At 33.4% G+C, this 442,995-nt stretch carries 360 protein-coding genes, 1 tRNA gene and 1 pseudogene; 188 read left to right on the plus strand and 174 right to left on the minus strand.

Going from position 1 to position 442,995, the window contains the following annotated elements; translation table 11 throughout:
* Positions 1 to 80: 80 nt before the first annotated feature.
* Positions 81 to 818 carry a class I SAM-dependent methyltransferase gene (locus NEF87_RS23850; RefSeq protein ID WP_457917801.1) on the plus strand — a complete coding sequence of 246 codons (738 nt, stop codon included), beginning with the start codon at positions 81 to 83 and terminating at the stop codon, positions 816 to 818.
* A gap of 66 nt (positions 819 to 884) precedes the next feature.
* Positions 885 to 2,150: a DNA glycosylase AlkZ-like family protein gene (locus tag NEF87_RS23855; protein WP_457917802.1), complete on the plus strand. Its 1,266-nt coding sequence runs from the start codon at positions 885 to 887 to the stop codon at positions 2,148 to 2,150.
* 196 nt (positions 2,151 to 2,346) lie between these two features.
* On the opposite strand, the gene NEF87_RS23860 is transcribed toward NEF87_RS23855, so the two are convergent.
* The 3 genes from NEF87_RS23860 to NEF87_RS23870 form a co-directional block, all read right to left on the minus strand.
* Positions 2,347 to 2,721 (minus strand): transcriptional regulator, encoded by a 375-nt coding sequence (locus tag NEF87_RS23860; protein ID WP_371804033.1) that lies wholly within the window; start codon positions 2,719 to 2,721, stop codon positions 2,347 to 2,349.
* Between the two features lie 4 nt (positions 2,722 to 2,725).
* The gene (locus NEF87_RS23865; RefSeq protein WP_457917803.1) at positions 2,726 to 4,105 is read right to left on the minus strand and encodes a hypothetical protein; all 1,380 of its coding nucleotides are present in this window, start codon (positions 4,103 to 4,105) and stop codon (positions 2,726 to 2,728) included.
* Positions 4,106 to 4,225: 120 nt separating this feature from the next.
* Positions 4,226 to 4,648 carry a hypothetical protein gene (locus NEF87_RS23870; RefSeq protein ID WP_457917804.1) on the minus strand — a complete coding sequence of 141 codons (423 nt, stop codon included), beginning with the start codon at positions 4,646 to 4,648 and terminating at the stop codon, positions 4,226 to 4,228.
* A 339-nt stretch (positions 4,649 to 4,987) separates the two neighbouring features.
* Here NEF87_RS23870 and NEF87_RS23875 point away from each other — a divergent pair, with 339 nt between their 5' ends.
* Positions 4,988 to 5,134, plus strand: a complete 147-nt coding sequence (locus NEF87_RS23875; RefSeq protein ID WP_371804035.1) for a hypothetical protein — start codon at positions 4,988 to 4,990, stop codon at positions 5,132 to 5,134.
* Positions 5,135 to 5,148: 14 nt separating this feature from the next.
* On the opposite strand, the gene NEF87_RS23880 is transcribed toward NEF87_RS23875, so the two are convergent.
* The gene (locus NEF87_RS23880; RefSeq protein WP_457917805.1) at positions 5,149 to 6,039 is read right to left on the minus strand and encodes a hypothetical protein; all 891 of its coding nucleotides are present in this window, start codon (positions 6,037 to 6,039) and stop codon (positions 5,149 to 5,151) included.
* Positions 6,040 to 6,332: 293 nt separating this feature from the next.
* Between NEF87_RS23880 and NEF87_RS23885 the strand changes: the two genes are divergently transcribed.
* The 3 genes from NEF87_RS23885 to NEF87_RS23895 all read left to right on the plus strand — a co-directional run bounded on the left by NEF87_RS23885 (position 6,333) and on the right by NEF87_RS23895 (position 9,359).
* Positions 6,333 to 7,553, plus strand: a complete 1,221-nt coding sequence (locus NEF87_RS23885; protein ID WP_371804037.1) for an SPFH domain-containing protein — start codon at positions 6,333 to 6,335, stop codon at positions 7,551 to 7,553.
* 74 nt (positions 7,554 to 7,627) lie between these two features.
* Positions 7,628 to 8,281, plus strand: coding sequence for a hypothetical protein (locus NEF87_RS23890; protein WP_371804038.1), 654 nt, complete (start codon positions 7,628 to 7,630; stop codon positions 8,279 to 8,281).
* 73 nt (positions 8,282 to 8,354) lie between these two features.
* A complete protein-coding gene (locus NEF87_RS23895; protein ID WP_457917806.1) occupies positions 8,355 to 9,359 on the plus strand; it encodes a DMT family transporter in 1,005 nt (334 codons plus the stop codon).
* 142 nt (positions 9,360 to 9,501) lie between these two features.
* Here NEF87_RS23895 and NEF87_RS23900 read toward each other — a convergent pair whose 3' ends face one another.
* Complete coding sequence (locus NEF87_RS23900) at positions 9,502 to 10,965, minus strand: endonuclease/exonuclease/phosphatase family protein (RefSeq protein WP_457917807.1); 1,464 nt, start codon at positions 10,963 to 10,965, stop codon at positions 9,502 to 9,504.
* A 127-nt stretch (positions 10,966 to 11,092) separates the two neighbouring features.
* Positions 11,093 to 12,442 carry a PUA domain-containing protein gene (locus tag NEF87_RS23905; RefSeq protein ID WP_457917808.1) on the minus strand — a complete coding sequence of 450 codons (1,350 nt, stop codon included), beginning with the start codon at positions 12,440 to 12,442 and terminating at the stop codon, positions 11,093 to 11,095.
* 116 nt (positions 12,443 to 12,558) lie between these two features.
* Here NEF87_RS23905 and NEF87_RS23910 point away from each other — a divergent pair, with 116 nt between their 5' ends.
* Complete coding sequence (locus NEF87_RS23910) at positions 12,559 to 12,957, plus strand: CBS domain-containing protein (protein ID WP_371804042.1); 399 nt, start codon at positions 12,559 to 12,561, stop codon at positions 12,955 to 12,957.
* Between the two features lie 596 nt (positions 12,958 to 13,553).
* Positions 13,554 to 17,549 (plus strand): hypothetical protein, encoded by a 3,996-nt coding sequence (locus tag NEF87_RS23915; protein ID WP_457917809.1) that lies wholly within the window; start codon positions 13,554 to 13,556, stop codon positions 17,547 to 17,549.
* Between the two features lie 61 nt (positions 17,550 to 17,610).
* On the opposite strand, the gene NEF87_RS23920 is transcribed toward NEF87_RS23915, so the two are convergent.
* Genes NEF87_RS23920 through NEF87_RS23940 form a run of 5 tightly spaced genes read right to left on the minus strand, consistent with a single transcriptional unit; the run spans position 17,611 to position 22,328 of the window.
* On the minus strand, positions 17,611 to 18,684 hold the full coding sequence (locus tag NEF87_RS23920; protein WP_457917810.1) for a metalloregulator ArsR/SmtB family transcription factor: 1,074 nt from the start codon (positions 18,682 to 18,684) through the stop codon (positions 17,611 to 17,613).
* 13 nt (positions 18,685 to 18,697) lie between these two features.
* Positions 18,698 to 21,202 (minus strand): PAS domain-containing sensor histidine kinase, encoded by a 2,505-nt coding sequence (locus tag NEF87_RS23925; RefSeq protein WP_457917811.1) that lies wholly within the window; start codon positions 21,200 to 21,202, stop codon positions 18,698 to 18,700.
* 38 nt (positions 21,203 to 21,240) lie between these two features.
* Positions 21,241 to 21,681: a response regulator gene (locus tag NEF87_RS23930; protein ID WP_457917812.1), complete on the minus strand. Its 441-nt coding sequence runs from the start codon at positions 21,679 to 21,681 to the stop codon at positions 21,241 to 21,243.
* 26 nt (positions 21,682 to 21,707) lie between these two features.
* Entirely contained in the window at positions 21,708 to 22,130 is a 423-nt protein-coding gene (locus tag NEF87_RS23935; RefSeq protein ID WP_457917813.1) for a hypothetical protein, read from the minus strand.
* A 33-nt stretch (positions 22,131 to 22,163) separates the two neighbouring features.
* A complete protein-coding gene (locus NEF87_RS23940; protein ID WP_371804048.1) occupies positions 22,164 to 22,328 on the minus strand; it encodes a hypothetical protein in 165 nt (54 codons plus the stop codon).
* Between the two features lie 340 nt (positions 22,329 to 22,668).
* On the opposite strand from NEF87_RS23940, the gene NEF87_RS23945 reads away from it, so the two are divergent.
* On the plus strand, positions 22,669 to 22,866 hold the full coding sequence (locus NEF87_RS23945; RefSeq protein WP_457917814.1) for a hypothetical protein: 198 nt from the start codon (positions 22,669 to 22,671) through the stop codon (positions 22,864 to 22,866).
* Positions 22,867 to 22,916: 50 nt separating this feature from the next.
* Here NEF87_RS23945 and NEF87_RS23950 read toward each other — a convergent pair whose 3' ends face one another.
* From NEF87_RS23950 to NEF87_RS23980, 7 genes are all read right to left on the minus strand, one after another.
* Positions 22,917 to 23,651 (minus strand): ERCC4 domain-containing protein, encoded by a 735-nt coding sequence (locus tag NEF87_RS23950; protein WP_457917815.1) that lies wholly within the window; start codon positions 23,649 to 23,651, stop codon positions 22,917 to 22,919.
* Between the two features lie 296 nt (positions 23,652 to 23,947).
* Positions 23,948 to 26,512 carry a DEAD/DEAH box helicase gene (locus tag NEF87_RS23955; RefSeq protein WP_457917816.1) on the minus strand — a complete coding sequence of 855 codons (2,565 nt, stop codon included), beginning with the start codon at positions 26,510 to 26,512 and terminating at the stop codon, positions 23,948 to 23,950.
* On the minus strand, positions 26,512 to 27,318 hold the full coding sequence (locus tag NEF87_RS23960) for a hypothetical protein (protein WP_457917817.1): 807 nt from the start codon (positions 27,316 to 27,318) through the stop codon (positions 26,512 to 26,514). The genes NEF87_RS23955 and NEF87_RS23960 overlap by 1 nt, the downstream gene beginning before the upstream one ends.
* Before the next feature lie 14 nt (positions 27,319 to 27,332).
* The gene (locus NEF87_RS23965; protein ID WP_371804053.1) at positions 27,333 to 27,704 is read right to left on the minus strand and encodes a hypothetical protein; all 372 of its coding nucleotides are present in this window, start codon (positions 27,702 to 27,704) and stop codon (positions 27,333 to 27,335) included.
* 29 nt (positions 27,705 to 27,733) lie between these two features.
* Complete coding sequence (gene radA, locus NEF87_RS23970) at positions 27,734 to 28,885, minus strand: DNA repair and recombination protein RadA (protein WP_371804054.1); 1,152 nt, start codon at positions 28,883 to 28,885, stop codon at positions 27,734 to 27,736.
* A 74-nt stretch (positions 28,886 to 28,959) separates the two neighbouring features.
* Positions 28,960 to 29,352, minus strand: a complete 393-nt coding sequence (locus NEF87_RS23975) for a hypothetical protein (protein WP_371804055.1) — start codon at positions 29,350 to 29,352, stop codon at positions 28,960 to 28,962.
* 16 nt (positions 29,353 to 29,368) lie between these two features.
* On the minus strand, positions 29,369 to 29,698 hold the full coding sequence (locus tag NEF87_RS23980) for a hypothetical protein (RefSeq protein WP_371804056.1): 330 nt from the start codon (positions 29,696 to 29,698) through the stop codon (positions 29,369 to 29,371).
* A gap of 80 nt (positions 29,699 to 29,778) precedes the next feature.
* Here NEF87_RS23980 and NEF87_RS23985 point away from each other — a divergent pair, with 80 nt between their 5' ends.
* Entirely contained in the window at positions 29,779 to 30,321 is a 543-nt protein-coding gene (locus tag NEF87_RS23985; RefSeq protein ID WP_457917818.1) for a hypothetical protein, read from the plus strand.
* A 27-nt stretch (positions 30,322 to 30,348) separates the two neighbouring features.
* Here the strand turns inward: NEF87_RS23985 and NEF87_RS23990 are convergent, their stop codons facing one another.
* From NEF87_RS23990 to NEF87_RS24005, 4 genes are all read right to left on the minus strand, one after another.
* Positions 30,349 to 30,960, minus strand: a complete 612-nt coding sequence (locus tag NEF87_RS23990; protein ID WP_371804058.1) for an ADP-ribosylation factor-like protein — start codon at positions 30,958 to 30,960, stop codon at positions 30,349 to 30,351.
* 1 nt (position 30,961) lies between these two features.
* Positions 30,962 to 31,504, minus strand: coding sequence for a roadblock/LC7 domain-containing protein (locus NEF87_RS23995; RefSeq protein WP_371804059.1), 543 nt, complete (start codon positions 31,502 to 31,504; stop codon positions 30,962 to 30,964).
* A 64-nt stretch (positions 31,505 to 31,568) separates the two neighbouring features.
* Complete coding sequence (locus tag NEF87_RS24000; protein WP_457917819.1) at positions 31,569 to 33,116, minus strand: hypothetical protein; 1,548 nt, start codon at positions 33,114 to 33,116, stop codon at positions 31,569 to 31,571.
* Positions 33,117 to 33,147: 31 nt separating this feature from the next.
* Positions 33,148 to 36,303 (minus strand): hypothetical protein, encoded by a 3,156-nt coding sequence (locus tag NEF87_RS24005; RefSeq protein ID WP_457917820.1) that lies wholly within the window; start codon positions 36,301 to 36,303, stop codon positions 33,148 to 33,150.
* 393 nt (positions 36,304 to 36,696) lie between these two features.
* Between NEF87_RS24005 and NEF87_RS24010 the strand changes: the two genes are divergently transcribed.
* Genes NEF87_RS24010 through NEF87_RS24020 form a run of 3 tightly spaced genes read left to right on the plus strand, consistent with a single transcriptional unit; the run spans position 36,697 to position 39,461 of the window.
* On the plus strand, positions 36,697 to 37,914 hold the full coding sequence (locus NEF87_RS24010) for a hypothetical protein (protein ID WP_457917821.1): 1,218 nt from the start codon (positions 36,697 to 36,699) through the stop codon (positions 37,912 to 37,914).
* Positions 37,915 to 37,917: 3 nt separating this feature from the next.
* Complete coding sequence (locus NEF87_RS24015) at positions 37,918 to 38,697, plus strand: hypothetical protein (protein ID WP_457917822.1); 780 nt, start codon at positions 37,918 to 37,920, stop codon at positions 38,695 to 38,697.
* The gene (locus tag NEF87_RS24020) at positions 38,694 to 39,461 is read left to right on the plus strand and encodes a hypothetical protein (RefSeq protein WP_457917823.1); all 768 of its coding nucleotides are present in this window, start codon (positions 38,694 to 38,696) and stop codon (positions 39,459 to 39,461) included. Before NEF87_RS24015 ends, NEF87_RS24020 begins: the two co-directional genes overlap by 4 nt.
* An 84-nt stretch (positions 39,462 to 39,545) precedes the next feature.
* Here NEF87_RS24020 and NEF87_RS24025 read toward each other — a convergent pair whose 3' ends face one another.
* The gene (locus NEF87_RS24025; RefSeq protein ID WP_457917824.1) at positions 39,546 to 43,340 is read right to left on the minus strand and encodes a hypothetical protein; all 3,795 of its coding nucleotides are present in this window, start codon (positions 43,338 to 43,340) and stop codon (positions 39,546 to 39,548) included.
* Between the two features lie 95 nt (positions 43,341 to 43,435).
* Between NEF87_RS24025 and NEF87_RS24030 the strand changes: the two genes are divergently transcribed.
* Positions 43,436 to 44,512, plus strand: a complete 1,077-nt coding sequence (locus tag NEF87_RS24030) for a hypothetical protein (RefSeq protein WP_457917825.1) — start codon at positions 43,436 to 43,438, stop codon at positions 44,510 to 44,512.
* 45 nt (positions 44,513 to 44,557) lie between these two features.
* On the opposite strand, the gene NEF87_RS24035 is transcribed toward NEF87_RS24030, so the two are convergent.
* The 3 genes from NEF87_RS24035 to NEF87_RS24045 are packed head-to-tail and all read right to left on the minus strand — an operon-like array spanning position 44,558 to position 47,465.
* On the minus strand, positions 44,558 to 44,944 hold the full coding sequence (locus tag NEF87_RS24035; RefSeq protein WP_371804068.1) for a hypothetical protein: 387 nt from the start codon (positions 44,942 to 44,944) through the stop codon (positions 44,558 to 44,560).
* A gap of 11 nt (positions 44,945 to 44,955) precedes the next feature.
* Positions 44,956 to 45,279 (minus strand): hypothetical protein, encoded by a 324-nt coding sequence (locus NEF87_RS24040; protein ID WP_457917826.1) that lies wholly within the window; start codon positions 45,277 to 45,279, stop codon positions 44,956 to 44,958.
* 35 nt (positions 45,280 to 45,314) lie between these two features.
* Positions 45,315 to 47,465 (minus strand): DEAD/DEAH box helicase, encoded by a 2,151-nt coding sequence (locus NEF87_RS24045; RefSeq protein WP_457917827.1) that lies wholly within the window; start codon positions 47,463 to 47,465, stop codon positions 45,315 to 45,317.
* Positions 47,466 to 47,539: 74 nt separating this feature from the next.
* Between NEF87_RS24045 and NEF87_RS24050 the strand changes: the two genes are divergently transcribed.
* Together NEF87_RS24050 and NEF87_RS24055 are read left to right on the plus strand one after the other, a co-directional pair.
* Positions 47,540 to 49,786: a DEAD/DEAH box helicase gene (locus NEF87_RS24050; protein ID WP_457917828.1), complete on the plus strand. Its 2,247-nt coding sequence runs from the start codon at positions 47,540 to 47,542 to the stop codon at positions 49,784 to 49,786.
* A gap of 195 nt (positions 49,787 to 49,981) precedes the next feature.
* Positions 49,982 to 50,407, plus strand: a complete 426-nt coding sequence (locus NEF87_RS24055) for a response regulator (RefSeq protein ID WP_371804072.1) — start codon at positions 49,982 to 49,984, stop codon at positions 50,405 to 50,407.
* A 152-nt stretch (positions 50,408 to 50,559) separates the two neighbouring features.
* On the opposite strand, the gene NEF87_RS24060 is transcribed toward NEF87_RS24055, so the two are convergent.
* On the minus strand, positions 50,560 to 52,734 hold the full coding sequence (locus tag NEF87_RS24060) for a helicase-related protein (protein WP_457917829.1): 2,175 nt from the start codon (positions 52,732 to 52,734) through the stop codon (positions 50,560 to 50,562).
* Between the two features lie 181 nt (positions 52,735 to 52,915).
* Here NEF87_RS24060 and NEF87_RS24065 point away from each other — a divergent pair, with 181 nt between their 5' ends.
* Positions 52,916 to 53,872, plus strand: coding sequence for a zinc-ribbon domain-containing protein (locus tag NEF87_RS24065; RefSeq protein WP_457917830.1), 957 nt, complete (start codon positions 52,916 to 52,918; stop codon positions 53,870 to 53,872).
* Between the two features lie 159 nt (positions 53,873 to 54,031).
* Complete coding sequence (locus tag NEF87_RS24070; RefSeq protein WP_457917831.1) at positions 54,032 to 55,111, plus strand: zinc ribbon domain-containing protein; 1,080 nt, start codon at positions 54,032 to 54,034, stop codon at positions 55,109 to 55,111.
* A gap of 123 nt (positions 55,112 to 55,234) precedes the next feature.
* Here NEF87_RS24070 and NEF87_RS24075 read toward each other — a convergent pair whose 3' ends face one another.
* The 4 genes from NEF87_RS24075 to NEF87_RS24090 all read right to left on the minus strand — a co-directional run bounded on the left by NEF87_RS24075 (position 55,235) and on the right by NEF87_RS24090 (position 60,217).
* Positions 55,235 to 56,401 carry an NAD(P)/FAD-dependent oxidoreductase gene (locus NEF87_RS24075; protein WP_457917832.1) on the minus strand — a complete coding sequence of 389 codons (1,167 nt, stop codon included), beginning with the start codon at positions 56,399 to 56,401 and terminating at the stop codon, positions 55,235 to 55,237.
* The gene (locus NEF87_RS24080) at positions 56,402 to 58,486 is read right to left on the minus strand and encodes an FAD-dependent oxidoreductase (protein WP_457917833.1); all 2,085 of its coding nucleotides are present in this window, start codon (positions 58,484 to 58,486) and stop codon (positions 56,402 to 56,404) included.
* A 264-nt stretch (positions 58,487 to 58,750) separates the two neighbouring features.
* On the minus strand, positions 58,751 to 59,098 hold the full coding sequence (locus NEF87_RS24085; protein WP_457917834.1) for a hypothetical protein: 348 nt from the start codon (positions 59,096 to 59,098) through the stop codon (positions 58,751 to 58,753).
* Between the two features lie 144 nt (positions 59,099 to 59,242).
* Positions 59,243 to 60,217 (minus strand): hypothetical protein, encoded by a 975-nt coding sequence (locus tag NEF87_RS24090; protein WP_371804079.1) that lies wholly within the window; start codon positions 60,215 to 60,217, stop codon positions 59,243 to 59,245.
* Positions 60,218 to 60,269: 52 nt separating this feature from the next.
* Between NEF87_RS24090 and NEF87_RS24095 the strand changes: the two genes are divergently transcribed.
* Together NEF87_RS24095 and NEF87_RS24100 are read left to right on the plus strand one after the other, a co-directional pair.
* Complete coding sequence (locus NEF87_RS24095; protein ID WP_457917835.1) at positions 60,270 to 61,247, plus strand: hypothetical protein; 978 nt, start codon at positions 60,270 to 60,272, stop codon at positions 61,245 to 61,247.
* 125 nt (positions 61,248 to 61,372) lie between these two features.
* Positions 61,373 to 62,674 carry a hypothetical protein gene (locus NEF87_RS24100; RefSeq protein ID WP_457917836.1) on the plus strand — a complete coding sequence of 434 codons (1,302 nt, stop codon included), beginning with the start codon at positions 61,373 to 61,375 and terminating at the stop codon, positions 62,672 to 62,674.
* 11 nt (positions 62,675 to 62,685) lie between these two features.
* Here NEF87_RS24100 and NEF87_RS24105 read toward each other — a convergent pair whose 3' ends face one another.
* A complete protein-coding gene (locus NEF87_RS24105; RefSeq protein WP_371804082.1) occupies positions 62,686 to 62,925 on the minus strand; it encodes a hypothetical protein in 240 nt (79 codons plus the stop codon).
* Between the two features lie 98 nt (positions 62,926 to 63,023).
* A complete protein-coding gene (locus NEF87_RS24110) occupies positions 63,024 to 64,787 on the minus strand; it encodes a DUF835 domain-containing protein (RefSeq protein WP_457917837.1) in 1,764 nt (587 codons plus the stop codon).
* A gap of 236 nt (positions 64,788 to 65,023) precedes the next feature.
* Here NEF87_RS24110 and NEF87_RS24115 point away from each other — a divergent pair, with 236 nt between their 5' ends.
* Positions 65,024 to 65,440 (plus strand): secondary thiamine-phosphate synthase enzyme YjbQ, encoded by a 417-nt coding sequence (locus NEF87_RS24115; RefSeq protein WP_457917838.1) that lies wholly within the window; start codon positions 65,024 to 65,026, stop codon positions 65,438 to 65,440.
* Between the two features lie 233 nt (positions 65,441 to 65,673).
* Positions 65,674 to 66,294 (plus strand): CDP-alcohol phosphatidyltransferase family protein, encoded by a 621-nt coding sequence (locus NEF87_RS24120; RefSeq protein ID WP_371804085.1) that lies wholly within the window; start codon positions 65,674 to 65,676, stop codon positions 66,292 to 66,294.
* Here NEF87_RS24120 and NEF87_RS24125 read toward each other — a convergent pair.
* The 4 genes from NEF87_RS24125 to NEF87_RS24140 are packed head-to-tail and all read right to left on the minus strand — an operon-like array spanning position 66,291 to position 69,738.
* Complete coding sequence (locus NEF87_RS24125; protein ID WP_457917839.1) at positions 66,291 to 67,115, minus strand: hypothetical protein; 825 nt, start codon at positions 67,113 to 67,115, stop codon at positions 66,291 to 66,293. The two genes, NEF87_RS24120 and NEF87_RS24125, sit on opposite strands and share 4 nt — an antisense overlap.
* 9 nt (positions 67,116 to 67,124) lie before the next feature.
* Positions 67,125 to 68,123, minus strand: coding sequence for a hypothetical protein (locus NEF87_RS24130; protein ID WP_457917840.1), 999 nt, complete (start codon positions 68,121 to 68,123; stop codon positions 67,125 to 67,127).
* A gap of 43 nt (positions 68,124 to 68,166) precedes the next feature.
* Entirely contained in the window at positions 68,167 to 69,150 is a 984-nt protein-coding gene (locus NEF87_RS24135) for a hypothetical protein (RefSeq protein WP_457917841.1), read from the minus strand.
* Between the two features lie 42 nt (positions 69,151 to 69,192).
* Entirely contained in the window at positions 69,193 to 69,738 is a 546-nt protein-coding gene (locus NEF87_RS24140; RefSeq protein ID WP_371804089.1) for a Rab family GTPase, read from the minus strand.
* Between the two features lie 211 nt (positions 69,739 to 69,949).
* Here NEF87_RS24140 and NEF87_RS24145 point away from each other — a divergent pair, with 211 nt between their 5' ends.
* On the plus strand, positions 69,950 to 70,552 hold the full coding sequence (locus NEF87_RS24145) for a hypothetical protein (RefSeq protein ID WP_371804090.1): 603 nt from the start codon (positions 69,950 to 69,952) through the stop codon (positions 70,550 to 70,552).
* Positions 70,553 to 70,566: 14 nt separating this feature from the next.
* Here NEF87_RS24145 and NEF87_RS24150 read toward each other — a convergent pair whose 3' ends face one another.
* The gene (locus NEF87_RS24150) at positions 70,567 to 71,358 is read right to left on the minus strand and encodes a HEAT repeat domain-containing protein (protein ID WP_457917842.1); all 792 of its coding nucleotides are present in this window, start codon (positions 71,356 to 71,358) and stop codon (positions 70,567 to 70,569) included.
* 239 nt (positions 71,359 to 71,597) lie between these two features.
* Between NEF87_RS24150 and NEF87_RS24155 the strand changes: the two genes are divergently transcribed.
* The 3 genes from NEF87_RS24155 (at position 71,598) to NEF87_RS24165 (ending at position 78,320) form a co-directional block, all read left to right on the plus strand.
* The gene (locus NEF87_RS24155) at positions 71,598 to 73,229 is read left to right on the plus strand and encodes a hypothetical protein (protein WP_457917843.1); all 1,632 of its coding nucleotides are present in this window, start codon (positions 71,598 to 71,600) and stop codon (positions 73,227 to 73,229) included.
* 132 nt (positions 73,230 to 73,361) lie between these two features.
* Entirely contained in the window at positions 73,362 to 77,249 is a 3,888-nt protein-coding gene (locus tag NEF87_RS24160; RefSeq protein WP_457917844.1) for a PAS domain S-box protein, read from the plus strand.
* 135 nt (positions 77,250 to 77,384) lie between these two features.
* Positions 77,385 to 78,320 (plus strand): hypothetical protein, encoded by a 936-nt coding sequence (locus NEF87_RS24165; protein WP_457917845.1) that lies wholly within the window; start codon positions 77,385 to 77,387, stop codon positions 78,318 to 78,320.
* A gap of 180 nt (positions 78,321 to 78,500) precedes the next feature.
* On the opposite strand, the gene NEF87_RS24170 is transcribed toward NEF87_RS24165, so the two are convergent.
* Both NEF87_RS24170 and NEF87_RS24175 read right to left on the minus strand, forming a co-directional pair.
* On the minus strand, positions 78,501 to 79,076 hold the full coding sequence (locus NEF87_RS24170) for a manganese efflux pump MntP (protein WP_457917846.1): 576 nt from the start codon (positions 79,074 to 79,076) through the stop codon (positions 78,501 to 78,503).
* A gap of 678 nt (positions 79,077 to 79,754) precedes the next feature.
* Positions 79,755 to 80,951, minus strand: a complete 1,197-nt coding sequence (locus NEF87_RS24175) for an amidohydrolase family protein (RefSeq protein WP_457917847.1) — start codon at positions 80,949 to 80,951, stop codon at positions 79,755 to 79,757.
* 293 nt (positions 80,952 to 81,244) lie between these two features.
* Between NEF87_RS24175 and NEF87_RS24180 the strand changes: the two genes are divergently transcribed.
* From NEF87_RS24180 to NEF87_RS24190, 3 genes are all read left to right on the plus strand, one after another.
* Positions 81,245 to 81,832, plus strand: a complete 588-nt coding sequence (locus NEF87_RS24180) for an AAA family ATPase (protein ID WP_457917848.1) — start codon at positions 81,245 to 81,247, stop codon at positions 81,830 to 81,832.
* A gap of 225 nt (positions 81,833 to 82,057) precedes the next feature.
* Positions 82,058 to 82,312: a cold-shock protein gene (locus NEF87_RS24185; protein WP_371804101.1), complete on the plus strand. Its 255-nt coding sequence runs from the start codon at positions 82,058 to 82,060 to the stop codon at positions 82,310 to 82,312.
* Between the two features lie 499 nt (positions 82,313 to 82,811).
* A complete protein-coding gene (locus NEF87_RS24190; protein ID WP_457917849.1) occupies positions 82,812 to 83,588 on the plus strand; it encodes a hypothetical protein in 777 nt (258 codons plus the stop codon).
* A 610-nt stretch (positions 83,589 to 84,198) separates the two neighbouring features.
* Here the strand turns inward: NEF87_RS24190 and NEF87_RS24195 are convergent.
* The 4 genes from NEF87_RS24195 to NEF87_RS24210 form a co-directional block, all read right to left on the minus strand.
* Positions 84,199 to 86,673, minus strand: a complete 2,475-nt coding sequence (locus NEF87_RS24195; protein ID WP_457917850.1) for an FG-GAP repeat domain-containing protein — start codon at positions 86,671 to 86,673, stop codon at positions 84,199 to 84,201.
* Positions 86,670 to 87,221: a hypothetical protein gene (locus NEF87_RS24200; protein ID WP_457917851.1), complete on the minus strand. Its 552-nt coding sequence runs from the start codon at positions 87,219 to 87,221 to the stop codon at positions 86,670 to 86,672. The genes NEF87_RS24195 and NEF87_RS24200 overlap by 4 nt, the downstream gene beginning before the upstream one ends.
* A gap of 266 nt (positions 87,222 to 87,487) precedes the next feature.
* Positions 87,488 to 87,829 (minus strand): GNAT family N-acetyltransferase, encoded by a 342-nt coding sequence (locus NEF87_RS24205; protein WP_457920146.1) that lies wholly within the window; start codon positions 87,827 to 87,829, stop codon positions 87,488 to 87,490.
* A 66-nt stretch (positions 87,830 to 87,895) separates the two neighbouring features.
* The gene (locus NEF87_RS24210) at positions 87,896 to 88,216 is read right to left on the minus strand and encodes a hypothetical protein (RefSeq protein WP_457917852.1); all 321 of its coding nucleotides are present in this window, start codon (positions 88,214 to 88,216) and stop codon (positions 87,896 to 87,898) included.
* An 811-nt stretch (positions 88,217 to 89,027) separates the two neighbouring features.
* Here NEF87_RS24210 and NEF87_RS24215 point away from each other — a divergent pair.
* Entirely contained in the window at positions 89,028 to 89,375 is a 348-nt protein-coding gene (locus tag NEF87_RS24215; RefSeq protein ID WP_457917853.1) for a hypothetical protein, read from the plus strand.
* A 448-nt stretch (positions 89,376 to 89,823) separates the two neighbouring features.
* Here the strand turns inward: NEF87_RS24215 and NEF87_RS24220 are convergent, their stop codons facing one another.
* Positions 89,824 to 90,171, minus strand: a complete 348-nt coding sequence (locus NEF87_RS24220; protein ID WP_457917854.1) for a hypothetical protein — start codon at positions 90,169 to 90,171, stop codon at positions 89,824 to 89,826.
* 22 nt (positions 90,172 to 90,193) lie between these two features.
* Entirely contained in the window at positions 90,194 to 90,442 is a 249-nt protein-coding gene (locus NEF87_RS24225) for a hypothetical protein (protein WP_457917855.1), read from the minus strand.
* A 124-nt stretch (positions 90,443 to 90,566) separates the two neighbouring features.
* Here NEF87_RS24225 and NEF87_RS24230 point away from each other — a divergent pair, with 124 nt between their 5' ends.
* Together NEF87_RS24230 and NEF87_RS24235 are read left to right on the plus strand one after the other, a co-directional pair.
* Positions 90,567 to 92,174, plus strand: a complete 1,608-nt coding sequence (locus tag NEF87_RS24230) for a HEPN domain-containing protein (protein ID WP_457917856.1) — start codon at positions 90,567 to 90,569, stop codon at positions 92,172 to 92,174.
* 156 nt (positions 92,175 to 92,330) lie between these two features.
* Positions 92,331 to 93,104: a hypothetical protein gene (locus NEF87_RS24235; RefSeq protein ID WP_457917857.1), complete on the plus strand. Its 774-nt coding sequence runs from the start codon at positions 92,331 to 92,333 to the stop codon at positions 93,102 to 93,104.
* 3 nt (positions 93,105 to 93,107) lie between these two features.
* Here NEF87_RS24235 and NEF87_RS24240 read toward each other — a convergent pair whose 3' ends face one another.
* Entirely contained in the window at positions 93,108 to 93,656 is a 549-nt protein-coding gene (locus tag NEF87_RS24240) for an AlbA family DNA-binding domain-containing protein (protein WP_457920147.1), read from the minus strand.
* A gap of 8 nt (positions 93,657 to 93,664) precedes the next feature.
* Here NEF87_RS24240 and NEF87_RS24245 point away from each other — a divergent pair, with 8 nt between their 5' ends.
* The 3 genes and pseudogenes from NEF87_RS24245 (at position 93,665) to NEF87_RS24255 (ending at position 97,552) form a co-directional block, all read left to right on the plus strand.
* Positions 93,665 to 93,961 (plus strand): hypothetical protein, encoded by a 297-nt coding sequence (locus NEF87_RS24245; protein ID WP_457917858.1) that lies wholly within the window; start codon positions 93,665 to 93,667, stop codon positions 93,959 to 93,961.
* Between the two features lie 525 nt (positions 93,962 to 94,486).
* Positions 94,487 to 95,398 (plus strand): annotated as a pseudogene (locus NEF87_RS24250) (HD domain-containing protein); the annotation flags it as partial.
* On the plus strand, positions 95,387 to 97,552 hold the full coding sequence (locus tag NEF87_RS24255; RefSeq protein WP_457920148.1) for an ATP-binding protein: 2,166 nt from the start codon (positions 95,387 to 95,389) through the stop codon (positions 97,550 to 97,552). The pseudogene NEF87_RS24250 and the gene NEF87_RS24255, both read left to right, overlap by 12 nt.
* A 155-nt stretch (positions 97,553 to 97,707) precedes the next feature.
* Here the strand turns inward: NEF87_RS24255 and NEF87_RS24260 are convergent, their stop codons facing one another.
* The 5 genes from NEF87_RS24260 to NEF87_RS24280 form a co-directional block, all read right to left on the minus strand.
* Positions 97,708 to 98,856 (minus strand): DUF4365 domain-containing protein, encoded by a 1,149-nt coding sequence (locus NEF87_RS24260; protein WP_457917859.1) that lies wholly within the window; start codon positions 98,854 to 98,856, stop codon positions 97,708 to 97,710.
* Positions 98,857 to 99,501: 645 nt separating this feature from the next.
* Entirely contained in the window at positions 99,502 to 100,998 is a 1,497-nt protein-coding gene (locus NEF87_RS24265) for a hypothetical protein (protein ID WP_457917860.1), read from the minus strand.
* Positions 100,982 to 101,308: a nucleotidyltransferase domain-containing protein gene (locus tag NEF87_RS24270; RefSeq protein ID WP_457917861.1), complete on the minus strand. Its 327-nt coding sequence runs from the start codon at positions 101,306 to 101,308 to the stop codon at positions 100,982 to 100,984. The genes NEF87_RS24265 and NEF87_RS24270 overlap by 17 nt, the downstream gene beginning before the upstream one ends.
* A 380-nt stretch (positions 101,309 to 101,688) precedes the next feature.
* Positions 101,689 to 103,440 carry an AlbA family DNA-binding domain-containing protein gene (locus NEF87_RS24275; protein ID WP_457917862.1) on the minus strand — a complete coding sequence of 584 codons (1,752 nt, stop codon included), beginning with the start codon at positions 103,438 to 103,440 and terminating at the stop codon, positions 101,689 to 101,691.
* A 20-nt stretch (positions 103,441 to 103,460) separates the two neighbouring features.
* A complete protein-coding gene (locus NEF87_RS24280) occupies positions 103,461 to 105,683 on the minus strand; it encodes an AAA family ATPase (protein WP_457917863.1) in 2,223 nt (740 codons plus the stop codon).
* A gap of 210 nt (positions 105,684 to 105,893) precedes the next feature.
* On the opposite strand from NEF87_RS24280, the gene NEF87_RS24285 reads away from it, so the two are divergent.
* The 3 genes from NEF87_RS24285 (at position 105,894) to NEF87_RS24295 (ending at position 107,716) form a co-directional block, all read left to right on the plus strand.
* Positions 105,894 to 106,373 (plus strand): hypothetical protein, encoded by a 480-nt coding sequence (locus NEF87_RS24285; protein ID WP_457917864.1) that lies wholly within the window; start codon positions 105,894 to 105,896, stop codon positions 106,371 to 106,373.
* A 14-nt stretch (positions 106,374 to 106,387) separates the two neighbouring features.
* Positions 106,388 to 107,053, plus strand: coding sequence for a hypothetical protein (locus NEF87_RS24290; RefSeq protein WP_457917865.1), 666 nt, complete (start codon positions 106,388 to 106,390; stop codon positions 107,051 to 107,053).
* Between the two features lie 132 nt (positions 107,054 to 107,185).
* Positions 107,186 to 107,716, plus strand: a complete 531-nt coding sequence (locus NEF87_RS24295) for a hypothetical protein (RefSeq protein WP_457917866.1) — start codon at positions 107,186 to 107,188, stop codon at positions 107,714 to 107,716.
* 21 nt (positions 107,717 to 107,737) lie between these two features.
* Here NEF87_RS24295 and NEF87_RS24300 read toward each other — a convergent pair whose 3' ends face one another.
* The 5 genes from NEF87_RS24300 to NEF87_RS24320 all read right to left on the minus strand — a co-directional run bounded on the left by NEF87_RS24300 (position 107,738) and on the right by NEF87_RS24320 (position 114,224).
* On the minus strand, positions 107,738 to 108,451 hold the full coding sequence (locus tag NEF87_RS24300) for an adenylate/guanylate cyclase domain-containing protein (protein ID WP_457917867.1): 714 nt from the start codon (positions 108,449 to 108,451) through the stop codon (positions 107,738 to 107,740).
* Between the two features lie 103 nt (positions 108,452 to 108,554).
* Positions 108,555 to 110,264, minus strand: coding sequence for a UvrD-helicase domain-containing protein (locus tag NEF87_RS24305; RefSeq protein WP_457917868.1), 1,710 nt, complete (start codon positions 110,262 to 110,264; stop codon positions 108,555 to 108,557).
* Positions 110,252 to 112,027 carry an ATP-dependent nuclease gene (locus tag NEF87_RS24310; RefSeq protein WP_457917869.1) on the minus strand — a complete coding sequence of 592 codons (1,776 nt, stop codon included), beginning with the start codon at positions 112,025 to 112,027 and terminating at the stop codon, positions 110,252 to 110,254. The genes NEF87_RS24305 and NEF87_RS24310 overlap by 13 nt, the downstream gene beginning before the upstream one ends.
* A gap of 22 nt (positions 112,028 to 112,049) precedes the next feature.
* Positions 112,050 to 113,108: a GIY-YIG nuclease family protein gene (locus NEF87_RS24315; RefSeq protein ID WP_457917870.1), complete on the minus strand. Its 1,059-nt coding sequence runs from the start codon at positions 113,106 to 113,108 to the stop codon at positions 112,050 to 112,052.
* A gap of 15 nt (positions 113,109 to 113,123) precedes the next feature.
* Complete coding sequence (locus NEF87_RS24320) at positions 113,124 to 114,224, minus strand: hypothetical protein (RefSeq protein ID WP_457917871.1); 1,101 nt, start codon at positions 114,222 to 114,224, stop codon at positions 113,124 to 113,126.
* A gap of 493 nt (positions 114,225 to 114,717) precedes the next feature.
* On the opposite strand from NEF87_RS24320, the gene NEF87_RS24325 reads away from it, so the two are divergent.
* From NEF87_RS24325 to NEF87_RS24335, 3 genes are all read left to right on the plus strand, one after another.
* Positions 114,718 to 116,364: a hypothetical protein gene (locus NEF87_RS24325; protein ID WP_457917872.1), complete on the plus strand. Its 1,647-nt coding sequence runs from the start codon at positions 114,718 to 114,720 to the stop codon at positions 116,362 to 116,364.
* Positions 116,365 to 116,881: 517 nt separating this feature from the next.
* Positions 116,882 to 118,369 (plus strand): FAD-binding oxidoreductase, encoded by a 1,488-nt coding sequence (locus tag NEF87_RS24330; RefSeq protein WP_457917873.1) that lies wholly within the window; start codon positions 116,882 to 116,884, stop codon positions 118,367 to 118,369.
* Between the two features lie 22 nt (positions 118,370 to 118,391).
* Entirely contained in the window at positions 118,392 to 119,801 is a 1,410-nt protein-coding gene (locus NEF87_RS24335) for a (Fe-S)-binding protein (protein ID WP_457917874.1), read from the plus strand.
* Between the two features lie 150 nt (positions 119,802 to 119,951).
* On the opposite strand, the gene NEF87_RS24340 is transcribed toward NEF87_RS24335, so the two are convergent.
* The 3 genes from NEF87_RS24340 to NEF87_RS24350 all read right to left on the minus strand — a co-directional run bounded on the left by NEF87_RS24340 (position 119,952) and on the right by NEF87_RS24350 (position 121,395).
* The gene (locus NEF87_RS24340) at positions 119,952 to 120,572 is read right to left on the minus strand and encodes a hypothetical protein (protein ID WP_457917875.1); all 621 of its coding nucleotides are present in this window, start codon (positions 120,570 to 120,572) and stop codon (positions 119,952 to 119,954) included.
* A gap of 174 nt (positions 120,573 to 120,746) precedes the next feature.
* A complete protein-coding gene (locus NEF87_RS24345; protein ID WP_457917876.1) occupies positions 120,747 to 121,154 on the minus strand; it encodes a PIN domain-containing protein in 408 nt (135 codons plus the stop codon).
* Position 121,155: 1 nt separating this feature from the next.
* Complete coding sequence (locus NEF87_RS24350; RefSeq protein WP_457917877.1) at positions 121,156 to 121,395, minus strand: AbrB/MazE/SpoVT family DNA-binding domain-containing protein; 240 nt, start codon at positions 121,393 to 121,395, stop codon at positions 121,156 to 121,158.
* 167 nt (positions 121,396 to 121,562) lie between these two features.
* On the opposite strand from NEF87_RS24350, the gene NEF87_RS24355 reads away from it, so the two are divergent.
* Positions 121,563 to 121,862: a hypothetical protein gene (locus NEF87_RS24355; RefSeq protein ID WP_457917878.1), complete on the plus strand. Its 300-nt coding sequence runs from the start codon at positions 121,563 to 121,565 to the stop codon at positions 121,860 to 121,862.
* Positions 121,863 to 122,030: 168 nt separating this feature from the next.
* Here the strand turns inward: NEF87_RS24355 and NEF87_RS24360 are convergent, their stop codons facing one another.
* From NEF87_RS24360 to heR, 3 genes are all read right to left on the minus strand, one after another.
* Positions 122,031 to 128,261, minus strand: a complete 6,231-nt coding sequence (locus tag NEF87_RS24360; RefSeq protein ID WP_457917879.1) for a hypothetical protein — start codon at positions 128,259 to 128,261, stop codon at positions 122,031 to 122,033.
* 856 nt (positions 128,262 to 129,117) lie between these two features.
* The gene (locus tag NEF87_RS24365; RefSeq protein WP_457917880.1) at positions 129,118 to 129,975 is read right to left on the minus strand and encodes a CBS domain-containing protein; all 858 of its coding nucleotides are present in this window, start codon (positions 129,973 to 129,975) and stop codon (positions 129,118 to 129,120) included.
* Between the two features lie 263 nt (positions 129,976 to 130,238).
* Positions 130,239 to 131,078 carry a heliorhodopsin HeR gene (gene heR, locus NEF87_RS24370; protein WP_457917881.1) on the minus strand — a complete coding sequence of 280 codons (840 nt, stop codon included), beginning with the start codon at positions 131,076 to 131,078 and terminating at the stop codon, positions 130,239 to 130,241.
* A gap of 386 nt (positions 131,079 to 131,464) precedes the next feature.
* Between heR and NEF87_RS24375 the strand changes: the two genes are divergently transcribed.
* The gene (locus tag NEF87_RS24375; RefSeq protein WP_457917882.1) at positions 131,465 to 131,791 is read left to right on the plus strand and encodes a hypothetical protein; all 327 of its coding nucleotides are present in this window, start codon (positions 131,465 to 131,467) and stop codon (positions 131,789 to 131,791) included.
* Between the two features lie 472 nt (positions 131,792 to 132,263).
* On the opposite strand, the gene NEF87_RS24380 is transcribed toward NEF87_RS24375, so the two are convergent.
* Positions 132,264 to 135,518: a right-handed parallel beta-helix repeat-containing protein gene (locus NEF87_RS24380; RefSeq protein ID WP_457917883.1), complete on the minus strand. Its 3,255-nt coding sequence runs from the start codon at positions 135,516 to 135,518 to the stop codon at positions 132,264 to 132,266.
* Between the two features lie 547 nt (positions 135,519 to 136,065).
* Between NEF87_RS24380 and NEF87_RS24385 the strand changes: the two genes are divergently transcribed.
* Together NEF87_RS24385 and NEF87_RS24390 are read left to right on the plus strand one after the other, a co-directional pair.
* The gene (locus NEF87_RS24385; protein ID WP_457917884.1) at positions 136,066 to 137,127 is read left to right on the plus strand and encodes a hypothetical protein; all 1,062 of its coding nucleotides are present in this window, start codon (positions 136,066 to 136,068) and stop codon (positions 137,125 to 137,127) included.
* 141 nt (positions 137,128 to 137,268) lie between these two features.
* The gene (locus tag NEF87_RS24390) at positions 137,269 to 138,114 is read left to right on the plus strand and encodes a hypothetical protein (protein WP_457917885.1); all 846 of its coding nucleotides are present in this window, start codon (positions 137,269 to 137,271) and stop codon (positions 138,112 to 138,114) included.
* A gap of 42 nt (positions 138,115 to 138,156) precedes the next feature.
* Here the strand turns inward: NEF87_RS24390 and cobC are convergent, their stop codons facing one another.
* The 10 genes from cobC to NEF87_RS24440 are packed head-to-tail and all read right to left on the minus strand — an operon-like array spanning position 138,157 to position 148,351.
* Positions 138,157 to 138,744 carry an alpha-ribazole phosphatase gene (cobC, locus tag NEF87_RS24395; protein WP_457917886.1) on the minus strand — a complete coding sequence of 196 codons (588 nt, stop codon included), beginning with the start codon at positions 138,742 to 138,744 and terminating at the stop codon, positions 138,157 to 138,159.
* Complete coding sequence (locus NEF87_RS24400) at positions 138,741 to 139,412, minus strand: NTP transferase domain-containing protein (RefSeq protein ID WP_457917887.1); 672 nt, start codon at positions 139,410 to 139,412, stop codon at positions 138,741 to 138,743. Before NEF87_RS24400 ends, cobC begins: the two co-directional genes overlap by 4 nt.
* A 12-nt stretch (positions 139,413 to 139,424) precedes the next feature.
* A complete protein-coding gene (gene cobS / locus NEF87_RS24405) occupies positions 139,425 to 140,255 on the minus strand; it encodes an adenosylcobinamide-GDP ribazoletransferase (protein ID WP_457917888.1) in 831 nt (276 codons plus the stop codon).
* On the minus strand, positions 140,245 to 140,964 hold the full coding sequence (locus tag NEF87_RS24410) for an adenosylcobinamide amidohydrolase (RefSeq protein ID WP_371804121.1): 720 nt from the start codon (positions 140,962 to 140,964) through the stop codon (positions 140,245 to 140,247). The genes cobS and NEF87_RS24410 overlap by 11 nt, the downstream gene beginning before the upstream one ends.
* A complete protein-coding gene (gene cbiB, locus NEF87_RS24415; protein ID WP_457917889.1) occupies positions 140,954 to 142,036 on the minus strand; it encodes an adenosylcobinamide-phosphate synthase CbiB in 1,083 nt (360 codons plus the stop codon). The genes NEF87_RS24410 and cbiB overlap by 11 nt, the downstream gene beginning before the upstream one ends.
* A gap of 6 nt (positions 142,037 to 142,042) precedes the next feature.
* Complete coding sequence (locus NEF87_RS24420; protein WP_371804123.1) at positions 142,043 to 143,569, minus strand: cobyric acid synthase; 1,527 nt, start codon at positions 143,567 to 143,569, stop codon at positions 142,043 to 142,045.
* The gene (locus NEF87_RS24425; RefSeq protein WP_457917890.1) at positions 143,559 to 145,040 is read right to left on the minus strand and encodes an aminotransferase class I/II-fold pyridoxal phosphate-dependent enzyme; all 1,482 of its coding nucleotides are present in this window, start codon (positions 145,038 to 145,040) and stop codon (positions 143,559 to 143,561) included. Before NEF87_RS24425 ends, NEF87_RS24420 begins: the two co-directional genes overlap by 11 nt.
* A gap of 14 nt (positions 145,041 to 145,054) precedes the next feature.
* Positions 145,055 to 146,320, minus strand: a complete 1,266-nt coding sequence (locus NEF87_RS24430; protein ID WP_371804125.1) for an ABC transporter ATP-binding protein — start codon at positions 146,318 to 146,320, stop codon at positions 145,055 to 145,057.
* Positions 146,321 to 146,336: 16 nt separating this feature from the next.
* Entirely contained in the window at positions 146,337 to 147,359 is a 1,023-nt protein-coding gene (locus NEF87_RS24435) for a FecCD family ABC transporter permease (RefSeq protein ID WP_457917891.1), read from the minus strand.
* A 56-nt stretch (positions 147,360 to 147,415) separates the two neighbouring features.
* On the minus strand, positions 147,416 to 148,351 hold the full coding sequence (locus tag NEF87_RS24440; protein WP_457917892.1) for an ABC transporter substrate-binding protein: 936 nt from the start codon (positions 148,349 to 148,351) through the stop codon (positions 147,416 to 147,418).
* A 143-nt stretch (positions 148,352 to 148,494) separates the two neighbouring features.
* On the opposite strand from NEF87_RS24440, the gene NEF87_RS24445 reads away from it, so the two are divergent.
* The 5 genes from NEF87_RS24445 to NEF87_RS24465 all read left to right on the plus strand — a co-directional run bounded on the left by NEF87_RS24445 (position 148,495) and on the right by NEF87_RS24465 (position 151,409).
* Positions 148,495 to 148,626: a hypothetical protein gene (locus NEF87_RS24445; RefSeq protein WP_457917893.1), complete on the plus strand. Its 132-nt coding sequence runs from the start codon at positions 148,495 to 148,497 to the stop codon at positions 148,624 to 148,626.
* 56 nt (positions 148,627 to 148,682) lie between these two features.
* Positions 148,683 to 149,393 carry a hypothetical protein gene (locus NEF87_RS24450; protein WP_457917894.1) on the plus strand — a complete coding sequence of 237 codons (711 nt, stop codon included), beginning with the start codon at positions 148,683 to 148,685 and terminating at the stop codon, positions 149,391 to 149,393.
* 85 nt (positions 149,394 to 149,478) lie between these two features.
* Complete coding sequence (locus NEF87_RS24455; protein WP_457917895.1) at positions 149,479 to 150,309, plus strand: hypothetical protein; 831 nt, start codon at positions 149,479 to 149,481, stop codon at positions 150,307 to 150,309.
* Between the two features lie 178 nt (positions 150,310 to 150,487).
* Positions 150,488 to 150,790 (plus strand): ribonuclease III domain-containing protein, encoded by a 303-nt coding sequence (locus tag NEF87_RS24460; RefSeq protein ID WP_457917896.1) that lies wholly within the window; start codon positions 150,488 to 150,490, stop codon positions 150,788 to 150,790.
* A gap of 58 nt (positions 150,791 to 150,848) precedes the next feature.
* Positions 150,849 to 151,409, plus strand: coding sequence for a hypothetical protein (locus tag NEF87_RS24465; RefSeq protein ID WP_457917897.1), 561 nt, complete (start codon positions 150,849 to 150,851; stop codon positions 151,407 to 151,409).
* 65 nt (positions 151,410 to 151,474) lie between these two features.
* On the opposite strand, the gene NEF87_RS24470 is transcribed toward NEF87_RS24465, so the two are convergent.
* Complete coding sequence (locus tag NEF87_RS24470) at positions 151,475 to 152,260, minus strand: hypothetical protein (RefSeq protein ID WP_457917898.1); 786 nt, start codon at positions 152,258 to 152,260, stop codon at positions 151,475 to 151,477.
* A 423-nt stretch (positions 152,261 to 152,683) separates the two neighbouring features.
* Positions 152,684 to 154,813 (minus strand): AAA family ATPase, encoded by a 2,130-nt coding sequence (locus tag NEF87_RS24475; protein ID WP_457917899.1) that lies wholly within the window; start codon positions 154,811 to 154,813, stop codon positions 152,684 to 152,686.
* A gap of 472 nt (positions 154,814 to 155,285) precedes the next feature.
* On the opposite strand from NEF87_RS24475, the gene NEF87_RS24480 reads away from it, so the two are divergent.
* The 5 genes from NEF87_RS24480 to NEF87_RS24500 all read left to right on the plus strand — a co-directional run bounded on the left by NEF87_RS24480 (position 155,286) and on the right by NEF87_RS24500 (position 160,365).
* Positions 155,286 to 155,486 (plus strand): hypothetical protein, encoded by a 201-nt coding sequence (locus NEF87_RS24480; RefSeq protein ID WP_457917900.1) that lies wholly within the window; start codon positions 155,286 to 155,288, stop codon positions 155,484 to 155,486.
* A gap of 201 nt (positions 155,487 to 155,687) precedes the next feature.
* Positions 155,688 to 156,284, plus strand: coding sequence for an nSTAND3 domain-containing NTPase (locus NEF87_RS24485; RefSeq protein WP_457917901.1), 597 nt, complete (start codon positions 155,688 to 155,690; stop codon positions 156,282 to 156,284).
* 218 nt (positions 156,285 to 156,502) lie between these two features.
* Positions 156,503 to 157,687 carry a hypothetical protein gene (locus NEF87_RS24490; RefSeq protein WP_457917902.1) on the plus strand — a complete coding sequence of 395 codons (1,185 nt, stop codon included), beginning with the start codon at positions 156,503 to 156,505 and terminating at the stop codon, positions 157,685 to 157,687.
* A 120-nt stretch (positions 157,688 to 157,807) separates the two neighbouring features.
* On the plus strand, positions 157,808 to 157,978 hold the full coding sequence (locus NEF87_RS24495; protein WP_457917903.1) for a hypothetical protein: 171 nt from the start codon (positions 157,808 to 157,810) through the stop codon (positions 157,976 to 157,978).
* On the plus strand, positions 157,975 to 160,365 hold the full coding sequence (locus tag NEF87_RS24500; RefSeq protein ID WP_457917904.1) for an AAA family ATPase: 2,391 nt from the start codon (positions 157,975 to 157,977) through the stop codon (positions 160,363 to 160,365). The genes NEF87_RS24495 and NEF87_RS24500 overlap by 4 nt, the downstream gene beginning before the upstream one ends.
* Positions 160,366 to 160,436: 71 nt before the next feature.
* Here the strand turns inward: NEF87_RS24500 and NEF87_RS24505 are convergent, their stop codons facing one another.
* From NEF87_RS24505 to NEF87_RS24535, 7 genes are all read right to left on the minus strand, one after another.
* Positions 160,437 to 160,934, minus strand: a complete 498-nt coding sequence (locus NEF87_RS24505; protein ID WP_457917905.1) for a hypothetical protein — start codon at positions 160,932 to 160,934, stop codon at positions 160,437 to 160,439.
* A gap of 228 nt (positions 160,935 to 161,162) precedes the next feature.
* Positions 161,163 to 163,328: a hypothetical protein gene (locus NEF87_RS24510; RefSeq protein WP_457917906.1), complete on the minus strand. Its 2,166-nt coding sequence runs from the start codon at positions 163,326 to 163,328 to the stop codon at positions 161,163 to 161,165.
* A gap of 13 nt (positions 163,329 to 163,341) precedes the next feature.
* Positions 163,342 to 163,926 (minus strand): hypothetical protein, encoded by a 585-nt coding sequence (locus tag NEF87_RS24515; RefSeq protein WP_457917907.1) that lies wholly within the window; start codon positions 163,924 to 163,926, stop codon positions 163,342 to 163,344.
* A 280-nt stretch (positions 163,927 to 164,206) separates the two neighbouring features.
* Positions 164,207 to 164,503: a hypothetical protein gene (locus NEF87_RS24520; protein WP_457917908.1), complete on the minus strand. Its 297-nt coding sequence runs from the start codon at positions 164,501 to 164,503 to the stop codon at positions 164,207 to 164,209.
* Positions 164,504 to 164,604: 101 nt separating this feature from the next.
* The gene (locus NEF87_RS24525) at positions 164,605 to 165,153 is read right to left on the minus strand and encodes a hypothetical protein (RefSeq protein WP_457917909.1); all 549 of its coding nucleotides are present in this window, start codon (positions 165,151 to 165,153) and stop codon (positions 164,605 to 164,607) included.
* Positions 165,153 to 165,623: a hypothetical protein gene (locus tag NEF87_RS24530; RefSeq protein WP_457917910.1), complete on the minus strand. Its 471-nt coding sequence runs from the start codon at positions 165,621 to 165,623 to the stop codon at positions 165,153 to 165,155. Before NEF87_RS24530 ends, NEF87_RS24525 begins: the two co-directional genes overlap by 1 nt.
* A complete protein-coding gene (locus NEF87_RS24535) occupies positions 165,616 to 166,554 on the minus strand; it encodes a hypothetical protein (RefSeq protein ID WP_457917911.1) in 939 nt (312 codons plus the stop codon). The genes NEF87_RS24530 and NEF87_RS24535 overlap by 8 nt, the downstream gene beginning before the upstream one ends.
* Positions 166,555 to 166,709: 155 nt before the next feature.
* On the opposite strand from NEF87_RS24535, the gene NEF87_RS24540 reads away from it, so the two are divergent.
* The 7 genes from NEF87_RS24540 to NEF87_RS24570 all read left to right on the plus strand — a co-directional run bounded on the left by NEF87_RS24540 (position 166,710) and on the right by NEF87_RS24570 (position 173,562).
* Positions 166,710 to 167,033, plus strand: a complete 324-nt coding sequence (locus NEF87_RS24540; RefSeq protein WP_457917912.1) for a hypothetical protein — start codon at positions 166,710 to 166,712, stop codon at positions 167,031 to 167,033.
* 68 nt (positions 167,034 to 167,101) lie between these two features.
* Positions 167,102 to 168,061, plus strand: a complete 960-nt coding sequence (locus tag NEF87_RS24545; RefSeq protein WP_457917913.1) for a hypothetical protein — start codon at positions 167,102 to 167,104, stop codon at positions 168,059 to 168,061.
* Between the two features lie 466 nt (positions 168,062 to 168,527).
* A complete protein-coding gene (locus NEF87_RS24550) occupies positions 168,528 to 169,733 on the plus strand; it encodes a hypothetical protein (RefSeq protein ID WP_457917914.1) in 1,206 nt (401 codons plus the stop codon).
* Between the two features lie 48 nt (positions 169,734 to 169,781).
* Entirely contained in the window at positions 169,782 to 170,192 is a 411-nt protein-coding gene (locus NEF87_RS24555; RefSeq protein WP_457917915.1) for a hypothetical protein, read from the plus strand.
* Positions 170,193 to 170,750: 558 nt separating this feature from the next.
* Positions 170,751 to 171,743 carry an HD domain-containing protein gene (locus tag NEF87_RS24560; RefSeq protein WP_457917916.1) on the plus strand — a complete coding sequence of 331 codons (993 nt, stop codon included), beginning with the start codon at positions 170,751 to 170,753 and terminating at the stop codon, positions 171,741 to 171,743.
* A gap of 114 nt (positions 171,744 to 171,857) precedes the next feature.
* Positions 171,858 to 173,318: a hypothetical protein gene (locus NEF87_RS24565; protein ID WP_457917917.1), complete on the plus strand. Its 1,461-nt coding sequence runs from the start codon at positions 171,858 to 171,860 to the stop codon at positions 173,316 to 173,318.
* A 67-nt stretch (positions 173,319 to 173,385) separates the two neighbouring features.
* Positions 173,386 to 173,562 (plus strand): hypothetical protein, encoded by a 177-nt coding sequence (locus NEF87_RS24570; RefSeq protein ID WP_457917918.1) that lies wholly within the window; start codon positions 173,386 to 173,388, stop codon positions 173,560 to 173,562.
* 68 nt (positions 173,563 to 173,630) lie between these two features.
* Here the strand turns inward: NEF87_RS24570 and NEF87_RS24575 are convergent, their stop codons facing one another.
* Positions 173,631 to 173,852, minus strand: coding sequence for a hypothetical protein (locus NEF87_RS24575; RefSeq protein WP_457917919.1), 222 nt, complete (start codon positions 173,850 to 173,852; stop codon positions 173,631 to 173,633).
* Positions 173,853 to 173,959: 107 nt separating this feature from the next.
* Here NEF87_RS24575 and NEF87_RS24580 point away from each other — a divergent pair, with 107 nt between their 5' ends.
* A complete protein-coding gene (locus NEF87_RS24580) occupies positions 173,960 to 174,556 on the plus strand; it encodes a hypothetical protein (protein WP_457917920.1) in 597 nt (198 codons plus the stop codon).
* Between the two features lie 1,290 nt (positions 174,557 to 175,846).
* Here the strand turns inward: NEF87_RS24580 and NEF87_RS24585 are convergent.
* Complete coding sequence (locus NEF87_RS24585; RefSeq protein WP_457917921.1) at positions 175,847 to 176,020, minus strand: hypothetical protein; 174 nt, start codon at positions 176,018 to 176,020, stop codon at positions 175,847 to 175,849.
* Between the two features lie 206 nt (positions 176,021 to 176,226).
* On the opposite strand from NEF87_RS24585, the gene NEF87_RS24590 reads away from it, so the two are divergent.
* Entirely contained in the window at positions 176,227 to 176,667 is a 441-nt protein-coding gene (locus tag NEF87_RS24590) for a hypothetical protein (protein WP_457917922.1), read from the plus strand.
* Positions 176,668 to 176,723: 56 nt separating this feature from the next.
* On the opposite strand, the gene NEF87_RS24595 is transcribed toward NEF87_RS24590, so the two are convergent.
* Positions 176,724 to 177,902 (minus strand): hypothetical protein, encoded by a 1,179-nt coding sequence (locus NEF87_RS24595; protein ID WP_457917923.1) that lies wholly within the window; start codon positions 177,900 to 177,902, stop codon positions 176,724 to 176,726.
* A 99-nt stretch (positions 177,903 to 178,001) separates the two neighbouring features.
* Here NEF87_RS24595 and NEF87_RS24600 point away from each other — a divergent pair, with 99 nt between their 5' ends.
* The 5 genes from NEF87_RS24600 (at position 178,002) to NEF87_RS24620 (ending at position 182,529) form a co-directional block, all read left to right on the plus strand.
* On the plus strand, positions 178,002 to 178,427 hold the full coding sequence (locus NEF87_RS24600) for a hypothetical protein (protein ID WP_457917924.1): 426 nt from the start codon (positions 178,002 to 178,004) through the stop codon (positions 178,425 to 178,427).
* Positions 178,428 to 178,904: 477 nt separating this feature from the next.
* Positions 178,905 to 180,101 (plus strand): anaerobic nitric oxide reductase flavorubredoxin, encoded by a 1,197-nt coding sequence (locus tag NEF87_RS24605; RefSeq protein WP_457917925.1) that lies wholly within the window; start codon positions 178,905 to 178,907, stop codon positions 180,099 to 180,101.
* 308 nt (positions 180,102 to 180,409) lie between these two features.
* Positions 180,410 to 181,567, plus strand: coding sequence for an NYN domain-containing protein (locus NEF87_RS24610; protein WP_457917926.1), 1,158 nt, complete (start codon positions 180,410 to 180,412; stop codon positions 181,565 to 181,567).
* 172 nt (positions 181,568 to 181,739) lie between these two features.
* The gene (locus NEF87_RS24615; protein ID WP_457917927.1) at positions 181,740 to 182,129 is read left to right on the plus strand and encodes a hypothetical protein; all 390 of its coding nucleotides are present in this window, start codon (positions 181,740 to 181,742) and stop codon (positions 182,127 to 182,129) included.
* A 202-nt stretch (positions 182,130 to 182,331) separates the two neighbouring features.
* A complete protein-coding gene (locus tag NEF87_RS24620) occupies positions 182,332 to 182,529 on the plus strand; it encodes a hypothetical protein (protein ID WP_457917928.1) in 198 nt (65 codons plus the stop codon).
* Positions 182,530 to 182,671: 142 nt separating this feature from the next.
* Here the strand turns inward: NEF87_RS24620 and NEF87_RS24625 are convergent, their stop codons facing one another.
* Positions 182,672 to 182,854, minus strand: a complete 183-nt coding sequence (locus NEF87_RS24625) for a hypothetical protein (RefSeq protein ID WP_457917929.1) — start codon at positions 182,852 to 182,854, stop codon at positions 182,672 to 182,674.
* A gap of 127 nt (positions 182,855 to 182,981) precedes the next feature.
* Here NEF87_RS24625 and NEF87_RS24630 point away from each other — a divergent pair, with 127 nt between their 5' ends.
* On the plus strand, positions 182,982 to 185,624 hold the full coding sequence (locus NEF87_RS24630) for a hypothetical protein (protein WP_457917930.1): 2,643 nt from the start codon (positions 182,982 to 182,984) through the stop codon (positions 185,622 to 185,624).
* 148 nt (positions 185,625 to 185,772) lie between these two features.
* Positions 185,773 to 188,844 carry an NACHT domain-containing protein gene (locus NEF87_RS24635; protein WP_457917931.1) on the plus strand — a complete coding sequence of 1,024 codons (3,072 nt, stop codon included), beginning with the start codon at positions 185,773 to 185,775 and terminating at the stop codon, positions 188,842 to 188,844.
* An 82-nt stretch (positions 188,845 to 188,926) separates the two neighbouring features.
* On the opposite strand, the gene NEF87_RS24640 is transcribed toward NEF87_RS24635, so the two are convergent.
* A complete protein-coding gene (locus NEF87_RS24640) occupies positions 188,927 to 189,538 on the minus strand; it encodes a hypothetical protein (protein WP_457917932.1) in 612 nt (203 codons plus the stop codon).
* A gap of 958 nt (positions 189,539 to 190,496) precedes the next feature.
* Here NEF87_RS24640 and NEF87_RS24645 point away from each other — a divergent pair.
* The 5 genes from NEF87_RS24645 to cobT all read left to right on the plus strand — a co-directional run bounded on the left by NEF87_RS24645 (position 190,497) and on the right by cobT (position 226,687).
* Positions 190,497 to 219,575 carry a LamG-like jellyroll fold domain-containing protein gene (locus tag NEF87_RS24645; protein WP_457917933.1) on the plus strand — a complete coding sequence of 9,693 codons (29,079 nt, stop codon included), beginning with the start codon at positions 190,497 to 190,499 and terminating at the stop codon, positions 219,573 to 219,575.
* A gap of 95 nt (positions 219,576 to 219,670) precedes the next feature.
* On the plus strand, positions 219,671 to 221,500 hold the full coding sequence (locus NEF87_RS24650; RefSeq protein ID WP_457917934.1) for a leucine-rich repeat domain-containing protein: 1,830 nt from the start codon (positions 219,671 to 219,673) through the stop codon (positions 221,498 to 221,500).
* A gap of 52 nt (positions 221,501 to 221,552) precedes the next feature.
* Positions 221,553 to 224,036, plus strand: coding sequence for a tetratricopeptide repeat protein (locus tag NEF87_RS24655; RefSeq protein ID WP_457917935.1), 2,484 nt, complete (start codon positions 221,553 to 221,555; stop codon positions 224,034 to 224,036).
* A gap of 281 nt (positions 224,037 to 224,317) precedes the next feature.
* Positions 224,318 to 225,355: a hypothetical protein gene (locus NEF87_RS24660; protein ID WP_457917936.1), complete on the plus strand. Its 1,038-nt coding sequence runs from the start codon at positions 224,318 to 224,320 to the stop codon at positions 225,353 to 225,355.
* A gap of 243 nt (positions 225,356 to 225,598) precedes the next feature.
* Positions 225,599 to 226,687: a nicotinate mononucleotide-dependent phosphoribosyltransferase CobT gene (gene cobT / locus NEF87_RS24665; protein WP_457917937.1), complete on the plus strand. Its 1,089-nt coding sequence runs from the start codon at positions 225,599 to 225,601 to the stop codon at positions 226,685 to 226,687.
* 45 nt (positions 226,688 to 226,732) lie between these two features.
* Here cobT and NEF87_RS24670 read toward each other — a convergent pair whose 3' ends face one another.
* From NEF87_RS24670 to NEF87_RS24690, 5 genes are all read right to left on the minus strand, one after another.
* Complete coding sequence (locus tag NEF87_RS24670; RefSeq protein ID WP_457917938.1) at positions 226,733 to 228,136, minus strand: serine hydrolase domain-containing protein; 1,404 nt, start codon at positions 228,134 to 228,136, stop codon at positions 226,733 to 226,735.
* Positions 228,137 to 228,604: 468 nt separating this feature from the next.
* Positions 228,605 to 231,283 (minus strand): NosD domain-containing protein, encoded by a 2,679-nt coding sequence (locus NEF87_RS24675; protein ID WP_457917939.1) that lies wholly within the window; start codon positions 231,281 to 231,283, stop codon positions 228,605 to 228,607.
* A gap of 595 nt (positions 231,284 to 231,878) precedes the next feature.
* A complete protein-coding gene (locus NEF87_RS24680) occupies positions 231,879 to 232,400 on the minus strand; it encodes a flavodoxin family protein (protein ID WP_457917940.1) in 522 nt (173 codons plus the stop codon).
* A 126-nt stretch (positions 232,401 to 232,526) separates the two neighbouring features.
* Positions 232,527 to 232,799: a hypothetical protein gene (locus NEF87_RS24685; protein ID WP_371804132.1), complete on the minus strand. Its 273-nt coding sequence runs from the start codon at positions 232,797 to 232,799 to the stop codon at positions 232,527 to 232,529.
* Between the two features lie 51 nt (positions 232,800 to 232,850).
* Positions 232,851 to 233,111, minus strand: coding sequence for a hypothetical protein (locus NEF87_RS24690; protein ID WP_371804133.1), 261 nt, complete (start codon positions 233,109 to 233,111; stop codon positions 232,851 to 232,853).
* Positions 233,112 to 233,426: 315 nt separating this feature from the next.
* Between NEF87_RS24690 and NEF87_RS24695 the strand changes: the two genes are divergently transcribed.
* Together NEF87_RS24695 and NEF87_RS24700 are read left to right on the plus strand one after the other, a co-directional pair.
* The gene (locus NEF87_RS24695; protein WP_371804134.1) at positions 233,427 to 234,251 is read left to right on the plus strand and encodes an SDR family oxidoreductase; all 825 of its coding nucleotides are present in this window, start codon (positions 233,427 to 233,429) and stop codon (positions 234,249 to 234,251) included.
* Between the two features lie 103 nt (positions 234,252 to 234,354).
* Positions 234,355 to 235,191: an SDR family NAD(P)-dependent oxidoreductase gene (locus tag NEF87_RS24700; RefSeq protein WP_457917941.1), complete on the plus strand. Its 837-nt coding sequence runs from the start codon at positions 234,355 to 234,357 to the stop codon at positions 235,189 to 235,191.
* 33 nt (positions 235,192 to 235,224) lie between these two features.
* Here NEF87_RS24700 and NEF87_RS24705 read toward each other — a convergent pair whose 3' ends face one another.
* A complete protein-coding gene (locus NEF87_RS24705) occupies positions 235,225 to 236,457 on the minus strand; it encodes a M28 family metallopeptidase (RefSeq protein ID WP_457917942.1) in 1,233 nt (410 codons plus the stop codon).
* Between the two features lie 271 nt (positions 236,458 to 236,728).
* Between NEF87_RS24705 and NEF87_RS24710 the strand changes: the two genes are divergently transcribed.
* Positions 236,729 to 237,694, plus strand: coding sequence for an LVIVD repeat-containing protein (locus tag NEF87_RS24710; RefSeq protein WP_457917943.1), 966 nt, complete (start codon positions 236,729 to 236,731; stop codon positions 237,692 to 237,694).
* A gap of 16 nt (positions 237,695 to 237,710) precedes the next feature.
* On the opposite strand, the gene NEF87_RS24715 is transcribed toward NEF87_RS24710, so the two are convergent.
* The 3 genes from NEF87_RS24715 to NEF87_RS24725 all read right to left on the minus strand — a co-directional run bounded on the left by NEF87_RS24715 (position 237,711) and on the right by NEF87_RS24725 (position 240,343).
* On the minus strand, positions 237,711 to 239,072 hold the full coding sequence (locus tag NEF87_RS24715; protein WP_457917944.1) for an SLC13 family permease: 1,362 nt from the start codon (positions 239,070 to 239,072) through the stop codon (positions 237,711 to 237,713).
* A 100-nt stretch (positions 239,073 to 239,172) separates the two neighbouring features.
* The gene (locus NEF87_RS24720) at positions 239,173 to 239,772 is read right to left on the minus strand and encodes a flavodoxin family protein (protein ID WP_457917945.1); all 600 of its coding nucleotides are present in this window, start codon (positions 239,770 to 239,772) and stop codon (positions 239,173 to 239,175) included.
* Positions 239,773 to 239,809: 37 nt separating this feature from the next.
* The gene (locus NEF87_RS24725) at positions 239,810 to 240,343 is read right to left on the minus strand and encodes a nitroreductase family protein (RefSeq protein WP_457917946.1); all 534 of its coding nucleotides are present in this window, start codon (positions 240,341 to 240,343) and stop codon (positions 239,810 to 239,812) included.
* Between the two features lie 240 nt (positions 240,344 to 240,583).
* Here NEF87_RS24725 and NEF87_RS24730 point away from each other — a divergent pair, with 240 nt between their 5' ends.
* The gene (locus tag NEF87_RS24730; protein ID WP_457917947.1) at positions 240,584 to 241,225 is read left to right on the plus strand and encodes a DUF47 family protein; all 642 of its coding nucleotides are present in this window, start codon (positions 240,584 to 240,586) and stop codon (positions 241,223 to 241,225) included.
* Positions 241,226 to 241,279: 54 nt separating this feature from the next.
* Entirely contained in the window at positions 241,280 to 242,296 is a 1,017-nt protein-coding gene (locus NEF87_RS24735) for an inorganic phosphate transporter (protein WP_371804142.1), read from the plus strand.
* A gap of 5 nt (positions 242,297 to 242,301) precedes the next feature.
* Here NEF87_RS24735 and NEF87_RS24740 read toward each other — a convergent pair whose 3' ends face one another.
* Positions 242,302 to 242,853, minus strand: a complete 552-nt coding sequence (locus NEF87_RS24740) for a methyltransferase (protein ID WP_457917948.1) — start codon at positions 242,851 to 242,853, stop codon at positions 242,302 to 242,304.
* A 61-nt stretch (positions 242,854 to 242,914) separates the two neighbouring features.
* On the opposite strand from NEF87_RS24740, the gene NEF87_RS24745 reads away from it, so the two are divergent.
* The 15 genes from NEF87_RS24745 to thpR all read left to right on the plus strand — a co-directional run bounded on the left by NEF87_RS24745 (position 242,915) and on the right by thpR (position 259,828).
* Positions 242,915 to 243,106 (plus strand): hypothetical protein, encoded by a 192-nt coding sequence (locus NEF87_RS24745; protein WP_371804144.1) that lies wholly within the window; start codon positions 242,915 to 242,917, stop codon positions 243,104 to 243,106.
* Between the two features lie 79 nt (positions 243,107 to 243,185).
* Entirely contained in the window at positions 243,186 to 244,214 is a 1,029-nt protein-coding gene (locus NEF87_RS24750) for a tyrosine--tRNA ligase (RefSeq protein WP_371804145.1), read from the plus strand.
* A gap of 92 nt (positions 244,215 to 244,306) precedes the next feature.
* Complete coding sequence (locus tag NEF87_RS24755; RefSeq protein WP_457917949.1) at positions 244,307 to 247,003, plus strand: TIM-barrel domain-containing protein; 2,697 nt, start codon at positions 244,307 to 244,309, stop codon at positions 247,001 to 247,003.
* A 67-nt stretch (positions 247,004 to 247,070) separates the two neighbouring features.
* On the plus strand, positions 247,071 to 247,475 hold the full coding sequence (locus tag NEF87_RS24760) for a bacteriohemerythrin (protein ID WP_371804147.1): 405 nt from the start codon (positions 247,071 to 247,073) through the stop codon (positions 247,473 to 247,475).
* 32 nt (positions 247,476 to 247,507) lie between these two features.
* Positions 247,508 to 248,425, plus strand: coding sequence for an arginase family protein (locus NEF87_RS24765; RefSeq protein WP_457917950.1), 918 nt, complete (start codon positions 247,508 to 247,510; stop codon positions 248,423 to 248,425).
* A gap of 339 nt (positions 248,426 to 248,764) precedes the next feature.
* Positions 248,765 to 249,979, plus strand: a complete 1,215-nt coding sequence (locus NEF87_RS24770; protein ID WP_457917951.1) for a hypothetical protein — start codon at positions 248,765 to 248,767, stop codon at positions 249,977 to 249,979.
* A gap of 95 nt (positions 249,980 to 250,074) precedes the next feature.
* A complete protein-coding gene (locus tag NEF87_RS24775) occupies positions 250,075 to 250,851 on the plus strand; it encodes a GNAT family N-acetyltransferase (protein WP_457917952.1) in 777 nt (258 codons plus the stop codon).
* Positions 250,852 to 250,942: 91 nt separating this feature from the next.
* Entirely contained in the window at positions 250,943 to 251,701 is a 759-nt protein-coding gene (locus NEF87_RS24780) for an acyltransferase (RefSeq protein ID WP_457917953.1), read from the plus strand.
* On the plus strand, positions 251,698 to 252,510 hold the full coding sequence (locus NEF87_RS24785; RefSeq protein ID WP_371804152.1) for a hypothetical protein: 813 nt from the start codon (positions 251,698 to 251,700) through the stop codon (positions 252,508 to 252,510). The genes NEF87_RS24780 and NEF87_RS24785 overlap by 4 nt, the downstream gene beginning before the upstream one ends.
* 85 nt (positions 252,511 to 252,595) lie before the next feature.
* Entirely contained in the window at positions 252,596 to 253,429 is an 834-nt protein-coding gene (locus NEF87_RS24790; RefSeq protein ID WP_457917954.1) for a hypothetical protein, read from the plus strand.
* Positions 253,430 to 253,485: 56 nt separating this feature from the next.
* Positions 253,486 to 254,625, plus strand: a complete 1,140-nt coding sequence (locus NEF87_RS24795; RefSeq protein WP_457917955.1) for a 2-hydroxyacid dehydrogenase — start codon at positions 253,486 to 253,488, stop codon at positions 254,623 to 254,625.
* 101 nt (positions 254,626 to 254,726) lie between these two features.
* The gene (locus tag NEF87_RS24800; protein ID WP_457917956.1) at positions 254,727 to 256,496 is read left to right on the plus strand and encodes an ABC transporter ATP-binding protein; all 1,770 of its coding nucleotides are present in this window, start codon (positions 254,727 to 254,729) and stop codon (positions 256,494 to 256,496) included.
* On the plus strand, positions 256,489 to 258,381 hold the full coding sequence (locus NEF87_RS24805; RefSeq protein WP_457917957.1) for an ABC transporter ATP-binding protein: 1,893 nt from the start codon (positions 256,489 to 256,491) through the stop codon (positions 258,379 to 258,381). Before NEF87_RS24800 ends, NEF87_RS24805 begins: the two co-directional genes overlap by 8 nt.
* Before the next feature lie 66 nt (positions 258,382 to 258,447).
* Positions 258,448 to 259,206 carry a HEAT repeat domain-containing protein gene (locus NEF87_RS24810; protein ID WP_457917958.1) on the plus strand — a complete coding sequence of 253 codons (759 nt, stop codon included), beginning with the start codon at positions 258,448 to 258,450 and terminating at the stop codon, positions 259,204 to 259,206.
* Positions 259,207 to 259,216: 10 nt separating this feature from the next.
* Entirely contained in the window at positions 259,217 to 259,828 is a 612-nt protein-coding gene (gene thpR / locus NEF87_RS24815) for an RNA 2',3'-cyclic phosphodiesterase (protein ID WP_457917959.1), read from the plus strand.
* Between the two features lie 13 nt (positions 259,829 to 259,841).
* On the opposite strand, the gene NEF87_RS24820 is transcribed toward thpR, so the two are convergent.
* Positions 259,842 to 260,813, minus strand: coding sequence for an ADP-ribosylation factor-like protein (locus tag NEF87_RS24820; RefSeq protein ID WP_457917960.1), 972 nt, complete (start codon positions 260,811 to 260,813; stop codon positions 259,842 to 259,844).
* Positions 260,814 to 260,969: 156 nt separating this feature from the next.
* Here NEF87_RS24820 and pyrF point away from each other — a divergent pair, with 156 nt between their 5' ends.
* Entirely contained in the window at positions 260,970 to 261,959 is a 990-nt protein-coding gene (gene pyrF / locus NEF87_RS24825) for an orotidine-5'-phosphate decarboxylase (protein WP_457917961.1), read from the plus strand.
* 20 nt (positions 261,960 to 261,979) lie between these two features.
* Here pyrF and NEF87_RS24830 read toward each other — a convergent pair whose 3' ends face one another.
* Positions 261,980 to 263,803: a methyl-accepting chemotaxis protein gene (locus tag NEF87_RS24830; RefSeq protein WP_457917962.1), complete on the minus strand. Its 1,824-nt coding sequence runs from the start codon at positions 263,801 to 263,803 to the stop codon at positions 261,980 to 261,982.
* A gap of 471 nt (positions 263,804 to 264,274) precedes the next feature.
* Between NEF87_RS24830 and NEF87_RS24835 the strand changes: the two genes are divergently transcribed.
* Positions 264,275 to 264,475, plus strand: coding sequence for a hypothetical protein (locus NEF87_RS24835; RefSeq protein WP_457917963.1), 201 nt, complete (start codon positions 264,275 to 264,277; stop codon positions 264,473 to 264,475).
* Positions 264,469 to 264,735 carry a hypothetical protein gene (locus tag NEF87_RS24840; protein WP_457917964.1) on the plus strand — a complete coding sequence of 89 codons (267 nt, stop codon included), beginning with the start codon at positions 264,469 to 264,471 and terminating at the stop codon, positions 264,733 to 264,735. The genes NEF87_RS24835 and NEF87_RS24840 overlap by 7 nt, the downstream gene beginning before the upstream one ends.
* 68 nt (positions 264,736 to 264,803) lie before the next feature.
* Here NEF87_RS24840 and NEF87_RS24845 read toward each other — a convergent pair whose 3' ends face one another.
* From NEF87_RS24845 to NEF87_RS24870, 6 genes are all read right to left on the minus strand, one after another.
* Entirely contained in the window at positions 264,804 to 265,769 is a 966-nt protein-coding gene (locus NEF87_RS24845) for an NAD(P)-dependent alcohol dehydrogenase (protein WP_457917965.1), read from the minus strand.
* Complete coding sequence (locus NEF87_RS24850; protein ID WP_371804162.1) at positions 265,766 to 266,233, minus strand: C-GCAxxG-C-C family protein; 468 nt, start codon at positions 266,231 to 266,233, stop codon at positions 265,766 to 265,768. Before NEF87_RS24850 ends, NEF87_RS24845 begins: the two co-directional genes overlap by 4 nt.
* Positions 266,234 to 266,277: 44 nt before the next feature.
* On the minus strand, positions 266,278 to 267,015 hold the full coding sequence (locus NEF87_RS24855; protein WP_457917966.1) for a hypothetical protein: 738 nt from the start codon (positions 267,013 to 267,015) through the stop codon (positions 266,278 to 266,280).
* Between the two features lie 239 nt (positions 267,016 to 267,254).
* A complete protein-coding gene (locus tag NEF87_RS24860; RefSeq protein ID WP_457917967.1) occupies positions 267,255 to 267,803 on the minus strand; it encodes a hypothetical protein in 549 nt (182 codons plus the stop codon).
* Positions 267,804 to 267,912: 109 nt separating this feature from the next.
* Entirely contained in the window at positions 267,913 to 268,473 is a 561-nt protein-coding gene (locus NEF87_RS24865; protein ID WP_371804165.1) for a hypothetical protein, read from the minus strand.
* Positions 268,474 to 269,031, minus strand: a complete 558-nt coding sequence (locus NEF87_RS24870) for an ADP-ribosylation factor-like protein (RefSeq protein WP_371804166.1) — start codon at positions 269,029 to 269,031, stop codon at positions 268,474 to 268,476.
* Between the two features lie 245 nt (positions 269,032 to 269,276).
* On the opposite strand from NEF87_RS24870, the gene NEF87_RS24875 reads away from it, so the two are divergent.
* Positions 269,277 to 269,471, plus strand: a complete 195-nt coding sequence (locus tag NEF87_RS24875) for a hypothetical protein (RefSeq protein ID WP_371804167.1) — start codon at positions 269,277 to 269,279, stop codon at positions 269,469 to 269,471.
* Between the two features lie 11 nt (positions 269,472 to 269,482).
* Here the strand turns inward: NEF87_RS24875 and NEF87_RS24880 are convergent, their stop codons facing one another.
* The gene (locus NEF87_RS24880; protein WP_371804168.1) at positions 269,483 to 270,406 is read right to left on the minus strand and encodes a hypothetical protein; all 924 of its coding nucleotides are present in this window, start codon (positions 270,404 to 270,406) and stop codon (positions 269,483 to 269,485) included.
* A gap of 110 nt (positions 270,407 to 270,516) precedes the next feature.
* Between NEF87_RS24880 and NEF87_RS24885 the strand changes: the two genes are divergently transcribed.
* The 10 genes from NEF87_RS24885 (at position 270,517) to NEF87_RS24930 (ending at position 281,630) form a co-directional block, all read left to right on the plus strand.
* The gene (locus NEF87_RS24885; protein WP_457917968.1) at positions 270,517 to 271,302 is read left to right on the plus strand and encodes a hypothetical protein; all 786 of its coding nucleotides are present in this window, start codon (positions 270,517 to 270,519) and stop codon (positions 271,300 to 271,302) included.
* A 275-nt stretch (positions 271,303 to 271,577) separates the two neighbouring features.
* Positions 271,578 to 271,943 carry a restriction endonuclease gene (locus NEF87_RS24890; protein WP_371804170.1) on the plus strand — a complete coding sequence of 122 codons (366 nt, stop codon included), beginning with the start codon at positions 271,578 to 271,580 and terminating at the stop codon, positions 271,941 to 271,943.
* A gap of 101 nt (positions 271,944 to 272,044) precedes the next feature.
* On the plus strand, positions 272,045 to 272,710 hold the full coding sequence (locus NEF87_RS24895) for an isochorismatase family protein (protein WP_457917969.1): 666 nt from the start codon (positions 272,045 to 272,047) through the stop codon (positions 272,708 to 272,710).
* 10 nt (positions 272,711 to 272,720) lie between these two features.
* Positions 272,721 to 273,611, plus strand: coding sequence for an NAD(P)/FAD-dependent oxidoreductase (locus NEF87_RS24900; RefSeq protein ID WP_457917970.1), 891 nt, complete (start codon positions 272,721 to 272,723; stop codon positions 273,609 to 273,611).
* Positions 273,612 to 273,690: 79 nt separating this feature from the next.
* A complete protein-coding gene (locus NEF87_RS24905) occupies positions 273,691 to 274,635 on the plus strand; it encodes a radical SAM protein (RefSeq protein WP_457917971.1) in 945 nt (314 codons plus the stop codon).
* Between the two features lie 194 nt (positions 274,636 to 274,829).
* The gene (locus NEF87_RS24910; RefSeq protein ID WP_457917972.1) at positions 274,830 to 276,401 is read left to right on the plus strand and encodes a hypothetical protein; all 1,572 of its coding nucleotides are present in this window, start codon (positions 274,830 to 274,832) and stop codon (positions 276,399 to 276,401) included.
* Positions 276,402 to 276,824: 423 nt separating this feature from the next.
* Entirely contained in the window at positions 276,825 to 277,550 is a 726-nt protein-coding gene (locus NEF87_RS24915) for an oxygen-binding di-iron domain-containing protein (protein WP_457917973.1), read from the plus strand.
* A complete protein-coding gene (locus NEF87_RS24920; protein ID WP_457917974.1) occupies positions 277,538 to 277,861 on the plus strand; it encodes a hypothetical protein in 324 nt (107 codons plus the stop codon). The genes NEF87_RS24915 and NEF87_RS24920 overlap by 13 nt, the downstream gene beginning before the upstream one ends.
* A 34-nt stretch (positions 277,862 to 277,895) precedes the next feature.
* The gene (locus NEF87_RS24925) at positions 277,896 to 279,128 is read left to right on the plus strand and encodes a hypothetical protein (RefSeq protein ID WP_457917975.1); all 1,233 of its coding nucleotides are present in this window, start codon (positions 277,896 to 277,898) and stop codon (positions 279,126 to 279,128) included.
* Between the two features lie 210 nt (positions 279,129 to 279,338).
* On the plus strand, positions 279,339 to 281,630 hold the full coding sequence (locus NEF87_RS24930; RefSeq protein WP_457917976.1) for a GTP-binding protein: 2,292 nt from the start codon (positions 279,339 to 279,341) through the stop codon (positions 281,628 to 281,630).
* 25 nt (positions 281,631 to 281,655) lie between these two features.
* Here NEF87_RS24930 and NEF87_RS24935 read toward each other — a convergent pair whose 3' ends face one another.
* A complete protein-coding gene (locus NEF87_RS24935) occupies positions 281,656 to 282,597 on the minus strand; it encodes a hypothetical protein (RefSeq protein ID WP_457917977.1) in 942 nt (313 codons plus the stop codon).
* A gap of 92 nt (positions 282,598 to 282,689) precedes the next feature.
* On the opposite strand from NEF87_RS24935, the gene NEF87_RS24940 reads away from it, so the two are divergent.
* On the plus strand, positions 282,690 to 283,106 hold the full coding sequence (locus NEF87_RS24940) for a secondary thiamine-phosphate synthase enzyme YjbQ (protein ID WP_371804177.1): 417 nt from the start codon (positions 282,690 to 282,692) through the stop codon (positions 283,104 to 283,106).
* A 16-nt stretch (positions 283,107 to 283,122) separates the two neighbouring features.
* On the opposite strand, the gene NEF87_RS24945 is transcribed toward NEF87_RS24940, so the two are convergent.
* The gene (locus NEF87_RS24945) at positions 283,123 to 284,091 is read right to left on the minus strand and encodes a hypothetical protein (RefSeq protein WP_371804178.1); all 969 of its coding nucleotides are present in this window, start codon (positions 284,089 to 284,091) and stop codon (positions 283,123 to 283,125) included.
* Between the two features lie 245 nt (positions 284,092 to 284,336).
* Between NEF87_RS24945 and NEF87_RS24950 the strand changes: the two genes are divergently transcribed.
* The 3 genes from NEF87_RS24950 to NEF87_RS24960 all read left to right on the plus strand — a co-directional run bounded on the left by NEF87_RS24950 (position 284,337) and on the right by NEF87_RS24960 (position 287,295).
* Positions 284,337 to 284,771: a hypothetical protein gene (locus tag NEF87_RS24950; protein WP_371804179.1), complete on the plus strand. Its 435-nt coding sequence runs from the start codon at positions 284,337 to 284,339 to the stop codon at positions 284,769 to 284,771.
* A 124-nt stretch (positions 284,772 to 284,895) separates the two neighbouring features.
* Entirely contained in the window at positions 284,896 to 286,479 is a 1,584-nt protein-coding gene (locus NEF87_RS24955) for a leucine-rich repeat domain-containing protein (protein WP_457917978.1), read from the plus strand.
* A gap of 75 nt (positions 286,480 to 286,554) precedes the next feature.
* Positions 286,555 to 287,295, plus strand: coding sequence for a metallophosphoesterase family protein (locus NEF87_RS24960; protein ID WP_457917979.1), 741 nt, complete (start codon positions 286,555 to 286,557; stop codon positions 287,293 to 287,295).
* 4 nt (positions 287,296 to 287,299) lie between these two features.
* On the opposite strand, the gene NEF87_RS24965 is transcribed toward NEF87_RS24960, so the two are convergent.
* The 6 genes from NEF87_RS24965 to NEF87_RS24990 form a co-directional block, all read right to left on the minus strand.
* On the minus strand, positions 287,300 to 288,553 hold the full coding sequence (locus NEF87_RS24965; protein ID WP_457917980.1) for a DUF711 family protein: 1,254 nt from the start codon (positions 288,551 to 288,553) through the stop codon (positions 287,300 to 287,302).
* Positions 288,554 to 288,598: 45 nt separating this feature from the next.
* Positions 288,599 to 289,561 carry an amidohydrolase family protein gene (locus NEF87_RS24970; protein WP_457917981.1) on the minus strand — a complete coding sequence of 321 codons (963 nt, stop codon included), beginning with the start codon at positions 289,559 to 289,561 and terminating at the stop codon, positions 288,599 to 288,601.
* Positions 289,562 to 289,676: 115 nt separating this feature from the next.
* Positions 289,677 to 291,389: a hypothetical protein gene (locus NEF87_RS24975; RefSeq protein WP_457917982.1), complete on the minus strand. Its 1,713-nt coding sequence runs from the start codon at positions 291,387 to 291,389 to the stop codon at positions 289,677 to 289,679.
* Positions 291,390 to 291,412: 23 nt separating this feature from the next.
* Positions 291,413 to 292,102: a bacillithiol biosynthesis deacetylase BshB1 gene (gene bshB1 / locus NEF87_RS24980; protein ID WP_457917983.1), complete on the minus strand. Its 690-nt coding sequence runs from the start codon at positions 292,100 to 292,102 to the stop codon at positions 291,413 to 291,415.
* The gene (locus NEF87_RS24985; RefSeq protein ID WP_457917984.1) at positions 292,056 to 293,051 is read right to left on the minus strand and encodes a glycosyltransferase family 2 protein; all 996 of its coding nucleotides are present in this window, start codon (positions 293,049 to 293,051) and stop codon (positions 292,056 to 292,058) included. Before NEF87_RS24985 ends, bshB1 begins: the two co-directional genes overlap by 47 nt.
* A 371-nt stretch (positions 293,052 to 293,422) precedes the next feature.
* The gene (locus tag NEF87_RS24990) at positions 293,423 to 294,559 is read right to left on the minus strand and encodes an OBG GTPase family GTP-binding protein (protein ID WP_371804187.1); all 1,137 of its coding nucleotides are present in this window, start codon (positions 294,557 to 294,559) and stop codon (positions 293,423 to 293,425) included.
* Between the two features lie 246 nt (positions 294,560 to 294,805).
* Here NEF87_RS24990 and NEF87_RS24995 point away from each other — a divergent pair, with 246 nt between their 5' ends.
* The 8 genes from NEF87_RS24995 (at position 294,806) to NEF87_RS25030 (ending at position 302,216) form a co-directional block, all read left to right on the plus strand.
* Positions 294,806 to 295,705: a mechanosensitive ion channel family protein gene (locus NEF87_RS24995; protein WP_457917985.1), complete on the plus strand. Its 900-nt coding sequence runs from the start codon at positions 294,806 to 294,808 to the stop codon at positions 295,703 to 295,705.
* Complete coding sequence (locus tag NEF87_RS25000; RefSeq protein ID WP_457917986.1) at positions 295,706 to 296,755, plus strand: mechanosensitive ion channel domain-containing protein; 1,050 nt, start codon at positions 295,706 to 295,708, stop codon at positions 296,753 to 296,755.
* Positions 296,756 to 296,857: 102 nt separating this feature from the next.
* Complete coding sequence (locus NEF87_RS25005; protein WP_457917987.1) at positions 296,858 to 297,304, plus strand: hypothetical protein; 447 nt, start codon at positions 296,858 to 296,860, stop codon at positions 297,302 to 297,304.
* Between the two features lie 389 nt (positions 297,305 to 297,693).
* Positions 297,694 to 298,872 carry a NosD domain-containing protein gene (locus NEF87_RS25010; RefSeq protein ID WP_457917988.1) on the plus strand — a complete coding sequence of 393 codons (1,179 nt, stop codon included), beginning with the start codon at positions 297,694 to 297,696 and terminating at the stop codon, positions 298,870 to 298,872.
* Positions 298,873 to 298,935: 63 nt separating this feature from the next.
* A complete protein-coding gene (locus tag NEF87_RS25015; protein WP_457917989.1) occupies positions 298,936 to 300,021 on the plus strand; it encodes an ABC transporter ATP-binding protein in 1,086 nt (361 codons plus the stop codon).
* Positions 300,022 to 300,030: 9 nt separating this feature from the next.
* Positions 300,031 to 300,933: an ABC transporter permease gene (locus tag NEF87_RS25020; RefSeq protein ID WP_457917990.1), complete on the plus strand. Its 903-nt coding sequence runs from the start codon at positions 300,031 to 300,033 to the stop codon at positions 300,931 to 300,933.
* A gap of 93 nt (positions 300,934 to 301,026) precedes the next feature.
* Positions 301,027 to 301,878 (plus strand): hypothetical protein, encoded by an 852-nt coding sequence (locus tag NEF87_RS25025; protein ID WP_457917991.1) that lies wholly within the window; start codon positions 301,027 to 301,029, stop codon positions 301,876 to 301,878.
* A 14-nt stretch (positions 301,879 to 301,892) separates the two neighbouring features.
* Positions 301,893 to 302,216, plus strand: coding sequence for a winged helix-turn-helix domain-containing protein (locus tag NEF87_RS25030; RefSeq protein ID WP_457917992.1), 324 nt, complete (start codon positions 301,893 to 301,895; stop codon positions 302,214 to 302,216).
* An 11-nt stretch (positions 302,217 to 302,227) separates the two neighbouring features.
* On the opposite strand, the gene NEF87_RS25035 is transcribed toward NEF87_RS25030, so the two are convergent.
* The gene (locus NEF87_RS25035; protein ID WP_457917993.1) at positions 302,228 to 303,082 is read right to left on the minus strand and encodes an SDR family oxidoreductase; all 855 of its coding nucleotides are present in this window, start codon (positions 303,080 to 303,082) and stop codon (positions 302,228 to 302,230) included.
* Between the two features lie 266 nt (positions 303,083 to 303,348).
* Here NEF87_RS25035 and NEF87_RS25040 point away from each other — a divergent pair, with 266 nt between their 5' ends.
* Positions 303,349 to 304,080, plus strand: a complete 732-nt coding sequence (locus tag NEF87_RS25040) for a hypothetical protein (RefSeq protein ID WP_457917994.1) — start codon at positions 303,349 to 303,351, stop codon at positions 304,078 to 304,080.
* Between the two features lie 13 nt (positions 304,081 to 304,093).
* Here the strand turns inward: NEF87_RS25040 and NEF87_RS25045 are convergent, their stop codons facing one another.
* Positions 304,094 to 305,125 (minus strand): hypothetical protein, encoded by a 1,032-nt coding sequence (locus NEF87_RS25045; RefSeq protein WP_457917995.1) that lies wholly within the window; start codon positions 305,123 to 305,125, stop codon positions 304,094 to 304,096.
* Positions 305,126 to 305,183: 58 nt separating this feature from the next.
* The gene (locus NEF87_RS25050; RefSeq protein WP_457917996.1) at positions 305,184 to 306,482 is read right to left on the minus strand and encodes a hypothetical protein; all 1,299 of its coding nucleotides are present in this window, start codon (positions 306,480 to 306,482) and stop codon (positions 305,184 to 305,186) included.
* Between the two features lie 83 nt (positions 306,483 to 306,565).
* On the opposite strand from NEF87_RS25050, the gene NEF87_RS25055 reads away from it, so the two are divergent.
* Entirely contained in the window at positions 306,566 to 307,669 is a 1,104-nt protein-coding gene (locus tag NEF87_RS25055; RefSeq protein WP_457917997.1) for an alanine racemase, read from the plus strand.
* A 49-nt stretch (positions 307,670 to 307,718) separates the two neighbouring features.
* On the opposite strand, the gene NEF87_RS25060 is transcribed toward NEF87_RS25055, so the two are convergent.
* The gene (locus NEF87_RS25060; protein WP_371804202.1) at positions 307,719 to 308,870 is read right to left on the minus strand and encodes a vWA domain-containing protein; all 1,152 of its coding nucleotides are present in this window, start codon (positions 308,868 to 308,870) and stop codon (positions 307,719 to 307,721) included.
* 126 nt (positions 308,871 to 308,996) lie between these two features.
* Complete coding sequence (locus NEF87_RS25065) at positions 308,997 to 311,600, minus strand: ATP-binding cassette domain-containing protein (RefSeq protein ID WP_457917998.1); 2,604 nt, start codon at positions 311,598 to 311,600, stop codon at positions 308,997 to 308,999.
* A gap of 106 nt (positions 311,601 to 311,706) precedes the next feature.
* On the opposite strand from NEF87_RS25065, the gene NEF87_RS25070 reads away from it, so the two are divergent.
* The gene (locus NEF87_RS25070) at positions 311,707 to 312,519 is read left to right on the plus strand and encodes a hypothetical protein (protein ID WP_457917999.1); all 813 of its coding nucleotides are present in this window, start codon (positions 311,707 to 311,709) and stop codon (positions 312,517 to 312,519) included.
* A 1-nt stretch (position 312,520) separates the two neighbouring features.
* Here NEF87_RS25070 and NEF87_RS25075 read toward each other — a convergent pair whose 3' ends face one another.
* The 5 genes from NEF87_RS25075 to NEF87_RS25095 all read right to left on the minus strand — a co-directional run bounded on the left by NEF87_RS25075 (position 312,521) and on the right by NEF87_RS25095 (position 317,990).
* A complete protein-coding gene (locus tag NEF87_RS25075; protein ID WP_457918000.1) occupies positions 312,521 to 313,183 on the minus strand; it encodes an ECF transporter S component in 663 nt (220 codons plus the stop codon).
* Between the two features lie 25 nt (positions 313,184 to 313,208).
* On the minus strand, positions 313,209 to 313,826 hold the full coding sequence (locus NEF87_RS25080; RefSeq protein ID WP_457918001.1) for a hypothetical protein: 618 nt from the start codon (positions 313,824 to 313,826) through the stop codon (positions 313,209 to 313,211).
* Positions 313,827 to 313,867: 41 nt separating this feature from the next.
* Positions 313,868 to 314,731 (minus strand): hypothetical protein, encoded by an 864-nt coding sequence (locus tag NEF87_RS25085; RefSeq protein WP_457918002.1) that lies wholly within the window; start codon positions 314,729 to 314,731, stop codon positions 313,868 to 313,870.
* Between the two features lies 1 nt (position 314,732).
* On the minus strand, positions 314,733 to 315,755 hold the full coding sequence (locus NEF87_RS25090) for a hypothetical protein (protein WP_457918003.1): 1,023 nt from the start codon (positions 315,753 to 315,755) through the stop codon (positions 314,733 to 314,735).
* A 75-nt stretch (positions 315,756 to 315,830) separates the two neighbouring features.
* Complete coding sequence (locus NEF87_RS25095; protein ID WP_457918004.1) at positions 315,831 to 317,990, minus strand: hypothetical protein; 2,160 nt, start codon at positions 317,988 to 317,990, stop codon at positions 315,831 to 315,833.
* Positions 317,991 to 318,237: 247 nt separating this feature from the next.
* On the opposite strand from NEF87_RS25095, the gene NEF87_RS25100 reads away from it, so the two are divergent.
* The 10 genes from NEF87_RS25100 to NEF87_RS25145 all read left to right on the plus strand — a co-directional run bounded on the left by NEF87_RS25100 (position 318,238) and on the right by NEF87_RS25145 (position 327,052).
* Positions 318,238 to 319,278, plus strand: coding sequence for an aldose epimerase family protein (locus NEF87_RS25100; RefSeq protein ID WP_457918005.1), 1,041 nt, complete (start codon positions 318,238 to 318,240; stop codon positions 319,276 to 319,278).
* Positions 319,279 to 319,371: 93 nt separating this feature from the next.
* Positions 319,372 to 319,833 carry a fluoride efflux transporter FluC gene (locus NEF87_RS25105; RefSeq protein WP_457918006.1) on the plus strand — a complete coding sequence of 154 codons (462 nt, stop codon included), beginning with the start codon at positions 319,372 to 319,374 and terminating at the stop codon, positions 319,831 to 319,833.
* 1 nt (position 319,834) lies between these two features.
* Positions 319,835 to 320,197, plus strand: coding sequence for a fluoride efflux transporter FluC (locus NEF87_RS25110; RefSeq protein ID WP_457918007.1), 363 nt, complete (start codon positions 319,835 to 319,837; stop codon positions 320,195 to 320,197).
* Between the two features lie 233 nt (positions 320,198 to 320,430).
* The gene (locus NEF87_RS25115) at positions 320,431 to 321,048 is read left to right on the plus strand and encodes an indolepyruvate oxidoreductase subunit beta (RefSeq protein ID WP_457918008.1); all 618 of its coding nucleotides are present in this window, start codon (positions 320,431 to 320,433) and stop codon (positions 321,046 to 321,048) included.
* Between the two features lies 1 nt (position 321,049).
* Positions 321,050 to 322,960 (plus strand): indolepyruvate ferredoxin oxidoreductase subunit alpha, encoded by a 1,911-nt coding sequence (gene iorA, locus NEF87_RS25120; protein WP_457918009.1) that lies wholly within the window; start codon positions 321,050 to 321,052, stop codon positions 322,958 to 322,960.
* Positions 322,961 to 323,023: 63 nt separating this feature from the next.
* Entirely contained in the window at positions 323,024 to 324,394 is a 1,371-nt protein-coding gene (locus NEF87_RS25125) for an acetate--CoA ligase family protein (RefSeq protein WP_457918010.1), read from the plus strand.
* 47 nt (positions 324,395 to 324,441) lie between these two features.
* Positions 324,442 to 325,821 (plus strand): CoA-binding protein, encoded by a 1,380-nt coding sequence (locus NEF87_RS25130; protein WP_457918011.1) that lies wholly within the window; start codon positions 324,442 to 324,444, stop codon positions 325,819 to 325,821.
* Positions 325,822 to 325,913: 92 nt separating this feature from the next.
* A tRNA-Leu gene (locus tag NEF87_RS25135) sits at positions 325,914 to 325,998 on the plus strand.
* Positions 325,999 to 326,127: 129 nt separating this feature from the next.
* Complete coding sequence (locus tag NEF87_RS25140) at positions 326,128 to 326,880, plus strand: hypothetical protein (RefSeq protein ID WP_457918012.1); 753 nt, start codon at positions 326,128 to 326,130, stop codon at positions 326,878 to 326,880.
* 34 nt (positions 326,881 to 326,914) lie between these two features.
* Entirely contained in the window at positions 326,915 to 327,052 is a 138-nt protein-coding gene (locus tag NEF87_RS25145; RefSeq protein ID WP_371804217.1) for a hypothetical protein, read from the plus strand.
* Between the two features lie 9 nt (positions 327,053 to 327,061).
* Here the strand turns inward: NEF87_RS25145 and NEF87_RS25150 are convergent, their stop codons facing one another.
* The 5 genes from NEF87_RS25150 to NEF87_RS25170 form a co-directional block, all read right to left on the minus strand.
* Positions 327,062 to 327,937: an inositol monophosphatase family protein gene (locus tag NEF87_RS25150; RefSeq protein ID WP_457918013.1), complete on the minus strand. Its 876-nt coding sequence runs from the start codon at positions 327,935 to 327,937 to the stop codon at positions 327,062 to 327,064.
* A 32-nt stretch (positions 327,938 to 327,969) separates the two neighbouring features.
* Positions 327,970 to 330,273, minus strand: a complete 2,304-nt coding sequence (locus tag NEF87_RS25155; protein ID WP_457918014.1) for a CDC48 family AAA ATPase — start codon at positions 330,271 to 330,273, stop codon at positions 327,970 to 327,972.
* Between the two features lie 61 nt (positions 330,274 to 330,334).
* Positions 330,335 to 331,231, minus strand: coding sequence for an AAA family ATPase (locus NEF87_RS25160; RefSeq protein WP_371804220.1), 897 nt, complete (start codon positions 331,229 to 331,231; stop codon positions 330,335 to 330,337).
* Between the two features lie 25 nt (positions 331,232 to 331,256).
* Positions 331,257 to 331,544, minus strand: a complete 288-nt coding sequence (locus NEF87_RS25165) for a GIY-YIG nuclease family protein (protein WP_371806877.1) — start codon at positions 331,542 to 331,544, stop codon at positions 331,257 to 331,259.
* A 40-nt stretch (positions 331,545 to 331,584) separates the two neighbouring features.
* Positions 331,585 to 332,373 (minus strand): TatD family hydrolase, encoded by a 789-nt coding sequence (locus NEF87_RS25170; RefSeq protein ID WP_457918015.1) that lies wholly within the window; start codon positions 332,371 to 332,373, stop codon positions 331,585 to 331,587.
* Positions 332,374 to 332,492: 119 nt separating this feature from the next.
* Between NEF87_RS25170 and NEF87_RS25175 the strand changes: the two genes are divergently transcribed.
* A complete protein-coding gene (locus tag NEF87_RS25175; protein WP_371804222.1) occupies positions 332,493 to 333,131 on the plus strand; it encodes a hypothetical protein in 639 nt (212 codons plus the stop codon).
* A 62-nt stretch (positions 333,132 to 333,193) separates the two neighbouring features.
* Here NEF87_RS25175 and NEF87_RS25180 read toward each other — a convergent pair whose 3' ends face one another.
* The 5 genes from NEF87_RS25180 to NEF87_RS25200 all read right to left on the minus strand — a co-directional run bounded on the left by NEF87_RS25180 (position 333,194) and on the right by NEF87_RS25200 (position 336,137).
* Entirely contained in the window at positions 333,194 to 333,439 is a 246-nt protein-coding gene (locus tag NEF87_RS25180) for an Lrp/AsnC ligand binding domain-containing protein (RefSeq protein ID WP_371804223.1), read from the minus strand.
* A 205-nt stretch (positions 333,440 to 333,644) separates the two neighbouring features.
* Positions 333,645 to 334,124, minus strand: coding sequence for a V4R domain-containing protein (locus tag NEF87_RS25185; RefSeq protein ID WP_371804224.1), 480 nt, complete (start codon positions 334,122 to 334,124; stop codon positions 333,645 to 333,647).
* A 45-nt stretch (positions 334,125 to 334,169) separates the two neighbouring features.
* A complete protein-coding gene (locus tag NEF87_RS25190) occupies positions 334,170 to 334,472 on the minus strand; it encodes a thioredoxin family protein (RefSeq protein WP_371804225.1) in 303 nt (100 codons plus the stop codon).
* A gap of 54 nt (positions 334,473 to 334,526) precedes the next feature.
* Positions 334,527 to 335,078: a Rab family GTPase gene (locus NEF87_RS25195; protein ID WP_371804226.1), complete on the minus strand. Its 552-nt coding sequence runs from the start codon at positions 335,076 to 335,078 to the stop codon at positions 334,527 to 334,529.
* 534 nt (positions 335,079 to 335,612) lie between these two features.
* Positions 335,613 to 336,137: a Rab family GTPase gene (locus NEF87_RS25200; RefSeq protein WP_371804227.1), complete on the minus strand. Its 525-nt coding sequence runs from the start codon at positions 336,135 to 336,137 to the stop codon at positions 335,613 to 335,615.
* A 257-nt stretch (positions 336,138 to 336,394) separates the two neighbouring features.
* Between NEF87_RS25200 and NEF87_RS25205 the strand changes: the two genes are divergently transcribed.
* Positions 336,395 to 337,696 carry an MFS transporter gene (locus tag NEF87_RS25205; RefSeq protein WP_457918016.1) on the plus strand — a complete coding sequence of 434 codons (1,302 nt, stop codon included), beginning with the start codon at positions 336,395 to 336,397 and terminating at the stop codon, positions 337,694 to 337,696.
* A gap of 70 nt (positions 337,697 to 337,766) precedes the next feature.
* Here NEF87_RS25205 and NEF87_RS25210 read toward each other — a convergent pair whose 3' ends face one another.
* Entirely contained in the window at positions 337,767 to 338,057 is a 291-nt protein-coding gene (locus tag NEF87_RS25210) for a hypothetical protein (RefSeq protein ID WP_371804229.1), read from the minus strand.
* A 646-nt stretch (positions 338,058 to 338,703) separates the two neighbouring features.
* On the opposite strand from NEF87_RS25210, the gene NEF87_RS25215 reads away from it, so the two are divergent.
* Positions 338,704 to 340,014: an NAD(P)/FAD-dependent oxidoreductase gene (locus NEF87_RS25215; RefSeq protein ID WP_457918017.1), complete on the plus strand. Its 1,311-nt coding sequence runs from the start codon at positions 338,704 to 338,706 to the stop codon at positions 340,012 to 340,014.
* Between the two features lie 36 nt (positions 340,015 to 340,050).
* On the opposite strand, the gene NEF87_RS25220 is transcribed toward NEF87_RS25215, so the two are convergent.
* The gene (locus tag NEF87_RS25220) at positions 340,051 to 340,533 is read right to left on the minus strand and encodes a hypothetical protein (RefSeq protein ID WP_371804231.1); all 483 of its coding nucleotides are present in this window, start codon (positions 340,531 to 340,533) and stop codon (positions 340,051 to 340,053) included.
* Between the two features lie 99 nt (positions 340,534 to 340,632).
* On the minus strand, positions 340,633 to 341,028 hold the full coding sequence (locus tag NEF87_RS25225; RefSeq protein ID WP_457918018.1) for a hypothetical protein: 396 nt from the start codon (positions 341,026 to 341,028) through the stop codon (positions 340,633 to 340,635).
* 236 nt (positions 341,029 to 341,264) lie between these two features.
* On the opposite strand from NEF87_RS25225, the gene NEF87_RS25230 reads away from it, so the two are divergent.
* From NEF87_RS25230 to NEF87_RS25285, 12 genes are all read left to right on the plus strand, one after another.
* Positions 341,265 to 341,825 carry a cob(I)yrinic acid a,c-diamide adenosyltransferase gene (locus NEF87_RS25230; RefSeq protein ID WP_457918019.1) on the plus strand — a complete coding sequence of 187 codons (561 nt, stop codon included), beginning with the start codon at positions 341,265 to 341,267 and terminating at the stop codon, positions 341,823 to 341,825.
* Between the two features lie 49 nt (positions 341,826 to 341,874).
* Positions 341,875 to 343,596: an acyl-CoA mutase large subunit family protein gene (locus NEF87_RS25235; RefSeq protein ID WP_371804234.1), complete on the plus strand. Its 1,722-nt coding sequence runs from the start codon at positions 341,875 to 341,877 to the stop codon at positions 343,594 to 343,596.
* Between the two features lie 38 nt (positions 343,597 to 343,634).
* Positions 343,635 to 344,030 carry a cobalamin B12-binding domain-containing protein gene (locus NEF87_RS25240; protein ID WP_371804235.1) on the plus strand — a complete coding sequence of 132 codons (396 nt, stop codon included), beginning with the start codon at positions 343,635 to 343,637 and terminating at the stop codon, positions 344,028 to 344,030.
* A gap of 26 nt (positions 344,031 to 344,056) precedes the next feature.
* Positions 344,057 to 345,097 carry a methylmalonyl Co-A mutase-associated GTPase MeaB gene (meaB, locus tag NEF87_RS25245; protein WP_371804236.1) on the plus strand — a complete coding sequence of 347 codons (1,041 nt, stop codon included), beginning with the start codon at positions 344,057 to 344,059 and terminating at the stop codon, positions 345,095 to 345,097.
* Positions 345,098 to 345,137: 40 nt separating this feature from the next.
* The gene (locus NEF87_RS25250; RefSeq protein ID WP_457918020.1) at positions 345,138 to 345,905 is read left to right on the plus strand and encodes a hypothetical protein; all 768 of its coding nucleotides are present in this window, start codon (positions 345,138 to 345,140) and stop codon (positions 345,903 to 345,905) included.
* A 62-nt stretch (positions 345,906 to 345,967) separates the two neighbouring features.
* Positions 345,968 to 347,137 carry a 3-hydroxyacyl-CoA dehydrogenase NAD-binding domain-containing protein gene (locus NEF87_RS25255; RefSeq protein WP_457918021.1) on the plus strand — a complete coding sequence of 390 codons (1,170 nt, stop codon included), beginning with the start codon at positions 345,968 to 345,970 and terminating at the stop codon, positions 347,135 to 347,137.
* Between the two features lie 107 nt (positions 347,138 to 347,244).
* Positions 347,245 to 348,510 carry a BtrH N-terminal domain-containing protein gene (locus NEF87_RS25260; RefSeq protein ID WP_457918022.1) on the plus strand — a complete coding sequence of 422 codons (1,266 nt, stop codon included), beginning with the start codon at positions 347,245 to 347,247 and terminating at the stop codon, positions 348,508 to 348,510.
* Positions 348,511 to 348,660: 150 nt separating this feature from the next.
* Positions 348,661 to 349,038: a hypothetical protein gene (locus NEF87_RS25265; protein ID WP_457918023.1), complete on the plus strand. Its 378-nt coding sequence runs from the start codon at positions 348,661 to 348,663 to the stop codon at positions 349,036 to 349,038.
* A 225-nt stretch (positions 349,039 to 349,263) separates the two neighbouring features.
* Complete coding sequence (locus tag NEF87_RS25270; protein ID WP_457918024.1) at positions 349,264 to 350,643, plus strand: hypothetical protein; 1,380 nt, start codon at positions 349,264 to 349,266, stop codon at positions 350,641 to 350,643.
* 2 nt (positions 350,644 to 350,645) lie between these two features.
* The gene (locus NEF87_RS25275; protein ID WP_457918025.1) at positions 350,646 to 351,473 is read left to right on the plus strand and encodes a PIG-L deacetylase family protein; all 828 of its coding nucleotides are present in this window, start codon (positions 350,646 to 350,648) and stop codon (positions 351,471 to 351,473) included.
* Between the two features lie 71 nt (positions 351,474 to 351,544).
* A complete protein-coding gene (locus NEF87_RS25280) occupies positions 351,545 to 351,796 on the plus strand; it encodes a hypothetical protein (RefSeq protein ID WP_457918026.1) in 252 nt (83 codons plus the stop codon).
* A complete protein-coding gene (locus NEF87_RS25285; RefSeq protein ID WP_457918027.1) occupies positions 351,766 to 352,875 on the plus strand; it encodes an MFS transporter in 1,110 nt (369 codons plus the stop codon). The genes NEF87_RS25280 and NEF87_RS25285 overlap by 31 nt, the downstream gene beginning before the upstream one ends.
* Before the next feature lie 40 nt (positions 352,876 to 352,915).
* On the opposite strand, the gene NEF87_RS25290 is transcribed toward NEF87_RS25285, so the two are convergent.
* Positions 352,916 to 354,301 (minus strand): family 10 glycosylhydrolase, encoded by a 1,386-nt coding sequence (locus NEF87_RS25290; RefSeq protein WP_457918028.1) that lies wholly within the window; start codon positions 354,299 to 354,301, stop codon positions 352,916 to 352,918.
* A gap of 106 nt (positions 354,302 to 354,407) precedes the next feature.
* Between NEF87_RS25290 and NEF87_RS25295 the strand changes: the two genes are divergently transcribed.
* Genes NEF87_RS25295 through NEF87_RS25305 form a run of 3 tightly spaced genes read left to right on the plus strand, consistent with a single transcriptional unit; the run spans position 354,408 to position 357,507 of the window.
* On the plus strand, positions 354,408 to 355,217 hold the full coding sequence (locus tag NEF87_RS25295) for a PIG-L deacetylase family protein (RefSeq protein ID WP_457918029.1): 810 nt from the start codon (positions 354,408 to 354,410) through the stop codon (positions 355,215 to 355,217).
* Between the two features lie 48 nt (positions 355,218 to 355,265).
* The gene (locus NEF87_RS25300; protein ID WP_371804246.1) at positions 355,266 to 356,321 is read left to right on the plus strand and encodes a Gfo/Idh/MocA family protein; all 1,056 of its coding nucleotides are present in this window, start codon (positions 355,266 to 355,268) and stop codon (positions 356,319 to 356,321) included.
* A 10-nt stretch (positions 356,322 to 356,331) separates the two neighbouring features.
* Entirely contained in the window at positions 356,332 to 357,507 is a 1,176-nt protein-coding gene (locus NEF87_RS25305) for a Gfo/Idh/MocA family protein (RefSeq protein ID WP_457918030.1), read from the plus strand.
* A gap of 41 nt (positions 357,508 to 357,548) precedes the next feature.
* Here the strand turns inward: NEF87_RS25305 and NEF87_RS25310 are convergent, their stop codons facing one another.
* Together NEF87_RS25310 and NEF87_RS25315 are read right to left on the minus strand one after the other, a co-directional pair.
* Positions 357,549 to 359,855, minus strand: coding sequence for a hypothetical protein (locus tag NEF87_RS25310; RefSeq protein ID WP_457918031.1), 2,307 nt, complete (start codon positions 359,853 to 359,855; stop codon positions 357,549 to 357,551).
* 68 nt (positions 359,856 to 359,923) lie between these two features.
* A complete protein-coding gene (locus tag NEF87_RS25315; protein WP_457918032.1) occupies positions 359,924 to 361,069 on the minus strand; it encodes a hypothetical protein in 1,146 nt (381 codons plus the stop codon).
* A gap of 228 nt (positions 361,070 to 361,297) precedes the next feature.
* Between NEF87_RS25315 and NEF87_RS25320 the strand changes: the two genes are divergently transcribed.
* Positions 361,298 to 361,606 carry a roadblock/LC7 domain-containing protein gene (locus NEF87_RS25320; protein ID WP_371804250.1) on the plus strand — a complete coding sequence of 103 codons (309 nt, stop codon included), beginning with the start codon at positions 361,298 to 361,300 and terminating at the stop codon, positions 361,604 to 361,606.
* A gap of 89 nt (positions 361,607 to 361,695) precedes the next feature.
* Complete coding sequence (locus tag NEF87_RS25325) at positions 361,696 to 362,034, plus strand: hypothetical protein (protein ID WP_371804251.1); 339 nt, start codon at positions 361,696 to 361,698, stop codon at positions 362,032 to 362,034.
* 158 nt (positions 362,035 to 362,192) lie between these two features.
* Here the strand turns inward: NEF87_RS25325 and NEF87_RS25330 are convergent, their stop codons facing one another.
* Complete coding sequence (locus NEF87_RS25330) at positions 362,193 to 366,104, minus strand: hypothetical protein (RefSeq protein ID WP_457918033.1); 3,912 nt, start codon at positions 366,102 to 366,104, stop codon at positions 362,193 to 362,195.
* A gap of 136 nt (positions 366,105 to 366,240) precedes the next feature.
* The gene (locus NEF87_RS25335; protein WP_457918034.1) at positions 366,241 to 368,934 is read right to left on the minus strand and encodes a DEAD/DEAH box helicase; all 2,694 of its coding nucleotides are present in this window, start codon (positions 368,932 to 368,934) and stop codon (positions 366,241 to 366,243) included.
* Between the two features lie 205 nt (positions 368,935 to 369,139).
* Between NEF87_RS25335 and NEF87_RS25340 the strand changes: the two genes are divergently transcribed.
* Both NEF87_RS25340 and NEF87_RS25345 read left to right on the plus strand, forming a co-directional pair.
* On the plus strand, positions 369,140 to 372,460 hold the full coding sequence (locus NEF87_RS25340) for an AAA domain-containing protein (RefSeq protein WP_457918035.1): 3,321 nt from the start codon (positions 369,140 to 369,142) through the stop codon (positions 372,458 to 372,460).
* A gap of 45 nt (positions 372,461 to 372,505) precedes the next feature.
* On the plus strand, positions 372,506 to 374,767 hold the full coding sequence (locus tag NEF87_RS25345; protein WP_457918036.1) for a DNA topoisomerase: 2,262 nt from the start codon (positions 372,506 to 372,508) through the stop codon (positions 374,765 to 374,767).
* 30 nt (positions 374,768 to 374,797) lie between these two features.
* Here the strand turns inward: NEF87_RS25345 and NEF87_RS25350 are convergent, their stop codons facing one another.
* The gene (locus tag NEF87_RS25350) at positions 374,798 to 375,418 is read right to left on the minus strand and encodes a hypothetical protein (RefSeq protein ID WP_371804256.1); all 621 of its coding nucleotides are present in this window, start codon (positions 375,416 to 375,418) and stop codon (positions 374,798 to 374,800) included.
* 72 nt (positions 375,419 to 375,490) lie between these two features.
* Between NEF87_RS25350 and NEF87_RS25355 the strand changes: the two genes are divergently transcribed.
* From NEF87_RS25355 to NEF87_RS25365, 3 genes are all read left to right on the plus strand, one after another.
* Positions 375,491 to 376,693, plus strand: coding sequence for a hypothetical protein (locus NEF87_RS25355; RefSeq protein WP_457918037.1), 1,203 nt, complete (start codon positions 375,491 to 375,493; stop codon positions 376,691 to 376,693).
* A gap of 81 nt (positions 376,694 to 376,774) precedes the next feature.
* Entirely contained in the window at positions 376,775 to 377,491 is a 717-nt protein-coding gene (locus NEF87_RS25360; RefSeq protein WP_371804258.1) for a B3/B4 domain-containing protein, read from the plus strand.
* Between the two features lie 46 nt (positions 377,492 to 377,537).
* Complete coding sequence (locus NEF87_RS25365) at positions 377,538 to 378,203, plus strand: metal-dependent transcriptional regulator (RefSeq protein WP_457918038.1); 666 nt, start codon at positions 377,538 to 377,540, stop codon at positions 378,201 to 378,203.
* Here NEF87_RS25365 and NEF87_RS25370 read toward each other — a convergent pair.
* Together NEF87_RS25370 and NEF87_RS25375 are read right to left on the minus strand one after the other, a co-directional pair.
* Positions 378,184 to 379,362 (minus strand): radical SAM protein, encoded by a 1,179-nt coding sequence (locus NEF87_RS25370; protein ID WP_457918039.1) that lies wholly within the window; start codon positions 379,360 to 379,362, stop codon positions 378,184 to 378,186. The two genes, NEF87_RS25365 and NEF87_RS25370, sit on opposite strands and share 20 nt — an antisense overlap.
* Before the next feature lie 84 nt (positions 379,363 to 379,446).
* The gene (locus NEF87_RS25375; RefSeq protein WP_371804261.1) at positions 379,447 to 380,043 is read right to left on the minus strand and encodes a GNAT family N-acetyltransferase; all 597 of its coding nucleotides are present in this window, start codon (positions 380,041 to 380,043) and stop codon (positions 379,447 to 379,449) included.
* A gap of 294 nt (positions 380,044 to 380,337) precedes the next feature.
* Here NEF87_RS25375 and NEF87_RS25380 point away from each other — a divergent pair, with 294 nt between their 5' ends.
* The gene (locus NEF87_RS25380) at positions 380,338 to 380,889 is read left to right on the plus strand and encodes a hypothetical protein (RefSeq protein WP_371804262.1); all 552 of its coding nucleotides are present in this window, start codon (positions 380,338 to 380,340) and stop codon (positions 380,887 to 380,889) included.
* Positions 380,890 to 380,993: 104 nt separating this feature from the next.
* On the opposite strand, the gene NEF87_RS25385 is transcribed toward NEF87_RS25380, so the two are convergent.
* On the minus strand, positions 380,994 to 381,497 hold the full coding sequence (locus NEF87_RS25385) for an arsenate reductase/protein-tyrosine-phosphatase family protein (protein ID WP_371804263.1): 504 nt from the start codon (positions 381,495 to 381,497) through the stop codon (positions 380,994 to 380,996).
* Between the two features lie 112 nt (positions 381,498 to 381,609).
* Between NEF87_RS25385 and NEF87_RS25390 the strand changes: the two genes are divergently transcribed.
* Both NEF87_RS25390 and NEF87_RS25395 read left to right on the plus strand, forming a co-directional pair.
* Positions 381,610 to 382,263 (plus strand): hypothetical protein, encoded by a 654-nt coding sequence (locus tag NEF87_RS25390; RefSeq protein ID WP_457918040.1) that lies wholly within the window; start codon positions 381,610 to 381,612, stop codon positions 382,261 to 382,263.
* Positions 382,264 to 382,268: 5 nt separating this feature from the next.
* Entirely contained in the window at positions 382,269 to 382,637 is a 369-nt protein-coding gene (locus NEF87_RS25395; protein WP_457920149.1) for a phosphotransferase, read from the plus strand.
* A gap of 122 nt (positions 382,638 to 382,759) precedes the next feature.
* On the opposite strand, the gene NEF87_RS25400 is transcribed toward NEF87_RS25395, so the two are convergent.
* Together NEF87_RS25400 and NEF87_RS25405 are read right to left on the minus strand one after the other, a co-directional pair.
* Positions 382,760 to 384,664: a metallophosphoesterase gene (locus tag NEF87_RS25400; protein ID WP_457918041.1), complete on the minus strand. Its 1,905-nt coding sequence runs from the start codon at positions 384,662 to 384,664 to the stop codon at positions 382,760 to 382,762.
* Between the two features lie 276 nt (positions 384,665 to 384,940).
* Positions 384,941 to 385,693, minus strand: a complete 753-nt coding sequence (locus tag NEF87_RS25405; protein WP_457918042.1) for a hypothetical protein — start codon at positions 385,691 to 385,693, stop codon at positions 384,941 to 384,943.
* Between the two features lie 200 nt (positions 385,694 to 385,893).
* Between NEF87_RS25405 and NEF87_RS25410 the strand changes: the two genes are divergently transcribed.
* Both NEF87_RS25410 and NEF87_RS25415 read left to right on the plus strand, forming a co-directional pair.
* The gene (locus NEF87_RS25410; protein ID WP_457918043.1) at positions 385,894 to 386,688 is read left to right on the plus strand and encodes an alpha/beta hydrolase; all 795 of its coding nucleotides are present in this window, start codon (positions 385,894 to 385,896) and stop codon (positions 386,686 to 386,688) included.
* 293 nt (positions 386,689 to 386,981) lie between these two features.
* Entirely contained in the window at positions 386,982 to 388,610 is a 1,629-nt protein-coding gene (locus NEF87_RS25415) for an LVIVD repeat-containing protein (protein WP_457918044.1), read from the plus strand.
* Between the two features lie 311 nt (positions 388,611 to 388,921).
* On the opposite strand, the gene NEF87_RS25420 is transcribed toward NEF87_RS25415, so the two are convergent.
* Complete coding sequence (locus tag NEF87_RS25420; RefSeq protein ID WP_457918045.1) at positions 388,922 to 389,926, minus strand: carcinine hydrolase/isopenicillin-N N-acyltransferase family protein; 1,005 nt, start codon at positions 389,924 to 389,926, stop codon at positions 388,922 to 388,924.
* Between the two features lie 1,119 nt (positions 389,927 to 391,045).
* Here NEF87_RS25420 and NEF87_RS25425 point away from each other — a divergent pair.
* Positions 391,046 to 391,270, plus strand: coding sequence for a hypothetical protein (locus tag NEF87_RS25425; RefSeq protein ID WP_457918046.1), 225 nt, complete (start codon positions 391,046 to 391,048; stop codon positions 391,268 to 391,270).
* 392 nt (positions 391,271 to 391,662) lie between these two features.
* Here NEF87_RS25425 and NEF87_RS25430 read toward each other — a convergent pair whose 3' ends face one another.
* From NEF87_RS25430 to NEF87_RS25440, 3 genes are all read right to left on the minus strand, one after another.
* Positions 391,663 to 393,180, minus strand: a complete 1,518-nt coding sequence (locus tag NEF87_RS25430) for an IS110 family RNA-guided transposase (RefSeq protein WP_457918047.1) — start codon at positions 393,178 to 393,180, stop codon at positions 391,663 to 391,665.
* A 240-nt stretch (positions 393,181 to 393,420) separates the two neighbouring features.
* Positions 393,421 to 393,660, minus strand: a complete 240-nt coding sequence (locus NEF87_RS25435) for a hypothetical protein (protein ID WP_457916722.1) — start codon at positions 393,658 to 393,660, stop codon at positions 393,421 to 393,423.
* Between the two features lie 309 nt (positions 393,661 to 393,969).
* A complete protein-coding gene (locus NEF87_RS25440) occupies positions 393,970 to 394,602 on the minus strand; it encodes a hypothetical protein (RefSeq protein WP_457918048.1) in 633 nt (210 codons plus the stop codon).
* A gap of 209 nt (positions 394,603 to 394,811) precedes the next feature.
* On the opposite strand from NEF87_RS25440, the gene NEF87_RS25445 reads away from it, so the two are divergent.
* The 8 genes from NEF87_RS25445 (at position 394,812) to NEF87_RS25480 (ending at position 404,081) form a co-directional block, all read left to right on the plus strand.
* Entirely contained in the window at positions 394,812 to 395,060 is a 249-nt protein-coding gene (locus NEF87_RS25445) for a hypothetical protein (RefSeq protein WP_457918049.1), read from the plus strand.
* Between the two features lie 192 nt (positions 395,061 to 395,252).
* Positions 395,253 to 395,468 (plus strand): hypothetical protein, encoded by a 216-nt coding sequence (locus NEF87_RS25450; RefSeq protein WP_457918050.1) that lies wholly within the window; start codon positions 395,253 to 395,255, stop codon positions 395,466 to 395,468.
* Positions 395,469 to 395,799: 331 nt separating this feature from the next.
* Positions 395,800 to 396,282, plus strand: a complete 483-nt coding sequence (locus NEF87_RS25455) for a hypothetical protein (protein WP_457918051.1) — start codon at positions 395,800 to 395,802, stop codon at positions 396,280 to 396,282.
* Between the two features lie 5 nt (positions 396,283 to 396,287).
* Positions 396,288 to 397,289 (plus strand): hypothetical protein, encoded by a 1,002-nt coding sequence (locus tag NEF87_RS25460; protein ID WP_457918052.1) that lies wholly within the window; start codon positions 396,288 to 396,290, stop codon positions 397,287 to 397,289.
* 119 nt (positions 397,290 to 397,408) lie between these two features.
* Entirely contained in the window at positions 397,409 to 399,103 is a 1,695-nt protein-coding gene (locus NEF87_RS25465) for a NosD domain-containing protein (RefSeq protein WP_457918053.1), read from the plus strand.
* A 326-nt stretch (positions 399,104 to 399,429) separates the two neighbouring features.
* A complete protein-coding gene (locus tag NEF87_RS25470) occupies positions 399,430 to 401,757 on the plus strand; it encodes a right-handed parallel beta-helix repeat-containing protein (protein ID WP_457918054.1) in 2,328 nt (775 codons plus the stop codon).
* Positions 401,741 to 402,958: a right-handed parallel beta-helix repeat-containing protein gene (locus NEF87_RS25475; protein WP_457918055.1), complete on the plus strand. Its 1,218-nt coding sequence runs from the start codon at positions 401,741 to 401,743 to the stop codon at positions 402,956 to 402,958. Before NEF87_RS25470 ends, NEF87_RS25475 begins: the two co-directional genes overlap by 17 nt.
* 334 nt (positions 402,959 to 403,292) lie before the next feature.
* On the plus strand, positions 403,293 to 404,081 hold the full coding sequence (locus NEF87_RS25480) for a hypothetical protein (protein WP_457918056.1): 789 nt from the start codon (positions 403,293 to 403,295) through the stop codon (positions 404,079 to 404,081).
* Between the two features lie 16 nt (positions 404,082 to 404,097).
* Here NEF87_RS25480 and NEF87_RS25485 read toward each other — a convergent pair whose 3' ends face one another.
* Positions 404,098 to 404,412: a hypothetical protein gene (locus NEF87_RS25485; protein ID WP_457918057.1), complete on the minus strand. Its 315-nt coding sequence runs from the start codon at positions 404,410 to 404,412 to the stop codon at positions 404,098 to 404,100.
* Positions 404,413 to 404,803: 391 nt separating this feature from the next.
* Here NEF87_RS25485 and acs point away from each other — a divergent pair, with 391 nt between their 5' ends.
* Positions 404,804 to 406,822, plus strand: coding sequence for an acetate--CoA ligase (gene acs, locus NEF87_RS25490; protein WP_457918058.1), 2,019 nt, complete (start codon positions 404,804 to 404,806; stop codon positions 406,820 to 406,822).
* A 38-nt stretch (positions 406,823 to 406,860) separates the two neighbouring features.
* On the opposite strand, the gene NEF87_RS25495 is transcribed toward acs, so the two are convergent.
* From NEF87_RS25495 to NEF87_RS25525, 7 genes are all read right to left on the minus strand, one after another.
* A complete protein-coding gene (locus NEF87_RS25495) occupies positions 406,861 to 407,649 on the minus strand; it encodes a hypothetical protein (RefSeq protein WP_457918059.1) in 789 nt (262 codons plus the stop codon).
* Between the two features lie 116 nt (positions 407,650 to 407,765).
* On the minus strand, positions 407,766 to 408,134 hold the full coding sequence (locus tag NEF87_RS25500) for a hypothetical protein (protein ID WP_457918060.1): 369 nt from the start codon (positions 408,132 to 408,134) through the stop codon (positions 407,766 to 407,768).
* 81 nt (positions 408,135 to 408,215) lie between these two features.
* Positions 408,216 to 409,175 (minus strand): NUMOD3 domain-containing DNA-binding protein, encoded by a 960-nt coding sequence (locus NEF87_RS25505; protein ID WP_457918061.1) that lies wholly within the window; start codon positions 409,173 to 409,175, stop codon positions 408,216 to 408,218.
* A 317-nt stretch (positions 409,176 to 409,492) separates the two neighbouring features.
* On the minus strand, positions 409,493 to 410,257 hold the full coding sequence (locus NEF87_RS25510) for an ABC transporter permease (RefSeq protein WP_457918062.1): 765 nt from the start codon (positions 410,255 to 410,257) through the stop codon (positions 409,493 to 409,495).
* 46 nt (positions 410,258 to 410,303) lie between these two features.
* The gene (locus NEF87_RS25515; RefSeq protein WP_457918063.1) at positions 410,304 to 411,083 is read right to left on the minus strand and encodes an ABC transporter permease; all 780 of its coding nucleotides are present in this window, start codon (positions 411,081 to 411,083) and stop codon (positions 410,304 to 410,306) included.
* Position 411,084: 1 nt separating this feature from the next.
* Positions 411,085 to 412,023, minus strand: a complete 939-nt coding sequence (locus NEF87_RS25520; protein ID WP_457918064.1) for an ABC transporter ATP-binding protein — start codon at positions 412,021 to 412,023, stop codon at positions 411,085 to 411,087.
* 341 nt (positions 412,024 to 412,364) lie between these two features.
* Positions 412,365 to 412,676 (minus strand): hypothetical protein, encoded by a 312-nt coding sequence (locus tag NEF87_RS25525; protein WP_457918065.1) that lies wholly within the window; start codon positions 412,674 to 412,676, stop codon positions 412,365 to 412,367.
* Positions 412,677 to 412,922: 246 nt separating this feature from the next.
* Between NEF87_RS25525 and NEF87_RS25530 the strand changes: the two genes are divergently transcribed.
* On the plus strand, positions 412,923 to 413,378 hold the full coding sequence (locus NEF87_RS25530; protein WP_457918066.1) for a hypothetical protein: 456 nt from the start codon (positions 412,923 to 412,925) through the stop codon (positions 413,376 to 413,378).
* A gap of 198 nt (positions 413,379 to 413,576) precedes the next feature.
* On the opposite strand, the gene NEF87_RS25535 is transcribed toward NEF87_RS25530, so the two are convergent.
* Complete coding sequence (locus NEF87_RS25535) at positions 413,577 to 413,711, minus strand: hypothetical protein (protein ID WP_457918067.1); 135 nt, start codon at positions 413,709 to 413,711, stop codon at positions 413,577 to 413,579.
* A gap of 37 nt (positions 413,712 to 413,748) precedes the next feature.
* On the opposite strand from NEF87_RS25535, the gene NEF87_RS25540 reads away from it, so the two are divergent.
* Positions 413,749 to 414,357 (plus strand): flavodoxin family protein, encoded by a 609-nt coding sequence (locus NEF87_RS25540; RefSeq protein ID WP_457918068.1) that lies wholly within the window; start codon positions 413,749 to 413,751, stop codon positions 414,355 to 414,357.
* A 78-nt stretch (positions 414,358 to 414,435) separates the two neighbouring features.
* Here NEF87_RS25540 and NEF87_RS25545 read toward each other — a convergent pair whose 3' ends face one another.
* Entirely contained in the window at positions 414,436 to 415,494 is a 1,059-nt protein-coding gene (locus NEF87_RS25545; RefSeq protein ID WP_457918069.1) for a hypothetical protein, read from the minus strand.
* A 329-nt stretch (positions 415,495 to 415,823) separates the two neighbouring features.
* Between NEF87_RS25545 and NEF87_RS25550 the strand changes: the two genes are divergently transcribed.
* From NEF87_RS25550 to NEF87_RS25560, 3 genes are all read left to right on the plus strand, one after another.
* Complete coding sequence (locus NEF87_RS25550; protein ID WP_457918070.1) at positions 415,824 to 416,246, plus strand: hypothetical protein; 423 nt, start codon at positions 415,824 to 415,826, stop codon at positions 416,244 to 416,246.
* 150 nt (positions 416,247 to 416,396) lie between these two features.
* Positions 416,397 to 417,863, plus strand: a complete 1,467-nt coding sequence (locus tag NEF87_RS25555; RefSeq protein WP_457918071.1) for a leucine-rich repeat domain-containing protein — start codon at positions 416,397 to 416,399, stop codon at positions 417,861 to 417,863.
* Positions 417,864 to 417,955: 92 nt separating this feature from the next.
* Complete coding sequence (locus NEF87_RS25560) at positions 417,956 to 418,507, plus strand: hypothetical protein (protein ID WP_457918072.1); 552 nt, start codon at positions 417,956 to 417,958, stop codon at positions 418,505 to 418,507.
* 252 nt (positions 418,508 to 418,759) lie between these two features.
* Here the strand turns inward: NEF87_RS25560 and NEF87_RS25565 are convergent, their stop codons facing one another.
* Complete coding sequence (locus tag NEF87_RS25565) at positions 418,760 to 422,179, minus strand: hypothetical protein (protein WP_457918073.1); 3,420 nt, start codon at positions 422,177 to 422,179, stop codon at positions 418,760 to 418,762.
* A gap of 399 nt (positions 422,180 to 422,578) precedes the next feature.
* Between NEF87_RS25565 and NEF87_RS25570 the strand changes: the two genes are divergently transcribed.
* The 7 genes from NEF87_RS25570 to NEF87_RS25600 all read left to right on the plus strand — a co-directional run bounded on the left by NEF87_RS25570 (position 422,579) and on the right by NEF87_RS25600 (position 432,321).
* Positions 422,579 to 426,916 (plus strand): LamG-like jellyroll fold domain-containing protein, encoded by a 4,338-nt coding sequence (locus NEF87_RS25570; protein ID WP_457918074.1) that lies wholly within the window; start codon positions 422,579 to 422,581, stop codon positions 426,914 to 426,916.
* 202 nt (positions 426,917 to 427,118) lie between these two features.
* Complete coding sequence (locus tag NEF87_RS25575) at positions 427,119 to 427,730, plus strand: hypothetical protein (protein ID WP_457918075.1); 612 nt, start codon at positions 427,119 to 427,121, stop codon at positions 427,728 to 427,730.
* Positions 427,731 to 427,799: 69 nt separating this feature from the next.
* Positions 427,800 to 428,531, plus strand: a complete 732-nt coding sequence (locus NEF87_RS25580) for a hypothetical protein (protein WP_457918076.1) — start codon at positions 427,800 to 427,802, stop codon at positions 428,529 to 428,531.
* 343 nt (positions 428,532 to 428,874) lie between these two features.
* Positions 428,875 to 429,069 (plus strand): hypothetical protein, encoded by a 195-nt coding sequence (locus NEF87_RS25585; RefSeq protein WP_457918077.1) that lies wholly within the window; start codon positions 428,875 to 428,877, stop codon positions 429,067 to 429,069.
* A gap of 456 nt (positions 429,070 to 429,525) precedes the next feature.
* Complete coding sequence (locus tag NEF87_RS25590; RefSeq protein WP_457918078.1) at positions 429,526 to 430,128, plus strand: GNAT family N-acetyltransferase; 603 nt, start codon at positions 429,526 to 429,528, stop codon at positions 430,126 to 430,128.
* A gap of 488 nt (positions 430,129 to 430,616) precedes the next feature.
* Positions 430,617 to 431,732, plus strand: a complete 1,116-nt coding sequence (locus NEF87_RS25595) for a DJ-1/PfpI family protein (RefSeq protein ID WP_457918079.1) — start codon at positions 430,617 to 430,619, stop codon at positions 431,730 to 431,732.
* A 169-nt stretch (positions 431,733 to 431,901) separates the two neighbouring features.
* Complete coding sequence (locus NEF87_RS25600) at positions 431,902 to 432,321, plus strand: hypothetical protein (protein WP_457918080.1); 420 nt, start codon at positions 431,902 to 431,904, stop codon at positions 432,319 to 432,321.
* Between the two features lie 201 nt (positions 432,322 to 432,522).
* Here NEF87_RS25600 and NEF87_RS25605 read toward each other — a convergent pair whose 3' ends face one another.
* The 4 genes from NEF87_RS25605 to NEF87_RS25620 all read right to left on the minus strand — a co-directional run bounded on the left by NEF87_RS25605 (position 432,523) and on the right by NEF87_RS25620 (position 435,512).
* Positions 432,523 to 432,741, minus strand: coding sequence for a histone (locus NEF87_RS25605; RefSeq protein ID WP_457918081.1), 219 nt, complete (start codon positions 432,739 to 432,741; stop codon positions 432,523 to 432,525).
* 70 nt (positions 432,742 to 432,811) lie between these two features.
* Complete coding sequence (locus NEF87_RS25610; protein ID WP_457918082.1) at positions 432,812 to 433,030, minus strand: histone; 219 nt, start codon at positions 433,028 to 433,030, stop codon at positions 432,812 to 432,814.
* A 451-nt stretch (positions 433,031 to 433,481) separates the two neighbouring features.
* Entirely contained in the window at positions 433,482 to 434,456 is a 975-nt protein-coding gene (locus NEF87_RS25615; protein WP_457920150.1) for an NAD(P)-dependent alcohol dehydrogenase, read from the minus strand.
* A 129-nt stretch (positions 434,457 to 434,585) separates the two neighbouring features.
* Positions 434,586 to 435,512 carry an NAD(P)-dependent alcohol dehydrogenase gene (locus tag NEF87_RS25620; protein ID WP_457918083.1) on the minus strand — a complete coding sequence of 309 codons (927 nt, stop codon included), beginning with the start codon at positions 435,510 to 435,512 and terminating at the stop codon, positions 434,586 to 434,588.
* Positions 435,513 to 435,883: 371 nt separating this feature from the next.
* Here NEF87_RS25620 and NEF87_RS25625 point away from each other — a divergent pair, with 371 nt between their 5' ends.
* Positions 435,884 to 436,585: a hypothetical protein gene (locus NEF87_RS25625; RefSeq protein ID WP_457918084.1), complete on the plus strand. Its 702-nt coding sequence runs from the start codon at positions 435,884 to 435,886 to the stop codon at positions 436,583 to 436,585.
* Between the two features lie 95 nt (positions 436,586 to 436,680).
* On the opposite strand, the gene NEF87_RS25630 is transcribed toward NEF87_RS25625, so the two are convergent.
* The 6 genes from NEF87_RS25630 to NEF87_RS25655 all read right to left on the minus strand — a co-directional run bounded on the left by NEF87_RS25630 (position 436,681) and on the right by NEF87_RS25655 (position 442,736).
* Positions 436,681 to 436,977: a hypothetical protein gene (locus tag NEF87_RS25630; protein WP_457918085.1), complete on the minus strand. Its 297-nt coding sequence runs from the start codon at positions 436,975 to 436,977 to the stop codon at positions 436,681 to 436,683.
* Positions 436,978 to 437,117: 140 nt separating this feature from the next.
* Positions 437,118 to 438,500, minus strand: a complete 1,383-nt coding sequence (locus NEF87_RS25635; protein WP_457918086.1) for a hypothetical protein — start codon at positions 438,498 to 438,500, stop codon at positions 437,118 to 437,120.
* Between the two features lie 217 nt (positions 438,501 to 438,717).
* Positions 438,718 to 439,356 carry an ADP-ribosylation factor-like protein gene (locus NEF87_RS25640; RefSeq protein ID WP_457918087.1) on the minus strand — a complete coding sequence of 213 codons (639 nt, stop codon included), beginning with the start codon at positions 439,354 to 439,356 and terminating at the stop codon, positions 438,718 to 438,720.
* Between the two features lie 237 nt (positions 439,357 to 439,593).
* Complete coding sequence (locus NEF87_RS25645; protein WP_457918088.1) at positions 439,594 to 440,106, minus strand: ADP-ribosylation factor-like protein; 513 nt, start codon at positions 440,104 to 440,106, stop codon at positions 439,594 to 439,596.
* 110 nt (positions 440,107 to 440,216) lie between these two features.
* Positions 440,217 to 441,323: a Kelch repeat-containing protein gene (locus NEF87_RS25650; protein WP_457918089.1), complete on the minus strand. Its 1,107-nt coding sequence runs from the start codon at positions 441,321 to 441,323 to the stop codon at positions 440,217 to 440,219.
* 288 nt (positions 441,324 to 441,611) lie between these two features.
* Positions 441,612 to 442,736: a cell envelope integrity protein TolA gene (locus tag NEF87_RS25655; protein ID WP_457918090.1), complete on the minus strand. Its 1,125-nt coding sequence runs from the start codon at positions 442,734 to 442,736 to the stop codon at positions 441,612 to 441,614.
* Between the last annotated feature and the right edge of the window lie 259 nt (positions 442,737 to 442,995).

Below are 442,995 nucleotides of genomic sequence, written 5' to 3' on the forward strand. Positions count from 1 at the left end.
CACGATCTAAAAATAATATCCTATGATTCCAAATTCCGCAGATTTTTTACTCAAGAAGGTATTCTTTATTATGAAAATCAATGATAGAAATTCACAATCTGGACTTAAGAAATAAAACCATTTTGGAGGTGGGCACAGGACGAGGTGGCACCACATTGGAATTGATTGAGTTACTAAAGAAGTTTCCAAGTGCAAAATTGATCACTTCTGATATAATTGATGTAAAAGAAGAACTGATGCAATTTTGTCAAGGATTTATGAATGTCCAAAATCGCATTACATTTATCCAATCAGACGCAACTGATTTGAATTCAATTCCTAATGAATCCATTGATATTATTATTGTGAATTATACCCTCTGCGCCATTAATTCTATTATTGGAAAACTTACTATGGCAATAAATCGCTTTTTTCACTTGCTAAAACCAGGTGGTATATTGCTAATCGAAGAAGAATACCCAATTGAAAGCGCAAAAACTGAAAATCAATGTATTTGGGCGGACAAATGGCGTATGTTAAAAACAGCCTTGATTTCTTCAGGAAATTTACCTTTCAATGAAATCCATCCTGATCAATTAACACAAATTCTATCTCTACTTAATTTTATTGAAATTGAAAAGGAAGATGGCCTTAATATGTTACATCATTCCGAAATTCTCCCTCTCTTCGAATATCAAATCTCTGGTAGTATTTCTTCTAATGGAGATTCTTATCTTGAAAAAGGATTACTGAAGTGGGCTGGTAAAATCAAGAAAAAAATCGAAAAATTAGAGTTTATGGAAATTCCTTACTATAGATTGAGTGCAAAAAAGACTTGAACAAATTATTCTTGAAAAATTATTGACCCCTTCTTTTTTAAAAGGTAATTCTGGAGAATTTACACAATGCCGATTCAAATTGATGATCTTCCTACCATATCCAAATCTCAATTACAAAAATTGTTCATCGTAGGTACCCACTTACATAAATGGCAAAATGAATCATCTACTGGTATAGAAGATGTGTTTGTGGAACAAGGTTTTGTCCAAATTGATCCTTTAAATCCTGCGGGAAGAAATCATGATCACTTTTTTTTGTCTCGAATGCCTCAATACCTGCAAGGAATGGCAGAAAAACAACTTTATTCAAATAATGTACTTTTTGAAAGTTATTTTCATTCTTTGAATATGATTTCAATGAAATATTTTCCATTGTTCTATTGTCGAAGATCTCGCCAGTATCTTCATGATTATTATTTGCGACAACTCAAAGTATTGGAATCGAATCATCCCCAGCTTATACCCAAAGTTAAAGAATATATGCAATCCAAAGGTCCGTTAAAAATTGATGATGTTAAACAATTTGGGAAACCCGCATCAGGAGATACAAAATGGACGACTAATTCTTTTCGGGCAAATATTCTGGAGATATTGTGGGCCTTGGGGGAACTAAAGGTAGTGAAAAGAGATGAAAATTTCCGCAAATATTTTGATTTTATCGAAAAATATGTTGATCCTCCCCAATTAAAACGAACCCAATTGTCTGATAAATTACTTTACAATAAACGAATGTCCCTTTTTCTTCATAGTTTTCCTGTAATTGCTTCCAAGATAACTGTCGGAAAAGCAGATAGACTTCGCTTACCTCGTGGAAAAAAAACATGGGTCAAGCTTTTAGATTCTCCTATTGAAAATTTAATAGAAACAAAGTCACGCGGAAAAAAAGCTCGTTTTACCCCCAATCTTGTATATTACAAAGAAAAAAAGCGGATTTATTTTGTTCCTCAATCTTGGGAATCTATGTGCGAACAAGATTTCGATTCAGAAATGCGTGCTATTGCTCCCTTAGATCCTTTAATTTGGGATCGTGATATACTTCAAGATGTATTTAATTTTGAGTATAAATGGGAGGTTTATACACCTATCGCACAGCGAAAATGGGGTTATTATGTTTATCCGCTATTATTTCAAGGAAAGTTCATTGGGCGTTTAGAAGCAAAAAAACTTAAAAAATCCTCAGAATTAATGTTGTCAAACTTTCAACCCATTCCACGTTTGAAATATACTTCACTTCTGAAAAATAAGTTTGCTGAACTTGCATCTCGATGGCAGATTATGATTGGGGCCGATTCTGTAAAATTTGATGAAAGCTTTTCCAAATTACTAAATTGAAGGTTATTAATTTCATTTTTAATAGTATTTAAATCAATTACTACATAGGTAATTCTGAGACAATTAGCATCTGCTCTCTAATTTATATCCAAAATATTGACTTGAATTGATATTTGGTGGGATATCTGGGAGTTCAGTGTCTGGAGTGGCGAATTTATAAGAATTTGATAATGGACTCTATTGGATTTTTATCCTCTTACTTTTTAAATGAATTCACACTATTGAGTATGTTTTCAATTTCCCTGAGATATATTTCTAGTTTTTCTCCACCGTTCGAAGTTATTTTGACCATTTTCAAAGGTCGAGGGGAAAAATAGATAAAATCATTTACCCAACCTTCATTTTTTAAGATCTTTAGATGATGATCCAAATTTCCTGAGGTTGTTTTTAAAAGTTTTTGCATCTTCGTAAATCCCAGGCGATCGTAATTATACAAGAGAAACATTATATTGAACCTCAATGGAACTTTCAATATTTTATCTGAGCTAAGAAGAGGAAGTGAAATTTGATCATCCGTTTCATTAGAATTGTGCGGAATGAAATCATTGATTGATTTAGATTTTTCTTGCACTTTATTACACTTCCTTTTGATTCCCTATTTCCGAAATATCGGTTCCAATTGATGAAATTTTCTTCCCTATTATCCCGATTAATAAAAAGAGTAATATCATTAAGAAATTAAGTTCACTGATTATATATCTATTAAATATCAGGAATAATAAGTAAGATCTTCTAAATAATCCATAATTATTTATTGAAGATATCAGTATGAAGAACCCTATAAGAATTACTATAATGATGATCAGCATTCTTTTGGTTATTTTCTTATCAAGGTTTGAAAGACTTGAAGAGATAATATAGAAAATTGTGAAAATAACAATGATATAGAAAATAATATAGGTGGAAAATAAGCCGTTCACAATTGATTGAATAACAATGAAATGTACTAAATTTAGAAGAATAGAAATCCCAAAAGTTTTCCCAAGCAGTCTTTTTGAGTGTTTAGGATTATTAAAAGTAATACTTTTTGGGATTTTTCTTAATTCTATTGTAGAGTAAATCGCTGCTAAGAGATAAAGTGTGGCCAAAATCCATTGAATTGTATTCAAAACAGGGTATGTTTTGTTTTGAAAGGTGGAAAAGATAATGAAATAATAGAGAATACTTCCAGTGATTAGTAACCAATAAATCACTTTTTTAAATCGAAATTTTTCATACAACTCCAATCTTCCATAATTGTCGTAAATAAAATACCATGAATCACTATTTTCAAGATTAATTACTTCTTTAACTTGATTTATACGAAATTGTATCAAATTCAATTTATGACGAAATATTAATGATATATTCACAATTAGGGGAATAACAGCTAAGGAAAAGATCATTAATATCAAGTATCCTGACGAAATAATCGTAGAATTGAAGAAATAGAAAAATTTCAATGAAAAATTTTCTGAAATCCCATATTGTGAGAGATAAAAACAATTATGATGAACGTGAATTTTATTTAGAATACTCCCAGAAATTTTCTCAAGTACAGAATCACCATGTTCGATTCTTAAAAGAAAATCATCGAAATTTAAAAAGTAATTATCAATTATCCAAACTTCATAACACATAGAGATGAAGACTGGATACTCACTTCCACTAAAAATATTGTCTAAAATGGTAATATTTTGTCCGTCATGAACTCCAAATGCGTAGGATAGATAAAATATTTCATTTTCATATCTTGCCTCCAATGCAGAAAATATATTTCCAGATAATTCAGCATTTTTTACCTTTTTTAAATATACATTTCGAAGTGAATTCTCGGATAAAACAAGATTTGAGATGTTTGAAAAATGATTCGCACCCCAAGAATACAAGCCACGATTCTCTATTATTTCACAATTTAAGGAATTCGTGAAAAAAAGAGTATATTCAGAAACACCTAAAATGCTATTGTTGAACATGCGAATATTTTGGCTATTTGAAACAAAAACTAAAGAATAAGCATATCCACTCCTTATTTCACAGTTTTCTATCCGAATATTCGAAGAATCTTCAATCCAAAGTACTTTCTCAATATCATTTTAATTTGCCACCGAAGTATGAAAATAACAATTCCGAATGATCAGATAATCCGTGATATTCTCTATCCTAAGTCCATGGGTAGTATTATCTGAATAAAATCGAAAATTCTCGATAATGAAAGCCGATTCCCAAGATTTCCCATCTCCTGTCTGCGAAATATTCTCCAAGTCAGATAGATTAGTTATATTTATTGAGAAGAAATCAATCATATCGTCTTTATCGTCGAGAGTGAATGATTTGATACCGTCTATACTCTTTTGAGCTAGAACTTCAGCTTCTATTTCATTGATGCTGGGATTGATCAAATATTGGGATAATCCTCCAAGAAACACTAACCCTACGAGAATATAAAGAAAAATGAATAAAAATGTCTCAAAATTTCCTTTTCGAATTTCTTTCTTATTCGTTAATTTTTTATGCATAGTACAAATTTAGTTTGCCCCTATTTAAATCGGGGATATTCTCTGTACTACAGAGAAACAAATAGATCTATATTTTTATTATTATTGATATTTGGTCAGTAGGATTATTTGATCTAAAGGAAGTGTGAGAAAACTGAAGAAATGAAAACAATTTGAACTTTTTATAATGCGGATGAAACTGTTGTTGATACCAGTGGTGAAATTATTAAATCTAATAAATGGGAGGTTAATACATCAATCACACAACGAAAATGGGGTTATTGTGTATATCCTCTATTATTTCAAGGAAAGCTCATTGGACGTATAGAAGCAAAAAAACTTAATAAATACTCAGAATTAATGTTGTCAAACTTTCACCCCATTCCACGTTTGAAATTAACTTCACTTCTGAAAAACAAGTTTGCTGAACTTGCATCTCGATGGCAGATTATGATTGGGACCGATACCGTGAAATTTGATGAAATCTTTAAAACATTACTTGATTAATGTTTTAAAATGAATTAAAAAATACTGTTGCCACAATGATCGCAGTAAATGGAGGCTAGGTTTTTTATATTCTTCCCACAAGAGGGACATTTTTTTGAAGTTTTTGCAGTGTTTAGACCCGCTTTTGAAATTCTAACAGGATTAATTATCCGAGTTTCTTGTGAATTCGAGATCGGGTCAAAGATTGGATTTGTTGTTGTTTTTGGGGTGTTATTAAAGATTGGATTTGTTGTTGGTTTTGGGGCGTGGTCAAAGATTGGATTTGTTGTTGGTTTTGGGGTGTGGTCAAAGATTGGATTTGTTGTTGGTTTTGGGGTGTGGTCAAAGATTGGATTTGTTGTTGGTTTTGGGGGGTTATTAAAGATTGGATTTGTTGTTGTTTTTGGGGTGTTATCAAAGATCGGATTCGTTGATGTTTTTGGTGCTGGTTTGTATGCTGTTTTCTTGCTTGATTTGACCTTGGGACTAATTTTCGGAGATACGGGTTTTGTTTTATTAGGTTTTGCAATGCTGTTTGTTTTAAAGGTAGGGTTTCCTATGGCTACTGAATTAATTTGAGGTGGAATATTTGCACTTTGATTAGAGGTTTCAGGATATAATGCCTTAATTCGTTTCTGGGATATGATCATTGCTGGTAGAAAAACAATATAAATTATTAATCTTGCCATGGCTGTACCCGCTGATGCGCCTCCGTAGACTATTCCTCCTTTCATTGATTTTTTAAAAGATCTAAAAGCAACCCAAGAAAAAAATAATAAAACAAGGAAAAACCCCACATACATTCCGAAATGACCAAATATCAATCCACTCATAAAAATATCAAACGAAACAAAAATTAATTCCAAGATTAGCGTATTTATGAAAAAGTTGGAATAACTCTTTGAAATGGCTTCATCTTTCGTCATATGCTATAAGTTGTTGGAACTAAATAATAAATCTTATTTTTAGAAACTTACTTCAATAATTATATTTTTATAAATAATTATTACAAAGGCTGATTTTATTATAAAAAATCATATGTCCCATATGAATTTTTATTTTCCTCATATGATACCATGATAAATTTGGATTTTATTCAAATGCTTATTTTTCTTATTATCAGATAGGGTTGAATCGTTAGTCAAATTAAAGCCTTGGTAAGAAACTTTAATTTGAAACCAGAACAATTCACCTTTACAGTATATATGAGGAAAAAAAAATGATATTACAAACAGCTGGAGATATTTTTGTTGGTGTTCTTGTTGGAGGCCTTATTTTAGGGGCCATTTTGTTAATTATTTATTTAAAGAATATGATCGTGGTCCCTTTTAACGAGATCCACGTAATCAGTAGAGGAAAGAAGATTAACACTCTTGACGGAAAAGGGCGTTATCTTTATCTTAAACCATTGATGGGGAGAACGATTATTCCTAAGCACGTGCTCGATATTGAACCAGGTCTTTTGGAAATGCACGATTGTGATAACTTACCCTTTGGAATTGAAATCAGTGTTAAGGTACAAGTCACAGATCCACAGAAAGCGGCAGCTACTTTAACTCGAATTGATCATACAACTGTTTCCAAAGTTGTAGAAGATACTGTCATGTCTGCAGCTCGCTCTATTGCAATGGAACGAACTATTTTAGATATAATGAAAAAACGGGAGGATGTCGAACAATCCGTATATAGCATGGTTTCCGATGCTCTTGGAAAATTAGGATTATCGGCTATTATCTTTGACATTAAAAATATTCGCGATATCGATCAAAGCCAAGTAATATCCTCAATGGAACGGGTTAAAATTGCGGAATTACAAAAAAATGCTCAAGTTTCAGAAGCGATTCATAAAAAAGAAGCCACTGTTAAACGAGAACAAATGATGCAAGAAGAAGCTGCTGCAAGATTAACTCGGGAACAAGAGATTATTACACAACAAGTTAAAGTGGACCAAGAACAGTTGATCCTCGAAAAACAACAATCTTCGAAAAAAGCAGAAATTGAACGTGAAAAGCAACGCATTTATGCAGAAGCTGCTAAAGAAAAATTGATGATAGAAACACAAGCTGCTGCTGATGCTATCAAATTAAAGGCTGAATCTGAATCTCATGCAATCAAAATCCGTGCTGAAGCAGATGCGGACGCAATTCTCAAAAAGGGACAAGCTGAAGCGACAGTCTTAGAAATGAAAAATAAAGCCATGGGAGGTAATTTTGCTGCCCAAATTGAATTATCTAAAATAATGTCTGTTGCTCAAATTGATTCAGCCGGAAAAATTGCCGAAGCGTTAGGTAAAAATAATAAAATCATGTATCTACCTACAGGTGGAGATAATGGAATTCTTTCCAATTTTATGCCTAAAATGGATGCCATAATGCAATCTGGTTTACCTGCAGAAATCATGGAAACTCTTGGGAAGAAAAAATCGACCAAAAAACAATAATAAGATTTGTTTTTATTTTTTTGTTATCATTACTCATAATATATTTTTTAATCAATCAATCATAGGTTAAACAAATGGTAAAAGTTCCAATTGGAAAGGAAGTTGAAATTAATCTTTGGGATTCGAAGAAAAAGCACGGAATGGTCAAGTATTTTACTGACACAATGGATTTAGTCCGTGCCGAAAGCGAATTTTCTTTAAAAAAAGGTGATTCTGCCATTGTGGTTGAATCCTATGATAGTTTTGTAGTTGTTGTTCCTGAAGATGAATATACTCAATTGCTACATGGTTCACATTTAGATGGGATTGATATTCAAGGCTTAAATGAATTAATTTATAAATTATTAAAGGAGAGGATAAAAGATACTGGAGGAATTCTTTCTTTTGATGAGTTATGGTCAATTTTTAAGCGATCATCTATTCAAAGTGTTATTACGAAAAAGCATTTAAAAAAGGCTATAAAAATTCGACAAAGCTCATTTGATCGAATTAAAGATGATGGAGATACCATTGTCGCTCTAAAACCTCAAGAATGTTTGAATGATATCACTCAAATCGTGCGCCATTCTTCCAATACTTCATATGTTACAAAAGATTTTTTACAAAGCACTTTGCACTGGTCTGATTTGAGAATTGAACGGATATTGGATTATTTGACTAAAGAAGGGCGCTGTAGGGTTGAAGATTCATTTCGAACAGGCACCCGATACTATATGAAATTTTCATAAAGATTACTTTTTCCAAATTCTAATCGCCCAACAACAAAGAAACTTTATTAATATCTATGGTTTTCTCAAGATCATGGTTGTATCTAATGAAGAATCTCTTATTGAAAATAAAATTGAGTGTCATTCTACCACTCTTCTTGTTCAAAGGAAGAAAGGTATTCTTCTATCCGTCATATCACTACTATTTTTAGGGTTTTTGCCCATAATTGCAAATAGTCGCCCAACTAATCTTTCTGCCTTGAGTTATGCCTTCTATCTCTCCTTTTGGGAACTTATATGTTCTTTACCTTTGCTATTTATTGAATTGAAATCTCATGATAAAGGAATTTTTACCATGGATATTGAACCACTAGTAAGAAAGAAAACCTACTTTATAATGGCTATAACTGGTGTAATTTTTTCCGTTTCGACTTATTTCTATGTATTTTCTTTTGAAAAAGCGGGAACTGTAAGTGCTGCTATTGCGATACAAACTTATCCCCTTTTTTCAATTGTATGGGAAAGTATTTTCTTGAAGAAAAAAAAAAGGTGGGATGAATTGTTTTTTACGGGATTAATTATTCTGGGAATTTATTTCATTGGGACAGAAGGAACTTTTGCCATCCATGATTTTTCAATTTGGTTTGGTGTTGCTCTAATAACTCCGTTCCTATGGAGCATCGCCCATGTAACCATCAAAAATACCATTGATCAATCTCCAATCTCTCCAAATCAGGTAACTTTCTTTCGGGTACTAATTTCTAGCTTTTTATTGTTTCTATTATCAATGTTCATAGATGGTCCACAATCGGTCTTCGGAGGGTTTACCAATTTTGAATTCCAAAAATATGCCTTCTTAATGGGATTAGTTTACTATTTGGAATTAGTCAATTGGTTTTATGCGGTGAAATATGTGAATGTTTCGGTCGCGAGTACTATAACCACTCCCACTCCAGTGTTAACTATGATCCTTGCAGTTATATTTTTAAGCGAGAAAATTTTAGTATATCAAATTATTGGTATGGTGGTAGTTTTCATCGCTCTCTATGGTTTGATTTGGCGAGGTAATAAGAATCTCGAAAAAAAGAACAAAATATGAATGTAATTTATTTTTCATTCATTAGGGAAAAATAACCTCTTTTATTCTTAATGGATCCAAAAATAAGTTTTTTAGGGTTTGAGTTCTTCTTTACCTGTTTAGCGTTTTTTATCTCCTAATTCTTAACTCGTCGAGATTTCTATCAGACAGTACAATTTATTAACACAGGAAAATGGTCACTATAATAGTGAGCTAATCCATCTTCTGCAATATAGGTTTCTCGTGGAATTTCACAAGCATGAACTGTAATGGCTTCGCTTACAAAGATGTAATCTATCATGTTTTTGGGATCATCTTTACTGTCTGAAAACCCATTATAGGTTTGCAATTCATGAGGACCTGGACCATAAATATCAGAATAACTGCTGTGCAATGGTTTATCTCCGTAATTTTCTAAATATTCAAATCCTGCCATCGATACATTCGCATTAAAATCGCCTCCCAAAATAAGCGGGACATCTTGGGACACTTGGGCAAGTTTATCATTTAGCAACCGACTGGCATTGCCCGTAAAATCTGCTCCAAAATCATAATGGACGCAAGCTACTACGATTTGATCACTTGAAACTGTGTCAACAAATCGTCCCCAACTACAAACTCGTACATTACTTGCTCCCCAAGATTGCAGCGGAAGATTGGGATTTTTTGACAGCCAAAAGGATCCCCCTGTCAAAAAAGTAAATCGATCTTGATCATAAATGATAGCTGAATGCTCTCCGCTCAGTGTTCCGTCTTCTCGTCCAACTCCTGTATAACGGTAATTACGTACATCAAGATTTTGGATCAGATAGCGGAGTTGAAAATCATATGCTTCTTGCACTAAGATAAAGTCCCGATCCCAATGATCAATATATTCAACCAGGTTAATTTTTCGAACATTCCATGAGTCATAAGGATTTGATTCCGGAGTGTTTCCCTTCCGAATGTTATATGTCATCACACTCAAATCTAAGTTTCCTGAAGGAGAATAATTGCTTGAGGGGAGCGCAATAGGACGATATAAGCCACTAAACGCAAATATAAGTGTAAATCCAAGGAAGATTCCGCTTTCCCATCTAATTATTTTGTGTTGATGGTTATGGGTCGAACAATAAACCCAAAAATTGTGCCAGAGATTGGATAATTGCAATTTTTTAAGTAAAATGATGCCATAAAATATGAAAGATACTCCAATTCCGATTAAGAATAAATTAGAAATCCATAATCGCCAGAAATAGGTAAAAATAAATGCTCCTACGATTTCAACAGTAAGTCCAATCCCATTCACACAAAAAAGGATGATTCGGTTTCTTCTTGTTTGTTCTTGTTTTGTGGTTATTAATGCAAAATTAAAGAGAAAAAGCGTCCCGATTAGCGCACCCGACAGTAGTGGGAAAAACAATGCTATGAATGTGCTCAATATTAGGATTACGCTCTTTTTTTCCGCCTTTATTTCTGGAATTGTGATATCTGTGCGTGGTTTTCGATAAAGAATCGCATGAATTAAGAAATGGAAGAATAATCCAACAATAACTAGAATTATCCCATATCCCACGGTTAAGAAACCCGCGGGGAATATAAATTGGAATATCCATTCCCAAGATGAACTAAAGGTTCTAACTCCCATAGTTATTGTTATATCGATATACAGATAAATGTTTACCAGTAACAGAGATAAAGTTTAAAAAAGAAATCAATGTTAGAATCGCTCAAACGATCGTTCCTATTTTTAGGAACGACTTGAGAGTAGGTTTTTACTTGCTCTCTTTTTGTAAAAAAGCAATAAAATATCCGATACTATCATTAAGTCCGGGATAAAATCGGATCATTTGTTGGCATTCCTCATCAGAGAGATCCATGCGAGAAATTCCTGGTTGTCCTATTTTTCGATATTTTTTGGGGATTGATACCACTTTATATCCCAATTTGTGAACTGCATAGGCAATTATGTCCTCGTTTTCTTCTTTTGGAATTGTACATGTATTATACATCAAAAATCCCCCCGGTTTTACTAGATTGTCTACAATTTTTAATAGACGACGTTGATTAACCGGATAATCTAAAAGATCTTTCATAGTTTTATCAAGAAATATTTTTGGACGTGTTCCCAAAGCACTACATGGTGGATCAAACATCAAAAAATCTGCACTTTTTTCGAGTTCAGGGCGTAATTTTAATAATTTTCGTAAGTTACATGCCAAAACCTCGATATTTTGAAGTCCCAACCTTGTGATGTCGTTTCTCAAATGTTCTAATCGATTTGTTGATCTATCAATAGAAATTATCTTTGGCCACTTAGGTTTGCCTTGACTGCGTGAGAGATAAAATCCCCATTCAGCTAAAGCAGAAGTCTTATGCCCAGGAGCAGAGCAAGTATCAATAATTAAACCAGTGCTTTCAGGAAATACTTTTAAGTATTTCTCCATAAAAATTGCGGATGCTAAATTTGGAGGGAGATTTTGTTCAGTAATCCATCCTTTTTTATATAAATCGCCATCACGATAATCGGGAATAGAATATAGTGGATTATGGTTTTTCACAAAAATTCCTTTCAAATATTTGGGAAAATCTCGTGAAGAGATCATTGCTTCTCCATTAGCAATATGAAAATACTTTTCGAGCTCATCTGGGGTAAAATCAGAATTTTTCACAATCTCAGGATATTTTTTTGGAGCAAGCGTTATTGAAACAGCTTCTCCTTTCGGAAATTTTCCATTGAAACCTTTAATTCCAGGTACAAAGAGATTTGCGCCAAGCATAATTGATTCTGCAGCAAATTTATCACAATATACAATTCTATCATGAAGCTTTCCAACTTCTTTCTTTGTAATAGGGATTTGCAGAACATTGGGAAGGGATCCGAGTTGACTTAGGACAGTGGGGAATATATTTTGAGTAAAAGAAAGAGCATTTTCTGGACTTATTTTTGATAAATTAATTCTCAAGTTATAATATTGAGGAGGTGTATGAATTGCCTGAATAATTTTTAACATATCTTCCGGATCGGTTATTGTTGCACTTAATCTTTCAATTACTGCTTTACCTATGAAATTTTGTTGTGCGTATTGGAGTACTAAGGAACTTTGAGAATCATCATTAGCCATGATTTTAAATTGTTTAACATTGCATTCGGAAAAAAATTTTCGTAAAGATTTTTGGCTTTTAATGACTTTATTGCCTATAGTTCTTCATATTAGATATTTTAAAGGATTCTGGAAAAATGAATTTAAATACTGTACTTGCAAAGGAAATAATGAGTTCTGCAATTTCAACAACAACGCCAATGGAAAAAGTGTCTAATGCAGAAATCTTGATGATTAAAAAGAATATTGGGGGTTTACCTGTTGTTTCTGCTGAGACAAATCAATTGATTGGAATATTGACCCAACGCGATGTCCAACTAAGCCGTTCTATTATAGGTACCAATGTATTCCATGTTGATGATCTTTATTCTAAAAACCCTGTCAAAGCCCTATTAGATGACCCTTTACCCGATATAATTAAAAAAATGAATGATTATAACATTGAGCGAATTCCTGTTGTTGATGAGAATAATTTCGTCCAAGGCATTATTGTAACTCAAGATATCATCTCTCTTTTAGGAAAATATTTCGCATAGAAATAATATTTCTCTATTTTTTTTTTGCCAATTTCTATTTTTTTTTAAGTTGTCGTGCCCATAGAAATTTAAGAGCTATTTATTTTCATTAAGTCATAAATAGTAGATCATTAACTGGAGTTGACTAGACAATAGGGCACGGAAAAAAAAAGTATATCCCCCATTCTCAAGATGTATTTCCTTATATTTCTGAAGTAAAAAGTCCTGATTGGGTTCCATTTACTACACTGTGGCCTATACCGGAAGCCTATTATCCTCATGTCTCCATTCCTGCTCTACGATCCTTATCTTATGCATATCAAGAATCATCCCTAGAAACGATTTTTTGGTTCTTTCTATTAAAGAAATATCTGAAACTTCCGATTGAAAAACATGATTACGAATTTTATGATGAATTATTAAAATGTGAGGTCATTGAGGAGAAAAAAAATGGTTTTAAGGCAAATCCATTACATTTATGGAATGTAACCCGTGATAAACAAAATATTCGTTCTGCTCCTGATTTATCTTCAACTTTTTATGCGCTCCACATTTTAAAATATATCGGTAGATTAAATGAATATCTCCAAGATCAGAATGGAGAAAAGCGAGATTTTTTGTTAAATTATATCGAAGATTTTGAAGAACATTTAAAAAATCGTCAAAATAAAGCTATATCGGAATATAAGATCCTCTTTTTTATAATTTCAATTTATGATCTCCTTGGAGTTCCCCCAAAGACACTTAATAGTCGATTTATACGAAAATTGTCCCAATCTTGTAAAGGGACTGATCAGATTTATCGCCTACTCTGCCTACAATACATCGGTAATAGAGATTTGATTAATGATGTTGAGTTATTCAAACTCCAAAAGTATCAAAAACCAAACGGCGGTTTTACCATTCAAAATTCTGCTTATGCTGATGTGAATGATACATTTTGGATTGGATATACTTTAGAATCTTATAAATGGCTCCTTCCTTATAGGGCTGGACCATTATATTCGTTTATTGTGGCTGTTTTTAGACACGTAAATCTTTCTCAAAAAGAAAATTTTGATCAACAAATCCAATATTTGGCTCAAATGGTGGTTCTCCAGACAAATATTTTTAATAGTTTGATGAATGAAGCCGAAAAATTGATTTTTTCTAATCTTTCACCCAACGGATTGTTAGATTTGAAAATTCTATCCATTCAAGGAGGATTTTCAGGTTCCGAACAAGATATTATTCGTCATATTAACAATAAATATCAAATCCAGTTGGATATTATGGATAATAAAATCCTTTTCCGACGATTTTTGAATAAAATTAATACATTTGAAGAAAAAATTGCTATCAAATTGAAGGATAAAATTCAAACTCACTCGCAATTAGACATAACTGAATTTCGAAAAGGATTTAATCGACGAATGGCAAAAAATTTGCGAATCAAGGATGAAGAACTGATTAAATTGCTTCAGAGCATGATGCAAGAACACTTTTTTACTGGTAAGATAAATAAAAAGAGTCGGTTTCCATTTTCTCACAATTTTTATTTTATCCGGGAAAGTTATTTAGAATATTTAATTGTATGCAACAAACCCGTCTCTTGGGAAAATATCCGTCATGAAAAACGTCGATTAGACGAAATTTCTAAAGACATATATAGCATGACTCGGGAAATGGAAATTTCTACCTCAAATATTATGAATGAGATTGAATCTTTGATCATTGTAGGAATTGACCCTGAATTCATTGAAGAACGCCTAACTTTCAATATAAAGAAAACTTTGATGGATGCTTCTTTTTTCAATAAAACGATAGAATCTTTTGAATCTGAGTTTGAATTAATTAAACCTCAAGTTGCACTTGAAACCTTATTTAAAAGATGGAATTTTATATATTCATCTCTTCAAAAGAATTTTCAGAACGTAAGACGTATTTTGACAATTAAAATTGGAACTTTGCGTGAAGAAATTGATCAGCACCAGTTAACTGTGGATTTAGAAAAATTAATTTCAAACAAAATTGGTTTCTTGATGGAGCAATTTGATGGATTCGATAGAACTTTTCGAATTAAGTTGGAGAGTGAATATTCCCGAGATAATGTGAATAGACTTGAAATTTTTCTTCAAGAAATTGAAACAAGTACAGAAGATGCAGATCACCAGGTGCGGGCTTTATCATTGCGTATATCAAGTAAAGAAAAAAATATTGCTTCTTTCCGTAAAAAAGTGATTTCCCGATGGATCTCTCAACTTGATGAATTTAAAAACGTAATTTCTTACTATAACTTGGGAATAAGCTTGTGGAACAAGAAAATTGGTGAGATTGATATTAATTTTAACCAATTTACTTCAACTATTGAAAAATTCAAAGATCAAATTAATCAATTTATCCAAGATCATGATTATTCTCAAGCTTTGAAGAATACAGAAACGGGATTTGTAGAAATATCTAAGAATATTGGCAAATTTTCTAAAAATTTGAAGAAAGATATTGGAAAATATTATAAAAAAAATCGGAAACTCGCCCCCTTGATAAGAACTATCCAAAATGAATGGCTAGAAATGCAAAACATTCTGGAAGAAGACATTCAAACAACTCGAGATCAATATTCACAGTCCATACAAATGGATCTTAAAACTCATTTGCGAGAAACTTTGAATTTAAAAGTGACAAAGGTAATTACCGAAATGAGACAAGAAATCATAAAGGTCGAGAAGCAGATTAATTCTGAAATTCTTAAAGAAGGAGACTTTCCGAAATCTCAATATATTACTAAGATCCAAGACTTAAATGAAATTGTTATTGATAAATCTCAAGATGTATCGCAAGCGGTCAAGTCTGCTGTAAGTAAATATAAAAAATTCGATTTTTCCCCCATTATTTCCAATTTTGAAAAATTCAAAATTGATTTTCTCGAAGAAATTAAGAATTTGGAGAGAAAATTTCAAGGTGATGAATTAATTTATTGCATTTTACAACATGCAAAAAATCAGAAGTTAAATTTTATCCCAATGTCGGAGATAAGTCAATTAGTTAAAACCGATGAGAAAGAACTTCTCGACCAGTTGTCATTATTAGTTACTGATGGAAGATTAAATGCGAGAATTTTCGGAGATCCTATAACTATTGAAGTTCATAATGAATCTTGGCGGAATTATAAAAGATTAAGGGCCCACAATTTAATTCTTCTCCGTGAATTAAATTCTTCCACAAATAAAATTGAAATCTTTTTTGAAAAATCCATCCAAAGTAATGAATTTATGAGTTCTATCGTCCAAATTCGTCAACTTTGTCTGAATTTTAAACAATCTATATTCCAAACTTTAGAATCTTATGAAATTTTCATCCAAAAGAATAATATAGATATGAAAAACACGCTGTTGGAAAAAACATATCGTGACTTTTACTTACAACTAGAGAAATTAACCCAAAGAGTTGAATCTTTTGCTAAAAATTGTGACCTTGCAGAAAAATATCAAGATTTTCTAAATCAGAATACAATTCTACTTGAAGAGAACATCAATTCTGAAATTAGGCGTTTGCATCGTTATGTCGACTCTAGGCCAAAAACTTCTTCTTCGAAACAATCTATTGAATGGTTGAACTCTCAAAAAAATGCTTTAAACAATGGAATTACTCTAATCGACAATAAAATTGAAGAATTTGCACAACAAAATGTGATGGGTGATATCCATTTAGTGGTTCGCCATCTTGATAATTCATATCAACAACAAAAACACAATTTATTAAACGAATATCAGAATGCTCTTGAGGACCTTCTTGAAAGAATTGCTTTACAAGAAATAAATTCAATGCAAAAGGATATGGATAAAATACTTCTCGGCCTCCAAAATTCCTTGAATGATTTTATATATAACTATGATCTTGAAATAACAAATAAAATTCGCAGCAAAGAGTTTTTGCTCGCTTCCAAAAAACTTAAGATAAGAACTCAATTAATCGAAGAACGGGTTAAAAAAATTGAGAAAAAAATGGCAATTTCTAATAAGTCATTATCAAATAGGTCCAAAATTTTTTCAATCAAATATTCTAATTATTATAAAGAACAATGGGAAGAATTCTTAAGTGATTTTATCAAAACTCAATTGCAAGCTAAGTTTATAGCACTTCAAACCGAAATGATTCTCCATTTCACTTTTTTTTCTATGAAATCTCTCAAAGGTAATTATGTTCCTCTTCGAGTTTTTACAGAGGATTTGAAAATAAAGCACACGGTTGTAAAACATGCCTTAATGACCTTGATTTCAGAAGATATTTTACCTGGAAAAGTAGATCTTTCTTATGATATATATTTTGAGGGATCTGATGAATTGGATGCTGAAACTATTGCATCATTGGATATAATAAAAAAGACAAATGTAAAATTTTACATGGGAATTTCGCGTGTGTCAAATGTAATGAAATTATTGTATCCCTTTCTAGCGTCAATTCCTCCAATAATTACAATAATTTATCTAATTGGTGATTCTACTTCAAGAGTTCTTTGGGTTCTTGCCCCAATGCTCATTCTAATTTTTATAATCTCCGTTGTTTGGATTAAAAAGGGAAAAGACAAAGTCAAAAAAGACCAACTTTTAAGAAAGTCACGGCAACTAAATTAAAATAAATTTTTGAAGAGAGCATGTAAAAATATATAGAAAAGCTAATTTAAAAATAGTTAAATTAGGAAAGATTTTTCCAGTGTTGATAAAAGGAGAACATTTTAGTTAAGCGTTCATTTTCCAACGAATAATAATTAGATCGACCTTTCTTTTGGATCATTATTAATCCGCATGTTTCCAAAATACGTAAATGGTGGGATACTGAAGCTTGTGATTTCTCTATTAAATTTTCAATCTCTGGGATCGTACTCGGACTTTTTCGCAGAAACTCTAAAACTTTCATCCGATCGGTATTACTTAAAGCATCGAAACATTCCGGATAATTTTCAGCATTTCTATCAGAAAGGAAATCCAAATTTTTTGTTAGAGAAAAGTGAATATATTTGCCACTTATTTTTCCAATTATGATTCCTAAATTTTCTAACGTAGTAAGATGGTGTTTAACAGTGGTCCTAGCCTTATTTAACAAGTTTTCCAATTCATTAATCTTTCTTGGTTTTTCTTTAATATATTTTACCATGTGAAATCTATCGCTATTCCCGAGAGCATTAAACCATTTAGGGAGATTTGGATCTTGAAATAAGTCCTCAAAATCTATTTTAATTGATTTATTTAGTGAGCTGGAAAGTGAAGTTTCTGTAGAAGGACTATCAATTTGCAAAAGTTGTTTAATCTGGTCGAATTTCTTTTCACTTTTCTCAAGTCGATCTTCAGTTTCTTCGAGAACTTTTTCATATTTCTGTTTTTCTTCTTTTTTTTTTTGGTGATTATGTAATGTTAGTTCAATTGTTGTTCGCAAATCATTCTCGTTTGTCACAGGTTTTACAATATAGCTTGAAGGCTCTGTATCTTTAGCTTTTTCAAAAGTTTTTATGTCACTGTATGCAGTAAGGAAAATTATCGGAATGTCCATCGTCATATTAATTGTTTTTGAAGCTTCAATTCCAGTCATATTGCCTCGCAACATAATATCCATCAGAATCAAATCGGGTTGGTCATTCTTTGCCTTTTGTATTGCTTCTTCACCTGTGACTGCTATACCAATTACTTGATATCCCATTTCAGATAGCATTTCTTTAAGATCTTTACTGGTGATGAATTCATCTTCTACAATGAGAATTTTTTTTACTTCCACATGACTAATTTTCTCATTCTTCCATAAAAATGATATGGAATTTCGTACCAAAATTTCGATATACTTTTATCGTTCCACCTAGTTGTTTTGCTAAACCTATAATTAATTGAAGACCTAGAGTTTCAGTTTTTTCTAAATTGATCTCCTTCGGTATCCCTATTCCTGTATCTCCGGCAATTAATTCAATTTTATTGTCGGTTCTCTTCTTTGCTTTGATAAAGATGGTTCCTCTACTCTTTTCTGGGAAAGCATACTTCAATGCATTCGAAATAATTTCATTTATGATCAACCCGCAACTAATCGCTTGATCTAAATTTAGTTCGAAATCATCAATATCTATCTCTAAATGGATTAATTCGGGTGATTTTTGATAAGTTCTAAATAAATTTGAGACTAAATTTTGGATATAATTACCAAAATCCAGTTTTCCCAGATCATCCGATCTATACAATGTTTCATGAATAAGTGACATCGTTTTGACTCGATTTTGAAAATCTATATTTATTTGAAGGGTTTTATCATCAGAGATTTTAGGTTTTTGTAAACGGATTAGGCTTGAAATAATTTGTAAATTATTTTTAACTCTGTGATGAATTTCTTTTAAGAGTACATCTTTTTCTTGCAAAGATTTTTTTAAATCGTTTTGTTCTTTCTCTAATAGGATTTCATATTTTCGTCTTTGAGTGATATCAATTCCATATCCAACAAAAAAATCTAATTCATTTTCATCATTAAAAATTGGTTGTCCATGCCATTCGGTCAGATATTTTTTTCCATCTTTTGAGATGATGTAATTCTCACTCAAAGTTGGGTTAGGATGATTTATCATATTCTCAAAAATTTTACTGACATATTGTTGCTCTTCTTTAGGTATAAAATTTTGTAAATAATTTTTTCCAACAACCTCTTCCAACTTATACTTCAATGTTTCCCTCATTTTTCTATTCATCATGATAGTTTTTCCTTCTTTATTAATTGCAACAAAAAAGGCTGGAGATGCTTCGATTATGAGTTCATTGAAATCTCTTTGTTTTTTCAGCTGGTCTGTAAGTTTTTTCTGATTGGAAATATCTTGGATTGTCCCAAAAATTTTCACTGGATTATTATTCTGATCCTTGTACAACTTAGTCATGGACCATAAAGTCTTAACTTTGCCTCTGGAATCAATTATTCGATATTCCGTTATATCTGGGACATTCTCTCCATTTATCATTTTTTGAATAAGGCGTGTTATTCTTTCCTTGTCATCAGGGTGATAAATACTAAATAACAATTCTGGTGTTATCTCCGCCTCTGTGTTTAGATCAAAGATTTGATTAAATTCTTCACTTGTTTTTAATTTGTGTGTTTGAATGAAATATTCCCAATACCCAAAATTGGCAATTGCTTCAGCTAATTTTAAATTTGCTTCATTAGTTTTGAGTTTTTCTTCAGCAAGTTTTCGATCTGTTAAATCTATCCCAACACTTAATAAACCAACCTGATTTCCTTCATGATCAGTTATCGGCTTATTAGACCATGCTATCCAGACTCGTTCTCCATTTTTTTTCTGATTTTCGTTTATATTTTCCGTGTATTTTTCAGGATTTGTCGACAAATCAGCGATCATTGGTTTTAAGTTTGTTCCTGTAGAATCGATGTGTGGAACTATTGTGTCCAACATATGTTGACCAATTAGTTCATCTGGATCAAAACCAAAGAATTCCTCCCCGAATTTATTAATAAACGTAATATTTCCGTCCGGATCTGTTTTTAATATGATTGATTTAACAGTATTTACTATATCAACAAAATTTGATTCGTATTCTCTTTCTCTTGTAATGTCAATTACAGACGCTGCACGTATCATTTCGCCATTAAATTCTACTCTTCGACCTTCAATTTTTACGGGAAATGTGGTTCCGTCTTTCTTTTTTAGAATTGCCTCATATCTACCATCAATTTCTTTTACCATATGCTGGTGGACTGTTTTGTTAAATTCTGGGGAAATAAAGTCAACATAATTTTTTCCAATGAGTTCAGATGACTTTTCATACCCGAGCATTCTGACAGCTTGCCGATTTAAAGAAAGAAAAAAGCCATCTTTAGAAAGAATTATCCCTTCTGTGGAGGCTTTATCTAGATAGGCTAGTTGAGTCTCTCGATATTTTACTGTTGTAATATTTTCACATGATATTTGAATTCCTACAAATTTTCCTTGATTGTCATGGTATTTTTTAGTTTGTTGCTTAATCCATCGTATATTGTTGTCCGAACCAATGATCTGGTATTCAAATGGATTGCGTATGTTTCCTTCTAAATTATCATGGTGAAATTTGAGAAAACCTTGGTAGAAATCTGAATGACAAATCTCCTCAATAAACTTAGAATTTTCTAAAAATTTTTCTTTAGGATGACCAAATACTGAGAGAACTGCATCATTTGCAAATAAAATTAGACCTGAAGGAATTTCTCTGAACATCACTGCACATTCTAGTTGATTTACCAGTGTTTGGAAAAAATTCGTCTCAAATTCCATTAATGGTACTTGCTTTCCCAACGGAAAAAGCTTCAGTTTTAGGTAGAAGAAATGTGAAAAAGATCTGTTTCATTAGAAAAAACTGGGATATCTCTAAGTATTTTTTTTACTACTTTGAGAAAATCGTTTTCACTCGTTAAAGGTTTCTGAATTATTTCAAAAGGATAATTATCTTTATTTGAAGTTTTTGAAGGATATAACCTTGAACCAGTCAGAAATATTATTGGAATTGATAGATTTTGATTAATTATGCGAGCAGCTTCGATTCCAGTTATTTTTCCTTCCAAAATTATATCCATAACAATTAAATCCGGCTTGATTTCAGCTGAAGCTATAATACTCGCTTCTCCTGAACTCACACTCTTTACTACATGCATATTCATCGAATTAATCATAATTTTAAAAGCGGAACTCGTAATATAATCATCTTCAACTAATAAAACTTGAATTTGTCTCCCTTGAATCACAGCTGTTACCATTATTATCATCTGAATCTTATATTTATTTATGTCAAGGTGCAAATTATAATTGAACTGCGTGGAATTTTTATTGCTGATAAGATAAAAGGGATTTCAATATCATTCGCAGTTTTTATTTGAACATTCATTTTGGGAATTTCTTCAAAAATTTCAATTTCTTCCATAACAAACTCACTATCTTCGCAAGAAAGCAAATCGTCAAGCTGTAAATAATGTTGTTTTACAAGCTGAACTGTGCCATATTCAATTAATTTAGCAAATTTCTCAGTGCAATCAAGTATTCGTAAATCCGAAATCTGAATCTTAAAAATATAGTCAATTTTTTTTGAATCAACTAATGTTTGAATATGAAATTTTAAATTAGTCATTGAAGTTTCTCGTTTAGAAAGTAACTTTCGAAATCTATCCGATTGGGTCTTGATATTTGGATCATTCACATTTAAGTGCATATATTTCCATCACTTCTATCAAACCATTTTCCTTTACGCGTATTCTTGGCGTTGTTTTAAGCTTTCTAATTTAACTTGAGGAGAAATTTCGTGCGATTCTTCTGGTACAAAGTTATGGGACTTAAGGATGGTATAGTATTCGTAAAAAACAGCCCCCGAAGGGATATATTTATTAAAATCTATTTCTATATTTGGCATTGGGAATTCACTTTGTTTTGTTGTTGGTTGGTTTTTTGAGGGGTTCGGGTGTATATATTAGGTTGGGTTGAAATTATTAGGAACTTAATTTTAGAACTCTATACCTATTTAGAGATTTTTTGTAATTATTATCCCATTAGGTATTTGCTAATGGAATTAGTTATCTCCATATATATATTAGTTGTATATTATATGAAGTAATTGTTTTGTAATTTTTCCAATTTTTTTTTATTCAAATGACAATTGAAAATCAAATTTCCTCTTTGTGAAATTTTCGATTTTATAAGGATCGATTGAAAATAAAATATGAAGAGATGTTGTTTAACTCGGTGTGATTCTCATGAAAGCTGACTGCACAAATTGTAAAAGACAATATGATGAAACAGAATGGTCACAATTTGTATCATTTTTACCATCCATTCAACGCGAAAAGTATTTTACTCAACAATTGTGCCCTGAATGCTATAAATTGCAACATTCAATGGAATTAGCTCAGCTAAAAATCGAGTTGAGTTTAACTACAGGAACAAATCTTTAAGATATCTTGTCTTTAAAAGTAATTTTTTTTCTTTGGTAAATATTTTCTTTTTAAAGGTTCCAATTTTTCTTCTCCAAAGCAATTGATTTGTGGAAAGGAAGATTAAGAAGATTTTGATTCTGGCGAACAAATTTCGCTCCGAATCCTTTTAGATCTATGAAGCGCCCTGAAGTTAATTTTACTTTACCTGAAGATAAGATTTTCGTTTCCGATTGCTGTATTGCTTGAATCACATTCCATGGTGTTTGAAATTCATCTAGTAACACTTTGGCTTTAATTTCACTTACTCCTATTAATCCCTCAATAAAATTCAGCTGCATCTTAAGACCTATTTCTAAAGAGGGGATGTCCAAGGGTTCGTATACAAACGGGTTATTTTTTTGTTGATATTTCGCAAAACTCCAGATCGTTTGCGCTGTTTCAAATTCATCAAGAGTTGTGATTAACGGAATGTTTTCTTTATAAAGAGCATAAATAATCGCTCCATAAATTGAAGCAGGCGCAATTCCGGTCCGATCAAACATTTTTCCTGGATTTTCTAAAATAATAAGCGATTCTGGATAATAGTATTTCATTTTTTGGATTTGGGAAAAAAACCGATTATCACAGATCGATGCAACTAAATCGTCACCACGCTTGCGTTCGATCCCCATAGTTGATGAGATAAGGTAATCTGCTGTTTTCAAAGTTTCTATTTGAAGATTACATGGAATATTGCTAAAATTTCTCCGAATTTCTCCTCTTTCCCGCTCGTCCATAATAATGAGTGGCTTAAATGTTTCCATTTCATTTCACCCTAGTTTTTGAAGAAAATAAACATCCTAAAACAAGCAAAATGATTATTCCAACTTCATATGTGCCCATAAATGTCAGTGATCGAGTTGCCCATGTGATTTTTGAGTTAAAATAAATAGCACCGAGGATGAATACACCAACAGTCAATATTTTTCCAAGATCAATACCTCTCCCCATAGGATTTTTTATTTTTAAGATATTTAAAATCAAATGGATTTAGGAAGATCTTAAAATTATGTTACTTCATTAAATTTGAATCATCAGTCTCGATAGACATAAAAATTAATTAGCTCGCTAGAAACGTGTTTAATGATGTTTGAAATCGTAAGGGTTGAATTTCTCCCGTAATTTCTTTTATTTTTTCCAACTTAATTTTCGATTTCTGAGCCACCTCTAACGAATTTTCATTGGTAATTTGAGAGGCTTTATGGTAGCCCGCTTGGAATAACTTTCGGGCATTATTGCGACTTAAATTAGATAAATTTTCAAATAAGTCGACCAATTCTTCTTTAACCCCATGTTTAAGACGAATTGACAAAATTTTGAGATCATGAACAAGATTTTTACAATTATCGAATATATCTGAATAAATATGCAAGTGGTTGGTTATCGATTCAAAAATTGAAGCTTCTCGGGCTAAATCATTGGTTAATGAAAATAAATCTCCAAGGCCAAATTTAGGATGATTTGCAATTATAGATTCTACCGTGGTTTCCTCAATCCATTTATTAGCAATGGACAGAATAGGAAGAGGATCGCGAGAATGATCAAAGCAATAGCTCATAATTATTTTATCTAACATAAAAGAAACCGAAGAAAATGAATATTGGCAGAGTAAATTCTTTATTCGGATTATTTTATGAGGGAAAATATAGAGATTGATTGCAAGCTGTCCCAATTTTGTAGCAGTAAAACGATCATTAGATTTTGTTATGGCAATTAATCCATGTTCTTCTAAGAAATCATAAATGGACTCATGTTGAACTATTAAAGGTATTATAAGTTTTAGGTATTTATAGGCGGGATGAACGGGATTTCCTAAAATATATTTCATCAATGTGGTTAAATGGGTGCAAAGAGTCGGTGAATTGATTAGATCATATCCCGCATTAAAATATTTTTTCATAGGATTACAACTGCATTGCATCCCCACATGAATATCAATCCTACAGTGATAACGATTTTTTATTATCTTTTTCTTCGATAAGGAACTGCTGATTGATGCAATAATACTTTCTGGCGTGATTTTCGAAAAATCATAATTGAAACGAGTGATATCACAACTTGGAGCTCCAAATTGATCCAAAAAATAATCATAATTTAGGGAATCTACGGAAAAAAATTGCGATAATTCCAGGAAGGAACTTTTTTTGTATCCTTTTTGCAATTCCCCCGAATAAAGTTGAGATGCAAAAAAAGTTTTTTGAAGTAATTTTGAGATATCTTGTTTAGAAATACCAGGATTTTCATGAATTATAAGCAATACTAATTCTTGCAAAATGGGTCGATCTTTCAATTTTGAAGTAAGTTGCGCATATTTTGGTATCATTGTTCCATCATTTGCCACTTTTTCTTGAAAGTACTCCGATCTTACAAAATTTTTTTCTTCTTCATTTCGAAGCAGAATAATCCCCTTTCCTGCTTGATCATATCCCAATCGTCCCGCTCTTCCAAGCATTTGATGCAATTGGTTTGAAGAAAGGGGATGAAATACTCCAGATGAAGTTAAACAATTTCGATAACCATCTTCCAAATAATCGGCATTAGATACTTCCCATGTTTTGCGATGTTGGACGATATCTGATATAATGGAAAAACGAGCAGGTGTGTTTACTCCTGCCGCAAGTGTTGACGTTGCAATTAATACCTTGATATTGTGCTCCTTATAAAGTTTTTCTACTATACGTCGGTCCAACACGCTTAAAGAAGCATTATGATATGCAATACCAAAGGGAATGACTTCTTTTAATACTGTTGCAACAGAACGGTTTGCTTTAAGATTTTTTACGCCTTTTATACATTGATCTTTTTCAATATCTGATAAATAATTAACTACAACAGATTTCAGCAATTGGGTGAAATTTAAACAATCTTTGCGTCTATTGACAAAAACAATAACTTGTCCCTTTTCTTCCAAAGCAAACTTTACAATTCGTTTAATTTCTGAGAGTTTATTTTTGTAAATGCGAAATTCATAATCCAGCTTAATTGGTCTTTTTTTTGCATGTAATAATTGGAATCGTTTTCCAAAACTGCTCAACCATTTTGCAAAACTCTCATAATTTGCTATAGTGGCGCTTAAGCATATAACTTGGAGAAAGGACAATCTATCAAGAATTCGAGTAAGCAATATTTCTAAATGGGCTCCTCTTCGGGAAGATGAAATTTCATGAACTTCATCAATAACTAGCAATGATATCTTTTTTAAAATTGGATGATTTTGGCGAACCAAAGTATCGAATTTCTCGAAAGTTGTGATAATTAAATCAGCTCCTTCAATTATTCTATCTTCAGCCTCTGTATCGGAGGTGATAGTTTTAACTAAAAAAGAATTTCCAATCTTTTCTTTGGTTAAGATCTGGGAAAAATGATATTTTTTTTCTGTTGCTAGAGCTTTGTAGGGTACTAAGTAGATTGTAACTCCTGATCCATTTAATAAATGCTTTGCAATAGCTAGCTCCGCAATTAATGTTTTACCTGATCCTGAAGGGGAACAAACTAAAAAATTTTGATTAAAAAACAATCCTCGTTGGATGGCTTCCGTTTGGATTGTATGAAGGCTCTTAATCTGCTGCACCTCCAAAAGTCTAATTAGAGATCTATAGGGAACTATTTCGTTAATTTCAGTCATCATTCCGCCTGGTATTTGTCCGGTTTAAAATTAGGTGTCATTATTAAAAAACGCCCTTGATCTAAAATATATCGGCGAGATTTTGAAACTCGCTGTAGTTGGGATTTTCCTTTAGATGTTCTTTTAATAATGTTTGAAAATGTTATTTCTCGTATCCATTTTTCTGGAGAATATTGTGTGGATTTAAGCGATATCCAACTGCCTTGTAACATTTGGATAAAATCTGCATAATAGGGTACCTCACTATTATAAATTGGATTAAACGTTATATGATGTATAAGAATTATCAAGAAGTTGCCTTTTGTTGTTAATGTTGAAATTTTTGGAAATAAAATATCACTAAAAGTGTGGACAGCATGAATATAGTCGGCATAATTAGAAACAGAACCAATTGTTGATTTCAAAATCCGAGAAAATGAATTTATGATTAATATTGGTCTTTCTTTCTTTACATTTTTATTCATTGGTAGAGATTCAATTAATTGAAATAAATCTTGGACGGATTGACATGAAAAATGATACATTCGTTCCAATAATGAATTTTTTGAGGAAAACATATTTTGAAGGATACTTGGAGAAAGCCCACCTTCATTATCTGCGATATAAATGGGCTGAGTTGATATAGGTAAATGATATCGGATAAATTCTCGCAATAACGTAGATTTACCTGATGCATTTTCCCCATTTATATGAATTATTGAAGGAAGTTCTTCCCGATATGAATGGGCAGACATCAATTTAATAAATCCATTAGTGTATGAAGGATTTTTCAGGGGTTTATTAAGTGCGGTGCTCTTTGAAATCATAAGTAATCGTTTCCTTAATTTTGTGTGCTCGCAGAGTATAATAATTCTGATCTTTGTTCACTTTTGAGTAAATTTCTTGATATATCCTGAGTATTAGTTTTTCCTGGTAATAATTCAAAGAGTGTCTCGATAATAGCTGCTTTTATTATATTATCTTCGATCAATTCTTTGGAATTCAAGTGTTTAAGTCGCTTTACGTGGATTCTTGTATAACTTGAAATTTCCTTATGCATCCGTGTAAATTCGTTAATTAAATAAATTAAGAAATCATCTTCTTCCAATATTCCTTTGCTAAGCTGGGATACTTTCTCTCGAAGTTCTGCTCGATTCTTCTTTATGGTCTTTGAGATCTGAGATTCCAGCTCTAAACAATCTTGCTCTGTCATAAACTTGACCTTGAAAGATATTAAAAAAATCAAGCTAAGGGATCTGCAATTCCTTTAGCCTTTTTCGCTTGCGATTTTTTTGTTGCGGGTTTCCTTGATGTGCTTTTTTTTTTTTTGGAAGACGTGCTTTTCTTTACTTTCACTGGGTCTTTTTCCAGCTTTTCAGTGGCGATTAATAAGTTCTCTTCTTCGTTCAAATCCGCAAGTGTCTTAAGTTCGCCTTCTTCCATGTATGTAATCGTTTCATCGTCGCTTATCCCCGCTTCTGTAATGTAAAATACAGCAGATTCAGGTGGTAAATCCGGAGCATCAACGACTGTTGCAGTCCGTTCTAAACTCGAATTTGATTGAAATCCTTTTGTTTTAAAAACTATTCTGAAATGGCATCCATGGGCAACAATATTTCCTCCGATTGCTTCGTTTGACGCAAAGGAGCCTTTCATTTGAACCCCAACTTGATTGGTGACTAATACTGCTATATTATGTGTCTCCGCAATTCTCGATAGATCATGAATCAATTTGTTCAAAACTTGTTGACGGGCAGCAAGCATCCCAATTCCGATGTATTCTGATCTCATTAGAGCCATTAGCGAGTCAACAATAATGAGTTTCGCATTTTTCTCTTTTATTGCTTGTTCTGCCGCTCTTATCATTTGGAGTTGGTGATCCGTGGAAAAAATCCTTGCGTGGTAGATATTTTGAAGTGTAGATGTAGGATCCAACCCAAAACGTTTAGAAATCCGTTCTACTTTAGTCCGTGAAAAAGTATTCTCCGTATCAATGAATAAAACTGAGCCATCCAAACCGCCTTTTGATTTTGGGAGTTGACAAGTGACACACAAAGTATGGGATAGGTTCGTTTTTCCGCTTTTGAATGCTCCATAGACTTCAGTAATGCGACCAGTGGAGATTCCCCCATTCAAAATATTATCAAAATTTTGACTGCCTGTAGTACAATATTCAAAATTTTCTTCAATCGTTGATACTTGCTTAAATGTCGCCAGATTAAGACTGTCTCTTGCATTCCAGACTAAATTTTTGGATGCTTTTGCAGAGATTCCGTCAATTTCTTCTAAATCTTTAGGTACACTCATAGCTAGAGCTTCAAGTGAATCGATACCAGATTCGGTGAGTAGTTTGATTTGACGGGGTTTGATGGATTTTAGAGCTAATAATTCCAATTTAATCAATTTTTATTAAATTAAGACTATTTAAAGTCGAAAAAAGAAAATCACAAAAACCGGTTCAAAAGATTTTATCCTTCTGCAGAAAATTCAGCAAGGATTTTTGAATTATTGAAACATTTCATTTTTCCTGTAAATTCTTTTAAATCTTCTGCATGAATCGCTAAAAAATGTTCACGTAAATTGTTTAAATAATAATTTATTTTTAGTTCAGAAGTGGACACTGAGGAACGACAGATAAAAATCAAATCAGGATTCGAATTGTGAAGAAGAGATAGCTTGAAAGATGCCATTGTTATGTTTTGACACTTTTCTATAAATATATCTGTGGCAAAGCTTGTTATCGCAGAGACGAATCCTGCAAACAAATCTCCATTTATATCTCGAATGTGTGCTGAATGGAGCAAAGGGATCCCAGTTTTGGTCATGATCCAGATTTCTTTAACAAATTTTGGAGGTTTCATTGGAAATTGTTTCCTTTTAATAGTATGGTTTGGAAGATATTGCTTCCTCATTCTGTGATACTTTAGTTAATCCTTGATCTTCAAGATAACTTGGATTATCGGATTTAGGCGAGTAAAATTGATAATTCTCGATTAGTTGAGCAATTACAATGGAGAGTTTTTCAACATTTTGATTAATTTGATGCAGTTCTCGAACCTTTGCTTTTGATGAATGATTGGATCTTTTCATAAATTTACGGGAAAACCAGATTATCGCTAAGATCACTCCAAGTGTGGGGTATTTTCGAAATAATAAGACCAATGCAATAACAATAAAAGCAAACCCCAGTTGTTTAAAAATTCTCATTATATCATATTCTTTTTTTTTAGAAGTATTTAATGGCGGAAAAATTTCGATTTTAAAAATATAAGTTCGATACCATTGATATGGAAAACCAAAGCGATTCAGAATTAAAAATTCACAGGAGTATTATCATAACTGAGGGAGTTATAGGATTTCTTAAATATTTGAACTTGATTCGGGAACAAAGACCTTTTAATCTCACAACAATTTCTGAATCTCTAAACTTACCTCATGAAGAAGTTTCGGAATATTTTTCTATAATTCTACATGCTTTTCGCTTATTTCACAATATCCAACATGATAAAATCATTCAAGAAGATGATATATTTGCCCACAGTCAGAAAAAAACTGAACATATTTCATTAACTTATATTGAAATGGAGCGATACTCTACATTTGCTTACTTGTCCAGTAAAAAACCCTTTTCTTCACTCTCGGAGCAAATAATGTCGCTTTTTCATAATCATAAGGACCTATTTCATGAAATTAGAGAAGAAAATAATATTTTCTTCAAAGTTTCTCCTGTTGGAAAATATTTTGCTACAGAATTTCGGAAGTTAAAAATGTTAAATCTTCCTGTGGATCGAATTGAGTATAAAAATTATGAATTAATCATCAAAAATTAAAAATATTTTTAAAAAAGGAATGAAATTTTAAGTCAGTTTCCTTCTTAACACCTCTACTAATAAATCAGAAAAAATTCGAGATACATCGCCCGGATTTTTAGTGTCATTGGCTGTAGATTCATAGGGTATTTTCAATAGTTTTGTTGGATTCTGAGTTGGCAATCCCATTTGTGTAACAAACTCATTGATTGATATTGCATTGGGAAGATCTCGTTTATTTAGCAAGATATAAATTGGAATTTGTGATTTTTGAGAAAAAGACTTCAATTCTTCGAAAGATCGACAATTTGAAGCCATTTTCTTTGGATCAGAGTCTGCCACAAAAACTGCTCCATCGGCATTTTCAAGTACATATTCTCGAGTCGCTAGAAAACGTTCTTGTCCCGTAGTGGTTGATACTATCGCTTGCACAACACAATTTATACTCGGGAATTGAAATTCGAAAGTCACACTATCACACCAGAGTGTTCGTTTATCTGTGGTTTCTATAGAAATTCCTTTACTCACCAATTTGGTAGCAAATTTTCGTTTTAAACATTCAAAATTTGTGGTTTTTCCTACTTCTCCCGGACCCCAATACATGATTTTAATTGGGATGTATTTTGGTTTGAAAATTGGTTGGGTGTCAAGATCTTCCATTTTAATCTACTCCTAAAGATTGAGATGTAAATAATTGCTGTTTAATTTTATCAATGTGCTCTGAAAATTCTGCTTCGCTCATTTGCATTTCTTTTTGAATTCGTTGGTTTTTCTCGATAAGATTTTTGATTAAAGGGGCAAATTTTTTCATATGATGAACAATTAATCCAATTTTGACATCTTTAGAGGCTAATGAGAGTAATAATAAATCTCTTTGTCTACCTTCTGAGGTCTTAATTGACCCGATGTAATGACAAAAAAACTGCGTCGAGTTATATATTAATGAAGCTCGATTTAAATCTGAATTTGCAAAAAAATCTTTTCCTTGTTTTGATATTCCATATAATGCAGCTCCAATTGCTGCTATGTCCCAATAATTATACTTGTTATCAAAAAAATGATTAACTGCTAAGACTTTTGCATCTTGATCAATTATTTGCAATCCATATATACGATCATTTGCCATCCGATTATATTTTCTAACCAGTTCTTGCAATAAATTAGATAGCTCATTGTCACGGATCAGATCTGGAATTTGTAACATAACCTTTTTTCAGATGAAAGCATAAAAAGTCGAAAAGAACATATCTAAATGAAATAATTGAATTTTAGAGTTGATAAACTTTTTTCAAATATTTTTGAGTCAATGCTTTAATATCTGTAATTATGGTTGGGGAGTGAAGGTCCAAAGCCTTCCGAATTTCATGGATCTTGCACTCAATTTGTGTTTTTATTTCAGAATCTTGCATTTCATCTAGATCATGCTTACCTCCTGAAAATGTATCGATCAGATCTGTTGCATCTTCTTCCGTCAGTTCATCTTGTGCATTTATTAATTTCGGTAGTTTGTCAAGGTCGGGCGGAATATTTGTATTTAAATTTGACTGAGAATATGGGAGATGAATTTGATTATATTCTTCGGGAGCCAATCTTTCCTTAATTACAGTATCATTCAAAAAAGTGGCTTTATCAATGTTTGAGAAAAATTTGAATCGGTTGGGAATTAAATTTGAGAAAATATCCTTCAATTTTTCATGTTCTAAACGTACTCTGTCAATTAACCCTGATTTTGAAATTTTCTCTATCTTTAAGTATTGTTGTATCAAATGTTGTAACAATCGTGTAAAGAACGAAATGGGGATTTCTTCTTTCCATTCATTTTCTCTTAAGTAGCAATAGACTGATTCTGGAGAGTGGTGAGGTCTTTTTGGGCAAATTTTTTCTTTTTCTTCGAATAGAATCACATCAAAAGCTTTTTTATAATCTGGATTAATATCGATTGTTTCAAGTTCCTGCATGAATTGTAGGTTTGAGTTAATTGCTTCAATTTCTTCAATTTCTTCAGTATAACTCTGTTCTTCTGTTTGATTTAAATTAGAAGACAAATCAGAACTAGATTGGTCTATTCGTTTTGTGAAATGAGTACAGAATTCAAGAATATTGGTTGGAATGTGGGTTGGAAGGATTAAATCGTGATATGAACTGCATAATTTCAACAAAAAAGTGTATTCTGCTTGATCAAAATCCTTCATAAGCAAGTAGAACTCATTTTCATTAAAATCGAAGAGAAAATCTTTAACTATATATTCCATACTGTCCCATATTTTTGAGGTTAAATAATATGTAACTGTCAAATAATTTCCCGATTGGAGCTTTTGGATTATATTTTCCTGAATAAATTGGAACAAAATATCTGTTGTATCAATTTTTGAGAGATTGTCGGAAAAATGAACTGAACGAGTTTTTTTATCAAAAATCATAACCTGTTTGAATTTATTGTATGAATTATCATTAATAGAATCCAATAGAATGAAACGAAATTTTCTCTTGGGATTAGTTTGGCAAAAATTTGCCAGAATATTCAGAGCTTCTTGGTTAAAATTGCGAAAAACTTGTATTTTACGGCGGGCTCCTTCATTTTCCTCATTTAACATAGGAAGAAATTCTTCAAACAATTCTAAATTATCTAATCCAGTTTCATTCAAATCAATAGTATCTGCTTCTTCAAAACTGTATAAACATTTCAAAATTGCAAGTAATCCATTCAAATCTTTTTCGTATGCAAAGGGTTTTATAATCAAATCATTTTTCAAAAAAAGAAATGAATATAATAATTCTGGGGTTACAAATTCCGATGAATATTCTATAATTGTCATGTTCGTTAATTCCACCTTTTGCTAAACTATTCTATTTCATACCAGACTTTTTTTTGACAAAAACCGAGACTCCTCCAATCAACACAAAGCTAGAAAAATAAATTATCGGATTAACAAAATTGGTCTGATCCAGATCCGAATTATTATTTGATACCGCTGAGGAATTGGAATTTTCATCCGAGCTTAAGTCTTCATTTAAGTTGTTTTGTGTTTCAGTGGCAGTTGATGAACTCGATGTTGATGTAGAAGAATTAGAAGATGAATTAGTCGTTGATGTGTCGGATGTTGTCGAATTTGAAGTGGTCGCTGTTGTTGTAGATGTATTGGTTGTTGTCGAATTTGAAGTAGTAGATGTTGTTGTAGATGTATTGGTTGTTGTTGAATTTGAGGTGGTCGTTGAAGACACATCCGTAGTGGTTGTAGTAGTCGTGGTTGAAATGGATGAATTTATCATGAAATAATAGTTTTGAAAGGGCGCCCAATCTTCTTGAAATATGGGTATGAAAAAAAATTCTTGATCGAATTCGATAACCGTGTTTAACAAACAAGTAAATTCGACTCGATCTTCGAAATAATCTGCCGAAACATTTGATTCTGTATATTTTGCAACTAAAAGGCCATCAATATCTCGGATCTCAAAATTGGGTGTAATTTTTGATATAATTGATGGTTGCGACTGAATGCAATATTTTATAGTATTAAATTGGTCTCCTTCAATTATTTCAAAAGAATATATCCAAGAAAAATTTAACAAGACAGATAATTGGCAACCATATCTAATATTTTTGTAAGAAAAGCTCAAATCTGGTTGCCATTCTTGGGGATGAGATTGATTTGCTTCAGGAACAATTTCACATGAATATTTTCTTCCCATGATATTCCAATCATTGAATGTTGTTTCTTCACCCCGTAATTCAATTTCACTAATAGAAATTTCAGAGGCTAAAGAAAAACTTTGAATTGAATAAGTATAACTTGAATCAATGATTTGGTCCGGAGGTATTTCGATAGCCACGCAAATCTGATCATTTTGCAAAATTTCACCAAGATAAATAAGTTCCATGTTATATATCGGAACATTGGCAATAAGATGGGCGCAAAGGATTCCAATTTCTGGATGAATCATTTGAAAAAAAGACAAATCAAATTTGATATTAAGATCATTGCATAATTGAATGAAGATTGCTTTATCTTCATAGGAAAAACCATCGAAATTTTCCACCTGTTCATATAAAAAGTTCGAAAGTTTCGTATAATCTACTTGATTTGTTGCAAGAATTTCATTTATGCGTAGAATGTAGTAAGTCATTGCAATTTGTGTTATTCCAGCATTTTCATTCGAGCCAGAAATTCCATGCCATAATGTGTCTGTTTCTACCATAGATTGATTCAAATTACCTAATATTGTAGTTAAATTTGCAATAGAATAATAATTAGCAAATGATTGTCCACGATCGAACTTAATCAAGATATTTTGGGCTTCAAGAGCATAAAATGTTGATTTTATATTTCCTGTTTGAGTTTCCAAGTGAGTATCATTGAGAAAATAACCTGTAGACAGAAGCTGGTCTGCAATCCATTGTTCACACTTTAAATATTGAGTAAAACCTATTTCCTCATACATTGCTTCTATCAAATTTAGATCATTTATTGTATCTAAAATGAAATAATTTGTTGCTATAGGAAAATGGCTCCATTGTCCCCATAGAGACAGTATTTTTTGGGAAGGGGATTGGTTTGTGATGCTATAATTAATGTAATCGGAAAAGTAACCATCCGTTGTTAGTCTTGATAGGGAAGAATTCAGTACTTCTTGTTCCTCAAATTGTTCTGGAAAGTGTTTTAAATAAGAAAATTTCACTTTATCTCCAAAAGCGCATTGATCCAATTTAGTTATGTAACTTGCACCACCATCAGAGTTGAAATAAGTCAAACAAAAATCTTGTAACCCTTTCAAATTATTATTGGAATCATCAAGTTGTGGAAGTAATGAAAAATTATCAAGAATAGGTATAATAGTAGATTGAATGAATAAATCGTCTGAGAAAAATGAAGAAGAGCGGAAATAGAAATAATTGGGCCCCTCTTTTTGATCCGTACGATTATAGGTTGTTGAATTTAGCAATACGCCTAATACTGTAGATAATTCTGGAAAAACCATCTCCATTTCTAGTAATCGAATACAATCAGCAATTATTGCTGATCCAAAATAGGTGACAGTTTCTGGAGATAAATAATCATTAAACTCCCCATAATAGCATTTACTCTGGCTATTGTAAATATTATTGTTAACTAAGAAATTTATGAAAGGATCACGAACTGAATTAAAATCCCCATCAATCATTTCAATTATTTTTAAAGCTTCCCAAGAAGCATAGTAGTTTTCCCAACCTAAATAAGCAGATGTGTCATACTCATTAAAAGCGCCAGCCATATATCCTGTTCGTTGAGTACTTTCAACATATTCTTGAATTAAATTTCGTTCTATTGGAGAAAAAGCTGTTATCTCATAGTTATTTAAGGCTTTAACAGACCATATTGCATAATAAGTTTCTAAAAGCGTGGAATGGGGTGCAAATATCGATCCAAAACCTCCATCGGAATTTAAACCTGCTAAAATTTCATTCTCCCAGGCTAATATTTGCAGAGGATTAAAATTTGTGGATAAGCGTCCAATATTTGCTAAAAGAATTATTGCCATTTGATGGGTTATATTGTATGAATACGGTGTTTTAAATAAATACGCTCCATCTTCATGATACATTGAATAATTCAGCGTTTCCTCAAAATGATGGCTTTTGACATTGAACTTTGACATGATATATTGTTCTAATCCATCTTTATACTCGCCATAGGAAGTAGGGTCTAGTACTTCCAAAGTAGTATAAGCAAAAAATGTAGAGTAAATAGAACTGGGTCTATCATACAGGTTCTCAGGTTGCACTATTTTCTCACTTACTGAGTTTAATAGAGGTGTATTTTCATAAATATCCAGAACTGGTAAGGATGTTCTAAAAGACGATATCGGCATAAATGGTGTGTTTGCTTTAAGATTAGGAAGATTTTTTAGGTCACTGTTTCTAAATTGATTGGTTTCTTCTTTAAATGTAATCGGCATTATAATGATCATAAATAGGAGTAGTGACAGCAAGATCCATGATTTTTTTTTTAGAGTTTGACAATTCATAACACTTTATAATTTCGATCCTAATAAAGCCAAAAAAATGGAATTTAGTCTAAAACAATAAATCGGTAGAAGAAATCCATCAACAAATCTTTGAAAAGCTGAGAATGTAGGCATTATTTTCAACACATTTATTTAAGAAATAGTGATTTTTTCAGACTTTTTAAGCAATTTTAGCAATAATTGGACTAAATCTGGTTCATTTAAAACTTCAATGGCGGAAGAAAATCCTAAAGAAGAGAATATATGCAGGTAAGCTAAATAAATTCTCGGGGATGGAAGAAATTTTTTGAAATCAACACAAATGTCACCCATAATCTCTTATACTTCCATCTTATATAAAAAAGAAATAATACTCGACTTTTGATTTTAAATAATTTAATCAAAAAAAAGTGTATGAAAAATGCTAAATTGATTTATCTCACATTCCCATTCCTCTGTTTTCTTTTGATAAATTGCCTCGATATAGTCGATAATAATCCTATGGGACAAATTGAAGAAGTAACTGTGTTGTCCGCTTCTACCACCTTGTATGATTCTGTGGAATTGTTTCGCCCCCCTCAAACATCTCAGATTTTCAATGTTTCCTTCATCAAGAATGTAACTTATTTCTTTTTTATGGAATCCTATGTGCCCTTCGCTGATGATTTTTCAGTTAATATTTATTGTACCAGCCCATCAGCCCGGCAGTATCACTTTTTCGATTATACAGCTGATATTGAAAACAATGCTTCAAAAATTTTCTTTGAGTTTGGATCGACTGAAACTGGCGTTTATAGCATACGTTATGATGTACTAACTACTGCGAACATAAATCTGCATCTTTACTTGGAAGAATATCTCTCAATTGACACATACTATGAGAAATTTTCAACGGATTTAATTAATCGGAATATTTTGTTCTTTAGCAGTATTGATCGTTTTAGTACCAATCAACTCAGCCATACATATGAGATGTCCTTTCAGGAAGATACAGAATATCATTTCAATTTCTTCCGTGTCAACCCCATTTCACTCACTGATATTGAGGTAAATGGATTCACTAATCCTCAGGTTTCAATGCAAGTAGAATTGAATGGTACGCAATATATTTTTTATCCTTCTGTACCGACGCTTGAATATGCACTTTATTCAAATATAGAAAACTTAACTCATATAGGTAATCCAAATGAGCGGAATTTGTATAATAACTCCTTTTTGATTCGGTTTGGGGCTCATATCACTGGAAATGCTACGATAACTCTCACATTAAGTGATTACAACGGGTTTGATCTAAATTTTGCCTTCGTTGCATATGGGATTGGAGATATTGGAGATGGGCCTGATACTATTGGTGATAAGCAAGACCATAATAATAATTTCATAAATGTGACAATTATTGATGATTTAATGGCTCCTAATGCAACCGATCTTCAAGAAGTCGATCCCACCGTAGATGATAAAATAAATTATGCTTTGGGAGAAGTTGAAAATTTTCTGGAAGCTCAATTTTGGATACTTCTTCCTAGCGTACTAGGGGCCGCAGGAGTTTTTTATGCCATATCCCATTTTAAACCAAACTTGAAAGTCCAAACCCAAGTTATCCCTGATGGAAGGGAAATTTTGGAGGATTAAAAAATGGGTTATTTCATTTATTTAGTGTTATTGTTTCCTTTGCGAAGGTTCCTTTCCAGAGTTCTTGAGTTAGTGGGCCATTTCATTCCTCCCTTATTAACAATCAGCTTGAAACTGGATCAATTTTCTACAATTTTTCACGAAATATGTCACTATGGGATGAATAAACTTATGTTCATACCAGTATCCTTGGAAGATATTTCTTTTTCCGATAATTTACAAAGTGGATCTGTGAGAATCAACTATGATACCGCAACTCATTATCGATTTTCTTTGATGAAGTGTTTTCTTATTTCTCTTGCGCCATTATTTATCGGGACTTGGATAGTTTTATTTTTGGTGAGCAAATGGGATGGAACATCCCTTGGGGGGAAAATTGGGCTTGGACTCGCCATTTGTTGTCTCATACTTGGATTACAGCCTTCAAATGCAGATATCAAATGCATTTACATTTATGGGGTAACAAAAAGACCATGGCTTGCCTTACGACAAGTAATCTGTATGGGGCTGGCCTCTTTGTTTTATTTGTGGCAAGCTGATTTTTTCATGCAATTCTATGTTTTAGTTCCAATTCTATTTGAAATTACAGTGATTTTAGCAATTTTTATTCTGTTAGATCTAATATGTTATGGATTAGATGAAGTTCTCCGTTTTCTGAAGAATAGAACAATACAAATGACGTTCAATCGAAGCTTGCATATTCGAAAATATAAAATACCTCTCTTTGCAAAACCTGTCATAAAGCAAAGTAGAATGAATAATTTGCAGGAGAACTCGCAATGAGTCAAGTTTATTATCCGAGGTGGAAACTTCCTTGGAATTTACCCACTTTTTCCGTACAATTACCTTTTCTTGCAATGAAATTGAACTGTCGGGTGATAAATTATCGCTCCGATGAAACCTTTCATTTACACTACTTGAAAGAAAAGATGCTAGTAGTCGAGATTAGTCCTACCTGCGGTGTTCTCATTATTGATCCGCAAGCGTTACCCTTGGAATTTAGTGAGATCCCTATTTTTAAAGATCGAATTGAAGCATTCATGGAAGAATATTCTTTTTCTTTAGTGATATGGCAAGGATACCAAAATTCTTTAACTCAAATGGCAAAAAATCTTCCCAAAATTGCTTTAGCCTTGCGCGGGATGTTAATGCGTCATGTTCTTACCTATCACCAAGCCATGATTCCTACTCGTCATTTAGAAGATACCGCCTTATGTCTACGAAGTTTAGCAAAACGAGTCCAGATTGTTGATAATCCTCCATCAAACTCACGAATAAAAGCCAAAGCACGAAGGTTGTATGATGCACAGCAGACATTAATAGAAGGGTTTTGCCTTATGGGATTAAAAAAATTTAAGCTTTTAAGTACCGAGTTTCAATTTCCTTTTGAAATCATGGAAGAAATACGTTCTTCAGAGCTACTATACACACGCACGGGGAATCCCAAAGGTATAACTGGAAGATTAAAGAATATCAAGTTATTTGATTTTGAATTCATTCGCCAAAATCAGATATTACTAACTAAAAATAATACTTTGGATAACTAGCAGTATTTTTCCAGAGAAGTAGATCAATTTTTTTTGATTTATTTCCATATAGCAATTCTTTTTTGCGAATCAGATAAAGGAATCCTAAATTGTGACTGCAAAATCTTCCAAAGCTTCTATAAGTGCTTCTATTTTTTTAGAATCTGATATAGCCAAATGATTGATTAAAATTTGTCTATCTTTTAATAAAAATTGTATAGATCGAGCTTCAGGGATTGAATCGAGCGAGGAAATTCCGAGCTGCCATTGATTCTTTAAATAGTCAATTGCTTGACTCCTTTCTTGATCTTGTAGCTTAGAACGTGTTTCAACCAAAAGATCAATTAAAAAGGAACGCAATTCATTTTGCCAAGCATAACTTTCTAAAGTTAAGGATGGTGAAGGAAGGGTGTCTTTAGAACTAAAAGATTTTTCAAAATAGGTTTTAACATCTGAATTATGCTCTTTAGAATCCATTCTTTCTGTTACAGATGAGCCTATAGGTATTCCATCATTTGAAATCAAAATTTTTAACTCTTCAGGATCCAAAATTTTTGTCCGACTTGAAGAAACACGCTGCAATTTTGTAAATTTTTTAAAATCCTTTAAACATTTCTCTGCTTTTGAGGACAGAATATATCCAGTTATTTCAATGTTAGAATTTGCTTGATGAGTTTTTTTAATAAAATACTTTCGATTAATTAAATCTTCGAGAATGGATGCAGTTTTTTCTTTCCGATGTTTTACATCTATTGGGTAAAAATTTCTCAAGGTACTATCAATAATACTTTCTAGATCTTCGAGTAAGGTGTGTTTTGGAATGACTTTGGAAATAGTTAGACTCTTAGCACAATCATTTAAAAAAATATGAAGATCATTATGTAAAGAAGGTTGATTGCTAAATTCTATGGTCAAAGACGTAACCAAAGGTGGATTTTCGGGTTCAGCAGGTGCAACAATCTTCGAAAATTGGAGATGTGAAGGAATGTTTTGTGGGAGTATGAAATTTAATCTTTCTGTGTCGGTATCAAGCTGATCAAATTGAAAAACATAGGATTTCTGATATAATGTTCGATATATGATGCCTTTATTAAGATCTAAAGAAGTCAAATATTGATATTGATAACTGGATTGCCTCGCGGATTTTTGGGATGTATTGGTAAATTGCCCATCAAATTTCAATAAAGATCCCAGTAAACGTCGATGATTATATTGAGCTGTTCGCAAGGCGATAATTGTATCAAAATTAGCGTGGATGGATTCATGAATTTCTGCACATTGACAAGATTCTGCTAAGATTGGCATTTGTAGTGCTAAAAATTCTGCAAACATTTCATCTATGGTTGTATGGTTCCGTTTGTCTATCCGGTTATTAAATATTAAGTGTAAATGAGGAAGCATGATCACTTTAGGAAGAATTGAGGCTTCATTGGTATAATCGCTAAGTAAAAATTGTAACTGGGTTAGAAATACCTGAATAAACAAATTTTTATATTTATTCACCTTTAACCGAGAAAGATCCAAGATGAAAGGTGAAGCCGATTCTATAAATGTGAGTGGATTAAGAGAGACACTCATGTCTCGATCAAAAGCTATAAAATATTGCTGAGCTTTGAATAAATTCATCATGGTAAACACTTCACTTTTGTGTAAGGTTGCAGGAGATTTATCGAAAAAGGCTTCAATCCGTTCAACTATTAACGATAAATCTGCTTTTCCAGACTCATTTTTCGTTATCCATGCACTGCGTAAAATAGATATTTGATCATTATTCCAATGAAATATTCGCCCGAAAATATCCAAAACCTTTTCAATGTAAGAGATTAAATCTTCTCCAGCCTCCGTTATTGGAAGATCAAAGAGTTTCAATCCAAAATCATTACCGACTTCTAAATACTGAATTGGGTTTGATTCATTATCTGAAGCTGAACCTAATCGAGATTTCCAAGTACCATCCCAATCAAAAATGATTGCGGGGATATTATGTTTTAATAATTCCTTAATTATACGAATTGAAATGATTGTGTTTTGACGGTGATTATCTCCTGCTAGCAAAATATTTCCCCATAGTTCAGCAATATTTATCCCTCCTTCACTTTCTAACGTGAAATTTTCTGGATTAAAAGTACTTCCCAAAAAAATTTCATCGTTAAGATAGGGTGTGGAAAATTCTCCAGCATAATACATAGGAAGCACCCGATGAATTTCTTCTGGAATCATTATCAACTCCGATAATTGGATCCCAGCGGCACAAAATAAAAATAAAGGTGATGAATAAGATCCCCATCGTCGATTTTTACAAATAGATTGGAAGAAGACTTTTGAAGACACTTGTTTTATCTCACAAGAAGGATGAGCTAAGTTTAAAATCTGAAGGTATTGTTCCTGTGCAAAGATTTTCTTAATATAAAATTCTTTACCAAAATCTTCGATTTTTTCCAGAGGCATTTCTGTGGCTAAAGTAAATTGATTTTGAAAACGATAAAAGCCACAATATTCGCGTTCTAATGTTTTACGTTTACCTGGAATTTTTTCAAAGAGTGCATAATCCTTATCTTGTAAAAAGTCTCGAAATTCTGCAATCATTTCATTGGGAGTAACCCGATCTAAAAAATATTGATGGCTGAAGGATGTAGATGTATTATTAAAATTGTTCATTAAAGCTCGATATAGTTTTGTGTTATTTTGATGGTAGGCTCGGTTTAGCTGACGCATGGAAAAATGCTGACGACATGTAATAGTGTTTCGTTCAGGAGTGTGGATCCAAACATCTCCATCTGGATCTAAATAAAGAAGTTCATTAGTTGGAAAAAGATCGATGGGTAAATAAGAATGAATTGATTTTTGAGTCCGAAAATAAAAGGTAGCGCGGAACCGTGCAATCATATTGATCAGAGTAAATAAAACCATTCCCACGACTCCATAAATTACGTATGGGATTGTGGAAAACAAAAGCATGCCAACATATCCCACAAGGCTTAAATTGAAAAGCAAAGGAAAATAATGTCTGATTAAGTATTTTAAGCCCTTTATCGGGGATAATGTTTCAGTAAATTCATAATCTTCTGGTAAAACTTCTTCTTGACTCCAAGCACTTTTAATACTTCTGATTAAATCTATACCCTGAAGCATTTCAAAGTGATAATGGGGAAAATTTACCTCAATGATATCTTGAATACACAAAGCAATAAGTTTCATTTTCGAGACAAGATTGGAAACCATTTTGTTTGAAATATTTTTAACTTTGCGAGTAAAAAAGATGCGATAATTTAGTTTTGTTTGTTTTCCTATTGTATCTGGAATTTGCGATGTCTGAAATATCGTGGAAGTAGTTTTTTCCTCCGAGTTGGAAAAATCGACTTGGAAAGTTAAGGGTGCAACTTCTTTCAATTCAGCAACTTTCCGTAAAAAATCGTTAAAATTGGCTTGAATATGGAATGGTACTGCTTTGAGTTCAACACCCATCGTAGCTATAGCATGGTTATTGTGCATATTTTGGAGAATTAGCATATTACTTTTATTAAAAAAATCTTTTTTATCTCGGTTGGGGGGTTGAAACATGGCTTCTGACATATAATTCAAACAGCTTAGACTCGCTACCATAGATTTTGTATCGATCTGTTTGATTCCTGTCTTTTTGTGGAAAAAAGTTCGCATTTGAAGGGAAGGATCATATGAGAAATACACAAGATTTATCCCAAAGCAGATCGAAAAACCAATAGAGATATTTGTTCTGTTCTCAATGTCCCCAAAAATGAAAGCTAATGTAGCCCATCCTGTCAAAAATCCCATTAGGATGAAATACTTCCATAAATTTTGCTTAAGGCTCACTTTGAAGTGATCCAGTTTAAATAACATATCATATTTGAAAATTTGTTTAGGTCCTGGGGAATGATCCATATTGTTTGTTACTTCGTATCTTTATAATAGAGGAAAAATTATTGCTCAAAATACAAAGCTTTCGCTTTTATATAGATTGAAAAAAACAAAGATCAATGGCATCAGAAACAATTTATTCAGAAAAACGAAATGCTATGAATTCAGTTGAAGCGGATAGTTATTCTCTAGTTGATTGTAAACCAGAAAATATTGTATGTAAGGATATTGAAAATGGGTTTGATTCCAAAAAAACCGATACTACATTGATTTTAGCCGCAGAAAAACAACTTCGTCAGATTCTACAAAAGAGTAATTTTCACGAATTTTTTTCTAATGCTTTACCCATTTCAATAGATCTAGAATGTTTTGATCTAGTTTATTATCGAAAATTCATAGATTCTGCAAATCCTAAAGATGAACTTTTTATCCTGCTGTGTATTTCGTATTATTCAGAATCTCATCAATTTTCTTCCCGCAATTTGACTTCTTTTAAACCAAGTGCTCATCCTCCCAATATTATTTCATACTCCGTAAATATCTGCTTAAATTCCACTGATTTATATGTGGGAAATAACCTAGATGAATCACTTCGCTCACAAATTTTTACTGGATCAATGATAGAATTTAAGAAATTTATCTTTATTCTTTCCTACATCTCTCGACATCACCTACGTACTAAAGCAAATTCAAAAAAGGAAATTCGAGATTCACAATCAAAACCTAAATTAATTAAGTTTTCTTGGTATGGAATATATGGACTCTCATTTTTTTTATTATTACTTGGTTTTCTTTCCATTTCAAAATGGTTTAATCCCGTTTTTAACTATGGTTTTATTCTTTTTGCCATATATTTTACTGGAATCTTGTTTTGTTTCAAGTATATATTACCAAAAAAGATTTTAAAGGACTCTGAATGGAGATTTAACCACTATTCTAAACAAGTTGCAAAATTAATTTTCCATTCTATAAGAGATAAAGAGGTTAAAGCTATCTTTAATAAAATGTTTTTAAGCAGCATTAATCATCCTGCTACAATTGATCAAAAACCAAAAAATTACTCTCGAAATATTCAGAAACGTCCCTTCAGCGAAGAAAACGAAATTGCTAAAAAAACAATAAGAATTTCATCCAAAAAGGAGGATACCGAAAAGAAAACTGATAAAAAACAAATTATTGCCGATTTTTTTAATTAATCCATAAAGAAAGAAAAAGAAACAATTGGTTTTTGTAAATATATTTCATTCTAAGAACTCTTCTTTTGCTTCTGCTAAAGCTTCACAAGTACTTCTCTGTGAACAAGTAAAACAAGGTCCCATTGTCCAAAAGTAGGTTTTTTTGGATTGAGATCGAAAGGTTCCAGTTTTTATGTATTGTTTTGGGATTACTGCTAATAGCTGAATATGACTATGAGGTTGAGGTTCAAGTCCCTTTCTACTAGGAATTGGTTTTGGACAAAATAAGGCAGTTATTTCCAAATTGCCTTTTTTGGGAATTCCATATCCAAACTGGGCAGGACAACACTCATTTATGCATTTTGCCATCCGAGAACGTGATTGTGTTCGAAAAACAAACATTTCATCTCCACAATACGGACAATCACCTATATTCAATTCAGTACTTATCATTTGTTTTCCTCCTAAAAGGGATTACTCCATTTTTTGATTAGCTGACCAAAAGTATCTTGATCGCGCTTTATTTCAATAGAACTGGCGGATTCACTCCCCCTAACTTTAAATCCAGCATCAATGTAAACAACTAAGCAATGAACAGGGTTGCCATGAATAATAACATGTGGGAAAGGAAAGTGTGTTTGTTTCTCTAAATCTTGTTGTTCTATTCCAAATTTCAACATTTCCCCACATTGGGGACATAATTGCATAAATTTCCCTGATTTTTTAATTTCTTGGGAACGTTCAAAAGATCGTGATGTTGTGTTGGATAAATTAGTTTGACTGATCATTAAGTATAATTAGTTAAAATCAAAAGTATTTAAAATCAAAAGTGATCTTTGGCAAATTTCTTAAGAATCGTCCGGATTTTAATATGTAAAGTTGCAATATCCTTGAATAAAACTAAGTTGATCTGCAGCAAATCTCTAAACTCTTTAACTCTCTGTGCCAATAATTTCTGTTCTTCAGGTAGAATATTAGAAATATCTAAAAATATTAAATATTTGTTCACAGAAATCTGTTTATTTTTAATACTTTTCAAAAATAAAAAATTATTTGCATCAATTTCAATTTCCGAGGCATTTAGGATGTCGAATCCAATTTTGACTTTCTTCGCGGAAATATATATGTCAAATTCACTTGATTTTAAAATTAAACCAAAATTTAGAGATAAAGATGATTCCAACTCATAAAGATCATTCACCTCTGGGGATATTTGAATCGAATGAGTTTTATTGCTTCTAATCTTGTTTTCCTTTACTTCAGATAGTGAAGTAATTTCTTTTGAATATAAAATAGGTAATTTTCCATTTAATTTCTTAGAGACTTGTTTAGCCTTTATTTTTGAATCCAAAACTGGTTTAATCTCAAATTTTTTTTTGAATTGATCCTTTTTTCGTTTCGCAATTAAGTGATTCCGTTCATCCGATGTTCCAATAGTATAAAGATAAATTACCTTTCCTTTTCCCGATCTTCCAGTTCTACCTGCTCGTTGAATTAATTGTATTACTGATGCTGAATTATCAAAAAAGACCACTACATTGCATTCTGCAATATCAAGACCTTCTTCTGCGACATTGGTTGCAATCAATACATTGTATTTTCCTGATTTGAAGTCATTGGTCAATTTTATTTGATCCTTTTGTTTAAGCCCCTCATCTCCCTTTTTTGATGCTTGTCCCACAAATTTTTGTGGACGACAGTGGGGGATAGATCTAATTTTTTTAAGGATACTCTTTATAGTAGCTCGTAATTTAACAAAAATTAGAATACGACTGCTAGAATTATCTTCAAATTGTGATTTTAAAATTGATCGCAACTGAATTATCTTTGGATGTTCCAATAATTTTGGGTTTTGATATTTTTCAATCTGTAATGCTTGGTAAATTTGTGAGATCTGTATTTCTGAACTTAAAAATCGATCAGCCATTGATGCTTTACCCTTTTGGATTTTTTCATACATTTTTTCGAGTGTATTTAGCACCACTTCCAATCCTTGGGATTCCAGATCATTTATTAATTTAAGGATTTTCATAAGCCGTGCATTTGTAGAAATTAAAATACGAAGTTCCCTCTCATTAACGCCTTCTTTTTTTAATGCTGATGGGAGGGATTTCATTTTGTCGGCACAAAAACCTAAGTGGTATAAATTTGGGTTAGTTGGAGCAGATGAATCGTAATTTAATAGAAGTTCCATATATCCTGCCACTGTGTGATTTTTTAGTTCAACAAGGCTTGAATGAACTTTCATCATAAAAGGGCTCATCTGAACTCCAATATCAATTTCCTCTTTATCAAAAGTGTACTGTTGTACTTCTGCGTGTTTTAGATCACGAAATTCAATATTATTCTTTGAAATGTGCAAATTTTCCATTATTTCTAACTGCTTTTTATTAGAAGATCCAGGAGATGCGGTGAGAGCCATAATCCTTCCTTGAATATTTTCTTTAACATAATGATCCGCTATACTACAATAAGCATAATTTCCAGAAGCTCTATGCGCTTCATCAAAAATAATTAGATCTACCTTAGATAGTGTATATAACTTATTTTCGAGATCATTTCGGAGAGTTTGCGGGGTCATAAAAAGAATTTTACCAATTTTTAATTGAAAAACTTCCTGACGTTTTGTTGGCTTTATTTGCCCTGTTAGTTGCAATAATGAGATCTTTTCAGTATCGAGAATTTCAATGTGCGATTGATAATGTTGATTGATTAATGGTCGCGTAGGTGCAAGAAATATAATTGTGGGATTGGGATATGATGGATTGGTTAAAAAATGTAGCATTGTTAAAGTTCCAATAAAGGTCTTACCTAACCCCGTTGGAATAACTACCATGAGATTTTCTTTAAAGGCACGGTCAGATATTTTAATTTGATATTCACGTGGATTTATTTTCTCGTTTTTCAAATATGGGATAAATTGAGAGTGTAATTTGGTTTTTGGATTGGTTGGAGTCAGAGCTTGTTGAATCATAGATACTATTTATTAAATACCCACTTTATAAAATCGAAATTTCGTTTTTATATGGATTCGTAGTATAAACGACTATGGAAAGGAAACCAAATACATTTCCAAGATTTGATCCGATTGCATTAGAAGGTAAAACTCTAAGACCTAAGCAAAAGAAAGCTTTTACTTTACTTGAACAAGGTCAAAACGTTGTTGCAAATTTCGAGATGGGATATGGTAAGACCTTCCTAGCTTTAAAGTTAGCACAACTAATGAAAGATAAAGGAAAAAAATTTATAATGGGTGTCCCCCTTCGGGCCGTCGCTTCACAAATGTTTGATGTTTTTTTTAAATATTTTAATGTTCTAATTGTTTCAGGGGATCACGTTGAAAATAAAACAAAAATCCTAGATCCTGATTTTGACGGCTATATTATGACATATGAAATGATGCTTCAATATTTAATCAAAGAACGGCAACGTCAGATATTATTTGACAATATTGGCGCATTCATTATCGATGAGGTTCATATTATGGTTTCAGGAAGACGGGGTGCCACAATTGAATCGAATATCATGCTTGTTCAATATTTTTATCCTCACATCCAACAGTTATTATTATCGGCTACAATTCAAAATAGCAAGGAATTTGCAACACATTTTAAATGTTGCCTTGTAAAAACAATTCCTGAAGAACGTCCTGTTAAACTTATTAAAAAAATAATCACTCGTCCTGTTTTTTCAAGAATGGATGAGGAATATGAACAAATCACTGAAGATATTAAAGAAATAATCATAAAACATACTACTCCTTCTGCAAATTTTCCTGGAATGCTCGTATTTTGTAATGCTCGGTTACTTTCAAAAAAGCTTGCTAGCGAGCTAAACAAACACTTTTCTCACATCCAAGCAGAATATCACAATGCCTCACTTAGTTTGAAAAAGCGAAAGGCTGTTGAGCAAGCTTTTTCAAATCAAGATATTAATGTTATTTGTTGTACTCCGACTTTGGCAATGGGAATAAACCTTCCCTCAGCAATTTGTGTTCTTACAAGTGTTCGTCGTCGTTCTGGTCTTCTAAATGAAAAAATATTTCTCGATTCTAATGAAATCATCCAAATGGCCGGAAGGGCTGGTCGTCCGGGTCAAAAAGGTAATCTCATCAAAACCAAAAATGGAATTACTCAAGAATACGGGATTTCTTATACTATGTGTGAATATACCGACTATGAGGAAGTAGAGATTATGATCAATACTCCAGTTAAAATTTGCAGTCAAATTCCAGACTTCATGAAATGGATGTTATTAACATGGATTGTGGCCGGGATATCTCAAAAAGTAAAATTAAAAAAAATTTACTCTCAAATTTTTGTATCATCGGTTGATTTCATTAAATTTAAGCAAGAATTCTCTTGGTTGGTTGAAAAAAACTTCATTTCTGTTGATCCGATGGGCCAAATCATTGCGAGTCATAAAGCTCGCATGACTGCTTTCTTTGGAATTAAGTGTGAAACTGCTTTACATTTTCAGTATATTCGGGAATGTTTGAAACAAGAATTTTGGGCTGGAAAAATAAAATCGATACATCCAGCAACACTTTTTTGTTTACTTTTAGCATGTGAAGAATTTACTTCGAATATAAGAACGTCTGAGAAAAATGATATTGCATCAATCACGACAGCCAATAATTTTTGTGATAATTCTTATATCTACCATCTTTTGGGTGAAACGAAATTCCAACGATCACAAAATGAAGCTGTAAAAAAGGGCTTTTCTATCACTTATGATAATTATTTACAGCAGAGATATTTAGAAAACTCATCTCCTGATAAAAATGAACAAGTAATTTTCAAAAAATTTGATATTGGTGACAAAGTTCAAGTTCAGACAATTGCTGCTCGTTTATTAACTGCAGCTCATGCAATTTTGGGGACATCTTGGATATTTGGAAAAATTTTACGAGAACTTACCGATGGTATGAGTTTTTCGATGGCATGTTTTGATTCAGATGTAATCGATCTTATGAAAATAAACAATGTTGGTCCACGAAAAGCCATATTAATCGTAGAAGCAAAAATAAAATCACGAGCACAATTTTATCGCTGTGATACACATTCACTTTATTACAGCATTAAAAAAATTGTGCATCACCGAAACGAACGGGTAAAAATTCTTCAGAATCATTTTTCCGAAAAAAGGGATTTATGGAAAAGTGTTTCCGAAAAAAGTTTGGAAAAACTTAGGAAGGGTGCTATCACAAGTAAATTTCCTTCTATTAAAAATATTCAATCTAAAAAGAGAAAGGAAATAAAAAATAATGCTAATTCCTTATTGAAACACATGTGATATTCCATAAAAACTATCCCCCGGAAATATGGTGTCAACTCGGTTTTTAATTTTCTATTTTTAAAAGTAAAAGAATAAAAACCCGAAATAATTATATTTTATAAATAGGCTATCAATCAGCTTGCATACAAATAAATTGGTTATTTTAGTTATTCTTTACAATTAATTTATATGTCTTTCGTTTGTGTGAATAAAATGGTTTCAACTCGGAAAATTTTGATTGTGGAAGATGATTTTATTACATCTAAAGGTTTAGAAGCCCTTTTAGATGAAATTGGTTATATTCCTTTAAAAACTGTTTCGACTGGAGTTGAAGCGTTGGAAGCAGTAAAGGAACTTAATCCTGATGTAGTTTTGATGGATATGTTTATTAAGGGGAATATGAATGGTTTGGATACTGCATTGAAAATAGTTAATAATCATGCTGTTCCCATTATTTTTACAACTGCCTTTAAAAATTCTGAGATGTTTAAAAAAATCGAAGAAACTGGTCTATTTGATTATGTATTAAAACCTTATACAGATGGAAATGAAATTATAAAGGCTATTGAATCTCACTTTACAGAAGCAGAAACATTACATTATTCGAATGTTGTGAAATCTCCCGACCAAAACCTTTAAAAGTGTAACCCTGATCTAATTTGGGTCTTAATTGCATTTTAGTTTATTCTTCTTTCTAAATTTCTTGCCTCAATTAATTGCAAACCTTGTTGGGCTAAATCTCTTATTTTTGGGTTTGAATCTCGTAAAACAAATTTAAAATGGGGTTCATTTCATAAGAATTTATAAATTATCATTGAGTTTTTTGAAGAAAAATGTTTCATTTTCATTCCAAACTCAATTTCTTTGTCCATTTTAAGGATTGAAAAGTTTTCCTCGATTGCTGCTTGATGTAAATCATCTAAAGAACAATACAATCGATTACCTACTTGAGTTCCTAAAGTTTCCATAGTATTTATTATCCAATCAAAGATCCATTTCACTTGAAATTGTTTTTGGGTAATTTTATTCCTACTTATTTCTTTTTCTTTTTTTTCAGTAATTAGCTGTGAAAACGAAGAGACATATTCAAAACCAGAATTTGCACGTTGATTTAAATGATTAGATTCGTTTTGTTTAATCAATTCTTCGATTTTCTCTTTTGTTTTTTGCTGCTTAGAATCTTTTAGCTGTTTATAGCGGTTTTGAATCATTTCCAAAGGTTGAATTTTATGGCTCGGTAAAGATTTGGAACGGTGTAAGGATTTAACCGTGTTTATTGCCTCAGGTGATTTTAGCAATTCACTCATCTTCATTTCTCGTCGATGGGATACATGGTGATAAATCTCGTCCAAAGTATTTGAAGTGACTAAAAAATAGCACCTTCCAATTTGATGTCTACCAGTTCTTCCTCTTCTCTGAATTAATCGAATTTCCGATGGAACGGCATCATAAAAAATAACTGCATTTACATTGGGAATATCTAATCCTTCTTCTGCAACTGATGTGGCAACAAGGATGTTAAACTTTCCTAAGGAAAAATCCTTAATTAGTGCATTTTGGTCCTTTTGAGACAATCCCTTATCGTTTTCCCTACTCGCTTGACCTACAAATCGTTGAGCTTTTATTGAAATTATATTTGAACTATCTACTGTAATATTACGACTTAAATTTTCAACTAAATATTGCCCCATTTCTCGATATTGTGTAAAAATAATAATTTTAGCTTTTGTGTCAGTTGAATATTCTTGATAAATTATTTGTTGGAGTTCTTTTATTTTTGGAGAAATTTGAATTGGTTGAAGAATCTGGATTACTCCTTTAATATATTTTGAATTTAGCAGTTGTTTTATTCGATAATTTCCTGTTTGTGCACGATTCCTTAATTTCTGGAGGTAAGTGCGAAATAGTCGAACATCTTGAGTCGTGAGAATCTCTTTTAAATGTTCCAGGTAAATCCCATTTATAGCTTTGCTGAAAATGGTGGAAGTTTGCTTCATTACAATTTCTGATGTTCCTTCCTGTTGAAATAACTCTAAAAGGTGGGGGTAATTCAGTTCTTCTTCACCAGTGGACGTATGGCTTGATTCTACTGATTCATGAGGAATGTAGTGAGGATCCAAAAGAATTTCTAATTTTTTTAGATCTTGAATCAATTGAATGAATTGAAATTTAGAAGTATATCTTCTTGGGGGTAGCACCTCTCGTTCTACTAGAAAATCTCGAATCTTGCGAATTAGGGTATCTAAAATTAACTTGGCTTTGGTGATTTCATCTGGTAGTTCTATCTTATGGATTATTGAATTAATTCCGTGAGTGTATTCTTGTACATCTGCACTATCTGAATCTCTAAAGATTATTCGTTCAATTTGAAGTGTTTCACAGAGTTGATTGATTTTAAATAAATCTTTTCCAGGGGAAGCGGTTAATCCCAAAATTATTGGATGGGCGCACTGTTCTAAATAAGTACGAGCAACAAACGTGTAGGCATATCTTTTTTGAGCTTTATGTGTTTCATCAAAAATAATTTGACTAACTCCATCTAAGGAATATAACTCTGATTTGAGGTCATTTTGCAAGATTTGAGGTGTTGAAAAGAAAATTTGGTGATCGTTTAAAACATAAGCGCGTTTGATTGGAGAAAGATTACTGGAAAATAAGCAACATTTGATTTGAGGTACTAAAAATGATTGAAATGACTGAAAATGTTGCATAACCAAAGGTCTAGTTGGTGCTAAAATAAAAATTTTTGAATCTGGAGCACGTTGGAGGATATGAGCAATGGTGAAAAGGGCAATGATCGTTTTTCCTAAAGCAGTTGGCAAGACTACCAAAGTGTTTTGTTTTGATGCAATTTCAGCAATAGTAACCTGGTATTCTCTCCATTCTATCAAGTTTTCTTTCAATAATGGATGATTGTAAAATTGTGGGGGGGAATTAACAACTTCTAAAGTATGTGAGAATGCCATATTATGATAATCTCCGAACTATGCATAAATTTCCATATCCATACATGAAGAACACTTATAGATTCTTTTTAATTCTTCGTGCTCAATGGTTTAGTTATTTTTTGTCAAAGGAAAAGATTTAAGTTTGCATGGGAGATAATTATTTCAATATTATAATATTAGACAATAACGTGAACATATCATGAATTCAATGTTTTATATCAATTTAGTATTTATTAGTTTTTATGTTGGTCTATTTATTTATTGCTTTATGAAAATAAATGGTACTGCCCTAAATGAAAACTGTGAAAACAAATTAGTTAATATATATCTAATTAATTTAGTTTTTTCAATAATTGGAGAGGTTCTGACTTTACTTTTGCAAATCAGAAATTCTCAAAGTGAGTATGGGTATTCAATTTCATCTAATCCAATAATGGTGCTATTAATTTTGTCGGGCTTACTGGGATTTATTTTAAATTGCATTCTTTTCTTCAAAATTGATGAAAAATTGACTTATAATTTAACTAATGGGAAATTAGGAATTGCTTATGTTGTTTTAAGTATTTTGGGTTTATTAATTTCCTTTATAGGTTTGCCCCTATCATCAGTTATTCAATCTATACTTTATTTTGTTTATTATTCAAAATTAAGTCAAAATGGATCCTTAATTCCTTCGACGCAGTCCTACACTCTCTGGTTGAAAAAGGCGTTCATTTTTTTAGGAATAAATGGGATTGTATCGGTAATCAGTTTTCTAATTAATTTTAGTTATATGTTTACTGAAAATTATACAGACATTATTTTATTTTCAAATATTTTCTCTTATATTAATAGAATTTTATCGTATATTGGTTTTGTTTATCTCGGTTATGGGTTATTACTAACCAGCCAAGTTCCTCTTGTGACTGCTAAAAATCGTAGTATTTATACTAGTCAACCAGGTTATATAAATGAACCAAACCTGAATTCTGGCGCATCTAATTATCAATTCGGAGCACCTCGTCCTTCCATAATTAATCCAACAAATACTAAATTTAATTCTTCTACAACCACTATTTTATCTTCTTCAACTTCAGATCCTTCTTTTTGCAATAAATGTGGGAAAATGCTTGCATCTGATGCCCAATTTTGTCCAAATTGTGGGCAATCAAGGTAAATTTACAAATGAATCCTTTTTTTGGTGAGAGTTTTTTCTAAATCTCTTTTCTTCCTTTTTTATCTCATCTCTATAAAAAATGAATTATTTCCCTTCTTTGGTCGCTACATTTATAAAGATTAAAACAATACTTATGATATCAAGTTAAAAGGCGCAAAAATGTATCCAACATTCATAATCGATGTTCTTCTCATCATTGGATTTATTTTCTATCTAGTTTTCCTTTTCAAAGGGTATAAAATATTTCACCTTGGTCCAAATTGTGAAAAAACTTTCTTTAAACAGTTCTTAATTTTTTTAGTACTGGAATTCTTATGGGTTATTGCCAATGCTTTGAAATATATATTAGTATATTTTGAAATCTATTCTTCTGGTGTAGACCATTATTACAGTCCGTATTACTACGTTTATGATGTTGTGAATAGGGGGCTTGGCATTTTTACATTACTTACTTATACCTACTTTACATTTAAAATAGATTCCAAGTTGTTATATAGTCTAACCGAGGGAAAATTAGGGCGGGGGATCCTTATTTCTATGGGAGTCTCCCTTTTGGCAATGTTCGCATACTTTCCGCTATTTGGGTTAGTGATTTCAATTTTAACCATAATAATTATGTTCAAATTGCGAAAAGGCTCAAAAATAACCCCAAAAACAAGAATCTATTCTAGAATTCTCGGATTTGGTCTATTTTTGTACACATTAGCGAAATTAGGTTTTCGTTTTCTTTCATGGGATTATTCTTATTACGGTTTGAGTAGGGCATTTTCAGATTACAGTTCTTATTCAAGGGATCCTTTTATACTAATTAGGACTATAAGTGTTTTAATTTATGTCCTAAGTTTAATTTTCCTTGGATTAGGTGTTATAAGAACTTCATATAATCCATACTATAATGCTAAAAATCGTAGTATTTATGGATTTAACAATCAAAACTTGGATATTCCTGCAATTTCGAAACAAGCGGCTCAATATCAGTTTGGGTCTCCAATTATATCTTTTAATTCGATGCCAAAAAAACCCAGTCATCAGAATACCAATACTCCCTTGATAAATAAAGAACCACAACAAGATCAAAAGCAGAATCTTGGAGTTATTACAAGAAACCCAAATGTTTCATATTTCTCTCCAAAAAAAATACAAAAAAATGTGTCATCGTTCAAATTATGCCCTAATTGTAATATTTCTCTTGAGACAGATGTTAAATTCTGCCCTAAATGTGGGAAGCAAGATTTCTAGATCCGATTTTTTATTTCATATATAAGAACATGAGATTTTTCGAATTTACTAATGCTCGCCATCTTAAACTGGAAAAAAAAATGGTATATCAATAAAATGAATAAAAAAGATTTGAAGAATTAATTATTTCAACATTTCAACAGAACCAAAATCTCGATATAACGAAAGTTCATCTAAAATGATTTTATCGTGGTCATTTAATTCATCTCTTACTAAACGTGAAATTAATTCCCCTAATCCTGGGCCGAGCATATATCCTTGTCCACACGGTCCCGCTGCATTTATGAATCCTTCAATTTCTTTTACTTTCCCCACAATTGGGGCTCCATCTGGTGTATCTGGATAAAGACCTCTCCATGTTCGTCTCACTTTTATATTTTTTAGACGTGGGACTAGCTTAATCATTCTTTTGGCAATTTGAGGCAAGAAACTACTTGTTTCTTCATGATCGTGGCCATAAAAGGGTGGTTCCGGAGTGATACAAAAGATAATTTGTCCCTCATTATTCTGATAAAAGTAGTAATTTTTTGAATGCCCAAATCGATTATCTTCACACGGACGAATATCAACTACCATAGGATCAAGAAAATGTTTCACTGGTTCAGTAATTGCTGCTTCATGACTTGTTGGATTAATTGGGAGATCTAATCCAACCATGTTTCCTATTTCTTTTCCAAAACCTCCTGCTGCATTAATTACATATTGTGTGCTATAGGTTCCTTTATCGGTTGTTACACTAGTAACTTTATGGTTGTCCACGGATATTCTCGTTACTTGTTCATTAAATTTAAATTCTGCTCCATTTTTCACTGCTTGTTGGTAAAATGCATTTAGGGCTAAAAGGGGTGATGCGCTTCCATCTTCTGGGCTAAATGTACCTCCTAACAATCCTTCTTGTTCAATCCCTGGAACTAATTCTATTATTTTTTCTGGACCGTAGTATTCAATATTTAATCCTAAAGATTTTTGGAGTTTTACATTTTGCTTAAATAAAGCTTCATGTTCTTTGGTATAGACAACGTAAGTATATCCACCTTGAACCCAACCAATGTCGTCTCCATATTTTTCTTTCCACGTTGAAAATATTTCTATACTACGTTGGCATAAGTAGATTTTCGCTTTTTGAGTATGAGTTGCACGAATTCCACCAATTGCATGTTTGTTATCGCCTTGTGAAACTGATGGATATTTGTCGATTACTAACACTTTCAGTCCGTCGTGTGCGCAAGCCATGGCAATAGGGGTTCCAATACTACCTGCTCCAATCACAATTACATCATAGTCTGTCATTTATTTTTCCTCCTCATCAATCATTCCTGCAAACTTACCTAAGGGTACTTCGACAAAAATCGGGCGCTTTACTCCGGGTGTTATTTTTTCCATCGGAATACCTTCCTCACGCATCAAGCGTTCGATTAAAATCGTGCATGTCTTTCCTCCACAAGCACCCATTCCCGCACGAGTAATGGCTTTTAATTGGTTCATATCGGTAACTCCTTTTCGTATCCATTTTCGTATTTCCGACGCTGTTACACGCTCACAACGGCATACAATTGCATCATCTGGAACTGGAGCTTTATGATACATTTCGATTGGTTCATATTCCACTTTTATAACTGGGCGAATACCAATGGCACGCTGAGCAATTTCGAAGGGTAACGAAAGAGTTATCAATTGAGTACGAGGATATTCTTTCAGAATACGAGCACGTACTACTTCAAATTCCCCTAATTCTCCTGCATTATCCATAACCATGACTCTTTGACCTTTGTTGATTTTTTCTGCAGCAATTTCATATGGAAAAGTGACTCTAGGATTCTCATTGTCTTTCCGATTGTCAATTAGGGTCACAGCTAAACCAGGACAAATTGCGACACATCGACCACATCCGATACATTCTTTTTCTCCCTGAAAATACGGAATATTTGTGATTTTTTCATCAATGTGAATTAACTCTTGAGGACAAACGGTGCTACAAGGATTACATGGGATTTCTTGATCACAATGAAAAACGGGCAGTATAGTTTTTTTAATTTCAGGCAAGTCCAATTCAAATGGGGCAGGAGGGTGCGCTTTCATAATGGCTGCTTTTTCTTCCAATTCTTTTAAGTTTTGTTCTACTGAAATTCCCATATCTTGAAGCATTTTGACTGCTTCAACTCTTCCAGTAAATATTGCTGCTGATGCTTCAGCGATTTCCTGAGCATCCCCGGCAACCCAAACTGGAATTCCGTAATCTTTCGCCTTTCCATAAAATTCATCAACTGGTGTTAAACCAACTGCGATTAAAATGGTATCACATGCAAACGTCTTTTCAGTTCCTGGAATGACTTTCCAATTTTCATCTAATTGTCCAATCGTTATTGATTCTGCCTTTCCATCTCCATTTGCAGAAATAATCGTGTGGCGTGTATATATTGGAACTCCCAATCTTCGTAATTTACTTTCATGTACATGGTATCCTCCACATCGGGGTAAGGCTTCGATCAAACCTACAACCTCGATTCCTGCTTGAATTGCATGATATCCCGCAATTAATCCTACATTTCCGCCCCCAACGATAAAAATTTTTTCACTGCATTTGACTAAATCACGATTCACCAGCGTTTGAAATGCTCCTGCTCCATATACTCCTGGAAGTGTATCTCCGGGAAAAATTAACATTTTTTCTCTAGCTCCTGTGGCAACTAACAATCGTTGAGGTTTAACTAAAACATATTCTTGATTATCTTTGAGAATTCCTATGATACCATCTCGAAAGACCGCTAAAGCATTGCTATTCAACCATATTTCCACATTTTCTAATTTTTTCGCTTCGTTTCCCAAAATATTCCCAATTGTTATTCCACGTTGACCTGCATATACATCTTGTTGGGATCCAAAGAATTTGTGGGTTTGTAAAACCAATTTTCCTCCAGTACGATCTTTATCATCAACCAAAAGAACTTTTACTCCATTTTCACCTAATAATCTAGCAGCACTGAGACCTGATGGTCCCGCTCCAATTATAAGAACTTCAGTTTCAAATAATATAGGATCTTTTGTTTTTACTTGTGAATCGATTGGTGGTAAATCTGGATGCCCTTCACAACTATTGACTTTCATTCCGTCTTTTAAGGCAGTCATACAAGATTTAACTGGTTTACCGTTTACTAAAACAGTACATTGGGAGCATTGTCCGTTTGCACAATAAATTCCTTGTGGTGAATTATCTTTATGATGGTGACCAAAGATCTTGACACCATTCATGAAAAGAGCTGAGGATAACATCATATTTTCAAAGCCCTTTATTTCATTTCCATTAAAACTGAACGAAACAAGTTTTCTTTTCGGAATGTCCAGAATTGGATGGGATTCAATTGATTGTAATTTCATGATTTCACCATTACTGGTATTGAGTTTTACTATATTACCTCTATTTCTTCCTTTATTGAAGAAACAAGATTTTCATGGGATAATAAAATATTCCCCTCTTAATTGCAAAATAACGAATCCTAAAATTAAAATGATCTTTTTTTACATATTCAGTTAACTAAAACAATAAACAATTGGGAAGTTTCACCCATTTTATTGATATATTCTATGATGTCTTTGATGAAAACAAACAAATTTGAGGGATTACAAAATATTCAAAAAGTATCATATTTTAAAAACAATTTTTTCATGTTTATCATTACTATTTGGACACAATTCTTTACGTAAATCTTCAATTTCTTCCATTAATTCAATGATTTTTTGATTATTGAATAGATCTGAATACATATTAAATAGTTCCATATTAGTTAAGACGATATTTCCTGTCTTTTTTATTGATCTTCCTGATGAATCAACTGGGTTTATTTCAATTCCTAAACGTTCGGGGACATCTTTCTTAGCAGGAATCTTTATGATTTTTACTCCCGGAACATTAGTCTCTGTTTTTCCCCAATCTTCTAAAATATTTAGAAGATTTTTGAGTTTTGAATTGATATCGATATTATCTTCCATTTTGTATCTCCACCACGAAGAAATTGAATCCCATTATATTTTAGATATTCAAACCTAAAGGGATATTGTATGGAAAGAATTGAGAACCTAAATAAAATAGGAAAAGAAAGGCTTTTAGGTAAAAAAAATAATAAAGCGATTTAGTTAATTTTTCCAACTATTTATGATGTTTTTTATACTCCTTTCAACTGAAGTCAGCTTTTCGACTAATGAATTTGCTTGAATTATTTTTTTCTCAAGTTCTGCTAATTCTTCTAATTGAGCATCATCTTCTAATACATCCGCTAACTCAACACATCGATTCAATTTTTTAATTTGAGCTTTATAAGGAAGATAATTCACAAATTTTCCCAAATCTTTGGAAATACTCATCATTTGGGACCTGAGTTCCTTATTTGCTGAAGGAATTTGTTTAATATCCTCAATTTTTAGTTTAATATAGTATTGTAACGGAAGATCACTAATTTTTCCGGCTAAATCATAACATTGAAGGAAATTTTTTTCTGCACCTCTGTAATTTCCTGTTTTTGCATCTCTTCTTCCTTTTTCATAGAATTCAACAAATTTAGCGGGCAAATCCTTGGCCATCTTGATCAATTCTTGTGCTTGCTCAAAATCCCCTTCATCAATCAACTTGTTTGCTTTGGCACTTAGGTTTTTAGTAAGAATTTCGGAATTTAATACTTTTTCTAAGATATTTACTTTAGCATCATAGATATTATGCAATTTAGTTTTTAAGTACGCTTGGTCCTTATAATTATCAAATAAATTGCGTTTGATCTCGGATGAAATGGTTTTTACAATTTCAAGAGATTCTGAAATCTCAAGTAAACTTATTAAATGGAAAGAATGACCCTCTTCATCTGAACCTAATGTTGAAGCATGAAATTTCAAAGGAAATTGGCGAACATTCACTTCTGTACCATTTTCATTCATATTAAGACGTTCAATTATTGAATCAATGATGGTTTTTTCAGGTACATCGCTTGGATCTGGGACATATTTAGCAATGATTTTCCAAGTATTGGTGTATCCTAACCCATTTTCTTCTTCTGAATCGTCTTGTTCGGTTTTTTTTTGCATTTGATCCGACTTGACAATGATAAACCCTTTGATCATTTTTTCAACTCCATCATATATATTATCAATAAGGCATTAGACAATTTAATACATGCCATGGAAAGGATATGAAAAAGTAGAATCAACAAGAATGGAATTTTTCTCAGGTATTAGTTCTTGCCTTCTTATAACTGGACCTTCAAAAAACCACGCAAAACAATATGCAATGGAATTTTGCGCTCAATCCTCATTGCCTTATGTTGGTTCTGAGGCTGGAATTCATTCCATAATTCAGCCTTCAGAAACACCGGACCATCGTTGGGGTGTTTCTTGTAGCGTTTGGGTTTCTTTAAATTCTAATTCGATCGAAAAAACCATTGTTAAGCTTGAAAAGCATCTCTTTAGGCGAATTCGTTCTTCTATCATTCCAAAATTAGATGTACGGGTTTTTGGATGGGATTCTTTCAAAAAGGACAATGATATTCCATTGTCAACAATAAAGAGTTCAAATTTTCTTAGTGATTTTGGGGGGAATTATGCAAAAATATTGTCCAAATTTAATAAAAAAATGTACTGTATTCCTTGTATGGCAGGAGATTTTTTAATAGAAGATATATTACACGTTTATTCGGGGTATATGGGTGCGAATCTGTTTATTTTTTTTACTTCTCTACAAGAAGCTCTTGAAGCTGAACCTCTGTTAAAAAAATTACTCCTTTCATATCCAAGTGTATGTCAAATCTATGGGTTTGCTGCTTCTGGAACAAAATTTTATTCTTCTGACAACAATACTCTACCAGATGCTTTGAATAATTTTAAAGATCCCAAGAATCAAATCCAAAGTAATTTCCTATACTGTCCTTCTCTCAAATCTAAGTTAAAATCTGTTTCCAAAGTACCTGCTAATGTTAACTGTATCCCTGAAGTAATATTGAACGGTTTTTCGGTTGAAACTCTTAAAATGGTATTGAAATCAATTATTGATTTTTTAGTAAATAATTCTGCTGTGATTAAAATAAGTGCTGGATATTATAATGAAAAGCTCGGAACCTTTACTATTAAATTGAAAGACTTAATTTCTTTGAAATAAAAGATTAATTAAATAAAGATCGGTGAGAAAAAATCACAAAACTTCAAACCAATTTGAATCGAGCTCAAAAATCACTTAATTTAACCAACATACTTGAAATAATTTCTGCTACTAAGAACTTAATCTTGGAAAATCCCACTTCTGATATAGATAATTCTCAACAGACACTTGATTTAATTGAAAAGATTACTTTACAACAAATTAAAGATCGAACAGAAGAATTAGGAAAAATTTTCTCAAAATGTGAAGAGCTTTATTTAGCTGGTGATTTAATTAATACTCAGCACATTTTGGGTTTTTTACTTTTTCAAGTATCCAAATTTGGGATTTCATCTCTTCAAAACCAAGTTAAAATTTTTGATCGAAAAGTTAGTCGAAGCTTGCATATTTTGGAAGAATTGTCCAAACTTGGTTTGGAATCTCCTAGTGAGCTTCCCCCGATGATTATTCAGATACGTTATGCAAAATTAGAAACGCTATGGGAAGAATGCCAAAACGAAGAATCTCGAAAAGATTCAATTCATCCAGATATCGTTGCGAGAATAGAAAATGCACAAAAATCACTTGACGTCTATATGAGCAAATATGGAATCAGTAAAATCGATCCAGCGGATAAAAAGTATCAGAAGATGTGGTCTACCACTAAAACTTCATTGGATCTGAAAAGTAAAGAAATTCGTTTCAATCACCATATATCTACTGCTCAAAAGATAGAATCACTTCCATTAGCAAAAATAGAACTTGAACGCGCTTATAAAATGATCCAAGAACATCCATCCCATTTTGCCTTGGAAAAACAGCGAAATCTAATAGATATGATTGCAGAAATTGATAATCAATTGCAAAACGTTGAAGAAGATTCAAAATCATTTTTAAATTCCACTTATCAACTTTTACGTGAGTTTCAATTTAAAAAAGCCCGGCAGAAACTTGATGACTATAAAATTGACCTTGAAAGGAAAGGTTTTTTTGATCATGATTCAAAAATTAAAGAATTACTGGAAAAATGTACTGCTAATGAATTTTTGTTTGAAAATTTATTGGAGGTTGAGAAGATCTTTGAGCAAAATGATCTCTTGGGGGCAAAAGCTGAAATATTAAAATTAATTGAAATCATGCAAGATATGGATAAGGCTGAGTTATTAATTGATACTTTAAAGACACGAATTCTATCTCTGCAGCAAAAAATGAACAAGAATGCTTCTACTGGAAATATTTCTTCTAAACCTTTTGATCCATTTGATGAATTAGAACCAATCAAATCTGCTATCCCTGAAGAAAAAGATGAAAAAACCCAAATTCATTCCAAAACATCTTCAAAGCAAATATCTAAAAAAAAAACATCAAAAACAGAGAATTCAGAACAAGTTAAAAAAGAAAAAGACGCGTTAGACGCATTGGATGATCTATTCGATCAAGACTTGTAAAACCTTCAATTCTAAAATGCTTTATTTTTTTTTAGAAATTCTTCAATAATTTTAGGTTCACGATTAAAAATCTGTGAAATAACGGCTAAAGCAACCTCTTTTGACATACCCATACCAACGTAATCTTTAAATAATTGAATCCATGTACTTTTATCACTGCGATATTCGTCTGGGTGTTCGGATTCAATATGGCGCCAATAAGGATTTTTTAATGAAATTCCACAATAGGGACATTTTCGTTCTTCTGACATTTTCATGATTCCTTTTGTTACGGTTTTTTTTTATTTATATATTTTTAATATAATCTGTTTTTCTTAAATGGTTTGCTATAGTTTAGGAATTTTTACAACTATTTTTTTTTCTTCAATATTTCTGAACCACGTTTAAGTAAAGCAAATTCTTTAGAATCAAAAGCATCAGGATCTATTGTAGTAATCGATGTCCCGTTATAAATGGTGATATTTTCACTTAAAACTTCATAAAATTGGATTATTTTTTTAAATTCATTATAAATCGTTAGATATTCCAGACAATCAATCAAAATAATACTTTTTTCATTTTTAGTACTAGCTTCCTTCAAAAAAGCTTTCAGCAAATGCAATATAATCTGGAGGTTTGGTTGGATATATCGTTTATCTTCATCAACAATTGAATTATTCACCCAAACGATGGGCGTTTCCTTCAGAGAATATTTTTTCCGGATTTTTTCTGGATGAAGACGGGAAATTACTAAACCCAATTTACCCGAATGTACTTGGTTAATAAAAGAATTATAGGGTATGTCCATATCAGAATCCATGAAAATATATGATGTTCCTAAGATTAAATCGGTAAATTTTTCCACTACTTGGTTTTGTTTGGCTTTAATTTGAGGTTGTTTAATTGGTTTTTCATGTACAGGTGTAATCTTCATTTTAGTAATTTCTTGTTGAAGTTTTACATTTTCTTCTTTCAATTTTTTCTGATATATCGTCAATTCCTTTTCGTATTCTTTTTTAGTCGTGATATCTGAAAATCTCATTAAAAAAAAGTGTTGTTCCGTAACCATTTGGAGGGGTATAATTGATAGAAGAAAAGTGCGTAATTTTCCCATTTCATCCAATAATTCCACTTCTTCGTCTCGAACTTCTTCATTTAAATGGATCATTCTCTTTATTGGACATAAATCTGTGTTACATTCGGGGCGTTGAAAGATTTCCGAGCAGAGTAAAGCTATAGGTTCTTTAATTCGCAGAGGGTTTATTCCCCTGAGATGAACAGTGGCATGGTTGATTAAACGAGTTTCCAAATTTTCATCAACGATCAGCATCGGATCAGGAATGGACTGAATTATTTTCTCTAATTGATTCGCCAAATTAATTTTTGCCCGAAATTGAGTTATTTCGCGAAGAGTTACCAACATCAATCTATATGTGTGGGAAAAATCATTGATGGGAATAATATTTGCAAAGTAAACTTTCACACCAGATGAAAATCGTGCGATTATTTCTTTATCATTTAGAGGCATCATATTTCTGGTCGATAAATCAATGAGATTATTAAGATGAGGCCAATTTAATTCAGGGAAAAAGTCTGTATATTTTTTATTTTTGATATCATCTTCATTTTTTCTTAAGAGCATTAATCCTCGCTTATTGATATACTGAAGATAGTGATTTTCTAGCGATATCACAAAGAAAATTTCATCAATCTGTTCCAACATCTCATAAAGAAGAAATTCACTTTTTAATTTATCTGAAATATCCGTACAAACTAAAAGAAAAATCCGATCTTCTATTTCTGATGCTGGATTTAAACAACGTCCAGAAATTAACACAGGTGTATACTCTTCATCAGAAGAAATTAGTATGGTTTCAAGGGGTTTTTCTAAGGAACTTAAAGACAATAAGTATTCTCTTAGAGATCCTCTGGAATTTCGCTTAACCAACTGATAAATATCAATTGAAGGTGGATTTTGGGGCATTGGAAATTCTTGTGCATCATCTGGTAAGTAAAATTCCCAAAATGATTGATTTGCCCAAACCAACTTATGAAATTTGACAATGAGAACTGGAGACGGTAAGTTTTCTAAAATTTCATCCATTGTTAGACTATTTCGGGTTGGTTTGGACATAAAAGCATCTCATTTAAAAATAAAATTGGGAAATTTCTTCCTAGATTAAGGTGTTTCAACATCGCTTTTATGAATTGACTTCAAAAATAAAATAAAAATTAATGTGAAAAAGATTCCAATTTCCATACAACTAAAAAATTCATTTATATACAAAATTTTTTCACTAATTATCCAAAAAAAACATTAAAAAACAATAAAAGTTAATTTAAAAATACGTTTATTAACTAGTGAAGGCAATGTTCGTAGAAAACAATTTATTTAGTATTAAATCTTCGAAAAGAGAACAATTCATATCAATTACTGAAGATATTAATAATCTGGTTTTAAGATCTGGAGCTGAAGTTGGTGTTGTAAAAATTTTTATCCCTCACACAACTGCTGCTGTGACTATAAATCAAAATGCGAACCCTGATGTTATCAAAGATATACAAACTATTCTTGCCAGTAGCATTAAAGGACATCGATTACTAAATGCTGAAGGAAACTCGGATAGCCATTTCAAGTCTTCATTGTTTGGAGTATCTTTGGAAATTCCTATTGAAAGAAGAAAAATGATCCTCGGAGAATGGCAAGGTGTTTTTTTCTGTGAATTCGATGGTCCCAGAACACGAAAGGTTCATGTTCAAGTCTGGGGGCACCAAGAAAAACGATAATTATTTTCATTTTTTAAAAAACCCAAAAATATGATCATATCATGGACTGTCCTCGATGTAGGATTTGTGGAAATCGAATTAGGATGAAATCCATTAAACGAAAGGGTGGATTTCATAAACATACTAAATTTCAATGTCCTCAATGCGGGTTTATTCGAATGAAGAAGAATCAATGAATGATTTTAATCAAGAATATCTCTATTCTTATATAGATCAAAATCTTAAGATATTTTATGCTTCTTCAAATGAAGAAATATTCGGGAAAGCTTTTATCTCCTTTGGGGAAAAAAATTTCACATGTTCCTGCGAATTATATAACAATATGTAGCTTGGTCTCATGTATTGTTGTTTGTATATCACTTGCTTTTCAAATATTACCCCTTGCCATAATTTTTCTTTTCTTAATTGAATTTTTTGATCAACTTGATGGAGTTGTTGCTCGAATTCAAGGGGCTACGAAATTTGGTGCTTTTTTAGACTCTACGTTGGATAGATATGGTGATATTTTCTTATATGTTGGCATTATGCTTGGAAACTATACAGAACCTTGGATCGTCATGCTTTCCCTTGTAGGTGCATTTTTAACATCTTATACCCGAGCTCGAGTGGAAGCTTTAGGAATTTCATCTTTAGGTGGAATTGGGTTGCTGGAAAGAACAGATCGTGTACCCATATTAATGATTGGAACTATATTCCAATTTTGGTTTAATAATGCATTAGAATGGACTGTGATAATTTTGATGATTGGTGGTCATTTCACAGCGATTCAAAGAATTTTCTATGCAAATCGCCATCTCTCCAAAATTCGAGATAAAAAAATCGAAAAAGATCCTGAAACTTTATCCCCTAACTAAAACTCTTCAATAATATCTAACAATGTTTTTTCTATCCAATTCCAATCTGGTTCATTCTTGTGTAATTCAATATAATGAATTGTCTCATGAAAGAGAGGGTAGTAGAACTTGCTTAATGAATTTAGTACATTGGTAGTATTAAAAGGAATCTTTCCATTTTCATCATAATAATTCCCTGAAAAACTACATTTGTAGGGAAGGGCTGAAACCCATTTTTTTCCTAATAATGTAAATATCTCTTCATCTTTAGTGATTGATTTAAGGGGTTGAATGAGATTTATTCCTTCTTTCTCCAATAGGATTTTTAAAAGATCTAAAACTTCGGGCAATTGATTTAATTTTTTCCGGGTTCCATGAATATCCCGTTCACCAGTAATAAATTTTGCGACCTTTAGATGATGGGCTATAGGAACTCGCATCATATGAAAGAAAAGATGGCAGGCGGGACAAGGAGAGAAATAGTGAAAGTGTTTTTGAACAATAGCTAAGGTTCGCACAATAAGGAGATCAAATAATGAACTGACATCTAAATACATGAATTCCGTTTTTTTTATATTTAAAAGTGCTTTATCGTTGCTAATATATTCAAAATGCTCTGTTGGTTCATCAATATTTCCATAAAAAGACCGGTGGTTAATCCCAATACCAACTAATTTTTTGATACTCGATTTTTTCGCAACTTGAAGAATGGCTGCAATACTATCTTTTCCAGCAACCTCTGCAATAATTGTTTCAGAAGAATCGGAAGAATTTTTTGAATTTATTTGATAAAAATCACTAAAATTAAGCATCACGGATTTAGCTGACTGTAATTTTCCCATAATACCTTTTTATTTGGATATCAATTTTAATCTTCTTCCCAAACGGTGCCAAAAAGAAATTAATTCCTTTTTTGTGAACGATGGGTTCACTTCAAGAACAAAAAATCGCTCTTCAGTTTTCCATTCAGCTTCGCTTTCTTCAAGCCAGTTCATTATTCGATGACAATTCTCAAAAAACGCTTTATAAAGAAATGGTAATCTTTTCAACGGAGGATCTGCTTTCGTGTAGGGTAGAAGATGTTGATCTGATGAACCATCATTGGAATGAATATGAAAAACAAGTACATGGGGTAGGAATTTTTCAGAATGATTCATCCATTCTTCTTCACCATTTCCATCCCTTTGTTGATATAAGAGATAATGTCCGGTATCAAAGCAAAACTTGAAAAATGAAATTAAATGACCCTTTCCAATTTGTTTCAACTCTATTTCTAAGGATTCCCTAAGAATTATTAAATTACTAAGACTTTGAAAATAGGCTCCACTTTCTTGGGCATTTTCAATGCAAAGATAAAGTGGTGCATCTTCTAGTACTTTAAGCACTTTCTGATCAGTTAACTGACTGATGAATTGCTCGGTAGTATCTTCAATATTTGAAGGAGGGTGCAGTATGATTCCTTTTGATTTTGATAAAGAACACAGCTCCATTTGCTTCAATAATGTAGGAATAAATCCTGAATTAGGGGGTAATTGATCTTTTCGATATGGAATATGACATAGGGATTGAAAAGGTATTTTACAGTTCTCGATTACCCTCAAATATCTTTCGCGAAAAGTCTGATTTACCAAAAATCCATTGCATTTTTTAAAATGAAAGCTTGCTCCAATATGCTTTGGTATTTGAGCTGCTTCATGGATTTTTTTTACCCATAAAACCAAATCTGTGAAAATATTTTCAAAGGAATAAGTTTCAATTTCAAATATTGATATCCATGCTTCATCACCGACAAAAACCCGGCTGTCCAGTTCATAACCTGCAAAATATTGACGTTTATCTTTGAAGTACATTGAGATCAACCAGGAAAAATTTTACGAGAATTACTAAAATTCATTAAAATAATGCATAAGCAATTTTCTCTAATAATGTTAGTTGTGGTTTTTTTTTATCCTTGAAAAATTGCGAAATTTCAACCGATTGGGAATACATTTCCGAAAATTTATTTGAGAAAACATCAATGATCTCTTTTTGTCGTGATATAAATGCCCCTAAAAGAGTATTGCTTGGATCTACAGAATATTGCAGTAATTCTTCATCTTCCTTAATAATAAAATTTCCTATTGTATTTTGAGAAACCCTTACCTCAATGTTTGGGTTCATTTTTTCTGTGAGAATTTTTAGTTCTGAAGGGTCAATTTTAGTTTGTGCAATTTTTAGAATCGTTTCCTCTAAATATTCTTCTGAAAGAAGCACATTGAAGGTGTGATTGGGAAAATCTTTGTTCCATTTCTCAAGAATTTCACCAAAATTAGCATATCCATTTTTCTTTCGATATGCTTTTGATGAAAGAAGGCTATATAGGTGTTCAATGAAATCAATCTTTACTCTGAGACCCTTAGAGATAAAAATATTTTTTTCAGGACCCCCTAACAGTTCATTGTTAATAAAATCAATTGGTTCATTATCACCTAATATATTAATATATTCTACTGGTGGAAGACTCGGTTGTTCTGGGATCAAGTTATAAGAATCAATCATGCTTTTAAACTGCATTTCACAATTTGTTATTTTTTCATTTGATTCAATTCGAATTTGTTTAATTTTATCTGAAACGATTTTTTCCCAAGAAGTAATAGGATCATTCAAAATGACTTTCATTGGTCGTGAATAAACTTGAACAAGTTCTAAATCCTTGAGAACACTAAATATTTTGTAAATACGTTTGAGAGAGAGTCCTAAAGTTTGATAAATGGACTTTGGATCTTCAATAGTATGGTTTTTAATTAAATAATCATAAACTATTTCTATCCCTTTTTCATTGATATCTATCGCATCAAAAAGATCGACTAATTTTGAAAAGGGGTTTTGATTTTCCATTCTATTTTTCTCCCAATTTTTTTATACTTGATTCTAATGAACCTAGTTTATAGATGCCCTATCCATCATATAATTTGTGATTTTTGAGAAAACTTCTTCAACATTTTCTCCCGTAAGGGCACTAACTTCAATATATTCTATTAAGTTATTTTGCTTCGTCGTTTGGAGACCATGTTCCTTTGGTATTTTCCGAAATTCTTCTAAGTCAACTTTATTTCCAACTAAAAGAATTGGTATACTGCCATTACGTTCTTTTACAATTGAGATCCAGCTATCTAAAGCTAACAATGTATCTGGTCGGGTGAGATCGAATAAAAAGAATGCTCCCGAAGACCCCAAACAATATGTTGGTAGTAGAAAACGGAAACGTGATTCTCCCCCTAAATCCCAAATTTGTAATTTAACCCGTTTATTTTCCCCTTGTTTATTAATAACTTCAACAGTTTTTACATAAAATTCGACCCCTACTGTTAATTTGATTTCAGGATTGAAAACTCCAGAAATGAATCGATCTGAAAGGGAGGTTTTACCAGTTGATGCTGAGCCCAACATTAAAATTTTAAATGTGTAATCAATTGTTCTTGCCATTGTTCTTCTTCCGGATTATGTACTCTTTATTTTTTAAATTACTTTTTTTTTATGTTGATTTAATGGGTTTAGGGGTATTTTATCTTAAAGCAAACATATTCATTAATTTTTGTGTTCTTATTATTTATTATTGTGAAACGGAAAAAAAAGGCTTCTGTCTTTTCGAGCGAAAAGAGTATTTTTTTTATAGAAAAAAAAATTGGTTCTAATAATGGTTACAATAAAATTTCTTAATGAAGCATCCACCACAGTCGCTGTAAAGCGAGAATTTTCCGACCATAAAGAGCATTTGCTAATAATTTCTTCATTTTCATTAATCACAATTGTTTTGATGATTGCAAATTATATTTCTACTCAGAAAATACCTCGTTTCTATTATTCATATTTGGTTATTTTTCTATTAATTATATTGTACTTCATTTTTCCCACATCGATATTGATAATAGATTTGGAAAAAAACCGGTGGGATATTAAAAAAATGCTTTATTTTATCCCATACAATCATCAAATTGGAAAAATTTCTGACATCTCAAGATTTGTGAGTTACGAAATGGTTGATCATAGAAAGAAGAATCCAAAATCAAAGCTGTCTTATCGAAAAACAAAATATTATTCTTCTTTTGAAATTTGGGGTTTTAGGGATTCTGATGGGAATATCCTAAAAAATATCTTTTCTAGCAGAACTGTTTACATTTTTTCCAGTCATGAAAAAGAACTACGCGAAAATAACCGAATTGGGCTTTCCTTAGAAAAATACTTTACTACATTGAAGATTCCCATCGAATATGAAGCAATTCGGGAGATTGAACATTAATTCTTAATTTAACTCTATTTAAAATTTGAAATGATTAGTGCCCGAAGTGGAAAGTGTGTTTCTTTTAACAAATGTTCTTTTAATATTTTTCTCGCTTTTTTTCCACCCAAACGTGTGATGCCTTCAATGACTGCTTTCCGCACGGATATATCTGGATCATCTAACATAGTTTCAAATTTTGATACTAACTTCCTATCTTGTGTTTCAGCCAAAGTAGAAATTGCTTGGATTCGCTCAAGAAAATCGGTATTATTGAGTTTTTTCTGTGCAACCTTGATATTTTTAGGATTGATTTGAAAAATTAAATTTTCCGTCAATTCACGTCGCTTAGGATTTCTATCTGAAAGATTTTGCTCTAATATATTTTCAATATTTCCTGGATTTGCAAGTAGGCATCGAATTGTAAGTTGTCTTAAAGGCTTGTGATTAGAATAAATAAAAGGTGCAATCAGTCCGGTGTAGGATTCATCATGAATTTTTTGAATGAGTTGGACTCCAATCATGCAATAGAGTGGTTTATTGGATCGAATAAAAAATATTATCATTTTATGAATTGCGCCTTCATCTTCAATTTCATGTAATGCTTCAAAAAAGAATGGTAGGCACTCAGAAGGAATTTTTTCGATAATATCATCAAGATAAGTTTTCAAATTTGCACTTGTTATCCGATGTAGATCCTCCACAAGAAAAATCATGATTTGTTTAAGTTCAACCGAATTAATCTTTCCTTGCGAATTCTCTACAATTTGCTTGATATATTCCAGTGTTTGTGCATTTTCAATGCTTTTTTTATCAATTACTGTCATTTTTTCTCAAATATTCAAAGATTATCGTTATTATTTTAATAATTTTGTCGGAAGATCGATTCATTGTTAATTTACTTTTTTCATTCTTACGAAATATAAATTATTGTCCATGAAATTAATATCCAAATGAAATTAGAGATATTTGGTTAATAAATTGAATTATTGGGGGATTGTTACTATCTCCAAATTTGTATAGATTATTATCGCATTTTTTATTGTTTTCCAGAAAATCTGAATAGGTGAAAATAATCACAATTCAACCAGTTTATGAGAATCCATCCTTAAGAGTTACAAAATATAATTTAAAATCTGAAAACGAAACAAAAGAACTAGAATCGTTCATAAAACTTACTATTCCAAAATGGTACAATACATCTTTGAAATCGTTTCACCTCTCGTCTGATGAAAATTGTACGAGTTATGTATTCCGTTCCAAAAAATGGAACAACAATCAAATTTTGGCGATATTTAATGTTCAATGGATAAAATACCCTTCCGATTCTCCTTGGATCAATCAAATTCTCCTTTATCCACTAATTGATCCTGAAATTTTTGTTAAAAAATCTGAGATTTTTACAGAGATAATGAATAATGGCGGAATAAACCAGCTAATTGAGGCACATTGTCGATATGAAAATATCAATTTCTCTTCTATTGGATTTACTATGTTAATACTCCCAGAAAAAAGTTTTCTAAAATCATTTATTAATTCAATCTCAAATATAAATTGGGATACTCATTTGAACTTGGCTGATTACTTAGGTTATGATGCTAATTCTGATAAAACTCTGCTAAATTCTACCTATCACTTGATCAACAGAAATGATCAATTTAATGAGGATTTGTCTATCACTAAAAAAATGAAAACTAAAATGGACGGAAGTATTACTCTTTTTGAACAATATTTGCAGAATAAGAATCCTTTCCAACTTGAGAAGATGGGTAAATCATTTCAAAAGCTGCTTGATATCAAGTTATATTATGAGTACCTTATTCCATTTTTTCAAAAAAAGTTAAAACACTATAAACAGAGTAGAAAAAAAATTTGGGCCAAATATTTTATTTTCAGTAAATTTCAATTTACTCCTTATCTTCATAGATTGTGTTTTGCCCAAAATTTTAATCTATTTAAGAAATCTGGACTGAGGATGCGCTTTTTTAAAACTTCTTCTCACCAAGGTCAGCAAGTTATTGAAGATTATCAATATTCCATTTTAATGTGTCTTTTTGAGTGTCTTGTTTCAGAAGGTAGCAGTTTCCCAGAATTAACTGACGATAATGGGAATTTAAGATCAGAAATATTTAATATTTCAATTTTAAAGAAATTCATGGGTGAATACTTTGGTATCTTAGAATTTAATATTGCAAGTAAAGGTAATTCCCCAGAATGGATATTTATTGGCTTATCTTTTGTAAAAAGAAAGAATCAAACACCTCATATCTTATCTAGCACATTGCTCTTTCCAAGTTGGTTTCGTGGATATGGTTTTGGCCAGTTTCTTGCTTTGATTGGTATGTTTCAATGTGAAAATGTGGGTATTGGGAAAAAATTTGAAGTTCTAGGAACATCAAGGAACGTAATGACAAATAGATTAGTGGACAAAATTGGGTTTTTCCGTTATGGATATCTTCCTAATATGTCATTTGATATCACCGGACATAAAACGGATCTATCGTACTCAGTAGGAATGAATCGAACATTCAAATTAACCACAAAAGCATTAACTCAATTATCAACTGATGATTTTAATAACAAATTAAAAAGGAAAATTAAAAGAGCATATAAAATCAATCAAAAAACATTCAAATATTTTCAAGATGAATTGATAAAAAAAAAAAAAATTTCTCCATTAATCTTAGCGCCATATTGAACTAGATAGTTTTGTTTTTATCTTCACAGAAAGCACAATTTTTTAAAACTTCTAAAAATAGTGATAGATAATAGAAAAGATTAAAAATCGATTCTTACGCAAAATAATTTCAAATAAGGAGGGAATATCTAATTGAATACGGAGTGGAGATTAAACAATATCGACCCTAGTATTTTCGAAAATATGGGCAGTTTCGTGTTCATTTACTCTCCAAAAGGAAAAATTCATTATGCAAATTCTTTGGTTTCTCAGCGATTAGGGTATTCTTTAAATGAGATTGATAGAATGTGGATTTATCAATTTTTCTTTGATGAAGATAATTCAAAACTCATAGATTTATTTTGCTCTCCCCTTATTGATGGAGAAATCCGATCAATTAATAAGCCTTTGAAAAAAAAAAATGGAAAACTGGTCCACATTGAAACGTGGTTATCTTTAGTCCGCAAAAATTCTCAAGAAGAACCATCGATATTGGCTGTTGGAAGAGAAAAAACCTCACGAAATGCTGAAGAAGTGTTATCAGAGCGAGAGACTGAATACCATGAAGAACGCTTGATGCTTGGTAAAATTATTGAAAATAATCCTTTCGCTATAGCTATTTTTGATGCTGAAGGTTATTATTTACATAGCAATCAGGCTTATAAGAAGATGTGGGAATGTGAACCTCCTGATGATTATTCTATTTTTACTGATCCTATAATAAAGTCTCAAGGTCTTCTGGACGGTGTTAATCGCGCGATATTGAACGGGGATGTTTATCATTCTGATGATGTTTACTATAATACACATGAACTAAATCCAAATTTGCCCAACAAGGAGATGTATATTCGAGCGACCATATTTTCAATTTTTGATGCTTCTGGGATCTTAAAATATCCTGTATTTCTCTATGAAGATGTAACCGAACGGAAAAAAGCGGAAATCGCCTTGTCTGATTATCAAGATCATCTGGAAGCTACAATTCACAAACGTACTCAAGAATTAGAAGCAAAACACTTTCAATTACAAGAAAAAATTGTCAATGAACAGACTATATCAAAAATTATTTCCAGATTTACGGGGGAGTATAATCTTGAGAGTTCAATTGAAAAATCCCTCGCTGACTTGGGAAAATTATATCAAGCAGAGAGAGTTTTTTTAACTCATATAAATTGGGATAACAAAACTGCTTCCACTAAATATGAATGGGTGAGCCAGAAAAACCTTTCTATTTTAAGTAGTTTTAGTAATGTTCCATATGATGAACAAAAATGGTGGCATCGCCAGTTATCTGAACACAATTTCATAAATATACCAAATTGTGACTTATTACCTGAAGATGCCCAATTTGAACGCGATTTATTCAAAAAAGGACAAATTAAGGCCGTATTCGCGTATGGGATTAAGAGGCAAAATAAAATTATCGCTTTTGTTGGTATTAATAAACCAAATCCCATTACAGAGTGGTCTTCTTCAGCATTAACATCAGTAAGTATTTTTGCTGAACTTATCAGCAATATCTATGAAAAAGATGCCATAGAGAATGCTTTGATTCAAGAACGGTGGCAATTGAACAATATTATTAAATATAACCCTTATGCTATAATAATATTTGATAAAAAATTGAATTTCTTAAGAAGTAATGATGCACTCCATCAGTTGATAGAAACTGATGTAGGATTGGATTATTCCGTTTATGATGATGGCAATTTTAAAAACCGTGGTCAATTAAATCAATGGTATCAGCAATTAGCTGCAGGAAAAACTCTTCATATTCCAGAATTTAATCTAAATCCCAAAAATACTCATCCTGATTTAATAGATAAAAATATTATTCTTAGGGCTGTTGCTTTTCCAATTTTATCTCAAAATGGGGAATTAGATTCAATTGTCGTTATGCTAGAAGATATTTCCAAGCAAAAAAATGCCGAGATTGCTCTTAAAAAAACGAAGCAATACTTCCAAGAAGTGATTGAAAATTCATTGGATATATCCTACCGATTAAATTTCAAAACGAATAAATATGATTATATCAGCCCAATCGCGGAAAAAATAACCGGACTTCAACTTCAAGATGTATTGGTGGATGAATATTATAAACATACTAATCAAAAGGATCTTCGTCGAAATCAAGAAGAATTGGCGGAAATTCTGAAAAATTCTGATTCCTTGGCCGTTTCTCATACTGCAGAAGCAAGATTTCATTGTAAGGATGGGAAATGGATTTGGTTAAGCGATCGATTTACTTATTTTAGAAGTGAAGATGGAACTCCTCTTTATAGTATTGGGACAATTCGAGATATTACACAAAAAAAAGAAGATGAATTATCACTTATAGAAAGGGAGCATAAATTCAGACAGTTAGTGGAACATTCTCCTTTTCCAATTGTCCTATTAAGTCGATCAAATCTCGTCGATTACATTAATCCTGAATTTAATATTACTTTTGGATATTCAATTGATGAAATTCCCACTGCAGAAATTTTATTTGAACGTACTCTTTCGAATATGGATTATAAAAAAGATATGTTGTACACATTTCTCCACGATACTAAGGGATCTATGACTCGTTTAATTCCTCCAAAAAGGTATTTGTTTCTGTGTAAGGATTCATCTGTTAAAAAAGTCATCCTTAGATTATCAATTTTAGACTCTGGGTTAAAATATTTGATCTATGAAGATATAACGCAATCGGCTGAAATGATGGAAAAACTTTCCAATTCCGAGATGTTGTATCGTAGCGTGGTTGAAACATCAAATGAACTTATTTTTATCCAGTCAATTGATGAAAAAATTGAATTTGTAAATAAAGCCACATTGAATAATCTCGGATATACAAAAGAAGAATTTATGGCTCTTAATCTCGGTGAATTAATTCATCCTGATGATTTCAAGCGTGTTATGTCTGAATTGAATTCACTTACAAACAATATATCTGTGAATTCTCTTGAATATCGTGTAAAAAAGAAAAATGGCCGTTATCTTGAATTATCTACAAATGCTGTTCCGCTACATGATGCTTCAGGAAATATTACCTCTTTTCTGGGTGTAGCTCGAGATATCACCGAATTGAATAAAGTTCAGAAAACTCTCAGAGAACGGGAATTACAAATTCAATACTCTAATGTAATTTCTATGATTTCTTCAATGTTGGTTCCGGATTCTGCAAATACAAGCACCAAAATTGATGGGATTCTACGTACTTTAGGTAATTCAATAGGTGGCTCCTTTATTTTAATCATGAAGCATAATGGTCATTTTCATCAAAATAAATACCATATTGAAGGAAGTTGGACTGCTTCAAATTATAACTTAGTTCCAGAACAAATTGAAGAATTCTTTTCTGAAGGACTCTTGGATACTTATGCTGAATCGGTACCTCTGAACATATTTGCTACGATGAATTCTGCAAAATTTTCTCCAAAACTTAAGATTCTCGCAGATAAATTAGATATTGCTTCTTTATTATTACTTCCTGTATTTATTGGTAAGGATCGCTTCGGCACTATGATTTTGAATTCATCAGACATCGATCGCGAATTTAGTCAACGTGAAAAATCATTATGTCTAAATGTTGCTATGTTGGTTGGTTTAGGTTTGAAAACGCAATATGATCGGCAGATTATTAATAGTTTTTTCGATGCTTTGAGTGTGTTGGGTGTTGCAATCTTTATTCTCCAAGAAACAAAATCAAAGCAATACAAATTTTATTATGCAAATAATTATTACTGTGAGATGACTGGGTATTCAATTGAAGAGTTACTTGCTTTGGATTCTTATTACGATATTTTTCCAGAAAACAAAGAGAAAATTAAGATTGATTTTGTTGAAGCTAGAAAAAAAAAAACTCCATTACCACAACAAACGCATATGCAGTTCCAAACTAAAAATGGAATTGAACCAAAATTAGTTTCGCTTCAATATGGAAAAGTGGAAAATATACCTGCGATTTATGGAATCTTGTTTCCTCCTGTTATGGATGAGATCATGACAGCCGAAGGGTTTTATAAGAAATATCATGAATTATATGGTAATAAGTAGAAGGTTTTAGCTTTCCTTAGGCCATCATATGGTCATCTGATTAAAGAAATTAAGAAAGAAATCTTTAACTCTAATCTTGTTACCAAATTTTATCATATTGATAATTAATTAAAGTTTGAAGAAGAAATATTATTTATGTCACCAAAAAAGATCTCTCCTGACAAAATGGAAGAGATTTCACATTTTTTTTTCAACTCTGCTAGAGAGATTGAAAAAGCACAATTCAAGTTTACTTTTCTTAATGGTTCTGCTAATTCTGTTTGTAAAGCTCTTGAACAGTACCAAAATGCAGATGGAGGGTTTGGTCATGGCCTAGAACCCGATTTCAGATTACCCCTCTCCTCTCCAATGGCTACTAGCATCGGTTTAAGAATTCTTGATTCCTTGCCAGAATCTCCAAAAAAACGAGAAATGATTTCAAAAACGAGTGATTTTTTATTTGATTCCTATAATCCTGCGCGAAAAGGATGGTTTGCTATTAGGAGTGAAGTTAATAATTATCCCCATGCACCTTGGTGGAAATACGATCCAGATATAAATATGACCATTATTGATAAAAATTGGGGCAATCCAAGTGCAGAAATTCTTGCTTATCTTTTAAAGTATAAAACTCTCATTTCTCCAAATATGCATAAGATAATACCGGATTGTGTTGAAAAAGCAATAAACAATATTGTAAACAAAGTAGAATTTGGTTCCGAAAATGAAATTTTCTGTTATCTTCATTTATTTCCCATCCTCGATGTTGAAGATCAAGAAACTATAAGAGCTAAGTTGAGTTTAGCGATAAATAAACTTGTTATTCTGGATGATTCTCAATGGAATCGTTATGTTCCTCAACCACTTGAATTTTTTCCATCCCCTTCTAATGAGAGGTTTTCATTTCCTGAAGAGCATATTTCTCACAATCTAGATTTTCTAATTGAAAAACTCTACAAATTTGGTCATTTTTCCCCTACATGGAATTTTGATTACCCATCAGATATGAAAAGTGTACCCGATGAATGGAGTGGGCAATTAACCTTGAAATACTTAAAAATTTTGAAGAATTATGGTAGGATAGAATTTTAATGAATTAATCTGGCTTAAATACACAAAATTTTTTTTTTATATCATATTTTCAAACCAGGAATAAGGATAAACACTCTTATTCATTATGATGTGAATAAGATAAAACATATATAATCCGTTCTCCCATTATGATATTAATTCTTGGATAAATATCCACTCCAGAAAAACAAGTTTGTTGATTTAGAAGAATTTAGATGCCCAATTTTTGATTCCAATTAAGATGAAAAATAATCCGGTCATGACCTTTACCCAGAAAAGATTCATTTTTGATTTAATACCCCCAACATAAACTCCTATTATCGCAAAAAAGAAGTTTATAGTCGCCAATAGAATAAAAAACATAGCAATTGAAAAATCAAGTTGAGAATAGGTAATACCTATTACACCTTCATCGATACTCCCCAAGATTCCGATTAAAATTAAGATCCAAAAAGAAAAAATGTTTTTTTCTTTTAGTTTTTGCTCATTTTCTCCTTCTATGGCTTCTCTGATTATCCAAATTCCTACGAATACAAATGCAATCAATACTAGCCATGAACCGATTTTTAATAAGAGATCTGTCAAAATAATTCCAACAAACCATCCAAGGAGTGAGATAATAATCGTGGAAATAGTAAATGCTCCAGCAATACGAAGCGAAAACAACAATTTCTTAACTCTCGATTCTTCAGTTTGCATTATTGCAATAGCGAATGCAAGCGTAAAGTCATCTATACTTAAACCTAAAACAAGAAAAATTAGTGTGAACACATCCATTTTTTCAAATAGTGTATTTATTGCTTCTGATTATAAATTTTTGGAAATTGGCTAAAAAGAATGCAGAAGAACATTATTGAAGGGTTGTTTTATTTTATTTTTTAATCTAAATAGAGGAATATTCACTTTTTCGATAAATTTTCCATTATTCTAAGTAAGACAAGATTGTACACAATAGTTTTGTTTTTAAACCTTCTTCTTTTTTAGTTTGGAGATAAAAATCACAAAGCTTACAATCACTTTCCCCCCATCTTTCCATCAAGTATTCCATCAACTTCTTTTTGCATTGCAGCTTGACAAATTCCAAGTTCCTTAACTTAATTTCCACCAGGTGCTCTATTGCATTTTTTAATTTCCCAACAATTCTGTTTGCTGATATATATCCTTTCTTGAAATTCGATTTAATTTGAAACCTTTAAAAAAAAATGATTCATTCTAATAATTATTCCAATTTCTTCTATTTCAATAAATCACCAAATCCGTTTTTGAAATAAGATTGGAGATTTAGTACAATTTTTCAGCATTTTTAAAAAAGAGAATAATAAAAAATCAACTTTTAAATTCGAAAATCGCACTCATTTTTACCTTTTAAAACATTTTTATTCCAAAGCTTGCTTAAATACATAATACAGGGATTCAAATGAAAAAATGAGTAAAATATAAAGATCTGTGAGAGTATTACTCATTTTGAGAAATTAGAATGGGTTCTGGAAAGAGAAAGGATTTTGCATTAGAATAAGCTATTTTCTTGAATTCACTTTCTCCAAGATATCCCCGCAAATCTAATCCAAAATTTCGTTCAGAAAATGCAATTTGATTCATATAGTAATCAGATCCAAAAAGAATTTGTGAAGATATCCTACTTCTCAATAGTATGACTTTTAGTAAGGAATCAAATCGTCTATCCCCCCATTGAAATGATATATCGGTATATAGTGATTTATGCTTTATGAGCATCTCTCGAATATACCAGAACCAATTATTAATAACATCTTCTTGAGGAAAAGGAAACAAATATTTATCGATTTCATCTGCTCCGCCGAAATGTGCCAAACAAATCTTCAATTTTGGCCATCGTTTTAAAAGATGTAAGTAATTAAATGGATGAGAGAAAATAGAGCAAATTTCTTTTCGAGTCATTTTTCTTAAATTCTTTGGATTTATTTTTATCCCACAAGCTTTCAACTTTTGAACATTTTCTTCAATCCGAGCGATTAAGACTTTTTTTTTTTCTTGAGAGTTAATTATTCCTGACGAACAATGTGTTATCACAGGAATTTCATTCTTCTCAGCATAATCATATAAATAATCAAATCGTTCATCCCAAGGAAAATACCCTAAGGGTGGGTAGAGTTTAATTCCATGAAAATTTCGTTTCTCGATCCAATATTGGACGAAGTTCTTTAGTGCAAGTTTAATATTTATATTGGAAGTATTTTCGATAGTTTCACCATTTTCTTTAAGAAATTCTCGCCTTCTTGGATCAACACAGAGAAATGGTAGAACTAAATCCTTATAATCTTTTTTTAAATTGATCAATTTTTTGAGTTGAACGTGATATTTCTGAATGGGTTTTCCTGCTCCCATTGCAGCTAGATCCATAGAAAGAACAACAAAAGAAGTTCCAGGGGCATAAAACTTGATTGCATGTTCAAATATCTTCCGAGAAGATAATCCTCCTATTTCTATAAATCTCGCAATTCTTTCTCTCTGATCGAGTCTGGATTTCTTTTTTTGAGACCATCTATTGATTAGACGATCAAACCTTTTATTTTGGTAGATTATTCGTGCAATCCCTCCAAATAATTTCCTTGGGACACATGCTGTTTCAAAAATATGGATGTGACAATTATATATAGAATAATGATTAGACATATTTCTAGATCTATATGGGATTTCAATGCTTTTTAATCCATATCTTAAATCTAATGAATAATAATTCTATTTTTAACTGATATCATCTAGGATTTAAATTTTTGTTAATATTTTGAAAAAAAAGGTGTGGAAATATCAACCAAATCTGTTTCCTATGAAACTTGTCAATTTTGATTTTTTTTCAGTTACAAAAAAAAAGAGGTGAAGAAAGAAATTTACGTCTCTTTCATTTCATTATCGACACCTAATTCTTTTTCACAAAATTTAAGGATGTATAAATCTATGTAAAGTGCATGGTTTTGATTTTTCTTATTGGACCTCCTGCTGTCGGTAAAATGGCCGTTGGACAGGCCTTGGCTCGTTTGACTGGCTTTAAATTGTTCATTAATCATGATACCATTGAACTTATCCTCAAATTCTTTAATTACGGAACTCCGAGTTTTAAGAAGTTAGATTACCAATTTAGGATGAGCATCTTTGAAGAAGTTGCAAAGTCGGATCTTTCAGGATTAATTTTTACCTACGTAACTGCGTTGGATGAGCAATCACGTGAAGCAGAAAAGGTGTATTTGGAAGAAATAACTCATATTTTCACATCTCAAAATCGGAAAGTTTATTATGTGGAATTAGAAGCTACCCTTGAGGAACGTCTTCGGAGGAACAAGCGCTCTTCTCGCCTTAAAGCAAAACCTTCAAAGAAAAATATTCCTGAATCTGAGAAACGCCTTATTCAAATGAACAATAAATATATATTAAATTCAAGCAGTGAAAACCCTTTTCATTTCTCTCAGAACTTTTTAAAAATTAATAACACCAATCTTTCAGCCGAAGAAGTGGCTCAAAAGATTCATAATTACTTTGGTTTATCGAACAAAACCTAAAAATCACTATGTCTTTTTTGTTTTATTTCGAAAGATTTACAGAAAATTCTTCTATCTCTCAAATAGCTATTTTACTAAAAAAAAGGGAGAAAAAACAATAAGTTTTAGTTAAATAGTATATTTAAATAATTAGGTAGGAAGATAAATTGGGTTTCGATTCGATTTTTGTTTTTATCAATTTGTTTTTGACGAAGTCGAAACAAAAAAAAAAATAAGTGAATTAATATGGCAACAGGTTCTGTTAAATGGTTCAATAGCTCTAAAGGCTTTGGTTTTATAACTCCTGACGAAGGAGATAAAGATGTATTTGTACACCACAGTGCAATTGTGGTAGAAGGCGATGCTTTCGCTAGTTTAAATGAAAATGATAAAGTAACTTTCGATTCCGTGCAAGGCGAAAAAGGAATGGAAGCTAAAAATGTCGTCGTAACTGAAGCTGCCCCTTTTCAACAACGAGAACGACGAAGTAATCGTTATTAAAACGTAAAATTTCTTTAAACTTTCGTTATTTTTTATTTTTAGTAATTTCTTTTATTTTCTTTAGTCATTTATGGATAGAACTTCTATTTTCCCTAGCTGTAAATCGATATGATTCGGTAATATAGAGTGAACATCCGTCCAAGCCATGCATTATGATATTGTATAAATAAGCAAAATAATTGGCAAGTTTAATATTCCACCCTTCAATTTTTTAGAATAGTCTTACATCCTCATTGTTTTTGACTTTTTGAGGGTCTCCTTCTACTCTGTGAATTTTTTTCCTGAAATATCAAACCCTAAGACCAAATCGTTTCAAAGTTCAATGATTTCTCATATTGGCACATAAATCCTCAATATGTGAAATGATTCTAACCAAAATAGCGATTTTATTAATCAATATAATAGAATTGGGTGATTTAGTCACAAAACGTTTATATACTCATGTTAATATACCATTGTTGGTCTATATTATTTGGATGAAAATTAAAATGGTGATTGTATGACAGAAAAAGAGAGCGTAGAAGGTAATATACCTGAAATTCAAGATATTTCAACCTTAAAACTGCTAATTTCGAATCCAAAGGCGGTTCAAAAGGAAAAAAATCTTGCCTGTCAGAAGTTGATGAAAATTAATACCCCCGAAGCTAAATCCATTTTGGTTGATTATTTTATCAAAAGTATCAAGCTGTTAAAGAAAAAAGAAGCAAGTCGCGATGTTGATAAAAGACGTGACAATTACTTCATTGATTTAATGAAAACCGGAACCAAAAAAGCGGCCGAATACATTTATAAAAATAAAAGACTATCTTTATTTGAATCAGAAAAAAATTTTGCATATTTGGATGATAAAGCTCAAGAAATTATCATTCAGAAATTCATGAAAGAATATTATGGAAAGAAACCATATCTCCCTCCTTCCTTGTTTAATTATTGCGAAAAAACAGATTTTAAATCACGTAAACAAGTATTACAAGCCCTCGCGGATGGTTTTCTCAAGAAAAAGTATATTCAATCAAAAAGCCCTGAGTTTAAATATATTTTAAAATATCTTAATGATGAGGATTTTTCATTCAAGCAGGAAGTTTTAAAAAAAATGAAATCCTGGCTCGTTCATGAAGTTTTAGCCCTAAATATTGACAAAGCTATTGGCTTAATCAACCCCAATGATAAAGCTCTATTTGAAACTTTACAATATCTCTATCAGAAAACCGACTTTAAAGACAATCTCGCAATAAAAGAAAAATGGACTTTACTTCTAGAGAAATTTGCAACATAGTTTCAATACAAATCAATTCTAACTTTTTTCTCTTCATTGATTTCAAATAGATGCTGATTTCTTTTAATTTGTCAGTCAGTAGGCTATTTTCCCACTATTTTTTGAGAAATGCTTAGATACATTTTCGTTCTGATTCAACATTCCAACTAAGATATTGATTAACAAAGATCCATGGAAGATACTTGACCTAGATACTTCCTAATCCCGCTCCAAGGGAATCAAGGTGCATTACGAACAGGGATGACAAGCCTTTTTTTGATATAAGCGGTGGTAGGATCACATAAAGTTACTATTGTTCTCCAGAATCTTCAGAATTGGCAAAAATGAAATATTAACCGCAATTACATTTTTATCGGGAGTCTATTAAGCTTTTATCTTAAGCAAGCAGTAGAAACATCCTTGGGGAATGGATGCCTAAGCATGCCTTTGATATCATCTGTTTCTTTTATATTTTTTATGATAAATCCATTTTAAGGCAAAAGAAAGGGAAAAATCAAATCTTGAAATATTTATCTCGATATAAACGCGTTGTAGGTGTTAGGAAAAAAGGTTAAAAAAATAAACAATTAAAGTAAAACCAATAATTAACTGGAATATTTGGGTAAGATTACTATTTTTTGATTTTACTCAATTTTGAAATTAAGACAACTATGGGTAATGCAATTGTTGCCATCCAAACTGAAAAGGGTGCAATATTTTCTGAGATGGCGTTAATTGGTGATGGTATGAACACTTTTGCACCATCAACCCAGTAATTTATCACTCGATAGCGAACTCCATTGGTTCGATTCACATCATATACAAATAATCCAAATGAGTAATTTAAATCTGACCAAGTATCAGCGTTTTCAATATCCCCAATACTTCCTTCAAATTTGGTTGAATTTCCATATGTTACCGTGAACCCGGTAGTTTCACTGCTTCCTGTTGATTGCTGATAACCATTTCCCATAACCAATCCGAAATTTGTCGTTTCAGACGAATGTGTTCTAGACATTCCTGATCCCATTTGTGCTGAAATATCAATTGAAATTGTATTTTGTGCTGTTCCTTGCCCCACAGTTTGTGTTGTAGAATGCCAATTTGTAGGTGCAATGCTCCCCACATCTGATATTGGATGATAGGTCCATGGTTGGCCAATTGTGTGGTTAAATGTTTCAGAACCTATTTGCGTTGCATTGGGGTAAGCTCTATTAAACCAACTGGCCGTTGCTTTATAAATAAGAGGTAATTGGGGTATCCCAATACAAACAAATGCACCAACTAAGGTTGCATTTGCAGGATAGGTGGTAATTTCATATTCATAATTTTTGTAAGTTGTCACTTGAAATATCACTGCATTATCAGTTGCGCCGGAAGCATACCCTGAAGAAACGGCCACAACTTCTGTGACAGTTTGTGTTTCAGCAAGAGCTTCTTTTACTAGACTATTTGTTCCTAATTCGACTCCCAATTGCGAAACTTTAAAACCTGTTAGTGCACTAGCGGAAGTTTCGACAGTGTTCTCAGATGATGATCCATATGACGTTTTATCCCCATATGATGTAAAACTATGTTCTAAATTCTGAGAGATTCCATTATAAGTGGGAGGGGCGGCCATCACCATCATAATACCTGGGGGTGTTTTTTCTTCCCAATTCACCCCCGTATAATTTAAAACTGCTCCATCACCATCAAAATCACCACAAACTACTAATGGCCAATCATCTGAAACGTGTTCAGTATCCGAATACAATGTTCCAAACGGAATTGATGAATTTGCATCATCTAATACTGTAAATGAAGCAAAACTTCCAATAACTATTTCATCCCGACCATCACAATCGATATCACCTGCATCAAGTGATCCTTTGTTGAAATAGGGAACATCACCCGAGAAAAATAGTTCTGCAAATCCTGATCGTTGATCATCAAGAACCTTGATATATCTGTCCCGCTGATCACCTCCTTTGAATAAAATAATTTCTTCCATTGGATCCGAATCAATATTTGCTCCGATGATGTTGCCAAATCCTGGCATGGCGTAAGTAGTTTTTTCATAAGAAGGAAAATGGAGCGCATCCTCAAATATGATAAAGTTATTTGAATCAGAAACAACAATGATTTCATCACGTTGGTCTCCATCAATATCAATCAATGCTAGGTCTGAGCCGGAAAAGAGAATCCATTGCTCCACTCCAGGTAAACCAATATATCTTAATTCCATAAATGGTGTGGGTGCAATCGCATCATCATAAATCCATATGTAATGATTTCCTCCTATTATAACTGTTTCATCTGCTCCGTCGCCATCCACATCTCCTGTATCTATTTGAGGGCTAAAAGCAAATGCCAAATCTCCTAAATCCCCATCATTCCAGACTAGAGAGTTCATAAATCTATCCTCTGCGATATCATACCAAGTAAGGTTGAAGAAGTCATGAGTGCCACTTTGCCAGGCTTGCAAACGAGCAAATTCATCAATACCGTCATTATCAAAATCTCCAACTGCCAATTTACTTCCTCCGTTGGGTTGATCCACAAAGGAATATTGCCAAGAAATGATATAACTATTGTTTATATTCTTAATAAGAATAACAGTTGAATTTGAAAGGCCCATCAGAATTTCGTCAGCACTATCATTATCAAAATTTCCAGAAACACAATCTTCAATTACAAATCCAGAACCGTACTCTTTTACCTCCGCAAAATTGCTCATATTATCATTCAGAATCCAACCTTGTGCAATAGATGAATAGGAAGGGAAGATGGCAATTTCGTCTAGGGGCATAAAAAGTGTAGATTCTCCTCCAAGAGGATTAGAATAGTCTGAAGCTACTGGTTTTGAAGATTTTGAATGGTAGTTTGCAATTTCTTCTCCTTGATCGCCCCCTCGATATACAATATATGTAGAATTGAGCAAAACCGATTCGGGAGTGCAGTCTAAATTAAATTCTCTTTGGTTATCAAATGATTCATCAGATAATGCTTGTGAAATTCCAAACAGATAATTGGTTGTGCTAAACACTAACATAATTGCTAGTATTATCGAGATCGACTTTCTATTAAATCTTGAGTTATTCACATTTTTTCCTTGATTACTCACTTTTTTGCCCTCCTTTTAGATTTTGGTACTCCCAGTGCCATGATATATGTTCCAGCTGCACAAAAATAAAAACCCATCCATAATCCGATGGAATAAGTTCCAGTTTCAAGTGTTTTATTATAGGTAAAAAGAGCTGATAGTTCGTTTCCTTGGAAAATAAAATTATTTTTGTCAATAATTTGCATGATCAAGTAAATTGATAGTGGAACCGTAATCATTCCTATTGTGCTTCCGATTAATGCGAGTAAACGATTGTTTAGAATACTACTGACAATCCCCAGTACACTCACAATTAAAAACAATAAATATATTAGCAGTGCTAATGTTTCCGAATAACTGTATTCTTGGAGGCCCGTTAAATGTGTAGTAATACTATTGAACGGTTGAATGAATATGCTACCCTCAATTATTGTAGGTACATTTCCTTCAAATTTCCAGAATGCAAAGAATTTTGTGAAGAATCCTCCTACGATTGCCACTAAAATTAGTACAGAGCCAAAAGCACATACTAAATTAATGTTTGTTTTATTTGATTTCTTCTTTTTCATTGTAAAAACCTTGATGATCTCAAATGTTAACTAAAATAAAAGCAATTTTGTTTTTGATATGAAATAATAAATGAGCCATGCACAAACAAGGAAAAAGGTAAAATACCTCCAGAGGAATTAAAATTTGATGAAACAGATCTATTTATTCTTAGACAAATATGTTTTCACTATTTGTTTTATGTCATCTATGAGAAATTGGTAAAAATGGATTTTTATAATTGTTGGACGAATTCTGAAACTTTCTGCTGAATTCCTACTTAATTTTATTATATTTTTAAAATAATTGCCATTTCTTTCCCAAACCGGTCTCGATAATCATAAAATCCCATTTTTGAATAAAATTTATGTGTCGCTACATTTTTAGGTTGATATCCAACCGCGATACGAGTACATTCAGGTAAAGTCGTCATTAGATCGATGAGTTTTTTTAGTGCAATTACTCCCAATCCCTTTCGTTGATATTTTTTATCTATCATTATCCGATAAATCCAATAACTGTCTAATTCTTCCTTGATTGAATTAAACATGGCAAATCCGATCATATTGTAATCTGAATTGATTGCAAAGGGCTTTAATGTGGGTTCAAATTTGGATTGGAGGATTGAAATGGCATCGACTCAATGTCGCATTTCTTTCGCTTTTCACAATAATAATAGAAAATGGAAAATAAAGTCTTAAAATTCATATTTTTTTTCATCTTCTTCTAGTAATTGTTCATCATTATAATTGTCTAAAATTTTCATGTATTCTTCTGAAAATTCTCTACTATACTTTCTTGGATCATAATCATCTATTTCAAGTGCAATAGATGCTTTTTTACTTATTTCTTTTAAAATAACTTTATTACTCTTAATTTCCTTTATGAATAAATCCCATTCGCAACCCAAATGAGGACATTTTAATTCCATATCTTCTATAATTTCTCGCTGAAATTCTTCTTCATTGAAAATAATTTCCCCTTGACAAACAGGGCAGATTCCTGTAAATTGGCTCATTTTGATAAACACTCATTTCTTTTTTTTCAATACTAAAACTTTTAGGAAAATTAAAGAAAATTTGAAACCCTTTGCAATATTTCTCTCTCTGTTTCTTTTTTGTAATTGATCCTTCATTAAACAAGAATGATCATCTATTAAGATATTCAAACTTGATAAATATTGTCTAATTCTCAAAGTGAGTATCTAAATTTATCAAATAATAATTTTTTCCTTCTTTAACTTAATCAATCGTGCTATATCTTTTCACTTCTTTACTTTATACCATTTTTACATCACAAAATACTTTTTTGTCATATAAATTTAAACTTCTATAATTTCATTTATTACTTAGAAACTCAAGAGAATTAGATATGTATGAGTAAAGGAGAATAAAAAGAAGAAACATACAAGGAAGAACGGTTTTTGGAATCTTTCTTTGAAGCATTAATTGGAACAGTCTGTTTCGATTCCAATATTGATAGATCAATATACTTCATCAATTTATTTATCTTTAATTTGCTAATAATACTTATTAGTTTTCAACCTCAAATGTTGTATTACTGAGTATTCAAAATGAACATTACACTGGGATAAAAAAGATCCAATGTTCAAACCCAATCCCTGTTTTGAGTGAATTATGGATGGAAAAATTATACGATTATCCAGAATATTCATTCTGAGATGAAATAATTTGAAAAATATTGTGTATGTTAAGCAACTCTTTGATAATCCCATAATAATCGCAATCAAACACCAATTATAATGTTTCGATAATTAGTACGTGAGATTTTCACAGTATATATTTAAACTCAAAATAGAAATATTAGGCATGATAAAAGATTTTTGGCAAATCACATCAATGTGCTGGAATGATGAACACACGGATATCGTAATTCATGATGTTGAGTATGATGATAAGGATCAAGCTGATTTGCAATTTAAGATCATTCAAGAATTTGAGAAGGCAAATAATCCTAAATATCTCGCTTCACACATGGAAAAAGTGTTCTATTGTGAAATCTGTCAAAAGTACTATTTACAATACATCAGCAGAGAAATTATATTGAATTATAAAGGATTCAATATCCCTATTGTGTATTGTAAACATAATTCTATGGATGAGGTTTTGGAATTATTTGGAAAGAAATTGAACGAATATATGTTTGAGATGCCATAATGCTTCCTAGCATTCTGATTTTTTTTGTTGATAAAAATGAGTACATTCCAAAAATTTGTCAAGCACTTGCTCTTATATTTAAAAGATCTTATTCACGTAAAGATTGAAGATTCTAATTTGAGGACATCCAATGCTATTGATTGAATTTCTCTTCCAAACTTGATCTTTCTTTGAGTGGATGTATTGATGATGCTCCTATCTTTAATCGTTGCGATCTGCATTATTTTCAAATTTATATTTGTTTTACTAGGCAAATGTATTCTAAACTAATTGGAACACTTCATATTTCCATTGAACTCCATAATTCGCCTTTCCTACATTCCGAAATGTCAGATTATGATCACTCGGAAACCAAAAATTTTGCGAACCCCCCGATGTAATGTCGCATTTCTTTCGCTTTTCACAATAATACTGGAAAATGGAATTAAATCTATTGAAAATAAATGATTTATTTTGAATTTATACATTCAGCTAAATAATTTAAAATTTTAACTGCTATTTGCTTTTTTCTAGCGTTTATTTCTTGTATCATGAAGTAATTGACCACTATGTTGAATGAATTTTCTATAAATTCTTCAATTTCAATTATTTCAAAGTTTCTGAACCTTTTTGAAATGAAATGATCAGATATTATATCCTTCAAAATTTTTCCATATGCGATCTCAATTTCTGTTTCATTTTTTTCCAAGAATACCGTTTCCCAGTCTATTTTTAGAATATCAGTAGTCATTTGGACAAAATCAAAATACTTTTCAATTTTTTTGATTTTTTCAGGATCTACTTTTCGAAAATTCATTTCTGAAACTCCAAAACAGCTTTCATGAAAATTGAAGTAATTCCTGCAGCTCACAGTCATATTTCTCAAAATATTTCTGGTATTTTTCAACGTAGGTTTTTTCTGTAATAAGTCTTACATTATACAATATTAAAATACAGTTGAGACATTCAAGCTTAACTGGCATAGGCCAACTTTCAAATGGAGAATCTCGGTCAATCTCATAATTCATTTTTCCTTCTTTACCTAAATCAATGGTAATGTTTCGTTTTTTGTTATTGTTTTCTACCATTTTTACATCACAAAATACTATTTTGTCCTCTTCATTTAAAGGTCTACAAATTCATCTTTTGCTGGGAATTTCATTGGAATTAGATATGTATTTATTTTTGAAAACAATTAAATAAATGAAAAAAATGGAATTAGACAAAATCATCAAGGATCCAGAATTGAAGCATAAATTCTATCAGATTATTGATTCTATTCTTATTTCAGGGATGAAATTTCTGAAGGCAGCCATAAATTCTAAAGAATTCTCAATGGCGGAACAAAATTTCGATGGCATGGATTATTATAATTCTCTTCTCTATAGGAAGAAATTAGTCCTTAGCATAACAACTAATCCAAAAGATGAGAATTCTTCCAGCTCAAATTTGATTTCTATTATCTCTCTCTCTTTAAGCGGACTAATTAAAATATTAAGGGAATATAAAACAGATCCAAAAAATAATTCTAATTGGAGTTTTTTAATTGAATACAATTTATTACCAGAAGAACTAACTACATTCTCCCAACCTCGAAAAATTTTCTTTTCCCACCTAATTATGCGATGTTTTGATCTAATTTTTGAACCTGCATGCATGAACCAAAGTGATCTTGATATCTTATCACTTTTTCAAGATTTATCTTATAATTTTTCCGATTTAGAATCTTCAATTGAAGAAATAATCGATCTAGAATTATCCCACGAATGTATTCTTGAATATTATTATTTTTTTTATGGGATTGGTGTAAATGGGGACATAAAAATCTTTAATCAAGAGTTAAAACAAAAAATTGTCTATCCTACGGATAAAGATCGGGAACTTTTAAGTCGAGATCTTGGAATTCCTCGGGATATTAAAGTCCATAATCGCCAATCTGACTATGAATCAGATAGCTTACTGAGGAACACAACAGGATGGATTCACTCTTCTGTTCGAGTAAAATTGTCGTCTTTGGATAATTCTGATGTAAGAAAATCTCCCCATTTAAAACCTCCAGAATTTAATGAAGAAGGATTACGATTACTTGGATTTACAGGTGCAAACGTTCGATTTTATTGTAGAACTTCTGCAAATTCAAAAATTAATTATTCCATCGACATTCATAATGGATATTGCTCTTCAGGTTCTGGAGGGATAGTTCCAAGATGGATTAATGACACTATTGTTCACAAATGGCATTTTGACACATCCATAACTTTTAATTACGAAATGATCTCCTTTCTTAGTCAATTTGTTGAAAATCGTTTTAATCAACGTAACAACGCATCATTTGAAACAATTTTCGGCAGATTTTATCGGTTTACCAATTTTACCCGGTTTTTTGACAAAATTATTGAATCTTCAATTATTTTTGAGGTCTTATTTCCAAATAGAGAAAGTTATGCCAAGAAACAGAAGTTAGCTAACAGAATTTCAAATATTCTATCCAAGAGTCCAGATCAAAAGCAAGTCATCCAAAATTTCGTTGAAAAAATATATGAAGCAAGAAATAAAATCATTCATGAAGGAGAATTTAACTTAAGATCAGATTTCTCTGAGTTTATTTCTTTATCTAAGGCATCCCAATGTCTTTATGATGTTCTTCGTTTATGTATCCTGCGATTTGTCGATTTTGACACTGAAAAACTTCTGATCAATAATGATGATAGAGTAAAAATTGCTGATAAGTCTCCTAATTTGGAAGAACCTCATTTCTTTAAAGTGGCTCTTCAAGAATTTTGGAATTCTTATCCTTCCAAATTGAAAGATCAAAACTAACAAATCTAGATTATCGAACTCGAAAAATGATTTAGAAGAATAAAAATTAAAATCCAAAAAAGGAGCCATGGGTAGTTATACAAATATCTCAAATAATATATTATTTTGAATGTACCTTTAATAATTAAAACAAAGACAAAATTAGGGAATAAAATTATGAGTTTTCATGACGAATTGGAATTACTGGTTGGGGAGCATCTCTGGCGTATTGATAATTTACGAATTAATTTGACTAATATGGGTGAAAATTACAATAAATTTGTTAAAAATGTGGAAAAATCTTGTTTAACTTCGATTTTACCAAAGAAAAAGAAGAATTCTCTTTTTAAAAAGAAAAAAAGAATTTTTAAAAAAACAATCCAACCTTTAACAATTGAAAATTATAGACAATTCACACAAGATCATTCAAAACAAGATATTTTTGAAGAAATTTATGAAGCAAAAATGAATTATATATTAAAATATCCTAATCATTTGATTGAACATAGTATGGATAATCTTCCAATAAATAACATTATTTACGAAATTGGATTTATATATTCCATTTCTATATTTGAATCTTTTAATCATGCCTTTTTTAAGTTATTACAATCAAGAAGTGAAGATTTTAAGAAAAAAACAAGAAAAATTCAAAAAAGGAATCTTACAAATATTGATAATTTTGCAAAAATCTTGTTGAAGTATGGCAATCTTTCCTTATCTGATTTCATTGCTTGGGGAAAATTAAGGCTGTATTACTACATCAGAAATTTAATCGTTCATACAGGTGGTGTTATTGATATGAATTTTGGTGAAAGATTTCCTCACTACAATAAGAATGTGAATGAAAAATTTAAGATGAGTTATCTTTTATTTGAAAACCAGATATATATTATTTGCAAATATTTTCTTTTCATACAGGAATTAAATTTGGAAGAGAATAGGAAGTAAAATCTACTGTTTCATTATTTTTTTTCTTTGTTCTTGCGTTAGAATATCAGTATGCGATCCAAATCTGTACCACGCTGTTGTCTTTTTTAAAGAAAATGCTTTGGAAAAAGAAACATCTCGAGAAACTTCATATACGGTATTTTTTTCACGAAAAATTTTCAAAATTAGTATATGCTTTTCTTTCAAGTTTAATATTTTAGTTTTGTCTTCTAAAAAAAGAAAATTTACCCCAATTCTTCTTTCAATCTTCAATTCTTTAATATCCTCAAATGTTTGAGCTAATGGTAAAAAATTTGGGATTGGCTCTACGTAGTTTTTAAGAAGATTGGTTATGGTATCTTCAATTTGACCAACATTGCTGATAGAAAAAAACTGATATGTATTTTCTTCTTTCTCTTCAACACCAAAAACAAGATATCCTTCATTTTGATCGCTTGAGTATAAGCCGATTGAATTTAAGATCGCGATTACATCTTTGATAAATTCGTACTTATATTTATCAATTTTGAGATCAAGTGTTTTTTTGTAATCAAGGAGGTATTGATTATGAATTTACAAATATGGAATTATTAAGTCAAGCACTAACTTCAAAAGGGTATTCAAATGAAAATGGAAATTGTCTTTTTAGAGATAGCCTATCCTTATTTGGCGATGAAATTCATAAAATATATTGGCTTTATGAAGGGATTAAGCTTGGATTATCAGAAAGAGGAGAAATATCTAAATACAGAGATTCCTGGATAAATCATGAAGCTCAAGTTGAGGAAGTACGACATCTTTTTTTAGACATGAATATCAAGCCAGAATACTTATTTCGTATGAGTAAAGGAGAATTAAAAAAAGAAACATACAAATAAGAACGGTTTTTGGAAACCTTCTTTGAAGTATTAATTGGAGCAGTCTATCTAGATTCAAATTTTGATAGATCAATAAATGTCATCAAATATATTTATCTTTAATTTGCTAATTATGCTTAATAGTTTTCAATTTCAATGTTGGATTACTGAGTATCTAAAGTAATCATTTCACTGGGAAAAAAAATAGCTGGTATTCAACCCAAATCCTTGTTTTGAGTGAATTATGAATGGATAGTTGGGTGATCATCCAGAGTATTCATTCTGAAATGATATAAGTTGAAAAATCCCTAAATCATTAATCAATAATAGTTCTTTTAATTGATTGAACAAAGAACTTAGGGGGATTTTAGAAGATCCATACAAATCCAAAATATCTTTACTATATCTCCTAGTTATAATTTGGATAATAATTGTCACTTCTTATGATAGTAATTGAGATGATCATCCAACAAATTAGTGTATTAAAAAGAAATAAAGTCGATAAGGGAAAAAAAGGATAGTAAACAAAAAAAATTGGTATTATCAATGCAAATACAAGAGACAAAACTTTGGAATCATTTAAATGATGGAAGGACAAAATTGGAGAAGATTCTTGCTATTAATATTTTACAAATAACTCCCAGTTTGTTGAAAAGATCAAAACTAATAAGGGATACCTTTCCGCATTTCACATTGCACGATGAAAATCATCTTATCAAAGTAATATATATTATGGGAATTTTGCTTGAGGATCATATTCTAAATGAGCTGAATCCAATTGAAATATATCTTCTAATTTTAAGTGCTCTGTTTCATGATCAAGGGATGGTTGTAGAAGATCAAGAAAAACACTCAATTCAGAATTCGATTGAGTATATTAATTCAGTAGAAGTTTGGAAAGAAAATAATCATAACTTAAAATTATCAGAAATTGAAAGAGATTATAAATTTTTAATAGAATATCAAAAAGATATCTCTCCAAAAATTGAAGATGTCTTATATTTTTCACATTTTTAGAATTTTATTCGAATAAGACATGGAGAACGGGTAAAAAAAGTAATATGGGATGAGATGATCTTAAAAGATCCATTTTACATTATTGAAGGTTGTGATATTAGGGCACTATTAGCGAAAATTTGTATTTCTCATTCAAAAAAGGCCTCCGATTTAAACAATCAAAAAGATTATCCATATGATATTCAAATTGGGCATTTCCAAATCAATTCAGTTTTTATTGGAATTCTTCTTCGATTAGCTGATATCTTAGATTTTGATAGAGATAGGACACCTAAAATTATTTGGGATACAATTTCAATTTCTGATACAAAATCCATCAAAGAATGGAAAAAACATCTTTCAGTAAATGGATGGAGTATCAATTCTGAAAGGGTTAGGTATTCTTGTGAATGTGACCATCCAGACTATCAAAAAGCAGTATATGAATTGATGGAATGGATTCGAATCGAACTTGTCCAATGTAATATTCTTATTCAAAATTTCCCTGCGGATTATTCAAAATATCAATTCAAAATCCCACTCCAAGTAGATAATTGTAGAATATTTCCAAAAAATGACTCATATATTTATCATGATCTAGTATTTGAAATTAATAAGAAGAAAATAATCGATCTATTTCTAACCGACCAATTGTATAAAGATCCTTCTCTGTGCATCCGAGAACTGATCCAAAACTCCTTAGATGCTTTGGAAATGAGAAGGTTATTTTTCTTAAGTGAATCTGGAGCTATTTGGGAACAGGGGAAAATTGAACTTAAACATTATTTTGATGATGACGGAAATGAAATTCTTGAATGCGAAGATAATGGAATTGGTATGGATGAAAATGAAATACTAAACTATTTAGTAAAAATTGGTCAAGGATATTATCAATCCTATGAATTCTCAAAAATAAACCATATTTTCAAGAAAAAAGGGTTTGAATTCAATCCAATTGCTCAATTTGGAATCGGTTTTCTTGCATGTTTTATGATTGGCAATAGGATTCAAATAACTACTCGAAAATCATATGGAAGCAATAATGCGCAGATTCCATTGCAAGTCGAAATTGATGGGATAATAAACAGAATTGTAATAAGGAAATTATCAGAAGATATTGAAATTGGTACAAAAGTAAAAATATTTTGCAAGCAAAAACAACTTTATTACCATCCAAGCTTAGAAATAATCAAATTATGTACTACAATTCTCAGATATGTACGAGGAACTAATTTTTGGATTTATTCTGAGTGTTTTATTCCAGAAATTGCTAAAAAAGTTTCACTTCCACCAGGAATAAAATATCATAAAACTCATCTTCAAAAAGCAAATATCGAGCAAATTAAAATCATCGAGCAAGACTTTTGTGAAATAAATTCGAATCTGGAAGGAAAAGTATATGAAACCTTTTTAATTAATGGAGAAAACAATTTTGTTTTAGAAAATGAAGAAGCAAAGTGGATTTTTGATGACAAAGGTCCTATATTGGTCGATTCTGAAAATGAAAAAAAAATACTTTATAAATTTTACGACCATAACGTGCTGATGCAGAATAAAATTCTGTGTTTTGATGGAATTTTAGTTGCTGGTTCTCCAGATGGATATTCGTATAGAGGAAAAGCTATTTTCCCTCCTAGTACTAGTAGCTGTATCATGAATATTAAAAATTCACTGAAAACACAATTAACCCCTAGGAGATTTATTGATGAAAATGCAATAATCAGCAAAAATCCACGATTACAGTACATAATTGAATGTCATAATATCGCTGAAGGTTTAATATGGGAAAAAATAATTAGAAATGCCACTTCTCGACCTAAAATGCTTTGGAAACTTGTATTTATCTATGGATTTGATTTAAAAAATATTAGAAAAGAAATTTTATGGGAATATCTCTATATTCCAGCTTTGGATGATAAAAATAAATTAAATTGGATAAAATTGAAAGAAATTATTATAGAAGGCATAGAAAATGTATCTGTTAGCAAAGGAAATCACTATGTTCGCTTTTACTCGTCCAAATATAAGTATGATTTTCCACATAAGAAAGAGTACTATTCAGTAATTTCAAATGATCCTAATAATACTCTTCTATGGCTTATAATGGGTTTTATGAAGCTATCGTATGATGTAAGTGGATTTATATATAGAATGACAGATGATTTTGATAAAAAGAACATTATTAGCATATCAGATTCCTGTTATAGAAGTAAAACAAAATTGCAAATGTTTTTCCCTCGCTCAATAATCCTTTTTTGTAGTGAATGGCCTATCGAAACTGATTTTAGATCCTCTCTTGCAAATGTTTCTCACCAATTAATTAAGAAGATCCAAGAAATTCGTTATAAAGAGAATTTAACAATAGGAGAAAAGATCGTTGTTTCTCTTGTAGAATTTTTGACAAGAACACAAGTTATAAAGATCCTGAAGTTGAATCACCCAAAACTTACAGTTGAGTTCAAAGAAATAGGCATTCAGTTCAAAATTTTCGAAGAATCCCTAAGTCCGGAATTTAAACCTCCATACAAAATATTAACACGGGAATGCACAGTTTTGGAAATCACACAAGAACATTTCTATTCCTGGGCAGAGTTGAAAAATGAAGAAATGGTCTGATTTCGATTTGAAATCATCATTGACCTTTATTTGACAACCTTTTTCCGTTGAAACTAATGTTTTGTATAAAATTTTGCTCGTGTGGGAGAATTTATCCCAAAATTCTTATTTAGAAATTTGGTATTCTCTGGACTGTTTTTTTTTTTTGTAAAAAACTATGCTAATAAGGAATTAACTTCTTCTTGGTGTTTGAAGTAGATTTCAGAGTGTTTCTCGTCCTTTTTCATCGTTTTGATCAAAATTTTTGGAGAAAACGGAATTATGTTGCATAAGTCAGAACCAAACAAATAGATGGCATAAGCATTTACTCTTAAACTATCAAATTTCTTATCAAGAGATTTATCAACAAGTATTTTTTCCAAAATTATTTTTAATTTATCTTTATCCACAAAACTAAGAAGAAAAAATAGATTATCCCCTGGTCTCTCCTTCTTAAAATCTAACATCCAAATCCTTGATATTATTATCTTCCATTGTTCAAAAATAATTTTATTCGCAATTTCACTAAAATTTTTTTCTATTAGTTCTCTAATTTTATGATTGTATGCAAAAATTACTGCTGATAGTTGATCAAGCAATATATCAATTCCATTAAGAAAGTTTTTCTGAATTAGAAAATTAATGATAACTCCTAATAGAGGTGAAATCAGAATTCTTGGGTGATTGATCAAAAAGGAAAATGAATCATAATCCAATTCATCATCTGAATTTAATAATTTTTCCAATACCTTTAATATTGAATTATAGCCGCATTCATTTCTTACATCGTACAAAAATTCATCATAATAGAAATTCGAAAATTCATCAGAATTATTGCTGTTTGATAAATTGCTAGATATAACTGGAAGTCCTTCATCATTACTCCATAAATCTGGATTGGCTAGCCATGTTTTTACATTAATAATACTATACAATGATTTCTTTTTGTAATAGAAGAATAAAAAAACTGGCAAAGGTTGCTCATTCCAGTATTTCAATGTATGTAGATTTCTCTCAGATTTTGGTAATAAAAAATGAGCATAAGGAATTCGAGATGATTTTTGTCTAAAAAAAGTCTTACCAGATTTAATTTGAAAAATTGCCATTTCTCCCGTCAATCTCTCATCTTCATCAACAATTTTTACATAATAATCTTCTCCATAATCATGTTCTAAAGGAATTTTATGCGAAATTAAGCCACAAACATTAATGAATTCTTCAAAAAATAATTCTCCATCCCGCATTGTTTTATTATTTGAACGTACTTTTTTACTTGGCAAATCTTTTAGTTTTTCAAAAAATTTTTGTTGAACTTTGTTGACCATAAACACCCCCATCACCCATTTCTTCCTTGAAAAAAAGCTATTAACACTATCTAATCTCCTACCGTAATTATCAAAACAAAACCATAATATGAAGAAGATTACTATGTGTTTTGATCTTTAAATATTCTAATTACTTATAAAGTCGTATAGTTGTAAGTTTTTCTTAAAATTAAAGAGAGATTTTAAAAGAATATATAGATAAAAAATTTTGGACATGATTTTTCGATATAAAAATGATTTATTATCTGCAGGCTTAACAGAATTTATAAAAGATTTGTATCCATAATTATAGATTATGATTTTACCCCTAATCCCTATTAATTAGTAATTAGAAAATCAGTTGATCAAAGATTTACTTGTTTCTACACCTACATTAGGTGATCAATAAAAAAAATTGATGAACACTTGGATTATGCCAACAATACCGAATATTTCATACAAAGATTTTATATTTATATAACATTTTATATGCTTCTCAATAATATTTTGATATTTTTGATAATACTCTCATCTAAATGAAAAAAAAATCTCAATTTTTTTAATTTTTTCAGAATTAATTATTCCAAAATTTATTTTTTGAGACTCCACTGAATTACAGTTTCATAAAAAACTCTTCAAACCAAGAAAACAGAATTTATCCCTGATTTATTTCCAAAAAGGAAATAAATCAAAAATAAAATGGAATATTTCTACTATCCGTCCTTCATCAGTTTTATATTTTGAAAAGTAATATTTTTTAGATGAACCTTGGATATTAAATTCTTCAAAAGTTCCAGGTATACTTAATCTATGATTTTCAATTAGTCTATTCTTATATGTTGTATCTATCGAATTCAAATTTTCATTAATCATATAAAGGATACCTATTTTATCATTAAATCCCATGTTTCCAATTAATTCTTCAATCGGAGGATATTCTTTGAAGTTTCTAGGCCATATTTTAAATTCAAAAGAGATTCTAAACATATTATGAGATGTTTTAATATTTAGATCACATTTCGTTTTTTTTATAGTTTCTTTTTCTCTCTCAGAAATCCAATAATTTGAATGGAATTGATCTAAGAAATAATCTCTAAAATTCTCTTCCTTATATTGCTTATTGATGATTATTTCTTGCATTGTGGAATTAAATTCAATCATGTTTTGAATGTCAATAGTTTTTCCAATTAATTTATCAATAAATGAAAGAGGTATATCTAATGAATAAGAATTAAAACTTGTAATGTATTCTTTTTCTATTATTTCATTTCCATAAATACTTGAGAAGAATTCAGTCATAGCATACCTAGGTATATTATTCCAATATGATCCAGTATATTTAAATGTATTATGTGCTTTTTTTGCAGCTGCTACAATAGATTGGTATAAAATTTTGTCATCAATGGAAGAATAAAGAGAATAACCCAAGGATTGAAATTTTGTCAGTTTATCTAAATTTCTTAGAATTTCTTGTCTTAAATTTTGATTTTTAGAAATTAGTGCTTTTTCAATATCTGAATTATTTTGAGAAATATTCAATATAAAAATCCAAAGAGATATTGCATTTGGGTAAATCTGAATAATTTTTTTTTTTTTTAAGAAATTTGATAATCTTTTTATTGAAATGTTCAAACAATTTCTTGCAGTTTTACGATAAAAAGCATTTTCCATTGTATTTTTAAGATAATAACCAAAAAATTCTATTGAGAGACAATAACCATAACATACTAACGATCCTAAATATTGATCAGTGAATCTTGAACCGAGGTTACTTAAATATCGATGAATTCTTGTAAAAAAAGTTTTTAAAATTGAAATATCAGATGGAACATTGAATAATTCCATAGTTTTAAACAAAATTAACATTTGTGCAATTAAATTATTACTATTCTTGAAATCATCAATGCTTTTTTGGTTTAATAGATATCCATAATAATAAGATGATATATTTTGACCAAAAAGACTTCCTAAATGATACAACCAATTTTGAATGCTCTTATGGTTTGGATCTTTTTTATAGAAATCATTTAAGAACAATAAAAAATTTCCAGAATCAACAAAATATTGCTTTACATGCTTCAATGGTTCTTTCTTTGATTCTTCATACTTTCTTAATCGATCGGAAAAATCCTTTATCCATAAATCCTTATAAATTGTGTCCATTCCTAATTCTTCCTGAAATTATTCTATAACCTTTCTTTAAAGACTCATTTAGTTTACTTTTTTTCTGTATATTCGAATAAAATTCTTCTTCAGTTAAGCAAATTACATCTACATTTGATATATTCTTATTTTTAAAGATATTTTGGATCATTTTAATACGATCAAAAAATATTATTCTAATGAAGTAATTACTAACAACGATTAAATCAATATCTAAATTGGGATCAAGGAACTTTTTATTTACTTGAGATCCATGTAAAATAATCAATATTGGTTTCAATATATTAAGATTTTCCAGAATTTTATTCATTTTTCAAGTCTTTTCTTTTTTGGTTTTATAATAAATTACAATTAACATAATCGGAAATTTGAGTTTTATCTTTCTTGCATTCAATTCTCTGGTTTGAGTTCATAAAAAACTATTAGCTGGAATTGGGAGGAAATTGAAAAATTTTTCTGCTTTTACAAAATTAGCCATATCACTATTTCATATGATTCTAAGTTAATAATAGTGTGCTGTTGTGAATGTTGGGCAAAGATAAAAAATGGGCCAATTCTGGAGAATATTGTCATCATTGTGGTCAATCACACCATAGCTCTATTGAAAAATCGGTATGTTATCCTTGTTTCAAAAAAAAATAGTGCTTTTTATTCTGATAAACTCCTCAAAATACTTTTTTATTATTTATATTAGAAGCCTGGGGTAGTAAAAAGTGGGAGACTTATGAGATGGCCTCTTTCTTTAAAAATTTGCTTAGTCATTAATGAATTATTATCTAAAGTTTCTTTTTTATTTAACTTATGATCTATTCTTTTTTTTGAACTTGAATCATAGATTTCTGAAATCCATCTTCCTTCAATTTTTGATAATTTAAGTGAATAATGATTTATCTTCAGATAAGATATACCTTCAATAATTTTTAGGGGAAATAACTTCTGAAATTCATAAACATTATTTTCATACATGAATGAAATATGACTCCATCTTTCCTTCTCAATGGAATCGCAAAACTGATGCTGAAAAGATTCAATCCATTCCTTCTCATTTTTGTGAGCCATTTCTGGACAAATTTGATCCCAAAGTTGGTTTAAAACTCCAATACGATGTAAAGACATTCCTTGAAACATTTTTTTATATAAATCTGGTTGTTCTGATTTAATATGATCCAATTTACGACCAATATCATTCCAACTTTCGAATTTGAATTGTTCAAATATATTTTCTGTGATATCAACCCGCATTTCAACAATTTTGTCTTTATCATTCATTTGGAGATAATATTCACCAGATCCAGTCTCAATACACAATGTAACTCCTCTAATGGCAAACATTTCTAAAATTTTATCATCTTGAAAGATTTGTTGGAGAATTTCTTGAAAATTTTGATTCCGTCTGTAAGCTTCGCTTATTTCATCAAAGTACAAGTAAAATCTCTCTAATTGGATCATTTCTTGAGTTTTTATAGAAAATTGGTTGTTGATATAATTACATAACTCAAATTTAAACTGTAAATAATAATCTAAGATGAATTTTCCCTCCGCGTGAATTGTATTCTTTCCGATACTCCCATTTACTTTTGAGATCTTTTCTGGATTATAGGATATACTTATATCAAAGTTTTTTTCATTTTCATTTTGAGAATAAAAAAGAAATTTAATTAAGGTTCGAGCTGATGTGAAGTATCCAAATGTATTAGTTCCACTTGATTTACCTTCTTTTTCATCAATAGTTGTAGTTAAGTTTAAAAAATCTTGCAAATTAGATTTATGATTTCTAATAAATTCTGTTAATATTTTTAGTTGATTTGGATAATTTGGCCCCAAATCTTCATTTTTGGTAATGAAAGCTAAATCCATCAACTTCATGACTTGATTATATGCTCTAAATATTTCATTATTACTTTGTGTTTCATCATTCTGCAACTTTTTAATTTGTAGTAATTCATTGAAGGTTATTTGTTTCTTACTTCCGGATCCTCTAATCCAAAACTCATGTAAATCAACAGTTTTATTATGACATAGTTCCTTTTTATGATAAAGGGAGTATATTTTGTTTTTTGGTGTTTTTATTCTTACGATCGTAATGAACCGAGAATTTTGAAAATAAATAGGTTGAACTTCAATATTATTTATTATGTTTGGTGAAATTCTTTCATTTAGGATATTTACAAGATGGGTTTGCAGCTTATCTCCATTAAATGAATCTTCAGTTTTCATTCCTACTATTTTTTTCTCCTTATCAGTAACTCCATAAAGAATGATTCCAGTCTCATCAGTATTTGCGAAGGAAACAACATCTCTTAGAAATTCATAAGAAAATGCATCATTAGCACTCAAAAATTCTTTGAAATCCACGCGATGGGATTCATTTCCAATATCATTAAGGAAATTTTCAATATCATCAATCTTAATTCTTTCAATCTCTTTGCTAAACAAGGTCATTTTTAGTTTATTCCTCTTTTTTAGTTGAGATTTAATTTTTGGGATATTTTGTCCAGTAATTTCTCTTTAACAAATCCTTTTTCCTGAATAATGCGATAGTAATTATCTTTTTCATATATGAAGCCAAATTTTTTTGAACATTCAGCAAAAACTCTGAGTTTCAATTCCTTCCCAGGAAATTCTTTCCATTCTTCCCCTTTTTTGATAATTAATTCGATTTCTTTAGCATATGTTGCAAATCTCTCTTTGTAGAATTGTTTATCCAACGAAATATGTTTATGTTTTGTGATAAAATCTTCAATGGTTTTCAAAAAGGAATCTACACGAGTTTCTTGACTTCTTGTTTCTCCCTCTTTGTTTTCCACAAACGTTTTCGATATTTTTTTTTTGTCTTTTTCACTGAAAACCTTTGGAAATTCGTTGAAAAAGAATTTTATTTGCTTCTTTCTGATCATCTGTTCATCAACAGCTGATTTGATAATTTGTTTTATTAATTCCAAAGTAGGTTCGATTACTAAGGGGTTACTTGAAGATTTTATCATTTCTAAGAGAATTTCCGGATTCAGATACAAATTTTCAATTTCTCGAACCGGGAGAAGAAGAATCTTTTCTTGAATTTCTACTGCTCTATTCTTAAGGATCTCTGTATTTCCTTCATCATTATCGAGTATAATTAAAAATTTGAAGTTTTTATTGGTGAAATGTTGTATCAGTTTTGCATTTGCCCAATAATGTACATCTCGTTTACCTCCCAATTGCTGTAAGACTATTCGATTATCTTCCAATAACCCTGGGATGGCATTCTTGAAGAATTCAATATCATCCTTTCCTTCTACAAGTATCATTCCGTTATTCATTAGATAATCTGATGGTTTAATGCCAAGATCTTGAAAGAGAATGTCTAAGTTTTCTTTGCTATCATTGAACACTTGAGTCACTTTATCAACTCGTTTCACACGATGAATACTCCAGTCCTCCTCTGAATTGTCGATAAAATAGGGTGAATGGGTTGTGATTAGGACTTGGTATTTGCCAAGATTTTCTTTGATTATTGATAAAAGAATCTTTTGGAGTTGTGGATGGATGAAAAGTTCCGGTTCTTCAATCAGTAATATTCCATCTTCTTCAGTTTCCAAAATAAAGGCCAAAATAATAACTAGTTGCTGAATTCCTTTTCCAAGTTTGTCAAAAGTAAGTTTGTAATCAAGCTTCTTTTCTTTAAGATAAGGTATCGTAATTGGAAAATCTGAAATATGTCTATTAAGCTCTGAATTGTATTTAGGATCAAACAATGCATAATCGGGTTTTACTAAAAAATTTTGATTGATTTCTAGGAGACTTGGATAAAATCTAAACAAATAATTACATAATTTATCTAATTTTGACCTTTGATTAGTGTCATATTCTAAAATCAAAGTTGGAATTTTATTACCGGTTGCGTCTAAAGCCTTGATATCATTTGTCTCCTTTATTTTAGAAAAATGATTAAAAAATCTGTCTTCTTTAATACAACGCATTTTAGAATGAAAATTTACAATGGGTTTTAAGAAAAAATAAAGAAAAGGTTCCACTTTCAATATTTCAAAATAATTTTTATCATCTAACATATTTTTTTGAGAATTTGGAAAGCTTGTATGAAATATATTTTCAGGTATATATCTCCATTCTTGATGTTTTTCAATTGTTTTTGCAACATGAGTTGGATTACTCAGGTCTAGAATTCTGAAACTGTAATTTGACCCCAAATTTTTTTTTTCACCAAATGAGTGAGAAAACCACTCATTTTGAAAGGAAACCTTCTTGATAAAAACTCTATTATTAGATCCTGGCATTAAAATTAATTCGAATATAATATTTGCAAATGCTTCCTCGATTGTTAAGCTCTCTTTTTCATCATATTGCCTATTTTTATAAATTTTAAAAGATTCTGGATCTAAAATATAGTCCTTCGCTCTCGATCTAAAGATGTGTTTAGAATTCTTCACAAAAAACTCCCTTAATTTCAATTTTTCAAACTTAAAATTAATGATGATTTTTGCCAAAGCTGGATTTTCATCAAACATGATAAATTTATGATTAAGGTTCTGGTTTGGTCTTATTTTTTCAAGAATTTTAAAAAAATTACTCTTACCAGCGTTATTTGGACCAATTATTACCCCTAATTCTCCAATATTCTCAAAAACTTGATGATCAAAACTGAGGAGGTTGAAGATTTCTACTCGATGCAAACGAGAAATTGTCATATAATATTACTCTTGGACAAAGGTGTAGTTAAATTTTATCTAAAAATCCAATCGCCATATTTAACTTTTAAAAAAAAGGGTTAATCTTCTTGAGATAGATTCAATGAAAACATAAAAAAGTTGAGACACAATAAATCTAATGAAGATCTAAGGTTTTTCAAATCATGCATGGCAAAACAGTTTTATTGGATAAATAATCAATCTTAAACTATGAGTAGTCAAAAAGGCTTATTTACAAAATTGAAGGATAATCTTAGGAATTTGGAGATAACCTATGATGGAGAAAAAATATTCTCAAAAAAGAAGAAAAAAAATCTCCCGCTTTCAGGAAGAAAATTTAACCACCGAAAATATATTGTAGAATTTCCTGAAAGAAAAAGATCTATTGGTTTGATGGGCATTTATAACTTGATATTTTCAATCGTTCTGTTTTTGATTTTGTTAAAAATAAATAATGTATGGATGATATTAGTTCTTATTTTGTCAGTTTTCATGTTATTTTTATTAACCGGATTAATTGGACAAGAAGAATCAGAATCAAGATTGAAAATAAAAATTAAAAACCAAAAATCATTCGATGAGCAACATCCTGATTATCTTCTTAATAGGACTACTCGAGGCAGCAAAGAAATAAAAAATATCAAGATAATCTTGAACGGAAGGGGTTCTATTTTGAAAATTGGACACTAATTAATAATTGTGCAATGTGGATTCTATTTCCATTTCTTATCATTTTAGTTATTATAGGTTTGGCTGGATTATTAGATCCCTCGATTTTGATTCAACCCGAATTGATAACTGCGTCAATTATATTCAATTTCATTTTTACCCTTTGTATTTTTCGTTTAGCACATGTCAATAATAAATGTCTAAAGGGATATAGAAATATTAAGAATATCATAGAAAACAATATTTCAGAGATTAGACGGGAAGTTGTAAATTTAAGGTACATTGAAAAAATGGATCCAGGAGAGATTTCTGAGATTCTTGATAATTGGTATAAGTTTTATAATGCGCTTTATTTTGATGGGGAACTATCCCCGTTAAATTCGATTATTAAAGATTTTAATGTTCTTTTTTTCCCCATCGACAGAATATCTTCTATTATCACCACTTTTCAAAAATTAAATTCCCGATTGAAATTGCTTGATTGTTCAGATGATAGTAATCAAAATTCCAAGATATTTCGGAATACTTTAGAAAAAATTAATATTTTTAAAGAAGAACTTGAATTTGATTTAGCAATGCTTAAATCAAACAAAGTTGAAAAAAGAGCACGGTTAAATTCAACTCAGATTATAATTACGCTTATCTCATCATGTATTGTGTCAATTATTACGGTATTAACAATTCGTAAATATGGGATATAAAAAGCAAATCGTTTTAACTTAGAATTTTTTCTTGAATCATTTTGTTCTTATCTATAAATCTCATTTTTTTTCCATATTCCATTTTTTGCTGTTTCAAAACAATTAATAATTCAGAAATCAAGTATTCACTAGGTGTTTTACATTCCAAAAGATGAGTTGAACCAAGAAAAAGTTGATTACTTAAAAACCGTTTTTCAGCACAATCGCAGTATGATCCAACTGGCAGACAATAAAGCAAGTATCCTAATCCGGATTATATCTGTCCTTCTTCCCATTATGTTCGGGGTCGATTCCTATCTTACCACCATCGTGAAAGTTCAAAGTCTGACAATTTTGCAATATTCAAGTTTCATTTTATGCATTGTCCTCTTGATCATTTCCTTTTATATGTCCACAGCCGTTCTCATGGCACGCTTTGAGCAATATGATGACCATATCTTCTTTTTAAATATTATTAAGGAAAAACTCGAAGAATATCAGGATACCATTGAAGAAATGGATGATTACGTTATTTTTGAAGATTATATCAAGGAAAATTATGCTATTGCTGGGATTAATGAGAAAAAATATGCCAGTTATAAATATTCCTTCTGGTTTTTGAATATAGGGGTTCTTCTATTGGTCATTCGTTATATTGTGTTATTTTCTTTTCTTGTTTTTTAATTTATTTCTCTATTTAATTCTTTATCTATATCTACCTTGAAATTCATATATTTTATATGGTGATTTTTGACCAAAATGCGATTTTACACCCTTTAAATAATTACAATAAGGAAATGGTGGAATTATTATCTTGGAGTTATTTTTTCTTTTCGCAGAAAGTAGATGAAAAATATCTGAACCAATGCAAATGGTTGAGTTCTGATCAAACGTTGCGTGTTTTTTTCCTATTGATTCTAATCGTTTTGCTGTAATTGCAGGGCGACCAACGATGATCAATTGGGGTTTTGTCTTCAAACCTATTTTTTCAACTTTAATTAGTCCGAAATCAATTCCTATTCTTATCTTAAGGTCTGGAAATTTATGCTCTTTTTTCAGAACAATTAATAATTGAGACATTTCTAAGGCAGCATTCAAGGCATTTTCACAAGCTAATTCATCTGGTTGATTTTTATCACAGAAACTTATCATTGCACCATCCCCTGTATATTTGTCAACAATTCCTTTCTTTTCATTCACAATATGAAAAACCATATGTAGAAATGGACTTACATATCTTATGAATTCATTCTCTTCTAACTTTGATGAATTAGCAATATCCAAAACCAAAATTGCTGCTTTTAGTGTTCTTCTTTCTCCAATGGCCATTTCATCAATATTTGGAAAATGATTACTATTCTTTTTACCTGGGTTCTTTCTTTTGTTTAAAAATTTATTTAAAACTTGTTTATCTACCACTATCGTCTTTCCCCCTATTCTTAAACTACTAATACATCACTGTATTTGCTTTTGAAATTTACTCTTTTATTGTCATGAGTAAAACTTTGATTTTAAAAAAAAACTATATTTGTATTAGGTAAATACATTTTTTTGTTCGGGTTAGAGAAGTAAAACAGATATTATCTTCTTCTGATTTTAATCTGGTTTTTTTTTTTGACGGATTATAATCATAATAAAATACTATATCAAATTCTAATCCTTTTCCTTTATGATGTGTCATAACTCGAATTTTATTGGAGTCGTGTGGCAAAATTTGGTCTATATTTATGGCAATTCGCAAATGATTAAGTAAACTGCTTAATAAAGCCCTGCTATCGTCAGATTCATATTTATTAAAAACAATAAAATTCTGTACCTCCACTGATATTTTTTTTTTAAACTCGGAAGAAAAAAAATTATCATCGTAATTGAAAATGAAATTAATCAATTTTATTATATTAGAAGTACGTTGAAAAATAAACTTATTTAAATAATCCTGATAATCATTGGGTAAATCTACAAGCAGTATGGGATTGTGGTTAAGATAAAATTGTAATGAAAAGCAAAATTTATCGAATTCATTAATTTGATCTTCACTAATATCTAATTCAGATATAGGTATTCCATATTTAATGAGTTCTTTTTTAATTTTCAATACAATTGAATTAGTCCTCGCAAAAATAACGATTGATTCTGCTTTTATTCCCTCCTTTGTCCAAGAAAGTATTTCATTCTTGATGAATTCTATTTTTTTTTGTAAATTATTTGGATTTATTTCTTTTTGTATAATTTTTGCATCATTTTTATTTCTGAAATCAACATTTTTAATTAATCCCATGGATAAAGTTTCATTTGTATACTCTATGATATTTTTAGGATTTCGAAAATTTACTTCAAGTTTCAAAAGATTCGCATTGGTTTTTCTAATAAATTTATCAAAAATTGAAGGAAGACTACCAATCCACTTGTAAATAGATTGATCTTCATCCCCCACAACCATAAGATTTTTTGTTTGTTGAGCTCTCCATAATAACAAAATGAAATTTAACCGGTAATAGGTGCAATCTTGAAATTCATCTACAAGAATAATTGGAAACTTGATATTCAATATATAACGAATATTTTTATATTTTTTAATCATCCAAATTGCACATAACTCCATCAATTCAAATGGTAAAAGCCCATTTTTTATATAATATTTTAAAACATCTTTAAAATAGTGATATTCTGCTTCCCATGGACAATCTTTTGGACATTTTAGTTCATCTTCACATTTCTCATGAAATTTCCAAAATAGACCATTTTTTGTTGAAACATCCCCCATCGTAAATTTTTTGCATTTCTTCACAAATTCAGATAATATATTTGTTCTAAATTTCTTTAATTTATTTTGATCACCTTGAACCATTTTTTGAGAGGGTACAATTAATTCACTTATTTTTTGATTTACTTCTAAAAATTCATTAAATAATAAGTTGCCATGTTTGGATATTAAATAATAATAAAAAGCGTGAAAAGTTCCAATCCAAATTCTCGATTTAATTGTTTTTTCATCAAATTTTTCATTAATTTGATCTCTCATATCCATTGCCGCTTTGTTCGTGAAAGTCAAACACAGAATTTTTTGATTTATGTCTAAGTAATTATTTTGAAGCAAAAATTCAATCCTTTTAACTAAAGTATAAGTTTTACCACTTCCTGGTCCCGCTTTAATTACATATGTTCCAGAAGGTGATTCTATACATAAATTTTGTGATGGAACTTTGATAATAACATCTCCTAATCCTTGCAAATGAATTCCAGAATGGCTCTTATTTCTTCACGAATATCTTCTTTTACAATAATATTGCCAACAACAAAACACATATATTCGGTTTTATTTTTACTTAAAATGGAAATCAAGCCCTTTCTTAATAATTTGACTAACTCAATTTGATCTATTTTCTCATATTGATTAAAAATTTCTTCAAGCATTTCAAAACTATCAATCTGTTTATCAAATTTTTTGTTGTGGTATGTAATTATTTTTGAAATTATTTTGCTTACATTAGAGAATTGAGATTGATTTTCCGCAATATCTTTAATAATCTTGAAGAGGGATGGTATTGTAAGAGCTTTCCCAATAAGAGATTCAATTGCATTATCTATTTTAAAAACTTCCACTTTTTTGGATTTTAATCTTGCTTCAATTTCACTATTGTCACCTTTATCATCATCAATGATCACTTTTATAGATTTTTCAAAAAAATTGTTTGCTTCTACGGCATTTTCAATTTCAGAGCAAGAACCGACATAACGAAGGGAAATACCTTTATGATTTAAATCATATCGTTCATCTTTCATAGAAAAATATTTAATATACCACCAATCTGTTTTTCCTTCAATAATAATAATTTTTCTCGCAAAAATTATATCTGGGAATATTTGAAGAGTATTCAATATCCATTTTTTTAATTTCTTATCTTTGTATTGCTGAATTGATTTGGAATTTACGGTCGTCATATTGTTTAAACTTTTATGATAAAACAGATAATTCGATTCTTCTGTTGGAAAAGGAATATTTGATGAATGAGTGGATACAATTAATTGATAATTCTCCGAATCTTCCCCGATCAATTCTTGAATAACATTTCTCCAAAAAGAGATCAAATACCGTTGGCTATGGGGATGAAGATGGATTTCTGGCTCATCAATTAAAATTGAAAAAGAATTACTATTCGATTTATATTCTGATTCTAAATATATTTGGAATAAAGTATTTATAAAAAAATTTTTCAACCCATCTCCAATTTCAGTTGGCTGAAATTCTTTTGATTCTTGTCTTAACAATATTTGAAAATTATAGAGCAATTTTTCCTCAGTAGATAATCCAAATTCCAAAGAAGGATCAAGAATGGCTAATCTTGTATCATATTCAAATAAATCTCTTAATTTCTCTTTCAATTTATGATTGAACTCTTTTATTGAACCTCTTTTGTTCAAATTTAAGTTAATTTTCTCAATTATGGCAATCAATTCATCTTTCATTGAAGAATCAAGAATTTTCTCTAAAATTTTAGTGAATATTCCTTTTCTATTTCTAAGATTGATTGTTGCTTTTACATCATTAGTTGAGCTTATAAGCATGAAATAATAATTTTCCAGTAATCTTTTGTAAACTGCGAAATTTTTTTCTTCCATTTCATCAATTATAACAAAAGGATTGATCTCAATTTCATCTTCGTGATTTTCCACTTTGATTTTTAGAATTAATTCAATATCTTGTGGGTTTGAAGAATCTAAATTTGAGAAATAAGCTTCAAAAGCAGCAATTTCTTTAATATTGAAATTTTTAAAAGTTAACCATAATTCAATAGGCTTTTTTTTATCAATAAATTGCTCTAAATTAAAGAAACGATATCTTTCTTGCTGATTGGAAAAGAATTGCTCAATTAGTTGAAGTGAAAGAGTTTTTCCAATATTATTTTGACCTATTATATAATTCAGGGTATTAAATTTTATAGTGGCATCTTCAAAGCAAACAAAATTATTAATTTTTAATTGGTTAATTTGCATATTTACACTCTCCATTTATGTATTAAAATTTATAATCTGGAAGAAATTTATTCCAACAATCGAAAAGCTGGTCAATATAATATTTCAACTTGCCATATTTCCGTAGATTAATGATTTTCTTAACATAGACCCTCTGAAAAATATTAATTTTATCTACCACAAGTTGCTCATCGTCTTTGAATTTAGAAGAAATCTTGAAATGACCCTTTTCCCATGCTTCCTTAAATTTTACTTCCAAATCGCTCTCCATATTAGAAGGAATAACTCCAAAATCTGCATTTCTTGGCAAAAAGTACATCCAACCGAAATTAGGGTTTGCATTTTTACCATTTTTGGTCAATTTATTAAGGTTATAATACGAGACGTGCAAATTTTTTACGAATAATCTCACCGTATTCCAATTTTTTGCATACATTTGATATTGAAACCAAAAACTATCAATTAAATTTGCTGTGGTAATAAAATGGGCTTCCAGTTTAGCAATTTTTAAGTTTGATAACTTGAATTCAAAAAGATTAGGTTTTAATTTCTTTTTTTCCCAAAATGTCTTTAAAGGGATTTCCAACTTATTTATCAATTCTTCATCAATTATTCTATCGGTATATCTAATTTCTTTATAGTATGTATCCATATTTAGATGCAGGAAATCTTCAAGCAAGTGATTGAGATTTTTAATTTTTTTTTTATCTTTCATTTCTTGGATTATAGGATGATCTAAAAATTTCTTTTCTAAGTTTCCCAATATCATTGAATCGTTATTTACCGCTTTTTCTTTGTTCTTCTGAAAAATGGGAACAATTTGAACTTTAGATATTGACCACCATTCATCTAAAAAGTGAAAAAGGTGCCCTTGAACTCCTCCAAAATGACGGGTGATGCGATCTTTAAAATTTTTCGTGCTTCCAATATAAAGCATTTGTTCCTTTTCTTCTTGAGGAGGCTTTCCCCAAAATATATAAATTCCTCCTAATTTCTCTTCAGTTTTCTGAATTGGAAAATGTTCTCTAAGCTCCCTAAACATTTCTTGTAAAACATTGGTGTACACAAGTTCATTATTTTTTATTTCATTTTTTTGATTCATAACTGGTTCATTCTCTTATTTCTTTCTTTCTATCCAATTGATCCAATACTGATATTGTTCTTTTATCATGAAATTAAACCATTTTTTTGATTTCGCATGTTCTGGTTTTTTTAACATATCCCATAGATCTTTACTGTTTAAAGTTAATCCCTTCCAAAGCTTTCCGATCTTCCTTTCATCAAATGAAAGCCCAATAATTATGTCAACCATCCCAATGGTTTCTTTTCCAAATTTCTTCCAATCGGATTCCAGTTCTTTAATGGCAATTCTTTTATGTTTGATTTGTATGGTGATTTTATTTTTTGCAGGGATTATTATTTCCTTTGTGTTTGTTAAATTAAGTTTTTTATCGCTTGAATTTGGATTATATACTAGTAAATCGATACATTGACGGGAACCTCCTCTCATTCCACTTACAATACAATCAAAATCGGAAAATAACTTAAATATCAATGTTTCAAACTCAATAGGTCCTAGATAATGAATTAATTGCTCTTCTACAGGAATACTGAAATCTTGGAAAATTTCCGGAAATAGTTTTTTTATTGCATATTTTATATTTAACCTATTGATAGGAGCAATTGTTTTATATGCAAATTCTCGGGATCCTGAGAGAGTGGCAAGTATTTCTGGTGCAAAAAGAACTTCTTTTTTTTGTAAATTCTCAATTTCTATAAATTTAGGAAAATGTGTATCATCCCAGCAAGCATATTTTGATTTGGTTTGGGAAGATAACCAACCATTCCATTCATTTTTATTAATTCCTTCATCATGGAGTATAAAGATTGGACCTTTTAATTGATAAATATATATTGTTTTTGAAGTAGCGGTTATACAATAGGTTTGTTCATTATTTATTGTCTCCTGAAAATACTTGATCTGATTCCATTGCATTGCTTTTCTTTTTTTACTTTCACTAGCAATTTTTTGATAAACAGTTGGAGATCTTTCTGATTCTGGTGTATATATCTCTTCAATGTTTATATTGCCAAAGAAGAATACAATAACTCCTTTTTTTAGTGGATTATTTCCAGATAGAAGCGGTTCAGCTAGCGAATTCTTTTTGCTGACCTTAATGAAGCGTAAATTAATCTCTTCCAAATTTTTCAAACTCATGATTTTGCCTCTTTATTGCTATATATTCATTATGATTAAGGACAATTTAAATATTCTATTTTGAATTCGATTGATTTTTTAATTCTGTTTAAAAAAATAATTTTACCCCGTTTTAAAATATTATTTCATGTTTTTTTTGTAGATTTTTGTTTAGTATAAAAAGGAGTCAACTATCCATGATGGACTTTATACAATTTCACTCAGGAAGATCCAGAAAGAAAGTGATGGAAAATCAGTAATATTTAGATTTGGTGAATTATGTGTGAGAATTGTACAGATAGGTGGTTCACTGATTATGAAAAAGTATATAACGCAGAATTTATATGTGATAAGTAGATTTGAACTTGTTGATTGTCAATTAATTTTGTAAAATCATAGAAATTAAACATTCTTAATCAAAAGATAAAATTTTAATTAGATATGATGAAATTCAATCAAAAATGAGCAAATGATAGTAATTTAAAAGTAAATTCAAAGGAAATGAATGTGAAATATGAACGTTAGTATTATACATAATAATGAAGGAAAAGTGAAACCTTGGATTAAATTTTTAAGCGGTACGGTATCTGCTATTGCAGCATTAAATTTATCCTCCACTATTGCACGTGTAGCAAAAAAGAAGAGATTTGGGATAATTTATGTGATGTTTTCAATTCATCCCAAATGCAACTCAATATATGTTGGGCAGACCGCTCAACCAGATAATTATGCAAGATTCTCAGATCATATCAATGACGCAAAAAGAAAGGGTTCCCCTGAATATGATTACAAATTAAGTCGGGCAATTAGAAAATATGGTGAATCTACTTGGAGAATACTGACAGTTGATAAATATCTGGAATACTTGAAAGCTAATGGAACACCCCATATCGTCATAAATAAACAGCTTTTAGATAAAAAAAAAGTAATTTTTAGAGCTGACAACAAAGAAACTCTATCATTATTGGAGATCCTTTGGATTGAAGAATTCAACAGTTATCATGATGGATATAATTCAACTTTAGGAGGAGAAGGTAAAAGATTAATTGAAGGTTTTTCTATAAGTGAAATTAATCATTATATCGATCTGCTAGAGAGAAAACATATGAAGATGCAAATTGTTCCACTCTCAACATCACCCAAAGAGTTAACCAAAGCTGAAAATCCATTTCATGAAATGTCTTATTCCCAATTCAGTTTGAAATTGGCTTATAGCAATTTTCCTTCTGATATTTTGCAAAGGATAGCAGACTTAGAAATGTGGAGCCGTTTTTACAACAATAAGAAGAAGCAAATCAGTCTAGCCAATATTATTGTCGTTGAAAAAATTTTGGGGATGGATCATTTTCGTTCTTTTGATTACAATCGCAAAAATTTAGATCAAAATTTAACTTTGGATGAAATACGTGATGAATTTAAATCTAAATTAGATATTACTCCTATTCTCGAAACATATGGCATCGATCCATCTTGGATTCCTTCCATTAAACCAAGTTGCAGTATTTCATTAGGGAGAATTGGTGATATTCGAAATTCAATATTGATAGATCTATTTGAAAATAATCGGCAATTTTCAAAATCTTATTTGCTTGAGAAATATAAATCAACTCGTCATATTATAACATCTTCTCCTATACAAAGAGGATTAAAACGAATTTATAATAATTCAATTGCTATAATATGTAATTGGGACGAGATATCACTTGAATCTGATGAAGAACTAACCTTTCGGGAAATAGCTTATATCAAATTCCGTTTTCCATCTATTTCGCATCAATTAATGACAGAGGGTAAAAAATTGAAAAGATTCTTAGGAGAAGATTTAAATAATGCTGGAAGTGGTAGGAGAGAATTACAAAATTACCTAAAAATATCTCGTAACCATTTTACTTACTTTGATGAAATCTTTTCTCCTGAAATTTCAATCAAATTCAATAGCAAAATGTGGGAAAACTATAAACGATTAGTTTTCATTGAAAATATCTTGATTAGGACTCCCTTTATCTCCCCGAAAGAATTAGCTTATCTCTATTTTGGATCAGATTTTTCTGAAAGTGAGAGAAAAAATATCTCGAGAAAACTGAATGCTATTAAGAAGATGGCCAGAAAAAATTTGAGACTTTCACAACTATATTTGAACAAGGAAATTAGTCTTATTTAATCAGTAAATCATATTTTTTTTTATTAATTCCATAATTGGAAATGAAAAATTCAATTTTACTTGTATTTAAATCAGATTTTTCACTGAGAATTAGAAGTAGTATAATCGTAATTATTACTGTTAACCCTCCTATATTCTTAATAAATAAGGGTGAATCTTTTTGGATTTTGAACTTAGCGCAAGTGTTCTCAACAACGCCATAAAATTAAATTTATGGTATTTTTTCATTGAATCTTAATATTTGATTATTATTAGCAATACAAAAAGTCTAATTTTTAACTGATTTTATAAAATATCCTTTCCTACATTCCGAAATGTCAGAATATGATCACTCGGAAACCAAAAGTTTTCCGAACCCACCACTCCAATGTCGCATTTCTTTCGCTTTTCACAATAATACTGGAAAATGGAAAATAAAGTCTTAAAAATCCCCAAAGTCAGAACTTGAATTAGTATAAATTTTTGCGTGGGAACGTTTTGCCACACAAAAATTTTCCTCTCTCGAGGTAAATTAGTTATGGAATATAATAATTGTGAAAAGAAAGATGTCGAACATTTCGAATCTATCGTTGGGAAGACCTATGTCTCCGCCAACGCAGCCATTTGTGCCAGTTATCTGTCCAAGAGTGTTATGGGGTTGGAGTCACAAATTGGAGATTGTATTGTTCGTCCACGATATACCGAAGAAGTCCGCAAAATTTTGATCTGGTGTTCCGAACGACGAATTCCAGTCTCACCATTGTCTGCGGGATTGTCGGGTGGGTTTGCTTGTCCAGTCATTAAACCGGGTGGCGTTGTACTTGATTTAGGTCGTATGAACCGCATCATCGAAATTGATGAAGATAATCGTTATGCGATTATTGAACCCGGTGTGACCAACGGAGAATTATGGGCGTATATGAAAAAGTACCATCCCAAATACATTCCTCCAGTCGCTGACGGTGCTCCTCCTGCCGCTACGGTGTTAGGGGATGGAATCGACCGAGGATTCTCGTTAGTCACCAGTTCTATGGGTCCTCAAGGAGAAGTTTTCATGGGTGCTGAAGTCTGTGTGCCTAATGGGGATATTTTAAATTACGGTTCTATGGCTTTAAATGGTGCGAAACCCTTCTATCGTTGGGGCTTAGGTCCAGAATTATTTTCCACCCTAATGGGTTCCCAAGGGACCATGGGTGTGGTCACCAAAGGTGTTGTGAAAATTTTCCCTCACCCTCATTTTAAAACTGTTAAGGCATGGGCTATGGGTAATTCTCATGACATGCAAGACTTAACTCTTGAAATTGGTAAACTCGAATTCGGAATTGCACATAATACGGTGATGGTACAAGGCGGCAACTACCCTCTTGTGATGACTCGCTTCCCAAAAGATAAAATCCCAAACGATTATAAGTTCTTTGAGAAAATTGGAGTACCACGATGGTGGATGAATTGGGAGATTTGGGCTAATACCCAAGAAGAGTTAGATTTTGTCTGTAAGACCATTGACGAGTATGCAGAAGACTTCAAAAAAAATCGCGCACGCGAACCAGAAGCAATCCGAGAATGGAAATTACATCCAAAACAAATCGAATCTCGGATGAAAAAACCCAACAAGATTGCTATTCCTTACAGTCAATGGGAAGCTGGGTTCCTCTTCATTACATGGTATACTCCATGGAACGAATGTGCCGATTTTGCGGAATATTATAACGGCGTTTTGAAGAAATATGGCTTCCCAGAAGTCATGTGGATTGCTTCCATCGAACGCTGTCGACAAGCGATCTGTATGCCTATTGTATGTTTCGATAGTGCCAAACCGGAAGATTTCCAACGGGTACAAGACATGAATCGGGAAACCACCGAATATTGTTTAACCAAAGGTTGGATCAATTACCGACCAGATCCATATATACATGCCCCAATGACCTATTCCAAAGCGGGAACTTATTTAAAATACCTCCGCAAAGTGAAGGAAATGTTTGATCCGCATTATATTATGCACCCAGGGAGATTAATGTTGCCATAAGGCACCAGGAGATGAAAAAAAGATGCAACGATTAAAAGAATTACGTAATGATATTTACAAATGTATCCACTGTAAAGCCTGTCGATTTGCCTATTCGGGTGAACCTGATCGCGAAGGAATTGGAGAGCATACTGGAGTACAAGGAGATAAAACCTTTTACGAAGGGATGGTTCAAGCCTGTCCTGCAGGAATTGAATTCGGATGGGAAGCCTTCTGGAATGCGGGTAAAATTTGGATTGCACGTTCCGTATTAGAAGGGGACTTGGATTTGAAAGAACATGGGCAAGAGATTGCTGATGTGGCTTTCCCATGTATCACCTGTGGAATGTGTGGGGCTCAATGTGAGAACAATGTGCGCACCGTAGATGTTATTGAAGCTCTTCGGGCTGCAGTGATTGAAGCCGGAACTAAACCTTTACCTGTTCATGGAATTATGGCAAAGAACAGTGAGGTTAAGAACAATCCATATGGGGCAGTGAAAGACGAACGCACCAAATGGGCAAAGGATGCGGGAGTTTTCGATTCTATTATTGATAAAAAAACCAAAATTGGCTACTATGTTGGATGTACTGCCAGCTATCGCCAAACGAATATTGCAGTCGCCACGGTGAAACTGCTTCAAAAAATTGGGTATGATATCACCATTTTGGATGAAGAATCCTGTTGTGGATCCCCCTTCTTCCGAACGGGATTGATCGATGAAGGCAAACGCACTATGGAAAATAACTTGAAAATTTTCAAGGATTTTGAAATCTTAATCTTCAGTTGTGCCGGATGCTATCGAACCTTTACCATTGACTATCCTAAATGGACTGGCAAGGCTAACACCTTCAAAACAATTCATGCGATGGAATTGATTTCTGAATTGGTTCGTCAAGAAAAAATCAAGTTCAAGGAACATCCAGAATTGACGGGCAAAACCGTGACCTATCATGATCCATGCCACACCGGGCGACATTATGGCTCCTGGTTCAAGGAAAGATTGATTGAAGAATCTACGAATTTAATGATGGATATGCGCGCCGCGGGAAAAATCGAACATGAATGGTTTGAAGTCCCACGACGCATCATCAAAGCCCTCCCCGGAGTGACCTTTAATGAAATGTATCGAATCAAGATGGATTCCTTCTGTTGTGGGGCCGGTGGTGGTGTGCGAGGGCAATATCCTGAATTCAGTATTAAAACCGCCCACTTACGGATGGATGAAGGGGATGCGGTCGGTGCTGATATCATGTTAACCGAATGTCCATTCTGCTGGCGAAACCTCGATGATGCCAATAATCAATACAAGCATGGGAAGAAGGTTATGACCATTTTGGAAATGATTTCCACTTATGATTTAATTGAATCGGCGGAAAAAATCGATGTCGAAGAAGCCCTGCGAGAAAATCATGCCGAACAACACTTCCCTTCCAACAAAAAGAAGAAGTAACTCAAATTGTAATCTTTTTATTTTTTTACTCCATTTTTATTTCTTGAAAATCCTTTTACGATGCACCTCAATTCTTCAAATTGTTTTCAGTTTCTCCAATTTGTTAAAATTAATGATGCGAACTATATTTCTAAATTGATTTATTTGATTTCAATTATCATTTTCATCAAAAACGCTTTTGCTATTGTTTTCTTGAAATAGTGTATTAATTTCTGATAAATCATTTTCGGTTAATGAAGTAGGGACGAATTGTTTGATATAGTCTAAATATCCTGTTTTTCCATTTTCCACTGTCCAAAAAGATGCAGAATCATAAATACATGCCAAACATAAATTTAATGTTGAAAATCCTCTACAATCAGACATTTGGATAAGTTCGGGGATAATTTTTAAGATGTTCTCAAATAGATCTAATTCTATCGGTTCCAAGCGAGTAGTGGAATTTATATCCGAAGAATGCTGTAATATATTGGCATTCCATTGTTTTTGACTATATAACAAACATCCTAATGTATTCAATACATTATAATCATTTCCTAATGGGTATTGGTCTGCCCATGCCATGATTTGATGTTCTAAATTAAATAGAATATATTCATACTTCCTTTTTGCGTATGCCATTTTAGAAGACGAAGGCAATTTGGGGGAGAATTTTAGAGTTTGGGCAAGAATTTCTCTCTTCTTTGGGGTCCCTTTGCTTTTTTTTATAATTTTATTTCGGGCATAGCGGACAAGATGTTTTTGACTATGCTTTGGGTTTTGCTTTGGCATAATTGATTTTTAAATTTAAGAATATTAAATTATTTATTATTAGAGCCCTAATATCTCAAAGAGAACTAATTTTCTTCTAACAACCAAGTAGCAGAGATTTTTGGGAAATAAGAAAAAGAATTTGGAATGAAATCTCATTGAAAAACGTTTTTTGTAAAATCATCATCAGATTTTTTAAAACAAATAGGACTTTACATGTAAGTGGGGGATTTTTGGTAGGATTTTTTCTGTAGTGTGAAATGTGGCTTTCTTTTGCAGAGCGATAGCAATTGCAATACAATCATTGTAAGATAATTTGGCTCGATGCTGACATTTCAACCTTCCTGCTTGAACAATTAACTCATGAGATAAATCCACAAAGTTGATATCAAATGCTCGATAAAATGATTGCAACACAGATTCGGCATAATTGTGCCCTTTTAACACACACAAGTGTTTAAACACTTCAAGAAGGATTTCTTTAGCAATGAATGTGTTAGCGGGATTTGTTTTGATTAGCTCCATTAATAAACTGAACTCTTTTGGAGTGTTTTGTAAGAAATAAAGAGAAAGGACGCCTGCATCCAAACAATGAAAGACCATCTTAGAACTCCAAGTCTAATTCTTCCCGCTTAGATTTTAAGTAAATTTTTTTAAATTCTTCTACTGTTGCCGATTGTTTTTTCAATTCCTGGAGTGGGATTATAGGTGTGATTCGCATTGTCCCATCTTCATTTTCATTAATTATAACATGATCTCCATCATTAAAGTGAAATTTCTTGCGTAGACTAGCTGGAATCGAGATCATTCCCTTATTGGTTATTTTCACGGTTTTTTGAATCATTATTATTACTAAGAATATTGGGAAAAACTAAGTATATGAATTTTATCTCAGTTTTTTATTTTTCTATCTTGACTATTCTGGAAAAAAGTTACCATTGATTGGGCAGAATTGATTTACGTGTGAACAAGTTTTGATGAAGTTTGTCTATCGGTGAGATCACCAAATTTATGAGTGGGTTCTGCTTCCAAGTCTTTTGTGCTGCTTTTTTATCTGGGGCAATTCGGCAAACGGCAAATAATCTGCATAATCAGAAACAAAACGCGTCTCCCCAAAACCAAAATACTGAACCAATTAGTGAGACATCATCAAATCAAAATTTTTCAGGGCAAGCTAAAAAACTTTGTTCTGGATGTGGAGAATTGATTGAGATCCTACTAGTAAGATATGTGCTTATTGTGGGGCTCAAATTAAATAGACACTGCTCATTTTCTACAAGTATTTTTCCTAATTTTTTTTCTATGTCCTAATTTACAATAGAAATGTAATACAAAAAATCTGCGTGAGTAATTTTGTGAAATAAATTACACCGCCCCAAAAATACTAACAAAAAAAATTACTTATTGGGAATTCGGGTGCACTGAATGAAGTCAAGAGACCTGCGAAAAGACTTAATTAATAGACATAAAAAAATAGAATTAAAGATCTGGAATCATATTGATTAAGGTGACTATTATTTCCCCATTTTCAGTTAAATTTAAGTGTTCATCAATCAATTCCAGTTGTTGTAACCTCAATATGGATGGAATTACAACCAAAATTTTTGTTTTATTTTCTAAGTCTTTTTGATTTTTAATTCCTTCTTCTATTGTTTTTAAAACCAATCGTTCTTCCTTTGAAAGTTGTTGGATAAAAGGTTTAAATTTTTCAGCTAAGGCTTTTGTCCGTGGATTAACAGCAAACACAACTCCTTCCGCTCTTAACTCGTGGATTGAATTAAAAGTAGTGATCTCTTTTTTACCGTACGCGGCTAAGGCTATAATCATGTCCCGAACTTTAAAGCTGCAATCAAAATTCACTTTAGCTTCTTTAACAATCAATGATTGCACTGATTTCTTTCCATAAGACTTTAAAAATCCGGGCACTTTGGATAAGATCAGATTATGGGGATATAGTAAATCCACATGCAGCATTTCTTCCACAATTTTCATAATGGGTTCTCTTGGAATTTCTTCCCCGATCCAATTATTAAAAATCTCCTTATGGGTATCTTCAAGTTTTTGATTGAATTTCTGAACGCTCTTTTTCATAGATTCACCTGGAGATTTTAGAAGTAAAACGGCTGTCCGAATAAATTCCCCATCTTTTACCACAATTTTAAATTGCTGGTATGAAAGTTCTTCCAATCCTTGATTCCCATCCATGGGTGTTGAGTTACTTTCTAAATTCATTTCTGGCTTCAAATTTGATCCAATTTCCTTTCCAAAAGAAGAAATTGCGGACAAAAATCCACTAATTAAATTGGCATCTATTGGAATATTTGAAAAGCTTTGCGAAAATAAAGATAATCCATTTTGTTTATGTATTATCAACATATATTGGATATTTTCAATATCTGCAAATTGTCGATGAATTTCAATCATTTGAAGTCGACGTTTGTTTCGTTTCGGAACATAAATTCCTCGATATGTTACCATACTTAAAACTATAAGACTAACCAAACTAATAGAAATAGGGAGAACATTATCCCAAATTATGATCCAAGTGTTGATAACTCTCACATTGTATAAATTATCTTGATTAGCGTTAAGGTTTGTAGTTTCATAAATACTGCTCGCCTCAAATATCGGTACTATTGTGAAACTACCTACTGAATCTACTACTATTGTTGTAGTTGCAATTCCTTCAGCGTTAGTGCTAGCAGTCGTATCAGAAATGGATTCTCCAATAGAATTTCTTAAAATAAATCGAATCGTTTGACCTTGAAGTTCTTTTCCATTTTCATCAATAAGTTTGACCGAAAATGTAAAATCTCCCGAAAAATCCTCTTTAACTTTAGTGTCCAATAGAATTAAGGTCGTTTTTAATCTTGGTAATATCGAATAGCTAATTACTTTTTGAAAACTTGATATTTTAGAAGTTCCCGAAAAGCTAATGCTAATATTCATCCAATCCCCACCATCATCAAATGGAATTTCATAGGAAATGTAGATCGATGAATTAATGATTATGGTATCGGTTAAATAGATCGAAGAACCTGCAAAATAGATGATTATCGTTGTTTCCAGACCATTCAATGTCTCGACACTAGATGAATTTGTGAATAATGCTTGGATGTTGTAATCGGTTATTGCCCCATGTCTAAGATCCTCTTGGATATTCACAATTTCGAAATTAACATCCCACTTATCCCAAATATCAATTGTATAGACTATCATGAAACTTTGAATTGTCGAGTTTCCTTGGAAATTTAAGGTAATATTTAGCCAATCGCCACAATCTTGAGGTATTTCATAATCTATGACAATAATACCTGAAAAACCGAACCAAGCTTGCCGAATAATGGGATCCATTCCTTCATATTCATAGATTATGAAAATTGATTCAGTATAAAATGAAAAGTTACATGAAGAATCTAAATATTTGGCTAAAATGTTTAAATCAAATTCTTCTCCAATTCGGTACATCGATTTCAAATTTGTAATTTCAAATGAAGTTTCCCATTTCATAAGGATTACTTGATCAACTATACTTGCACTTGCATAGCCATTTATCGCAGTTCCTGCATAATCAATAAAAAAAGTAATATTTTGATACCCATCAGGAATGGCTGGGGTAAGATATTCATACACTCCATCTTCATTAACATAAATTTGTTGAATAAAAACTAAGTTTTGATTATCCCCATCTACCCAAGCAGCTACAGTTAAATAAATGTCAATATAGTCTTCATATGAACTAATTGACAAATTTCCCGATAATATTACCTGATATCCTACCCTCAGCATAGAGTCTGCATCTAATTCTATGCTTAAGTTGACTGAATTTTTTCCCTTTATGAAATTGTTTAAGTCTGCATAGGATGAATTTTGAATATATGGAGTTCCGAGATAAATAACATGAACATCCAGTGTTGTTTCAGCATATTCACTTGATATCATCTGCGAATATGAAATCATACCAAATCCATCAGTTGTTTTAAAAATTTGGAGGGATTCGAATCCATCAAAGTTCAAGATAATTTGTATTTCTGCATCGAAAATCGGGGAACTATTTAATATATATGATAAATTAACAACTAAATCCATTATTTTTCCAATTTGGAGTGATTCTGTGAGTAGGATGTTTATTTGAGACTCCTTTTTCTCCAATATTTGGAAATTTGATTGAATCCAAGATGCATTTTCACAATTTATCAGATTTGCTGTTATTTCTAGTATATATATGCCTGGTTCTAAATGAAATCCATCTTCGGTAAAATCAATTGAAGAAGCATACACTCCTGAAAGCAAATTTGTCAAGTTTCCATAAGCAAGCATTTCAAAACTTTCATTTTGTATTTTCCACGATAAATCCCCCCCACTTAATGGCAATGGGCTTTCTATTTGGTTTATATTGTCAAATGTTGCATAAATATCTACTTTCGATTCTTCGTATAAAGGTTCCAAGGTATTACTCACTAATTGAGTTGCAATAGGGAGAATCGCCGTTGAGAATTCGATGTAAGTACTATTGTATCCATCTAAAGAAATGGTAAGAGATAGGGTATAATTAAAAGTATCCATTCGAGATGTAGTATTTAAGCCATAGGCATTAAGATTTATATAATAAAGACCTCTATCTGATTCCTTTTGAGTTTGCTGGTAGATATCTACACCATAAAAAATATTATCTGTCCCATTAAATTTCCCCGTTAGTTGTCCATTTGATAATGGTGCTCCATTGGAAGAATTGGTCACATTAACTTCAATTGTACTCTTTTGATTGTCATCAACCCTCGGCAAATTATTAGAATGGATCAATCCTGTATATATATCAGTATTAAATGCCCCAGAAATAATATTCATACTCATAGGATATCCAGATATTTTAATTATTGAATATAATTTAACTTCGTCATAAAATGGATATGTTACTTCAATAAATATATCATAATTTCCAATAGGGACAGATCTCGTTTTGAATTCAAGGGTATAATTCCCTTCAGATCCAAAACTGGAATTTTCGTAAACTTCTCCTATCAAGTATTGATTTGGAGGCCAATCAATCCCCCACAAATTTTCAGAATCTGACCAAAATATATTCAAATAATTCTCAGCCCCCGAAATTGGAAGTCCTTTTTCATGAGATATGTTTAAATAGAAATTGCCTACATCTCCAGAATTCAATTCGTTCATTTTTTGAGTAATATTGGCATTTAAGGAACGCCATACTTCAAAAGTACCTCTGGCAATCCCCAATTGTGTTGTTTGACCACCTTCTGTATTGTTCCATATTGCATAAATTGAATATTCTCCGACTCCAGTATCGTTAATAATCCAAGATGAGTCTGTTAAATTGCCTGATATATGTGGAAAGTATGCGGGAAATTGAGGGATTATTTCATTTGATGCATCAAATATTGTGATGTTATAATTTCCTTCAACTTCTTCAATATTTGATTGGTTTACCTGAAGAATTGTAGAATTTTGATCATAAAATCTTGTGTTTTCGGGGGCATCATCATGAATGAGAAATACATCGGCCAAACAATTTTTTGAAGAATATGTAAGAATCCACGTCCCGTTGATATAATTAAAATCATTCAATTTTTCTGTTGCCTCAGCTATAGTCAAATTTTGACTATTTGGGTTGTTTTGACTACCATTTGTTGAAAATCCCTTGGCATATTCTGGTGTTACCCCTGTCGGATCAACACCTCCCGTCCAAAGCCAATCTGTTGAATTTTCTCCCAATCCATCATAAGCAGGTAAATCCACTACCGTAAAGTTGTAACCTCTGGGATTGAAATTCTCATACTCATGATTGATTAGTTGATCGAAAGTATTTGCATTATCGTACGAGACATTCCAAAGAATCCGTTCAGGTGCAATTTCTGAAAAACTCGGAATGATGTAGGTTGCCGATGCGTTATTTGATTGATTCCTTGAAATAATTAGGTTATCTTCAAACTCAAGAAAACTTGATGCATATAATGGGTTAGTGATGTTAAAAGCCATGGTAAGGTTGTTATTTTCTAGTGGAACTTTAGAATCAATGCCAAATTCTGTTTGGTTTATCCAACTTGTGCCATTCCACCGTTGCAATCCTACCTTTGTTAAATTTGGTTGATTATAAATGACCTCCAAAAAAATATCATCAAAGGATACCGAAAAATCCCAAGTGTGAGGTCTCTCCCCTCCCAAATTTAAAATCCCTAAATGAAATATAAATTGGTCAGAATTTAGGATTGATTTGTGGCGAGTTGATAAATTATATTGTAAATTTTTTGATTCTTGCGGTGCTGTAAATATATCATCAATGAATCCTAATGGGACAAATATTTCACTCCCAGAATTATTAGCAAATACTGAAAATAAATACCAATTTCGCATTTGAAAGGTATTATCAAAATTAATCTCGCATTCAAATTCTAAATTTCCAATATCATATTGATCTTCCTCAATTGCTCTTATAAAAACCCCGCCAAACGACACTTGAACTTCATCACTTGTATCATTGATATTTTCAAACCAAATCCCAAAATCTAAAGTATGATTCGATTTTTGAGAATCAATAAGCTCAGTAATATCAAAAATTCTGACTACATAATCATGACCTAGCGGTTCTCCAATATTTGCTAGTGAATTTTCTAAGGTCGTTGCAGTGGCATTTGGATAACTTACCCCATTCGTGTCTGTTCTTCCATCAATATATTGACCATCAATTCTGGCTATTATACTCAAATTGTCTGAAGCTTCGAAACTTAATGCTTCTACTTTCCAATATGTGATAAACTCATATTTTTTAGGGATAAAATCTGGAGCAGTTAGTTCTGGAAAAACAACATTCCAGCCTATCGAGGGGTTACCTAAAGTAAGTAAACTACTTCCCGCATGTATATATGCTTGCAATGATTCGTCCACATCATTATATTCAAGTCTTCGATTTGAAGCTTTCTTGTCTCCTCCATATGGATTATCAAAGTCCCTTTCCCAATTACTTCCTGATATTCCAATCAACTCATCACCCCAACTTGGTTCCTCATTAAATTGATTATATAATGCAAATTCTGAATTACCTGTTGATATAAGTTCCGTTTCATGAATTTCTGCTTCTGGATCTGGTTTTGTGATATCTTCTTGTGACCACACTGCCAAGGCGTCTCTTGGTATATATGGATTGATAACTCCATTATCAGCTGTACTAATAATTCCGAGCTCATTTGAATAATCACCACGGAATCCCCATGAATCGTCAGAAACATATTGAGATGCAGAAAAATCCCATTCTCTTTCCATGGATGATGCCTCTATACTCCCATCTCGAGTGATGTTCCATTCTTGAGCAATTGCGTCAATATTCATAGTGTGTGAATTTATATTCCAATTTTCGGGAATTCCAATCGTGAAGTTTTCTGTGGAAATGTCTAAACGAGATTTCTCAGCTGTACTTTGAATTGCTTCAAGAACATCAAACGTGGCGACATTTTCCATCACATAGTCATTTTCAAAACTTGTTTCAGGGTTTCCTAAAAATTCCCTTAAGATATCATCATCTTTCACTTGAAAATTGTCCTGATTTGTTGATTTATCCACTAAATCATCATCTAAGTTGAATTTATTATCCATAGAGTTGCTCTCATTAGAATATGAAGTGATTAAGGAAAATAAAATGAGAAGAACTACAAGTATTTTATTAAATTGATTCCATTTTTTTATTCGAGCCACTACTATAAACCCCTTTTAATTTATTACATTCAAACATAATCTGTTTGATGGAAATTTCTAAATATGTTTTAACTATTAGTTTTTCAAATTTTAAATATTGACTGTGAAATTAAGGAAGAACTAAAATTAATAACACAAAGTAAGATCTTACGCTTTTTTTTTGATTACCGTCAAGCGACTTGGGTCAAAAATGGACTGATTTTTACCTTCCATTGTAGGAATTTCAATTTTAGATTTCTCAAAGAATAGGGTTCCCGCTGCAACCCGATAATGGGAGGTCTATTATTTTCCGAGAAATCTGATGACAAGAAGGTAGAAATGTTCATTTTCAGGAGTTTTATTTCTGAGTTATTTTTCATCCTCAAGATTTCTTAGAATGTCTCCCTCTTGGGCAGCATCATCTGAGAAAAATGACTTTGTGTTGAAAAAATCGGTGACCGCTAGTAACTTGACTTATATTTTGTTGTTTTACGTTATTGATACATCAAGAATTACAACCATCTTCACTTGATGCTAATTAATTATTCTCGTCACAGCTATATAAGCGATGGAGTATGCTTCTCCCCCAGTTTTATTTATTATTTATTATTTTTTTTGCTTACTGTCAATTATTATTAGGATCATAAGTAAAATCGCTAATCCAATGAACATTAATAGGATGTGATTAAAATTTAGGCTAACAAAATATTTTCGGACCATTTTTATATAATGAAACAAGATTGTGAATAGGAGATTGTGTGTATAAAAAAATATCCATGTTTTTAAAAAGCCATTTCCAACCAGAAGGAAAAGATCGAAGGTGAGATCTTTCCTAGAGGATGAATAGATTAAATCTATTTTTTAATACAGATCATGGCTACCTAAAGATTTCTGCGAGTTCCCTTATATTGAAGACACTCACCGGAGCGAAACCATTGCTTTCTTGTCTTTTTATAATCTCTTTGGCATATTTATGTCGAAAATTGCGCAAAAAATTCTGTAATTTTCTTCTTAGGGTAATTGAAGATCGATCTGCCACGACAAACGCTGTTAAAGTCCCATGGGTTTCTAACATTATCACAAAACGATCCTTTTCAATCAGCCGAATATTTCCCGATTGTTTTAATATTTCGTTGGTTAAGATCGATATTGCTGATAACGATCCTCCTAATATGGTGACAAAACCCGCTGTGACATCTTCTTGTAAAAAATGTCTCCCTAAAACAAGTCCAGTATCAATTTCCATGACACATACTAAATAGGGGGTTCCTGGCGGAAGAAGAATCGAGTTCCATTCGATAAGATCTTTTGTGGAAATCACACCGATGGGTTGTCGTTTAACATTTCCCAAAATGGCTCTTTTAAACCCTGTTTGTTGTAATTTACCAATTAATTCATCTATTGGAGTTCCCATCCGCATTATATCGATTGGGCCTCTCATAATTTCTTTCGCTCGAGTATCGTGTAATAAATTTTTTCCTCCTGCCAGTAAACCATAAAAATCTAAATGGTTCCGTTGTTTTACAAGAAATCGAATGATATCCGTATGAGAAATGATGTAATATTCAGTTAAATTATTTATATCTTCAACTACTACTGCAGAAATTTGCTTCGTATCCATGATTTTTAACACATTGATCAATCGTTCATTTTTTTCCACTAAATGAACTCCTACATGGGCAATTTCTTCAACTGACAATCCATAACTATAACTTTCTATTTGTTTAATCTCCATTCTCTAGTTTAGATTAATTAAATATTCACAAAAAAAGAATCCCATCAGATCAATAAGAAGGTTGGAAGGGAAATTATCTCCTTATAGTACCTTATGGTTATTTATTTTCTTTAATTTTTAAAGTTCTAAAAAAAGAACGAAAAATTTGAAGCTTAAGGATTATTACTAGATAATTGAGAGGTCTTTCAGGATTGGATTAGTTTTTTATATATAAACAAAAAAAAAAAGAATATCGGAGAACTCGTGTTAAGTTCACACACATTTTACATTCCAGTTTCGCCAGGTTGTAACACTCCTGCAAAAACAAACCAGGCCAATAACGTTTTCGCCACTAAACTCAATATAATATAAACTCGTTCTCCGAATACATAGTCTTTCCAGGGACCGACTTTAAGATATTGCAAAAGCATATTGAAGGCAAATGACATAAACAGAGCGATTTCAAATCCATAGATATATGGAACAAACCATGGAACTCCATCGACTTGCATGGCACTATAAAATACTGCTGTGATTACGATCCATGGAATAATTCCCGCAATCCAACCATAAATATAACTGGTCCAATTGGTTTTTTTGGTGTATTGATTATGTAATTCCATTGTATGGCCAAAGAGATTCATCAAGGCGTTTAACATGAATATGAGAAACAAAATCCAAAATTCCTTTACACCGAATAAAACTGCGATGAAGAAAATCATAATGGAACTTGAGATCGCATATTCAAACCATCGAAGTGGATTCATACGTTTAGCTAAATTTTTTTTGTAAAATTTCTTCATTGGTCCAGCTAATAAGAAATGGGCAATGGCGGAGAAAAACAGAAAGGATGCGACAATTGGGCCTACGCTTTTCAGTGTCCAAAACACATCTTCCGAAAGCACAAAATTGGGGTATTCGACTTCCAAAATATAGATAGAAGCTTGAAAATTTTTCAGATTATCGATAGTAAAACCCATGATGAGCATGAGAGAGGCTTGTACAAAATGCAAGATTCCCATGATGAGGTTAAATCGCGTCAATTTATCAAAATCCACAGGAGATTTTGATCCATCAGTGTAGATGATCCCATGGGAATCATCTTCCTTTACATTGGATGACATGATAGGTATTTACACTTCTGTGGATATATAGATTCTTATATCAAAAATTAAATTATTTTACATTTATCCTAATATTTCATTATTTTTTTTTTTCAAATACAAATATTATAATTCTTGGAAAAAAAATACATCTTCCTATTTTATCAAGAGAGAAACACCGAATATCTAAAAATTTACACCTTTAACATTGAATCGGTTTAGTTAAAAATTAATGTAATAAGATCGCTATCCATCTTTTGAATTAATAGGTTGAAAAAATTGAAGATGGAGTTTTTTTTTTATATTTTGGAGTTGCAGCAAACAAAATTAGTAAATTGGTCTCAAAATTAGCAATTTCCTTAATTTGGCATAGAAAATTTTTATTTCTATTCCAAATCTAACTATTTATGAATAAAGCTCGGGAAGAAGTAGAATATAGTACCATAATTCTAGAAAACACTAGAACTGAGAAACGATCAATTCACTTTAACAAACACAAATTGAGGCATATTGGAGGTATCATGCTGTTTTTAGTGACCATTATTATTCCCGCAGTGTTTGATATTCAATTATTAACTCATGCCGCGGATTTAGAAGCATTTACAAGGTTTGATTTAGTGCAAAGTAAATATATTTTATTGATCTTTATCTTGTTTCTAGGTAGTGTGACATTAATCAGTTTAACAGAAAACGCATTGTCTCACAAATATCGGAAAATAAAATCGATATCATGACTTGCTATTGGAGGTCTCTTCCTATTAATTGGATTCTTGAGTGAAAAAGAATTCTTTCAAAATTGGTTTTTTCCAACAGATAGGGAAAATTACTCTAAAGACCGAATGAAGTTTGAAATATTCTTGGATCGATTCAGATTGATTGGTGCTTTTACTATATTCTCCGCTCTTGCACCTTACGGAAGATCAAGACGATATCACTATTAATTGCTTTTTTCGGTAATGCTGCTTTTGTAGTTCCTTTTTTTGTTTTATCATGAGAAAAGGGTTCTCTTTTGACACGCAATTCAAAGATCACAATTGATTTTATATGTATATCAAGAACTAAATAGTTTTTTTATATCAATCCAAATAATTGATTCATTTTTTTTTCAAACTCAAATATTATGACACTTGGAAAAAAAGTATGAAAAAAAATGATTCTTAATTCTTATTTTATTCAAGTAAATTTGAAGAAAAAAGTACTATATTGTTATTTATTCTTCATTTTACTCATCATAAGCACCATTGCTGCAATTGCGATTAGCATTCCTCCCGCTCCAAGCCATGTTCCGGGGTTGTTAAACCAAGACGCAAGGGAATCTTCGTCAGGAGAAGTGGAACCTACAAGAATGTAAATGCTATCAGATTCGACAGAATATCCATTTTCATTTACAGCCTTTATGTAGACATAAAACTCCCCATCATGATCGAAACTGATTTCAATAGAAAGATCAGAGGTCGTATCATTCAGGATTCCATCAACATAAATCAGATACCACAATGCACCTTCAACTGGATTCCATGAGATTTCTAAAGAACTTGTGAAAATATGTTGACTTTCTGTAATCAAAAGAGGTATCTCTGGTAAAAGCTTAACTGTGATTATCACCGGTGCAGAAAAACTCGATTCAGTTAAAACACTTTCAGAAGTTACGGTAATTGAATAATTGCCGTCAGATCCCAAAGAGAGTAATGCACTTGTCAGTTGAGTCGTTAGAGTGAAAATTCCATTAATGTATACATTGTATTTTGAAATATTTTGAACTTCATTCCATTGGATTACCACATTCTGGGTATTTATTTCTTGATTTACGGTGATTATAATAGGTTTATCAGGATATATACCAGATATTAGGGGATAGTTATCAACATCTCCAGATGTTCCAGAAATTGCATAGGATATTCCCCACACATCTCCAACTTTTTGTGTGACGTTATAATACCGTACATAATAATCATCCCAATAATTTCCATAATTTCCATTATCCCAATGATTATTTGTCCCATCATCTATAGCTTGAGTCTCACCATTTCCCACAAAATTATTCATCCATATTACATTTTCCGATGAATCGAGTAGTATAGAGACTCCTGTTTTATTGTTGTTTTGAAGTATATTTGCATTAATTTTATTATTATTCGAATCTGTTAATAAAATTCCTTGATTACTCATATCAGATAAAATATTATTAATAATAAGGGAATGGTTTGTATTTGTTAATGCAATTCCTATTGAACAATTAGTAAAACTGTAGTTAGTAATTATGAAGCGATCACAATTAATCAAAATAATTTGTCCTGCACTATTGACTAACCCATTTAGTAAAATTTGTTCTTGATTTTCATAATAGAGCAAGGGATTGTTATTAACTAAATTTGATTGGAATATAGAATTATTCACTGAACTACCAACATAAAAACCACAATTTTCTAAAATGTTTTCGGAAAATGTGTTGTGACCGCTGGAAATTAATCGAATCCCAAATTCCATGGAATTTTCTATTGTATTCATAGTGAATGTATTATTCTCTCCGTATAAGATATAAATACCATTTTGTGAATGATTGCTCAAAGTATTGTTAGAAATAGTACAATTTTTTGATTGATAGATATATATTCCATCCCCCCCATTTTTATCAAGTAAATTACCATTAACCGAAATATTGAGAGATAAATAGATCATTATGCCTGAATATTTATTGGAATTGACCTCATTTCCAATTAAATCGGTAAAATCAGAATTATATAAAATTATACCAACGTTCCCTAAAGTTGCAATGTTGTCCGAAATATTGTTTTTATCTGAATCGAAAAGCGAAATTCCACTTCCATCATGATCCTCTAAATTATTGTTAATTATTTTATTTCTATGTGATTGTGAAAGAAATATCCCATCCCCCTCTATAATAGTCGTTGTACTAATAAGATCCAAATTATTGCTAATGTCATTCCCAATAATTTCATTATCATCGGATAGGAAAAGAAAAATACCCTTATTTTGATTAGTAGATGCTTCATTCTCAAGTATAGAATTATTATGAGAATCAAATAGTGAGATACCTATTATGTTATTAAATTCGAAAACATTGGTGGAAATATTATTTTCATCAGATTCATGAACATATAATCCTGCATTGTCATTATGGCCAACATTATTCATATAGATCGATGTATTATTGGATGAAGAAAGATAAACTCCGTATGAATTATTATTTATAACATTGTCAGAAATAGAGTTGTTAACAGACGAGGTTAATCTAAGACCATCTAAAAGATTACATTCAATACTATTATCATAAACGGTGTTATTATTGGAAATTTCAAAAATCATACCATTTTCATTATTATCTCTCAAAATATTTGCAGATACTATACTAATGTTGGAATTATATAGACGTAATCCGCTTAAAGTATTATTAATAATTGTGTTTTCAAATAAAGTGTTATTTAATCCGCTATATAATCGAATTCCATATAGAGATTGATTAAATACGGTATTTTCTAATATATCATTATAATCTGAATTATAGAGATAGATTCCATTTTCACTGTTACTATTTATGGAATTATTTGAGATAATGTTATTATCTGAACTTTCAGCATAAATCCCATCCTCATTTTGATTAAATATATTATTTGAAATATTATTTTTATTAGAATGATATAATCGTATACCATTATCAAATAGATTTTCATTCGCAGTATTACCAGAAACGTTATTATTGTCCGAAATGAATAAATAAATCCCAGAAGCATGGTTTGCATTGACTTTGTTTTCAGTAATGGTATTGTTCTCTGAATTATTGATATAGATTCCATGATCTGAAATTGTATTTGAGACATTATTTCTATTTATGGAGTTACTGTGCGAATTATCTAAGGTTATCCCATAAATTTGATTTGCATCGACATTATTTCTTTCAATGCTGTTATTATTGGAATTTCTTAGGCTAATCCCATGATAGCTATTTGTTTCTACAATATTATCTACGATAGTGTTATTATGCGAATCATCCAATATGATTCCGTGTTCATCGTTTGAAGATGTGGTACAATTATTGATCAATATATTCGTACTATTATACAAACGAATACCTCCATTTCCCGATTCTAAACCGCAATTAATTATAGTGCAGTTGATTATTTCAGCATAAACTCTTGAATTCGAAATTAAAATTCCATTTCCAGCACCTAAACAATCAATTTCAAAATCCCTAATTATATAGGGATCTCCATAAATACCACTTCCCGTTTTATCTGCAAAATTTGTCCAATTCGAAGGAGAATTCTCAGTAATATAGATCGGTAAATGAGTGATGCTTGATTTGGGTTTTAAAGTAATTGGGTTTAAATCAACCTCATCAAAATTATTTGAAATTTTCAATAATTGTGCTCCTCCTCCAAAGGAAAAGACGCATATTATTGATAACGAGAGTAAAATTGTTTTTATTTTTATCTTTTTCATTTTAATCATGAAATTCCGATTTTTTCTGATAAATTTAATAAGAATTTAAAAATATCCATCCTCTTAAAAAATAAGCAGAAATTATTTAATTCTTAACTCTCACTTCTCCCTTGTTATAATAAATATTTTCTAAAAATCGAAAAAGATTGTAGCTATACACTTGCCATCTCAGGCACTTATCCATCTTTAAATTAACTTAATTGCCGTTTTTGTCAATTTTTTAGGCATAATTCATAAGTGATGCTCTATTTTACCATAAAACCATTCTCTTAGTGAAAAACAATTCTTTCAAAATTGGTTTTTTCCAACAGAGGGAGAAAATTTTTATGGGAAACGAATGATGTTTGAAGTATTCCTCGATCGATTTCGATTGATTGGGGCTTTTACTTTATTCTCTGCCATTTCACCTTATGGAAGATCAAGGCGTTACCGTTATTAACTTCAATGGGTGTAGACATATCAATCCATTTTTTTCCTTGGCTCAACCATAAAGTATTAATGCGATTTCATCTCATTTCAATTATAAATCTTTGAAGATTTAAGAAATATGACAAAAATTCCTGTAAATTCGCATAGCTCTCCAGATCACTCACAAGTTATGGAAAAGAATAGTCCCAAAATTAATTCTCAAGACCAGAGTTATTCCATTTCCATGAAATCCGATTTGCAACCTCTTTTCTATTTGGGTTTAATTATTTTCGGGATTTTTTCAATTATTTTTCTTGTGGATGACTCCTCAGATGTACTCGTAGAATTACCGTGGCTTCCCACCTTGCTAATTTTCTGTTTGGTAGGTAGTTTTATTGGACTTTTATTTTGGAAAATCACAAAGGTACTCATATTTTCTGCTGAAACGGGGAAAATAAGATTGCGCATCCAACGTTTTAACATTACTTTATATTCTCGTAATTTTTTAATTGAGGATTGCATCAAATTTGATATTCAGTTTTTTCCTCAAAGGAATGCTTCTTATTTAGTTCTCCAAAATATCGAAAAAAAACCAATTAAGTTGCAAATAAAAAAAAAAACCGATGAAGTCAATATACATTTAATCGCTTTAAACAACATTCTTTTCTCAATTAAAGGTGAAAAATATCCCTCTTCTGTTCAAAAGATTGAAAAAATAGCAATTGATGAAGAGAATTGTGAATTTGACCGAAAAAGAAAGATCAGTCGGGATTTTAATAACCAAATCGTAATGTCAACAAAATATCATAAATTTGTTGCCGTTACACTTCTTTTCATTCCTTTCGCCGTTGCATATGCTACTTACTTAATATACTCTTCAGAACCACTCAATGATGCTTTTTCCTTATCTTTCTTTTCTACAAATCTCTTGTTTGCCTTGAATTTTATGGTCATCATCTATGTACTATTTATAGGGATTCGAGTTACAGATCCTCATACGGGAAGCCAAAACGAAATTTTAAGTGGTAGTCCCCTCTTTAATACTCCTAATTTTCTACAAAATATTGTAAGTGTGGTAAAAACAACATATATTGAACCAGAGCAAGTTAAAACATATAAAAAAATTAGATTGGGGCTAATAATCACTGGGTTTATTCCCACTTTTGCATTTTTTGTGTTTTATTTGTTTTACCTATTGTAAAAATCTTTTTTTTTCTTAAAGTACACATTTTTTGACATTTTTAATTTGGAATTATCCTCCTCTTCAGTGAATTGCAATTCAACTGCACTAAAATTTTCTTATAGGTCAACATCGAATATGTTTGTTATAGGATTGAAAATTATGAAATTCAAATTCACATACATATTCGGTTTAGTGGGATATGGTCTTTGGTTAGTCTATTGTATTGTAATGACTGTTAATTCCTCAGGAGACCCTGTTGCATTTTGGCATCTCTCAGAAAAAGTCACTTCATTGCTTCTCTTGTTAGTGTGGCCTTTGTTTGTTTCCGTTGCATTTTTGTTTTTTGCAGTAAAAGTGATCGCCCCTATTTTCTTAAAAATTAAGATGAAATTTCAAAAACAGCACTCCTTTGCCTATTTGCCCCAACAAGATAATATCATGGAACCAAAAGTTATGTACGTGCGATTATTCCAACTTTTTTTGTTGACCTTAGGCTTGGTAGATGCATTGATCAATGTAGGGATTTTGTTACCCGAAAATTTCATCACTCAAGTTACTATTGATGAGTGGATATTCCGTGGGATAGATCCTCGTTTTCATCCAGTCGTTCTTGGAAAAATGCTTTCATTAATTATTCCGATTGCATCGGGACTCTGGATAGTAAGCTGGGTGTTAGAAGATTTAGGGGTCCTTCAATTTAAATTACCCGAATCCAGCACTCAATCGGAACTCTATGAAATCCAACCTACACATAAAATTTATTCCTCATTAATTTCTGGATATGGAGGATTTTCATCTCTACTATTCTATATCGGGTTTATAATTTATTATTTCACCGATTATTCAGAAAGTGGTGGCAATTTTGCCGATTTATTTATGGTTTTGATAATGGGATTAAGTGCTTTGTCAATTTTGCCTGTCTATTTCATTTATTGGAAAATTAAAAAGGAATCCATCATTGTTGGATTGAAACAAGCCCCACAATTGACACAATCGATTCTTTAAAATGAAATATTTTTCTTTCTTCTATCAATTTTTTAAAATTATTTAAGTTATTTTATTAGTATAGGCAATTTTATAGTCTATTTTTCCTTCTGAATCCTTTTGAACTTCAATTTTAGTTATCGAATGAAAATCAATCTGAAACTTGAAGGAATCTTTTAAATGAATTTTGTTCAAATAAGCCAATATCGAGCGAATTGAACCTCCATGGGCAATCACTACTATGTTTTTTTGTGTTTCTTTACTAATTTTTTCCCAAAATTCAACTGATCGAGCATATAATTGAAGGTAAGATTCTCCATTGGGTGTTTGAACTTCAACAAAATTGTCTGCCCAATTTCTGAACGCTTTGATTTTTTCCAAATCTTTCCAAGGGATCATCTCCCAATCTCCAAAATTCATTTCACAAAGTCTTGCATCCACGATTGGTTGGTCTTTTGTTAATTGGTTAACCAATTTAAGACATCTATGGGAAGGGCTAGAATAATACACAACATTTTTTATATTGGCCAAATGCTTTTTAACAAATTTCACTTCATTTTCAAAAGAACTTGCAAGAGGAACATCCGAAATTCCATAACATGTGGATTCCTTAAGATCAACTTTAGTATGGCGAATTAAAAAAATGTTCATGGGTAATCATCAACCTTTTTTTTTTCATCTAAGAAAGATACATATCGGTAATAATCATCTGCGGTATTAATATTGAGCAGCAAATCCACATTTTCAGTGATATACTCTATCTGATCAATAAAGGATTCTCGGATTAATTTACCATTTAATATGTTTATGCCGATTGAGAATAGTTTGTTTCCATATTTATCAATAAATGCATTATTTCTATCCGTTGGAATAGTACTATTTTTTATGGCTCGTTCCCAATCCATCATTACTGCCAATGCGGGTTTCTTTTCCTCAAAAAATTTTTGAACTATTGAATTCAAGAAGGAAGGGTGAATTGTCGGTAAGTCCGCAGTTAAAATTAATACATTCGAGAGATTGTAAGTCTCAATAATAAATTTCAAATCTGAATGAAAATCTTTGCCCGGTGTGCTTAGGATTTCAATTTTAGGATTATTTTGTGATTTTAAATATTGGTATGTTTTGGGAGTGTGTGGAGAGGTCGCAATATAGATTTTAGCAAGACTTTCGGAATTTAATGCAACTTTGATGATCACATCGATTAATCGCGTTTTCTTTACTTGGATGAGTGGTTTTTCTTTGATGGCTTGATCAATCTGATTGAAATCAAATCTTGAGGCTTTCCCACCTGCCATAATTATGCAATCGATTTTTTCCATTTAATATCGTGCTCATGTTGTAACTAGTGTTTGAATAATGATTATGGTAATTAGGTTTGCTAAACGGATTATTTCATGGATTGCCCCTAAGCAATCTCCTGTTAACCCCCCAAAATGCTTGTTTGAAATCTTATTTAGAATGAAAAGAACACCATATGTTGTGAGTAATGCTCCTCCTAAAAAAATTAGTATTTCAGAGATGGATAATAGCGCTATAGTATTAGTGATAGGAAATATTCCTACGATAATAAATAATATCGAATTGATTCCTAAGAGGGCCGCTATGATCAATAGAACGGAAAGCAAGGTGGAGTAGAGAAAATATTTATAATTATTTAATTCTATGAATTTACTTGCTGTGGTGGTGTGGGCATTTTTTCCAAAAGTACAACTTACTTGAAGGGCATATTTTGCCATGATTTCAGTAATACAGAGTAGGACAATCAAATTTTGATCAATAGAGCCTAGGGCAATTCCGGTTGAGACTACTATAATTATCCCTAAAGATAAGCCTCCTGCTCCAATGGCGACATCATGCATCACTTTGATTTTTTTCTCTGGGGTGCCCATTACCATGAGTCCATCGCCAAAATCAAACAACCCATCTGTGTGATGAGCTCCCGTAATCCCAATGAGAATTCCTAAACACAAAAATCCTGTTAATAAGGGCGGTAAAATCAAATTGAGTAGAAATCCTATGACACCCACAAAGAGTCCGAGACAAAATCCAACAAAGGGAAATAGCCACATTTTCTTGGCAATTTGATCGAAGGAGGAAAAATGGACCTTGACAGGAATTCGGGTTAAAAATCCAAAGACCATTTGAATATCCTTAAGAATCATCAATATATCCTCCTTTTATTAAAGACAATTTCAAATTTCGCATATATGCTTTGGAAACGAGCTTTCCAAATTCGGTACTTAAACCAGACCAATTAACTTTATGCAAACGTCCAGTAGTAAAAACACCTATCGCATCTGTGGTGGTGCCGGTGGCGCAATGTCCTTCTTGAGTTGAAATCTTTCCCTCTCGTAGCACAACCGTTTTTGCTTCAGTTAGCAAAATAAATAAATTGGAATAAAGGTGGGGTGGAAAATCACAATCAAAAATCACAATGGTGTTTATTGTGTTGTGTTTAGGATTATACTCATGATTCCTTAAATCCTCTTGAAGGGAAAAGTAGTTGTTCATCCCATCTTGAGGTGATGCTGCATTTGTGGTTCCCGCGGTAACAATTAGCAACATTTCTATTGGTCCGAGAGATACTTTTTCTATTGCAGCGTTTTTCATTTTTACAGCAGTCAAAAAAACAACACTATTATCTGATAAGTTGTGTCTTTTCTGAAGATTGTCAAAAGTCGAGTTAAATTCTTCTAAAGTATAGGATTTGGGAACGTAATTATTTACAATTTCACGGGTTATTAAATTCCCTCCATTTAATGCTGCGTTACTTAATCCATGAAGATCTAATGTTGAGCGAATAATGATTTCTGATTCAGTCCAAGTATAAGAAATTCCTTCAATATTTGTTTTCGCGTGTTTAATTAGCATAAAGTGATAACCCCCAAATGATTAATAGTGAAATCAAGCCGAAGAGAATGATAAATAATAACATCGATAGTCGCGTGCATTTATATGAAAGGAATATATCTGCTGGTTTAAGGTCTCGATTTTTATCTCCCAAAATATATGAGCCCGGTTTTTCTAGTTGAACATCTAGCAATCCTGCCATCAAGCCCATTGTCCATCCTGCATTCATACTCTCTAACGTGCGTGCATCTCGCTTGAGAATAAATTTCGCGTTACTTATATTTAATTTCATTAAAAATCCGATAATAAACATGCACAATACCGTTAATCTTGTGGGAATAAAATTCGCAACATCGTCGGATTTGGCTGAGAACCATCCAATATTGATATTTTCTTCATCCTTATATCCAACAACGCTATCTCCCGTGTTAATGATTCGATACAAATAGGCAAATCCGATTGGTAAAAAAAGGAAAAATGAGCCATTCGTAAGAATACTGAGTATAAATCCTAGTAAACCTCCCATGAAATAAAACCAGAAAACACTGGTTACAGCATCGGTAGAACTTTCTGCAATCACTTCAACGGATGCTGATATAATATGTTGCTCATCTAATATTTTTGTATTTCGACGCACGATCCATGATAATTTTTCTTGGGCTTGTTCAAGGGCATCATTTTCTAAGAAATTTTGAATCGGTTTGGTGACATCACCCAGATTTTTAATGGCAAAGGTCCATTTCAGGAGAAATCCCAGAAGAAAAGTAATAATACCTAACTCCCAGAATTTGGGAGCATAGTTTGGATCGATATTTTGGAAATTCCAGAATTTCCAGACTCCAATTTGGATCCCAATAGATATTGAGCAAAAAATCAAAATTACGATGAAAATGAGTAAGATTCCATTCAATTTATCCCTTTTTTGATTCCCAGTACGTAATTTGGACTTGAAAAAGGAAATTGATTTTCCAATTAGCATGACAGGATGGAATTTAAAGTTCGGATCTCCTATGATCAAATCAATAATAATTGCCCATATTGCCGTTAAACTAATAAATGTAATATATACATCTTGAATCAGTAATAATTCCATAATTTATCACTTTTCTTTATTTCCCATTTCTAATCCAACGATTTTACATAATTCTTGTAAATCTAAATGCTTGCGTACAATCGTAGCAACTTTGTCGATGTTCTGTTCCACGATTTCGTTATGGGAGGTTTTTGTTTCTACGAATTGTTTATTGTGGTGAGAAGCCACAAAAGATAGAAATTCCTTTCTAAAAAGATCATTTTCCCAAATTCCATGGAGAAAAGTTCCGAAAGTACTCATGGATTCATTATAAATGCCCAAGGAATAATTCTTCTTTAAAAGATTTTTATCTTCATATTCTAGAAACGTTTTAAGATTTGGACCATTTTTAATAATTCCCATGTGAATTTCATAACCTTTAATAATTTGCCCTTCTAAATTTGGAATATTTATGACTTTGGCACTTATTTGGTGTGTGATTTTATCATAATCCTTAAACTCTGCTGTGGTAGGAAGCAAACCTAATCCATTGTATTCTTTAATAAGATTTTCTTCAATTCCTTTATCAATGATTTTTTGCCCCAACATTTGAAAACCACCACAAATCCCCAGTATAATTGCTCCTTGTTTTTCTAAGAGAGATACTTCGTCGAAAAATCCATTTTCTTTCATCCAATTCAAATCTGAAATAGTATTTTTTGTTCCAGGAATAATAATCAAATCTTTATTTTTCAACTGATGTGGTTTGATACAATACTCTAAGGATACATCATTTTCTGCCAAAAAAGGTTCAAAATCTGTGAAATTAGAAATTTTTGGTAGTCGAATAACCCCAATATTAATATTTCGTAATTTTCGAGTTTCTTTAATATCAAGAGAATCTTCCGCGGGAAGATAGAGATCATTAATGTAAGGAAGTACTCCCAAACAAGGCATATTGAGTTTTTCACTTAACATTACCAACCCTGATGTCAATAAACTTTCATCTCCCCGAAATTTGTTGACGATATACGCCTTAATTAATGGTTTCTCATCCTCCTTAACTAACTCAACCGTTCCATAGATCGATGCAAAAACTCCCCCTTTATCAATATCCCCCACAATTACTACTGGTGATTTTACCAATTTTGCCACAAACATATTTGCAATCTCATGATCTGCTAAATTTATTTCTGCTGGGGACCCCGCGCCTTCAATGATTACAACATCATTGGTCTGACTTAATTTTTCCAATGATTTTTTAATATGGGGTATTAATTTAGGAATATATATAGGGTAATATTCACGTACTTTGTAATCCGCGAAAGGTTTGCCCATTAAGATAATTTGAGATGTATTATTCCCTTTGGGTTTTAGTAAGACTGGATTATGGGCTGGTTGAGGTTCGATTCGGGCTGCTTGAGCTTGCAAAACTTGCGATCGTGCAATTTCAAAACCTTCCTTATTTACAAAGGAGTTTAAGGACATGTTTTGTGATTTGAATGGTGCCACCTTATACCCCATATCTGCGAAGATACGGCACAATGCCATAACCAATGTGGTTTTCCCAGAATCCGATGTGGTTCCTTGAATCATTAAAAATTTAGCGGTCATGATATGCTTCATCTTGGTCAATTATTTTTTTATGGATTTCCATCAATTGCATGTGTGTTATTTCTTGGAAGGAACTCTTAAGATTGATTAGCTCAGTTAGAATAATGTCTACATTACTCGCTTTATGGGATAAAATACAATCTGCACAATTCCATATTTTTTTTCCAGTTTTTTGAGAGGTTATGAAGTTTCCTCCACTGATTGGATTATGGCAAGGATAAAAGGGACAATAGCAAAAAGTGCAATCTTCTAGCTGTTTATGACATGGAAAATACGGACAACTCAGATCTTTTCCTTTTCTATGTTTTAAAGCCAATGCTTGGTTTATTAAATCGATCCCTTTGGGGTGCATCCCTCCAGAATTGACGATCTTTTTAAACTCTTGTATTATCTTCAAATTGCTCTCATGATCCTTAATCGCAATTCTAATGAATTTATCATTTAAGCCCTTGAGGGTTGCACAATCTCTTATGAGGATATTTGATTCTACCAATCGAGTTTTTACATCTGCACTGTTCATCCCAAGATTTTCGAGATTTACAAGTAAAAAATTAGCGTTTGAAGGGTATGGCTTGAATCCATATAATGAGTTTATTTCATCGAACATAAACTTACGTTCCTTGGTATAATATTCTCGAGATAATTCTTGGAGATGAGTGTTTCCAATCAATCTTCCCATAAGTTCTTGGGCAACAGTATTAACAGACCATAGGTTTTGATAGGATTTCATTTTAGAAATCATTTGTTGGCTTCCTAGTCCATAACCGATTCTAAGGCCTGGAATTCCATAAAATTTTGTAAAACTTCTACATATGAAGAGATTGGGACACTGCTCTAACATTTCGTTTGTTCGAGGTGTTTTTTCAACGAATTCTATGAATGCTTCATCGAGGAACACCAATGTTTCCGAATTCAACGCTTGCTTTAGGATGTTTTTAATGTCATTATGGGCATCCAAACTCCCATTTGGATTATTTGGGTTGCAAATGAAGATTGCTTTTGGAGACTGAGACAGAAATTCAAATATTTCTGCCATTGGTAACTTAAAATCATTCTCAGGTAATCGAAAAATATTTATGATTTTTGCTTGGTTTTTTGTAATGGCCCATTCGTATTCTGTAAAGGTTGGTTGGACCACGATTATTTCATCATTTTTTGTAAAGAAAGCATCGGAAAAAACCGTAATTAGGTCCATGGCTCCATTTCCCACAATTATTTGATTCTGGGTAAATGCATTATTTGAAATTTTGATCAATAATTCCTTAAGGCGAGTTGAATTGGAATCGGGATAAAGATCAATGGTTTCAAGTAAGTCTTTAAGATCCATGTCGACAATTGATTTTTTAAAAAGATGGTTGACGTTGACACTGAAATCGAGGATTTTTTTGTTATTTAGGTTTTGAGAATAGACTTCTCCTCCATGGGAAGCGTGATTTGGTATTATTGGTAAGTCTGATTGCTTTCTATCCATTTTAGTAGTTCTCCTCAATTATGCAAAAGGCGCTCCTTAATTTTTAACATTTCTTCAATCGAAGATGTTTTATACACATCTTTTTTTTGCGAAATGCGGTGATATAATTCTGTAGCTTTTCCGTCAGTAAAATCACGGTCTTCGATGGGGGTTTCCTCAATAATGATTATTTTCCCCGAGAATTGATCTAAAACTTGGAGATTTACTAAATTTGCGTTACCAAATGGAACATTGGCAAGAATCACTATATTGGATTGATGGATTGCAGTTTCTAATAATTTTAGTGTTTTACTGGAAATAGGGGAAAATGGGGCTTCAGAAATGGTTTTTATTTGCATTTTTTCTGCCATCGTATGATCATCATCTAGTACATGAAGAACTCCAATGGAAGTATTCACATTTGATATCAAGGATAAGAAATTGATCGCGGTTCCGCCTCCAGCGATGATGTGTATTTTTTTTTCATCGGGGACTTGTTTGATTTTGAATTTTGAATTGAGATAGTTACTAATCGGTATAACGTATGTTGATTGCGTGATTGGGTTACTTTCAATTATAACATCCACGTTATAAACTTCTTTAACATTTTGCTCTGTGATCGTTTCTGTTACATCTCCAAAAGCATGGATTTTACCATTATTAAGCAAAATAATTTTATCACAAAATTGCGCCGCCAAATTAAGGTCGTGGAGAACGATTAAAATAAGAATCCCCTTTTGAACAAATTTTTGGAAAAGTTCCATGAATTCCAATTTGTAATTGATATCTAAGTGGGATGTTGGTTCATCCAGTAATATTATTTTGGTTTGTTGAGCTATGGCTCTTGCAATCATTACCTTTTGTTGCTCTCCACCACTAAGTTTATTATATTCTCTGTCTCTTAATTCTTCCAAATTCAAATCTTTAAGTATATCATTTACTATTTTATGATCCTCTTCACTTTCACGAGAAAAACGATCTATATACGAGTATCTCCCCATGAGTACAATTTCTTCGACTGTAAAGTTGAAATCCAAGGTTTCCGATTTTTGTTGAACATAAGCTAGGTTTTTTGCGATTTCCTTGATTGACATCTGTTCTAAACTAATTTCATTTACAAGTATGTCCCCATAATTTTGTTTTAATAATCTCCCAACAATATTCAAGAATGTTGTCTTTCCACAACCATTTGGACCGAGTATTCCGTACAAATTACCTTTTCCAAATGAAAGGGAAATATTTTCAAGAATTGGTTCCATATTATAGGAAAAATGAATATCATTAACTTTGATGGATGGCATTTTCAATTTTCTCCGTTTACTTATTTGATCGTTTTTTTTTAATCACCAAATATATGAAGAAGGGTCCTCCCATAAGAGAAGTGAAAACTCCAACCGGGATTTCTTGCGGTGAAATCAAGATTCTTGCTAATACATCCGCCCAAATTAATAATATTGCTCCCACAATTCCCGAAATTGGAATAATTTTCCGATTATCGCTTCCAAATATTAACCGGGTTATATGGGGTACAATTAATCCAATAAATCCAATGGAACCACAAAATGCTACTGCAGTTGCAGTAAACATAGTCATACATAACAATACAATACTTTTAGATCTTTTTACGTTCACACCCATAGTTTGAGCGGAACTATCTCCCATCAAAAGGAGATTCATATCTAATCCATAAAAAATAAGGATTGTTGTAAAAGGAATGAGCAGTAATCCAGCAATTTTGACTTCCACCCATGTGATTCCCCATAGTTTTCCAAGTAATATTGAAAGTATCATGTGAGATTTATCTTCGGATAGAAATAGAATGAAACTAATCAAGGCAGAAAAAATATATGATAGGGCAATTCCTGAAAGCAATAACGAATAAATGTGAATGGATGATTTACTTCTTGCAATCATGTATATTAAAAATACTGCTCCAATTGCAAAAATAAATGAAAATAATGGAATTGTAAATTGTCTGAAGAAGAAGAGTTCAAACACAATGACGAGGGCTGCACCAAATCCCGCGGCGGAAGAAATACCAATGACGTAAGGATCTGCTATTGGATTTCGGAAAACAATCTGGGATATTACTCCAGCCATACTCAACATGGCTCCAACGATGACTGCCATCAATATTCGAGGAAGGCGTAATTGTAAAATAATTACTTGCTCCACTTGTGTGAAAGACTGACCTGTTTGGATCCCAATTTCATTGAGAAGTATTGCAATACTATGGCTTAAAGGTATTTTTACGCTTCCTAATGTGCATGACATGAAAACGCTAAAGATTAATAAAAAAATTAACACCTGTAAGGTAATTATTTGCATCGATTTTTTCATATACATCCTTTCGCTTCAAATTGTATTTTTATAGTTTATTTCCCGAATAGCAAGATTTATAGCAAGTTTGGATATAAATATTTTGTCATATTTTCTAACGCTTGGATAATTCTTGGACCCCCCCGTAAAAAGATATCATCATTGACCGAATAAATTCGATTGTTTTTTATTGCATTAATTGAACTGTATCCTGTTCGGTTACTTATGATTTGGGAATAAAAAGGGGCTGAATGTTCCGTAATGAAGATTGCATCGGGATTACCACTTATAATATTTTCATTACTCACCATGGGATATTCTTCGTTAATATCTGCGAAGATATTTATCCCTCCGGCTTTATCAATCATATCATTTAGAAAAGATTCATTTCCTACAACCATAGGGGATTCCCAAATTTCAAAATAACATGTCATTTTATCGGTGGCACTTATAGTTGATGTTTTATCTACAATAAGATTATAAGAATCAGTTAACTGATCCGCGAAATCATTTCCTTCCTTCGTGTAGCCTGAAAGTTTTCCAATGTCTCTAATTGAATTGATCACATTCATGATTGTACTTCCTGGTTCCACAATAACTATTGTTAAATTCAATGCTTCTAATGTTGCAGTTGATTCTGCATTAAAAGTGGGAGATATAATTAAATCTGGCGCTAAAGAAACTAATTTTTCTAAGTCCGGTGTTGAAAATCCTCCAATGCTCTCAATATCGAGTGCTTCATTGGGATAATTGCAGAAATCCGTGCGTCCAACTAAGATATCATTTGCACCTATTGCGAAAAGAATTTCGGTTATTGATGGGGCCATGGAAATGATTCGTTCAGGGGTGGTTAAAACTTCAACTTCTCGCCCTTGGGAATCGGTATAAATCCATTTATTTCCGAAAGAAAGGAATACCGTATCCGTGACTGAAGCATAAATGCCATATCCGGTGAATCCAAAGATACAAACTAATATAAATCCACCCAGAATCTTTTTATTTTTTTCGTTCATTTTAAAACCTTATTTTAGAATAATTATTCAAAAATCGGAGTAGGAAACTTATCCTATAGGTTGTTCAAGTCTACGATATTAAAAAATTTTTTCCTTTTTTATGTGGTTGATTATCCGCTAAAATTTTAAATGAGTTTTGTTAAATGATGGCTTTAGTAATTGAAGACATTAAATTTAATCTTTTTAATCCAGAAGAATTTACAGAACAGATAATTCTTTACCTAATTGAAGCTAAAATGAAATTTATATTTCAAGATATTTTTTCCCAAAAATAATAAAGTCACCACCGAGAGTGTTTTTATGGGAATAGTCTTCCTTCTCCTCCTCACCCATGCAAACCGGAACCGATGTGCTTCATCAAATTTGTAGTGAACCTCCCCTTTCGACAGGCCTTCTCCCCCTTGACACTCTGCTGCATGGGGGATTAACGCGGGATTTAGTGACCTTACTCATCGGGAATCCGAAAATTAATGCCCAAATTCTCCAACAGATTGCCTTAGAGGCCACCGTTCGTCTCCATCAGACACACCCCGAGACGACCCAGAAAATCTTGTATGTTGATGGGGCCAACCGCTTCAATCCATATCATTTGTCGCAATTAGCCATTCATCACGGGGTGGCGGCCCAAACGATTCTCTCCACCATCTTAGTGTCACGGGCGTTCAATTGGTCCAACATGGTTGAAACCGTGGCCGAAAATTTAGATAAAGTGGCTGATACTCCCATTGATATGATCGTGGTGTCAGGCCTCACCAAGTTTTTTGAAGAAGAAGCCGTGATCCCCCGCACCGACACCGCTTCCCCCCAATTGCGTCCCAAGGCTTTCGAAGGCTTGAATGCCATGTGTGCCGGTTTGAAACGCTTGCAAGCCAAGCATCATACTCGGATTTTACTCTCCACCACCCTCAATACTAAATCCACCGTCAAACCCGCAGGCGGGCATATTCTCACCCATTTTGCCAATGTCATCATCCGCATGCTCCCCTACCTAAAGTACCTTTTTCAGGTTAAATTTTTTCTTTTCATTTTCTATCCCCCTTAGTATTACCCAAGATTCCCATGATTCCTTTCTAATAGCAAAACTTCTTAGGGAATTACAACTAACCCTTCTTTGGAATTGAATTCGCATGGGATACATCACAGAGAAAACAGACACCCAATGGATACCACCAGAAAAATATTGGGAGTTACTCCAAATGAAAACCAAAGTTCAATTTCTGCTCGACGATCGATCCCAACCAGGAAGCATAGAACAGATTGTAAATTTGAAACCGTATATGCAATTTTTTTCACTCAATATCGCTTCCGGGGATGAAAGAGCGGAAAAGGAAATGCTAAAACGGGTGTCGGATACTGTAACCGATTTTTCCGAAGTTCGCCACTATCGACTCACCTGGAAAGGAGATACTCATCCTACCTTCAATTTCCAAAAAACCCTGCGTCCCAAAATTACGGTTGGGCGATTACCTATTACCCCTCGGGTAAATTTTTCGGCGCTCCGGATAGAAACGTTAGAATACGCTGTTCAACAAGATCGTCTTCACCGATTTAAAGCCGAGTTTGGTCGCTCTTATCATGAAATGCGGTCGATGGCAAAAGAAAGGGATCCGAAAATTCAATCGCGAATGGATGAAATTGAGAAATATTCTATTACTCTGCCCGATTCTTCGGCTTTCGGCGATTGGATATATTATGATTTGGCTTTTTATATGGATTCTTCCCGCAAGTATTATATAGAAGGGCGGTTTTACGAGATCCAAGATCAACGGACTGTGGTCTTCTTTGCTCCGATGGATCCTTCCCTTCTCGGCAAGTTCCTCAATTACGCGGAACAATGCGGGTTATATTTAGGCTATTTTGTGATTAATCCTCTCTTTCTCCTGATTCTAAAGAAAACTAATCATCTCTATATCGATTCTTTTGAGACGGCGAGTCGGGCGTTGAATTTTCAGCCATGAATCTTTGCAAAGCCTCTCCATTCAAAGATTAGAAAATCGGAAATATCTTAAAAAAAAATATCCAAGTTAATACCTTGGGAACCTTCAAATATGGAAAAATATGTTTTTTCCAATAAAATAGCTATAAATAAGCATACCCATTTTTTAATGCAGACACCAATTTTTAGAATGGGAGAATGTGACTCCATCGGAAAAAAGTAAGCCAGAAATCCCTTGGATCGAGGGCTCTTCTCTATCCAAAATCGGAGATTTAACTCAAAAGCGAGAAAAAATCGTCAAAAACGATCATCTAGCAGTTATTTGTGATCGTTGGCAACTCTTTGAACACCGTATTAAAAGAGTTCACGAGGGAACGACTGCCCCGAACAATTCAAAAAAGATCATTCATGAGAAAGGTACACTTGTTGAAGCCATTTTTGGTGTAATTTACCTAGAAATGGGATTTGAGGAAGTATTACGTGTGATCCCTTCGATTCAATAAGTTTTTAATATTAATTCATTTTAGAGAGAAGATCTAAGAATCGGGAGGAAATGATAAAATGAGTATCGGAATTTCAGGATATTTTGAAGTAAAAAAAAATGGTAAATGGGTTGGTATCGAATATCTGTACAAAAGAACTCTACAAAATTATGAAATGTATAGTATTTTTTTTGGAATGAGATATCATACAATCGAACCAATTGCATATAATCGAGGAATCCCTGATTTCGCTTCAGAAGAATTTCTTGCTGATTATGAAAAATGGGGATCTGATGCTGGGGGCGCAACATTTCTTTCTGCAAAAGAATATGCCGCAATAGATTGGGAAAAAAGTGATGAAGATGAATATTTGATTGTGGAATATGAATTAATTGATAACCAACTAATCTATAAAAGAGATGATCATTCTTGGAATTTGAAGATTCCTTCTCAAATGAATTTTGATGAAAATCTTGAAATCCATGATGGAAATAGAGTATTCAAAAAAGAATTTGTGTCCCGCCAATTCTATATAGATCATTACGCAGATAGCAATTGGTTAGATCTTCTTAGAGATTTTGGAGAATTAGGTGAAAAGCATGGATTGGAAAACGTTCGTATGGTGGTTTTCTTTATGTGAAGATTGATATCCAAAACGGTACTTTAAACACCTGTGCCATCCCAATCACTTGAAGCAATTGTAGACTAAATTTTATTTTTTTTAATAGATTTTTGATTCCACTCTTCAAATAGAAGATCGATCGAATCGAGTTCTTTGGACACGTCACTGGTGCACCGGATTGATTGCTTTAACCGGATAAACTTAAACCCCGACACGTTTTCTCCCACAAATTTGAGAAAATTTTCAATAAAGGTCGGAAACTGGGGAATGGCGTGACCCGGGTATTTGAGGGCTGCTTCCTGCGTAACAATTTCAATGGCTTTTTCCAGTTCCACTTCATCTCCTGGAATCAATTCAAATAATAATTCCTTGATCAATGCTATCACCAATTTGCGGAGATATTTCTCCATCGTTTCGTGAACTAATTGAGTAATTATTGAAAATATAGCAGGATGCACCCCAGTTTTAGATATGTGTTGCGCAATTCGTTGATCATATTGTCTTGTCATAGAGCCCTGTTGTATCTCGAGTTCAGGTTTGAGGAACGGAAGCTCAATTGTCTTGTTATCTGGGTATCTGATTATGACTTTATCTTCACTAATTTGAATTTGTTCTCCAAGATGGAGGGCCATTTTGGTACCTCTTGGATTAGTAAGATCCCCTTCAAGATTATCTTTCAAGCGCGGAATAATAAGCCCTCCGGGTTGGAAGATAGATTGCTTTATGCAGATTTCCATCATTTCTGCCCGTCTTTTATCTAAATCTAATTTGATGACGCTACGTTTCCAGTTTTTAGGATTTGCTTGCGATTCGTTATACAATTCAGTCCAATAGTTATGTTCTAGATCCAAGAGACAATTTTTATCCATGCGAATACCATGCCTTAATTTGTGAATGACTTTGGCAAAAGAAAAGAGGAAGAAAATCACCAAAGACAAATACTCGGGTCCGCAAACCCTTTCTCTCAATCTTTGATGTTCACGATTTTCACCCGATAGTGATCCCAGCAGGACGTTCTCTGCCGACGAAAGTCGTGAATAAAATTTTCTAAAGAAAAGAAAGACATTTTTCTATTTAAAGTCAATGGAAGGTTGTTTTTTCCAATTCCTTATAAGGGCGCAAAACATAGCTCAATTAGCGATCCTTAAGAATACGAAAAGGAATGGCACATCCTCGTGAAGAAGAACCAAATGGGAAGGAAGATCCCTATGATTTTTGCCTAATCCTCCAATGGTATTCCAACCAAGTGATGGTGTGCAATTAAAAAAATTTTTTTTCATTCTCAGATTGCTTCAGGAATTCACTATTGCTTGCAACATCTCTTTAATTTCACTAAATATTTCTTCTTTCGTTTGCAACTTAGTTATTCCTCCTAAATCCCGATTCTTCTTATAACTTTTTCCAACTTGATGAAATAGGATATCTAATACTTCCGCACCTCGTATTATTGACAGTAGTTCATTATCAATTTCAAAAATAGATTCTTCTTTTGCCTCAAGAACCAAATTGTTGATTGCTTCGCGATTTTTAATTAAGGTATCGTTTGCCTCTACCTTTCTGTTTTTAATTATTTCGATCAAATTATCACATTGTTCTTGAAAATTATTAAGAAAATCATCATGGTTTTTTGTTTTAAAAATTTTTTTATCATTGAAATATATTGGATTGCATAATTCAGCAAAAACTCGTTTTTGAACTAAATCTGGCCCTGCATCAAATATTGCTTTGTTTAGATCTATTTTCTTACTTTCTACATCAGTTAAGTTGAATTGCTGCACTAAATATCGTGTTAGTATAATTGGATTTAAAACATAGTTTTCCAATTCTCGCCGTTTTAAGATAATTAGGTTAGAATTTTTAAAATCGGATAATTTTTCTTTAAATTTCTGGATTTGATAATCAGAATTTTCATCTCGGTCGATTATGAACCACATTTTCATGCCTTGATCTTGTAAAAAATTCATGGTGGCACTAGCAGCATAATGGGTAAAGGATTTTATTCCGTTTAACACCACAAATCCAATGTGAAGGTCTTCCGGATTCATTCCAAGAGTAAAAAACCAATTATTAAATGCTTCTTTATCGGTGATACCCTCAACAAAAATTAATTTATCATAGGTCAGAAGGTCGGCTGGAGATACTCCTAAACGAGTTGATGTTAAAATAAATTCTTCACGATCTAATCGTTTTACAGTGGAAAAATCTTCACGACGTAAAACTTCATGTACACTTACTTTAGAACGAATTTGACTGAAAAAGAAAATGGAATGAGTTGAAATTAGTATTTGTTTGCCTGGAAGAAAATCTTGAATTACATTGAAAAGAATTTTTTGAAGCTTAGGATGCAAGTTTCCCTCGGGTTCCTCAATTAAAAGAATATTTTTTTCATCAGATTCCAATAAGTGAGTTAATATTATTACCAAATCCTTCAATCCTTTACCTAGAAAATCAAAATTTGTCAGATCTTCCTTATTATGTTCCCGAACAAACGGAATTATTTTGCCTGTGCTGAGATCTTGCCCAATTTCTGTAATATTCGAATAAAATTGCTTTAAAAGCAGATCTAATTTGTCTAATATTGGTTGCTTTTCTCGAATATTATAATATTGAAATAGTTTTTGGGGAAAATTATTACCATTGGGAGATATGGGATCGTGTATCAATTTCATCTCCATATTTGCTTGGAACTGGCGAACGTCTTCAATTGGATGGATATTGTCAAAAAACTGGAATATTTCTCTAAAAAAATATAAACCTAAAGACCACATTTCTTTTTTTCCTAAGTATTGATCTACATCATGAGTAGTTCGCATATTATTTAGTTGAATCATGTCGGTTGTTATGGGGGAGATTTTCACAAATTCATTTATACCAACAAGGTAAAATTTAATGGTAGTCTTCCTTATATAAGTGGATGAATGTAAAAAATTATATTTTTCAGATATTCTTGACTCATCCAATATTCCTGAGCCGTGAAGTGTGATCTTAGGACCCAAATAAGTGATATATGACTTTCCTTCCCCATCAAATTTTATATTCATTTGAATTTTTTTAAAAAATTTCATAAAACCACATGAGATTTCATTCTCATGGTAAACGATATTATGTTCCTGAATATTTTTAGGTGTCTCAGGGGAAAAATGTTCTTCTATTGCTTGCCAAATTTCCTGCAATTTAGCTCCGTTGAACCGAAATGTCATTTCTACTCCACAATCTGTGGATTTTTTCCCAGAACGGAATAAATTTGAATCGACAATTTTATGAAATCGGAATTGTTTTAGAAACCGAAATAAGTTGGATTTACCGCTGTTATTAGGCCCAATAATTAGTCCGAGTTGATTTATTCGATCAAAACTTGCTTTCTGATAACTTAGAATATTCTCAAATTTAATTGCTGTTAATCCCACTTTAGGTGAGTTCATGATTTCCATGTATCATTATCCTTACTCTTATTAAAGTCCTTAGGAAAATTTTCAGAGTTATTAACAAGTTGAAATGGTCCAATCTCAAAAAGCTAAAGATTAAGTCATATTTCTTGCTATCTTCTCAAAATAAATAAGAGATAGAATGCTTATGGCCAAATTCAAGCACTACGTATTAAGTACCAATTTTATTTATATATAGGAAAGAGAAGAAGAAAATCACAAAAGATAAATACTCGGGTCCGCAAACCCTTTCTCTCAATCTTTGATGTTCAAGATCTTCACCCGATAATTGTCCCAGCAGGACGTTCTCGGCCGAGAAAAGTTGTGAATAAAATTTTCTAAAGAAAAATAAGACATTTTTCTATTTAAGGTCACGGGAAAGTCTTATTTTTAGATGGGTAAAAAATAAAATTAAACAAAACAGGTTCAACCAGCAATCTCAAGATGATGCCGCCGGATTACTTCTCTCATGATTCATCGAATACAGGAAGTCCAAGAACTGAACATCTTACAATGCATCAAGTTTCTTGGTAAACCCAACTTCCGCAAAGATATGCATATAACTCAAACACACACTTACCGTAGGTACATAGATCGAAAAATCAATAGTGATCTCCGTCATCTTACCTTATTAGATCAGCGAAGGCTTACAGAATCGGAAATGCCTTAAAAAAAGATCGCCCTCTCCTTGTTTATAGTTCATTTTGCAATGTTCCTGAATATGACGGCAATAAATGCGAAAAAGGCTGAAAAGAGAAAAAAAAATCCCCAAAAAACTTCCTTGTACAAAGCATGCTTGATTCTAGGAATTTTTTAAGATATAATATATAAGATATAATTGATCAAATAAACAAACTGAGCTGTCCAAAATATGGCTACAATAATGAATCGAAAAAAGAATAATAAAATAATATCTTCGTTAATAGCTATTACTGCAATAATTATTAGGATTATGACAGATTACTTAATTAATATTATTTCAAATAATAATGAATGGATATCAACTCTTTTAGGAATAATTAAATTCGTATTTCCCACCCTATGTTTTTTATGGGTTTTTTTAAGAATTTACGGAGATTATTGCGGAAAAAGACAAGAATTTCTTGAAATAATAGGATATTCAGGAACTAAGTGGTATCAATTTATAGATAAATGCTATGTAAAACCTAATGAATATAAATCAATGAAGCACATTTTAAAAACTGAAAAAATTCTTTTTATCATTGGGCCTCCGCAGTATGGAAAAACCTATACAGCGGTAAAATTTCTTAAAGAATTTTATATTAAAAAAAAATTAAATCCTATTTGGATTAAAGGAGATTCAGTCCAAAACAGAAGAGTTTCAAGACAATTTTTGCTAGAATTAGAAACAAAGAATGTACAAGATTCAATCATCTATATTGAAGATCCTTTTGGAAAAACAAAGTATGAAAGAAGAGTTGGGATCGAGAGAAATTTGCTAGAATAATCTCGTATATTAAAAAGACTACAAATTCATACCTAATAATTACTTCCAGAGATGAAACTTTTCAAAAATTTAAGGATAGTCAAATTCTTGGAGAAAAAATAAGAAATTATTACGAAACAATGAAAATATATTATCCTTCTTATGATTTATCAAAACGAAAGAAAATATTAAAAAAATGGGCAAAGATTGAGCATTGTTGGTGGAGGAAAAACCGAAAAATGAGAAATTTTATCTTTGATCAATTTAATAGCCCTATATTATTTCCTTCCCCTCTAAGTATTTGGAATTTTGCAGCTTTCTCGAAAAATATTAAGGAATTCGATGAAATAGAAAAAGAATTGTCTTCCACTCCAAACGAGTTTCTTAGTGATTACAGTAAAATATTTGAGAATTTATCTAGTGAAAGACAAATTATTTTCTGCCTAATATCCATTGCAGAGTGGAACGCTATTGTATTGGAAGCAAAATATGACCATCTATGTTCAAAGATTAATATTTCAAATCCCTTGGATTTTACTAAGTTAATAGAAATGCTAGAAGGGCAATATCTTATTATCTATAAAGAAGATAATGTATCCTATGTCAAATTTATTCATCCAATCTTTCATGAATCCTTTTTATTTAGCTTTTTTAGATCAAATTCTGTAAAAAATGGTTATAAAGAGATGATTGTGAAAATTTTTACTATGATGCTTGATAGTGATTACTCTCTTTCTTTTGATCCCCACGATATTGATAGTGAATGGGATGATTTTGATGATTATCAAGACGAAACGAACGCTAGTTTAGTTAATGAAAAAAAAATATCTGATTTAGATCTTCATTTTAGTAACGAACCCATAATTGATTTTATAGTAAATAATTATAACATATTGCCAAATAAAATTCAACTAATTCTTTTTTCTCTTTCAGAAAAAGAAAATTCAGCAGGGATGGTCGGTAAGTGCTTATCTAATCATTTTTCAGAACTACCAGAAGAATTAGTAAAGCTGACAAAAAAAATTTTAACAGGTAATATTTGGCCTTGGGGACCCATTGAATATTTGATTGCGCAAATTAATTATATTCCTGGAGATTTTCAAAATATCATCTTGGATTTATCAAAGCAGGAAGAGTTTTATGTTGATATTAGCTATAGTTTCAGTCCATATTTTGACAACATCTCAGAAGTATTGCAAACTAAGCTTATTCATAATTTAATTGATAATGATCGTAGAGATCAATATATCTTGCATGCAATCAATTACCATTTTGATAAATTTTCATTATCAAGGAAAAAGGAAATAATTTCTCATATTAAATCCTACCCAGAATTAATCGATCTAATAAAAAATGGAAATATTAATCCTCATGATAATCAAAAATTAAAAGATTATTTACTCTTGGTAGATGGGGCAATATAATTGATAGTCTATAATAAATCTAAAAAAATTTCAATCATCAAATTATTTATCTCCAATATTTACTTATTCGTATCTTAATTATTAAAAATGTTTAAAAAGGCTTTTTTCTAATTCTTTGATGTGTCCAGCAAAAAAGAGGAAATTATCCAACATTATTTTTCAGTAATTGAAAAAGCAGAATCTGATTCCCTAGTTATTATTCAAAAAATTCGAGAATATTATACCACAAACCATGAATTTTCAAAAGAAAATATAATAAGTATTATCGAGGAAGGGGCAATAAGAGAGTGAAATTAAAAAATATTGATATAACCGCTTTTCGAGGTGTGCCTGCAACAAGGATTAATCTTGATAAAAAAAATTTAATCTTGTTAGGTGAAAATGGGTTTGGTAAATCATCGATTGTGGAAGCCTTTGAATTTTTTTTTACCGGGGACCTGGAATTTAGAAAACCTCAGGAAATTCGTAAAGAGCATTTTACTACTTTAGGATTTTCCCCAGATAAAACCAAGCTGGAATTTACATTTGAGAATAATGAAATTCTTGAGAGAAATCTTACTGCCTTTGTTGATTTTGGCTCCAAATCAACAGAATTATCTAACTTTGTCAAAAATTCTGCACTAGTTCGCTTTATCTTGCGGCGAAAACATATAATTCAATATATTGAAGCCCGTCCATCTATCCGATATAATGAGATTACATCTTTAATTGGTCTGGATGATTTAAAAAAAGCAGAAACTACTTTTCGGAAAGTATTTCAACACTATGATAATAAATTGAGGCATATTGAAAACGATCTCTTTCAAAAAGAAAAATACCTGTCTACACATCTACCAAAAACCAAAGATGGTGATTTCCTGCAGCGGATTAATTTATTTCTTCAACAGAATGATGTTAATTCAATTTCTTCTTTTCAAGAATTGGACAATAGATTAAAGACTTTAATCAAGGAAAATCCAGACAATTCAAATATTATTCAGCAATTCTCTTTTTTAAAAGCAACAAAGTCGAAATTATCCGAAGGAATCCGATTGATAAAATTATGTAAAAAATCACCTCTTAAATCCCATTTAGATGATTTCTTTCAATTTGATAAAGTTTTAATTACAGATATGGAAGAATCAAAGCAAAGACTATCATTCTTAATCGAATGTAAAAAACATCTACATATATCTAAATATCAAGGTATTTGCCCTGTATGTTCTCAAAGTATTTCCACCTCAGAAGTTGATAATAATATTGCAAATGAAATTAGAAGGTTAGAAGTCAAACTGGCTCAAAAAACAGAATATAGTCAAAAAATCACCATTTTGTTAAAAATGCTTCAAGATTTTCAAACTTATCTTAGTAAAATCATCTTATTAGATATATTTCCTATTAAAGAGCTGGATATATTGAAAATGGTTAAAAAAAAAATTGAGGTATTTGATCAGAAAATTGAGGATATTGGAAAACCTAGTGGAAATATCTTTAAAGATATTGAATCTGATTTAAATAATCTCGATAAATTTTTAAAAATTCAAATTGAAGGTATAAGAAAGAATTTACTCGAATTAGAGCCAGCGATAATATCTCATCCAAAATTTAATCTAATAAAGACCATTCCATTAATTCAGAAAACCTATCAAGATCTAATAGAATTACAAAAACAAGCAGAAATCATACTTCCAAAAAAGAAACTAACAGAAAAACTATTAACTCACTTTTTGGATGTTGAGAGAAAAAAAATTCAAGAAATTTTTACAGAAATTCAGGAGAAAGTCCGAATATTTTATCGGATGCTTCATCCAACGGATGATTTTTGTAATATAATTTTAGATCATGTTGATAACAATAAATTGAAACTTTTAATTGATTTTAGTACATCAAATGGTCAAGATCCACGTGCATATGAAAGTGAAGGACATCTTGATTCTTTAGCAATTTGTATTTTTCTGGCATATTTTAAAACCTTTCATAATGAATTTCCGTATCTTATTTTAGATGATGTTTTAACCTCTATTGATAGTCAACATCGATCTAGATACTGTGATTTATTGTTATCTAACTTTCCAAATCAACAACTTATCATCACCACCCATGATAAAATATGGTTTGATTATATTTCTGGGCATATTCGAGCTAAAGGACAACAAAGTAAATTTTTAGAAATTCAGATAATCAGATGGGATCTAGAAGGCGGACTTCAATTTAAAAAAGTTATTCCTGAGGAAGATATGATCGATAAACTGATTGAAGATAATTTGATGAGTGCTGCTGGAAACCAGATAAGAATACTTTTTGAGAGAATTTTAAAAGATTTCTGTAAAATGTTTGAATTCTCGCTTAAATACAAGGAGAATAATGATCATACTATTGGTGATCTATTTCCCACTATAAAAAAGCAAATTTGTGGACTAATTTTGAACGAACCTTTAAAATCTAGAGTGGACAATTTGTTTACAAAAATCGAAGCACATAGATGGATGGGAAATTTGCTCTCACATGATAATATGGATAGAAGTTCAATTACAACCGAAGAAGTTCAAATTTTTAAAGAATTGGTATTTTCTCTTAATAAATTATTTATTTGCGATGATTGCAATAATAAAATGGTCTATGCAAAAGAACTCAGAACAATTAAATGTAAATCTCTGGACTGTGTTTGTTCAAACCAAGGTGCAACAAAAAATCGGTAATTTTTTGATTAGGCGCTTCTTTCTAAAATTTACGTTATATCAAACATAAAAATTATATTGTTTCATTTTTTTTATTGTGACCAGTGATTCTGAGTAATTATCTTCTCCAATTTCAAATATAATGAAATTCCTTTCTGAGCCAAAATCTTTGGTCCATCATTAAAGGGAGAAATCCCTTCTATCATAAAAGTTGGAGAATCTTCGACATCATTATCAATTTCCCAATTCGCGAATAAATTTGATTGGGGAGTTTTTGGATGTTCTAATTCCCCTCTTTTAGCAGAAAATTTCTGAATTTCTGTGACTAATGATGTATCTATAAAATCCATTTTTTTTAATAGTTCATTCAATGTGGAAATTCTCCAATATTTCCTTTTATTATTAAAATGGGGTAATTCTCTTAATTTAACAATTAATAATGAAGTCATCGCGGAATGAATGCAAAAAATTGCTCCAAAAAATAAATTTTCATTGAAGCATTTTAAGGCTTCGTTTTTCATTTCAAGAAAATGAAAAGACCTATCTAAGTACAAACCTTTATTTTCGGGAGGGATTTTATCGTTCTTCATTAGTAATACTTCTTATTCTTTATTAAAATTCAAATCTCTAACAAGATATAAGTATTTCCATCAGATCTTTGGTTGGATAAAAAAAATCTGAGTATGACTGAGATTAATTTGACATACCGATATTTTAATGGTCGCTACAAAATCTTCCAATGTCTTCACCAATTCCAGAAATTATGAGCGTAAGTTGCGGATGAATCATCAAATAGCGTCAATCTGTTTTTGAGTTCTTCATTTGAATGGATCCTGTAATATTATCCATTTGACAATTCCGTAATCAGTTGGTGTCTCTTGTTGATGAAGTATGCTAAACATTTTTGATACCGTTTGATCTATTCCCAAAGCGATACCTAAATTCTTATTTGTAATTCTCATATCTTCGATTAATTGACCTAAAACTTCATCCTTCGCAGTATTACTCTCAATTTTTTTTACTTCGATCAGAATATTGTTATCAACTGATATATCAATATGAGTTGTTCTCACTAATTTATCATTAAGAACAACGCTTGGGAAATGATTTCTCAATTCTTCACAGATTCGAGGGTTTATTCCACGATCTTCATGAGGGAGTGGATCAGAAAACATCTCTTCCAATTTCAAATTCGAAAGAAATTTTGATAATTTGTTGAATTGCGGAGTTTTTGTAAATATTGGTTGAAGCCCTAGTTTCCGTCTTGAGGATTCAATTAAAACCAATCCACGTTCAGTTGCAATATCCCGAATAGTTAATTGATTGGAAACAGAAAATTCTTGCAATATTTTTTTTAGCACTGGGGATTCTAATTCTTCGGATTCTAACAAAATTTCTTTCATTGCATCAAGAGCGCTTTTACAAATAAGTTGGCATTCAACCAATTTTTCAGTATTAGGTATCATTTGTTGGGAAACTGGTATCTCTTGCCATTTATTAAGAATCTTCAAAATACCGCTAGGGAATAGTTCCCCAAATTTTTCAATATCTGCTTTAAGTTTTCTAATATTTCTAGTAGTATCGACTACTTCTCCGTGTGTTAAATATAGGAGATCTTCAATAATTGTCCAAGTTGGGAGGCATTTATGAACCTCATCGAAATTTTCATTATATAAATCAAATAATTTGTGAAGTGTCTCAAACTTGGATTTTGCCTTCTTAATATCTCGATTTCCAATAGCCAGCGGTATCTCATGTTGGATAATGTTAATTTCCAATTCTGCTTTCTCTTTTTCTGATATGCTTACACTAATTGCCTTTTGATTATACATTATTACCTTTTTTGAATTTAAGGATTTTTTATAATGTTTAATTAAGTTGATGTAAATAGAATGTATGTCCTGTTGATGAATTTTGGAAAAAAAAGAACTTTCTATATTCGGAACCACTTTTTCAAAATGAATTTTTTCATACAATGGAAGAAGCCTTTCAGCAATTAAGGGACAATAAAAAGATGTCTGTTCAACACAACTTAAAATATCTTGCACAAAATTTGGATTCCATTGAATTGATTCAGGAGGAAGATCTAATTCAGGTACTTCCAAAATATTATTAAGCAAAGGTGTGAAGAAATCTACGTATATCTGAATTGAATTTTCTTGAAAATCAACATAGGATGGAATGGAATTAAGTATTCGCAATAATTGCGATTGAGTTCTTAAATCTTCTGAAGAATTATAATGATCAATAATTATCAAAATCCATTCGTTTTTATATTTCCTTGATTCAAAAAGGACATAATGCAAACCATCAATGAATGTTTGCTTTGCAAATTCATCATTCAATCGATTATAATTCTCTAAATACTTATCAATAATCTCTTCACTCCAGTCCAAATATCGGATATTTCGGGCAAATCGAAGAAAACATTCACCTAGGATTTTCATGGAGTATGCGATTATATACTCATTTTCATTAGTTAAGCACAACTCTTGTAAACGATTAAAATGACCCTCGAATTTCTGGAACAAGGTTGAAGCAAACCTATCTAGAACAATTAATGAAAAAGTGATAATATCCAAATTATCAGAATAAATATTATTAAATAGTAGGGATAATAGTTCATTCATTTGAGAAAAAAAGAGGCGAGTGCATTGGGCTAAAATATGTAATCCCATGAGCTGATTTTTTAAAGAATCTCCTTGAATATTTTCCCAGATAAACTTTTTAATAGCAGATTTCAAAATGGAATTATTTTGGCCATGAAAATCAACAAAAATATATCTAGCAAAAATTGAGGCGGAATAGGAAGGAAATTCTTCTTGATTATAGACACTCTCAATTCCTTCCAAAAACTCATCTAAATATTCTGGGTCGCGAGATAGTTTTTTTTGAATTTCACTTAGTTTCTCTTGATATTCTATGGTTATTTTGTTTTGAGAAATTCTCATATACTCATTTATTAGCTGATTGATATTCACCATGTTTAATCCCATATTAATATAAATGATCATATATCATTTTTAATGTCGAAGAATAAATGCTAAGGAGATTCTGGAGTTGTCCTAGTGATAGATCTGAGTGAGGTTTTCGAATCTCCCTGTCAAGCTCGTTTCCAATTGCCTTACATCGATAGATCAAGAATTTTGCAGTACCTTCTTTTTCAATAGCATGATGATATATTTTTGGATCTTGTACCCCTAAATCCCGAATTAAATTCTCTATATGATTTTTTATTGGATTTTCCAAATTGATATATATATCTGAATGTTGTATTTTTATTACTTCTTTTAAAATAATTTTGAGTTCAAATTCAAATTGGGAAATCTCTTGATGAAAATCAAGAGAACCATGTATTATTCTGAGACCTTCAAATAAAGACACATAATATTGGTCATAATCTTCTTGGGAAGTAAATCGATTATTTTCCATTAAGGAGATTATATCTCCCAGAAGATCTTCACATTTTTCACACTTATAGTGGGGGTAATTCAGAATTCTCCCATTTTTCAACTTCATTGGAAAATGTTTTAATATTTTGGATGTAGGTTGTCTGCAAAATATACAGTATTTTTGACTCATGATTACTAATACTTTTTTCGATTTATATTAATTTAGGTTTTCAATATGCATTCAATATTGTCTGGCTCAAATTAGGATAGGATATACCCATCGAAAGATTAAAAGAAGTAATTTAGTAAGGAAAATCCAAATAGAAGCGATTAGTAGACCAAATAAAATTTTTCAATTTATAATTCATCATTATAACATCGCCTTTTTTGCATATTTTAAGACCGACAACTAAAACGATGAAGTGACCATACTCCTAATTTTTGAACATTATCAGAACGATGCGTAGCATCTATGAAAAAGAATGGGAAATAGAAAATCTCCTGGCCATAATTGGAGAAACCTTATATTGTTGGATAGCTGAGTCGATCCCTGCCTTATATTGCTGGCATTGTACCAATATGGCTTTTCCAAACTCGGGGAGAACTAAGTCTTCAGATACGCTACCCCAAAATTGCTTGATTTGGGCTAGGAGCTCGTGTGGGGCAGTATTCATCAATACCTCATAACATGCATGGGACGAACTGGCAAAAATGGGGTGGTCGATTAATTCGGTTTGGAAACCATCAAATCCTTTGCGATAAAGCATATAGGATCGAGGGCTAACAGGGGGGGGGTTATAGGTATCATGGGATGGTCACTTTAGAGATTTTAAAAAAAAAGAAATTGAGCTCGGGGTTCCAATATAGATCATGGAATATTCGATAAATTTAATGAAGGAAGAGGGTGGAAATAAGGAGATAATATTGAAATGGGGATGTTGAAAGACATCATTAACAACCGTAAGACATGGACTCGAGATGCAAACGGGGATTTATGTGATTGATACGTGGTCCACAAAGGCCCATAAATCGAAAGGAATATCTGCCATACACTCGATTCTATGTAGTTAATCGAATGGAGAGCATCTGCACACAACCGATTGATCCAAGGATCGACGGCGATGATCGTTTTAGTGTGCAAAAAAATGCGTAGGAGACTCTGCCGAAATTCCGCCTTACATAACGGAGGATCCGTTTTGATCCATGCATGAAGACTGTGTCGCGTTTTGAGATAAGTTAGATAGGAAATATCGAAGATGTGTAGGATGAGACGAAGGTTGACGATAAACCCATGCTTGCGCGCCCGAACTATAAAACAGACGGCTTGTTGTGCAAGAGACGCGTGAGGATAACGAGCGAGAAAACCAGCCATGTACACATAGGGCACCCCCAACTCAGAACATACTCTTTCCAGCATCAACTGCAATCCCCCTCCCGATCGAAAGGCGAAAGATATCGACCTGCTAAGTCATCTTGAAGCAATGCATATACTTCAGATGGAAAGTAGATGGCGTGATATAAAGATCTTAACATATCCCAGTGGTGCACGACGGTCCAATCGGGATTGATATTGGCCCCCCAGAGTTGAAAGAGAAATTCAATTCGTTCTTGCCAATCCGCAAAATCCAATAATTCCACCAGCAGATCATGACACCGCTTGACTTCTAAGCGTGGTCCCACACAGGGTTGAAACCGTTCGGAAAGATCAAAGCGTTTTTCTTGGGTGATTAAGAAATTTTGCAGCAAAGTGGCATCCAGCGGAAAGTGTGCCAGAGTCTTAAGAAACCCATCTAAAAGCGTGCCTGTCTCCAAAAATGTGAAAATCGACTCGGGAATTCGTAGATGATCCTTCCCTTTGGTCCCTTGCGAACATGAATCCTTAATCATTGAAGAACGCCCCCTTATAATCCAAAATGGAATTTTCTGAGGGAGAGATAACCTCCCCATTGCGAATGTGCAAATCGTGAAAATCCAGTAGTAAAGTACACTTCCGTGCGAGAATACACCGACGAGGGGCCGCTTTCCCCAAATGGGTCTGTAGATCAATATCAGATTTCCCGCACATGGGACACGTATTCGTTTGGCAAATAATGACATGTTGATCTCGTCCCAAAGGTACGATCTCGAAAGATCCCCGCATGGTCGGATGGGTTTGTAAGTGGTGGATCCGATGGTGAGTTAGCCCCTTGGAAGGGATATATAGCAAACCTTGGCGCAGAATGGTCGGTGAAAATAAAGCTTTCTTATCAAACTCTACCATGTGGCGGAGAGTGCTTAAAGACCCATAATAGCGCGCATACTTGCCAAATAGTATTAATTCTTCGGCATATTTCTCATGAAATAGACATTGATAAATAATCATGAGATCGAACAGTTTTTGACAATCTTGGGGATCAAAGAAAAACTTGGAATGTTCCTGGTGGCGAGAGAGAAACTTTTCAAAACACATTATCCACTTAATCACAAACTTGGTATCTAATTCCACAAAATGTTGAAAGACCACTTTAAGCATCCGGAGAAGGAATTTCACTTCGGCAAAGGGAATCTGGATATGGCCATACTGCTGATACAGAGCAGTCTCCAAAGTCCACAATTCTCGAAAGTATTTAGGGGCAGCTGGAGATTTTTGATTATGGCGAATCAATGTATGTACAAAATCATTCCGATATTGCGCATAAACGCCTAAGGGATCGGTTTCAATGGCATGAGTGAGATCGTCATTTATTTTTTGGCCAAAAAACTGAGTCATCATGAGGTTCGGAACTTTACTGGGATCTGATACTAGGGCATTTTCAGGGGATAAAGGGACGGAAAGCATTATAAAAATTTAACGCAGTTCAACTATTTAAATATTGCGAAAATCACAATATTAATATATTCATTATTAATATATAAATATCGAAAAATTTCGAAATCTTTAATAGGGCTGTCCAGCATGAGATCCTTAGTAAACAATTTGAGTTTGGAACCCTCATGCCCAAGATACGCATTGCCCATCTCTTTATTTTGAAAGAACTTGCAACTCTTCTCCAGATTCAAAAAGTAAAAGCCATTCAAAAACCCACCTTCGTTCACCATTTAGATCAAATCCCCCTTACCACCTTCCAACTATTAGATATTGATAAAAAGGAGAGGGAAAAAGTAGCCCACTTGAAATATGAAACTTATTTCCGGGTGATGCGCGATACGGGGATCATTGATAATGTACGGATGAAAGGTGACGCGCAAACCCCGTCTCTTTATTCTGTATCGAAGCTTGGGTATGAGATTTTGAATCTTTTTGATATCACCTTCTAATTTTTGAATATGATAAATATTACTCGGTCCGAAGAAATATTAAATTTTTTAGGATCTGAATATGTATTATGAAAAACCAATTTGTTGAAATAACATTGAACGAAATCAATGATTTTGTTTTTGCAATTCATCCATTCAAAGAACCATACTTAAAAAACTTCAAAGAGTTAATAAAACCAACGTTTGAGAAAAAAGGTTTCACTTGTGATAACGTCGGTGAAAAGAAAGGACCAATTAATATAAAGAAAGAAATTTGGAAGTTAACAAGAACTGCAAAAATAATAATTGCAGATATTTCTGATCTGAATCCTAACGTTTTCTATGAATTAGGATTAGCACATGCTTTAGGAAAGCCCGTAATTATCATTATTGATTCTAAAACAAAAAATCCTTTTGATGTAAATAGTATAAAAGCGATTGAGTACAATACAAGTGAAAAAAGGTGGAAAAATAAATTAAAAATAGAAATTAGCGAATATATCGATGCAATTATTCAAGAAAATCAATTTCACATTTATGATAATATCTCAGTAAATATTAAAGATGTGGCAAAATTAGGTGATATTCAAGAAAGAATACAAAAAATATCAAAAATACATCCATTAGATCTACTGCCGGATGACTTAAAATCAAAGGAATTAAGTCCTATTGAAATTGCATTGAATAGATTCAGTCAATATTCCGAACAAGAAAAAAAAAAGAAAGAGAAAGTGCTTCAAATTCAAGCAAAAAGAATTTATGATGATTTGCAGAAGATACTTTTTTCAAACGACCAAAATATAGATGATTCAAAATATTCACTTGTATTTAATGAAATTACTCCATTAGTGACAAAATTAGGCTTTATATTCGACACAGAATTCATTTCTGATGATGATTATATATCTTTCTTCAATATAGATAATAAGTATATTTTAAAAAGGTCTGGAGTTCATTATCTTTCTAATAAAGAAGATATAGATAAAAGACAATTTCTCAAAGATTTAAAAGATTATTGGAAAGAAAAAATTGAGTTAGATATAAGTTAATTTATATTTAATTCTCTCCTTTCATTGGTCGAATTTTTGCACCCATTTCTAATAATCTACGTCTAACAGTGGATTTTCCAATACTCATAATTTTAGGGAATGAATCCATCCCTATCTTCTTTTCAATGTATAAGCATTTGATTTCCTTATCTTTTCATTCTTTTTCTGCCAAATAAAACTCCATTTTCCATTGCTCTATCTTATTACTATTGAGAATCTGGTTCCCCTGCAATAACCAAGAAATATTTTTGGTGATACATTATGATAAGAACATGATAAATAAAAGTAAAGTTCCGAGACTGAGGGGTTGTGAATTTATTTGATAGCAATTTGCTATCACTTTTGTAAGTAAATAATCCCTTCTATTTAACAAATGTATAAAACTAGATCATAAGAAATATTGAGCTATTTTAAAAATAGTCTCAAAAAGAAAAACAAATATTTGCTAATATCTAATATTGTTATTATGTCAAAATCTGGAAATTTTGAAAATAAGGATGTAGAAGATTTATTCAATATATTATGTAGTGAATATTCTCGAATAAATAAAATTATTGAAGACCAACCACCTTGTAGTAATCCTCCTCCAAATTTTGAACAGTTTAAGATTCTCCTGGATCATAATGTATTGTTTAAATATGGTCAGTTGGAAGTGATGCAGTTTCATCCAGAGATTTTTCAAATTTTGAAGAAAATATTCCTCGAATTTAATGAGGATTTACATGTAGGCTTTTCGCTTGATTATTATGCTTATAAGATTAAAATTGGGTCACTATACAATAAAATTGTTCAAGAGACCTTTATTGTATGGAAATTTTTTTTTAATCAATTTAAATCTAAATTGCATGAAATAATCAAAGATTGGCGCTCTGATTTTAATGAATTAGAAATGGATATCTCGATTATACTCCCTCTAAAAGGCTTTTATCTTAATAAAAAGGAAATTACACCTTTCATAATTATATCTGATGACAATTCTACAGCAATTTTTCAAAATATACCCAATTATAGTGTTTACACAAACAGAATATTGATTGATAGATCATCTCTTAAATTTGGATTGGATGGAATCTCAAACCAATTTTCACCTTATTGTATTCTAATAAAATCTAAAATTCCATTCGATGTACTAAAACGAGATGAAAGTGGTAAATTTTTTATGGGAGTAGATCATCCTGAAAATCCGATTAAAATATGGGAACATGTGAAACATTTTGTACAAGTATTAGCACTTGAAGGAAATCCAATAAAATTTGGAAAACCTTTTTACCACTTTCCATGGTGGATATCTAAAAGAATCATAAATTTGATGAAATTTATGTATCCTGACTGGATTGACTCACAGTTTTTTATAAATCATGAATATAGCGAGATTGTACCTGATTATTATACATTTAATAATGATATGCATAATTATAATCGAGATTATATATTTTATTCAATCGAAAATAATCCACGACTCAAAAAGGATATGATTTCTCAATACTCATCTAATATATTAGATCCTACTGAAATTTTTGCTAATGAGTTATCTAAGAAAATTTCTCAACCATGTGATTTTGATCATATAAAGGAAATCTGGTATTGCTTAACTAATTATAATCAAAATATCAATTTCTCAAAATCAGAATTTCTACTACACTCTCTCCTTAGAATTGGTTCAAAAACTTAAATATAAGATGTTGTACTTCATGTTTGTCTTCTTCTTGAAGGAATGTTTTTGGCTGGAATTGAAGATGAATTGACTTACCGGCTAAAATTGAATGCGGCTTCATTATTATCATCAAATTTTGAAGAATTTGAAAGTGAAATGGAATTTTTTGGCTTGCTCTATGGATTGAGAAGTCAAATAATTCATGGTACTCCTAATTGGAAGATCTCCAATAAATCAACAACTAAATATAAAAAATTTATATCTCACTTCCAATTAAAGGGTCTTTCTGAATTATACTCACTAGAAAATCCCTATAATATGAGAGTTTTAGAATATAATCTAAAATTGCAACTCTACCAGAAAATGTGCAAAATTTTAAAATTATTGATTAAAGGTGATATTGATTATAAATGCAGTTTTAAAAATGCGGGATTTTTAAAAGAATTTCTTAAGAAATATAAATCAATATTACGGTAAAACAATTAGAAAATCAAAAAGAATAGCCAATATCAAAACAGAATCACTTCTGGAAAATATTTCAGAAGTTTCATTTTGGTTTTTAATATTCCTTAGAGGTAAAATTTTATTTAAGTTCCTCTATCCAGAAAAAAGGGTTCCTGTATTCTTGAGAAGTAGCAATTTTTCCCAGATCCATTTTCAATTATCGAAATTGAAGGCTTCAAGTTTCTACATCATCAAGAATCCTATTCGGGCAAAATTTGGAAGTCCATATCTGAAAAATCCTTACAGAAAGTTCATAAAAATGCTTTCGAGGTTAAATCTCCTTCTATGGAGAATCAAAAACGAAATGAAGAGTGTCAAAGAAAAAATGAAATTAATTTTTTGTTGAAACATATGCAAAAATCTTAATAGAATTGACTAGGGAGGGTTTTAATAAAAAAAATTTCTTAGAATATCCTCGGAAATCGGGAGGAAATGACTGGTCCTTTCAATACTTTTTTTGCTATTTGTCTAAGTTGATTTGATAGGGGATTTCATTTTTATAGTATTATCGCTAACAAGTAATTGAGAAACGTGAATCTAGAAGACAATTCGTTGGTATTGATTTTAAAAGAAAAACAAAGTGATTATTATCATTCACTAATAAAGGTTTATCAAAATTCCAAGGAATATCTAATGCAATATATCCGATATCTCCCCGATTTTACTGATCATTCTATTATCCATTCAGATAATGTACTGAAGATTATCACCCTAATGCTTGAAAAGAGTGGGCATCTTCAAGAAATCGTTCCTGAAGAAATTTATGTTTTATGTTGTGCAACTATTCTTCATGATATTGGTATGGGTGTTCCGGATGAGTTTATAGAGAATCACAAAGAATCTTTACATAATTATAATAATGAAGATGTTCTCTCAAATCGAAGAACATTTCATCATGTTCTTAGTAAAATGCTAATTCAAGAAGAATGGGAGAAACTAAAAATAATTGATGAAAAATTTGCAGAAGCGATTGGTTTGGTTGCTCAAGGTCATCGGAAAGTGAATTTAAACAATTTTTACGAGTATAATCCAAGACAAATTGTCTCAAGCGGGGTGAATTATGTAAATCTTCCATATTTATCTTGGATATTAAGACTTGGTGATGAATTAGATTTAACTAATAATAGATTGAATGAATTGGTGCTATATCATTATCCTCCTCCAACCTCAATAGGAGAAACGGAAATAAATAAACATAGAGGCACATTCCTGCTCCATTTTGGGGAGAAGTATATTACTATTGAAGCGAAAACTTCCGATCGGGGAATTTACCATTCTTTAAAGACGCATCATAAAAAAATAGGTCAATTATTAAAAGATTTTCATAAAACAATCACCTCATTTCCTACCCCAAATAATTATTGCTATGATTTCCCTTATATTTATGTAGAATCGAAAATAGTTCCTCTGAATTTTACTCCTATGGATATTGGGTTTTCTGTGAACAACAATGCTCTTTTTAAATATTTCATAAATGCACAAATGTATTCCAAATCAATATTCGCTGTTCGAGAATGCGTTTAAAATGCAATTGAAGCATGTAGAATCCAAAAATTCAATCAAAATGACCGATATTCGCCAGAAATTACCATTAAGTTAACAGAAAATATTTTAGAAATCTCTGATAATGGCGTTGGAATGGATATTGATGATATTCAAAATGAATTTGCTTGTTTGGGCGAGAGCCATTTTAGAAGATATAAAATAGCGCATCCGAAGTATCAAAATGGAATCTCATTATTTGGAGTTGGAGTTTTCTCTTATTTCATGGTCGCTGATTCCTTCGAAGTAAGGACACGCAAACGAAATGGTAAGTTTTATAAATTTCAAATTTCAAAGGATTTTTTCAATGATTTCTATTTCTTTAATGAAAACGAAACCGATTTCACTGGAACTTCGATAAAATTTAATTTAAGCAAACATTTTTGTCAGGAATTTTCTAAAATCGAGGATTTTTTAAATTTTCTAACAAAATATTTTCGCTTAGTTAAAATCCCTATATACTTTGATCTTGAATCAAACCGAAGGAGAATATCTCAACGAAATTTCTTCTTTTACCCTCTAAAAACAAAATGCATGACAGAAAACAATTCTAAAGTTGCTGAACAATTAATTAAAATGGAAAATATGGTTAGTCTCAAACCATTTACTGCTCCAAATTATAAAGGTACCATTTTTTATTCAAAAAAAAACACCCGAAATACTCTTTCATATCCAAAAATTCAATATTTCTTCAAGAATATTTTTATAAAAGAAGTAACCCTTGAAAACCTTTTATTACCATTTTATTGTATTGGTAAAATTAACATTTATGATGTTAAAGTATTAACTCTAAATCGAAATAATATGTGGGATGCAAAGTTTGAAACCAAAATTCAGTCGAAAGTTCTTGAAGAAATATTCAAATCGGTTCCTGTAAATCGATATGTTTCATCCAAAAACTTTTGTTCGCAGTTTGTAAATCGATCTGATTTTAAACCTTCATTAGTAAAGGTCTATGAACTTAACACAAATGACACGATTTATCTTGAGTTATTGTTTTCCCGAATTATTTTTGATTTAAAACGAGAACCCATGTCTTTACTCCATTTATTAAAAGAGAGGAAAGCGAACTTCTTTTTCGAAGATGATCAACATGTACATTCCAACAGTTATTCCGATGAGGAAAGTTTTACACCCCAAATAATTTTGAAAAAAAAACAGATTTCTAAGTATATATTAGTTCTAATTCTGCTAACTTCAAGATTTCAAATGACGAGAGATGTGAAAGGTTCGATTGTCCTAAAAATATTACATTTTCCTTCACGGGATACCAAGATGATGATCAATTCTGAAGAAAAATATATTCTTGCAACTAAATTTGATGAAAGTGACATTCTTTTTCATTTTGGGAATGGGATTTTGTTTTTAAATACCCATTATGGAGATCGAAGGATGAAAAAAAATATTACGACTATAGCTACAAACAAAGGAGCGGTTGCGTATCTTCTAAATAATTTTGATACGCTTGAAAGGGAATACTTTTCAAAATCTCGATACCAGCTCTTTAAATCAGTCGCCGAGAAAATCAAATCATTTTTTTTGGTTAAAGGCCAATAGTTTCTTTTTTTCTGGTTACTTTCAATGTCAATTTATTCAGCAAACGGAATATAATAGGAAAGGATTATTGGTTAAATATGACATTTCAACTATAACCAATGGCCAACTTGCCTTTAATCGCGTCTGGATAATCGATCAACCCGCCGCAATTCCAGGGATACCTTCCTATTTACTACTATGTGTGGCGGGATGTACAATACTCATCATCCAGGTTAAAAAAAGACACCGATCGAAAAGTACTTAGTCGCTTGAAAAAATCTATAAAGCCCTTCATTTATTCAGTTAAAAGAGTCCTTAGAAAATGAAATGATTTCAATGTTGCTGCTTAGATGGATCACTCTCAGCTGATTTTAATATTCCGCTCTGATCTTTATCCTTTTGGCACATTTTTACTAAAGATAGTTGCTCATCACACAGTAGGGAAATATTTTCCCATTGATATTCCGAAATGTTACCTTGCACAAAGTGTTGCCAAGCTTTTTCTTTGACACATCCATAATCCCCAAGATTGAATTTTTCTTTTGAAGATGTCATCCCGAAGTCACATGGTCCTCACATTTCTTTGTTTCATTTCACTTTTAAGCATTAAAATTTCAAAGTAAGTTAGGATTATTTAAATTGACGAAAAATAATGGCATATTATGCCAAAAGAGAATATAATCACAGAACAAATCGGATTGTTTAAAATTACTGAAAATGAGTTTTGGTTTAATTCTGAAGGGTTAGAGTACATTTATCCCATTCTCGAAGTCAATATTCTGATAGAAAGACCAAAATATGAAGGTCCATACTTAAAAATAATTTATAAAGATGGGAACAGACAACCGAAGAGTTTACAAGGATTCCACTCGAGAATAAGCGTCGCATTTGAGCGAGCGTATGATATTCATGAGAAAAGATTATATTTTAAATTAATTCAAGAATTATTATCTGAATTACAACCTAATGATGAAATCTTACTTGAAGAAGCCATCAAGATTGTGAGAGAAGAGTTTAAATTATTGAATTATAAAAGAAGACAAATTCAAGACCATCAGCGAAAACCAAGAAAAGAAATAAGAGATAATTATTTTGAAACACTATTTCGTTTTATTGACTCCAATATTCCAGAATTTGAATATGTGAGGTTGAAGCGTACTATTAGAATTAAATCAGATATTTCAAAAGTCATAAAAGAAATAGACACATTATTCGAAGAATGGGAATCTAATCCTAAAAATTTCAAAAATAGAGAATAGTATGTGTTTATTTTATCAAAAATGTATACTAATAATTATGACAAAAAAGTTTCAAAAGATTAGAAATTGACCAGAAACCAGGAATCATATTTTGTGACGCAATTCGATAAGAGAATGATCAAAAAAGATGGAAATCATAGGGTTCAAACCGGAAGGGATTTGCTTGAAAACTGAACATATCACCCCATAGGGGTTTTTTCTATTTTCTGTCCATATTTGCGCTTCTTAGAATCACTCCAAGAAATAATATCACGGGGGGTGATGAAATCACCTTATTGTCTAAATTACTCGCTAATCTCGGTATTTTCGTTACCATTTCTTAGCAAAATTAATTGGGAAACGAAATTGGTAGATATTTCGTGAGAAAGGATGACAAATTAACTATTTCTAGAGGGTTCGGAATCGAATAACGATAATCGGAACCGAAAAAAGTTTAAAAAAAGATTATTTCAGAGAAAAATCTAGTATAATGCAAAATACTTAGCAATACGTAAACGTGTTCTATTTTGAGAAAAAACATTAGAAGTTCCCTAAAAATACCATAGTTTACTCTAATTTAAGTTAACCAAAGTTAAATGTCATGAGTAGATTTGCTCATCCAAAAGGTCTAAAGAATTCCAATGGGAATACTATAGTATTCTTAGTAAATGCGAGGTATACTTAAGAAAGCGTAAACGTGTTCTAATTTGGGAAAAGAAAATACAAGTTCCCTAAAAATACAATAGTTTGCTCTAATCTAAATAAACGAAAGTTTACCTACTTAAGATGAGGTATACCCATTCGAACCAAATGTAAACATTTCAAGCAAAACTGTTAAATAAGGGGTTTTCCTTATTATAGATAGTTTAAAAATAATTTGACCTATTGTACCCTTAACAATCATTTTTATAATTTATAGTAAACAGATAACATTCATACAGTTGTTTTCACAAAAAACGATCATATCGTTCTGTTATCTATGCTTATATGTAAAGAAATTGTTAAAAGAATAGGAAAAAAAATATGGGCCAGTAGATTAATGGTATATCACGTCCCAGTCAAGGATGATATTGTGGGTTCGACACCCACCTGGTCCACTATTTTCTATTCAATTTTTCATTGAACAATATTACTAAGTATTACAAGATATATAATAATTTAGCCTAATAACCATCACTATTTTTAATTCAAAATCCTTTATTTTTTTATTTTGTGGGAAAAATAAAAAACGCTAATGTAGTAATAATGAAAAAAAAAGAAGTTAATCTTTGAGAAAATCTGAATCAGGAATCATTTTTTTGCCCACTAAAATCATAATAATAATCGAATTTGTTCAAGGAAATTCTTTACTGAATTTTTACCCTTATCTTTGGGTATTATTTCGATAATTTCTTTGAGTTCTTTCTTCAGCATATAGCGATAATCTAAATCTGTAATTGAGATACTTATATTAATCTCAAATTCGAATGGATATTTTTGAGTCATGCTTTTTGCTCACTCCATTCTTTGATTTTTTCATTAATTGGGTTTGTTTAGATTCGAGGTTTATTTTATTCTCTTTCTTCTACTCATCGATTCATAGTTGAACGAGATATGCACTCAAGTGAATGAATTTCAGAAAATCATCTTCTACTTTCCTTTCTTAAGACTATGATATAAATTTTTAAATACGACTTCTACTAAGTAGGGATATGGATGATGATACTTTGCCCATTGGACTTCATTTTAAGATGGAAGACTCCACCATTGATGAGATCAAAGAAAGTTTTCCTAATGAAATAATTTTTTATGATGTTGATGAAAAGAATTCTACTGAAATGATGCAAAAAATGAATTTAGCGCTATTCACAGCAGCAGGAACTGCAATGATCATTGGGGTCACGACTATTTCGGTAATTGCGGTCTTGGTAGTAAAATATCACTTTAATAAAGGAAAAGGTGTTGTTATTGATACTCGAACGATTCCCCCCACTATTTCAGAGATGGGAAATGTGGCCCAAGGAACAATGGTGATCGTTAATAAAGATGGAACTCAAACTAAACATGTCCAAGGGGATCAATCAGATGCTTCCTTTATAGGTGTTCTAAAAGAAATTTTAAAACAGATATTTACCAAAAAGAAAAAATCTTGATAAAATTGCCTGCAGATTAATTTCCCGATTATTCTTAATATTTCAGTTATACCTTTTCACTTTATGATACAAGGAGGGCCAAATCCTGATGCGTAGATTGGAGCAATTGGATATTTTGGGACTGGAGATAGATAAGGAATGATTGGGACAAGGTAATTTGAAAATATTGAACATAGATCTTTATTGAGTCTCAGTAGATTGCTTTTCCCAACATGAACCAGTGTGGATACAAGGAGGCTTGGAAAGCTGTTTAGGGATCGAGGTTGGGAAATCATCGACTTCTGGGAAGTGTCGGGTAAAGGAGATCGCTTTGGGATTGCCTTGATCAAACCATCAATTTTTTTTTGACAGGTATGAATGGCCGATGAAGATATATGAAGCACCCGGGATAAGGTGACAAGCGAGATTTTGTTTGTGGAATGTTGCGGTTCTTGCCTATCTTGAAAACACCGGAGTGCCGCAGCGACAATGATAGCCGGCTTTTGATTTAATGATCGAATAAGGACCGTATAAAATTTTTTAATCCCTTGATATTGGGCAAAGGAAAACTGCAAAATGTCCCACAGATAGAATAGCACCAGATCACATTCATGCAAAATCGTCCAACGAGTTTTTCCAAAGAGAGCTTTCGCATACTGCAAAATTTCTTTCAGGATACAATTAAACACCGATACGGAGAGAGTTTGGTCCTTTAGCACCTGTTTGACACTAATATAGATATTTCGCTGACGACATGTTAAAATAAACAATACGGTCCCTAAATCAAAGGGATTCCGAGCTTTCGATCGAGCCTTCATTTGAGGATAAATTTTTCTTGCAACAAAGGCAATAAGGGAGTAATCGATCGAAATATCATATAACGCACAAAGATGAGCTATACGCTTTTCCACCTCCAGATACTTTGGGATGGCGGAAACATTGATCTTCGATTGTAATTTGGCCATCCGTTTGAAGCGAGAAGAATAAACATGCACACCCGACTGCGGAAAGGATAAATTACCCGTGTATCTAGTAAAGGTATGTGTATCCTTCCTCGATAAGGTATTGGCGATAGTATGAGGAGATCCATAAAGAGGATCATCGCTCCAAACTAGCCCACACCTCGTACATGTAGGGCTAAATGAGGTGGTCCGAATAATTTCTGCTCCACATTCGTCACATAGCTTGGGATGAGAATGTGTCAAGGAAAAATTTCTTTTTTTCACTCCAACGAATTTGTGATTAACGGTCGCCATTACGACATTGAAAGTATAACCACTATAAAAATTTTTGTGAATGACCAACACTAAATATTGATCCTAAATTATTTTTATCCATGCTGATCTTCTAGTATTATGGGTAATTCCTCTCAAAATCCAAACCAATCTTCAAAAAAATCCTTCTTTCGACTTTATAAGGTGGAAGAATATATGTTTTGTTTGGAAAAATCCCCTTTGGGGCTAAGTTCCCGCCAATTACGTGCAACCATCCCCCTATCTGGTGCGGTTGAGCACACAATCACTCGATTTTTGATAGATCGGGAGATAATCATGCTTTCCAGCCCTGCTAAAGGAAAGAAATATTTACTAACCGATTCGGGGAAATTACTTGCCTTGTTTCTCCACAATATGGATCTGCTTTTATCTATTGGAGAAAATCTCCGGCTTTCAGAAACCGACGAAAAAGAATTTCAGTCTCTCGAGGAAGAAATCTCCTTGTATATCCAAAAAGCCCACAAATATCGGGAACTCTTAGCCTTAAAATCCAAAACCCCCCATTAAGGGATTATACTTTGAACCTTGCCATAATCCGGTACTATATCCTGTGATTAGATAATTCCCTTCAATAACACTTAAGTTAGAGGTTGGTGGGGAGGGATCATCTTTATCGTTAGCAATGAGAGTGATTGAATATGATGAAACAGAATTTTATTTGTATTACTTGAGATGTTAACATTTATTTCAGAGATAATTTGCTGAGAAGTAACCATCAAGGGCGATACCGATAAATTTGTTCTTTTGTCCTGAAAATTCATGATATTGGGAGAGTTTGAACAAAATCTTTTCAAAACTATGAATGCATTTTCCACATCTAACTTTTAAAAAGAATTCTAATGTTTAGAATATACATTCTTCTTCTTCTTCTATGTTCGGACCATATCGTTATGATTTTTTTCAATTAAAGTAATTTGGGCAAAATACGAACATGTTCATACATGATTTTAATAGCATTATTGACTCCTAATAATTTGATAGGCTATGCATTTAAAAATTAAAAATAATATTAATTGGGTGGGGATTAAAGACTGGGAATTACAAAAATTTCATGGAAACGAATATTCGATAAATCATGGATCAACATATAATTCCTATTTAGTGAAAGAAGAGAAAATCGTCTTAATCGATACAGTATGGAAACCCTTTGCAAAAGATTTTGTAAAGAATTTAGAAAAAGAAATTGATTTAGATAAAATCGATTATATTATTGCAAATCACGCGGAAATTGATCATAGTGGAGCCTTGCCAGAATTGATGGCGAAAATACCAAATACTCCGATCTATTGTACAAAAAATGGAATCAAATCTTTGAAAGGTCACTATCACGAAGACTGGGATTTTCATCCTGTAAAAACAGGAGATGTTCTCGATATTGGGAATGGAAAGCAGCTAGTTTTTGTTGAAATGCGAATGTTACATTGGCCAGATAGTATGGCAGTATATTTAACTGGAGATAATGTATTATTCAGCAATGATGCCTTTGGACAACATTATGCAACCAGCGCGATGTTCAATGATTTAGTAGACCAAGCAGAATTATTTCAGGAATGTATTAAGTATTATGCAAATATTCTGACTCCTTTCAATACTTTTGCTCTAAAAAAGATTAATGAAATCCTCGCGATGAATCTCCCCATTGATGTTATTGCACCAAGTCATGGAGTCATATGGCGAGATAATCCTACGCAAATCGTATTAAAATATCTAGAGTGGTCAAAAGATTATCAAGAAAATCAAATTACTCTTCTTTATGATACTATGTGGGAAGGAACCCGAATTATGGCTGATAAAATTGCCGAAGGAATTAAAAAAGCAGATGGTTCTGTAAAACTAGTTTTATTAAATTCTTCTAAAGGAGATAAAAATGATATTATAACAGAAATTTTTAAATCGAAAGCAATTCTGGTTGGATCCCCGACAATTAACAAAGGAATATTATCATCCATTGCAGAAATAATTGAAATAATTAAAGGATTAAATTTTATTAGCAAAAAAGTTGCAACATTTGGTTGCTATGGTTGGTCTGGAGAATCTGTGCAAGTATTAAATTCCTCATTTGATCAAACGAATTTCACACGTGTGAGTGAAGGTTTGAAAATCCTATGGAATCCTGATACTGATGCGATTAAAAAATGTATCCAGTTTGGAGAAGAGTTTGTTAAATTAATAAAAACATGAAACTGAGTCAAATCACCCTCTATTTTTTTTTGTTTTTAATTTTCTCTCAAAAATTTAGATTAATCCGATAATAATCGAAGTCCAAAATCATTTAGAGTAAAAAGACAAGTCAACAATTTTCCGTCCTTTTGCGACCCATACCAAACACTAACAAAATTCTTTCAGAATTATAAAAAGTGACTCCTTTTTGGAGAAAAATGTGGAATGGACAAAACCTGAAATAGATCCAAACCACGAAAATTGTATTTAGCCAATTAAGCATCATAAAGCAAAACTTTAATGGCCACACCGCCACATAAAAGTCAAAGATGAGTACTGAAAAAACTCCTCCCGTCTTCACTACGATTTTTTGGGATTATGAAAATGTCTCCTTTTCGGGTCAAAGTCTAAACTTGTTTTTAAGTGGATTAGAAGTAATCAAAAACAAATTAGGGGGAAGTTTTATTCTTAAGTGCTTCAGTCAATGGAATAATATTCCCGATGAGACTCAAGTTGCTATTATTAGCGCGGGTTTTGAACTATGTCAAGTCCCTCAAACTCGGAAAAATGCCGTAGACCAAACTATGATGGTCTCAGCAGTCAACCTTTCGCATCAATTGGAGTTTTCTCGCTTTATTCTCATTTCCTCTGATGGGGATTTTACTGCTCTTTGTCATGATCTTCGCAATAAGCAAATTGGCATTTCGATTATTTCCCGCAAGCATTTATCCAATGATCTTCGGGAGGTTACTCAATCAATTTATTTTGTGACTTCCAATGGGATCTTGTTTGAATTTGAAGAAACCCTCCATGACAAATTAATTGAACTGATTGATTTAGGTGTTCAAGATGCGAATCGGGCGTGTGCAAATCTTTCCCCGGGCCATAAAGAAATTGGAACAGATAAATCCCTAGAAAATGTTACCATATTTTCTCGAATCGAATGGAAAAAAGCTTATGAGAACTTTCCCCATTGTCAAATTTCGCCGTTTATCTTAAGACAGATCTTTAAGATTGATGATTTATACGAAACTTTTTTGCAAGTCTATGGCTATGGAGTCTCAAAGAACTATGATTATTTTTGCTTGCATGAAAGCGGTAATAACAAAGAGATTATTGACCTAGATATTTTTGTGGATTTGCCCGAATCCATGGAACTACAAATACCCATCCAGAATTTACCGGCTTCGGAATTAAATGTATTCAAGAAAGAAATAAGTCCTAAAAAAAAAGTGCATCCGGAGATCAAATCCCTAAACTTTACTGAGGCAATAAAAAAAGCATTTAAAACGTTTTGTGCGAAATCTAAAGCCACCAATATCAACATGGCGGTCCTTAATCAGCATACGTGCAATATTTTAGGAATTTCTCCATCTCAACAGGCCTATAAAAAAGCAGGCTTTTCCACGTTTAAAAAAGCATTGGAATCCATCAAAGGGCAACTCCCAAAGAAGATTAAAATTAAGAAAAATATTGTTTCATGGTAGGAATATCCCAACCATATAGATCTGAAAAAGGTACTTCACCAGTTTCCGAGATACTTTTTATGAGATAAGATTTAGGATCTTTACATCCCTTGAAAATTTCCTAAAATAAATGTTATAAATAATCTAATGTGAAACTATAATTACAGAATTATTTATTAATTCATTGATCAATATGGTCAAACGAGGAAATGAATATTATACTTGGGAAGCTAGTTTAGAAAAAAATAGAGCTTATTTAACATGTATGGGAAGTGTCCCTTCTGTTGATGCAATTCCGAATTTTGAAAGTGATTGTAAAAAAACTGCAAATGAATTAAAAACGGGGTGGTCCGTTCTTGGAAACTTTTTAAACCAAGAAGGAAAATTACCACCAGATGTAGAGAAAATTCATTCTAAAGCACAGCAATATTGTATGACGCATGGATGCATTGCTGCAGCTCAAGTTGCACCCATAGAAGTAATTGTTCAAATAAATAAATTTTCAAAAGAGAGTGGAATGAAAGAAGTACTTAAAGGTTTTCACACTGTCAACGCCGCAGAATCGTGGTTAGATACAAAATAATTCAATTTTTAGATCATGATTGGATAATTCCAAATTCTAAATGTAGTTGGGAAGAAGTAGCTTTACTGTGGTAAAATCTACCAATGGGTTGTTTATTTTTTTTACTTTAATCTCCAATATCACCAAAATTTTTGAAGATTTTATCAATTGGTAAAAAAATTTTCTGGGAAGAAAACTTTGAAAATTTCCCAAAAGAAGTGTAATGGACAATGCCCAAAAGTGTAATGCACCGACCCCCTCCACAAAAGTACCAATAAATAACATCTCGTGTGATATCAATACAATTATGTCATCTCCAAGTAAAGAGAAAAAACTAGTCTATTCCCAGAATTGTCAGTGTTTGTCTGTATCACATACGGATGTGGTAGGCGGATCCCTCCTTTCCCACTATCTTTCTTAATTATTTGGATATTTTCACCAAAATTAATTTGCAATAACCATCTCTACAAAAGGAAGACAGGCGTAAAACCAAAAAACACAAAAATGAATAGTCCAGATTGTGTAATTCCTAGAGGAAAGACCGTTCAGCTCCGCAAACTCATTTAAATGTCAAGCCAATCCTTCATTATTTCGTTTCCCAAGACCTTGACTCCTTGCGAAATGATGGCGGTCTTATCCTCAGAGGTTAAAAAGGTCTCAATATAGGTCAAAAGATAGTTAAAGGTGTTATAATCCCTAAAAGAGGCCATTCGTTCTTGCAAGAACATAAAATTCTCGCGAGTCACTTGTAAGTCCCAGACATCAAAATCAAGCAGAAAAAAAATTCTGCTTTAAATAGTTAGAATTAAACACATCTGTATGTTACCTCTTCTCGAGAAATTCTCCTTCAAAAGTTTTCTTCTTTGCTGCTTGATGCTGATCCTGATTAACCCGTACGAATCTTTCTTGACGACCAAGGATTCACTCGACACCACTTCCGAACAACTCCGTTCTATTAACCCTATTGTAAGTAATCCCTATCCCCCATCCAGTGCCGCCTTGCCTATCTATTTTGATCCGTCCCTCTTTGGGGAAATAGATGTGCATATGAAAGGTCCTACTATCATGCGAGTGACGGAGTCGTTTCTCTATATCGCCGCCGAATATTATATTTTAGTGTACGATATCGAAGATTTACATAATCCCAAGAAACTCGGATTTTATGCCCTTACTCCCCAAGACATCATTATTGATTTCGTGGTGGGGGAAGATTATCTTTATGCTGTCTCTAGCAGCAATAAATTTTCCATATTTGGAGAAAAAAGTGGAACCAATACCTATCCAATCAAGGAATTTTTTCTGGAAAGTTCTCCCCGTTCAATGGTGCTGACAGAAGATTTTGTCTACGTGAATATGCCTTTCTATGGAATTGCAAAATATAACCAATATGATGGTCTTGGAATTTTCCAATGGGGTATGTATCCCCTTACACATTGCGATGTTTTTGCAATTACCGATGAGCTCCTGTTTACGATCCAAAACAGCCACGATCTTGGAGTAACTAATATGAGTGCCCCAAATGATCAAAATCTGATGGTGAATAGTTCATTTCCTTGGGAAATAACATCCCTTACGGTTGCTATGGATCGTTTATTAATCGGAACAAACTATCAAATTCGGGAGTATTCCCTCCTCCCAGAAGAATTTTTACAAAATCGAGCTACTTTGGATAATATTCCTCAAAATGGGATCGTGGTTACGGAAAAATATATTCTGGGAGTTTCAACAGATTATCAACTGTTTGGATATTATTATCGAAATTCATATTGGAATAAGCTATATTTCCAGGCATTTGAACACCTTCAGATATCCGCTGTCGCAGCAAGTAATAATCTCGCATGTGTGTATGATTGGGAGAAGGGAATTTTCCTTATCGATCTTGGAAAAGATACCGATGCGGATAAGTTAACGAATCTGCAAGAAACTCAATCTTTTGGTACCAATCCTCTGGATCCAGATTCCGAAGCTGATGGGTTGACCGATCACGAGGAATGTATTCTCTATTTCACCGACCCTTGGAACAATGATACAGATGATGATACTCTCTCTGACTCGGATGAAGTCAAGCAGTATCATTCCAACCCATTGTTAAAGGATTCCGATTCTGATCACATAAACGACCCTGTGGAAATTCTAATCATAGGATCAAATCCCAATTTGAAAGACAGTGATGGAGATGCGCTATCGGATGATTTGGAATATTATACTCTCCATACCAATGTCACAGATCCTGATTCGGATGAGGATCAAATGTGGGATGGGTGGGAAATCCAATATAACTATAATCCGCTAGATTCGTCAGATGCGGAATTGGATGACGATAATGACAATTTAAGCACGGTAATGGAATTTTTCGCAGGAACCCACCCGTTACTTAATGATTCCGATGGAGATAAACTTAGCGATGGCGAGGAAATTCTTCGTTATTTGACCAATCCTTGTCTCTTTGATTCGGATGCTGATGATCTCAGTGATTGGGATGAAATTAAAATCTATCAAACCAATCCTTGTAAACTAGACACCGATGGGGATAAATTAAGCGATTACTTTGAAATCTATACCTCAAAAAGTTCTCCGCTTCAAATGGATACTGACCATGATAAGCTGTCCGATTACGATGAATTATATACTCATGGCACCTCACTGACCTCGAATGATACGGATCAAGATGGACTCCTCGATTTTGATGAAATTTATATTTACTACTCGGATCCTACCTTGATAGATTCCGATGGGGATGGATTGAATGATTCGGAGGAAGTGCAATTAGGCACCAGCCTTCAAAATCCCGATTCCGACGGGGATGGATGGCGAGATTCACGGGATCGTTTCCCGTTGGATTGGACTCGTCCTTGGATTCCGTTTATAGGAGCACTTATTGGATTGGGAATACTATGTGGAGTCGGGGTAATGATAGTAAGAAAAAGACAACTTGCCCAGATACAGCGGAAAGAAGATCTCCAGATCAGAGACGCTCAGAAACAAGCGGAAATGATGAAGGAACTAAAGTTACAAAACCAACATGCTTTTGAAGAAGACCATTATCGAAGCCCTCTTGCGGAAATATTTGTATCCGCTTCGAATCATCCATCATCTGAACTTGGGGACCGTCTTCTTAAACTTAAAACCCAAGTTCGAACCGACTTTGCGGCAAATTTAATTACTGACGTAGGCTTCGAACAAATCATCGCAGAGATCTCAAAAATTGACCATCTCTTAGGCTTGTGGCTCTGTAAGGAGATGAATTTGATCCCTCAAAAGGACACCCCACCCTTAGAAATTGAGCCATATTTCTTAGAAATGTCTCCTGTCGTTCAGGAAATCCAAGCTCAATTCAAAACTTTTGATCAACTCTCCAAATCTCAACGCCTCCACATTCTACTCACGGGCAGTGTAAGAAAAATTCAGTATAATTTGAAAAAAATCCGCCAAAGTGCTAAGCAATTTTCGCCTGAAGAAATTGCCCGTTGTCTATCCTTGAACAAAAAGCAAATTCGTCGCTTTCTACAAATCTGAAATCAATAGACTTCATATTTTTTTTTCTAGCCCAAGATTATGGAAATGGCCGATCATTATAACAGGAATCTAAAATTTTATATACATATATGTTAACATAATATATTATTATCCAAAACTATCTTAAATAATAAAAATGTGAACCAATATGACAGAATTCTTGGCTGGTCTTCCCCTTCTCACTCCACCCTTAAAAGATATCTTATTAAATTTAGTAAGTGATGGTATTTATGATGCACTTTCCAAACATTACCCGCAATGTGAACCGAAAGACCATAATTTTAATGATCAATTAAATCGCATAATCAAATTGTGCTTTGAAAAAGCGGAGGAAGAATATATGCCAGAATTTAAAAAATTCGATAAGACAACGCAAGCATTGATTAAATCCTTCTTCCATAATACAAATGTCATTACATCTCTCATAAATCGGCTGTATTTTTTCCGATATAATCAACAAGGTCAAGTAGAAATTCCTTCCGACGTGAAAACCATTTTTGTTCTCCATTTTCAGAAAGTTACCCTTTTAGAGGATAAAAAAGGGGAAGAAATTGGCTTAAGCATTTATGCCAGCCTAATTAATTTAATCCAAAAAGTCTTGGATGAGATCTACCAATCGAGATTCTTAGGAGATGCGGGAACAATGACGGATCATCGAACATTGCTACTGATTGAAGAAATGCGAACTCAATCTCACATCATTCAAAGCAATTTTCAAAAAATTCTTACTGACCGAAAAACAAATATTGAAGCGATTCTCAAATTTGAAATTGAACTCCGAGATACAATGGCAAACGCAATGAATGATATCTGTATCCATGACATCGATGAAAAAAAAAGATGTGAAATTAAGGACATTTTTGTTTCGCCTAAATTTAAAAGTTTTAATCCAGAAAAAGAATTAGAGAGGGAAGAGATATTCAAAGAATCTTTTACTAACAATAACCTTAAATCATCTATATTAAAGATGTCTGTAAATATGTCTAATAGATTTAGATCTCTCGATTTGGACATTAATGGTCTGTTAAAGGATTCTTATTATTCCGTAATTTTAGGGGATCCTGGTAGCGGAAAATCAACTTTGACAAAGGTCATTACCTATAAAGTTAACAAAAATTATGAAAGCAAATTGATTTTCAATAGACATCTAACTGTTCTTCCTATCATATTACGCGATTATTCACCAAAAATGGATGAATTGTCTATTTTAAATTATATCGAGAACAAAGCACAGGTAGATTATAGCTTAACTATTCCAGAAAATGCATTAAATTATCTGGCCCAACAAGGGAGAATTGCAATTATTCTCGACGGATTAGATGAATTAGATTATTCCAAACATCGCAACATAATTATTACACGCATTGAAGCATTTATTCAAAAATATCCCTATGTTCCTGTGATTGGGACATCTAGAATCATTGGGTATCAAAATGCGCCTCTAAAAAAGTCTAAATTTGCTCATTATACAATCGAACCTTTTGATAATAATCAAATTAAAGAGTATATCACTAAATCCTTCGCATTATTAACGAATTCATCAAACTGGAAACAAAACACACCTATTGATGAAATTATTGAGGATTTCATGATACAAAGTCAAACTGTTTCTGATATTCGAAGTAATCCTTTATTACTCGCTTTAATGAGTAAACTATTTCTTAATTCAAGATCAATACCTCAATCTCGTCCCGAAATATATGAATCTTGTACTAAAATGTTGCTCAAACAGTGGTATGTTATTAGAAATATAGAAACAGAATATACACTAGATGAAATCAATGATTTACTTTCCTTAATTGCATACAATATTTATCAGCATGATGATTACAAACAAGGTATCAAAAAAACGGATATAATTAATATATTACAAGAATATTTGCTCGAAATTAAATTTAAATATCCTCCAACGGCAAGAAATTACGCTAATAATTTTATAGAATCTTGTACAGGTAGATTATGGGTTCTAACAGATGTAGGGTTATCGGAGTCAAATGAAAAAATTTACAATTTTACGCATAAAACATTCATGGAATATTTTGTTTCCGTCTACATAAATGCCACAAAGGAAGGAGGAAGGGAGATTTACAAATTTCTTAAACCTAATATTCTCAATATTGTGGAAAATGAAATATCCCAGCTTACTATTCAAATATTGGGACGGAATTCACCAACTGGATTTAATTCCTTTTTTGATAGCTTAGTTTCATCGGTGGAAAGAACTAAAGACAATAAGAAGAAAATCACTATGTTAGATTTTATTCTAACATTCTTACCTATCAAATTTCCAAAATTGACAATCCTTTCCAAAATTTTTAAAGCAACTTTTAAATTAGTGGGTTTAGGCTCTGTTAATTCTGACATTTTAACTAATGCATTGCATTATCGTCAAAATAAATCTTTACACCTGATCTTTTTACAAAATTTATTTGAGGAACTAGGACCAAGTGGTTTGCTCTCAATAAACTCTTTTAGGATATATAATATAATTGACCGATTGGTATCATATAGATTTAAAGAACATGAAAATGATGAAATATATCAAATTAATTGTAAGATTTTCAGAAAAATACAATTAGAAATATTGAAATTAGATTGTGATGTTGTAGAAAATAGACTCGAAATTATTACGTCTCTCTTAGATAACTCTTACATTTTATTTAGGGAAGAGAAAAAATTTGATGATTATCTAGATTATCTAAGAATACCTTCATTTGAATACTACTATGTGCAAAAAGAAAAAATAAGTTTCGCTCTTTTTCTTAACATCCACCATAAAGCTCAAAATTTCATTTACAGGGGGGTAAAATTTCCATCATATATAGAAGAATTTATCTCACTTTTGACTAAATATCCGAAAATTTTTTCATCAGAACTATATAGCTTAGGTACAGTTGATCTTTTTTTGCGAGAAAAAATTACAATCTATCTCTCAAAATTACCATCAGTAAGTTTTGGATTATTTTTGCTTTTATTTTTCATCTATTTTGATCCTTTGAATAAAACTCACAAAGAGACTTTTATAAGATTTGATAGAATCCAATATAAAAAAAGTGAAATTTTCAATACATTTGATCGTACTATCGAAATATATAAAATGAAAATCTCCACAACAAATCTGCAAGTTCCTAAGTCGTCAAATTTATCTAATGATCAAAAGGATATGATTCTATCATTGTTCTCAGTCGAGAAGAAAACTGAGAGTGCGAGATATTTATAAACTTAGCAACATTTAAATGGTTATTACACCGATATACCTGGAATTTTTACTTTTTTTTCCTTTCCTCAAAATCAACTACTACCTACGAATGTAACAAATGCAGGGTGCATCCATTCACTAGATCCTTAGGACATTCTTCTGGATGATCAGCTATTGTAATATCTAATCGAGATAAGATTTTGGAGACCAATCGTGCCACCACCCGTTCCAGTTCTTGGGAGGTCACGGGAGGATCCACGATCCGATCCATTAATAATTCTTCCCCGAATAAGGTCCTTCCATAATCGTCTAAATCTGCCCGTTCTTGAAAATCGATTTGATACCAACGTTCTTTGGCGGGAGATCGGTTCTCTGAAGGGGATCCAAGTTCGAGGAAGTCGAGCTGTAAAAGTTTGACAAACATCTGGTGTAACAAATCCAATCGATGTTCCCCTTCCGAAGTGAGTCTCCCCCATAAGACCTCCCGAAGACAATGATCCGCAGGGCGGGAGGTAAGCTGAACATAGCCTTGTTGGGCCAATTTCCGGATACGATTCAACACGGTTTTGCGATCAATTCGGGTTTTTAGACTAATCGCTAAAAAGATGGCAGATTGGTTAATCACCCGAGTGAGGTCCATAATTCGGCAAGGAGAATTGACAGCCAGCAAATGGAAGAGGTAGAAATCTAAATAATCATCCAAGGTTTTTTTCACCTACATCTAGATCCATCAAAACTATATAAAGCGGAAAAGTTCACCTCTATTTTTCGAAACCCGAGAAAAAGACTCCATGGGAAAAACTTGCCAAATGATGGGGAGAAGTTGCCAAATATAGGGAAAAAGTTGCCAAATGGGGCAAAAGAAGGCTTTGATCCCAAAGAGGAAAAAAAGAGACGAATATGGAAATTGGAAGCGATTCTGTAACGGTTTCATCGGTTTTGATCAAAAGATGGGAAGATCAGTTACTGGGAAGAGACGAATGACAAGCTGAAACGGTACTTTCGAGAGTGAATTCTACTGATTGTCGAATAAAATAGAAATATTGTCTGGTGTATCAAGTATTTCTTCACAGAGGTCTCCGAAAGTACTCGATGCTGACCGTTTTTTTGTGGGAAAAAAAATCAAGCTTACAATAAAAAAATGGAGATCTACCACTCGTTTTTGTGGGATGAAAAATAAAAAAACACTCGAATGAACATATTTGGGGGAATACAAATTAAGTAATTTTCCCCTTAGACGGAATAACGCAGAATTTTGTCGAGATTTTCCCCTATCTATGTCAGAACAGAATAACCATTTTCAACGTGATGGACCCGTTTTCATGAAATTATTGCCCACATTTTGCAATAAATATGATCTCTTATACGATTTGATCGCATCCAGCAAAATTCTTAAATAGATAAAAATCTAACAATAGATCATAAAAATTTAGTCTCCGATAAAAACGAAAGAATGATTCTTGAAGGTGAATTTTCGATACTAGACCTAATGGACATTCTCCAAAACCCTTTCACTCCCGCTGAAGAAAATTTTGGACCCGATCCATTTTTGGTTTTATAAAGAATTGGAGGAATTAGATCTTAAGAATCAGGGTCGTTTCTCCTCTGACAAAAAATCTTACGGGGAAAACAACCTTCGGTCGATGATTAAAAACCTCTGCAAAGTGAACGATATGGTATCTAAAACAACTTGCTCGAAGGGAAATGTCCCCCCATTCTCCCTTAAGGGTCCAGAACCGACCCCCCTCGCCATCAATACCCAAGAACATGACCTTACGAAATTTCGATCTTCCCTTCACCTCTTAGGATGTTCCAAGGATCCAGCCTCCTTCTCCTTGGAAGAACTTGTTCAAGCCTATAAACTTCCATTAGAACATCCCTATTACAGTAAAAAAACTCGCTTTGTCAACCGGGCTTATCTGCGATCGATCACGCCTCCTCTGTCGGAAAACCGCATTGATCGCCTCTTAAAAGTCCCCGTCAAGACTAAACGGGTAGCGAGTCACATTGAATCTGAACCCTATCAGCTCCATTATGACGGTATTGTGGACGAACCTTTTGATCCGGTTCCGTTTCCAACCCTTTCTTCACCTCCGAAAGATCCACCCAAAAAATCACCCAAACTCCCGCCCGACTTGAAGACCAACCTCCCCTCCAGGAAAAATGGGCCCTGCTCCTTTTTCTTAACTCTTTTTGCCGTTGTTCCATTAATCACCATTATCTTTCTGTTTCCCCACTTACAAGGGGCATTTCATCATTCGGTCGGCTACATTGCCTCCCTTGTCCTTGGAACTGCCTATTATGGCACACTCGGGCTCATTGTGTGGAAACCCTACTTTCTGAAACATCAAACCTTTCGACACAACCTCTGGAGGCGTATTTGTTCTCCCTTTTTACTTCTCCGAAGGAAGATTCTTAGCACAATACAGACCATAGGGAATATTTTCTCTCCAGCAATGCGCTATATCGGAGGAAAAATCATCCAAATAAGGACAAATCTGATCCAATGGAGGAAAGTCCAGAGTCACAAGGGGAAAATTTATCTGCAGCAAAAAAAAAATTGGATAATCTCCTTACTAAAATCAACTCGAAGCTATGAAAAGGGACTGGTCATCCGAAGGAGATGCCTTCAGAGCAAGTCCCGTATTAACGATCACATATCATCTCTTACATTCCACACCAAAGAAGCCATTACTACGAAATATGTCCATTTCAAATCCCTTTGGCTTCGATTAGAAGCCAAGTCTCAGCTGTGTGAGGTTTTAGGGGCACAGCTTTGGTTGATCTCCCACATCCTTCGCCTTCCCTATTATCTTGGGAAAGAAGGGGTTTTCCTCGTTCAAGCCATCGGATCAGAATTTCACGAGATCCAGTGTAGCATACAGACTTCCTGGAGACGAAAAAAACGACATCATAAAGTCAAACACACTTCTCAGCGCTCTGATGAGAGAACCGCTCCGAAGTGGATATTATTTTTCCAAAGTCTTTGTGGCCAAACTCTCTACAAGGGATTACAAGTCAGCATGGCAATACTGGCTTTAGGGAGTATGGTCTTGGTTCTTCTTCAGTTCAAACTGTCGACACCCTTGATCCCCTTCTTGGCTCTTCTCCTAGGGGGAGGCCTCCTTCCAGGATTCTTATTGGGGGACCCAAAGAAACATGAGACCTCGCCCGTAGATGTAAATATCTTTTCTTCAAGCTTAGATGAGGATACAAGTTACCAACCGAAAGTAGTAGAACGAAAGACAAAATGGGATTATTACTACGGATTTTTGAAAGCCTTAGAAATCCGCAGGGAAAATATCGCCAGAAATAAACGCAAACAACATCAGACGCCAAAGGCTTCTCCTTCCAAACTAGCCATTCCTCTAATTCCTAAAAAAAATCCTATATCTTCGTCGTCAGCTCTTTCTTCACCGTTTTCCCGACGAATCATGCCCTTCGTGAGCGTCTTATTTTTGATTGCTTGTGTGCCTTCCATTACACTCTCGGACCAACAAACAACAACTGTAAACATTTCTCCTATGGCGAATCTCACCATGGAATTGGGCTCTCCCGAAATGCTTTCATTTGCTGTGGAAACGCATCAGCTCCAATCAGTTTCCTATGCTGTTCTGGTCAATAATGAAATCTTTCAAGAAGGGACCCTTGGACCCTCTCAAGGGTTGGACTTGCCTCTGAACCATTTACCCGAAGGGAAACATTACATTTCATTACAAATCACTACTCCTCGCCACGAATCAGTGGTAGAAGATTGTTGGGTAACCGTCGTGAATACTCTCCCCTTTATTGATCCCAGCCCAACACCTGAGCAATTTGAAGATGACAATATGGATGCTACCTTACGCTGGAGGATCACAGACCCATCAGTACTCACCCCTGTGTATGACCTGTGCATCTACCACGATAATAAAGTGGTGACCAGCGAAAACGGCAACTTATCCCAATCCCTCACCAACCCAGATCAATTCACCTCCCACTATAATATTGCTTCCTTGGGTGTTGGAACCTATCAATACGCCTTTTGTGTGAAGGATGGTTTGGGAGCCCCTATCTGGGATAATGGAACCTTTACCATTGTCATGGATCTGGCCCCCGAAGTGACCACCCCTCAATCAATTCTGTACGTTGAACAAGGGGATGTCGTAGAATTAGATTTCACGATTTCCGATCCCCGACGCACAGGATTTTATGATGTGCGACTGGGTGATCAAGAACTCATTGCAAATACTGCCTATGAAAATTTTGCCCATGTCTCTCAGGAGATCAATACTTCCTCCATGTCCTGTGATGAGTATCAATATACATTGCAATGCATAGCCACACTTTCCAAACTCAAAACCTATCAGACGATCATCGTATATGTCATGGACAATTTAAATCCGGAGGTAACCCATACTAATGAATCCATTGCTACAACCGATGGAACTTTTCACACCCTTCGTTTCGAAGTCCACGATTCGCATTTGCTTTCCAACTTCACCTCAAATTTGACGATTAATGGGGAGGGGTATTCCATAAAGGATCTCCAAAATCGCTTTCCGAGTACGAGTGAGATGAATTCGGAGGCCACCGTTTATCGATTAAATCTGACTCTCCCCGCTCGGTTATTCCACGAAGGTCAAAATGATATTATGTTCCAAGTCACCGATGGTGAAGGCGGTTCAACGATCCATGATTTTCACCTCTTCCAAAATTCAACCCAAACATTATTGGTAGAAAACTTAGCCACACCAAATTTCTTTAAACAAGCCTTGGAAAGTACTCCTTTAGAAAATCAACTCTTCCTTCTATTGAGTGGATGTCTTTTCATCTTTGCACTCATGGCGATGTTTTGGTTTCACCATCGCAAAACCGATCCAAAAATGACCTCGGTTCAGCGAATTCGGTTTCGATTCATCACCTTATTCTTGGTGGGCCTTAACTTCGGTTTCCCACAATTTATCCAAGCTCAGGCTGCCCCTAGTCCCCTCAACCCGATTTCGGACTTATCGTTATCCATGATTTACCCAACTATTGAAAATCAAACCAGTTACACCGATCCCTTAACCTTTGGAATTTTATTGTATGATTGGTTGACTCTCGAATGGACCTGTGACTATGATGCCTATCAAGTCGTGCAAATTAAAAATCTCACCGATGGGACGGTGATTTATGAACATCGCCAATTTCAGGTGGCAGGGGCTCGGTCCCATCAGATAGCCATATCGCCCACCCTCGGATTTTTACCCGATCAAAATTATAGCGTTCAGGTCATCACGGAAGATGTGGGATCCCTCTATTCCACTTATGGCTATTCCGAAACTTTTATGCTCAATGTCTTCAAAGCCCACGCTGTTTTTACCTTTGATCAAACCGTTGATAATCAAGATAAAGGTATTTTTGCGGTGACTCGCCGTCTCAATGAAACCGCCTATTTTCGCTTTGATCTCCATTATAAGACACAGTTGGTGGATGCGTATAATCCTCGACGATATGTCAGTGCGGAACCGATTATCGTCGAATCCCCGTCAATGACAGGCTATGATCCCGTGACGATTGGTACAACAGGACAATTTGGGGATCATGAGTTTGTGACCATGCGTACCTCTCTGAATTTTACGGAAGGTGCTCGGTGGACGTTTGAAGGAAATGATTATTATGAGGAAACTCACGCCAGCGATTACTTGGATGCGCAATCCCTCATTTCTGCCCACGATTATACTCAGCCTGAAGATTTGGCAAATTATACGTCTTCAGGGGACACCTATTCAAATTCCTCCTCCATCGATACGGTAACGAATTTATATCGCTATTTTTCATGGGAAGCGGGAGAGACGGGCTATAACGGGTTTATTCGGAGCGAGACTAATTCCACGTATTATGCCTATGGAGTTAAGGATTCCTCCGATTGTCTCTTTTTTGGATCGACCTCAATGAATCCCCTAGAAACAATGCTTTACAGCCCAAGCATTTATTATTATGCTGATGGGGCGAAATCTGCATCCACCAGTATCACTTTTGGCACGAAACAAGATTATAATTCCTTTGCGGATGTCTTTGAAAATTCTAATATTTTTGATGTGGATATAATCCTTTTTGATGAAGATTTCACAATTTTAGAACAACGATCCTTGTTCGATGGAAATATTGTGGCCATGCAAACAAAGACAATAGACTTCAACCTTGCCCACTTCACGGTTCCCCGTGCATTTCGGCTTGCCCTTCAAATTCGCATAAATCCCCTCTGGCATAATGCGACTTGGGATGATGCTGATGAATTATACTTCTTATTAAGATCCATTTCCTTCGATATTGATTATAATTATGCCCAATGGGGATCATCCAGTTCCCTCGACGATTTTCAATCCATGACTTTGTTAGAAGAAACTCAACCGATGCAATTTCGGAGGGGAGGATCCCAAGCCATGTTTTATGTGCACTCGGGAGTCGATTCTCAGTTCGCCAATGGCCCGATCAAAAGTGAAGGAGAATTTATTTTACCTTCCCCTGTGGATTTTACCGATCCATCTTTGGCCGCATCAAACCTAACTTTAACCACAAACTTCGAGTTGGCCCATTACGTCGTTGAAGCGAATAATGGTGCGTATAGCTATTCGATCCGAGTAATCCCACAGCTCATAGATCAGACGTACTTGTCATCTATTCCCTTAGCTTCGGCCAGCAATGTCCAAGATCTTACCACAGTAGTTCAACTTACCACGGATCTCAACGCCTTTAAAGGCCAGCCTATCGATCACTTTCTCCTTCAAGTCTGGTTCGAAGTACCTGGAGATCCTTTGTCGTCTGATAAATCGGATGAATATCGCAGTTTATTTACTGAAATTACATTGGACGTAAATAATTCCATTATAACCGATCTCGTGGAAGGATCCACGACAGGTAACTCGACTATGTATTCGTGGATGGTAGATATTATGCCTGAAATTGGAGATCAACTCTTAGATGTAACCACCTATACGCCCGATAGTATGGGCTATTTCCGCAATTGGATGACTACTGATGTTCCTTTTGCATGCGGCACTGATTGGAATGCTTACCCTACGATTAACGGAAGTCATATCGATTGGACCCACGATTATGCCCCCGGTGATTATGTGATTCCCCAAGAAGTTCCGATTGCAGGGTCGAATAATGAATCTCAATGGGTAGAATATACATCAGCAAAAGAATTATTTGAGATTGACAAATATTATGGGGCAGATGATTATCTTTGTTCATACGTTATGATGTATGTCTATTTTCCTCAATATGAACCGAATGTATATTTGAAAGTGGGCTCGCAAGACGGATCTCGGATAGTTTGGGATGATGGAGAGGTCTGTTACAATCACGTCCAGCGATTTCTCGGGAAAAATTCCGATGATGAGCAGGATATCATCAATCTTGAAAATGGGGTTACCGCGGGATGGCATCGCCTATTCATTCAAACGGAAGGCTATGATTCCAACTGGTTGCTTCGATTACGTTTTTCGACAATCGACGGGGAAGGTGATAGTTTTTATTCGGCGATTCCTGGATTGCGCTATTCCCACACTCCACCTCTCCAAGAGACTCGCTTTTCATCTAAAACATTGAAAGTTATCCCTACTAAAAAACAATCGTCGGAATCCTCCCGAAATGCTCTCGTGATGGAAATACCCGAACAACCCGTCTCCGAAGGGGCTACGGGTAAGACCTCTATTATAACCCCCATCACCAACGGCGAAGGCCTTGGGGATACATTATTCAACGGAACTCTCACGATTACTCTAAAACCTTCCGTCTCGTCTGCAACCGTCGATTCCGCGACTCTGAATGTAACCATGTTCTTTGATCTGTATATTAAAGATGGGATGAATTGGATTTCTGAATATACCACCCAAATCTATGCATGTGAATTATCCTATACCACGATGTTAAGTCTCTCCCTTGAAGAAATTACCCTCGATTTGGATACCTTGTTTGCCGATTATACTGGGGATGGAGACCCGTCCTTATCCTATTATCGTATGTACTATCGTACAGAAATTCAAGCCACCAGCACCGGTAAATGTCCTGAAGCCCAAGTGGAAATTCTCAACACCCAGTTAACCCTTATTGATCTTCCTCCAGCGGGGGCTTTTGTCAACCTTCAAACTGGTGATATGTTATTTGGCACCGAAATGATTACCATTCAAGCGCAAAGTCATGATGTGATTTCAACCCGTTTATTAGGCTCTCAAGATGGACTCAGTTGGAAATCCATTGCTGAGACTACGGTCCATAACAACTGGCTCTTTACCTTGCAATTCAATACGGCCACCAATCCCGCCTTCCCCCCTAATGATGATGAATTTTATCTCATGGTGCAATTACGAGATCATTTTTCGACGATCAACACCTCCTTAGTGATAGTATGTATTGATAATGAGCGTCCTGTATTAGAAGTGCCCGATTGGGAGCCGATCGATAACATCCTCTGTAATCCCACGAACATTTCTATCATATCCGAAGCTCCCGATATCATGCAAGTCCGGTTTGAAGCCATTAGTTCGGCTACAGGATCATGGACCAATCCCATTTTCCTTTCCAATTATACTTTTACAAATGTGGAAGGGAATCTCACCGAATATGGCTTTCTCCTTGATCCCTTTATGTTAGATGTGGGGACTTTCGATTTTCGCGCCGTTTGTTTGGATAAAACGTGGGATGAAGCCACCGCCAGCATCATTGAACTGGGAAATCTCACCGTCTCTCGGTTTAATCCGGAATTTACATTGCCAACACCTACGAATAATACAGGGCTTGTTTCGGGATTAATTCCATTCAATTTTTCGAGCGGTGCTATCAATCTCGATAATATCACTTTATCCACCCGTCTTGGGGAGTATGCGAGTCTCTCTCAATCTCCCGAAGATAAGTATTATGTGGAACTGGATTCAGCTATGCTGTTTGGTGAATATGAACAGCAAATGGAGACCTTTACCTTCACCTTTACTGTAAATGGCTATAGCCAAGCCTGGACCTATCGGTTGTATGTGGATAATGACAATCCCGAGATCACTTTTGGATTCGATCCTTCCGTTTCCGTGAGTAGCGATTCGATTGAGACTTCTTTGGATGAAATACCCGTAGTCTCGCTTAGTCAACCCATAAATTTAATTCAAGATCAAACCCAGATCTCATTGGATATTTCCCACAATAATACCGCGGATTTAGCTTATCTCGAATATTATGGGCTTTTTTACCATCGGGAAAGTGATGCGGATGGATGGTTGGATTATAACGCCATTTCGTATGACCGTGGGGTTGATGGCTTTAATTGGATCCAAGATATTTCAAATGGTTTGCTCTTTGCCATTGATAAAATGATTGCCAATGGTATAACTTGGAGCACCTTACCTTCGTTATCTGGAAGTGATTATCACTACCTTCAATATGTGACCGAGTGGAATGTGAATGGCCTTTCAAACACATATTTCAATGAAGAAATGACCTCCGCTCAAACAGACTTTGCCTCAAACTTGAGCCTGTTACTTTCCTATTTAACTACCGATCAACTGAGTAGTGCCTATGATCTAATGTTAAGGACTATCAAACCGCATTTAACGGAGCTCGCAACCAATGAATACGATGTACCGTGGGAAACTCCCGAAAAAGTCGTGTTTGGAACCTATTTTTCGGATGATTTAGCAACATATACTCCAACAATTAATCTGGAAGGTTTTCCCGATGGGTATTTTCAGCTCGGAACAAGCATTACTGATCATGTCGGATTACGAGATGAAAGTGTATCGCCTCTGTATTTCTTGGAAAACAATCTCCCCACGTTCCAAATTGTTTCTCCTGCGGATAACGAACAACTGGTAATTTTACCCGATCAATGTAATTATGTGAATTTTTCGATGTATGTGCCTGACCGTGATATTCGCTCGATTGCCTTAACTAATATGGTCATGTTTGATGATCTGGTGACGGAAGATTTAACTTTTGATATGGGGCAAGATTTGCCCAATCATCGAGTCGACTTCGGATTCAATCTCTCCGAAGCCATATCCAATACAATTGTGAATACCTATGTACTCAACCCACAATGTGCATGGACCATCACTACTGAAGATTTTGCAGGACGGATCTATACGCAAACCCGCACGTTTACCTGTGTGCAAATTCCAGATCACATTGGTCCTCAATTTTTGAATTATACGGTTCCAGATGCGTCCGCCCTCTGGACCGAAGGATGTGATATTGTTTTAAATATTACTGATTTTGGCAATCCTGTATTTGATGTAAATATGACTTATGTTGGGGATGATGTGGCTTCTGGAATCCGATACTTGGAAGTGTGGCTTTCAGAAATCCCTCAAAATCTAGATCCTAGGCAAATTTACTTCCCGATTATGGACTTTGAAACCACGGGAGATAGTTCCATGCTGGATAATTTTCTTGGTTTTATCATTACCTCCGAATCTGATGGTACATATATCTTCAATCCCGCGAAAATGAACAAGTTTTGGGCGAAATATGACGGGGATGGGCAATATACTTTTATTGTACGGGCTTTTGATCAGAATTTTAATGCAGAACTTATCACCGTTGATTTAAATATTGTGCAACCTCGCTTAAACCTCCCAGCTAATACTCCGGTGCCAACCATCGGAAGTGATGAATGGTTAAACCTTACTTTATCCAATCTTGGAGATCAAGTGGTGAGTGTTGAAATGCTGCTTTATACAGACATTACGGCCAGTTTCTTAGCTCCATGGTCATTAAGCGACTATGAGGAAGCAACCGAGAATTTAATTGATCATCCGACGGATCCCGATGCCCTTCCAGCCTGGAATTCTTTGCGAATCCATACAACCATTCCCTATCTTGATCTGCCTGATTTGAACAAGAATCTGCCTGCTGCGAAAGGATACAAAATGGATTCCACATGCAATCCCTCGACGTGGAGCAGCAATGTTTATAGCTATACCCGAGTACTAGCATATGAACCCCTAACAATGGGGGAGATTCTCACGTTTTCAGCATGGATCTATGTCTCTGAAGATTTTAATGGAGATTGGGCACGAATATCATGTGAAGGTGTTATTTCTGGGACGTCCTATTATAATTTAGCGAAAAAAGGGACGTGGCAGAAGGTCGAATTAACAGTTACGGCCAGTTCTACAGGAGAGGGTCATGGTTTCTTCTATTTCTCAAAAAATGGAATTACTGATTTTTCCACTTTAACGGGGTATGTCATTTATCTGGCCCCCCAAGTGGAAAAGAAGGCATATGCGACACCTTTTGCTGATGGCTCACGACTACCCATGCGATCCCAGATCTTATATAATTCTACCTCTCAGACAGAATATCAGTTCTCCTTCGCAGGAATTACCGAAGAAACCTATTATGTGAATTATCAAATCATCCAAACCGATGGATCTGTTATTTCCCGTCTACATCAAGTTTCGTATCCCGATCACGTTGTGGAAGAATTACAAATTCCCAATCATCTCCTAACCTCAGACAATACATGGTATGATCCTTATGGACTCGTGATTGATAATCACTTTCCACATGATGCCAACTGCAACTTTACGGAAGGGGATCTATGGTCAGAGATGGAAACAGTAATGATCACGTGGTTAGGGGAGACTCCTACCACGACTTCACCATGCGAAGTCTATCTACGATTTAATGGGATGGAATATCCCCTAGTGAATAAAAGTTATACGGTGGACTGGATCACCCGTTCGGCGATTTTTACTCTAGATACGTATGAACTGCCCGAAGGGAGCCAAATTGTCGAAGCAACGGTTGTGTTTAGTAATGGGTATCAAACCAGCGTATCTCGGGTCATTATTGTTGACAATACTGCTCCCGTATTTATTCAAGATGGTATTTATATTAATGGTACATCCCAATATGCCTTGAACGATTGGGTCCAGTACAAAACAATTATGTATTGCAATAATGTCGTCGAGCTGGAGATTCACGCCCAAGATAGTGAATCGAATATCACAGCCATCGATCTTTGGGTAGAACACCAAGGTAATCTAGTTGGCTCGCTTCTTTCTTACCCCTTCAATTCTCCTTCTGTAATGGAAGCACTACTCTATGATACGACAAGTTTAGGGGATGGGGAAGTGTATGATCTTTGCATAAAGATCAGCTCCGCAGGAGGGAGTATTACTTCCGATACAATCCAATTATTTATCGATCGATCCGCCCCCGTGGGTGAATTTCTTACTCCTGCCACCACCACCACTTTTGGAGGTGACACAATTACCCTAGATGTCCTAGCGACCTCAAATAGTCCAATCCAACAAGTAGCCTTTTATTTCCAAACAGGGGTGGGGGGATTTTCTACTACTGACTTTTTAGGGTATGCCACCTTGCAATATGATTGGACCACAGATCAATACCTCTATCGGTTGGACTTCGCGGATGTCGTTCAGTATCAGGGCCAAACCAATTACTTCTGGTTAGAAATCACCGATGAAGCGGGTAATATGGCTCAAATCCCCACTTCGACACCGTGTACGATCTTACCGCAATATATCTCCTTAACGGAGGTTGAAGCGGTCTATTATATGGATCGGGATGAGAATGCGGTGCTAACTGGAAGCCTTGAAAATTTTTATGAAGATTATGCCAATGCGATTATCAATGTTACGTTGAATATTCAAAATGGAGGCATGTTTGTGCCCATCGGATCGGATGTGATTACGATTGATTCGACCACCGGAAACTCTGTCAATATAGAGTGGGGTGGGAATCTGCCCTTAGAATTTACCGACCTCGAAAATCTCCGTATTCCTATATCTTATGTGAGTCTCGATGGAAGTATCACATCTTGTGCCATCGATACCACTAATATTGCTGTCTGCGGAAAGTTCAACGCGACAGATTCCCATCAAGTTGCTTTTATTACCTGTGGAACGGATCGCAGGATTCATCTTTTCTCCCATGATCCAACCACAGTGTTTGAGTGGAGTCGCTTTGATGATATCGATACGTATGCAGACCTCCCCGCAAAACACGTGGAAGTGGTGGATTTTGATGGAGATGGATATGATGAATTACTCTTACTCACGGCCGATCGGTTGATTGTGGCTTCCTTTAATCGCACAACCCAAGATTGGGAATATCGAGAATTTGAATTTTCCCAATGGGCCGCAGATTTCTCGCAACCGGTGGAAGGCGTTTCCATGGGAACGAATAGTACTCACCTCTTTTTGGGATCTAGTTCTCCTCTCTTTACCGATCGAATCCTCGTAATGGAATCCCTTCCAACGGGCGATTTTTCGCTGGAGCAAGTGATCTATGCTCCGGAAGGAGAATCGATCACGGCATTTTCTAGCCTTCCCCTTGGGGATTCGGAGGATCTAACGATAGTAACTCTCCACGGTATCTATTCCCATAAGGAGGATCACTGGACCGAAATCTTCACCAGTGAATATACCTTAGTGCCAAAACTAGAGGTGGGCAATTTAGATCTAGACTCTTCCAATGAACTCCTCTTTGGAGTCTATGGGTATCAAGGCATTGATGTCATTCAAGGCAACTGGAATCTGAATACACAGTCCTGGGAGTTCATCGCAGCTCAAGCGTATTCGGACATAGCTCAAATTTATGACCTCGCCATTGGTCATGTGAATATGGATAACCGAGGACGGGCCATTATCGCCACCGATGCAGGGGTGGACATGATCGATGTGTTAGACGATCCAACAGTGACAGCGGTAGAAGATATTTCTACCAGTCAAGATATGGAAGGCTATTATACGCAAAATGGTCTCTATGAATATACTGATCTCGGTGCTCTGGATGACACAACCATTACAGAAATACGTGGAGAATTATCCTATACCTCGATGGGAGGTACTCTGGAAAATATATATTCCCCCGATCGGGTGAAGCTGGATGATGGATTGCATTTAGAAAGTGGTTCGATTGCAGATATAAGGGCCATTGATAATGAAGTGCTCGAAATCAGGTCCGATCACCATGATGAAACTTCCCAACTTGGGATCGAGTTCTATTTCGATGAATTGGATTTAAGTCAAGAAACCACCTATACGCTTCAATGGCAATTTGAGGATGGTGGTTCACTGGGCTGGTTGAAAATTAAAGAAATTAAAATTTATGACCTTTATGATGTGGAACGTGTTTCTATCACCGGCACATCAGGTTTTTGGGGTGATGAAGTAGCAGAGACGGGTCTCTATGATATTGCGAGTTCAATCGGCAAAATCGAAGTCCTCATTGACAATGGTAACTTTGCCATGCCGTACATTTTTGAAATTGATCTCATCTCACTCACCCTTCCCGACTTGAAAATGAGTGGTCCCCAAGGATACACCTCGGAGCAATTATCAACTGACACATGGGAACTTGGATCAGAACTAACTCATTGGAAACTTGATGGAAATGCTGTGGATGCTTTGGGATCTTATTCTGGAACCGTTTTAGGGGCATCTCCAACGGTCGATAGATTTAATTGTCCCAATAGTGCCCTAAATTTTGATGGTGTGAATGATTATATTACTGTTCAAAATGTGGCGGGTACATGTATAAGCGATCCTTCGATTACGGGAGAAATAAGTTTATCGATGTGGGCTTATATTGAGGGAGGTCTCTATATGGTTTCAAGCGGGGGTCAAACGAGTAGTCGTGGGATTGCCATTTCTTACCAAAATGGCAACGAATTCATCCTTCTTCATGATGGAAATCAACAATGGATAGTATATCCTGATTGGCCCTTGAATCAATGGATTCATATCGGATTCACATGGAATGGATTTACTTTGGATTACTATCAAAATGGAGTGTTAACGTTATCGGACACTACTCCAACGAGCGCTTCTTTTTCGGACCTTCACACTGAATTGACCTTAGGAGTACCCAATAGTGTAAAAACAGCTTATCATTTCGATGGAAAATTGGATGACTTACGTTTCTACGATACGGTATTATCAAGATCAGAAATGCAACAATTATCTCAAGGTCCTTTTGTAATCGAAGGGGTAAATTCAGAAAATCCTAATCCCCTCATTTCCCTTGCAACCTTGACTACTAGTGGGGATGTGACTCAAATTGCGCGGATTTTGCAACCCAATACGGCGGGATATTCACCCGCAGGAGATCTGCAAGCATTGACGGTGAACCAAGTGACTTCGGACACTTTGGGGTATGATGCTAATGGATATATCACCCAAAGTTTCTTTGCAGACACTCCAGTTACCACTACATCCCTCCTATCGAGACTCGGAGATTATCCTAACAATGCTTTGGTGCAAACGGGAAATTCAATGTATGCAATAGCAGGAAGTACTTTTGATTTCTATTCGGCTCTTCCCGCAACATTGCATATCAGTCGCCATGGAACTCCTGGGTATGGGTATGGATCAATCATGAACTATTATATTTATTACTACAGCGACAATAATCTGTTGAGATCTGTTAATGTCGATTGTTATTCAGAAGGATATGGATCAGGAGTGGCAATTTTTGCCTTTAATGTTGATCTGAAAGAAGGCTATGTGAATGGGGAAGGTTGTAATAAAATCGGAGTAGGGGTTAAATTTTTGTATACCGATTATGGAACATTATCGGTTAAATGCATTCCTAACTTAGAGAATGAAGCGGATCCAAGTAATTATCCCATCGAATGGAATAATTGCTATAACAAAGTGCCTTTCGAAGCAGATATTACTATTAATCGAGGAGAACTTGGCGACATTGAGGATGTGTTAAATTATCGGCTCACCATTCCGATCGAAATTGACATGTACGGTCGTACTTTTGCCGGAACTATCACCGATTTGAATTACAATCCAGCGGTTCTATCAGCACAAAATATATTAATTCATACGTCTATTGATGGGGGAAATACATGGAATGCTTATTCAGGAGCAAATATCGTTCAACAAAGCACACTTGCCTACAATATTGAGTTAAGTCTAACTCCATCTTCCCTTTCGATTTTTTTTTCGCCTGAAGGATCTGTTCTCATGCGCGTGTCTTTCCTTCTGGAATTTACCCATCCCTCGCAATTTGTGTATGACGGGTATGCCCTTATCCCAACCTTAAGAATCGATGCATCACAAATTGAAGCGGAATTACTCTCGCGCATTTCGTCAAGTCTTGAATGCGATCAAACTGGATTTGAGATCTTAGAAATCCCCATTGATCGATCTCCCATCCTAGAGAATGAATTTGATATTTTCCATCCCCCTTCCAATTTTGATGCCACTTATTCGACGAGAGTACTTCTGGATCTCACATGTCCTGACTTGATATATACTGCCTACTCAGCACCTTTGGAAGGCGATATTCAAGTAAGATCTTTGGAAAGTGATTCTAATACCGTTCGATTAGATCATTTCGAAGGCTCTACATCTGCCACTCATACCTCAGGAATTCTTTATACGACCTCAGGAGAGGAAATTGTGGGTTCAAAATCAATCATTTTACCAAGTGCTGGATCCTATGCTAAATACGATTATAATGTTGAATTTACCTATGAAGGAACGGCTGAATGCTATTTTCGCCCTAGCACCGTCCCTATGGACAATACACTCTATGCTATTATGACCTCAGATTCCAGTGGATATCCAGGGTTGATGGTGTATATGTACAATGGAAAAATACAAGCAGGACATTATACAGATGTGGGAAATGTCGGAAAATTCTGTGGTTGGACTTATTCCGATCCAGTATTGAATGAGAATGAAATCTACCATATTGCCTATTCGTGGAAGGATGGAGATGGTGCTTATCTTTATATTAATGGAAATCTTGTGGGTTCAAATCCCGATGATGGTGATCCCGCCAATTTCTTTTTGGATTGTTGGGGAACTTCGACTCATGTGGGAATTGGACAATGCGGATATCGTAGTTCTGTAGGCGCGGCCTTAGGTACATATGATGAATATCGCTTTAGTAATCTTGCTCGAACGGATTTTCCAACAACAATTTATACTGAAAAAACATATGATGCTTTGGAAGCCCTTTACAATGATGATCAAGTAGAAAAACTCCCTATTCGAATTTCCGTCGAGGACATTAGTTCTTCTGCTCCTACAGAAGCATCAGAGATTACGCTAGCACTTCAGTATGATGAAGGGGATGTAATTATGAATAATAATGCCTATATTGATCTAGATTCTGAGACTCATCCCTTCCCGAATGGAGTCATACCCGAGGATATTGCTTTAACTATCACCACAAAATCGAGTAATTTTGCCAGTTATCTCAGTTCAGAGCGTACTTATCGCATTTCCTACTCGTTCTGGAGTGAGACGGAAGGAGTTTGGCATCTCTTGTGTGCGTTACCTGCCTCCACACTCGATTTCTCGTTGAAAGCGGGAAGTGTCCCGACCACCGAAACCACCATTACTTATGGGGAGACGGGTCATGATCAATATTATGAACAGACTTTTGGGGTGGCTTTACCCATCGCCCAATGTGAGAATGCAAAATATCTCCAGCTGGAAATTGATGGGGAAGTGGATCATTTTCTCTGGGATACTGGAAATTGGTATGAGTATAATGCCTTCGATACCGCCGATCACGGGTTAACGTATAATCAATGGATTAGTGATAACAATGGCAAAACCCACCTCCAAATCCATCATCCTACCAACGGATGGACGAATCTGGAAAGCTGGAATTGGACCACCTACCTTGATGGGCGATTTGCCCTTACCTATGCTTTAATCGACGGATGGGGCACCTTTGACCAAAGTCTCAACGACGAATATTATCAATTTGCTTTTCGGTTTATTATCGATCAAGGAGCCTATCCGCAGGCCAACCATCACATGGAGGTCAACATTCGGAAAATTTCCGGAATGATCGTTCATACACGAGATCCGAATGATGTAGAATCACGGGAGAAAGCCTATGAAATGTATGATGGGCGACACCTCTTTAGCATTACCCTTGGGGATACAACTTTCGATCCTAGTGCCCTCGATGCTGTCTCGATTTCGGTGGATATGGGTGTCATCATCAATATTACCACTGTGCCGGGAGGGGTGAAATTACCGATTTTAGATGAGAAGCTTGTCTGGCGACAGTTAGCGGCGGAATTCTTCTTGGAAAGCCAAATTACCACTGCCCAAGGGGAACACCTCTTAAAAAATCTCTTTGGCTCCCCTACGATTACTGCGCAAGTCATCGACGATGACTTAATCTATACCGTGTCCCAAACCCTCACGCTCTATTCCCGCAATCAAATTGCCGAATTTTTGCATTTTGAGGAAGGCGTAGGCTATTCGCTCAGAGGGCGGCTGGTGAGTCATTTTAGTCTCCTCAACAATCGTCTCGGATCGATCCGGGTGAGTGTGCAAGCCACCGACGATTTTATTTCCGCCGCCAAAGTGGTGTATGAACGCATCAGCGAACAAGTCTCCCCCAACCAAGTGCACGATCTCACCTTGGGCGATTTAGATGATGATGGGGATCAGGATCTCCTCTTCGATGATGGGAGTGCGATCATCGTGCAACCGAATGAAGCGACCTTTGCCTTGAAACTTAGTGCGTTTAATAACGATTCCTTGGATCCTTACTTGGATCAATATTTCCTCGGATCCATGGATCTAGGCGCCCCCCATCCCAATTTCTATGGCCAAACGCAAGAATTACCCGAATTTGGAACGTCGATGACTTTACATGTGGTCGATTATTCCTATGATCTGACTTCCATTGCCCTGTATTGTGATGATGTGCTCGTCGAAACGCAATCCGTTACACAAGGCTCCAATTATTTCAGCTTTACGGTGGATACCCTTTCGCCTCTGATTGGGGAAGGAAACCATGTGATGAAAGTCATTGCCACCGATAGTCAATCTCAAACTGGCGAAGCAAACCTCATGGTGATAATCGATCGGAGCGCTCCCAGTACCACCTTACAGATGTTAGGGGATTGGCAAGATCTGGAAGTCTCCCTTCGCACGAATCTGACGTTGGACGTAGTCGAATCAAATACGTTAATCTCCACAGAAATGCTGTTTACTAGTGTGACCGATGTTCCGATTTGTGCGTTTACGTTTGCCCAAGAGGATCTCAAAAGCATTTCTTTGCTGGAGGATGTGATTCTCCCCTCCGGCTTTGATCATGGGGCCTTTAAAATTCGCTTCTGGAGTGTCGATCAAGCAGGCAATAGTGAAATACCTACGGAGTATGCCTTTACCATCTCCTCCACCTATGATCTTACGTTCTATACCGATGAGACTTACTTGGAAGAAGAAACGACCTTATCCCGTCACGAAGGGGAGGTATTGTTTGGTCAGGTCCTCGATCGCTTTGGCGAACCTTTACCTGAAGGTTTCCCATTGGATTTGAAATTTGAGGGCTTGAACTATATTCAGACCTCAATTCAAGGAAATTTCGGTCATTTTTCAGGACAAATTCAATCGAGTAATTTATTGACCGATGATCTCCGAACAGATTTTGCTCTGGCAAATAATGGGGGTCTTGAAGAGGAACTGGTCACTTCTGATACCGTTGAATTCACGTTAGCGGGAGAAAACCGCTATTTTGCAGTGGATGGTCTCCGTCGATTTTATTATGGGAGTGCAAATCCCCTTACCTTAATCTACGATCAAGTGGATCTAAGTGATTATAGTTCCCTATATTCCTTTGAAGGAATCCATGTGGAGGTCATTATTCCGAGTGCCTATCATGACGACATGGGGACCACGTATGAGACCATTGAAATTGAATTTCGGGAGCTCGCCCATTTCGAAAATGACACCGATATCGTGACAACGTACACGGTGCCTTTTGAAACCTTATTGGCGGCCGTTAAAACATCTAATCCAACACCTTGGCAAGATATGATGGTGTCCCGAATTGGAATTGATATTGGGTTCTATAATTTGGTAGCACGGAACTCCTTGTTCAATCTAAGTGCCATTGATCAAATTCGAATTATCGGTCATGATAATGGCATTCATCCCGATTTCTCCTTAGAAGATCCTTCAAATTCGGATCAGCTTCTGGGGTGTGCAGGAATTTATCTCCTCGATCATCTGAATCAGGCCACCATGTTTTATGAGACCAATCCAAGTGGGGTCGAGTCGGTGACCTATGCTTTAACCGCGCAATGCAATATGGGTGTAGTAGGAAACACTATTACAACCTATGCTTACCCCCTCACCATTCAGCCAAAACCATTTATGCTGACGGTAACAAGTACGGTCAACACTACGATGACTTTTGGAGACCTCTATACTTTGGAAGGCATCGAGTGGGATACGGGTTTTAATCCTACCACCACTGAAATCATCGATGATTTTTGCCTCCTCCAAGCAATTTATGAGGGCGACTCCTATCCCACTCCGATCGGTACCCCCATGGATCTTGGGATTGCCTCGGAAATGACCTTTTTAATCAACGCATTACCTGGGGAATATACGGATCTCCACTTAAATTATTCAGGGAATGCATTATATCCCTCAACCCTCTCGGGAGAACTGCTCTCAGACCTCACCGTTACAAAAAAACCCACTCATATTGAATTGGCGAATTCAGTCCTTTCGATGGAGCGCAATAGCTCGAGCTCCCTCTTTGGGCTGGTTCTCACTACAGATCGTTATCCTCTTTTACCGGATACAGATGTATCAGTCACCCAGACATTACTGCGAGAATTTGCTGAAGGAACTCGAGGAGACTATTATTGGGGGAATTATACCTTTGAGAATGTGCTGTTAGGGTTGCTAAACGAATCGGGAGAATATGATTGGATGGAGATGGCTTTCTTGCAAGAAGGGGAAGTCTTTGTCTTCGATGTGGATCTCGCGGAAGATGGGAATTTGGAAGGAATGACACCGGGCCTCTATAGTATGGCAGTAAAATTCGAAGGAAATGCATTATATGATGCAACAGTGCAACCATTTCTCCTCCAAGTCAATCCTTCGGCCTTGGATATTGAAATTCGCGAAGGATTTGCGCAAAATTGGACGGCAATGGCAAATGGGTATGCCAGTTATCTGCAATATTCGGATGAAAAAGTCTTTTCCATGAAGGTTTCCGATGCCTTTGATGCCGATCCTTGTGCAGGGTATCCCTTGTGGTATCAAGTCGGATTTACACCAAATTCGCCCAATTTTCCACTAATGTGTGTGTCTGACAATTATGCAGATACGTGGGGTGATTATATGGAATTCCAAACTTCGGAAACGCCCGATATCTTGAAATTTTGGCAATACATCCAAGCAAAAGATGATCGTCCGATTGCCTATCCCTACTATGATGAAGCCATGGATCAAATTATGTTCATGGCTCCCTTCGCCTATGGAATGGTGACCACCGATGCGGAGGGATTGGCGGAAGTGGTGCTCGATCCCCAAATGACGACCGAAATTGCGGAACTTTACAAAGCGATTTTCAAGGTGACCCTCGGATCCTTAGATGAAATTAATCTCTATTTCCGTGTATTTTATGATGCATCCTTCTCCCCCGACCAAATGAAAATGCCCGATTTAGTAAGTCTGGGGTACACCTATCCTATCGAATACTTTGGCAAAGAAGCCCTTGTCTATGAAGGTGACGATATTCTCCCTACGGCCTCGATTTCCAATGGTTTCTGGACGGGTACCAACTATCAAGACCCTTACCATTGTGGAAGTTGGGGAGAAGGAATTCTCACGATGCTGGCTGAAGATACCATGATTGTGGCGGGGTATCAAGAATTCAACGAACCTAATTTTAACCTCGCCGCCGCCGTGGTTGAAGCCGACCTGATAGCGGAAGGCACTTACTTGCCCGAAGTCCATGGAGAAAGTAATTTCATTGAATCTACGGGGCTTCCCACAGATAACTGGATGGAATTGGGATTGGAAATTTGGAATCAAGCCAATAGTTCCCAAGTACTCGCATATCCATGGGCGGAAATGGTCGATGATTTGGGGATCTCCACCTTTACTTGCAATGAAAATACCCTTGGATCAGCCATTGATCGATTACTCCCAGGGTTCTATACGGCCAATTATGCCTATGAGCGGGGATCCTCGATTTATTATAATGCTCCTCACGCCGGATCAACGTCACTTTTGTTGAAAGGTGTGAACTCGGCTCGGTTGGATTCTCCGACCCATCATCAAACCCTCTCCGAACTTATTGGTCCTGAAACGGTCAGTACGACTTCCTTAACCACGGCCGAGGGGGAGACGATCCTTGGGGAATTTGATACGAATTATCCCACGCTTACAGGGGAATTATCCTTAGATGCGTTAAATGAAATCCCCGATAACTACAATTATACGGATCTGATCACCGTCGATTTCTTGTGGAATGGATGGCGGGTAGGGGGCGAATATAGTTATAATCTGTCCGAATATACTGAAGCCATTCCTTTCGAAGTGCCCTTCAAATTCCAAGACGGCTATCCCGTGAATTTCTCCGTGGAAGTTGCCTTTGACTATAATCCCGAAGCCAATCTGAATTGGTCGGCTGAAATGACCGCAGCGGGGTATGAGATATGGTCAGAATATTACTTGTCGATGGCTTATAATGCCACTCTCGAAAATTGCTGGGCGAATTACGCTCCAATCAGCGATTATGCGATTATTTTGACTGAATTATCCGTGAAACAATCGACTTTATATGATTCGGGAAATGAATGGGATCTCATGGCGGAACTTCTTACCAAATATCCGCAAGTTTCCTATGATGGGTATAATCTAAATCAAAATCCGGGAGCAGGATGGAAATATTTGAATGGGTCAATACAAGATGATATTCCGCAAGTCTCCTTGAAAATTGGAGAAGATAATGTAGAGGAGTATGTTTCAGCGACCATTGATCAATCTGCAATTACCATTTCCTTGGATAAAGACCAAATAAGCGGATGGACCCCTGATCATAGTGAGGAATATAATGTGACCTTATCCTTCCCCGAATTATTCTCTGTAGAACGATATCAATGGAATATGAGCTATGATGTCGATGATCCGCAATTTGAGAAACATTCCCGTTTTACTCAACTTACGGGGATGGTGCTTGGGGAAAATGTAAATAAGTCTCTACGCACGGCGATCTATACCAATTCAACCTATGATGGCACCGAAGCCACCCAAGATGCCACTTATATCGGTTTGCAAGTAGGTGAAACAATGTCGCTGGTAGTGCCCGACGTATATATGCCTTGGCGAGGGGAACTACAATGGCAAGCACTCTGTCCCCAACTTCCCTGGTTAGATTATACATCTCTTGAATGGGAACTTGTTTTAACAGTACACCAATCGGCAGATCCTACCAATATCCACACCCTTTCCTGGATTCTCAACACCTCCGATTTTTCGAAAGTAGATGGAGGATTCTGGCAGGATTTAAGTACGTTCATCCCGTCGGCTTTCTATAGTTGCGATGTCAATCTGGAGCTCAACATCACTTTGCATTCCAGTGGCGATGTGACCGCCATTTATCCGTTGTACTTGATCCATGGGTATTTGGTAGGGCAGGAAGATATTGTCACCATTTCCACCGTCTATCCTTCGGCGCTTCGAGCCAGAATGTTCGGATCGTCTTTCCTGTATTTGTATACATTGTTCGGTAAAGACATGGGTATCACAGCAACCAGTAATGATGACCAAGGCAATACCTTGGAAAATATTAACGATATGTATTTAGAAGTACTCCCCTATACGGGAGATGCCTACGGTGTACAATCAATCACAGATATCTTAAGTGTGAAGGATGAACGACGCTTCCTCGAATATCCCAGTGTATCGGAGGCTAATATGGATTATTGGTTCACCACCGCCTCTGGGACACCGAATTATGCCACCTATCAAGAATTTGTGGCCGAAGATTCTCTGGGGCAGACCATGTTTGCAATGCGCTATAATGAAAGTCAGCTCGATGCGATTGAAGATCCTCGGATCTATTCGGGGTTTGTCAAGCTCTATGATGAAGTCCGAGTAGACGAATTTGGGACAATGCATAATGAAACCACGTTACTCCAACAACGCAAGCTCACCACTTTAGTTTATCCCGCCGTCTGGAATCAATCAAGTACTCGAACGGTTGTGGGTCCTCCGAGTGTCACCGAAGGAGGACGATTTACCATTGGAACTCCTGAAGCCCAAGTCTTGAATTTAGCGATGGATGTCACCGATCCCGAAATGGCCCATACTGCCATTCTTGAGTATAATTTAGCGGCCAGTGATCGGGATCTTGTGATCACCCGCTGGTCAGAACGATTCTATGATCGAGGATATTCGGCGAGTGATCCCGCTTCGATCGATACAGTGCAAAAAGTATGGCCTGTGGAAAGCATATCCTATTATGATCAATCCACCATCTTAACCCATGATTGGATCACGAAAAAAGTAAGTGAGAATTATAATCCCGATATCCTTCGGGATGTCTCCAATTCGGAATTGCAATCGATTAAGATTGACGCCAATGATGGACTGAATCCTGTGTGGAATCAAGAAGTCGAGATTCATTTTGATAGCCATTATGTCATAGCCAATCAAGTCGATACGGTGGCTTTAACCTATCGGTTCGGTCTTAAAAATTACTTTGCTTTAGGGGCCCTTGGATTTCCCGCGCGCGTGGATCTCCAAATCCAAAAAGCGGATGCATCATGGAGTACGATCGCTTCCATCGAGGATTTAAATGTCCCCTTTGAACAGGATATTGCTTGGGTGGACGGAGTGTTTACCATTTCTGAAACCGAACTGGCCACATTTACGGAAATTGGAGGATCAATGCTTTTGGATCTCAACGATCTACGGTTTGTGTTTGACGGGTGTGGGGTACGGGGAGCAGAATTATTTATTGATCAGTTGGTCCTTACCTTGGATAATGATAAAACGCGCCTCTTTTGGGACGATGAACATATTCATGCGTACAGTGATCTGGCGGCCTTGACCCATAGTTCAGATCCGGTCGTGATCACTCAAAGTGATAATCCACAAGCCGGGCAATCGGCCAATGTGTATACGATAGTGGATAATCGCACCCAAATTCCCGAAGTAGTAGGCTATGGTGATACGGAACTATTGTTGATGAATGTGGGTAACTGGAAAAACACCTCTTGGTGGGGAGACTCTCATTATGCAGGAGCTGATGCATGGAATTCGTGGGAATATCTTGTGAATGAAATGGATATTTATTCGGTGGAGGGTTCCCTTGCCGAAACCGACCAACTCCACTTGGATATTACGCCCTTTTACACGGATCCGGTTACCCGCACCCCCGAGTTTGCGTGGATGGAACTTCCTCTCTATGTATTTACCACCCAAGGGATTGACGAAATGACATTAACGTATTCATTCTCCAATGCGGCTGACGAAAGCATAACCTACAATATGACGGAATTAGTGGGTGAGAGTGGATTGTTCATGGAAACTCTCCGTCTTCAACTGCAAGGACGTTGTTTAACGGAAGTCACATGGGATTTCACTTTCCATTCTTGGGTGAGCGCAGCCGACATCTCCACAGTCGGGTTAGGGGGGATTGCCTTTTATACCGAAGCGTCTTTGGGCAAGTTAGTGTTAACAACGGATACTTTGACGCATACGCACGATTTACTCCCCACAGTCTTTACAGGGCCCACCTCCCCCTATGGGGAATATGTGAATTTGTCCTCCCTGGGTGTCTTTACCTCCTTGGATCGCATCCAGATCCAAAGTGCCCAAGGCGTCAGCGATGTCTTACACAATGGATATTATGGAAGTCCTCTCTATCTCAGTTCCTTTACGGTGGTTAGTTATAATACCACATCACTGGCCGATGTCGCCTATCATTATGCCTATAATTTTGATCCGGTGCAAAGGAATTTTGAATATCGCATGGTCGATTGGATGGAAGCGACTCCCACTCCTGAGTCATGGGAAGGAAGCAGTATGACCACCGAAGAAATTCCGTGGTTACGTCATCAAAGCTGGGATCTCGATGGGGATGCTTCTTATGATCTCTATGTGGAAGAATTTGACGGCGAAGGGCTCGGGGAGTTCTCCAATAACAAGTTAGATAATTTTCGGGTGGATTATACGGGCGATGGATACTATGATCTTCAAGTGACCATGGATACGACCTTGACCACTTCTCAAGTAACGACACCCACCCTTTATAATATGGAGACAAATTTGATTGGTGAAGCCACCGGGCATTATTATGTCATGCAAAATGCCAAGGAATTCATCGAAATTTCTGAGGATACCGATGGCGATGGACGCTTTGATCTGAAATCCGAATTTTCCCTCACCGCTTCTACCATGGCCTTACCCGAATATCGAGAATATGTGATCCATAACCATCAACTCACTTCCTTTAGTGATGCCACGTGGCACAAACCGATTGCGGGGGTGGCCTATAGTGTCGATAGTGATGGGGATGGGGTGTTTGAAGAAAGTATATCCCGTACCGATCGCTGGGCGAACTCCGAATCTATTTTGGACGAAGCCTATGAACATTGGATCTATGAATCCTATACCTATACCTATGAGGATTTTGTGGAACGGGATAACATGCTCAAGGAAAATCTTACCTTTACCCTCTGTGGGCCCGATTATTTCAATCTCACCGAAGACGGGTTATTGCAATTTGATTCTGATGGCGAAGTGTTGTATGATCGTCCCAGTCTCACGGCCGAAGTGATTCTGGAATATGATGTGCCTGTTCCTATTGATCCCCGGTATAATCGTACGGTGGATCGTTCTTCGTGGGAGATCGATCGGTACCCCGAATTACTCTGCGATCCCCATGGGGTGCTTGCATGGTGGGATGGTGATCATGATGGCACTGCAGAAACCGCTTTTGTGTTTACGGAACAATCGTGGGCCGAGGATCAAATGGCAATTGCCATTTATTATAGTCGGGATGGATCGGAGCAGGTGCATATTAATAGTTTTGAGTATCAAGCCTCGGGTGATTCGCTCCTACCTTTGTACTGGCTGAGTGCGGCGTACGATTATGAAATTCTGACCAACATTGCGTGGGAAGATTCCAAGGATGCGTATTGGACACAAATGAAAGGCTTTATCGATGGGCAAGGTAACAGCATGACGGCCTCTTACTATTTAGATCTGGTGCATTCAATGTCCTTGATGGGCACCTCCGCCCTTATGGGGGGTGGGTTCGGATTTATTATGGCAGGGTATGCAGTCTACCAATATTGGACTCGTCCGTTGTTGGTCGACTTTCTTGCCGAACATCAATTATGGGGAATGCAAGAACAACCCCATGAATTTGGGCAAGAAGCGGATCGCTATGATTTCTGGGATGGGTTGGATGCGATGATCGAGGATTTCACCAATTTTGGGAATTTCCAAGATCCTCAATACTATGTGCAATCCTTCCCAATAATTACATCCAATCCTTGGTGGGATGATACAGTGTGGCGAGAAGCGGCTGAACCGACCTTTGATACCAGTAATACAGTGGTGTCCTTCAAAGTGCCCGATATGCAAATCAGTGGGGATACGCACGAAGGCATCATTGCTTGGTGGCTCCATTGGTATGAAAACGACTGGGTGGAAAATGATCCTGTGATTCCCTATGCGAATGCGCCCCAATGGTTATGTGATTTTATCACCACCTACCTTCAATATGTGCAAACTTCTTCCGATATGGATCGACCTCCCTCGAGTTATGTGAAAACACTCTATCCTGATATCACTATTCCCCAAGCCGATTTCAATGGCGAATTGGGGCAGGGGCTCTATGCCAATGTGTGGCGAGATCTTGGGGAAGTTGAATATCAACTCCTAGAAGGCAATCAACGGGGAGTTATTGCCACCACCTTGACCACCCATCATCCCGTCTATACCGATGTGATTTTCTCCGTGGATGCTTCGGGGCGACCTCTCTTTACACCCGCTGCGACTGTGTCCCGCAATTTGAGTGATCCGATTGCTCGGACCCTCGATTATATGGAACTCGCCTACTATGCCCAATATGCGGGTGCCTATGAAGACGCCCGTGCAAAGGATCCCACGATCATTGCGTCACAACTTGGATTACAGGTGGTGCAAGTCGTGGCCGGCGTTTTGGCTTCGAATTTGGCTGTGATGAGTTTAGATCCTGTTGGATTCTATACGAATTATGTGGTCCGGGAAGGGTTGCCTGGCATCTTGCTGGATTTAAGTCGGGAAGTGTTCGAAGAATTGGTCTTAGAAGAACTAGTCAGTTCTGCGGCCCGATCCGTGGGGATTTCTTTGGGATTGGCGAACTTGTTAGGGGAATCCTTCGGGAGTTTTGATGTCATTTCCAACATCTACAGTACAGTGGGATCTGTCGATTACAGTGATCTCTATACGGCCTTACAAACGACTACCCCGCATTCGACCACCCAACACGCTTCTTTAAGCGAACATGTGGCAGTCTCGAGTTTTCAACACCTCTCACAGGTGAAACAAGTGGCCCAATTGAAGAGTCTCTTACAAGCTCGATCCAGTATCCATGCGCTGATCCAATTACGAACGAATGCGCGAATGATGGGAGCTTTACAGACCTTTATTAGTACCCACATGGGTTCCAATATTCAGTTGAAGCCATACCTTAGGAATCTCGAAACTATGCCAATTCTGAAGTTTACCAATCACCATTTGACCGAGGAAGCGTTCCGTTTGGAGGTTGAGGAGACTATTTGGGAATATTCGATCGCTGGGAAGTCGGTGCAAGAATTTCTCTCGGATCCCGCTTTATTGGCCAAATGGGGGTTGACGGAATGTGGAAATGAGATGTTCTTCCAGACTGTTTTGAAAGATTTTGGATCTGTGCAATATAAAGCAGATGGTCTAGTGTATGAAGAAATCGATGGAGTATGGAGATCTCGAATGAAATATCCTGATGAAACCTTGGGAAGTTTTCTCTCTCGAGTGGATGGTGTGGTGTTGATTGATCCTCCCCATCAGAGTAATTTAGATAAATTTATAGAAAAGGAATCAAGTAAGGAGATTGGAGATTCTGCGGAGTTAGATCCCGAAATTGTTTTCAAGGCGTTAGTAGAATCTAAAGATCAAGAACTAACGAAATCCACTTTGGAAACAGCTACTTTCTTGATTAAGAAAAAGCAATCTTTGAAATTAGATACTGCTTTTAAAACACCTCAACAGCTAGCAAATTTGCGGACTTATAAACCAAAATCAGATAAATCACTCTATCCTATGAAAGTCTTTAAAGAAACTCATGTTCCTACAGAAGGAGATTTTCTGCATCGGGGTGATTCTTCCTTAAAAGAAATGATTCCAATTCAGATAGAATCGATTAATAGATTTAGGAAATACCTAAATTACATGAAAACTTCGATGTTCCGTACATTAGTTAAGCAGAAGCTAAATAACTACGAGGCTCATTTGAATTCGCTATACTCAAAACTAGAAGTAATCGATTCAACTAATCCAACAATTGTCGATGACCATTTCCGAATATCCGAAGATCTTCTGAAGATCTTTAACACATATCTTGGATCCAACACCTATATGGTCCTTCCTGCATATGCACGTATGAAGATTTCTGGATCATTGAAAGATTTGTATAAATGTTATTGGCAAATCAATATTTTGAAGAAAGGAACTATGTTTTATGAAAATTGTCGAAAGCAAGGAAAAGGGTTTTCTTTGCTCATTGGACCAGTTTCGGGATATAATGAATATAACATTTGGGTAAACCCTACTTCAAACCCTTTAGAACGATATCTCTTCAAAATTACCCCAAGAGGGGGCCATCATGAAGCAGCAACGGTTCTTTCATTCATAAAAACGAAATCTTTGGGTATGCCGGAAATAATCTCTCGTTCTAGTTTTTCTCCTCAAGATTCAGTAATTGATTGTCAAACGGATGCATTTTCAATGATCTTAGGAGACACTGAATTAAATCGTTTATTGAATCATTTGAATATTGAACTCATCAAATCTGATTCTTCAGGCTCTCTTAAACCTGATTTTTATGTACGTACTCAAGCGGGTGAAAATTTTATTGGAGATGCTTTAGATGCTAGTAATACCGAAGATTTGCTCAAATACTCGGTCTCCTTAGAAGGAAGTTTGTTAGGCGGAATGGCTGAATTTGGGATCTCAACTTCCACTGCGATGCAGATGGCCTTTTATCGAGATTTGAACATCATTGGAACCATCGTTCCTAACATTTTGCGTGAAAATTTGGAGATTTTAAATTATATCCATAAGTATGAGACTGGTAATCCGTCGCAATCCTATGAGCAAACTATTAAGGATTTGTTTAAAAATGCCGAGTCTTGGATTCCCACTATCCTGCCCGAGTATGATTCGGAAGGGCGGTTTGAGGGATTGGATATAATGTCATCTGAGATGAAGCGTTTGAAAGCAATCGAAATACAGCAAGAATGGGGGGTGACTCTTGAAGGAATCGAAGGAGTTATCAAACCCTTCGAATATGAGTCACCAGATCTTTATTATGGGAATTTGAGGACAACAATTTCTGTTGTGAAAGATATGCGGCTTTTCTGGTTCATGGTACGCAATCCGAGTGCATCATACCAAAATATCATAGATTATTATGTCACAATCGCAACTGACTTATATGCTGATGCTGATATCGATTCTTTCCATGGAGATACTTTTAAAGATTATTTACAAACATTATCCGATGGTCGAATAAATAATTTTCCAGCACAATTGGCTCAATTTCCTCAAATGGGAATTGTTCATTTATGTCTGGACCATTGGCTTAGTCAAGGCGGATTTAATCTCAAATTGAAAAATGAAAATGTTGATAAGATCAACGATATAATCAGGAAATTGAATGAAATTTTGATTGCAAATGGATACAATCTGCTTCCTTTCAAAGCTAAAAAGTAATCTAAATGATTTAGAAATCTAAGGCACCAAACATTTTTTATCTCGAATTTTTTTTATAATATTAAGAATTCCACCAGATTTTGGAGCAATAAATTATGAAAACTCTTAAACCTACTGTAAAAAAAGTTAACTCCTCAATTTTTTCCTATTATCAAGAAAAGTTGGTGTACTTAGCTGAGTATACTGCCCTAAAGGCAATAGAGCCCTATCTTGCTCAATTTAAATCTGGAGAAAAACAAATATATTTTGTGAATAAACATGTTTCCACCCTCTACTTATCAGATGCGCTGCCTCCCGATCTTTTTCCCGAAATTGGTTTCTTCACTCATCTTACAACAATTCATTTTAGAAATCTTGATTCACTTACATGTTTCACGCACCTTTCCCCAACTTTAGAATGGTTACATATCGAATCCAAACATTTGCTCTCTTTTGAGGGGTTTCCTTCTCACTTAGACAAGCTTCAAGTCTTGTTGATTAAGTGTCCTAGCTTACACACCTTAGAAGGACTTCCCTCTATCTTGGATTCCCTTCAGTCTTTATCTATCTCTTGCAAAAGATTAAAATCTTTAAAAGGATTGCCGGAATCATCCCCTTCCCTTAGAAATCTTGGAATTTGGGATACACCTATTGAGTCATTGGGTACCTACTTTCAACAAAGTTTTTTGTTAGAAGGAATTGGTTTAGAAAATGTTCCCATTAACAATCTTCATAAGTTACCTTGTGAGTTGAATCATTTAGAAAAATTGGATTTGACTAATTGTGCTTTCCCGAACTTGGAAGGATTACCCCTTTCTTTACCCCGGTTAGAAAAAATGTACATTGGGATTGCATCTGATCGAGGAAACTATGAACACCCAACTGATGGTTATGATCTTATTCCATTTCACTCTGTGCAAGGTTTTCCCCAAGAAACCCCTTTGCTTGAAGAGTTATCCATCATTGGAACTGCCCTTACTTCATTAAAAGGGCTTACCCTCGCATTACCCAGACTAAATCATTTGATCATCTCTTATAACCCCCTCCTCGTATCCATGCAAGGATTACCTAATGAGCTTCCAAATATGGAGTGGTTTGATATGGATAACAATGGCTTGCGCGATTTTCAATTTTTTCCTCGATTACCGGGAGCTCTGGAGTACCTTTCGTTCAAAAATAATCCTTTTCAATCTCTTCTAGGCATGTCGGAACATGTTTTAATAGAAAAACACAGAAAATCTGAAATTGATCGAGTTTTTCGGCTTCCTCTTGAGTTCTCCAGGTTTGAATTAATTACTTTACATACCTCTTCCTTTGCCGCTTTAGTAGCAAATATTGCACGTTTTGATCTGATGGATGCTGAATTTGTCGGTAAGCAAAAATTTCCTCGATGTGCTGTGTCGCTCAATCTCACCCCAAAGGGATTTTTTCTTCTCAAGAAAGTGTGGGATTTTCATTGTATGAATTACGAAGCGATTTATGACGAGACCGCCTCCATGGATTACGAAATTGCTACCCTAAAAGTTCCACGGGAGTGCACTCCTGAATCCTTCATGTTTTTTAAAACATTTCCCTCGCTATTCCTACCTCCTGATTATCAAATCTATTTTGATCAATGTGATGCCCATCGGAAAAAGTGTGGCTGCGCAATGACTCGGTGGGATTTTGATGACCCCGCTTATTTCGCCGAAGCATCCGTGATTATCCTTTTAAAAGACGAAACTGGCGAAAATGATCAAATTTTTCTTCATGAAGCCTTCATGCGAGAATTGTATGCCTATTACCAGCTCTCGCCGATGGAATTAGCTCAAAAATATGTGGTAGAACATTATCTGTCCGATGATGAGCGAGAGCGCCTGCTCTATGAGAAAAATACTGCGGTCATCAGATATTTGCTGCGTGAATTACCTGAGACAGACCCCATATTAGTGAAAATTCTGGAATAATTTCAGTAGATAAATATCTTGATAAAAATAATCTGAAGATGAATATGATATTATGTTGAAAAATAAGTTTCATGAATTGATCAAGAATAAGCCTCTTACATTTTTAGCGGGAGCAGGATGTTCAGTTGATAATCCTTCAAATCTCCCCGCAGGTAGTACAATGATAAGAAAAATTATTAGATTTACTTGTGCTCTTGAAGAAACAAATAAGTTACTTTCTCTGAAGGATTTACGTTTTGAACAACTAATGGATATATTACGAGAACAACTAGATCCTGAATTACATATAATAGATTATTTTTCTCTAAATAAATCTCCAAATTTACAACATTTTTTTCTTGCCCAGATGATAAAACTAGGTCATATTGTTATGACTACAAATTTTGATTGTCTAATTGAGCAAGCATTATTAGAAAGTGATATTCCAAAAGAAAAATGTAGAGCAATCATCACTCGTAAAGATTTTAAACGATATTCAAATCCATCTCTATTATTTCAGCAAGGATTTTTTGGAGTTTATAAAATTCATGGTTCCGCTCTAAATCAATTTACTAAGAAATCTACGCGTGAATCCCTAGTTGCAACAATCCAAGCTTTTGGACAAAATAAAGAAGAAAGATCCGTTTTTCAAGTAGAAAAATTCAAAAAAGAATTTTTTACTCATGTTGATGATAACAGGACACTCGTTGTAATGGGTTATTCAGGATATGATGATTTTGATATTGTTCCCACTTTAAAATTATTAAAAGATTTTAATGCAATCATTTGGATTGAATATCAGAAACATGATAATGGACAAGAAATAATTGAAAATATCCAAGATATAGTTCCATCCCCCGAGGATAAAATAGGAAAAATTTTATACGAAATTAAGCAAATTGGTGAAATAAAAGAAATTTACAGGATAAGAGCAAATACATCTCGATTAATTACTGAATTTTTTGAAAATAAGAAAAAACCGAGAGTAAAACAATATGAAATACAAAATTTAGATGAATGGATGGAATCTGAACTGCCGAAACCAAAAAAATTCAAAAACTACTCGATTCCGTTTGATATCTATAATAAATTACTATTTCAAGAAGATGCCCTAAGATGCGGAGAAAAAATCTTAGAAATTGCAAATAAATCCCAAAATTTAGAGCTGAAAGCAACTACATTCAATAATGTTGGGTTAATTTTTCTTAATCAAGGAAAATATGATGAAGCTTTGAAATATTTTACAAATTCTTTGAATTTCTGTAATAAATTGAGTAGTCATAAAGGAAAAGCAGCAAGGTTAAACAATATAGGTCTAGTCTATAAAATGTGTGGAAATATAGACAAAGCATTGGAATATTATAAGGATGCATTTGAAATTGATATAAAGATCGGGGATATTAAGGGAAAATCAAATAGATTAAATAATATCGGACAAATTTTAGAGATCCAAGGTGAAATAGATGAAGCAATTAGTCACTATAGAAAATCGCTAGAAATTGATAATGAAATGGGCGATCTTCATCAAAAATCCATTAAACTAAACAATATTGGTGAATTATTGTTCAAATGTGGAAAATGGGATGAAGCCTTAGAATATAATCATGAAGCTTTTGAAATTGCAGAAAAATTAGCTGATTTAAGAGGTGTTGCTCGTTATTTAAATAATAAGGCGAATATTTTGCTTAATAAAGGTATTTTAGAGGATTCTTTTCAATATTATCAAAAATCTTTGAATATTGCTGAAAAAATTGGGGATATTCGTTTAAAATCAAAAATATTAATGAACTTAGGAGATTATTCAGAAAAGAAAGGAAATTATGTAATTTCGGAGAAATATTACAAAAAATCATTAGATGTTGTTGATAAATTAAAAGATCCACACTTAACCGCATCAATACTAATAAAAATGGGTGAATTGCTAAAAAATAGGGGTATTTTTGACAAATCTTTAGCCATTTTTAAAGAAGCTTGGAATAAAATTGAAAAATCAATAAATATAGAATTAAAATTTTCTTTATTATATCAGATTGGAGATGTTTTGCATTATCAGAAAGAATTAGATATGGCACTTCAATATTTTCAAAATTCTTTGAAATTTTCAAATAAAATGAAGAATAGGTCACATTCCGCTTCAGTATATAACAATATTGGCTTAATTTATTATAAAAAAAAAAAAGATTCTGATTCTCTTAAGTATTATAATAAAGCATTAAAAATATCAAAGGAAATAGGAAATATTAGATTACAATCAAGTGTCTTAAATAATTTTGGCACATTCTATTCCGCTAAAGGGAATTATAAGGAAGCATTTATTCATTTTCAACAAGCTCTATTAATTGATGAGAAATTAGACCAACCAAAATCAAAAGCAGAATTGCTTAACAACATGGGAATAGTTCTTTTTCGATTGGGAAAAAAAGTGGAATCTCTGGTGAACTTAAAAAATGCTCTAGATACATTAAATAATGGCAATCTTGAAAATATTGGATTAGCAAATACAATAAAAAAAAATATCAACAATATTTTGAAGAATAATCAACCTTTCTCGAACTAAACATGATTTTGCATACAATATTGAAGAAAAAAATTCTCATTTCACCTTCATCACCAATTACTATTGCCAAATGGGGTTTAAAATATCAACAAAGTCTATAGTTTTGAAGGTGAAGTCGATTTCAAGGTTGCTCCATATTATTATATTTTTTTGAAGTTGGAAAAGGTAGCTACTTCCTATCTTTTTATCTAGTTCATTTTTTTATGAGTTTCTTTCCAATAGAATTTGAAATCAGACGTAAATTTATTAGAGTAGGTTATCTTTTTTTTTCTGAGACAAAAATGATCGCCACAACTCTTTTAAAAGAACCCCTTACGCCCTCTAAACGTTATCAATTCGAGAAACTTGGGAAAGGATTTCAGTTTTTGCAAAAAACTCGCTGGATTTATATCATTGTCATGGGTATCTTTTCCTTTAAGACACTTTTACAAAAAACTTTCTTTGGTCCTTTCTATGGTTGGATTGTGGATTCAAATTCAGATTCCTATTCCGGAATCCCTATGGGCCTATTAATATTTGGGATTCTTGCTATTTCAGTACCTCGGTTGATAGGAAATATAAATTTCATTGTTCAACTAAAAAGAACTGCCAAAATAATGCATGATGATCACTTCAAAAAAGCCTATCGATATCAACAAGCCCGTATTGCTTTTTATGCCATTAATATCATCTTCATTGCTCTGATAGCGAACCGGATAATTATGTCCTTAAACAGATATTATTATTCCATAGTCGAGTATTTAGCTGCGTTCGCCCAATTTCCGACTCGTTATGGGATGGATGAAAATGTAATTGCGCTGGTAGTATTCTTTGGCTTGTTTTCATTAATGGAAAAATTAGTGAATTACCTTACTTGGCGAGAATTCAGTTTTTGGAGTCAAAAACAGATAGATCAGGATAAAACATCTAAAAATTCCGAAATAATTCCCATGATGTTGAAGGGAAGCAAATGGATGCGTTATAGCATCATACTCATGCTTTTTGAATCTACAATTGGGAATATTGTCTTCAATCTTGGATTGAAAAAGCTTGAAAGGGGTTTTTCCTATTTTCCTAATCAAGAAGTGATGATCACCCCAATGAATTGCTTAAATCTATCAGCAATTTATCCTCACCAAGGTTTTATACCTTATCATACTACCGAAAATACCTTTCAACGGCAGAATATCCAAAAAACCACTATCAATGATCAGCATCTTGCTACAACCTCCATTACGTCATATCCAATTCAAGAAATGGCTCAGTATTGTGGATTCTGTGGTGTTGAACACCGATTCCAGAATGCTCAGTATTGTTGGAATTGTGGAAGAGAATTATAGTCGTGCAATGGCAATTTCTTATCTATTTCTTCAATTTTTTTGATCATTTTTTATAAAAAAGGAAAGTAGGATTATCAACTTCCCTATCTGAAATGTTTTTGCAATACTTGGTGGCTTTCATGAGCTATCGATTTTAAAATCATCTAAAAATCAAAAATGTAAGTGCTTCTTTATTCAAAAAACGACGTGTTGGGATAGGATAAGTTACCTATGTTTAAAAAATGATGATGCTTTTGACAAATTATGGATTCAATTTTAAAAATTGGAAATCAAGGAAGATGTGATCTTTTTCTAAATCACATTGTTGGAAAGAGTCCTTTATTAGTAACTGTGATTGGAAACACCGAAACGGGGAAAATTCCTGGGATTTCTGCCGCTGGGGCGAATCCAAATATTACTGATTTTACTCCCGCAGCTGATATAGAGTATTTATATTATGAATTCTGTAAATGTATCCAAGGTGTTCCAGTAACTCCTACAGGTATTCCCACGCCTGGAATAATTACTAAAGCGATTATTGATCATTTAGATTTTCCTCATCTCACAGTTATTGGAGGTGTGAATATTTTCCCTTCCGCTCCCTTTATTTCTTTAGGGGGAAATGCAGGGGGTGATATTTCAACTGGTAGCGCTGTTGAAAACCCTGAAAAGATATTTGCTAATGGAGAAATTCTTGGTAAAAACCTCTCAAAAATTGCAAATTATCTTGTGATTGGGGAATCAATTGCTGGTGGGACAACTACTGCTCTTGGTGTTCTTACAGCGTTAGGTTATGATGCAAATAATAAAGTAAGTAGTTCCTTGCCAGAAAATCCATCTCGATTAAAGATTGATATTGTGACAAGTGGCTTAAAGGCAAGAAATCTGAAGAAAGGAGATTTAAAAGAAGATCCCCTTAATGCTATAAAATATTTTGGTGATCCGATGCAAGCAGCAGTATTGGGAATCATTTCTGGTGTATCTGGAAAAATTCCGGTATTATTAGCTGGTGGAACTCAGATGGCAGCAGTACTCGCTCTTGCACAAAATCTAAATCCTAATTTAATTTCAAACGTGGCTATAGGAACGACAAAGTGGATTGTTAACGATGAAAGTTCAGATATTTTAAATTTAATAAATCAAATCAATCCTACGGTTCCCATTTTGGCTGCAAATTTCAACTTTGGAGATATAAAGTATGAAGGATTAAGAGTTTATGAAACTGGAATGGTAAAGGAAGGGGTTGGGGCAGGAGGATGTGCAATTGCGGCTATAATGACCGATCCTAAGAAAATGACCATTGACATATTGCAAAAAGAAATAGAAAAAAAATATGAGCATTTATCCCTTTGAAATCCCTTCAGATTTCAGGTAAATTAATGAACCCTTTTTTTAACGTTAATTTTTGATGTATAGATATCTGTCGTAAGTTACACTGCTAATTTTACCTGTATTATTGTCTCTATAAAATTGGATCTTGGGAACAGGTGGTAGTTGGGCCAATCCAAGGGTGAAGGTAAGATTCAAGATATCCTTAGGTATCAATGGAAATTTTAGACTTCCATCATCAATTTGTAGTTTAGCCCAAAGAACTCCTCCTTCTAACAGTATTTCTGCACTATAAAGATCATGAGGGGCATAGTATTTACCTTGAATTTCATCTAAAATGGGTTCCACTTGTAATTCTTTCAATTCTTGGTGTGGATCCTTACCCAAAATGATAGCAAGCGCATATCGTGCGATTATTGAAGGGGAAATATTGCATGAATTTTGGCCTACGTAGATCCCAAGGTTGAGATCAGGGGCTAAAATTAAAGATGTGCAACTCGTTCCTAATCCTCCTCCATGGTGGACTAATTTAGTCCCTAAATAACTATCATCTATTACCCAACCTAAGGCATATTTTCCTTCGGGAGTAAGTCCATAAGGGCATGAAATAATTGGATCCCATAGTTTGGAAAACATTTCATCAGTCAAAATTTCTTTTCCATCCCATTTTCCTCGGTTTAAAATCAATTGGGCATATTTAAGCATATCATTAGCAGAAATATTTAAGCCGCCAGGAGCTTGTAAAAACTCATACATAGAAAGATTTACGCGCCTGAGAGATTGCTTACCATCTTGAGTCTTAGGTAAATATCCAACGATTTTATCGTTCAAAGGATCCTGATCATACTCTTCTTTTGAAAATGTCGCTCTTTTGATCTGTAAAGGCTCAAAAATTAGTTCTTGTATGTATTCAGAATATTTTTTGCCCGTTATGTTTTCAATAATGAAGCCTAAACAAGTGAACATATCATTATTATAGAAGAATTTTTCTTCAGGTTTGAAGAGATTGTAGTCATCGGGGGCACTAATATGGTAGAAAAAGTCATCTTTGGTTGCAACAGGATAAATATTTTTAAAATCGCCTAAATTATAAAACATCTGGGCTAATTGGGCGTCTGCAGCAGGAATTCCAGAAGAATGCGACAGTAAGTGTTTCAATTTAATTTCTGGATGGTTGGAAAAGGGAGGTCGTGAAAGATAAGTTGCCACACTTTCTTCTAAGGAAAGTTTTCCTTCTTGAACCAATTTCATAATGGCAAAAGCAGTAATGGATTTAGTTACACTCGCAATCCCTATTAGTGTGTCTGCAGTCATAGAAAGTCCTTTTTCTAAATCGCGATATCCATAACCACGAGCGTGCAATACTTTATCTCCTTGAATTATTCCTATAGAAAGGCCTGGGACCTTTTTTTTCCGCATTGTTTTCCGAATAAAATTTTCGATTTTTGTAAGGTTTTCAGGTGAGATTGGCATCTTTTATCAATTTATTCTAATCATTTCTAGTAATTAAACAAAAATGTTTGAGAAAGAGAGAGAAAAAAAGGAGAAAAAAGGAAATTAATGATTATTCCCTGTCCATATGAGATAGATAACTGCTCATCCATTTGGAATTCGTCTTAAACGGAGAAATTATTACAATTTGGTTTAAATCAAATATGAAATGGTAGAAATATGGGTGTTTTTTCCTTTAGAAATATCTAAGTTTTGTTCTTTTTTTTTTCCCAATTCTTTAACCTTCTTTTCCTTCTATTGTCTATTTCTTCACTGATTGAGTCTTAGGGAATAGATATTTATCACGGAAAGCTATACGATTTTTAATTAACCTCTCATTATGTCTGATCAAATGGGAGAAGAAAAGAAAAAAGTTAATTATAGGTTGAAAAACTGTGCCTATCGCATGGATACAGTGAGAACTGCCTCACAAACCTCCGTTAGAATTCATTACGATGTACTATTTTTATTTTTTGAACCTTTCCTTCTTATAACAATTCCCAAGAGTAATGATAAAACCATTGGTAATGTGGAAAAACCAGAAATATTTTTTTTTTCCTCAACTACATTTGTTTTTTCTGTGGTCGTTTCTTCTGTAGATGTCTCTGTTGTGTTGGCTTGAATTTCTTCTTTGTTGACAGTCAAGATTACAGTGTTATTTGATGAATTTCCATTTATATCATAAATCAAAATAGTTATTTCATAGGTTCCAGGTTCTAATCCATTTGGGATTGAAAAAGTGATTTCTGCCCCACTTGTCCATATAGCTTCAGATTCTATTTCAGTCCCATTCATGTATATCGAGTAATTAGTTGGATTAAGCTCTACCACAATCCAAGAAATGATAGTGTCCAAATAATTTTCATCAATATTAAAATCTGATGGATATTTTATGATAATTGGTGCCTTGTTATCAATGGAGACGGAGAAAACTAAAGGAAAATTATCAAATCCATCCCCTTCACCTCTAATTTTGTAAGGTATATTCCAGATAATTCCATTATTCTCCGCGTCACTATAAATGGATGTATATTCTTCACCCCAAAAATTTCCAAAACCATTTTTATCCCATTCATTTCCTTCACACATCCCCGTTTCATTCGCTTGTATTAACTGATTATTTTGAATATTATTTCTATAAATCGTGTTATTATTACTGTTTATTAAGATCAAACCAATTTCCAAATTAAATTCGATACAATTATAATGGCATTCATTGTCATTGGAACCAAATAAATACAACCCATATTGATTATATTGAACTGTATTATTGGAAATAGTACTAAAGAGTGAATTAAATAGTGCAATTCCAGCAGTACTCATTGATGCTATGTTTTTTGAAATACTACTCGTATGAGAATACGTTAGTGCAATTCCTACCGTATTGTTCCCAACTTCATTTTCGATTATAGTGGAATTATCTGAGTTAGACACCATGATCCCCATGCCTTGACAATCATTAACATAATTCTCAGATATTGAAATAAAATCAGTCTCTAGGATGTGGATTCCATGATTTGAATTTTTTCTTATAATATTTTCTTGAATCGTGATAGATCGTGATTTTTCAATATAAATTCCATCAAAATTGTTAAGGAGGTTGTTAGATTGAATAAAAATACTTTCACATGAATAAAGCTTTATTGCTTCTGTAGTGTTCACACATATAATCGAGCTAATATTGGTATTATGGCAAAATTCTAAGAAGATTGCATTCATTACATTAGAAATGTTTAGCGCATTAATTCTTGAATTGTTACAATTTACGAGAATTAATTGTCCGAGATTTTCCAAATTTGAAATTGATAAACTTTCCATATTTTCATAGTAATAAATGGGTCTATCAATAATTTTATTGCTTTGATATATAGTATTATTTTTACATTTACTCAGACTTATTCCTGAATAATCCATAGTATTTGCTGCGATTGTATTATTGTGAGAATTATATAATTCTAAATTTCCTTCAGTGTTATTGCTTAAATTATTATTGTTGATTGTAATATTTCGCGATCCTTGAATTTCAATTCCAAATATCTCACTGAATTGAATTAAATTATTTGAAATCAATGAATCTACTGAATTGTATAATTCAAAACCTATATTAGTATGTGAAATATTATTGAATGAAATTATCCAATTATCAACATCATACATTTCTGAACCAATAACTGAATTAGAAATCTTATTGTAAGAAAAAGTGGTGTTTGATGATTGGTCACAAAGAAATGCTTGGTTCGAATTTGAAGTAATATTATTTTCTAAAATTCGATTATTACTTACATTTAGAAGTAAAACTCCCTCACCATTTAAGGTAATATTATTCTGAATAAGATCGTTATCTAATGAATCCTCGATGAATACACCTAAACCATTCTCAGTAAAAGTATTTTGTAAGATAAAGAGTTGGGAAGAAGAATCACTTGATAATCCTTCATTATTTTTAGAAAACTCGCAAAATTCGACCGAAATATTATTCGATGTTCCAATTAACACTCCTCGATTATCATTTTCGAATAAAATATTCTTTTGCATTGTAACATTATTTGTAAAATGGAGTGAGATGCCATCTTGATTTAAACTGATATTATTTTCAAGTAAGGATATGTTTTGAGATCTATAACAATGGATTCCATCAATCAAACTCATAGTCACATTATTATTCCGAATTGCGATATTATTTGAATTAAAAAGACTTATCCCGTAGGTCTGTTCAGATATGTTACACTCATATATATGGGTATTATTGACATTTGAGAGTTCGATGGCTGTTCCATACTCCGAATTTGTTAAAATTGAACAATTTTTGATAACTAAATTTGCGTTTGTATTTCTTATTTGAATTCCATAATTATTATCAACATTAATTGAGTAATTTTCAATAATATAGGGATTTCCTTCAGAACCATCACCGTTCAAGAATTCTTCTGAAATAAAATTAGCCAATTCAATATCTCCATCAATAATTATAGGATTGTGTATTCCTGCAGAAAAAATGATCGTTTGCTTATCATTAATATCATCATTTTGATTATTGTCATCGAAGTCGAAACTTCCAACTTGAATGAATAGAACCATAATTGAAAGGATAAAAATACATGCTCGTAATTGAATTTTTGCGCTTTTCATTAAAACCAATTATATTACATCCTTTTTAGTTAAAAATTTTTTATATAATGAAATAATCCGAAAAATTTTCATAAAAATCATTTCCTATTATTTATGCTTAATAATTCTTGACCGACAAGAGTACCTCACTGAGAGAAATTACGTGCATAATACACATTTTTGATTTTCTGGGTTGAATTTGTTGTAATTTATAATTCTATCTTCTCACTTGATACTATTTAGCATCCAAGATTCACTTTTCATTTTATATTGTATCATGTCAATGTTTTTTTGTGGTTCGAAACTGAAATTAACTCCGAATTGCAAGAACTATGAATTGAAGCCCAATTTCGAATCAGTGAGTAGATGGCAATAGAAGGAAAAAATTTACTCGCAAACCACTCAATCAAAGGATAAAACCTAAATCCAGAGAGCAAGCTCATAAATTTTAACTTGGAGGGTAGGGTATTTTTGGTAGAAGTCGATCCAAAAAAAAACGGTTAAATTTGGGGGGTTTTGAGAAGAAAAAACTGCCTGAATTGGACATTTGTAATGTTGACCATAGCTGGATAGTTATTTATCTTCCATTTGGGGTGAATCCCGAAGGAATGTGTGGTTATTTATCTTTTTTAGATGGGGAATTATATTGCTTTAAATTTTCTCCAAATTTTCTGGCTTGGAGTAATTCTTCTTCTGAGGGATGGCCTAAAGGTTCTTTTGGGGTCGAATTTTTACTCATCCGAAAAGCCCCCTTTGAATAAAAGCGTTCGGGTAGAATTCTTATTTGACTTTTGGTAGTAAGTTTTTTTTCCATCGCTTCAAACATGATATCCTTAATTAACCGTGGATTGGTCTTATCACCCATTGGATTAATGTCATCCGGAGCCCCACTCGTAAAGAATAATGCTACTTTTTTTCCCTCAATATTCTTTTTCCAGAGTTTCTTTATGTATCGAGATCCAGCAAAACTAATTCGTCCTGCAATTACCCATGAGCCTAGTACAACTAAATCATAATCTTGAAGATTTGGAATATGTTTATTATTAAAACAATCTGCTTCAAGCCCTTCTGCAATGTTTTTCGCAACTTTTTCTGTATTACCGCCACGAGAATTATATAATACTACTGCTTTTCCCATAATAAGATAATATCTTTGATGAATTTAATATTAAATATAGTCCAGTTATTGAGAAAAAATGAATGTAAAACAATAGAGAGAATTTCTTTGTTATCTCCCCTTTCTTAACAAAACCCTTCTTTTCTCTTAAAAAAAATGTTCTTGTTGCTCAAAATTCTCACAAGTTCTTGAAAAAAGAATTATCTCTTTGAAACTCATACGAGTAAATCCATATCGACATTGAACTTCAACATCATTCCTATCATGGAAAGAAATATACATGCATGATTTACAACTGCTACAACGAATTGCTAACTTGGATTGTTGTTCTTCTCTGATTATTCCTTCAAATCTTAAAAGATCAGGGATTTCATTCCGATATTTACTAATTTTAGGCTTTTTTGGATTGATTTGTTGCATTTTCTTCACTTTCAACTTAATTACTTATTTTGATCAAAAAAAATGAGTGAGCTATTTACTGCCATTTTGTCGAAAGGCTTGAATAACATCTCTTTGAATTGCTTCTAAAACATCGATCAGTTTTTTTCTTGCTATTGGTGTTTTTTTATACTTTAATGAGGGGAAAGTTGCATTTGATTCAAACCAACTTAATTCATTGGCATTGATCATAGTATTGCTTGATTTTTGATATAATTTTCTTGAGATTAAATGCTCTAGAGGAGGGGTTATTTTCCTTTCAATTCTTTTCTTAGTAAAATTTTTTAGTATCATCTTTTTCCTCGGTGTTCTTTTACCCGAAATAGAAAATAGTCTTATGAATTTAAATTAACAATTTACGATTCAAATTTATGGTCCATGGTATGGGTAACATATTTTAAAATTATTCGACCGTAAATACATGAGTTTTTGGATCTTTTACATAAATAAATATGGAATAATTGCAATTGCTGTAATTATCCAATTGTTCTCTAAAGAAATAAAGTTAAGTCTATTTTATTAGATAGTTGAGTAAAAAATTAATTCTATTTGGAAATTAGTAGCACTAAGTACCAAAGAGTTAAATTTATTGATATCAAAATACCCCTCATGATGAAAAATCAATGGATTCTTATTACTGGAGCTAGTACTGGAATAGGTCGAGTAGCTACTGAATTTCTCCAACAAAAAGGATATTCAATTTATGCTTGTGCTCGAAAAGAGGGTGACCTCCAAGATTTAGGAAGGATTCCGAATGTGATTCCCATTAAACTTGATGTAACTAAGAACGAACAAATTGAACAAGCCTTTCAAGAAATATCTGATCGAAAAACTGGCTTATTTGGACTTATAAATAATGCGGGAATTGTTCATGCTGGACCAACTATGGATCTTGATGTAGAGGAACTAAAACATCAATTTGATGTGAATTTTTTTGGTGTTCATCGGGTTACAAAGCAATTCTTTCCTCTAATCAAGAAATCCAAGGGTAAAATAGTTATGATTGGAAGTGGGGCCGGAATCATCGCTAATCCCTTTTTTGCACCTTATTCTAGTTCCAAATTTGCCTTGGAAGGTTATACGGATTCCTTAAGAAGAGAACTTTTGCTATATGGAATTCAAGTGGTGATAATTGAACCTGGGATGGTAAAAACACCTATTTGGGATAAGGGTGAAGCTTTACTTGGAAATTATAATGGTGATATGCTTAAAAAAGAGGCTTCTGGGATCGGTTCTATGGCAGTTCAAACAGCCCGTGATATTGGGTTACCTCCAGAAAAAATAGCTTCGCTAATCTATAAAATTTTGACAAAAAAAAACCCGAAACCCCGATATGCTATTGTACCTAATTATTGGATGCGACAACTCATGCTCAAAATGCCCACCAGAATGCTCGACCGCTTTATTTTAAAAAAAATGCAAAAATTTCAATAGGATACTCAAAGTTCTTCTATCTTTTTTTGTGCGGATTATTTTTCTTTTTCGAATAGGAAGGTTTAGGCATATATTTAAGGAAAAAGCACACTTCCAATAGAATATGGTTAAAAAATCTAACTTTAATCTAAAGAAATATAAACTGGCTGTCATTACTGGAGCATCTAGCGGTATTGGGTTAGAATTTGCCAAACAATTTGCAGAAAATAAGATTAATTTAATTCTTATTGCACGAAGAGTAGAAAAATTAGAAGAAATATGCTTAGATCTTGAAAAGCAATATCATATCAAAGCCACATACATTAAAGCGGATCTGACTCTCGAAAATGATGTAAAATCTTGTATTAATCAACTGGATCAGACAAAAGGGATTGATATTCTTGTGAATGGGGCAGGTTTTGGGACTATTGGGGGATTTACTTCTGTGTCCTTAGAAGCCCATTTCCAAATGATTCAACTTCATATCAATGCCGTAGTTCATCTTTGTCACGCCATTTTACCTCAAATGCAACAGAATAATAAAGGGATAGTTATTAATATTGCATCTTTAGGTGCTTTTACTCCCACACGGGGAAATTCTGTATATAGTGCTTCTAAATCCTTTTTAATTACTTTTTTTGAAAATTTACAAAAAGAGTTGGATAAAACCGAGATTATTCTACAAGCGCTTTGTCCAGGCTTTACACGTACAGAATTCCATGAAGTTGGCCATTTCTCAGATTTTGACCGATCTCGAATTCCAACTCGATTATGGATGACAGTTAAAGATGTTGTTGCGATTTCACTCGCTGCCTTAAAGAAAAAATCTCTTATTGTAATACCTGGAAGAAAAAATAAATGGATTTACCGCTTATACAGAAGCCCTATCGTTCAATTCTATATGAAGAAGAGAAGAAAAAAAGGATCAAAAAAAGGTTCAAAGAAAAATAGCACAAAGTGAAATAAGTTTTACTGAAATTATTCCATCAAGTTTTCAATCTTTACTAATTATTTCTCCATTTCCAATTTTTTGAACTAAATTTTTAATCAATTCAACTGCATCCTCTAATTTTTCTGGTTTAACCAAATCTATCGTATCTTTTTTACTATGGATTATTTTAGTATCATTCTTTGCTAAGAAACAACAGACTTCTACCTTTTCTTTCTTGAAGGATGCATGATCACTATTTCCTCCTATCGGAGAGTTAAATTTTCTTGCTTCTATTTTGAGTTCTTCAGCAGATTTTTCAATAAGTACATTTAATTTGGTGTTTATTGGTTTTTTCTTCAGAAGTCCTGCTTTATCTAGGTAAGCAAGTTCGGACCCGACCATGTCTACATTAATAGCATAAGAATTGTCTTTATTTTCAACAATCTCTTGTTTATGAGTCTTCACATAGCCCTTCGATCCAAATAAACCCCATTCTTCTGCTGTACACCAAATAAACTTTAGATGTACGTTTTTAGCGGGATGCTCTTTGAAAAATTTTGCTAAGCTTAAAAGTATTGCAGATCCGCTTCCATTATCGCATGCTCCGGGACTCGTATTTATTCGTTTGGCAAACATATTAGATATAATAATGAGAATTACCAAAATGGTGCAAATTAAAATAATCACATTTAAAATTCTAATAGCAAGGTTGGTAGAAATATTATCTCGGAAGAAATATACTAATGAAATGATGCTGGATACTAAAGTAAGTAACAAAATCAATAGAAATCCAAAAAACATTCCGATCATAAATTTAATGTAAAATTTGGGCAAGTTTGATGCAACGCTATCAGAATGGGCAGTTAAATAAATTATTGTGGGTTTTACTTCTTCATGCCTAATTGGAGGAAATTCACAGATCACATTTTTCCCAATTGCGGATTTTCCTAAACATTTGAATTTGTCTGCTTTTAATTCTTTTCCAAAAAGCATAAGGCCCAGAAATGATATTGGGATCAACAAAATTGAAAGGATTCCGTTGGTGGGTGGTATAATTCTGAGGGTAAAATTAATTAAAATTCCAAATAATCCTAATAGTATAAACATTAGTTTGCGTCCATTAACTGAAGCTGTGGACCATTCGATGTTTTCTGTATACGCTTCTATGCTATTTTGACTTAAAAAATCCAGTAGAAATGTAGTCGTTTCTTCTTCTCCAATTGTTCCCATCATTCTCGGTTGACTTAGGATACTTTTTTTTAAGATGTCGAAAGTAGGTTGATTAGATTGTGTCATTTTTTTCTTCTCTATCAAATTATTCTTTATACTTTGAGTACTTGGTGCTTTAATTATGTAAATCCTTGTTTTCCTTTTTACTATCATCATAATAGGATAAATGTTCAGAAATCCCCTTTATCAAAATTACATTTTTGACATACTATTCCTAACTTTTATGAACCAGGGGTTTCAGAAGGTAAATTATTTTTTTAATACTCCGATTCTTTGATAAATTCGCTATTTATAGGTGAAGCTGATGAAATTTAAAACATTACAAAAAAAATAAAAAATGACCATAATTGTTTTTCTCGTGATTGTAATTGCTTCTGTGATTACAATTATTTATATTACAAACCCAAAGGAAACCCTACTTATCTCGAAGCTTGGAAGTATTGAGACTGGAGGTGATACTTGCGATGTAGAAGTTGTGGATGGAATTGCATATGTTTCAGATATGCAAGCCAATGCACTAAAAATAATTAATGTCAGTGATCCATCCAATCCTGTTCTTCTTTCATCTTATGGGGTAAGTGGAAATCATCAATTACTCGTTAGTGATGAAATAGTTTACATTACTGACCATAATAGAGGACTGGTATTATTGAATGTATCAAATACTTCTCAACCCATTTTTATTTCCAGATATAATGACCCAGGAGAAATCGATGACTTATACATTGTGAATGATACGGCGTATATTATTGATCAAGTTGATGGACTTGAAATTGTGAATATTTCTGATCCTACACACTTAACAAAGCTGGGTTCGTTTAACTATGGATCAGTGGGTCATCATGTAGATGTTTTTGTACGAGACAATATCGCATATCTAACCGATGCTGAAAATGGACTTTATGTTGTTGATGTGAGTGATCCAACAGATATTGTGGAACTTTCCTATTATGAAGAATCAGGGATGATGTGGATGGATGTGTCCAATGATTTTCTTTATATTCCAAATCAAAAATCTGTCCTTTTATTCAGCATTGAAACTCCCGAATCCCCCAAATTATTACGAAATGTAAAAATTGGTGCAAATCCGTCAGTAATTACAATTAAAGGTGAAATTGCATGCGTTTCAACAAGTGATGCTGGGATTAAAGTACTTGATCTTTCAAATCCGCGTTATCCAAAAGTTATTGGGTCCTTTTATGATGAAGGGTTGTCTTTAGGTTCTTATATTGTAAATGATTATATTTATGTAGCGGATAAATCTGGTGGATTAGAGATCTTACAAATGACCTCACAAATATAACTTTTTTTTATTCCTTCTACACCATAAATACCAAGAAGATTCCAGCGATTATCAAATGAAAAATCGCAAATAATCCTCCAACTTTAACCAGTTTCAAGTAATTGAAGCCTACCACTCGTTCTTTTTGAGCTATCTCCAATGCCATCAAATCGCTCGCGGTTCCTTGAGGGAGAATATTACTTCCAATATTTATCCCAATAATGAATGCAAATAAGATATGTATTTCATATTCCGGGTAAGTGCTGAGCAAGTCAACGATTACAGGGTGAAATATAATTGTGACTGGGGCATCATCGATTAAACCGGATAAAACACTGACAATTACCATTAAAATGATAACAAGGACTATAATAGATTGATTTTGTTGAGCTAGTAATATTTCAGCAATCATGTCAATAATACCATTGAGTTCCATCAAAGTTTCCAAGATGAAAAAACAAATAAAGAAGTAAATTAATTTGAAGTCTGCATTTTTAGCATGAAATATTAGATCGGGGTGTTTTTTTGATGTTTCTTCCCCAACCGGATTGATAATCGTCAGAATTAATAATATAATTATCCCCACTAAAACAAAATTTTCAATTAAAACTAGCCCTATAAAGTATAAAATTAAAACAACACTATTGGCAAGAAAAAGATTACTGCTAATTATTGGAGATTCTGTTGAATGTTCTTTAATCTCTTTAATAAGTGAAAGTGAAGCGAAATGGAGGTCTGAGTGTTCTTCTCCATCGGTAAGGCGTTGATTATAATGAGTTTTGATTTTTTTTCTGAGAATGAAAACATCCAAAAAAATCAAAGTAAACACCGTAGTTATAAGAAAATAAAGCCCCATATTTTGAAAGAACCACATAAAATTTAGCTGAAAATCGTTTGCAATGAGCACATTTTCTGCTGAAGCAAATGGACTTATCGTTGCGGCTAAGTTGATGCAAATTGTTACCCCAAATAAATATGGAAGCGGTGAAATTTCGGATTTGCGACAGAGTTTGATTACAAAGGGTAAAATAATGATACTAACTGATAGATCTTCTATAACACTGGCTAAAAATATCGAAAAAATACACAGAGTGTAAAAGAAAATTCTTTGATTTAGAATATTTTTTTGGAGAATTCTTCGAGCTAATTCCTCAAAAAAGGGCTCTAAAATTTCAATACTAACTACCATGCAGACCAGAAATAGAATAATTTCCCAACGAATAGCCAAAATATAGGTATTTACACTTCTGGCTTCTGGAATAACCAAGGAACATACCAAAATCGCAACAATCAAAATTATTACTGTGTAGGTTAGATAATCCCCTTTATCAAAGAAGAGAATGATAATGATTCCTACCAAACACAATATTAGAAAGATTTGTAATAAAATATTTGCCATCTTTTTTTCCCTAATGTGATTATTCCCGATGTTCCTTTATCGGGATCTTGAAAGAAGGTACGATAGCAAAAAAGATTTTTTATATCACCAACTTGGAGGTTCATTTATGAAGTGAAAGATTTTGTTTATCTGAGGAATGGCCGATTTGAAAGCCAAATTGATATGCTTCATCCATCAGTTTCTGATTGGATCGGATTTCTCCTGCCTCGTAGGCCGAACCATGGAGTATTTTCAGGATATTGCAATTTGTATAATCAAACATCTCTTTGAGTGAATTAATTCCATGAATTCCTCCTGAAGATTGCAAAGTCGATGCTCCATAGGTCATTATAATTCCTATATCTTTATTTTTTAAAGCATAATTCTTGGAATAATTATTTGTATAACATCGATCAATAAATAATTTCAATTGGGCCGTATAATTAAACCAATAAACTGGAGAAGTCAAAATAATTGTTTTAGCTTCTCGAATTTTTGGATAGATTTCTTGCATATCATCCTTTATGCTACATTTATATCCTTCTTTAGTTTTGCAACTATTACAATGGGAACACGGCTTAATTTGCTTGTTATGAAGAAAAATTGATTCGACTTCGCCTCCCGCCTTAATGATGCCTTCTGAAACTTTTTCGGCTAAAATTGCTGTATTACCTTTTTTCCGCGGGCTTCCTAATATGATGAGTGTTTTTGATTTTTTCATGAATTGCTCAACTTGTAAGTTTTCTTATTCTTTATTTTTATCGTAAACCTTTCCATACCTTTCCATAATCGTCACCAAACACAAAATCTTGCAAATCTTTGCGTTTTTGTTCTTTTGGCTTATATTTGGGATAACCTAAGGGAGTCATTCCGATTATTCGGGTCTCCTTAGGAATGTTTAATGCTTTTTTAATGGGTTCTTCTTTAAACCAACCCATCCATACAGTACCCAAACCTTCATTAGTTGCAGAATATATCAATTGAGTTAGGCAGATTGCAGCATCTACTGGAAAATATTGCAGTCCATCGTGATTCTTTCCTGAATCCTTTGGATCTATGCAGACAACCACAAATACGTTTGCTGATTTCGTCCACTCTTGTTCAGAAGCTTCCCTAATGATTTCAATTTTGCTTGGGTCGCTTACCAAAACATATTTTACTCCTTGTTTATTTGCCCATGTTGGAGAAAGGCGCGTTTGTTCAAAAATTCGTTTTAGAACTTCAATTGGTATCATTTCATCGGTAAATCCGCGTATACTTCTTCGTGTAGTTATTAATTTATTAAATTCCATTTTGAATTGCTCCTTTGATGTATCAATCAAAACAAATTATGCAAAATAATATTCGTTTCTGATGTTAATATTCGAATGTTAATTTATAAATGTTAATTTATAAATGTTTCTCTTTTATCTTCCTTGATATTACCTCAAATTTTATTTTTAGGTTCATGTATGAGTAACCTTTATTTTCCTCTTTATTCAAATTATGACCATATCGCCCTAGGTGATAAACCTCTCTAAGGTAATGTAAAAATGAAGAAAGAAAAAGCGGAAAAATCCATGCGAGATTTATTCTATGATAATGCTGATTTAGTCTCCCAAAGTTTTCGAACAATGCAAGATGCTGTTGTAGCTTATTGTCAAAATAAGATGGAAATTGCTCATGAAAAAGCAAAAGAAACCATCGCAATTGAAAAAACACAAGATCGATCTAGAGATGAGATAGTCAAAAGGATTTTTTCAAAAGAAACAATGGTGTTTTCACGACCAGATCGATTAAAATTGGTTGAATCTATGGATTCATTATGCGATGAAACGGAAATTGTTGTAAGAAAATTATTACAACATAATCCTATTGCACCGGTCGAAATTAGTTCTGGATTAGAAGATATGGCTAACAATATTGGAAAAATTGGTAGTAAATTACAAGGGTTGATTAAAGCAGTTCTCGAAGATTTTTCCAAGGGCGATGAATTTATTAATCAAATTACAGATATTCGGAGAGATGTTCGGGACTGCCATTGGGCATTATTAGAAAAGAATTATGCACTTAAACCTGAAATTTATGATTTCATTTATTTCAAAGATATGATTAAAGCCATTGCGAAAGTAGCCGACAAGGCGGAAGAATTTTCCGATGGTATTCATGGGTTATTATGTAAATACGCTCTATAGTTCATTTTTCCTACTACAAATTAAAATGTGATTTATAATGGAGGAAAAGAAGAAATGGCATTAGACGTAATTGTAATTGTTCTACTCGTTTTAATGATGGGATTAGCTTTTGCAATTGGGGCTAATGATGAAACGATGGCAACTCTTGTTGGAAGTAGATCGATTAAGGTGAAAACAGCGGTAATTCTCGGGGCGTTTCTCGTATTTGCCGGAGTTGTTTTTCTTTCAGCTGGAGTAGGAAAAACTGTTGGTGCTTCCTTACTCGGTTCTGAAGTAGAATATAATGTGAACATGATGCTCGCGATCTTGATAAGCACAATTATTTGGCTAGTTGTGGCATCCCAAACAGGTGCACCAATTTCAACAACTCATTCTTTGGTTGGTTCAGTATTTGGAATTGGAATTATTTGGGCAATTCAAGAAGGACAATCCTTTTTTGATGCTTTAAATTGGAGTAAGATGGGCAGTGTTGCCTTAGGCTGGGTAATTTCCCCTATCTTTGGTTTTGTTGGTGCTTATTTATTCCAATTGTTGGTAAATAAGTTTATCCATAAGCAGAAGATTGGATTGGATGGATTGGAAAAGAATGAAAAAGGCTTTCTTTATTTGTTATTTGCCGCAATCTGTGTGAGTCAAGTGAGTAGGGGTGGAAATGATTCTGCAAATGCCCTTGGGATTATGTATGGGTTGATTGAATCTGGTGATCTGACGGAAGGGCCATTAACAGTAGGGCTCTTGATTATTGCTGGAATAATGTTGGCTTTAGGCCTCGTCATCGTTGGTCGAAATGTGATTGAGAATGTTGGTAATAACTTAATTGAGATGCGTCCCAGTGATGCTTTTAGTATCCAGATGTCTACGAGTATAGTTATTTTTCTCGCAACGGTTCTGGGGTTACCTGTGTCGGGAAGTCATATTTTGATATTTGCTGTTATTGGGGCAGGTAAGGTCAAGGGTGAATCTCCCGATAAGAAATCATTCCGGAAAATGGTGGCAAGTTGGGTTTTAACGTTCCCTGTTGCTGCTATCCTTTCAGCGATTTGTTATTTGATTTTCTCTGGTATTTTATAAAATTATTAATCCTTTTTTACATCTTTTTCATTTCTTTCATTCTTTCGGAAGGGTAAATTTTCAATTCGTTGGTGAGGTATCATTAAAATTGTAAATTCTACCGCAAAAATTAAGTTGTACCATGATTTTGTTAATAATCCAATACCATAAAGCATCATAAGTAATCCGATTTCTTCTGGATTTTTGAAATATTTGTAGAGGGAATGGTCAACACGCTCAATATTATCTCGATAAAAATTGATCCCCAAAGATCGCTCTAACCCCAATATATAATAACCCCATGTCGACACAATTAAACCTACACCAATCATTAAACCTCCAACTATTTGAAGAATTAAAATATTATGGAATAGTAATTGAGGGCTAAATTGAAAAACTCCAAGCAGTGTGAAGGTTATAATCCACATAGAATTTGTAATTATGGAATGAATCCGAAAATCATGAGATTTAAACCATTTGGACATCTTTCGTCCATACCACTGTAGAAGAAACATTGTGGACTCTATAGAAATTGTCAGAAAACCCAAAATTAATAAAATTATGAAGAAATAATTCATTGATATTCGTTCTCCCAAATGTTGTAAAACTATTTAGGTGTTTCTATTCGATAAATGTCTTATGGGTGAAAAATTAAAAACTCTTTTTGATTATGTCAAGGCAGAAAAAGGGTCCTACTATGAGATGCAATTGGCAATTTTCCTCGGAATTTCTTCATCTCGGGTAGATCAAACTCCTGATACTGAAGAACTATTAGATAAAGCTCAGAAGATGGTGGTTGACGTGTTTAAGCTTGATAAAATACCTCAATGAAATCTATTGAATCGTTTTTCTTTTGTTTTTAACTTTTCTGTAATAAAGTCTTTTTTTAGGAATAGTTCTATATTCACTTATGGAAATCGACCAAAGGTTGTCTTTAATTCAACGAAATTTACAAGAAATAATAGATGGGGATAAAATTGAAGAAATTCTTTCCTCACGTGATTTAAAAATCTATTGGGGGACTGCGACCACTGGAAAACCTAACTTAGGGTATTTGGTTCCCATTTTCAAAATTGCGGATTTTTTAAAAGCAGGATGTCAGGTGACCATTCTTTTTGCCGATTTACATGCTTACTTAGATAATATGAAAAGTACTTGGGAAATGCTTGCAAAAAGAACTCGATACTATGAATTTCTTATTAAGGAGATGTTAAATCTTATAAAAGCCCCATTAGATAAATTGAATTTTGTTCAAGGGACTGATTTTCAGTTAAGCAAGGAATATACTTTAGATATGTATAAATTATCAGCTCTTGTAACCACCAAAAACACTCAAAAAGCGGGAGCTGAGGTTGTGAAACAAGTTAAAAATCCTAAAATGAGTGGTTTATTATACCCAATTCTCCAAACCCTTGATGAAGAATATCTTAAAGTAGATGCTCAATTTGGCGGAGTTGATCAGCGGAAAATCTTCATGTTTGCACGGGAATTTTTGCCAAAGCTTAACTATAAGAAACGCATTCACTTTATGAATCCTTTAATCCCGGGTTTAGGCGAAAGTGGAAAAATGAGTTCTTCGGAACCTAATTCCAAAATTGATTTTGATGATACTCCAAAGCAGATTAAGAAGAAAATTAGTAAAGCCTTTTGTAAGGATGGAGTTATTGAGGGAAATGGATTGCTCTCAATTATGAAGTATATAATATTCAGAAAATTGGAAGATGAACAAAGGGCGTTTATTATCGATCGTCCAGAACAGTATGGAGGGAAGATTATTTTCAATTCATATGGGGAACTCGAATCAAAATTTGGTGAAGGCACCCTTTCTTCCATTGATTTGAAACAAGGATTGACTCAAGAATTAATTGCTTTTCTTCATCCCTTACGGGAAAAAATTGCCCAAAATTCTCAACTTTTGAAGGATGCATACCCTGCTTGAAATCTCTAGTTCTTCTACTTTTTTTTTAATTCAAGGGAAAATTTAACATTGTATTCTTTTTTTTACTATCGTAGCATTACATAATACATCTTATGTCTGATTTTCAACACTCAATAATAATGGAAAATTCATCTCATGCAAATCCTAAAGCAATTGTTCACTTTCAAAACGTTCGTTTTACAGTTTTAACTTCAAGAATATTTCGAATTGAATATTCTTCCTCTGGTTCCTTTGAAAATCGTAGCACTCAAGTAATTCTCAATCGAGAACTACCAGTTCCTACATTTGACCTTAAAGAAACAGATGAAAAAATCGAAATCATCACCCAATTTTTGCATTTAATATATCATAAATCTTCCAATGGGTTCACACCTGCTAATTTATCCGTTCATCTTTTAAAAATAGACCATATTTGGCATTTTGCTGATAAAGATCCCAGCAATTTAAAAGGGACTACTCGAACATTGGATATGGTTGATGGTGCAATTTCCTTGGAAAAAGGTCTTATTTCTCGATCAGGGTGGGCCGTGCTCGATGATTCAAACACCTTGGTTTTTAATTCCCAGGGATGGTTAGAAAATCGAACCGATTCAGAGGTAGATCTCTACTTCTTCGGTTTTGGAACTGCTTATCAAGAATGCATCGACGAATATTGCTCTCTTGCTGGCAAAGTTCCGATGATTCCTCGATGGATTTTGGGGAACTGGTGGAGTCGTTATTGGGAATATACCCAAGATGATTTAGTTCACTTAATGGAATCCTTTGAATCCCATGACATTCCTTTGTCTGTTTGTATTGTGGATATGGACTGGCATATCGTGAATATTCAGAATTATCTCGCAAAACATTCTGCCGATGATTGGAAGGGTGTGCAATTTCATAATGGGTGGACCGGATTTACTTGGAACGAAGATTTCTTTCCCGATTACCCTTCTTTTTTACAATTTCTCAAAACAAAACAGATACGGGCTGCTTTAAATCTTCATCCTGCGAGTGGAATTGCTCCACATGAAAGTCAATATATTCAAATCGCAAAAGCAATGGGATTAGATCCTGCTCTAAAGAATACTGTTCCATTTGACATTGCAAATCCTAAACTCGCCCAAGAATATTTTAATCAAATATTACATCCCTATGAAGAGAAAGGTGTTGATTTTTGGTGGATGGATTGGCAACAAGAAAAATCTACTTCTATTATTGGTTTGGACCCTCTTTGGTGGTTAAATCATCTTCATTTTCTTGATCTTGGTAGGGATATGAGTAAACGCCCTGTCATCTTTTCTCGTTGGGGTGGATACGGTAATCATCGCTATCCAATTGGTTTTTCTGGAGATACTTACGTGACATGGAAAAGTTTAGCATTTCAACCTTATTTTACTTCCACTGCTTCCAATGTTGGGTACTCATGGTGGAGTCATGATTTAGGAGGCCACATGTCTGGTTATGATGATCCAGAGTTGTATATCCGCTGGATTCAATTTGGTTTATTCAGCCCAGTATTCCGATTACATTCCACAAAAAATCCCTATATTGAAAAATTACCTTGGAAATTTGATGCTCATATTTATCAACTTGCCAAATCTGCTATGCAATTTCGTCATGCGCTAATTCCTTATATATATTCTATGGCTTGGAAAAATCATACTCTAAGCGAATCCTTAATTCGTCCCTTATATTATTTACATCCAGAAACTGATGAAGCCTATAAGACCCAGAATGAGTATTACTTTGGAAGTGAATTACTCTGTGCTCCTGTTGTAGATCCAATAGATTCAGATCTTCAACTAAATCGACAAGTTGTCTGGTTACCGAAAGGTAAATGGTTTAATTTTTTTACTAGTGAGTTCTATAAGGGTAATGAGTCCTATGCGATCTATTCTCGCCTATCGGAGATTCCCGTTTTTGCCAAAGCTGGAGCAATCATTCCACTTGCCCATAAAAATTCATGGAATCATATATGTAATCCCGAAGAATTAGACATTTATATCTTTCCAGGAAAAAGTAATTCTTTTGAATTGTATGAAGATGATGGGGTATCTCAGTATTATCATGAGGGGGTTTATGATATAACTCAATTCAAATTAACTTGGAAGAAAAAATTCATGGAATTCTCCATTTCAAGTTCAGAAGAACCCCACGATTTTATTCCGACAAATCGGAAAATGAATTTATATATTAGAGGGATCAAGGATATTCCTGATCTTGATATATTGGAAAATGATACTCCTTCCCAAATCCAGCGTTCATATGATGAAAATACAGATACATTAATTCTTCATAGTATCAGTTTTCCTGCCGTATCGAATTGGGTTCTTAAGATTTCTTCCCCTTCCAGGAATTTGATTTCTAGACGGGATCGAACGCTTTCTAAAACCAAAGATTTGATTAAATTGATGAAAATACCTTTAGATTTTAAGCATTTCCTAGATCAAAACTTACAAAAGATCACTTCACAAATGCAGCAATTAACCAAATTTTTGCGAACTATGCTAAATTCTGTTAAATATGCTCGGGATGATGAAATATACGATAATGACTTGGCATTATTGAAGCATTTTCTTCCCCAAATTCTATTAGGGAATATCAATACCATTATATCTCCATATATTTTGGATCCATCTCAGTTCATTGAAAGTTTATCTGTTTCGGACACTAATGCTGAAAGTGATGTTCGAGATCTATTTTGGAATCAAATTCATAATAGTGAATTAATTCAAAACGTACAGAATTTAACTCCTAATCAATTGCGTGCCTTAGGTGAATTTTGTGGAAATCAGATTATTGATTGAAATCCTTTAATATCTTTTTTCTTATTGCAACTAAATATTTTTAACTATCACTATATATATTTCTAACATGTCTTTTCAGTGGTCGGAGGATATTTCCGTAAACGTGAGGCGTTTTGATTACCAACATCAAAAATTGTTAGAATTGTTTGATCAAATAGGGGAACAAATCTCACATTGTTCGGAATTTTCTGATTTTGATTATCTCTTCGAAGAATTACGGGAATATGCAAATTACCACTTTCAATCTGAAGAAAAAGTCTTGAAAGATGCAAATTATCCTCATATTGGAAAACAAATAATACATCATAACAATTTCCTAAAAAAAATCGATGAATTTCGGGGAAAATTTGCATGTGACAAAGATTTCATCGGTGATGATGTGAAAATATTCTTAAGAAATTGGTTTTATCACCATGTAAAAACGGTGGACAAACAATATGGTGATTTTTTGAATGCTCTTGATATTTTTTAAACTAATTAATAAAAGTCAGAAGGATGATATAATTGCAGTTTGAAAAGGATTTATATGGAACTTTTGGTGGGTTGGTGGATCCTTCCTATAAGGGCGATGAAGATATTATATATGATGCTGTAATTCAGGGGATCCCCTATGAAGTGGCTACTAGTGGCAAAAAAGGGACATCCTATGCTATGAAAGCTTTAAGAGCCATTTCTCAAGATATGCAGATCATATCACGAACTGGGCGAGATTTTTCATCAATCAAGATCTTTGATGCAGGGGATGTTCCTATATTTCCTCTTGATTCTGAAGAAACCCGTAAGGCTATCGAAAATGCATTCATGTATTTACGAAAAACTTATCATTGTCCAATCATCTCAATTGGTGGAGATCACTCGGTGACCTATCCCCTCATTAAGGGTCTTCAAAATGAAGGAAAAGTTGGAGTTGTGTGGTTTGATGCCCATCGTGATTTGTTAGATGATTTCTTACGATCAAAATATTCGCATGGAACTTCACTCCGACGGGCCATTGATTTGCCCAATGTCGAACCAAGTAATGTCTTACTTGTGGGAACGAGATATTTTACTCCCGAAGAAGAGAAAGTTGTACAAGATTTAGGTATTCATGAATTGCGCAAAGTTGATTTAGAGAACTCTTCCAATTGGATTTCTGATTTTCAATCTATTTTAAAGGAAATTGAATCCCGGGTTGATTATTTATACATTTCTTTGGATATTGATGGATTAGATCCTGCTTGTGCACCTGGGACCGGTACTCCCGTATGTGGAGGTGTATTTACCCATGAATTGATGCAAATGTTATCTTCGATTCAAGTACCGATTGCAGCTTATGATATTGTTGAAGTGTCTCCTCCCCTCGATTCGTCGGGAATAACGGTAAAAACGATGATGGGAATTTTAACTGAACTATTAGCGAAAATTTTTAGTCTTAAATTTTAAAGATCGCTAACAAAATAAAAGAGTTGAACACAAACAATCCAATATTAGTCACAATTTTTTTTATAATTGTTGGAAAATGTTAAATGTAATATTTTTATATAAATATTACAATTATCAAATGATTAGTAAATCGATGATTTACTGAATACACTTCGAAGAGTCTTTTAAAAAAATGTAAAATTTTGATTTCAGATTCTAATCCAAAAACCCACTTAATAAATGCTTATTTTTTTTGGAAGCAGATAACTTCAATTTTACTAAAAATTTTTTTACGTTCATAATCGTTAATAAATAGTGATTAATTAATTATCAAAATCGAAACGAAAATATGTGAATATTATGTCAATTGATTGGGAAAAAGTTAAAGAGAAACCAGATAAGGCCTACAAAGTATTGGGGCAAACTCTATTAGATCAGAAACGGAAAATTGGTGATTTAGAGAGTAACTTGCAAAAGACTTCATCTGCGTTAAATAAAAATATGACTGAACTTGATTCGGCAAACACAAAGATCTCGGGTTATGAAGGAAATATTGCTGAATTGAATACGTCGATTGCTGGAAAAGATAATGAAATTGCACAACTGAATGCTCAAATTGCTAAAACAAACCAAGAATATGCTAATCTCCATGCTGCTTATACACAAATTGGACAAGAGAAAGAATCTCTTGAACAAACAAAAGCCACATTAGAATCAGAAAAAACGGCTCTGGAATCTGCAAAAGCAGGTCTGGAAGCTGAGATTGAAGCTAAAAATGGTGAAATTGAATCAAAAAATAGTGAAATTTCTGGTAAAGCGGCAGAAATCGAAGGAAACTTGGCAAAAATCACAGAATTAAATACTACAATTGCAGAAAAAGATGCGCTTATCGCCGAATTAAATGCAATGATTAGTTCAAAAGATTCTGAAGCATCAAGTTCTCTTTCGGAAATGGCAAGTCGGGATGCAAAAATTGCTGATCTTAATGCTAAGCTCGAAGAAAAAGTTGGGGAAGTTGCTCAATTGAATTCAACTATTGAAGCTAAAGTGAATGAGATGAATGCAACCATGGGGTCCAAAGTGGAAGAATTCAACAATTATGTTGCCCAAAAAGATGAGATGATTGGTCAATTAAATACTAAAATTGATGAATTGAATACTTCTCTTCAACAAAAAATCAGTGAAAGTGCAGAATATGCAAGTCGAATACAAACTATGGAACAATCCTTAGGTGAAAAAGATCAAAATTATTCTAGTCAATTAGCTGCTCGAGAACAAGAACTTGCTCAAAAAGAAGCTGCTCTCAACGAAAAACAAGCGAATTTAGAAGCTCTCCAGAATCAGCTCACTGAAAAAGATCAAAACATTGAAGAATATGAAGCCCGTATCAAAGAGTTAGAACCTCCAATTCCTGATGTTGGTGAATATCATATGGATACTCGTAGAGTTTGTCCTATGTGTAATGCTGTTGATATCAAAGATGTCGAAGATAAGACTAAAGTATTAAGTTATGTAGGACACGTGCCTCTTTATGCCAAGAAATCCGTTTGCAAGAAGTGCGGGTATGAATTCTAAAATTTACTGTTAAATTGGTTGCTATCTTAATATTTTTTTTTATTAGATTTCTTTTTTTCAATAACTTTTTGTAAAAACTTTAATGTTATTATCTTATGCAAATTGAAAGAATTACATCCTCAAATGAGAATCTCTTCTTCTCTTATGTTAAGGACAAAGAATTAGAGTTCTTTTTCTATATTATGGATTATAAACAATATCCTGAAAAAACTCAACTATTTATTGCAAAAAATAGTGATAACGAAATTGAAGGATTGTTTATCATTTGGCAAGAACACACAATACAGTGTCGTGGAAGTGAAGCAGCGGCAAGAACTTTTATTAAATATTTGAAACAAACAAAAGTGGATATTCATCAAATCACAGGGACTTTAGAACATCAATTTCTATTGAATGAATGTTTTCCAAACCCTAAAATGAAGTTCAACTTGTTCCGTATGACTTTGCGAAAGGGGCAGGAAAAATTAGATGAAAAATACAAAATTGTTGAGTTAAATGAAACTCATAAAGAGCCAATCGCTGCCTTATTACGGAAGAGTGATCCGGTGTATTTTGGAGATCAAACCGCTGATCGCATAATGATGGATGAAAATAGACCCTTTTTCGCCATAATGGATGGGGATAAGATGACTTCCATCTCAGGATTATGGATCGATGAGAGCATGGGTATTATTAATCTCATTGCTACAGATCCCAATTATCGCAGGCAACAAAGAGCCACTTCTATTGTTTCTTCAAGTGTAAGCTGGTTATTTAAGAAAACTGATAAAATTTTAATCCATGTCCGCTCTGAAAATTTCCCAGCAATAAATACTTATAAGAAAGTTGGATATCAAATTGCCTTTGAGTATATCGTTATGACAGTAAAATAAGGGTATACGGGGATCTTCATAATCCTTATCCTTTTTTTTTGGTTTTTTCAATTAAATTTTTAATCTTTCATTCAATAAATATCCGTAAGCAATGACCCAAAGTTCCGATACTGAAGATTTTCAACCGATTTTATCTGCAAATTATCCCGGAAAAAAAGGGACCCAGTTATTACTTTTTCTGGAATTTTGGTTAACGTTGACATTGATGTGTTTTATTAATCTTCCCTATTATAGGTTGATGGTTAATCATTTATGGATGCTCATTTTGCTTCCACTATCCATTTATGGGCTTTTTTGGCAGTTTATGGGGTTAACCACTTTATTTTCAACCATAATTTACAAAATCCTAATAAAAATTGAACCCCCAAAAGAGGGTATTTTTACTCTGACTAGTCGAGAATTCCAGTATTACAGCCTAAGGTTTTGGGTTTGTTATTACCTGTTGTATTTTGCACGTGCGATGCCGTTGCCTTGGGTAGATATGTTCATTTTTCCTATATTTGGCTCCAAAATTGGGCACAATGTTGTACTATATGATAGTTGGATTGATCCAGAGTTCGTGAACATAGGAGGTTCAAGTATGATCAGTTTGAATACTCAGATTTTTTCCCACTGTATATATAAAGAGCGTTTTATTGTAAAACAAGTGGTCATAGAAAAAAATTCCATTGTTGGTGCTGGTGCGATTGTAGCACCAGGGACTTATATCGAAGAAGGGGCAATCTTGGGAGCAAATTGTTCGACTGCGATTGATCAAAAATTGCAATCCTACACGATTCATATCGGTTCTCCCGCAAATATTAGTCTCCCGATTAAACTCCATAATGGGGAAAATGAGGTGAAAAAATGAGCAGTCCTACAAGTACAAAACTTGCCCCCCCCACTTACGTAGATCCTCGAGTAAGAAGGAGAAATATTATTGGATATATATTGCAAATATGGGTGTCTTTAATTCCTGGATCTTTTCTTCTCTATTGGTTTTATTATGATTATGTTCTAGAAATCTCTCCCTTTGCTACTGGAATTATGCAATTTTCCTTTAGAAATTTGATTGAACAAGTTTGGATTATGCCGCTTGGAATTCTTTTTATCCTTACTCCCATAATTCTTCTTTTGGTTTATCTCGTCACCGTGATATGGGCTGCAGTCGTCACCAAACTCGTTTTATTAGGTTTGAATATCATTCGAAAGCCCATCGAAGGGGTATTTACTCGTAATCTGCAAGATCGAGATTATGTTTATTGGAATAAACGAAATTTAGCTCGAGTATTTTTATTTTGGCTACTGCATTCAGTTCCTTTTACTTTTCTCAAAATAACCTTTTCTTACCGCTTTTTGGATGTAAAGGTGGGAAAAAAAGCCATTCTAAATCATTGCTGGATCGCTCCAGAATTTGTGAAAATTGGCAATAATGTAACCTTGGGGCAATCTGCTGGAATCTACAGTTTTCAATTTCAAGGAGATAAACTTCTCGTGGCTCAAGTAATCTTGGAGGACAATGTAATAGTTGGTCCTCAAACGGTCTTACTTCCAGGAACCATTGTGAATAAAGGCGCTATTATTGATGGTGGATCTTTCTCTCATCCTTTCACCGTTTTCGAAAAAGATGGGATATATCATGGGAATCCAGCAAAATTGGTTCGAAAATCACAAGATTGAGTTTATTTTTTTTCACTTAATGCTTTTCTTTATCAAATTTTGTAACACCAAACTTATTAAATTTCCACACTAAAAGATAACTCAAATGAGTTTAATTGAAAAATGGAAAGATATTTGGGCAATTAAGGAAGAAGATCTTCCACGAGAAGAACGGATTTTCAAGAAGGGAAATATATTAATCATAATTATTGCATTCATTATTAGTGCTGGGATTGGTATGGGGATGCTGTATTTAATAAATCGATTGGAACCGATGTTATCTACATTTCCCGACGGTATGTACCAAATGAACGCTTGGGCCGCCTCCTATTTCTTATATTTCTTCTGTATGGTTATCCCAATTATTGTCGCGAACATTTTCTATCAAAAAACAAAGACTCCTTCCTATGGTTTTTCATCCTTTGCAGGATTTATCGTAGCAGCAATTATGTATTATTTTATTGCTCCCCGGTTTGCTCTTTATACGATTTACAGTGTTTCTTTGGCAGTTCTTGGCAACATCCCGAGTCAAAAGGATTATAAATTAAAATGGTATCACATGACTTTTTATTTTGTGCTTGGAATTATTGCATGTTATTTCAATATGATATATCAAGTGGAAAGTTATGATGTGTGGGTTTGGTTGCAATTTATTCACTTACATTTATTCGTAGTATTAATCGCATCCGTGAAAATTCGACAATGGAGTTATATGTATATGTTTGGATGGGCATTTATGGGATTACTTTTTATAATTTTCCCCAACTTTCCGATTTTTGGGCTGGTTGAGCCACATAATGTTATCAGCAATCAATTAATTGGAGTGTACAATGTATTTGTTCCACCTTTGCTTGTTATCACCATTTTAACCTATTTCTTCAAAATCCAACGGAAAACTAACATAGGTTATGGTAAAAAACTTTCCAAGGAAAGTCCATAAAGTTAAATGTCAGTTCAACTCTTTTTTTAATTAATTCTATTTGACCAGTGATGAAGATGAAATCAAAAGCCAACGTATATCTTGCTTCCCCAGTATTCTACGAAATCTCTCAAAATCCTATGGTCTCACCAGACCTCCAAAAGAAAATTGAAGAATTATTTAATGAATTACGCGAAATCGCAGAAGTTACAATTTCTCCCACACGATTTCCATCAGAAAAGGAACTGATCGAAACAGTTCAAAATAATACCATAGATTTTATCGGTTGTCATATATCCCACCCAATTACCTCTTTTATTACTCAAATTCCTTCAGTAAAAGGAATTGCCACCTCCACCATGGGATTCAATCACATTCATATGGAGCCTGGAGTTCTAGTAACTCATACTCCATCAGTGTTAGATAAAACGGTGGCTGATTTTACCATGGCTTTGATCCTTTCAACATTACGAAATATCGTGCCATTACATAATGGACTATGGGCAGGGAATTGGATACCGGGTACTAAATGGGATCTTGATGATCAAATGAATCATTCTTTAGATAATATGGTGGTAGGAATTATCGGAATGGGAGAAATTGGGCGTGAAGTCGTGAAACGCCTTATTCCTTGGAATGTCCAAATTTTGTATTTTGATCTAAAACGAGATGAAATTCTTGAAAATCAACTACCAAACCTTTATTACGAATCAAATATTGAAACCATCTTTGCTCAATCCGATGTTATCTCTCTTCATATCCCCTTAAATGCACATACAAAAGGTTATGTCAATGCTGCTTTATTGAAAAAAATGAAACCTCAAGCTCTTTTAGTTAATACTGCTCGTGGTGGAGTCGTTAATTTTGAAGATCTTCTTCAATTGTTAGAACTAAACGAAATTGCGATACATTTAGCGTTTGATGTCTATGAACCTGAACCAATTTCTCCAGAGATTTTGGAGAGATTTCATAAAATTTCCAAACAACACCCCGAGTTACGTTTTGTATTTATTCCCCATAATGCGAGTTCAGACGCGAATACTCGGGCCAAAATGAGCATCATGATGCTTTCTGACTTAATTTTACTGGCAAAAAGTAAGAATTTACAAGATTTAGCCCCGATCCACTTGATACCTCCCCAAAAAGATTTATTACAAAAAAATGCAATCCCGCCCTCGAAAATCAGAAATTATCGAATTTTTCAATGGTGGGAGTAAATCTCGTAAAATTCTCACCATTTGAATATCATGAACGAAATGGAATATTCGGAATTTGAAAAATTTTTTGAATAATGCGAACTTTTTACTGCTTGATTAAAATGAATGGCATTAAATGGGTTTCACGATTATTCCTTAAGTACAAAGGACAAACATTTTATGTTGCTACCTTCGCTATAGTAGAGGTTCTTCTCTTCATGGTACCAATTTCAATCACCGCGGATGTCATTGAAATTGCCATTGAGGGAGGCGGATTAGCGGCAGCAAAAGGAAAAATTTGGTTACTTTTAGGATTGGCCATCATTCAAGCTCTAATCTTCTTTTCTATCTCTTTCATTAATGAAGTTTTAGCTCACCGCATTCAGACTGATATGACTCAAGAATTATTTGAATCACTACAATTTCGTTCCTTGACCTACCATAATACAAAGGATGTGGGAAACATCATGGCTCGAGCTACAGGAGATACTCGGACTATTAATATCGCGATATCTCCCGCTATTAGATTTCTCCTAGCAAGTTTTGTCATTTGGGTTGTAGCTTTTATTTTAACTCTACAAATTCATTGGATTTTATTTATGTATTCCATTTTCATTTTTGTTCTCTTTGGAATCACGAGTTACTTCTATGTTCAAAATCTTATTCCAATTAGCTTAAAAACTCGTGAGTCTTTTGCTGAAATATCTGAGACCGTCAATAATAATTTGACCGGTGTGAAGGAATTAAAATCCTTTGTCGCGATTGGCTGGGCAAAACGAAAAATGGGAAAAAAATCTCAACAATTAATGCAAAATGAAATTCGTGAGGGCAATAAAATGGCGTGGTTTTATCCAATTTTAATAGTGACCTTTTATTGTGCTTCTATTTTAATAATTAGTATCTTTTTGAATTTTCAAGGTGGATATGGTATTGGTATTCCAGATATAGTGAGAATTGCAGGATCTGTTTCATTGTTATTGGGGATGTCTGAAGAACTTGGTTGGTGTCTGGAATTTCTAATAAGAGGTAAAACTGCTGCTGATCGAATCTATTCTATTGTTTCTGAGAAGGATTCTGGAGCGTTTTCCGATGGGAAAAATATTTTTGATAATAAACCCTCTACTATTGAATTTAAGAATGTTGATTTTCGCTATCGGGAGGATTTACCCAAGGTATTAAAACAAATTTCTCTTAAAGTTGAAGAAAATCAAACTGTGGCTGTTGTGGGTGGTCCCGGATCTGGTAAATCTACTCTGACTCAATTGATTCAACGTTTATACATACCAACTGCTGGTGAAATTTTACTGGGTGGTATCCCAATTCAAGATTACACGAATGAATCCTTAAGGAAGAATATTTCAACAGTGGAACAAGATATATTCCTATTTAATTCCAGTGTTAAAGATAATATTCGGTATGGAAAACCAGATGCTTCGGATGAGGAAGTTTTCAAAGTTGCAAAAATTGCCGAAGCGGATGAATTTATTAAAGAATTACCTAATGGATATGAAAATCTTATAGGTGAGGGAGGAGTACGATTGTCTGGAGGGCAAGCTCAACGTTTATCTATTGCTCGTGCTCTTCTCGTGAATCCCTCTATTCTTTTAATGGATGATGGAGCTTCTGCTTTGGATTCCCGAACCGAAGCTCGAATTCAGAAAGCAATAACGGAAATCCTAAAAACTCGAACTACTCTTATAACTACCCATCGATTGGCCATAATTGCTAAGGCTGATTTAGTTATTATTTTAGAGAAGGGAGAGATCGTAGGACTCGGGACCCACGAATCATTAATTCGAACCAATTCCTATTATCGACGTCTCTTTGAAAAACATTACGATTTACCAAAACTTGAACAAACGACTAGTACGGAGGTGGCCATTGATGTCTGAAACTAATTATGAACCAAAATCTACCAACAAATCTAAAGTTAAGGCTAAAAAGATAGCTAATACTAACGCTAAAATTAAAGAAAAAGCTAAGACAAAAACCGCTAAAAGATCGGATCGTGAGCTTTTGTCATTTCTTTGGAGTTATATCCGACCTTATAAGAAAGAATACATTCAAGTTTCTGCCTTACTTCTTTTGAATGTTGCCTTTGCTACCTTGGCTCCGATTTTCTTTAGAAACGCGTTGGATATCCTAGATAATTTAGAAATTGTTCGGTCAATTTCCATTATACTTCCTTCTTTGATTATCTATTTAATCCTGATGATTGCAAAGTGGTTTGCTGAAGTGTTCCGGAATGTTTTCCGTGTTCAATTGAATTCTAAAGTGACCAAAGATTTACGGGAAGATATTTTTCAAAGTATTTTAGATAACAAAATGGGTTTCTTTGATCATAATGAATCAGGTGTACTAACCAGCCGAATAACGAATGATATTGCTGAATTGAGTGAAACTAGTCAGCGATTTGTAGAATTGTTGACCATGTTTGTTCGATTGATAGTAATCGTGGGGATTTTTCTATCATATTCTCCCGTTTTAACCTTTGTATCCATTGTATTTCTTCCCTTTTTCTTTCTCTTTTCAGTTTTAATTCGTAAGTATATGCGACACGCGGAAAAAACATGGAGGAAAAATTTTGCTAATGTAAATCAGCGCTTTAGTGAAACTATGCGTTCTATTGCCATTAGTAAAGCATTTGCGCGGGAAGAAGAAAATATTCGCAATTTTACCCAACTCAATGAACAAACCTACAAATCTTCTATTAAACGAGGTTTAGCTATTTTTCTTATGGGTCCCATTGGTGATTTCTTCCGCCATGTTTTGCTAATTATTATTTTATTGGTGGGAACCATGCAAAATGAAGCTGGTAATCTCTCTGTGGCGACTTTTTATTTCTTCATCTTCTTATTGGATTATTACTATTATCCGGTGATGGGGTTGGCACGCAATTACAGTCGATTTCAAGCACTCTTTGCTAATCTTGAAAAAATCTTGGAAATAACCTCTAACATTGAAGTCAAAGAAATTAATAATGCTTCAGTTCCAATTTCTGAACTTAGAGGGGATATTAAATTTGAACATGTAAATTTTGCTTATACGGAAGAAAAACAAATTCTCCAAGACATATCATTTCATGTCAAATCCGGTCAACGAGTTGCCTTAGTGGGGAATACTGGATCGGGTAAAACCACAATTGCTTCTCTTTTAATGCGTTTTTATGATATACAAGAAGGACAAATATTAATTGATGATCATCCGATCCAAGATTATGATATTTCTTCTTTACGGAATGCGATAGGTCTGGTAAGTCAGCGAGTACTGTTATTCAAAGGAACTATACGCGAAAATTTATTGCTGGCCTATCCTGAGGCTACCGATGACCATTTGTGGAGTGCTTTAGATGCTGTTCAAGCCCGAGAATTTATTGAATTGTTGCCCGATGGATTAGATTCGAAAGTATCCGATGGGGGGAATAACTTATCTGCTGGTCAACGTCAAATGATCACTTTTGCCCGTGTTTTACTTGGAAATCCCCAAATGATCATCCTTGATGAGGCCACATCTGCAGTCGATCTTTATACCGAATCCAAAATTCAAGATTCTACCGATCTCCTCTTAAAGGGAAGAACTAGTATTGTAATTGCTCATCGTTTGACCACTATTTTAAAAAGTGATCTCATAATTGTCTTAGAAGATGGAATGTTGCGTCAATTTGGGACCCATAATGAGTTAATGGCTGTAGATGGCCCCTATCAAGAAATGTATCAGTTATATTTCAAAACTCAATCCGCCAAGTATTTAGAAAATATTAAAACGGCTGCGAGCTAATCTTTTTTCTTTTCCATTTTTCCCGAAACCTTTTTCATCCTTTACATCCAAATTAATGTACGGAAGATGGGATCTTATAACAAAAGTTTGAAACAATTAATAGATGATGATCCGGAAATACGAATCAAGGCTTTGCGAGTTTTAGGTGATCAGAAGGCCTCGGAATGTCTTTCTGATATTATACGCATAATTGAAAAAGATACTGATGATAATGTAAAACTTGAAGCCGTTGTTACCTTGGGTAAGATCGGAGACATTTCAGCAGGAGATATTCTTTTACCCTTTTTAGAATCCGACGATATACCTTTAATCATGGAATGTGTTAATGTTTTAGGGCTCTTCTGTGCAAATGGATATACAAAGGGAATTCCACCAATCGAAAAACTTATCGATCATCCTAATTTTCGCGTCCGCAAATTTGCCATTGATGCTTTGGGAAAAGCAGGATCCTCTTCATCCCTCCAATTATTGTTTGATCATTTAAAGAAAGAAGAAACTTCGATTGAAACTAAACAACTCGTAGCCACGGCGATCGGTCAAATTGGGGGATCGGAAGCCATCAATATTTTAAAATTATTAATATCTCCGAATGATGAAGTCGCAGAATCTGTAATGGAAGTTAGACGGGCTGCAATTTATGCTCTCGGGGAATCAAAGAAAACTGCTGCGCTTGATATTTTAGGCAAAATTTATAACAATAAAGAAGAACATAAGATCATTCGGAAATACGCTGAGGAAGCCATTAAAAAGACCATTTTAGGTGCAAAACAAGACTTTTTGGCAATCAAACAAAGAGCCGAAGATGTCTTGAAAGGAAAAAAATAAAGTGATGCAAATGGCTGATATTCGCGCTTTTTTTGCAATTGAAATAGAAAATCAAGATACTCTTGAGAAAATTGGTAAATTCCAGCAAGAATTGCAGAAATCCATTGGTCCCTTAAAATTAGTGAAACCGGAGTTGATGCATATTACATTGCGGTTTCTCGGTAATATTTCAGAACAGAATGCTCAAAATCTCCTTGAATTTCTTCAAAAGGAGATTAACTCTGTATTCTTTCCTCAAGGAAAAGTATATTCGAGTTTCTTTAAGGGGGTTGGTGATTTTGGAAAGCGGGTGTTCTTTGTTAAGATTCAGGAACAACACGATTTCCTCCAAAAACTTAATTCCCTAATAGAAGCAAAACTAACCGAATTCTCTGGAATTAAAGCTGAATCAAAACCATTCACTCCCCATTTAACAATTGCTCGTGCTAAAAGATCTCGCCATTCTTCTCGATCGAATCAAATTATTCATGCGAATGCAGTTCATCCTGGGCAGCTCCCCTATTCTGAACTAAAAAAAAATTACACCAATTATAGCTTTGGATTATGGACAATTACAAAAGTAGTATTAAAAAAATCGGTTTTAACTCCTCAAGGACCGATATATTCCAATTTTTCATTATAATTTTTGTATGTCTTTAAGGGTTAAGTGCTTTTTCCATCTCCATATCGTCTACCAATAAACTTCGGAGAATTTCATAGATTTCGGTCGTTGAATGTTCGAAGAAATTAAATTGATCTATCACTACTTCTGGATCATGTTCTTCTAAGATTAATAGAATATAGAATTGCAATCCCTCAATATCAAAGGCTTGAATTAATCCCGAAATTTTGGTGAAAGCATCTAACCTATCACTAAATTCGTAGGAATTCATATTCTCGTCAACAATGCGACGTTGAGCTATTTCATATAATGTTAAGACTTTTTTACGCATATCTAAGGTGATATTTTCCATAAAATAACTTCCTAATTCGATCCCATTTTGCTCAAAGATCATTAGGGATATTACGTTTTCCATTTTACTGACCATATCAATAAGAAACTTCTGAATTGCCTCATTTTGAGAATACAGCAACTTTATTCCTTGGGAAAAGCCTTGAATAATAGTATGAATTTCAAAGATGTTGGTTTCAAAAAAGCGAATTTTGAATTTTTCCAACCATTGACGGACACGATGCTTCACAACGCCAACATTCTTACGTATTGTCGGATCTTGCTTCAATTTTGGATCCGTTTTATGAAGCATGATAACCACTGGCACATCCATATTACTTTCTTCAAAATATGCTAAGATTTTATCTAAATAACTTATTGATTCATCAAATCGTAAAGAATCCTGTATATCAACCACATAAAAGAGTAGGTCAATTCCACTCAAATATCTAATCTTATGTTTAAGATATTCGTCAATATAATGTGCTTGACCGCCGAAATCATTCAGATAAATCAAATGGTCAAGGAATTGAAAAGATGAGCGATCAATCTTCAAAGTTGGTTTTAAACCGCGTACAAAAGATGGTAAATCAAATTTTTGTTTCATACCTGTAATTATGCTAGTTTTTCCTGCGTTATCGAGCCCTAATATTGCCAATTTTTTATCTGATACCATTTTAATTGCTCCAAATTCTAGATATTTCATAAAATACTTTTGTATTTATTTCTACAATCTATACTATTCTTTTGGATTATTGGGTTTTTTATTCTTTTGGGTTATTGGGATTTTTTTTTAAGCTTGTTGTTTTATGTGTTTTGGAGTCAAAAAAAAATGAGTTGTGAATTATTTGCTGATCGGTTAGTTGACCAAATTAAAAAGAAACAGTCCATTATTTGTGTTGGCTTGGATCCACGTATCGGAGAAAAATCCACCATCCCACAAAGTGTTTTAGATAAAGTAGGTCATGATAATAATGAAGCAATATGGGAATTTAATAAGGGAATTATTGATCATACCCATGAAATAACCCCAATCTATAAACCTCAAATTGCTTTTTATGAACAATATGATGCTATGGATGCCCTAAAGAGAACAATTGATTATATTCATGAAAAAGGCGCTTTGGCGTTATTGGATGCAAAGCGTAATGATATAGGTTCTACCTCTGGGGCTTATGCCAAGGCTGTCTTTGAGCACTTAGGGGCCGATGCGGTCACAGTAAATAGTTATTTTGGAATTGATGGCGTTGCTCCCTTTTTGAAATATATCCCTGCAGGAAAAGGGGTGATCATGCTGTTGAAGACTTCCAATAAATCAAGCGGAGAATTCCAAGATTTATTCTCTGTAGGGCTCAATGAAATTGGACCAGAAACAATAGAAACCACTGTTGATAAGACTACGCTTGCTCGCAATTATATTCACATGACCCGATTAATGGTAAAATGGAGTGAAGATTCATCAATTGTTGGAGAAGGAAATGAATCCGGAAAGAGTGGATATTCAAGTTTAGGTGGTGTGGTAGGCGCAACCTATCCCGCACAGATGAAGGCAGTAAGAAAAGAAGCTCCGCTTAATTTTATTTTAATTCCTGGGTATGGTGCTCAAGGTGGTACGGCTGCAGATATTCTTCACGGACTCAACGCTGATGGGTTGGGGGCGATTGTGAATGCTTCACGTTCCATTAATTTTGCCTATCAAGCTTCTCAATACAAAGATCTTTTCTCTCCCGAACAATTTGGGGAAGCGGCCGGTCAAGCTGCAAAGGATATGCAACACGCCATAAACCAAGTCTTGAAGACTGCTGGAAAAATTGCATATTAATTCTTTTTTTCTCAAAACTCTCAAATTTTGGAAATTTCCATAACCATCCTCTCAGAAGTGCTATTTAATTCTTCCGCTCCTGCAGCGAGTTCTTCTAATGTTGCAGCCATTTCTTCTGCAGATGAAGATAAATTTTCAGTAACACTTTGATTACTCTCAATAATTTTATTCATTTTATTTGTTTGAATCAAGGTTTGTTCCAATAATGTATCTTCCTTTTGGATTTGATTTAAATTAGCTTGTATTGCTTGATCTGTTTGATTTATAATATCAAAGAGATTTTCTAATTTTAACTTGGTTTTTGAAATTGCTTGTCTTCCATTTTCTACAGAAGAATATGATTGTTCTGTATTTTCAATAGCAATATTGATTTCATCATGAATTTCATGAATTAACTCTCCAATTTGAGTAGCAGCAGTTTTTGAATCTTCAGCAAGTTTTCTTACTTGATCTGCTACAACTGCAAAACCTTTCCCTGCATCACCTGCACGAGCAGCCTCAATTGCCGCATTTAGAGCAAGTAAATTTGTTTCATTAGATATGCTTGCAATAATATCAATAATTTTTGTAATTTCTTCACTTTTTTTCCCCAACCTTTCCATTACAGCTTGAATTTTCCTGGTATCATCCATAATTAGTGCGATATTTTCTGAAATTTCGATACTTAGATTATTTCCTGTTTTTGCCATTTCTTTTCCATTTTTAGATAAAGATGTAATATCATTTTCTCTTGAAACAATATTTGCACTAATTTTTTTTATTCCTTCAAGCATTTTTGAGATGCTATGAATATCATTTGTCTGGTTTTGTGCACCTTTAGCGACTATCTGAGAACCTTGGGAGACTTCCTGAATGGAGATATTTATTTGATTTGCTGAGATTGTAAATTGATCTGACATGGATGAGAGATCTTGAGCTATTTTTTGCACTTGTTTAACTAGTAGAATTGTTTGGGTGATATCCATGATAGTGACAAGATATCCTTGTTCAGTTTGGTTGTCTGAATTGGTTTGTTTGATACTGAGATAACCAATTTTTTTTTTTGTGTTTTTTGTTTTTAATTCAAATTGGAAATCTTGCAGTTCTCCTTCGTATTTCAACTTTGAAATCATTTCTGCATAATCTTCACTATTCGTACAGATTTCATGGAATTTTTTGCCTAAGTAATCTTTTTTATCGAATCCCGAGAGATATTTTATAGAATCGCTGATATCTACTATGATCAGATTGTTATCCAGAATTACAATCGGCGCTGTTGTGCTGTCAATTATTTCTCTAATAGAATTTTGCTGTGATTGAATTTTTCCTGCCATATCTTTAATATTTCGTGCAAGTTCTCCTATTTCTTCCTTTCGGCTGAATATTGCAGAATCAATTTCATAATTAAAAAGGTTTTGGCCAATCGCGCTTGTGTAATCTCTAATATCTAGTAATGGCGTTCTGATGTTTGACACAGTAAAGATCAAAAAAAGTACTATTAATCCTGCACCTAAGGTAACCCCTAAAATTATTACATCAAGACGATAATCAAAAAGACTCATTATTAAGACTACATAAATCCCAAATACAATCATTGTAGCTATAGGTACCGATAATTTTCGAAAAAGACTTTGCTTGAAAAAAATAAAGAAACTCGAGATAACTAAAATCGCAACGATCAGTACAATTTGCCCCATTGTTGGTGCATCAAGTTGGCTGTTTAACCAGGATGTATTATTAGTTCTTCGAATGTTGACAAATATTAGCAAAAGAAGAGCGGTGAAAGAGATTAAAAAAAAAGCGATGATCAATAATAGTTTACGGAGTTCTTTTATGGTTCTCCGTTGAGAAGGTTGGATTGTCATTTTTTTTCCCAAATAGATTTTTTATGTTCGTAATCATCTCTAACATAAATGTCCTTTCTTTTAGAAAAATTACAATGTTATAGTAGTCTATTTATCGAAATAGTCGAATATGAAAAGAAATCAATATAGAAGTTTATATTTTAGTTGTAATCTAATTGAGGTTTAAGAGATGAAGGATCTTTTTTTTTTTTTTGGATTTGATCATAAATCTTATTTTTCCTTAGCAGATTCTTGCAGATCATTTTAGAATTGTATAAATATCTTTAGATATAACAAAAGAAAGGATTATTCACAAAACTTAGATAGTCATTTTGAGGGTAGCCGCCAGAAATGTCTATTTGGTGATGATTTTATTATGGTTGATAAAATAGCAGATATCGAATCATCAAATGCAGCGATGAAAAAGGGTGATATTGATGAAATACTTCTTCCTTAATTTCAAATGCAATTGAAAGGGGAAATCAGTCCTTTATGGGAAAAATCTTTAGTTTAGTGATGAAACAAAGTAAGGATATTGTTGATGAAAGTATAGAGCATCTTGACTTAGAAGAAATGGCTAAGAAATATTCCGTAGAATTGCCAAAAAATTTCCTTGATGGGTTATCCAAGAAATCTTTGGTGGAAGAAAGGGTTTTTAGTTCCTCAACAAACGAAAGGGCTTTTGTATGTTAACAATGTTTCTCAAAATGTGTTTTTTAAGAAAAAAGTTGAAGGAAAATGAGGTTATGAAAGCCATGTTAGCCAATATGAATACAAATAATATCACCAATTCGATAAAGGAAAGAATCATGGATAGCGATTTAGTGAAAAAATTGATTGCTATGGTATCTGCTCCATTGTTGGCATATCTTAGCCAAATAACCCAAGATCGTTCCCTTTTGAATAATTGGTATAGTAATATTGCTCAATTTTTCCAAGGATTTGGAATTTAGTGTTTTTTTTTTTTCATTTTTTATAAAAAAATGTTGGAGTGCATAATTTACTTCTTTTCTTAAATTGATTACAAGTGATCAAGAGTTATTACTACACTTCCTACTTTATGACCCTTTTCTGCATAAGCATGAGCATCTGCAACCTTTTCTAATGGATAAACTTTATCAATGATTATCTGCAATTTATTAGACTCCACTAAATCTTTTAGAAGAGTTAAATTTTCACCCGCTTCTGCAATTCCAGTTATTACCTTTTTCTTCCCTAGTTTTGAGGTCCATAACATTTGAATAAACAATTTAAACGAAGGAATAATATTCAAATAAATTCCATTTTTTGTCATTAATTTTCTACATTTTGAGAACGAACTTTTTCCAACTATATCAAATATGAGATCATATTTTTGGTTCTTTTCCTTAGTAAAATCTGCTTTTGTATAATCAATTACTCTTTTCGCTCCAAGAGATCGTACTAAATCCACATTCTTAGAACTACATACTCCTGTGACTTCCGCTCCAAATTGGTTCGCTAATTGAACTGCAAAAACTCCCACACCACCTGATGCCCCATTAATGAGTATTCTTTGTCCACGCTGAATATTTGCGATTCTTTTTAGAAAATGAATTGCTGAAATAAATCCAAAATAAACAGACGCTCCCTGCTCAAAGCTCATGGAGTCAGGCATCAATTCCAGCTTATTTTTTTCTGTTGCGATAAAATACTCCGCGTATACATTTTCACCCGTTCCAAATACTTTATCACCAATTTTAAATTTTTTAACAGCATTTCCTATTTCAACGACCTCACCACTTACTTCGGTTCCCAGAATTTTCTGTTTTGGTTTCCAGAATCCTATCAATATTTTTGAAATAGGCCACAATGGTACTTTTCCACTCCTTACCCGATAATCCATCGGAGTGACTGAAGTGGCATGTACTTTGATGAGGATTTCATTTTCCTTTATAATTGGTTTTTCAATTTCTTCTAATTTTAGAACCTCTGGTGCACCATATTTTGTCCGGACAATTGCTTTCAAGCTTCATTTCCCTCCTTAATCGATTGATCATCAATATATTTTTCCAATAAACTGGCAGCATCAACAACATACTTTTTACAATTTATAAAAATGGCTTCTTGGTCTGCTTGTTTTAAATTTCCAACATCGGTCAAATCATGCCCTACTAATTCACGGCAGATGATTGATCCATTAATTTTTTTGAATTCTTCTAAAAATTGAGATGAATACTTGGTCACATCTTGCATATTTCCATTAAATTTGAGCCCTAATGACATTAAGGCCCCTGAGATTGCACCACAAACGTTTCCTGTAAGATTAATCCCCCCTCCAAATGCAGAGGTAATTTTCATACAATCTTCAAAATCCAGTTTTTCCTTAGCTAGAAAAGGGCCATATGTTGCAAAAATCGCTTGGGCACAATTTCCTTGACGGTTTCCCATAAAATCTTTTGCTGATTTTATTAATTCTGATTTATTTTCCATATTTTTTCACATTTTTTTTTGTTTCTCTTTCTCATATCTCTTTCTCATATCTCTTTCTCATCTTTATATCTTTCATACTCCATAATTTTATCTAAACCAATTAAAGTCCCAACTTTCTCCAAATTTTTAGCAAAATCTTTACAAAAAAAAGCAAAGTGTCCAGCTATAATGACAAATTCATGGATATCGATTTTTGATTTATAAAGGAGAGGATATTTATCCTTAATCCATGAAAAAAGCTTGAAGTAATACTCTTCTAATAGTAATACACTTTCATCTACTAGTTTGTCAATTGTTTCAGAATCGATTTCTGGATTCAAGTCTTTTGCCATTTGTTTCATTGGATTAAAAATATCTTGCATAATTGAATCGGTTAGAATATTATCTAACTGCTCAGTGATAACTATTGCAGTTCGACCATAATATGCGATGTAATGTCTTCCTTCCAGAATTTTTACAATCTCTTTTAAATATCCATCTTCTACTAAAGATTTAATATGAAAATGAAAATTTGAAAGTGAATATTGTTGACTATTTTGTTTTTTCAAATAAGCAGTATGAAGTTCTTTTGCTGTGAATGCATGTCTACGAGAAAGTTGAAATTTCTTTCCAAATTCATCTTCCAATCCATCACGAATATATTTAATTATAAAGCTTTGAACTTCTGATTTCTGAACTTGAGAATATTTTGAAGATTCAATTGTTTTGAAATATTTTAGCTTATGCCAATAAGTGTACAATAATTTCCTCTTTTTTTCGCTTTCAATATCTTGGGAAGTCATAATAAAAAACACCATTTAGTAAAGACTGAATGATACGATTTAGTAATAACTAAATGGTTATATCTTTTAAAGATTCTCATTTTAATTCTTTATAACTTGATCAAAAAAATTTTATTAAGGTTACTTAATCACTCGATGGAGCAGAATTCGGGGATAATTTAAAGCTTCGAAAGGTACCTGCAAATTAATAGATTGTTTTAATTTGGAAGTATTAAATTTGTTGCTTCACTTGAATGATCTCAAAGTTCATACCGATCAATTTCTAACAATGTTTGATTATGATCAAGAAATTCAATTTCCGTGATATCCTTTGAGATTCCGGTAATCCACCCTTCCATCCGGTACTCCCACAAACAAGTACAATATTCGTCAAGATCTTTCGGTTTTGGGATCATTGAGAAATTTAGTTGGATTTTAGATGGCATTCGCCTAATACTAAAATGAAAATCTGCTTCCTCGGGCAAATATTTTTGAAAACAGATAAATTGAAAGTATAATATCTCACCCTCTAAAACAAAATTATAAGGTGCCCGAGTTTCTGCTGATAGATCTACACCAAGAGCAATTTGTGTTGTATTCATGAATGATTCTGACAAATCGAAATTGGGTAAAGATTCAATATGGGCTTGAAGGGGTATATCAAAATAGGGATAATAGTCTCCTAATTCTTTTTTTTTTTGAGAAGGAGGATAGAATGCGAGAAAATAAACAAGTATAGAGGTTGAACAAACTAGAGCTATTCCGATAATGCCCATCGTTTTTCTTTTTTGGGTACTCGATATCGACATACTAGAATCCTAATAATTTATAGTATTCAATCGTAATAAATCTACCATTTTGTAGGATCGAAGGATTATCAATAAGGAATAAGAAAAAATAGAGTTCAGATATAATTTTTTAACTACAAATTGCAGTCCAAAATTGAGTGCGACCAACTTTTTGAGTACGAATAACTGCATTGGCTTCTTCTAATTGGCTCATTACTCGCCAAATTTCCGAATTACTGAGTTTGAAATATCTTCGCAGTTCTGGAGTGCTAATTTCCTGCCCGTTAAGTAAGTTTATGACAATTCGTTTAATCTCCTCGTAATCTGTGCCTTCTACTTCCGTTTCAGTATCTTGTTCTTCTTCAGTATTATCCATTTGTTGAACCAGCTCGTTTGCAATCTGTCCCAATCGTTCCAACTTAGTATTTAAGTTTTCTGGGCGCATGAACAAACAACACAGTTCTAATCCACGGGAAAAAGCCACGATATAAAAATTATTATAGAGAATCGCTAAAGGTTGTAGTCCTTCATCGCCCCCCCTGAAGCTCAGATAGAAATTCATTAGAAAAGATTCCATATCAATATTAAATTCACAATCTTCAAATTGTCGGAACCATTTTATCCCAGGTCCTTCAATCATGTCAAAACCAATCATCGCTGCTGCAATTATTTCACTTTCATCAAATTTCATTTAATTATCTCCTCGTTTTCGAGCATCTACATAATTCATGAGTGTATTTATTAATTCGACAATCCGTTGTCGATTATTTTTATCAATGGCCACCATCGGGAAGGTAGGAATTTGTAACACATCTTCAACCCGTTCAGGGGACATATGTCCTTGTAAGTCTTGTTTATTCGCTAAGGCGACGAGTTCACAACTTTCGTCAACCAAAGTTTTGGAATGTTCCAATAATTCTTTCGTTGTGAGAACATTTTTTGGTGTGGAGTCGGTGACAACAAATATAATATCACTTCCGTGCACATATTTGCTCAAATGTTGTTTAAGATATGCTTTTTGGCCTCCAAAATCCCAGAGACGAACATTTAATCCATCCAAATTTGTAGCTCCTAAATTAAAACCCATGGTAGGATTGTATTTTCCTGAGATCAATTGTCCCCGCATGAGTTTGGTTAAAGTGGTTTTTCCTACCGCAGGTGTTCCAATAATGGAAATTTTTGCAGCAGGAGCTTGTTGCGATGGTTTAAATGTAGAATTTTTAATAAAGGATTTAAATGTTGATTGCATGGTCATCACTATTTTGCTAAAAATCTATACCTTTCTTTAATCAGAAAAAGCTAATATAGCAAGATATCATCAAGATATGATCACCATCTTGTGTCTCTTATTTGGTAAATATTCCAAAATTATTTTTAAATAGTTTTTAATACTCAACTAAAAAAGGCTCAGTTTGATTGAGTACAGTAGGTAAGTATAGGGTTCGAAAAAAAAATTTGATTGGAATGCGTTGTATATATCATGAATCTTGCTCCATGATTAAGAGCAAACGGTTGAAAGCTTTAATGGGGGAACATATTCCCGTCTATTGTGATGGTGATTTTCAGCAATGCGCGCGGGTCAAGTTAAAAGTGGCAGGGAAGATTGTTCCTATCATGTTATTACCTGATGGAAAAATGATTATAATATCAAAAAAAAAGACTTCAGTAGTGAATTATTCTACTGACTAGGACCTTGATGCCTATTTATTTTTCTTTGTTTTTGTAAAATATAGTATCGAAAATATACCCAATGACAAACTTGAAGCAATTCCGATTAGAGAATAGCCTGGAATACTGGAAAGATCAATTCCTAAATCCTCAACAAATTCTAGAGAATCAGCCCATGGATAATCATTTAATAAATCATCGTTATCCATGCCCCAGCTATAAGTTTCGCGAATTTTACTCTCTTCATTGATTGATGTGTCGGGATTGAATTGAGTTACATTTATCTCGGTCGTGGCAGTTTGCTGTAAAAGCATATTGGAACTTTTTCCATACACTAGATAATTAAGTATACGAATTGAAACATCCATCCAAGGTGTGTCTACTGCGGTTGGATAATCTCCAGTTAAGTTCACTTTTAGAAAATACTCCATTTTGTATGACATAATACGATCTTTTCTGGTGATATAGGCGATATTTTTATCTTCAAAAGCAATGGAATTGCCTTCATTTTGACTAAAGTCGAGTGCTTCGGTTAGGTAGGTCGAAGCATGGGGAGAATAAATCTGCATCCAGAATAGATCATAGAACATGGATTCCGGCATGCTCGAAGCTTTGGTATTGTTCACCGAGAATAGCCATTGATAGTGGGTGGAAGTACTACTATTCATTGTTCCACTATGTTCAATATCTCCATCCCAGATGGTGTCGTCTTCAAGATACCACTCAAATTCCGTACCATTGACAGTATCGGTCTTTTTAATTATGTCCATATAGACAATTGAAGTGGAATTTTGGGGAACATTATCCCAATCATCCCCATAGTCAGAATAGGTGTTATCCCATTCGAAGGAGTCATTTTGGTTAAAATAGACTTGTACGGATGCCGAAACTTGTGCGAATTGGGCACTCAGCATAAGGACTAACCCCAATAAAAGATATGTAATTTTCCGATTCATGATATTTTCCTCTTTTAGTAAAGAAGGATATAATAAAATTGGTTAAACTGAAATATAAATGGAGAAGAAAAACAAAAACTAAAAATGGAGTTAAAATATCATAAATATCAATGGAACTTGAAATTCTTCGATTAGTGAAATCATTTAATGAAATCATTCGCAACTCTATAACTGGTCCAGATTGTTTAGATCCGCAGATTTGTTTAGGTGATTGTTGCTTTATTCAAATTCCTGTTCCCAAAGCTTTAGCTTCATATTATATCCAGCAAGGATGGGCAAAAAAAACTAATTTCAAACGAGGAACTGAATTTTCCTTCGTGATGGCTGCCGATCTATCTTCATTGCGCTGTGTTTTCTTTGATAAGTCGCTCAATGGTTGTTCTTTGCATATGAGTGGCTATAAAGCTCCACAATGTTGGGTATATCCAACAGGATTGGATATCGATACATTGAATCATTCATGTAAGAAGGCTTCAGGGTGGAACACCGAAAATACAGAAAATTTATCAAAAGCCAAAGAAATCCTGACCAACTATGTAAAAATTTGCAAAGAAGAAGCTCATTATGAGAACTCCGCAAAACAAATTCTTCATCGTTTACATTCTAAATATTTAAAGGAACTTCCCAATCTAACCCCCTATCAAGTAACAGGTCTCCAAGATTCTTGGGATCGCTTTAATATATTGATAGGTGATGGCTATTCAATGGGAATGAAACATTTTTGTGATAAAGTAAAATGTTCTGAATCATATTTTCAATGTGAAAAAATATGTATCCCCGCTTACAATCAATTCCTTGCTTTTTATGAACTTTATTTGTCCATTTACATTGAGAATTTTGGATTTAAGCAAGATTATCCTATAATCGAGCTAAAAAAGGTCGAAAATTTATCTTAATCTAAGCGATCTCAACAGATTTATTGCAAGATTATTTTTATTATAAGGTGGTTATTTTTGGCGAATTTTGTCGGTACTGTGGAAGTGTAAATTTCCTAATGTATCCCCGTAAGAATATATGGATCTTATACTGGATTTAATATCATCCTCGTTCCTTTTTACATAATACTTAAATAAGCAAATGATCTTACATATTTATTAAGTAGTTAACATATTAACCCAATAACAACTTAACAATCTGTCAGATCCTTGTGTGAATGGATGTGTGTGAAACAATGGATAATATAATCTCATTAAATGAACTAACTCGTACATTTTTCAGCCGTAAATATGAATATATCGTTCCGGAAGAGCCTATTCGGGGTCGTTCGGGGCATAAATGGAGTTTTGATGGCATGATAAATTACAAAGGATCTGGCGATGAATCACTGAAAATTGGTGTTTTCGTCAGGGAATGGAATCGAAGTGTTGGTGTGAATCAAGTACGCCAATTGGAAAAGGCGTGTCGCGATACAAAGTGTGACGGTGGTATTATCGTTGCAGATATTTTCAGTTCAAATGCAGAGATTTTTGCAGAAAATTTAGGGATCACTACCGTAGATCGTGCAAAAATCATGTCAAAAATGCAATCTGGTTTATAATAGAAGTAGTCATTTTATTGGTTTTTTTCGAAGGTGTTTCCTTTTTCTCCCTTTATTTGGTCTTAAAATTTTTATGATTATAAGTGATAACTAACTTATTCATGAAAAAAGAAGCCTATTTGCATCCACATAATATAGACCAAAAAAATTTAGAGTGGCAAAATGAGCTGGTGCGAATCAAAACTCATTTTCCTTTTTCAATTAAATCCTCTAAAGTGGCATTACTTGTATTGGATATGCAAGATATCTTTTTAAATGAAGACTCGCATGCCTATATCCCTTCGGGTCCAAGTATTATACCAAATATTAAAAAATTGGTATCTACTTTCTCAGTTCAAAAGAGTTTGGTTATTTTCACTCGCCATCTTACTTCAAAAGATGAGCAAGATGTAATGTTTCGATGGTGGAGAAATCCGATACTTGAGAGTGATCCGATGTCGAAAATTACAAACATGCTTGATACTTCAAAGGCTAAAATCCTTCAAAAAAATCAATATAGTGCCTTTTTTTCGACCGATTTGAAGACGTTCCTTCAGAAAAAAGGGATTAAACAAGTAATAATTACCGGAGTGATGACTCATCTCTGCTGCGAAACGACTGCTCGCGATGCTTTTATGAATGGTTTTGAAATCTTTTTTGCAATGGATGCCACGGCTGCCTATACGGAAGAATTACATTTGGGAACTTTACGTTCCATCACTCATGGGTTTGGAAGATGTCTTCCTACAACAGAAATTATTAAGTCATTTCACACCGAGGTATTGTAGGGCGAAGAACATGGTGCATCCTAAAGAATATCCTGTTATCCTTATTGGTGCTGGTCCTGCTTGCATTACTGCTGCGATTCAATTAAAGCGTAGTAATATTTCATTTCTGATGATTGGAAAAGATCCTGGAGGGCTTATAGCAAATGCAAACTTGATTGAAAATTTATTAGGTTTTCCAAAAGGTATTTCTGGAGAAAATTTTGTGTCATTAATATTAACCCAACTAAAAAATCATTCAATAACAATACTCGAAGATGAAGTATTAGCCGTTGATTATAAGGAAAGTAAATATTTTGTTAAAACTAAACAAAATCAGTTTGTTGGCAAGAAAATTATCATTGGAACAGGAACATTGCCAAGAAAGATGAATATATCTGACGAATCTCTCTTGTTTGAACAAAGAAAGCTCTTTTATGAAATTAAAAATACGATTCATATAAAACAACCTGAAAAATGGATCATTATTGGAAGTGGGGATGCTGCTTATGATTACGCATTAAATTTGGCTTCAAGATCGAATCATGTGACAATTTTACAAAGAAGTGAGTCATCTAAAGCGCTACCCTTATTGATCAATCGTGTCCAAAAAATATCACAAATCCAAGTAAAATGCAATGTTTCAGTCCTAAAATTGGATCGAAAATCATCAAATGTGGTTCTCACTGTTTCAGAAGGTCATCAAGAAACCCTACTTTCTGCAGATCGCGTTTTAGTTGCCATCGGAAGGCATCCAAATACGTATTTTCTTTCAAACGATCTTTCAAGCAAAGTTGATGACTTAATATTGCAAGGATCACTTTTTATGGTGGGAGATGTAAAAAATAAGAGTTTTCGGCAAGTTTCAATTGCCATGGGGGATGGATTGTGGGCAGCTATGACCATTCTCGGCAACTTTAAATGATTTTTTTCATCTTTTATATGTATTAGCAAGGAAATTTTGCACATAAAGGATCGTTTTATCAGTTATTGGTTAGATTGACATGGAAATTCTTGGAAAATATGGAAAGGATGATTTAGCAATATTATACGTTGCGAAAATTAATGGAAAAGTGGTTGAATTTGTGGAATCCATTCAGCCACCTTTATCACGGGAAGAAAAGTGGGTTTTGATCATATCCACTCTCTATGGGTGCCCGATGCAATGTTTAATGTGTGATGCTGGAGAATATTATCAAGGTAAGGTTTCAAAAGATGCAATGCTTGCCCAAATTGAGCATATGGTGCTTCCTCGATTTCCTGATAGAAGTATTCCAATACCAAAATTGAAAATTCAATTTGCTCGAATGGGTGAACCTTCATTAAATTCTGATGTTTTAAAATTCTTAAAAGAATTACCTGTCACATATGATGTTCCGGGGTTAATTCCATGTATCAGTACTGTTGCCCCTAAGGGAACCGAAGCTTTCTTTGAGGAACTCTTTGAAATTAAAAATTCGCTTTATGCCAATGGTTTTTTTCAATTGCAATTCTCCATTCATTCTACCGATGTCGAAGAACGTCGAAAGTGGATTCCAAAATCCATTTGGAATTTTGAACAGATTGCTCAATTTGGAAAAAAATGGTTACTCCCAGGAGATCGCAAGATCACACTCAATTTTGCGGTGGGAGAAACTTCTATTATTGATCCACAAGTTATTCGGAAATATTTTGATCCCTCCCAATTTTTCATCAAACTAACTCCGGTTAATCCGACGTACAATGCCGTGCGAAATAACTTGAAAAGTGGCATCAAAGAATCCAATTCTCATGACTTTCAGCTTGCGAAAGATTTTCGTGATTTAGGATATGAAACCTTAGTGAGCATCGGAGAATGGGAAGAAAATCAAATTGGGTCTAACTGTGGGCAATTTGCAACTCAATTTCTGGATGGGGAAGTAAAACTTAAAGAAACTTATACTTGTCAAGAATATCGTCTAACCTCTTAGTATTTATACCACTATTTTTTTCTAAAAATAATAATAAAAAATGTATCCAAGACTGTATAATCCCCACTATGGATAAATTTTTTCAGATTTTCTTAATTAAATTCTCAAGAGTGAAATCATATTAATAAAGGTTATTTGTATTATAATTAGTAACCATAAGATTCATATGGGTAACTCCGTTGTGAGATAAAGAAATGTCTATTTTAAAGAAGGGTCCAGTTAAAGAATTAGAGAATAATTATCCAGATTCACACATTTTAGAAGATTCTTCTGTGGAAAAGCATGATCTTTATAATTTTGAAGCAAAAATGGATTATCAACTTCAGAATATTCCAGTAAATCGATATGAATTAGGGTTATACTTTTTTATACCCCGATCCTTACAAATAAATCCAACAAATTATTCAAGAGAAACATTTTATACGGATTTAAACAATTATATGCGGTTTAAAACACCTCAAATTGCCTTAAGTGGATTAATGAACGAAAAAAATGAACGTTCACCCTTTACCAAAATTAATGCTCATCTTGAAAACATTACCAATGGATCGAAAAACCCACATAATTACAAAAAAATAGTAGATGAACTGAAAGTTTTAGGGTGTGTGGTTAATGTCTGTATTCGGGATCAAATTCAGTATTTTATTGAAAATCCGGAGTCACTTCATAATGAAGAAGAAGATTATCATCATTTAATGGCCTTTCTCGATCAAATTGAATTATTGCAAGAAAAAATGAAAAAATACGCCCAAGAATTTATTCTTGTTCAAATACCGGGCAATTTACAAGAAGCGTTCCGTTTTTCAGATATTTATATTAGTTCTCAAATAGAAAAACACATTTTAACTGCAATTAAGAAATTTCAATCACAACCAAGATTCGATGAAACATGCAAACCTTTGGCCCTTAGACTTGTATCTAACGAGAAAAAACATCGAGAATTAATTGATAATTCCCTGGAAATTTCTAAAGATTCTTCTAATGAGAAATATTCATATTGGAATGGAATCTTGAAAAAATTTATTCAAAGTATTTTATATTTGGACATTCGTCCAAGAGATAAGAAGTCCAAAGCACTTTCTGCACTCTATTCATTTGCAGCTGGAATAGCGATGTTTTTTTCAATACTTTTAGGGTTTTTAATCGTGGATCATTACGAACAAAAACCGTATGCATACATATCTGCTTTAATTATCGTTTATATTTTGAAAGATAAACTTAAAGATTCCATTCGCAATGCTTCAACCCGAATTATTGCTAAAGTGTTTCCTGATCGTCGTTTTGAAGTACATGATGGCTTTACGGATAATAAAATTGGTACTACTAAGGAAACAGTACGATTTTTAGAATGGGGGCAAATTCCTGCTGAAATTGTGAATATTCGGGAAGCTACAAATAAAACAACGCTAGAAAGAACTGGGAAACCTGAAATTATCTTGCGGTATGTGAAGAATGTAATGTTGAAAACCAAATCAATTCAAGAGTATCACTCACGACATGGAGACATTAATGATATTATTAGGTTCAATATCCGTCATTTTCTACAATATGCGGATGATTCCGTTCAAAATGAAAATATCTGGGATGAAGACTCCCAAAAAATTATTTCAGTACCTTGTTCAAAAGTTTATCATATCAATGTGATTTTCAAAATTCGTTCGTTTACCAAATCTGATAAAGAAGGTGCTGTTTATTATAAAAAAGTACGTGTTATCTTAGATCAAAACGGAATAAAGCGCATAATGACCTTGGATACTAAAGTATAAGTCCGAAGATATCCAGATCCTATCCACTGGTGCATAATTTCATTTAATTTGGTTTCATAAATCCATGCAGCATAAAGAAAAGGTATTTCCTTGTTGTCATTTTTACACTTATTTATCTGTTTTTTAACTTATTCTTTTTATATTGTTAATTTCCTTTGAGAGAAGGATAAATAATCAGTTTAATCTCCCCCAAATCTAAATATTTGTATTTCATCAAGGTAACTTATAAACCATACGTGTTCTTTTTAAAGAAAAATCCAACATATAAGAAATAAATTAAAGTTCCTTTGAATGATACCTACAATACTAATCGAAGCTCAAATCTTTAAAAAGAGGGATTTGGATGTAAAATCTTTGATTTTCGAAACAAACAAAAACTTGTTGATAGTATCAAAGTAGATAAAAAAAAGGAGAATAATAGATATGGATGATAGTAAAGCAATAGAAGTTAATGATGGGATTTATTGGGTTGGCTTTTCTGATGAAAATGCTGGGTTTTCCAACAATCCTTACTTACTAATTGAAGGAGAATCGGTTGTATTATTTGATCCAGGTTCTCGATTACCAGAACATTTTGAAATTGTAAAAAAAAAAATTGAATCTGTGATACCGATTGAGAAGATCACTATGATTGTTGTTCATCATCAAGATCCTGATCTTTGTGCTTCAATTCCCTTATTTGAAGAAATCATTGGGGTAAATAATTTCGAATTAATCGCAACAATGCGTACTTCATTACTTTTACCGTATTATGGAATTCGAACCGAAATCACTACAGTTGAAGATGGAGATATTCTTGAATTGGATAATGGGAGAGAAATAATGTTTATTACATCCCCTTACTTACATTTTGCTGGTGCTCACGTTTCCTATGACATGAAAACAAAAACTATGTTTTCAAGTGATATTTTTGCGGCTTTTTCAGCTGATTGGAATTTATACGCAAATGAAAATTATACGGAGGCTATGAGAATATTCCATGAGCCATATATTGCTCACAAATCGGCTATTGACAGTTTTGCTAATAAAATTAAAGATATTGAACTTAAAATGATATGCCCACAACATGGATCAGTAATTAAAGAAGAATCCATTTCGAGGTGTATGGAAGCGTTATTAAGTTTTGAGGTGGGATCATGGCTTATTTAAACGATCAAAAATTGAAGGAATTTGTTGATTTACTCGTGCTTCGTGGGTTAGGATTATATGGGCAAGAAAAAATGGCCGAAATCTGCTATAATTCAGGAATCGCTTTAACTGATAAGAATGAAATTGAATGGATGGAAGACAACCACACAGTGGTTGTTGAAAACCTGCTAGTAAATTATGGATCCAAAAATCTTCCTGCCAAAATGACAGCGATTGTACTCGCTCGGCAACATGCAATTCCAGTCCCTCAGGTTTTACTTGCAAAAAAACGTAATCGCCGCAGAAGTATTTTCAAACGAAGAAAGAGCTAATTTTTTTTCAATAAATAACATATAAGGTGAATTAATGAGACAGATAGATAAGGTGATTATCTTTGATAATTTTGGGCTCGCAAAAGTAATGTTTGATTTCAATGAACATAAATTAATTGTGGATGAAGTTCTTCTTTCTGGATTTCTCAGTGCTATTGATGGTTTATCCCAAAGTATTTTCCAAGGCCAATCTTCTTATTTTATCATTGACAATGGTAATCAGAAGATCTCTTTATTCAAAAATCGAAATATTGTACTTGCTGCAATATCAAATGAATCCTTAATCGATTTCAAAGATCAGATGCATTCCCTTCTGCAATATTTTGAAGAGAAATATGATATTACCCAAGATGAAGTTTTTGATAATGAGTTTTATGAGGAATTTCGAATTAAATTAATTCGAATACTATTTTTCTTGCCTATTGCTCAAGATTGGATTCCTGTACTTAAGAATGACATGCCGAAATTGCCTTGGTTTCAACAACAATTTCCTTTGATGGAAAAAATTAATGGAAAAAAAGAAATCCAGAACTTTGAAAATTATTCAATAGAAATTAAAGAAGAAATTTTTGAAATCTTAAATTATGCATTTTTTGAGGATATTTTAACTTTTAAGAACATAATTGAATCTAAAGATTATATTGTTGGCTCAGAAAAACTACAAAATCTATTATTGGGTAAATCCGATGAGTACAAAATATTAAAAAACCAATTTTTTAACTTCAATTTGCTTAATATATGTAAAGATGTCCAGAATTATTCACGAATTTTAGATCTGCAAAGTAAATTTGGTGATAATGTAATTAATGTCATAGAAGAATTGTACAATCTTGGATATATCACTTTGGTTGGCGATGAGATTCGAAAACTTCTAAACGCAGTTGATTTAATCGAAGATCTAATTATAGCATTTCAAAAAGTTGGAAGAAAAGGTAAAATTATTCCCGAAATCAAATTTTTTGTGGAAGAATTTGATGAACCGGAGATTATATCACGTTTTCAGTTTGACAAAAATCAAATATCTCTCAATAAAGAAAACTTATTTGACATTTCGAACCAATTTCAGTCAACCAAAAAATCTGTCGATCTATGGTTGCACTTTGGAGAATTACTTTTAGATAAATTTTATTTAAGCTATGAGAAGAAGCTTAACAACATATTTCAAGATTCAATTCTGAATAAATACCTCTCGTGTCTTCATCGAGAAGACATGGCTATCTTAGATCCATTTTTATCTAAACTCGAAGCCTCATGTTTTGATGAATAACCCAATAATTGTTCTTGTAACTTTTTTTATTACCCTTCACTTATTATATTAGGAAATATTCCGCATAAACTATTTGCGAAAGATGACTTATCTGACCCATCCGATATTTGGAGCGAATTTTACATTTACTCTAAACAAATGACGAAGATCTTGAGTATCGATTTTTCAAGTGGTTGGAGTATTTCCTTCATAGTAAAAGAGGTAAAATGAATGTCTCGCCGCGTAAAAATGACTGCTGATATTTTAAGACTGATGGAAAATCCGCAACAAGTAAGAAACATAGGACTCATTGGACATATAGATCATGGTAAAACCACTCTTTCTGATTCACTTTTAGCGGAAGCCGGTTTACTCGCCAAATCTCTTGCTGGGGAAGCACGAGTATTGGACTATTTAGAAGAAGAACAGAGGCGAGGAATTACGATGAAATCGGCAAACATCTCTTTAGTCTATGAACACAGCTTATCTTCAGTAGATCCTTTTTTGATTAATCTTGTAGATACTCCTGGACATTTAGATTTCTCGGGAAAAGTAACTCGAGCCCTTAGAATTGCTGATGGAGTTGTGGTTATTGTAGACAGTGTGGAAGAAGTTAGTTCGCAAACTGAAACCGTTGTACGACAAGCTCTTCAAGAAGGTCTACGTCCCTTATTATTCATAAATAAAATTGATCGCTTATTCAAAGAGTTGAAGTTGGATAGTGATGAAATAAAGAACAAGTTTTCAAGGATCATACAAGATTTTAATAAACTAATTTATATGTACGGTGATGCTCTCGCCAAAGATCTTTGGCTCGTGTCGGCTGAAAAAGGGTCGGTGTTATTTGGTTCTGCATTACACAAATGGGGGTTTGTAATTCCTCAGTTAGTCCAAAATAAACATAATTTTGATTATTTTCAACACGCTTATGATAATGATACTTATCGAGCTCTTCCAAATCAATATCCTGTGTGGAAATCGGTGCTTGCGGCTGTAGTGCAATTCTTACCCAATCCTGTTGAAGCCCAAAAATACAGAATAAAAACAATTTGGAGTGGGGATTGTGGTACAGATGTTGGAAAAGCGTTATTAAATTGCGATCCAAAAGGTCCTCTAGTCATAGGGCTAAGCAAGGTACAAAAACTTAAGAATCGCTTGATTGGAACTGGTCGAATTTTTTCGGGAACTCTAAAGAGAGGTCAAAGCGTATGGCTAGTGAATGGAAAAGAAAAATCATCGATAAATCAATTAAGTATATTTATGGGTTCTAGGTTAGAGAGTGTTTCTGAAGTTCCAGCCGGAAATATTGCAGCCATCGGTGGCATTAAAAAAATCCGGAGTGGAGAAACATTATTTGGAGTAAAGGCGAAAGAAGATGCGAAACCTTTTGAGACAGTGAAATATGTCAGCGAACCTGTAGTTACTGTAGCAATTGAGCCCGATATGTTAAAAAATCTTAATCAATTACAAGAGATTCTTGAGGAAATACAAGTTGAAGATCCTAATATTTCTGTGGAAATCAGTTCGGATTCTGGGGAGTGCCTTTTATCTGGAATGGGTCCTTTACATTTAGAAATTGTAGCAAATACCATAAAAGAGCGTGGGGTTGAGGTGGAAGTTTCAAAACCGACCAGTGTTTTTCATGAATCTATCGAAAATATAAGTTCCTATCATGACGCAACGAGTCCTAATGGGTTAAACAGTATTCGTATGTTAGTTATGAGGATGGATACTCCAACGGTCGCTTATTTACGGGGAGTTAAATCTCAAATTATTGAAAATGATATATTGCGGGAACAAGAATTACCTCAACATACTAGTTTTAGTGTTTATGAATCTCGAGGGTTTTGGAATGTGGATAAATTTCAAAATGTAATTATCTCCCGTTTGAAAGAAGATACTGGAATTGAGTATGATGACGAAGATAATGAAGTTTTAGAAAGTAAAACTAAGACATCAAAGAAGAAAAGTCGAAAAGGTAAATCTAAAAATGATCCTGAAGATAATCGACAAGTTCCCTTGGATATGCGAGGTCAAATAATGGAATCTATACATGGTATTTTATCTCATGGTGTAATTGCTCAGGAACCGATTTCAGAAGTAAAAATTGTAATTAAAGAAGTCAATTTAGCTAAAAATAGAGAAGATGCGAATTTCTTTGAAATTTCTACTATGATTCAGGATGCTTTTATGGCATGCTTGCGAGAAGCACAACCTGTTTTATTGGAGCCCATTTATACTCTGATGATCGCTACTCCTGAAGAGTATATTGGCACTGTCACTTCTCTTGTAAATCAGTTTCAAGGAAAAATTTTAGAAATAACTCAGGATGCCTTCAAATCTCATGTAACTGCTAAGATGTCCGTCCGTCAATCTATCGATTTTGCTCAAGAAATTCGAGGTCAAACGAGTGGCAGAGTATTTTGGCAAAATCTATTTGATAAGTATTCTCCCGTACCTGAACATGAACGTGAATCAATCATTCAAGATATTAAATTTAGAAAAGGTTTAGCTTTTTTCTAATGCCAAACGACTTCCTTTTCTTTTTTTATCTTAAAATACGATATTTTTTTTGAATACGCAATCGTTCAGTTAGGCTTGCGATTATGGGATCATCTCGTTCTTTTTCAGCTTCCAATATCCGTCTTTCTTCGTAGTTTCCCTCATGGAGCAAACGATCAATTTGTCTTTTGGGCATTTTGAAGTCCAATTTGCAATAACTATGGGCAAGTTCTGCAGGTGATTTTTCATAATAAATTAGTAATTTTTCTATGTTTCCCATTTGTTCCCGATTGCTATAGAAATTATTTAATAGATTTTGTCCATAAACCGCCAATTGAAGATGTTTATAGTTTTCTTCTATGGAATTGAGAATTGCCATGACATTTTCTTTGGTAATTCCATACAGACTTCGTATTGGATTTTGGTTTAATTTAATAAATGTGTCTGGATTCAGCTTCTTTGGGATTCCTTTTAAACTAGATAAATTGTTATGATCTAACTGAAGTTCAACTAATTGATCTGGATATTTTGGTAGATCTTCTAATAAATCTAAGTTGTTCGAATTTAGAAATAAGTGTTTTAATTTCGGGCAGTGTGCAGGAAAATAATCCGTTGATCTTAAGGCATTAAATGAGATATCAATAGATTCTACGTTTGGTAATCTTGGGGATATTCCTTTGAGTGTTCTTAATCGATTCTGTTTAAGGTTGAGTTCAATTAATTTTGGCATTTCAGATGGAAATCCTTGTAAATCTGTCAATAAATTTCGAGCAAAATAGAATCCTTGTAAATTTGGTAGGTATTCTGGTAACCCCTGGAGTGACGTAAATCCTTCTTGCTCCTTTTTTGATCTATATCGTTGAGATCCTTCAAATTCTTTTAAGAAAGGCATTTTTTTTGGAAAACCTTTAAAATTTTGGAAGTTGCTTGAACCTAAGTGGATTTCAACTGTTTTCTCATTAAAACTTTGGTGAGTTTGGTTTTCCATTAAGTATCGTTATGTGTTTAAATACCTAAATTTCTTAGGACTTAAATCAAAACCTTAAAATTATTGTATCTTTAATATGGATTGAGCATATCATGAAATCCTACAGAAAAGAACTTTGGTTTAATGTACCTTCGAGAAGAGGTTTTATCAATATTACTCCTAATATTGAAACATGCCTAAAAGAGAGTGGAATTGAGGAAGGTATGGTATTAGTTAATGCAATGCATATCACAGCCTCTGTTTTTATCAATGATGATGAATCTGGCCTTCATCATGATTATGAAGTTTGGTTAGAGAAGCTTGCACCACATGAGCCGGTTTCTTCCTATCAACATAATTACGGCGAAGATAATGCTGATGCTCATATGAAGAGACAGATCATGGGAAGGGGTGTGGTTGTGGCAATCACAAAAGGAGTACTTGATTTTGGACCTTGGGAACAGATATTCTATGGGGAATTTGATGGCCGCAGAAATAAACGTGTGTTAGTTAAAATAATTGGAGAGTAAATGTTTTCATTAAAACCTAATTCAAAATGATTTCTAAGATTTCTCTGGTTAAATTATATTTTTCTAATACTTCCCACTTGGAAAATAAATAAGGTCGCAAATATTTTTGAATTATTTTCATCCATACATTTTCTCCTGCGACAGATTTAATCACTTTCTTAAAATGTTTAATTACAATCATAAATATTGGAGTTAATACATTTGAATCTAACCCAATAGGGTTTAAGCCTAAAACTTTGGTACCTTCGGTTTGATTGAAATTAATTTTATAATTTATTATATCAATTTGGGGTAAAAATAAGTCAATTATGCGATATCGATCAAAAATGGCTTCTGTTTTTAACCATTGCTCAATTTTCTTTTTATATCCGTGAATATTACGCAGAATTTCCTCATGCATAAGAGCTCCAAAATTCTCATTAATTATTTTAATAAATAAATATAATATCTCTTGAAATATTCCTAAAAGATCAAATATTACTCCTACATTCATCATTTCATTTGCTTTTGCCCATTGTTCTTGGAGAGTAGTAACTATATCATTAAATGAATTAAATTTTGATGTATTCCCGTCCCAATCTTCCCAAAATTCTTTGTTTATCCCAAAAGTGGTAATAAACATTTTCTGAATCACCGATAATCTTTCTTGCATGACTGTAGAATTGCATTCTTTATCGCATGCAGCAATAATTAGAAGATTTAAAGATGAATCTGGAGTATATATCCATTGTAAATCACCCATTTCAATATTATTGATCCCTTGAGGACCGATTTTTTCTTCAGAAAAAATATTTAGCGCAGAGAGTAATCCTGAAATTAATATCCCATCTAAGGGTTTATCGTCAAAAAATTCATGATAGAATAGATATTGAGATGAATCCTTCTGAATAATCCATAGATATTTCATATCTTGACTTGGATTGCATAATAAATTAGCCGGTTGGTACTTTGTAGTTTCTTTAATTCTTTTGAGTGATTCAAACATTACTAAATAAAACAATCGAGAATGATGACTTATTGCATTGTTTTGGAAAAATTTTAGATTCTTTCGGAAAAATTTTGGATAATTTTTAGATTCAATATATTTTTTTGAAGGCAAAATTTAATCTTAACAAAATTTATCCCGTTTTGTGAAGTATTCAATATCTGCAACGTTTATGTGAAATTCATAACATATTTTTAATAGAGTGAATATTCAAATAGAATAAAAACCAAAGGTTATTTAATTAAATGTCATCTGAATGCTTACCGATCATTGTTTTGATTGGGCTTGATACAAAAAATTTTGAACTGATTGACTCATTTATCGGATCGAAGTATTTGCTTTATCCAGTGGATCAAGTTGATTCCATGGAATTAATTGGATTTCCTCAAAATGTTATACTTTTTATGGTTGATACTGATAATCCCCTTATCAGGCGGGATCTTATAATTGAGAAGATAAAAACAACCGAATTCTTTGAAAATATTCCTATTATTGGACTTTCGTTGAAACAGCATTATGCTGAAATGACTAAAGATGATAAATGGAATTTTAATGATATTCTCTTGATGCCTTGTGGAACCGAAGATATGTTAACTCGGATTGATATTTGGATAAAAACCTATGAGACGATTTGTAATGAAACTGGAGGAAAATCCTTTTCTCTGGAACCTTTAGAATAGTGATTTGAGTATGAAATCTCCAAACGACTGTTATTAAGTTTTTAGCCTCATTTATCCATTGTAAAATTTCTTAGATTTTTTTTAATCCATATCCTACAAATTTGATCCCATTTTTAAGGTTATCATGGAACTTGTTGAAATGGATACAGAATTAGTCCAAGAATTCATTTCATTGTTTGAAAATGCAAACAATATTAACATTTCCACAATCATTCAGAACCTTGGGATAAGTAGAAGTGAATTATTTGATTCATTAGTTTCATGGAGTGATTATTTTGATTTTTCAATTGAAGATGATCGAGTTTATGTAAAGAATTTATCATCTCTTATTCAAGCAAAGGAAAATGTTCTGAATAACTCAGTAAAAAATGCGTTACCGATTCATGAAATCTTTGAAGGTGCTCTTCTATACCAAAATGTACCCCTTTATTCCAAAGAAACTCAATTCTTACAAATATTAGAACAATTAATTCAGACTCCTATCCTAGAATCAAGTCAAAATAATTTCTTGAATGGTTTTTATGCAGAAGGTGGTCATATCCTAAAGTTAGGGTTAAATCATCAATTTCTATCCCAATTACCAGAAAGTATCTCTGATCTTCAATATTTAACTGAATTAAAGCTTGACAATCTCCAACTGAAGTTTCTTCCCGATTCTTTGGTCCATTTGTCCCACTTAACTCATCTTTCATTAACGAATAATTTTCTAAGAAGCCTTCCCAAAAATTTTGGGGATTTAACACAGCTTTCCAGTCTTTTATTAGATGATAATAATCTGGAATCTTTACCTTACTCCTTGATTCACTGCTCAAGTTTAAAAAATCTTTCTATCACTCGAAATAATATAAATCTTAAGGAATCTTTTGAAATTCTGCGAAAATTGAAACAAGATGGGTGTTTAATTGATCAGAAACAAGCTTTTAGATGGTCCGAAGTGGGTTATGAAGGTATTATTTGTAATTCCGGGTTAAAGCAAGATGATTTTGTAAATACAATTTTTCATCTTGATTCGATGCTTTCTTTTGAAGAACTTTGTGCTCAAATGGTTCTAGTGGAAAAAGAAGATAAGAGATTTGTAAAACCCGATGATTTCGATAGGTGGGACATTAAAGAACGTTCAATTGTTAAAAATATGGTTGATCCTGATGAAGATTATAGTTGGGCTCTATTCTATAATGATATTCCTCTTGTTAAGGATGAATATGACATTATGAAATATCTTGAAGAATTGCTTGGTCTGCCCATTCCACCTGTTTCTTCAGTAGAGATGAAATTTGGATTTATTGCTGAAGAAGGACACGTTGTTGAATTAGGTCTTTATTATCTGAATTTAATCACCGTCCCTGAAGCTATAGTCTTATTGACCTCACTAAGGCATTTATTTTTGGGAAATAATCGTTTTTCATCAATTCCCTACTGGATTGGATGTCTAACTTCTTTGGAAATCTTAAATTTCCAACAAAATCACATTTTTTCAATACCAGATCTTTTTAGCAGTTTGACCAAACTAACAAAATTGGATTTAAGTCATAACAGAATCCTCTCTCTTCCCAAATCTATGGAAAAACTAACCAATTTGAGATATTTGAACATTGAAGACAATCAATTAAATTTAACAAAAAGTAAGGAAGCCCTTCAGAAAATTAAGCATAATGGGTGTTCAATTGATAGTATTAAGGCATTTAGAATGCGGGAAATAAGGAAATAAGAATCTTTTGTTGTACTTTCACTTTCCTCTTTTCAATGATTTTTTAAAAGGTTCTGCATAATTTTTAAGGGATTTATGAATAATTCACCTCGATATGCAATACTGTCCGATATTCATGGGAATCGTTGGGCTTTAGAAGCTGTGCTAGAAGATCTTCAAAAAAGACATACATCCCAAATTATAAATCTCGGTGATTCCATTTATGGGCCCTTAGATCCACTAGGAACTATTAAATTAATATTGAAGTGGGATATGATATCCATCGCTGGGAATCAAGATCGAATTTTGTTCGAAAATCAATATAGTGATAATCTTAATGTTAGAATTATAAGGTCTAAAATCTCAGATATTCATTTAGATTACCTCAAATCATTACCTGCTACACTTCATTACAATGGACTGTTTCTCTGTCATGGAATTCCAAAATCTGATAATGAATATCTTTTTGAGCATATTTTACCTGATACAGTAGAAATTCGATCTTCAAATGAGCTTCAGAATATAATTCAAGAAATATCAGCTAAATGTGTGTGTTGCGGGCATAGCCACTTACATCGAAATGTTAGATTGTCTGATGGAACCTTAATCTTAAATCCTGGGAGTGTGGGGTTACCAGCTTATGATGATGATATGCCTTATTATCATAAAATGGAAACAAAATCTCCAGATGCCCATTATTCTGTTCTATATCAAGAAAATGGAATATGGCAAGTTGAGCATCATCAAGTATCCTATCCTTGGAAAAAAGCTGTTTTAATGGCTGAAAAAAATGATAGACCGGATTGGGCGCGATGGCTTGCCACCGGAATGGCATGAATTCTTAAAAATTATAGGAGATATTTTGAATCGAGATGTCATTGATTTTCGAGTGTGACCTTTTCAATTGACAAATTTTACTATCGGTAAAGAATTCAAACTTGAATTCTGTGCTCTCTCCTGCCTTCTTATTGGGTATTGGCATTAATCGGGCCGTTAAGGGCTTTTTTAGCCGTATGGAAATCATCGCAAGATCTAATAATAAAAGTTCAATTGATTCTATATCTGTATCTCCAGGTATTGGAATGCAATCTAGCCCCAAACCACACATCGTGGATAGTAATACTAATTTTGAAATATCTACCTTATCTTCATTATTTCGTAAGGAAATTGTATAATCTTCTAAAAGTGGTTGCATAAATCCCGAAAACCCTATTTTTGGTCGATTTGTAGATTGTAGTGCTTCTGTTAAGAAGCCTACTGCAAATACTGATCCTGTTTCACCAAAATGAGAAAATTGTAATTTTTCTAACACAGTTCCGATACTTTTTTCTTGGGTGGGATATGGGGCGGGGCTAAAGTCGATTCCTTCAAAAGTTATTTTATTTTCTTCACAAAATGGGGCTGCGATATTTGCAATCTGATCATAAATTGCCTCAAATCGATTATGGATCTGTTCTTTAATTTTCGATAGTGAATATTGAGTTGGAGGATAATTTTCTAATATTTTAACCATTTCATCTGCAGCTTCCAAAGCAATTGACAGTTTAGGGGCCATTCCTTGATGATATGCTGATGGAAAAAAAGGCGTGTTTGGTTTTACATTGAAAGTTACTGCAAATTGAACATTCTGAAATGGATCTGGGGTTGAAAGGTGTTGAATTATTTGAGCTCCTGCTTTTACTGCTTCAAAATTGATACCTTGTTGGGTTGAAGCCACTTGTAAGCTAGAAAACATATTTGAATGGGATTTCATCAATATTGGAAGTTCATCTATTATCATTTTCTGAGAAATTGTTAAAGGTGTTGATTGATCACAAAGCCCGGGGCAAAATGAATAGATTCCTAAAAGTTCTTCTTCCACTAAAGAATCCATTTCTGTCAAAATTTCATGTCGATTTGCCAAAATTTCATCTTTGTTTACATCAGATTGTTTTGAGAATGGTTCTCCAGCAAATCTTATGTATTGAACTTCAATATTAGTTTTTTCAAAACTTTGTTTTAACGATTGGATCTTGATGAGATTCTCCTTAATTTTTTTGAGATCCTTAGATCTATCTCGAATATTTTGTCCTAACGTGATTGCCCGAATTTTCATGCTAAGTACTAAAGAATGGGATAAAAAAATAAGGTTTCGAAAATCCTAAAGACCATGGAAGAACTTTTCAGCGGTTTTCCAATAAATATTTTCTAAGACATCCATGGGAAGATCTAGTCCGTTAATTACGGTTTTGTTGTCATTCTCCGGATCGGGAAATGGTAATGCAAGATTTTTCACTTTTGTTTCCAATAGTGCTTGATAAGTTAAATATCGAGTGAAATAGTATTCAGGAATTTCAATATGGCGTTGGCTACCAAAGGAAAGGTCCGTTCCCCATAAAATTCGATCACTGTATTTTTTAAAGAATGTAATTGATTCTTCTCGTTTTTGAGAAAATTCCCTCGCCATCCATCTCGCAGAACTTGCGTCTACATAATAATTTGGGTAGGTATCAAACCATCTTGCTAAATTATCAAGATGTTCAGGTTGAGCTCCAAAATGTGCACCTAATATCTTCATTTTAGGATATTTTTTCAGAACTTCTTCAAATGAATCGAGATGTTCTTTTTTTGTTCCATATTTACTTTCAGGTTGGTAAACTCTTTCGTAATAAGTGTCTGGATCACTGTTATGCACCAAGAATATTAATCCAAGTTCTTCAATTTTAGAATATATGGGATCAAAAATCGGGTTGGAGAGTCTCAGTTTTCCTGCTTTCTTTTTAAATTCTTCGTCTACATAATCTATCCAGCGAGGTCCAAACCAAAATTTGATTATTGGATATCCTTGGTTGTAGTATTCCTGAACCATATTTGCGCTATCTTTAGCGTTACCCTTCAAAAGTGTTTTACTTCGCAAAAACCTCGCAAATATAAATCGTTCTTTGAGTTCTGGGGAAAGATTTTGAGCGATATCTTCATCTAGAATCGCCAAGGATTTTTTTATATTAAAATCTTCGACATATGTGAGATGTTCTTCTGCTAATTTTAAATCCCAAACATGAGTGTGTGCATCAAATTTTGGACCAGTATATTTTATTGCGAGATCTTTGAAATCATTTTCCATGTGCTCTTTTCCAAAGCGTTGTATCCTTTCGGTTGTCAATTTTTATTCAATTCCATTAATTTTGATAAGGTGTGAACGAAAAAATATTTTATGGTTAGGATGACTGTGATAAAAATTAAAAAGTGATGTTCATTCCCGGAGGCATCCATGCTTTGTAATACTTCTTATAATCATCATAAATGTGTGAAATTCCATTTTTTAAGGCTAAATCTATCCAGTGGAATACCGCTTCTTGTCCATGTTTTTCTTTGGTTATTTTTCCAAACATATTACTTAGATAACAAGCAACTATTTTTGATTCTGGTGATTCAGGATGTGATTTGACATAATTTGTGCAAATCTGTTCAAGCTGTCCCATTGCAGTATGCATTGATGTCAAAATATCTATCGCTTTTATTCTACGTTTATCAAATTCATCAATATTATCTTTCTTTTTACATAATTTATTGAATTTTCCCACATTTTTCATAACATCTTTCAGACCATCGAAAAAGCCAGGAATTTGTAAATCAATCATTTGCTGTTCTAAATTCCTTGTAATCATCGTATTCATGGTTGTTTTATTATAAAAATAGATAACAGGGAGCATAACCGATGCGTCGAATTTTTTCATCAACGGAATTCCCATGGTATAATATCGCGCTTCTCCTGTTCCAGCAATATGTACTCCAATTGGTACCGTGCTTGAAACTAAATATTGTCTGGATTCTACACGTGGAGTCAAATTTTGGCCGATACCAGTTAAATCCGGATTTGATGTACTTACTTCGAATTCCACTTCATTTTTACACAATGTGCATGTTCCTTTGACAACGGTTTTGGACCCATTAGACTCAGCGTGCAGTTGTATTCGGTTGTGGTAGCAATTTGGATTTTGACATTCATAAAAGAACGGAATAAAATTTGATGCAATTTCTCGAAGGGGGGGGACCATCCCTTGGTTAGTAAAATCTTGTCTAAGCGAATCGTATATTTGAAAGTAATTTGTCCGATTTTTCATTAAAATTTCATAGTGGGGAATTAATAATCTGCGATAATCTGGATCGCTAGCCGATAGGAAAAGATATCCTTGATCGCTTGCGATATTTGAAAAGAATCCTGCAATATTGAGGAAAATGTCTGGATATTCAGTTGATTTTGTCCAGCTATTTTTAATATGAAGTAAAGCGGAATCTAATCGCTCTTCATACATTTTTCTTTCCCAGTTGTCTGAAACACTGGATGATATTGAAAATTTATATTGTTTTTCTATTTTTCTCAAATATTCATTCATTTCTTGAGTCGATGGTAGCGGTAAATCTTTGATCCGTGTTCCATTATATTCGTTTTCCTGGATTGGAGGAATAGATAAATTAAAACCTGATTGGGAATTGCATAATGAAAAATGAGTTTTAATTAATTCTGGATGAACTTTGTCATAATCGGCCATATAGAAAAAAGGAAACATATCACCCGCATGGTCGGCAAAAGCGGAACCACAGGCTAACTTATTATAGACAAATCGCTCTCCACCAAGAAATTTTGGTTGATGGGCAACTTCTATCCCCAGTCTATTTTGATAAAACATTTCTAAATGGGATTGAGCTTTATCAGTAAACAAATGATATTTTTGGGTAATTCTTTGAAATATTTTCCCAAGTTGTTCTCTATATTCATCTGTAAAGAAATTGCCTGAATTCGTTGATTGATTGAGTCGAGCTAATTTAATTGCATCTTGCATGGAACTGGGGATGTAATATCTCATTTTTTCTGAAACCCAATTATTTTTACCCTCAATTGCCCACTTTTTATAGGATTGAATGGGATCCGAAGTAAGTTGTATTGTCATTGGATGTAATCCTTATTGAGTTTTTATATCTTTGTGATATCATGAATTTGAAAATAAGTCGGGCATATTAATGCTTCTGCATATTCCACTCCAATTTCAAAGCCTAAATTTGCAGCTCGGTTTCGTATCCAGTCAAAAATTTTCATGTTTTTCTTATTTTCATAAAACTGCGATTTATAAGCTTGTAAAGCAGCGATTTTTTCTTCGAAAGAATCCGATATATCCACTAAAAAATCTATTTTGCGTTGCATTCGAATATGGGAATGATCAAAGTATAAAATCCGAGGAGGATAATATTCTGGATAAGAAGAATCTGTTTTTGTTAGCTTTGCTTGAAATTTTGCAGCATTAACTAAATGATGGGCTGCGATATGGTCTGCATGCCAATCTTCACTGGGGTGAGTAATGATGGTATTAGGTCGATATTTACGAAAAATATCAGCTACTTTTACTCGATTTTCCAAAGTGTTTTCTAAAGATCGATTTGGTATATCTAATGTCACTCGAATGTCAACTTTGAGAATGTCGGCTGCTGCTTTTGCTTCTGCCATTCGCTTTTCTATAGTTCCAAAAGGTGTAGGTTCTCCATTGGTTAAATCCAATATCCCTACTTTTTTCCCCAATTTTTTGTAATGTGCTATTATTCCCCCGCATGCTATTTCAGCATCATCGGGATGCGCACCCACAACAAGTACATCCAGCTCTGTGTCCATTATGTTCTCCTCCAAGTTGCGCCGTATCAATAAGGCAAGGTTTTGTTTCTAGTTTTAGTGAATCGATTTCTCCAAAAATGTGTCTTCGAACTGTTTCAAAATTACTTTGAGTTATTTCTTCAATGGAATTGAAGTAAGATCTAAAAATATCTTGCAAGTAAACAATTTCTTCAGAAAGATTATAACCCGCAAATTGAGCGATAATGTTCACATATTTTTCAATGCGTTTTTCCCCTTCTTTAAACAGGAAACTTTCGGAAGTGCGTTTTTTCATGATCATATCTCGATCTTTGTAGATTACAGGGACGCTTTTTTCAACGATGTGAAAATTGTTTTTCTGGGCTTCCATCCATAATTGAATTGGCATTTCATATCCATCCAAAGTAAGGTTTAACTTAGACAACCTATCTACGCGATAAGCTTTAAATCCACAAAAAGCATCAGTGAATGAAAAACCAAATGTGTTTAATACACCTGTGATAACCGTATTGACTAAAAACCTATCCTTCCAAGGTTGCTGCCAGAAGAGTTTTGCATCTAAATATCGTGATCCTGAAACAATATCGTAATTATTAGTATTATTTTGAATAAGGAAATCAACAAATTGGGATATAAATTGAGATTCATGTTGACCATCAATATCAAAAGAGATAACATAGTCATAGCTTTTTTGCTGTGCTATTTGAAATCCGCGTTTGATTACATATCCGTAGCCCTTATTTTGAGGTAAATTTAGTACTTGAAACTCAAATAGAGATTGGTGATTTTTAAGAGTGTCTGCTGTTATATCTGTAGAGCCATCATTTATTACAAGTACATCAAAATTTATTGCATGTCGTTCTTCCACCTTTTCTTTTTCCTGTTTAATTTCTTTTAGGACAGAGACACAATTTTCTGCCTCATTATAACATGGTAAGAACAATAGGATTTTATTGATTGGTTTTTTCATTTGAGACTCCCTCTATTTATAAGCACAATCCAAGATTTTTAATCAGTCTGCACTTAAAGTATTATTTCTTATATGTTAAAAAAAAAAACCATGTATGGTTAATAATATATATTTTGTTGGTAATTATTACGTGGAATGTTCATATTGAATGAAATCTGATTAATTTGACCCAAAATATTTAGCCGCATTTTTTATAAGGGTCCATTCATACCCAAATCTGATATTTGAAAATTCAGATCTGCCATTTGCATATTTACGTTCGGAACTAATTTAGTTTAGCGAATGTATTTATTTAAATGTTTCTGTTATGGTGTGAAAAATTATTTATAAAACTTTTGAAATAATAGATAAATTAGAAAAAAAGCACAAAATTATCGTTTGACATAGATTGATACAACATCCCCATCCAATAAAACATGATCTCGGTTAATAAACTTCTGTCCTGGATGTTTTGCGGAAGGACCCCAAATCAGGGTGTATCGATAATTGGCGAGAATATTTTTATGTAATTTTAGACAAAGTCGTTCAATATCATCGCCCTTTTTCATGATAATTGGGTCATCCATATCAGCTTCTTGCTGTGGAGGTTTTAAATATATTCTAATTAAATCTAATTCTTGAAAGATTCGATGTCGGAGATCATCAATATTTTCTTTATTGAGGGCGGAAATTTTGACCCAGCCATCATGACCTATGGCTTGAGTAATATCTTCATTTGTGAGTTTTTTTCGAGCTAAGTCTTGTTTATTGATCACTACAAATTCTTTGGTATAAATTCGATTTCCCATCACAAAATCAATCAATTGATCAGGAGTTATCATAGGTTCTGAAAAATACACACTGGCATTGCTATATCCAAGTTCATTCATTAAACCCTTGACTTCATCTTGATCCATTATTTGATCTCCATTGTAAGAAAAACCAATCCCGCCGCGAGTTCGCTTTTTAATGACAATTCTGGCTTTTTTCTGGTTTAAACGTATTCCAGCATTATGTAATTCGTTTCGAATGAAATTTAAATCTTCAAAGTTTATCATTCCCTCATAATTGAAACATATTAAGATCAAAACCAAATCTGCAGATCGCACACATCCTAAAATTTCACGTCCACGACCTTTCCCCGAAGCGGCACCCAAAATAATTCCCGGCAAATCTACAAGTTGAATATTTGCACTTTCAATATCCATCATCCCCGGAATTGCTGAAACTGTGGTAAATTCATAGGAAGCCACTTTGGATTCTGTATTTCCTCGAGTTAATAGATTGAGTAGTGAGGATTTACCGACACTTGGAAATCCAATAAAGGCAACTTGAGCATCCCCATGTTTTTTAACATTATAACCACTCCCACCACCAGTTTTTTTGGAGGCAATGGTTATCAATTGATTTCGTAGCTTGGCAATTTGGGCTCTTGTATAATTAATGGACTTCTGTGTGGCTTTATTCTTTTGGGTTCTTGCCAATCGTTCTTCATATTCACGGATTTTTTCTTCAATTTTTTCGCTCAAATTCCAATTTCTCTCCGTTGGTATCTAAGACGAAAAATGAGGCAAATTCAAAAAAATTTACGATTTATCGTATCCTTTTTTTGTTAATTAGACACTTTCTAATTTTTTTATTGAATCAATATGCTTATCTTTTCATTGAATTTTCCATTAATCCAGATATTATTCAGTTTAAATCCTGATTTTAATATAATTGCTTACATGATAACTTTTTAACTCTATAAATGAAGTATACAATAGTGAAAAAGCATGGAAGACATTTGGACAAGGTTCGTAGGCATGGAAGATACATGGATTAAGATCATATTTATCTTCGCAATTCTCGTGATTTATGGGATAATTATATTCCTAATTAACCGTTTCAATCAAAAAACGGCAGGTTCTACATCCACAATTAATGGATTGAAGGTAATTATTCGATTCATTGCAATTTTGATAATTGTGTTAATAATTTTCTCAATTTTTGCTAATTCAGATCAATTAATTCTTTCAGTTTCTTCAGTATCTGGAATTATTATTGGTTTTGCAGCAACGGAAGTGGTCGGGCAAATGGTTGCGGGATTATTGCTTATTACCGCAAAACCATTCGATATAGAAGATCTGGTTCAAATAGGAAGTTACCAAGGAGTGGTTGAAGAAATAAATCTAAATTATACTATCTTGAAATTATTTGATGGTACGCATGTTAAAATCCCCAATAAAAAACTTCTCGATACAAAATTCTTGAATTTTACTTTGGAAACTGATAAAGCGCTCCAAAAACATCAAGGAATAGAAGAAAAACAACGCAAAATTCCAAAAATGGCCCCTCAAAAATTGAAATGGTTTGATCGAAAGACTTTTTTGAAATTATTTGGAGATATTACAGAAAACATAATTGAAACAAAAATCACTCGGTATTCTTTCAAAGTTGAGTTGGACTTCAGTATCGATCCTGAGGTTGTAATAGAAAAGCTAAAAAAAATCTGTGAAAAATACCAACCGATTTATAATTTTAAACCAAGATTTGCAATTGTGGATTTAGGATGGCGACCAAAAGTTAAGATTTGGATTTTTTGTTCCAATCCATATCTAATCATGTCAAATCAAAACAATTTCATCACAGAAATTGCAAAGGATTTCTACAGCAAAGAAAAGGAGGGTGTATAAATGACAATTTTAGAAGAAAGTACTGATCCTTGGTTCGATCCCTCTGCATTTTTAGCTTCAGGAGGAACTTGGGAGTTCCTTAACTTTTCAATTCAGAAATACGCGGTTTTCGCAATATTGCTTGGGATTGTATTAATTTTGCTATTTAATTTTGTATTAAAGTTTCAATTTAAAAAGTTAGTTGATCGGCGTAAACTTCCCCCGAATATATATAATGGTCTTAAATTTTTCATGAGAATTTTCTTTGGAACTTTAACGATTTGGTTAATACTTGGAATTCTTCAAGTCAAAGTTGGTTTTGTGTGGATTATTATTGGGATCTTAACTTCAGCAATCACTTTTGCTTCAATGAAAACAATTAATAATTTTATTGCAGGAATATGGATTGCATTAAATCGCCCATATATTGTAGGGGATTACGTGAAAATTGGTAGTACGATTGGAATTGTTAAGAATATTTCTACTAATTACACTCAATTAATCCACAACGATGCGACAGTTTCATATTTGCCAAATCTTGAATGCTTAACATCAACAATTTTGAATTATACTTGGTCCCTCTCGCTGATTCAGAGACAAATAATTGATTTAGAGAAAAATTTGGAAAAAATTATACTAATTCCGGAGTCGAATGAGAAAGATATTGAAAAAAATACTAAAATTCAACTTGTTGGCCAAATTAAGGCAGATATTAAAGAGCAAAAGCTTATTGTAAAAGAAATAGAGATTTTTGAGGAAGAACTCGATAAAGCTCACAAAGATGGTGTGAAGGATAAACACGACTTCTCAAATTATGCTCAGAAAGGAAAAATTGTAAATTACGTATTTACTCTAGAACTCCCAAAGGATTATAATGGAAATGCAGATAAATTGACTTCGGTGTGTTCCAAATGGGCCAAAGAATTTAATTTTCGACCTCAATGGGATCTAGTGGATATTAACTCCCATTTTGTATATCAATTCACCATCCTTACTCCCGATCCTTTAGATATTGTCTATTTTCTTGATGATTTTGTTACGGATGTCTATATGACAATTTATCATGTCTAAACTAATTGGGATTCTAAATAGTAGGATTCATTTTTTTGATTAATTTTTTGACAAATTTTGGTCTCTCTAGATTAATTAAATAATTATTTGGTTTTTGAATTAGTGGTAAATCTGTCAGAAATACTATTTTGGGGCAATATTTTATCGGACCTCCTGAATTATATTATAGGTTTTCTGGTTTCATTGATCTTTGGCATACTATCTGTTGGAATTGGTATTAGTATTGTAAGTATTGCAAAAAATGCAGATGTTGCCAATGGAATCTCTCTCTTGTACGGGATGCCTGTTATATTTGCTTCTGGTGCTTTGGTTCCATTTGAAAGTTCAATTGTCTACTTCATGTCTCCATATTGGGCAAAGCAAATATATCTTCAATTTACTGTCATGGGTCATGGATTGAGTGATTATTTATATTCGAGCTCCTTAATCGGATATACTGCCGCTGAGACCAACATCCCAATATTGGCTGGGATTTTAATTTTATTCGCAATGACGGCATTTTTCATAGCACTAGGGATCAAGTTATTCCAGAAAAAGACCCAATTATAATTTTTATTCTATATTTTTCATTTTTTTTTTTAACCATTTTTAAAAAATATATTTGATCAAATTAAAATCTCAATTAAAATTAATAGCGATATCATATTTGTCAATATGGCATTTTATTTTTGTATAATCTACAAATAATTCATCAATTCGATGGTAAAATTATATACTCTATGGAAATCGATATTGCGTTTTTGCAAAAACATTTATATACATGTCTTAACTTAATATAATTAACATATAATTTCCTAAAATTAATTAAAGCAAAAATAACAATTCTTTCACAATTCTTCAATATCTCTTATATATCCTCACCTATAGTGGAATTTAGGTCTGAATGTTATTCAAACTTCAAATTAAAGGAAGGAAAATATAACATTTTGGGAACACTAATGAAACAAAAACACAATTACATTGCCATTTTTAGTATCTTACTGACAATATTTTTCTCATTTAGTCTTTTAGATATTAAAAATACTGAAGTAACTAGCCTTAGATCTGGAGAACTTAATGAAGCGACAATATTCTCTTCTTCAACGCAATTATCGACTCCTTTAATAATTGATGGATCTGCGACAGGATTGAATGCGAATAATTGGACGAAAGCAATTCAAGATGGTTGGGTGACCGGACAAGGGACATCAACTGATCCGTACTTAATTGATGCTATTGAGGTGGACACAGCTAATCTTGGAAATGCCCTCACAATTCAAAACTCAAAAAATGTTTATTTTGTGATTAATAATTCTGAGTTTAATGCAGGGGATGATTATTCTGCTTTAGAATTAGTAAACACTGCAAATGGAACAATTACAGGTTCAAGCTTTGCGGGAAGTAAACATGGGATCTTCTTAAATGGAGGTACCATGCAAAATACCATTTCACAAAATAAAATCAGAGAGAATGATTATGGTATTAAATTTGGTTTTATGTCAATGGCCAATATGATCATGAGTAATGGAATTTCCGATAATGATATATTTGGGGCATTTTCAGAGCCTTCGGCTTCAAATAATATGATTTCGATGAATTATTTCTTACGAAATCCGATTCATGCAAAAGATAATAGTTCAATAGGAAATATGTGGAATTTGACCATGATGGGTAATTTCTGGGACGATTATAATGGGGAAGACAAAGATACAAATTCCATTGGAGATGATCCTTATGCAATTACAGGAGAAATCAAAGATTTTCTTCCCATATTTAATCATGATCCGATGATAATGCCAATTATGAACCACTCATATATTTTTGAATCAACCGAAAATATCGTGAATTGGACTGTATTTGATATGATTTCATTCGACGCTTTTTATGAAGTATATCAAAATGGAGAGTTAATCCTTTCTGGAGATGATTGGACACCTGAAGAAATTGTAATAAATATTGATGGGTTAGAAGTAGGTTCCTACAATTTTACATTGATTGTTTTTGACGGTTTAGGCGGCATTAATTCGAATCAAATAGATGTCTCTGTAGTCAATAATAATAATATGCTATACGTTTTTATCGGAATTTTAGTGGTATTTGTAGGCATTCTTCTTTTTATCAAAATTAGGAAAGGTTAATTAAAAAATGACCAAAAAAATAACATTCAATTATAAAAAAAAAAAAAGCAACTTAGAAAACTGGTGAGAAAAATAGAACGAGAATACTTAGAAACGGATGTTGTAGCACGATTTAAAAATGTATCTAAACGATTTGGGGATTTTACTGCAGTTTCAGATGTCAATTTTGAAATTTATCGCGGTGAAGTGCTCGGATTTCTTGGACCAAATGGGGCAGGAAAATCGACTACAATGAAAATGATGGCTTTTCTACTGAAACCTACTGAAGGTGAGATTTTTATCAGAGGGAATGGGGAATTACAAAAGATGACTAGAGATAATAAAGATCTCTTGTTGGATAATATCGGTTTTCTAATAGAAAATCCTGCATTTTATGGAAACATGACTCCACGGCAAGTATTAAAATATTTCGCTGAATTGAAGGGTTATCCACAGAATTTAATTAAACAAAGAGTGGAAGAAGTTGTAGCCATGGTAAAACTAACAAAATGGATTGATAAGAAAATTAAGACTTTTTCCAAAGGAATGCGTCAAAAGATAGGAATTGTATCTGCTATTGTCCATGATCCAGAAATCATTGTATTAGATGAACCTCATACTGGGTTAGATCCAAAAGCAAGAAGCGAAGTTCGTGAGTTTATTGTGAACTTAAAAAAGAAAGGAAAGACCGTATTCTTAAGCAGCCATTTACTATATGAAGTGTCTGAAGTGGCTGATCGAGTAGCTATGATAAACAAAGGAAAGCTAATTGCTTGTGATACCCTTGAGAATTTGGAATCAAAAGCAAAACGGAGTATTATTCAAGTGGAATTATTCCAACAAGATAAACAAGAACCATCGCAAGTCATTGAGACTATTTCCCAAATAATTTCCCCCCTAATTACAGAAAAACAATCTGAAAAGTGCATTACTTATAATGCAGATACAGAATTTTATGAAATTTTATTTGATGGGTCTCAATTCACCCAAAAGGAAATTCTTAAAAAACTTATCATTAATGATGTTGAAATAACTGATTTTTCCGTTCCAAATGCAGGTCTTTTAGAAGATTTATACCTGAGTCTGGTTTCAGATCTTGATAAATCTCAACCCGAACCACAAAATCAAAGAATGAAAAATTCTAAGAATATTACCGAAGTAGGAGCATAGGTGAGATTAATGACAAGTGAAATGGCTGAAATTGCAAAAAACAATAAAAACATGGCTTTTACTATCGAAAAAACTAAATCAGGTGCTAAGCGCAGTGTAATTCAGATTCAGAAAACGATCGAATTTGAATTCCAGAAAAATTTGTCAAAATTTATTTCAATGCTATTAACAACAATTGGAATATTCTTACTTTTCTTAGTTATCGAACTGATTCAAAGTGCTCAAGGTTCCGAAGTTCCCGCAGATCCTACTGATTATTTCTCTGGGTATTTAATGATGATAGATTTCTTGATTCTAATCATAGCTGTCGCATTTGGAGGAGGGATTATTGCGGAGGATTTTGAAAAAGATACTGGAAATTTACTCTTTCCTAAAATTCAGAAGGATCGTTTATTAATTGGCCGTATTATCGCACGATACATCTATGCAGCAATGTGTGTTATCTTCTATTATGTTCTAATTGGTATAGCAACTTTGATCATTTACGAAAGTTTACCTTTAATAGTATGGGAATCAATGGGTTGGGCACTTTTATATACATTTGCTGTTTTTAGTTTCATGATTCTTTTTAGTAGCTTTATGAAAAGAGCTGCATCAGCAATGATTGTAGGGATGTTGATAATCTTAATGGTATTTCAATTACTAACCATAATTCTCATGTATACTGGAGTGACAATTGAACCATTGTTTATGCTAACTTATTATGCGAACATTATTACCAGCTGGTTTAATATGCCATCAGAAAGATTCACAGAAGTTGGTTTGGGGATGGGTCCTGGAGGTGTGAGAGATGGACCAACATTTATGTCTTGGGCCACTCCCAGCGCAACTGGTGCCATACTTGGAATGACCATATATTCCATTGCATGTATTGCTCTTGCTTACTTTATTTACAAGCGGAGACAGAATTAATTGAAGCATTTCTATATTTATTAATTATTTTTTTTTTGATAATCATTATCTCAAAGATAATCTTAAGAAAGGATATATGATTATAACAAAAGTATGGGTGAAAGTAAAACAACCATGACATTTTCTGAAACTAAAAAGGATTTTCGCAATTCATGGGCTTTATTGAAAGAAAATTATAAAGCATTTTTGAGCACGGAAATTTTTGCAGGGATTGCATTTTTCATAACTATTATTCTTACCTCCTTTATCGTAGGATTTATTATTGTTTCTTTCACTTCGACTACTTTACGTGAGGTTATTACTGGGGTTTCAAGTAGTTTTATTATTTCTCATATTGTACGCAGTGGAATTATGCTAGTTTGCATGTGGATCTTTTTTGGATTCTTAAATTGTCAATTTGGATTAGCTCATGAGATTATGTCATCCGGGGAGATGTATGCTGAATTCAAAAGTTCCTTTGGCTATTTTAAGAAGAATTGGTGGCAATATCCTATTCTTAATTTCACAATAATGGCGATTGGGGGGATGCTTCCTATGAGTTTTCGGTTAGAGATTTATCAAAATATTGAGAGTAGTTTCTTCACTTTTCTATACTTATTCGTCCAATGTATGGTCTTTTTCTTGTGGTTCATTACATTTATTTCTACTTTACCAAGTATTACATTTCAATGTAATTTCAGACATGCGTTTATCGAGAGTTTCCGGATTATTAAAAATAATTTTAGACGATTGGTGAGCACATGGGGTGTTTTCTTTACAATTTTCATCTTACCTGGTCTTTTGGTCACAATTTTGACTAGTGTTTATTTCACTTGGTGGATTTTAACACTCAATATCATCTATATCCTTTGGTTATCATTAATTGGATTTCCATTAATGTCACTGCTTGCTACTGGATTATATAAAAATGTCAAGCTTGAACGGTTTAAACCTTTGATTGAATGAAAGGCAGTGTATCTATGTCAAAAAATACAACATCATCTGAAACAAATATGGAAATCCATGAAGAGCGGATCATTACTGATCCTACTTTAGTGTTAACTTTACTTCATGAAAAAAAAAGGATGATTGTAAATTTATTACTAAAAAATGCAATGACCATACAAGAACTAAAAAATGCAACCAAAATGAATCCCGGAACGATAAAGCGGCATCTTGATGATTTGATGAAAAATGATCTAATTTTCATTGCTGAGGAGCGGTTAAATGATTATAATATTAAGATGAAATTTTATCAAGCCACAGCTCGGCGATTTATAATCAATTTTACGCTCCCAGAATAAAAAAAGGTGGATTAAACTATTTTTTTTGCTTTTTTGATTGCTTGACGGTATTCATTATCAGAAAGTGTGCGAAAAATTTTTGGGATGAGTCTGTATAAGAAATTATACAGCTTTGCTTCTCCTGGAAGAATTTGAAATTTGTTTTTCACTATTCCAACAATTAAGTTTTCTGCTACTTTAGCTGCTGAAAGTAATTTTGCGTTTTCTGACAAAATTAAGCATTCTTTTGGCTTAATTTCATTCTCTTTTTCAAATCCAGGTGTTTCAGTATCTGGGGGGTAAAGAATAGACACATTGATATTATAGGGTTTGAGTTCATGTCTAAGAACTTCACTTAATCCGACAATAGCAAACTTCGTGGGGCTATATGTGGCATAACCCATGATTCCGAAATAACCCATCATTGAAGAAGTGCTAATTATATGTCCTTTTTTTAATTTCATAAAATAAGGCAACAAAATTAATATAGGGACCAATACGCCTTCATAATTAATGTGCATATTTTGTTGAAAATCTAAAAGAGTGAGGTCTTGGATATATTTGGGGTAAGCGTATCCAACGGTATTGATAAGGTAGTCTGGAACCCCATGTTCGCTAATAAATTGGTTTATAAGTGGTTCTAATTTGTCTTTATCCGTTGTGTCACATGCTATTGATGTAATGAATTGATCTTTGGTCTTTTTTAGAGAGTGACATTCTTGGATCGTTTTGCTTAATTCTTCTTGATTTCGTGCGATTAAACATGTACTTGCTCCCATTTGGACAAGAAATTTTGCTGTTTCTTTACCAATTCCTTTTGATCCTCCACAAATTATTGCTAATTTCCCTTGAAATTGTTGACGTTCTATTAACTTTGTAAGTTTCATCTAAATCATATCTCCAATTTTTGAACTATATGAAGGATTTAAATAAAGAATTTCTTTACAATCTTAGAATAATACTGATCATTTTGTATTCACTTAAGGAATAATTGATGGAAAAAAAACCATTAAAAAAACGAATGGTGTTCAGTCAATTTAGCGGATTGTTGAGGGGTGACTAGTACTTTCAATAATCAGTCAGAAAATTATGAAAAATTTTCTCCGGGTTTATAAAAATCCTTCTTATTAATATTGTGAAGGATGTGCTGTATATGGAAAAAAACTTGATTTTATTATTTGGATGCACTGTTTTAAAAATTGTTGCATTATCTCTGCTTGGATATTTTCTTATTAATAAATGGAAGCGTCAATCAAAGAAATATTATACTGATTTTCCCTTTTTAATGTCGATAACCTTTTTTGGCTATGCTCTGGCAAAAATTTATGATCTGTGTCTATATTATATATTTAGGGATACCCCTGATTTAGAATTATTAACTGAATTTGATCCTACATTGTTGATCATTGTAAAAATTCGATTTGTTTTATGTCCGGTGCTTGTAATTGCACCATATCTGGTTTTAATGATGATGATTTGGTTTCAAGACCGAGTTCGAACTCAAAAAATAATTGGGGTCAGTTGGATTATTTTGAGTTTATTGAGCATCATAGTTGTTCAAAATTACTCCCAAATTTTAATAGTAAACGCCCTAGTCGCTTTCCCAATTATTTTATTGTCGATTATTAGTTTCTTCGTACTCAATCATCAAAAAAAGTTACACGAAATTAATAGTTTAGTGCTAGCAATTGCATGGAGTCTTTATGTGTGCACCCAATTGCTAAGGCCGCTTTGGATAACTCTTGGTTCGGGAACTTGGGGCTTAACATGGGTTGGTGAATTAGTTGAGTTGTTGACTCTGGTTATGATTGGAATTGGGTTCATCATTCCTGCAAATTATAGGAAGATTCAAGGAACAAATTTAATGAAGACTGCTGTTTATTGAAAGGAAAAAATGGTTATAATTTTTTTTGAAATACTTTAAAATGAGCCACTTTTACTGACCCTTTGGAGAATGATTTTAGAGCTGGTATGTTTTTACTCCATACAGTTGCTCCTATATGATTTTTAACCCCCATTTGTTGCAATTTTTGGAATAATCTTAGATAAATCCATGGAAAAGTATTTGAATTTCGATATTTTTTATTTATTATTGCAGTATCAATATCTGCACTGAAAATTTGTTTTTTATTCTGCCAAAGATCAAAAATATTTGGAATTTCAAGAATTGCGGCGATAATTTCATGTGTATCCTTATCAAAAGCGAGGATGTAGTAATTTTCTCCTTGTTCCACACTTTGTAATAAGGAAAACATTCGCATCATTTTGTTATCTCCAGTAGTATCGGGTAATCTTTTTGAAAAATTATTTTGCACAAATTCAGCTAGTTGATTAAGTAAGGCTCTATCATTCAATAAATTTGGAATTGAAAATCTCTTCAACTCCATATTAGGATATGGACATTCTCCCGGATCCCATTCTGTCGCCAATACTGAAACATATTCCGTTTCAGATATCCACCCTGCTTCTTCGATCCATTTTTCCAATCTTGGGTCATTTTCTGCTGAGTTGACTAAAGCCTCATTTTCAAATCCAATAGTTCGTATTCCCCATCCTCCATATAACGAAGGTGTATTGATTGGTCCTCTGACCTTCTCAAAACCCATTTGAGATACAAAATTTGAAACATGTTCCAAAAGATCTGCACAAATATCTCGTGTATCCGCTTGTAACCATCCGAAAATGGGAATTTTTTTACCATAAGAAAAATGATATGGTTCTAGTTCACAGTATATACATCCTAAAATGACATTTGATTTAATATTCTTAGCTAAAAATAATGTTCCATGCGTGCGTTGTCTGTGCGCATCAAAAATGGGCTGAAAATTCTCCTTGAACCAAGAAGGGCGATCAAGATATTTTAAAAAGTCATTGCTGGGGGAAGAATGGGATATTTCGATAATTTGATAATTTGAAAGTAGTAGAGTCATGAATTTTATGATCTTTATTAGTATTTAAAATCGAAAGAAAAAATAATTAAAAAAAGGCTTAGGATGTCATCGGATGAATTAAAGTTGGGTAAATTGATGCTTGGGATGCGACTTCTATGTTGTTTAAATTTCTTGAATTTGCTTGTCTAAGTACTGTACGTAAAATTTCCGTGTCTTGAATCAGTTTTGGTTCCGGAATATTTCTTTTTAGACTGTGCCATGAAAATACTACAATATCTCGAAATTTATTAGTTCGTTTATTTTTAACCCAAGCAGGAATATACCCGCAAATCTGATATTTTTTGTTCAAAAGGATTTCAATCTGATTGATTTCGGAAGCATCAACATTAAGTTCAACATACTCGATTTTTTCAGATAAAACATATTGTTCCAAAAGAACCAAGAATGCGGAAAAAACAACCATATTTGAGCAGTGATATTGTATTTTTTCGATGTTTTTCACCGACAAGGTATGCAATCCTTCCATAAAATCACCTGTTGATTCTAAAGAAAAATGAAAGTGTTTATACCCATAGTTATCTTGAGAAATTTTTAAGGATATTTCATCTAAGATTTTACTTATTTTTTTTGAATGGTAATTGAGATTAAATTTTGAAGTTATCGTTGGAATCTCTTCAAAATTATACTGCATTGCAATTCTTGAGTAGAGAGGTTTCACACGATGGTGAATTTTCTCAGGAGGTTGGCGTGTATTATAAAGTGCATTTTTTCTATAGGCCACCATTAGAACATCAGTTTCTTTCTTGTTTAAAAAAGTGTCTTTTCCCTCGTATATCGCATAAGGAAGTGCTCCAATTTGGCGAGATAAATATTGTACTATATTATGGGCTGTTCTGGATTCGTTATACCATTTATCAATTGTCCCTTCATTTTGTTCACAGAAACGATGTATCATCGCATAACTTAATTCGCGAACGTTAATTTTTCCTTGATATTCAGGGAGAATATTTAATCCACGCATGTAAGCGGACTTATTGTAAGTATCTAATGTAATTGTAAAACATCCAACAATAGGCTTTTCTGTATCCTTTTGAGCATCAAAACGGAAAATTCCCCAATGAAAAGTTGGATCTTGAAACGTTTTAAATATAAATTTGGGATCAAGCATTTCTTTGTAGGGATAAGTTCCTTCATAAATTTCGTTGTAAATATAGACAATGGATTTTGCTTCTTCTAATGTTGTGGGTTCTTCGATCATGACAGAGAGCTTCTCATCCTTATTCTCTCCATACAAATACTTTCCATCTTCACCATATTTAATCAAAAATTCATCGATTGAGTCACATGCTGAAGATTTGTAGGAAATATGATTTTGAATCGGTTTTGCAATCTCCATAAGAGTGATTATTTTATTCCTATATAAAGTCGGAATTGAGATAACAAAAAAATTATTACAAATACAAGCAAATTGAAATCATCATGAAGATAATTAAACCGACAGTGTTGGTTGATAAAAAGAAAGTCCTTCATAATATTGCTAAAATGCAAAATAAGGCAGATCGAAATGGCATAGAATTAAGACCCCATTTTAAAACTCATCAATCCTCAATAATTGGCAATTGGTTTCGTGAAAAAGGCACCACAAAAATCACCGTTTCTTCGATATCAATGGCTCGATATTTTGCCGATGCGGGTTGGAAAGATATTACAGTTGCTATTCCAGTGAATATTCTCGAGATCGATGGGATTAATGAATTATCAGAATCTATTGATCTCAATTTAGTTGTTGATTCGATTTTTTCAACAGAATATTTGAATGCAAATCTTAAATTCTCTGTAAATTTATGGATAGAAATTGATACTGGATCTCATAGAACTGGAATTGATCCAAACCAAATTTCCCAGATGACTAAAATTGCAGAAATTTGTTCTGCTTCAAACAAACTCAATTTGAAAGGGATATTATCCCATGCTGGTCAAACATATTCTGCTAAATCTGAAACTGAAATAAAACAGATTTACCAAAAATCTGTAAATATTATGGTAGAGTTAAAAACAGAATTAGAACGATTAAATCTTGGTCAAATTCAAATTTCTTTGGGGAATACACCGACATTTAGCATCATTGAATCCATTGATGAAAATATCGATGAAATTCGTCCGGGAAATTATGTCTTTTATGATCTCATGCAACATCAATTGGGTGTTTGTACTGAGGCAGAAATTGCATTAGTCCTGGTTTGTCCGGTTATTTCAATTCTTCCAGAATTAAATCAAGTGACAATATATGGAGGGGGTATTCATTTATCTAAAGAAAATCTTACCTTCAATTCAGGGCAAAAATATTATGGTAAAATTGTTAAGTTGAATTTAGATAATACTTGGGGGAGATCCATTGATGGTGTTGTTATAACTGCATTATCTCAAGAGCATGGTGTGATTCTTGGTTCCGAGGAGTTTATTAAAAATATCAAAATTGGTGACCTTGTCTTTGTTTTACCTATTCATTCTTGTATGACTGCTAATTTACACAAAACCTTATTCACCACCGATTTAGAAGAAATAGATAGCTTTCAATTCTAAGAATTTTACAAATAAATATCAGAAATAAGTTAAAAAAGAAAAGATTCAATTACATTTTTTTTGTTTCATCGCCTTGAATTCGTTGAGTTGCGCTGGCATCATTTTTTATCGTTTGTTCAGTTATTTCTTCTGCTGTGCCGTACATCTGAGCATATTGTTTATTGATTTGAGGATTAATTCGGTGTTGTGATGAATCTTCACTAAATTTGATTGAAATGTCTTTTTCTACTTCTAAACCCTTTTTCCCAAAATTGAATAGAATTTTACATACTGTATTCATCCCTTCTTTAACTATTTTCTTCGGATCAAGTGTCAAATTCAATTTCAAGATTATTTGATATGTATCGCCTGATTCAAATGAACGTAGCCATGTTTTATACCAGTGTTCTTTGACTGCTCCGCGAATTTTTTCAAAAGGCATACGAATGACAGTGGGCTTATATTGCATTGCATCGTTAATTTCACATTGTCCATTCACAGGTTTAACAGTGATACTTGGTTGAGAATAAACAATTCGAGTGGTTTGTTCACTTGCAATCAGCATTTTCGTTTTTAATTCGTTTGCATTTTCAGCAAAAATATATTTACCTGTACTTTGTTTGGCGATTTCATAAAGAAGGTAGACATTATGATCTCCCAATGCTCCTACTGTATCAATTGACGCTTTGTATTCTAAAGCCTCTCGTGCTAGCATAAAATATTTCATATAATTTGGATCTTTTTCATTTCCAAGTTCAACTCTCACATCACCAGGTTCTCCATCGGTGATTAAAATGATTTTCTTGGTTAAATTACCCTTATAGGTTCTCATCATTTTAATTCCTTGCTTCAAAGCGGAAAACAATGCTGTACCTCCAAGGGCTTTAATTTTTTGAATATGTTCAATGATTTTTGGACGAGATTTGGTGGTAATGGTCTCTCCTTTAATAATCACTTTAACGGATGATTCGAAAATAACCAGATTGAAGGTTGTTTCTATCGGAAGTTGTTGAACCTGCTCAATTAAGGATTCTTTTGCCTTTTCAATTCTTGCTCCGGTCATGGAACCTGACACATCTAATAGCCAAACTCCCCAAAAAGGCTTGGTGGGGGAATTGTTTTCAGGTAGGATTTTGATGTCGATACTTAGAGGAAGTTTTTCGGTGGGGGGTACGCACATTGCTGATTGATTTATTCCGATGTAAGGTATTGTATTTTCCATTGATGGTCCTTCTTTTTTTTCTTAATTCTTAATATGTGTTAAATTATAGTGGAATAAACCTTTATATGTTTACTTTGAATGCGACCAAAAAATATCCCGATCTACTTATTGATCAACTAGCTCAGCTCATTTCATAAAGACTAATTGATAAATTGAATATAAAGACGGAAGATGGAAATTAAAAATGAATTTATTTTTCAGGAGCAAAAAATTTAGGAGAATAATTAAAAAGAATGATATCAAGCAAATCCAATCTTTGTTAGACCAACCAACATGATATATATTTGTACGGCTTGAATTTAATCCAAAACCTCGTGCTTCGATTGTAGATGCCGTTGTTTTTGCTTTTCGAATTATCGAAATTAATAATGTAGTAATTCTCTGTAATATATGTCGATAAATCTTTTTAATGGAATTTCCCTTTTTTATTCCAGATCCTCGTAAGGTTTGCGCAATTTCAATTGTATTGGATTCTTGTTCTATTAAAGGAATGTAACGTAGTCCAATCATAAAAGAAAATGCATATCTATAAGGAATTCCGATTTCAATTAAAGAGTAAACTAAATCCTTTGGGGCAGTTGTTCGGGTGAATATCACTGCTGTTGAAACAAAGATAATTATAAGAAATCCCGTTCTAAGAGAATAATACAGAGCCAAACGTCGAACGGGCAATCTTTCGGTGAAAATATAAAATAATACTTGATCCGAACCAAGATTATTGGCATCAAAAAGAGTGTTTAGTGGAATGTAGATGAAAGTGAGCATTATTACCCACCGAATTTGCCGTAAAAGGCGTTTAGATGGGATGCCACCGAGTTTGGCAATAATCAAAATCACTCCATAGCATATTGCTAAAAAAAAAATACTCCTTTGATAAAAAAGGAAAAATGTTAGAACTATTAAAATCAGCAGTTTTACTACTGGATTTAATTGATATATCCAACTGGTTTCATCAAATGTGCTTGATTTATGAAGAAAAATGTTTATACGCGAAATTTTACGATGTTTTTTTTGTTGTTTCTTTGTTTCCTTAGTTTTTTTTTTGGTTTGATCATTATTTATTAATTTCTTTTGATTTGAAATGGCATCAATATGGTTAGTTTTTTCTTTGAGTTCAATTATGCGGGAACAATTGGCCTTTAATAATTCTCGATCATGAGACACAATGACTATTGTTTTCCCAAGCTTGTGAAATTCATGCAGGATTTCAAAAATTCTTTGCATTGATTGGGCATCCTGCCCAATAAACGGCTCATCAACAAGTAATAAATCGGGATTATAACTAAAAATTGATGCAAGGTTCAAACGCCGCTTTTGTCCCCAACTAAGACAGAAAGGATTCTTGTCTTCAAGGATTTGAAGATCACTTCGCTTTTCACCTATCAAAGGGGTATAAAGATGGGAGATTTTCTCTTCTTCTTCTGCAGATAATTTATTCTTTTGATGATCTGCTTGTTTACTTTTAGTTTTCTTAAAATTTTGAACAAAATTTCGCGGTGCAAATAAAATTTCATCCTTTATCGTACTTTCAAATATTTGATTTTCTGGATTTTGAAAAATAAATCCAATTTTTGGGATAAAGGAGTCTAAATCAAACTTTCCATATTCTTGGCCATTAAAATATAGTTTTCCTGAGCTTGGCTCAAGCATATGGGCTATCAAGTAGAGTAGTGTGGTTTTTCCAGACCCATTATCTCCAACTAATCCAATAAATTCTCCAGAATTAATTTTTAATGAAAAATTGGAAAAGATACCAGGAAAAGTATTAGTATAAGAAAAAGTCACATCGTCAATACGAATTACTTCTTCTCTATTCGATGCTGGTGCCTTAGTTTGAGTGCCCAGATCCGTTAAATTGGATGAAGATTCATATTTTTTTATTGAAGAATCATCTCTAAGATGGATTTTTGGAGATTTTAATTTATATTGGAGATATTTTTGCGGATTTCCTTGAAAATCAATACTACCTTCATGATTTAGTACGAGAATTTGATCTACTATAGTCATAAAGGGTTGAAGGCGGTGTTCTACAATGATGATCGTTAAATCGGGGTTGATTCTTCGTAATTTATTCAATATTTTTAGAAATCTTATTTCCCCATGAGAATCTAAAAATGCAAGAGGTTCATCTAAAATAAGAATTTTGGGATTCATCACCAGATTTGCAGCTAAAATAACTTTTTGTTTTTCGCCCCCACTTAATGAAAAAATCGACCTTTTCAATAATTTGGTTATACCCAGATCTTCTGCAATCTGATTTACTCGCAATTGAGTTTCTTTCTTTGATATATTTAAGTTTTCGGCAGCAAACGCAATTTCATCAAAGACGGTGAACGTTACTAACTGTTCATCTGCATTTTGAAATACATAACTTATATCACGTGCGATATTTTCCTGATCGTGCGCCCATATATCCCTATTCTGCAGTAAAAATTCTCCACTGTATTGACCTGTTATGTTGAATGGAATCCTACCTGCAATAGTATTACACAAAGTACTCTTTCCTGATCCGCTCACCCCACCAATTAATAGTGTTTTTCCTGAAGATATATTTAGATTTATGTTTTTTAGAGCAAAAGGACCGGAATTCCCATAACGAAAAGAATAGTTCTTCAATTGGACAATATCTAATTGATAATTTTGTTGAGAAATCAGTGATTGGAGGCTAGCATTTGAAGCTTTAGTTGTAAATGTATCTTCTATTTTTGCTGATTCATCCTTATTAATCATATTTCTTCCTCAATTAGATAGATTTCGTAAATAGTCGATATTTCCCAAGATACATAAGGAATAATATTATTTGATTTTATTGCTTAATATAACTAGGGCTTGAAACTTGAGAACTCGAATTAAGAAACTCTCGCTTGAAGATCTTCATCTCGCTGTCAACCATCTTTTTGCAGAATCGGGGTTTGATTTGCACTTAGATTCGAAGGACTCGTTCGAATTAAAGAGTAAAAAGCATTATGTTTTCAAATCCACTCTTCTTCCACAAAATAGAGATGTGTGTGTGAAATTTTTCAATGATGAAATACCTCTATACCATCAACGGTGGAAAAATGAAGTTCAAAATATGACTATCCTCCCACAATTATCCTATCTTATAAACACTCCAGAACTGATCGCAAGTGCGCAAAATGTAATTGTTTATGAATTCTTAATTGGCGATAATCTTTTTGATTTATTATTGGAGAAAAGAATTTCTTTAGATACTTTACGGTCTCTTGCTGAAATTTTCTCAACTCTGCATGACCGAGGGTTCATCTATGGTGATGCGCGATTACGAAATATGATCTTGACAAAAAAATCAAAAATATACTTGATAGATCCTGAAGAAATGCAAAAGGGCGATTCTTTGGAAGATGTTGCAGAATTTTTGTGTTCATTTATTGATTTTACCCCTGGAATCTTTCAAAATAATATGGATCTATATTATCTTGATACAATGATCCAGTTTCTGCAATATTATCTTAAATTTGCACCAATAGGGTTGCCTGAGAAAGCCTACTTGGATCGTGAATTTTGGGTGGAAATAATCCTGAATTCTTTAAAACAAATAACAATGAGGAGATCAATCTCCTTATCTCCTTCAAAATGGAGTGAAATTAATCAAATGTTATTGTATTATCTAAAAAAAATGCAAATTTAAACTATATTACGCCTGTTTTTTTAATTCTTTCCACAATCAGATATCCTAAAACACCTGCTATCAGAATACCCGAAAGAAAACCGAACATCATAGCCATAACAAACAAACTCCAATGGAGAATATATATTTTTCCTGTAATTATCCAAAAAAGCGGGACTTGGCTTAGATTTCCAATTCCGGCGGCAATTGCCCATCCAAGCTTTGTATCTGATTCTCCAAAGAGTTGCATTAAATACATTCCGATAAAAAGGAATGCTCCTTCATAAAGTGTAATTCCCACTTCCATTATCCCCCAGCTAGAGCCGAAAAGAAAATTCATAAATCCTTGAATCGTGGCTGTGACAAAAATGGTTCGTTTTTTTCCAGTTAATCCATAAGCAATGACCATCCATAACAGGTGATGCCCTGATACTAATTGAGTTCCCCCGACAAATGGGTACCAGGTTTTTATTAGTAAACTGAAAGGAATTAATCCAGATATAAATCCTCCCATTATACCCAAGATTGAAGCAATGAGTAAATCTTGAGTGGTGAAGAAATAATTTGACTTTTTTCCTCTTTTTTTCATTGCTAGGTTTCCAGTATCCATTAATTTCTCTGAATTCTGGTTTTCAAGATTATTTTCTGGATCTTTTCCTTCATTCACCTCATTTGTACCCTCCATATTTTTCTCCTTCTTTCTACCTAAGTTATTCTAAATATAATGCATTGAAATATTTCACCGAGAATTTTGAATTGTGAACATGATTAAATCCGGGAGATAAATTTTCTTGGAATAATGAGATCACTTCTGGATCATTTTCAATTCCTTCCATCAAAACCGCAGACATCAGAGGACCATCACCCCCATTAGTGCGATTTGGGATGATCTTTCCATCAATATGAGTGACTATTATGAAATCATCTGGGTGTTCTTCAAGCAATCTAAATGGTAACAAATATGTAAGATAACCATCTGTCGCTTCAAAACGAAAATATTGTGGGTTTTGTAATAGTTGCTTCATAGATTGTAGTACATCCCATACTCTGACCCCCGATATATTAAATGTTCTTGTCGTATTGTACATATTTTTCCAGAAATAGGATACATTTTCAATTCTTGGAATTGAATCATCAATGAAATTTGAATAACCGATAAATGATTCTTGAGTTACTTCCCCATAAACGCGAACACACCATGTTTCTTCACACGATTCATATTTTTCCAGAATCTTCTGATATTCGACCCAATTATAAACAAAAAGACTTACCAAAATCCCGCTGAAAATTACTGTAAATAGAGCAATTCGAAGTGTCCGTTTTTTCATTGTGAATCATGTGATGTAATTATAATAAAAAAAAGGAGATATTAAATAAACTTGTTTCTTTTAGGAAAAATCGCTTGAATTGATAAAACGACACAAAATATTAATGAAAACACATGAAATCCCGGAATAGTTGGAAATTCATCCTTATTTCCAGTTGAATTTCCGCTTGTGGAATTGGTAGTTGAATTGCTTGTGGTGTTAGTTTCGGTGATAGTATTGTTTGTTGTTCCTTCTTCTGGTTGTTCAAATCCTGTTGGCTCATCTGAGATATAAATTGCAGCAACTCGTTGTGCAGATAATTTACTATTATGAACGAAATTTTCCCCTTCTTCAAACAAGTCTTTAAACATAGCTATCATTTCTAAATCGTTTTCTATGGCCTTCATTTCCACTTCCATCCTTAGAGGGCCTTCGCTGGTCCCTATTAAAACTCCATTTTGATGAGTTGTAATGTAGATGTCATTATTATGTTCCTTGAGAATTCGGATAGGAAGTTTCGCAAAAAGTGATCCAAATCCATATCCATCTTCTCCAATAAACTGTGCATAGGTGGCATTTTCATTCAATAAATTAGAAGTATTTACTACATCCCAGAGTAAAGATCCTGAAATTTGATAAGTATATGAATTATTGAGTTTATTCACTCTCGTAAAACTTAGATCTTCGATCCTATCATAAGTTCCATTTCGCAATTCTTCTAATGATACAGTAAATTCTGTCTTTAATCCGGGACCATAAAAAAGAACTAAATTATTATCATAATAACTTCTATAATCTACTGTATTAAGTCTCGTTGATGCAAAATTAAATGGAATGCCATAGAAAGGAATAATAAGAAAAAAGATAAAATAAATAAAACCTAAATTTCTCTTTCTATTCTTCAAAAAATTCTTCGATAAAGTCATTTTATATTAACTCCTTGGAAGAAACTCCTCCTTTTTTGATAAATATAACCGAAATTATACTCATTCCCATTAAAAACATTAAAGGAATCGATGAAATTGTTTTATCTTCATTTTCATCAGTATTGGAATTGTCAGTCTCAGTCCCAGTACTTGAGGAATTCGTAGATGTATTGGTTGGGTTCAAAGACTCTAAGTAGGCATAATCAACAGAATTTGAAAAATCTAATTCGTGAGTCCAAGATATTGCATGGGCTTCTCCTCCGGTGATGTCCGCAGTTGCTAATGCAAATCGATATCTTCCCTCAGTCGAGTTACTAAAGTTAGAGAATTGTACATCAACATCAGGAGATAATGTCGTAAGAGGTCTTCGGATTTCAAGTTGATATTGATATGTGAAATAATCCCAGTTCCCATATATCATGGCGGCTTCTGGATCCCGATAAATCCCTGTTTCTGCTTCTAACCAAGATTGATCGTCATGGCATTGATCGATAAGATCATAGACTCCAGAATTGTTTGCCTTTGTATTACGTGCCCATAACCAATTATCAACTCGGGCACCGGGCTCGGTTGTCAGCATACTGTTAGATTCTAAATACATTCCCACTGAATAATTTGTACAATTAATATTCCAGCAAAGCATAAATAAATCTCGTTGATTTACTGGTAAATCGAAAGAATTATCATTCCAGCCAGCCAGGATATACAGATCCGTATCATCAAATACCCATTGAACATGAATATATGTTTTAAAGTAATATTCGCTCTGATTATTGCTTCCCGCCGCAACAATATATCGATAGACATCTTCACGATTCCATACAGATTCATTGCCAATTCCATCCAAGGTTATTTCTGGATTTGCAATGTATCGGGCATAATGACGGGTAATTCCATGATGATCCATGCAATCTTCATCACTATCTCCCCAATCTGCAGCAATAAAAGAAATAGGTGAAACCAGAATAAATCCTAAAAATACAACAATAGGAAACAGTAATTTCTTATTCGTTTGTTTTTTCATGATAGAAAATCCATTCCTTGACAGTAAATTAAAAAAGAAAAAAATTATCTTGTTTAAGTTTTCTAGTCCAATTTACTATTTTCTGCGACGTAAAGTAATAAACAGAATTGTGCTAACACTTGCGATCACTAAAAACCCTGGTAAAAATCCTGGAATTGATGATTTTGTTTCTGTTGTTGTGGTTGTAGTGGTTGAATTGGTCGTTGTTGTATTGGTTGTTGTTGGAAGTTGTGTCGTAGGTAATAAGGTGACACGTACTTCAACAATTAATCCGATATAGCTACCCTTTGATAAACCGGGTGCAATAAATTGGTAGGGTCCGCGATGATAGCCAACGATATCTCCTTCTGTTTCATTCATGAGAATTGCGATTTTATTTTCATTATCTATATCCTCATTGATAAATCCATGCTCAATATCCCCTTTGGAGAAGACTTTATTCCCACCGTATCCATCTAAGGCTATAACACTTACACTATAGTTTTGATCTCCATCGTTCACGAATGTTGCGATGATGCTTGCTAAGGTAAATCCGCTGCATTCGACTTGATCTCCATCAGAATTTGGCCAACCATATCCTTCATCGGAATATCCCCAATCGTAACTCTCATAATCTCCTACTGAAGCGGTTGTATTTTGACTGCTAAAATATCCTGCTAAGGTTCCATTTAGCGTCACATTTACTTTCCAATAATCCCCAAGAATAATCTGGTTGACATCTTTTACTTTCTGATTATCTTCAAGTTCATCTCCATAAACTCGAAAATCGCCGTTTGATTCTTGGTAATCCGCTAACCATTCCATGGTACCACTATTGTTAACCATGAAAGCAACAATGGTTGCGTTGTTATCACTGTACTTATTAAAATTAGGATCACGTAATAACAAGTCTTTCATTTCAAACTCGGATGAATGGCCGTCTGCTGCACTTATATTTATTGTCCATGCATCACCCCATCCTTCTACTTCTAATAAATGGACTGGATTAAATCCAAAAACTTCTACTGTATCACTAATATTCATTGAAGAAATTTCAATTTGGTGGTAATTAATATCATTATACATCAAAATATCATCAAGACTGTAGGTTGAATTCACTCCATTCTTTGTCATATTGATTGTGGTTGATGGAACTGCTGTTGAAGGTAAATTTGGTGTATACCAGTTCATATCATCAACAGTTACTCGAATTTCTACAATTCCTCCAATATAATTTCCTTTACTCGCTCCTGGAGCAATAAATTGGAAAGGTCCTCGATAGTATCCTAACTGTTCACCATCAGAAACATTCATTAAAATGGGTTGCTTGCCTTCATTATTGAAACTATCCATACCTAATACCATATCTTTTTGATCAAATACCTTATTGGCTCCGTATCCATCAAATGCGATAAAAGATACTTCATAAAAATCATTATCATCAACAAATGGATCTAGTATACTTTCTACTGTAAATCCCGTACATGAAACAGGTGTTCCTTCACTATCTGGCCAACCATATCCTTCATCAGAATAGCCCCAATCATAAGTTGTGTAATTTCCAAGGCTTGTAGAATTCGCTGTATTAATAAATCCCACTATTTCTTCATCAACAACTATATCGACTTTCCATTCCTTATTGTATTCAATTGTAGTCACATTTTTAATTTTTAAATTTTCGGCAATATTTTCACCAAAAACACGAAAATATTCATTTGTTTCTTCAGCATCAAAATCATCAAGCCAATGCATTACATCATTAATTTCAATTGCTAATCCAATCATGATGGAATAACTTGCATCTGTATATTTATAAAATTCGCCATCAGAAAGGATGATATCAGAAACATTGAAGGTATTTTCGTTACCATCAAAAGAAGTTATATTAATACTCCCTGCATCTGCCCATCCTAAGACTTCAAGTAAATATAGTGGGTTTATACCATAAACTGTTGCTGTTTCATTATAGTCAAAGCTATAAAGTGGGAATGTATGATTCTCATATTTTGTATAATTTAAGATTTGTTCTAAAGTAAAGATGGTAATAAGACTATCTCTTTTAAATTCTAATGAAACATCTGGAGTCTCACCTGAGGGATAAGTAAAATTTAACCATCCATCATCTGCTGAAGATGGTTTAATGTCTTCTTTGTATATAACATCCATATCGGTTGTATTTGCAAAAGTGGGAACTGCAAAATTAGCAAATAACATTGATATACAGATGATTGAAAGAATTATCGGTGTTTTTTTCATATTCATCACATTAAATACGTATAATATTTGTCTAATATCTCTCACAGTATTAATTGGTCGATATTAACAATGAAACATAACGATGTTTTTCTAATTAAGTTTTTCTTTTTATAATACCCGATCTCAAGATAAAAACTTCAAGAAAGTGTTTTTGGACAAAATGATTCACTTTAGTAAATAATTTTTCAAAGTATAGGGGCATTAATATTAATATTTGATCTTGAACTAAACTAATCAGAAAATAACTATGGATATTAAACAAGAAACATGGGGGAAATACAAGTTAATTATTGTTGCCGATCCAGAGACGAATTTTTTAGTCAAACTCTCAACTTTTGGAGCCACTTTAGTTGATATTCAACTTCCAGATCGCAATGGGGATTTATCTTCAGTAACTTATTCACATTCGTCTCCGGAAGACTATAAAAATAAAGTGGGGTATTTTGGGGCTTCAGTAGGTAGAGTGGCTAACCGTATTGGAAATGCTAAATTTGAATTGGATGGAGAAGTTTATTCTCTAAATAAAAATAATGGAAAACATTGTTTGCATGGAGGAAAGAAGGGTTTTTCTTATAAAGAGTGGGTCTTAGAAGGGATTCGGCATGATTCAATGAAAAATAATGTGCGAATAACCTTCCAATATATTAGTCCTGATGGTGAAGAAGGATTTCCAGGACAAATGACTACTCAAATCACTTATATTGTATCTCCGATGAGTATTGGGTGGGAATTCACTGCATCAACCACCAAACCTTCGATTGTTAACCTTACTAATCATGCTTATTGGAATTTGAATGGACTTCATAGTTCAATTGAATCTCATGATTTAACATTATATGCAGATTCATTTAGCATTAATGATGATTCTTGTCTTCCCACAGGTGAATTAGGTAATGTGGCAGAATATAACGTGGATTTTCGTGAAAAAAGGAATATCAAGCTAGCTCTTGAGCAATTTGGAGATATTGATAATAATTTCTTTCTCACCGGATATCAGTTCAAAAAGGATAAAACCGATTTATTCCTTGCTGCAAAATTATGGTCTCCCCTTTCTGGGAGAAAAATGGTTGTTGAAACTACTGAACCTTGTATTCAAATCTACACTGGAAATTTCATGGGCAATATCGTGGCAAATGGAATTAAGTGTAAAAAACACAGTGCCATATGCTTGGAAACTCAAAAAATACCAAATGCAATTAATTTACCTGAGTTCGCAGATTCTGTTATCCTTCGTCCAGACGAAAAATACTATCATAAAACTGTTCATACCTTCAGCATTCAAAAATAATTTTTTCAATATTTTTTAATACCTTCTTAATTTTTAATTCATACTAACCCCTTTATCAAGGATATCAAAAACTGGTCGGGTCATTAAAACAAAATGCATATTAAAAAAATACTTGTTACAGGGGTTTTTGGTTCATTTGGTGCCATTTTTCGGTTTTTAATATATGAAATTATGTCCGTGTTTGTAGATGTTCCATCTTTTTATTCAACTATGGTTGTAAATGTAATTGGCAGTTTCCTTTTGAGTTACTGTGTTCAAAGACAACTAACAACTTTAAACCACAATGAATTTCTTTCAGGGCTTGCACATTATAAAACAGAAATTTTAGGTGGGTTAATTGGTGCCTTTACCACATTTTCAACCGTAATTTATGAAATTTCACTCTTCAATCACTCTGGGGACTATCTCAGATGTTTCATCTACATATTTTGTGCAATCACCTTGGCTTTATTTGCAGTCTTCTTTGGAGAAATTCTTGCACAAAAATCAAATATAAAAAATAATCCCGATAGCATGCAAATATTGCCAGTTATGAAGATTGGAGATTCGGAATAATATGCTACTGGCAGTTCTATATGTTGGGGCAGGAGGTTTTTTTGGTGCAATTCTACATTATATTTTGACTTTAACCTCAAATAATTCTTCAAAATCTTCTTTTCCGACCAGAACATTAGTGGTAAACCTTTTTGCTTGCTTTATTTTGGGACTAATTACGCAGTTTCTAAACCTTTCTGCAGAATTCAACATGTTTTTTATAACTGGTTTTTTAGGATCATTGAGTACGTTTTCGACTTTTATCTTGGATATTCAAAAATTAAGTCGGAAAGAAAAATTTTTTTCAATAATTTATCTTTCTCTATCGATTGGTTTGGGATTACTTAGCTTTGAAGTTAGTTCATTCATTTATGCTTTGTTCTAAGAAGAATTAATTTGTAATTCGGTGAATCTTCCCAAATTTCTTTTAATGTTTCCTTCAAGAGCGATAAACCTTTCAAATCGTGAAAATAGTTTTGAAATTTCTTCAAAAAGAAATAGGCAAACATTCCCATGGCGATGGGTTTCATTTCCCCATTTCCTAAGCTTTAAAGCGAAAATTACATATCTTTTCTCAAGATAGAACGATGCAAAAAAAATCGTTTCGAGAAGATACATATGGAAATAAATCATTTTAACTGTTTAAGCATTGGTGTGGGTGGGCAAGGTGTAATTCGTGCTACACAAATTCTCGCTGATGCTGCATTACTTGATAAACATTCAGTAAGGACTGCTGAAACTCACGGGATGGCTCAACGTGGGGGGTCAGTCACTGGATATTTACGGTTTGGATCGGAAGTGATGGGTCCTCTAATTCCAAAAGGTGGTGCTAATATTATTATGTCTTTCGAGCCAAGTGAAGCTATCCGCGCTATTCCTTATGCGAATGCGGATACCATTATGTTTGTAAATATAAAGCCGATTATTCCTCTGTCAGTATATCAAAATAAAAAAATAGTCTATCCAAGTTTTGAAGAAATGCAGACAAATTTAAAGAAAGTTACCCAAAAAGTACTTTTTATTGATGCTGCCGAATTAGCAATTAAGGCGGGGAGTATCAAAGCTGCTAATGTGATCATGCTTGGTGTAATGCTCGGTTCTGGAGCTCTTCCACTTTCCCGTGAAAATTTGGAAAAAGCAATTATGGATGGTGTTCCTGCGAAAGCGTTAGATATTAATAAAAAAGCCTTTGATCTAGGTATTGCCAAAGGCGAAGAATTGAAGGAGAAGATTTAAAATGAGTTCAAAAAAAATCCCAAATGTTGCTTTGAATGAACCTGGTAAGAAAGTAATTATGTTAGGAAATGAAGCAATTGCGCGAGGTGTTTTAGAAGCAGGAGTAACTATGGCTGCTGCTTATCCGGGAACACCTTCGTCTGAAATCACACCTGCTATTGCTGCTTGTGTACCTTTTCATCCACATATAAATGTGGAGTGGAGCGTAAACGAGAAAGTCGCTTTTGAAGTTGCCTATGCAGGTTCAATGTCAAACGCTCGATCCGTTGCTATAATGAAACATGTTGGTGTTAATGTGGCCACTGATTCTCTCTTTGAAGCGGCCTATCACGGGGTTCGTGGAGGGATGGTGTTAGTTTCTGCAGATGATCCTAGTCAATTCTCCAGTCAAAATGAACAAGATAATCGCTATTATGGTCTTCATGCTTTAGTACCAGTATTTGAACCTTCTACACCTCAAGAAGCTAAGGATATGATGAAGTATGCATTCCCATTTTCAGAAGAACATAATTCTGTTGTTCTTTTCCGAACAACAACTCGAATGAATCATGGTCGTGGAGATGTGGAGTTGGGTGAAATTGAAAAACCTGATCGTGAGATAGGATTTGATTTTGATCGAAATCGCTGGGTTTGTGTTCCATCCAATTCTCGACCTCAACGAACATCTATTATCAAACGAATGGAAGGTATTGCAGAAATTGCCGATGATTTTCCATTTAATGGCCTAACTATTTCTGAAGAAAAAATGAATGGTAAGAAATATGGATTTGTTGCCGCTGGAATTGCCTACTCCCATTTAATGGATACTCTAAACCAGTTTGGTCTTACTGAAAAAGTTTCAATCCTTAAATTAGGATTGGTGCATCCTTTACCAAAAATCATGATGAAAAAAATCATGAATTCAGTTGATGAACTCGTAATTGTTGAAGAATTGGAACCCATCTTTGAAGAGCAGTTTAAAGCTCTGGCTTTTGAGGAACAAATAAACTCAGTTAAAATTCACGGCAAAAATATAATTCCTCAACAAGGCGAATTAACTCCAGGAACTTTAAACATTAAAATTACTCAACTGCTTGGAATTGACTATACTCCGTTTAAAGCTCCAGAATTAGACATTACGGCACCTCCACGTCTTCCTCAAATGTGTCCGGCTTGTCATCACCGAAATACCTATTGGGTGATGAAACAATTAGAACGAAAGCTAAAATTGAAATTTATTAAAAATAATGATATTGGCTGTTATTCCTTAGGGGTCTATAAACCTTTGGAGGCGGCTGATACTGCATTATGTATGGGAGGAAGCATTGGGATGGCAAATGGTTTTGCAAAGATTGTTCCTGAAGGTCAAATTGTAACTGCTTTACTTGGAGATTCTACCTTCTTCCATTCTGGAATTGCACCTCTAACAAACGCCGTGTATAACCAAAATGATATGTTAATCTTCATTCAAGATAACAGCTTTACCAGTATGACTGGTGGACAAGATAATCCTGCAAATGGTATCAAGATCACCGGTGAACAAGGTGTGAAGATCGACATCGCAAAAGTTGTTGAAGGCTGTGGTGTTCCAAAAGAGAATATATGGGTTCAAGAAGCCTATGAAATGGATGCTATGATGGAAAAAATGGAACAAGCCGTCTTAGCCAAAGGAGTTCGTGTTTTTATTGCGAAACATATGTGTTCTCTCCAAGAAATGCGCCTTGTAAAGAAAAACAAGATAAAATTGCCAACTGTTAAAGTTGATCCAGAAAAGTGCATTGGGTGTCAAATCTGTGTCCGTAAGTTCGGTTGTCCTGCAATCAGCTTTAACTTTGAGACTAAGAAGGCATATATTGATCAATCTCAATGTCGGGCTTGCAAAACATGCACGTTTGTATGTCCTTCTAAAGCATTTTATGTTGCTGAAGAATAAAACAGCCATAAAATGGTCTTCTTTTTTATTTTTATTGAACTTATTATTAGGATGTTTATTTGAATGACGAAATTATTCTTTTACCCGAAAACAATCGCAGTTATTGGTGCGACAGAAGATCCTTCGAAATTTGGGAATGCAGTAACAACTAATTTGCTGGATAATCCTAATTTAGAAGCCGAGCTTTTTCCCATTTCACGTAGTAATGATAAAATTTATGGATTGCAAGCTTATAAATCCCTATTAGATGTTCCCAAGGATATTGATTTAGCTATTGTATTGGTGCCTGCAAAAGTTGTACCTTTCATTGTTGATCAGTGTATTCAAAAACCTGTTAAACGAATTATTGTGGTGACTGCGGGATTTGGTGAAATAAATGAAGAAGGGAAGCAAATTGAGCAAGAAATGGCTCGTAAATGTCGTGCAGCTGGAATCCGCATGATCGGTCCGAATTGTGTGGGTATCCAGAATGTGGACATTGGAATGAATGCTTCTTTTATACAATCTCCCATCAAAGGAAATATTAGCATGGTATCTCAATCGGGATCTTTTGGATGTGCGATGATTGATGGCATGCGGTGGAACAATTTGGGGCTTTCAAAATTTGCTAATATCGGAAATGGAGTAGATTTAACCTTCGATGAAATTTTACACTATTTCAAAGAAGATGAGAATTCAAAAGTTCTTTCTGTATATACCGAAGCAGTAAAAAATGGAAAATCATTTTATCAAGAATTAAAAGCAATCACTCCTGTAAAACCTGTTGTAGTTTTGAAGGGAGGAAGAACTCAAGCGGGAATGGCAGCTGCGGGTAGTCATACTGGCTCTCTTGCTTCCAATTACACCGTTTTAAAAGCAGCTGTTGACCAATCAGGGGCTGTTATGTGTGAAAAGATGGAAGATTATGTCACTGCTCTAAAAACTTTTTCGCTTTTGCCCTTACCTAAAGGAAATCGAATTGCGGTCTTAACTAATAGCGGTGGGGCAGGTGTTCTCTACAGCGATAATGCGGAAGAACAAGGTTTAAAACTTGCTCCCTTTTCCGATTCATTAATAGAAAAGTTAAAACCTTATTTGATCGACTTGGTTCAAAAAGTAAATCCTTTAGATATGATTGCTGGAGCCAATGAAGATACCTATTATCAAGTTACTAAGGTGATGTTGGAAGATCCAGAAATTGATATTGTAATTCCCTGCGGTGTTTATCCCCCATTTTTGGGTATGAAATTTGAAAACAATTTTAGTGGGATGATAAAGGCCTGGAATGAAACTGGAAGAAAAAAACCAATGTTACCCCTATTGGTATTTGGTAGTGGTTATGAAGGTGTGGTTGATCTTGCAATTAAAGAAAATGTTGCCTTCTTTTCGACTCCTCATGAAGCAGCATATGCAACTAAAATTTTAATTGATCGGATGAATTTCCTTCTTCGTTAATTTTTTCATAACTTTTTTACTACTTTATGAATAGTGATATATTATTCATGCCCCATATCTTTTTCAATCCAAAATCAATTGCTGTGATTGGAGCGACTAATAATCCTAAAAAATTTGGGAATGCAGTCACAAAAAACTTGCTAAAAACCCCCCAATTACCTGTCCAACTTTACTTTATTTCTAAAGGAACTAAGGAAATTAATCATACTCCCACATTTTTATCCATTCGTGATATTCAAGATAAAATTGACCTGGCTATCATACTAGTGCCTGCTAAATTCGTGGAATCTGTGATAGATGAATGTATTTTGAAACAAGTTCAAAGAATAATAATTGTCACTGCGGGATTTGGAGAAATTGATGCGCAGGGAAAATCCTTAGAAAGTATTATTGCGATGAAATGTCGTTCTGCAGGGATTCGGGTTATTGGGCCGAATTGCGTTGGAATTGAAAATGTAGATATCGGATTAAATGCTTCTTTTATTCAAACACCTTATAAGGGCAATATAAGCATGGTTTCCCAATCGGGTTCCTTTGGTGGAGCATGTATTTGGGAATGGTATGAACAAAATATAGGGTGTTCCAAATTTGCGAATCTGGGAAATCAGATTGATATTAATTTCATAGACATTTTAAAATATTATAAAGAAGATAAAAATTCAGAAGTTATCGCAATTTACGTAGAAGCGATTAAAGAAGGGAGAGATTTTTTTAATGAATTAAAAGAAATAACTCCATATAAGCCTGTGATTATCCAAAAAGGAGGTAGGAATCCTACGGGCTTGGCTGCAGCAAGTAGTCATACCGGTTCTATTGCAACAAATTATAATATATTTAAGACGGCTGTGGAACAAGCAGGGTGTGTCTTATGTGAAAATATGCCCGATTATATTACTGCATTGAAGACTTTTTCACAGCTTCCTATTCCTAAAGGTGGCAGGATTGCTGTTTCTACCAGTAGTGGGGGGAGTAGTGTTCTATTTTGTGATCATGCCGAAAACTTTGGTCTAAAATTAATTGATTTTAGTAAAACGTTCATAGAAAAAGTCCGGCCTCATTTAATTCCCTTAGTTAAGTACGTAAATCCCTTGGATATGATTGCTGGAGCCACTGAAGAACAATATTATATTGTGACAAAGGCAATGCTTGAAGACCCCGAAATTGATATTGTCGTTCCTTGTAGTTTAGTTCCACCCTTTATGGATTTTGAACCCCAAGCTCATCTGCGAGGAATTGTTCGTGCATGGGATGAAACACATCGGGTGAAACCTGTGATTCCTTTAATGGTTTTTAGTGAAGGATTCCAAGAAATTAAAGATTTACAAAAAAAATCGCACATTCCAGTCTTTTTCAATCCTAGAGAAACCGCTTTGGCAGCCAAGTTTTTAGTTGAACGCATGAATTTCTTAAAACGTTTTCAATCCTAATTAAAATGTAATTGAATTCGTACTGAAATCGTAAAACTTATTTTCTATTTAACTTTCTTTCTAGTTAACTTTCTTTAATTATATCCATTTTTGCGGGGATAATCAAGTCTGGTCCACGATGCTGGACTCAGAATCCAGTCCTATAGAGGCGCGAGGGTTCGAAGCCCTCTCCCCGCACTATTTAATTTTAATTTCAAATTATTCCCCTTCCCAAATCATTTTTAATGGAAAAGCCATATTTTAATATAAGATAAGAAGATCTTTTACTCAATTACGACCTTAAAATTTACAAAAAACTGATTTGTTATGGATGATACTGAAATTCCTCAGAAAGATGAACAAGAAGTCAGAGTTTTTCAATTAAATGATGAACTCGCTGAGTTTGAAGAGTTGGAAATAGAAGCAGAAGTTAAGCTCCATGAAATTCTCAAACCCGACTTAATATTATATTTCGTTCAGGCTTCAAAATACCGATCTTACATATGGGCTGGAAGTGAAACTTCAGTAAGAATGAAATTTATCGCAGCGAGTGCCGCTTCCAATGTGAGAGATAATATTGGTCCTGCAATCAAAATAAGTACTGTGGACGAGAATGAGGAATCAACACCATTCAAAATTTTGATTGGATTAGAAGAAGAAAAAACGTATGAAGAGGAACAAACCGGTCCTGCGTATTCGGGTAAAGCTGAAGATGAAGTTTTATTAAAAAACCTAACTCTCGAGAATATTGTTCTTCTCCTTGAAAAAATAGGTTGTCCAGATGGATATACACGGGAAATGGTCATTGATGGGAAGAATATTTACGGGTATCATGAAACTTACAAAGAATATCTTGGGGAAATCATTAAAGAACGAAAATTATATCGCTTACAAGAAAAAGTTCCCGATGGTCCTTATATGGCGGAAGGATTAGTTCCTCGCATGTTGATGAGCTATAATCGGGTTGTTTTAACCGAACTCCTTCGGAAAAAAACCTCCGATGAAATTGAACTTGAGGAAATAAATGAGAAAAAAATTCGAGAAACTCAATCCTCTGAAGCCCCTTTTACTGCATCATAATATTCTTATTCGCTGATACATTGAGGAAACTATCATGAGTCACAGACGTGTTCAAGCAAAAAGAAGAAGAAGTAGTCAACGGCGAGATGCTAAAAGACAATGGATTGCTTATACTATCGTATTGGTGATTGTAGTGTCAGCAATAATCGCTATTGCTTTATCAATGCAATAACGGTTTGATTTAAATATTCAAAATGTCCCTTCTTTTTTCCTTTAGTTCTTTAGAAAGTGTCGGAGTAAATGCTATTAGGGAATAATGTAAATTAAGTGATACTTCATGATTTTTTATTGAAGTAAAATCTTCATTCCAGACAATTCCTCCTGCTTCCGTAAGGATTAAGATTCCTGCTGCAATGTCTACTATACGTGTAATGCCTCGCATATCGAAATAAATATCTAATCCTCCTCGTGCCACTAAACACAATTCTAAAGCACACGCTCCAAATACTCTTACTTTCCGGACTTGAGTAAGTAAATTTTGCTTGAATAATTGATAATCGGGAAGAATTCTTCTCGGATCCAAATCCGTGCCTAAAATTGCTGTGGAAATAGTAGTTGCTTCAGAGCAGTGAATGGGTTTTTCATTGAGATAAGATCCATGCCCCTTTTCTGCCACATATAGATCATTGGTTGCTATATCATATACAACCCCTATCTGGAGATCTGTGAAATTGGCACTTGTTGCATAAGCAATTGAAATACAATAAAAAGGAATTCCTCTTTTTGCATTAGTAGATCCATCAACTGGATCAATGAGAAAAAAATTAGAAGTTGATTTATATTGAACGGAGTCTTTTTTAAAGAATAATTCTTGGTCTGCATCCCAATATCTGTTCCCAATTTCTTCAGATATGACATTGAATGATTCTTTATATTTTTTTAGACAATTTAATATAAAATTTTCCGCTTTTCTATCAATTTCAAGCGTAATATCACCTCCTGCACCCCGTGAGTATGTTTTTTGTCCTTGAACTGTGCCCACAATTGGTATAATCTCTTGTGCTGCTTCTTTAATAAGGTCGCTTAATCTGTTTGTCCATCGATTTGTATAAATCATAAAAAATCACGTAGTAAAATGAAATAAAAAAATTAAGAAAAGAGTCCCGGTTCTTTGAATGGTGCTGCTGCTCGTATCTTTTGATTTGAGAGTTTTTCTGAAATTTCGTTGTATTTTGCAATTAAATCCGGTGTAAGAGATGCTTGAATTTTCTTGAGTGCATATTCAAGGTGTGCTAAATCTATCATTTCAAAATCCTCTAATTTTTCTCGAATGGCTTGCATCCCTGCTTCTCGCACAACATTTTCTAAATCTGCACCACTGTATCCCATTGTATTTTCAGCAATAGAATCAAGTTTGGCTTTAGCATTTTCTGCCAATGGCATATCTTTGGTATGCACATCTAAAATTTTCTTACGTCCCTCTACTTCTGGGGCTGGAACATAAACCAATCGATCAAATCGACCTGGTCGTAATAATGCAGGATCTAGAATATCGGGACGATTAGTGCTTGCAACAATCACAACACCCTTCCTATCTTCTACTCCATCCATTTCAACTAATATTTGGTTAACTACTTGCATCCCCACATTGGAACCTGAAGATGCACCCATTCCACCTCCTCGGTTGGCTGCTATGGCATCTATTTCATCAAAATATATAATAGATGGTGCGGATAAGCGAGCTTTGCGGAAAATTTCACGAACTGCTTTTTCGCTTTCTCCTACAAATTTTGAAAAGATTTCTGGACCTTTTACTGTTAAGAAATTGATTTCTGATTCTGTAGCAACAGCTTTTGCCAATAATGTCTTACCACAACCAGGTGGGCCATAAAGAAGTACCCCATTTACAGATCTAATACCTGCTTTTTTATAGAGATGCGGATATTTTAGAGGCCAATCTATACTTTCTTTCAATTCTTGTTTAACAGATTCTAAGCCTCCAATATCATCCCACTTCACATTGGGTACCTCAACTAAAACTTCTCGCATCGCACTTGGTTCTACCATTCGAAGGGCGTTTTGAAAATCATCATCAGTGATTTGTAACGAATCGAGAATTTCAGTTGGGATTGGTTTATCTAAATCGATTTTCGGAAGTATTTTTCGAAGTGAAGACATCGCTGCTTCCCTTGCAACGGCCATTAAATCTGCACCTACAAATCCGTGGGAAAGCCTTGCATATTCTTTTAACTCTACATCAGTTGCTAAGGGCATGCCTCTGGTGTGGATTTGCAATATTTCTTTTCGACCATCTGCGTCAGGAACCGAGAGTTCTATCTCCCGATCAAATCTCCCAGGACGTCGTAGTGCTTCATCAATTGAATTAACACGATTTGTAGCGCCTATCACAATGATACGTCCTCTTCCTTTTAATCCATCTAATAAACTTAACAATTGGGCAACTACACGACGCTCTACTTCACCAGATACATTTTCTCGTTTTGGCGCAATAGAGTCGATTTCATCAATAAATATAATTGAAGGGGCTTTTTCTTCTGCTTCTTTGAAGATATTTCGCAACCGTTCTTCAGATGCACCATAAAACTTACTCATAATTTCCGGACCATTAATGGTTATAAAAGTTGCATTCGCTTCTTGAGAAACTGCACGCGCCATCAACGTTTTTCCTGTTCCCGGTGGTCCGTGGAGCAACACTCCTTTTGGAGGATCTATATTAACGCGTTGAAATAATTCGGGATGTTTCAAAGGTAATTCTACCATTTCCCGAATGCGGTGTATTACTTCTCCTAATCCACCTATATCATCATAAGTCGTAATATCTCCCATGGAATTAGTCGCCACAAAACCTTCCCGAATTTCAATGGCTGTGGAATTCTGAATTTGAACTATGCCCTTAGGTTTAGTCTCCACAACTGCAAATCTAACTTCCCCTATGGACACAGTTGGTGTTTTCAAGAATGGCATCATTTCTTTTAATTCTTTATAGGGGCCATTTCCTTGTTCCTTTTTCGCTAAATTAGAGCCTGATACGTTTATAATATCTCCTGCTTGTACTGGTTTATTCAAAAGGTTTAGTTTGATTTGCTTAATGCTCGATGAGAGCTTTAAATCTGATTGAATTAAACTAAGTACTACCTTATTGGCGATCGAATAATTACATTTGCGAATTTTTACATATTCTCCAATTCCAATTCCCGCATTCCTCCGAGTTAATCCGTCTAATAATATAATCTCCGTTTCTGAGGTTGAAGTTGGGAATAGAATGGCAGCGGTATTCTTTTTTCCGATGATCTCTACGATTTCGCCAGGTTTTAATTCCATTTCTTTTATTACGCTTGTATCCATTCGGCACATAAATCTGCCTGCTGAAGCTTTTGCTATTTCCGCAACACGTAATGTTTTAATGATTCTATTGTCGTCTGTTGGTGCCATACCACTCATACTCATAATAATCAAGTATATATAAAAGTTAATGGTGTAAAAAATTATGGATTCAGTTCGATAAGGATTCGTTTAAAAATTCCAAAAATAGGTTCATCGAAATTTTCTCATACTCCTTTTGCTCTTTCCAAATTAAGAATTTTTTCCGTAATTCTGAAAGAATTTTTGGTGCTTCGATAGAAGAAAGTGGAATATCATATTCTTTAAGAAGTAACCGATTTATGTCTTCCTTATTCGATTGACTTATTTTTTCCGTTATAATATCGTGGATGAGTGATCGAGATAATTTCTCTGTCTCATTTTTGGATTCATCTACTTGGCTTTCCTTTGAATTTTGATTTAAAGACATTTGTTTCGATTCTTCCTCTTTTCGTTTGTTATTTTCAATTTCGATACGAACTTGATTAAGTGTCTTTTCTATTGCTCCATCTAAAGAAATTCTACTGAAATCTATCTCCAATTTAGGGGCATCCCACTTGTATTTCTGCCCGGGAAAATCAAACTTCACTTTAATTTCATGAATCAGTTTGGATGGAATTGGACTTCCTCGCCCAAAATTCCACTTCAAGCATACTTTTTCAGGATTTGAGAAATAAATGGGAATATAGATTGCATTTTCGTTGATACTCATTTCAAAATAACGATGACGCATTGATATAAAGTAATGTAAATCGTCCACAATCACAACTGAATTTGATTTCAAGTTTTGGTGTACTCGTTTAAATTTTTCAGCTTGTACTTCATTTTCTTTTTCGGGTTGGAAAATTGGCCCAAACATTTCTGTTCGAATTTCATCAATATCAATGATTGTTACGCTATCAAACATTGATTCAAAATTACAAACTTCTTGCAATAATTGAGCAAAAGTACTCTTACCCGAAGCAGGGAGTCCCATAAGTAATATTAAAATCGGGCGGGTGGTGTATTTTGGCTTTGTTATTTCATTCATTTAGTCTAACTTCTCCGGTGGTAAGTTATTCGATTTTTTCTTTTAAATTGTTTTGAAATTTTTCTATCAATTCCCATTTTTTAGCGGATGAAAATGATTTAATTTCATATTCTCGTTTCATTACTTCACTTCGAGATAGCTGCATTTCAAAATATGCCAAATCTATTATCTTTCCTCGAGTATATTTGGCCCCCTTTCCAGTTCGGTGTTGTTCAATTCTAATCATGAGATCTTGAGTTGATCCAGTATATAAAGAAACTTTATTTGTTTTCCGACTCGTGCACTTAAGAATATATACATAATAAACTCCGATTTTGATTCACCTGAATTTCTATAATTTTACTGGGGTCAAGTTATTTTAGATTAAAGAAAGATTTGCAATTATGGGTCGTAATCTCTGCAATATCATCTTTAGATATGTTCTTCAATGTTGATATTTTTTCTATTGAAAATTTTAGGTATTGAGGTTCATTGACTTCAAATTCTGGTTTGGGTTGCAGAAAAGGGGCGTCAGTTTCTAACATTATTTTTTCAATTGGGAGTCTTTTGGCGATTTCTTGATTTATTTTTTTATAATAAACGGAAGTGGGAATTGTAAAATACCAATTATCATGTTCTAGACTTCGGGCAATATATTTTTCTGCTCCAATAAAACAGTGAAGTAAAACTCCTGGAAGATCTGAATATTTTTCTTCTTCTAAGATATTCACTGCATGTTTTTCCGCCCATCGACAGTGAATTACTACTGGCTTTTGCATTTCGATAGCAAAATCCAATTGATCCCTAAAAATTTGTTCTTGAAATTTTCGTAATGAAGAGTCACGGACCTGTAAATAGTCTAAACCAATTTCTCCTAATGCTAAAAACTCCTCTGAATGCTTTCGAAAGTGATCTTTGAAAAGCTTTACATCTACATCGGGTTGAACGGCTTCTTCTGGGTGAATTCCAATAATATTCTTTATTATGGGAAATTGTTTTCCCAACCTCAAACATGGTTCAAAATCATCATATTTAATTCCCGTGTTGATAATTGTTGTGATTCCTTGCTTTTGTGCGCGTTTGATCACTTGATCGACTTGTTTCAATAACGTCGGCCAGATCAGATGTGCATGAGCATCAATTATTTCTTTTAATACGGGCATAGAGCATCAAATCCAATGGATTAATAATATTATAAAGCATAGAATTAAGTAAATGTTTTAGGATTAATTACAAAAATTAGATCATAACTAAATTTTTCATGAAACAAAGAGAGATAAATATGCCAGAAGGAATTGTGATAATCGATTGGGATGAATTTGAGGGAGGAGTTGTGTCATTTAAATATCCAGACATTGAAGTTCCATCCAATTTAGTTCAGCTTTTGCAAATCTCTCACTCGTTCAACCCGGGATTAATAACTATTCAAGAAACTGATTTTCATGCTTTATCCATTGGGAATGAAGATTTACAGAAAGTTATTGTGCTAATTTTGAATAAATTTGAAGATGCAAGTGATTTCACTGAAATTATTTATACTATTAATAAATCCGTATCGGATCACTCTGAATCTCAAAAATTAGAAAATGAATTGACTCGTATTTTTGGCTTATCCCAATCTGTATTTAAAGCTCGAGAAGCGGTTTTAACTAAACTTGCGAATGAGGTCACTGAGCTAAAAAATCGAGAGATTGATTTGAAATTATCTTTAGAATGGCTGCTACTCAATGAAACATCCCCTGAAAACCAGATTATTTTAGTGTTGTTGCGTTACGGTTCAATGCAATGTTCCAATCTTACCAAATATATCGAACTCCCTGAAACTGAAATACAATCTTTATTAAATGAGATGGAAACAAAAAAAATCTTAGAAAATCGTGATGGGTTCTATTTCTTACTCATTCATTACCAAATTAGCTAAAATGTTCCTAAAATCCAAAAAAGATTCTTAATTATTCAAAGAGAAAAGAAAAAGTCAAAAAATTATTTAGCTAAAGTAATGAGAGTGCTACTCTTTTTAATATCAAATTTCTTCCGCAAATCCATCATAAAACTGGTCATTTCTTGAAGATTGTTTAACTCTACCTTGATTATCAGGTCATAATCCCCATAAATCAAATGAACCTCTTTCACTTTATCAATACTTTGTACTTCATTAAAAATATTTTCTGTTGAATTCGAATCCGTAACCAACAACACGAACGCCACTACTTTATCTGCTGAGCTCATATTTTACACCTATTATCAGAATTATAATACACGTATTTTAATGTATATGTTTTTGTTCCTAAAAATACTTGCTTTCATTAAAAATTCCATGAAATAGTCTATAAATCTTTGTAGAATTAATTTGGTTGAAAAAAATGCCTTCAGTCGCTCCATTACGTTAAAAAATATTCATAATCCTTGATCTCTAATTTTCCCATAAATGGAGTTATTCCGAAGGAACTACAATCATAAATTTACACATTTTCGCTTCTTTACCAGATAAACGACATTCTAATTCTTGCGCAAAACAATGTTTCCCAGTGATACGTTCCACAATCCCTGCAAATAATCCCGCTTCAAAAGAACAAAATCCTTGCTGGATTTCAATATTTGGGATGTCGATATCTTTACACGACCTGCAAGATTCCAATCCAAACGTAATGTGGTCTGAATTTTCTTCCAAAAGATGGAATGTTCCGAGGTGATAAGAATCTGATACTTGTTTTAATATATTTACAAGTTTTTTATCTTCCATTGGTTCATCATCGATGGTACTCCCAAGTTCATGTCCAATGAAATAAAAAATTGCTTCTAATTGGTTTCCCAAGGCATATAATGCCCCGATCTTTAAATCCCCTATATTAGATCCATTTTTTAAAAGCAATTTCATTTTTTTTAGCATTCCTTCAAGCAAAATTCTATTCATACAAACCCTTCCTTTTATTCTCCTTTTCCTTTTTATGCCTTTCCCTTATTCTTCCATAAGCATATCTTCATCATCAAAAGAAACTGAAGATAAAAATCCTTGTAATATTGCATCCGTCATCTCATTTTTATCAATTATCACCGAAAGGCGAGTTTTTCCAATGATGAGTGTCGGAACTGATATTACATTGAATTTTCGTGCGATTTCAATATCCGATGCTATGTTTATTTTTTTTATTCGTAATTTGTTACCAAAAAGACTCATATTTATTTCATTCAGCATTTTCGTTACGCTTTTGCAAGGAGCACAATAGGGGCTCGTAAAATAATAAATTAATGGATATCCCATATTTGCAACCTACTTCTCCTTGATTTCTCTTCTTCCTCAATTGAAAATGGTTTTTTAGCTTTCTTTCAATGCATTTTTTACCAAAATATCAATGATTGAATTGAATGCATCTTCGACATGTTTTCCTGTTTTGGCTGATGTAAGATAAAAGCCTAAAAAGCCTCGTTCCTTGGCAATTTTTTGGATCGCTGCTTGATCATAGGTTTCCTCGTCAATTAAATCGCTTTTATTCGCAAAACACACTGTTGGGAGATTTCCGCAGTAATTACTGATATCATCTATCCATTCGTTAACGTTGTGCATCGTTTCATCTCGTGTCAGATCATAAACAACAATTGTGGCTTTGGCTCCGTTATAAAATGTTGGACGCATAAATTTGAACTCACTTTGTCCAGCAATATCCCAGAAAAACAATCGTGCTCTAATATTTTTGTTCTCACCGACTATTCTTTCATACCTAGAAAATTGCGCACCAAGTGTCTTGATATAGTCTTTATTAAAACTGCCTTGTGTGAAGCGTTTGATGAGCGATGTTTTTCCGGCGGCCCCATCCCCAATAACACAAATTTTGAAAATAAAATCGTTCGTAAATTCCTCGTCTGCCATATTTTTCACATTTCACAAAAATTTTTTTGTGGTTGAATTAATATATTTAATTTAGTGAGTTTCTCTTAAAAGAATTGTGAGTACAAACACAACAAGACTAATCGCTTTTAAATAAGAGAAAAAAGATCCTTAAAAAAATTCATGATTATTGGAAAAAAAACTTACATATTGTTGCCTCCTATCGACTCTTTTTGGATCTTTTAGATTTCGTTTTTATTTTCCTGCACTTGAAGTTTTTTTTTTCTAAGACTTCTTATTTTGAAAAGTTGCAACATTAGAATGGCCGATTGAATTGGGGTTAGATATAATAAGGGGGAATTCAATGGAGTATTAAAAGTCCACGGGAAAGTTTTATAATTATGCAAAGTGTATTCCATTTTTTTTTATGACATTTGAATCCTTGTGGAGTTCACTATTTTGAATTTTTTTTTAAAAACCATTTTATCACAATATTAAATTTACATAAACTCCAATACCTCTAAATAATTGGTTAGATAATTTAAAATTAAGAATTGCTCTGAAAAAGAGAAAAAATTAGATAGTTTTGACAATCGTCATAATCAGGTCTTTAAATGCTTCTTCGACCTTTTCCCCAGTAGCGGCCGACGTTAATATCAATGGAATATTATATTTTTTGGCATACTCATCCGCCTGTTCTTGAGTAATTACCTTATTTTCTTCCAAATCAATTTTATTGCCAATTAAAATCATAGGAACTTTATCACCACGGATTTCAATTAAGGATCCAATCCAATCATCGAGATGATCAAAGGATGCTTGAGATGTGATGTCGAACACGACCAATGCTCCTTGAGACCCTTCCAAATATAATTTTCGCAACTTTCTGTATGCTTGTTGTCCACCAAGATCCCAAATTTGAACGCTAGCGGTCTTTCCCGCAAAATCGCCATCAAGTGTTAATTTTTTTTTGAGAAGGTTTACTCCCAAAGTTGATTTAAAATCACGTGAAAACCGGTTTTCGATGTATCTATAAACTAAACTTGTCTTTCCAACTGCCCCGTCTCCGAGAAGACAAATCTTAAGAACGTAATCTGCCATTTTTCTTTATCCCAATCCGTGTTATTTTTCAAAGATAGTTTCGTAATATCTTGAATTAATAATTATTTAATTAGCGACTTGTTCTTAAATTTGTTTTTATCTATTGAAAGTAAATCATAAGAAAATCAAAATTGGAGTGAAGAAGATATTAAAGAGATCTCTGCTAAATAAAGGGAATTGGAAAGTGTGGGAAGATTAATATCAAAATATTGAAGAAGGATAAAAAAAACTATAATCAATGTTGCTTTAGGCAAAATGTGGACTTAAAAATCCGAAGATTGTTAATTTATCTTTTGCCTTTTATTGGTGATTTGACCAATATGATTTTGAGTGTGCTATTCATTATTTATGCAGATTCAGTGGGGTTTTCAACAACAAAAATCGGGTGGATTATTTCTGCGTACGGTCTAAGTTATTTAATTATGCCTTTCTTGATAGGCAAACTGGTGGATCGGCTTTCCCATAGGAAGAGCTTGATAATAGCAACCACTGGTCAGATGGTGAATGCAATAGTTTACATTTTTATGATGGATTTACCTATTAATATTCTCTATTTTGTGATAATTGGGGGTCAAGTGACACGTGCAGCAGCTTATTCTTTCTATTGGCCTTCAATAGAATCATTCCTTTCAGAATCCACAAGCAAATCGTCTGAAGCCCATGAAAAGAGTATTCGATGGTTTTGTATTAGCTGGGGTTTTGGAGCTGCAATTGGTTCCCCAATTGGGGGGTTTTTTTCGGATTTAAGGATAGTAAATGGTTATATTATAGTTCTTTTGGCATATTTTGCTGCTTTATTAATTGTGATTGTGGCGATTCCTAAAAACAGAGGGTTTCAATTGTTTCCTACAACCAATTTTTCATCAGAAGGAATATTAAGGTTCGATGATGGAAAAATTGCTCCGTTAGCACAAAATGTTCCCAAAAATGGGCAGAATGATGTTAGCAAACCCGAGGTCTTGTCAGGTCACACAATATCCCCTTCTGATCCATCCTCGGAGAAGATCAACTTAAATTCTCTCGCTATTCTCCTTCTTTTAGGGACATTACTCTATGCAATTTGTTCAAAAGGTTTCTTGGGATATTTTCCAAATTATGCTGTGATTTCTGGAGGTCTAAATTTATCCGGGTTTGTCACTGGTCAGGTGCTTTTTATTTTTGGTATCGGACAATTTATCGCCTTTATATCTGGGAAATTTCTCAAAAATAGTTTTTTCGCGCTAAAATCCTCAATTTTGATTATATCCATTCTTTTTTTAACTATGGCTTTAGTAAAGAATGTTATTATTTTATCGATCATTATGTTTATTGCTGGTTTTTTTATAGCACGTGTATATTATTTATCTCTCGAATTAACAATGAAATATGAACCTTCCAGCAAAGGTGCGAAAGCGGGTCTTTTTGAAAGTATGGTTGGCTTAGGTTTAGGAATAACTCCCATCATTGCTGGATTTATTGCAGAATTCAATCTCACTATTCCTTTTTATACATTTTCTTCTTTATGTATGATATTTTTCATAGGTTTTTCAATCTATTTGTATAAAAATAAAATTAAATGAGTCGAATTGAGGGCAGAAAAGAATTGAAAAAAGGGAAGTTAAAGAAAGTAATGACATTGATATTAAAAATTTAAATCAGTTTTTCTATTTCTTGAACCTTATCCCATATGCTTGCCCCTTTTTCGGTTAAAAAGATAACTTTCTCATTATCATCGTTTAGCTTATATGCGATTAACTTATGGGCGAGCAGGTCTTTTTTTACTCGAAAATATGAATTGGCATAACTTTTTTCCTTCTGTAATTGTTCAAAGAATTTGGATTGCACGATTTCTTTTTCCGGAAACGAATGTAAAATGCTTATTGTCTCAGAAAACCCTCTTTTGCGAAAGAGATTGAAAAACTTTAAAGTTTGATTTCCCATGATATCTCAGTTTTGTTTTTTGAATTATTTTTTTTGAATAAAAATTATATTCTACTAAATAGTTATAATCACAAATTTTTAAAACTTAGCTTTTTCTTTAATTAACTTCTTAACAAATTTCAACGAACAACCTTTTTGAAAAAAGGTATAACATAATCTTTCAGTATCAACAATGGATGAAAATGGTAAGAATAACATTTCCATAGTTATTTTTCAATCGTTGACAAAAATGGATGAATGCTGACCAGAAAAATTCAAAATATTGATTTTACCTATTTCTCAAATCATTAATTTCCTATTGTAAAAATAATACAAAATATAGAAATTTCATTCTGGAAAGAGTTAGGGAAAATTTCAAATTATAATTCATCATGGTTGAAAACCTACCATCCAGTCTTAAGATCATGAGACATTGCTTATGACTTTGATTATCTTAATAGACTAATTATTCATAATATGCATCAATTTTAAATCGAATTGTAGCTATTTAATTCATTTCAATAACATACAACACACAAGAGGAAACATTAATTAAAATATGTCATTTTCTTGACATAACGTTTCAGTTAATTTAAAGCCTTTCTGGATGGGATACTAAATGAAAGGTGCAGTAAATTCTTTAATGAAAAAAAAATTATCATAGGTAATGGAACCGCGTGTTCAACAATCTCAGATCTATGAATTTATTATTATCGGAGCTGGGATTGCTGGAGCAAAATTATTTTACCATTTATCTCAAACAGCAACTTGTCTCCTGATAGAAAAACGTTTTGAGGCAGATCAAAATAATTCTATCGCAAAAGTTTTGTGTATGCATGATTTACCTTGGATGGAAGAAGTTCCTCTTGGTGATCCATCTATTTTCATTCGGGATCATTGGACTTCTGTTTATGCTTCTCGAAAATCCGAAGTCTGTGTTGATGGCCATGAGTGGGGTGCACCATTGGCAAAAATGGTAAATTATCAAAATTTAATTAATTGGTACATTGAAGCAGGGGTGAAATCCGGAGGTAAAATGTTGTGGGGCGCTGAAGCACTTAAAATTAATCCTAAGTCGAACTCACTTCTCATAAAGATGCGTTCAAATTCTTCAGAGTATTTAATCAATGGACGGATGTTTATCATTGCTTCGGGTGCCACCGGGTATAATTTAAATTCCCAAGTTAAATGTTCTGTCCCGGATACTTTTAATACTGTTTCAACGACTTTTTTTGGAACAAGGGATCAAATCTTGAAAAATGTCCCTCATGATTATATCTATCGTTTACATCCTCAAATTAGTACTACCGGTATGCTCTGGCTAAATCGGGGAAGGAATTTTTTCAACATTGGGTTTGTATCGGAAGAATCCCATGAAGAGATGGGCAATAAATTTCTCAGAATTTTGAATAAATACGAGCCTCTTAAAAATTTCTTCCAAAATCTTTCACCACAACCAAACATTATGACTCCTAATGCTTTTTCCTATGGTTGTTCTCCTAGATATCCTGTTGAAAAAAATTTTGCTGAAAATATTATTACAATTGGTGATGCGGCAGGATTATTGTATCCTCTCTATTTTGAAGGAATCGTTGGAGCGGTCGTGTCTGCTAAAATTGCTTCTCAAGTTCTTAAAAATTTGTACGAATCTCAAAGTGGTTATTCAGCCCAATCTCTTAAGCAATATCAAAAACAATTGAAGTGCAGTTTAATCGATTCTTACATAAAAATGGGGACTATATCGGATGAAATGTTTTTCAAGGGAGGAGAAAAACCCTCTTTCTCAATATGGGAAGCGTATTTACAAGCTATAAAAGAAGTTCCACAAGTTCGCAAAAATATATGGACTGCCTATCAATGCGACGACTTAGGCAACTACCCCGAAGAAAATGATAAATGGTGCGGAGAGCAAATTTATAAACGTCTCCCTATTGCAAAAAAAATCACTCTGGCTCCGTTCTTTTTAAAATTTAAATAAAATTTCTGCTTAAAATAAAGAAATAAAAAAGAATTTTCAGTAACTGGTTTGTTTTGCGTAGATTTTAAATTTGGCTTTCGTTTTTCCGTCTTTACTTTGCAAAATTTCGTACATCGTTTTTGAAGGGCATTTTATCTTGAAGTTCTTCTTTGCTAAGACTGAATCTTTTCCTGGATCCTCTTCCCGCATCTGTATTTCAACTTCAACGAATCGTTCTTCATCTTTCTTAAATCTAACAAATTCGCTCCAAAGAGTTAATTTATCCGATTTTGAGAGAAATGCTTGATTTTCCCGTAACTCAATACATCCCTTATTAGGAACTCGAGTTCGTAGAACTCCATCGGAATTTACTCGAAAATAAAATTCATTAGTTCGATTAGTTAAATCATATTTTCCAACGGTTTTAAGAGATTCTAAGGAGATTCCAACAATATATCTCCCAAATTTCTCAAGTTCTTTTTTAAAGGATTCGCCTTTGGCGCTTTTATTGACTGGAACTTTCACTTTTCGTGTAGGCATTTTAATTTTCTTCCAAAATGAGATTTCTAATTAAAAATTTAGTGCTTTCCAAATTAAAGTTTAGTGGTTAAAATTTGGAATTCTACAAAACACTATAAATTAGAATAATCCGATCTTTCTAATTAAATTAGTAAGAAGATCTGATAAATCCTCTTTCTTGGTTTCAGACCATTTGAGCTTGATGATTTGTTTTTTTATTCTTGAAAGTACTGCTAAACATCGTTTTTGTCGCAATCCTTCAAACTTACCAATCAAATAGAAAGAATAATCATTGGTGTGTGACTGAATATTAATATTAATTCCTATGAAATCTTTACCGCTGATATTAAGATGATAAAAATTGCTTCCTCCCATGTCTTGCATAAATTGATGGATTCCACTGAAGAAATTGCGGATTAATATAATTTCTTCTTCCTGCTTTATTTTTTGGATGTGAACAACTTCTTCCCCTTTACTTGAAAGGATCCACAATTCTTCAAGATTTTTTGATCTCATTAGTAACCACAATAATTATTAGGAATATTAAAACTCTAACTTGTTAGCAATTGCAGATGATATATTCAAGTCATACCAACAATTAATATTATTAGTTTTAGTATTTTTGGACTGATTGGAACAAAGTTAGCGATTAATTTTTCTCTTTTACACAACATTTTTAAAAAACTCGACAATAACCATAATTAATATAATCCGACTGTATGTTAATTAAGAAATTAGGATTGATTTTGCTCATGACGACATCACCAACTCTAGACCAAGGCTTAATTCATTATTACTATGGAAAGGGCTGTGGTAAAACTTCAATCACTATAGGACATATAGTCAGATCAATTGGTAGAAATTTCCGACCAGTTCTCCTTCAATTTTTAAAAAAACACGATCCAAGCGGTCAAAAAGGCTTTTACTACGGGGAATATGTTGCATTAACCGAAAAATTAGGTGTCCCGATTTTCCAATATGGAGATTTTAACTTTATTAGGTCAGACAAACAAATTGAGAGTCAAAAGAAGAATGCTCTTGAAGGATTAAACAAAATTCAAGAAGTAATTACCTCTTCTGATTATGATTTAGTGATATTGGATGAAATTGGCTCGATGATTAAGGTTGGGTTATATGAATCATCACAAATTGTTGAAATTTTGAGAAAAAAGGGTTCAACAGTGGAAATCATCATGACAGGCCATGAAAAAATCCCTGAATTTGAGGTAATTGCAAATTATGTGACTCACTTGCAAGAAATCAAACATCCATTTCAAGAAGGTATTTTTGCGAGAGCAGGAATCGAATTTTAAATGCGTTGTAGAATAAAAGGAAATACTTACCAATATCTAGGTGAAAAAAATGACAGAGAATTCAAATGCAAACTCAGCCAACAATTTGGATGAAATTGCGAAGGAAAAAAAAAAGTGGGAAGAAACCACTGTGAAGAAATCATTGGAACGAGTTCCTGAACGTAAACGATCTTTTAAAACTCTTTCTGATCTTGAAGTAAAACCTCTCTATACTCCTAATGATATCAAAGATCTCTCTTACCTTCGAGACTTAGGTTTTCCGGGTGAATATCCCTATACACGAGGTGCTCAACCAACGAGTTATCGTGCTAAATTCTGGACAATGCGTCAGTTTGCAGGTTTAGGAAATGCGGATGAAACAAATAAGCGATTTAAATATCTCATAGAAAATGGTCAGACTGGTTTAAGTGTCGCTTTTCATCTTCCTACAATTTATGGCTATGAAAGTTGTAGTCCAATGAGTGCAGGGGAAGTGGGAAAGGAAGGTGTGGCTATTGATACCCTATCGGATATGGAAACTTTATTTGATGGGATCGATCTGGGGAAAATTTCAACCTCAATGACCATCAACGGGCCCGCTTCAATTCTATTTTGTATGTATCTAGCTACTGGGGAAAAAAAGGGTGTTCCAATGGCTAAGTTGACTGGAACGATTCAAAATGATATTTTCAAAGAATATCAAGCTCAAAAATCCTATATTTTTCCTCCTGAACCTTCTGTACGATTGATTGTGGATACTATTGAATATTGTACAAAAAATGTGCCACGTTGGAATACTATTAGTATTAGTGGTTATCATATTCGAGAAGCGGGTTCAACGGCCGTACAGGAATTAGCATTTACTCTTGGAAATGGGTTGGCTTATGTTGAAGCTGGGATAAAGCGAGGCTTAAATGTGGATGATTTTGCACCTCGTTTATCTTTCTTCTTCAATGCTCATAACAATTTCTTTGAAGAAGTTGCAAAATATCGTGCAGCTCGTCGAATTTGGGCAAAACATATGAAAAATGATTATAATGCGAAAGATCCACGTTCGCTTCGACTTCGGTTCCATACCCAAACCGCGGGTGTTTCATTGACCGCGCAAGAACCATACAATAACATTATCCGAGTTACCCTACAAGCCTTAGCTTCAGTTATGGGGGGGACTCAGTCCCTACACACCAATTCATTTGATGAAGCTTTAGCTTTACCTTCTGAAGATGCTGTACGAATGGCTTTACGAACCCAACAAATCATCGCTCATGAATCTGGGGTTGCTGATGTTATTGATCCTTTAGCTGGGTCATATTTTGTCGAATCTTTAACCAATAAAATGGAAGAAGAAACTGAACGATACTTTGACAAAATTAAGGAGATGGGGAAAGGGTCTATGCTTGAAGGTACTTTTGTAGGAATTAAAAATAATTTTTACCAGCGTGAGATAGCCAATGCTTCTTATCAATTCCAGCAAGAACTTGAAGCCAAAGAACAAGTACAAGTTGGTGTCAATAAATTCAAGTTTTCTGGGGAAGAAGGCTTACAACCTGAAATTTTGAAGATTTCTGAAGAAGTTGGGGAACAACAAGTGAAAGATCTTGAAAAATTGAAACAATCTCGCGATGAAGAAAAAGCTCAACAATGTTTAGCAAAAGTTAAAGAAATTGCTCAAACTAAGGAAAACTTAATCCCATATATTTTGGATGCAGTGAAGGCATATTGTTCTGTCGGAGAAATAATTGGAATTTTAAAAAGCGTCTTTGGAGTCTATAAAGAAGAAAGTATTTTCTAATTCTTTTTTTTTATCAAATTTAAAATAGAGTGAAAGTCATGGAACGAAGTATTAGATTAATTGTTGCGAAGCCTGGATTAGATGGTCATGATCGTGGGGCAAAAGTCATTTCTCGTGGATTACGGGATGCTGGATTTGAAGTTATTTATACTGGATTGCATCAAACCGCCGAAGATATTGTAGAAAGTGTAGTACAAGAAGATCCTGATTGCTTATTAATGTCGATTCTTTCTGGGGCACATCCTGTATTATTTCCACAAGTGATGCAAAAGTTGAAGGCTGAAGGAATTGAGGATGTGCTTGTTTTGGGTGGAGGCATCATTCCCGAAGAAGATATTCCTGCTTTGAAAGAGGTAGGGATTAGTGAATGTTTTGGTCCAGGTACCAAAATCCAAGAAATTGCTGATTATATCAGAGCAAACTTGAAGCGATAGTCTATTCATAATTGAGAGATAATGCGATGAATAATTTAGAATTAACTACAGAATTAACTACTGAATTAAGAAATCTAATTGATCAAATGAAAGCTGGGAATAGGAGAGCCGTAGCAAGGTTAATCACCCATGTGGAAAATGGTGGTCCCGAAACCGCAAGAAATATCATTAAAGAAATATATCCTCTCACTGGAAAGGCATATATTCTTGGTATTACCGGTGCCCCTGGATCCGGAAAATCAACCCTCACGAATCAAATTGCCAGTGAATATTTGAAGGCAGGGAAGAAAGTTAGCATAATTGCTGTAGATCCAACTTCACCTTTTAGTGGAGGTGCTTTACTGGGAGATCGAATTCGGATGAAACCTAATTTCACGAATAAAAATCTTTTTATTCGTTCCATGGCAAATCGTGGCAAATTAGGGGGTTTGGCAATGGCTACCAAGGATGTGTTGCATGTTCTTGATGCTTATGGAAGCGATATTATTATAGTTGAGACTGTTGGAGTAGGACAATCCGAAATTGATATTTTTAAGAGTGCTCACACAACCTTAGTAATTATGCCTCCTGGTATGGGAGATGGAATACAAGCAATCAAAGCAGGAATCATGGAAATCACGGATATTTTTGTTGTCAATAAAATGGATCGTGAAGGCGCAGATAGGCGTGTTAATGAATTGCAAACAATGTTGGATATTTCTGAAAAAATTGATGTTGATTCTCCCAACAATTCTATTCGAGTTTTGCGTTCCAAAGGTTGGCGCCCTCCTGTTTTAAAAACAAACGGATTAACTGGAGAAAATGTTCCTATTTTGTTAGATCAAATCAAGAAACATGGTGATTTCATCATTACAAGTGGTTTGAAGAAACAGCGTCTAATTTTCCGTTATAAACACTATGTTGTGGATATCTTGAAATATTTCTTATTGAAGAACATTGAAAAAATTGTATTCTCTAATCCGAAGATTAATGAATTTATTGAAAAGATCCTAAGTTATGAGAAGGGCAATGATCCTTATTCCATTTCGGATGCAATAATGGAAGTCTTTTTGAATAGATATTTTTAACTTTTTTTTAATTAATCAGGTTGTTTTAAAGGTCAGAGATATGGTATATTATCTGGTGTACGGCGGAGGTAAATTTGGATTCAATGCGATAGAAAAATTGAAATCCAAAAATAAACTAATTGTCCTTGTAGATCAAGATCCGGAATGTTTTATCTCACAGAAATATGAATTAACACCAGTATCTATCGAGTTTGTAGAAAAATTTCTTCAAAATATTAAAAAGGATGAGAAAGAAGATTCCAATCATTTGGATAATATTCTCTTTCTGGTCGGAGATATTGCAACTATTGCAGAATTGCTTCGGACTGATCCTCCAGATATTTTTATTCCTAGTGCACCTATTCATGTTATGAAGGATCTTGGCATCTATTACTTACATACTCATTTTCCTTCTTTTCTTATTCAATCTGTTGAACCCACTATAAATTTATTAAATAAACCCGATGAAATGCATTATTTCTCTTTCAATGATTCTGAAAAATATTTATCTTACGCGGGATGGAATGAGATTTGTCCTGATCATTGTACAGCCCCTGAATCATATTGTCCCTTTCATAAGAAAAAGAAACCTATTACAGTCTATAAATTTCTTAAAAATAATGTCCTTGATGATTTTCATCTGTGTTTTAATAGTGAACAACTTGGAGCGGGTTTAGGAGGAATTCTTGGAAGTGAGATACAATCTTTTTTTCTGAAATTGACTCAACATGTAAACAAAAGGATTAAAAATTCACCAATAAACGTGTATATATCGACTTCATGTAATTGTCATGGAGTAATCTCTAAAATTGAAATTAAAATATCTTAAATGGAATCATTTAGAATATTAAACATAGGATTTTTTTAGAACTAAAAAGAGTGAAACAATAAATGGAAATAAAAAACATTGTCGTAATTGGCGCTGGATTAATGGGTATGGGCGTAGTACAGGTTTCCTTACAAAAAGGATATAAGGTTACCGTAGTTGATATAAAAGATGAATTTATTGATCGGGGTGTAAGCGGACTTAAAAAAGGTTTGGATCGCCTTGAACAAAAGGGACGGCTTGGGGAAGGTGTGACAACTGCCTCTATATTAGAAAAAATGTCCACAACCACTGATCTGGCTGCTGCTGTGAAAGATGCCGATCTTATTTTGGAAGCAGTTATAGAGAATATGAAGATAAAACAAGATGTTTTTAAAACTTGTGCAGATAATGCTCCAGATCATTGTATTATTGCAACCAATACGTCTTCAATGAGTGTTACTGAAATAGCTAATGCTTCAGGAAAAGCAGATAAGTGCGTGGGGATTCATTTCTTTAATCCTGTTCCCTTGATGCGTTTGGTTGAAATTATTAAAGGAGATGGGACTTCCGATGAAACAATGGACATTGCTGTGGCTTGGGCTGAAGGTCTTCCTTGTCGTGGAAAGCGTTATTGTCCTCGGGTACTAAAAGATCGACCTGGATTTATTGCTAATCGTATGATTGCTCCTGGTTTTGTTCTCATGAATTGGGCATTCGATGAAGCGGTTGCGAAAGGGGTAACTTGGGAAGAATTGGAAGCAGATACTGTGAAAGAAACTTCTCCTATGGGATTTCTTGAGTTGGGGGATTATGTGGGCCACGATACATATTATCATATCAATAATTATTATGCTAAAACGTTGTCTCCTGATTTTACTCCTGGAAAAGCCTATACTGAAATGTATGAAACTAAGAAGTTAGGAAGGAAAGTCGGTCAAGGTTTCTTTGATTGGACTCAAGGACGTCCTAAGATCGATCGATCTAAAAAAGCGGGAATAGTAACGGCTGAACAATTAGATGCTATTGAAGCGAATGAAGGCTGTCGTTTATTGGAAGAAGGAGTAGTAAAGAACTGGCAAGTGATTGATGATACCATGATGGCAGGATTTAATCGCCCAGGAGTAATGGAACTTGCAACTCAAAATTATGAAAAGTGGAGTACCCTTCTTGCGGAGCTTGCTGCAAAAATTGGTAAAGATTACATTAAACCATGCGAATTCTTGAAATCGGGCAAATTTGTTGGAATGAAATAAATTTTTATAATCCCAATTCTTTTTTTATTGTTTTTCATACTTGGATAGAAACCTTCACCTAGGTATAACTCCTTTTGTTTATATTTCACTGAAATCTTCTATTTTATATGCTTTCACATAAAATTGATTATTCTTATATTAAAAAAGCGATTAGAGATAAGAAGCTTCCAGATGTAGAATATGGGACTGTAGGATGCGACGGATTTAAATATCAAATTCCTAATTTCAAACATATTGGGGGAAAAAATTGTATTCTTTCTTCGCTGAACAAAACATTGCGTCATTATGATATTAATTATTCGGAGGAAATGCTTCTTGGGATTGCTTCGGGTCTAAGTATGATCGTAATGCAATTTAAACACGGACCATTTGTCGGAGGATTAAATGCCAAGGATTGGAATTGTATTCGGGCACCTTTAGATCGCTTGGGGATTGAATATAAACTGCATGAGACTGGTTCAGTATTAAAAGCTCATCAAAAATTAAAGGATATTTTAAGAAAGGGACAACCAGCAGTCACATTTGTTGATATGGCGTTTCTTCCTCACTTCTTTTCTGATCAGAATATGGTTCCTAATGAAAAAATGGGGCATTTCGGAGGACATACCGTTGTAGTCTACGGTCTAGATGAAATGAAAGGTGAAGTATTAATTTCAGATCGTTTTGGAGAACCTGTGAAAATACCCTTAAATCTTTTTCAAATGGCCCGAGCTTCGAAATTTGCTCCTTTTGCAGCGAAAAATAAAATTTTGGAACTATTTAATCCCGAAAAGTCCTCCTTAAAATCGTTAAAAGAAATAATTCCTATGGCCATTAAACAGAATATTGATCAGATGTTAAACCCACCCATTAAAATGCTTGGTGTGCCTGGTTTTTTAAAATATAAACAAGTTTTTCCTACCTGGTGGAGTAAATATCCTGGAGACCAATTTATTTATGCTATTCTAAATCTATTCATTTTTATGGAGGTTGGGGGTTGTGGAGGGGCCATGTTTCGAGATATGTATCGAATTTTCCTAGGTGAAGCAGCAGTTATTATGGAAATGCCCTCTCTAAACAAAGCTATTGAATTTTTTGAAGTTTCTATCGAAGCCATTCACAACCTTGGAAACGCACTACTTCCTGATGAATTAGAATGGATGGGTAAATTACGTAAATCATTACTGGAATTCAACGCGACACAAGAATCGATGCCAGATAATCTAAATATCCTTCTTAAGCAAATGGAAAATGATCAGAAAAATATCATTGAACGTGCTATAAGTGAGAATTTAAGTGATTTTCCAAGTTATTTTCCTAAAATTGTTGCTGCAATTCAACATGTGCATGATGCTGAGAAAGAAGCATGGGAATATTTAGCAGAAATGTTTTAGTTATTTCTTTTTCTTTCATTAACTCATTAAAACCTTTTTAAATTTGTTTTATGGATTACACATTCCACCGTAAATATGGTTTAACTAAGATAAACCAAAATTGTATGCTGAGAAAAACTTTAATTGTATAAATTCACCTATATATGTAATATGACAGAATCTTCAAATACTTTAACAACCGAAGCAAAAAAGAAGATCCCCTCTTATATTTATTGTATTTTAATATATTTGAGCGAAATCGTTCTGTTTTTCATTTTATTTAGCATAGAATCTCCTGGATTATTTATAAGCAACCTTGGAAATAGCTTTGGAATGTCAGTAATTGTGACAATTGTCTTAGTAATTGCAATATCCTTATACCGAATTTATAATATGGTAGGATCTGAATCTGAAATTCAAATGGGTGAAAGTAATGATAATCTTTCACTTATGAATGAAGATTCACGTAAAGCTGAAGAAGAATACCATTCTGCATTAGAAAAGCAATTAAAGAAACTAAAAGAAGAAGAACTGAATCTTTTAAATTAAATTTTTCAAGCTTCACTTATTCTTGATAATTTAAAAAATTACAATTTTTTTTGAAATTTTTGTTAAATTATTTTGTGGTTTCATGGTATGTTTTTTCTTAAAACTCATGTATTTTTCAGCAAATCCTTTGAGTTCTATGAGCAAACTGGAATCATAGCCTTCAAACTTAGTCTCACGAAACGGGAGATCTTTTACTCTAGCTCTTAAAAATAGGATGATTTAACTGTGGAAAATATAAATGCTGAAGTCTTTACTCTTAGAAATCAAAGAAAACAAATTAAGGATCTTACTGAGAAACTTAAAGCGGTTTTAGGTCAATTCGATAAGCTTGAAAATGAACTTTTAAAGGCTCAGTATAAACACGGTTTAATGATTGCTTTTGATGAGATTGGTTATACCGAGGAAAGTTATAAGAAGAGGATCAATGAACTCTTTGCAATCAAGCAAAATTATCATCATTTGTGGTCCGAGACTCAGGAACTAACCCGTTCAATGGAAAAACATTATTCATCAGAAGAAGGATTAATGAAGGATTTAATGGAAAAAATTCAAAGCTTAACACCTGATAATATTAATGACATAAAAGGAATTCAACAGCAAAAGAAAGTCAAAAAAGAGCATTATTTCAAAGATATGACTAATGTGAAAAAAGAAATTGATGATTTGAAGAAAGTTATTGAAGATCTTGAGGGAATGAAATTATATGTCTCTGGTAAATCTCCTCGTGCTTATTATAATAAAGAAACTAAAGATTACAATGCAATTATTGATAAAATTGATCATGAAAAAGAGAAATTAGAACAATTTAAGAAAGTTAAAAATTCAAATATGACTAAAACGACCGAAGCAATTATTAGAAGCTATGAACAGGATAAAGACAAGATTGTTAAGAAAACTGTTAGTGCTATTGATGAAACACTTGCTTCTTTACAAGATAAAATTACCAATCGAGAAAAAATTGCTGATAAGTACTTCAAAATAAAATCACTTCGTTTTCTCGTTCAAGGAGCACCTCGAGCTGGAAAATTTTCTTTGATTCACAGTTTAGATCCATATAGTGCCCTCCAGCGAAAAGGTAATTTTATGGTTGTGAATTCTCCCGATTATGTTTTTTCAGCTTTTAAGGGCTTGCTGGTTTGGGTTCAAGATGAAGATAAATCTAAAAAGACCGGACAAATATACACACTGCCAACTTTTGAAGAAAAATTTGAAGAATTTAAAGAACGGGTCAAAGTTAAAATAGAATTGACTTGTGCTACGGGGTATGTAGATTCTGAGATTTTCCCAAAAATTATTGATGGTATGAAATGTGAAGGGTTGATTTACATTTATGATTCGACGGATAATTTGGCTTTCGAAGATTCAAAAGACTTATTTAAATCCACATCTGATTATCTTCATCTTGAAAATGAGCAAAATATCCTGATTCTGGCAAATAAATCTGATTTAAACCAAAATTCGAACTCTGAATTAATTAAAAATGCAAAAAAAATCTCTATTAAATCCAATCCATTGGAAGTTAATGAAATATTTACTGACTATATTAATAATATTATTTTTAACTCAACCGAGATTAAAGAGTTAATTGAATTGAATGTGGATTAAATGTGTTAATTTCAAAGAAAAAAAACAAAAAAATTGTCTTAATTATTTGTCCTCATCCAGATGATGGGGAAGCTTTTTCTTCTCAGTTATGTGTTCAATCCATTAAAAATGGATGGAAAGTTCATCAAGTATTAGCAACTTGTGATGAATATGGTACACCCAATAAAATACTTAAGGGTGAAAGGATTAAGCGCATTCGAAAATCTGAAATGATAAAAGCTCAAAAAGCTTATGGGTTTGATTCATTGGGAAATCCTCAGGTAACTCTTCATTGGATGCATTACATAGATGGTTTTGTTCCTCACAATAAAGCAGCAATATTGCGATTACAAAAATTCATTTTAAAACTTAATCCGGATATTGTGATCGGTCCAGATCCCTTTGTCTACTGCGATGGTCACGTTGATCATATGGCGGTTGGAAAAAATTATTTTTTCGCGCTCAAATGGATGGATGCCCAAGAAAGACCAAAACGGATGCTTTATTTTCAAACTCTCATGCCGAATTATTTTTTACAACGATTGTATGATCAAATCGTCTTCAAAACCCGCATGAGTCATGCAAGTCAATGGTCACCTTGGATGTTAAAAATCATTGATCTTTTCAATCCGCTAACCCAAATTTCCTTTCAGTTAAAATTTGGTCATTTAAAATTAATTGAAGGCTATCGAGAAGTTACTTTCACTCAAACTCATAATCCACCAAAAGGAATTGCTCGTATTTTCTATTACTTGTTTCATGATCGTCCTTTAGGTTGTGAAGAAGGCCGCTTCATTCCCGGACCAAAAGAATTAGGTTTGAATTTATACCCCGAATCAGAAATCGAATAAGTGTTTTTTTTCTCTTTCGGTGTTATAAATTAACCCTTATTTAGATCAAAGACCAAATATCATGTAAGACGATGATAGAGCAAAAATCAACAAAAGTAACACTTTTCGTGCTTTATATTTTGTTAACTATCGGTACATTCATTCAAACGGTTCTTCCCGCGTTAATGCCCAATTTGACAGAAACATTTACTGATATGAATGAAGGGAAAATTGGCTATATTATTGGAACCATGATTTTAACAATGGCTGGTGCGGGAATTGTAATGGGTTACTTCGGTGAAAAATCCGGCGGATGCAAGTTGCGTGTATCGGAAGTTCCATAACAACATTTTTTACAATTTTGACGGGATTTATTAATAATTATGTGCAACTTTTCATTTGCCAAATTGGAGCTTCAATTGGATTAGGTGCAATTCTTCCTGTTATGGTAAGTATAATGGCTGATTTATTTCCTCAAGAAGAACGTGGGAAAGTTTTTGGGATCTTGTCTATTATCACAACTGTATTGGGTGAACTTGGAGGTGTTGTAATTGCATTGATCCTTTTTCCCAACAATTGGAGAATTACATATTATATCATGGGGGGGATTTCTGCCCTTTTAACTCCGATTTTATATTTTACTAAAGAACCTAAGCGAGGGGCTAAAGAATCGGTTTTACAATCTGTTTATAGCACTGACCCCACTCTAGACTATTCCTACAAGATAAAAAAAGAAGATTTGAAATATTTGTGGCAAAGAAAGACTAATCGCTATTTAATTCTAAATTTCGTAGATAATATTCCTGGGGCAGTATTTGCCACATATGCAATATCCTGGTTGATGTTTGAACATAATGCGTCTGAAGATGCTGCCTTCATGGGGTTAATAATTGTAGTCTTAGGAATATTTGTTGGGGCGATAATTTTTGGGCGATATGGTGATAAGAAATATAAGACAGATAAGAAGATTAAAGTAAAGTTAGGAACGATATTGTCGATGGCTTCCGCTCCTTTTATTTTAATTGGGATTAATTTGACTTGGACTTTAGCTGATGATGCATCCTTGTTTAGCAATCCGGTAGGGGTTCTTGCAGTATTAATGTTGTCGTTTGGCTTGCTTATTGATGGGGGAATTTATCCAAATTGGTTATCGGCTATTACCGATATAAACTTGCCAGAACATAGGAGTACTATGATCTCCCTTGCCAATTTCTTTGATGCTTGTGGAAGAGCTTTAGGTGCGTTTATTGGGGGTTTTTTAATCAATACTTATAATTACCCCTTTGCGATGACCTTTGCTAGCCTATTTACTATCCTTTCATTTGTTTGGTGGGTTCCATCTATTAAAACATATCAAAAAGATTACGATGAAATTCAACGGATCCTTGCTAAACGAGCGGTCCAAATTCAAATAGTAAAGTAAAAAGTCGAATTTCATTCCCATGTTTTTTATACTCTTTATTTTAAGCGAGTTGCATATCATTGTTCTCTCTCCACCATTTTGGTGGTACTTTTGGGGGATACTTCTCATATACTTTTTGAAGGATTTTTCTAATATCTACCCGGGTAGGAGAATTATCTCCAATCTCTTGTTGAGAAAGAATTTTTCCATAGAGTTTGCTTGCATACCATTGGGATTCAGTGGTTCCATAATATTTGAACACCGCAATTCCTAATCCATAATCATAGGCAATAAATGACTTCAGCATTTCTTCCGTATTACATTCAACACTGTTGGTAATTCCAAAAATTGTAGCATCCTTTCCATAATCTTTGAATCTCCGTTTCATATTTCGTTGGCTGTACCAATGCACAAGATTTGCCAAAGTGCCCCAATACCTTCCATCATCAATAGAACCTGTCAGATATGGATAAAGCATAGGGAGAGCTGAATCCATAACCTTTGTCAATCCATAATAATCTTGTCCCGTTAAACGGTTGCTGTAGAATTTTGGTCCAGGCAAATTAAACCATCCTGTAAGTATATTATCATCAACAGATTTTATGGTATCGTTAAATTTTTTTCCAAATTCCAAGATATTATCCATTCGAAAACGAAACCAATCCTTTCCTTTTAGTTTAGCTGGGTTATTATTAGGATATTGTTGAGCATAGGCTTTCCGACATCTCTCACATCCGCAGTAGTCAAAATAATCTGTAGAATATCTGATATAATCTGCGAGTATTCCATCGACTTGATAATTTGATGCAATTTCCTTGATTAAAGCAATCATATAATCTGCATGCTTTGATCGAGGACAATGAAAGGCAGTCAATGGGATATATCCTTTTCCTCTTGCATTTCGAGCGGCTCCAATTTTCTCATCAACTTCTTTGGTCAGAAACGGTATTTTTTTCTGCATTTCTTCAATGGTGGTGCCTTCTGGTAAATCAACCCTCATTTCCCCTTCGTGGTGGATTCCTGGATCTCCTTTTTTAATGTTCTTTCTTGTTTTTATGTGGATGGAAACCGTTTCTGGATGAAGGGCGCCTCGATAGGCATCATTCATGTTTGTAATGCTCAGAAAAAAAATTACATTCTTCTTTTGACAAATCTCTGAAAATTCTCCAACTAAATCTCTGTTCGTCGGATTCCAGCCTATTTTTGTTTTAGAAAGAGTTGCCCCATCAGTATCTTTAACAACTAAACCAAACGCATTATATCCGTTGTCAACAATTTTAGAAATGATCTCGGCTGGATTTATTTGATCAACAAAATCGTAATCCAATTTACGAAAACCTTGAGGTCCTCGAATAGGCATTAAACACTGGGCAAAAATTTTTTTTTTTCCGAATCTTTGCTTGAAAGGAGCCAGTTGGATTTTATTTAGTTTGGGAGGGGTTGTCATAGTGTTTTCTTCACCTTCATTTTTAAAAATGATACGGATCACTTTTTTTTAAATTTAGAAAGGATTTCTTTATTATACATACAATTTCTACATTATATAGGGAAAAATGAAATATCTATTTATATGTGTTCATCCGGATGATCTTGAGTTTAACTGTTCAAATTTAATGTGGTATCTTTCTCAAAAGGAGAAATCTGTGCACATTCTCTCATTAACTAAAGGAGAATTTGGTATATTCGATCCTAAATGGAAGGGTCCCCAACTGGGATATATACGTCAGCATGAATTAATTAAAGCGGCAACCGTAAACGGGATTGATCCTGAGCATATCCATTTTGATGATATTATTGATGGTTTTGTGCAATTTAACCGTGCTCATATAGAAAAATTGCTATTATGGATAAATAAAATACAACCGGATATAATTTTAGCACCTGAACCATATTTCACATATTATTGGCATTCAGATCACATCAATTGCGGACGGATGGCTTTTTATATTTATAAAAATCTGCAGCATAGCCTTAAGCATCCCATAAAATCTCTTCTTTTTTATACAACATTTAAACCCAATTTTGTTTGGCCATTTAAAGATCCTCAACATGCTTTCAAATCACTGTATCTCCATAAAAGTCAATGGTGGCTGTTAAAAAGAATGGGTATGTTTTATCCTATTGAAAAACGAAATCTCAACTTCAAAAAAATAGGAAGGTGGAAATTTGTGGAACGTTATCGTAGAGTTTTGCTCCACAAAAAAGAACCAAAAGCAAATCGAATATTGAAAACGATTCTCGGAATAATTTCAAACCTCCATCTGGTTAATCCTCCTCAAAAACACTTTGTAGTTCCTAATTGGGATACGTCATTTGGTCAGAAAATTCTTCGTCTCCGAGAAAAGTATGGATTTCAAGACTAACCCAGAAATACATAAATATCTATTAGGTAAAAGAATCAAAGGATCATTATGGTAATAAAAGTTGGGATCATCGGATCTGGATTCATTGCAGAGCACCACTGTTTTGCCTTCTCTCAAATTCCCGGAGTAAAAATAATTGGTATATCCTCGCTAGATCAGGATTCTGCTCTTAAATTGATTGAAAAATTTAACATTGCTGGACCATACTTCAAAGATTACCATGATTTACTCTCACAAGTGTGTGATGCAATAAGTATCTGTCTTCCCAATTCATTGCATCATGAAGTATCTTTAGCAGCATTATCGCAAGGAAAACATATTTTCATTGAAAAACCTCTTGCTCGTAATGTAGCGGAAGGATTAGAGATAGTAAAGGCCGCTCAAAAAGCAAAAAAAACCATTTTTTATTGTGAAAATAATATATATGCTCCTTCTTTCGTTAAGGCTAAAGAATTAGTTGATGGTGGTGCAATAGGGAAAATCTATATGGGTCGCGGAAGAGAGCATCATTCAGGGCCGCATAGTGCTTGGTTCTATAAGCAGAAACTGGCTGGAGGTGGGGCGCTAATAGATCTTGGAATTCATGATATTGCCTGTTTGGTTTGGTATCTTAATGAAGATGTAGAGAAAGTTTTTTGTCAAACTTCCATTGTATCACCTGATCGGGGTGAATTTGGTCAATGTGAAGTTGAAGATAATGCAATGGGCATTCTCTATTTTGAAAATGGTGCCCAAGTATCTATAGAAGAATCGTGGACTGCCCCTTCAAGTTTCGATGTGAAAATTGAGTTATACGGAACTAAAGGGCAAATCATAGTTAACCCCAGTCACATGGCTCCGTTAGAAGTTTTTAGTGAAAATGGGTTTGGATATGCTGTTGAAAAGGCAAGTACTACAAAAGGATGGACTTTTCCTATTCCTGCCGAATCTTGGACTTTTGGATATCCCCAAGAAATGCAACATTTCATAAATTGTATTGTGGAAGAAAGAATACCTTATACAGATGGTAAATTTGGATTGAAAATTCTTGCGATTGTTGAAGCAATGTATAAATCTACCCAATCTGGTAAAATAGAAGTGGTTTTTTATCCAAAAATAGAATAAAAGTGATATCATGATGGAAACAAAACAAAAAAAAGAAACTCGAAGGATCAATATTGGTATAATCGGATGTGGTCATATTTCACAAAATCATATCTTTTCCTTGACGTTAGTTGAAGCTAACGCAAGAAAAATTTGGAAATGGAAAGAAAGTGAAATAAAAATTAGGCCTCATTTATATGCATACGCCGACATTCTGGAAGATGCTGTAAAAAATATGGCAAAAAGTTTCCCTATTGATAAGCAATTTGTTGGAAAAAATGCGGGGTTTGAACTCATTGAGGATCCAGACGTCCATGCTGTGTTTATACTAACTCCCACTTATTTACATAAAGAATTTGTTTTGGCTGCCTTGAATCAAGGAAAACATGTTTTTTGTGAGAAACCTTTATGTTTTCCTCCATCAGAAATTGATGCAATAATTAAAGCTCGAGATAGCAATCATGTTGTATTTCAACCGGGTTTAGTTATGCGCAGTACTTCCCCAATTCATTATCTTCAATTATTAACAGAGCAAAATAAAGTAAAATGGGGTAAACCTATGAATATTGTGTTTAGAGATAGTCAGCAAAAGCCATATCTTGGGGAATTAGAAGTGCACAATAGTACTTGGAGAAAAGATCAAACTCAAGCATATTCTGGCATTTTATTTGAACATGTCATCCATGATATTGATGGAATGATTTCGATCTTTGGGGAAGTTGAAGAAGTGTACGCTAAAATTAACTATTTTGCTGGTCATCCTGGAATTGAAGATTCAGTAGCAAGTATAATTACTTTTAAAAATGGAATAAATTTGTCGATAAGTGCCATGTGGAATGATCTTGATTATGATTGCCGTTATTATGAGATTTATTTTGAAAAAGCACGTATAACAATAATTTCTGATGGGCGATCGAAAAAACTTGCTGAAATTAAACTCTTATATTTAGATGAAGCAGAAATAGAACTTGATTTAGAAAAAATGGATGAATATTTCTTTTCAAAAATTGGTTTGCCTCACGTCAAAGCCGAAGTTTCAGGACCATATTATGCCGAAGATTTACGATTTATAAATGCAATTGTGAAAAATAATATAAAAAGTGAAATTACTGCTGAGTCTGCAAAATATGCTCACGAGATTATTGAAGCATGTTATGAAAGTGGAAGGAAGGGGGTTCCAATTAAAATACAACCTTTTTTAAACTAAATAAAAATTTTTGGGTAATTTATTTTAAATTTTACTTGGTTTCAACCCACAATCATCATACACCAGATACTCGCGGCAATATCATATCGCCTTTCTTGGTAGAAATAGAGTCCCATAAAGAAGAGTTGAAAATTCGGGTTATCAGACCAACTCATTATTTCTTCGAAAAACTTAACTTCTTGAAAATCAGCTAAATATTGTTCCAAACGATCTGTTGGGACATTCAAAAATTCTGCAATAACTGATGAGTTTAGATATTTGGCAACTTCAGAATGCGGAGCTTTTCGTTCAATCAGTCGACAAGCATGCAAAAAGTAGAAATAACAGTCTAAAGTCGAATATTGGAATCCTTCCATTATAGGTTCCCAATTAGGATGATTAATCGCAAAATAAATTTGATCTTTCAATAAATCTGTGGATAAGGTAGAATCAGTGTTTATAGGTATAAATATGTCCATAGTATAGGCTAAGGTTCCTAAGTAGGCTTGACGTTTGATTAAATTTTTTGTTGGTATTAGCAATACTTTCGGTAAATTTGAAGCGGAAATATGTACATAAAATTGATGGAAACTCTTTGCAAACTTGTGATAATAATATATATCTTGTGGAAGATTCACTCCAAAGGAAATTAAGTAGTGTATATCAGAATTTGTTAAAAAGAGAGACGAATTAAACTTTTTGACAATTTTATAAACATTTTTAACTTCTTCACTCTTATCCTCAGACTTTGAAATAGTTGGGCGCTTTTGCAAGATACGATCAGTAAAATATGTTTTATCATTAAGATTATTTGATGGATCAAAAAATGCAATTGTTTCAGCTGAATTGTCTTGAAACATTGTGGGTGCTAGATTTTCATCATGATTGTTAATTGGAATATTAATTTTTTCGGGTTTTTGTTTAGAATTAGAAGATTCGCTCGCCAACCAAGGTTTCGAAGTCAACATTTGTTCGCGCATTTGTTCAACTTTTTGAAGATTGATTTTTTTTCGTAACTTCTCTAATTGTCTTGCATAATCTTGAGCTTTACTGGCATCCTCAATTTCATAACATATCATATGCATTTCTTCAAGGTACAAAAATTCCAATTCGTAATTTCGAGCTTTGCCCGCTGAATGAGCATTTTTCTGTAGGAATTTCATCTTCATTTTAGATAGGCGTGTAATTATTTTTTTGACTTCTTTAAGCTTCTTTGAGTCTTCTGCTTTGATATAATAACGTTCTGCATTGGAGTAAAAATTCTTTGCTTGATCAATATCTTGAATCGACTTCAGAATTACTTTATTTCCTCGTTCAAATTGTTCATCACCGAGTTTTGTTTGAAAAATTGCAAATTTTTTTCTCAATACTGATAATTCATGTTGGGCATTTATTTTTTCATATTGATCGATACATTTATGATAAAGTTGAATACTTTCTTTAATTTGGCCTTGTTCTTTGTAAATTTCGGCTTGTTTGACTTCTTCTTGAATTTGGTAGATTGATGCTTGAAGGTATTCTTCTTTTGCTTGTTTTTGTTTTGAATTGATCTTTAAAATTTTATATTGAAAATGTGCATTTCTAAAATGAAGCAATGCCTCTTGGAACATTTTCTTTTTTAAGTTTTCTCTTCCTGCAACTAATTCAAAATCCGCTGCAAGTTCTGCATTTTGCTGACTTTTTATGGTGATCTGTTGTTGAAGTTTAGAATCATTTTCAACTAAATTCGCAATATGCTTGCATTTGGTTAATATTTGGTGTGTTTTAACTATGTTCTTATCTGCTAACTTCTTTTCTGCCTCTTTGAGATAAAAATTCCCAAATTCTCGGTATATTGATTGAATTGTTTTTAACAAACTTCTTGAATCATATTTTTTTGGATAAAAATCATTCATCAAAGGGATGAAATAATTCAGGAATAAATTTGAAATAATACTAAATGATGTAAAAACTTCAGTAAATCTTCGTTCTAAATGCCTTTTTCGTAACTCTGTTGATTTTATTATCGTGAAAACTTTTAACGCCCATTTTTCAACTAAATCGAAAAATAAACTACCTTTCTTTTGGAGATTTTTATCTGATTTTGAACTATATATTCCAAATTCCAAAAATAAATTGCTTAAGTTTAATAAAACAATTGAAGTTGCAATTTCATTTTCTTGTTGATATAATTCTTCCGCAATTGCTAATTTCCGATCAAAAATGAGATTCAAAGCTAATTGGTAATTTTGAATCGCTGCCAAATATTCTGGATTAGTCTTATTTGTACTAGATTTGACTAATTTTTCTAAAGATTTTAATGCTAAGAAGGTTTTTCCCTCTTTTAGATGCGTTAAAGCTTGTTCTAATGAATAATTCGGCAAAGACACAGCAATTCCATTAAAAAGATGAAGTTATGAATTAAAAATTTTATGGGAAAAATATTAGGGCCATTAAATTATTTTTTCTTTATAATTCGGGGAGTCACAAAAATGTCCAGCCCGATGTTTGTATCTGGGTTTTTTTCATCATCGTCAATTTTTTGCCATAATTCCACTTTTTTTCTGTTAACTAGTTGTAATAAGTATAGTAAAGTTCTTACAATTCCATCCGGATCAGGTGAAATAATCAAAGATAAAAATGAAATGGGCTCATTATTCTGATATAATTGAAATATTCGATCGTTCATTCTAGATATTTGGAGTTCAACTAAAGCTCTTTCTTCTTCAGCCTTTTTTAATAGATTATCATTCAAAATTGAAGAAGCTAAGTTTTTTGAATCTATTTTCCGAGAAGCTTTACGAGGGCTGCGTAATTGATAATTCAAAGTCTTGATTAATGCTTTTCCTAAATCACCGAGTTCAATTTTTCGAAAGACCTTTCGAACTGGAGAAGCCAAAAATCTTTGACCGTTTTTATCAACTGAGTAGTAAGAGTGGGTTGAAATTGTGGCATTCACTTCGGAGTCTCGCTCTAAAATATAATTTCTAAGTGTTTCATCATCATAGAGTAATGCAGTGTCATCTGTTAGAGATTGATTTTGACCAAAAGCGCCTAAAATTTGATTCAAAGAATTTAATCCTTTATTACTATCATCATTATCACAATAATCATCTTCCATATCTTCAAGTTCATCTTCATTCACTTCATTAATTAATAATTGATCTTGGGTTTCATGCGATTCATGAATAACTAAATTCGATTTTGCCCGAACGATTTGAGAAGCGGAATGAATAATTCTTCCTCCAATTCTAAATTTCATCTCACTATTTGAATACATATGTTTTTGAAAATTATCAAGAGTCTGTGTTATGCTGATTTTCCAGGGATTGGTTTTTAAAATGTCCTTAAGATTGTCTGCTTGAACCAGGCAATTTAAGTCTGCTGGTTCTTGATGATGAAGAAATGTAGATTCTTGAATTTCACTCAGCATTTTAACAGTCTTTCGTTTTTGATGAATGGAGATTGAAGTGTTGTTTTTAGTAATTTCGGAAGAATCTGATTCAAAATTTGCGTGGAAATTTTCCAAATGTCTATTTTCAGTGTGTGCAATTAATTTAGACTCGGAATTTTTAAATTCTGCATTTATCGAATATTCTTCCATTGTAATCCCTCTGGTAATAAAAAACTAGATCGATTTAGTTTACTATTTTTCTATTTTTTGAATTCAATTATGACACTAACATGTGGATAACACCCTTATATGATAATGTTTAATATTTTGAAGTATTTAAAAGAAAACTAACAAATCCGACAAAAAAAGAAATGGGTTAAGAAATTTATTTAAGCAAAAAAACCAATATATCTTATTATTAGTATTTGGTGAAACAATGTGATTGATTCTAAAGCAATTAAAGCAATCGTAAATAAATTCATGGCTGATGAAATGACAAGAGCTGTTATCATCTGCGACTCTGAAGGATTACCTATCCAATCATCATTTAAAGGTGAACAAATAGAACGAACCGAAGAGATTTCTGCTTATATCACGTCTTTGATTTCTCGAGCAAAACAAACAGCAGATGTTTTAGGGGAAGGTCGCCTGAATTTTGTGCGATTAGAAACTGACAAGGGTGAAGTTATGATTGCTCCCCAAGAAGCGCTAATATTAATTGTATTACGGACTCCAACGACTTTTTAATCTAATTCTTTTTCAGTTATGCTAAATTTTAAAATTCTTCATTTATTTTAGCCATTAATTTTTTAAGTTTTTCTAACCAAATGAGATATATGGATAAAGAAGAAATTGGACCAAAGTTAGCTGCAGTTATGGATGTAGTTTCTGTATGCGAAGGATTAATTTACGCAAAAACATCGGGGGAAATTATAATCGGACAAACTTTACTTGAAATGGAACACGGTCCAATCGCTAAAAGTGTCGCTCAAATGTTTGAAATAAAAATTGAAGCTGCGCAAAAAGGGAATTTAGTTGATTTAACTATTGGGTTAGAAGAAGGACAACTCATAGCAGTTAAAAAGGATGAAACAATGGTCATTGGAATTTTGGGTTCAGATGGAAAATCCTCTGTCGGTTTACTTTTGCGGCAATTAAAAAACATTATGAAATAACCCGTTTTTTTTTCACTATATTTCTTTTAAACTTTTCAATTGATTATTATATCAATTCATGCTTTGAATTTGGGGATATTTTGATTACAAAAGAACTTCATAGCATTTTAAGACGAGAAAAAATCAGAAAAAGGTAGTTAAAAAAAAGTATAAAAAACTTATTCTTCATCTAACAGATCATCTAATGAGGTAGAAGATTCTTCTTTGGCTTTTTCTACTTTATCTGATTTGGTTGATAATTCTGAAATTGGAACATATTTACCAACTCTTCTTTTAGATTTGGTCTTTTTCACATCACTTATCGTTTCTACTGGTGCATTTATTTCAGCAACTTTCTTTTTAATATAAATGACACCGTAGATCCAAAATAATGCTGTTCCTGCTATAAACGCAATGACTGTTGCAGTGATTAGCACTCGATTCTCATTTACTGCATAAGTTTTAAATTCAACATCCTTTGTTTCTTCCAAGGTTTCCCCTGTTTGTTCGATTTCACATTTAACTGTGAAATTGAGGGAAATTGAGTTTTCATCAAATGATTTTTGATTTAAAACTATTTGAAAAGAAGCTTCTTCATAAGGATTAAGCACCAATAAATCAAAAGTATCAGATAAAAGAATCTCCGTTTCTTCGAATTCAGATTCAACAATCGCAACTGTGATATTTTTCAATTTGGTATTTCCATTATTCATCAATCTTACAGTTATCACATTGTTTGTGTCTGCTATCATTGTAATTGATGAATCGACAGAAACACTTAGTATTGATTCGTATTCTGGCATCGATTCTTGAAGAGTAAGAGACATCCCTTCATGGGTCCCATTACCTGGAAATTCAACTTTTAATTCTAAGTTGGTATCGATTGGGGCTTGGGAAAGATCGATTATTGCTGTGAATTCACCATTAGCGTTTGTGGTTATGGTTGTAAGATCTGCTGTAGTGGTTAAAGCTTTCCAATCATCAGTATCATTAGAAGGTGTATTATCATAGAACAGGTTTAACGAAGTTCCTGCTAAACGATTTCCATATTCATCCAAAGCTTTACCAACCAAATGAACGGTTGAAGAATGATCAAATTCAGATTCTGTAATATACAAATCTGTAATTTTACCATCTACTTTTGTAATTTCTGTAGCGATATCGCAAATTTCTGCGTCGCTGGTCATTAAATATCCATTTTCTAATTGGATAAAGTATGAAACTGTTTCTGGAAGGTTTAAGTTTGTTCTCGGCATATTTCCAATAAATGAAGGTCCAGATCGTGCGTTGTACTCTTTAACATCAAGAATCTCTCCATCAAAACTGGTTTCATTGAGTGCAGAATAATAAATAACATTATCTTGCATTCCACTATAAATTTCATCACCGTCGATCGTAGCAATGATGTTCATTTTCATTGGACTGTTTCTGATTGGGCAATTAACTCCCCCTTCTTGAACAGTTGGGATAGATAATGTGAAATTGTATTTTTGTTTATCTAATCCAGAGCTAGCGCCATAAATTGCCAACGATTTTGGTATAGATTTTTCTACAATTACCATTTCTGCATTATTTTGATATACAAGTTGAACTTTGACATCAACATTCAAATTTAATGAGGTATGTCTATTCTCAAGATCGATGATTATATTGACATCTTCGCCGGCATTAAAGAAGGTCTCATTTTGAAGATAGTTTGTCATATAGACATTATATAACATTTGAACATTTGTTTCTTCATCAATTTGATTTTCTCCACCGTTTTCTCGAACTGCATACATGAATATGTTATATTCATTATTAGGAATGTCTGTATCAAATGTGTCTATTCCTGCTGTTATTTGATTTGCTGATATATCGCTTTGATAAGAGATTTCAATTGGGTTTGGAACAGCATAATGATTTACATAAAATGGTCGACGTAGGATTCCCGCTTCTTCTCCGTTAGTCCAATTCACAATGATATTATATTCTCCTTCAACCGTCGCATTAGATAAAATTGCATTATCTGATTCGAAGAGATATCGGGAATATGTTGTATTTTCATCAATTGAATTATCGGTTAAAATGTAGCTAGAATCTAATTCACCGGTGGTATTGAACAAACTTGCTGTAACTATTCCATCGGATAAATATTTATCTTCAGAATCAAGAATTCCAACAGTAATTGAGACATTATCACCAATCATAAATCCATTTGTTGGCCATAAGTTGCCTTCATAATCTAAATTGACTCCACAATTTTGAATATAATTGTTGGAAGTGGCTTGAAGTTCATAAATTCCAGAAGCAGAGATAAAAAGTTCTTGAACTTTGACAACTTGCTGTTCATCGATAGTGGATGGATAAGTAATATTCTCTAGATAACTTGTGGTTGTAGAATTTACTACAAAATCTGATACACTCCAATCTAATGGAATAAAATACCAAGCTTCCATCAAACTCCAGTTCACAAATCGATCATTCGTTGAAGTGTAGTTATAATTCACATTCCAAGCAGGTGCTTCGTCTAATGTCAAATTATATTCGGTTGTGGCTTCATCATCGAAGTATTTTTGCACATCATAAGAAACGGTGAAATAAATATCTCCTGAATAAATTTCGGGGTTCCAGGTTAAATTAACTTGCATTTTATTTCCATCAGTTGCAATTGGGGCGTCATAAACATGATCGATGGTTCCACATCCCCACCAATAAGCAGCATAGTTGTCATACGGTGCTGCATCATCAAAGGAATCATACATTATGTTCTCATCAAATGTATAAGTGCTTGTGATTGGATCATTTTCGATTTTTAATTCAATTTCTTCAGGGAAATATGCACGGGTTAAATTGATTGCAAATAAGGCCGCATCGGTGTTTTGAATTTGTTCCCAAACAGTAGTTTCTTGCAAAAGTAAGTGATCAACAACATCATTTTTACCAACGATGGAACTCACTGGAATAGTTACAACAGAATAACCACGGGTGAGATCCTTTGTAGCATTTGAAGAAATTACAATGAAATAGTTTCCAACAGAAACATTTTCACCTAATAAATCATCCTCGAATGAAAACCAATTTGGTTTATCCAAAGTGTAATTCTCAAAAGTATGTTCCATCAAAAGAAGATTTGGTTCAATTAAGAGATCTTCTGATAAAATGATTTCAGATCTTTTTGGGTGGCTTGATGTGTTTGATGAATATAATTGAATTGTTAAATTTCCGTCATAACTTGCATCAGTTGTATTGAATGATCGGATCCATGCATAAAATCCATAAATTGTTGCTTCACCTTTGGTGTCAAACTCTAAAGCAACGCTTTTTCCATCATAGATCTGAGTTTCTTGTGCTTTTACTGCTGTAATTGATAAACTAGAGATAGATACTTCAAAATCAGTTCCAGCTGTGAAGTCAAATGAAAATTCAGACTCATCACTAGAATTCAAATAAAGTAGATTTTCATTTCTAACATAGATTTTTACAACTTGTGCAGAAATTGCATCAGAAGAATAGGTTTCTAATACTTCATAAGATGATGAATAACTATTTTTCATTAAAATAGATAAGTCAAAATCTACATCACAGGTCAAAATCATTTCAATTTGAAATCCCAAGATATTTTCTTCGAAGACATTATCACCAAAATCTGCTGTAGTATTCAAGACAAGATTATTTGATGCACTCGCTTCATCAGTGAATCCGCTGGGTGCGTTTGTTGCAGTAAAGGTGTCAAATGGATATTCTAAGGGTGTATCATCTTCAAGAGTATAATTAGTATTGTAATTTTTACTCATTGTAAAATTATATTGGCCTTCATTTAAGTAATTACCAGCATTATCGCTTGAAATATTAAAATTATTAATTCCGGTGGTTGAGGATGAATTGTCCATAAATAGTCGAACACTTCTATTATTCCCTGCTCCAGTGATTGATTGTTCATAATCTAAGTTTGCTGAAGGAGGAGAATTTAATGTAGTTGTGTTTGAACTTTCGTTAAATAATGAGGATGGTTGATTAGCTCCTTGAAACATTACTGATATTAAAAATAATGAAGCTAAAAACAACGAAACTGCATTCCGTTTTACCGAATTTCTGTGTATCATGTTCATACAAAATTCCCTTTCTCGTAGAATTTTAGTTTAAAAAATTCCAAACAATTTAAAATTATATTGGATCAATACTTTTGATTCGACAAAATGAGATGTAAATATTAACTTTGAACGGTGATTATAAACACAACACAGATCAATTCTTTGAAAAACCAAGTAATTGAAGTTCTCTTATTTTATTTTTATTGAAAACACCAATTTTTTCTAATTTTTGTGGGGAAGAAGTAAGAAATTCTTCAGGGGTTTTCACACCTCCATCAATAAAATTGCGAAAAACCCTTGGATCTTCATTTTTGAATATTTCTAACCAAGGAATTAGCTCTTCCTTTATTCCATATTTGATTCGGAAATAGGCACAGTTCAAATCTTTTCTGTTAAATTTTGGGTAAAATACTTGCAAATAATCATCAGCAAATTTAATTAATCTCGTTAAAGATTCAATAATTGAATAAAAGTCGCTTATATATATTCTTCGATTATTTTCTTGTGAATTAATGTTTAGTAAAATCTCTTCAATTGGAGCTTCATTAATCCAAAGCTGAATTGTTTCTTTGAAATTTGAAAAAATCTTTTTATTTTGTTTTTTTAAAATTTCTTCAAAAATGGGAAAGATCGTTTGGAAATTTACATCATTTTCATTTTGAAAAACATCGGTGAATTTAATAGCTATTTCGCTAACAATTCGCGGAACCAGATAATTTTGTAGTCCGATTTTACCCAATTTAGTACAAGTATAAGTCTTTAGTACATTATCCGTCCCTTGAATGACTCTGAATCGTAGTAAATCATCGATAATTGTTCCAGAAAATATAGTTTTATTGAAAAATAGTTCAAATTGATTTAAATTTTCCATTATTTGATCTTTATAAGAGTTTTCTGATAGATGTATGCTTTGTGGGAGTGTTTTTTTTTCATAAACTGAATCTAATATGAATTTAAATGTATATATTGTAGTAGAAACGTAGATACAATATTTTGACATAAAATTTCTATGTAAATCTTGTTTTGTTCTCCATCGACTCTTTTTACAAAGATTACAATTGCAAATTATTCCCTTTTTCAGTGAAAAATGAATTTTAACAGGGCTAATATTTTTTTTCATCTGAGAAATTTGCTTAGAAATATCATTATTTAAGACTAAATGTTTTTCTTTGTTATTACTGAGCATTTTTTCCAAATTTGATTCATGTTTTATTGAAATTTCGATTTCTAAATCCAGATAATCCATTGGGATGAATTTTAAAAACTTTATTGAAATATTAAGTTGTTTCAACAAAATTATTTGCTGTTTACTCGTTATAGTCTTTAACAAAGCTAAATAATTTAAGGGAGATAGTTGTAAATATGCATCAATTGGAACATTTTTGTCTTCCATCTGATACCACATAAGCGAATCTTGAATAAAATCAATAAAATGTTGAATGGTAAAATTTTCCGTTTCAAACGCTTTTAATAATACCATCTCTTGGAGTAAATCAATATTCTTCGGAAGTGATGATTTCAATAATTCATATTTGGGGACAAGTTGGTTGTTTTTGGATCTTTGAAAATAAAAATCCTCGATAAAAACGCGTTCTTCAACATTCTTTGCTAGTATATATACCATTCCTTTTGAATCAAATCCTGGTCTTCCGGCCCGACCACAAATTTGATGAAATAGATTCTTGTTCATAGGTTTTTTTTCAAATCTTTGTCGATTTGAAGTGCTTTCGTTTAAATTAGAATTAAGAGAATGATATAGTAATATATCTTTAATAATAACTGTTCTCGCGGGGGTGTTAATTCCAGCGCTAAGTGTGTTTGTGGTGCATAAAATCTTGATTTTTCCTTCCAAGAAATGATTTTCAATAAAAGTCCGTTCATAACTGTTTAATCCAGCGTGGTGATAAGCAATACCATGGGCGATGATTTGACGAATTTCTGGTGAAATATTCTCCCATTTCGTTTTATTAGGAGAGAATTTGGTTTGAGAAGGGTGATTGATCTCCAACATCAGCTTAATTGCTGAGTTTTGTATTAATTCTTCGCACAAATTCATGGTATCTTTACGAGAATTCGTAAAAATTAATATTTGTCCATTTTCTTCTAAATTTTTTTGACAGATCAATGCAATTAAATTGAATTTATTATGGGAGTGTCGAATTATATAATTCAACGGGATTGGTCTTATATCCTCATATATTGCTCGTATTTTTCGCTGTCGATACTTAATTTCAAGAAAATTGAACCAATTTACAATTGCTGCTGGATTTGCGATTGTTGCACTTAAATAAATCAATTGAGGAGGGAACTTTAATCGATAAATCCTTAATATTAGGTTTTCTAATCTGGGACCTCTCTTCTTCTCACCTAAAATATGAATTTCATCAATAATTATTGTAGTAATTGTATTTATCCAGTCAAAATGTCCGTTTGATCGAAGGTAGGAATCAAATTTTTCATAAGTCATTATTAGCAAATCCGCAGAATTCAAATCTGTATAGCTGATATCTTGATCGCCAATGGCCATTTCTATTTTCAAATTCAAGGATTGGTAAATTTGATTAAATGTATGGTATTTCTCTGTAGCTAAAGCTTTTAAAGGGACTAAATACAAAGCACTTCTGTTAGAAGTTAAAATAGTATTAATTGCTGCGAGTTCACCAATCAATGTTTTTCCACTTCCAGATGGGGTAGAAATCAAAAAAGAATAATCGTCAAAAAGACCCTTATTAATAGATTGATATTGAATCTTTCTAAGTGAATGAAGGCCTGAATTATGCAAACATCTTATTGCTTTACTAGGAAAATTGAAATTTCGCAACACTGTCTCCAGATCACTATTAGCCATACAGAACTTTATCCTCCGATTTATAAAAAGACGTTATCATTTTAGCTGGAATGGTTTCTTTTTCTTATAATTCTTAAATGGATCTATATTTTAATAAATAGCAGTGATCGTTGATTTTTAATAGTTACAGATTAATAATTGATAAAAGAATTAAGATGGGAAAAAAACCACATTGAATACTGAAAATCAAAGGAGTTTTGCGGGAATGTTTGAAAATAATGTTTTAATTTCGCTAAAATCTCCATTAATATGTAAATTAATAAAAATCATCAAGTTTAATGTAGAAAATGAATTTTTAACGGTAATCATTGAAGATGATGAAAAATCTCAAATTCTAGCATTCATCTATGGTGATTTAGCTCAATTTCTCAATACTCCAGTAATACAGGCATCTTTACTTCCATTATCTATCACAATTTTCAAAGGTCAATTCAAAGAATTAAAAAAAGGAAATTTATACTTGGAAATTCATCAAGCAATTCTGGATAATCAAACTTATATCAATTCTAACTGGATTGGAACTCACGAATATTGTTCTTTGCAAACTTATTTAAAAATACATGTAAATATTAGTAGTGCTCCAAATGAAAACTTGCTTTGGGGTAATTTATTCCACGATTATTTATCAAATATTTTTAGTCAAAAAAACTTGGCAAAACTTGTAAAACACCCAACCCCACTTAAATCTGCAGTTAAATCCGCTTTTATTAAAGCAATTTTTCAAAATTGGAGATTATTTGTTGCTTTAAGAAAGGATTATGGGGCCGCTATCGATGAATTTGAATCTAATTTCTTTGATGATGAAGTTCAGTTCATAATTGAAGAACTAAATAAATATAAACAAGAATATGGAAACTTTGAATTCGTTTGTGAGAAGATGGTATTTTCAAAACATTTTGGTTTGCAAGGAAGAATTGATAGAATTGTTCAAAATATTCCTTTTACTCATTTTAAAATTATAGAAACAAAGACGGGTAAAAGCCCTCGCTCTTCACAGGTTATTGCCTATTATCAGAGTATGGCTTATGCGACAATGCTCCAAGAATATTTTCCATCCAAACTTGATACAATTTTAATTGAATATCCTCGCTTGGGTCTAGAAGATCGCTTTATTAAATATGATTATGATGAAAGGGAGTTATTAAAAGTTTTAAAAATTCGGAATGAAATCTGGAATATTTATATGGGTGCATTTCCTCCAAGAAACAATTTACTCCCATGTTCTAAATGTGGATCAAAAGAAATTTGTACATTTTACGAGTTTAAATTTGCCAAAGAGACAAACCAAGAAATAAATACCGACAATCGATTCAGAACTATATTTGAGAAAAATACTAAAACTCGAACACTATTTAAACGGGTGAATGCTTATCATTCTTGGTTTTTTTGGTTGTTAAATCAAGAATTTTTCTTAAATCTTAAGTTAATTAATGAAATTCACTCCAATCCTGAAATTCGAGAAGCTAAAGGGAATTGTATTGCAAATTTATCTATGAATCTTAACCAAATTGCTGAAAACCCTTCCCGTTTTATCAAAAACCTGAGTTTTATTAAGGATACCGGCGAATTAATAGAGAATACGAGATTAAGGGTAGGTGATTATGTTATTATAACTCCACAAAATTACATTCCATTAACCTCCGAAAGTGAGCGTGGGTTGGTATCAGCAATCACAAAAACTCAAGTTTTCATTGAACTTGCAAAATCATTGGAGAAGGGATCGCATTTCTTTTCTTCTTCCAAATATCGCATTGATTTAACTACTAGCAATTTCATGGTAGATTTGCAAAAAACATTTCTCGATACTCTTATTCGAAATGCTTTTTATCCCAAAGTAACATCAACTTCTACTTTACTTCATTTATTGCTCTTTACTAAAGATCCCCAATTAAACCAATATAATAAAATAACTCCTTTGAACACTGAAATGTTCCAGAAATTTGATTTTTCCCAAAAAAAAGCTGTAGAAGTTGCATTGAATAGTCTAAATCTAACTTTAATTCAAGGGCCTCCTGGTACGGGAAAGACAACTGTAATAGTGGAAATTATTCATCAATTATTATCTGGGTCACGCCTAAGAAAAAATACAATAAAAAAAAATCATAAGAAAGGAACGTTGGGACATTATATGGAAAAAACGATTGAGAAAGTTCATTCCATTCGTCCAATTCTTTTAAGTTCATTTACAAACAAAGCTCTGGATAATATTATCTTAAAATTACTTAAAACTCATCCTAAATTGAAAATTGTACGGTTGGGAAATATCTCATCCATCAAGGATCCCCTTATTTTAAGTCATTCTATTGAAAATATTTGTGCTCGGCAATATAAATTGCCCAATGGCGAAAATGAAGATATTATTGACCCGCTCAAGGTTCAATTAATTCTGGAAAAGGCCGATATCGTTGCTTGTACAACAACCGTAGCTGGAAATGTAATTCTTACAAATATTGGATTTGAAACTGTAATTTTAGATGAAGCAGGCCAGATAACTGAATCTTCGGCGCTTATTCCATTATTGAAAGCGAATAAATATATATTGGTCGGAGATCATCAACAACTTCCTCCTATCGCAAAGGAAATTCAACAAGAAATTCCTAAAGAAATCGAAGAATATTCTGATGTTTTGCATTTAGATCTTGAAAAAGGACTTGGATGTTCAATTTTTGAGCGATTAAGTGTTGAATTCTCAAATTCTCCAAATTTTGTTTTACTCTCCTATCAATATCGGATGAATTCTCAGATCAGTGAATTTATATCTCAAACTTTTTATCATGGAAACCTTAATACTGGTTCCATCGCATCAAATAATGTCGGATCGCAGACTTTAAATGATTTTTTTGAATCATTTTGTATATCTAATTTTAATTTGAAAGGTAAGTTTAGTAAATATTTAGAACCGGAAATCCCAATGATTTTTCTCGATACTAAAGAATTGAATTCTCTTGATTCTGGACAATTTGATATCTCTAAAAAATTAGAATCAAAATTCAATAGTTGTGAAGCTGAAATCATTGGAGAAATAATTGGCAGTTTTCTCTTTGAATTAGTTCAAGAAGGGATCAAAATCCCCACTATAACTGAAATTTTTAAAAAAATCGGAATAATATCCGGTTATCGTGCCCAAAATCAATTAATTCGAGATGAAATCCATAAATTTATTGGTCGAAAATATTCTGGTCTCCTTGAAAATTTATCGTTGAAATCTACGGATTTGTTGAGTATTGGGAATAAAATTGTGGTCGATACAGTAGATCGGTTTCAAGGTCAAGAACGTGAAATAATTTTTTATAGTTTCGTTGATTCCAACCCTAAATTGCAAATCCATTCTTTAAATCAAGAAAAACGACGATTAAATGTGGCAATTAGTCGATCCAAGAAGAAAATCATCTTTGTGGGCAATTCTCTAACTTTATCCAAATCTGTCCCTTCAGATTGCTCTAAATCCAAAAATGTAAAAGAAATTCACTCAAATTTAATCTCTTATATCAAAGATTCTCAGGGGTATTTTATTTTAAATAAATAAAAGATTAATAAATTTCCTTAAAAGACACAACAATTTGATCCGATTATGGCGACCTTAATCATATCTGAAAAAAATAAAGCGGCTCAAGCAATAGCTGAAGCGTTAGGGCCAGTGAACAAGATTTCAGTTAGTAAAATGGTTAAGGTATATCATGTAACTTCCAAAAATATTTATGTCGTTCCGTTACGAGGTCATATACAGCAATATGAGAATACTGGACCATATAAAAAGTGGACTGGGAATGATCCTCGAGAAATTATTACTAATCCTTCTGCTATTGAAAAAATCCCTTCACAATATGCAGGACCTTATATTTCTGCTTTAAAAAAATATGCCAAAATTTGTGATTTATGCATAATTGGAACAGATGCTGATGTTGAAGGGTGTAATATTGGGATGATGGATGCTTTTCCCTTTGTTAAATCTGCCAATCCAAAAATTCAAGTTAAACAACTATGGTTAAATGATTTGCAAAAAACAGGAATTCAGTCTGCCTATGCAAATTTAATTCCTCCTAAATGGTCTTGGGCAAATAGCGGGGAAGCACGTGCCATTTTGGATGCCATTATTGGTTTTTCGGCCACCAGGGAAGTTTCATTGACTTTGAAACCGATTTTAAATGCAATTAATGTAAAATTTACATCCATTGGGAGGGTTCAAACATCCTTATTATATTTGTTATATCAACGTGAACACTTAATTCGGAATTTCGTTTCATCTCCTTTTTGGACTCTTTCAACCAAAATTAAGATCGACGATCGGGAAATTATTGCGAACCACTTGAAAAATAATTTTACAGATAAAATGATTGCAGAAGGAATATATAATAAAATTAAAGATGAAAAAGAAGCTTTAATAAAAGATATTAAGAACACTTCTCGAGTTATTCAGCCTCCAACACCACTAAACACCTCGAAAGCACTCCTGTTGATTACAAAGACATTAAAAATTAATGCTAAAGCCGCTTTAAAAACAATGGAAGATCTCTATCTAAATAAAATTATCTCATACCCCAGAACAGATTCGGATGTATATTCTAAATCTTATGATCACAAAGAAATACTACAAAAATTTCTTACTCATAATCATTATGGACAATTTGTTCAAGATCGGTTCAAACAAATGAAAATCTCCCCGAAACAAGGAAGAGTTAATGCAGGTGATCATAGTCCCATTACCCCTCTAATTGCTTTGGAACCTTCTTCATCAAAATTTGAAAATGATTTACAAAAAAAAGTTTACAACCTCATAGCTCGCCATTATTTAGCCACGTTTGGGGATCCTGCTGAAGAATCTGACACAAAAATCTTACTCCTTATTAAAGAAGAACCCTTTTTAGCCCGCATTTCTGTCTTATTGAAACCTGGTTTTTATGATATCGCTCCTTTTTTAGCAAAAAAATATGATGCTCCCTTGGATTTCATACCTAAATTAATGAAACTTTCAAGTTCGACTCCAAAATTGCCAATATCCAAAATAAATTTTACTGAAAAGCAAACTCAACCTCCTCCGCGATATACGGATACATCATTACTGAAATTGATGGAATTGAAACATCTTGGTACAAAATCAACACGTCCTGCGATAATTCAGATACTGCTCGATCGAAATTATATTGAGCGGAAAAAACGAGCGGTTTTTGTTACTGAGCTAGGGTTTTTGTTAATTGATGCTTTGGTCGAAATTTGGAAACCTTTTCTTGAACCCCAGTTCACTGCAGAAGTAGAAGATCTTTTAGAAGAAATTCGGAATCAGACCAAGGGTAAAGATGCTGTTGTTCAGGAAATAAAACAGAAATTTCTTCTTCTATTTGATAAATTTAGAAAAAATAAACCTGCTTTTATTGTAAAAATGAATTCGTTACAGAAAACGGGTAATATTTTACGGGGTAGAGATAATAAAATTGTAAAAGGTAAACAAAATGGGGGAAAATTATCTGGATCTGGAGCAAATTCTTCTCAAACTCCAGTAATTTTGACAACTAGCAATTGTCCCAAATGTAAATCACACCCAATGAAATTTGTGATCAGTCGGGACAAATCAAAGAAATTTTTTGTTTGTTCTGATGATAATTGTAAGACATTTCTATCCCTTCCTAAAAAAGGGTCTCCAAAACTTCTAAAATCCACTTGTTCTATTTGTAATTTCAACATCGTTAAAATTACATCTACATACAATAAGAAAAAATTTGACTACTATATATGTCCATTATGCTGGACATATGGATTAAAGACTCAATCTGGTCAAGGATTTTGTTCGAAATGCACTAAATACAAAATTGAAAGAGGACGTTGTATTAAAAAATAGAGCCTAAATATATGGTTCCTTCAAAAAATCTTAAAAATTTTCTGCCCCTAATAACACGATGTACCTAAGAGATGATAGTGGTATCATGATGAAGTGTTCATACGTCATCTGGATTGTTTTTTTTGCATTTCTCCCAATTAATATTGCATCGTAAAATATTAAGTGATTCATTTCATCGACAACCAATCTATCTCCAATGATTACTCCATTATTGTGAGTAATTGCTACCGGACGATTTAAGATTTCTCCAGAAACGAAGTCCAAATGATTAATTTGTTTATAATCGGTGTCTAAAAATACACAAGAAGTTTTTAGAAAGCGTATTATATTTGGATAACTGGCTGAGAATCGAGCTTCATCAAATTCGTTAATAATTTCTTGCTCCAATTGAATGCAATAATCTATTCCATTAACATCATTGATTGTACTTGTCCGATCTTCAGAATATGCTTTTCCATTTCTAAAACCAATATGCATGCCGGTAATTATGATTTGGCCATCTTCTATGTTCAAATTATCAGAAAAGATCAAAGTATCCGTGCTTCCCGTTAATTTAGTGATAAATCCTCCTTTGAAAATTCCTTGAATTAGGATATCATTGAATTGATCTATCATGATGTTTGATTTTGTATCGGTTTCGAAATCACTCATTTGATTCTAATTTTAATAAAACATTCCATACCTAAATTTTTTAGCACTGAATATCCTTGAATAAATTAGCATATGGAGTCTCCCCAAGGAAAAAAATTCCTTCGAATTTTACAGAATTCATTAAGCCCTTTTGAGAATTTTGTGGCAAAACTTGACATTGATGAACCTCTAAATTTAGTGGATAATCGCCAATATATTATAAAACAACTAATTGATCTCCTTAATTTTGAGAATCCCGCAAAAATCATACCCATTGCTGGTGATACTGGTCAAGGTAAAACATATATATGTTGGGAGATAAAAAAAAATTTACAGATTCATGGTTCCCCGATTTTCTTTCAAGTTCCAGCCAATTCAAAATTATTCTATTATGATCTTTATACAAAGATTATTGAAGAGATTGGGGCAGAAAAATTGCGCGATATCACGACTAAAATTTCTAATCGCTGGGGAGCAAGTGAGATAAAATATGGTCTTTTTCGAACTACAAATTCAGAAAAGGTCATATCGCGAGCAAAATTAACTACACGCTATAAATGGAGCAAGTACCCCAAGGAACTTGAAGATTGTATTAGAGCAATCATTATTCATGCAATGGATCCAGAAGCATCTCATCTTGCAGAAAGATGGTTGTTAGGAGAAATCATGGACAGTGATGAACTTTTCTTCTTAGGGATTGAAAATAACCTTTCTGCAAAAGTTGTTGCTGAAGAATTGTTAAAGCTTATTGCAGATTATCTTGACGATGGAATTTATTTAATATATGACGATTTAGATAAAAATTGGGTAAATTTTTCTCATATTCAAGACATAGATGATGATTGGGCTAATTCCCTTGAAGAAGACTCCCCAGATGTATCTTCTTCTTCTACAGATATATCCTTTTTTGAACAACTTGTTCAAGTTTTAAATGAATTAAATAAAGTGAAAATTGTTTTTACTATGGATTATAGCTCAAAAGATGAAATTTTATCACATTTTCCTGAAAGTATTGCTGATTTTATTTCTCCTATTATTCCATTAAATAATTTTTCTTCAAGAGACACAAAACAATACTATAAAGAGGCGTTGAAATTGTATTTAAAAAAAAATCAAATGGATTATGATTTGAAGAACCCTCTTTTTCCACTCAATGAAATTATATTGAAAGGAGTTTTTAGAAAAATTCATGGTAATCCACGATTAGTAATTCGTGAATTTCAGCAAATATTTGATGAAATTATATTCGATGGCGTGTCTATTTCAGAGTTAGAAGCCAAATATTCTCTATACTAAGAATTAATGATAAAAACTTTTTTTCTACACAATAAGTATACCTTAATCTTTCTTTAAAAAAATGGAAATCTCGGAACAAGAATGAATACAATAGAAATAGATCCGGAACTCGGAATTAATTTAATAGAACTTTCAGTTGCTACTTTAGAACTAGATCGTTTTGAAATTCTTCAGAAAAATTACGACATACAGTCTCTCATTGATGAAATTTCAACAAAAATGCGTTCAGTGTATACAATTGAAAAAATTAAAGATAATCCTGTTATATCTCAATATCGTAACTTCTATTGGAAAAAATTGAAGGTAGATCCTACCAAAATCCGCCCCGCTAGTGAAGCTTTAATTAGAAGAATTTTAAAAAACCGAGAAATACCCAAGATTTCTCCATTTGTTGATGCATATAATTGGGCTAGTATAATTAGCTTGATTCCAATGGGTGGTTATGATTTAGATAAAATAAATCTTCCAATAAAGATTCGCATGACCGCTGAAAATGAAATTTTTCATCCCATTGGTAAAGATTCGCATGTTTTACCTGAAAAAACTCTTGTCACATCAGATAATACGGGAAAGATTTTATGCCAGTATCCTTACCGTGATTCACAATTATCTATGGTGACTACAAAAACCTCACGAATTTTGCTAATTGCTTATGGTGTTGAAGGTATTTCTCAAGAACTCCTCACTTCAGCTTTGGAAACAACTAAGGAACATTTAAATTTTCTGAAAAAGAATGGAATTATAAAATATCATCCCAAAGATATTTTATTTTTTGGAAACAAAAGGAAAATTATTTAATTTATAAACAAATCATCAAGCTTGAGAATAAAGGACCTGAATTATAATGCCCCCAACCAAAAAAGGAAAATCAGAAAAGAAGGAAGAAGGTTCACATCATGTAACATCTTATCGTGGGGTTACCGTTCGTGATCAAGAATTTTCGGAAAGTTACGATGAATATTTGGAAGTAATTTATCGATTATCTCTTCAGAATCCTGGGGGGTGGGTTAAAAATAAAGAAATTTCTACACGTTTGAATGTGACTGCTCCATCTGTCACAAATATGCTTGAAAAATTATCTGGGGCTAAGTTCATTGACTGGAAACCTCGTAGTGGTATCCGATTAACTGAAATTGGAAGAAATCGTGCGAAAAATTTGGTTACTTACCATATTGTAATCGAATTGTTTCTTCAACGCATTTTAAAGATGGAAGATGTTGAAACAATTGATCGAATTGCGTGCGATTTGGAACATCATTTAACCGATGATATGAAAAATCGTTTTATTGATCTGCTCGGAATTACCGAGAATCTGACAAATGTGGATAATTTTATACTGGAAGATAAAATTCCAAAGCATATTGAAACGCGACCTGTTTATACGGAGAGAGAATTATTCCAAATTCTCGCTAAGATTGAAGCTACAATTGATAAAGAAACAAATATTGAAAAAAAGCAATCAGACAAAATTCATTCGATTTTTGCTTCATTCAATCGACAGAATCAATAATGGCGTAGGCTTCATTTATTGGAGAACATCCTCCACATCTTATGCATCCTGCTTTGTTTTTTAATGGATTTAAACCAACACGTTTACATTCTTGGGCTGCAAATCTTACTATTTCTGAAAAATTCCTTGAATCTGTTTGGGGGATCCTTATTTGTACACCTTGAATATATCTTGCAGGAGTAATTAGTGGGATGGCTCCGGCTTCAATCACTTGAGTTAGATTGGTCTTAGATTTTTCCAAATTTGATTCAAATCCTGTAATCACAAAGGTACTTACTTGGTTTTTCCCAAAAATGCGATTTGCCTCATTCCAATGTTCAATATAAGTGCTAAAAGAAATTTTACTCTTCCCTGGGCAAATTTGATTCCGGAGTTCAGAATCCAAAATTTCTAAATGTATACCGATAGTATCTGCTCCTGCATCATGAGCTTGTTTATACCATGATTTATCCGCCATCGGTTCGATTTGAATATGAATTTGTATTTCTGAAAATGAAGATTTCAAAATTTTTAAAATTGGAATATATTGGGCAATTCCTTTATCTGGAGAAGAAGATGTTCCAACAGTTAATGTAAGATGCTTGGCAAAGTTAGAGTTTTCCTTTCTAGCCTCTGAAATGGTTTCGACTAGCTGAGCTGCCGTTTTTATTTCAGTTGTAGCCCCATTGGCTAATGAAAATTCAATTCCACAAAATTTACATTGTTGGTCGCCACGCCAATATTTACATCTTTGATTTATAGTGGTGGCTAAAGTTTCATCACCATGAATTAAGGCGATTTTACTGTACGGGATTGAATCTGAAGTTTTTTTAGAATAAAAGTGGGGAACCGGAAGAAGAAAAAGTTTTGGAAGTATTTTATCATCCTGAGTTTTATGTGTATAGATCACTTCATTAGTGGGTAAAATGTCCTGGATTATTAATGTTGTATCCTGATGGTCATCAATCCAAATAGGAGTACTTACTAAAGTACCTGTTGAGAATTTAAAATATCTTCCTCCTGCAGGACCTGCGCCTCCTTTTCTTCCTAAATTAAATTGAATGCCTCGCCTTTTGAGATCTTCAATAAGATCTTGAGAAATAATTATCCCCTCACAGAGAAGAGTAATTTTGGTTTCTAAAACTAATTCCATAGCTGTTTTTTTTATTGAGGTCGTCATTCAATGTCTAGGTTATTAGATGAACAAAATTTAAAAAAATCTTGGGTTTAGATTATTAGCTATTACAAAAATAGCACTTCTGAATCAGATATGCTTTTTGTAATTCCACTCTTTTTTCAATAACGCATAAAAAAACTCGTCACCCCATGCTCCCTTAAAAAATATATTTTCAATGTAGTGTCCTTCTCGTCGAAATCCTAATTTTTCAAGCAATTTGAAAGAACTATAATTCTTGCAATCACATGAAGCGTATATTCTGTGCAGATTTAACTTATTAAAAGCAAAATCTATGATCGCTGAGACCGCTTCTGTTGCAAATCCCTGTTTTTGAAATTTAGTTGCTAAAGTATATCCAATTTCTGCTTGTTTTGCATCTTCTGTGACAAATAATGCGCAATCTCCAATATGTTGGCCCGTTTCTTTTAGTTTCCAAACAATTTGATTCCAATTTCCAGGATCCCCAATTTTTTTACTTACTAAATTGTTTATAAAATTGTAACCATAGGCTTTATCTAAATTCGGTTCCCAACTCTGATATCTTGCAACTTCTGGTTCATTCCGATATTGGAGAAATGAATCAAGCTCATAAAGTGATATATTTCGAATTATTAACCGCTTTGTTTCAATTAAAACAGGTGGTTCTAGTGGATTCCCTTGAATTTGTTCTTTAGGTAGGTTCATAGCATTCACACAATGTTGCTGTAGATGTATCAAAACTCGAAATGAAATGCTTACTAGCAGATTAATATTTGTTAGGATTCATTTTTTTTTTAACTTTTCACATTTATCCTATTCCAATAAAAATTTCCATTTTCTTTCATGAAATGTATATAAATCTACATCTTTTTCCAGATTTTGTCATTTTTTGATTGCCTTGGATAAATCTCTTACTCCTTTCAGTTCATAAAAAAATGAATAATGATTTTGCAAATTTCTCTATATTTTTATTGGATCAGTACCTTAATAGAATATAGGATGGATACTGAAACCCGATTGTTTGATGAACCAGTTCGATATATTGAAAACCAGATTGTTGAGTTCTTCGTGGAAAATGTTGATATTTTGAAAAACGATTCACAATCAAAACTCATCTATGCTTACTATTTAATTCATCATAAGTTAAGCAAAGACAACTTGATCATATTGACCGGTTTTGATCCACAAGATATTTCCTCATCCTTAAAAGTTCTTGTGAAGATGGGGTGCATACGTCAATATGCAAAATCTGAATCCACATACGTTTTAGAAGATTTCACAATCACACCCATTTCTTTCTCATTTGTTGACAAAATGCTTTTAGATCAAGGGAAAGTAAAGGAGTGGAGACCACGATTTCGAAATATAAAACAAACTTTAGTATCTAATGTGCAGAATATTAATATTTTACACGGATACTATGCAGTATATACTTGGGTTGTCAAAATTTTGGATTTAATGCCTGGTTATGATGAAAACTATATTGATATCAATACAGTAAAAGATCGTAATTTTGCCTATTTGCCATTTTCCAGATTTTTCACCGTATAGGACTGAAGTTTTGTTTTTTTGTTTCTCATATTTTAGCAAGGTTTATTTCGCTTTTCATGCCCGTTTCATTGACAAATGCCTTCTTCTATGACATCTTTGTTAATTCATGCAATTATTTCCCAATTTTTCACGATCTGCTTGCACAAATTGTTTATTTTATCTAATATCACTTCATATCCGTGATAATCCATTCCATACGGGTCCTCAACATCGCCACTTAAACTTGCCCCTTCGGATAAAGTTTGAACTTTCCCATTTTTTAAAAAGTTACTTTCTTCAATATTATTTTTTCCAAACCTCGAAATTATGGTATCTTTCATATATTGTTCTAAAACATAAATAATATCTGATTCTTGGACAAGATCTTTCGATATTTTGGTAGATGAAAATTTTTGGATGTCTAACCCAATATTTTTTTTTTCAAGATACCTTTGGGAATTTAATGACATTTCACGAAAGGATGGATCTAAACCAGCGGATCTAATTTCAATTGATTTCAGTGCTGAAATTGTGGAATTTTTTAAATAGTATTTTAACATATATTCTGCCACGGGGCTCCGGCAGATATTTCCATAACAGATTACTAAGACCTTTTGTGGAATTTCCATAATAAATATTCTTTTTTTGTGCTAATAGGTTTTTACCTTAACACACTCAGATTTTAAAAATTGATTTTTTTAAGCAAGTGAATCGAATTGAAAATTATAAGTGATTTAAATAATGAATGTCCAAAGTGCTACTAAACAAATATTATCAATAGAAAACATCAAGAAAGTTGTTCAAATACATTATGGTATTGATGTATCTATAGGAAAAATCATGGAATTGTCTGAAGGGTATTATTCAACTGCTTATTCCATTGAATTGCTTGATTTTGATTTTGATATTGTACTTAAGGCTGCTCCTATCGATAACTTGCATCAATTAACATACGAATTTCATGGAATTGAAACTGAGATCAAAATTCTTCAAATGCTACAGAATAAACTCAAACACTTGTTAATCCCTTCCCCCAAGTTAATCACATTTGATTTAACATGTTCAAAAATCGACCTTAAATACTTCATCGTAGAAAAATTTACAGGGAAATCTTGGAAGAGCCTTAAAAAAACATTAAGTGATAAAGAAAAAGGTTCAATCCAAAAATCCCTCGGTTATATTCAAAAACAATTGAATTCAATACAAAATTCTCATTTTGGACCAATTTTTGATCCTAACCATCCTGATGAGTTCAAACTTAAAACTCTCTCTTGGTCTAGAACGTTTAAGGGCTTGATGGACAATTTGTTTATCGATTCAGAAAGATTTGGTGTAAAAATCCCTGTTAATCATGAAAAAATGGATCAAATTCTTGCAAAGCTCATTCTTCCTTAGAGGAAATAACAACTCCAAAATTAATTCATTGGGATTTATGGGAAGGAAATATTTTTCTAAGGAAAAATGGGGATGATTGGATAATTGAGGGTATCATTGATTTTGAACGAGGTATGTGGGGTGATCCACTTATGGAATTGTTTTTCCGCAATGAATTTCGAAACCATGCTTTTTTAGAAGGCTATGGATCTTTCTCATTTAGTGATAAATCAACTCGAGTTAGAGACCATTTGTACGATATTTACCTTTCCTTGATCTTTATTATTGAAAGCACAGCACGCCAATGTCAAATATGGCATAAAGTTGGTTTTAAAATATATGGCTGGCTAAAATTTGCTCAGAATTGGCGAAGATTGAAAAAAATTTTAAAGTAGGTCAACAAAGGATTTTCCATTGTTTGATTGAATTTGCTTGGAATGTGGTTTTTCTATTTTTTTTCTTCACCAGATACTAAATTGAATCTTCTCGTTGAATAATAACACTTCTATTTTTACTGCTAAAATAAAAATATATTTTGATGGTCAATTTCAATGTCCGAAAGATATTTTACCTCCATTTTTATTATTTTTCCATCGACAATCTCGATATTTCGATACGCTCCGCTTTTTTCTGAGGATGACAATTTTCGAATTCCCAGCGAAGGTGTTTGACAAACTAGGGGTAAATGATCCAAAATGAATTCCATGGGATACAATGAAGTATAATCATCATAATAGATTGAAAAAGGTTGACTTCGCCCCAGATCTTGAGGGGAATAAGAAAATCGAATTTCATTAGCTTCATGAGTATGCCCTGCTAAATTTATCATGTTATATTTTAACATCAAAGCAAGAGTATTTTTCCAATTTCTACTAACCGACCCGTAATCGAATTCCAAATGCGGATCTGCTCTACCATTAGAAGTTCTTAACCTTTTTAAATTGCGTTCCTTGAACATTGAAGGATGTAAATATTTCATTTTTTTAAAAATTTTGAGAAATTTTCTCAAAACGATATTTTTTATTATCGGGTTTAGCATCGGGCTGTGAGTCATAAAAAAATTATTTGTTTTCCCATCTTCTTTCATAATTCGTGAGGTAACAGTCTTCATAAATAAATATTGCCTATCAGAAAACCCTTTCGACGCAGGATTGGCCATCAAGAGGTCTTTCATTCTCAAGATTCGCTCACCCCGTGAATTCATCAACAAAAATCTATTTTTCCCAAATTCTATAAAGTAATCATCAAAAGGATTTACATATTGATAATAGGGTCGGAGGCAATATTTATCAACGGCTAAGGCCTTGTAGTTCGCTCTTGGATATGGATCTTTGAAAGTCTGTGCCTCCAATAAATGGAGTCCGAAAGTCCGATAAAGTCCTGCAGTATGCAATGAGTAGGGATATATCCGAACATCATGATTTCCTGTAATCGTATAGAACGGCACTGCTAACTCTTCATGTTCGACAATATTTTTTGCGGCAATCCCTTCTCGTAATTCGATCGGATCATTCAAAATTAAATTTAGAAATGTTTCCCAATTGGATTCCGTTATTTTATATAGTTCCTTGCTCCGAATTGTGTTCTTAAGATAATAATCGATGATATCACCTGTCATGAAAATAACATCTAATTTCTCTAAACTTGCGCGATAATTGGCCCAGAGTATGAATTGTCGTAATTTATTATTTGGATTTTTAAAACGCGATTGAAGGTCGAGTTTCTGTATCAAGGGGGGAAGTTTATCAAAATTGATCTTCAGCTTATGTTTCGATAAAATATCTAAAAATTCATCATATCGCTTTCCAATATGAAGATCGGTGATTTGAATGAATTTTAAATTATCCCAAGATTTCTTCCGGATAACTAACGAATGATAACATATTCGGTATATTGGATAATCTTTATGTGTATCTTGAGCTGAAAATGTTTGGTAAATATCAAACATCAGAAATGGATGATTTTGTAGAAAAGTGGTGTTTTTTGAATCTTGATGAATCTGAAAAGTCCCGGTTGCAGAAAAAATACAGCGATTTGTCCCAAAAAAATTATGACGGAGAAGAAAAGATGGACGATCATCTTTCAATTGATAAAGATCTTGTAAACACTCGTTTTCTATACAAAGAGATAAGTTTTGTTTTATATCAGATAAATTAATGGGAATAGGGTAGCCCCGAATAAGTTTACGGGTTTGAGGATCGTGTTCATAAAGCGGAACCGCAAAAAGCTGATTTTTGAATTGGTCTTTTAATTGAGTTAGGCTAATTTCCTCCTTTGCTACTATATTTAATTTGAATTCAAACTTAGGATGCTGGTTTATCGCTTTCTCTTCTATTTTTTCCACTAATATTGCAGGATACCCAATATTTGGAGAAGCAACAAAAGGAAAATCCATATAATCTTTGAATTCTGCATTCTTCATTTCTATACCCTCATTGTTTTAGAAAACTCAATTATGGTAAATTTGAAAGAAATTATCCATGTGATAATAATACATTACCTAAGTTAAATTCACTTTTGCAAAAACTAATTAAAATGAAATTAATAGATTGGTTTAGATTCATTAGATAAAAGAGAAATTATCGAAAAGGCAATCTTTTTTTAATTGTTTTGATTCCAATCAAGAAATACAATTTCACTGTTGAAATTCTTGTTCTTTTTTCCATTAAGATTAAACACTCAAATCCCGTTTAGGTTCTTAGACTTTTTTTCCCAATTCACTCTTTTCATTTTGTTTCCAATACTCAAAATCATGATCCAAATCGTCCATATAGTGATCAATTGTTTCTGAAGATCCTGCATTGAAAAGTGCTTGAAAATCGTTTAATACTTTCTGATTGGCTTTTATTTCTTCTATTATCTTTGGAAAATTGAAGGATATTGCTTCTTGCAAAATTTGATCCAAAATTTGAGTTGCTTGAGTATATTGATGGTAGGAGATCAGTTCGGGGATTTTTTTAAGTTGTGATTTTATTTCTTTTTGTTTATTCGCCTCTTCTTCGAGTAAATCTTGATGGAGTGCGGTTATAACTTCGATCAAATTTTGATCTATAAACTGGCTAATCTTTTTTGAGTATAAATTCTGTTTAAATCTTCGGGTAAGTTGAATCGCTTCTGTCTTTCTGTTTTGTTCAATTAGAGTTTCAATTTTATCTTTCAATTCTAAAAATTGTACATTTATTGCAGTTTTTTTTGATAGATAAACTAAAGTGGTTGAGTTAAGACTGACATCTTCAAGTCGAAACTCCTTCTTCACTGTTTTAAGAATTGATGAAGCTTGGTCAAATTTTTTTTCTGAAATCGCTTGATTGATTTCTTCAATCTCCCTATGATGAATATCCATCAAGTGGTGGATTAGTTCATCTTGTTTGTTAGGAATCCGATCTGCGATCAGTTTCGCCAAAATTATTAATACTGCAAATATGAATATAAAAGTTATTCCAGATGGCATTTGATTGATCATCTCTTCAAGTGATATATGAAATGACGTTATATAAAATTAGGTATGCATGATATCAATGCTTCTCCATCATTTCTGTTAGTTTGAACTTTTTTTATCGTAAAATTAATCCATTCGCATTATCACTCAACACTGAATTCCCGTGCACGAATGAAAAAACCTTTTTAATCCCAAACAGATTGAAACAAACAATGGAAAAGAAATTCCTCATAACGAACCAACGTGATTATGATCTACACACCATCCATTATTCCCGTTTGGAACAATTCAATCCAACACTCCCCTTAGTGATCCTTGTTCATGGATACTGCGGGGATAAAGAAAATGCGGGTTATAATAATCCTAATTTTGATAAAGGAAGATACCACAAATTGGCTACTGCATTATTGGAAGTCGGGTTTGAAGTTCTAGCTTTTGATCTGTCTGGGCAAGGTGAAAACATTCGCGAACCCATTAGAATTTCCCATGCCATCCAAGATTTAGAGGATGTTTATATCTATGCTCAAAACCTAGGTTATCATACCATTGGAACTGTGGGGTATTCTATGGGGGGATTAGTGTCCCTCCATGCTCGGCTTCCCGATCGCAAGGTCGCCGTGTTTTGGGCTCCGGCTTTCTATCCTTCTAGAGCGGCCAGTAAATTGAAGCGAAAATTGTATTCTCTCATATTATCCTTGCGAAGAAAACCAATCAAGGCGGGGGCAAATTTTCAAGATGTGTTAATAGATAAGAAAAGTTTTCAAGAATCGCTCTTGGGAACTCCTGACGTTATGTTGCAACAATTTACTATTCCGACCCTAATATTGCAAGGCGATTGTGATCCAACAGTCCAACAAGCATGGACTGAAGAAGCCTTCCATAAAATGCCGCAAGATGCAAATCACCGCATAAAGATTATTCCTCGCGCAGAACACCACTTTCATCGGGAAATTTTACAGGAATTTATCACCTTTACTAGAGATTTTTTCCTTAAGCATCTTAAATAATTTCCTTGGAGATTCTTTTTTTAATTCCAGGAAATCCATCTATTTTTCCGATCTTTTAAGTAAATCCCCAACATAATGAACTTGTCTATTTGTTCTCCCTAATTTGAAAATATTTTCTGAAACGGTTTAAATTTTCTTCCTTCTGTTTTTTATTTTGATACTCTCTGAAAATAATTATGAAATGTCTCTATTCCTCTTTTTCCAATTATCCCTCTCGAGTTGTTCACCTCTTCTTCCTTTGTTTTTTTTCGACAGAGTTGAAATTTATATACCCTTTTTGTTAATAATAGATCATGGATTCAAAACGACAACTAATGATTTTTCTTCTTTGTCTGTCGGTACTAAATTCACCAAACTCCATCATAGATGGATCTGGCTTTGTTGAATCAGCATCTTCTGATCTTTTACCTCTTTATCACCTAGCTCTTTGGAATGACACTCGCTTTTATGAACAAGCATGGGGAGGATTTAATGACATTGTGCTTGTAGATTCCTATGTAATCATTGCCACCAATTCGCTTGGGTTACTCATTTTGGATGTTTCCAATCCCATCAAACCTGAATTGGTTCAAGAACTCCATTCTAATATCACTTTTACCGATTTAACTTTGACCAATGACCTTTTATACGCATCGGCCGAGGATGAAGGCTTGTTCATATTTGATATTTCCAATCCTCTAAATTTCATCTTGGAAAATAAATTTCTTCCACATACTCGATCGTTTTCTCATTTCTATTTCCAAGATGATCTTGGGTTTGCTGCTTGGGATCAAGATGGTTTTACTCTCCTCAATCTCAGTTTTCCAACAGAACCAGCCATTCTTTCTGAATATAATTCCACTTTAGGATCTGTTTATGATATTATTTCCATCCAAAATAATTTATTCATCGCCTATGGAACCAATGGTTTTGAAAGCGTTAACGTGTCCGATAGCCTTAATCCCACTCAAATTAATTATTACAATCAAACTGCTCCCTTTTGGGATGATGAGAAATCGTGGCGAAATCAAGTTTTTTCGTTTTTTACGCATGAGAATTCCCTTTTCCTTGGAAAAAAGGGTGAATTTGATATTCTTGATATTTCTAATCCGCTGTCTATCGAACTTTTAGGATCAACTCGCTTCAGTAAATTGACCTATGGATATGATGAGTTCACTAAGATGCAAGTTGTGGGAAACTATCTGTATTCATCTCGATCGGGTGATGGTCTAACAGTATATGATATTTCCAATTATAGTTCCATTTTCTATACATCGTCGCTCTATTTTCAGTATCCTTATTCCGATGGCGATTATTCAAGTTTTCGCCCTTTCCAAAAATCTTTTGTCCTTACCGATTATCTCTTTCTGGTTGATAGTATTGGTATGATGAATATTATAGATCCGGGGTTTGATACCGACTCCGATGGGATGACTGATGGGTGGGAACGAATCTATGGTCTTGATCCATCTACAATAGATGGCAATATGGATCTCGATGCTGATGGACTAACCAACTATTGGGAATTTCAAAATCATACTTATCCCAATAGGTGGGACTCGGATCGTGATGGGATGGCTGATGGATGGGAGGTTTTCTACGATTTAAATCCTTTATTGGATGATGGCTCTCTTGATTTTGATAATGATACTCTCTTAAATCGCTGGGAATATGGGAATGGTACGAATCCGCTTGTTGCCGATACCGATGGCGATTGGATCCCCGATCAATGGGATGCCGATCCGCTCTCAGCCTGGTATCCATGGGGATTTGGACTACCTGTTATAGCAATTCTTGCTCTATTTTTGCTTCTGCGGATGAATCAAGTTCTCATCGAAGATCTTCAAATTCAATGGCATTTATTGCGACACAAAAATACCGCATTGACAAAAATCCAAAACTTTACTCTGAGAATGGGGCGTTATATCTTCTCCCGCCAATAAAGAATTTACTAAAGCCTTGATCAAATTACATTCTCCTTAAAACCATAATTCCTAATCCGTGGATAAGATATGGTGGCAAATAAGCAAGAAGTTAGTCCAATTTTTTTCCTTGAAATGATTAACTTACAATTTTCTCCAAAATATATCCATTTTCCTTTCATTTCTTGGTTGGTTCTCCACAATTCAAAGGCAAAACACGCTTCAAATTCCCCACATTTTTTCCTACTTTCCATTTTAAAAAAATTAATCCGTATTTTTGTCTCATTTCTGTTATAACGGGAAAAAAATAAAATTAGTCGAATTTGAATGTTTTATATTTCCGTTGCAATGCTCTTAAATTCATTTTCACATGGACGTCCTTGACATACCAAGGCTTTTTTCTGCCCGGGTTTCAAGATATAGGCCCAACAGATGGCTAAGCCTTCCAGATCATGCACACACATTTTATGTTCATGTTCCTGCAATAATTTGTTAATTTTGTCTGGGGTGATATCTCCCTTATTTTCCTCCAACCATTGGACCATCCGTTTCTTTCGACTCACTGTTAAATCATAGCAGCCTTCGTATCTATCTTGACTTACAAATTTTAACATTTCAGGATCATCATATAAGAGACTAACATATTCAAATCCTGTAGTTGAATAAGTTACTTTCGTTTTCTTATAGTGTACTTCTACTTTCGCAATGGTACTGTCCTTATCCATTATTAAATAAACTGCTCCCCATACTTTCGGCATGTTTTGAAGATATTCCACGGCTTCTTGAACCGTATGAAAATTTTCAAGCATATGATGTATAGCAATATTGGCCATGATCCCGGGATCTTTATGATCAAAAGACGCAGATACATTGGAGATCGCCAAACCCGATTCATTTATACCTCCGTATCGGGATAATAACGGCCAGTGAAAAGTTACTCCAAAGTGCTGCAATTTTTGTGAGGCCTTACTATAACACAGGCGAAGACTACCGGCATCTTCATTCCTCCATTCTTGCACTTTCACCAGTAATGGTTGACCATCTTTGGTGTGTTTTCCCCCAATCGCTATCAGTTGGCACGCTGTTTGAAAACGCATGGGGGTAAATTCAAAGGCTATAATTCGTCGATAATCGACATTTAGTTCATCTGCTAAACTTTTTGCCAACTGATACAAATCTGGTGTATGAATTTTAATTACTTCTTCATAATCGCCAATTTGATCAAATATCTGTTCTGAATATTGAGGGGGGTACCCACTCTTAAGTTCTGGTAGAAGATAGCTGGATAAATGTTTGGCCCTGTCTGTTATTGATCCATAAGTCTCGATTTCTTGCATAACCAAATAAATTATGCCTAGAATTTAAATGTTTAGGTGATTCTGGGCAATACGTTTTTAGTTTCGAGTGATTGGGGCATAAATATTAACTTTCATAAAAATTTGTTTAAATCTATGCTATTTTTCCCCCATTGGGCCAAAAATTTTTACGTTTCAACTTTAATTTATTTAATTTTTTTATCAATATTATTATATAATACAAATTATTCCCTTTTTTTCACTAAAAACAGACACCTTGCTTTTTTTTTTAGTGAACTATAGCTCATAGTTCATCATTTATACAAAAATATTACTATATCGGTAAATGAATCACAGAAATGAGAAAAAAAATAATTTGAATAAAAATCGAAGCTGACTTTTTCCCAGCCATGGTGAAAATTCCTGTTGGTTCTGCTCAAAATTCCACTCGCCCATTTTTCGGAGTTTTTTTAAGGAAAATCCACCAAAATGCCCCTTTTCCACGTTTTCCGAACAAATATTTCTCGCATTCCACCCATTTCTTTCCCTACGGGTCTCTCCATGATCCTTTTCCCCTTCTCCTATGATCTAATCTTTCACGCTTGATGCCAACACCAATGGCGATTGGATTCCCGATCAATGGGATACCGACCCCACTTCATCCTTGTATCCATGGGGATTTGGAGTTCTTGTTTTAGCCCTTTTAAGTATTTTTGCGTTTTTACGGGCCACTTAATACCTCATCGATGATCTCCGAATTGAATGGTAATCTTTGCGCAAAAAATTATATCGCTTTGAAAAAAATCTAAAACTTTAATCTGAGAATGGGGCGTAATATCCTCTCCCGTTAATAAAGAATTTACCCGGGCTTTGATCAAATTTCATTCTCGCTTGAAACTAAAATATCTAACCCATGCGATAAGGTGTGCTGGATAATATCCACGAAAATTATCCCATTTTTTCCTATTTCATCTTTCTCCATATTTTCCCTTTTCGCTTTGATTGATCAAGATTCTCTTTTCTCAGAAAAAACCTCGAGCCAAGAGGGAAAAAAAGAGGGTAAAAATCCGTTGAATTTTCTTGGAAACATTCGAAAACATGGGGTTAAATAGATCCTCTCGAGTAACTTTCTTGGATGAGTCGTTCGGTGAGGTTCGCTTCATGATCAAAATATCGCCAGATGCCCGGATTGTGAAAGCGATCTATCTCGGGTATGATGTGGTCGCACACAAAGTTCTATTTCAAATTCCTCCTGATGAAACGATTTTCAGAGCTCAATATAATCCCAGTCTATGGGTCTCCCAAGATTTGAAGTTGCATGATGAGTTGTTAATTCAAACTTTGGATGGGTCGCTAGATGAAGTCTTTTCGTTACAGAAAATCTAAATCTGGGTTGTGTTTTCAGTTTTTTTTCGTTTTTGTCCCTCAATATGATCTAATTTCAATTTTTAATTCGGAATGCTTATTCCAAATCAATTGCTAGGCTATTGGGTTAATAATTTAATGAATTCGGAGATCAATTCGAAGAAAGAGATGTGATTATCATTCAACCTTTCAGAAAAAAAATCAAACATAAAATTCGAAACAAAACCAAAACTCTACAAACCTAACATCGACATCACCACGAAAACATTGCTTAAATCCAAAAATCGAAACAAAATTATTTCCAGATCTAGAAATAGATAAAATAAAATAAAATAAAAAAAACCTTAGCCAGGGGGCCTGAAGCCCCCATTATGGACTAAGGTCTATATTTTTTTAACCTTTACACGTTTTACTCACTTCGTATCCTTATCATTCAGATCCTTTTTATTCACCTTGTCAATCATCTGTGTAAAGCCCCGTGTCAATAGAAAACGACTTTTCGAATTGAGGTGTTCATGATGGTTTACAAAGAACCGTCCTATATCCTTTCGCAATGCACGCACTTGTGCGGATTGCAGTAAAGTGCCTGTTCGTGCTTTCCGTCGCAGTAGTTTTTGCATCTTTTGTTGAGTTTGCTCATAGTGAGGGTCATACTGAATGTTTTTCACTAGGATGTTGTACACGATTCGACTTAATTTAAAAGCCACCTTCATGCATGCCTTTTTGAACGGCAACTTACGTGAATGGTACTGTTTAGTAGCAAATTCATCAAGATCTGTTCTAGAAGCTTTTCCGTTAATTATTAAATTTGCAATCTGGACCAATGATCTCCGAAGGTGGGCATTTGTGTATCTATTCACATGTCCCTTATTAATGCTACTTCCACTTTCTTTTATCTCTGGAACAACGCCACAAAACTTTGCGAATGCTCGCCAATCTCTGAAACGACGAAAATCTCCAACTTCAGTTAAAATTTGCAGGGCCGATACGGGACCCATGCATGGAATTGTAAGTAATGCTTGATAATTGGTTGTGAATTCGGCATCCGAGAGAATAAATTGCTCTGTCTGCAACAAGTATTGGGCAGCATGGCGTTCTACTTCGAGAAATTGCTGCAATAATTGTGCTAAATTAAATGTACTCTCCCGTGTCAGAGAAACGGATGCAAAAGGTGCAAAATCATCGCTATGCTTTTGCAATATCAAGATCGGCATTCCCTCTTCAATCATGTGCAAAAGAAGGGCTTGGAATGCATTTTGGAAGACCCCTCCATGGTGGATCCAATAGTCAAGGATTTGTAAGGACCATTCCTTGCCCAAATCGAATTTGTACATGAAGTGAATGCTGCAAAGCACACGGTGGATCCGGTTTTTAAAGCGAGTTGAATCTTGTCGGCTTCGAGTGTAACTCCGAAGACAATCCCGGAGATGAAAGAATTGAGGATCGCCAACGTAGCTGGGGCGGAGTAATTTATCATAAAAAGATAGCTCTGCCATACGTTGAGCATCTGCTTTGTCATGTTTGTTTCCCAAATCTGTTAAACGACGATGGACTAAAAGGGGGTTCATTGCGATAATTTTCTCTTTTTCTTGTGGGAAGGCTCGTTCTAGCGCATGATACACTGGGCGATGATAGATCCCTGTGCATTCCATTAGATAGTGGGAAATTGGACGGTACTTTTTCAGAAAGTTCATCATTTCTTGAAGACCTGTTGGGACATTGCGGAAGGAATGCTGTTTTACCACAATAATTTCATTTTGTGCCGTTTGGGCACAGATACAGACAACAACTGTGTCTCGATGCACATCCATTCCAACTCCAAAGCGAATTATCTGTTCTATAAAAGTTGAATTCGAAGAGAGGTGCAGAGATCCACGGGATTTACACTTTTTTTTGTGTAACCTAAAAGTTTTTGAGGGATTTTGACTCATGCTAGATCACCGAATTCAGCGTCTACTGAATTCGTGTATTAAGGCATGTTGTTGTAGCAACGTGCCTTATTTCTTCTTTTATCCCCAATTATGATGAGAATTAAAGGATTTTCTATCGGTGACACAGTTCTGCCACTCCTTATGATGGTTCTGCCTGTTGCGGTCTGTTCCCGCCTTTTTCACCAAAGTGAAAAAAATCCCAAAAGGAACTGCACCATGTGCTGTAAGGCGTGACAATATTTAATTGAATAGCCAATTCAAAATCTTGGATGCAAATGATTGATCTACTTCAACATTCCATCCATTATATTGATTAACTAAAGTCCATGAAAGATGATTGACCTCAACACTTCCTGATCCACCTCGAAGGGAATCAAGGAGCATTACGCACAGAGATGACAAACTTTTTTTTGATATGAGCGGTGATAGGATCACAAAAATTAACAATTGTTCTCCAGAACCTTCAGGATTGGCAGACATGAGATGTCAACCGTAATTAGATTTTTGTCGGCAACATATATAAGTTTTCATCTTAAGCAGACAGTAGAAACATCCTTGGGGGATGGATGTCTATGCATGCCTTTGATCCTAACAATTCCTTTTGTATTTTCCACGAAAGATTAATTTTATGGCAAAAGAAAAGGGAAAAATCAAATCGTAAAATAACAATCTCAATTTAAACGCGTTGTAGGAGTGAGGAAAAAAGGTTAAAAAAATAAACAATTAAATAAAACAAACACTCCTAGATGATAGTTTTGATTTTAATTAGGTTATATGCTCTCGCTATTTTTATACCTTTAATTCTTGAACATAAATCGATCGCGGGTACTGATAACTGCTGGTGGCGGCTACTAATTGGGTAGACCCGAAGGAAGCATCTAAAAGAGAATACCAGTATACATTAATTGTATAGGTTCCCGCTGAGAGAGGTCCTGATTCAAATTCAATATGTACATTTTCCACAAATTCGGTTGTATCCCCTAGTGGGGAAGAAGAATAATAGGATAATCGGGTAGATTTATTTTGTTCTCCATTGATGGATAATGTCATGTTATACTTGGTCGAAATACTAAAATCACTGCTCATATGAAACAAGATCGTTGCTTCAAAAGAAACTGCAAGTTTAGTGTTTCCTCGCGTTGTGAAATTCATTTCAGTCCCTGGCATCTTTGTGGGAGTTAAATCGTTATCAGTGATAAAGGCATTTTCTTTCGATTCCATATATCGGGATTGGACCACGATCCCATCATCTTCAATTTCACTTAATTGAGCATACTCGTCTAAATCCGAAGGTTCGACGAACTCATGATTCATGTTGGGAAACAGAAGTGGTAATCCAAAATACATTCCGGCTCCCGAAATAATCAGAGTAATCAAGACGCTGGCTATAATAGTGCCTGCGGGATTAGTTCCTTTTGCCATATTTCTCTCACATATTTCTAAAGGGATATTAATACTTTGGTGATATTGTTATATAAAGCTCGTGGGTGATTTTGTTTTAAGTTCTGTTTTTGAATTCTATCATCTGGTTCTTGGATTTGGAAAATATTTTTATTGAAAACTGAAATACAAAAAACATTCCAACTATTTCTTAAGTTCAAGGAAATTTTCATCTTTCTAGTGATGATGGCATGACTGATTATCTCGAAGAATTAGATGATGATTTTGAAGAGTGGACTTCCAAAAAAACATCCAAAGTTGGTAAAAAACTAGAATATTCTGCATATTTCTATTTTCTCCTGGAAATTGGTATTTTTTTATTTCTTATCGCAACAATATTTAACTCCATTCACTCCAATCCTTTCTATTCCGAACATACCATATTCTCACTGCTTTTTCCTAATCTATTGCATCCTCTCCTATATAAAGATCGAGGCTGACTTTTTTCCGTCCATTCTGAAAATTCCTTTTGCATCTGCTTAAAATTCCACTCACCTGTTTTTCGATGTAGTCTTTGGGAAAGGATCATCAATCAAATTGCATCAATAAATTGAGTCAAATTCGAGGAAAAGTGGTGTCTTGGTTAGATTCCGTTCCCCTGTTAATTCACGAAGGTCAATATCCTCAAGTCGATGAAATTATCTTCCAAATCCTTCAGGATACCAAAAAAATGGAGTTTTCGTGATTTAGAAGAAGAAGTAGTCAAACCGCAACAAATCTATGCAGAATTCTTTAATAAATTTAGAAGTTCGGAATCCGATGATATTGGAGCTTACATTGAAAATCTTGACGAAAATTTTACTGAATGGAATGCAAATTTCACCCATCATCTAGGAAAAAAGAATTAATTGAGTGAATCGTACTTTTTGTAATTTTCACTTTTTTTAGTAATTTATCACCCATTGGCTTTGAATCCCCCATTTTATACCACATTTAATTTTGTCGAGCAAAAGTGGACACGTTTTTTAGCATTCACAAAATTTCCCGTTTGCTAGGCCAAATTAGTGGATCTTAAATGATCTGATGATGAGCATAAAATCATGCCCAATTTCAAGATTTTAGATAATATAAAAACCAAAACAATTTTATTCTTGTTTTCCTTACACTAATATATTCAATATCTGGGGTGCATCAGCTATTCTAATATTCAAATATCGACGACGGCCTTCAATATATCAAATGCAGTTACATGATTATATCGGTCTGAAATCAACTCAAATACTTGAAATGTGGATTCCAAAGACATATCGCTATGTATATAAAAAATTTAAATGGTTTCCATTCAAGCGTCACGCCCGGAAAGCCCCTTCATTGATAGTTTCTAAATCCCAAACACGATTAGAGCATTATATATACGGAAATATTGCACATATTCTTCCCAAACGGAAGTACTTCATGCGATTTCGCAATCTTGGGCAAACAACTTATGATGATTATGCAAAAGGCATACTTCCGCAGTCAGAGTGGGATATGCTCCACACGCTACCAAAATTTTCAGGATATTTCAATCATATCTTTGAAATGAATGATCTTAGTTACTTTGATAAAATTCAAGATGAATTGGAGATACAGGGAGTTCATTTCAAAGGAATGTTCCTTCATGATATTATCGCATTTGAACTACTTCGTCGCCGCTTGGATTCAAAGATTATTCAGGTTTAGAAAAAATGTCATATTTTATTGGTGATAATCCTTTGAAGGGGATTTTACATGATTCTTACTACTTTCCCTCCGCGGATGATATCAGTTATATTATGAATCGTATCCCTCTTTCCCGAGTCATGGATTATTTTCATAACTTAGTTCGTGAAGCTATTGATCTTAGGATAATCATTCCTAGAATCATGATTTTTGATGGTCAATTTGTCAGAACGAACTGTAACAACAATAAAAATTCAAAAACAACAAAGTATAATGATAGTGATGCTGGATATTATCGTCATTCAGGGAAGAAGCTTGGTGTTGGATTTGTTCATTGGACACTTTATGCGTATTGTGGGAGCTGGAAACGGGCACTTCCAATACATTTTGAGACTTTTCCAGGCAATATGAACGATAAACCAGCATCCCGCAAAACCTTTACCGCTTTTAATAATCTTAAAATTGGAGAGTGGAAGATGGTGATGGGTGATACAGGTACGTATTGTAAGAAAAGTCTGGAATTTTATCAAGATCGGGGCATTTTTCCTTTGCTTCGTGCACCAAAACACCTTAAAACTCATCCAACTCGGGAATTAAAAAAAGGATTTTGGTTTAATTCCGATTATTTTCCACCTGGATGGACAGAGCAAGACATATTATTAATGTATGCTCAACGACCTTTAGTTGAAGCAGGTCAATCTGCAAACCCTACATTTTATAATCAAAAACGATTAAATACTCGTGGATTGAATATGGCCCACCTTCATCGTACCTTAACATATATACTGGATTTAATGCGAGCAATTACAGCATATAAATTAGGTAGAACTGACTTATTGACGAAATTAAGTGCATTTTCAACTGGAAGGGAGTTTAAAACAAACTCTATGTGGATTAAACTAGCACGAGATTCAGGTTTTTGTCAACTTCAAGAGATTGCTTTAAATCCACGACAAAAAGCATTTTGGGATAAACGTCGGAAGTGGGAAGCAGAATTAAGAAAAAAACGAAAAAACGGTAAATTTTAAGTTTTTAAAATTCACTCAATTAGTTTTCTTTTTTTCCGTGTATCATTCAATCTAAAATTTTTATTCCATTTGTTATTTCGGAACACTTATTAATACAAATTTATACTAATAAATTAATTATGAAGCGATTCGAAAAAGACATCATTACATTATTCATAAGACGATTTTCTGTCTTTCAGTCTTCCAGAAATGTTATATTTACATTTCTTTTATTGTTGACCGTCTATCTCTCTACTTTTTCTCAAATTTTTCGAAGTTCTGCTTCCACAGATGATACTCAATATTTTCTAACTATAGATGGTAATTCCGAATTAGTTGCCTATTGTTATGGATCGGGCGATGGCACTGCTCAAAATCCTTATATCATCAATGACTATCGAAAAGGATTGCAAAGTGGATCGGGAATTCACATTAAAAATACTGACAAATACTTAATCCTAAATCACATTTTCATTTATACATCCGAATATACTGGTCTTTCCCCCTACGATGTAGGATTGAAACTTGAAAATTGTGAAAATGTTCTAATTCAAGAATCTATCCTCGAAAGATTTGATTTGGGAATCATCGTTTCCAATTGCACGTCCATTGAAATTAAGAGAACTTATCTTACGAACAATTTCCCCAATCTTCGAGTTGAAGATGGATCCCAAAATATTTCAATTCATGAAAATTATATCAACGGAGGTACCTTTGGAATTCAATTCTTGAATATCGATCCATCCCATAGCATCGTTTTCAATAATTGTCTGCTTGATATTCAATTCGCGATTGATCTATTTTCATCCTCCGCCCAAGTCTACAGTAACTATTTTTATAATTGTGCTGAAACCTATCGTCTTTTAGGATCTGGGCATAATACCTTTACTGGTAGCGAAGAAAATTCTATAGATAATATTGAAATCTTCCAAGCTCAACTCTATGCAATCGGTTATCAATTCTTTAACAATAATTCCCATTTTCCTCTATCTTATGTTACTAAAACAACATCTACTTCCACCACTACAGCTTCTTTAACTAATTCCAATTCTTCTCCATCGAATAATAATGGTGATTTAATGGTCTTCATATTACTTGTTATTTTACTTCTCGCGTTATTGAGTCTTGTATATTTAAAAAAAATTAACTCCTTGATAAAAAGCAAGAGCATCGATCGCCAATGGAAAGTATTTCAGCATGAATTTCACACCCAATTAAATGAACTCCAATCCCTTTATTCCCAGTATCACTATGAAGACGCCTTCAACCTTTATCGAACCTTGGAGTCAAATATCGAGTCCAATCTAATTTCCAAACTCACCGATTTTCTAGGTTTCACTCAAAAACAGATTTATCTTCATCTTTCTATCATCCAACAAAAGAACCATGTTCAAGAACTGATTAATGCTGCTGAATATTCTTATGCCTATCAAACCATTCAGTCATTAATGGAAAAGATCGACCAAAATTCCTCGCCTCTTCAAGATCCTTCCCTTTATCAAGAATTACAAGCTCAATACAAATTCCTCCAAAATGAAAAAGATCAAACTCATGCTGAATATAGTTCCAAATTATCTGAAATACTTCTGCTTGTCCAAGACCAACAATATGACCAAGCACTCAACGATTTTGCTCACTTACAGAATAAATTAGAAAAATGGGATTTCACTGATCTCCTTTCTGTTGTAAAAAAACAAGTGCAAACCTTGAGCAATTTTCGACAAACTTTTCAATTAGACACAAAGGTGTCTTTAACCTCATATATTGAAGACTTGGATGACGATTTTGAGGAATGGAATACCAATATCGGACTCCATCTCGGTAAAAAAAAATAGAAGTATCAAAACCTGAACCTACCACTTCATCTCCCATATAAAGATTATCACTGGCTTTTTTCCGCCCATTGTGAAAATTTTATAGGGACTACTCAACTCTTTATCCGTGATTTTTTCACAATGGGCGTAAATGAGAATTTTCCATGATGTTCCTTTTCCTATTTTCCGCTTCCTTTGTTATTTTACTCCACGATTAATATTTCTACAAAATCAAAGGAGTTTTTAAATTGTAAATATTTTTTCTTTCAATATTTGGTATTATTGGTGGTTTACTACCGTCAAATTTATTATTGTTATTCAGTAATATTTAGTTAGGTGAGTTCACTGTGAAATTGGTTCACACATATTCCAAAAAGCAGAAAATCAGTTTTATCACTATACTATCGATAATTATTGCATCGGCAATAACAATACCAATTATTCTTCATAATTCCAAAAATTCCATAGAAGATCAAACTCCTCCAAATAAACCTCAAATACTTGAATCTCTCTGTTTTACAAATAATTCCGCACTTGATTCCTTTTTTGAGAACTCCAACAAGACAGGGTTAAATGATGAAAATTCTTATCAATTGAAAAACCTCGTTTTCAATACTACCGAGAATTACAATCCCCATTACGGTTCTTTTTCTTTTGCCTATAATATTGCTGTATCTTTGACCAATATTACTCGTTTTGTTAAAATTATTAATTGTACTTTTCAAGGATATTCAGATGCTATCTCTTTAATAAACTCTGAAAATATTGAAGTTTCAAATTGTTCATTTATTCAATGTCTCGATTCAATTCATATAATTGAATCTAAAAAAATCCAGATCAGAAGCAGTGTTTTTTTCCAATTTTATCAAGCAGTAAAATTATATAATTCTACAGATTGTGAAATATTTGACAATTATGGGTCGGATGGACAAAATGCAATATCATTGCGCGGAAGTCCATTGAATGAGATCAAAAATAATGAATTTTTCTTAGCTAAATCAAATAATAAATTACAAAGGGTTTATAGAGGTATTGCTTTATTCGAATCAAATCAAAATTCAATTCTTGATAATACCGTTGGATTACCTGCTGGCTTTCGATTACATGGTCTTCGGTTGGAAAGTTCTAATAATAATAATGTATCATACAACTCACTTCTTAATTGTTCGATACTTTTTTTAAAAAGTCAAAATAATTCAAATATCTCAAGTAACACATATAACGGTGGTGCTCTCACATATCTAGAAAATCAAAAAGATTTTCAATATCACGACACCTCTGGAAGTTTACTTGTGCTTAATAATTGTTCCAATGTGAATATTTCAAGCATTGACTTTATTTCTGATAGTTATGGGGTGGTACTACATAATTGCTCATCTATTAATCTAGATCGTCTCTCATTTACTTCTAATTTAAAAAATCAAAAATTTGCATCTGCAATTTGGATAGAAGAATCAAAACAAATCAACATAACCCACTCAAATTTCACTTACCGATTTAATGCAATTTTTGCACACTATTCAGATTACTTAAACATGAATAATAATATATTTGATCAATGTGATTCAAGCCTTGAAGCATCTGATGCGACTAGTGTGTATTTCTCGAATAATCAAATGGAAAACTCTACATTATTGTTGGATACATATACAAATTTAGCTCTCCTCGAAGATAGATCTCAATTTTACTCAAATAGAATAAATGGAAAAAATTTAGTATTTCTATTTAATCAATCCAACTTAATTTTTACTGATCCCTTAGATAATTCCACAATATTTGCTTATCATTGCCACAACATTTCAATCGGAGATTTTTCAGTTGCAAAAACATCAGGTATCTTGCTAAGAAAATGTACTGAAGTTTCTATAAGAAATGTAAATTTCACAGACAACTTTAATTTTGGAATTTATTTGATGAATTCTGACTATGTAAAGATCGAAAAATCTCGGTTTCAAAATCAGAAGTTTGGCATTTTCACAAATTATGGGACAATAATTAAAATCCATGACAATTCCTTCATTTCAAATGGAATCGGGGCATCATTATGTAGTCTTCGCATATTAGAGTTCAATAATAATCTTCTCGAAAGAAATGGGGATGGTATAAAACTATGGGATATAACTGGTGGGGAATTTTACCACAATGTCGTCTCACACAATTTTAAAAACGGGATAAATACAGCAAATTGTGAGGATATTAATATTCAATCCAACGAGATCTCAAATAATGATGCATCTGGCATATTAATTGTAGGAACTGATGATAATTGTTTTATAATTGAAAACATCATTTCCCAAAATCAAGAAAACGGAGTTTCTATTTTCAGCTCTCGAGAGATATGCCTTTCAGAAAATATCATCAATATGAATAAATTTTATGGTCTTTTCTTTTCAAATTCAATAGAAAATATTGTCTATTTTAATGAAATTCGAAATAATTCCTTGACCTCAATTCGAGAAGATATAAATAATCATACGATCTGGCTCGATGATTCGTTCTATCTTGAATCCACTGTGATTATTGCGAATGAGGGAAAATACTCTTACTCTCGGTCTAGATCCATTAGTGGTGGATGGTATAATTTCTTTGAATTTCAAATTCAGTTTAACTGCGAAACAACAATTGATACCGAACTATATTCAGGAGAGAAAAATACTTATGTTAAAAACACCTAAAAGAAACTGGATTTCATTCGCCTTTCTATTAATTATTGTAGGATCTACCATATCAGTAGGGGGTGTTTCCTTTGATAGTACATCTCAGAGAAATAAAGTTATTTCTACAATTATTGCATCATCTGACGAATTTATGTTTGATCCACTGATAGAATTTACGGACGAGGGGATTATTTCTGCTTTAGATTTAAAAAACCACTTATTTGGCAATGGAACTGAGCAAGATCCGTATATTTTGAAAGATTTAAGTCTGAACATACAGGACTATCGACCTGAGTATGAATTATATATACGCTTTAGTTACTCCAATAAACACGTACGAATTGAAAATTGCTCTTTTAAGTATAGTTATTCCAGTTATTCATGGCCGGGAGATCCTAGTGGTGGAATTTACATCCATGGAAGTAAGAATGTCCATATTAATAATTGTACATTTCTTAAAATGAGTGTTTTCCCAACAGCCATATATAATTCCAGCCATATCATCATTTCGAATTCGTCCTACTACTTGAATGACAATATAGCTATCACTGTTCTCGGTGGCGATTTCATCAGCGTGTTGAACTCAACATTCAAATCCACTGCTGGTGGAATTAAAATGAAAGATGTAAATAACAGTTACATTGATGGGAATTCTCTTATCCTTAATCAAAACCCTGGAATTATATTCACTGGAAATTCTAAGAATATTTCTATTTCTCATAATCATATCAAACAGAATACCCTAGGAATTGTGATATCTGGATCTGAAGAACGATGGTATAGTAACGGGGTCTTAACAAGTGAGACTATTAAATTCGTAGAAAATGTCTCTATTTTCCAAAATATTGTCGAATATTCTACACTACAAGGGATTTCGATCTGGAAAACAATTAATTGCTCCATTTGGGGGAATCTGCTTAATAATAATATTGAAAATGGGATCCTGTTAGATGAAGTTGATAAGGTTCTCGTCCAAGAGAATAATATCTCTCATAATTTAAAGTACGGTGTTAATATTGTCAATTCAACCAATATTAATCTAATTGATAATTACTTCACACAAAATGGTATTTCTAATATCTTTGGAAAATATGAGGACTCCCTAAAAACTTCTTCATTCAAATGGGGATATTGGCTCTTCGCTTCTCTTGGTGTCATTGCTGTCCCAATCTTGATTATTGTAGTGAAAAAATACCAAAATCAAAAAAAAACGATCTAAATCTTCATGGGTACAAATTTTTTAAATTCCTTGTTCCCTCAACTCTTCTGGATTAGGAACAAAATAAACCCATCTGTTTTTTACAATTACTTCTATATCTGTTCAAGATACCACCGCTTGTTTTTGTTATGGCTTTTGCGTAAACGCATTGATGACATGATGATATCTCAACTTCACAGCCATTAACTAATTGTTGTTCAATTTCCCTTCTGCGCTCCTCCTCCCTCTCCATATGGGTTCTTGTGGATATTATGGAAATGATTGATTTTGGTATAATCCCTTCAGCTATATGACGAAAGCAAAATCGATATAAGAATCCAAAAAGTAATTTACAATGAAAAATGAAGCAAGCTATAATCAAGATGGGTTAGTTATATTCCTCTCCCTCTCATCCATTATCCTATGTGTGATGATACTTAGTACAATCATCGAAAATCTCAAGAAAAGGCAGACAAAAGAAGAGCTTTGGCAGAAATTTCTACGAAAAAATCAATCTCACTTAATACATGTTCAGGATTTATGCGATGCAGGTCATTTTGAGGAATCTAGTAATCTTTACAGATCGGTAAGATCCAAAATCAATCGCTCATGTCTAAAAATCTTGGAAGAACATTTAAAACCCGTTTTGAAGAAAAATCATCTCAATCTACGTGTAAGTCAAAATTCCACCCAAATTCATGCATTATTAGACGATCAACAATATATTGAAGCATATCGAAAAACTCAGGTTATTTTGCATGAAATTGAGAATGCAGATGTATCTTTACTTAACAATCCTCAACTAATTATTGAATTAAAATCAATTCACACCGAATTAAAACAACAAATTTGTGAAAAACGTCAAGATATTCAAGAAAGAATTAACGCCACCTCCCATTTAATTAAATCACAGCAATACGATCTTCTTATTTGTAAATTTGATGAATTACTCCAGGAACTTCAGCAATGGCCCTTTATTGTTCTTAAAAAAGAATTAAATGAACGTTATCAACTCTTTCTTAAATTCCAAAAAACTTTCCAACTAAATAGAGATGATAGATTAACCAATTTTCTTGAAAAGCTCGATACCGATTTTCAAGATTGGACATCCAAAGAAATAGCCACATTTGGTAAAAAAATATAAATTTGCATACATTATCTCATATTCGAAGAGCTGGGAGATAAATTAATTCAAAATAACACGTATTTTTTTCCCATTGGCTTCTTTCCTTCACTCTCGAACTTACCATTTTCTCGCTGCTTTTTCCTAATCTATTGCATCTTCTCCTATATAAAGATCGAGGCTGACATTTTCCCGCCCATGGTGAAAATTCCTTTTGCATCCGCTTAAATTTCCATCCGCCTCTTTTTCGAGGTGATCTTTGAGGAAGATCCTCCAAAATGCCCCTTTTTCTCGTTTTCCGATCAGTTTTCTCTCGCATTCCACCCATTTCTTTCCCCTCGGATCTCTCCATGATCCTTTTCCCCTCCTTACATGATCCTCCCTTCAACACTTCTTGCATGATTTTCTTCAATCCCCGATCATTTTAGCTCTTCCAATGATCCTTCTCCGCTCATTGTTCCCCCTCCCCTCTCCCCTCCCATTCCCGATCGGTTATCACTTCCCACCAAAATCACAGCCTTTCATATCAAACTTTAAAGTTTTGTTGCAAAATGATCATCTTTTTTTCACATTCCGATGAACCACATGCGATTTTTCGTTTTTAAGGGTGTCAAATGAAAATCGTTTCACAAATTTTAAATAAAAACGAACGAATTCTTAATCACTCTTAGTACGACCGCATCCATTTGGGTAACGGTTATACTAATATCTCTCGTAATGAATTAAAAAGAGTGAATAACATCATGTCTGAAAGTGATAAAGAAAAACAAAAACTCTACTATCCTTCCCCTGAGCTTGCGACCACCGCACGTGTCAAAAACATGGAAGAATACAAGAAAATTTGGAAACATTCCGTGGAAAAACCACGCGAATTCTGGGCTGAAGAAGCTAAAATGGTTGACTTCTTTACTCCTTATAAAGAAGTATGGACTGGTTCCACCGATGATGACTTTGTAGGCAAATGGTTTACCGAAGGGAAACTCAATGTTGCGTACAATTGTATTGATCGCTGGGTTGAAAAAGGTTTTGGTGATGAAGAATCCCTTATCTGGATGGGTGAAGATGATACTATTAAATCTTATTCCTTCAGCCAATTAAAGGATGAAGTTAGCAAAGCAGCCAACGCATTGAAATCACTCGGTGTCAAAAAAGGAGATCGTGTCTGCCTCTGGCTCCCTATGATTTCTGAACTCGCCATTATTATGTTAGCCTGTGCCCGAATCGGTGCCATTCACTCTATCGTCTTTGGTGGATTCTCTGCTGAATCAGTGAAAGACCGAATTGATGATTCTGAATGTAAAGTCCTCGTTGTGGCTGATGAAGTCAAACGAGCTGGCAAAGCCAAACCAATGAAAATTAACTTGAAAGGTATTATTGAACAATGTCCATCCATCGAACATGTTGCTGTTGTCAAAGTTACTGGCAATCCAACCTACGAATATGAAAAAGACGTTGATTTCTCTGCTTTAATGGCTACACAATCTGCCGATTGCCCATGTGAACCAATGGATTCTGAAGATGTCCTTTTCATCCTCTACACCAGTGGAACCACCGGCAAGCCAAAGGGTGTTGTGCATACCACCGGAGGCTACCTCGTTTATGGAATGTCCACCAACAAATACGTCTGGGATTACTCTTGTCTTCTAGACCTCAAAGGTGCCGAACCAAAAGATCGTGATGTCTGGTACTGCACCGCTGACATTGGCTGGATTACTGGTCATACTCAAATCATCTATTCCCCTCTTGCACTCGGTGCTAAAACCGTTATGTATGAAGGTACCCCCACATGGCCACACAAAGGTCGTTTCTGGGAAATTTGTCAAAAATTAGGTGTTACTCATTTCTACACCGCACCAACCGCTATTCGTGCTCTCATGAAATACGGAGCTGAAGAAGTAAATAAATGGGATCTCTCCAAGCTTAAAATGTTAGGCACCGTAGGAGAAGTCTGCAACTGGCCTGAGTGGAAGTGGTACTGGGATGTTGTAGGAAAAGGAACTGGTGGAGAAAAACCAGTCGGTCGTCCAATTGTCGATTCTTATTGGCAAACAGAGACCGGATCTTATATGATGGTCAATTTTGGCTCTATTACCCCAATGAAGCCTGGATCTTGTACATTCCCATTCTTCGGATGCAATCCAGTATTATTAAATGAAGAAGGTGAAAAAATCAACACTCCTATGACCCAAGCCTACTTTGCCTATGATATGCCATGGCCAGGTTTAATGCGAACCGTCTGGGGAGATCATGACCGATTCGTGTCCACCTACTTAACCAAATTCAAGAACCATTACTTCACTGGTGATTATGCTCAAATTGATGAAAAAGGCTATTACTTTATCTTAGGGCGATCCGATGATGTAATCAAGGTGTCTGGCCATCGCTTAGGGTCTGCGGAAGTGGAAGCAGCAATTAACTCCCACGATGCAGTTGCCGAAAGTGCAGTCTGTCCATACCCACACTCAATGAAAGGATCCACCATCTTTGCTTATGTAACCTTAATGAGCGGAGTAGAAGGAAATGAAGAATTAAAAACCGACATTGTGAAACACGTACGTGCGATGGCTGGACCTGCTGTGAAGCCTGAAGTCATCATGTTCTCTGATGCGTTACCAAAGACCCGATCCGGAAAGATTATGCGACGTGTCTTAAAGGCTATTGCCCTCCAAGGCGATATTGGCAACGTAATGACTTTAGCTAACCCTGAAGTTGTCCAAGCATTAGTGGACGAGCGTGCCAAACTCGGCGAAATCAAATTCTAAGTCTGAGCAATCAGAACTTATTATTTATCTTTTTTTTTCTACCTTATGATAAAAAAACCATTTTCGATATTGATGGCATTATTTTTGTCCAAGTGGGAGATATCTTCTTTGATGCGTTTATCCTGATGAAGTCTCCGTTCTAAGAAATCACGAAAGGATAAATTGGCATAAATTCTAATGAAATTATGTTCCATCGGGTCCAATTTTGAGTTTTGTAAGATTTTTTCAAAGATCTGAATTAAGCAATCTTCGATCCATAAGCTTTCTTGATAATTTTGCATTGTTTCAAAGGAAGGAAATGGAATATAATTGAGGCGGGTATCAAAGCTAATATCAAAATTTTCTGAAATTAATCCAATGGCTTGATCCCAATCACCTTCTTGACCGCTAAAACAAAGAACAACCTCAGGAAAAAAATAACGGTATAATATTAAACAGGCTTCCACCATCATACCATAGGGTCTTCGTCCTGTATTTACAATGTCGCATATATCAATGGTTAGACAAAGGGGTTTAACCCGAAGAATTTCCAAAGGATCCATTGCTAAATCATGGGAATCCCGATTATACCATTCTTGATCATCGTCATCATAATAGCGTTGAGTTCCATCCCCACCTCCAAAGACAACCATCCGTGAATTGAATTTTGGTTTTTTGTATTGATAATCTCCATCCAGAAAGAGTGGAGATCTCCAATATTCGGGAGCTGCAGTATACGAATATCGGGGCATTTTTCGGTAGATTCGTTTGCAAGCTTGAATAAATTTCAACCATGTGGTGCGGGAATGCACCCGATAAGGGGAGTAGTATAGGTGGGTGTAATCCATAGTATTGTGATCATTCAAGATTATTTAAACCCGAAAAGAAAGGAAGGGACGAATTTGGGTCAATTATCTGGAATAGTGAATTATTTTAATTTAACGGAGACATCGGAAACAGATCATCAACTTCCGGTTAGAATGAAAAAAGAAGGGATAGATGTCGGTTTTTTAATCCGAGATAACCCTTCAAAGAAATAATGGTGGGGATCCAAGTGAAAGTATTCGCGATACCAATGATGCACATCATACATTAAAACAAGAGCAGAAAAACCATCCGGTCGCAAGCTATGGATACTAAGAAATTCATCTCCTTGGGGGGCTTCTAGCACGATTTCTCGATAGGGAAAAACAATTTGATCTGGATTCCAAGGATGTTTCGGATCCACATCCCGATTGTAAAGTTCAATTTCCACTTGGAATTCGTCAAAAGTATATTCTTCGGTTGAGAATCCCCAACACACATGTTGTAAGAGATGGTTATATTGTTCCATAGTATGTGATAAAAGGAAAGAATTTAAAACAAAACTTTTAATGAGCAAAGATGTTTAATGAAATGGATTATATATAAACGCTTAGTTTAGTCTCTTTATCTTCCTTTTGGATTTGGATTTCTGTTTTTTCTCCTTCAAAAGTTCGCGTACATCAACAAGTCGATGTTTACCATAGTGTTTCTCGAATAATTTCTTCAATTGATAGTTATTGAGATGAAAATGTTCTTTGAGTTGAGCGTGAGATAAATTCTGATTTAATTGAGTCGATAGATCATTCTCTGGAATTTTCAGATATTCATAGTCTTTTGTACTAGATTGAGATATTTTTTTATTGCGATCATCAAGTTTCCCTTTTGAAACGTGATACTTTTTTCGAATATCAGATAAATTTCGGGTTCCTTCGGCCCAATACATGAAATTTCGGATATAATTTTGAGAAATATTAAACTTGTCACAGAGTTCTTTATAGGTTTTACCTGCTTTAATATGATCTATTAATTCATCCTTTTTGGCTTGAATATCGGATTGAACAGAAGAATTATTCTTGTTTGCCAGATGGTGAGAGTCAAAAAAAGAAATTTCCTTAGTGGAACATTGTTTGTCGACTTGAGGGACTGTTTCTCGAATGTTGGCTGCTAATTTTCCCTCGGAAATATGTTTACAATGTTCTTCAGGTAATTTCTGTTTCCAATTAGGATGATTTTCCCCCTTAATAAGTTCGCTCAATAATTTTCGAGTCTTATCTGACACATCTCTACCAATTTGAGAAGCAGCAATATTATCTTTATGTTCTTGAGATAAATTTTTTCCTCCATTCCATGCTTTTCTTCCTTTTGAGCTCTTTGATTTTCTTCGACAGGTTTCCTCGGATTGCTTTTTTCCCGTATTAGATTGCCTTGTTTTTTCATTTTGCTCTTCTGTATTGAACCCTCCACTGCCTCCAATGCGCATGTTATAGCCAACAGCCGGATTTAATGTGTTATATTTCACCATATAATAGCCTTCCAACCGTTGCATGGTCCATTTATTAATATTTTTCACCGAATGGATCTTTTTCATGTAAAAATTCGAAGGACCGTACTTCGCCATAGCATGAGCAAGATGCGTTTTACGAAACGTTGGAAGACAGGGATTTTATATTTCTCCTGATGTAGATTTCAAATCAATAATAAAAATTTACCAAAATGAAATCCAAAGTTTTCATAACGAAATTCTGTTATGAGAAGTTCATGAGTTGAAGAATTTCGCTTATTTAGTTCAGAAAAGAAAGGATTAAAAAAAAAAAAATTTATTCATAATTTGAAGTACATATATTCAGAATACGTCATTGCACATAATCATCTTTATTGTTTGAATCATCATTTATCTTTCAAATCAATTTGTCCAAAAACAATTATACTTAAAATGATGAGAAATATGGGCATTAGCAATTCTGGATAAATTTGTCTAAATAGAGAAATAAATTCCACAGTATTCCCATCTATAGTTTTTGGTCTTAAGTAATTAATTTGCGAATCCATTAGAAAACGGATAGTAATATTACTTAAATTAAGTTTTCTTAAGAAAGGTTCACCCAAAAATATATATGTCAGATGTAAAACAAAACTTTGAATAGTATTCCTAAGAAATAGGGACAACATAAAAGATATTGCTAAAGTTACGGGAGTAATTAAAATAATTACACAATATCCAACCCAGATTGTACTATTTGACAATGGAAAATTGTATAAATTTACCGAAAGACCTATAGAGAAAAAAAATGTTATTGTCTCAAAAAAAGTGATAATTAAAAAGATTGTCAGATATTTTCCAAGGAATATATTTTTTTTTCTAATAGGTGTGGTCATTATCGATAGGAGAGTATTATTTTTAAATTCTTTAGATATGATGTCACAACTTGTAAACACAATAAAAAATCTAAAAATATACATAATCCCCCAAATATTACCCCAAATCAACCGATGAAATTCATCAGCATTTGGAATCAATTCTATCGGAGTTTGTATATAAAATAGGGGTGGAATCAAAATGCTTACTAATATCATTACCCAAAATCTAAAATCCTTTGAAAAATCTTTCAATGTCATTCGGGAAATTTCGTAAAACTGTTGTATTGTGTTCAAGATTAGAGTCTCCTTTTATTTTTTTTCTTTAGTCTATGGATCTACATCAATTACTTTTGATATCAAGAAATTTGAAAGATAAGATACATAACATTAATATACCTGAAGAAATGATTAAGAATGGAAAAAAAGGGATGATTATTGCAATACTGTAATGAAAAGTATTATTTTTTATATCTTCTTGAAAAATATTTATTATTGATTCAACGTTATGGGAAATCGATAGATATTCACTTTCTTTAAAACGTTCTACAATAGGTTCAGCAATGAAAATAAATAAAAGGTGCAATATAAGGCTATTAATCGGCTTTTTTATTAAAACAGATAATAAGATTGAAATTGAAAGTGTTATTACATTTGCCATTATTAAAGAAAAATAGCCAACCCAAATTACACTATTTAATATTTGAAATTCGTATCCAGAATTAGTGATCATAACTAAAATTAAATATGCTATTGACTCGATCAAAAATAATAGGAAGCAATATGTAAAAAATCTCCCCAGAATTAGTCTATGCCTAGATATTGGATTGACAGTTAGAGGGAGAATTGTTGAATTATGATATTCTGCGGAAATAATGTCAAAGGTCAGAAAAATCGCCAGATATCTGAATATCACGATAAACTCAATTAGATTAGGCCAGACAATGATATCATGAAAAGTTTCGGAATTTCGGACTAATTCTATTAGATAATCAGGAATTTTGTACGCCAGAATTATTGGGAGCATGAAAACAAAACATAATGTAACTAAAATTCGAAAATCCTTCAAATAAATTTTCAGAGTCATTCTAACTACTTCTATATATTGTTGAGAACGCTTCATTTCAAATTCCACCATTAATAATATCCCGATATATTTTCCCTAATGTGCCTAATTGAGGACGAAGATCAAAACAATAATTCCTTTCCAGCATTAATTTATTGATTACCTCTGGTTGATCTGTTTTAAAAGTGATTATTCCATCTGCTTCCAAATTTAGATTTGATATTAAATTAGTTTGATTTTTCAAGAAAGATTTCATTTCATCTATAGATTGAGATTTGTGGGAGAATTCCAATGAAAAATTTTGATGTTTCATATTACCTGCAATGGAATTAAGTTTTCCATTCAAAACAACTTGCCCACTTTTAAAAATCGCAATATCAGATGCTAATTGCTCTGCCTCATAGGTTTCATGGGTTGTAAAGATTATTATTGAATCCTTCTTATATCGTTTCTTAATTAAATGAATTATATCATCCCGTCCTATCGGATCTAAATTTTGAAATGGTTCATCTAAGATAATTAAATCTGGATTTCCTATAAAAGCACGAGCCAAAGCCAATCTTTGTTTCATTCCATGAGAATATGTCCGTGTTTTTTTTTCCCAGAATGAATCAGGAATATTAACCCATTTAAGCAACTCTATTGATTTTTCCTTAATAATACTTTTCTTATTAAAACCTTTTAATCTAAAGAACAGTCTTAAATTTTCCTCTCCTGATAAATTTGGATAAAAATCACCGTTCTCAGGAAGAAAACCAATCCTATGGAAAATTTTAGAACCTTTAGTAAATGGATCCAAGATTTCATTTTGATAATAAACTGATCCACAATTTTTTTTTATTAAACCTAAAATCATCAATAAAGTTGTTGACTTCCCTGCACCATTTGGACCCAAAAATGCATGAATTCCTGGATTAATTTCAATTGAGAGATCTTGAACTGCAAGAAATGACCCATATTTTTTTGTTAAGGAATTTAATTTTAATGTCTTATCCATGATTTTGAACTCGAAAGTTTAAAATTGGGAATAATATTAAATGTTTTTTATTTCAGTCTAAGAAGAGATAAAACACTGAAATTTACTCTTTTGGAATAATGGAATAAAAAATAAATCTTTTTTCCAGTAATGTCTTCAAAAATTATATGGAATCATTTTTAACCACCGATATTGTATATAAATACGCCTACTACGGCAAAAGGTAAAATGAAGCATTATATTATGTTCTTATAATCTATCTTTTTTTTTCTACTTCTTGGAAATAATTTAACAGCAATTTTTAATGCAATAAAGTAAAAAAGCTCAAATTTTGAACAAAACTCGGAAAATGCAATTACAAATCATTGAAATCCCTTAAATTGCTGCTCATCGCTGTCAAGATCGCTTTCCAGATCGGGATTATTAATTTTGTCAAATTCAAGACTATTCCACATATAGTATTTCTTTAAAAGCGAAATAAACGTTTCTCCCCACATACTTACCTTTTGAATCGCACGTAACAATCGGGCTTCCGAAAATTCGGAAAAGTAGAGACGAGTCCATCCAAAGGTAATATATGGCCGTGTTTCAAAAGGGAGCTCTGGATAAATGGAACCCAAGAAAGATATTTTATGCAGTTCCAGCAAAAATAGTTGGGATTGTTCAGTTGTCACATCGAAAATGAAATCCCGTAAGGTTTGAGGAAGACTAAAACTACTTGTGAGATAGATATGATCCTATTTTTTTTTTAATTTGGAGCAAAACATCCATACCGCTTTCAGAACTATGGCTCTCGGGGGGAGTTGTATCAGATAGTGACCCATTCTGAATTATAGAAAAGTTCGTTGCAGTTCTTTGGTATTTTGCAGTTCGAAGATATTACCTCATTCCTTTTTAAGCCAGAGTGAGAATTCAAGGACATGCTTATTGATAGATCCATGTATCAATTTTTCTATTCCCATTTGGTGGAAACACCTTCAATCTCTTGGAAACCTAAAAGGAGAAATCTCCTACACTATCTGTTAATTGGAGGTATAATTTATGGAAGCATCATGATCCCAACGTATGTGGGGGATTTTCGCTTAGCAGAAATTACTTCGGTTAATGTAACCCAACCCATTGTGGTAGGGCAAATCGGGCAGGTTGAAGTGAGTGGAATTTTTCGAAGTATCGGATCTCCGGTTCATCAACGGTGCATTATAAATCCGATAACCAAGCAAATCCAGTTGTTCATATGGCAAAGTCATGATGCTCCATATCAAGCGATGTGCTATTTTTCGGTGAATTTCACCGTATCGGTCCATTTGTCGGGGACCTGGGAAGTAAACTGTCACTCCGTCATATTTTACATCAAAGTTCCAACTGCATCCGAATAGAGAGTTCTAGGGATGAAATTTCTACGAGTTACAGGAGTTTTTGATATTATAATAACTATATAAGTGTGTGGTGATGGGTGGCTCCCTGGAGGAGTGATATCAGATTGCGCCCCATACCGAATAAAAGGAGGGTTTAAATCTCCTGATTTTATCAATATTCTAATTAATATAGCTAGCAGTATATCCCTTAACCTTCACTTAGAAAACCACTAAGTTACTCCGGATATTTATCACATTAAAAACAGCCATTGCCAATCCAAACCTTGGAGCAGCAGTTGCTATCAATGCACCCCATAGAAATAGGTGCCAATCTCCGAGGTTTATTATGCTCATCAAAATAATTAAAAATGTAATTTGATTAATCAAACCAATGAGAATTCTCACCATATGCGGTTCAATACGCCCAAATGGCTTGACGAACACATTGCTTGAAGAAACTGTCGATGAGCTAAAAAAAATCGTTCCAAAGTCGGAAGTAGAACGAATTCAAATCTCAGATGTGAAAATTAATGTATGCAAAGTGAGTTGTAATTCAGTATGCTCAAATAATCCCTATCAATGTGTTCAGCAGGATGATTTTCAACTTATTCTAAACCAAATGAAACATGCAGATATGATTCTGCTAGGTGCTCCCCAATATTTTCGAGCCCCGCCTGCACAATTTCATGTATTAATCGAACGACTCGTAGCTTCTTTTTTCAACTATGAATGCAGCAATCCAAAAGGAGAAAGTTCTCCGGTCCATGGAAAACTATGTGGAATAATCGCCACTGCAGAATATTCAAACCCCTATGTAATAATGGAATATTTAGCAGATTTCTGTCGCATTCTCAAAATGCGGAATGTCGTATTGGATAATTTTCCCTATCTCGGAGTAGCAGGGCAACGAAGTATTGAGGGGACAGAGATCTTTCATCCCCATCAACGGTGCAAAGAATTGGCCCAAAAATTGGTCAATTTGTCAAAAGTACTACAATAATTCATTTTTTTAGCATAATCACAAAAAATTTTTGACTTCATATTATTTCGCTCATCCAATCCAACCTTCATTTGGAGATCAACATAAATTTTGAAATGGGAAATTCTCAATAATCTCATCAATTTGAGAGAGGGTAACAACATTCTCTATATGATTTCGAATATGAAACAGATTACTCTTCAAGTTTCCCGCAGTATTGCACTCATTTATTGCTTTCAACGCATCAAAGAAAGAAATATCAATAAATTTTCCTACGTTAGGTTCCAGCTGCATAATGTTTTTTTCTAAGAGAAGTTTGGCAATTTTTTGATTGTAAATTTGGGGATCTTGGCAATTGACTAAAATAAGTGTCAGATTCTCCATTAATTGCAAATATTGATCCAATTCTTGCATTTTTCGATCTGAGAGGGATTGATTTGTTCTATTCAGTAATCTAATATATTTATTCAAAACGCTGGTAATATAACTCGCACTCCATCCCATTCTTAAATAATTAGATCGAATCGTTTTAATGGTTTGGAACCATTTTTCTTCACTTTGAATATCTTTTAAGTGAGAAAGTAGCAGGCGATTTTGTTTGAAAATATGATGGATTTCATTTTCAATATACACCTTATCTGCATGGAAAATACCCTTCATTCCCACAATGAGCATCGCTTGACCGCTGGGAACGACTTTTGCAATCATTTTCATTCTCAGTGTTTGGGGTGCCGCTCTAAAGCCGAGTAATTGATGACACTTGAAACACTGACCGATATTTCCTAGGAATTCAAAATTGTCTTCCCCACAGGTGTGTATCACAGGGACGACATTATTATACAGACGTTTCATCCCGCATTCAACGCATTCATGGGCATCACAATTGACGCACTTAAAAAATTGATTCTCGCTTATCATTTTCCCACATATCGGACATTTTTCTTTCTTATACCTTGGCGAGTTATTGAATTGATCTAAAACGTTTAACCTACTCTCATCAAATATCCCAATATCAATTTTGCCGGATTTTGGATTTTGTATTGAAAAGACTGGATCGTAACCCTTTTTTCGTAGCTTTTCTATTACTTTTGGCACTTTTTTCGGAGAATTGACTGTGTGTAAAACTTTCAAGAACGGTCCTGGATCTAAATTCATCATTTTTTTTTGCCTACAGTTTGTGCTTTAGTTAGTAATTATTCTTTTGACATTTGAGTAAATAAAGATTTCAATCAATGATTCCCATCCCGAATAATGAAAAAATACTAAAAAAAGAAGTAGATAAAAATGAAACGAAAAAAATTTTGATCATTTTGAGTGATTCAAAATAAATCGGCCATTTATGATGTAATCCTCAGATCTTTTCAAACCTTGCATGCATGAGAAGGCATTTTTCTTCCAAGATCAAGGGTTACTTGAAAAAAATGTTCCCAAACAGGGAGAATAAGTTGCCTAAATTTTTATAGAGGGTGGGTTTACATTATAGTAGTATGGGGGAAAAGACAAAAATCCAGATCAAGAAAAAAGCCTTGGGGATCTTGGTAGGACTTGTAATCATAGGAGGAGTTGCTGTCTCGAGGTGGGGACGGTCCTATTTGGAGCATATTCCTTATAGCCGTCATTCATTCACGGTAACCGAACTGATTCATCCCCCTAATGCTTCCGAAGATGAAACAATTACGGTAGAAATTCACGCCTTTAGTAGGTCAGGGTTCTCAGAAGACGATTTATATCTCTCCAAATCGGTTCTGGGGAAAAGAGTTTCGGGGGGGTTTTACTATTATTTGGATCCAAAAGGGGGGTATATTCAAGCCTTAGTGCCGGTGGTTCGGAATATCACCTTGAGTTTTGCATGTCCTGGAAATTGGACCCTTAGGATAAATGAGTATACCTCTACCATTCTTATCACATGAAATACGCTGCAGTATAGCGTAATGAGATTATTGAAGAGTTTGCAGGATCAGACCGCTTTGTAATTTCTCTGTCTCAAACTTCAAAATATCAAAAAAGAAAAACTATATTATATCGGATAGCAGAATAAATTTGGGTAAGAGATAAAAATAATGGTCGAACAATTTTCACGTTACATTAAACTTGAGAGCCCCTCATGTTTCCTCATATATTCATCAAAAAGTTCAACGAACTCCATAGTACAGGTGGTATCAGCAATCGGAACCCTCTTGAAGGAGCTAAAAGTGAAACCATTTGTGATTCATGACAAATATTGGGATAGACCCCATGGAATTTTACAAATTGGAACAATTATTGACCAATGTTCCTTTGGTATCATAATATTGGATGGATTTACTCGAAGATTGGCGATTGAAGTCATGAATCTCTCTCACGTGTATAAAAAACATTTTGACATTCCGTTTATCTTTTTACAAAGTAAGAGTGACTACACCGATTTTAAAACCCAGAAGAAAAATTTTGCTCTGTTTTCGAGTTCACTTTGGAATTTTTCGGACCAATATCGGATCGGGACGCAAATCGATGTGAGTAAATGCTTCACGGATTTTTGTGAAAGTAATGTTTTGTTTTTTTTTGATAGAAATGATAAAAATGACCTGAAATTAATACAATCAGAAATCGCGAAAAAAATTGAAAAGAAGTTCCACATAAACCTCCAAAACTTAAATTGTTTGAAAGAATATCGTCCTGAAGCAGAAAGAATCGAAGAAGACATCTTAATTGATCGCAAGACCTTACTCAAATATCATAATACCCTCCTGCTTAGACAGGATGCAGAAGTATTACTGGAATTGGAATCATTCCTCAACGAGCCCATTATTAGAAGATCCAATATTATAAAAGAAAAAACAAGAAAAAAAATAATAACCTTCTGTCAATTGGGATATTGGGAAAAGGATAGAAGAATAACTAAACTGGTTATCTCCAACAAAAATATGTCCCACCTCCCTGAAAATTTTGGAAATCTTACCAAACTCACCTATCTGAATTTGGAGAAGAACAACTTATCTACCCTTCCTGCAAGTATCTGCGATCTAACAGATCTCACAGGATTACATTTACGAAAGAATCAATTGACGAACCTTCCTGAGGCAATTGGAAAATTAGGTCACCTCTCTGAACTTTTATTGGATGGAAATCAGCTCCTTATTCTCCCCGATAGTATTGGCAAGCTGACCGAACTGAAATTTTTAAAATTGGAAGAAAATTTTTTGACGACTCTTCCGAGAAGTATTGGAATGCTCATAAGACTCACAGATCTGAATCTCGATGGTAATCAATTAGAGGCACTTCCTGATGAAATTGGTCATTTGGCATCACTTACATATTTGCGTCTAATGAGAAATCGCTTGACAAAGCTTCCTGAGACATTATATAATCTCAGAAGCCTAAAATTCTTATTCTTGAATAATAATCAGATTTCAACGTTTGCAGAAAGTTTCCAATTTCCTAAATCTCTTTCCTATCTGGATCTTTGCGGAAATCATACAAATTTTCCCCCTTTTCTGAAAGCACAATTAGAAGAACAGAAATGTTTGATTTTATTGAAATATAAGTAGTATGGGGACTATTTACAAGTCTATGTGGTATTATTGCTCCAAACCCTTGTATTGGATATAAGATTTTAAGGGATGCGATCTAATGTATCATGATGCGATCGAAAAAACTGAGGGTCAAAGAATTTATCCTCCGCCATTTAGGACTGGTTTTTGCTGGGATCATCATTGTTGGGTTAAGTTTAGTAGTGATTGCATTATTATATGCCATCCCCATACTTTATTATGTGTCGGTTTGTGGTACGTTGGGTTCGGGGTATGGTTATTCTGTACTTGATAAGCGGGAACGGGATAAAAAGAAATTGGTGGATTTCAAGCAAATTCTCCAATCAATGGGTCGGATCGAAATCACGGAAATGGCGAAACTGTTGCAGGTAGCGGAATCTTATCTACAAGAAAAATTATTGCTGTGGATGAAAGAAATACCGTTCCTTATTGAATCTTCGAATCCAAAGAGGGCGATCCATGGGGTATTCTTCTTAGAAAGTTTTTTTGCTTTGTACGAAATGTGGAAACAGTTGCCATTAAAAGAGCAAAAGCCACCTATGGTGTATCGGGAGATTCTGATTGATCAAATTAAACAATTGATTGGAACGGATTTGGATTCTTTTGGTGCCAAAATGAATCTATACCTTGATTCTATCTAGACTCCTTTAGATGTTTTTGAAAATGTAATAATTATTACTTTTAACTTGATTTAATTGCCACTTTCCCTAAAATAAATCCATTTTACATTAATTGGGAATCTGCACTACAAAATACTTTGCTGAAATAGTTTTTTATGAAAAATTAAAGTTCTTAAAATTCTTGATCGTAGCCTTTAACATGTTTAAATTCATTTTCTGAAGAAAATATTACAAAAAAGAAAGGCAATTTAATATTCATCAAAAATGTGCAAATTACCCTGTATAAACTGCAACATTGTTAATATAACTTGTATCTTCATTTTCAAATAGATAAATTCGTGTGTCTATAGGATTATTCGCATCATAAAAGTAAATTTCACTTTTCATAGAATATGATGTTGCATAAGATATTTTTGGGCGAATATGGATACTATATCCGCTCAGATGTAGGTCTATTGTCGCACCTCCATACACTTCAGTTGTTTTCTTTATTGTATGAGAATATGTAGAAGCTGCCCCTGCAGGATACTTCCATTCAAAATTATCAATAGTAGGCTGAGATATAATGGGATTTGGTACTTCGGAAAATGGATACTCCAATGAATACGATAATTCCGTTAATCCAACATATCCCGGCGATTCTGACTCAATAAAGGTAGTTTCTTGTATGTAATGTAGTTGATTTGCGCTTGCAAATTTAAAACCTGTTGCTTTTACTGATCCTTTATAATTTTTAATAAGGATTATATCCCCAGTAGCTTGATTTGCAGTCCATGACAATTCAGTTTCATAGTTATCTTCACTAGTGGTTCCGATATCAAGTACAACTTCAAGATAGTCTAATTCACTTCCCCATTTCTTTCCGATAGCAACTTCTAAAGATATTTTTGTGGAAATTGTTTCTGTGATAGTCAATTTTTGCCAACTTTCTTCCCCGGAAGGTGCATAAATTCGAGAAATAAATAAAGGGATTTCCTGATCTTCTAGAATTTCAACTTCCACGTTTTCATCACATGTATCAATTTTAACATTATCAATGTAAACAGAATACGCTGAGCTATGAGAAATACTTTTAGTTGTAATTCGTATTCCTGAAGGAATATCTGTGTTATCCTTGATATTCATTGGTCCAGCTATTAAAACAGAGTTCAAATATATTTTACATCTTTGAATATTAGTATCATGCCAATAAAATAGGAAATCGATTTGATACATTTTTCCAACATCAATATCTGCACGATGATCCCAATTGGGTATTGCTAAACCTGATATATCCACATCAAGTCTATTTTCTCCCAAACGAATCTTCTTTTGCTCATGTCCATCCTCATCTAGAATTTCAATATAGGCATATTGATTATTCACATTTGTTTCTAAGCCAACTTCTACAGAAAATAATACTGGAGCGTTTTCAGGGATATTTTTTGATTTTTCAATTTCCACATTTCCTCCAAACAGACCATAACTTTCATCAATCAATCTTACTACTTTTCCAGGTCGGTTAGTCCAACTTGGTGCATTAATAATAGTTGCTGCACAATCCGTATCTTCCTCAATTGTCCAACTGTTTAACGAATCTCCGTTCACATCTTTATCAAAGTGATCTCCAAAAGGATCCATCGAATCTAATGGATTAGTAAGGTAAGTTAAAATTTCTTCTCCATCTGAAAATTCATCCCCATCCGAATCCGCTTCGGTCGGGTCGGTGCCTAAGTCCACTTCTTCCCCATCTTCCAACCTATCCCCATCCGAATCATCATTCTTAGGATCGGTTTTATAACCAAAAGAAGAATAGATTTCATCCGCATCCGAAATACCATCGTCATCCCAATCAAGAGGGTTTACACCGCCAATATTCAACCCTGTGTCTTCTTCAAAACGATCCAATAATCCATCTAAATCACTATCTGTCTGTTCTACGGCGAAGTTGGCGATTTTCCAGGTTCGCCCTCCATCATAAATCCAAGCTTTAATTTCCGTAATCATGGCTAAGGATCGGATCCATCCATATCGGACCAGTTCACCATCCCAAGTGGTCTTCATAAATTTATTTATTGGGGAATTAGGGATTATTTCGATTTCGAGATGGTGGTAAACGTTGGGAGTATTACTATCATAGATATCCAGTCCAGTTTTATCTAAGTATTTGGTTCCATCGAACATGCGAATCTTTCCTAAAGCGGGTTCAATTTTGAGTAAAACATACTTTCCATCAGCAAAAGCAACATGGATAATTTTGACATTATCATCACTAAATTGGAGATCACACGAGAGGTATAACATTCGATTTGGATTTTCATAGGCATTATAGGTAAAGGAAGCTCCTGATGTTGATGGAGATTGGAGGACTGCAACATTATTAATGCCAGAACCATAATTTTCCAAACTAATACTTCCTACATCATTAATTGGATCAAACACTGTAGGGTTATAGTATACTAACGGATTATAGCCAGCAGTGTTCGCTTCAAAATAGTCTGAATATCCATCTCCATCCGTATCGGGATTTAAAGGATCTGTGCCGATCATATCTTCATCTTGATCTACTAATCCATCTTGATCATTATCAAATTCAAGATTGCCAACATACCATATGTTTGATTTATACATACCTAACAACATGCTGGTAAATATTTCAGTATCTGGTGAATTGATATAAAGTGATAATCCGCCGAGTAAATGGCCATTCCAATAGGTTCGCCATAATTTTTGACCGGAATTTTGTTGGACGATTTTAACAACTAAATGGTGATCCGTATTTGCCTGGAACCCACCAAATTGAGTATTAACAGAATTAACATCATGATAAATGGTGCCATCGTGAAGTCGGATTTTGCTATATTGAGGTTCAAATTTGATTAAAAGTGCCTTATTATTTCCAAAATAAAATCGCAAGAAAGTGGTTTGTTTTACTGTAAACTTAATGTCACATTCAAATTGGAGCACATTTCGGGACATCTCCAGATTTCGTTCTTTATATTCAAAATAACTCCAAGTAGTGCCCGTTGAGGTTAATTTGGATATATCACTTTCGAGATAACTCACTGATCCAGTGCCACTAAGAGATTTGAAATCTACCTGATTATCAGCAACATAGATTGTACTCTGAGCTCGCATGGTTCGCATAGCAAAATCTCGAATATCACTAGAACTCTCTAATGTGACGGGTGTATTCAAAGCGCCGTCATCGAGATACATCATCAATTCTTTTGTTGTAGTGCTTGATTGAGTAACCCTCAACTGAAAAGTGTACCATTGATTGGTGTTATACTTTAGATTCTGTGCTTGGTTTTCCATAACTAAATCATCGTATGTATAAGTAGAAATCCAATCACTCTCAAAACGGATGATGAAATAATCCCCATCTTCTAGAAAAACGTATAATTGTTTTCTCAAACCATCTCCAAATTTTAAACTACATTGGAAATAAAAGTTTTCTTCGCCAAGGCCAGTTCCAGTATAATAAAACCAGGAAACATCAGAAGTTCCAGCAGTTAAAGCATAAATCTCCGTTATATCTCCCTCATTAGCGACATTTACGATGGTTGCAGCATCGTTCGTACTATAGGTGACTTCCCAGTCTCCGTCAGCATCTCCTACTTCTGCACTGACCAAAGACAAGTCATTTTGGGGTAGGATCGGGATCATTAAGAATCCCAATGCGAGTATCAAGACAATTTTTTTATTTTTCATTTTTTTCCCTTGTATTTAGGTTTTTTTAGTATCCATTTCACGAATACATCCTATGAAAATGATCTTGAGGTCTTAAAGAGGTGTGGCCAAAACTTTGAATGCCAATTTTGTCATAGTCTTTGTTTTGTATCCATTGGCAAAAATAAAAAAAAAACCCACACCTCTTTAAATGCGTTTTGATCTATTTGTGGAGTATACACGAAAATTTCAAGAAAATGATAAGCAAATAATGGGAACAGATTGGTAGTATTTCCACTTAAAAAAGAAAAAAGGGAGTCTAATGAAAGAAATTCCCCCAGTTTTTCTTTCTTCCTTTCTCTCCCACGATCTGGATTTATTTTTCTTGGATAGATTTTTTAAAAACCGAATGCAAGTATAAAATATTGGAAAAGATAACTTATGAAATCAAGTAAAAAAAATACCTATTTAGGCATTCTGACGCTTATACTCCTTGGTTTTTCTGGTGCATTTTCACTACTATCACCAAGGGATCAAAACAATTTGAGAGCACCCTCTGTTGCTGACAATTCTCCCCTTTTATATGTTAATTTTGAAAATACTCTCACCAGTTCCACGGGGGAGACTGGAATCACAAATGGAAATTGGGAATATAACACAACCGATGCAATTTTGGATTCTTATTCTGTCTATTTACCTGGAGAAAACAAAAATCACATCAAATGGGATTATGGAAGTGCCTTATCTGAGGGGACTATGGAATGCTATTTCCATCCGACCTCCTTAGGGGATATTCCTAGCGCATTTTACATCATGCAGGCAGGAGAATATTTTGACTCCTATATTGGGCTCTATCATCGACAATCTGGAGAATTATTCGCTCAATTTGTTGAAGATGGACCAATAATTCATACTTTGAAATCTAGCATTAATATTACTGCGGATCAAACCTATCACTTTGCTTTAACTTGGGGCGCACGGGGGGTTGAATTATGGATGAACGGTTTTCTCGTAGCTTCAGATCCAGATCTCACCAATGGATTGGATAGTGCAACTCGATACTATGGTATTGGGAATGTACCTATGGGTTCTTCCACAAATTCAGGAATTGGGTTCTGGGATGAGTTTCAAGTAAGTGATTTTCAGAAAGATTCCTTTGTTTCAACAACCGATGTGTTAGGTGATAAACTTCCTGCACCCACTTTGAATTCCATTCCATCTCCCGATTCTGATGGAAACGTTTCCCTATCTTGGAATAGTGTTTCTGGAGCAGATCTGTATCACGTTTTTCGGTCAAATCAATCTATCTCTGAAATTAATGGGACTCAAACTTTAATCAATACTACCGATCAATTGATTTGCGAGGATATCGAGTTGGAAGAGAAAACCTATTATTATGCCGTTGTGGCTCAAAATACCAGTGGGTTTTCGAATACATCTAATTGTGAATCCGTAGTTATTACTTATCCTCCAGATTTAGTTGATGCCAATACTGTATTATATTGTGGGTTTGAAAATACCTTAGCTAGCTATTCTGAACATACTGCCATTACAAATGGGGGGTGGAGCTATGAAGAAATTAGTCCTCTGGTGGAAACATCGTCAGTTTCATTACTAGGAGAAAATAAGAATCATGTCAAATGGGATTATGGAAGTGCTCTTAGCGAAGGAACTATTGAATGTTTTTTCCGTTCGACAAATCTTGAGTCCTCTACCGGCGCAAAATATATTTTACAAGGTGGAGATTTGTTTGATGGGTCGTTTGGAGTATATTACTATAAAAATGGAATTCTACGCGCTCAACATGTAGACGGTGGAACAATTTATACTTTAGAATCTTCGGTAAATATCACATCAAATCAAACCTATCATATCGCCTATTCCTGGGGATCCCGGGGCATTGAGCTATGGTTGAATAATGAGATCGTAGCCTCAAATAATACAATTCAAATGGGATTAGAAAGCTTTACTCGTTATTATGGGGTAGGAAATACTCCTATGGGTTCTTCTACCTTTTCTGGTTTAGGTTTTTGGGATGAATTTCGATTAAGTGACATTCAACGGGATTCTTTTACTCATCTTGATGGGATAATTGATGAAAAACCTGGGACACCCTTATTGAACCCAATTGAATCTCCTGATTCCGATGGAAATATTTCTTTATCTTGGAATTCTGTCATCGGAGCAGATACTTATTTAGTGTACCGATCGACCCAACCAATTTCTGAAATTAATGGGACTCAAACTTTAATCAATACTACCGAGGAGTTGACTTGTGAAGATCTCAATTTGGGTGAAAACACTTATTATTACGTCGTTGTGGCTCAGAACGCAAGTGGATTTTCCAACATGTCCAATTGCGAGTCTGTAATAATATCGTTATCTTCCGGTTTTGAGGATGAACATACTTTGTTGTTTTGCGAATTTGAGAATTCTCTCGCAAGTTCAACGGGTGAAAGTGGAATCACTAATGGAAATTGGGACTACAATACAATTAATGCGTTAGTAGATTCCACTTCGCTTTATTTACCAGGTGAAATCAGAAATCATATTAAATGGGATTACGGAAGTGCCTTATCTGAAGGAACAATGGAATGTTATTTCCGTCCAACCACACTTGGAGATATTCCAAGTGCATTTCACATCATGCAAGCGGGAGAGTATTATGATTCCTATATTGGGCTTTATCATCGTCAATCCGGTGAACTTTTTGCCCAATTTATTGAAGGGGGATCGATTATACACAGTTTGAAATCCAGTAAGAATATTTCTGCGAATCAAACATATCATTTTGCGTTAACATGGGGTTCACGGGGGGCGGAATTATGGTTGAATGGTCAAATTACTGCATCAGATCCGACGATTACGAATGGATTATATAGTACAACTCGATACTACGGTATTGGAAATGTACCTATGGGTTCTAATACAAATTCAGGTATTGGATTTTGGGATAACTTCCGGCTCAGTGACATTCAACGGGATTCCTTTACTTATATATCGGATGTTATTGGTGAAAAACCATCTAATCCTATGTTGAATTCTATTCCATCTCCTGATTCCGATGGAAATATTTCTCTATCTTGGAATAGTGTTTCTGGAGCCGATCAATACCTAGTGTATCGATCTCCTCAATATATTTCTGAAATAAATGGGACTCAAACTTTAATCGATATGACCAATCAGTTGACTTGTGAAGACCTCAATTTAGATGAGGGACTTTATTATTATGCTATTGTTGCGCAAAATGCAAGTGGTGTATCTAATTCATCAAATTGTGAGTTGGTTGTGGTTGTTCTTCCTCCAGATTTAGTGGATGAACATACGTTATTATATTGTGGTTTTGAAAATACTTTAATGAGTTATTCTGGTCATTCCGCAATAACTAATGGAGGGTGGAGCTATGAAGAAAACAATCCGCTGGTAGAATTATCTTCAGTTTCATTACCTGGAGAAAACAGAAATCACATAAAATGGGATTATGGAAGTGCCTTATCTGAGGGAACAATGGAATGCTATTTCCGTCCAACCACACTTGGAGATATTCCAAGTGCATTTTATATTATGCAAGCTGGGGAGTATTATGATTCCTATATTGGGCTTTACCATCGTCAATCCGGTGATTTATTTGCCCAATTTGTTGAAGGGGGATCGATTATACACAGTTTGAAATCCAGTGAGAATATTTCTGCGAATCAAACATATCATTTTGCGTTAACATGGGGATCACGGGGGGTGGAATTATGGTTGAATGGTCAAATCGTCGCTTCCGATAATACACTAAATGATGGGCTTTATAGCACAACCAGATACTATGGTATAGGAAATCTCCCAATGGGTTCTAATACAAATTCGGGTATTGGATTTTGGGATAACTTCCGGCTTAGTGACATTCAACGGGATTCTTTTGGGGATATTGCTAAAATTGTCGGTGAAAAACCTTCTTCCCCTACTTTAAACTCTGTAGAATCACCCGATACTGATGGAAACATCACACTTTCTTGGAATTCTCTTAAAGAAGTTGATTCTTATAATGTTTATTCATATTCTTCATGGTTTGATTCAGTAAACGAATCAATCGACATGAAGGTTTCAACTAATTTAACTGAATATACTGAGAACAATCTTCTAAATGGAACATATTATTATGCGGTTTCTGCCTGGAATTCTAGTGGTAGATCATTGCTCTCCAATTGTATCAAAATTGAAATTGCAATTCCATATATTCCACCCGTCGAACCTGAGTGGACTAATGGAACTTGGCAAGATGTTGGTATAGGGGTGAGTACATTCATATGTACTGATGAAAATTTAAATATATGGATGGTCATCAAAATCGGGAGTGATATTACAACTGAAATTCGCTTAACTTACTATCAGACCAATCCTCTTGTTGGTACGATACCTGAAAACGTCTCATTGGAACATTTTTATCAAGTGGAAGTGCTAAATACCTCTTCTATTAGTTATTTATCCGCAAGTTTTTATTTTGGGGATCCAAAATACTCAGAAGAAGATTTATCCACAATGTGCATGTATCAATTTATGGATTCGGAATGGAAAGAACCTACTCTACTTCAATCAAAGTATGAGAACAATATTTTTATGACAGATATATCTGCAAATGCCTATTTTGCCTTAGGAAATGATCTAAATCCTGAACTCCCAACTACTTCATCACCATTTAAAATCCCTGGCTATGATGGGTTCTATTTTGCAGCAAGTGTGTTTATTTCATTTTATATACTCCTAAGGAGAAGAGGTATAATAAAAAAGTAATAAAACATAGGTAAAAATACGCATGAAAAAACTAAAATCTAAATCAACCAAAATAACTATTTCGACTAAGTGCAAAAGAAAATCTCAAAAATGGATTTTTCTTGTTATTTTGCTATCTTTAGTTTTTGGTCACTTTTTTTTTACATCTTTATTAAAATCTCCAATACCGAATTCATTTAATGATGTAATAGTTAATCAACCAATGAGTTCTCACCAACTTCAAAATTCTTCCTTTTTCACTCAATATGAAAATAGTACATCTTATCGATTAGATTGCGGAGAGCAGATAAATATTACGATCTTTAATGCTGAAGGCTTTATTCTTGAAGTTACGAATAATGGAAATATATCAGCTTTTCGAATTATATCTGATTATGTATATGATTACTACATATCAATTGATGAACTCCCTATAGGTGAAAATATTCTAACGCTGAAAATTTATAAACCAATCCCCCATAAACCATTAGAATTAATGGAATCACTAAAGTTGATCATATATATTGAACCTCCGATAAATAATAATTTAATTGCTCTAATTATTGCATTATCTCTACTTCTACTCTCACTACTTACTTATATTGGGGTTCAAATGCATAATAAATCCATTATTACTGGATTTAACAAGTCATTTTTAGGGACCAATTCGATAGGGGAACCTGTTCTTTTTAATATCACAGAAGATCTATCTATGGTTTCTAAAAAAAGGGAATTCCGCATGCAAAGATTAATTATGTCCGATCTCCCGAATTGGGATTTAGATATAAATGAAGTGGATGATTTAACCTTCTGCAAGAGTTTGCAAAAAGTTTAATTGCGTTATGGTTGATTCTTATATGTAGATGTCTTTTATCCGAAGGGAGTTGATTTTGTGTTTATATTTTTGATAAATGATACGTCCAATTATCCTGTGACTGCAACATATGAATCGAAGGATCAGCGAAAGGAATACTCCCAAATTTTTGATTATATTTGTAAATTATGTCCACAACGTTCCCAGAAAAGCATTTATTATAACCAGCTTAAATCTCGCCTTCGGAAACGATTTAAGCTTAATGAATCCTCAGTTAAACAAGTAATAAATCACTTTGTGAGTTTGAATGCACTTATTGTGGCCTTCGATGATTCTATTAGTATCAATATATTATCCAATTCGACTCGTAAGGATATTTACGATTTAATTCAAAGATACCCCGGTGTGTATTCAAATGTTTTTAAAAAAAGTCTTGGATTGGGTTCCCGCCAAGTACTATGGCACATTGCTTTTCTGCTCGAATTCAATATTATCAAATTCGAAAGTTTTGGGAAGATTAAAGCATATGGGATTATAACTGTTGAACCTAAGGCGATTTTGCTTGGTTTCATAGTTTTAAAAGATTCTCTAAGAACGCTACTCATACATCTTATGAGCGATCCGGCAGGATTTGAATTAATTGAATTAGTCCATATCATAAGTAAGCCGAAAAATTCTGTGCTATATACTTTGAAAAAACTGAAGGAATTGAATGTATTATCCATATCTTTGGGAGAAACAAAACACTATTGTATTCGCCACGAATTATTACCTAAAATCGATCAAACAATCAGTCGATATAACAATATTTTTCAAAAGTAATGATCAAAGCCTTAAGAATACCTTTCCTGGTATAAAACTTAAAGTATTCGAAAAAATAAAACTAGAAAATAGATTAATTTATATCATGGAAATTCTGTATAGATCCGCCTTATATTTATAAATTTATTATTAAAAATACAATTATTGATGCTCCAAATCATTAGTTTAACACATTTCCTCCTTCAAAATATAATCTTTTAAAATCACAGATGTGTCGAAATACACAAAAAAAATTCCACACCTCTTTATACCTACTCAAGAATTCTATTAAATTAAAGGAAGTTTTCATCTCCAAAGAGACTCAATAAAATTCATGCGTTTTTTTTTAAAACTATTCTACAAAATGCTGAATTCAATTTATTTATCCAAGATCATCTCTAATACTTTACCAAAGACCCGATCTGCTAAGAATATGCGTCGTGTCTTAAAGGCAATTGCAACTCAAGGTGATATTGGCAATGTTATGACTTCAGCTAATCCTGAAGTCGTTCAAGCTTTAGTAGACGAACGTGCTAAACTCTGTGAAATCAAATTTTAAAATCTGAGCATTCATCGTTTAATATAACTATTATTTGTCGAGGTCTTTTTTTTTCCTACATGGTGAGACTCATTGGACGATCAATGTTAGAATTCTTCATCCATATCGTCTATATACAGGGTCATCTCAAGATTATCCGTCACTTCAAATGTTTAACGGAAATTCTAAAAGGTTTTTTGGCGATTGAGAACCTTTTGTTTTATATTGGGAAATGACCATTCATTTAATTGAGATAAAATTTAGGTGAACTTCAAATCCACGGAGTCAAACTTTCCTGTTTTGATACAAGTGTGTTGTGATGGATAGCTCTCGGAGGGAGTTATAACAGATTGCATATCCTTCAAGGTTAAATTTGAAATTACAATAAGGATAATATAGGAACTAGAAGGAGCAAGATTGGAAAAATGAATAAATATTTTAAAGAATCCCGTTACTTTTCAATAAAAGGCAACAATTATGAAAATCACATATAAATCCCTGGATTCAACAGAAGAAGTGGAAAAGGCATTTCAATTTATTACGGAACAGTTAGAGATCGGGGAAAAGCATCCCCGTCAACTAGATTATTATTTACTGGTGCATAAAACACATCCATCCTTGCTAATGGTGGCGAAAAACCAAGATCAGATCATTGGATGTACCTTCAGCAGTAAAAATCAATTTAAACCTGAAGCAAAGGATGAATTACTTATTGGAGAAGTGTGTGTTCATCCGAATTTCCAAGGTCAGAATATAGGGCGGACGCTTCTAATGAAGGTAGAGAAGAATGCCAAGAAAATAGGTTTTAAAAAACTCATATTAGGGGCAAAAGAAGGTGTGGAGTCGTTCTACTTCAAATGCGAGTTTGTCGCGAATTTGCATATTCAAATTGAAAATGATCATTGTTTGGAAGAACTGAAAAACTTGAACTCCAAATATGAAATAATCGACGAAGAAGTTAAGGAGGGATGGACTCGAGTATTAATAAAAACGAAGCAATTAGATCGACAGCTGGAAAATAGCTACAAAAAGAAATCACCAAAAATATATCTTAATTATGTGTTTACGAAAGAAATTTAAGGAGACCAAATTCGAATTTAGATTTTTGAACAAACTTCTGTAGAAGAAATCAAATAACTTGAAGTTAAAGGGATTGTTGGCAGAGAGAAATGATTGAGTCTAGCAATTAATATGGGATGTATCTCAAGTTTGGTTAAGATTGTAATAGGTTGTGCAAGTGGCTATTACGATCAAAAAAAGGGTTTGATAGGCTTTGAGTTTTTTATTTATTGCGAATTTTTCGTCTTTTTCCGTGTATATCACATCTTCTAATTCAATTAAAATTTTTTCGAACTTCAAATTTCGATCTTGAGCTTGGTACTTATGAGTATATTAAAGAGTTCAAACGTTTGAGGTAGGACTTCTTTCTACCAGAAAAACAAGATCTGATTTCTATTAAATTGGTTGACAGACTTTTCCGCTTATTTTATTCATTCTTTTTAGTACTCTTCTTAAGTCTTGAGTGGATTTCTTTAATAGAACTCAAAAGGTATTTCTCCTTGATTAGAATGATAGGTTTCAAATTAAAAACTATGATGGTAGTAATTTTGACCGTTCAATTTCTTCCCTACTCGGGAATTCACCCCCAATTTGTCTTGGGAGAATCTGCGAAACTCGATCAAGATTTAGAAGATCAATTAGGGGATGTGAATATCTTAATGCTGGTGCATAATTCGGTGGGTCGGAATGCGCTCGATGTAAAAAAAGTGTTGGAATCTTGGAATTGTACTGTAACAACGGTTGGAGTGCTGTTGACTAATAAAAAAGTGTGTGATAATAGAGGGGAAACGGTCTATATTGATACCGATCTGAAAATTGCGGAAGTTAATTCTATGATCTTAGCGACCTACGATTGTCTTTTTGTCCCTTCAGGGGCATATTGGAATGAAGTCTCGCAAACGGAAGAGATTACCTCTTTTATCGAAAAGGCATACAATGAAGGTTTGATAATCTCTTCGATGTGCGTGGGAACGGGGATTTTGGGTAAAGCAGGGGACATTGTGTCCGGATCGAAATTTATCTGTCATCCTAATAGTGGCCAGTTGTTACTCGACTCAGGAGGGATAATCGAAAAAGCGGATGTACTCCGAGATGGCCAATTTCTCACAGGCGGAACCGGGGGAGGATGGCGACAGGGAGGAAATGTTAAAGCCCCCTATTATGAATTCTCCGCTGCTCTCGTCCAAGAAATTTTGGGATATTCCTATTGTGAAAAGATGGAATTAGAGTCCACAAATAATGCAAGCCTAAAAACCGAATATTCTCTGAGTATTTCGACAGCTAATTTATCTTCTCCCATTAATTCACTCCCGGGAGTAAAAAAGCACTATATTGCCAGAATCAATTTACTTGTGAGTGATCCAAAAGATCCCACTGTCGAAATTCGGGTGCCATTGGAAAAATCATCAACAACCACATTCAACCTCACATTCGATCTAAATGAATATAGAAAGATGGATCTAATGGTAGAAATCATTACTAATAATTCGGAAGTGGAAGTATTTCGTAACCTTGAAAATCCAATTCAGGCCTCAATCCCGGGAGGGACACCTATTCGTGTAATTTTCATCTCTTTTGTGAGTTTTATTATCCTATTCTCACGACATCGAAAGAAAATTGCATAAAGGATAGAAATTAGAGAGTAATAATTATTGAAAAGAATTTCTGAGAACCTCCATTCTCATTATATTTTTTATTTGTTCGAATGATTTTCCTTACACCTAAAATATTCACAATTTTCATTCTTATATCATGAGAAAATTTGTTAGGAAAAAACAAATTTTTGGAGGGCTAATGCTAATATCTGTAGCTTTATCTGGAATTTTGCTTGTATCAGCTATCGGATTTGAGAATCTTTTTTATAGTTCAGGGTATTTGAAATATGCTGTAAACTTTAACGAAGAAACATTGATTAGTGAAAGTTACATAAAAATTCATTTTGAAGAGGATAATATTCATTTTTTTATGCAGATCAATGTAGATCGTCACGTTAAAATCAACGAGTATCAATTAACAACATCTTTAGAGGATTACAACTTAACTATCTCAAATAATTATAAAGCAGAAAGAAATGAAGGATCTAAACTCGCAACAATCGAAGGAACAATTTTTAATCTGGAAGATGGGAATTATATTCTGAGATTTAGTATGGTTGAAGATTGGATTTTTGAAATTGAAATTGGAGGAATCCAAGAAGATATTTGTGTTTACTAATGTGTCTCAATTTGAGTTTTTTTTCAAATTTCTATCCAAGTTTGTGTACTATGAAGAATGCTGTAGGAGTCTGGTGAAATTTCATCTCCAAAAGAGCTCTATTTTTATTAGAACTTGATTGAACCACAAGACTCCTTTATTTTAAGGGAATACCTAATCAGAGAAGTAATAAAAAAAGGTGTTTTTAGTAAATTTCAGCACTTAATAATTTTCGATTGCCAATTCAATGTCGCCTTTGGAGATCTTCTTACGTTTGCTATGTTTAGCAAATACTAAAGCAGATGCAGTAAGCTTTTTGGATCGGTCTTCTAAGTAGTTTAATAAGAGTTCCACCGCGTCTCGACTCACGATTTCAGCGCCTGCGCTTTTCATGAGACTTCGGAGTGGGCTCCATGCAAAAATTCTTCGTTTTTTGGCCATATTGTTTCAATCCAGAGTTTTTTTGTGTAAAGAAAAAAAATATTTCTGATTTTTATAATCGAAGAGTCGTTTATAAATAATCAATTGCTAATTGCATATCCCCTTGGGAAATCTTCTTGCGTTTAGCGTGTTTGGCGAATTTTTGAGCCATAATGGTCAATTTTTTAGATCGATCTTCTAAATAATACAATAATGCTTCAACTGCTTCTCGGCTGACAATCTCGGCACCGGCTTTTTTCATTAAAGCTCGAAGTGGAGACCAAGCAAATGTTCTTCTTTTTTTAGCCATTTTTTTCATACTCCGCGTATAAATAAATGAGTAGCTGTCCCCATCTGTGAGATTTTTGTCGACCAAAAGTCCTTAAATGAGTCCAAACCAAATATATAATAGTATTTAATCTATTTAAAGGTAATGCAGTTTTCGGGTAAATAGCGAGTCCGAATGGATTGGATCAGTGATATTATCGACAAAAATACTCAATTAGAGTGTAGAAAATGAACTCATTTCCAAGCCCGTAGGATTGAAAAGAAGGCTAAATTTTGGAGATCGATCTGAGAAATGTAAGTAACACCTTTCTGTGAGAATAATTATGATCAAAATATGTTCAATGTTTTCATATATTACTTGAATTCATGAATGGTTGGTTATTTTTATTATATTATTGTTTTACCTCTAGATTTCTCACTATCTAAAAATCTATTAAAATTAATAAAAGAAAAAATTGCCTATATCTCGCTTTTCATTTTATAGTTATAATAACATTTCCTTTTTTATGACCTTTCTCCACATAACGGTGTGCTTCGGCCATTTGTTCTAATGAATAAACCCTATCAATCGCCGCTTTTAGTTTCCCCGCTTCAATAAGTCCTTTGAGGAAAAGAAGATCTTTTGCTTTTTCAGCGGTGGGTCTTAATCCTGCTGCTGCAAATTGTGCTTTTTTGTTACCAAATTTGCTCGTCCATAATGCTTGAAAAAGGATTGGTAGAGTTGGGACTGTGGTTAGGTAGATTCCACTTTCGTTTAATGCTCTTTTACATTTGGAAAAAGAACTTTTTGCAACAGTGTCAAAAATTATATCATAGGTGTGACCAGTTTTGGTAAAATCTTCTTCTGTGTAGTCTATTACGTTATCTGCCCCAAGGGATGTCACTAGTTCTAAATTAGTGGTGCTGCACACTCCAGTCACTTCAGCTCCATAATACTTGGCAAGCTGAATTGCTGCGGTACCCACACTTCCAGATGCTCCATTGATGAGAACCTTTTGACCACTTTGAATTTCTCCCTTATCTCGAAGGAAAGGTAATGCAGTTAAAGCTCCATCTACTATCGCTGCTGCTTCTCCATAATTCATATTAATGGGCTTGAGCGCGATCTGCCCGTCTTCAGGTAAGCAAATATACTCTGCATGAGCCCCTAAATTATTGATTGATGCTCCAAAGACTTGATCACCTACTTTAAATAAAGTCACATCTTTTCCAATGGCTTCTATCTCTCCCGCGAGGACATCTCCCGGAATCCGGTGTTTTGGTTTCAATAATCCCGTAAATAGGCGGCTGATGGCAGGTTTTCCCAATCGAAATGTCGGATCCGTGGAATTGACTGCTGCTCCGTAAATTTTGATTAATAGTTCGTTATCTTTAGGCGTCGGTTTTTCAACTTCTTTGAAATTGAGAACTTCTGGAGGGCCGTATTTGGTGCATATTATCGCTTTCATTTGTATGTTCATCCTATAAAATTTGTTCATATTTACATTGTTCAATATAATAAAAAAAAGTGCATTTTCGAAATTTAAAATTTGATTCTTTATTTTGATTTTTTACTTCAAGTAAGTATTCGTCGTAAATTAGCTGGTGTGCTCAATCGTAATGACAACATTTCCTCTTTTATGGCCTTTGTCAACATAGGCATGGGCTTTACTCGTTTGATCCAATGAATACTTTTTATCAATAAATGGTGTGATTTTTCTTGCTTCTATAAGTTCTTTGAGAAAAAGCAAATCTTTTGTCAGTTCTTTAGTCATAGAAGTGATAGAAAGGTAAGATCCTGTGCTTTTAAGAGTTTTTTTGCATAATGAAGCGGAAATTTTTCCAACAGCTTCAAATACGATATCATAAATTGGTCCGTCTTTTGTAAAATCTTCTTTTGTGTAATCTATCACTTTATCGGCACCAAGAAGTTTAACCATGTCCAAATTTCCAGTACTACAAACCCCTGTGACTTCTGCTCCAAAATATTTAGCAAGCTGAACTGCATAAGATCCAACGCTTCCAGATGCTCCATATATTAGCACTTTTTGACCCTTTTGGATGTTTGCATTCTTTAGTAGATATAGCGCTGTCATTCCACCCACAGGGCTAGCTGCAGCTTCTTCAAAAGTTATATTATTCGGTTTTAGTGCAACAACTCCCTGCTTCCATTGTTCTGGCAAACATACATATTCGGCATAAGAACCAAATTTCAACCCAGTCGTGGTTCCAAAAATTTGATCTCCTATCTTAAACAATTTAACATCTTTGCCTACTGCCTCTACTTCCCCAGCTAATTCGGTACCCAATAGAGTTCGTCTCGGCTTAAAGAATCCAAAAATAATTCTGGCAGGTAACCAAAACAAAAGAGGAAAATCGGAACTTCGAAGTCTCACATCGCCAGAGGTAACTGTGGCTGCATGAACTTTCACTAAAATTTCATTATCCTTAGGTATTGGTTTATTTACATCTTTTAATTTGAGAACATCTGGAGTTCCATATTTTTCATATATTATCGCTTTCATTTTCATCACAATTTTCATAAGTGGGACATTAACAATAACTATTTAACATTCACCTATATTATAATACTATATTTATTTAGGTATTGTAGATTAATAAACTTTCGGTAATCTAAGAGATTGATGTGTTTTCGTTAAAAGAAATTAACTTTTTCCTATTGATTTTTAGGAATCTTAAAAAGATAAAATCAAAACAAAATAAAAAAATACCTCATGAATTCCATCTTGAAGCAAATACTTAATTTTATCATCGAAATCATACAAATAATACTTCGATTTCAAAAAAAACCAAACTCGATTCAAAACCTAAATTATCAAATATGAGATATGATGTATTATTAAAATACTGACTATTTTGTAAGGAGTTTGCTTCATTGAAAAAAAAAGAATTCTCAGCAATTGCTAGTTGTGGAAAAGCAATTGAGAAATATGCTCTTTTTCGTATAATATTTTTTGGAGTGGGAGCCATAACTCTCTTCATAGCAACAATTATTTCACCTCAAATTGAATCCCTGAATTTAGATGGTATGTCAGATTCAGAATTGTTTTCAAATATTGAGGGTTCTCTCTTTTTTTGGTTGATAATCTCATTATTACTTATATTTGCAGTTGTGATTCTTGGATTTATTGTTTTGGGGATGTATTTTCGATATATTATGCGATTGAAAGATGTAACAAAAGAAACGGCGAGTCAGTATTTGCGCAATATTTTGATTTGTGAGTTCAGTCGTCCCATTATTTGGATAATTCAGCTGTTTTTGATAGGAAAATGGAATAATAGTCTTTTATATTTGCTGAACTGTATTTCCTTGGCTATTTCTATCTACATTGCAATTCAATATAGGAAATGGATTTTGTTATTTTCTGATTATGATTTGAAACTCACGGCTTATTCTTCCATACTGACGTATCTTCAAATATGGATGTTAGCAGGTGGGACATTTATTATTTTAAGCTTGATCCAACTTATTGGTTTATGGACCGGTCTTTTCTTATTCGTAGTTGAAGCCTTATTGCTCCTTTTAATATCCATTTCCCTATGGTTTTTTGGAAAGAAAATAGATTGGCTCTTTTAGAATTGGAAAAAATGGAAAAAATTGGATGATTACCAAATCCAAATTTTATTCCATCTGAAATTCAAAAGGGAAAGAGAAAAAAAAGTTTAAAAAGGTTAACTCTGCTTTTCTTGCTTATTTTTAAAGAATTTGTAAAGGGTTGGAATTATACGGAGAATCACAATGATCCACATCAAATTTATCAATACAGTTGCCATGCTCTCACCACTCCACGCCTCAACATTATAACCCATCGCAGTCAAAATAAGCTGAACAAGGAATAATCCGGGGATTATCCAAACTAGTGTACTTAGAGACGAAATTAGTTTTGCTTCGGCTTCTAAAAACTTATCTTTTGAATCTACATCATACATTGTTATGAAAACAATCGTAAAATGTCCTATAAAATCCATGCCATTTCTCTCTATTGGAAGTAGCTGAAGAAAATTAATACATCTGATCCATATGGATAAAAACCTGTTGTTTTATCTTCAACACAGATTTTTTTGGACTATATTATACCTTTTTTTTCTATGAGTAATTTATTAAAAATTTAAGTTACTTGCTCATAAAATGCATCGTAAATGTCAAGAAATGTTGAAATGTGCTCTTCATTGCCATGAAGAATGCCAATCAGATTCTCTTCTTGACCAGCAAGTAATCTTTGTAAATTTTCTATATTTATAATATCGGATTGGACCGTTGCAAGTGGATATGTTCCTGTTTTTTGATACATTCTTCCCCTTGCCAAGCGTAGGTAAAATCCTTCATATCCTTTGAGATAAAATTGAATCACAAAGTCTTCTGATTCCATAAATAGCCCGATATCTTCGGAAGAATTACATAGTGTGATAAAGTGTTTAATTTTTTGACTTATATCTGAGGGTAATTGCTGAAGAGGGCTATCTGGATCTTGTTGGCTTATCGTTTTTTGCTCTGAATTCCGAATTATTTGTGTTTGATGGGCCAATTCTTGAATTTTTGAAAGGGGGGTGGGTGCTGGTCGTTTTTTAGGGATTTCGTTTTCGATTGAAGGGTCATCTTGTAAAGGATCTGGAAGTAAAGAAATATCTATTTTTTCTTCATGGGGGCCATCTTTTTCATTAACAGTACCATTCTTTTCTAATTTTTCCTTCCTCGTTGCATCGGAAGAATTAATATCTTCAATTTTTAATAATTCAAATTGTTCATTCCACTTGGGAATTTTTTTCTTATATTCTCTAAATCCCGCTTTTCCACACGATGGGCAAATGGATAGATTTCGTTTTTCCGCCTTTACTAAGCATTGAGGGCAATAAATTTGTTTACACTTTTGATTGGAACAAATTAAAAGGATATTTGGCTCCTTATGGCAAGAAAAACATTTCTTTCCTATTGATCGGGAAAGAAACATAATATTATTGTCATAATTTGTCAAGAGCATGTCTGTACGCTTATTTAACCACTTCTTTTCATTACAAAATGGACATCTCTTAAGATATTTTTTTGGCTTCTTAGGTTCTGTAGCGCAATCCAAACAAATTAATGCTTTACATTTTTCACACTTGATATGAAATCCATGATGATGTCCGCTAAATATAAATTCTTCATCGGATCCCAAGAGTTTTCCACAAGTATGGCAATGTAAATTGACTTCTTTCTCACAGTTTTCGCACACATAGTGATCTACTACATATGAGCGCTTTTCTGTGGATTGGTAGGCCGGACCATACGTTTGGACAAATGAACTTAAGCTTTTCCCATTGTATCTTTTTGTATGATAGCATGATTTGCAAAATTCATTTCCACAACTTTCACAAGTAAGTTTTGATTTAGGATCAACTTTATCTATAGTGATGCCAACAAATTCAGCGATGAATTTTCGTGTAAATCGATTGAAATCTTTAATATCGGCTTTTGTTAAATAAGTACCGCAAATTAGACAAGTTTTTCCCATTGTGACTCTCTTCTATTATTAAATATTATGTATGTCAGTTGCATATAAGCATACCGATTATTTTAGTCAAAATGAGAATTGCCTATAAATTTTCAAGGGGCCAATCCTTTACTTTGCAAAAATGATTAATCAAATTAATAATCAGCAGAAGAAGAATTTGTTTCTATCAAGATTGACAAAAAAGAGAATGGCTTGCATAGCCTCATTCTTTCTAGATTTATTTATCGTAAAGTTGATAGAGCGTAGTGCGTCTTACTAATTCTGCAAAAAGGGGGTAAATATTATATTTTTTATCCCACAAGGCAATAGTTTCGTATACTATTGGATTCCAAATATTCAATTTATGATCTGGCGGATAAATGAGGTTGTTTTCATCCAGTATTTGATAAATTTCTTCTTTTCGCATAGTATTGGGGAGATCTTGTTTGTTGGCCATTATTAAAAGTGGAATTTTACTGATAAGGTCTTCTCCACATATATTTTTCAATTCCTTAAGAGAATTAATGTTGCGATCTCGGTTACTTCGTTGAGAATCAAATACTAAGATAATACCATCCGTTCCATAAAATATCTTCTTTCGGAGTGGAAAAAAGCGATCTTGGCCTGCTACTGTATAGATGTGGTAAAAAAGATTCTTTTCGCTTTTGGATTGAAATACCCCTCTGTCAAAATAAAGAGTTGACCCATTTTCCATGGCTATTTTTTTGAAATCATTTATGGGTGTTAAATTTGATTCAGAATCCTCTTCTTTTGCCATTTTATGTAGGGTATCAACCGCAGTGGTTTTCCCAGACCCCGCGCATCCCCACAAGAGTAACTTTATGTAGACTTTTCCATCCTCATTTACATTAACCAAAGGTTTATTCACATCATTTCTGTATCGTGTTGTATAAAAGTAGTAGATCCTTAAACTATTTAAGCTATATTAATAACCGATACCATAAATTTGAAAAAATATCTCTATGCGAAATAACCTTAACAAAATTGGAAAATTTTATTAAATACAAATCAAGACCAATCTATCAAGTATGTAAGGTAATTTAATCCTCTTTGCAAATTATTTTATTTTGATCTGTATTTTCGCTTCCTTTCTCTACCACATTATATCAAGAACGATATCGGCTAAAGTACTTTTAAATTTACGCAAAGATTCCATTTTCATAATTGAAGTTTCATAGGATAGAATTTTTCGATGGCGAATCTGAGACAATTGAAAAAAATCTCTTGCTTTTTTAAGATTTTGTTGAGATTCTAAGAGATCCATTTTATGGAAACAGAATATAAAAGGAACATTTCGAGTTAAAGGATTATCTAAAACTTTTTCAAATTCTCGTTTTGCTTCTTCAAATCGTGGCGAATCTAAAACGTCTAACACAAAAATATTAATCTTTGCTCGTTTGATGCCTTTTATCCAAACATCACGAAAGGAAACTTGTCCAGGAGCATCCCATATTTGGAAAACAATATTTTTTGTAATCAATTTAGTAATATTGAAGGATAAAGTAGGTTTTGTACCTTGAATCAATTTATCTTCTCTAATTGAAGAAATTAGTGCTGTCTTTCCTGCTTGATCAATTCCGAAAACAAAAATTTTATGTTGCTCCATTTTTTCTCACTCTTGAGTAATTAATGGGTCAATCATAGTTGAATTTGATGTTTCTCAGTTCCCAGTTATAAAAAAAATGAAAATTGAAAAAAAATACGTAAAAAGTGCTTTTATCTCATCCGTTTCTTATATATAATGAGAGTAATTGCCACAAAAGTAACAGAAACCCCTATAGATATTAAAAAGAATGGCAAGTTTACCTTCTTTACTTCTCGCCACAATTTCAAGTTTGTATTATAATACCATTGATCTCCAAACGGCTGGTTCATATCTTCTGGATTTCCTCCTCCAAATAGAAATATTTTATTAGAACTTTCTATGTAAACCATTTGATGAACCATCCTCATTTTCGGTTTGTTAAGGCGCTTCAATTCTGACCATGATTCAGTTCTACAATTGAATATCCAAGTAATCTCTTCTAAAAATGGATAACTCCCACTTCCACTAAAAAATACAATTTTATCATGCTTTTGATCAAAACACGCACCCATCCAATATCGCTTGCTGGGACCTTTTTCATCAATAGGTATTTCCTGCCAGCTATTATTATTGGGGTTTAATATCCAAATGTCACAATAATCACTACTATATGGTCTTCCTCCTACTAAATACACCCGATCTAAATTAACACTGTACATTAAAGATGCACCATATCTACCCGAAGGTTTTGCGCCCGTTTGATTTAGTTGAGTCCATGAATCCGTAGAACAATTAAAACTCCATAAGTCTCCGAGCTTGGTATCAATTTGAAATCCCCCAAATAGCAATATCTGAAATCTTTTTTCATCAAATGTAAACCCTGCATCAGTACGGCTTGGTGGTGAACTTGATAGATTTAATTTTCTCCATAGATTGCTTTCCACAGAAAATTCCCACATTGCTGTTCCTGAATACAAAATCACTCGATTATTTGTAGAATCATATGCCATTCCATGATGGGAAGTAGGTCCGGGGTTAATATCTCCAGAAATTTCTTGCCACTTGTTTGTTTTACAATCAAATATCCATGTATCATCCAATACACCGTTACTAGATTGGTTTTCTCTTCCTCCAAATAGAAAGATTTGATCTGACTGCGAAAGATAGACCATTGAATGAGCAGTTCTTGGACAAGGCAATGAATTCTGTTCTGCATTTGCAAAATTGATCTGAAAGTGCGGGAATGTTGATATTAAAATGAGTAAACTAATTTCAATGCATATTTTATTCGACTTCATAATCTATAAAATCATATCATGTTTATAAGAAATATTTGCTTTCATCTTCGTTTCATTCCAAAAAAGATGAACAATTTTTATATTTGGAAAAAAAACAAATTATTCTTATTTTTATAATCAAAAATGGATGAGTTAATGAACCTTTTCTTAAGGAAAGATGATTTTATTTAGAATTGAATCGTTCTCGGATGTCTCTTGTTATTCATTTGTCATGAACTTGTACTTTAATTTCATTAAGGATTTTTAACAGAATAGAAGAAAAAAGAATGACATATATTTGAATCTAGTTTATTCTTGTCGTCTCCATTCTTCGCCACATTCACCGCAGATAAACTTTTTTCCATAAATCAATGGGTAATCCATTATAATATTGGTTCGATCCTCTACCTCGCGCATTAAGTTCGGTTTAATGTTACCGCATTTTGGACATTGATTTCTTCCTTCCCCAGTTTGAATTTTAATAGCATTTTTCTCGGCTTCTTCTTTGGCTTTACGATCGGCTTCTTCTTTAGCTTTGCGATCGGCTTCTTCTTTAGCTTTACGATCGGCTTCTTCTTTGGCTTTACGATCGGCTTCTTCTTTGGCTTTACGATCGGCTTCTTCTTTAGCTTTACGATCGGCTTCTTCTTTAGCTTTACGATCGGCTTCTTCTTTGGCTTTACGATCGGCTTCTTCTTTAGCTTTACGATCTGCTTCTTCTTTAGCTTTACGATCGGCTTCTTCTTTGGCTTTACGATCGGCTTCTTCTTTGGCTTTACGATCGGCTTCTTCTTTGGCTTTACGATCGGCTTCTTCTTTAGCTTTACGATCGGCTTCTTCTTTAGCTTTACGATCGGCTTCTTCTTTGGCTTTACGATCGGCTTCTTCTTTAGCTTTACGATCTGCTTCTTCTTTAGCTTTACGATCGGCTTCTTCTTTGGCTTTACGATCGGCTTCTTCTTTGGCTTTACGATCGGCTTCTTCTTTAGCTTTACGATCGGCTTCTTCTTTGGCTTTACGATCGGCTTCTTCTTTAGCTTTACGATCGGCTTCTTCTTTGGCTTTACGATCGGCTTCTTCTTTAGCTTTACGATCGGCTTCTTCTTTGGCTTTACGATCCGCTTCTTCAAAATGGGGTTGACAATCGGAAATCATCTTTTCTGCGTATATTATTCCATCATTCCATTTCTGCCTAAGACAAATCTGTTTAGATCTTCTGAATAAATCTGCAGCCAATTTCCATTTTTGCTGACTATAGGCCATTTTTCCCTTTTCAACAATCATAAAATTAATTTTTCCCATTAACTCGGCGAATTCTTTGTTCGCATTTTCGATATTAGTCCTAAATTGGTGTAATTCAGGGAGTTCCATTTCTGGCGAATAATTTAATTGTTTTAAATAAAGGTTGAAAATTTCTTTGATCGGACTTTCCATATTACATTCATTCGTTTATGAGTTTATAAAATTTTTAGGTGGTTTTATCACTATCGAGATTTACTGAGATCAATCAAATAAGAAATTTCAAAGTTATAATTTCAAGGTAATAGGAAACGATAAAATTTTTTCTATTTTTTTTAACAAATTTCATATATTCTTGATAATCGACAATAATTTTTCAGCCGTAAGGCTTATATGCAATGTTGCAGAATTGCGACGTTGTAGCGATTAATTTAAATTTTACGCCCGTTGACTG

The organism is Candidatus Lokiarchaeum ossiferum, from assembly GCA_025839675.1.
Lineage (GTDB): Archaea > Asgardarchaeota > Lokiarchaeia > Sigyniarchaeales > Promethearchaeaceae > Lokiarchaeum > Lokiarchaeum ossiferum.

What these genes read in the sequence shown, in the direction of transcription:
- NEF87_RS25025 (WP_457917991.1), top strand. Translation starts at nt 301,027, where the DNA reads ATGGGTGAAAGTAAAACAACCATGACATTTTCTGAAACTAAAAAGGAT.
- NEF87_RS25600 (WP_457918080.1), top strand. Translation starts at nt 431,902, where the DNA reads ATGCTAATATCTGTAGCTTTATCTGGAATTTTGCTTGTATCAGCTATC.
- NEF87_RS24420 (WP_371804123.1), bottom strand. Translation starts at nt 143,569, where the DNA reads ATGACCGCTAAATTTTTAATGATTCAAGGAACCACATCGGATTCTGGG.
- NEF87_RS24970 (WP_457917981.1), bottom strand. Translation starts at nt 289,561, where the DNA reads ATGGAAAATGATTTCAAAGATCTCGCAATAAAATATACTGGTCCAAAA.
- NEF87_RS25365 (WP_457918038.1), top strand. Translation starts at nt 377,538, where the DNA reads ATGCCCCCAACCAAAAAAGGAAAATCAGAAAAGAAGGAAGAAGGTTCA.
- NEF87_RS25170 (WP_457918015.1), bottom strand. Translation starts at nt 332,373, where the DNA reads ATGCCCGTATTAAAAGAAATAATTGATGCTCATGCACATCTGATCTGG.
- NEF87_RS24445 (WP_457917893.1), top strand. Translation starts at nt 148,495, where the DNA reads ATGATGGCTTTAGTAATTGAAGACATTAAATTTAATCTTTTTAATCCA.
- NEF87_RS25215 (WP_457918017.1), top strand. Translation starts at nt 338,704, where the DNA reads ATGGAACCGCGTGTTCAACAATCTCAGATCTATGAATTTATTATTATC.
- NEF87_RS25440 (WP_457918048.1), bottom strand. Translation starts at nt 394,602, where the DNA reads ATGGCAAAAGGAACTAATCCCGCAGGCACTATTATAGCCAGCGTCTTG.
- NEF87_RS24355 (WP_457917878.1), top strand. Translation starts at nt 121,563, where the DNA reads ATGAGTGGGTTCTGCTTCCAAGTCTTTTGTGCTGCTTTTTTATCTGGG.
- NEF87_RS25020 (WP_457917990.1), top strand. Translation starts at nt 300,031, where the DNA reads ATGACAAGTGAAATGGCTGAAATTGCAAAAAACAATAAAAACATGGCT.
- NEF87_RS24290 (WP_457917865.1), top strand. Translation starts at nt 106,388, where the DNA reads ATGTGGATTCTATTTCCATTTCTTATCATTTTAGTTATTATAGGTTTG.
- NEF87_RS23905 (WP_457917808.1), bottom strand. Translation starts at nt 12,442, where the DNA reads ATGGCTAATGATGATTCTCAAAGTTCCTTAGTACTCCAATACGCACAA.
- NEF87_RS25630 (WP_457918085.1), bottom strand. Translation starts at nt 436,977, where the DNA reads ATGGATTTTATAGGACATTTTACGATTGTTTTCATAACAATGTATGAT.
- NEF87_RS23865 (WP_457917803.1), bottom strand. Translation starts at nt 4,105, where the DNA reads ATGTTCAACAATAGCATTTTAGGTGTTTCTGAATATACTCTTTTTTTC.
- NEF87_RS23850 (WP_457917801.1), top strand. Translation starts at nt 81, where the DNA reads ATGATAGAAATTCACAATCTGGACTTAAGAAATAAAACCATTTTGGAG.
- NEF87_RS24275 (WP_457917862.1), bottom strand. Translation starts at nt 103,440, where the DNA reads ATGACCTTGTTTAGCAAAGAGATTGAAAGAATTAAGATTGATGATATT.
- NEF87_RS24670 (WP_457917938.1), bottom strand. Translation starts at nt 228,136, where the DNA reads ATGCCAATCTCACCTGAAAACCTTACAAAAATCGAAAATTTTATTCGG.
- NEF87_RS25325 (WP_371804251.1), top strand. Translation starts at nt 361,696, where the DNA reads ATGGATAAAGAAGAAATTGGACCAAAGTTAGCTGCAGTTATGGATGTA.
- NEF87_RS24680 (WP_457917940.1), bottom strand. Translation starts at nt 232,400, where the DNA reads ATGGGAAAAGCAGTAGTATTATATAATTCTCGTGGCGGTAATACAGAA.
- NEF87_RS24430 (WP_371804125.1), bottom strand. Translation starts at nt 146,320, where the DNA reads ATGCCATCCATCAAAGTTAATGATATTCATTTTTCCTATAATATGGAA.
- NEF87_RS24410 (WP_371804121.1), bottom strand. Translation starts at nt 140,964, where the DNA reads ATGCTAATTAAACACGCGAAAACAAATATTGAAGGAATTTCTTATACT.
- NEF87_RS24840 (WP_457917964.1), top strand. Translation starts at nt 264,469, where the DNA reads ATGTTAACAATGTTTCTCAAAATGTGTTTTTTAAGAAAAAAGTTGAAG.
- NEF87_RS24785 (WP_371804152.1), top strand. Translation starts at nt 251,698, where the DNA reads ATGAGCAGTCCTACAAGTACAAAACTTGCCCCCCCCACTTACGTAGAT.
- NEF87_RS24490 (WP_457917902.1), top strand. Translation starts at nt 156,503, where the DNA reads ATGAGAAATTTTATCTTTGATCAATTTAATAGCCCTATATTATTTCCT.
- NEF87_RS24805 (WP_457917957.1), top strand. Translation starts at nt 256,489, where the DNA reads ATGTCTGAAACTAATTATGAACCAAAATCTACCAACAAATCTAAAGTT.
- NEF87_RS24885 (WP_457917968.1), top strand. Translation starts at nt 270,517, where the DNA reads ATGGAACTTGAAATTCTTCGATTAGTGAAATCATTTAATGAAATCATT.
- NEF87_RS23960 (WP_457917817.1), bottom strand. Translation starts at nt 27,318, where the DNA reads ATGATTTCAAAGAGCACCGCACTTAATAAACCCCTGAAAAATCCTTCA.
- NEF87_RS23925 (WP_457917811.1), bottom strand. Translation starts at nt 21,202, where the DNA reads ATGGAATTTGAGACGAATTTTTTCCAAACACTGGTAAATCAACTAGAA.
- NEF87_RS25175 (WP_371804222.1), top strand. Translation starts at nt 332,493, where the DNA reads ATGCCAGAAGGAATTGTGATAATCGATTGGGATGAATTTGAGGGAGGA.
- NEF87_RS25575 (WP_457918075.1), top strand. Translation starts at nt 427,119, where the DNA reads ATGAGTTCTCACCAACTTCAAAATTCTTCCTTTTTCACTCAATATGAA.
- NEF87_RS24650 (WP_457917934.1), top strand. Translation starts at nt 219,671, where the DNA reads ATGAAAACTCTTAAACCTACTGTAAAAAAAGTTAACTCCTCAATTTTT.
- NEF87_RS24945 (WP_371804178.1), bottom strand. Translation starts at nt 284,091, where the DNA reads ATGTTTGAATCACTCAAAAGAATTAAAGAAACTACAAAGTACCAACCG.
- NEF87_RS25425 (WP_457918046.1), top strand. Translation starts at nt 391,046, where the DNA reads ATGATCAAAATATCGCCAGATGCCCGGATTGTGAAAGCGATCTATCTC.
- NEF87_RS24770 (WP_457917951.1), top strand. Translation starts at nt 248,765, where the DNA reads ATGTCAATTGATTGGGAAAAAGTTAAAGAGAAACCAGATAAGGCCTAC.
- NEF87_RS25045 (WP_457917995.1), bottom strand. Translation starts at nt 305,125, where the DNA reads ATGACTCTACTACTTTCAAATTATCAAATTATCGAAATATCCCATTCT.
- NEF87_RS24090 (WP_371804079.1), bottom strand. Translation starts at nt 60,217, where the DNA reads ATGATCAAAGGGTTTATCATTGTCAAGTCGGATCAAATGCAAAAAAAA.
- NEF87_RS25060 (WP_371804202.1), bottom strand. Translation starts at nt 308,870, where the DNA reads ATGGAAAATACAATACCTTACATCGGAATAAATCAATCAGCAATGTGC.
- NEF87_RS23950 (WP_457917815.1), bottom strand. Translation starts at nt 23,651, where the DNA reads ATGGAAACATTTAAGCCACTCATTATTATGGACGAGCGGGAAAGAGGA.
- NEF87_RS24120 (WP_371804085.1), top strand. Translation starts at nt 65,674, where the DNA reads ATGCTTCTTCAAATGAAGAAATATTCGGGAAAGCTTTTATCTCCTTTG.
- NEF87_RS24265 (WP_457917860.1), bottom strand. Translation starts at nt 100,998, where the DNA reads ATGGACACAATTTATAAGGATTTATGGATAAAGGATTTTTCCGATCGA.
- NEF87_RS25370 (WP_457918039.1), bottom strand. Translation starts at nt 379,362, where the DNA reads ATGACGACCTCAATAAAAAAAACAGCTATGGAATTAGTTTTAGAAACC.
- NEF87_RS24105 (WP_371804082.1), bottom strand. Translation starts at nt 62,925, where the DNA reads ATGTCAGAAGAACGAAAATGTCCCTATTGTGGAATTTCATTAAAAAAT.
- NEF87_RS25155 (WP_457918014.1), bottom strand. Translation starts at nt 330,273, where the DNA reads ATGGCACCAACAGACGACAATAGAATCATTAAAACATTACGTGTTGCG.
- NEF87_RS24700 (WP_457917941.1), top strand. Translation starts at nt 234,355, where the DNA reads ATGGTTAAAAAATCTAACTTTAATCTAAAGAAATATAAACTGGCTGTC.
- NEF87_RS24530 (WP_457917910.1), bottom strand. Translation starts at nt 165,623, where the DNA reads ATGATTAAGGATTCATGTTCGCAAGGGACCAAAGGGAAGGATCATCTA.
- NEF87_RS24050 (WP_457917828.1), top strand. Translation starts at nt 47,540, where the DNA reads ATGGAAAGGAAACCAAATACATTTCCAAGATTTGATCCGATTGCATTA.
- NEF87_RS24005 (WP_457917820.1), bottom strand. Translation starts at nt 36,303, where the DNA reads ATGAATTGTCAAACTCTAAAAAAAAAATCATGGATCTTGCTGTCACTA.
- NEF87_RS25280 (WP_457918026.1), top strand. Translation starts at nt 351,545, where the DNA reads ATGATAGAGCAAAAATCAACAAAAGTAACACTTTTCGTGCTTTATATT.
- NEF87_RS24865 (WP_371804165.1), bottom strand. Translation starts at nt 268,473, where the DNA reads ATGAAATTTGATGAAAGTGAAATAATTGCAGCAGCGATGATTGGTTTT.
- NEF87_RS24750 (WP_371804145.1), top strand. Translation starts at nt 243,186, where the DNA reads ATGGAAATCGACCAAAGGTTGTCTTTAATTCAACGAAATTTACAAGAA.
- NEF87_RS23870 (WP_457917804.1), bottom strand. Translation starts at nt 4,648, where the DNA reads ATGCATAAAAAATTAACGAATAAGAAAGAAATTCGAAAAGGAAATTTT.
- NEF87_RS25190 (WP_371804225.1), bottom strand. Translation starts at nt 334,472, where the DNA reads ATGGGATATCCATTAATTTATTATTTTACGAGCCCCTATTGTGCTCCT.
- NEF87_RS24960 (WP_457917979.1), top strand. Translation starts at nt 286,555, where the DNA reads ATGAATAATTCACCTCGATATGCAATACTGTCCGATATTCATGGGAAT.
- NEF87_RS24780 (WP_457917953.1), top strand. Translation starts at nt 250,943, where the DNA reads ATGACCCAAAGTTCCGATACTGAAGATTTTCAACCGATTTTATCTGCA.
- NEF87_RS24615 (WP_457917927.1), top strand. Translation starts at nt 181,740, where the DNA reads ATGGTCAAACGAGGAAATGAATATTATACTTGGGAAGCTAGTTTAGAA.
- NEF87_RS24115 (WP_457917838.1), top strand. Translation starts at nt 65,024, where the DNA reads ATGTTCGTAGAAAACAATTTATTTAGTATTAAATCTTCGAAAAGAGAA.
- NEF87_RS24620 (WP_457917928.1), top strand. Translation starts at nt 182,332, where the DNA reads ATGGACAATGCCCAAAAGTGTAATGCACCGACCCCCTCCACAAAAGTA.
- NEF87_RS24935 (WP_457917977.1), bottom strand. Translation starts at nt 282,597, where the DNA reads ATGGAAAACCAAACTCACCAAAGTTTTAATGAGAAAACAGTTGAAATC.
- NEF87_RS24675 (WP_457917939.1), bottom strand. Translation starts at nt 231,283, where the DNA reads ATGAAAAGCGCAAAAATTCAATTACGAGCATGTATTTTTATCCTTTCA.
- NEF87_RS23965 (WP_371804053.1), bottom strand. Translation starts at nt 27,704, where the DNA reads ATGACAGAGCAAGATTGTTTAGAGCTGGAATCTCAGATCTCAAAGACC.
- NEF87_RS25655 (WP_457918090.1), bottom strand. Translation starts at nt 442,736, where the DNA reads ATGGAAAGTCCGATCAAAGAAATTTTCAACCTTTATTTAAAACAATTA.
- NEF87_RS25200 (WP_371804227.1), bottom strand. Translation starts at nt 336,137, where the DNA reads ATGGCAGATTACGTTCTTAAGATTTGTCTTCTCGGAGACGGGGCAGTT.
- NEF87_RS25180 (WP_371804223.1), bottom strand. Translation starts at nt 333,439, where the DNA reads ATGAGCTCAGCAGATAAAGTAGTGGCGTTCGTGTTGTTGGTTACGGAT.
- NEF87_RS24800 (WP_457917956.1), top strand. Translation starts at nt 254,727, where the DNA reads ATGAATGGCATTAAATGGGTTTCACGATTATTCCTTAAGTACAAAGGA.
- NEF87_RS24145 (WP_371804090.1), top strand. Translation starts at nt 69,950, where the DNA reads ATGGTTACAATAAAATTTCTTAATGAAGCATCCACCACAGTCGCTGTA.
- NEF87_RS25050 (WP_457917996.1), bottom strand. Translation starts at nt 306,482, where the DNA reads ATGGAGATTGCAAAACCGATTCAAAATCATATTTCCTACAAATCTTCA.
- NEF87_RS24065 (WP_457917830.1), top strand. Translation starts at nt 52,916, where the DNA reads ATGAATTCAATGTTTTATATCAATTTAGTATTTATTAGTTTTTATGTT.
- NEF87_RS24515 (WP_457917907.1), bottom strand. Translation starts at nt 163,926, where the DNA reads ATGAGTCAAAAATACTGTATATTTTGCAGACAACCTACATCCAAAATA.
- NEF87_RS24735 (WP_371804142.1), top strand. Translation starts at nt 241,280, where the DNA reads ATGGCATTAGACGTAATTGTAATTGTTCTACTCGTTTTAATGATGGGA.
- NEF87_RS24590 (WP_457917922.1), top strand. Translation starts at nt 176,227, where the DNA reads ATGGATGATGATACTTTGCCCATTGGACTTCATTTTAAGATGGAAGAC.
- NEF87_RS24820 (WP_457917960.1), bottom strand. Translation starts at nt 260,813, where the DNA reads ATGGTATCAGATAAAAAATTGGCAATATTAGGGCTCGATAACGCAGGA.
- NEF87_RS24110 (WP_457917837.1), bottom strand. Translation starts at nt 64,787, where the DNA reads ATGTCCAAACCAACCCGAAATAGTCTAACAATGGATGAAATTTTAGAA.
- NEF87_RS25620 (WP_457918083.1), bottom strand. Translation starts at nt 435,512, where the DNA reads ATGAAAGCGATAATATATGAAAAATATGGAACTCCAGATGTTCTCAAA.
- NEF87_RS25435 (WP_457916722.1), bottom strand. Translation starts at nt 393,660, where the DNA reads ATGTCTGCCAATCCTGAAGGTTCTGGAGAACAATTGTTAATTTTTGTG.
- NEF87_RS24705 (WP_457917942.1), bottom strand. Translation starts at nt 236,457, where the DNA reads ATGACACAATCTAATCAACCTACTTTCGACATCTTAAAAAAAAGTATC.
- NEF87_RS24695 (WP_371804134.1), top strand. Translation starts at nt 233,427, where the DNA reads ATGATGAAAAATCAATGGATTCTTATTACTGGAGCTAGTACTGGAATA.
- NEF87_RS25210 (WP_371804229.1), bottom strand. Translation starts at nt 338,057, where the DNA reads ATGGGAAATCAAACTTTAAAGTTTTTCAATCTCTTTCGCAAAAGAGGG.
- NEF87_RS24455 (WP_457917895.1), top strand. Translation starts at nt 149,479, where the DNA reads ATGGGATACATCACAGAGAAAACAGACACCCAATGGATACCACCAGAA.
- NEF87_RS24060 (WP_457917829.1), bottom strand. Translation starts at nt 52,734, where the DNA reads ATGGCATTCTCACATACTTTAGAAGTTGTTAATTCCCCCCCACAATTT.
- NEF87_RS24965 (WP_457917980.1), bottom strand. Translation starts at nt 288,553, where the DNA reads ATGAAAATTCGGGCAATCACGTTAGGACAAAATATTCGAGATAGATCT.
- NEF87_RS24745 (WP_371804144.1), top strand. Translation starts at nt 242,915, where the DNA reads ATGGGTGAAAAATTAAAAACTCTTTTTGATTATGTCAAGGCAGAAAAA.
- NEF87_RS25540 (WP_457918068.1), top strand. Translation starts at nt 413,749, where the DNA reads ATGAGAATTCTCACCATATGCGGTTCAATACGCCCAAATGGCTTGACG.
- NEF87_RS24330 (WP_457917873.1), top strand. Translation starts at nt 116,882, where the DNA reads ATGGAATATAATAATTGTGAAAAGAAAGATGTCGAACATTTCGAATCT.
- NEF87_RS25330 (WP_457918033.1), bottom strand. Translation starts at nt 366,104, where the DNA reads ATGAACATGATACACAGAAATTCGGTAAAACGGAATGCAGTTTCGTTG.
- NEF87_RS24345 (WP_457917876.1), bottom strand. Translation starts at nt 121,154, where the DNA reads ATGGTCTTTCATTGTTTGGATGCAGGCGTCCTTTCTCTTTATTTCTTA.
- NEF87_RS24435 (WP_457917891.1), bottom strand. Translation starts at nt 147,359, where the DNA reads ATGAAAAAATCGATGCAAATAATTACCTTACAGGTGTTAATTTTTTTA.
- NEF87_RS24140 (WP_371804089.1), bottom strand. Translation starts at nt 69,738, where the DNA reads ATGGCAAGAACAATTGATTACACATTTAAAATTTTAATGTTGGGCTCA.
- NEF87_RS24285 (WP_457917864.1), top strand. Translation starts at nt 105,894, where the DNA reads ATGAGTAGTCAAAAAGGCTTATTTACAAAATTGAAGGATAATCTTAGG.
- NEF87_RS25650 (WP_457918089.1), bottom strand. Translation starts at nt 441,323, where the DNA reads ATGAAGTCGAATAAAATATGCATTGAAATTAGTTTACTCATTTTAATA.
- NEF87_RS25450 (WP_457918050.1), top strand. Translation starts at nt 395,253, where the DNA reads ATGAAATTATCTTCCAAATCCTTCAGGATACCAAAAAAATGGAGTTTT.
- NEF87_RS25465 (WP_457918053.1), top strand. Translation starts at nt 397,409, where the DNA reads ATGAAGCGATTCGAAAAAGACATCATTACATTATTCATAAGACGATTT.
- NEF87_RS24215 (WP_457917853.1), top strand. Translation starts at nt 89,028, where the DNA reads ATGATAAAAGATTTTTGGCAAATCACATCAATGTGCTGGAATGATGAA.
- NEF87_RS25515 (WP_457918063.1), bottom strand. Translation starts at nt 411,083, where the DNA reads ATGAAGCGTTCTCAACAATATATAGAAGTAGTTAGAATGACTCTGAAA.
- NEF87_RS25295 (WP_457918029.1), top strand. Translation starts at nt 354,408, where the DNA reads ATGAAATATCTATTTATATGTGTTCATCCGGATGATCTTGAGTTTAAC.
- NEF87_RS24450 (WP_457917894.1), top strand. Translation starts at nt 148,683, where the DNA reads ATGCAAACCGGAACCGATGTGCTTCATCAAATTTGTAGTGAACCTCCC.
- NEF87_RS24180 (WP_457917848.1), top strand. Translation starts at nt 81,245, where the DNA reads ATGGTTTTGATTTTTCTTATTGGACCTCCTGCTGTCGGTAAAATGGCC.
- cobT (WP_457917937.1), top strand. Translation starts at nt 225,599, where the DNA reads ATGGATTCAATTTTAAAAATTGGAAATCAAGGAAGATGTGATCTTTTT.
- NEF87_RS24525 (WP_457917909.1), bottom strand. Translation starts at nt 165,153, where the DNA reads ATGCTGGAAAGAGTATGTTCTGAGTTGGGGGTGCCCTATGTGTACATG.
- pyrF (WP_457917961.1), top strand. Translation starts at nt 260,970, where the DNA reads ATGAGTTGTGAATTATTTGCTGATCGGTTAGTTGACCAAATTAAAAAG.
- NEF87_RS25610 (WP_457918082.1), bottom strand. Translation starts at nt 433,030, where the DNA reads ATGGCTAAAAAAAGAAGAACATTTGCTTGGTCTCCACTTCGAGCTTTA.
- NEF87_RS24365 (WP_457917880.1), bottom strand. Translation starts at nt 129,975, where the DNA reads ATGGAGATTAAACAAATAGAAAGTTATAGTTATGGATTGTCAGTTGAA.
- NEF87_RS25240 (WP_371804235.1), top strand. Translation starts at nt 343,635, where the DNA reads ATGGAACGAAGTATTAGATTAATTGTTGCGAAGCCTGGATTAGATGGT.
- NEF87_RS24910 (WP_457917972.1), top strand. Translation starts at nt 274,830, where the DNA reads ATGTCTATTTTAAAGAAGGGTCCAGTTAAAGAATTAGAGAATAATTAT.
- NEF87_RS24375 (WP_457917882.1), top strand. Translation starts at nt 131,465, where the DNA reads ATGAATAAAGCTCGGGAAGAAGTAGAATATAGTACCATAATTCTAGAA.
- NEF87_RS24875 (WP_371804167.1), top strand. Translation starts at nt 269,277, where the DNA reads ATGATTAAGAGCAAACGGTTGAAAGCTTTAATGGGGGAACATATTCCC.
- NEF87_RS24550 (WP_457917914.1), top strand. Translation starts at nt 168,528, where the DNA reads ATGTCAAAATCTGGAAATTTTGAAAATAAGGATGTAGAAGATTTATTC.
- bshB1 (WP_457917983.1), bottom strand. Translation starts at nt 292,102, where the DNA reads ATGGACACAGAGCTGGATGTACTTGTTGTGGGTGCGCATCCCGATGAT.
- NEF87_RS25160 (WP_371804220.1), bottom strand. Translation starts at nt 331,231, where the DNA reads ATGAATGAAATAACAAAGCCAAAATACACCACCCGCCCGATTTTAATA.
- NEF87_RS24040 (WP_457917826.1), bottom strand. Translation starts at nt 45,279, where the DNA reads ATGATCAGTCAAACTAATTTATCCAACACAACATCACGATCTTTTGAA.
- NEF87_RS24200 (WP_457917851.1), bottom strand. Translation starts at nt 87,221, where the DNA reads ATGAAAAAGAAGAAATCAAATAAAACAAACATTAATTTAGTATGTGCT.
- NEF87_RS23935 (WP_457917813.1), bottom strand. Translation starts at nt 22,130, where the DNA reads ATGCACTTAAATGTGAATGATCCAAATATCAAGACCCAATCGGATAGA.
- NEF87_RS24975 (WP_457917982.1), bottom strand. Translation starts at nt 291,389, where the DNA reads ATGACAATACAACTTACTTCGGATCCCATTCAATCCTATAAAAAGTGG.
- NEF87_RS23880 (WP_457917805.1), bottom strand. Translation starts at nt 6,039, where the DNA reads ATGACGAAAGATGAAGCCATTTCAAAGAGTTATTCCAACTTTTTCATA.
- NEF87_RS24690 (WP_371804133.1), bottom strand. Translation starts at nt 233,111, where the DNA reads ATGATACTAAAAAATTTTACTAAGAAAAGAATTGAAAGGAAAATAACC.
- NEF87_RS25345 (WP_457918036.1), top strand. Translation starts at nt 372,506, where the DNA reads ATGGCGACCTTAATCATATCTGAAAAAAATAAAGCGGCTCAAGCAATA.
- NEF87_RS25585 (WP_457918077.1), top strand. Translation starts at nt 428,875, where the DNA reads ATGCTGAATTCAATTTATTTATCCAAGATCATCTCTAATACTTTACCA.
- NEF87_RS24630 (WP_457917930.1), top strand. Translation starts at nt 182,982, where the DNA reads ATGCTGATCCTGATTAACCCGTACGAATCTTTCTTGACGACCAAGGAT.
- NEF87_RS24575 (WP_457917919.1), bottom strand. Translation starts at nt 173,852, where the DNA reads ATGACATCTTCAAAAGAAAAATTCAATCTTGGGGATTATGGATGTGTC.
- NEF87_RS23885 (WP_371804037.1), top strand. Translation starts at nt 6,333, where the DNA reads ATGATATTACAAACAGCTGGAGATATTTTTGTTGGTGTTCTTGTTGGA.
- NEF87_RS24325 (WP_457917872.1), top strand. Translation starts at nt 114,718, where the DNA reads ATGAACGTTAGTATTATACATAATAATGAAGGAAAAGTGAAACCTTGG.
- NEF87_RS25595 (WP_457918079.1), top strand. Translation starts at nt 430,617, where the DNA reads ATGATAGGTTTCAAATTAAAAACTATGATGGTAGTAATTTTGACCGTT.
- NEF87_RS24045 (WP_457917827.1), bottom strand. Translation starts at nt 47,465, where the DNA reads ATGATTCAACAAGCTCTGACTCCAACCAATCCAAAAACCAAATTACAC.
- NEF87_RS24505 (WP_457917905.1), bottom strand. Translation starts at nt 160,934, where the DNA reads ATGAAGAACGATAAAATCCCTCCCGAAAATAAAGGTTTGTACTTAGAT.
- NEF87_RS25125 (WP_457918010.1), top strand. Translation starts at nt 323,024, where the DNA reads ATGACGAAATTATTCTTTTACCCGAAAACAATCGCAGTTATTGGTGCG.
- NEF87_RS24225 (WP_457917855.1), bottom strand. Translation starts at nt 90,442, where the DNA reads ATGGTAGAAAACAATAACAAAAAACGAAACATTACCATTGATTTAGGT.
- NEF87_RS23980 (WP_371804056.1), bottom strand. Translation starts at nt 29,698, where the DNA reads ATGAGAATTTTTAAACAACTGGGGTTTGCTTTTATTGTTATTGCATTG.
- NEF87_RS24025 (WP_457917824.1), bottom strand. Translation starts at nt 43,340, where the DNA reads ATGGATCATTCCCCAGGACCTAAACAAATTTTCAAATATGATATGTTA.
- NEF87_RS24020 (WP_457917823.1), top strand. Translation starts at nt 38,694, where the DNA reads ATGAGTCAAGTTTATTATCCGAGGTGGAAACTTCCTTGGAATTTACCC.
- NEF87_RS25405 (WP_457918042.1), bottom strand. Translation starts at nt 385,693, where the DNA reads ATGCCATCTGGAATAACTTTTATATTCATATTTGCAGTATTAATAATT.
- NEF87_RS24635 (WP_457917931.1), top strand. Translation starts at nt 185,773, where the DNA reads ATGACAGAATTCTTGGCTGGTCTTCCCCTTCTCACTCCACCCTTAAAA.
- NEF87_RS25445 (WP_457918049.1), top strand. Translation starts at nt 394,812, where the DNA reads ATGACTGATTATCTCGAAGAATTAGATGATGATTTTGAAGAGTGGACT.
- NEF87_RS24280 (WP_457917863.1), bottom strand. Translation starts at nt 105,683, where the DNA reads ATGACAATTTCTCGTTTGCATCGAGTAGAAATCTTCAACCTCCTCAGT.
- NEF87_RS24860 (WP_457917967.1), bottom strand. Translation starts at nt 267,803, where the DNA reads ATGTCGATATCGAGTACCCAAAAAAGAAAAACGATGGGCATTATCGGA.
- NEF87_RS24710 (WP_457917943.1), top strand. Translation starts at nt 236,729, where the DNA reads ATGACCATAATTGTTTTTCTCGTGATTGTAATTGCTTCTGTGATTACA.
- NEF87_RS25220 (WP_371804231.1), bottom strand. Translation starts at nt 340,533, where the DNA reads ATGCCTACACGAAAAGTGAAAGTTCCAGTCAATAAAAGCGCCAAAGGC.
- NEF87_RS24470 (WP_457917898.1), bottom strand. Translation starts at nt 152,260, where the DNA reads ATGGATAAAAATTGTCTCTTGGATCTAGAACATAACTATTGGACTGAA.
- NEF87_RS25565 (WP_457918073.1), bottom strand. Translation starts at nt 422,179, where the DNA reads ATGAAAAATAAAAAAATTGTCTTGATACTCGCATTGGGATTCTTAATG.
- NEF87_RS24425 (WP_457917890.1), bottom strand. Translation starts at nt 145,040, where the DNA reads ATGGATAGAAAGCAATCAGACTTACCAATAATACCAAATCACGCTTCC.
- NEF87_RS24260 (WP_457917859.1), bottom strand. Translation starts at nt 98,856, where the DNA reads ATGGTCAACAAAGTTCAACAAAAATTTTTTGAAAAACTAAAAGATTTG.
- NEF87_RS24585 (WP_457917921.1), bottom strand. Translation starts at nt 176,020, where the DNA reads ATGACTCAAAAATATCCATTCGAATTTGAGATTAATATAAGTATCTCA.
- NEF87_RS25410 (WP_457918043.1), top strand. Translation starts at nt 385,894, where the DNA reads ATGGAAAAGAAATTCCTCATAACGAACCAACGTGATTATGATCTACAC.
- NEF87_RS24655 (WP_457917935.1), top strand. Translation starts at nt 221,553, where the DNA reads ATGTTGAAAAATAAGTTTCATGAATTGATCAAGAATAAGCCTCTTACA.
- NEF87_RS24170 (WP_457917846.1), bottom strand. Translation starts at nt 79,076, where the DNA reads ATGGATGTGTTCACACTAATTTTTCTTGTTTTAGGTTTAAGTATAGAT.
- NEF87_RS25040 (WP_457917994.1), top strand. Translation starts at nt 303,349, where the DNA reads ATGGAAAAAAACTTGATTTTATTATTTGGATGCACTGTTTTAAAAATT.
- NEF87_RS25485 (WP_457918057.1), bottom strand. Translation starts at nt 404,412, where the DNA reads ATGGAGAGATCCGAGGGGAAAGAAATGGGTGGAATGCGAGAGAAAACT.
- meaB (WP_371804236.1), top strand. Translation starts at nt 344,057, where the DNA reads ATGAATAATTTAGAATTAACTACAGAATTAACTACTGAATTAAGAAAT.
- NEF87_RS24125 (WP_457917839.1), bottom strand. Translation starts at nt 67,115, where the DNA reads ATGGGAAAATTACAGTCAGCTAAATCCGTGATGCTTAATTTTAGTGAT.
- NEF87_RS24955 (WP_457917978.1), top strand. Translation starts at nt 284,896, where the DNA reads ATGGAACTTGTTGAAATGGATACAGAATTAGTCCAAGAATTCATTTCA.
- NEF87_RS25195 (WP_371804226.1), bottom strand. Translation starts at nt 335,078, where the DNA reads ATGGCAGACGAGGAATTTACGAACGATTTTATTTTCAAAATTTGTGTT.
- NEF87_RS25285 (WP_457918027.1), top strand. Translation starts at nt 351,766, where the DNA reads ATGCAAGTTGCGTGTATCGGAAGTTCCATAACAACATTTTTTACAATT.
- NEF87_RS23945 (WP_457917814.1), top strand. Translation starts at nt 22,669, where the DNA reads ATGAAAGCTGACTGCACAAATTGTAAAAGACAATATGATGAAACAGAA.
- NEF87_RS24255 (WP_457920148.1), top strand. Translation starts at nt 95,387, where the DNA reads ATGGAATGGATTCGAATCGAACTTGTCCAATGTAATATTCTTATTCAA.
- NEF87_RS23990 (WP_371804058.1), bottom strand. Translation starts at nt 30,960, where the DNA reads ATGGAAGATCTTGACACCCAACCAATTTTCAAACCAAAATACATCCCA.
- NEF87_RS24715 (WP_457917944.1), bottom strand. Translation starts at nt 239,072, where the DNA reads ATGGCAAATATTTTATTACAAATCTTTCTAATATTGTGTTTGGTAGGA.
- NEF87_RS24320 (WP_457917871.1), bottom strand. Translation starts at nt 114,224, where the DNA reads ATGAGTTTGAAAAATTTGGAAGAGATTAATTTACGCTTCATTAAGGTC.
- NEF87_RS24900 (WP_457917970.1), top strand. Translation starts at nt 272,721, where the DNA reads ATGGTGCATCCTAAAGAATATCCTGTTATCCTTATTGGTGCTGGTCCT.
- NEF87_RS24790 (WP_457917954.1), top strand. Translation starts at nt 252,596, where the DNA reads ATGAGTTTAATTGAAAAATGGAAAGATATTTGGGCAATTAAGGAAGAA.
- NEF87_RS25035 (WP_457917993.1), bottom strand. Translation starts at nt 303,082, where the DNA reads ATGAAACTTACAAAGTTAATAGAACGTCAACAATTTCAAGGGAAATTA.
- NEF87_RS23855 (WP_457917802.1), top strand. Translation starts at nt 885, where the DNA reads ATGCCGATTCAAATTGATGATCTTCCTACCATATCCAAATCTCAATTA.
- NEF87_RS24565 (WP_457917917.1), top strand. Translation starts at nt 171,858, where the DNA reads ATGGATATTGATGATATTCAAAATGAATTTGCTTGTTTGGGCGAGAGC.
- NEF87_RS25480 (WP_457918056.1), top strand. Translation starts at nt 403,293, where the DNA reads ATGAAAAATGAAGCAAGCTATAATCAAGATGGGTTAGTTATATTCCTC.
- NEF87_RS25380 (WP_371804262.1), top strand. Translation starts at nt 380,338, where the DNA reads ATGGATACTGAAACCCGATTGTTTGATGAACCAGTTCGATATATTGAA.
- NEF87_RS23910 (WP_371804042.1), top strand. Translation starts at nt 12,559, where the DNA reads ATGAATTTAAATACTGTACTTGCAAAGGAAATAATGAGTTCTGCAATT.
- NEF87_RS25065 (WP_457917998.1), bottom strand. Translation starts at nt 311,600, where the DNA reads ATGATTAATAAGGATGAATCAGCAAAAATAGAAGATACATTTACAACT.
- NEF87_RS25475 (WP_457918055.1), top strand. Translation starts at nt 401,741, where the DNA reads ATGTTAAAAACACCTAAAAGAAACTGGATTTCATTCGCCTTTCTATTA.
- NEF87_RS25385 (WP_371804263.1), bottom strand. Translation starts at nt 381,497, where the DNA reads ATGGAAATTCCACAAAAGGTCTTAGTAATCTGTTATGGAAATATCTGC.
- NEF87_RS24510 (WP_457917906.1), bottom strand. Translation starts at nt 163,328, where the DNA reads ATGGTGAATATCAATCAGCTAATAAATGAGTATATGAGAATTTCTCAA.
- NEF87_RS24685 (WP_371804132.1), bottom strand. Translation starts at nt 232,799, where the DNA reads ATGCAACAAATCAATCCAAAAAAGCCTAAAATTAGTAAATATCGGAAT.
- NEF87_RS25350 (WP_371804256.1), bottom strand. Translation starts at nt 375,418, where the DNA reads ATGAGTGATTTCGAAACCGATACAAAATCAAACATCATGATAGATCAA.
- NEF87_RS24850 (WP_371804162.1), bottom strand. Translation starts at nt 266,233, where the DNA reads ATGGAAAATAAATCAGAATTAATAAAATCAGCAAAAGATTTTATGGGA.
- NEF87_RS24915 (WP_457917973.1), top strand. Translation starts at nt 276,825, where the DNA reads ATGGATGATAGTAAAGCAATAGAAGTTAATGATGGGATTTATTGGGTT.
- NEF87_RS25225 (WP_457918018.1), bottom strand. Translation starts at nt 341,028, where the DNA reads ATGAGATCAAAAAATCTTGAAGAATTGTGGATCCTTTCAAGTAAAGGG.
- NEF87_RS25400 (WP_457918041.1), bottom strand. Translation starts at nt 384,664, where the DNA reads ATGAAGAATGCAGAATTCAAAGATTATATGGATTTTCCTTTTGTTGCT.
- NEF87_RS24465 (WP_457917897.1), top strand. Translation starts at nt 150,849, where the DNA reads ATGAGTATCGGAATTTCAGGATATTTTGAAGTAAAAAAAAATGGTAAA.
- NEF87_RS25080 (WP_457918001.1), bottom strand. Translation starts at nt 313,826, where the DNA reads ATGAAAAAACGGACACTTCGAATTGCTCTATTTACAGTAATTTTCAGC.
- NEF87_RS24985 (WP_457917984.1), bottom strand. Translation starts at nt 293,051, where the DNA reads ATGAAAAAACCAATCAATAAAATCCTATTGTTCTTACCATGTTATAAT.
- NEF87_RS25340 (WP_457918035.1), top strand. Translation starts at nt 369,140, where the DNA reads ATGTTTGAAAATAATGTTTTAATTTCGCTAAAATCTCCATTAATATGT.
- NEF87_RS25355 (WP_457918037.1), top strand. Translation starts at nt 375,491, where the DNA reads ATGGAGTCTCCCCAAGGAAAAAAATTCCTTCGAATTTTACAGAATTCA.
- NEF87_RS24230 (WP_457917856.1), top strand. Translation starts at nt 90,567, where the DNA reads ATGGAATTAGACAAAATCATCAAGGATCCAGAATTGAAGCATAAATTC.
- NEF87_RS24870 (WP_371804166.1), bottom strand. Translation starts at nt 269,031, where the DNA reads ATGCAATCAACATTTAAATCCTTTATTAAAAATTCTACATTTAAACCA.
- NEF87_RS24015 (WP_457917822.1), top strand. Translation starts at nt 37,918, where the DNA reads ATGGGTTATTTCATTTATTTAGTGTTATTGTTTCCTTTGCGAAGGTTC.
- NEF87_RS25375 (WP_371804261.1), bottom strand. Translation starts at nt 380,043, where the DNA reads ATGAACCTACCTAAAGAACAAATTCAAGGGAATCCACTAGAACCACCT.
- NEF87_RS24540 (WP_457917912.1), top strand. Translation starts at nt 166,710, where the DNA reads ATGCCCAAGATACGCATTGCCCATCTCTTTATTTTGAAAGAACTTGCA.
- NEF87_RS24940 (WP_371804177.1), top strand. Translation starts at nt 282,690, where the DNA reads ATGAAATCCTACAGAAAAGAACTTTGGTTTAATGTACCTTCGAGAAGA.
- NEF87_RS24475 (WP_457917899.1), bottom strand. Translation starts at nt 154,813, where the DNA reads ATGAACTCACCTAAAGTGGGATTAACAGCAATTAAATTTGAGAATATT.
- NEF87_RS25550 (WP_457918070.1), top strand. Translation starts at nt 415,824, where the DNA reads ATGGGGGAAAAGACAAAAATCCAGATCAAGAAAAAAGCCTTGGGGATC.
- NEF87_RS24235 (WP_457917857.1), top strand. Translation starts at nt 92,331, where the DNA reads ATGAGTTTTCATGACGAATTGGAATTACTGGTTGGGGAGCATCTCTGG.
- NEF87_RS24085 (WP_457917834.1), bottom strand. Translation starts at nt 59,098, where the DNA reads ATGGAAGATAATATCGATATCAATTCAAAACTCAAAAATCTTCTAAAT.
- cbiB (WP_457917889.1), bottom strand. Translation starts at nt 142,036, where the DNA reads ATGGAATTATTACTGATTCAAGATGTATATATTACATTTATTAGTTTA.
- NEF87_RS24480 (WP_457917900.1), top strand. Translation starts at nt 155,286, where the DNA reads ATGATTCATCGAATACAGGAAGTCCAAGAACTGAACATCTTACAATGC.
- NEF87_RS24755 (WP_457917949.1), top strand. Translation starts at nt 244,307, where the DNA reads ATGTCTGATTTTCAACACTCAATAATAATGGAAAATTCATCTCATGCA.
- NEF87_RS25560 (WP_457918072.1), top strand. Translation starts at nt 417,956, where the DNA reads ATGCGATCGAAAAAACTGAGGGTCAAAGAATTTATCCTCCGCCATTTA.
- NEF87_RS25090 (WP_457918003.1), bottom strand. Translation starts at nt 315,755, where the DNA reads ATGAAAAAACAAACGAATAAGAAATTACTGTTTCCTATTGTTGTATTT.
- NEF87_RS23900 (WP_457917807.1), bottom strand. Translation starts at nt 10,965, where the DNA reads ATGGGAGTTAGAACCTTTAGTTCATCTTGGGAATGGATATTCCAATTT.
- NEF87_RS24030 (WP_457917825.1), top strand. Translation starts at nt 43,436, where the DNA reads ATGGCATCAGAAACAATTTATTCAGAAAAACGAAATGCTATGAATTCA.
- NEF87_RS25335 (WP_457918034.1), bottom strand. Translation starts at nt 368,934, where the DNA reads ATGGCTAATAGTGATCTGGAGACAGTGTTGCGAAATTTCAATTTTCCT.
- NEF87_RS25460 (WP_457918052.1), top strand. Translation starts at nt 396,288, where the DNA reads ATGTCATATTTTATTGGTGATAATCCTTTGAAGGGGATTTTACATGAT.
- NEF87_RS24310 (WP_457917869.1), bottom strand. Translation starts at nt 112,027, where the DNA reads ATGCAAATTAACCAATTAAAAATTAATAATTTTGTTTGCTTTGAAGAT.
- NEF87_RS24855 (WP_457917966.1), bottom strand. Translation starts at nt 267,015, where the DNA reads ATGACTTCCCAAGATATTGAAAGCGAAAAAAAGAGGAAATTATTGTAC.
- NEF87_RS24795 (WP_457917955.1), top strand. Translation starts at nt 253,486, where the DNA reads ATGAAATCAAAAGCCAACGTATATCTTGCTTCCCCAGTATTCTACGAA.
- NEF87_RS24810 (WP_457917958.1), top strand. Translation starts at nt 258,448, where the DNA reads ATGGGATCTTATAACAAAAGTTTGAAACAATTAATAGATGATGATCCG.
- NEF87_RS24095 (WP_457917835.1), top strand. Translation starts at nt 60,270, where the DNA reads ATGCCATGGAAAGGATATGAAAAAGTAGAATCAACAAGAATGGAATTT.
- NEF87_RS25000 (WP_457917986.1), top strand. Translation starts at nt 295,706, where the DNA reads ATGACAATTTTAGAAGAAAGTACTGATCCTTGGTTCGATCCCTCTGCA.
- NEF87_RS25085 (WP_457918002.1), bottom strand. Translation starts at nt 314,731, where the DNA reads ATGACTTTATCGAAGAATTTTTTGAAGAATAGAAAGAGAAATTTAGGT.
- NEF87_RS23940 (WP_371804048.1), bottom strand. Translation starts at nt 22,328, where the DNA reads ATGCCAAATATAGAAATAGATTTTAATAAATATATCCCTTCGGGGGCT.
- NEF87_RS24035 (WP_371804068.1), bottom strand. Translation starts at nt 44,944, where the DNA reads ATGATAAGTACTGAATTGAATATAGGTGATTGTCCGTATTGTGGAGAT.
- NEF87_RS24075 (WP_457917832.1), bottom strand. Translation starts at nt 56,401, where the DNA reads ATGACAGACTATGATGTAATTGTGATTGGAGCAGGTAGTATTGGAACC.
- NEF87_RS25530 (WP_457918066.1), top strand. Translation starts at nt 412,923, where the DNA reads ATGCTTATTGATAGATCCATGTATCAATTTTTCTATTCCCATTTGGTG.
- NEF87_RS24340 (WP_457917875.1), bottom strand. Translation starts at nt 120,572, where the DNA reads ATGCCAAAGCAAAACCCAAAGCATAGTCAAAAACATCTTGTCCGCTAT.
- cobC (WP_457917886.1), bottom strand. Translation starts at nt 138,744, where the DNA reads ATGAACATTTTTTTAATTCGCCATACTAAAGTTGATCTTAAGGAATCC.
- NEF87_RS25010 (WP_457917988.1), top strand. Translation starts at nt 297,694, where the DNA reads ATGAAACAAAAACACAATTACATTGCCATTTTTAGTATCTTACTGACA.
- NEF87_RS25500 (WP_457918060.1), bottom strand. Translation starts at nt 408,134, where the DNA reads ATGGAACAATATAACCATCTCTTACAACATGTGTGTTGGGGATTCTCA.
- NEF87_RS24390 (WP_457917885.1), top strand. Translation starts at nt 137,269, where the DNA reads ATGAAATTCAAATTCACATACATATTCGGTTTAGTGGGATATGGTCTT.
- NEF87_RS24135 (WP_457917841.1), bottom strand. Translation starts at nt 69,150, where the DNA reads ATGGAAAATCAAAACCCCTTTTCAAAATTAGTCGATCTTTTTGATGCG.
- NEF87_RS24535 (WP_457917911.1), bottom strand. Translation starts at nt 166,554, where the DNA reads ATGCTTTCCGTCCCTTTATCCCCTGAAAATGCCCTAGTATCAGATCCC.
- NEF87_RS24000 (WP_457917819.1), bottom strand. Translation starts at nt 33,116, where the DNA reads ATGACAATTATAGAATATTCATCGGAATTTGTAACCCCAGAATTATTA.
- NEF87_RS25055 (WP_457917997.1), top strand. Translation starts at nt 306,566, where the DNA reads ATGAAGATAATTAAACCGACAGTGTTGGTTGATAAAAAGAAAGTCCTT.
- NEF87_RS25140 (WP_457918012.1), top strand. Translation starts at nt 326,128, where the DNA reads ATGGATGATACTGAAATTCCTCAGAAAGATGAACAAGAAGTCAGAGTT.
- NEF87_RS24485 (WP_457917901.1), top strand. Translation starts at nt 155,688, where the DNA reads ATGGCTACAATAATGAATCGAAAAAAGAATAATAAAATAATATCTTCG.
- NEF87_RS24315 (WP_457917870.1), bottom strand. Translation starts at nt 113,108, where the DNA reads ATGAATCAAAAAAATGAAATAAAAAATAATGAACTTGTGTACACCAAT.
- NEF87_RS23955 (WP_457917816.1), bottom strand. Translation starts at nt 26,512, where the DNA reads ATGACTGAAATTAACGAAATAGTTCCCTATAGATCTCTAATTAGACTT.
- NEF87_RS25100 (WP_457918005.1), top strand. Translation starts at nt 318,238, where the DNA reads ATGGATATTAAACAAGAAACATGGGGGAAATACAAGTTAATTATTGTT.
- NEF87_RS24610 (WP_457917926.1), top strand. Translation starts at nt 180,410, where the DNA reads ATGAGTACTGAAAAAACTCCTCCCGTCTTCACTACGATTTTTTGGGAT.
- NEF87_RS23930 (WP_457917812.1), bottom strand. Translation starts at nt 21,681, where the DNA reads ATGGTAACAGCTGTGATTCAAGGGAGACAAATTCAAGTTTTATTAGTT.
- NEF87_RS24835 (WP_457917963.1), top strand. Translation starts at nt 264,275, where the DNA reads ATGGGAAAAATCTTTAGTTTAGTGATGAAACAAAGTAAGGATATTGTT.
- iorA (WP_457918009.1), top strand. Translation starts at nt 321,050, where the DNA reads ATGAGTTCAAAAAAAATCCCAAATGTTGCTTTGAATGAACCTGGTAAG.
- NEF87_RS24600 (WP_457917924.1), top strand. Translation starts at nt 178,002, where the DNA reads ATGGGTAATTCCTCTCAAAATCCAAACCAATCTTCAAAAAAATCCTTC.
- NEF87_RS25230 (WP_457918019.1), top strand. Translation starts at nt 341,265, where the DNA reads ATGACGACATCACCAACTCTAGACCAAGGCTTAATTCATTATTACTAT.
- NEF87_RS24210 (WP_457917852.1), bottom strand. Translation starts at nt 88,216, where the DNA reads ATGAGCCAATTTACAGGAATCTGCCCTGTTTGTCAAGGGGAAATTATT.
- NEF87_RS25095 (WP_457918004.1), bottom strand. Translation starts at nt 317,990, where the DNA reads ATGAAAAAAACACCGATAATTCTTTCAATCATCTGTATATCAATGTTA.
- NEF87_RS25545 (WP_457918069.1), bottom strand. Translation starts at nt 415,494, where the DNA reads ATGATGAATTTAGATCCAGGACCGTTCTTGAAAGTTTTACACACAGTC.
- NEF87_RS25535 (WP_457918067.1), bottom strand. Translation starts at nt 413,711, where the DNA reads ATGAGCATAATAAACCTCGGAGATTGGCACCTATTTCTATGGGGTGCA.
- NEF87_RS24520 (WP_457917908.1), bottom strand. Translation starts at nt 164,503, where the DNA reads ATGCTTTATCGCAAAGGATTTGATGGTTTCCAAACCGAATTAATCGAC.
- heR (WP_457917881.1), bottom strand. Translation starts at nt 131,078, where the DNA reads ATGTCATCCAATGTAAAGGAAGATGATTCCCATGGGATCATCTACACT.
- NEF87_RS25520 (WP_457918064.1), bottom strand. Translation starts at nt 412,023, where the DNA reads ATGGATAAGACATTAAAATTAAATTCCTTAACAAAAAAATATGGGTCA.
- NEF87_RS24605 (WP_457917925.1), top strand. Translation starts at nt 178,905, where the DNA reads ATGCATTTAAAAATTAAAAATAATATTAATTGGGTGGGGATTAAAGAC.
- NEF87_RS24895 (WP_457917969.1), top strand. Translation starts at nt 272,045, where the DNA reads ATGAAAAAAGAAGCCTATTTGCATCCACATAATATAGACCAAAAAAAT.
- NEF87_RS24130 (WP_457917840.1), bottom strand. Translation starts at nt 68,123, where the DNA reads ATGTACTTCAAAGATAAACGTCAATATTTTGCAGGTTATGAACTGGAC.
- NEF87_RS25250 (WP_457918020.1), top strand. Translation starts at nt 345,138, where the DNA reads ATGGTATATTATCTGGTGTACGGCGGAGGTAAATTTGGATTCAATGCG.
- NEF87_RS23985 (WP_457917818.1), top strand. Translation starts at nt 29,779, where the DNA reads ATGGAAAACCAAAGCGATTCAGAATTAAAAATTCACAGGAGTATTATC.
- NEF87_RS24920 (WP_457917974.1), top strand. Translation starts at nt 277,538, where the DNA reads ATGGCTTATTTAAACGATCAAAAATTGAAGGAATTTGTTGATTTACTC.
- NEF87_RS24660 (WP_457917936.1), top strand. Translation starts at nt 224,318, where the DNA reads ATGATCGCCACAACTCTTTTAAAAGAACCCCTTACGCCCTCTAAACGT.
- NEF87_RS24725 (WP_457917946.1), bottom strand. Translation starts at nt 240,343, where the DNA reads ATGGAATTTAATAAATTAATAACTACACGAAGAAGTATACGCGGATTT.
- NEF87_RS25235 (WP_371804234.1), top strand. Translation starts at nt 341,875, where the DNA reads ATGACAGAGAATTCAAATGCAAACTCAGCCAACAATTTGGATGAAATT.
- NEF87_RS24190 (WP_457917849.1), top strand. Translation starts at nt 82,812, where the DNA reads ATGACAGAAAAAGAGAGCGTAGAAGGTAATATACCTGAAATTCAAGAT.
- NEF87_RS24720 (WP_457917945.1), bottom strand. Translation starts at nt 239,772, where the DNA reads ATGAAAAAATCAAAAACACTCATCATATTAGGAAGCCCGCGGAAAAAA.
- NEF87_RS23995 (WP_371804059.1), bottom strand. Translation starts at nt 31,504, where the DNA reads ATGTTACAAATTCCAGATCTGATCCGTGACAATGAGCTATCTAATTTA.
- NEF87_RS24335 (WP_457917874.1), top strand. Translation starts at nt 118,392, where the DNA reads ATGCAACGATTAAAAGAATTACGTAATGATATTTACAAATGTATCCAC.
- NEF87_RS24270 (WP_457917861.1), bottom strand. Translation starts at nt 101,308, where the DNA reads ATGAATAAAATTCTGGAAAATCTTAATATATTGAAACCAATATTGATT.
- NEF87_RS24580 (WP_457917920.1), top strand. Translation starts at nt 173,960, where the DNA reads ATGCCAAAAGAGAATATAATCACAGAACAAATCGGATTGTTTAAAATT.
- NEF87_RS23875 (WP_371804035.1), top strand. Translation starts at nt 4,988, where the DNA reads ATGTTGTCAAACTTTCACCCCATTCCACGTTTGAAATTAACTTCACTT.
- NEF87_RS24220 (WP_457917854.1), bottom strand. Translation starts at nt 90,171, where the DNA reads ATGAATTTTCGAAAAGTAGATCCTGAAAAAATCAAAAAAATTGAAAAG.
- NEF87_RS25635 (WP_457918086.1), bottom strand. Translation starts at nt 438,500, where the DNA reads ATGGGAAAAACTTGTCTAATTTGCGGTACTTATTTAACAAAAGCCGAT.
- NEF87_RS25145 (WP_371804217.1), top strand. Translation starts at nt 326,915, where the DNA reads ATGAGTCACAGACGTGTTCAAGCAAAAAGAAGAAGAAGTAGTCAACGG.
- NEF87_RS23895 (WP_457917806.1), top strand. Translation starts at nt 8,355, where the DNA reads ATGGTTGTATCTAATGAAGAATCTCTTATTGAAAATAAAATTGAGTGT.
- NEF87_RS24245 (WP_457917858.1), top strand. Translation starts at nt 93,665, where the DNA reads ATGGAATTATTAAGTCAAGCACTAACTTCAAAAGGGTATTCAAATGAA.
- NEF87_RS24905 (WP_457917971.1), top strand. Translation starts at nt 273,691, where the DNA reads ATGGAAATTCTTGGAAAATATGGAAAGGATGATTTAGCAATATTATAC.
- NEF87_RS24830 (WP_457917962.1), bottom strand. Translation starts at nt 263,803, where the DNA reads ATGACAATCCAACCTTCTCAACGGAGAACCATAAAAGAACTCCGTAAA.
- NEF87_RS25105 (WP_457918006.1), top strand. Translation starts at nt 319,372, where the DNA reads ATGCATATTAAAAAAATACTTGTTACAGGGGTTTTTGGTTCATTTGGT.
- NEF87_RS25415 (WP_457918044.1), top strand. Translation starts at nt 386,982, where the DNA reads ATGGATTCAAAACGACAACTAATGATTTTTCTTCTTTGTCTGTCGGTA.
- NEF87_RS24165 (WP_457917845.1), top strand. Translation starts at nt 77,385, where the DNA reads ATGTCACCAAAAAAGATCTCTCCTGACAAAATGGAAGAGATTTCACAT.
- NEF87_RS25315 (WP_457918032.1), bottom strand. Translation starts at nt 361,069, where the DNA reads ATGGAAGAATATTCGATAAATGCAGAATTTAAAAATTCCGAGTCTAAA.
- NEF87_RS25110 (WP_457918007.1), top strand. Translation starts at nt 319,835, where the DNA reads ATGCTACTGGCAGTTCTATATGTTGGGGCAGGAGGTTTTTTTGGTGCA.
- NEF87_RS24890 (WP_371804170.1), top strand. Translation starts at nt 271,578, where the DNA reads ATGGATAATATAATCTCATTAAATGAACTAACTCGTACATTTTTCAGC.
- NEF87_RS24545 (WP_457917913.1), top strand. Translation starts at nt 167,102, where the DNA reads ATGAAAAACCAATTTGTTGAAATAACATTGAACGAAATCAATGATTTT.
- NEF87_RS24380 (WP_457917883.1), bottom strand. Translation starts at nt 135,518, where the DNA reads ATGAAAAAGATAAAAATAAAAACAATTTTACTCTCGTTATCAATAATA.
- NEF87_RS24760 (WP_371804147.1), top strand. Translation starts at nt 247,071, where the DNA reads ATGTCTTTTCAGTGGTCGGAGGATATTTCCGTAAACGTGAGGCGTTTT.
- NEF87_RS24880 (WP_371804168.1), bottom strand. Translation starts at nt 270,406, where the DNA reads ATGAATCGGAAAATTACATATCTTTTATTGGGGTTAGTCCTTATGCTG.
- NEF87_RS24385 (WP_457917884.1), top strand. Translation starts at nt 136,066, where the DNA reads ATGACAAAAATTCCTGTAAATTCGCATAGCTCTCCAGATCACTCACAA.
- NEF87_RS24440 (WP_457917892.1), bottom strand. Translation starts at nt 148,351, where the DNA reads ATGAACGAAAAAAATAAAAAGATTCTGGGTGGATTTATATTAGTTTGT.
- NEF87_RS25260 (WP_457918022.1), top strand. Translation starts at nt 347,245, where the DNA reads ATGCTTTCACATAAAATTGATTATTCTTATATTAAAAAAGCGATTAGA.
- NEF87_RS25570 (WP_457918074.1), top strand. Translation starts at nt 422,579, where the DNA reads ATGAAATCAAGTAAAAAAAATACCTATTTAGGCATTCTGACGCTTATA.
- NEF87_RS25555 (WP_457918071.1), top strand. Translation starts at nt 416,397, where the DNA reads ATGGTCGAACAATTTTCACGTTACATTAAACTTGAGAGCCCCTCATGT.
- NEF87_RS25150 (WP_457918013.1), bottom strand. Translation starts at nt 327,937, where the DNA reads ATGATTTATACAAATCGATGGACAAACAGATTAAGCGACCTTATTAAA.
- NEF87_RS25305 (WP_457918030.1), top strand. Translation starts at nt 356,332, where the DNA reads ATGATGGAAACAAAACAAAAAAAAGAAACTCGAAGGATCAATATTGGT.
- NEF87_RS25645 (WP_457918088.1), bottom strand. Translation starts at nt 440,106, where the DNA reads ATGGAGCAACATAAAATTTTTGTTTTCGGAATTGATCAAGCAGGAAAG.
- NEF87_RS24775 (WP_457917952.1), top strand. Translation starts at nt 250,075, where the DNA reads ATGCAAATTGAAAGAATTACATCCTCAAATGAGAATCTCTTCTTCTCT.
- NEF87_RS24185 (WP_371804101.1), top strand. Translation starts at nt 82,058, where the DNA reads ATGGCAACAGGTTCTGTTAAATGGTTCAATAGCTCTAAAGGCTTTGGT.
- NEF87_RS24950 (WP_371804179.1), top strand. Translation starts at nt 284,337, where the DNA reads ATGTCATCTGAATGCTTACCGATCATTGTTTTGATTGGGCTTGATACA.
- NEF87_RS25615 (WP_457920150.1), bottom strand. Translation starts at nt 434,456, where the DNA reads ATGAAAGCGATAATATGCACCAAATACGGCCCTCCAGAAGTTCTCAAT.
- NEF87_RS24175 (WP_457917847.1), bottom strand. Translation starts at nt 80,951, where the DNA reads ATGTCTAATCATTATTCTATATATAATTGTCACATCCATATTTTTGAA.
- NEF87_RS24055 (WP_371804072.1), top strand. Translation starts at nt 49,982, where the DNA reads ATGGTTTCAACTCGGAAAATTTTGATTGTGGAAGATGATTTTATTACA.
- NEF87_RS24645 (WP_457917933.1), top strand. Translation starts at nt 190,497, where the DNA reads ATGGTATCTAAAACAACTTGCTCGAAGGGAAATGTCCCCCCATTCTCC.
- cobS (WP_457917888.1), bottom strand. Translation starts at nt 140,255, where the DNA reads ATGATTCTTAAGGATATTCAAATGGTCTTTGGATTTTTAACCCGAATT.
- NEF87_RS24730 (WP_457917947.1), top strand. Translation starts at nt 240,584, where the DNA reads ATGAAGAAAGAAAAAGCGGAAAAATCCATGCGAGATTTATTCTATGAT.
- NEF87_RS24925 (WP_457917975.1), top strand. Translation starts at nt 277,896, where the DNA reads ATGAGACAGATAGATAAGGTGATTATCTTTGATAATTTTGGGCTCGCA.
- NEF87_RS25455 (WP_457918051.1), top strand. Translation starts at nt 395,800, where the DNA reads ATGCAGTTACATGATTATATCGGTCTGAAATCAACTCAAATACTTGAA.
- NEF87_RS24995 (WP_457917985.1), top strand. Translation starts at nt 294,806, where the DNA reads ATGGAAGACATTTGGACAAGGTTCGTAGGCATGGAAGATACATGGATT.
- NEF87_RS24400 (WP_457917887.1), bottom strand. Translation starts at nt 139,412, where the DNA reads ATGGAAAAAATCGATTGCATAATTATGGCAGGTGGGAAAGCCTCAAGA.
- NEF87_RS23890 (WP_371804038.1), top strand. Translation starts at nt 7,628, where the DNA reads ATGGTAAAAGTTCCAATTGGAAAGGAAGTTGAAATTAATCTTTGGGAT.
- NEF87_RS25185 (WP_371804224.1), bottom strand. Translation starts at nt 334,124, where the DNA reads ATGAATAGAATTTTGCTTGAAGGAATGCTAAAAAAAATGAAATTGCTT.
- NEF87_RS25360 (WP_371804258.1), top strand. Translation starts at nt 376,775, where the DNA reads ATGAATACAATAGAAATAGATCCGGAACTCGGAATTAATTTAATAGAA.
- NEF87_RS25390 (WP_457918040.1), top strand. Translation starts at nt 381,610, where the DNA reads ATGAATGTCCAAAGTGCTACTAAACAAATATTATCAATAGAAAACATC.
- NEF87_RS25115 (WP_457918008.1), top strand. Translation starts at nt 320,431, where the DNA reads ATGGAAATAAATCATTTTAACTGTTTAAGCATTGGTGTGGGTGGGCAA.
- NEF87_RS24930 (WP_457917976.1), top strand. Translation starts at nt 279,339, where the DNA reads ATGTCTCGCCGCGTAAAAATGACTGCTGATATTTTAAGACTGATGGAA.
- NEF87_RS25420 (WP_457918045.1), bottom strand. Translation starts at nt 389,926, where the DNA reads ATGCAAGAAATCGAGACTTATGGATCAATAACAGACAGGGCCAAACAT.
- NEF87_RS24150 (WP_457917842.1), bottom strand. Translation starts at nt 71,358, where the DNA reads ATGACAGTAATTGATAAAAAAAGCATTGAAAATGCACAAACACTGGAA.
- NEF87_RS24350 (WP_457917877.1), bottom strand. Translation starts at nt 121,395, where the DNA reads ATGATTCAAAAAACCGTGAAAATAACCAATAAGGGAATGATCTCGATT.
- NEF87_RS24070 (WP_457917831.1), top strand. Translation starts at nt 54,032, where the DNA reads ATGTATCCAACATTCATAATCGATGTTCTTCTCATCATTGGATTTATT.
- NEF87_RS25130 (WP_457918011.1), top strand. Translation starts at nt 324,442, where the DNA reads ATGCCCCATATCTTTTTCAATCCAAAATCAATTGCTGTGATTGGAGCG.
- NEF87_RS25605 (WP_457918081.1), bottom strand. Translation starts at nt 432,741, where the DNA reads ATGGCCAAAAAACGAAGAATTTTTGCATGGAGCCCACTCCGAAGTCTC.
- NEF87_RS25290 (WP_457918028.1), bottom strand. Translation starts at nt 354,301, where the DNA reads ATGACAACCCCTCCCAAACTAAATAAAATCCAACTGGCTCCTTTCAAG.
- NEF87_RS24080 (WP_457917833.1), bottom strand. Translation starts at nt 58,486, where the DNA reads ATGAAATTACAATCAATTGAATCCCATCCAATTCTGGACATTCCGAAA.
- NEF87_RS25495 (WP_457918059.1), bottom strand. Translation starts at nt 407,649, where the DNA reads ATGGATTACACCCACCTATACTACTCCCCTTATCGGGTGCATTCCCGC.
- NEF87_RS25030 (WP_457917992.1), top strand. Translation starts at nt 301,893, where the DNA reads ATGTCAAAAAATACAACATCATCTGAAACAAATATGGAAATCCATGAA.
- NEF87_RS25300 (WP_371804246.1), top strand. Translation starts at nt 355,266, where the DNA reads ATGGTAATAAAAGTTGGGATCATCGGATCTGGATTCATTGCAGAGCAC.
- NEF87_RS25265 (WP_457918023.1), top strand. Translation starts at nt 348,661, where the DNA reads ATGACAGAATCTTCAAATACTTTAACAACCGAAGCAAAAAAGAAGATC.
- NEF87_RS25430 (WP_457918047.1), bottom strand. Translation starts at nt 393,180, where the DNA reads ATGAGTCAAAATCCCTCAAAAACTTTTAGGTTACACAAAAAAAAGTGT.
- NEF87_RS24740 (WP_457917948.1), bottom strand. Translation starts at nt 242,853, where the DNA reads ATGAATTATTTCTTCATAATTTTATTAATTTTGGGTTTTCTGACAATT.
- thpR (WP_457917959.1), top strand. Translation starts at nt 259,217, where the DNA reads ATGGCTGATATTCGCGCTTTTTTTGCAATTGAAATAGAAAATCAAGAT.
- NEF87_RS25075 (WP_457918000.1), bottom strand. Translation starts at nt 313,183, where the DNA reads ATGGAGGGTACAAATGAGGTGAATGAAGGAAAAGATCCAGAAAATAAT.
- NEF87_RS24595 (WP_457917923.1), bottom strand. Translation starts at nt 177,902, where the DNA reads ATGGCGACCGTTAATCACAAATTCGTTGGAGTGAAAAAAAGAAATTTT.
- acs (WP_457918058.1), top strand. Translation starts at nt 404,804, where the DNA reads ATGTCTGAAAGTGATAAAGAAAAACAAAAACTCTACTATCCTTCCCCT.
- NEF87_RS23975 (WP_371804055.1), bottom strand. Translation starts at nt 29,352, where the DNA reads ATGAAACCTCCAAAATTTGTTAAAGAAATCTGGATCATGACCAAAACT.
- NEF87_RS25255 (WP_457918021.1), top strand. Translation starts at nt 345,968, where the DNA reads ATGGAAATAAAAAACATTGTCGTAATTGGCGCTGGATTAATGGGTATG.
- NEF87_RS25590 (WP_457918078.1), top strand. Translation starts at nt 429,526, where the DNA reads ATGAAAATCACATATAAATCCCTGGATTCAACAGAAGAAGTGGAAAAG.
- NEF87_RS24010 (WP_457917821.1), top strand. Translation starts at nt 36,697, where the DNA reads ATGAAAAATGCTAAATTGATTTATCTCACATTCCCATTCCTCTGTTTT.